General features: G+C 71.7%; 394 protein-coding genes, 8 tRNA genes and 4 pseudogenes (2 of these 406 running past the window's edge). 255 read left to right on the top strand and 151 right to left on the bottom strand.

Going from position 1 to position 459,348, the window contains the following annotated elements:
• Both ACZ6TD_RS12620 and ACZ6TD_RS12615 read right to left on the bottom strand, forming a co-directional pair.
• Positions 1–363, bottom strand: the 5' portion of a protein-coding gene (locus ACZ6TD_RS12620; protein WP_471353520.1) for a hypothetical protein. The gene continues 72 nt to the left of window position 1, outside the view; only the first 363 of its 435 coding nucleotides appear in the window; the start codon lies at positions 361–363; its stop codon lies off the left edge, out of view.
• Between the two features lie 14 nt (positions 364–377).
• Entirely contained in the window at positions 378–1,244 is an 867-nt protein-coding gene (locus ACZ6TD_RS12615) for an isocitrate lyase/PEP mutase family protein (protein WP_471353518.1), read from the bottom strand.
• A gap of 254 nt (positions 1,245–1,498) precedes the next feature.
• On the opposite strand from ACZ6TD_RS12615, the gene proP reads away from it, so the two are divergent.
• Positions 1,499–2,962, top strand: a complete 1,464-nt coding sequence (gene proP / locus ACZ6TD_RS12610; protein WP_471353516.1) for a glycine betaine/L-proline transporter ProP — start codon at positions 1,499–1,501, stop codon at positions 2,960–2,962.
• A gap of 166 nt (positions 2,963–3,128) precedes the next feature.
• Here proP and ACZ6TD_RS12605 read toward each other — a convergent pair whose 3' ends face one another.
• Positions 3,129–3,932 (bottom strand): helix-turn-helix domain-containing protein, encoded by an 804-nt coding sequence (locus tag ACZ6TD_RS12605; protein WP_471353514.1) that lies wholly within the window; start codon positions 3,930–3,932, stop codon positions 3,129–3,131.
• 80 nt (positions 3,933–4,012) lie between these two features.
• Here ACZ6TD_RS12605 and ACZ6TD_RS12600 point away from each other — a divergent pair, with 80 nt between their 5' ends.
• Positions 4,013–4,324 (top strand): 4a-hydroxytetrahydrobiopterin dehydratase, encoded by a 312-nt coding sequence (locus ACZ6TD_RS12600; protein ID WP_471353512.1) that lies wholly within the window; start codon positions 4,013–4,015, stop codon positions 4,322–4,324.
• Between the two features lie 99 nt (positions 4,325–4,423).
• On the opposite strand, the gene ACZ6TD_RS12595 is transcribed toward ACZ6TD_RS12600, so the two are convergent.
• The 9 genes from ACZ6TD_RS12595 to ACZ6TD_RS12555 form a co-directional block, all read right to left on the bottom strand.
• On the bottom strand, positions 4,424–5,788 hold the full coding sequence (locus tag ACZ6TD_RS12595; RefSeq protein ID WP_471353510.1) for a cryptochrome/photolyase family protein: 1,365 nt from the start codon (positions 5,786–5,788) through the stop codon (positions 4,424–4,426).
• 128 nt (positions 5,789–5,916) lie between these two features.
• A complete protein-coding gene (locus ACZ6TD_RS12590; protein WP_471353508.1) occupies positions 5,917–6,693 on the bottom strand; it encodes an anti-sigma factor in 777 nt (258 codons plus the stop codon).
• A complete protein-coding gene (locus ACZ6TD_RS12585; protein ID WP_044568962.1) occupies positions 6,690–7,274 on the bottom strand; it encodes a sigma-70 family RNA polymerase sigma factor in 585 nt (194 codons plus the stop codon). Before ACZ6TD_RS12585 ends, ACZ6TD_RS12590 begins: the two co-directional genes overlap by 4 nt.
• Positions 7,275–7,456: 182 nt before the next feature.
• A complete protein-coding gene (locus tag ACZ6TD_RS12580) occupies positions 7,457–8,632 on the bottom strand; it encodes a S1 family peptidase (RefSeq protein WP_471353505.1) in 1,176 nt (391 codons plus the stop codon).
• A 168-nt stretch (positions 8,633–8,800) separates the two neighbouring features.
• Positions 8,801–9,631, bottom strand: coding sequence for an aldo/keto reductase (locus ACZ6TD_RS12575; RefSeq protein ID WP_471353503.1), 831 nt, complete (start codon positions 9,629–9,631; stop codon positions 8,801–8,803).
• Positions 9,632–9,725: 94 nt separating this feature from the next.
• Positions 9,726–10,535, bottom strand: coding sequence for an effector-associated domain EAD1-containing protein (locus ACZ6TD_RS12570; RefSeq protein WP_471353501.1), 810 nt, complete (start codon positions 10,533–10,535; stop codon positions 9,726–9,728).
• Between the two features lie 57 nt (positions 10,536–10,592).
• Positions 10,593–11,267, bottom strand: a complete 675-nt coding sequence (locus ACZ6TD_RS12565; protein WP_471353499.1) for a hypothetical protein — start codon at positions 11,265–11,267, stop codon at positions 10,593–10,595.
• Between the two features lie 19 nt (positions 11,268–11,286).
• The gene (locus ACZ6TD_RS12560) at positions 11,287–13,113 is read right to left on the bottom strand and encodes an AMP-dependent synthetase/ligase (protein ID WP_471357677.1); all 1,827 of its coding nucleotides are present in this window, start codon (positions 13,111–13,113) and stop codon (positions 11,287–11,289) included.
• Between the two features lie 186 nt (positions 13,114–13,299).
• A complete protein-coding gene (locus tag ACZ6TD_RS12555) occupies positions 13,300–14,193 on the bottom strand; it encodes a LysR substrate-binding domain-containing protein (RefSeq protein ID WP_471353497.1) in 894 nt (297 codons plus the stop codon).
• A 255-nt stretch (positions 14,194–14,448) separates the two neighbouring features.
• On the opposite strand from ACZ6TD_RS12555, the gene ACZ6TD_RS12550 reads away from it, so the two are divergent.
• Complete coding sequence (locus ACZ6TD_RS12550) at positions 14,449–15,531, top strand: bile acid:sodium symporter family protein (protein WP_471353496.1); 1,083 nt, start codon at positions 14,449–14,451, stop codon at positions 15,529–15,531.
• A gap of 2 nt (positions 15,532–15,533) precedes the next feature.
• Here the strand turns inward: ACZ6TD_RS12550 and ACZ6TD_RS12545 are convergent, their stop codons facing one another.
• A complete protein-coding gene (locus ACZ6TD_RS12545; RefSeq protein ID WP_471353494.1) occupies positions 15,534–16,226 on the bottom strand; it encodes a class I SAM-dependent DNA methyltransferase in 693 nt (230 codons plus the stop codon).
• Positions 16,227–16,451: 225 nt separating this feature from the next.
• Between ACZ6TD_RS12545 and ACZ6TD_RS12540 the strand changes: the two genes are divergently transcribed.
• On the top strand, positions 16,452–16,910 hold the full coding sequence (locus ACZ6TD_RS12540) for a VOC family protein (RefSeq protein ID WP_471353492.1): 459 nt from the start codon (positions 16,452–16,454) through the stop codon (positions 16,908–16,910).
• Here ACZ6TD_RS12540 and ACZ6TD_RS12535 read toward each other — a convergent pair.
• The 12 genes from ACZ6TD_RS12535 to ACZ6TD_RS12480 all read right to left on the bottom strand — a co-directional run bounded on the left by ACZ6TD_RS12535 (position 16,907) and on the right by ACZ6TD_RS12480 (position 31,410).
• Positions 16,907–18,895, bottom strand: a complete 1,989-nt coding sequence (locus ACZ6TD_RS12535) for an exo-alpha-sialidase (RefSeq protein ID WP_471353490.1) — start codon at positions 18,893–18,895, stop codon at positions 16,907–16,909. The two genes, ACZ6TD_RS12540 and ACZ6TD_RS12535, sit on opposite strands and share 4 nt — an antisense overlap.
• Positions 18,896–19,242: 347 nt before the next feature.
• Entirely contained in the window at positions 19,243–19,605 is a 363-nt protein-coding gene (locus tag ACZ6TD_RS12530; RefSeq protein ID WP_471353488.1) for a MerR family transcriptional regulator, read from the bottom strand.
• A 46-nt stretch (positions 19,606–19,651) separates the two neighbouring features.
• The gene (locus tag ACZ6TD_RS12525; RefSeq protein WP_471353486.1) at positions 19,652–20,956 is read right to left on the bottom strand and encodes a serine hydrolase domain-containing protein; all 1,305 of its coding nucleotides are present in this window, start codon (positions 20,954–20,956) and stop codon (positions 19,652–19,654) included.
• A 128-nt stretch (positions 20,957–21,084) separates the two neighbouring features.
• The gene (locus ACZ6TD_RS12520; RefSeq protein WP_471353485.1) at positions 21,085–21,843 is read right to left on the bottom strand and encodes an SDR family NAD(P)-dependent oxidoreductase; all 759 of its coding nucleotides are present in this window, start codon (positions 21,841–21,843) and stop codon (positions 21,085–21,087) included.
• Entirely contained in the window at positions 21,840–23,270 is a 1,431-nt protein-coding gene (locus ACZ6TD_RS12515) for an MFS transporter (protein ID WP_471353483.1), read from the bottom strand. Before ACZ6TD_RS12515 ends, ACZ6TD_RS12520 begins: the two co-directional genes overlap by 4 nt.
• A 146-nt stretch (positions 23,271–23,416) precedes the next feature.
• A complete protein-coding gene (locus ACZ6TD_RS12510; protein ID WP_471353481.1) occupies positions 23,417–24,001 on the bottom strand; it encodes a TetR/AcrR family transcriptional regulator in 585 nt (194 codons plus the stop codon).
• Positions 24,002–24,192: 191 nt separating this feature from the next.
• Positions 24,193–25,065, bottom strand: a complete 873-nt coding sequence (gene fdhD, locus ACZ6TD_RS12505; protein WP_471353479.1) for a formate dehydrogenase accessory sulfurtransferase FdhD — start codon at positions 25,063–25,065, stop codon at positions 24,193–24,195.
• A gap of 5 nt (positions 25,066–25,070) precedes the next feature.
• Positions 25,071–25,943, bottom strand: a complete 873-nt coding sequence (locus ACZ6TD_RS12500; RefSeq protein WP_470008510.1) for a 2Fe-2S iron-sulfur cluster-binding protein — start codon at positions 25,941–25,943, stop codon at positions 25,071–25,073.
• Entirely contained in the window at positions 25,940–27,778 is a 1,839-nt protein-coding gene (locus ACZ6TD_RS12495) for an NADH-ubiquinone oxidoreductase-F iron-sulfur binding region domain-containing protein (protein ID WP_471353477.1), read from the bottom strand. The genes ACZ6TD_RS12500 and ACZ6TD_RS12495 overlap by 4 nt, the downstream gene beginning before the upstream one ends.
• Positions 27,779–27,780: 2 nt before the next feature.
• Positions 27,781–29,730 carry a molybdopterin oxidoreductase family protein gene (locus ACZ6TD_RS12490; RefSeq protein ID WP_471353475.1) on the bottom strand — a complete coding sequence of 650 codons (1,950 nt, stop codon included), beginning with the start codon at positions 29,728–29,730 and terminating at the stop codon, positions 27,781–27,783.
• A gap of 172 nt (positions 29,731–29,902) precedes the next feature.
• Positions 29,903–30,025 carry an MFS transporter small subunit gene (locus ACZ6TD_RS12485; RefSeq protein WP_471353473.1) on the bottom strand — a complete coding sequence of 41 codons (123 nt, stop codon included), beginning with the start codon at positions 30,023–30,025 and terminating at the stop codon, positions 29,903–29,905.
• Entirely contained in the window at positions 30,022–31,410 is a 1,389-nt protein-coding gene (locus ACZ6TD_RS12480) for an L-lactate MFS transporter (protein ID WP_471353472.1), read from the bottom strand. Before ACZ6TD_RS12480 ends, ACZ6TD_RS12485 begins: the two co-directional genes overlap by 4 nt.
• 158 nt (positions 31,411–31,568) lie before the next feature.
• Between ACZ6TD_RS12480 and ACZ6TD_RS12475 the strand changes: the two genes are divergently transcribed.
• A complete protein-coding gene (locus tag ACZ6TD_RS12475) occupies positions 31,569–32,246 on the top strand; it encodes a GntR family transcriptional regulator (protein ID WP_471353470.1) in 678 nt (225 codons plus the stop codon).
• A gap of 97 nt (positions 32,247–32,343) precedes the next feature.
• Here the strand turns inward: ACZ6TD_RS12475 and ACZ6TD_RS12470 are convergent, their stop codons facing one another.
• Complete coding sequence (locus tag ACZ6TD_RS12470; RefSeq protein ID WP_471353468.1) at positions 32,344–33,276, bottom strand: NADP-dependent oxidoreductase; 933 nt, start codon at positions 33,274–33,276, stop codon at positions 32,344–32,346.
• 91 nt (positions 33,277–33,367) lie between these two features.
• Between ACZ6TD_RS12470 and ACZ6TD_RS12465 the strand changes: the two genes are divergently transcribed.
• On the top strand, positions 33,368–33,790 hold the full coding sequence (locus ACZ6TD_RS12465; RefSeq protein ID WP_471353467.1) for a winged helix-turn-helix transcriptional regulator: 423 nt from the start codon (positions 33,368–33,370) through the stop codon (positions 33,788–33,790).
• Positions 33,791–33,821: 31 nt separating this feature from the next.
• On the opposite strand, the gene ACZ6TD_RS12460 is transcribed toward ACZ6TD_RS12465, so the two are convergent.
• The gene (locus ACZ6TD_RS12460) at positions 33,822–34,103 is read right to left on the bottom strand and encodes a ribosomal protein L7/L12 (RefSeq protein ID WP_471353465.1); all 282 of its coding nucleotides are present in this window, start codon (positions 34,101–34,103) and stop codon (positions 33,822–33,824) included.
• A 173-nt stretch (positions 34,104–34,276) separates the two neighbouring features.
• On the opposite strand from ACZ6TD_RS12460, the gene ACZ6TD_RS12455 reads away from it, so the two are divergent.
• From ACZ6TD_RS12455 to ACZ6TD_RS12330, 26 genes are all read left to right on the top strand, one after another.
• The gene (locus tag ACZ6TD_RS12455) at positions 34,277–34,609 is read left to right on the top strand and encodes a hypothetical protein (RefSeq protein ID WP_037957788.1); all 333 of its coding nucleotides are present in this window, start codon (positions 34,277–34,279) and stop codon (positions 34,607–34,609) included.
• A 21-nt stretch (positions 34,610–34,630) separates the two neighbouring features.
• Complete coding sequence (locus tag ACZ6TD_RS12450; protein WP_471353463.1) at positions 34,631–34,939, top strand: pore-forming ESAT-6 family protein; 309 nt, start codon at positions 34,631–34,633, stop codon at positions 34,937–34,939.
• 44 nt (positions 34,940–34,983) lie between these two features.
• Positions 34,984–35,382, top strand: coding sequence for a DUF6507 family protein (locus ACZ6TD_RS12445; RefSeq protein ID WP_471353461.1), 399 nt, complete (start codon positions 34,984–34,986; stop codon positions 35,380–35,382).
• Positions 35,379–37,682: a hypothetical protein gene (locus ACZ6TD_RS12440; protein ID WP_471353460.1), complete on the top strand. Its 2,304-nt coding sequence runs from the start codon at positions 35,379–35,381 to the stop codon at positions 37,680–37,682. The genes ACZ6TD_RS12445 and ACZ6TD_RS12440 overlap by 4 nt, the downstream gene beginning before the upstream one ends.
• Positions 37,679–38,686: a hypothetical protein gene (locus tag ACZ6TD_RS12435; protein WP_471353458.1), complete on the top strand. Its 1,008-nt coding sequence runs from the start codon at positions 37,679–37,681 to the stop codon at positions 38,684–38,686. Before ACZ6TD_RS12440 ends, ACZ6TD_RS12435 begins: the two co-directional genes overlap by 4 nt.
• Complete coding sequence (locus ACZ6TD_RS12430) at positions 38,686–38,955, top strand: hypothetical protein (protein ID WP_413806431.1); 270 nt, start codon at positions 38,686–38,688, stop codon at positions 38,953–38,955. The genes ACZ6TD_RS12435 and ACZ6TD_RS12430 overlap by 1 nt, the downstream gene beginning before the upstream one ends.
• A gap of 17 nt (positions 38,956–38,972) precedes the next feature.
• Positions 38,973–40,346, top strand: a complete 1,374-nt coding sequence (gene eccD, locus ACZ6TD_RS12425; protein WP_471353456.1) for a type VII secretion integral membrane protein EccD — start codon at positions 38,973–38,975, stop codon at positions 40,344–40,346.
• Between the two features lie 74 nt (positions 40,347–40,420).
• Complete coding sequence (locus ACZ6TD_RS12420) at positions 40,421–41,776, top strand: hypothetical protein (RefSeq protein ID WP_471353454.1); 1,356 nt, start codon at positions 40,421–40,423, stop codon at positions 41,774–41,776.
• Entirely contained in the window at positions 41,773–45,792 is a 4,020-nt protein-coding gene (gene eccCa, locus ACZ6TD_RS12415) for a type VII secretion protein EccCa (RefSeq protein WP_471353452.1), read from the top strand. The genes ACZ6TD_RS12420 and eccCa overlap by 4 nt, the downstream gene beginning before the upstream one ends.
• Positions 45,789–47,207 carry a DUF6177 family protein gene (locus ACZ6TD_RS12410; RefSeq protein WP_471353450.1) on the top strand — a complete coding sequence of 473 codons (1,419 nt, stop codon included), beginning with the start codon at positions 45,789–45,791 and terminating at the stop codon, positions 47,205–47,207. Before eccCa ends, ACZ6TD_RS12410 begins: the two co-directional genes overlap by 4 nt.
• Positions 47,208–47,382: 175 nt before the next feature.
• Positions 47,383–48,564 (top strand): ROK family transcriptional regulator, encoded by a 1,182-nt coding sequence (locus ACZ6TD_RS12405; protein ID WP_471353448.1) that lies wholly within the window; start codon positions 47,383–47,385, stop codon positions 48,562–48,564.
• Between the two features lie 386 nt (positions 48,565–48,950).
• Entirely contained in the window at positions 48,951–50,480 is a 1,530-nt protein-coding gene (locus tag ACZ6TD_RS12400) for a sugar ABC transporter ATP-binding protein (RefSeq protein ID WP_471353447.1), read from the top strand.
• Positions 50,481–50,605: 125 nt separating this feature from the next.
• A complete protein-coding gene (locus ACZ6TD_RS12395; RefSeq protein ID WP_471357673.1) occupies positions 50,606–51,553 on the top strand; it encodes an ABC transporter permease in 948 nt (315 codons plus the stop codon).
• The gene (locus tag ACZ6TD_RS12390; RefSeq protein ID WP_471353445.1) at positions 51,550–52,608 is read left to right on the top strand and encodes a substrate-binding domain-containing protein; all 1,059 of its coding nucleotides are present in this window, start codon (positions 51,550–51,552) and stop codon (positions 52,606–52,608) included. Before ACZ6TD_RS12395 ends, ACZ6TD_RS12390 begins: the two co-directional genes overlap by 4 nt.
• Before the next feature lie 60 nt (positions 52,609–52,668).
• Positions 52,669–53,859, top strand: coding sequence for a Gfo/Idh/MocA family protein (locus ACZ6TD_RS12385; RefSeq protein ID WP_471353443.1), 1,191 nt, complete (start codon positions 52,669–52,671; stop codon positions 53,857–53,859).
• 13 nt (positions 53,860–53,872) lie between these two features.
• Complete coding sequence (locus tag ACZ6TD_RS12380; protein WP_471353441.1) at positions 53,873–54,880, top strand: sugar phosphate isomerase/epimerase family protein; 1,008 nt, start codon at positions 53,873–53,875, stop codon at positions 54,878–54,880.
• A gap of 341 nt (positions 54,881–55,221) precedes the next feature.
• Positions 55,222–57,666, top strand: a complete 2,445-nt coding sequence (locus ACZ6TD_RS12375) for a carbohydrate-binding protein (protein ID WP_471353439.1) — start codon at positions 55,222–55,224, stop codon at positions 57,664–57,666.
• A gap of 68 nt (positions 57,667–57,734) precedes the next feature.
• On the top strand, positions 57,735–59,195 hold the full coding sequence (locus tag ACZ6TD_RS12370; RefSeq protein WP_471353437.1) for a ThuA domain-containing protein: 1,461 nt from the start codon (positions 57,735–57,737) through the stop codon (positions 59,193–59,195).
• Positions 59,196–59,527: 332 nt separating this feature from the next.
• On the top strand, positions 59,528–60,670 hold the full coding sequence (locus ACZ6TD_RS12365; protein ID WP_471353436.1) for an inositol-3-phosphate synthase: 1,143 nt from the start codon (positions 59,528–59,530) through the stop codon (positions 60,668–60,670).
• Positions 60,667–61,722: an SCO3242 family prenyltransferase gene (locus ACZ6TD_RS12360; protein WP_471353434.1), complete on the top strand. Its 1,056-nt coding sequence runs from the start codon at positions 60,667–60,669 to the stop codon at positions 61,720–61,722. The genes ACZ6TD_RS12365 and ACZ6TD_RS12360 overlap by 4 nt, the downstream gene beginning before the upstream one ends.
• Positions 61,719–62,621 (top strand): sugar phosphate isomerase/epimerase family protein, encoded by a 903-nt coding sequence (locus ACZ6TD_RS12355; protein ID WP_471353432.1) that lies wholly within the window; start codon positions 61,719–61,721, stop codon positions 62,619–62,621. Before ACZ6TD_RS12360 ends, ACZ6TD_RS12355 begins: the two co-directional genes overlap by 4 nt.
• Entirely contained in the window at positions 62,615–63,298 is a 684-nt protein-coding gene (locus ACZ6TD_RS12350) for an EboA domain-containing protein (protein WP_471353430.1), read from the top strand. The genes ACZ6TD_RS12355 and ACZ6TD_RS12350 overlap by 7 nt, the downstream gene beginning before the upstream one ends.
• Positions 63,298–64,182: a TatD family hydrolase gene (locus tag ACZ6TD_RS12345; RefSeq protein ID WP_471353428.1), complete on the top strand. Its 885-nt coding sequence runs from the start codon at positions 63,298–63,300 to the stop codon at positions 64,180–64,182. The genes ACZ6TD_RS12350 and ACZ6TD_RS12345 overlap by 1 nt, the downstream gene beginning before the upstream one ends.
• A gap of 10 nt (positions 64,183–64,192) precedes the next feature.
• Positions 64,193–65,371 (top strand): metabolite traffic protein EboE, encoded by a 1,179-nt coding sequence (gene eboE / locus ACZ6TD_RS12340; protein WP_471353426.1) that lies wholly within the window; start codon positions 64,193–64,195, stop codon positions 65,369–65,371.
• Positions 65,368–66,807 carry a nucleotide pyrophosphatase/phosphodiesterase family protein gene (locus ACZ6TD_RS12335; protein ID WP_471353424.1) on the top strand — a complete coding sequence of 480 codons (1,440 nt, stop codon included), beginning with the start codon at positions 65,368–65,370 and terminating at the stop codon, positions 66,805–66,807. Before eboE ends, ACZ6TD_RS12335 begins: the two co-directional genes overlap by 4 nt.
• The gene (locus ACZ6TD_RS12330; RefSeq protein ID WP_471353422.1) at positions 66,804–67,850 is read left to right on the top strand and encodes a sugar phosphate isomerase/epimerase family protein; all 1,047 of its coding nucleotides are present in this window, start codon (positions 66,804–66,806) and stop codon (positions 67,848–67,850) included. Before ACZ6TD_RS12335 ends, ACZ6TD_RS12330 begins: the two co-directional genes overlap by 4 nt.
• Positions 67,851–67,893: 43 nt before the next feature.
• On the opposite strand, the gene ACZ6TD_RS12325 is transcribed toward ACZ6TD_RS12330, so the two are convergent.
• From ACZ6TD_RS12325 to ACZ6TD_RS12310, 4 genes are all read right to left on the bottom strand, one after another.
• Positions 67,894–69,285: an OFA family MFS transporter gene (locus ACZ6TD_RS12325; protein ID WP_471353421.1), complete on the bottom strand. Its 1,392-nt coding sequence runs from the start codon at positions 69,283–69,285 to the stop codon at positions 67,894–67,896.
• Between the two features lie 77 nt (positions 69,286–69,362).
• Positions 69,363–71,498, bottom strand: a complete 2,136-nt coding sequence (locus ACZ6TD_RS12320) for an acetate--CoA ligase family protein (RefSeq protein ID WP_471353419.1) — start codon at positions 71,496–71,498, stop codon at positions 69,363–69,365.
• A gap of 2 nt (positions 71,499–71,500) precedes the next feature.
• Positions 71,501–72,748 (bottom strand): formyl-CoA transferase, encoded by a 1,248-nt coding sequence (gene frc / locus ACZ6TD_RS12315; protein ID WP_471353417.1) that lies wholly within the window; start codon positions 72,746–72,748, stop codon positions 71,501–71,503.
• Between the two features lie 12 nt (positions 72,749–72,760).
• Positions 72,761–74,443, bottom strand: coding sequence for a thiamine pyrophosphate-binding protein (locus ACZ6TD_RS12310; RefSeq protein ID WP_471353415.1), 1,683 nt, complete (start codon positions 74,441–74,443; stop codon positions 72,761–72,763).
• 190 nt (positions 74,444–74,633) lie between these two features.
• Between ACZ6TD_RS12310 and sucC the strand changes: the two genes are divergently transcribed.
• The 4 genes from sucC to ACZ6TD_RS12290 all read left to right on the top strand — a co-directional run bounded on the left by sucC (position 74,634) and on the right by ACZ6TD_RS12290 (position 78,645).
• A complete protein-coding gene (gene sucC, locus ACZ6TD_RS12305) occupies positions 74,634–75,821 on the top strand; it encodes an ADP-forming succinate--CoA ligase subunit beta (RefSeq protein WP_471353413.1) in 1,188 nt (395 codons plus the stop codon).
• 14 nt (positions 75,822–75,835) lie between these two features.
• Entirely contained in the window at positions 75,836–76,732 is an 897-nt protein-coding gene (gene sucD, locus ACZ6TD_RS12300) for a succinate--CoA ligase subunit alpha (protein WP_471353412.1), read from the top strand.
• A gap of 149 nt (positions 76,733–76,881) precedes the next feature.
• A complete protein-coding gene (locus tag ACZ6TD_RS12295; RefSeq protein ID WP_471353410.1) occupies positions 76,882–78,426 on the top strand; it encodes an aldehyde dehydrogenase family protein in 1,545 nt (514 codons plus the stop codon).
• A 134-nt stretch (positions 78,427–78,560) separates the two neighbouring features.
• Positions 78,561–78,645: transfer RNA gene (locus ACZ6TD_RS12290), tRNA-Leu, on the top strand.
• On the opposite strand, the gene ACZ6TD_RS12285 is transcribed toward ACZ6TD_RS12290, so the two are convergent.
• The 5 genes from ACZ6TD_RS12285 to ACZ6TD_RS12265 form a co-directional block, all read right to left on the bottom strand.
• Entirely contained in the window at positions 78,610–80,295 is a 1,686-nt protein-coding gene (locus tag ACZ6TD_RS12285; RefSeq protein ID WP_471353408.1) for a recombinase family protein, read from the bottom strand. The genes ACZ6TD_RS12290 and ACZ6TD_RS12285 overlap by 36 nt on opposite strands.
• 115 nt (positions 80,296–80,410) lie before the next feature.
• On the bottom strand, positions 80,411–81,067 hold the full coding sequence (locus tag ACZ6TD_RS12280; protein WP_471358909.1) for a hypothetical protein: 657 nt from the start codon (positions 81,065–81,067) through the stop codon (positions 80,411–80,413).
• Between the two features lie 159 nt (positions 81,068–81,226).
• Positions 81,227–83,803 (bottom strand): GmrSD restriction endonuclease domain-containing protein, encoded by a 2,577-nt coding sequence (locus tag ACZ6TD_RS12275; protein ID WP_471353406.1) that lies wholly within the window; start codon positions 83,801–83,803, stop codon positions 81,227–81,229.
• Positions 83,804–83,993: 190 nt separating this feature from the next.
• The gene (locus ACZ6TD_RS12270) at positions 83,994–84,446 is read right to left on the bottom strand and encodes an ASCH domain-containing protein (protein WP_471353404.1); all 453 of its coding nucleotides are present in this window, start codon (positions 84,444–84,446) and stop codon (positions 83,994–83,996) included.
• Between the two features lie 26 nt (positions 84,447–84,472).
• Positions 84,473–86,518, bottom strand: a complete 2,046-nt coding sequence (locus ACZ6TD_RS12265; RefSeq protein ID WP_471353403.1) for a GNAT family N-acetyltransferase — start codon at positions 86,516–86,518, stop codon at positions 84,473–84,475.
• A gap of 1,273 nt (positions 86,519–87,791) precedes the next feature.
• Between ACZ6TD_RS12265 and ACZ6TD_RS12260 the strand changes: the two genes are divergently transcribed.
• The 10 genes and pseudogenes from ACZ6TD_RS12260 (at position 87,792) to ACZ6TD_RS12215 (ending at position 102,617) form a co-directional block, all read left to right on the top strand.
• A complete protein-coding gene (locus ACZ6TD_RS12260) occupies positions 87,792–88,271 on the top strand; it encodes a hypothetical protein (protein WP_359531593.1) in 480 nt (159 codons plus the stop codon).
• A gap of 26 nt (positions 88,272–88,297) precedes the next feature.
• A complete protein-coding gene (locus ACZ6TD_RS12255; protein ID WP_471353400.1) occupies positions 88,298–89,200 on the top strand; it encodes a hypothetical protein in 903 nt (300 codons plus the stop codon).
• 54 nt (positions 89,201–89,254) lie between these two features.
• Positions 89,255–93,217 carry a golvesin C-terminal-like domain-containing protein gene (locus ACZ6TD_RS12250; RefSeq protein WP_471353399.1) on the top strand — a complete coding sequence of 1,321 codons (3,963 nt, stop codon included), beginning with the start codon at positions 89,255–89,257 and terminating at the stop codon, positions 93,215–93,217.
• A 53-nt stretch (positions 93,218–93,270) separates the two neighbouring features.
• Entirely contained in the window at positions 93,271–94,020 is a 750-nt protein-coding gene (locus ACZ6TD_RS12245; protein WP_471353397.1) for a hypothetical protein, read from the top strand.
• Between the two features lie 2,115 nt (positions 94,021–96,135).
• Positions 96,136–97,281 carry a PLP-dependent cysteine synthase family protein gene (locus tag ACZ6TD_RS12240; protein WP_471353395.1) on the top strand — a complete coding sequence of 382 codons (1,146 nt, stop codon included), beginning with the start codon at positions 96,136–96,138 and terminating at the stop codon, positions 97,279–97,281.
• Entirely contained in the window at positions 97,281–98,606 is a 1,326-nt protein-coding gene (locus ACZ6TD_RS12235; RefSeq protein WP_471353393.1) for an MFS transporter, read from the top strand. The genes ACZ6TD_RS12240 and ACZ6TD_RS12235 overlap by 1 nt, the downstream gene beginning before the upstream one ends.
• A gap of 129 nt (positions 98,607–98,735) precedes the next feature.
• Entirely contained in the window at positions 98,736–100,325 is a 1,590-nt protein-coding gene (gene serA, locus ACZ6TD_RS12230) for a phosphoglycerate dehydrogenase (protein WP_471353392.1), read from the top strand.
• Between the two features lie 71 nt (positions 100,326–100,396).
• Positions 100,397–100,855: pseudogene (locus ACZ6TD_RS12225) on the top strand (universal stress protein); the annotation flags it as partial.
• A 226-nt stretch (positions 100,856–101,081) separates the two neighbouring features.
• Complete coding sequence (locus ACZ6TD_RS12220) at positions 101,082–101,342, top strand: hypothetical protein (protein ID WP_471358907.1); 261 nt, start codon at positions 101,082–101,084, stop codon at positions 101,340–101,342.
• Positions 101,343–101,432: 90 nt separating this feature from the next.
• Positions 101,433–102,617, top strand: a complete 1,185-nt coding sequence (locus tag ACZ6TD_RS12215; RefSeq protein ID WP_471353390.1) for a permease — start codon at positions 101,433–101,435, stop codon at positions 102,615–102,617.
• 83 nt (positions 102,618–102,700) lie between these two features.
• On the opposite strand, the gene ACZ6TD_RS12210 is transcribed toward ACZ6TD_RS12215, so the two are convergent.
• Positions 102,701–103,255 (bottom strand): TetR/AcrR family transcriptional regulator, encoded by a 555-nt coding sequence (locus ACZ6TD_RS12210; RefSeq protein WP_471353388.1) that lies wholly within the window; start codon positions 103,253–103,255, stop codon positions 102,701–102,703.
• Between the two features lie 55 nt (positions 103,256–103,310).
• Between ACZ6TD_RS12210 and ACZ6TD_RS12205 the strand changes: the two genes are divergently transcribed.
• The 3 genes from ACZ6TD_RS12205 to ACZ6TD_RS12195 all read left to right on the top strand — a co-directional run bounded on the left by ACZ6TD_RS12205 (position 103,311) and on the right by ACZ6TD_RS12195 (position 106,727).
• Entirely contained in the window at positions 103,311–104,159 is an 849-nt protein-coding gene (locus tag ACZ6TD_RS12205) for a patatin-like phospholipase family protein (protein ID WP_471353386.1), read from the top strand.
• 187 nt (positions 104,160–104,346) lie between these two features.
• Positions 104,347–105,768 (top strand): amidase, encoded by a 1,422-nt coding sequence (locus ACZ6TD_RS12200; protein WP_471353384.1) that lies wholly within the window; start codon positions 104,347–104,349, stop codon positions 105,766–105,768.
• Positions 105,765–106,727 carry an amidohydrolase family protein gene (locus ACZ6TD_RS12195; RefSeq protein WP_471353382.1) on the top strand — a complete coding sequence of 321 codons (963 nt, stop codon included), beginning with the start codon at positions 105,765–105,767 and terminating at the stop codon, positions 106,725–106,727. Before ACZ6TD_RS12200 ends, ACZ6TD_RS12195 begins: the two co-directional genes overlap by 4 nt.
• 375 nt (positions 106,728–107,102) lie before the next feature.
• Here the strand turns inward: ACZ6TD_RS12195 and ACZ6TD_RS12190 are convergent, their stop codons facing one another.
• Together ACZ6TD_RS12190 and ACZ6TD_RS12185 are read right to left on the bottom strand one after the other, a co-directional pair.
• Positions 107,103–107,825 (bottom strand): cation efflux transmembrane domain-containing protein, encoded by a 723-nt coding sequence (locus tag ACZ6TD_RS12190; protein ID WP_471353380.1) that lies wholly within the window; start codon positions 107,823–107,825, stop codon positions 107,103–107,105.
• 2 nt (positions 107,826–107,827) lie between these two features.
• Complete coding sequence (locus tag ACZ6TD_RS12185) at positions 107,828–108,163, bottom strand: ArsR/SmtB family transcription factor (RefSeq protein ID WP_471353379.1); 336 nt, start codon at positions 108,161–108,163, stop codon at positions 107,828–107,830.
• Positions 108,164–108,317: 154 nt separating this feature from the next.
• On the opposite strand from ACZ6TD_RS12185, the gene ACZ6TD_RS12180 reads away from it, so the two are divergent.
• Together ACZ6TD_RS12180 and ACZ6TD_RS12175 are read left to right on the top strand one after the other, a co-directional pair.
• Positions 108,318–108,548, top strand: coding sequence for an SHOCT domain-containing protein (locus tag ACZ6TD_RS12180; RefSeq protein WP_471353377.1), 231 nt, complete (start codon positions 108,318–108,320; stop codon positions 108,546–108,548).
• 353 nt (positions 108,549–108,901) lie between these two features.
• Positions 108,902–109,261, top strand: coding sequence for a DUF305 domain-containing protein (locus ACZ6TD_RS12175; protein ID WP_471353375.1), 360 nt, complete (start codon positions 108,902–108,904; stop codon positions 109,259–109,261).
• Between the two features lie 694 nt (positions 109,262–109,955).
• Here the strand turns inward: ACZ6TD_RS12175 and ACZ6TD_RS12170 are convergent.
• From ACZ6TD_RS12170 to ACZ6TD_RS12160, 3 genes and pseudogenes are all read right to left on the bottom strand, one after another.
• A complete protein-coding gene (locus ACZ6TD_RS12170) occupies positions 109,956–110,108 on the bottom strand; it encodes a hypothetical protein (protein ID WP_471353374.1) in 153 nt (50 codons plus the stop codon).
• Positions 110,109–110,164: 56 nt separating this feature from the next.
• Positions 110,165–110,257: pseudogene (locus ACZ6TD_RS12165) on the bottom strand (hypothetical protein); the annotation flags it as partial.
• A 563-nt stretch (positions 110,258–110,820) separates the two neighbouring features.
• On the bottom strand, positions 110,821–111,201 hold the full coding sequence (locus ACZ6TD_RS12160) for a MerR family transcriptional regulator (protein ID WP_471353372.1): 381 nt from the start codon (positions 111,199–111,201) through the stop codon (positions 110,821–110,823).
• Between the two features lie 145 nt (positions 111,202–111,346).
• Between ACZ6TD_RS12160 and ACZ6TD_RS12155 the strand changes: the two genes are divergently transcribed.
• Complete coding sequence (locus ACZ6TD_RS12155; RefSeq protein WP_471353371.1) at positions 111,347–111,682, top strand: EthD domain-containing protein; 336 nt, start codon at positions 111,347–111,349, stop codon at positions 111,680–111,682.
• A 56-nt stretch (positions 111,683–111,738) separates the two neighbouring features.
• Here ACZ6TD_RS12155 and ACZ6TD_RS12150 read toward each other — a convergent pair whose 3' ends face one another.
• The 3 genes from ACZ6TD_RS12150 to ACZ6TD_RS12140 are packed head-to-tail and all read right to left on the bottom strand — an operon-like array spanning position 111,739 to position 113,291.
• Positions 111,739–112,500, bottom strand: coding sequence for a glycoside hydrolase family 32 protein (locus ACZ6TD_RS12150; RefSeq protein WP_471353369.1), 762 nt, complete (start codon positions 112,498–112,500; stop codon positions 111,739–111,741).
• Positions 112,497–112,916: a carbohydrate ABC transporter permease gene (locus ACZ6TD_RS12145; protein WP_471353367.1), complete on the bottom strand. Its 420-nt coding sequence runs from the start codon at positions 112,914–112,916 to the stop codon at positions 112,497–112,499. Before ACZ6TD_RS12145 ends, ACZ6TD_RS12150 begins: the two co-directional genes overlap by 4 nt.
• A gap of 48 nt (positions 112,917–112,964) precedes the next feature.
• On the bottom strand, positions 112,965–113,291 hold the full coding sequence (locus ACZ6TD_RS12140; protein ID WP_471353365.1) for a carbohydrate ABC transporter permease: 327 nt from the start codon (positions 113,289–113,291) through the stop codon (positions 112,965–112,967).
• 65 nt (positions 113,292–113,356) lie between these two features.
• Here ACZ6TD_RS12140 and ACZ6TD_RS12135 point away from each other — a divergent pair, with 65 nt between their 5' ends.
• Together ACZ6TD_RS12135 and ACZ6TD_RS12130 are read left to right on the top strand one after the other, a co-directional pair.
• Positions 113,357–113,611 (top strand): hypothetical protein, encoded by a 255-nt coding sequence (locus tag ACZ6TD_RS12135; RefSeq protein WP_471353363.1) that lies wholly within the window; start codon positions 113,357–113,359, stop codon positions 113,609–113,611.
• A 27-nt stretch (positions 113,612–113,638) separates the two neighbouring features.
• Positions 113,639–115,132 (top strand): glycoside hydrolase family 32 protein, encoded by a 1,494-nt coding sequence (locus ACZ6TD_RS12130; protein ID WP_471353361.1) that lies wholly within the window; start codon positions 113,639–113,641, stop codon positions 115,130–115,132.
• 224 nt (positions 115,133–115,356) lie between these two features.
• Here the strand turns inward: ACZ6TD_RS12130 and ACZ6TD_RS12125 are convergent, their stop codons facing one another.
• From ACZ6TD_RS12125 to ACZ6TD_RS12110, 4 genes are read right to left on the bottom strand one after another with little or no spacing between them, the layout of a single operon-like run.
• Positions 115,357–116,775, bottom strand: a complete 1,419-nt coding sequence (locus ACZ6TD_RS12125) for an MFS transporter (protein ID WP_471353359.1) — start codon at positions 116,773–116,775, stop codon at positions 115,357–115,359.
• A gap of 6 nt (positions 116,776–116,781) precedes the next feature.
• Complete coding sequence (locus tag ACZ6TD_RS12120) at positions 116,782–117,978, bottom strand: type III PLP-dependent enzyme (protein WP_471353357.1); 1,197 nt, start codon at positions 117,976–117,978, stop codon at positions 116,782–116,784.
• On the bottom strand, positions 117,975–119,711 hold the full coding sequence (locus ACZ6TD_RS12115) for an IucA/IucC family protein (protein WP_471353355.1): 1,737 nt from the start codon (positions 119,709–119,711) through the stop codon (positions 117,975–117,977). Before ACZ6TD_RS12115 ends, ACZ6TD_RS12120 begins: the two co-directional genes overlap by 4 nt.
• Before the next feature lie 56 nt (positions 119,712–119,767).
• Positions 119,768–121,360, bottom strand: a complete 1,593-nt coding sequence (locus tag ACZ6TD_RS12110; protein WP_471353353.1) for an IucA/IucC family protein — start codon at positions 121,358–121,360, stop codon at positions 119,768–119,770.
• Between the two features lie 506 nt (positions 121,361–121,866).
• Here ACZ6TD_RS12110 and ACZ6TD_RS12105 point away from each other — a divergent pair.
• The 5 genes from ACZ6TD_RS12105 (at position 121,867) to ACZ6TD_RS12085 (ending at position 125,921) form a co-directional block, all read left to right on the top strand.
• Positions 121,867–122,268 carry a PepSY domain-containing protein gene (locus ACZ6TD_RS12105; RefSeq protein ID WP_471353351.1) on the top strand — a complete coding sequence of 134 codons (402 nt, stop codon included), beginning with the start codon at positions 121,867–121,869 and terminating at the stop codon, positions 122,266–122,268.
• Between the two features lie 164 nt (positions 122,269–122,432).
• On the top strand, positions 122,433–123,188 hold the full coding sequence (locus ACZ6TD_RS12100) for a response regulator transcription factor (protein WP_471353349.1): 756 nt from the start codon (positions 122,433–122,435) through the stop codon (positions 123,186–123,188).
• Positions 123,185–124,654, top strand: a complete 1,470-nt coding sequence (locus tag ACZ6TD_RS12095) for a sensor histidine kinase (protein ID WP_471353347.1) — start codon at positions 123,185–123,187, stop codon at positions 124,652–124,654. Before ACZ6TD_RS12100 ends, ACZ6TD_RS12095 begins: the two co-directional genes overlap by 4 nt.
• A gap of 122 nt (positions 124,655–124,776) precedes the next feature.
• Positions 124,777–125,154 carry a DUF1330 domain-containing protein gene (locus ACZ6TD_RS12090; protein WP_471353345.1) on the top strand — a complete coding sequence of 126 codons (378 nt, stop codon included), beginning with the start codon at positions 124,777–124,779 and terminating at the stop codon, positions 125,152–125,154.
• On the top strand, positions 125,154–125,921 hold the full coding sequence (locus ACZ6TD_RS12085) for an alpha/beta fold hydrolase (RefSeq protein WP_471353343.1): 768 nt from the start codon (positions 125,154–125,156) through the stop codon (positions 125,919–125,921). Before ACZ6TD_RS12090 ends, ACZ6TD_RS12085 begins: the two co-directional genes overlap by 1 nt.
• A gap of 116 nt (positions 125,922–126,037) precedes the next feature.
• Here the strand turns inward: ACZ6TD_RS12085 and ACZ6TD_RS12080 are convergent, their stop codons facing one another.
• The 7 genes from ACZ6TD_RS12080 to ACZ6TD_RS12050 form a co-directional block, all read right to left on the bottom strand.
• On the bottom strand, positions 126,038–128,383 hold the full coding sequence (locus ACZ6TD_RS12080) for a glycoside hydrolase family 65 protein (RefSeq protein WP_471353341.1): 2,346 nt from the start codon (positions 128,381–128,383) through the stop codon (positions 126,038–126,040).
• Between the two features lie 96 nt (positions 128,384–128,479).
• A complete protein-coding gene (locus ACZ6TD_RS12075; protein WP_471353340.1) occupies positions 128,480–129,397 on the bottom strand; it encodes a DMT family transporter in 918 nt (305 codons plus the stop codon).
• A gap of 154 nt (positions 129,398–129,551) precedes the next feature.
• The gene (locus ACZ6TD_RS12070) at positions 129,552–130,571 is read right to left on the bottom strand and encodes a Ppx/GppA family phosphatase (protein WP_471357671.1); all 1,020 of its coding nucleotides are present in this window, start codon (positions 130,569–130,571) and stop codon (positions 129,552–129,554) included.
• Between the two features lie 112 nt (positions 130,572–130,683).
• Positions 130,684–130,887: a CDGSH iron-sulfur domain-containing protein gene (locus ACZ6TD_RS12065; protein WP_471353338.1), complete on the bottom strand. Its 204-nt coding sequence runs from the start codon at positions 130,885–130,887 to the stop codon at positions 130,684–130,686.
• A 7-nt stretch (positions 130,888–130,894) separates the two neighbouring features.
• On the bottom strand, positions 130,895–131,548 hold the full coding sequence (locus ACZ6TD_RS12060; protein ID WP_471353336.1) for a HemK2/MTQ2 family protein methyltransferase: 654 nt from the start codon (positions 131,546–131,548) through the stop codon (positions 130,895–130,897).
• Between the two features lie 112 nt (positions 131,549–131,660).
• Positions 131,661–133,700 (bottom strand): CocE/NonD family hydrolase, encoded by a 2,040-nt coding sequence (locus ACZ6TD_RS12055; RefSeq protein WP_471353335.1) that lies wholly within the window; start codon positions 133,698–133,700, stop codon positions 131,661–131,663.
• A 143-nt stretch (positions 133,701–133,843) separates the two neighbouring features.
• Positions 133,844–135,193: an ATP-grasp domain-containing protein gene (locus ACZ6TD_RS12050; RefSeq protein WP_471353333.1), complete on the bottom strand. Its 1,350-nt coding sequence runs from the start codon at positions 135,191–135,193 to the stop codon at positions 133,844–133,846.
• Between the two features lie 234 nt (positions 135,194–135,427).
• On the opposite strand from ACZ6TD_RS12050, the gene ACZ6TD_RS12045 reads away from it, so the two are divergent.
• From ACZ6TD_RS12045 to ACZ6TD_RS12030, 4 genes and pseudogenes are all read left to right on the top strand, one after another.
• Positions 135,428–137,713, top strand: coding sequence for a protein kinase domain-containing protein (locus ACZ6TD_RS12045; RefSeq protein ID WP_471353331.1), 2,286 nt, complete (start codon positions 135,428–135,430; stop codon positions 137,711–137,713).
• Between the two features lie 104 nt (positions 137,714–137,817).
• Positions 137,818–138,627: an alpha/beta fold hydrolase gene (locus ACZ6TD_RS12040; protein WP_471353329.1), complete on the top strand. Its 810-nt coding sequence runs from the start codon at positions 137,818–137,820 to the stop codon at positions 138,625–138,627.
• Between the two features lie 64 nt (positions 138,628–138,691).
• A pseudogene (locus ACZ6TD_RS12035) lies at positions 138,692–138,841 on the top strand (MerR family DNA-binding transcriptional regulator); the annotation flags it as partial.
• A gap of 675 nt (positions 138,842–139,516) precedes the next feature.
• Complete coding sequence (locus tag ACZ6TD_RS12030; RefSeq protein WP_471357668.1) at positions 139,517–140,278, top strand: class I SAM-dependent methyltransferase; 762 nt, start codon at positions 139,517–139,519, stop codon at positions 140,276–140,278.
• Here ACZ6TD_RS12030 and ACZ6TD_RS12025 read toward each other — a convergent pair.
• Positions 140,255–140,446: a hypothetical protein gene (locus ACZ6TD_RS12025; protein WP_471353328.1), complete on the bottom strand. Its 192-nt coding sequence runs from the start codon at positions 140,444–140,446 to the stop codon at positions 140,255–140,257. The genes ACZ6TD_RS12030 and ACZ6TD_RS12025 overlap by 24 nt on opposite strands.
• Positions 140,447–140,660: 214 nt before the next feature.
• Here ACZ6TD_RS12025 and ACZ6TD_RS12020 point away from each other — a divergent pair, with 214 nt between their 5' ends.
• The 5 genes from ACZ6TD_RS12020 (at position 140,661) to ACZ6TD_RS12000 (ending at position 149,698) form a co-directional block, all read left to right on the top strand.
• Positions 140,661–142,463, top strand: coding sequence for a thiamine pyrophosphate-requiring protein (locus ACZ6TD_RS12020; protein ID WP_471353326.1), 1,803 nt, complete (start codon positions 140,661–140,663; stop codon positions 142,461–142,463).
• A 19-nt stretch (positions 142,464–142,482) separates the two neighbouring features.
• Entirely contained in the window at positions 142,483–145,608 is a 3,126-nt protein-coding gene (locus ACZ6TD_RS12015; RefSeq protein ID WP_471353324.1) for an FAD-binding and (Fe-S)-binding domain-containing protein, read from the top strand.
• Between the two features lie 37 nt (positions 145,609–145,645).
• Positions 145,646–146,752 (top strand): enolase C-terminal domain-like protein, encoded by a 1,107-nt coding sequence (locus ACZ6TD_RS12010; RefSeq protein ID WP_471353322.1) that lies wholly within the window; start codon positions 145,646–145,648, stop codon positions 146,750–146,752.
• A gap of 341 nt (positions 146,753–147,093) precedes the next feature.
• Positions 147,094–147,654, top strand: coding sequence for a GNAT family N-acetyltransferase (locus tag ACZ6TD_RS12005; protein ID WP_471353320.1), 561 nt, complete (start codon positions 147,094–147,096; stop codon positions 147,652–147,654).
• A 160-nt stretch (positions 147,655–147,814) separates the two neighbouring features.
• The gene (locus ACZ6TD_RS12000) at positions 147,815–149,698 is read left to right on the top strand and encodes an amidohydrolase (protein WP_471353318.1); all 1,884 of its coding nucleotides are present in this window, start codon (positions 147,815–147,817) and stop codon (positions 149,696–149,698) included.
• Between the two features lie 138 nt (positions 149,699–149,836).
• Here ACZ6TD_RS12000 and ACZ6TD_RS11995 read toward each other — a convergent pair whose 3' ends face one another.
• On the bottom strand, positions 149,837–150,814 hold the full coding sequence (locus ACZ6TD_RS11995) for an EamA family transporter (RefSeq protein WP_471353316.1): 978 nt from the start codon (positions 150,812–150,814) through the stop codon (positions 149,837–149,839).
• 80 nt (positions 150,815–150,894) lie between these two features.
• On the opposite strand from ACZ6TD_RS11995, the gene ACZ6TD_RS11990 reads away from it, so the two are divergent.
• Positions 150,895–151,776: a LysR family transcriptional regulator gene (locus tag ACZ6TD_RS11990; protein WP_471353314.1), complete on the top strand. Its 882-nt coding sequence runs from the start codon at positions 150,895–150,897 to the stop codon at positions 151,774–151,776.
• A 21-nt stretch (positions 151,777–151,797) separates the two neighbouring features.
• Here ACZ6TD_RS11990 and ACZ6TD_RS11985 read toward each other — a convergent pair whose 3' ends face one another.
• Entirely contained in the window at positions 151,798–152,793 is a 996-nt protein-coding gene (locus ACZ6TD_RS11985; RefSeq protein WP_471353313.1) for a LacI family DNA-binding transcriptional regulator, read from the bottom strand.
• Positions 152,794–152,934: 141 nt separating this feature from the next.
• Between ACZ6TD_RS11985 and ACZ6TD_RS11980 the strand changes: the two genes are divergently transcribed.
• Positions 152,935–153,495: an NADPH-dependent FMN reductase gene (locus ACZ6TD_RS11980; RefSeq protein ID WP_471353311.1), complete on the top strand. Its 561-nt coding sequence runs from the start codon at positions 152,935–152,937 to the stop codon at positions 153,493–153,495.
• 103 nt (positions 153,496–153,598) lie between these two features.
• Complete coding sequence (locus ACZ6TD_RS11975; protein ID WP_471353309.1) at positions 153,599–153,994, top strand: VOC family protein; 396 nt, start codon at positions 153,599–153,601, stop codon at positions 153,992–153,994.
• 17 nt (positions 153,995–154,011) lie between these two features.
• Here the strand turns inward: ACZ6TD_RS11975 and ACZ6TD_RS11970 are convergent, their stop codons facing one another.
• Together ACZ6TD_RS11970 and ACZ6TD_RS11965 are read right to left on the bottom strand one after the other, a co-directional pair.
• Positions 154,012–155,619, bottom strand: a complete 1,608-nt coding sequence (locus ACZ6TD_RS11970) for a sensor histidine kinase (protein WP_471353307.1) — start codon at positions 155,617–155,619, stop codon at positions 154,012–154,014.
• Between the two features lie 219 nt (positions 155,620–155,838).
• Positions 155,839–156,513 (bottom strand): HAD family hydrolase, encoded by a 675-nt coding sequence (locus tag ACZ6TD_RS11965; RefSeq protein WP_471353306.1) that lies wholly within the window; start codon positions 156,511–156,513, stop codon positions 155,839–155,841.
• 274 nt (positions 156,514–156,787) lie between these two features.
• On the opposite strand from ACZ6TD_RS11965, the gene tkt reads away from it, so the two are divergent.
• From tkt to budC, 4 genes are all read left to right on the top strand, one after another.
• On the top strand, positions 156,788–158,839 hold the full coding sequence (gene tkt, locus ACZ6TD_RS11960; RefSeq protein ID WP_471353304.1) for a transketolase: 2,052 nt from the start codon (positions 156,788–156,790) through the stop codon (positions 158,837–158,839).
• Between the two features lie 27 nt (positions 158,840–158,866).
• Positions 158,867–159,901 carry a phosphogluconate dehydrogenase (NAD(+)-dependent, decarboxylating) gene (gene gnd, locus ACZ6TD_RS11955; protein ID WP_471353302.1) on the top strand — a complete coding sequence of 345 codons (1,035 nt, stop codon included), beginning with the start codon at positions 158,867–158,869 and terminating at the stop codon, positions 159,899–159,901.
• Positions 159,898–161,409, top strand: a complete 1,512-nt coding sequence (gene zwf, locus ACZ6TD_RS11950; protein ID WP_471353300.1) for a glucose-6-phosphate dehydrogenase — start codon at positions 159,898–159,900, stop codon at positions 161,407–161,409. The genes gnd and zwf overlap by 4 nt, the downstream gene beginning before the upstream one ends.
• 81 nt (positions 161,410–161,490) lie before the next feature.
• Complete coding sequence (budC, locus tag ACZ6TD_RS11945; protein ID WP_471353298.1) at positions 161,491–162,264, top strand: meso-2,3-butanediol dehydrogenase; 774 nt, start codon at positions 161,491–161,493, stop codon at positions 162,262–162,264.
• Between the two features lie 7 nt (positions 162,265–162,271).
• Here the strand turns inward: budC and ACZ6TD_RS11940 are convergent, their stop codons facing one another.
• Positions 162,272–163,213 carry an alpha/beta fold hydrolase gene (locus ACZ6TD_RS11940; RefSeq protein WP_471353296.1) on the bottom strand — a complete coding sequence of 314 codons (942 nt, stop codon included), beginning with the start codon at positions 163,211–163,213 and terminating at the stop codon, positions 162,272–162,274.
• A gap of 61 nt (positions 163,214–163,274) precedes the next feature.
• Positions 163,275–164,510 (bottom strand): MFS transporter, encoded by a 1,236-nt coding sequence (locus ACZ6TD_RS11935; RefSeq protein ID WP_471353294.1) that lies wholly within the window; start codon positions 164,508–164,510, stop codon positions 163,275–163,277.
• 133 nt (positions 164,511–164,643) lie between these two features.
• On the opposite strand from ACZ6TD_RS11935, the gene ACZ6TD_RS11930 reads away from it, so the two are divergent.
• The 11 genes from ACZ6TD_RS11930 to ACZ6TD_RS11880 all read left to right on the top strand — a co-directional run bounded on the left by ACZ6TD_RS11930 (position 164,644) and on the right by ACZ6TD_RS11880 (position 170,219).
• Positions 164,644–165,255: a TetR/AcrR family transcriptional regulator gene (locus tag ACZ6TD_RS11930; RefSeq protein ID WP_471353292.1), complete on the top strand. Its 612-nt coding sequence runs from the start codon at positions 164,644–164,646 to the stop codon at positions 165,253–165,255.
• A gap of 324 nt (positions 165,256–165,579) precedes the next feature.
• Positions 165,580–166,077 (top strand): DUF2975 domain-containing protein, encoded by a 498-nt coding sequence (locus ACZ6TD_RS11925; protein ID WP_471353290.1) that lies wholly within the window; start codon positions 165,580–165,582, stop codon positions 166,075–166,077.
• Positions 166,077–166,307, top strand: a complete 231-nt coding sequence (locus ACZ6TD_RS11920) for a helix-turn-helix domain-containing protein (RefSeq protein ID WP_471353288.1) — start codon at positions 166,077–166,079, stop codon at positions 166,305–166,307. Before ACZ6TD_RS11925 ends, ACZ6TD_RS11920 begins: the two co-directional genes overlap by 1 nt.
• Positions 166,308–166,483: 176 nt before the next feature.
• Entirely contained in the window at positions 166,484–166,810 is a 327-nt protein-coding gene (locus ACZ6TD_RS11915) for a gas vesicle protein GvpO (protein WP_470012809.1), read from the top strand.
• Between the two features lie 207 nt (positions 166,811–167,017).
• Positions 167,018–167,386, top strand: coding sequence for a gas vesicle protein GvpJ (gvpJ, locus tag ACZ6TD_RS11910; protein WP_471357665.1), 369 nt, complete (start codon positions 167,018–167,020; stop codon positions 167,384–167,386).
• A gap of 2 nt (positions 167,387–167,388) precedes the next feature.
• Positions 167,389–168,120, top strand: coding sequence for a GvpL/GvpF family gas vesicle protein (locus tag ACZ6TD_RS11905; RefSeq protein WP_471353286.1), 732 nt, complete (start codon positions 167,389–167,391; stop codon positions 168,118–168,120).
• 12 nt (positions 168,121–168,132) lie between these two features.
• Positions 168,133–168,396, top strand: a complete 264-nt coding sequence (locus ACZ6TD_RS11900; RefSeq protein ID WP_471353284.1) for a gas vesicle protein GvpG — start codon at positions 168,133–168,135, stop codon at positions 168,394–168,396.
• A complete protein-coding gene (locus ACZ6TD_RS11895; protein ID WP_471353282.1) occupies positions 168,393–168,785 on the top strand; it encodes a gas vesicle protein in 393 nt (130 codons plus the stop codon). The genes ACZ6TD_RS11900 and ACZ6TD_RS11895 overlap by 4 nt, the downstream gene beginning before the upstream one ends.
• The gene (locus ACZ6TD_RS11890) at positions 168,782–169,645 is read left to right on the top strand and encodes a GvpL/GvpF family gas vesicle protein (RefSeq protein WP_471353280.1); all 864 of its coding nucleotides are present in this window, start codon (positions 168,782–168,784) and stop codon (positions 169,643–169,645) included. Before ACZ6TD_RS11895 ends, ACZ6TD_RS11890 begins: the two co-directional genes overlap by 4 nt.
• A gap of 23 nt (positions 169,646–169,668) precedes the next feature.
• Positions 169,669–169,878, top strand: coding sequence for a gas vesicle protein (locus tag ACZ6TD_RS11885; RefSeq protein WP_471357663.1), 210 nt, complete (start codon positions 169,669–169,671; stop codon positions 169,876–169,878).
• Positions 169,879–169,907: 29 nt separating this feature from the next.
• On the top strand, positions 169,908–170,219 hold the full coding sequence (locus ACZ6TD_RS11880) for a gas vesicle protein K (RefSeq protein WP_471353278.1): 312 nt from the start codon (positions 169,908–169,910) through the stop codon (positions 170,217–170,219).
• A 54-nt stretch (positions 170,220–170,273) separates the two neighbouring features.
• On the opposite strand, the gene ACZ6TD_RS11875 is transcribed toward ACZ6TD_RS11880, so the two are convergent.
• Positions 170,274–171,176, bottom strand: a complete 903-nt coding sequence (locus ACZ6TD_RS11875; RefSeq protein WP_471353276.1) for a MurR/RpiR family transcriptional regulator — start codon at positions 171,174–171,176, stop codon at positions 170,274–170,276.
• A 121-nt stretch (positions 171,177–171,297) separates the two neighbouring features.
• Between ACZ6TD_RS11875 and ACZ6TD_RS11870 the strand changes: the two genes are divergently transcribed.
• From ACZ6TD_RS11870 to ACZ6TD_RS11840, 7 genes are all read left to right on the top strand, one after another.
• Positions 171,298–172,470, top strand: a complete 1,173-nt coding sequence (locus ACZ6TD_RS11870) for a C45 family autoproteolytic acyltransferase/hydolase (RefSeq protein ID WP_471353274.1) — start codon at positions 171,298–171,300, stop codon at positions 172,468–172,470.
• Positions 172,471–172,508: 38 nt separating this feature from the next.
• Positions 172,509–174,158: an ABC transporter substrate-binding protein gene (locus tag ACZ6TD_RS11865; RefSeq protein WP_471353272.1), complete on the top strand. Its 1,650-nt coding sequence runs from the start codon at positions 172,509–172,511 to the stop codon at positions 174,156–174,158.
• A gap of 4 nt (positions 174,159–174,162) precedes the next feature.
• On the top strand, positions 174,163–175,140 hold the full coding sequence (locus ACZ6TD_RS11860; protein ID WP_471353270.1) for an ABC transporter permease: 978 nt from the start codon (positions 174,163–174,165) through the stop codon (positions 175,138–175,140).
• Positions 175,137–175,988, top strand: a complete 852-nt coding sequence (locus tag ACZ6TD_RS11855) for an ABC transporter permease (protein ID WP_471353268.1) — start codon at positions 175,137–175,139, stop codon at positions 175,986–175,988. Before ACZ6TD_RS11860 ends, ACZ6TD_RS11855 begins: the two co-directional genes overlap by 4 nt.
• 6 nt (positions 175,989–175,994) lie before the next feature.
• Positions 175,995–176,993: an ABC transporter ATP-binding protein gene (locus ACZ6TD_RS11850; protein ID WP_471353266.1), complete on the top strand. Its 999-nt coding sequence runs from the start codon at positions 175,995–175,997 to the stop codon at positions 176,991–176,993.
• Entirely contained in the window at positions 176,990–177,847 is an 858-nt protein-coding gene (locus tag ACZ6TD_RS11845) for an ABC transporter ATP-binding protein (protein WP_471353264.1), read from the top strand. The genes ACZ6TD_RS11850 and ACZ6TD_RS11845 overlap by 4 nt, the downstream gene beginning before the upstream one ends.
• A 189-nt stretch (positions 177,848–178,036) precedes the next feature.
• Entirely contained in the window at positions 178,037–180,361 is a 2,325-nt protein-coding gene (locus ACZ6TD_RS11840; RefSeq protein ID WP_471353262.1) for a glycosyl hydrolase family 95 catalytic domain-containing protein, read from the top strand.
• 54 nt (positions 180,362–180,415) lie between these two features.
• Here ACZ6TD_RS11840 and ACZ6TD_RS11835 read toward each other — a convergent pair whose 3' ends face one another.
• The 5 genes from ACZ6TD_RS11835 to ACZ6TD_RS11815 all read right to left on the bottom strand — a co-directional run bounded on the left by ACZ6TD_RS11835 (position 180,416) and on the right by ACZ6TD_RS11815 (position 184,872).
• On the bottom strand, positions 180,416–181,579 hold the full coding sequence (locus ACZ6TD_RS11835; RefSeq protein ID WP_471353260.1) for an LLM class flavin-dependent oxidoreductase: 1,164 nt from the start codon (positions 181,577–181,579) through the stop codon (positions 180,416–180,418).
• A 35-nt stretch (positions 181,580–181,614) separates the two neighbouring features.
• Positions 181,615–182,814, bottom strand: coding sequence for an SfnB family sulfur acquisition oxidoreductase (locus ACZ6TD_RS11830; protein WP_471353258.1), 1,200 nt, complete (start codon positions 182,812–182,814; stop codon positions 181,615–181,617).
• 2 nt (positions 182,815–182,816) lie between these two features.
• Positions 182,817–183,371 carry an NADPH-dependent FMN reductase gene (ssuE, locus tag ACZ6TD_RS11825; RefSeq protein ID WP_471353256.1) on the bottom strand — a complete coding sequence of 185 codons (555 nt, stop codon included), beginning with the start codon at positions 183,369–183,371 and terminating at the stop codon, positions 182,817–182,819.
• A gap of 77 nt (positions 183,372–183,448) precedes the next feature.
• A complete protein-coding gene (gene sfnG, locus ACZ6TD_RS11820; RefSeq protein ID WP_471353254.1) occupies positions 183,449–184,558 on the bottom strand; it encodes a dimethylsulfone monooxygenase SfnG in 1,110 nt (369 codons plus the stop codon).
• A gap of 233 nt (positions 184,559–184,791) precedes the next feature.
• Entirely contained in the window at positions 184,792–184,872 is an 81-nt protein-coding gene (locus ACZ6TD_RS11815; RefSeq protein WP_355853955.1) for a putative leader peptide, read from the bottom strand.
• 206 nt (positions 184,873–185,078) lie between these two features.
• Between ACZ6TD_RS11815 and ACZ6TD_RS11810 the strand changes: the two genes are divergently transcribed.
• On the top strand, positions 185,079–186,008 hold the full coding sequence (locus ACZ6TD_RS11810) for a LysR family transcriptional regulator (protein WP_471353252.1): 930 nt from the start codon (positions 185,079–185,081) through the stop codon (positions 186,006–186,008).
• Here ACZ6TD_RS11810 and ACZ6TD_RS11805 read toward each other — a convergent pair.
• Both ACZ6TD_RS11805 and ACZ6TD_RS11800 read right to left on the bottom strand, forming a co-directional pair.
• Positions 185,995–186,960, bottom strand: coding sequence for an LLM class F420-dependent oxidoreductase (locus tag ACZ6TD_RS11805; protein ID WP_471353250.1), 966 nt, complete (start codon positions 186,958–186,960; stop codon positions 185,995–185,997). The genes ACZ6TD_RS11810 and ACZ6TD_RS11805 overlap by 14 nt on opposite strands.
• 50 nt (positions 186,961–187,010) lie before the next feature.
• Positions 187,011–189,002 carry a GDSL-type esterase/lipase family protein gene (locus ACZ6TD_RS11800; RefSeq protein ID WP_471353248.1) on the bottom strand — a complete coding sequence of 664 codons (1,992 nt, stop codon included), beginning with the start codon at positions 189,000–189,002 and terminating at the stop codon, positions 187,011–187,013.
• A gap of 173 nt (positions 189,003–189,175) precedes the next feature.
• Between ACZ6TD_RS11800 and ACZ6TD_RS11795 the strand changes: the two genes are divergently transcribed.
• Entirely contained in the window at positions 189,176–189,970 is a 795-nt protein-coding gene (locus ACZ6TD_RS11795) for an IclR family transcriptional regulator (RefSeq protein WP_471353246.1), read from the top strand.
• Positions 189,971–190,001: 31 nt separating this feature from the next.
• Here the strand turns inward: ACZ6TD_RS11795 and ACZ6TD_RS11790 are convergent, their stop codons facing one another.
• From ACZ6TD_RS11790 to ACZ6TD_RS11780, 3 genes are read right to left on the bottom strand one after another with little or no spacing between them, the layout of a single operon-like run.
• The gene (locus tag ACZ6TD_RS11790) at positions 190,002–191,552 is read right to left on the bottom strand and encodes a GMC family oxidoreductase (protein ID WP_471353244.1); all 1,551 of its coding nucleotides are present in this window, start codon (positions 191,550–191,552) and stop codon (positions 190,002–190,004) included.
• Between the two features lie 10 nt (positions 191,553–191,562).
• On the bottom strand, positions 191,563–191,691 hold the full coding sequence (locus tag ACZ6TD_RS11785; protein ID WP_471353242.1) for a hypothetical protein: 129 nt from the start codon (positions 191,689–191,691) through the stop codon (positions 191,563–191,565).
• Positions 191,688–193,157: an aldehyde dehydrogenase family protein gene (locus ACZ6TD_RS11780; RefSeq protein WP_471353240.1), complete on the bottom strand. Its 1,470-nt coding sequence runs from the start codon at positions 193,155–193,157 to the stop codon at positions 191,688–191,690. The genes ACZ6TD_RS11785 and ACZ6TD_RS11780 overlap by 4 nt, the downstream gene beginning before the upstream one ends.
• Before the next feature lie 298 nt (positions 193,158–193,455).
• Between ACZ6TD_RS11780 and ACZ6TD_RS11775 the strand changes: the two genes are divergently transcribed.
• The gene (locus tag ACZ6TD_RS11775) at positions 193,456–197,007 is read left to right on the top strand and encodes a hypothetical protein (protein WP_471353238.1); all 3,552 of its coding nucleotides are present in this window, start codon (positions 193,456–193,458) and stop codon (positions 197,005–197,007) included.
• A gap of 105 nt (positions 197,008–197,112) precedes the next feature.
• On the opposite strand, the gene ACZ6TD_RS11770 is transcribed toward ACZ6TD_RS11775, so the two are convergent.
• On the bottom strand, positions 197,113–198,741 hold the full coding sequence (locus tag ACZ6TD_RS11770; RefSeq protein WP_471353236.1) for a helix-turn-helix domain-containing protein: 1,629 nt from the start codon (positions 198,739–198,741) through the stop codon (positions 197,113–197,115).
• A gap of 245 nt (positions 198,742–198,986) precedes the next feature.
• Here ACZ6TD_RS11770 and ACZ6TD_RS11765 point away from each other — a divergent pair, with 245 nt between their 5' ends.
• Both ACZ6TD_RS11765 and ACZ6TD_RS11760 read left to right on the top strand, forming a co-directional pair.
• Complete coding sequence (locus ACZ6TD_RS11765; protein ID WP_471353234.1) at positions 198,987–199,667, top strand: hypothetical protein; 681 nt, start codon at positions 198,987–198,989, stop codon at positions 199,665–199,667.
• Between the two features lie 303 nt (positions 199,668–199,970).
• The gene (locus tag ACZ6TD_RS11760; RefSeq protein ID WP_471353232.1) at positions 199,971–200,651 is read left to right on the top strand and encodes a GOLPH3/VPS74 family protein; all 681 of its coding nucleotides are present in this window, start codon (positions 199,971–199,973) and stop codon (positions 200,649–200,651) included.
• A gap of 90 nt (positions 200,652–200,741) precedes the next feature.
• Here the strand turns inward: ACZ6TD_RS11760 and ssgD are convergent, their stop codons facing one another.
• Positions 200,742–201,155, bottom strand: a complete 414-nt coding sequence (ssgD, locus tag ACZ6TD_RS11755; RefSeq protein WP_138916733.1) for a spore wall synthesis regulator SsgD — start codon at positions 201,153–201,155, stop codon at positions 200,742–200,744.
• 228 nt (positions 201,156–201,383) lie between these two features.
• Between ssgD and ACZ6TD_RS11750 the strand changes: the two genes are divergently transcribed.
• Positions 201,384–202,853, top strand: a complete 1,470-nt coding sequence (locus tag ACZ6TD_RS11750) for a hypothetical protein (protein WP_471353230.1) — start codon at positions 201,384–201,386, stop codon at positions 202,851–202,853.
• Between the two features lie 21 nt (positions 202,854–202,874).
• On the opposite strand, the gene ACZ6TD_RS11745 is transcribed toward ACZ6TD_RS11750, so the two are convergent.
• Positions 202,875–203,171: a YciI family protein gene (locus ACZ6TD_RS11745; RefSeq protein ID WP_471353228.1), complete on the bottom strand. Its 297-nt coding sequence runs from the start codon at positions 203,169–203,171 to the stop codon at positions 202,875–202,877.
• A gap of 30 nt (positions 203,172–203,201) precedes the next feature.
• On the opposite strand from ACZ6TD_RS11745, the gene ACZ6TD_RS11740 reads away from it, so the two are divergent.
• Positions 203,202–203,924 carry an endonuclease V gene (locus tag ACZ6TD_RS11740; RefSeq protein ID WP_471357661.1) on the top strand — a complete coding sequence of 241 codons (723 nt, stop codon included), beginning with the start codon at positions 203,202–203,204 and terminating at the stop codon, positions 203,922–203,924.
• A 141-nt stretch (positions 203,925–204,065) separates the two neighbouring features.
• On the opposite strand, the gene ACZ6TD_RS11735 is transcribed toward ACZ6TD_RS11740, so the two are convergent.
• Positions 204,066–204,557 carry a DUF1203 domain-containing protein gene (locus ACZ6TD_RS11735; protein WP_471353226.1) on the bottom strand — a complete coding sequence of 164 codons (492 nt, stop codon included), beginning with the start codon at positions 204,555–204,557 and terminating at the stop codon, positions 204,066–204,068.
• A 164-nt stretch (positions 204,558–204,721) separates the two neighbouring features.
• Here ACZ6TD_RS11735 and ACZ6TD_RS11730 point away from each other — a divergent pair, with 164 nt between their 5' ends.
• From ACZ6TD_RS11730 to ACZ6TD_RS11710, 5 genes are all read left to right on the top strand, one after another.
• Positions 204,722–205,660 (top strand): dihydrodipicolinate synthase family protein, encoded by a 939-nt coding sequence (locus ACZ6TD_RS11730; RefSeq protein WP_471353225.1) that lies wholly within the window; start codon positions 204,722–204,724, stop codon positions 205,658–205,660.
• Complete coding sequence (locus ACZ6TD_RS11725) at positions 205,657–207,114, top strand: sialate:H+ symport family MFS transporter (RefSeq protein WP_471353223.1); 1,458 nt, start codon at positions 205,657–205,659, stop codon at positions 207,112–207,114. Before ACZ6TD_RS11730 ends, ACZ6TD_RS11725 begins: the two co-directional genes overlap by 4 nt.
• A 175-nt stretch (positions 207,115–207,289) precedes the next feature.
• Entirely contained in the window at positions 207,290–208,435 is a 1,146-nt protein-coding gene (locus ACZ6TD_RS11720; protein ID WP_471353221.1) for a CaiB/BaiF CoA transferase family protein, read from the top strand.
• Between the two features lie 72 nt (positions 208,436–208,507).
• Complete coding sequence (locus ACZ6TD_RS11715) at positions 208,508–209,722, top strand: acetyl-CoA C-acetyltransferase (RefSeq protein ID WP_471353219.1); 1,215 nt, start codon at positions 208,508–208,510, stop codon at positions 209,720–209,722.
• A gap of 281 nt (positions 209,723–210,003) precedes the next feature.
• Positions 210,004–212,220 (top strand): 3-hydroxyacyl-CoA dehydrogenase NAD-binding domain-containing protein, encoded by a 2,217-nt coding sequence (locus tag ACZ6TD_RS11710; RefSeq protein ID WP_471353217.1) that lies wholly within the window; start codon positions 210,004–210,006, stop codon positions 212,218–212,220.
• A 64-nt stretch (positions 212,221–212,284) separates the two neighbouring features.
• Here the strand turns inward: ACZ6TD_RS11710 and ACZ6TD_RS11705 are convergent, their stop codons facing one another.
• Positions 212,285–213,223, bottom strand: a complete 939-nt coding sequence (locus ACZ6TD_RS11705) for a LysR family transcriptional regulator (RefSeq protein ID WP_471353215.1) — start codon at positions 213,221–213,223, stop codon at positions 212,285–212,287.
• 99 nt (positions 213,224–213,322) lie between these two features.
• Between ACZ6TD_RS11705 and ACZ6TD_RS11700 the strand changes: the two genes are divergently transcribed.
• Positions 213,323–214,216 carry an alpha/beta hydrolase gene (locus ACZ6TD_RS11700; RefSeq protein WP_471353213.1) on the top strand — a complete coding sequence of 298 codons (894 nt, stop codon included), beginning with the start codon at positions 213,323–213,325 and terminating at the stop codon, positions 214,214–214,216.
• A 181-nt stretch (positions 214,217–214,397) separates the two neighbouring features.
• Here ACZ6TD_RS11700 and ACZ6TD_RS11695 read toward each other — a convergent pair whose 3' ends face one another.
• A complete protein-coding gene (locus tag ACZ6TD_RS11695; protein ID WP_471353211.1) occupies positions 214,398–215,141 on the bottom strand; it encodes a MerR family transcriptional regulator in 744 nt (247 codons plus the stop codon).
• 270 nt (positions 215,142–215,411) lie between these two features.
• Between ACZ6TD_RS11695 and ACZ6TD_RS11690 the strand changes: the two genes are divergently transcribed.
• Complete coding sequence (locus tag ACZ6TD_RS11690; RefSeq protein ID WP_471353209.1) at positions 215,412–219,152, top strand: glycoside hydrolase family 2 TIM barrel-domain containing protein; 3,741 nt, start codon at positions 215,412–215,414, stop codon at positions 219,150–219,152.
• 19 nt (positions 219,153–219,171) lie between these two features.
• Positions 219,172–220,032, top strand: a complete 861-nt coding sequence (locus ACZ6TD_RS11685) for an oxygenase MpaB family protein (RefSeq protein ID WP_471353207.1) — start codon at positions 219,172–219,174, stop codon at positions 220,030–220,032.
• Between the two features lie 304 nt (positions 220,033–220,336).
• On the opposite strand, the gene ACZ6TD_RS11680 is transcribed toward ACZ6TD_RS11685, so the two are convergent.
• Positions 220,337–221,827: a M1 family metallopeptidase gene (locus ACZ6TD_RS11680; protein ID WP_471353205.1), complete on the bottom strand. Its 1,491-nt coding sequence runs from the start codon at positions 221,825–221,827 to the stop codon at positions 220,337–220,339.
• A 185-nt stretch (positions 221,828–222,012) separates the two neighbouring features.
• Here ACZ6TD_RS11680 and ACZ6TD_RS11675 point away from each other — a divergent pair, with 185 nt between their 5' ends.
• The 4 genes from ACZ6TD_RS11675 (at position 222,013) to ACZ6TD_RS11660 (ending at position 228,571) form a co-directional block, all read left to right on the top strand.
• Positions 222,013–224,031 carry a Xaa-Pro dipeptidyl-peptidase gene (locus ACZ6TD_RS11675; protein WP_471353203.1) on the top strand — a complete coding sequence of 673 codons (2,019 nt, stop codon included), beginning with the start codon at positions 222,013–222,015 and terminating at the stop codon, positions 224,029–224,031.
• Between the two features lie 108 nt (positions 224,032–224,139).
• On the top strand, positions 224,140–225,462 hold the full coding sequence (locus tag ACZ6TD_RS11670) for a M14 family metallopeptidase (RefSeq protein ID WP_471353201.1): 1,323 nt from the start codon (positions 224,140–224,142) through the stop codon (positions 225,460–225,462).
• Between the two features lie 135 nt (positions 225,463–225,597).
• A complete protein-coding gene (locus ACZ6TD_RS11665) occupies positions 225,598–227,412 on the top strand; it encodes a BCCT family transporter (RefSeq protein ID WP_471353199.1) in 1,815 nt (604 codons plus the stop codon).
• Positions 227,413–227,527: 115 nt separating this feature from the next.
• Positions 227,528–228,571, top strand: a complete 1,044-nt coding sequence (locus ACZ6TD_RS11660) for an oxidoreductase (RefSeq protein ID WP_471353197.1) — start codon at positions 227,528–227,530, stop codon at positions 228,569–228,571.
• 281 nt (positions 228,572–228,852) lie between these two features.
• Here ACZ6TD_RS11660 and ACZ6TD_RS11655 read toward each other — a convergent pair whose 3' ends face one another.
• The 4 genes from ACZ6TD_RS11655 to ACZ6TD_RS11640 form a co-directional block, all read right to left on the bottom strand.
• Positions 228,853–231,234: a Tex family protein gene (locus ACZ6TD_RS11655; protein ID WP_471353195.1), complete on the bottom strand. Its 2,382-nt coding sequence runs from the start codon at positions 231,232–231,234 to the stop codon at positions 228,853–228,855.
• 141 nt (positions 231,235–231,375) lie between these two features.
• A complete protein-coding gene (locus ACZ6TD_RS11650; protein WP_413802244.1) occupies positions 231,376–231,516 on the bottom strand; it encodes an LPFR motif small protein in 141 nt (46 codons plus the stop codon).
• Positions 231,517–232,301: 785 nt separating this feature from the next.
• Positions 232,302–233,165, bottom strand: coding sequence for an SCO6745 family protein (locus tag ACZ6TD_RS11645; RefSeq protein ID WP_471353193.1), 864 nt, complete (start codon positions 233,163–233,165; stop codon positions 232,302–232,304).
• Positions 233,166–233,371: 206 nt separating this feature from the next.
• The gene (locus ACZ6TD_RS11640) at positions 233,372–234,130 is read right to left on the bottom strand and encodes an enoyl-CoA hydratase/isomerase family protein (RefSeq protein WP_471353191.1); all 759 of its coding nucleotides are present in this window, start codon (positions 234,128–234,130) and stop codon (positions 233,372–233,374) included.
• A 283-nt stretch (positions 234,131–234,413) separates the two neighbouring features.
• On the opposite strand from ACZ6TD_RS11640, the gene ACZ6TD_RS11635 reads away from it, so the two are divergent.
• A complete protein-coding gene (locus ACZ6TD_RS11635; protein WP_471353189.1) occupies positions 234,414–234,914 on the top strand; it encodes an ATP-binding protein in 501 nt (166 codons plus the stop codon).
• On the opposite strand, the gene idi is transcribed toward ACZ6TD_RS11635, so the two are convergent.
• From idi to galE, 3 genes are all read right to left on the bottom strand, one after another.
• Positions 234,889–235,500, bottom strand: a complete 612-nt coding sequence (gene idi / locus ACZ6TD_RS11630; RefSeq protein WP_471353187.1) for an isopentenyl-diphosphate Delta-isomerase — start codon at positions 235,498–235,500, stop codon at positions 234,889–234,891. The genes ACZ6TD_RS11635 and idi overlap by 26 nt on opposite strands.
• A 64-nt stretch (positions 235,501–235,564) precedes the next feature.
• Complete coding sequence (locus ACZ6TD_RS11625) at positions 235,565–236,488, bottom strand: cation diffusion facilitator family transporter (RefSeq protein ID WP_471353185.1); 924 nt, start codon at positions 236,486–236,488, stop codon at positions 235,565–235,567.
• Between the two features lie 151 nt (positions 236,489–236,639).
• Positions 236,640–237,626 (bottom strand): UDP-glucose 4-epimerase GalE, encoded by a 987-nt coding sequence (gene galE, locus ACZ6TD_RS11620; protein ID WP_471353183.1) that lies wholly within the window; start codon positions 237,624–237,626, stop codon positions 236,640–236,642.
• 347 nt (positions 237,627–237,973) lie between these two features.
• On the opposite strand from galE, the gene ACZ6TD_RS11615 reads away from it, so the two are divergent.
• The 29 genes from ACZ6TD_RS11615 to ACZ6TD_RS11475 all read left to right on the top strand — a co-directional run bounded on the left by ACZ6TD_RS11615 (position 237,974) and on the right by ACZ6TD_RS11475 (position 278,840).
• Positions 237,974–240,016 (top strand): DUF5941 domain-containing protein, encoded by a 2,043-nt coding sequence (locus tag ACZ6TD_RS11615; RefSeq protein ID WP_471353181.1) that lies wholly within the window; start codon positions 237,974–237,976, stop codon positions 240,014–240,016.
• Positions 240,013–240,750, top strand: coding sequence for a phosphocholine cytidylyltransferase family protein (locus ACZ6TD_RS11610; protein WP_471353179.1), 738 nt, complete (start codon positions 240,013–240,015; stop codon positions 240,748–240,750). Before ACZ6TD_RS11615 ends, ACZ6TD_RS11610 begins: the two co-directional genes overlap by 4 nt.
• On the top strand, positions 240,738–241,811 hold the full coding sequence (locus ACZ6TD_RS11605; protein WP_471353177.1) for an iron-containing alcohol dehydrogenase family protein: 1,074 nt from the start codon (positions 240,738–240,740) through the stop codon (positions 241,809–241,811). The genes ACZ6TD_RS11610 and ACZ6TD_RS11605 overlap by 13 nt, the downstream gene beginning before the upstream one ends.
• Positions 241,777–242,568 carry a CDP-alcohol phosphatidyltransferase family protein gene (locus ACZ6TD_RS11600; RefSeq protein WP_471353175.1) on the top strand — a complete coding sequence of 264 codons (792 nt, stop codon included), beginning with the start codon at positions 241,777–241,779 and terminating at the stop codon, positions 242,566–242,568. Before ACZ6TD_RS11605 ends, ACZ6TD_RS11600 begins: the two co-directional genes overlap by 35 nt.
• Before the next feature lie 11 nt (positions 242,569–242,579).
• On the top strand, positions 242,580–243,452 hold the full coding sequence (locus ACZ6TD_RS11595; protein WP_471357657.1) for a glycosyltransferase family 2 protein: 873 nt from the start codon (positions 242,580–242,582) through the stop codon (positions 243,450–243,452).
• A gap of 79 nt (positions 243,453–243,531) precedes the next feature.
• Entirely contained in the window at positions 243,532–244,467 is a 936-nt protein-coding gene (locus tag ACZ6TD_RS11590) for an ABC transporter permease (RefSeq protein ID WP_471353173.1), read from the top strand.
• A gap of 52 nt (positions 244,468–244,519) precedes the next feature.
• Positions 244,520–245,293: an ABC transporter ATP-binding protein gene (locus ACZ6TD_RS11585; RefSeq protein WP_191069299.1), complete on the top strand. Its 774-nt coding sequence runs from the start codon at positions 244,520–244,522 to the stop codon at positions 245,291–245,293.
• Positions 245,294–245,507: 214 nt separating this feature from the next.
• Positions 245,508–246,281, top strand: a complete 774-nt coding sequence (locus ACZ6TD_RS11580; RefSeq protein ID WP_471353171.1) for an IclR family transcriptional regulator — start codon at positions 245,508–245,510, stop codon at positions 246,279–246,281.
• 190 nt (positions 246,282–246,471) lie between these two features.
• Positions 246,472–246,774, top strand: coding sequence for a response regulator transcription factor (locus ACZ6TD_RS11575; RefSeq protein WP_471353169.1), 303 nt, complete (start codon positions 246,472–246,474; stop codon positions 246,772–246,774).
• A gap of 92 nt (positions 246,775–246,866) precedes the next feature.
• A complete protein-coding gene (locus ACZ6TD_RS11570; RefSeq protein WP_471353167.1) occupies positions 246,867–248,330 on the top strand; it encodes an MFS transporter in 1,464 nt (487 codons plus the stop codon).
• A gap of 81 nt (positions 248,331–248,411) precedes the next feature.
• On the top strand, positions 248,412–249,785 hold the full coding sequence (locus ACZ6TD_RS11565) for an NAD(P)/FAD-dependent oxidoreductase (protein WP_471353165.1): 1,374 nt from the start codon (positions 248,412–248,414) through the stop codon (positions 249,783–249,785).
• A gap of 342 nt (positions 249,786–250,127) precedes the next feature.
• Complete coding sequence (locus tag ACZ6TD_RS11560; RefSeq protein WP_471353163.1) at positions 250,128–251,690, top strand: acyltransferase domain-containing protein; 1,563 nt, start codon at positions 250,128–250,130, stop codon at positions 251,688–251,690.
• Between the two features lie 36 nt (positions 251,691–251,726).
• Positions 251,727–257,774, top strand: a complete 6,048-nt coding sequence (locus ACZ6TD_RS11555) for an SDR family oxidoreductase (protein ID WP_471353162.1) — start codon at positions 251,727–251,729, stop codon at positions 257,772–257,774.
• Positions 257,771–260,152, top strand: a complete 2,382-nt coding sequence (locus tag ACZ6TD_RS11550) for an SDR family NAD(P)-dependent oxidoreductase (RefSeq protein ID WP_471353161.1) — start codon at positions 257,771–257,773, stop codon at positions 260,150–260,152. The genes ACZ6TD_RS11555 and ACZ6TD_RS11550 overlap by 4 nt, the downstream gene beginning before the upstream one ends.
• An 11-nt stretch (positions 260,153–260,163) precedes the next feature.
• Positions 260,164–260,601 carry an ester cyclase gene (locus ACZ6TD_RS11545; protein ID WP_046086071.1) on the top strand — a complete coding sequence of 146 codons (438 nt, stop codon included), beginning with the start codon at positions 260,164–260,166 and terminating at the stop codon, positions 260,599–260,601.
• Positions 260,598–261,524 carry an SDR family NAD(P)-dependent oxidoreductase gene (locus ACZ6TD_RS11540; RefSeq protein ID WP_471353160.1) on the top strand — a complete coding sequence of 309 codons (927 nt, stop codon included), beginning with the start codon at positions 260,598–260,600 and terminating at the stop codon, positions 261,522–261,524. The genes ACZ6TD_RS11545 and ACZ6TD_RS11540 overlap by 4 nt, the downstream gene beginning before the upstream one ends.
• Entirely contained in the window at positions 261,521–262,954 is a 1,434-nt protein-coding gene (locus tag ACZ6TD_RS11535; protein ID WP_471353158.1) for a cytochrome P450, read from the top strand. Before ACZ6TD_RS11540 ends, ACZ6TD_RS11535 begins: the two co-directional genes overlap by 4 nt.
• A gap of 732 nt (positions 262,955–263,686) precedes the next feature.
• Positions 263,687–264,427, top strand: a complete 741-nt coding sequence (locus ACZ6TD_RS11530; protein WP_137980242.1) for a TetR/AcrR family transcriptional regulator — start codon at positions 263,687–263,689, stop codon at positions 264,425–264,427.
• A gap of 439 nt (positions 264,428–264,866) precedes the next feature.
• On the top strand, positions 264,867–265,730 hold the full coding sequence (hpnC, locus tag ACZ6TD_RS11525; RefSeq protein ID WP_471357653.1) for a squalene synthase HpnC: 864 nt from the start codon (positions 264,867–264,869) through the stop codon (positions 265,728–265,730).
• Positions 265,727–266,689 (top strand): presqualene diphosphate synthase HpnD, encoded by a 963-nt coding sequence (gene hpnD / locus ACZ6TD_RS11520; protein WP_471353156.1) that lies wholly within the window; start codon positions 265,727–265,729, stop codon positions 266,687–266,689. Before hpnC ends, hpnD begins: the two co-directional genes overlap by 4 nt.
• The gene (gene hpnE / locus ACZ6TD_RS11515; RefSeq protein ID WP_471353154.1) at positions 266,686–268,179 is read left to right on the top strand and encodes a hydroxysqualene dehydroxylase HpnE; all 1,494 of its coding nucleotides are present in this window, start codon (positions 266,686–266,688) and stop codon (positions 268,177–268,179) included. Before hpnD ends, hpnE begins: the two co-directional genes overlap by 4 nt.
• Entirely contained in the window at positions 268,176–269,273 is a 1,098-nt protein-coding gene (locus tag ACZ6TD_RS11510) for a polyprenyl synthetase family protein (protein WP_471353152.1), read from the top strand. The genes hpnE and ACZ6TD_RS11510 overlap by 4 nt, the downstream gene beginning before the upstream one ends.
• Before the next feature lie 104 nt (positions 269,274–269,377).
• Positions 269,378–271,324, top strand: a complete 1,947-nt coding sequence (gene shc, locus ACZ6TD_RS11505) for a squalene--hopene cyclase (RefSeq protein ID WP_471353150.1) — start codon at positions 269,378–269,380, stop codon at positions 271,322–271,324.
• On the top strand, positions 271,324–272,097 hold the full coding sequence (locus tag ACZ6TD_RS11500; RefSeq protein WP_471353148.1) for a phosphorylase family protein: 774 nt from the start codon (positions 271,324–271,326) through the stop codon (positions 272,095–272,097). The genes shc and ACZ6TD_RS11500 overlap by 1 nt, the downstream gene beginning before the upstream one ends.
• On the top strand, positions 272,048–273,073 hold the full coding sequence (gene hpnH / locus ACZ6TD_RS11495) for an adenosyl-hopene transferase HpnH (RefSeq protein WP_164436582.1): 1,026 nt from the start codon (positions 272,048–272,050) through the stop codon (positions 273,071–273,073). The genes ACZ6TD_RS11500 and hpnH overlap by 50 nt, the downstream gene beginning before the upstream one ends.
• 28 nt (positions 273,074–273,101) lie before the next feature.
• Positions 273,102–274,268, top strand: coding sequence for a flavodoxin-dependent (E)-4-hydroxy-3-methylbut-2-enyl-diphosphate synthase (gene ispG / locus ACZ6TD_RS11490; RefSeq protein WP_471357651.1), 1,167 nt, complete (start codon positions 273,102–273,104; stop codon positions 274,266–274,268).
• A 23-nt stretch (positions 274,269–274,291) separates the two neighbouring features.
• Positions 274,292–276,223, top strand: a complete 1,932-nt coding sequence (dxs, locus tag ACZ6TD_RS11485; protein ID WP_471353146.1) for a 1-deoxy-D-xylulose-5-phosphate synthase — start codon at positions 274,292–274,294, stop codon at positions 276,221–276,223.
• Complete coding sequence (locus ACZ6TD_RS11480) at positions 276,220–277,629, top strand: aspartate aminotransferase family protein (RefSeq protein ID WP_471353144.1); 1,410 nt, start codon at positions 276,220–276,222, stop codon at positions 277,627–277,629. Before dxs ends, ACZ6TD_RS11480 begins: the two co-directional genes overlap by 4 nt.
• Before the next feature lie 17 nt (positions 277,630–277,646).
• Positions 277,647–278,840 carry a serpin family protein gene (locus ACZ6TD_RS11475; protein ID WP_471353142.1) on the top strand — a complete coding sequence of 398 codons (1,194 nt, stop codon included), beginning with the start codon at positions 277,647–277,649 and terminating at the stop codon, positions 278,838–278,840.
• 65 nt (positions 278,841–278,905) lie between these two features.
• Here ACZ6TD_RS11475 and ACZ6TD_RS11470 read toward each other — a convergent pair whose 3' ends face one another.
• Positions 278,906–279,730, bottom strand: coding sequence for a tyrosine-protein phosphatase (locus ACZ6TD_RS11470; RefSeq protein WP_471353140.1), 825 nt, complete (start codon positions 279,728–279,730; stop codon positions 278,906–278,908).
• A 166-nt stretch (positions 279,731–279,896) separates the two neighbouring features.
• On the opposite strand from ACZ6TD_RS11470, the gene ACZ6TD_RS11465 reads away from it, so the two are divergent.
• Together ACZ6TD_RS11465 and ACZ6TD_RS11460 are read left to right on the top strand one after the other, a co-directional pair.
• Positions 279,897–282,008 (top strand): alpha-galactosidase, encoded by a 2,112-nt coding sequence (locus tag ACZ6TD_RS11465; protein WP_471353138.1) that lies wholly within the window; start codon positions 279,897–279,899, stop codon positions 282,006–282,008.
• Between the two features lie 79 nt (positions 282,009–282,087).
• Positions 282,088–282,885, top strand: coding sequence for an SGNH/GDSL hydrolase family protein (locus ACZ6TD_RS11460; RefSeq protein ID WP_037961648.1), 798 nt, complete (start codon positions 282,088–282,090; stop codon positions 282,883–282,885).
• Between the two features lie 144 nt (positions 282,886–283,029).
• Here the strand turns inward: ACZ6TD_RS11460 and ACZ6TD_RS11455 are convergent, their stop codons facing one another.
• Positions 283,030–283,473: an ATP-binding protein gene (locus ACZ6TD_RS11455; RefSeq protein ID WP_471353136.1), complete on the bottom strand. Its 444-nt coding sequence runs from the start codon at positions 283,471–283,473 to the stop codon at positions 283,030–283,032.
• 136 nt (positions 283,474–283,609) lie between these two features.
• On the opposite strand from ACZ6TD_RS11455, the gene ACZ6TD_RS11450 reads away from it, so the two are divergent.
• Positions 283,610–284,476 carry a helix-turn-helix domain-containing protein gene (locus ACZ6TD_RS11450; RefSeq protein WP_037961647.1) on the top strand — a complete coding sequence of 289 codons (867 nt, stop codon included), beginning with the start codon at positions 283,610–283,612 and terminating at the stop codon, positions 284,474–284,476.
• Positions 284,477–284,479: 3 nt separating this feature from the next.
• The gene (locus tag ACZ6TD_RS11445; protein WP_470007338.1) at positions 284,480–284,731 is read left to right on the top strand and encodes a DUF397 domain-containing protein; all 252 of its coding nucleotides are present in this window, start codon (positions 284,480–284,482) and stop codon (positions 284,729–284,731) included.
• Here ACZ6TD_RS11445 and ACZ6TD_RS11440 read toward each other — a convergent pair.
• From ACZ6TD_RS11440 to ACZ6TD_RS11420, 5 genes are read right to left on the bottom strand one after another with little or no spacing between them, the layout of a single operon-like run.
• The gene (locus ACZ6TD_RS11440) at positions 284,685–285,668 is read right to left on the bottom strand and encodes an STM4011 family radical SAM protein (RefSeq protein WP_471353134.1); all 984 of its coding nucleotides are present in this window, start codon (positions 285,666–285,668) and stop codon (positions 284,685–284,687) included. The two genes, ACZ6TD_RS11445 and ACZ6TD_RS11440, sit on opposite strands and share 47 nt — an antisense overlap.
• Before the next feature lie 11 nt (positions 285,669–285,679).
• Positions 285,680–287,038 carry an STM4012 family radical SAM protein gene (locus ACZ6TD_RS11435; RefSeq protein WP_471353132.1) on the bottom strand — a complete coding sequence of 453 codons (1,359 nt, stop codon included), beginning with the start codon at positions 287,036–287,038 and terminating at the stop codon, positions 285,680–285,682.
• Positions 287,035–287,838, bottom strand: a complete 804-nt coding sequence (locus tag ACZ6TD_RS11430) for an STM4013/SEN3800 family hydrolase (RefSeq protein ID WP_471357648.1) — start codon at positions 287,836–287,838, stop codon at positions 287,035–287,037. Before ACZ6TD_RS11430 ends, ACZ6TD_RS11435 begins: the two co-directional genes overlap by 4 nt.
• Positions 287,839–287,845: 7 nt before the next feature.
• Complete coding sequence (locus ACZ6TD_RS11425; RefSeq protein ID WP_471353130.1) at positions 287,846–288,994, bottom strand: STM4014 family protein; 1,149 nt, start codon at positions 288,992–288,994, stop codon at positions 287,846–287,848.
• A gap of 5 nt (positions 288,995–288,999) precedes the next feature.
• A complete protein-coding gene (locus tag ACZ6TD_RS11420; protein WP_471353128.1) occupies positions 289,000–289,953 on the bottom strand; it encodes an STM4015 family protein in 954 nt (317 codons plus the stop codon).
• Positions 289,954–290,204: 251 nt separating this feature from the next.
• Between ACZ6TD_RS11420 and ACZ6TD_RS11415 the strand changes: the two genes are divergently transcribed.
• Both ACZ6TD_RS11415 and ACZ6TD_RS11410 read left to right on the top strand, forming a co-directional pair.
• On the top strand, positions 290,205–290,531 hold the full coding sequence (locus tag ACZ6TD_RS11415) for a hypothetical protein (protein ID WP_137968229.1): 327 nt from the start codon (positions 290,205–290,207) through the stop codon (positions 290,529–290,531).
• Positions 290,532–290,597: 66 nt separating this feature from the next.
• The gene (locus tag ACZ6TD_RS11410) at positions 290,598–291,722 is read left to right on the top strand and encodes a DUF6745 domain-containing protein (RefSeq protein WP_471357645.1); all 1,125 of its coding nucleotides are present in this window, start codon (positions 290,598–290,600) and stop codon (positions 291,720–291,722) included.
• Positions 291,723–291,769: 47 nt separating this feature from the next.
• Here ACZ6TD_RS11410 and ACZ6TD_RS11405 read toward each other — a convergent pair whose 3' ends face one another.
• Together ACZ6TD_RS11405 and ACZ6TD_RS11400 are read right to left on the bottom strand one after the other, a co-directional pair.
• On the bottom strand, positions 291,770–292,570 hold the full coding sequence (locus tag ACZ6TD_RS11405) for an alpha/beta fold hydrolase (RefSeq protein WP_471353126.1): 801 nt from the start codon (positions 292,568–292,570) through the stop codon (positions 291,770–291,772).
• 88 nt (positions 292,571–292,658) lie between these two features.
• Positions 292,659–293,831: an MFS transporter gene (locus ACZ6TD_RS11400; RefSeq protein WP_471353124.1), complete on the bottom strand. Its 1,173-nt coding sequence runs from the start codon at positions 293,829–293,831 to the stop codon at positions 292,659–292,661.
• A gap of 180 nt (positions 293,832–294,011) precedes the next feature.
• Here ACZ6TD_RS11400 and ACZ6TD_RS11395 point away from each other — a divergent pair, with 180 nt between their 5' ends.
• The 6 genes from ACZ6TD_RS11395 to ACZ6TD_RS11370 all read left to right on the top strand — a co-directional run bounded on the left by ACZ6TD_RS11395 (position 294,012) and on the right by ACZ6TD_RS11370 (position 300,009).
• Entirely contained in the window at positions 294,012–294,584 is a 573-nt protein-coding gene (locus ACZ6TD_RS11395) for a TetR-like C-terminal domain-containing protein (RefSeq protein WP_471353122.1), read from the top strand.
• Positions 294,585–294,780: 196 nt separating this feature from the next.
• A complete protein-coding gene (locus ACZ6TD_RS11390) occupies positions 294,781–295,683 on the top strand; it encodes a glycoside hydrolase family 19 protein (protein WP_471353121.1) in 903 nt (300 codons plus the stop codon).
• 93 nt (positions 295,684–295,776) lie between these two features.
• Positions 295,777–296,769 (top strand): GNAT family N-acetyltransferase, encoded by a 993-nt coding sequence (locus ACZ6TD_RS11385; protein ID WP_471353119.1) that lies wholly within the window; start codon positions 295,777–295,779, stop codon positions 296,767–296,769.
• Between the two features lie 69 nt (positions 296,770–296,838).
• Positions 296,839–298,098, top strand: coding sequence for an MBL fold metallo-hydrolase (locus ACZ6TD_RS11380; RefSeq protein ID WP_471353117.1), 1,260 nt, complete (start codon positions 296,839–296,841; stop codon positions 298,096–298,098).
• A gap of 218 nt (positions 298,099–298,316) precedes the next feature.
• On the top strand, positions 298,317–299,186 hold the full coding sequence (locus tag ACZ6TD_RS11375; protein WP_471353115.1) for a chitosanase: 870 nt from the start codon (positions 298,317–298,319) through the stop codon (positions 299,184–299,186).
• A gap of 97 nt (positions 299,187–299,283) precedes the next feature.
• Positions 299,284–300,009 (top strand): alpha/beta fold hydrolase, encoded by a 726-nt coding sequence (locus ACZ6TD_RS11370; protein ID WP_471353113.1) that lies wholly within the window; start codon positions 299,284–299,286, stop codon positions 300,007–300,009.
• A 19-nt stretch (positions 300,010–300,028) separates the two neighbouring features.
• Here the strand turns inward: ACZ6TD_RS11370 and ACZ6TD_RS11365 are convergent, their stop codons facing one another.
• From ACZ6TD_RS11365 to ACZ6TD_RS11355, 3 genes are all read right to left on the bottom strand, one after another.
• The gene (locus ACZ6TD_RS11365; protein WP_471353111.1) at positions 300,029–300,721 is read right to left on the bottom strand and encodes a gamma-glutamyl-gamma-aminobutyrate hydrolase family protein; all 693 of its coding nucleotides are present in this window, start codon (positions 300,719–300,721) and stop codon (positions 300,029–300,031) included.
• A 99-nt stretch (positions 300,722–300,820) separates the two neighbouring features.
• Positions 300,821–302,317 (bottom strand): ethanolamine permease, encoded by a 1,497-nt coding sequence (gene eat, locus ACZ6TD_RS11360; protein WP_471353109.1) that lies wholly within the window; start codon positions 302,315–302,317, stop codon positions 300,821–300,823.
• A gap of 126 nt (positions 302,318–302,443) precedes the next feature.
• Positions 302,444–303,196 carry a FadR/GntR family transcriptional regulator gene (locus tag ACZ6TD_RS11355; RefSeq protein ID WP_020867215.1) on the bottom strand — a complete coding sequence of 251 codons (753 nt, stop codon included), beginning with the start codon at positions 303,194–303,196 and terminating at the stop codon, positions 302,444–302,446.
• 125 nt (positions 303,197–303,321) lie between these two features.
• On the opposite strand from ACZ6TD_RS11355, the gene ACZ6TD_RS11350 reads away from it, so the two are divergent.
• The 4 genes from ACZ6TD_RS11350 (at position 303,322) to ACZ6TD_RS11335 (ending at position 307,921) form a co-directional block, all read left to right on the top strand.
• Positions 303,322–304,689, top strand: coding sequence for a glutamine synthetase family protein (locus ACZ6TD_RS11350; RefSeq protein ID WP_470007364.1), 1,368 nt, complete (start codon positions 303,322–303,324; stop codon positions 304,687–304,689).
• A gap of 11 nt (positions 304,690–304,700) precedes the next feature.
• Positions 304,701–306,107, top strand: coding sequence for an aldehyde dehydrogenase family protein (locus ACZ6TD_RS11345; protein WP_471353107.1), 1,407 nt, complete (start codon positions 304,701–304,703; stop codon positions 306,105–306,107).
• Positions 306,104–306,886, top strand: coding sequence for a 3-oxoacyl-ACP reductase (locus tag ACZ6TD_RS11340; RefSeq protein WP_137980265.1), 783 nt, complete (start codon positions 306,104–306,106; stop codon positions 306,884–306,886). Before ACZ6TD_RS11345 ends, ACZ6TD_RS11340 begins: the two co-directional genes overlap by 4 nt.
• Positions 306,887–306,955: 69 nt before the next feature.
• Positions 306,956–307,921: a DUF2510 domain-containing protein gene (locus ACZ6TD_RS11335; RefSeq protein WP_471353105.1), complete on the top strand. Its 966-nt coding sequence runs from the start codon at positions 306,956–306,958 to the stop codon at positions 307,919–307,921.
• 43 nt (positions 307,922–307,964) lie between these two features.
• On the opposite strand, the gene ACZ6TD_RS11330 is transcribed toward ACZ6TD_RS11335, so the two are convergent.
• Complete coding sequence (locus ACZ6TD_RS11330) at positions 307,965–309,161, bottom strand: alanine racemase (RefSeq protein ID WP_471353103.1); 1,197 nt, start codon at positions 309,159–309,161, stop codon at positions 307,965–307,967.
• Positions 309,162–309,374: 213 nt separating this feature from the next.
• Between ACZ6TD_RS11330 and ACZ6TD_RS11325 the strand changes: the two genes are divergently transcribed.
• A complete protein-coding gene (locus ACZ6TD_RS11325) occupies positions 309,375–310,469 on the top strand; it encodes a hypothetical protein (protein WP_471353102.1) in 1,095 nt (364 codons plus the stop codon).
• On the top strand, positions 310,466–311,683 hold the full coding sequence (mycP, locus tag ACZ6TD_RS11320) for a type VII secretion-associated serine protease mycosin (protein WP_471353100.1): 1,218 nt from the start codon (positions 310,466–310,468) through the stop codon (positions 311,681–311,683). The genes ACZ6TD_RS11325 and mycP overlap by 4 nt, the downstream gene beginning before the upstream one ends.
• A 470-nt stretch (positions 311,684–312,153) precedes the next feature.
• Here the strand turns inward: mycP and ACZ6TD_RS11315 are convergent, their stop codons facing one another.
• Positions 312,154–312,948, bottom strand: coding sequence for a serine hydrolase (locus tag ACZ6TD_RS11315; protein WP_471353099.1), 795 nt, complete (start codon positions 312,946–312,948; stop codon positions 312,154–312,156).
• 80 nt (positions 312,949–313,028) lie between these two features.
• On the opposite strand from ACZ6TD_RS11315, the gene ACZ6TD_RS11310 reads away from it, so the two are divergent.
• Positions 313,029–313,763, top strand: coding sequence for an SseB family protein (locus ACZ6TD_RS11310; protein WP_471353096.1), 735 nt, complete (start codon positions 313,029–313,031; stop codon positions 313,761–313,763).
• A gap of 105 nt (positions 313,764–313,868) precedes the next feature.
• The gene (locus tag ACZ6TD_RS11305; RefSeq protein WP_471353094.1) at positions 313,869–314,669 is read left to right on the top strand and encodes an aquaporin; all 801 of its coding nucleotides are present in this window, start codon (positions 313,869–313,871) and stop codon (positions 314,667–314,669) included.
• Between the two features lie 135 nt (positions 314,670–314,804).
• Here ACZ6TD_RS11305 and ACZ6TD_RS11300 read toward each other — a convergent pair whose 3' ends face one another.
• Positions 314,805–315,170 carry a DUF1844 domain-containing protein gene (locus ACZ6TD_RS11300; RefSeq protein ID WP_014056105.1) on the bottom strand — a complete coding sequence of 122 codons (366 nt, stop codon included), beginning with the start codon at positions 315,168–315,170 and terminating at the stop codon, positions 314,805–314,807.
• 444 nt (positions 315,171–315,614) lie between these two features.
• Between ACZ6TD_RS11300 and infC the strand changes: the two genes are divergently transcribed.
• From infC to ACZ6TD_RS11260, 8 genes are all read left to right on the top strand, one after another.
• A complete protein-coding gene (infC, locus tag ACZ6TD_RS11295) occupies positions 315,615–316,256 on the top strand; it encodes a translation initiation factor IF-3 (RefSeq protein ID WP_079153538.1) in 642 nt (213 codons plus the stop codon).
• 144 nt (positions 316,257–316,400) lie between these two features.
• Complete coding sequence (gene rpmI / locus ACZ6TD_RS11290) at positions 316,401–316,595, top strand: 50S ribosomal protein L35 (RefSeq protein WP_020867203.1); 195 nt, start codon at positions 316,401–316,403, stop codon at positions 316,593–316,595.
• Positions 316,596–316,707: 112 nt separating this feature from the next.
• Entirely contained in the window at positions 316,708–317,091 is a 384-nt protein-coding gene (gene rplT / locus ACZ6TD_RS11285) for a 50S ribosomal protein L20 (protein ID WP_009713826.1), read from the top strand.
• A gap of 825 nt (positions 317,092–317,916) precedes the next feature.
• Complete coding sequence (locus tag ACZ6TD_RS11280) at positions 317,917–318,750, top strand: TrmH family RNA methyltransferase (RefSeq protein WP_471353092.1); 834 nt, start codon at positions 317,917–317,919, stop codon at positions 318,748–318,750.
• A gap of 44 nt (positions 318,751–318,794) precedes the next feature.
• Positions 318,795–320,006: a sensor histidine kinase gene (locus ACZ6TD_RS11275; RefSeq protein ID WP_471353090.1), complete on the top strand. Its 1,212-nt coding sequence runs from the start codon at positions 318,795–318,797 to the stop codon at positions 320,004–320,006.
• A 218-nt stretch (positions 320,007–320,224) separates the two neighbouring features.
• On the top strand, positions 320,225–321,355 hold the full coding sequence (gene pheS, locus ACZ6TD_RS11270) for a phenylalanine--tRNA ligase subunit alpha (RefSeq protein WP_471353088.1): 1,131 nt from the start codon (positions 320,225–320,227) through the stop codon (positions 321,353–321,355).
• Positions 321,355–323,880 (top strand): phenylalanine--tRNA ligase subunit beta, encoded by a 2,526-nt coding sequence (gene pheT, locus ACZ6TD_RS11265; protein ID WP_471353085.1) that lies wholly within the window; start codon positions 321,355–321,357, stop codon positions 323,878–323,880. The genes pheS and pheT overlap by 1 nt, the downstream gene beginning before the upstream one ends.
• Before the next feature lie 596 nt (positions 323,881–324,476).
• On the top strand, positions 324,477–325,694 hold the full coding sequence (locus ACZ6TD_RS11260; protein ID WP_471353083.1) for a PP2C family protein-serine/threonine phosphatase: 1,218 nt from the start codon (positions 324,477–324,479) through the stop codon (positions 325,692–325,694).
• A gap of 166 nt (positions 325,695–325,860) precedes the next feature.
• Here the strand turns inward: ACZ6TD_RS11260 and ACZ6TD_RS11255 are convergent, their stop codons facing one another.
• Entirely contained in the window at positions 325,861–327,111 is a 1,251-nt protein-coding gene (locus ACZ6TD_RS11255) for a metal-dependent hydrolase family protein (protein WP_471353081.1), read from the bottom strand.
• A gap of 234 nt (positions 327,112–327,345) precedes the next feature.
• Here ACZ6TD_RS11255 and ACZ6TD_RS11250 point away from each other — a divergent pair, with 234 nt between their 5' ends.
• From ACZ6TD_RS11250 to ACZ6TD_RS11240, 3 genes are all read left to right on the top strand, one after another.
• A complete protein-coding gene (locus ACZ6TD_RS11250) occupies positions 327,346–328,005 on the top strand; it encodes a trimeric intracellular cation channel family protein (RefSeq protein WP_079259600.1) in 660 nt (219 codons plus the stop codon).
• A 218-nt stretch (positions 328,006–328,223) separates the two neighbouring features.
• Positions 328,224–329,561, top strand: a complete 1,338-nt coding sequence (locus tag ACZ6TD_RS11245; RefSeq protein ID WP_470007391.1) for a transcriptional regulator — start codon at positions 328,224–328,226, stop codon at positions 329,559–329,561.
• Positions 329,562–329,641: 80 nt separating this feature from the next.
• On the top strand, positions 329,642–330,172 hold the full coding sequence (locus tag ACZ6TD_RS11240) for an NUDIX hydrolase (RefSeq protein WP_044568677.1): 531 nt from the start codon (positions 329,642–329,644) through the stop codon (positions 330,170–330,172).
• A 22-nt stretch (positions 330,173–330,194) separates the two neighbouring features.
• On the opposite strand, the gene ACZ6TD_RS11235 is transcribed toward ACZ6TD_RS11240, so the two are convergent.
• Positions 330,195–330,452 (bottom strand): hypothetical protein, encoded by a 258-nt coding sequence (locus ACZ6TD_RS11235; RefSeq protein ID WP_037961557.1) that lies wholly within the window; start codon positions 330,450–330,452, stop codon positions 330,195–330,197.
• A gap of 259 nt (positions 330,453–330,711) precedes the next feature.
• Here ACZ6TD_RS11235 and ACZ6TD_RS11230 point away from each other — a divergent pair, with 259 nt between their 5' ends.
• Positions 330,712–331,479, top strand: coding sequence for an MgtC/SapB family protein (locus ACZ6TD_RS11230; RefSeq protein ID WP_471357641.1), 768 nt, complete (start codon positions 330,712–330,714; stop codon positions 331,477–331,479).
• 41 nt (positions 331,480–331,520) lie between these two features.
• Here ACZ6TD_RS11230 and ACZ6TD_RS11225 read toward each other — a convergent pair.
• From ACZ6TD_RS11225 to ACZ6TD_RS11210, 4 genes and pseudogenes are all read right to left on the bottom strand, one after another.
• Positions 331,521–332,497 (bottom strand): annotated as a pseudogene (locus tag ACZ6TD_RS11225) (GlxA family transcriptional regulator).
• On the bottom strand, positions 332,494–333,045 hold the full coding sequence (locus ACZ6TD_RS11220; RefSeq protein WP_471353078.1) for a cysteine hydrolase family protein: 552 nt from the start codon (positions 333,043–333,045) through the stop codon (positions 332,494–332,496). Before ACZ6TD_RS11220 ends, ACZ6TD_RS11225 begins: the two are co-directional and overlap by 4 nt.
• A gap of 102 nt (positions 333,046–333,147) precedes the next feature.
• Entirely contained in the window at positions 333,148–334,005 is an 858-nt protein-coding gene (locus ACZ6TD_RS11215) for a 3-hydroxybutyryl-CoA dehydrogenase (RefSeq protein ID WP_471353076.1), read from the bottom strand.
• A 123-nt stretch (positions 334,006–334,128) separates the two neighbouring features.
• The gene (locus ACZ6TD_RS11210) at positions 334,129–336,447 is read right to left on the bottom strand and encodes a WD40/YVTN/BNR-like repeat-containing protein (RefSeq protein ID WP_471353075.1); all 2,319 of its coding nucleotides are present in this window, start codon (positions 336,445–336,447) and stop codon (positions 334,129–334,131) included.
• 434 nt (positions 336,448–336,881) lie between these two features.
• On the opposite strand from ACZ6TD_RS11210, the gene ACZ6TD_RS11205 reads away from it, so the two are divergent.
• A complete protein-coding gene (locus tag ACZ6TD_RS11205) occupies positions 336,882–338,114 on the top strand; it encodes a glycoside hydrolase family 10-like protein (protein ID WP_471353073.1) in 1,233 nt (410 codons plus the stop codon).
• Positions 338,115–338,139: 25 nt separating this feature from the next.
• Here ACZ6TD_RS11205 and ACZ6TD_RS11200 read toward each other — a convergent pair whose 3' ends face one another.
• Together ACZ6TD_RS11200 and ACZ6TD_RS11195 are read right to left on the bottom strand one after the other, a co-directional pair.
• Entirely contained in the window at positions 338,140–338,346 is a 207-nt protein-coding gene (locus ACZ6TD_RS11200; protein WP_020867170.1) for a DUF1918 domain-containing protein, read from the bottom strand.
• 68 nt (positions 338,347–338,414) lie between these two features.
• Positions 338,415–339,530, bottom strand: a complete 1,116-nt coding sequence (locus tag ACZ6TD_RS11195) for a DMT family transporter (RefSeq protein ID WP_471353072.1) — start codon at positions 339,528–339,530, stop codon at positions 338,415–338,417.
• On the opposite strand from ACZ6TD_RS11195, the gene ACZ6TD_RS11190 reads away from it, so the two are divergent.
• Positions 339,529–340,983, top strand: coding sequence for an aminotransferase-like domain-containing protein (locus ACZ6TD_RS11190; RefSeq protein WP_471353070.1), 1,455 nt, complete (start codon positions 339,529–339,531; stop codon positions 340,981–340,983). The genes ACZ6TD_RS11195 and ACZ6TD_RS11190 overlap by 2 nt on opposite strands.
• A gap of 395 nt (positions 340,984–341,378) precedes the next feature.
• Positions 341,379–341,951 (top strand): histidine phosphatase family protein, encoded by a 573-nt coding sequence (locus ACZ6TD_RS11185; protein WP_471353069.1) that lies wholly within the window; start codon positions 341,379–341,381, stop codon positions 341,949–341,951.
• Between the two features lie 41 nt (positions 341,952–341,992).
• Here ACZ6TD_RS11185 and ACZ6TD_RS11180 read toward each other — a convergent pair whose 3' ends face one another.
• Positions 341,993–342,502: a GNAT family N-acetyltransferase gene (locus ACZ6TD_RS11180; protein ID WP_471357639.1), complete on the bottom strand. Its 510-nt coding sequence runs from the start codon at positions 342,500–342,502 to the stop codon at positions 341,993–341,995.
• Positions 342,503–342,640: 138 nt separating this feature from the next.
• Between ACZ6TD_RS11180 and ACZ6TD_RS11175 the strand changes: the two genes are divergently transcribed.
• On the top strand, positions 342,641–344,860 hold the full coding sequence (locus ACZ6TD_RS11175) for an NADP-dependent isocitrate dehydrogenase (protein ID WP_471353067.1): 2,220 nt from the start codon (positions 342,641–342,643) through the stop codon (positions 344,858–344,860).
• A 95-nt stretch (positions 344,861–344,955) separates the two neighbouring features.
• Here ACZ6TD_RS11175 and ACZ6TD_RS11170 read toward each other — a convergent pair whose 3' ends face one another.
• Both ACZ6TD_RS11170 and ACZ6TD_RS11165 read right to left on the bottom strand, forming a co-directional pair.
• On the bottom strand, positions 344,956–346,152 hold the full coding sequence (locus ACZ6TD_RS11170; RefSeq protein ID WP_471357636.1) for a PP2C family protein-serine/threonine phosphatase: 1,197 nt from the start codon (positions 346,150–346,152) through the stop codon (positions 344,956–344,958).
• Between the two features lie 218 nt (positions 346,153–346,370).
• Positions 346,371–346,958 carry a TetR/AcrR family transcriptional regulator gene (locus tag ACZ6TD_RS11165; RefSeq protein ID WP_471353065.1) on the bottom strand — a complete coding sequence of 196 codons (588 nt, stop codon included), beginning with the start codon at positions 346,956–346,958 and terminating at the stop codon, positions 346,371–346,373.
• Between the two features lie 70 nt (positions 346,959–347,028).
• On the opposite strand from ACZ6TD_RS11165, the gene ACZ6TD_RS11160 reads away from it, so the two are divergent.
• On the top strand, positions 347,029–347,922 hold the full coding sequence (locus ACZ6TD_RS11160; protein ID WP_471353063.1) for an NADP-dependent oxidoreductase: 894 nt from the start codon (positions 347,029–347,031) through the stop codon (positions 347,920–347,922).
• 9 nt (positions 347,923–347,931) lie between these two features.
• On the opposite strand, the gene ACZ6TD_RS11155 is transcribed toward ACZ6TD_RS11160, so the two are convergent.
• The gene (locus ACZ6TD_RS11155) at positions 347,932–348,456 is read right to left on the bottom strand and encodes a P-loop nucleotide/nucleoside kinase family protein (protein WP_471353061.1); all 525 of its coding nucleotides are present in this window, start codon (positions 348,454–348,456) and stop codon (positions 347,932–347,934) included.
• A 213-nt stretch (positions 348,457–348,669) separates the two neighbouring features.
• Between ACZ6TD_RS11155 and argC the strand changes: the two genes are divergently transcribed.
• Genes argC through ACZ6TD_RS11130 form a run of 5 tightly spaced genes read left to right on the top strand, consistent with a single transcriptional unit; the run spans position 348,670 to position 353,546 of the window.
• Positions 348,670–349,698, top strand: a complete 1,029-nt coding sequence (gene argC / locus ACZ6TD_RS11150) for an N-acetyl-gamma-glutamyl-phosphate reductase (RefSeq protein ID WP_471353059.1) — start codon at positions 348,670–348,672, stop codon at positions 349,696–349,698.
• Complete coding sequence (gene argJ / locus ACZ6TD_RS11145; protein ID WP_471353058.1) at positions 349,695–350,849, top strand: bifunctional glutamate N-acetyltransferase/amino-acid acetyltransferase ArgJ; 1,155 nt, start codon at positions 349,695–349,697, stop codon at positions 350,847–350,849. Before argC ends, argJ begins: the two co-directional genes overlap by 4 nt.
• Complete coding sequence (gene argB / locus ACZ6TD_RS11140) at positions 350,846–351,787, top strand: acetylglutamate kinase (RefSeq protein WP_471353056.1); 942 nt, start codon at positions 350,846–350,848, stop codon at positions 351,785–351,787. The genes argJ and argB overlap by 4 nt, the downstream gene beginning before the upstream one ends.
• Positions 351,784–352,986 (top strand): acetylornithine transaminase, encoded by a 1,203-nt coding sequence (locus ACZ6TD_RS11135; protein WP_471353054.1) that lies wholly within the window; start codon positions 351,784–351,786, stop codon positions 352,984–352,986. Before argB ends, ACZ6TD_RS11135 begins: the two co-directional genes overlap by 4 nt.
• An 8-nt stretch (positions 352,987–352,994) precedes the next feature.
• Positions 352,995–353,546: an arginine repressor gene (locus ACZ6TD_RS11130; RefSeq protein WP_044568653.1), complete on the top strand. Its 552-nt coding sequence runs from the start codon at positions 352,995–352,997 to the stop codon at positions 353,544–353,546.
• Here the strand turns inward: ACZ6TD_RS11130 and ACZ6TD_RS11125 are convergent.
• Positions 353,543–354,511, bottom strand: coding sequence for a LacI family DNA-binding transcriptional regulator (locus ACZ6TD_RS11125; protein ID WP_471353052.1), 969 nt, complete (start codon positions 354,509–354,511; stop codon positions 353,543–353,545). The genes ACZ6TD_RS11130 and ACZ6TD_RS11125 overlap by 4 nt on opposite strands.
• 219 nt (positions 354,512–354,730) lie before the next feature.
• Here ACZ6TD_RS11125 and ACZ6TD_RS11120 point away from each other — a divergent pair, with 219 nt between their 5' ends.
• From ACZ6TD_RS11120 to ACZ6TD_RS11095, 6 genes are read left to right on the top strand one after another with little or no spacing between them, the layout of a single operon-like run.
• Positions 354,731–355,510, top strand: coding sequence for an ABC transporter permease (locus ACZ6TD_RS11120; protein WP_471353051.1), 780 nt, complete (start codon positions 354,731–354,733; stop codon positions 355,508–355,510).
• Positions 355,510–356,295, top strand: a complete 786-nt coding sequence (locus ACZ6TD_RS11115; protein WP_174890224.1) for an ABC transporter permease — start codon at positions 355,510–355,512, stop codon at positions 356,293–356,295. The genes ACZ6TD_RS11120 and ACZ6TD_RS11115 overlap by 1 nt, the downstream gene beginning before the upstream one ends.
• 11 nt (positions 356,296–356,306) lie before the next feature.
• Complete coding sequence (locus tag ACZ6TD_RS11110; RefSeq protein ID WP_471353048.1) at positions 356,307–357,341, top strand: ABC transporter ATP-binding protein; 1,035 nt, start codon at positions 356,307–356,309, stop codon at positions 357,339–357,341.
• On the top strand, positions 357,338–358,390 hold the full coding sequence (locus ACZ6TD_RS11105; protein ID WP_471353046.1) for an ABC transporter substrate-binding protein: 1,053 nt from the start codon (positions 357,338–357,340) through the stop codon (positions 358,388–358,390). Before ACZ6TD_RS11110 ends, ACZ6TD_RS11105 begins: the two co-directional genes overlap by 4 nt.
• A complete protein-coding gene (locus ACZ6TD_RS11100; RefSeq protein ID WP_471353044.1) occupies positions 358,387–359,454 on the top strand; it encodes a nucleoside hydrolase in 1,068 nt (355 codons plus the stop codon). Before ACZ6TD_RS11105 ends, ACZ6TD_RS11100 begins: the two co-directional genes overlap by 4 nt.
• Before the next feature lie 55 nt (positions 359,455–359,509).
• On the top strand, positions 359,510–361,222 hold the full coding sequence (locus ACZ6TD_RS11095) for an adenine deaminase C-terminal domain-containing protein (protein ID WP_471353042.1): 1,713 nt from the start codon (positions 359,510–359,512) through the stop codon (positions 361,220–361,222).
• A 77-nt stretch (positions 361,223–361,299) separates the two neighbouring features.
• On the opposite strand, the gene ACZ6TD_RS11090 is transcribed toward ACZ6TD_RS11095, so the two are convergent.
• The gene (locus ACZ6TD_RS11090) at positions 361,300–362,316 is read right to left on the bottom strand and encodes a bile acid:sodium symporter family protein (protein ID WP_471353041.1); all 1,017 of its coding nucleotides are present in this window, start codon (positions 362,314–362,316) and stop codon (positions 361,300–361,302) included.
• Positions 362,317–362,382: 66 nt separating this feature from the next.
• On the bottom strand, positions 362,383–362,973 hold the full coding sequence (locus ACZ6TD_RS11085) for a pyridoxamine 5'-phosphate oxidase family protein (protein WP_471353039.1): 591 nt from the start codon (positions 362,971–362,973) through the stop codon (positions 362,383–362,385).
• 51 nt (positions 362,974–363,024) lie between these two features.
• Between ACZ6TD_RS11085 and ACZ6TD_RS11080 the strand changes: the two genes are divergently transcribed.
• Entirely contained in the window at positions 363,025–363,411 is a 387-nt protein-coding gene (locus tag ACZ6TD_RS11080; protein ID WP_471353037.1) for a DUF488 domain-containing protein, read from the top strand.
• A gap of 16 nt (positions 363,412–363,427) precedes the next feature.
• Here ACZ6TD_RS11080 and ACZ6TD_RS11075 read toward each other — a convergent pair whose 3' ends face one another.
• From ACZ6TD_RS11075 to ACZ6TD_RS11050, 6 genes are all read right to left on the bottom strand, one after another.
• Positions 363,428–364,168, bottom strand: coding sequence for an FAD:protein FMN transferase (locus ACZ6TD_RS11075; RefSeq protein WP_471357634.1), 741 nt, complete (start codon positions 364,166–364,168; stop codon positions 363,428–363,430).
• Between the two features lie 47 nt (positions 364,169–364,215).
• Positions 364,216–364,692 carry an FMN-binding protein gene (locus tag ACZ6TD_RS11070; RefSeq protein WP_471353035.1) on the bottom strand — a complete coding sequence of 159 codons (477 nt, stop codon included), beginning with the start codon at positions 364,690–364,692 and terminating at the stop codon, positions 364,216–364,218.
• 13 nt (positions 364,693–364,705) lie between these two features.
• Positions 364,706–366,034: a ferredoxin reductase family protein gene (locus ACZ6TD_RS11065; protein ID WP_471357631.1), complete on the bottom strand. Its 1,329-nt coding sequence runs from the start codon at positions 366,032–366,034 to the stop codon at positions 364,706–364,708.
• A gap of 174 nt (positions 366,035–366,208) precedes the next feature.
• Entirely contained in the window at positions 366,209–367,066 is an 858-nt protein-coding gene (locus tag ACZ6TD_RS11060) for an endonuclease/exonuclease/phosphatase family protein (protein WP_471353034.1), read from the bottom strand.
• A gap of 113 nt (positions 367,067–367,179) precedes the next feature.
• Positions 367,180–367,413 (bottom strand): hypothetical protein, encoded by a 234-nt coding sequence (locus ACZ6TD_RS11055; RefSeq protein ID WP_471353032.1) that lies wholly within the window; start codon positions 367,411–367,413, stop codon positions 367,180–367,182.
• A 79-nt stretch (positions 367,414–367,492) separates the two neighbouring features.
• Positions 367,493–368,209 carry an SDR family NAD(P)-dependent oxidoreductase gene (locus ACZ6TD_RS11050; RefSeq protein WP_471353030.1) on the bottom strand — a complete coding sequence of 239 codons (717 nt, stop codon included), beginning with the start codon at positions 368,207–368,209 and terminating at the stop codon, positions 367,493–367,495.
• Positions 368,210–368,274: 65 nt separating this feature from the next.
• Between ACZ6TD_RS11050 and ACZ6TD_RS11045 the strand changes: the two genes are divergently transcribed.
• The 4 genes from ACZ6TD_RS11045 to ACZ6TD_RS11030 all read left to right on the top strand — a co-directional run bounded on the left by ACZ6TD_RS11045 (position 368,275) and on the right by ACZ6TD_RS11030 (position 372,713).
• Positions 368,275–368,838 (top strand): MarR family winged helix-turn-helix transcriptional regulator, encoded by a 564-nt coding sequence (locus ACZ6TD_RS11045; protein WP_471353028.1) that lies wholly within the window; start codon positions 368,275–368,277, stop codon positions 368,836–368,838.
• Positions 368,839–368,931: 93 nt separating this feature from the next.
• Positions 368,932–370,128, top strand: a complete 1,197-nt coding sequence (locus tag ACZ6TD_RS11040; RefSeq protein WP_471353027.1) for an argininosuccinate synthase — start codon at positions 368,932–368,934, stop codon at positions 370,126–370,128.
• Between the two features lie 113 nt (positions 370,129–370,241).
• On the top strand, positions 370,242–371,672 hold the full coding sequence (gene argH / locus ACZ6TD_RS11035) for an argininosuccinate lyase (protein WP_471353025.1): 1,431 nt from the start codon (positions 370,242–370,244) through the stop codon (positions 371,670–371,672).
• Positions 371,673–371,723: 51 nt separating this feature from the next.
• Entirely contained in the window at positions 371,724–372,713 is a 990-nt protein-coding gene (locus tag ACZ6TD_RS11030) for an aldo/keto reductase (protein ID WP_471353023.1), read from the top strand.
• 328 nt (positions 372,714–373,041) lie between these two features.
• Here ACZ6TD_RS11030 and ACZ6TD_RS11025 read toward each other — a convergent pair whose 3' ends face one another.
• Positions 373,042–373,848, bottom strand: a complete 807-nt coding sequence (locus tag ACZ6TD_RS11025; RefSeq protein WP_471357629.1) for an alpha/beta fold hydrolase — start codon at positions 373,846–373,848, stop codon at positions 373,042–373,044.
• 268 nt (positions 373,849–374,116) lie between these two features.
• On the bottom strand, positions 374,117–374,791 hold the full coding sequence (locus ACZ6TD_RS11020) for a lysophospholipid acyltransferase family protein (protein ID WP_020867138.1): 675 nt from the start codon (positions 374,789–374,791) through the stop codon (positions 374,117–374,119).
• Between the two features lie 261 nt (positions 374,792–375,052).
• On the opposite strand from ACZ6TD_RS11020, the gene ACZ6TD_RS11015 reads away from it, so the two are divergent.
• From ACZ6TD_RS11015 to ACZ6TD_RS11005, 3 genes are all read left to right on the top strand, one after another.
• Entirely contained in the window at positions 375,053–376,216 is a 1,164-nt protein-coding gene (locus ACZ6TD_RS11015; RefSeq protein WP_471353021.1) for a glycerophosphodiester phosphodiesterase, read from the top strand.
• A 141-nt stretch (positions 376,217–376,357) separates the two neighbouring features.
• Complete coding sequence (locus ACZ6TD_RS11010) at positions 376,358–376,879, top strand: sigma-70 RNA polymerase sigma factor region 4 domain-containing protein (protein WP_044568636.1); 522 nt, start codon at positions 376,358–376,360, stop codon at positions 376,877–376,879.
• A 123-nt stretch (positions 376,880–377,002) separates the two neighbouring features.
• Positions 377,003–377,506: a GNAT family N-acetyltransferase gene (locus tag ACZ6TD_RS11005; protein WP_470007472.1), complete on the top strand. Its 504-nt coding sequence runs from the start codon at positions 377,003–377,005 to the stop codon at positions 377,504–377,506.
• Positions 377,507–377,537: 31 nt separating this feature from the next.
• Here the strand turns inward: ACZ6TD_RS11005 and ACZ6TD_RS11000 are convergent, their stop codons facing one another.
• Positions 377,538–377,981 carry a hypothetical protein gene (locus ACZ6TD_RS11000; protein WP_471357626.1) on the bottom strand — a complete coding sequence of 148 codons (444 nt, stop codon included), beginning with the start codon at positions 377,979–377,981 and terminating at the stop codon, positions 377,538–377,540.
• 16 nt (positions 377,982–377,997) lie between these two features.
• Positions 377,998–378,366: a hypothetical protein gene (locus ACZ6TD_RS10995; protein ID WP_471353018.1), complete on the bottom strand. Its 369-nt coding sequence runs from the start codon at positions 378,364–378,366 to the stop codon at positions 377,998–378,000.
• 148 nt (positions 378,367–378,514) lie between these two features.
• On the opposite strand from ACZ6TD_RS10995, the gene ACZ6TD_RS10990 reads away from it, so the two are divergent.
• From ACZ6TD_RS10990 to ACZ6TD_RS10950, 9 genes are all read left to right on the top strand, one after another.
• Positions 378,515–379,162: an HAD-IA family hydrolase gene (locus ACZ6TD_RS10990; RefSeq protein ID WP_471353016.1), complete on the top strand. Its 648-nt coding sequence runs from the start codon at positions 378,515–378,517 to the stop codon at positions 379,160–379,162.
• Positions 379,163–379,562: 400 nt separating this feature from the next.
• Positions 379,563–380,618 (top strand): methionine ABC transporter ATP-binding protein, encoded by a 1,056-nt coding sequence (locus ACZ6TD_RS10985; protein WP_471353014.1) that lies wholly within the window; start codon positions 379,563–379,565, stop codon positions 380,616–380,618.
• The gene (locus ACZ6TD_RS10980) at positions 380,615–381,403 is read left to right on the top strand and encodes a methionine ABC transporter permease (RefSeq protein WP_471353013.1); all 789 of its coding nucleotides are present in this window, start codon (positions 380,615–380,617) and stop codon (positions 381,401–381,403) included. The genes ACZ6TD_RS10985 and ACZ6TD_RS10980 overlap by 4 nt, the downstream gene beginning before the upstream one ends.
• Positions 381,404–381,495: 92 nt before the next feature.
• Positions 381,496–382,320 carry a MetQ/NlpA family ABC transporter substrate-binding protein gene (locus ACZ6TD_RS10975; RefSeq protein WP_137980312.1) on the top strand — a complete coding sequence of 275 codons (825 nt, stop codon included), beginning with the start codon at positions 381,496–381,498 and terminating at the stop codon, positions 382,318–382,320.
• Positions 382,321–382,518: 198 nt separating this feature from the next.
• Positions 382,519–383,163, top strand: a complete 645-nt coding sequence (locus tag ACZ6TD_RS10970) for a GNAT family N-acetyltransferase (protein WP_471353010.1) — start codon at positions 382,519–382,521, stop codon at positions 383,161–383,163.
• Between the two features lie 296 nt (positions 383,164–383,459).
• Entirely contained in the window at positions 383,460–384,713 is a 1,254-nt protein-coding gene (gene cbiE, locus ACZ6TD_RS10965; RefSeq protein WP_471353008.1) for a precorrin-6y C5,15-methyltransferase (decarboxylating) subunit CbiE, read from the top strand.
• A gap of 280 nt (positions 384,714–384,993) precedes the next feature.
• Entirely contained in the window at positions 384,994–389,232 is a 4,239-nt protein-coding gene (cobT, locus tag ACZ6TD_RS10960) for a nicotinate-nucleotide--dimethylbenzimidazole phosphoribosyltransferase (RefSeq protein WP_471353006.1), read from the top strand.
• Positions 389,233–389,339: 107 nt separating this feature from the next.
• Positions 389,340–390,560, top strand: a complete 1,221-nt coding sequence (cobA, locus tag ACZ6TD_RS10955; RefSeq protein WP_471353004.1) for a uroporphyrinogen-III C-methyltransferase — start codon at positions 389,340–389,342, stop codon at positions 390,558–390,560.
• Between the two features lie 80 nt (positions 390,561–390,640).
• Positions 390,641–391,459 (top strand): TrmH family RNA methyltransferase, encoded by an 819-nt coding sequence (locus ACZ6TD_RS10950; protein ID WP_471353002.1) that lies wholly within the window; start codon positions 390,641–390,643, stop codon positions 391,457–391,459.
• A 155-nt stretch (positions 391,460–391,614) separates the two neighbouring features.
• Here the strand turns inward: ACZ6TD_RS10950 and ACZ6TD_RS10945 are convergent, their stop codons facing one another.
• Complete coding sequence (locus tag ACZ6TD_RS10945; protein ID WP_471353000.1) at positions 391,615–392,943, bottom strand: serine/threonine-protein kinase; 1,329 nt, start codon at positions 392,941–392,943, stop codon at positions 391,615–391,617.
• Positions 392,944–393,249: 306 nt separating this feature from the next.
• On the opposite strand from ACZ6TD_RS10945, the gene ACZ6TD_RS10940 reads away from it, so the two are divergent.
• Complete coding sequence (locus ACZ6TD_RS10940) at positions 393,250–393,486, top strand: hypothetical protein (protein ID WP_037951761.1); 237 nt, start codon at positions 393,250–393,252, stop codon at positions 393,484–393,486.
• Positions 393,487–393,771: 285 nt separating this feature from the next.
• Positions 393,772–393,990: a hypothetical protein gene (locus ACZ6TD_RS10935; RefSeq protein WP_470007492.1), complete on the top strand. Its 219-nt coding sequence runs from the start codon at positions 393,772–393,774 to the stop codon at positions 393,988–393,990.
• 188 nt (positions 393,991–394,178) lie between these two features.
• Here ACZ6TD_RS10935 and ACZ6TD_RS10930 read toward each other — a convergent pair whose 3' ends face one another.
• The 4 genes from ACZ6TD_RS10930 to ACZ6TD_RS10915 form a co-directional block, all read right to left on the bottom strand.
• The gene (locus ACZ6TD_RS10930; protein WP_471352998.1) at positions 394,179–395,108 is read right to left on the bottom strand and encodes a methyltransferase domain-containing protein; all 930 of its coding nucleotides are present in this window, start codon (positions 395,106–395,108) and stop codon (positions 394,179–394,181) included.
• A gap of 123 nt (positions 395,109–395,231) precedes the next feature.
• Positions 395,232–396,431 (bottom strand): MFS transporter, encoded by a 1,200-nt coding sequence (locus ACZ6TD_RS10925; RefSeq protein ID WP_471352996.1) that lies wholly within the window; start codon positions 396,429–396,431, stop codon positions 395,232–395,234.
• Between the two features lie 451 nt (positions 396,432–396,882).
• On the bottom strand, positions 396,883–397,473 hold the full coding sequence (locus ACZ6TD_RS10920; protein ID WP_471352994.1) for a TetR/AcrR family transcriptional regulator: 591 nt from the start codon (positions 397,471–397,473) through the stop codon (positions 396,883–396,885).
• 248 nt (positions 397,474–397,721) lie between these two features.
• Positions 397,722–398,642 (bottom strand): cyclase family protein, encoded by a 921-nt coding sequence (locus ACZ6TD_RS10915; protein ID WP_471352993.1) that lies wholly within the window; start codon positions 398,640–398,642, stop codon positions 397,722–397,724.
• A gap of 150 nt (positions 398,643–398,792) precedes the next feature.
• Here ACZ6TD_RS10915 and ACZ6TD_RS10910 point away from each other — a divergent pair, with 150 nt between their 5' ends.
• Both ACZ6TD_RS10910 and ACZ6TD_RS10905 read left to right on the top strand, forming a co-directional pair.
• Entirely contained in the window at positions 398,793–399,767 is a 975-nt protein-coding gene (locus ACZ6TD_RS10910; protein WP_471352991.1) for an aminoglycoside phosphotransferase family protein, read from the top strand.
• A gap of 77 nt (positions 399,768–399,844) precedes the next feature.
• The gene (locus tag ACZ6TD_RS10905; protein ID WP_020867118.1) at positions 399,845–400,126 is read left to right on the top strand and encodes a TFIIB-type zinc ribbon-containing protein; all 282 of its coding nucleotides are present in this window, start codon (positions 399,845–399,847) and stop codon (positions 400,124–400,126) included.
• Positions 400,127–400,210: 84 nt separating this feature from the next.
• Here ACZ6TD_RS10905 and ACZ6TD_RS10900 read toward each other — a convergent pair.
• The 5 genes from ACZ6TD_RS10900 to ACZ6TD_RS10880 form a co-directional block, all read right to left on the bottom strand.
• Positions 400,211–400,282, bottom strand: a tRNA-Val gene (locus ACZ6TD_RS10900).
• An 11-nt stretch (positions 400,283–400,293) separates the two neighbouring features.
• A tRNA-Val gene (locus tag ACZ6TD_RS10895) sits at positions 400,294–400,365 on the bottom strand.
• A 24-nt stretch (positions 400,366–400,389) separates the two neighbouring features.
• Positions 400,390–400,461: transfer RNA gene (locus ACZ6TD_RS10890), tRNA-Val, on the bottom strand.
• A 1-nt stretch (position 400,462) separates the two neighbouring features.
• A tRNA-Cys gene (locus ACZ6TD_RS10885) sits at positions 400,463–400,533 on the bottom strand.
• A 28-nt stretch (positions 400,534–400,561) separates the two neighbouring features.
• Positions 400,562–400,634 (bottom strand) — tRNA-Gly (locus ACZ6TD_RS10880).
• A gap of 160 nt (positions 400,635–400,794) precedes the next feature.
• On the opposite strand from ACZ6TD_RS10880, the gene ACZ6TD_RS10875 reads away from it, so the two are divergent.
• The 3 genes from ACZ6TD_RS10875 (at position 400,795) to ACZ6TD_RS10865 (ending at position 403,642) form a co-directional block, all read left to right on the top strand.
• Positions 400,795–401,850 (top strand): chorismate-binding protein, encoded by a 1,056-nt coding sequence (locus tag ACZ6TD_RS10875; RefSeq protein ID WP_471352989.1) that lies wholly within the window; start codon positions 400,795–400,797, stop codon positions 401,848–401,850.
• On the top strand, positions 401,847–402,677 hold the full coding sequence (locus tag ACZ6TD_RS10870) for an aminotransferase class IV (RefSeq protein ID WP_471352987.1): 831 nt from the start codon (positions 401,847–401,849) through the stop codon (positions 402,675–402,677). Before ACZ6TD_RS10875 ends, ACZ6TD_RS10870 begins: the two co-directional genes overlap by 4 nt.
• A gap of 119 nt (positions 402,678–402,796) precedes the next feature.
• The gene (locus tag ACZ6TD_RS10865; protein WP_471352985.1) at positions 402,797–403,642 is read left to right on the top strand and encodes a GNAT family N-acetyltransferase; all 846 of its coding nucleotides are present in this window, start codon (positions 402,797–402,799) and stop codon (positions 403,640–403,642) included.
• Positions 403,643–403,693: 51 nt separating this feature from the next.
• Here ACZ6TD_RS10865 and ACZ6TD_RS10860 read toward each other — a convergent pair whose 3' ends face one another.
• Entirely contained in the window at positions 403,694–404,209 is a 516-nt protein-coding gene (locus ACZ6TD_RS10860) for a DsbA family protein (protein WP_471352983.1), read from the bottom strand.
• A 133-nt stretch (positions 404,210–404,342) separates the two neighbouring features.
• Between ACZ6TD_RS10860 and ACZ6TD_RS10855 the strand changes: the two genes are divergently transcribed.
• Positions 404,343–404,804: a hypothetical protein gene (locus ACZ6TD_RS10855; RefSeq protein ID WP_471357623.1), complete on the top strand. Its 462-nt coding sequence runs from the start codon at positions 404,343–404,345 to the stop codon at positions 404,802–404,804.
• Between the two features lie 68 nt (positions 404,805–404,872).
• Complete coding sequence (locus ACZ6TD_RS10850; RefSeq protein ID WP_198268756.1) at positions 404,873–405,046, top strand: hypothetical protein; 174 nt, start codon at positions 404,873–404,875, stop codon at positions 405,044–405,046.
• A 143-nt stretch (positions 405,047–405,189) separates the two neighbouring features.
• Here the strand turns inward: ACZ6TD_RS10850 and ACZ6TD_RS10845 are convergent, their stop codons facing one another.
• Both ACZ6TD_RS10845 and ACZ6TD_RS10840 read right to left on the bottom strand, forming a co-directional pair.
• Positions 405,190–405,759: a CGNR zinc finger domain-containing protein gene (locus tag ACZ6TD_RS10845; RefSeq protein WP_471352981.1), complete on the bottom strand. Its 570-nt coding sequence runs from the start codon at positions 405,757–405,759 to the stop codon at positions 405,190–405,192.
• A gap of 298 nt (positions 405,760–406,057) precedes the next feature.
• Positions 406,058–406,471, bottom strand: coding sequence for an SsgA family sporulation/cell division regulator (locus ACZ6TD_RS10840; protein ID WP_003959770.1), 414 nt, complete (start codon positions 406,469–406,471; stop codon positions 406,058–406,060).
• Positions 406,472–406,661: 190 nt separating this feature from the next.
• Here ACZ6TD_RS10840 and ACZ6TD_RS10835 point away from each other — a divergent pair, with 190 nt between their 5' ends.
• From ACZ6TD_RS10835 to ACZ6TD_RS10790, 10 genes are all read left to right on the top strand, one after another.
• Positions 406,662–407,117 (top strand): TIGR02611 family protein, encoded by a 456-nt coding sequence (locus ACZ6TD_RS10835; RefSeq protein ID WP_471352978.1) that lies wholly within the window; start codon positions 406,662–406,664, stop codon positions 407,115–407,117.
• A gap of 66 nt (positions 407,118–407,183) precedes the next feature.
• Positions 407,184–407,255: transfer RNA gene (locus ACZ6TD_RS10830), tRNA-Val, on the top strand.
• Positions 407,256–407,581: 326 nt separating this feature from the next.
• Positions 407,582–408,862, top strand: a complete 1,281-nt coding sequence (locus ACZ6TD_RS10825; protein ID WP_471352976.1) for an ABC transporter substrate-binding protein — start codon at positions 407,582–407,584, stop codon at positions 408,860–408,862.
• An 11-nt stretch (positions 408,863–408,873) separates the two neighbouring features.
• A complete protein-coding gene (locus tag ACZ6TD_RS10820) occupies positions 408,874–409,875 on the top strand; it encodes a carbohydrate ABC transporter permease (protein WP_471352974.1) in 1,002 nt (333 codons plus the stop codon).
• Positions 409,876–409,990: 115 nt separating this feature from the next.
• Positions 409,991–410,848, top strand: a complete 858-nt coding sequence (locus ACZ6TD_RS10815; RefSeq protein ID WP_471352972.1) for a carbohydrate ABC transporter permease — start codon at positions 409,991–409,993, stop codon at positions 410,846–410,848.
• 19 nt (positions 410,849–410,867) lie between these two features.
• The gene (locus ACZ6TD_RS10810) at positions 410,868–411,467 is read left to right on the top strand and encodes a DUF624 domain-containing protein (protein WP_471352970.1); all 600 of its coding nucleotides are present in this window, start codon (positions 410,868–410,870) and stop codon (positions 411,465–411,467) included.
• 93 nt (positions 411,468–411,560) lie between these two features.
• Positions 411,561–414,305 carry an exo-rhamnogalacturonan lyase family protein gene (locus ACZ6TD_RS10805; RefSeq protein WP_471352968.1) on the top strand — a complete coding sequence of 915 codons (2,745 nt, stop codon included), beginning with the start codon at positions 411,561–411,563 and terminating at the stop codon, positions 414,303–414,305.
• 139 nt (positions 414,306–414,444) lie between these two features.
• Positions 414,445–414,954, top strand: coding sequence for an SRPBCC family protein (locus ACZ6TD_RS10800; protein ID WP_471352966.1), 510 nt, complete (start codon positions 414,445–414,447; stop codon positions 414,952–414,954).
• Between the two features lie 66 nt (positions 414,955–415,020).
• Positions 415,021–415,095 (top strand) — tRNA-Val (locus tag ACZ6TD_RS10795).
• 114 nt (positions 415,096–415,209) lie between these two features.
• Entirely contained in the window at positions 415,210–415,581 is a 372-nt protein-coding gene (locus ACZ6TD_RS10790; RefSeq protein WP_471352964.1) for a VOC family protein, read from the top strand.
• 31 nt (positions 415,582–415,612) lie between these two features.
• On the opposite strand, the gene ACZ6TD_RS10785 is transcribed toward ACZ6TD_RS10790, so the two are convergent.
• A complete protein-coding gene (locus ACZ6TD_RS10785) occupies positions 415,613–416,338 on the bottom strand; it encodes an exonuclease domain-containing protein (RefSeq protein ID WP_471352962.1) in 726 nt (241 codons plus the stop codon).
• A 160-nt stretch (positions 416,339–416,498) separates the two neighbouring features.
• Between ACZ6TD_RS10785 and ACZ6TD_RS10780 the strand changes: the two genes are divergently transcribed.
• The 4 genes from ACZ6TD_RS10780 (at position 416,499) to ACZ6TD_RS10765 (ending at position 421,190) form a co-directional block, all read left to right on the top strand.
• Positions 416,499–417,077, top strand: a complete 579-nt coding sequence (locus ACZ6TD_RS10780) for a DUF4365 domain-containing protein (protein ID WP_471352960.1) — start codon at positions 416,499–416,501, stop codon at positions 417,075–417,077.
• Complete coding sequence (locus ACZ6TD_RS10775; protein ID WP_471352958.1) at positions 417,077–418,279, top strand: hypothetical protein; 1,203 nt, start codon at positions 417,077–417,079, stop codon at positions 418,277–418,279. The genes ACZ6TD_RS10780 and ACZ6TD_RS10775 overlap by 1 nt, the downstream gene beginning before the upstream one ends.
• Positions 418,280–418,552: 273 nt before the next feature.
• The gene (thrS, locus tag ACZ6TD_RS10770; protein WP_471352956.1) at positions 418,553–420,532 is read left to right on the top strand and encodes a threonine--tRNA ligase; all 1,980 of its coding nucleotides are present in this window, start codon (positions 418,553–418,555) and stop codon (positions 420,530–420,532) included.
• Between the two features lie 91 nt (positions 420,533–420,623).
• Positions 420,624–421,190 (top strand): HIT family protein, encoded by a 567-nt coding sequence (locus tag ACZ6TD_RS10765; RefSeq protein WP_471352954.1) that lies wholly within the window; start codon positions 420,624–420,626, stop codon positions 421,188–421,190.
• A gap of 72 nt (positions 421,191–421,262) precedes the next feature.
• Here the strand turns inward: ACZ6TD_RS10765 and ACZ6TD_RS10760 are convergent, their stop codons facing one another.
• The gene (locus ACZ6TD_RS10760) at positions 421,263–422,915 is read right to left on the bottom strand and encodes a hypothetical protein (protein ID WP_471352952.1); all 1,653 of its coding nucleotides are present in this window, start codon (positions 422,913–422,915) and stop codon (positions 421,263–421,265) included.
• Between the two features lie 247 nt (positions 422,916–423,162).
• Positions 423,163–425,370, bottom strand: coding sequence for an elongation factor G-like protein EF-G2 (locus ACZ6TD_RS10755; protein WP_471352950.1), 2,208 nt, complete (start codon positions 425,368–425,370; stop codon positions 423,163–423,165).
• Positions 425,371–425,576: 206 nt separating this feature from the next.
• On the opposite strand from ACZ6TD_RS10755, the gene pgsA reads away from it, so the two are divergent.
• The 15 genes from pgsA (at position 425,577) to ACZ6TD_RS10680 (ending at position 441,640) form a co-directional block, all read left to right on the top strand.
• Complete coding sequence (gene pgsA, locus ACZ6TD_RS10750; protein WP_471352948.1) at positions 425,577–426,245, top strand: phosphatidylinositol phosphate synthase; 669 nt, start codon at positions 425,577–425,579, stop codon at positions 426,243–426,245.
• Positions 426,242–427,231 carry a phosphatidylinositol mannoside acyltransferase gene (locus tag ACZ6TD_RS10745; RefSeq protein WP_471352946.1) on the top strand — a complete coding sequence of 330 codons (990 nt, stop codon included), beginning with the start codon at positions 426,242–426,244 and terminating at the stop codon, positions 427,229–427,231. The genes pgsA and ACZ6TD_RS10745 overlap by 4 nt, the downstream gene beginning before the upstream one ends.
• Positions 427,228–428,388 (top strand): glycosyltransferase family 4 protein, encoded by a 1,161-nt coding sequence (locus ACZ6TD_RS10740; protein ID WP_471352944.1) that lies wholly within the window; start codon positions 427,228–427,230, stop codon positions 428,386–428,388. The genes ACZ6TD_RS10745 and ACZ6TD_RS10740 overlap by 4 nt, the downstream gene beginning before the upstream one ends.
• Before the next feature lie 154 nt (positions 428,389–428,542).
• The gene (locus ACZ6TD_RS10735; protein WP_471352942.1) at positions 428,543–429,100 is read left to right on the top strand and encodes a hypothetical protein; all 558 of its coding nucleotides are present in this window, start codon (positions 428,543–428,545) and stop codon (positions 429,098–429,100) included.
• A gap of 299 nt (positions 429,101–429,399) precedes the next feature.
• Entirely contained in the window at positions 429,400–430,248 is an 849-nt protein-coding gene (gene pdxS, locus ACZ6TD_RS10730; RefSeq protein ID WP_471357621.1) for a pyridoxal 5'-phosphate synthase lyase subunit PdxS, read from the top strand.
• Between the two features lie 91 nt (positions 430,249–430,339).
• Complete coding sequence (pdxT, locus tag ACZ6TD_RS10725) at positions 430,340–430,975, top strand: pyridoxal 5'-phosphate synthase glutaminase subunit PdxT (protein WP_471352940.1); 636 nt, start codon at positions 430,340–430,342, stop codon at positions 430,973–430,975.
• Between the two features lie 117 nt (positions 430,976–431,092).
• A complete protein-coding gene (locus ACZ6TD_RS10720) occupies positions 431,093–431,845 on the top strand; it encodes a YebC/PmpR family DNA-binding transcriptional regulator (RefSeq protein ID WP_470007552.1) in 753 nt (250 codons plus the stop codon).
• Positions 431,846–432,004: 159 nt separating this feature from the next.
• Positions 432,005–432,628, top strand: a complete 624-nt coding sequence (gene ruvC, locus ACZ6TD_RS10715) for a crossover junction endodeoxyribonuclease RuvC (RefSeq protein ID WP_471352938.1) — start codon at positions 432,005–432,007, stop codon at positions 432,626–432,628.
• On the top strand, positions 432,625–433,245 hold the full coding sequence (gene ruvA / locus ACZ6TD_RS10710; RefSeq protein ID WP_471352936.1) for a Holliday junction branch migration protein RuvA: 621 nt from the start codon (positions 432,625–432,627) through the stop codon (positions 433,243–433,245). Before ruvC ends, ruvA begins: the two co-directional genes overlap by 4 nt.
• Positions 433,246–433,312: 67 nt before the next feature.
• Positions 433,313–434,401, top strand: a complete 1,089-nt coding sequence (gene ruvB, locus ACZ6TD_RS10705; RefSeq protein ID WP_471352934.1) for a Holliday junction branch migration DNA helicase RuvB — start codon at positions 433,313–433,315, stop codon at positions 434,399–434,401.
• 273 nt (positions 434,402–434,674) lie between these two features.
• The gene (gene yajC, locus ACZ6TD_RS10700; RefSeq protein ID WP_471352932.1) at positions 434,675–435,232 is read left to right on the top strand and encodes a preprotein translocase subunit YajC; all 558 of its coding nucleotides are present in this window, start codon (positions 434,675–434,677) and stop codon (positions 435,230–435,232) included.
• Positions 435,233–435,382: 150 nt separating this feature from the next.
• Positions 435,383–437,179, top strand: a complete 1,797-nt coding sequence (secD, locus tag ACZ6TD_RS10695; protein WP_471352930.1) for a protein translocase subunit SecD — start codon at positions 435,383–435,385, stop codon at positions 437,177–437,179.
• A gap of 1 nt (position 437,180) precedes the next feature.
• Positions 437,181–438,302, top strand: a complete 1,122-nt coding sequence (gene secF, locus ACZ6TD_RS10690) for a protein translocase subunit SecF (protein WP_471352928.1) — start codon at positions 437,181–437,183, stop codon at positions 438,300–438,302.
• A gap of 17 nt (positions 438,303–438,319) precedes the next feature.
• Entirely contained in the window at positions 438,320–438,916 is a 597-nt protein-coding gene (locus ACZ6TD_RS10685; protein ID WP_471352926.1) for an adenine phosphoribosyltransferase, read from the top strand.
• 192 nt (positions 438,917–439,108) lie between these two features.
• Positions 439,109–441,640: a RelA/SpoT family protein gene (locus ACZ6TD_RS10680; RefSeq protein WP_471352924.1), complete on the top strand. Its 2,532-nt coding sequence runs from the start codon at positions 439,109–439,111 to the stop codon at positions 441,638–441,640.
• Positions 441,641–441,740: 100 nt separating this feature from the next.
• On the opposite strand, the gene ACZ6TD_RS10675 is transcribed toward ACZ6TD_RS10680, so the two are convergent.
• On the bottom strand, positions 441,741–442,970 hold the full coding sequence (locus ACZ6TD_RS10675; protein WP_471352922.1) for a DUF349 domain-containing protein: 1,230 nt from the start codon (positions 442,968–442,970) through the stop codon (positions 441,741–441,743).
• A gap of 209 nt (positions 442,971–443,179) precedes the next feature.
• The gene (locus ACZ6TD_RS10670) at positions 443,180–444,043 is read right to left on the bottom strand and encodes a peptidylprolyl isomerase (RefSeq protein WP_471352920.1); all 864 of its coding nucleotides are present in this window, start codon (positions 444,041–444,043) and stop codon (positions 443,180–443,182) included.
• 152 nt (positions 444,044–444,195) lie between these two features.
• Between ACZ6TD_RS10670 and ACZ6TD_RS10665 the strand changes: the two genes are divergently transcribed.
• Together ACZ6TD_RS10665 and hisS are read left to right on the top strand one after the other, a co-directional pair.
• Complete coding sequence (locus ACZ6TD_RS10665) at positions 444,196–444,912, top strand: MBL fold metallo-hydrolase (protein WP_471352918.1); 717 nt, start codon at positions 444,196–444,198, stop codon at positions 444,910–444,912.
• Between the two features lie 13 nt (positions 444,913–444,925).
• Entirely contained in the window at positions 444,926–446,188 is a 1,263-nt protein-coding gene (gene hisS / locus ACZ6TD_RS10660) for a histidine--tRNA ligase (protein WP_471352916.1), read from the top strand.
• Between the two features lie 85 nt (positions 446,189–446,273).
• On the opposite strand, the gene ACZ6TD_RS10655 is transcribed toward hisS, so the two are convergent.
• Genes ACZ6TD_RS10655 through ACZ6TD_RS10640 form a run of 4 tightly spaced genes read right to left on the bottom strand, consistent with a single transcriptional unit; the run spans position 446,274 to position 449,879 of the window.
• Positions 446,274–446,894 (bottom strand): response regulator, encoded by a 621-nt coding sequence (locus ACZ6TD_RS10655; protein ID WP_470007569.1) that lies wholly within the window; start codon positions 446,892–446,894, stop codon positions 446,274–446,276.
• Positions 446,891–448,186 (bottom strand): sensor histidine kinase, encoded by a 1,296-nt coding sequence (locus ACZ6TD_RS10650; RefSeq protein WP_471352913.1) that lies wholly within the window; start codon positions 448,184–448,186, stop codon positions 446,891–446,893. Before ACZ6TD_RS10650 ends, ACZ6TD_RS10655 begins: the two co-directional genes overlap by 4 nt.
• On the bottom strand, positions 448,144–448,995 hold the full coding sequence (locus ACZ6TD_RS10645; RefSeq protein ID WP_471357618.1) for an ABC transporter permease: 852 nt from the start codon (positions 448,993–448,995) through the stop codon (positions 448,144–448,146). Before ACZ6TD_RS10645 ends, ACZ6TD_RS10650 begins: the two co-directional genes overlap by 43 nt.
• 5 nt (positions 448,996–449,000) lie before the next feature.
• Positions 449,001–449,879, bottom strand: a complete 879-nt coding sequence (locus ACZ6TD_RS10640; protein ID WP_471352911.1) for an ABC transporter ATP-binding protein — start codon at positions 449,877–449,879, stop codon at positions 449,001–449,003.
• 194 nt (positions 449,880–450,073) lie between these two features.
• Between ACZ6TD_RS10640 and ACZ6TD_RS10635 the strand changes: the two genes are divergently transcribed.
• Both ACZ6TD_RS10635 and ACZ6TD_RS10630 read left to right on the top strand, forming a co-directional pair.
• Positions 450,074–450,715: a vitamin K epoxide reductase family protein gene (locus ACZ6TD_RS10635; RefSeq protein ID WP_471357615.1), complete on the top strand. Its 642-nt coding sequence runs from the start codon at positions 450,074–450,076 to the stop codon at positions 450,713–450,715.
• A 64-nt stretch (positions 450,716–450,779) separates the two neighbouring features.
• A complete protein-coding gene (locus ACZ6TD_RS10630) occupies positions 450,780–452,168 on the top strand; it encodes a replication-associated recombination protein A (RefSeq protein WP_471352909.1) in 1,389 nt (462 codons plus the stop codon).
• 63 nt (positions 452,169–452,231) lie between these two features.
• On the opposite strand, the gene ACZ6TD_RS10625 is transcribed toward ACZ6TD_RS10630, so the two are convergent.
• Positions 452,232–452,996, bottom strand: a complete 765-nt coding sequence (locus ACZ6TD_RS10625; protein ID WP_471352907.1) for a DUF2470 domain-containing protein — start codon at positions 452,994–452,996, stop codon at positions 452,232–452,234.
• A 193-nt stretch (positions 452,997–453,189) separates the two neighbouring features.
• Here ACZ6TD_RS10625 and rpsD point away from each other — a divergent pair, with 193 nt between their 5' ends.
• The 6 genes from rpsD to mltG all read left to right on the top strand — a co-directional run.
• Positions 453,190–453,801 carry a 30S ribosomal protein S4 gene (gene rpsD / locus ACZ6TD_RS10620; protein ID WP_470007578.1) on the top strand — a complete coding sequence of 204 codons (612 nt, stop codon included), beginning with the start codon at positions 453,190–453,192 and terminating at the stop codon, positions 453,799–453,801.
• A 296-nt stretch (positions 453,802–454,097) separates the two neighbouring features.
• The gene (locus ACZ6TD_RS10615; RefSeq protein WP_471352905.1) at positions 454,098–454,538 is read left to right on the top strand and encodes a DUF948 domain-containing protein; all 441 of its coding nucleotides are present in this window, start codon (positions 454,098–454,100) and stop codon (positions 454,536–454,538) included.
• An 8-nt stretch (positions 454,539–454,546) separates the two neighbouring features.
• Positions 454,547–454,876 (top strand): DUF6167 family protein, encoded by a 330-nt coding sequence (locus ACZ6TD_RS10610; protein ID WP_470007581.1) that lies wholly within the window; start codon positions 454,547–454,549, stop codon positions 454,874–454,876.
• Positions 454,876–457,545 (top strand): alanine--tRNA ligase, encoded by a 2,670-nt coding sequence (gene alaS, locus ACZ6TD_RS10605; protein WP_471352903.1) that lies wholly within the window; start codon positions 454,876–454,878, stop codon positions 457,543–457,545. Before ACZ6TD_RS10610 ends, alaS begins: the two co-directional genes overlap by 1 nt.
• Positions 457,546–457,549: 4 nt before the next feature.
• The gene (ruvX, locus tag ACZ6TD_RS10600) at positions 457,550–458,014 is read left to right on the top strand and encodes a Holliday junction resolvase RuvX (RefSeq protein ID WP_037951639.1); all 465 of its coding nucleotides are present in this window, start codon (positions 457,550–457,552) and stop codon (positions 458,012–458,014) included.
• Between the two features lie 91 nt (positions 458,015–458,105).
• On the top strand, positions 458,106–459,348 hold the 5' portion of the coding sequence (gene mltG, locus ACZ6TD_RS10595) for an endolytic transglycosylase MltG (protein ID WP_471352901.1). 518 nt of this gene lie beyond the right edge of the window; the window shows 1,243 of its 1,761 coding nt (coding positions 1–1,243); its start codon is at positions 458,106–458,108; its stop codon lies off the right edge, out of view.

Raw genomic sequence — 459,348 nt, 5'->3', positions numbered from 1 at the left:
GCCGGCCAGGACGTCGATGGCGCCTCCGCCCCCGTCGTGGTCGCTGCCCGCCGTGCCACGGCTCAGCAGCAGGGTGTTGAGGGTGCGGTCGACCTCCAGCCAGGAGTCGGCGGCGGAGTTGTCGATGACCACGAGGCCGTTGTGCTGGTCGGAGGCGGGTGCGGCCTGTTCCGGTTCGCAGTCCTCGTCGTGCGGGGTGCCCGCGGGCGGCGGCGCGGCCCTGGCGGGGGACGCGGGGCCCGCGCACAGCACGCTCGCGGTGGCCGCCAGGAGGAGCCCCGCCGTGGACGGACGGATGGGAAGGACGCCCTTGCGGGGCTTACGGCGCCGGCCGGGGCCGGGCCCGAGGAAGGTCGAGGGCATGCGCGCGACCCTCGTCATCCGACCCTGGCGGGCTGACGGTCCCCGTGGTGCCTGCTGATGTTCTTCTCCAGCAGCTCCGTGGCGCCCTTGACCCCGATGGCCCCGGTCTTCCGGGTGTCCGGCAGCCGCCCGTCCGCCGTCTTGAGATCGCTCAGCGCCCCGTCGATCGCGCCATGGGCGGCGAACAGGCACGGAGTGCTGTAGATGGCGACATCCACCCCGAGTTCGGACAGCTCGGACAGGGAGAGCCTCGGCGACTTCCCGCCCGCGATCTGATTGAACAGCAGGGGCTTGTCCCCGATGACCTTGCGGACCTTGCGGATCCACTCCACGCTGCGCACCCCGTCGACCAGGACGACATCCGCGTCGGTCTCCGCCAGCGCGGCCGCCCGCCGCAGGATCTCGGGCTCCTCGGTGGCGTCCGTACGCGCCACCACCACCAGGTCCTTCCTGCTGCTCAGCACCAGTTGGAGCTTCTCGAGGTACTCCTCGAGCGGCAGGATCAGCTTGCCGTCGGCGTGGCCGCAGCGGCGCGGGCGCCGCTGGTCCTCCAGGATCACCCCGGAGGCCCCGGTGCGCTCCAGCCGCTGCACCACATGGCAGGCGACCTCGGGGTCCACATAGCCGTCGTCGATGTCCACGAGCAGATGGTGTTCGGGGAAGGCCAGCCGCAGCCGCTCCACGAAGGCGAGCATGTCGGGCCAGGCGATGAAGCCGATATCGGGGAGCCCGTAATGCGATGCGGCGAACCCGAATCCGGATACGAAGAAGCCGTTGTAGTGCTGTGCGGCGATGGACGCCGAGTACATGTCGTAGATGCCGATGAGAGGGGTGGTGGAAGAGGAACTGATGGCCTTTCGGAGGGCATTGCCGTAGAGCATGATGTCCCCTTGAGTTCGGCGCCTTTCGGCGCTGCGTGACGGGTCGTGCGATGGCGTGGACAGGTATGGCGAAGGCCAAGAATCGGTAAAGCAACCCGCCGGGTTTTCCCTGAAGATGCCTGTTCCGGCTCGGGCCGGGGTCGAACGTTCCTTGAGCGCCGCGGCCCTCGTCATGGGTGGTCTGCGACACGCCGCGCATGCCGCGGCGATCTCGGGGTATGCGCAACGGGCCTGTCCACTGAAAAGAGTTGCTTGTGCCTGTCCAAACCGATGCCGAAGTCTCCGCGTCCGCGCCCTCCCGGCACCGCCTGCTCTGGCGTGCCGTCCAGCGACGCAAGAACCCTCCACTGCGTCGGAGCGACATCACGGTCACCGAGGAGAGGACCGTCCGGAAAGCGGTGAAGGCCGCCGCGCTGGGAAACGCCATGGAATGGTTCGACTTCGGGATCTACAGCTATCTCGCGGTCACCATCGGCAAAGTGTTCTTCCCGTCCGGCAATGGCACGGCCCAGGTGCTCTCCTCCCTGGCGACTTTCGCGGTGGCCTTTCTGGTCCGTCCGCTGGGAGGTTTGTTCTTCGGGCCGCTGGGCGACCGGATCGGCCGTAAGAAGGTCCTGTCCTTCACCATGATCATGATGGCGTCCAGCACGCTCGCCATCGGACTCATCCCCGGCTACGCCGCCATCGGCTTCTGGTCGCCCGCGCTGCTCATCCTGTTCCGTATGCTCCAGGGTTTCTCCACCGGCGGGGAATACGGCGGCGCCTCGACCTTCATCGCCGAATACGCGCCCGACAAGCGCCGTGGCTACTACGGCAGCTTTCTGGAGTTCGGCACGCTGATCGGCTACACCTCCGCGGCCGGACTCGTCACCATCCTGACCGTGACGCTCGCCGACTCCTCGATGGATTCCTGGGGCTGGCGCATTCCCTTCCTGGCCGCCGCGCCGATCGGGCTGGTCGGTCTGTATCTGCGGCTGAAGCTGGATGACACCCCCGCGTTCCAGAAGCTGGAGGACGAGGGCTCCACCAACGCGGCCGAGCGCGAAAGCCTGCCGTTCTGGCAGGTGTTCCGCACCCAGTGGCGTGCGATGGCGCTGTGCGTCGCGCTGGTCGCCGCGTACAACATCACCGACTACATGCTGCTGTCCTACATGCCGACGTATCTGTCGGACACCCTCCACTACAGCAGCACCAGCGCCCTGGTCTCGATCATCATCGTGATGCTGGTGCTGATGGCGGCCATCACCTTCGTCGGCCGGTTCTCCGACCGCATCGGCCGCAAGCCCGTGCTGATGGCCGGCTCCGTCGGCTTCCTGGTGCTCGCCGTGCCGTGCTTCCTGCTCATCAAGCAGGGCGGGATCGTCCCGGTCTTCGCCGGTCTGCTGCTCCTGGGGCTGTGTCTGCTGCCGTACGTGAGCGTGATGTCCGCCTCGCTCCCCGCGCTCTTCCCGACGAACGTGCGCTACGGCTCGCTCTCCATCGCCTTCAACATCTCCGTCTCGCTCTTCGGCGGCACCACCCCGCTGGTGACCGAGGGCCTGGTCAGCAGCACCGGGAACGATCTGATGCCCGCCTACTACACGATGCTCGCGGCGGTCGTCGGCATCATCGCCGCCGCCGTGATGAAGGAGACGGCCCGCAAGCCGCTGGAGGGCTCGCCGCCCGCCGTGGCCACCAAGGAGGAGGCCATCGCGCTCGTGGAGTCCCAGCGGTCCTGAGTCATCACGGTCTGCCTTCGGTCTCCATTACCTCGGCGGTAATCGACCCCCGCGCGCGGCGGCGGCAGGGTTGGGGCATCGGGTTCCGGGCCGGCGCCCTCCGGTCCGGGATCCGGTTCCGCTTCACCCGGGGAGCTGGTCTCCACGGCCGGCTGACACCGCGTCCCTAGGGTCGGCTGAACCGGCCCAGGGCGGCGGCGGTCTCCGGGTCGGCCGGGAGGAAGGTCTCGATGGCCAGTTCGGAGACCGTGACGTCCATGGGGGTGTTGAAGGTCGCGATCGTCGAGATGAACGACAGCACCCGCCCGCCGTGCTCGATCATCATCGGCAGCGCGAAGGGCGGGGTGTCACCGGCGGTCGCCGTCTCCCGGCCGCCGGTCTCGGGCAGCGGATAGGCCGCCACCTCGTCGTACAGCGCGCGCAGCGGCGAGGAGCGCAGCAGCGCGAGCTGCCGGTCCATCTGGTCCAGCAGATGGCCACGCCATTCGCGGAGGTTGCGGATGCGCGGGGCGAGGCCCTCGGGGTGGAGGGTGAGGCGCATCGCGTTCAGCGGGGGCCTCAGCAGATGCTCCGCCACCCCCTCCAGGAGCGCCGCGATGCCCCGGTTGGCCGCCAGCACCTCGTAGGTGCCGTCCACCACCAGCGCCGGATACGGCTCATAGCCGGTCAGCAGCCGCTCCAGGGAGTCGCGCAGGGCGCTCATCGACGGGTCGTCCACCGACCGCTCCGGATAGTGCGGGGCGTAACCGGCGGCGATCAGCAGGGCGTTGCGCTCGCGGACGGGGACGTCGAGGTGGTCGGCGAGCCGGAGCACCATCTCCTGGCTGGGCCGCGACCGGCCGGTCTCGATGAAGCTGATGTGGCGGGCCGAGGAGTCGGCGCGCAGCGCGAGCTCGAGCTGGCTGATCCGGCGGCGGTCCCGCCACTCGCGCAGCAGTGCGCCCACCCGGGGCGGCGCGGCAGTCGTCATGACCTGAAGGTAGCCGACGCCGGGCGGGGCCCATGGCAGGGTGGAAGGGCCACCGGTCACCCGCGACGAAGGGACGTGTCATGGCAGTCGAGCCGCTCACCGACCAGGAGATCCAGCGACGTCTGGAGCAGCTTCCCGGCTGGTCGTTCGCGGACGACCGGCTTTCCCGGACGTATGTCTTCAAGGGCCATCCGCAGGCGGCCGGGCTGGTGGCGGAGATCGCCACCATCCAGGAGGAGCTCGACCACCACTCCGACCTCACCCTCGGCTACAACAAGGTGGGCGTCACGGTGAACACCCACAGTGTCGGCGGCAAGGTGACCGCGCTGGACTTCGAGCTCGCCGGCCGGATCGAGGCGATCGCCCCGCAGCACGGCGCCCGCGCCGACTAGGGGGTGTCCGGCGGATCTTGGCGCCTGCGGCGGGCTGAAAGGTCCGGCGGACACCCCGTAGACCGGCCGACGGTCCCGGAGTCACCCCCGGGCGTGGAGTCACCTCCGGGCGTGCCGGAAGCGGGCCAGCCCCTCCTGGAGGTCCACGAGCGGGTCCGGGTAGTCCAGCCGGTCCCGCTCGGCCCTCGGCAGCCGCCACGGCGTGTGGACGCCGGAGCCGGTCACCCCGGCCAGCTCCGGCACCCAGCGCCGCACATACGCGCCGTCCGGGTCGAACCGCCGGGCCTGCGCCAGCGGATTGAGGACCCGGTTCGGGCGGGTGTCGGTGCCGGTGCCGGCCACCCACTGCCAGTTCAGCTGGTTGTTGGCCACATCCCCGTCCACCAGCAGCTCCAGGAAGTGCCGGGCGCCGATCCGCCAGTCCTGGTAGAGCGTCTTGGTGAGGAAGCTCGCCACCAGCAGCCGCGCCCGGTTGTGCATCCAGCCCTCGTGGCGCAGTTGCCGCATCCCGGCGTCCACCAGCGGATAGCCGGTGCGCCCCGCCTTCCAGGCCGCGACCTCCGCCGCGTCCGCGCGCCACCGGTCGCCCCGCGGGCGGTAGTCGGCGTGCGCGGCGTCCGGCCGGGCGGCCAGCACCTGGTGGTGGAAGTCCCGCCAGGCCAACTGCCGTACGAAGGCGTCGGCGCCCGCGCCGCCCGCCTCCCGCGCCCGGTGCACCAGCTCCACCGGGGACAGACAGCCGAAGTGCAGATACGGGGAGAGCCGGGAGGTGGCGTCGCCCGCCAGATCGTCCTGCCGCTCGGCGTAACTCCTCAACCCCGACCGCCACCAGGTGCGCACGCGGCGGCGGCCCGCCGTCTCCCCGCCCTCGGGCAGCCCGGGGGAGGGGCTGCCGGAGGCGAGCGAGATGACCGCCGCCACTGGCTCCGAGCGCGGCCCGGACGGCACGTTCACCGTGCGCGGCGCGGTGAGCGGCCTGCGCGACCCGGCCCGCTGCCAGGCGCGGAAGTACGGGGTGAAGACCGCGAAGTGGTCCTTGCCCGCCGGGGTCACCTCGCCCGGCTCCACCGCCGTCACCACCGCGCCGTGCACCCGCAGCCGCCGTCCGTCCGCCTCCAGCGCCTCGCGCAGCCGCCGCTCGCGGCGGGTGGCGTAGCCGCTCACCCCGCCCGCGATGTGCACCTCGTCCGCGTCCGCCTGCCGCGCCGCCCGCAGGATCTCCGCCACCGCGTCCCCCCGGCGGACCACCAGCCGCCCGCCGCGCTCGCGCAGCCCCGCGTCGAGATCGGCCAGGGCGTCGGCCAGGAACGCCACCCGGTTGGGGACCGCGAACCCCGTCCCGGCCAGGCCGCGGTCCACGACGAACAGCGGCACGACCCGCTCGGCGGAGCGCAGCGCGCCGCGCAGCACGGGGTTGTCGGACAGCCGCAGATCGGAGGTGAAGACGGAGAGGGACGTGCTCATCCCTCTCCCTTACCGCACCCGGTCCCGCGGATCGGCGGCTTCGCGCTCCATGTCACCCGATGTCACCCGACGACGCCCGATGTCACCTGATGAGAGCCGATGCCATCTGATGACCCGACGTCGCCCGCTCACGCCGAGGGGAACGTCAACAGGACCAGCGGATCGCTCGTCGGGGCCTTCGACCCTCCGGCGGGCTCGACCGTCACCCCCATGGCCGACGCCTCCCCGACCGCGCCGCTCATGACCGCCGCCGTGCTCCGGCCGGAGGAGTCCATCAGACCGGCCGGGCGCATCGTGCCGCCGTCGCTGAACCACAGCTGGTAGATCCGCCCGGCGGGCGGCTCGGGCAGCCCCGAGGCGAGGAACACCGCCTTGTTCAGCCCGCGCGAGACCACCACCGTGCCGGTCGAGCCGTCCGTCATCCGGCCGCTGCGGGTGCGCGCGTCGGGCGCGGCCAGCACCTGGGTCATCTCCTCCGCCTGGGCCACCCGCTGCTCGGAGCGGCGGGCGGTGTCGCGGGCGTCGGACGCCTGCCGGTACTGCCACACCGCGACCCCGCCGCACGCGGCGGCCGCGGCCACACAGGCCGCCAGCGCGAAGTTCATCGCCCGCCGCCCGGTGCGCCGCCGGGGGCCCGCGTGGGACTCCCGGGCCTCCCGCGCCGCCACCCGGGGCGGCTCCTGGCGGACCGTGGCGATCCGCCGCAGCACATCGTCCTTCATCGTCGGGGGCGGGGTCAGGGACGTGGCCACCGCCAGTTTGGCGGCGGTCTCCCGCAGCTCCCGTACCTCCTGGCGGCAGGCGTCACAGACCGCCAGATGCCGCTCGAACTCGGTCAACTCCCGCCCCGACAGGGCGTGCACCGCGTACGCCCCGGTCAAGGTGTGCAGATCCGCTCTGGTCATGCGCCGACCCCCATGCAGTCCCGGAGCCGGATGAGCCCGTCCCGGAGTCTGGTCTTCACGGTCCCGAGGGGCAGCGACAGCAGCTCCGCCACCTCACGGTAGGAGCGGCCCCGGTAGTAGGCGAGCGTTACCGACTGCCGCTGGAGCTCGGTCAGCGTCCGCATGCACCGGCGCACCTGCTCACGCTCGAGCCTGGCCTCCACCTGCTCGGTCACCTCGTCGAACGCCGGGGTGCGGGACAGCAGCGCGGCGCGCTCCTCGCGGTCGGAGGCGGCCTGCGCCGAGCGCACCCGGTCCACGGCGCGCCGGTGCGCCACCGTCATGATCCAGGACATGGCGCTGCCCCGGCCCGGTTCGAACCGCGCCGCGGACCGCCACACCTCGACCAGGACCTCCTGTGTGACCTCCTCGGCCTGGGCCGGGTCGCGCAGCAGACTGCGCGTCAGCCCCAGGACCGGCCCGCTGACGGCGTCGTAGAGGGCTCCGAACGCGTTCTGGTCCCCTCGGGCCACCATCTGGAGCAACTCTTCGAGGTCTGGTCCGCGCGCGGCGGGTCCGCCGATGTACACGGGTTCTCTCACGGGCCGTCCTTCCGGGAACGATGCGGCGCACACGCAAGGTGTCGTACCTCATTCGTCGCCCGGACGGGTGCGGATTGGTCAAGGTGCTCCGAACACGTCAAGCGCCGGCGATCGTCACGGTGTGCCGGACACGCGCGAGACCGCCGGCGGTCGCTCGACCGCGGCGGCCTCGGCGCCCGGCGTCAGCCGGTGGTGAGGGTGAGCCCGTAGGTCGTCAGGATCGGGTTCACCGGCTGGTAGTACGTCGTGCCGCCGACGGTGCAGTCGCCGGAGCCGCCGGAGGTGACGCCCTGCGCCTCGCTGCCCGAGATGAACGAGCCGCCGGAGTCGCCCGGCTCGGCGCAGACGTTGGTGCGGGTGACCCCCCTGACCGTGCCCTGGGGGTACTGCACGCTGGTGTCGTGCTGCTGGATGGTGCCGCAGTGCCAGCCGGTCGTCGAGCCGGAGCGGCAGACGGAGGAGCCCACCGGCGCTTCCTGGGAGCCGGTGACGGTGACGTTGGTGCCCTCGGGGCCGATCACCCACGGCTGCGGGACCCAGTCGGCGTTGGTGGCCACCCATGCGTAGTCGTTGCCGGGGAAGCTGGAGCCCTGGAAGGTGCCCTGCGCCACCCGGTTGAAGCCGGCGGTGGTGTCCCCCTGGCTGCCGCAGTGCCCGGCGGTGACGAAGCCGTTCTGCTCGGCCTTGGTCACCGGGAAGCCGATCGAGCAGCGGGCGGCGTCGTTGATGTAGAACGCCTCGCCGCCGCGCAGGTCGTACAGCGGGCTCGGCCGCTCGGCCGACTCCACGATCCGTACCACCTCGCGGTCCGCGCCGCTCGCGGCGACGAAGGCGGCCGCCTCGGTGGGCTCGGCCGACTGCACCACGACGCTGTTGGTCTTGACGTCCACGTACCAGGCGGAGGCGACATCGACGGCCGGGGGGCGCTCGGAGGCGGCGCGGTCCAGGGCCTGCTTGGCGTCGACGAGGGCCTGGAGGCTGTGCTTGACGACGGCGGCCTTGGCGCCGCCGGCCGTGATGGTGGCGCTCTGCTCCTCGTCGGTGGTGGCCACGGTGAGTTCGGCGGTGTTGCCGGACACCCACGCGCCGCCGTAGGAGCTGCCCAGGCTCTTGCGCAGCCCCGGTTCGGCCTCTCCGGCCCGGTACTCGTTGGATATCCGCATCCGCGCCTCATCGGCCGTCAGACCCAGATCGCGCTGCATCGAGGCCAGCATCTCGGGGGGCACCTCCCGCCGGGGGCGGGGGGAGGGTTCACCGGGGTCGGCCACCGCGGGTATGCCGCTCCCCAGGAAGAGGGCGGCTATCGCGACGGTGCAACCGGCGGCCAGCTCGAGGCCGTGACGGCGTCTGCGGGACATCTTCTGTCTCCTCGGCTAGGAATGTGGTCACGCTGTGTGCCCTTCTGGGCGCCAAGCGTAATTGCCGGGGACGTGCCTCGCTCGGTGGGCCGCATCTGCCCCGTATGGGGATACGGGTCCGCCCCGCCGCAGGGGGCGCGACGGGGCGGAACGGCGGAGCGCTCGGGCTCAGCCGTTGAAGGTCTCGGGGTCCAGGCCCAGACGGACGCCGGTCTCGAGGGAGTCGATCGCCGCCAGGTCCTCGGAGTCCAGCTGGAAGTCGAAGACGTCGATGTTCTCCTTGATCCGGGACGGGGTCACGGACTTGGGAATCACCACATTGCCGAGGTCGAGGTGCCAGCGCAGCACCACCTGGGCCGGGGACTTCCCGTGCTTCTCGGCGATCGCCGCCAGCTTCGGGTCCTCCAGCAGGCCCTTGCCCTGGCCGAGCGGGGACCACGCCTCGGTGGCGATGTCATGGCGGGCGTTGAAGGCGCGCAGCTCCGCCTGCGGCAGCTGCGGGTGCAGCTCGATCTGGTCGATCACCGGGACGATCGAGGTCTCGGAGAGCAGCCGCTGAAGGTGGGCGGGGTGGAAGTTGGACACGCCGATGGCCTTGGCGCGGCCCTCGGAGTAGATCTTCTCGAACGCCTTCCAGGTGTCCACGTACTTGTCGACCCCGGGCATCGGCCAGTGGATCAGGTAGAGATCCACATACTCCAGGCCCAGCTTGGTCAGCGAGGTGTCGAAGGCGCGCAGGGTCGAGTCGTACCCCTGCTCGCCGTTCCAGAGCTTGGTGGTGACGAACAGCTCGTCGCGCGCGATGCCCGACGCGGCGAGTCCCTTCCCCGTGCCCTCCTCGTTGCCGTATATCGCGGCGGTGTCGATGCTGCGGTACCCGGCGTCCAGTGCGTTCCGCACCGCGACCTGCGCCTCGTCGTCCGGGATCTGCCAGACACCGAAGCCGAGCTGCGGCATCCGTACGCCGTTGTTGAGCGTGATGAAGGGGACCTTGCTCACGAGCAGTCGATCCTTACGTCGGATGTGGGCGTGCTTCCAGAAGTGCAACGATCAACGGCTGCCCGGCATTCCCTTCGGTATTCCCGCCGGCCGTCTACCAGGGGCGCCCGCGCAGGATCACCACCCCGTCCCCGTCCCGCCCCATGCGCTCCGCCGCCCGCTCCAGCGTGGGCGCCTCGCCCAGCAGACCGTAGAGCCCGCCCGCGAAGGCCGCCGACGCCGCGCCGTCCAGCGGTCCGCGGTGGGCGACCACCACCTCGGCCGCCCCGGCGAAGAGACCGGCCAGCGGCGCGCCCTCGGGGCAGCCGAGCACCACCCCGGGCAGCGGGGCGCCGGTCAGCCGGCGGTAGACGGTCAGCAGCTCGGCCAGACGTGCGGCCGGTGTGTGATGCGCCCGCCCGTCGCCGTCCTCGAAGACCAGCGTGCGCCCCTCACGGCGGCAGACCAGATGCAGCACATCCGGGCGTACGGTGAGGATCCGCCGCAGATCGGTGGCGGCCGCGGCGGGGCACCGGTCCACCGTCAGGACGCCACGGGCCGCCCGCTGGACCGCGGCTAACTCCTGGCCGCCCGGGGCAGCGCCGGTCACCAGCACCCGCCGGATCCCGCGGCCGCCCGGCCGCTCCCGTAAGGCGGCGCGGAACACCTCGTTGTGCGGATAGGAGACGCAGGCGGCGGCCAGGACGCGCAGCCTGCCGTCCGCGACCCGGCCCGCGGCGACCGCCCCGGCCACCGCGGACCAGAACTCCCCGGCGGTCGTGGCGGCCGCCGGCATGTGCTCGGCGGGGAAGCCCGCTCTGCGCAGCAGCGCCACGGCGGACGGGCCGGGCGGGAAGACCCGCGTCAACTCCCCTAGCTCCTCGGCCGTCAGCGCCGGATGCCCGTCCCCGTCCTGGCCGTCCACCGTGTTCCGTCGCTCCTCGCCTGTGCTCGTACCGCTGTGTGCCCCCCGGTTCCGTCCCTACTGAAGCGCGGCCAGGCGCAGCGGTTCCTCGAGCTCCTCCCGGAAGCGGTGCAGGGTGTGGCCCTCGCGCACCGTGGCGCCCACCGCGACCGCCGCCCGGCTCACCGCCCCGCGCGGTGCCCGCACCACCATGGCCAGCCGGTACGTCCCGCCGATGCGCACCGCGGAGGTGTGCCGGATCTCCCAGCCCGGGTCGGAGCGCAGCTCCCGCCGCGCCTCCAGACAGACCCGCTCGCCGAAGACGGTGCCGCCACCGTCCTGGAATCCGAGCCGCGGGCCGAGGTGGGCCGCGGGCGCCGGTGCCGTCACCTCGGCGGTGAGCCGGCGCGGGGTCATGGACCAGGCCACCGGCTGGAAGACCGTGGTGCCCCGCCGCACCGGTTCCGCCGTGAGGCTGAGATCGAGATTGACCGAGTGCAGGACGGGGTCCGGCGCGTCCCGGGCGCAGGTCACCGACAGATGCACCAGGTGATAGACGGCGTTGTCCGCCTCGGTGCGCAGGAAGTCCAGCAGCTCCGGATCCGGTCCGACGAGCTCGGCGGTGACCGGTAAGGCCACCGGCCCGCCCAGGACCACGCGCCCGGCCAGCCTCGGGCCGCTGGGCTGGGGTGTCTCCTCGGACAACAGGGCCAGTTCGCGTTCGGGAAGTTCGGGGAGAATGACATCGATCATTTCGTGCCCCCTTCGCGGCTCAGGAGTGGTACAGCGCCTCGACCTCGACGGCATACGCCTGTTCGATCGCCTTTCGCTTCAATTTCAGCGACGGCGTCAGCAGACCATGCTCCTCGGAGAACTGCGCGGCAAGTATCCGGAAGGTACGAATCGACTCCGCCTGGGAAACGGTGGTGTTCGCCGCGACCACCGCGCGCCGGATCTCGGTCTCCAGATCGGGGTCCCGGACCAGCTCGCCCGGCGGCAGCTCCGGTTTGCCGCGCATCGCCAGCCAGTGCGCGACCGCCTCCGAGTCCAGGGTGACCAGCGCCGCGACGTACGGGCGGTCGTTGCCCACCACGATGCACTGGGCCACCAGCGGATGCGCCCGCACCCGCTCCTCCAGGCCCGCCGGGGAGACCGACTTGCCGCTGGAGGTCACCAGGATCTCCTTCTTCCGCCCGGTGATGGTGAGATAGCCGTCGTCGTCCAGCGTGCCCAGATCGCCGGTGGCCAGCCAGCCGTCGCGCAGCACCGCGTCGGTGGCCTTGGGATCGCCGAGGTAGCCCTCGAAGACCTGGCCGCCGCGCACCCACACCTCGCCGTCGTCGGCCAGGTGCACCGTGGTGCCGGGGATCGGCACGCCGACCGTGCCGAAGCGGGTCTGCTCGGGAGGGTTGGCGGTGGCGGCGGCGGTGGACTCGGTGAGGCCGTACCCCTCGTAGATGGTGACGCCCGCGCCCGCGAAGAACAGTCCGAGCCGCCGCTCCATGCCCGAACCGCCCGACATCGCGTGCCGCACCCGGCCGCCCATCGCGGCGCGCACCTTGCCGTAGACGGCCTTCTCGAAGAACTGGTGCTGCACCCGCAGCCCGGCGCCCGGACCCGGCCCGGTGCCGAACGCCTTGGCCTCCTGCGCCTCCGCGTACCGCACCGCCACGTCCACGGCCTTCTCGAACACCCCCAGCTTGCCCTCCGCCTCGGCCTTGCGGCGGGCCGCCGCGAACACCTTCTCGAAGATGTACGGCACCGCGAGGATGAAGGTCGGCCGGAACGTCTTCAGATCGGGCAGCAGCGCGGCGGCCGAGAGCTTGGGCTGGTGACCGAGCTTGACCCTGCCGCGGATGGCGGCGACCTCCACCATCCGGCCGAAGACGTGGGCGAGCGGGAGGAAGAGCAGGGTGGCGGCCTCGTCGCCCCGCTTGGAGTGGAAGGCTTCCTCGTACCGCTCGACGATGTTGTCGCATTCCGCCATCAGATTGGCGTGCGTGATCACACAGCCCTTGGGGCGGCCGGTGGTGCCCGAGGTGTAGATGATGGTCGCGGGCTGCTCGGGGGTCACGGCCAGCCGGTGCCGTTCCACCAGATCGTCCTCGACGGGTTCCCCGGCCGCCAGCAGCTCCTCCAGCGCCCCCGCGTCCAGCTGCCACAGCTGCCTCAGATGCGGCAGCCGGCCGACCACCGAGCCGACCGTCATCGCGTGGTCCTCATGCTCCACGACACACGCGGAGACCCCCGCGTCGTGCAGCATCCAGCAGACCTGCTCGGCGGAGGAGGTGGGGTACAGCGGGACGCTCTGGGCGCCGATGGTCCACAGGGCGAAGTCGAAGAGCGTCCACTCGTAGCGGGTGGGGCACATGATGGCGACGCGGTCGCCGAATCGGACACCACGGGCCAGCAGGCCCTTGGCGAGCGCCGTCACCTCGTCCCGGAACTGGCCCGCGGTCACGTCCTGCCAGCCGCCGTCCGCCGTTTTGCGCGCCAGTGCAACCCGGAGGGGGTCGGAGTCCGCATGGTCGAAGACGGCATCCGCCAGTCCTCCGGCCTGAGGCGGCGTCGCCAACGGGGGGACGGTGAACTCGCGCAATACCTGCTCCTTGAAGCCGCTGGGCACAGCGCCGCGACCGTACCCGATCCGGCCCCCGATGCGGGAGAGGTGTTTTGTGCCCGGAACGTACGGAATGCCGGGCGGACAGTGAGGTGAAAGGGTATCAATCAGGCGCCGACGAGGGCGGATTGCGTGGAGTCTGGTCCTATGCGCCGCGTGTGTGGCTTATCTGTAACGGTCTTCTGCACGAAATCTCTCCGATCGTGGCACAGGCCCCGCCAGGATCGCGGCGGCGAGTGCCTCCGCGGCGGCGTGCGAGGCGTCCTCGTGCCGACGCTTTCCGTACAGCAGTACGAAATCCACCGGGCCGAGGTCGGGTAGCCCCGCCCGTTCGGGGACCGGCGCCAGGCCCGGCGGAATCAGGCCATGGGTGTGGGCCATCACCCCGAGCCCGGCGCGGGCCGCCGCGACCAGGCCGTTGAGACTGCCACTGGTGCACACTATCCGCCATGACCTGCCGTGTCGCTCCAGCACATCCAGCGCGCGGGCCCGGGTGAGCCCCGGTGGCGGGAAGACGATCAGGGGGAGCGGACGGTCCGGATCCAGCCGCAGCCGCTCGGCGCCGATCCACACCAGCCGGTCCCGCCACACCAACTGCCCGCCCGGCCGGTCCTCGGACCGCTTGGCCAGCACCAGATCCAGCTTGCCCGCCTCCAGCCGCTCGTGCAGCGTGCCCGACAGCTCGACGGTGAGCTCCAGATCCACCTCGGGGTGATCGCGGCGGAACCCCTCCAGGATCTCCGGCAGCCGCGTCACCACGAAGTCCTCCGAGGCGCCGAAGCGCAGCCGGCCGCGCAGCCGGGTGCCCCGGAACCAGCTCGCCGCCCGCTCGTTCGCCTCCAGGATGGAGCGGGCGAACCCCAGCATCGCCTCGCCGTCCTCGGTCAGCTCCACCCCATGGGTGTCGCGGGCGAAGAGCTGCCGTCCGACGGCCGTCTCCAGCTTGCGCACCTGCTGGCTCACGGTGGACTGGCGCACCCCGAGGCGGTCGGCGGCCTGGGTGAAGCTGAGGGTCTGGGACACCGCGAGAAACGTCCGGAGCTGGGCGGGGTCGTACATGGCGGCCACTGTACGCCCAGGCCATCACGGAACGCGATGACAGTCAGAGCGGTATACGGGATTCCCGATGGCCTTGATCGGGGGCACCATGGAACGGGCGCCGTCCGTGTCCACGCCAGGCCAGGAAGAACGAGAAGCCAGGCCAGAAAGAGCGAGAAGCCAGGCCAGAAAGAGCGAGAAGCCAGGCCAGAAAGAGCGAGAAGCCAGGCCAGGAAGAGCGAGAAGTCCGGCCAGAAAGAGCGAGAAAGAGAACGAATGCCGCACCGCCCGCACGTCCGCAAGATCGCCCTTCCCACCCTTCCCTCCTGGCTCCCCCTGGACGGTTTCATCCTCGGACTCATCGGCACCGTGGCGCTCGCCGTGCTGCTCCCGGTCAGCGGCCGGGCCGCCACCATCACCGACGGGGCCACCACGGTCGCGGTCGCCTTCCTCTTCTTCCTCTACGGTGCTCGCCTCTCCACCCGTGAGGCGCTGGACGGGGTGCGCCACTGGCGGCTCCATCTGACCGTGCTGGTGTGCACCTTCGTCGTCTTCCCGGCCCTCGGCCTGGCCGCGCGCGGCCTGGTGCCGTACGTGCTGACGCATCCCCTCTACACCGGGCTGCTCTTCCTGTGCCTGGTGCCCTCCACGGTCCAGTCCTCCATCGCCTTCACCTCGATCGCCCGGGGCAATGTGGCCGCCGCGATCTGCGCGGGCTCCTTCTCCAGCCTGCTCGGCGTGGTGGTCACCCCGGTGCTGGTCGCGCTGTTGCTGGGCGGCAGCGGAGGCGGCTTCTCGGCCGACTCGATGATCAAGATCGGGCTTCAGCTGCTGGCCCCCTTCGTCGCCGGTCAGCTGCTGCGCCGCTGGATCGGCGGGTTCATCTCACGCCACCGGGTGGTGCTGCGGCTGGTCGACCGGGGCTCGGTGCTGCTCGTGGTCTACGCGGCGTTCAGCGAGGGCATGAACCGGGGCATCTGGCACCAGGTGACCCCGGCCCGGCTGGCGATCCTGCTCGGCGTCGAGGCGGTCCTGCTCACGGTGATGCTCACGCTCACCTCGTACGGCTCGCGGAAGCTGGGCTTCGTCCGCGAGGACCGGATCACGATCGTGTTCGCGGGGTCGAAGAAGAGCCTGGCCGCCGGGCTGCCGATGGCGAGTGTGCTCTTCGGCGCCCAGGCGAGCCTGGCGGTGCTGCCGCTGATGCTCTTCCACCAGATGCAGCTGATGGTCTGCGCGGTGCTGGCCCGCCGCTTCGCGGCGCGGGCGCCGGAGGCGGCGGTGCCGGGAGCCGAGAACCGGTCCGGGGCTCAGGCTGATACGGACAGCGCGGACGACGCCGCGCTGACCCGCGTCTGACGTCAGCTCGTGGCGGCCGCGTTTCCGGCGGTCCGGTCGTCGGCAGGCGGCAGCGGCTTGCGGGCGATGAGGGACGCCTGCGGGGTGGGCTCCCAGCGCTCCGGTTCACGGACGGTCCGGGCGTGGACCGGCAGTCCGGCCCCGGCCAGCAACTCGGCGATCCGGTCCGGCTGCCACCGGCGGAAGGTCAGCGACACCTCATGACCGAACGCCTCCGTGTAGACCCGCGGCTCATCGCCCACCTGGAAGCCCACCAGCGCGTATCCACCGGGCGCCAGCACCCGGTGGAACTCGGCGAACACATCCGGCAGCCGCTCCTGCGGAATGTGGATCGTGGAGTACCACGCCACCACGGCGGCGAGGGTGCCGTCCGGGATGTCCAGGGCCAGCATCGACCCCTCCTCGAACCGCAGCCCGGGGTGCTCCCGCCGGGCCAGCTCCACCATCCGCGGCGACAGGTCGATCCCGTACACGGACAGCCCCAGACCGTGGAGATGCGCGGTCACCCGGCCCGGTCCGCAGCCCACATCGGCCACCGGTCCGCCCCCGGCGTTCCGTACCAGCTCGGCGAACCCGGCGAGTACGGCCCGCTCCAGCGTCTGGGCCGCCAGTTCATCGCGGTAACGCTCGTCGTAGTCGATGGCCATGGCGTCGTAGGACGCCCGGGTGGAGTGGAGAAAGTCGGCTTCGGTCACGGCCGTAGACCCTAGCGGGACGCACCCCGGATCGTTCCCCTCCCCGCCCCATTCCCGCCACCAAGGGCTCCGCCCCCGGACCCCGGGGGTCTGGGGCGGAGCCCCAGTTGTGGGAAGGGGCGGGGAGGGGATCAGCCAGCCGCAGGCGACACGATCCGCCGGGCATCCCCGCGGGATGCACCCTTCGCGGGCCTCGTTGTCAGACCCCTCTGGGAAGCTCCGGACATGACGACGCTCACGCTGCAGCTGACCATCGACTGTGCCGAGCCACGCCGGATGGTGGCCTTCTGGGCCGAGGCCCTGGGCTATGTGCCCGAGCCCCCGCCCGGTGGCCACGCCACCTGGCGGGAGTACTGGGCGGACATGGGGGTGCCCGAGGAGGAGCTGCCCCCGGGGACCGGGGAGACCGCGGAGTCCATCGTGGATCCGGAGGGGAAGGGGCCGCGGGTGTGGTTCCAGCAGGTTCCGGAGTCCAAGGTGACCAAGAACCGGCTGCATCTCGATCTGAAGGTGGGCGGTGGGCGGGATGTGCCCCTCGCGGTCCGCACCGAGCGCGTCACCGCGACCGTGGACCGGCTGAAGGATGCCGGAGCCACGGTCCTGCGGATCATGGACGAGCCGGGGATGGAGCACTACGCGGTGCTGCTCCAGGACCCGGAGGGCAATGAGTTCTGTGTTGTCTAGCTGTGGCGTGACGAGTTGTGGGATGGCCGCACCCGGTCGAGGGGGAGGCGGACGAGGGTGCCGGAGTGGGGGTCGTCGAGCGGGGCGTTGAACTCGCGGACGCGGCGCAGTTCGGTGTCGGACAGGGCGCGGGCGTACAGGCGGAACTCATCGAGATCGCCCGTCATATGGGAGCGGCTGTCCACGGCCTGGCCGAGGTGGAGGCCGAAGGGCGCGGTGCGGCTCACGGTGCCCGGGGCGTCGGGGGCGGTGACCGCGGTGCCGCCGTCCACGGTGAGGGAGAGCCGTCCGCCGCCGCGGACCAGGGCGAGGTGGTGCCACTGCCCGTCGTTGTACGCGGCGTCGGTGGACACCGAGGCGCTGGTGAAGGTGGCGAAGCCGTTGACCGTGGTCATCAGCGCCCGGATCCGGTTGTTCCCGGGCTCACCCCGCAGCCAGACCTGCGGTTGTTTGTTGCCGATGCCGCCCATCCACAGGAACGGATGCTGCCCGGAGGCGGCCGAGTAGCGGAACCACAGGCTCACGGTGAAGTCGCGGGTGCCCAGCGGCAGGGTGTTCCGGTACGGGACCCGTACGGCGTCGTCCGTGCCGTCGAAGGACAGCGCGTCGCCGAAGCGGCCGTCGTCGCGCGTGGCCGGGCCGCCGAGCACGGTCGCGGACCGGGCGCCGGGCGCGCGGTCGTCGGTGGTGGGGGAGGGGGCCTGGCGGGAGCCCAGCCAGTCCTCGGTGAAGCGGGCGAAGCGGATCTCGTCACGGGCGTCCACCGCACCGCCCTCGTACAGCAGCCCCACCGTGTCGCGGGAGATCGCGACCATGTCGGAGTAACCGGACCAGTCGGTGGTGACGACCTTGCCGCGGTCGACACCGTCCCAGGTGCGGGCCTCGTCCCAGGAGGAGCGGACCATCATGGTGCGGCGGCGGTCGGGGTCGGCGGGGGCGGAGAAGAGCAGTCGGCTGTAGCCGTCGCGGGCCGGGTCGCGCAGCCGCAGGATCGAACCCTGCACCTGGGGGGTGGGCAGATCGGGGATGGTGCGGAAGGGCGCGGCGAAGCTCTGGCCGCCGTCCCGGCTGATGGCGTAGTCGCGGTGGCCGAGATCGGTGCCGTCCTGCTCCCGGCCGCTCACGTAGATCGAGCCGTCAGCGCGCTCCACCAGCGTCATCTCGGACGGCTTCTGGCGGAAGGTGCCGTCCTCCGCGAGCGGGTAGCTGTCCACCGCGCCGATGCGCCAGCGGTTGCCGCCGTCGTCGCTGTAGGCGAGCGCGGCGTGGTTGTCGGTGATGCGGCCGCCGCTGAAGCTCTCGGTGTTGAGGGTGAAGACGAGACGGCCCTTGTGGCGTCCGCGCTGGAGCTGGATGCCGTGGACGGGGCCGGTGGCGTACCAGGAGTTCCACTGGGCCGGCATCAGCGAGGAGCTCAGATCGCGCGGGGCCGACCAGGTGGCGCCGTTGTCGTCGCTGTACTGGAGGTGCGGGGAGCGGTCACAGGGGACGTCGCAGCTCTGGGAGTCGTCGCGGCCGGTGTTGTAGGTGCTGGCGAGCACGATGCGGCCGGTGCGCTGGTCCACGATGGGCGCGGGGTTGCCGTGGGTGTCACCGGCGCCCTCGTTGACCACCTGGAGCGGGCCCCAGGTCCGGCCGCCGTCGGTGGAGCGCTTGAGGACGAGGTCGATGTCCCCGGCGTCACCGCAGTTGTCGACCCGGCCCTCGGCGAAGGCGAGCAGGGTGCCGTCCTTGGCCTTGACGACCGCCGGGATCCGGAAGCAGGAGTAGCCCTGTTCCTGGGCGGACTTGAAGAGGACCTGTTGTTCGAAGCCGGAGTCGGCGCGGGCCGCGGACGCGGAGGAATCCGTGTCCGCGGCCCGTACCGGAAGCGGGATCAGGGCCAGCGCCGCGGCGGTGAGGAGCACGGAGGCGCGGCGCCGCCACGGTCTGGTACGGGAGCGGGGCGGTCTGGTGCGGGGACGTGTGCGGAGAACTGACGCCATGGTCACGGCCTGCCCTTCAGACTGCCTCGTCGAGGCATCGGCATCTGGACGTCGAGGCCGTCGGGCATCACGCCATGAGGCATCATGCCGTCAGGACATCAAGACATCCCATGTCTCACACATGACTGCGGCTGAAAGTGTCTCGTCCTGCGGTCGTCCGGGACAAGGACCGTGCGTCATATCCTCGTGACACTGCGCCAGTTGGGGTGAGGGCGGGGCGCGAGGGGGACGGCGCCCGCCCCCGGACGGCGCCCGCGTCCGGATGGCGTCCGCCCCTGGATGGTGCCCGCCCCCGGACGGTGCCCGCCCCTGGATGGTGCCCGCCCCCGGACGGTGCCCCGCTTCGGTCAGCCCATGGCCGTCTGGCCCGCCGTGATGACCCGGTCCAGCAGCGACCGGGACAGCTCGAGCTCCTCGATGGCCGAGGTCATCCGGTCCCGCTCGGCCCGCAGTTCGCCCAGCAGATCCGGGCAGGTGGGCACGAGGTGCTCACCGTCGTCGCGGAGACAGGGCAGGACCTGGGAGATGGTCGCCGTCGTCAGCCCGGCCGCCAGCAGCGCGCGGATGCGCCGCACCGCCGCCACGTCGGACGCGCGGTACGCGCGATAGCCGCTGGGCAGCCGCTCGGGCCGGAGAAGGCCCTGCTGTTCGTAGTAGCGCAGCAGCCGTTCGCTCACCCCGGTGCGGCGGGACAGCTCGCCGATCCGCATGGGCCTCCTCCTCGCGGCTAAAACTCTCCGAACCCTCCAATGTGTGTCAGAGTTTACGGCCTCCGATCCCCTCGCACAGCACGCGGTCGATGAGGCCCTGAAGGGCTCCCTCGGCCCGAAGTATCTGCTCGTCATCGGCGGTCTTGCCGCTGGAGCTGATGGTCACCGAGCGCCGCCCGCCCTCGGTGAAGCCGGCGCGCACCGTGGCCCCTTCAAGGTCGCCGCCGTGGCCCCAGCGGTAGCCGCCGCAGCTGAGCGGCTGCCGTATCATCCCGAGCCCGTACTGGGCGTGCGGGAAGGCCACCTCGAAGTCCGGTCCGACGGGGACGGTCCGGCGCATCTCGGCGAGCTGCGCCGGGGGCAGCAGGCGGCCGCTCAGCAGTGCGGTGTAGAACCGGTCCAGATCGCGGTCGGTGCTGATGAGCGAACCGGCCGCACCGCCCCAGGAGACGTTCCGCAGTGTGGTGTCCGTCCAGGTGCCAGGACCGGAGCCGGGGAAGCGCTGATACGTATGCGCGTACGGGGCCTTGATCCGTGGATCGTCCCCGGGCTCATAGGTGCCGGTCAGACCCAGCGGGCGGATGACGCGGTCGCGGACCTCCTCCGGCCATGCGCGGCCGGTGACCTTCTGGATGATCATTCCGGCGAGGACATAGCCGGGGTTGGAGTAGTTCCAGTCGGGCTTCGGGTCATCGGCCGGGGCGGGCGGGAAGTCGGGCCGGTGCTTCATCGCCCCGGCGACCACCTGCTCGGGGGAGACATGGTCGAACCGGGTCCGCTCGAAGTCCGCCGCCGAGCCGCCGGTGTCCTCGCTGTAGGAGTAGTTGTGGATGCCGCTGGTGTGCTGGAGCAGATTCCTGACGGTGATCCGGCGGCCGTCGTTGCCATTGCCGCTCACCACGCCCGGCAGCCACCTGTCCACCGGATCGCTCAGCGAGAGCCGCCCCTCGGCGACCAGTTGGAGGACGACGGTGGCCACGAAGGACTTGGTCACGCTCGCGGCCCGGTAGTGCGCCCCGTACGGCATGGGGCGGCCGGTGTCGCGCTCCGCCTCGCCCGCGCGGGCGTGGATCCGGCGGTGCCCGTCGCGCACCTCCACGGTGATGCCGACGAACCCGGCGTCCTCCAGCGTCCGGGCCACCGCGCGCCGCAACTCGGCCTCGGTGAGCCGGTGGCCGGCGGAGGTGGAGGAGTCGGCGGAGCCGGGGGACGAGGTGGCGGAGGAGGCGGGGCCGACGTGCGGTGCCGTGGTGGCGGCGGCCGGGACGACGGCCGCGCCGCCGAGGAGGGCGGCGGTGGCGGCGGCGGCCGTGACGAGGCGTAAACGAGGGCGCTTCGTGGGTGCGTTCATGTCTCACCAGCTTCCGGGGGCGGTGGCGCCCCGGCCATGCGGCAAGCCCCCGGGTTCGGGTGGGGACAGCCCCATGGCCGGGCTCCTGTCGGGCTCCTGCCGGGCTTCGGCCGGGTGCTCGGGGCCGGTCAGGCCGACGAGCCGCTGTCCACCACGAGATCCGTGCCGACCACGGCGCCCGCCGCCGGTGAGGCGAGGTAGAGCACGGCCGCCGCGATCTCGTCCGCCTCCGCGACCCGGCCCAGCGGAGTCTCGCTCTTCGCCCGCTCGGCGCGGTCGGCCTCGGTCTCACCGGGCAGCAGCGACATGGGTCCGTCGGAGGCGCCGGGGCTGACCGCGTTGATCCGGATGCCCTGATGGATGTGGTCGAGCGCGGCGATCCGGGTCAGCGTGGCGACCGCCGCCTTGGAGGTGCTGTAGGCGCCGAGGCCCGAAACCCGCAGGTGGGCCCCGAGGTTGGAGGAGACATTGACGATCGCCCCGCCGCCGTGCTCCTTCATGTGCGCGATCTGGTGCTTCATGGCCAGCCAGACACCGGTGACATTGGTGCGCAGCACCGCCTCCCAGTCCTCCTCGCTGACCTCACCGACGGGCCCCTTGCCGCGCAGTATCCCGGCGTTGTTGACGGCGATGTCCAGTCCGCCGAAGCGGTCGACGGCGGAGTGCACCAGCTCCCGCAACTGGCCGGAGTCGGTCACATCGGCGGTCACCGCGGTGGCCCGGCCATCGGCGGCCTCGATGAGGCGGACCGTCTCGGCCAGGGTGGATGCGGTGCGGCCCGCGGCCACCACGGAGGCGCCTTCGGCGGCGAAGGCGAGCGCGATGGCACGGCCGAGACCGGTGCCCGCTCCGGTGACGAGGGCGGTCTTTCCGGTGAAGCGGTTCACTGCGTGGCTCCTTGAGGAAGAGAGGAGGGACGGGAGGGACGGCTCCGCTGGACGCGGAGGTTCAGGGCGGCGACGAGGGCGAGCGCGGCCCCCGTCGCGGCGAGGGAGACGGCATCGCTGCCGAAGGTGAGCACGATGGCGAAGACCACGGTCGGGCCGAGCTCCATCGCCGTGTTCAGCACCCCGCCCGCGAGCCCGGTCCGCTCATGCGGCACCCCGTTGGTGGTGAGCACGGCGGCCCCGGCGAAGGAGGCGGCGGCACCGGCCGGCAGCAGCACCAGCCCCGGCAGCAGCGCGGAGGCGTACGGGGTGTGCGGGTCGAGCCCGGTGAGGGCGAGCAGCACCAGCCCGGCCCCGGCCGTGGCCAGCCCGGCGGCGGTGACGACACGGGGGCCGAAGCGGGCTATCAGTGGCCCGGCCGCCCGGCCCGAGGTGAACAGGGCGATGGCGAACGGGACAAAGGCGGCCGAGGTCCGCAGCGGCGACCAGTCACGCTCCTGCTGGAGATGGAGTGAGAGGGTCACAAAGGTCATCGCGGTCGCGCAGGCGCTGAACGCGATGGCCGCGAGGGCGAGCGCCCGCCGCCGGTCCAGCAGGAAGCGCGGCGGCAGCAGCGGATCGCCCGCCCGGCGCTCGGCGTACCAGAACGCGATGAGCAGCGCGGCCCCGATGAGCAGGGGCACCAGCACCCCGGCCGACGACCAGGGCCGGGCGTCGGTGACCACGAGCCCGTAGCTGGCGAGCGTGATCCCGGCCGTGGCCAGCAGCGCGCCCGGCAGATCGAGCGCCCGGCCCCGGCTCGGCGGGGTGTCCGGCAGCAGCCGGGGCGCGAGGACGAGGGCGGCCACGGCCACCGCCAGCGGTACGGCGAAGCTCCAGCGCCAGGACAGCAGCTCGGCTATCACGCCGGAGAGCAGATTGCCCGCGGTCGCCCCGAGCACGGAGAGCCCGCCCCAGGTGGCCATCGCCTTGCCGTAGGCGGTGGGAGCGGGGAAGACGGCACGCAGCACGCCCATGGCGGCGGGCGCTGTCAGGGCCGCCCCCGCGCCCTGGGCGAACCGGGCCGCGAGCAGGGTCCCGATGCCGGGGGCGAACGGGGCGGCGGCCGAGGCGGCGGCGAAGAGGATGAGCCCGGCGGTGAGGGCGCGCCGCCCGCCGTAGCGGTCGGAGAGGCGCCCACCGAAGAGCAGCAGTCCGGCGAAGGTCAGCCCATAGGCGGCGCTGAGCAGGATCAGATCGGCCCGCTCCAGGCCGAAGGCGCGGCCGATTTCGGGCAGCGGCACGGCGATCGCCGCGAGGGTGAAGATCAGGGTGATCTGGACGGAGCCGAGCAGGGCGAAGGCCCGGCGATGGCGGGTCGTGGTGGCGGGGTCTGTGCCGGTGCCGGTCCTGGTGCCGGTGTCGCACGGGGTGTCGGTGACGGTCATCTCTTCCCCAATATTTGACCGATCGTTTTAATATGCGGGCATGCGAATGGGCTCTGCGTGACTCCCGTGATCGTGATGTGGTGGGGCCCCGGGTCGATGGGCTGTGGAGGGTGAGAGGTGAGCCCGAACAGGTCAGGCCATGGAGATCAGTCCAGCAGTGCCAGCGCCTGCTCCGCCGCGTCCCGCACCCGGGCCGGGTCGTCCGACGCCTTGCCGACCACCCGCAGCCCCTGCAGCAGCACGAACAGCATCCGCGCCAGCGCACGGGGGTCGCGGTCCTCGGGGAGCTCCCCCTGGGCCTGGGCCCGTATCAGCGCGGAGCACAGCGGGGTCTCCACGCGGTCCCAGCTGAGCTCCACCCGGCGGGCCGCCGCCGGGTCGTGCGGCGCCAGCTCGGCCGCCGTGTTGGTCACCAGGCAGCCGGCCAGCCGCATCTCCGGAGAGGCGGCCTCCTCGGCGAAACGGCGCACCACCGCCCGCACTGCGGGCAGCGCCGGGCCGGGCTGGGACAGCTCGGCCAGCAGGGACGGGTCGCGCGACTCCGCATAGCGGTCCATGGCCTTCAGGTACAGCTCGTGCTTGCTGCCGAAGGTCGCGTAGATACTGGCGCGGCCGATGCCGAGATGGTCGACGAGGTCCGCCATCGAGGTCGCTTCATAGCCGCGCTGCCAGAACAGCTCGAGAGCCGACTGCAGGGCGGCCTCTGGATCGAATTCCTTCGTTCTGGCCATGGCTCAACCCTAGCACCTAACCAGAACGAGCGGTCAAGAACACTTTCGAGTGAAGGCCCGGACGCGGAACGTATGGACGAGACTGCGGGGCTGCGCGGCAACGGGGCTACCTGGCCCGGTAGGGGCCGGCCGACGCAGGGGGCGCTCCCCGTCGGCCGGCCCGCCAACCCGTGCAGCGGGCGGACCGCTCCTCAGGCCCCGCCGACCGCTGTCCGCAGGGCGAGCCGCTGCTCGCCCGCGTACACGTTCATCGAGGTGCCGCGGAGGAAGCCGACCAGGGTCAGCCCCGTCTCCGCCGCGAGATCCACCGCCAGCGAGGAGGGCGCCGACACCGCCGCCAGCACCGGGATCCCCGCCATCACGGCCTTCTGCGCCAGCTCGAAGGAGGCGCGCCCCGAGACCATCAGCACCGACCCGGACAGCGGCAGCAGGCCCTGCTGGAGCGCCCGCCCCACCAGCTTGTCCACCGCGTTGTGCCGCCCCACGTCCTCCCGCAGGTCCAGCAGCTCACCGTCCGGGGTGAACAGCGCCGCCGCGTGCAGACCGCCGGTCCGGTCGAAGACGCGCTGTGCCGCGCGGAGCCGGTCCGGGAGCACGGAGAGCGTCTCCGGCTCGATCCGGACGGCAGGGCCCGGGCCCCCGGCGTCCTCGAGGCCGTCCGCCAGCGGCCAGCGCGCGGTCGTCCGCACGGCGTCCAGGCTGGCCTTGCCGCACAGCCCGCAGGACGAGGTCGTGTAGACATTGCGCTCGAGGGTGATGTCCGGGACCGGCACGCCCGGGGCCAGCGTCACGTCCACCACGTTGTAGGTGTTGGATCCGTCCTGGGTGGCGCCCGCGCAGTAGACGATGTTCGCCAGCTCGTCCGCGCGCCCGAGGACGCCCTCGCTCACCAGGAACCCGGCGGCGAGGGCGAAGTCGTCGCCCGGTGTGCGCATGGTGATGGCCAGCGGTTTCCCGTTCAGCCGGATCTCCAGCGGCTCCTCCGCCACGAGGGTGTCCGACCGGGTGCTGACCACCCCGTCCCGGATGCGGATGACGCGGCGTCGCTCGGTGACCCGTCCCATGTCGATCAATCCCGGTTCTGTGCGTGGTTCTGTACGTGCTGGTACCCGAAACGGCCCTTGATGCACAGGTTCCCGTGCGTGACGGGATTGTCGTGCGGCGAGGTGACCTTCACGATCTCATTCTCCTGCACGTGGAGGGTGAGATTGCAGCCCACACCACAGTAGGCGCACACCGTGGTCGTCTCCGTCTGGGCCGCCTCGTCCCACGTCCCGGCCGCCCGCATGTCGAACTCCGTCTTGAAGCTCAGCGCGCCGGTCGGGCACACCTCGATGCAGTTGCCGCAGTAGACACACGCGGAGTCGGTGAGCGGCGCGTCGTGCTCGGTGGAGATCCGGGCGTCGAAGCCGCGGCCCGCGACCGCGATCGCGAAGGTGTTCTGCCACTGCTCACCACAGGCGTCCACGCACTTGTAGCAGAGGATGCATTTGTCGTAGTCGCGGACGTACAGGTCATTGTCGACCTTGGGCTCCTCGTCCACCCGGGCGGCGTCCGCGCCGAAGCGGTCCGGCTCGGCCCCGTACTCCTCGATCCACTCGGCGGCGCGCGGGGTCGTGGACAGATCGGTGGAGGACGCCAGCAGCTCCAGGACGACCTTACGGCTGTGCCGGGCCCGCTCGGTGTCCGTGCGCACCTCCATGCCCTGCTCCACCCGGCGGGAGCAGGCGGGGGCGAGGGTGCGGGCGCCCTCCACCTCCACCACGCACACCCGGCAGGCGTTCTTCGGAGTGAGCGTGTCGCCCTGACACAGGGTCGGGATGTCCTTGCCCGCGGCGTGGCAGGCGTCCAGCAGGGTGCTGCCCTCCGGGGCGCGGACCGGCTCGCCGTCCAGGGTGAGGTCGACCAGTCGGCGCGGGGGTCGCAGCGGTATCGCGGTCACTTGAAGGCTCCCAGGCGGTCGATGGCGGACTCCACGGCGTTCCAGGCGGTCTGGCCCAGACCGCAGATCGAGGCGTCCCGCATGGCCTGGCCGACCTCGCGCAGCAGCGCGATGTCCCCGGCCGCGGCGGCGCCCGTACGGTCCTTGAGCCGGTGCAGCGCCTCCTCCTGCCGTACGGTGCCCACCCGGCAGGGGACGCACTGGCCGCAGGACTCGTCGCGGAAGAACTCCGCGATGCGCAGCAGGATGCGGGGCAGCTCGACGCCTTCGTCCAGCACCAGCACCACTCCCGAGCCGAGCGTGGTGCCCGCGGCGCGCGTGCCCTCGAAGGTCAGCGGGACGTCCAGCTCGTCGGGGCGCACGAATCCGCCCGCGGCGCCGCCGAGCAGTACCGCGCGCAGAGCCTCGGGCGGCCCCGCGAGCTCCAGCAGCTCCCGCAGCGTCGCCCCGAACGGCAGCTCGTAGACGCCGGGCCGGGCGACCGTGCCGGAGACGCAGAACAGCTTGGTGCCGGTCGAGGTGCCGGTGCCGGTACGCGCATACGCCTGCGCGCCCTCGATCAGAATCGGCAACACATTGACCAGCGTCTCCACGTTGTTGACCGCGGTCGGCTTACCGAACAGCCCCTTCTCGACCGGGAACGGCGGTTTGCTGCGCGGTTCACCGCGCCGCCCCTCGATCGAGTTGAAGATCGCGGTCTCCTCGCCGCAGATGTACGCGCCCGCGCCGCGCCGGATCTCGATGTCGAACGCGAACCCCTGGCCCATGACGTCCTCACCGAGGAAGCCACGGGCCCGGGCCCGGTCGATGGCGGTGCGCAGCCGGCGCAGCGCGCGGGGGTACTCGCCGCGCAGGTACAGATAGCCGCGGTGGGCCCCGGTGGCGTAGCCCGCGACGGTCATGGCCTCGATGAGGGCGTAGGGATCGCCCTCCATCAGGACCCGGTCCTTGAACGTGCCCGGTTCGCTCTCGTCGGCGTTGCAGACCAGATAGTGCGGATGGTCGGGCTGCTGGGCGGTGGCCGACCACTTCCGCCCGGTCGGGAACGCGGCCCCGCCCCGGCCGACCAGACCCGCCTCGGTCACCTCCCGGATCACCCCGGCGGGCCCGAGCGCGAACGCGCGCCGCAGCGCGGCGTATCCGCCGTGGGCGCGGTAGTCGTCCAGCGACCCCGGGTCCACCACCCCGACCCGGCGCAGCAGCACCAGGCCCTCGGCGCCGGCCTGGGGGACCGCGGCCACCGCGGGCGGCTCGGCCGCCGCCTCGTGCGGCGCCGACGCCGCGTCGGCGACCGCCTCGGCGGTGGCGGGGGCGACGACCGCGGCCTGAGGGACCTCGCCCGCGCGGATCGCCAGGGCCGCCGGGGCGCGCTCGCACAGGCCCAGGCACGGGCTGGGCTGCCAGACGGCCCCGGACCCCGCCGAACCCGCCGGGCCCACGTCCCGTTCGAGCTCAGCGCACACCTGGGCGGAGCCCCGGGCCGCGCACGCCAGATCCGTACAGACGTGGACGACGGTCGCCGGACGGGGTTTCACCGCGAACATCGCGTAGAAGGTCGCCACGCCGTAGCCCTCCGCCGGAGGGACCGTCAGCCGACGGCACAGATAGTCCAGGCCGCCCTCGCTGATCCAGCCCACCCGGTCGTTGAGGGCGTGCAGCCCGGGCAACAGCAGATCCCGCCGCTCCCGTGCCTCGCGGCCACCGCGCGCCCAGCGCAGATCCGTGTCCGTACGGTCGTCCGCGCCCTCCCAGGCGGACTCCGGCGGGCCGAGCAGCGCGTCGACCGCCGCCCGCTCCTCGTCCGTGGGCTTGCTGTCACCGAACCGCAGATCCACGATCAGCTCCTTACGGCGGTCACGGGAATCTTCTCGATCCTTATGGCCGACGCCTTGAACTCCGCCGTCCCCGCGATGGGGCAGTTCGCCTCGATCGTCAGGGAGTTGGTGTCCACCTCGTCGGGGAAGTGCATGGTCATGAAGGCGAGCCCCGGCCGCAGCCCGGGATCGATCCACACCGGCGCCACCACCGAACCGCGCCGCGAGGTGACCCGCACCCGCTCCTCGGCCTCCACCCGGTAGCGGGCCGCGTCCTCCGGGCACAGCTCGATGTACTCGCCGCGCCGCAGCGGAGAGGCGAAACCCCCGCTCTGCACCCCGGTGTTGTACGAGTCCAGGCGCCGCCCCGTGGTGAGCCGGATCGGAAAGGCGTCATCGGTCAGATCGACCGGCGGATCGTGCTTCACCGGACCGAAGGGGGCGAGCGGGCCGCGCAGCGCCGGATCGCTCTCCCACAGGCGGCTGTGCAGATAGGTGGGCTCGAGGCGGTCGGTGCTCGGGCAGGGCCACTGGATGCCCTGGTGCTCCTCCAGCCGCTCGTAGGTCATGCCGAAGTGGTCCGGGGAGACGTCGCGCAGCTCGTTCCAGACCTGCTCCGCGCCCTCGAACTTCCAGTCGTGGCCGAGCCGCCGCGCCAGCTCGCAGATGATGTCGATGTCCTCGCGCGCCTCGCCCGGCGGCTCCACGGCCTTGCGCACCCGCTGGACGCGCCGCTCGCTGTTGGTGGTGGTGCCCTCCGTCTCGCACCAGCCGGCGGTCGCCGGGAGCACCACATCGGCCAGCTCGGCGGTCCTGGTGAGGAAGATGTCCTGCACCACCAGGTGCTCCAGCGACTCCAGCCGCCTAACGGCCTGTTCGGTGTCGGCCTCGGACTGGGCCGGGTTCTCGCCGATGCAGTAGACGGCGCGCAGTTCGCCCGCCTCCATGGCCTCGAACATCTCGGTGAGGTTCAGCCCGTAGCGCGGCTGGATGACCACGTCCCAGGCGCGCTCGAACTTGGACCGGACGGGCGGGTCCAGGATGTCCTGGAAGCCGGGCAGCCGGTTGGGGATGGCGCCCATGTCGCCGCCGCCCTGCACGTTGTTCTGGCCGCGCAGCGGCTGGAGCCCGCAGCCGTACCGGCCGACATGGCCGGTCAGCAGGGAGAGATTGATCAGCGCCCGGACGTTGTCGGTGCCGTTGTGGTGCTCGGTGATGCCCAGCGTCCAGCACAACTGGGCGCGCTCGGCGGTGGCGTAGGCGTGCGCGAGATCGCGGATGGCGTCCGCCGGGACGCCGGTGACCTTCTCCGCGACGCTCAGCGTCCAGGGCTCCACATGGGCCGCGTACTCCTCGAAGCCGGTGGTCGCGCGCTCGATGAAGGCCCGGTTGGCGAGCCCCGCGTGGATGATCTCGCGGCCCACGGCGTGGGCGAGCGGGATGTCGGTGCCGACGTTCAGCCCCAGCCAGCTCTCCGCCCATTCGGCGGTCGAGGTGCGGCGGGGGTCGACGGCGTACATCCGGGCGCCGTTGCGGATGCCCTTGAGGACGTGGTGGAAGAAGATCGGGTGCGCGAAGCGGGCGTTGGAGCCCCACATCACGATGAGGTCGGTGTCCTCGACCTCCCCGTACGACGAGGTGCCGCCGCCGGATCCGAAGACGGCGGACAGCCCCGCCACGCTGGGCGCGTGACAGGTGCGGTTGCAGGAGTCGACGTTGTTGGTGCCGATCACCACCCGGGTGAACTTCTGGGCCACGTAGTTCATCTCGTTGGTGGCGCGGGCGCAGGAGAACATGCCGAACGCGTCGGGCCCGTGGGCCGCCGTCACGGCCCGGAACCCGGCGGCGGCCCGGCTGAGCGCCTCGTCCCAGGAGGCACGGCGGAGCTCTCCGCTCACGGAGTCCCGCACCAGGGGGTGGGTCAGCCGCGGGTACTGCTTCTGCTGTCGGTTGCGCTGGCGGTTACGGGCCACGACGGGCTCCTTACGGCGGTCACGCCGCGCGGTGCGACGTGAGGGGACCGAGCGTCCGGGAATCGTCGACTGAATATTGAATACAGTATGCCCGAGAAGAGGGTCAAGGAGTCGGACGACACCTCAACCCCCTTCGGTTTCGCGGTGATGGACCTCGGACGGTGGAGCGGGCTCAGCCGGTGAAGAGCTGGGTGGCCTTCCGGACGAGCTCGTAGACCCCGTACCCGAAGGGCAGTACGACCCAGGCCCAGGCGGCCACGGTCAGCGCGGTGCGGTTCCTGGGGGGCTCGGTCATCGGTCCGCTCCCTTCTCGGCGGGCGCCGCCTCGGACTCGGCCGCCGCGAGGGCCGGTTCGTGGAAGCGCGGATGGACCGGCCGTATCAGCTCGTTGGCGATGAAGCCGACGACCAGCAGCGCGATCATGATGGTGAGCGAGAGCGAGTACAGGCCGGGGCCGGTCTTCCCCGCCTCCTCCTGGTGGTCGGCGACCTTGTTGACGATGTACGGGCCGAGGACCCCGGCCACCGACCACGCGGTGAGCAGCCGGCCGTGGATGGCGCCCACCTGATAGGTGCCGAACAGGTCCTTCAGATACGCCGGAACGGTCGAGAAGCCGCCGCCGTAGAAGGAGAGGATCACCAGGGCGCACACCACGAACAGGGGCTTGGCGGAGTCCCCGAGCTGCGAGATGGCCAGATACATCAGCGCGCCCACGCCCAGATAGACCCGGTACATGTTCTTGCGCCCGATGAGGTCGGAGGTGGACGACCACAGCAGCCGCCCGGCCATGTTGGCCGCCGACAGCAGGGCCACGAAACCGGCCGCCGCGGTGGCGGACACGGGGGTGTCGGTGTCCTTGAAATAGTCGCCGATCATGGGCGCGGCCTTCTCCAGGATGCCGATGCCCGCCGTCACGTTCATGCACAGCACCACCCACAGGAACCAGAACTGCGGGGTGCGGATGGCGTTGCGCGCGGAGACGTCGGCCGTGCTGATCATGTGCCCCTGCTCCTGCGGCGGTTCCCAGCCGGCGGGCCGCCAGCCCTCGGGGGGTACGCGCACCAGAGCTACGCCGAGGGCCATGAAGACCGCGTAGGTCACGCCGTGGACCAGGAAGGTGGCGGCGATGCCGCCGCTGTCGGTGCCGAAGTGCTCCAGCAGCTTGCTGGACCAGGGCGAGGCGATGAGCGCTCCGCCGCCGAAGCCCATGATGGCGATGCCGGTGGCCATGCCGGGCCGGTCGGGGAACCACTTCATCAGCGTGGAGACGGGGGAGATGTAGCCGATGCCCAGCCCGATCCCGCCGATGAAGCCGTACCCGAGGACCACCAGCCAGTACTGGCTGGTGGCGGCGCCGAGCGCGGCGACGAGGAAGCCGGAGGAGAAGCAGACGAGGGAGACGAACATCGCCCAGCGCGGGCCGTTGCGCTCCACGAGCGTGCCGCCGAAGGCGGCGGACAGGCCGAGCATCACGATGCCCAGTTGGAAGGGGAGCGCGCTGGCCGTGCCCGAGAGGTCCAGCGAGGACTCCAGGGGCGGCTTGAACACGCTCCACGCGTAAGCCTGGCCGATGGAGAGGTGGACGGACAGGGCGGCGGGCGGCACCAGCCAGCGGCTCCAGCCCGGTGGGGCCAGAGTGCGTGAGCGATGGAGCAAGCCTAGACGATCATTGGTGGGCATGTGCCCGGACTTTAAGGATTCAACGAGTCGGTGACTAGACGTCAAGGCACCTGGGATGTGTCGGCGGCGTGGACAGGGTGAGTAAACTGTAGACAATAACCAATTCACGCGTCCGGTGAATCCGGACATCAGGTGAACAACGAGCCAGAGGGGGCGCGATGCTGTCCAGGGGACTGCCGCACGGCGCGGTGCCGAAGCTGGAGCGGCCCGGGCCACTCCGCGAGCGCGTCTACGAGGCGCTGCTCGAACTCATCACCACCCGCGCCCTCCGCCCCGGCCAGCACCTCGTGGAGAGCGAGCTCGCGGGCCATCTCGGCGTGTCCCGCCAGCCGGTGCGCGAGGCCCTTCAGCGGCTCAACACCGAGGGCTGGGTCGATCTGCGGCCCGCCCAGGGCGCGTTCGTCCACGAGCCCACCGAGGAGGAGGCCGATCAGCTCCTTACGGTGCGCACGCTCCTCGAGGCCGAGGCCGCCCGGCTGGCCGCCGCCGGGGCCGACGAGGCCGGCGTCGCCGCCCTGGAGGACCTGTGCGCGAAGGGCGAGCGCGCGGTGCTGGACGACGATGTGGACGGCGCGGTCGCGGCCAACGCCGAATTCCACGCCAAGGTGATGCGGCTCGCCGGAAACGCGGTCCTGTCCGAGCTGGCCGCCCAGGTGGACCGCAGGGTCCGCTGGTACTACACCCCGGTCGCCCGCCAGCGCGGCAAGCAGTCCTGGATCGAGCACCGCGAGCTGATCGCGGCCATCACCGCCGGCGACGAACACCGCGCCACGGCCGTCATGCGCGCCCACACCGAACACACCCGCCGCACCTACCACGACCGCGAGCGCTCCTGACCCGATCCGCCGGACCGCTCTACGACCCAGCGGCTTGCCGGGCTCGCGGCGGCGCGGCCCGCGTCGTGAGCGGATCGGCGGAGGCCCCACGACCGGATCAGAGGGTGAGGACGAGCTTGCCCTGGAGGTGACCGCCGTCGAGCAGCCGGTGCGCGTCGGCGACGCGCTCGAACGGGAAGGTCTCCTGCACGTGGACCCGGAGCCTGCCCTGTTCGACGAGTTCGACGAGACCTCGCAGGGCGACCGGATCGGGGTCGACCGCGATGCCGCTGAAGCGCATACCGGCCGCCTCGTACGTGGCGGCGAGCTCCGCATCCTCCTCGGCGACCGCCGTCACCAGGTGCCCGCCCGGGCGGAGCACTGCGAGCGACCGCTCGACGGTGTCGCCGCCGATCGTGTCGAGCACGACGTCGATGTCGCGGACCGCCCCGGCGAAGTCGACCGCCGTGTAGTCGATCACCTCGTCGGCGCCGAACCCCTCGACGAACTCCCGCTTGCTCCCGCTGGCGGTCGCGATCACGTGCGCGCCCAGCGCTTTCGCGATCTGGATCGCGACGTGGCCGACCCCGCCACCACCGCCGTGGACCAGGACGCGGTCACCCTCGCTCACGCCGCCGAGGTCGACGAGGCCCTGCCACGCCGTCAGCCCGACGACCGGCAGCGCCGACGCCTCGACGTGCGAGAGCGACGCCGGCTTGTGTGCCAGGTGCAACGCCGGCGCCGACACGACCTCGGCGTACGCGCTCGCCGCCCGCGGGAACAGCGGCATCCCGAACACCTCGTCGCCGGGCCTGAACCGATACGTCAGCGGCCCCTCCTCGACCACGCCGCTGATGTCCCAGCCGAGGATGAACGGCGGCCGGCCGAGCAGCGGGGGGAACTCGCCGGAGCGCAGGAGCGCCTCCAGCGGATTCAGCCCGATCGCCTTGACCCGGACGAGAACCTCGGTCGGGAGGGGCCGGGGCTCGGGCGCGTCCACGATGGTGAGCACCTCGGGACCGCCGAGCCTCTGCTGGGTGATGACTCGCATGACTCTCCTGGCTTGGGAAGGGGGGAGAGAACCCAGGCTATGTTTCCGATAGGAACCAGCAGGTACCTCTGGCGCAGGTACCTTTGGCGCCATGAGCGGTTTCGGTCCCGGTGATCCCTTTCTCGCCGACTGTCCGGGGCGTCTGGCGGTCGAGCTGATCGCCGACAAGTGGACGGTGGTCGTGCTCTACGGCCTCAGCAAGGGCCCGGTGCGCCATGGCGAGCTGATCGAGCTGATCGGCGGCATCTCCCGCAAGATGCTGACCCAGACGCTCCGACGGCTCCAGGCGCGCGGACTCATCCGCCGCCACGCCTACGCCGAGGTGCCGCCCCGCGTCGAGTACGAGCTCACCCCGCTCGGGGCGACGCTGATCGATCCGATCCACATGCTGACCGAGTGGGCGAGGGCGAACGGCGACGCGGTGCTCGATGCGCTCGACGCCGGCCCCGAGCCGGTCGCCCATGGCGACAACGATCCCCACCGCGGCCGGCAGCCTACCGAGGCAACCCAATGAGATGACGTCTTAAGCGACATGAGATGACGTCTTAAGCGACTTCCATGCGCTCGACCGCGTCCTTGGCCTCCTTCAAGTCGGCGTCGGTGAGCTGCCGGTAGACCTTGATGGCCTCGATCTTCTTGCCCTCCCGCACCAGGGCCGCCACCCGCTCCAACCCGGGCTCGGCCACCTGGATGTCCAGGTGGCCGAGGATCAGGTCCAGCTTGCGCTCGATGCGGTCCGCCCTGCGCTGGATCTTCTGAATCCTCGACCCCAGCAGCGAATACTGCAGCACGAGGGCCACGATCACGATGTACGCCGCTATCTCCATGATCGGCGATCGTAGTGGCCGGCCCGCCGCCGGTCCTGTTACGGGCTGGGCGACCGACTGTTACAGAGCGGTGGCGGGACTGTCGGTGCCCGGGGCCATACTGAGATGGGTCGGGCCTCCGACGCGGGGCCCGCTCGACGGAACCATGGCGACTACCCAACGGGGGTGGGTTCGTGAAGTTCGACATGGGCAGTTCCACGCTGTCAACGCTGACCTCCCAGACATCCGGATCGAGTGATGACCTGGGGGCGCTCATCCGCCAACTGATCGCCGCGGCGCAGCCGCTGGAAGGCCGCTTCAACGGCGCGGGCAAGGCGGCGTTCGACCAGTTCAAGCAGAACGCGGACGAGATCACCGCGGCGCTCAACGGCTCGCTGCGGGACATCCTGGGCGGCCAGTCCGGGATGGACAAGGCATTCGGCAGCGGTGACGTGGAGTCGGCGGACAACGCGCGGCAGACCATGGCCGCGGCCAATTTCGACGCGGCCCGTTTCAACGGCCGGTGAAGACGGCGGGGGTGACGAGCAATGGGGAATCAGGATCGGCGCAGCTACGACACGGGGGCGTCGGGTGAGGTGCAGGGAAGCCTCGGCGTGGTGATCGGGCAGCTGGAGCGGGTGCTCACCGACCGGGACCGGGCGGTGAAGGCGGCCATGGCGGACTTCACCGCCGACGGCGTGGCGGACGAGTACCACGGCAAGGAAGCGCGGTGGAACAAGGCCGCCGCCGAGGTCCGGCAGATCATCCACCTGGTGAAGGCCACTCTGGAGAAGAACGACGGAACCGCCCAGCAGACCCTGGCCAGGGCCAAGGCGGCGGTGGACGCCATCGGCTGAACTCGCGTGACACCGCGCGCCGTTGAGGCTGAAAGGGGGACGTGGTGGGGAAGCCTGAGGACGGTTGGGACATCGACACCAGTGGGGTGCGCGGTGTCCTTCTCAGGACCGGACATGTCGCCGACGACATCGAGGGCCAGGCGAAGTCGTACGGCAAGCACCTGCTGAGTGCCGCGAAGTCGGCGGGCACGCTGAGCATGGGGTGCGGGCCCAAGCCCGAGGGCGGGCCCGTCGCGGCGGCCCTGGTCGAGTTCGAGCAGAAGACAGAGAACGACATCAAGTACATCGCCGCGCGCTCCGGCAAGTCGATCAAGGGCGCGGCGACCGCCACGAAGGAGTACGTCGGGGGCGACCTCGCCATGGCGGCGCACGCCCAGCGCGAGGCGTTGAAGGCGCCCGATCTGAACCCTCCGGGTCAACACCACCGGAGCGGTCCGAAATGATCAGTCTGGATGGCATTCCCGAATTCACGGGAAATCTTGAGCAGTTGGAGAAGGACGCGCCCGCGCTGAAGGCGGACGCCGGACACATCCGCAAGACCGGCCAGGGGGTCCACGACCAGTTCCAGGGCCTGTCGGCGTACTACACGGCGCCCGAGGCCGAGCAGCTGTTCGCGACCACCAGGCCGGTCAAGGAGAAGGCCGACGCGTTCGCGACCAAGCTGGAGGCCGTCAGCAGCGCCCTGAGCGCATACGCCACCGAGGTGCGGCCCATCATCGAGCGGCTCAAGCGGCTCAGGGCGGACGCCGCCGAGTTCATCAGGGAGAACGGGGGTGACGACGACTGGAAGGACGACGGGGACAAGGTCCAGCACAACAACGACCTGATCGCCGACGTGGGCGCGGCCACGGCCGCGTTCGAGGCCGCGGAGCGGAGCTGCGCCAACAAGATCAGTGCTCTGGTCGGCGGCACCCACTGGGTGGTCGACGACGGGACCCACAAGCCGGGGATGTACGGCTACACGGCTGACGTCTTCCAGCACGCGGAGAAGACCCCTTGGGGCACTCAGGAGTCGGAGACACACCACTGGTACGAGATCGACCACTGGGTCAAGAGTTTCGTCTGGGACGGCTTCATCGTCGACGGCGTCTGGGGCACCATCCGGGGTCTGGGCACCATGGTCGGCGTCGACGGCTGGGACGCCTTCAAGAACTCCTGGGCGAACCTCGGCAAGCTGGCCGTGGGCCTGTCGCTGAACACGCTGGTGCCGGGCTGGTTCGCGACCCCCGACTCCATGTTGCCGGGGTTTCTCAAGAGCACCAAACACACCATGATCAACGCCGGTAAGGCGATGGTGGCATGGGACGAGTGGGGCAAGAACCCGGCTCGAGCGGCGGGCGGGGTCACCTTCAACGTGCTCACGGCCATCGCCACGGACGGCGCGGGGTCCGCCGCCAAGTCGGGCGCCGTCGCGCGGACGCTCAGCGCGGCGGGCAAGGTCGGCAAGGTCGTGGACCCGATGACCTACGTCTTCAAGGGCGCGGGCATCGGGCTGTCCAAGCTCAAGGTCGGCGACCTGGTGAGCCATCTGAAGAACCTGCGCGCCGGCAGCGGTGCGCGGCTGCCGGACGGCTCACTCAAACTTCCGGACGACACGGTCTTCCGCCCGGACGGCTCGGTCAAGCTGCCCGACGGCAGCGTCCTGCACAAGAACGGCGCCCTCGAACTCCCCGACGGCACCGTGCACCACCCGATGCACGAGCCGTCCGCCGCCGACCGGCAGGCGCTGGACGCGGCCCAGCGCCCCCGGCAGCGGGAGCTCGCCCATGTGGGCGCGCCCGGCCACGAGGTGGGCCGCGCCCCCGACGACCTGGGCCCCCGCGCGAGCAAGGACGACCCGAACGACCCACCGAACGATCCGCCCGAGAAGCACACTCCCACCACGAGCGGCGGCTCCCACCCCACCACCCACGACACCGGCACCCCCGCCCACGACCCCGCCGCCCCGGGCGGCGGGGGTGGCGGTGACGGCCCGGGCGGCGGCGGTGGTGGTCCTGGCGGCCCCCACGACCCGGGCGGTCCGGGCGGCCCTGGTGGCCCCCACGACCCGGGTGGCCCAGGTGGCCACTACGGGCTTCCCCCCGAGGAGCCCCGGCCGTTCGACCGCGGGGGCGAGACCGAGCGGCTGATCCGCGAACAACTGCGCGGTTCGAAGGTCAAGCGGGACGACCTGAACAAATTGCTGGACAACCTCACCCGTCATCCGCAGGGCCAGGAGATCGCCGACACCATCGCCTCGGGCCGGTTCAACCACGCCTACGGCTACCACGGGATGGTCTCCAGCCTGGCCAAGCCGGACATGAAGGGTGTGGCGGATCAGCTACACCTCGCCAACCGGTTGCACGCCAGTGGGATCGACGACATCAAATTCGAGGTCAAGGAGGCCGGCTTCGAGATCAAGCCCGGCGTCCGGTTGGAGGAAGGGGCGGACCTGGACGTGCTGGCCTACGATCACAGGGGCACGGCCTACGGATACCAGTTCAAGACCCTCACGAACCCCAAGAAGCTGATGAAAGCGATCTTCGCAAACATACACCAGCTGACCCTTTCCCATGCCGATGTGCAGACATTCGTGCTCGACACCAAGGGCACTCTGGCGGATCTGCAAGCCAAGGACATGGCCCGGCGGCTGAACGAGGTGTATGGCACCACAAACGTGCAGTTCGTCATTCGAGTCGAGGACGGCACCCTGATGATTCCCCCCGGTGGAAAATTCGTCCCTGATCCTGGAGGAGCGCCGTGATCGCGTCAACGCCCGTCGCCCGGTGGACGTGGGGGGCTGAGGACGACGCCGGGGACGCTGTCGAGCGGACCCTCACTGGTGTGCTGGACGGGTTCTCGCTGCTGGCGAGCCACCGACTCGCCGTCGGCAACCCTCGGGTCCGCGTCTCCGTCCCGGAGTCGGGCCATCCGGAGAACTCCCTCTTCAGCGGCGAGATCGAGGTGACCGAGCCGGACGGAAGCGACCTGATCCGCCTGGTGAGGCGCGGGCTGCGCCCCGGCGAGCCCGGCGCCGTGGAGGCGGACATCAGGTGCCCGGGCGTATGGCTGGGGGCGGACGGCGTCGAGCACCGCGAGGAGCGGCTGCTCACCTTCGGTGCGTCCATGCTCCTCGGCTATTACACGGCACGACTGACGACGTACTCCGATGCGTGGATGCCGTACGATCTGCGCGGCCGGCCCCAGGAAGCCGTGCACGCCGCGAACTATCCGCGCCTCGCGGCGGCTCTGCGGGAAATCTCCGAACTCATCGGCGACGACACCGATCCCGACGATCCCACCTGGTTCGGAAAACCGACGGAGACCGGCGTCGACAATTATTTCGACGAGGACGGTTCGGCATCCGATGTGTGGGGCAGTTTTGAAATCCCCTACCGGAACCGCGTTTTCCACCACAACACGGGGTTCGGTGGGAACGAATATGCCAGGACCGCCAAGGGGGAGGTCGAGTATGCCCCGGTCACCAGTGAGCGCGGGGGCGTCCTCGGCTATCTGTGGGCCGCGGACGCCGAAGGGGCCGCCAGTTATGAGCCCCGCGACGCCGCCGAGGACGCCGGTTATCACGCGGGCCTGCGGTGGCTGGAGCGGCTGCGGCGGGCCAAGGAAAGCGGACTCGCGCCCTCGCAGGCCCTCACCGAGTTCGCCCGCGAGCCGGCCGACCCCCAGGCCGGCCGCGTGGACCTGGCTTCCCACGCCACGGCCCCGGACCTTGCCACCCTGCGCGAACGGGCCGGACGTGAGAACTGATGGCACGGGACTACGACAGTCAGCTGCTGGAGTCGGTGGCGGTCCGGCGGCGGCGGATCCGGGACGCGCTGTTGTTCGGCGCGCAGCGGGGGCGGCGGTCGGTGGATGAGAATCTGGGGAAGGTGTTCGCGGGCATCGTGATCGCGGCGGTGCTGTGTGCCGGGTGCGTGGGGTGGTCGTTCATCTCCGACACGATCGGCAAGCAGGGCCGGTCCGGGCCGGGCGTGCTGACGCCTTCGTCCACCGCCGCGACGGACACGGCCCGGTAGGGCCCATCGGGGGAGGGATGATCGTGGGGGCGGCGAAGCAGGTGCGGGGCGCTGAGTTGAGCCGGGTCACGCTGGTCGGGGAGCGGCGGCGGGTGGACATCGTGCTGCCCGCCGACGAGCCGGTCGGCCGGCTGTTGCCGGATGTGCTGCGGCTGGTCGACGACCAGGTGGCGGACCGGCCGACGCTGCGGCATCTGGTCACCGCCGAGGGGGTCGTCCTGCCGCAGGACGCCACGCTCACGTCCGCGTCGGTGCCGGACGGTGCGGTGCTGCGGCTGGTACGGGAGCGGGACGTTCCCGCGGCGCCGGTGGTGCACGACGTCACCGACGAGGTGGCCGAGGACCTGGACCTCCGGGCATGGCGGTGGTCGGCGGCGGCGCGGCAGTGGACCGCGAGCGCGGCCACCCTCGCGCTGGCGCTGGCCGTCGGGCTGCTGGCGCGGCGTGGCCTCCCCGACTCCGGCGTGGCCACCGCCCTGGCCGTGGCGGCCGCGGCGCTGGCGCTGACCGGGGCCGCGGCCGCCCGGCTGCGCAACCGGGACCTCGGCGCCACCCTCATGCTCACCGGCGGCGCCCTCGGCGTGCTCGCCGCCTGGACGGCCGCGGACGCCCACGGCTGGGGCGGCGCGGCGCGGCTCGCCGGGGTGGCGGGGGCCGTCGTAGTGACGCTGCTGCTGCTCGGGGCCTCGGCCACGGTCGGGCGGGGCGCGTACATCGGCGCCGGGGCCGTCGTGGTCACCGGCGGGCTGTGGGAGGTCGTCGCCGCGTTGCAGGACGGCGCCCACACCGATGCCCAGCAGGCCCGGTCGGGCGCGGTGCTCGCCGTGGTGTCCGTGGTGGCGCTCGGCCTTCTGCCGCGCCTGGCACTGACCGCCGCCGGGCTCACCGGTCTTGACGACCGGCGCTCGGGCGGGGCGTCGGTCAGTCGGCACGAGGTGGCGACCGCGCTCGCCGCCACCCACCGGGGGCTGGTGTTCGCCACGCTCGTCACCGCGGTGTCCGCCACCGCCGCCGGGCTGCTCGCCGTCGGCGATGCCTCCCCGTGGACGGTGCCGCTCACCGCGGTGCTCGCGGTCGTCCTGCTGTCCCGGTCGCGGGCGTACCCGCTGGCGGCCGAGGTGGTGGCGCTGCTCGCCGCGGCCCTGGTGCTGCTGGTACGTCTGGTGGTGCTCTGGCTCGACACCACCGACGGCCGACCGTACGGACCGCTGGCCGCGCTCGCCGTCGCCGCGCTGCTCCCGCTGGGCGTGCTGACCGTACGGCCGCCCGAGCATGTCCGCGTCCGGCTCCGGCGGATCGTGGACCTGGTCGAGACGGTCGGCGTCATCGTGCTGTTTCCGCTGGTGGTCGGGGTGTTCGGGGTGTACGGGCGATTGCTGGACGCGTTCTAGCGCCGGATCCCGGCCGTTGCCGTTGCCGTTGCCGTAGTCGACCGTTGTCCGTATCCGAGCCGAGGGAAGGCGTCATGGGCGCAGGGGATTGGCAGAGCGATGTGCTCCGCCAGTTGCGGAACACGCCTGTCTCCAAGAGCCCCGGGCCCTCCGGGGCCGCCGAGGATGGTGCCTCCGAATCCAAGGCATCGGAAGGCTACGAGGCTCTGGGCGCTCTGATGGCTTCGGGCGCCCCCGGGGCCGGGGAGGCTCCCGGCGGTTCGGGAGCTACCGCGGCCCACCCCGCCCCCGCCCCACGGCGGGTGAACGGGGCCGCGGGCCCAGATGACCCCGAACCCGCCGCACCCGCCACGTCCCCCGAACCCGCCGCACCCGCCGCGCCCCCCGCACCCGCCGCGCCCGCCGCGCCTCCCGTACCCGCCGCGCCCGCCTCACCCCTCGCACCCCCCGACCGGCGTCTTCAGGCGCGCCCCCAGCACCTGCCCGCCCCCACCCCCGTGCCGCCCGTCGACCCTCGGCTCGCCCTCGCCCAGGGCAGGCTTCGCAGCGGGGACCCGGTCACTCGCCGCGCCGGGCGCACCCTGCGGCGGCTGGTCGCCGCGTCTGCCTCGCGTGAGGTGGAGGAGGCCACCGAGGTTGCCCGGGCGCTGCAGCAACCGGTCACCACCGGCCGGCAGATCGCGGTGAGCAGCATCCGGGGCGGCGCGGGCAAGACCACCGTCGCGGCGCTGCTCAACCTCACCTTCGCGCACTACCGCCAGGACCCGGTCCTCGTCGTGGAGGCCGACCCGGCGCTGGGCAGTCTGCCCATCCGGCTCGGCGCCGAGTCGGTCCGCTGGACCTGCGCTGACGTGGCCCAAGTCGTATCTCCCTCGATGCAGTTCGCGGAGGTCACCGGCTATCTGGTCCAACTGCCCGAGGGCGGCTGGCTGCTGCCCGGGAGCCAGGGCCGCATCGGCACTCCGCTGGACATCCGGGCCTACCGCACCGTGACCATGGCGCTGCGCCGCTACTTCGGTGTCACCGTCGTCGACTGCGAGACGCTGCCGGGGGAGCTGGCCCGTACGGCGCTGGACACCGTGCAGGCAAGGGTGCTGGTGGCGCCCGCCACCCTGGAGGGCGTGGCGAGCACCCGCACCGTCCTGGACTGGATGGCCGCGGTGCCGCGCCCCATGCTGCCCGGCACGGTGGTCGCCCTCACCGAGTCCTCGCCCGACACCGCGCTCGACCTGGACGTGGCCCGCGCCCACCTCGCCGAGAGCGGGGTCGAGGTGATGGCCATTCCGTACGACCGCCATCTGGCCGCGGGCGGCGCCATCCGCACCGGGCTGCTCGCCCACAGCACCCGGCTGGCCGCGGGCCGCCTGGCCGCCGCACTCCTGGACCGCGCCGTGCGCGACAGGGGAGGACACAGGGGAGGACGGCGATGACAACCCACCTGGTGCACCGGCCCGCCCGCACCACCCGCCCGCTGCCCGAGCCCGAACCGCGCACCATCGAGGCCCCGCCCAACCTGCCCGAGGGCAAGGCGGCGGGGGCCGCGATGTCGCTGCTGCCGATCGCCGGGGTGATGAGTTCGGTCGTCATGATGACCGTGCTGCGCAGCGGCCAGTTCGCGGCGATCGGCGCCCTCGTCCTCGTCGTCACCGTCGTCGGCGCCCTGGTGCTGCTGTTCTCCCAGCGCGGGCGCGCACAGCGCACCCGCCGCCGGCAGCGCGAGCGGTATCTGGAGTATCTGGAGGAGCTGCGCGAGGAACTCGGCGCCGAGGAGCGGGCCTGGCGCGCCACCGCGCGGGTGCTCGACCCGCCGCCGCAGGCCCTGTACGACGTGGTGCGCGACCCGGCCCGGCTGTGGGAGCGGCGCCGCACCGACCCGGACTTCCTGCGGGTGCGGATCGGCACCGGCGAGATGCCGCTGCGGCCGCTGACCGTGGCCCGCCAGTCGGGCAGTGTGCTCACCCCGCCCGACCCGTTCATGCTCAACGAGGCAGGCGCCCTGGTCGGGCGCTACGCGCTGGTCACCGATCTGCCGCTGACCGTACCGCTGGACCGCGTGGGCAACGTCAGCGTGGTGGGGGAGCGGGACGCGGTGCTGCGGGTGGTGCGGGCGCTGCTCGTCCAGACCGCCGTCGCCCACGCCCCCGACGACGTGGCCCTGGCGCTCGCCGCCCCCGGCGACCGGGTCGAGCGGGACTGGGCCTGGCTCAAGTGGCTGCCGCACCTGCTGGACGCCGAGGAGCGCGACGGGCCGGTCGCCGCCCGCCGGATCGCCCCCGACCTGCCCCAGCTCGCCCGGCTCCTCGGCCGCGACCTCCGGCAGCGCGCCGCGTACGCGGCCGAGGTGCGGCGCGGCCTGTCCGGGGCCGACGCGCTCGGGCTCAGCGGCCGGCTGCTCGTCATCAGCGATGACCACGGCGAGGAGGCACGGGAGCTGCCGCGCCCCGACGAGGCCGTGGCCCACCGCGAGATGGGTGTCACCGTGCTCCACCTGGTGGCCGAGCGGGTGCAGGAACCGGGCGAGGTGGCGATCCGCATCACCGTCGGCGAGGACGAGGTGGTCGTGGAGGACCTGCGCGGTGGGCAGCCGACGGGCGCCCACGGCACCGTGGACGACGTCACCGCCGCCGGGGCCGAGGGCCTGGTCCGGATGCTGGCCCCGCTGCGGCTGTCGGCCGAATCCCTCGTGGACGCCCCGCTGTCCGGACCCGTCGACTTCCCCGAACTGCTGGGCATCGACGACCCCGGCGCCCTGGACCTGGCCCGTGCCTGGGCGCCCCGCGGCGAGCGCTCCTTCCTGCGGGTGCCCATCGGCGTCAACGACGCCCACGAGCCGGTGCTGCTCGACCTGAAGGAGTCCGCCGAACTGGGCATGGGCCCGCACGGCCTGTGCGTCGGCGCCACCGGCTCCGGCAAGAGCGAGCTGCTGCGCACCCTCGTCCTCGCCCTGGTGGCCGGCCATCCGCCACAGGACTTGGCGCTGGTGCTGGTCGACTACAAGGGCGGCGCGACCTTCGCCCCGTTCGACGGGCTGCCGCACGTGGCCGGCGTCATCACCAACCTGGAGAACCAGGCCGGGCTCGTGGAGCGGGTGCACACCAGCCTCGCGGGCGAGGTCAAGCGCCGTCAGCAAGTGCTCAAGGACGCGGGCAACGTCGCCGACATCTCGGGTTACGCGGCGGTGCGCGAGACGGCGAGACCCGACCTGGAGCCGCTGCCGCACCTCTTCGTCGTCATCGACGAGTTCGGCGAACTCATCACCGCCAAGCCCGACTTCATCGATCTGTTCCTGTCCATCGGCCGCATCGGCCGCAGCATCGGTGTCCATCTGCTGCTGTCCAGCCAGCGGATCGAGGGCGGCAAGCTCAAGGGCCTGGACACCTACCTCTCCTACCGGCTGGGCCTGCGCACCTTCTCCGCCGACGAGAGCCGCACCGTCCTGGACACCACCGACGCCTTCCACCTGCCGCCGCTGCCCGGCTTCGGCTACCTCAAGGTCGACACCACGGCGTACGAGCGGTTCAAGGCCGGGTACGTCTCCGGCCCGTACCGGGGCCCGGCACCGCGCACCGTGGAGGACACCGGGCCCGCCATCCACCCGTATCCCGCGTACAACACGCTCGCCGGGCCGGAGGACTCCGCGCCCGCCGGGGAGGCCGCGCCCGGCGCGGGCAAGCGCACCCGGGACCCCGGGCCGACCGTGATGTCCGTGATGGTGGACCAGATCAGGGGCGCCGCCGACCCGGTGCGCCGCATCTGGCTGCCGCCGCTGCCCGCCGCGCTCGCGCTGGACGCCGCGGCGGGGCCGGTGGAGGTCGACGCGGCCCGCGGCATGCAGTTCGTCCGGCGCCCGGGGACGATGCGGGTGCCGCTGGGGCTGCTGGACGACCCGGGGCGGCAGTGGCAGGGGCAGTGGATCCTCGACCTCACCCTCGCCGGCGGCCACGCCGCCGTGATCGGCGGCCCGCAGTCCGGCAAGACCACGCTGCTGCGCGCCCTCGCGCTCTCCCTCGCCCTCACCCACACCCCGCGTGAGGTCGGGATCTACGGTCTCGACCTGGTCGGCGGCGGTCTGCAGGCGCTCGCCGCGCTGCCGCACGTCGGTGGCGTCGCCGGGCGGGCCGACCGGGAGCGGGCCACCCGCACGGTCGAGGAGGTGCGCGGCATGCTGGACGCCCGCGAGGAGCTCTTCCGCGAGCACGGCATCGACTCGATGGAGCGGCTGCGCGCCCTGCGCGCCGCCGGGTCCCTGCCCGAGTTGGCGTCCACCGACATCGTGCTGCTCATCGACGGGTTCGGGGCGCTGCGCGACGACTTCGAGGCCCTGGACGACGCCGTGGGCGACCTGCTCAAGCGCGGCGGCGGGTACGGCATCCACGTCGTGGCCGCGATGCTGCGCTGGAACGACGTGCGCATCGGCCACCAGTCCACCTTCGGCACCCATGTCGAGCTGCGGCTGAACGACGCGGGCGACAGCAGCATCGACCGCAGGCTCGCCGAAACCCTCACCCCCGACGACGCCGGGCGCGCCCTGACCGACCGCAAGCTGTTCGCGCAGACCGCCCTCCCGCGCCTGGACGGCGGCGCCTCCACCGCCGATCTGGGCGCGGCCGTCGAGCAGACGGCCCGGTCCATCGGCGCGGCCTGGCCCGGGGAGACGGCGCAGCGGGTGCGGGTGCTGCCCGCGCGGCTGCCCGCCCGGTCGCTGCCGTCGGCCACGTCCCAGCCCCGCCGGGTGCCGATCGGGGTCGACCAGACCGCGCTCGAGCCGGTGCTGCTCGACCTGTTCGACCGCGACCAGCACCTGCTGATCCTCGGGGACAACGAGTGCGGCAAGACCAATCTGCTGCGGCTGATCGCCGACGGCCTGGCCGCGCGGTACTCCGACGAGGAGCTGGTCTTCGGGATCATGGATCCGCGGCGCGGGCTGCGCGAGGTGGTGCCCGAGGCGTACCAGGGCGGCTATGCGTACAACTCCCGGATCTGCGAGGGGCTCGCCGCGGGCATCGCGGGCGAGCTGGCCAAGCGCATGCCGGACGAGACCACCGGCACCCCGCCGCCCTCGGCGGGCCCGGCGTACGACGGGCCCCGCATCGTCATCCTCGTCGACGACTACGACATCCTCACCACCGCGGGTCAGCAGCCGCTTCAGCCCTTCCTGCCGTATGTGCCGCACGCGCCCGACATCGGACTGCACTTCGTGGTCGCCCGGCGCGTGGCGGGCAGCTCCCGGGCCCTGTACGAGCCGTTCCTGATGACCTTGCGGGAGAGCGGCACATCGGCCCTGGTGATGGCGGGCGACCGGATGGAGGGCCAGCTGTTCCCGGGCGTGTACGCGTCCGCACAACCGCCCGGGCGCGGGCTGCTGGTCCGGCGCGGTGAGCCCGACCGCCTGATCCAGACGGGATGGGTGGAGCAGGAGCGGCACCCGGAGGAGGACGGCCGATGACCAAGGACGTGATCGCGCTCACCGAGCGGATGCCCGACATCTGGAGCCTCGTCGCCGGGCTGTTCGCCGGGGGCCCCGACCTCGAGGTGCGCTCGGCCGGCGAGGGCGCGGTGATCCAGATGTGCGACGAGGCGGGCCGCCCGCTGGTGTCCGTGGAGGCGCCGCTGCTGGTGCGGGTAGCGGGCGAGGCGGCGCGGCTGCTGGGCCCCGAGGCCCAGGGCACCGGCGTGCCCGTGTGGTGGACCGAGGCCAGGGCCGCCACCGGAGTGGAGCGCGCCGAGCTGCTGGCGGCGTCCTTCGCGCGGCGTCTCGCCCGGCTGTGCGGCGGCTCGGTCTGGCCGCCGGCCGCGGCGGCGGGCGGCGAGGCCGCACAGCCCGGCGCCGGTGCCGCGTCCGCCGCCGCCCCGGCCGCGGCCCAGCCCGCCGTCGACGTGCTCACCGAGCGTACGGCGGTGCTGCTCCAGGACAGACCCGTGGTGGCCATGACGGCCTGGCTCTCGGACGCGATGCGGGCCGCGGCCGCGAGCGACCGCGCCGTCCAGATCGTGACCCCCGCGACCTCCCGGCTCAGCCTGCCCACGCGCCTGTCGCTCACCGCGCCGCCGTCCCGCTGGGTGGTGCGCGACGACGAGGGCGGCGGCTATTACGACGGGCTGTCCGGCGCCCTGCTGCGCTGGCACGACGGGGGGTTCACCCCGGTCGAGGCGGAACCGGAGCGCACTCCGGTGGCCCGGACCTTCCTCGAGGGCGCCGAGGACACCGGGGAGCGTCAACTCGCCCTGTCCTTCCGCACCGTGCAGCCCGCCGATGAGCGGCTCGTCCTCGGTGGGCCCCTCGAAGCGGCCTGGACCGCCGTCACCGGAGGTCCACCCGAGGGCTGGAGCACCGCCGAGCCCGTCAATCTGCCCTGGTCGTGCGAGGCGCTGACGGCCCTCGCCCGCGACCGTGCCCCGGAGGGCACCTGGGTGGTCGCGGTGGGCCGTGCCGACCGGCCCGCGATCGCCACGCTGCGGGTGGAGCGGACCGCCCGGGGCGTCGAACAGGACGTGACGCTGGCCTTCGGCTACGGCCCCGGCGAGAAGCCGCCGCTGGATGTCCTGCCCGATCTCGCGGCCACGCTGGTGACTGAGCACCGGCTCCAGTCGCTGCTGGTCCAGCTACGGGGCGCCCGCCGCGATCTGAGCCTGCCCGCCCGCTTCGAACCGCCCGCCGTCCCGGTCGGCTTCGCGCTCGGAGCCGACGAGGCGCAGGACGTCGGCCTCACCTTCGCCCGGCGCACACCGCTGCCCGCCCGGCCCGTGCCGCTGGGGCCCGCGGCCCGTCCGGGCTTCTACTATCCGCTCGGCGACGGGAGTTCGCCCTCGAGCTGGGCGCTGTTCGAGCAGCTCATGCGCCATCTGAGGCAGCCGGGCTGAAGCGTCGCCGGGCATTCGAGGGCATCCGTGCGCGCATCACTTTGTCCTGAGACAGGAGAAAGTCGAAGCCAATTGCGGCGCAAGTTCTTCCCACCTCCGACAACCGCTGCTACGTTCCCCGTGAAAGCCAAGCCAGGTGGATGCCGATGACGGCGGGAGGGGCAGCGTGAGGCGCATGACGGCACGACCGGCGAACGCGCATCAGGCGCGATTGCTTCGCCTGCTGCGCGACGGCGGCCCCAACTCCCGTGCTCAGCTCGGCGATCAGATCGACCTGTCGCGTTCGAAGCTGGCCGTGGAGATCGACCGGCTGCTGGAGACCGGACTGGTGGTCGCGGACGGGCTGGCGGCCTCGCGGGGTGGCCGGCGTTCGCACAACATCCGGCTCGCGCCCGGGCTGCGGCTGCTCGGCGTGGACATCGGCGCCACCTCCGTGGACGTCGCCGTGACCAATGCCGAACTGGAGATCCTCGGCCACCTCAACCAGCCCATGGATGTGCGCGAGGGGCCCGTGGCGGTCTTCGAGCAGGTGCTGGACATGGCCGCCAAGCTCCGGGCGTCCGGCGTGGCCGAGGGGTTCGACGGGGCGGGCATCGGAGTGCCCGGCCCCGTGCGGTTCCCCGAGGGCGTGCCCGTGGCGCCGCCGATCATGCCGGGGTGGGACGGCTTCCCGGTACGGGAGGCGCTCAGCCAGGAGCTCGGCTGCCCGGTCATGGTCGACAACGATGTGAACCTCATGGCGATGGGGGAGCAGCACGCGGGAGTCGCCCGTTCCGTCAAGGACTTCCTCTGCGTGAAGATCGGCACCGGTATCGGCTGCGGGATCGTCGTCGGCGGTGAGGTCCACCGCGGGACGACGGGCAGCGCGGGCGACATCGGCCACATCCAGGCCGAACCCGACGGCCGCCCCTGCGCCTGCGGCAACCACGGCTGTCTGGAGGCGTACTTCGGCGGCGCGGCGCTGGCCCGCGACGCCGAGGCGGCCGCCCGCGACGGCAGGTCCGCCGAACTCGCCGCCCGGCTGGAGGAGGTGGGCAGCCTCGCCGCCACGGACGTCGCCGCCGCGGCGTCCGCGGGCGACGCGACCGCGCTCGACCTCATCAGGGAGGGCGGCACCCGTACGGGCCAGGTCATCGCCGGGCTCGTCAGCTTCTTCAACCCCGGACTGGTGGTCATCGGCGGCGGTGTCACCGGGCTCGGCCATACGCTGCTCGCCGCCATACGGACCCAGGTCTACCGCCAGTCCCTGCCCCTGGCCACCGGCAACCTCCCCATCGTGCTGGGCGAACTCGGCCCGGTCGCCGGGGTCACCGGCGCGGCCCGCCTGATCAGTGACCACCTCTTCTCACCGGCATGACCGCCTGATCGCCACCACCGCATGACCGCCTGACCCCGCCCGGCCCCGGCCGGGCCGTACCCCGGCACAGCGCAGCAGCACCACGGCATCAGCACCGCACCGCCCCTCGGCGTACGCCACGTCGAGGCACGAGCCGCACCACCGAGCCGCACCACCGGCACCACCGAGCCGCACACCACCCGGCGCCCCACACCCACCGGGGCCGCGCCGCTACCCCGTCGCGCCCCGCCACCCCACCACCACATCACCGCCCCGCCGCGCACCCGTACGCCCAAACGTCCCGTACGCCCAAACGTCCCGCACGCCCCAGCGACCCGCACCGCATCGAGCGATCCGCCGCATCGAGCGACCGCACCGCATCGAGCGATCCGCCGAGGAGGCCCGCCATGGCACCGGCACCACCCGACCCGCGCCCACTCCTCACCATGTCCGCGATCACCAAGTCCTTCCCCGGCGTACGGGCCCTGGACGGCGTCGACCTCGACGTCGAAGCGGGCGAGGTGCACTGTCTGCTCGGCCAGAACGGCGCGGGCAAGTCCACCCTCATCAAAGTGGTCGCCGGGGCGCATCAGCCCGACAGCGGCGAGATCCTCTGGCGCGGCGAACCGGTCACCCTCAAATCGCCCATCGCCGCCATGCGCCTCGGGATCGCCACCATCTACCAGGAACTCGACCTGGTGGAGGGGCTGTCCGTCGCCGAGAACGTCTTCCTCGGCCATGAGATGGCCACCGGCGGCTTCGTCCGCTCCCGCGCGGCCCGCACCGCCACCGCCGCCCTCCTCACCCGGCTCGGGCACCCCGAGATCGACCCGGCGCGGCTGGTGGGGGACCTCTCCGCGGCCGGGCAGCAGATCGTCTCGATGGCCCGCGCGCTCTCCCACGACGTCCGGCTGATCGTGATGGACGAGCCGTCCGCGGCCCTCGACCCCGACGAGGTGGACAACCTCTTCCGCATCGTCGGGGATCTCACCGCCGCCGGGGTCGCCGTCGTGTACATCTCGCACCGGCTGGAGGAGATCCGCCGGATCGGCGACCGCGTCACCGTGCTCAAGGACGGCCGCGCCGCGGCCCGCGGGCTGCCCGCGCGCACCACCCCGACCCGCGAGGTCGTGGCCCTGATGACGGGCCGGGACGTGGAGTACGCGTTCCCGCGCCGCACCGCGGCGCCCCCGCTCGCCACCACCACGCCCGTGCTGCGGCTGGAGAACCTCGGCAGGGAGGGGGAGTTCGAGCCGATCGACCTCGAGGTGGCGCCCGGCGAGATCGTCGGGCTCGCGGGCCTCGTCGGCTCCGGGCGGTCCGAGATCCTGGAGACCGTCTACGGCGCTCGCCGCCCCACCTCGGGCCGGGTCCTGGTGGACGGCCGCCCGCTGCGCCCCGGCAGCGTGACCGCCGCCGTGCGCGCCGGGCTCGGCCTCGCCCCCGAGGAGCGCAAGGCGCAGGCGCTGCTGATGCTGGAGTCCGTCACCCGCAATGTCTCGGTCTCCTCGCTGACCCGCTTCTCCCGCGCCGGATGGGTGGACCGCGGCGCGGAGCGGGCGGCGGCCCGCCGCTGCGTCCGCGATCTGTCGCTGCACCCCGACGACCCGGAGCGGCCGGTGCGCACCCTGTCCGGCGGCAATCAGCAGAAGGCCGTACTGGCCCGCTGGCTGCTGCGCGGCTGCCGGGTGCTGCTGCTGGACGAGCCGACGCGCGGGGTGGACGTCGGCGCCCGCGCCGAGCTGTACGCCGTGATCCGCCGACTCGCCGACGACGGCATGGCCGTTCTCCTCGTCTCCAGCGAACTGCCCGAAGTCCTGGGCCTCGCCGACCGGGTGCTGGTGCTCCGCGAGGGGCGCGTCGTCCATACGGCGCCCGCGCGGGAGCTGGACGAGCACCGCGTCCTCGATCTCGTCATGGAAGGGAGCCCGTCGTGAATTCACCCGGGAGCAGGCCGGCGTCCCCGCCCCCGGCCGACCCCGCCCCGGTACCGGGCGCGGGCGCCACGCTGACGGCCGGCCCGGTCGGCAAGCCGCCGGCCGGCCGCACCGACACCGATCCGCTGAGCAGGCTGCGGCGCCTGGCCGACCTGCGCAACCTCTCCCTCGTCGGGGTGCTGGCGGTGCTGGTCGCCGTCGGCGGCTTCACCAAGCCCGATGAGTTCCTCAGCACCGACAACCTCCAGCTCGTGCTCACCCAGGCGTCCGTCATCGGCGTCGTCACCGTCGGCGTGACCTTCGTCATCACCAGCGGCGGCATCGATCTGTCGGTCGGCGCGATCGTCGCGCTGGCCTCGGTGTGGGCCACCACGGTGGCCACCCAGGACTACGGGCTCGGCGGCATCCTGCTGTGCGCGGTCCTGGTGGGGCTCGGCTGCGGACTGGTCAACGGGGTGCTCATCGCGTACGGCGGGATGGTCCCGTTCATCGCCACCCTCGCGATGCTCGCCTCCGCCCGCGGCCTGGCCCTCCATATCAGCGACGGCAAGACCCAGGTCGTCACCGTCAACCAGGTCCTGGACCTCGGGCTCCCGGACGCCTACGTCCTCGGCATACCGCCGCTGGTGATGATCTTCGCCGCCGTCACCGTGGTGGGCTGGCTGGTGTTCAACCGCACCACCTTCGGCCGGCGCACGGTCGCCATCGGCGGCAACGCGGAGGCGGCCCGGCTCGCGGGCATCGACGTCCGGCGGCAGCGGCTGCTGCTGTATCTGCTCTCCGGACTGTGCTGCGGTGTCGCCGCCTTCATGCTGGTCGTCCTCACCGGCTCGGGCCAGAACACCAACGGCAACCTCTACGAACTCGACGCCATCGCCGCCGCGATCATCGGCGGCACGCTGCTCAGCGGCGGCCGCGGCACCATCACCGGCTCCGTCCTCGGCGTCCTCGTCTTCACCACCATCACCAATCTGTTCGCCCTGAACAACCTTCAGAGCGATGTCCAGCAGATCGCGAAGGGCGCGATCATCGTCGCCGCCGTCCTGGTACAGAAGGGTCGTTCGACGCCATGAGGTATGCCAAGAGCTCCTCCTCCGCCACCAGCCGCAGAAACCTCCTCCTGGGCACCGCCGCGGCGGGCGCGCTGTTCGCCGCCGGGTGCACCAGCAACGAGAACAACGACGACGGCGACAATGCCAAGCAGGCCGCGAACACGGCCGATGACAAGCCCGGTAAGGCGGTCACCATCGGCTTCGCCGGGCCCCAGGCCGACCACGGCTGGCTCAACGCCATCAACGAGCAGGCCAAGCGGCGCGCCAAGGAGTACAAGGACGTCCACCTGGAGGCCACCGAGGGCTCCAACGACACCGCCCAGCAGATCGGCCAGATCGAGACCCTCATCAACAAGAAGGTCGACGTCCTGGTCATCCTGCCCGCCGACGGCAAGGCGCTGACCCAGGTCGGGCTGAAGGCGATGCGGGCGGGCATCCCGGTGGTCAACCTCGACCGGATCTTCGCCTCGCCGCAGGCGTACCGCTGCTGGATCGGCGGCGACAACTACGGCATGGGCCTCAACGCCGGGCGCTACATCGGCGAGCAGCTCAAGGGCAAGAAGAACGCCAAGGTCATCGAGTTGGCGGGGATCGACAACCTGGAGCTGACCCGGCAGCGCACCGAGGGCTTCAACGACGCCCTGAAGAACTACCCCAACATCAAGAAGGTCGGCCGCCAGGCCGCGGAGTTCACGGTCGAGTCGGGCCAGGCGAAGATGGCCCAGCTGCTCCAGGCCCACTCCGACTTCGACGCCCTGTGGAACCACGACGACGACCAGGGCGTGGGCGCCGAGCGCGCCATCAAGCAGGCCGGGCGCGATGACTTCCTCATGGTCGGCGGCGCGGGCGCCAAGCACGCCATGGACGCCATCAAGGCCGACAACAGCGTGTTGAAGGCCACCGTGCTCTACCCGCCCACCATGGCCGCATCCGCCATCGACCTCGCCCGCGCGCTCGGCCAGGGCAAGGGCGTCGGCGGTCTCGCGGAGCTGGAGATCCCGGCCTCCCTCACCCTCTACTCCGCCGTCGTCACCAAGGACAACGTGGACGAATACCTCCCCACGGGATTCAGCTGAGCCCGATTGAGGGCCAGACCCCCCACCTCGCGTCGGTTTGCGATCGTCAGAAGGAGTCCCATGGAAAATCCTGAAGCGAAGACACTCGGCGTCGGCATGGTCGGCTACGCCTTCATGGGCGCCGCCCACTCCCAGGGCTGGCGTACCGTCGGCCGTGTCTTCGACCTCCCCGCCCGCCCCGCGATGTCCGCCGTCTGCGGGCGCGACGCGGACGCCGTACGGGCCGCCGCGGACCGGCACGGCTGGGCCGCCGCCGAAACCGACTGGCGGGCGCTGATCGCCCGGGACGATGTGCAGTTGGTCGACGTCTGCACCCCCGGCGACAGCCATGCCGAGATCGCCATCGCGGCCCTGGAGGCGGGCAAGCACGTGCTGTGCGAGAAGCCGCTCGCCAACTCCGTGTCCGAGGCGGAGGCCATGGTGGAGGCGGCCCGGCGGGCGCGGGAGCGCGGCCAGGCGGCGATGGTGGGCTTCAACTACCGCCGCGCGCCCGCGATCGCGTACGCCCGCCGGATGGTGGCGGACGGGCGGATCGGCGTGCTGCGGCACGTGCGGGTCACCTATCTCCAGGACTGGATCGTCGACCCGGAGTTCCCCCTGGTGTGGCGGCTGCGGCGGGAGTACGCGGGCTCCGGCGCCCTCGGCGACCTGGGCTCGCACATCGTCGACCTGGCGCAGCATCTGGCGGGGGAGCGGCTGATCGGCGTCTCGGCGCTCACCGAGACCTTCATCCGGGAGCGGCCGCTGCCCGCCGGCGCGGTGGCCGGGCTCGGCGGCTCCGGGACGGGCGGGGCGGCGCGCGGGCCGGTGACGGTCGATGACGCGGCGCTGTTCACCGGGCGGTTCAGCTCCGGTGCGGTGGCCTCGTTCGAGGCCAGCCGGTTCGCCGCGGGCCGTAAGAACTCGCTCAGGATCGAGCTCAACGGCGATCACGGTTCGCTCGCCTTCGATCTGGAGCGGCTCAATGAGCTGTCCTTCCACGACCACACCGAGCCCGCCGCCGACTCCGGCTTCCGCCGGATCCTGGTGACCGAGCCCGAGCACCCCTACCTCGAGGGGTGGTGGCCGCCGGGCCACGCCCTCGGCTATGAGCACACCTTCGTCCACCAGGCGCGGGACATGGTGTTCGCGATCGCCGACGGAACCGGCCCCGAGCCGTCCTTCGAGGACGGGCTGCAGGTGCAGCGGGTGCTGGCCGCCGTGGAGGAGAGCGCGGAGAAGAACTGCGTCTACACCCCCGTACCCGTCTGAGGAGGAGGCCGGAATGCCCAGACCCTTCACGCTCTTCACCGGCCAGTGGGCCGACCTTCCCCTGGAGGAGGTCTGCCGGCTGGCCCGTGACTTCGGCTACGACGGCCTGGAACTCGCCTGCTGGGGCGACCACTTCGAGGTGGACCGGGCGCTCGGCGAGCCCGGCTACCTGGACGGGCGGCGCGAGCTGCTGGAGAAGTACGGCCTCAGCTGCTGGGCCATCTCTAACCACCTGGTCGGCCAGGCCGTGTGCGACTCGCCCATCGACGAGCGCCACAAGGCCATCGTGCCCGCCCGGATCTGGGGCGACGGCGACGCGGAGGGCGTCCGGCGGCGGGCCGCCGCCGAGATGGCCGACACCGCACGCGCCGCGGCCGCCTTCGGGGTCCGCACCGTCATCGGCTTCACCGGCTCCTCCATCTGGCATCTGGTGGCGATGTTCCCGCCGGTGGTGCCGGGGATGATCGAGCGGGGCTACGAGGACTTCGCCGAGCGCTGGAACCCGATCCTCGACGTCTTCGACGCCGAGGGCGTGCGCTTCGCCCACGAGGTGCACCCCAGTGAGATCGCCTATGACTACTGGACCACCCACCAGGCCCTGGAGGCCGTGAACCACCGCCCCGCCTTCGGGCTCAACTTCGACCCCAGCCACTTCGTCTGGCAGGACCTGGACCCCGTGGGCTTCCTGTGGGACTTCCGGGACCGGATCTACCACGTGGACTGCAAGGAGGCCCGGAAGCGGCTGGACGGCCGCAACGGCCGCCTCGGCTCCCATCTGCCCTGGGGCGACCCCCGCCGCGGCTGGGACTTCGTCTCCGCCGGCCATGGCGATGTGCCGTGGGAGGACGTGTTCCGGATGCTGCGCTCGATCGGATACGACGGTCCGGTCTCGGTCGAGTGGGAGGACGCCGGGATGGACCGGCTCACCGGCGCCCCGGAGGCGCTGGCCCGGCTGAAGCACTTCGACTTCGACCCGCCGACGGCGTCGTTCGACGCGGCGTTCGGCGGCGGGGACAAGTAGCCCGGCTCCGGCCGGGGTCCAGCGGGGCTCCGGCCGGCCGGGCTCCGGCCCGGCTCCGGCCCGGCCCGTCCGGGCATCGAGGACCCGCCCCAAGGGCCCCTGGGTGGGGGACCGCACATCGCGCCCTCATCCGGCTTTGTCCTGCTCGTGGATGAAGCAGGGCCCGTTGTGTGTCAAAGGGGTTTCCGGACCGGACAAACCCCGCTACGGTCCTTGAGATGTACCGGTCACATGGGGCCCCTCGCCCCGGACCGGTCATCCCGGCGCGACGGCGCGCGCCTGTGCCAGTCACGGCGGCCTGACGGCCCGCCCGTACCCCCCTCTTTCCACGGAGGATCAGCGTGCACAGGAAAAGGCTTCGACTGCGCGGGCCCCTCGCGCTCGTCACGAGCGCACTGCTCGTCGGCGCGGGGCTCGCCTTCACCGCTCCGCCGGCGGGCGCGGATCAACCCGCTGCGGCCGCCGATCAGTTCCAGCAGGTCACCCTCGCCAAGGGCGTGGAGGAGACCGGCGAGCCCATGACGCTCGCTGTACTCCCCGACCGCTCCGTGCTGCACACCTCGCGCGACGGCACCCTGTGGCTGACCGATGCCACGGGCGAGACCAAGGTGTCCGGCAAGCTGCCGGTCTACTCGCACGACGAAGAAGGGCTCCAGGGCGTCGGCATCGACCCCGGCTTCGCCGACAACCGCGCCATCTACCTCTACTACGCGCCCCCGCTCGACACCCCCGCCGGCGACGCCCCCAACGAGGGCACGGCCGCCGACTTCGCCAAGTTCGACGGCGTCAACCGGCTCTCCCGCTTCACCCTCAACGAAGACGGCACCCTGAACACCGGCAGCGAGAAGAAGGTCCTGGACGTCCCCGCGTCCCGCGGCATCTGCTGCCACGTGGGCGGCGACATCGACTTCGACGCCGACGGCAACCTGTACCTGTCCACCGGCGACGACACCAACCCGTTCGCCTCCGACGGCTTCACCCCCATCGACGAGCGGGAGAACCGCAACCCCGCCTATGACGCCCGGCGCTCCGCGGGCAACAGCAACGACCTGCGCGGCAAGATCCTCCGGATCAAGGTGGCCGACGACGGCTCGTACACCATCCCGGACGGCAACCTCTTCGGGCCGGGCACCGAGAAGACCCGGCCCGAGATCTACGCGATGGGCTTCCGCAACCCCTTCCGGATCAGTGTCGACAAGCCGACCGGCACGGTCTACGTCGGCGACTACGGACCGGACGCCGGCGCCGCCAACCCCGAGCGCGGACCGGGTGGCGCCGTCGAGTTCGCCCGGGTGACCAAGCCCGGCAACTACGGCTGGCCGTACTGCATCGCCGACAACAAGCCGTACCGCGACTACGACTTCGCCACCGGCACCTCCGGCCCGGCCTTCGACTGCGCCGCGCCGAAGAACACCTCGCGGTACAACACCGGGCTCACCGATCTGCCGCCCGCCCAGCCCGCCTGGATCCCGTACGACAACGACTCCGTGCCCGAGTTCGGCTCCGGCTCCGAGTCGCCGATGGCCGGGCCGGTCTACCGCTACGACGCCTCGCTCGACTCCCCGGTGAAGTTCCCGGAAGCCTACGACGGGAACTTCTTCGCGGGGGAGTTCGGCCGCCAGTGGATCAAGCGGATCGAGCAGGGCGCCGACGGGGCCGTGCAGAAGATCAACGACTTCCCGTGGTCCGGCACCCAGGTCATGGACTCGGCCTTCGGCCCGGACGGCGCGCTGTACGTCCTCGACTACGGCCTCGGCTACTTCAACGGTGACGAGCACTCCGCGCTCTACCGGATCGAGAACGCCACCGACGGCCACTCGCCCATCGCCGAGGCGAGCGCCGACCGCACCTCCGGCAAGGCGCCCATGAAGGTCGCCTTCTCCTCGGCGGGCACCTCGGACGCCGACGGCGACACCCTCACCTACCACTGGGACTTCGGCGACGGCACGACATCCGCCGCCACCAACCCCACCCACACGTACAAGAAGAACGGCACCTTCACCGCGACCCTCACCGTCAAGGACCCCACCGGCCGCACCGCCAGCGCCAATGTGCACCTGACGGTCGGCAACACCGCGCCCAAGGTGACGCTGCAACTGCCCGCCGACGGACAGCTCTTCAGCTTCGGCGACGAGGTGCCGTTCAAGGTCAAGGTGACCGACCCGGAGGACGGGACCGTCGACTGCGCCAAGGTCAAGGTCACCTACATCCTCGGCCATGACAGCCACGGCCACCCCGTCACCTCGGCGAACGGTTGCTCCGGCACCATCAAGACCAACGCGGACGGCGAGCACGACCCCAACGCCAACATCTTCGGGGTCTTCGACGCCGAGTACACCGACGGCGGCGGGGGCGGCCAGCCGCCGCTGACCACCCACGACCAGTCCATCGTCCAGCCCAAGCACCGGCAGGCCGAACACTACGACGACAGCCAGGGCGTCTCGGTGATCAACCACACCCCGGCCAACGGCGGCAAGACGGTCGGCGACATCGAGAACGGGGACTGGATCTCCTTCGCCCCGTATGTGCTGGGCAACGCCAAGGACTTCACCGCACGGGTCTCCTCGGCGGGCGCCGGCGGCACGCTGGAGATCCGCAGCGGCTCCCCGACCGGGCGGCTGCTCGGCACCGTCACCGTGCCGGTGACCGGTGACTGGGAGACCTTCCAGGACGTCAAGACGACGCTGACGAAGCCGCCGACCGGTACCACCACGCTGTCCCTCGTCTTCAAGGGCGGTGCGGGAGCGCTCTTCGACGTGGACGACTTCACGATCGGCACCGGCTGACGACCGGAGCCGGGGCGGCGGCCGTGCGCGGCCGCCGCCCCGGCCCGGGAGGAAGGAGCACGACGGTTATGCACCCGCACACCTCTCCGCACTCCAGACCCGACTCCGGCTCGGGCGCCCCTTCCGGGCGCGGGCCCGAACCCGCGTCCGGGCGCCGCTCCGGATCGCGTGGGGCGCGCCTTGCCGCCGTCGGGGCCACGCTGCTGCTCGCCCTGACGGCCCTGCCCGCCGCCGCGTCCGGGGCCGCCACCTCCGGCGCCGCCGACGACCGGGTCCTGGTCTTCTCCAAGACGGCCGGCTTCCGCCATGACTCGATCCCCGACGGCATCGCCGCCATCGAGGAACTCGGCACGCAAAGCGGCTTCGCCGTCGACGCCACCGAGGACGGCGCCGCCTTCACCCCCGACAACCTCGCCCGCTACGACGCCGTCGTCTTCCTCTCCACGACCGGCGATGTCCTGGACAGCGCCCAGCAGTCGGCGTTCGAAGGCTATGTGCGGGCGGGCGGCGGCTACGTCGGCGTCCACGCGGCGGCCGACACCGAATACGACTGGCCCTTCTACGAGGGCCTGGCCGGGGCGTACTTCCAGTCCCACCCCGCGATCCAGCGGGCCACCGTGGACGTCGAGGACCGGGCCAACCCCGCGACCGCGCATCTGCCGCCGACGTGGGAGCGGACGGATGAGTGGTACAACTACCGCACCAACCCGAGGGAGCGGGTGCGGGTCCTCGCCACGCTCGACGAATCCTCGTACCAGGGCGGCGCGATGGGCGAGGACCACCCCATCTCGTGGTGCCAGCAGTACCGGGGCGGCCGCGCCTTCTACACCGGCTTCGGCCACACCAAGGAGTCCTACGCCGACCCCGCCTTCCGGCAGCACCTGCTCGGCGGCATCCGCTACGCCACCGGCGCCGCACACGCCGACTGCCGCCCCGAGCGGGGCTACCGCCCGCTCTTCGACGGCACCTCGACGGACGGCTGGAAGCAGGCGGGCCCCGGGAACTTCACCCTCGACGCCGCGTCCGGGACCCTCACCTCGACGGGCGGCATGGGGATGCTCTGGTACCAGGCGCGCGAGCTGGGCTCGTACTCGCTCAAGCTGGACTGGAAGATGGCGGGCGACGACAACTCCGGCGTCTTCGTGGGCTTCCCGGCCTCCGACGACCCCTGGTCGGCGGTCGACAATGGCTACGAGGTGCAGATCGACGCCACGGACACCCCCGATCACACCACCGGCTCGGTCTACGGCTTCCAGTCCGCGGACCTCGCCAAGCGGGACGCGGCGCTGAACCCGCCGGGGGAGTGGAACACCTACGAGATCCGTGTGCAGGGCGAGCGGCTGCGGATCTGGCTCAACGGCGTGAAGATCAACGACTTCACCAACCGGGACCCCGCGCGCAGCCTGCGGCAGGGCTATGTCGGCATCCAGAACCACGGGGAGGGCGACGAGGTCTCCTTCCGCGACATCCGCGTCAAGGACCTGCCGGCGAAGGGCGGCGGCCACCACCAGCACCACCACGACGGCTAGGCGCCCCCGGTCCGCCGTCCCGACGGCCCGAGGGGAGCCGTGGGGACGGCGTGGCGGCGGGCAGGAGTACGCCGCCTCCTCCCGCCGCCACCCCAACCACCTGTCCGACGCCGGAACACGGACGGTCCCGGGCCACCCGCCCGACGGCTCCGGCCGCCCCGCCCCGGCCCCGACTCCCGGGCGCGGGGCGGCCTCGGCCGCGCTCGCCCGACCACGACACCCCTACGCCACGACCGAACCGGCGCCGCACACACCCACCCCCGCCGCCGACACGGATCCGCGGCACCCCGCACCACCCGCGCAACCCACGCCCAGCCCCCGGGAGGCAGCCAGTGACCACCCGTCCCGACGACATCACCCCACTCCGCGACGCACCCCGTACGGGGGTCTGGCTCATCGGCGCTCGCGGTTCCGTCGCCACTACCGCCGTGGCGGGCTGTGCCGCCGTCGCCGGGGGGTTGCAGCCGGCGACCGGAATGGTCACCGAGACCGCGGCGTTCGCGGACAGCGGCCTGCCCGCGCTCGCCGACCTCGTCTTCGGCGGTCATGACACCGCCGCCACCCCGCTGCCCAAACGGGCCGAGGCGCTGGCCGCCGACGGGGTGCTGCCGCATGGGCTGCCCGCTGCCGTACGCGGCGAACTCGCCGCCGCCGACGCGGCCGTCCGACCGGGCGGGCCACAGCCCGGCGACGGCCGTGGCGAGGAGGAGCTGATCGCGGCGTTCGCGGCCGACCTCACCGAATTCCTCCGTACGCACAAGCTGGCCCGCGCCGTCGTCGTCAACGTCGCCTCCACCGAAGCGGCTCCGGAGGACGCCGGGACGCTGCCGCCCAGCTCTCTCTACGCGGCCGCCGCGCTGCGCGCCGGATGCCCGTACGTCAACTTCACGCCCTCCACCGGGCTCCACCACCCCCGGGTGCGCGAGCGGGCCGAGCGCTCCGGGCTGCCGTACGCGGGGCGCGACGGCAAGACCGGGCAGACGCTGCTGCGGTCGGTCCTCGCGCCGATGTTCGCCCAGCGGGCGCTGGCCGTACGGAGCTGGTCGGGGACGAACCTCCTCGGCGGCGGCGACGGCGCCGCCCTCGCCGACCCGGGCGCCGCGGCGGCCAAGAACGCGGGGAAGGCGCGGGTCCTCTCCGACACGCTCGGCGAACTCCCCGACGGCGAGCTGCACATCGACAACGTGCCCGCGCTCGGTGACTGGAAGACCGCCTGGGACCACGTCTCCTTCGAGGGCTTCCTCGGCTCGCGGATGGTCCTGCAGACCATCTGGCAGGGCTGCGACTCGGCCCTCGCCGCGCCGCTCGTCCTCGATCTGGCCCGGCTGACCGCCCGCGCCCATGAGGTCGGTCTCACCGGGCCGCTCCCCGAACTCGGCTTCTACTTCAAGGACCCGGACGGCGGCCCGGCCGCCCTCGCCGACCAGTACGCGGCGCTCATCGGCTTCGCCGGGCGGCTGCGGGGCCGGTCGTGACGGGCGAGGCGGGGGACCGGGGGCCCCTCGGGACGTGGGGGGACTGGGCCGAACTGCTCAGGGTGTCGGCCCTGTTCACGGTGGTCGGTGACGCACTGGCGGGCGCGGCCGCCGCCCGGCGCGGCCCCAACCGGGGCACGGCGCTCGCGGTCTGCACATCGCTGTGCCTGTACGAGGCGGGCATGGCGCTCAACGACTGGGCGGACCGGGACATCGACGCCGTGGAACGCCCCGGCCGCCCGCTGCCGTCGGGCCGTATCGCCCCGGCCGCGGCGCTGACCGCCGCGACGGGGCTGACCGCCGCCGGGCTGCTCTGCGCCGCCGCAGCGGGTCCCCCGGCCCTCGCCACGGCGACGGCCCTGGCGGGCACGGTGTGGGCGTACGACCTCGGGCTGAAGAACACGCTCGCGGGCCCGCCCACCATGGCCGCCGCCCGCGCGCTGGACCTCCTCCTCGGCGCCACGGCCTCCGCCGGGCACATACGCCCGGCCCTCCGCCCGGCCGCCCTCCTGGGCGCCCACACCCTCGCGGTGACCACGGTCTCCCGCCGCGAGGCGACCGGCGGCTCCTCGACGGTCCCTCTCGGCGCTCTGGCGGTGGCCACCGGCATCGCCTGGGCCGCGACCCGGCGCCCGGCCCCCGCCCCTGAGACGGGCCACCGTGCGCCGGTCGCGGCTGTGGATGTGGCCACCACGCCGGGCGTGCCTACGTCGGGGCGCGGTCGCGCTGGGGGTGGGGCCGTTGGCCGGACGCTCACCGGCATGTGGAGCCGGAACATCGGGGCCATCGCCCTGCCCGGCGCGGCGGCCGGCCGCTTCGCGGGGGTCGCCCTCGCGGGCGGGTACCTGGCCACGGTCGCCCGGCCGTTGGCGCATGCCGCGCTCAACCCGTCCCCGTACCTCCTCCAGCGTGCCGTCGGCAGCGGCATCCGCGCGATGATCCCGCTTCAGGCCGTGCTCGCCTCCCGCGCCGGGGCGCACCGTACGGCGGCGGGGCTGCTCGCGCTGATGCCCGTCGCCCGCCGGCTGTCGAGAAAGGTCAGCGCGACATGAGCCGCACCGGCGACCCCAGCCGCCCCATCCCCGAACCCCTCCGCTTCGCCTACGGCACCAACGGCCTGACCGACCTCCGCCTGAGCGACGCCCTCGCACTCCTCGCCGACCTCGGCTACGACGGCGTCTCGCTGACGCTCGACCACATGCACCTCGACCCGCTCGCGCCGGGCCTCGCCGCCCGCACCCGCCGCGTCGCCCGTGACCTCGAGCGGCTCGGCCTCGGCGTCGCGATCGAGACCGGTGCCCGGTACGTGCTCGACGCCCGGCGCAAGCACCACCCCACCCTGCTCGACCCGGACCCCGGGGCCCGCGGCGCCCGGGTCGATCTGCTGCTGCGGGCCGTGCGGGTGGCGGCCGACCTCGGGGCCCCGGCCGTGCACTGCTTCAGCGGGGTGCTGCCGCCCGGTGAGTCCGCGGAGACGGCGTGGCGGCGGCTGGCGGACGCCCTCGGCCCGGTGGTCGTGGCCGCCGGGGCGGTGGGCGTCTCCCTCGCGATCGAGCCGGAGCCGGGACACCTCCTCGGCGACCTCGCCGGTTTCCACCGGCTGCGCGCGGCGCTCGGCGATCCGGCCGCCCTCGGCCTCACCCTCGACATCGGCCACTGCCAGTGCCTGGAACCCGACCCGCCCGCCGAGTGCGTCCGCGCGGCGGCGCCCTGGGTGCGGCATGTGCAGATCGAGGACATGCGGCGCGGGGTGCACGAGCATCTGCCGTTCGGCGAGGGGGAGATCGACTTCCCGCCGGTGCTGGAGGCGCTGCGCGCCGCGGGGTACCGGGGGCTCGTCGGCGTCGAGCTGCCCCGCCACTCCCACGCCGGTCCCGAACTGGCCCGCGCCTCCCTGCGGTTCCTCAAGGACGCCGAACGGGCCGCGAGCGAGGGAGGCGTCCGATGCTGACCGTGACCGAGCTCCGCGCCGCCGTGGAGCAACGCCTGGACGAGGCAGGACGCGCCTGGCTGGACAGCGCCCTGACGGACGCGGCGAAAACCGGGCCGCGCCCGGACGCTGCCGGCCCCGCCCGCTGGGAGCTGGACTTCGCCTCCGCGGGCCGCCACGTCCGCTCCCCCCAACCCGCCACCGACGACCTCATCCCGCACGACCTCCCCGACGCCGCCCGCATCCTCATCCTCCACGCCGCGCGCGCGGACGCGGGTACCGTCGCGAGGCTGTACGCGCACGGCACGGGCGCCGAGCGCCGGGCCGTTCTGCGGGCGCTTCCGCATCTCGGGCTGTTCGCCGGGCCCGACGCCGTGCCGCTCGTCGAGGACGCCCTGCGGACCAACGACACCCGGCTCGTGGCCGCCGCCGTCGGGCCGTATGCCGCCCGGCACCTCTCGCCGCACAGTTGGCGGCAGGCCGTGCTCAAGTGCCTGTTCACGGGGGTGCCCCTCACCGCCGTCGCCGACTGGGAGCGGCGGGCGCGCGGGGACGGCGAGCTGGGCCGGATGCTCGGCGACTACGCCCGTGAGCGCACCGCCGCCGGACGGCCCGTGCCCGGCGATCTCGACCGCGTCCTGGCCCTGACCCGCGCCCTGCCCGGCGCGCCCCGCGCCCTGACCCGCGAGGAGTCCTGATGCGCATCTTCGATCCCCACATCCATATGACCTCCCGCACCACCGACGACTACGAGGCCATGTACGCCGCGGGGGTGCGCGCCCTCGTCGAGCCGTCCTTCTGGCTCGGGCAGCCCCGCACCTCGCCCGCCAGCTTCTACGACTACTTCGACTCCCTCCTCGGCTGGGAGCCCTTCCGGGCCGCCCAGCACGGGATCGCCCACCACTGCACCCTCGCCCTCAACCCCAAGGAGGCCAACGACCCGCGCTGCACCCCCGTCCTGGACGAGCTGCCGCGCTATCTCGTCAAGGACGGCGTCGTGGCCGTGGGCGAGATCGGCTACGACTCGATGACACCCGCCGAGGACGCCGCCCTCGCCGCCCAGTTGCAGCTCGCCGCCGACCACGGCCTGCCCGCCCTCGTCCACACCCCGCACCGGGACAAGCTGGCCGGACTGCGCCGCACCCTCGACGTGGTCGGGGAGTCCGCGCTGCCCCCGGACCGCGTCCTCGTCGACCACCTCAACGAGACCACCGTCAAGGAGGCCAAGGACAGCGGCTGCTGGCTGGGCTTCTCGGTCTACCCCGACACCAAGATGGACGAGGAGCGGATGGTCGCGATCCTGCGCGCGTACGGGCCCGAGAAGGTCCTGGTCAACTCCGCCGCCGACTGGGGGAGGAGCGACCCGCTCAAGACCCGTAAGGTCGGCGACCTGATGCGCGCCGAGGGCTTCACCGAGGACGACGTCGACCTGGTGCTGTGGCGCAACCCGGTCGCGTTCTACGGGCTCAGCGGCCGCCTGGACCTGGACCTCGACGCCGAGGAGACCGCGGCCACCGCCACCCACGAGGGCAACTCCATCCTGCGCGGCGGCGCCCCGGCCGCCGCGCCGACGCAGCGGTGAGGAGGACCCCATGCGCTTCCGCCACCCCGACGGCTCCACCGTCCACCTCGCCTACTGCACCAACGTCCACCCCGCCGAAAACCTCGACGGCGTCGTGGAGCAGCTCCGGCTGCACTGCGAACCGGTCCGCCGCCGCCTCGGCCGCGACCGGCTCGGCATCGGCCTGTGGCTGGCCCGCGACGCCGCCCGCACCCTGAGCGCCGACCCCGCCGAACTGCGCAGGCTGCGCACCGCGCTGGACACCCGCGGCCTGGAGGTCGTCACCCTCAACGGCTTCCCGTACGAGGGGTTCGGCGCCCAGGAGGTCAAGTACCGCGTCTACAAGCCCGACTGGACCGACCCGGAGCGGCTGGAGCACACCACCCACCTGGCCCGGCTGCTGGCCGCGCTGCTGCCGGAGGACATCACCGACGGCTCCGTCTCCACGCTGCCGCTCGCCTGGCGCGCCCCCTTCGACGCCGACGCCGCCCGTGCCGCCCGCCGCCACCTCACCACCCTCGCCCAGCGGCTCGACGCCATCCAGGAACTCACCGGCCGCTCCGTCCGCATCGGCCTGGAGCCCGAGCCCGGCTGCACGGTCGAGACCACCGCGCAGGCCATCGAGGCGCTCACCGCGCCCGGCGGCCCGCCCCTGGAGCGCATCGGGGTCTGCCTGGACACCTGCCATCTGGCGACGCAGTTCGAGGATCCGCACACGGCCACAGGCGCGCTCACCGCCGCCGGGGTCCCGGTCGTCAAGGCGCAGCTGTCCGCCGCGCTGCACGCCGAGGACCCGGGGCAGCCCGCGGTGCGGGAGGCCCTCGCGGCCTTCGCCGAGCCCCGCTTCCTCCACCAGACCCGCACCCGGGCCCCCGAGGGCGGCGTCACCGGCACCGACGACCTCGACCAGGCGCTTGCCGGCGGGCTGGCGGACACCGCGCCCTGGCGGTCCCACTTCCACGTCCCGCTGCACGCCCCGCCCGAGCCCCCGCTCACCTCCACCCTCCCGGTGCTCGCCGACGCCCTGGCCCGTCTCGTCGGCGGGCCCGCCCCGCTGACCCGCCACCTCGAAGTGGAGACCTACACCTGGCAGGCGCTCCCGCCCGAGCTGCGCCCCCGCACCCGCGACCGGCTCGCCGACGGCATCGCCGCCGAACTCGCCCTCGCCCGCGACCTGCTGACCGACCTCGGCCTCAAGGAGCTGCCGTGAGCGACCTGAGCCACCGGAGCGATACGAGCGCCAGGACCGGCCCCACCCCCCTCCTCGTCCTCGACGTCGTCGGGCTCACCCCCCGGCTGCTGGACCACATGCCCCGCCTCAAGGCCCTCGCCCGCTCCGGCTCCCACGCCGCGCTGGGCACCGTGCTGCCCGCCGTCACCTGCGCCGCCCAGTCGACGTTCCTCACCGGCACCACCCCCGCCGAGCACGGCATCGTCGGCAACGGCTGGTACTTCCGCGAGATGGGCGAGGTGCTGCTGTGGCGGCAGCACAACGGGCTGGTCGGCGGCGACAAGCTGTGGGACGCCGCCCGCCGCGCCCACCCGGGCTACACCGTGGCCAATGTCTGCTGGTGGTACGCGATGGGCTCGGACACCGACATCACCGTCACCCCGCGCCCCGTCTACTACGCCGACGGCCGCAAGGAGCCGGACTGCTACACCCGGCCCCCCGCGCTGCACGACGAACTCACCGCGAAGCTGGGCACCTTCCCGCTCTTCCACTTCTGGGGGCCGGGCGCGGACCTGGTCTCCTCGCAGTGGATCATCGACGCCACCCGCCACATCCTGCGCACCAGCCCCACCGATCTGGTGCTGAGCTACCTCCCGCACCTGGACTACGACCTCCAGCGGTACGGCCCCGACGACCCGCGCGCCCACACCGCCGCCGCCGAGCTCGACACCGCCCTCGGCCCGCTACTCGACGATGCCACCGCCCGTGGCCGCACCGTCGTGGCGCTGTCCGAGTACGGCATCACCCGGGTCTCCCGGCCGGTGGACATCAACCGGGCGCTGCGCCGCGCCGGGCTGCTGGAGGTGCACACCCAGGACGGCATGGAGTATCTGGACCCCGGCGCCTCCCGGGCCTTCGCGGTCGCCGACCACCAGCTCGCCCATGTGTATGTGCGCCGCGCGGAGGACCTGGACGCCACCCGCGCCGCCCTGGCCGGTCTGCCGGGCATCGCCGAACTCCTCGACGACGAGGGCAAGAAGGCCCACGGCCTGGACCACCCCCGCTCCGGGGAGCTGGTCGCGGTGGCCGCGCCGGACGCGTGGTTCACGTACTACTACTGGCTCGACGACGCCCGCGCCCCCGACTTCGCCCAGTTGGTGGAGATCCACCGCAAGCCCGGCTATGACCCGGCCGAGCTGTTCATGGACCCCAAGGACCCCTATGTACGGGTGCGGGCCGCCACCGCGCTGGCCCGCAAGAAGACGGGGATGCGCTACCGCATGGCCGTCGTCCCGCTCGATCCGTCCCCGGTGCGCGGCAGCCACGGCCGCCTCCCGGACCGCGAGGAGGACGGCCCCGTCCTCCTCTGCTCCCAGCCCGGCGCGGTGAGCGGACAGGTGGCCGCCACCGACGTCAAGAACCTGCTCCTCCGCCTCGCCGGTCTGACGAACGCAACCGAAGGAGACACCCCGTGAAGAGGGCCCAGGACAACCCCGAACTCGCCGATACCCTCCGCCGCCGCAGATTCCTCGGCGTCGCCGCGGGCGCCACGGCCGCCGGCCTGCTCGGCACCGGCACCGCCACGGCCGCCCAGACGGGCAGCACCACCGCCGCGTCGGCCCAGAGCGGCCGGGGCGGCCCGCTGGTGCCCCGCGGCCACCTCGGCATCCAGCTCTACACCCTCCGCGACCAGGTGCGGTCCATCGGCTTCGCCGGCGTCTTCGAGGAGCTGGCCCGGTACGGCTACGACCAGGTGGAGTTCGCCGGCTACACCCAGGGCACCGGCGACATCACCCTCAAGCAGCTGGGGCGGCTGATGCGGGACAACGGGCTGCGCGGTATCGGCAGCCACGTCGGCTACTACTCCGACGACCCGAAGGCGTACACCTTCGCCACCAACCTCACCCAGGTGCTCGACGACGCCCAGGCGCTCGGCCTGCCACATGTGGGCACCGCCTCCGGGCCCTGGCGCTACGGCTCCACGGTCGACGGCTGGAAGCGCTGTGCGGAGGAGTTCAACACCTATGGCGCGGCGGCGAAGGCGCGCGGGATGAAGTTCTACCAGCACAACCACGCCGAGGAGTTCTCCTTCGCCACCGACCGGCCGGACGTCCGCCTCTACGACGTGCTGCTCGCCGAGACCGACCCCGAGCTGGTCCACCTGGAGATGGACATCTACTGGGCGTATGTGGCCCAGTACCGCTTCGGAAGGAAGGCCGACGGCTCCCCGGCGCCCTTCGAGCCGCTGGACTACGTCCTGCGGGCCCCGCACCGCTATCCGCTCTTCCACGTCAAGGACGGGGAGCACGACGAAACCGTCCCCGACGGCTACCGGATGGTGGACGTCGGGGACGGTGACATCGACTACCGCCGCTTCCTGAGCGCGGTCGGCAGGACCCATGGCGGGCGCCGTGACCACCACTGGATGGTGGAGCACGACCAGCCCGCCGATTCGCTCACCACCGCCCGCCGCTCCGCCCGCTATCTGCGGTCGTTGCGGTGCGGCGGACGGGGCTGAGCGAGGGTCCCCCGCGGCTGAGCCGGGCCGCCTCGCGGCGGATCTAGACGGCTTCGCGGCTGATCGGCTGCGGGTTCGGGGCGATGCCCCGGATCCGCGGCCGGCCGGGCTGCCGCAGCAGCAGGGCCACCGCGGCCGCCACCATGGAGATGCCTCCGGCGAGCGCGTACGCGCCGTCGTAGCCCCAGGAGTCGACCACCATCGAGCCGAGGCCACCGCCGAACAGCCCGCTGATCAGCTTTCCGCTGTACACCAGGCCGTAGTTGGTGGCGTTGTAGTTCTCCCCGAAGTAGTCCGGGGTCAGCGCCGCGAACATCGGGTAGAAGGCACCGCCGCCGAACCCGGAGAGGAAGGCGAAGAAGAGGAACAGCACCTCGTTGTGGATGTTACCGGCCCAGATCACCCCGAACTGGGCGAGGCCCAGCACCACGATGACGAACACCAGGGTCGTCTTCCGCCCCCACAGGTCCGAGAGCCAGCCGACCACACCGCGTCCGACGCCGTTGACGACGGACATGATGCCCATGGACGAGGCCGCCACCAGCGGGCCGAAGCCCACCTCCTTGGCGTAGTCGACCTGGAAGGAGATCCCGAAGATGGACACTCCCGCGGTGAGCACCAGGGACACCCACATCAGCGGCAGCATCCCGGACTTGATGGCCTCCTTGGGCGTGTACTGCCGCACCGCCGGCGGGTTCTTCGCCAGGCTCGCCGCGCTCTTGGCGTTGCCGGCGTAGTTCAGCGGGTCGATGTCGGCGGGCCACCAGTTCTTCGGCGGGTCCTTGAAGAACCAGGCGCAGACCGCCACGACGATCAGCACATAGACCCCGATGAGGTCCAGGACCTCGTCGAAGTTCCCGGTGTCGAACCAGTAGTTGAAGATGAAGATGAACGGCAGCGCGCCGTAGGCGAACCCTCCGTTGACGAATCCCGTCTTCGCCCCGCGCCGCTCCGGGAACCACTTGCCCACCATGTTGATGCAGGTGGCGTAGACGAACCCGGAACCGAGACCGCCGATGACACCGAAGCCGACGATCGCCGCGAAAACGTTGTCGAGGTGGGAGAGGGCCAGGAAGCCGATCAGGCACAGTCCGGACCCCAGGAACATCGCCTTGCGGGCGGTCAGGATCCCCTTCTCCCGTAGCCATCCGGCCGGGAAGGCGATGCCCGCCTGGAAGAACACCCAGACGCTCAGGATCCAGAAGGTGTTGCTCTGGGTCCAGCCGTGCGCCTCCGAGAGCGTGTCCTCCGCCGAGCCGTACGCGTACTCGGACACGCTGATGGCCATCATCGCGATCCACGGCAGATAGACCATCAGCTTCCGGCTGTGGCCCAGGATGTCGCGGTCGGTCTCGCCGATGCGATACGTACGTCCCTTGCTGTCCTGCACTTCGCGGAAGGGGAGGACCCCTTCCGGTCGTTCTGCTGTGCTCATGTCGTCCCCTTGGATTCGAAGGAACCCGGCCAGCGCCCCCTGTCCAAACTCTTCGTGCTCCGGGAAACGCGGTTGGCTTACGTGAGCAACCCCGCCGACCTGGCCCATCGGTACTTGGCCCCCAGGACGGCCACCGGCTTCTCGGTGGTGTACGGATAGGCCACGACCCCGCGCTCGAAGAGGTACGCGCACGCCTCCTCGACCTCGGTGTCGCCCGCGAGCGAGGCCACCACCGGTTTGGCGATGCCCCGGGCGCGGAACTCCTCGACGACCCGCGCGGTCAGCTCGGCGAACACCATCGGCGGGGTGACGATGGTGTGCCAGTAGCCCAGGACCAGGGCGTGGATCCGCGGATCCTCCAGGCCCAGCCGGATGGTCGCCTCGTAGGTGGACGGCGGTTCGCCGCCGGTGATGTCCACCGGGTTCCCGGCCGCGCCGAACGGCGGGATGAAGCGGCGGAAGGCGGCGTCCAGGTCCTCCGGGATCTCCATCAGCGACAGCCCGTTGTCGACGATCGCGTCCGACAGCAGCACCCCGGAGCCCCCGGCGCCGGTGATGATGACGACGTTGTCACCCTGGGGTGCGGGCAGTACGGGCAGCGCCCGCGCGTACTCCAGCATCTCGTTCAGGCCCGGCGCCCGGATCACCCCGGCCTGCCGCAGGATGTCGTCGTAGACCGCGTCGTCCCCGGCCAGCGCGCCGGTGTGGGACCCGGCGGCCTTGGCACCCGCGGCCGTACGGCCCGCCTTGAGGACCACCACCGGCTTCCGGGGCACCGTGGCCCGCGCCGCCTCCACGAAGGCCCGGCCGTCCTTGAGGTCCTCCAGGTGCATCGCGATGCACTGGGTGCGGTCGTCCTCACCGAACCAGGTCAGCAGATCGTCCTCGTCCAGGTCCGACTTGTTGCCGAGGCCGACGATCGCCGAGACCCCGGTCTTGGTCGTCCGGGCGAAGCCGAGGATGGCCATCCCGATGCCACCGGACTGCGAGGTGAGCGCCACCGGCCCCTTGACGTCGTACGGGGTGCAGAAGGTGGCGCACAGATCCTGCCAGGTGGAGTAGTAGCCGTAGATGTTGGGCCCCAGCAGCCGCACCCCGTGCTCCTCGGCGATGGCCACGATCCGCGCCTGGAGCTCGTGTTCACCGGTCTCGGCGAAGCCGGACGGGATCAGCACCGCGTTCGGGATGCCCTTGCGGCCGACCTCCTCCAGCGCGGCGGGCACGAACTTCGCGGGGATCGCGAAGACCGCCACGTCCACCTCGCCGGGGACGTCCCCGACGGTCTTGTACGCCTTGCGGCCCAGGATGTCGTCGGCCTTGGGGTTCACCGGGTGGATCTCCCCGGGGAAGCCGCCGTCGATGAGGTTGCGCATCACCGAATTGCCGATCTTGCCCTGCTCGTTGGAGGCGCCCACCACCGCCACCGAGCGCGGCTGCATCAGCCGGCGCATCGAGCCGAGGATCTCCTCGCGCGAGTAGCGGCGGCGGGTCTGCGGGGCGGGGTCGCCGATCAGCAGCCGCACATCGGCGGCGAGCACCCCGCTCGCGGTGGCGAACACCGGGTTGAGATCGACCTCGGTGATCTCGGGGAAGTCCGCCACCAGCCGGGAGACCCGCACGATCAGGTCGGCGAGCGCCGCGCGGTCCACCGCCTCGCCGCCGCGCACCCCGCGCAGCACCTCGGCGGCGCGGATCCCGTCCAGCATCGACAGCGCCTCGTCCCTCGTCGCCGGGGCCAGCCGGAAGGTGATGTCCTTCAGCACCTCCACCAGCACCCCGCCGAGCCCGAACGCCACGACCTTCCCGAAGGTGGGGTCGGTGACCGCGCCGACGATGACCTCCTGCCCGCCGTCCGGGATCATCTGCTGCACCTGGACGCCGAGGATCCGGGCCTTCGCGTCGTGGGCACGGGCGTTGTCGACGATCGCGGTGAACGCGCTCCGCACCTCGGCGCAGGAGGTCAGCCCCACCCGGACCCCGCCCGCGTCGGTCTTGTGCAGGATGTCCGGGGACACGATCTTGAGGACGACGGGGAAGCCGATCCGGTCGGCGAGCGCCACCGCCTCGTCGGCGGACTCCGCCAGCCCCTCGGCCGGGGTCGGGATCCCGTACGCGTCGGTGATCCGTTTCCCCTCGGGGGCGGTCAGCGCCGTGCGCCCCTCGGCGCGGGCGGCGTCCAGCACCGCGCGCACGGCATCGTTGTCATACGTCACCGTCAGATCACTCCGTTCGTCTTGAGCAGCCGCACTTCCTCGTCGTCGAGCCCCAGCTCCCCGACGTACACCTCTTCGTTGTGCTCACCCAGCAGCGGGGAGCGCTCGACCCGGACCGGGGAGTCGGAGAGCTTCAGCGGGGAGCCGACCGTGGTGAAGGAGCCGCGCTCGGGGTGGTCGACCTCGACGATCATCTCGTTGGCCGCGAGCGACGCGTCCTCGACGATCTCCTTGGTGGACAGGATCGGCCCGCACGGGATGTTGTGCGCCGTGAGCTGCTCCAGCACCTCCCACTTCGGCAGGGTGCTGGACCACTCCTCGATCAGCTGGAACATCTTGGCCAGCTTCGGCAGCCGCGCCTCCGGCGAGGCCCACTCCGGGTCATCGGCCAGCTCGGGGCGGCCGATCAGCCGGGTGATCGGCTCCCAGCCGACCGGCTGCACGATGACGTAGACGTAGTCGTTGGGCCCGCCGGGCGCGCACTTGACCGCCCAGCCGGGCTGGCCGCCGCCGCTGGCGTTGCCACTGCGCGGCACCTCGTCGCCGAAGTCCTCGTTCGGGTACTCGGCGAGCGGCCCGTGGGCCAGCCGCTGCTGGTCGCGCAGCTTGACCCGGCACAGATTGAGCACCGCGTGCTGCATCGCCACGTTGACCCGCTGGCCGCGCCCGGTGTGGGTGCGCTGGTAGAGCGCGGCGAGGATGCCCGCCACACAGTGCACCCCGGTGCCGGAGTCGCCGATCTGGGCGCCGGTGGCCAGTGGCGGGCCGTCCTCGAAGCCGGTCGTGGACATCGAGCCACCCATGGCCTGCGCGACCACCTCGTACGCCTTGAACTTGGTGTACGGGCCCTCGCCGAACCCCTTGATCGAGGCGTAGACCAGCCGGGGGTTGATCTCCTGGATGCGCTCCCAGGAGAACCCCATGCGGTCCACGGCGCCCGGACCGAAGTTCTCCACCAGCACGTCGCTGCGGCGGATCAGCTCGGTCAGGAGCTCCTTGCCGCGCTCGCTCTTGGTGTTCAGCGTGATGCTCCGCTTGTTGCAGTTGAGCATCGTGAAGTACAGCGAGTCCACGTCCGGGAGGTCGCGCAGCTGCTTGCGGGTGATGTCGCCGGTGACGTTCTCCAGCTTGATCACGTCCGCGCCGAGCCAGGCGAGCAGCTGGGTGGCGGAGGGACCGGACTGCACATGCGTCATGTCGAGGACGCGGATGCCCGACAGGGCCTGATGGGCCTGGGGAGCCTGGGACATGGTGGCGCCTCCCTACTTGTACATGGTCTGGTTCATGGTTCCGGGGGCGTACGCGTCCGGGTCCACCCAGACGTTGATCAGCGACGGCTTGCCGGACTCCCGGGCGCGGCGCAGCGCCGGGCCGATGTCCGCCGGATCGCGGACCTCCTCGCCGTGGCCGCCGAGCATCCGCGCGAACTGGTCGTAGGGCACATCGCCGAGGGTGTTGCCGACCCGCTCGCGCTCCTCGCCGTACTTGGCCTTCTGGCCGTAACGGATCTGGTTCATCGAGGAGTTGTTGCCGACGATGCCGACGAACGGCAGGTCGAAGCGGACCAGCGTCTCGAAGTCCCAGCCGGTCAGGGAGAACGCGCCGTCGCCGAAGAGCGCCACCACCTCCTTGTCGGGGCGGGCCTGCTTGGCGGCCATCACGAACGGCACCCCGACGCCGAGCGTCCCCAGCGGGCCCGGGTCCATCCAGTGGCCGGGCGACTTGGGCTGGACCACCTGGCCGGAGAAGGTGACGATGTCGCCGCCGTCCCCGATGTAGATCGAGTCCTCGGTGAGGAAGTCGTTGATCTCGCTGACCAGGCGGTAGGGGTGGATGGGGGAGGCGTCGGACCGGAGGTTGGGCAGCCGCTTCTCGATCGCCGCCTGCTCGGCGGCGCGCAGTTCGTCCAGCCACTCCTTGCGCTTGCCCGCGCCGCCATTGATGTGGCCCGAGGCGGCCTGGGTGACGGCGGAGAGGATCAGCCCCGCGTCGCCCACGATGCCGAGGTCGACGTCCCGGTTCTTGCCGACCGTGCGGTAGTCGAGGTCGATCTGGACCACGGTGGCGTCGGGGGAGAGCCGCTTGCCGTAGCCCATCCGGAAGTCGAAGGGCGTGCCCACGATGACGATGAGGTCGGCGCCTGCGAAAGCGTAGCGGCGGGAGAGCTGGAAGTGGTGCGGATCGCCGGGCGGCAGGGTGCCGCGCCCCGCGCCGTTCATGTACGCGGGCACGTTCAGGGTGCGCACCAGCTCGGTGGCCGCGCCGGTGGCGCGGGTGGTCCACACCTGACTGCCCAGCAGGATCGCCGGCTTCTCGGCCTGGACCAGCAGATCGGCCAGCTTCTGGACGGACTCGGGGTCGCCGGCGTTGCGGGTGGAGGCGCGGTAGTGCCCGGCCTGGGGGACGCGGGCCTTGTCCACCGGCACCTTGGCGTCCAGCACATCGCGCGGGATCTCCAGGAAGGAGGGGCCGGGGGCGCCGTGGAAGCACTCGCGGAAAGCCATGGAGACCATGTCGGCGGCGCGGGCGGTGTCCGGGACGGTGGCGGCGAACTTGGTGATCGGCGCCATCATGTCCACGTGCGGAAGGTCTTGGAGGGAGCCCATCTTGTGCTGGTTGTGGGCGCCCTGGCCGCCGATGAGCAGCATGGGTGACTCGGCGCGGAAGGCGTTGGCGACACCGGTGACCGCGTCGGTGGTGCCGGGGCCGGCGGTGACGACGGCGCAGCCGGGCTTGCCGGTGATCCGGGCGTAGCCGTCGGCGGCGTGGGCGGCGACCTGTTCGTGGCGGACATCGATGACATCGATGCCCTCGTCGACGCAGCCGTCGTAGATGTCGATGATGTGGCCGCCGCAGAGGGTGTAGATGACCTCGACGCCTTCTGCCTTGAGTGCTTTGGCGACCAAGTGCCCGCCGGATATGAGGTCCTGGCTGTCGTCGGGCATGGCGAATCGCGTCCCTTCGTAGGGGGTCGGTGCTGCCTCGCGGATGGATCGCTGGATTGCATACAGTCGACGTTATCCTGTATGAACTTTGTTATCCCACCATCGGCCGAGCGATGTCCAGGGGGCGTGCGCCACTCGTTGCATCCAGCGCTGGATCAAGCGCTGTTGACGGGCCATCAGGGAGCTGGCAATGGACCTGTACGAACATCAGGCACGGGAACTCCTCCATGACAACGGTGTCCTGGTGCCGAGAGCGGAGGTCGTGGACACGGCCGAAGCCGCCCGCGCGGCCGCCGAGCGACTCGGCGGACGCGTCGTCATCAAGGCCCAGGTGAAGACCGGCGGCCGGGGCAAGGCGGGCGGGGTGAAACTCGCCGGCGACCCGGCCGCGGCCGAGCTGACCGCACGCCGGATCCTCGGCATGGACATCAAGGGCCACACCGTCCACCGGGTGATGGTCGCCGAACCGGTCGAGGTCGAGCGGGAGCTGTACCTCGGCTTCACCCTGGACCGGGCCGCGGGCCGCTTCCTGGCCATCGCCTCCGCCGAGGGCGGTATGGAGATCGAGGAGGTCGCGGCGCGCCGCCCCGAGGCTGTGGCCCGGATCGCCGTCGACCCGGCCGAGGGGGTGACCGAGGCGAAGGCCGCCGAGATCGCCGTCGCCGGGGGACTGCCGCGCGAGACGACCGAGACCATCCGTCGGCTGTGGACCGTCCTGACCGCACACGACGCCCTCCTCGTCGAGGTCAACCCGCTAGTGGTGACCCGTAGCGGCGCGATCGTGGCCCTGGACGGAAAGGTCACCCTGGACGACAACGCCCGCTTCCGGCAGCCGTCATGGGACGACGCCGACGACCGCGCCCGGGACCCGCTGGAGGCCCGGGCCGCGGCCGCCGGGCTCGGCTATGTGAAGCTGGACGGCCAGGTGGGCGTGATCGGCAACGGCGCGGGGCTGGTGATGTCCACCCTGGACGTCGTCGCCGGCTGCGGCGCCCGCCCCGCCGACTTCCTCGACATCGGCGGCGGCGCCTCCGCCCAGGTGATGGCCGACGGGCTGTCCCTCGTCCTCGACGACCCGGACGTGCGCTCCGTCCTGGTCAATGTCTTCGGCGGCATCACCGCCTGTGACGCGGTGGCCGACGGCATCGTGCGCGCCCTGGACACCGTGACCCTCACCAAACCGCTGGTGGTCCGGCTCGACGGCAACAACGCCGCACGTGGCCGAGCCATCCTTGGCCAATTGGCTCATCCACTCGTCCACCAGGCCGACACTATGGACGGCGCCGCCGCGCGCGCCGCCGAACTCGCCGCGTCCGCCGCGTCCGACACATCCGCCGCGTCTGGCACATCCGCTGTGTCCGACACATCCGCCGTATAAGGGGGCTCCTCGATATGGCCATCTTCCTCACCAAGGACAGCAAGGTCATCGTCCAGGGCATGACCGGCGCGGAAGGCATGAAGCACACCCGGCGGATGCTCGCCGCGGGCACCGATGTCGTCGGCGGTGTCAATCCGCGCAAGGCCGGGACCCGGGTCGACATCGACGGCCGTACGGTGCCCGTCTTCGGCTCCGTACGCGAGGCCATGGACACCACCGGCGCCGATGTGAGCGTCCTCTTCGTCCCGCCGCCGCACGCCAAGGCCGCCGTCACCGAGGCCGCCGACGCCCGGATCCCGCTCGCCGTCGTCATCACCGAGGGCATCCCGGTCCATGACGCGGTCGCCTTCCAGGCGTACGCCCGGGCCCGCGCCACCAGGGTCATCGGCCCGAACTGCCCCGGGCTGATCTCCCCGGGCCAGTCCAACGCCGGGATCATCCCCGCCGACATCACCAAGCCGGGCCGGATCGGGCTGGTGTCCAAGTCCGGCACCCTCACCTACCAACTGATGTACGAGCTGCGCGACATCGGCTTCTCCACCTGCGTGGGCATCGGGGGCGACCCGGTCATCGGCACCACCCACATCGACGCCCTCGCCGCCTTCGAGGACGACCCCGACACCGACCTCATCGTGATGATCGGGGAGATCGGCGGCGACGCGGAGGAGCGGGCCGCGCGGTACATCGCCGACCACGTCACCAAACCGGTCGTCGGCTACATCGCGGGCTTCACCGCCCCCGAGGGCAAGACGATGGGCCACGCGGGCGCCATCGTCTCCGGCTCCTCGGGCACCGCCGCGGCCAAGAAGGCGGCGCTGGAGGCGGCGGGCGTGAGCGTCGGAGCGACCCCCACGGAGACCGCCGGGCTGGTATTGGCCCTTCTGGCCGAAACACCCGGCAACCTCGCGTGATGTGAGCCATACCCGATCCGCGATCGGGCCACGGTCACGCTCCGTGCCGCTACCTTGCTCCCCGTACGCACACCCGCGCCGTACGGGCGTCCCTGCCGTACGGCCCGCCACATCCCGCCCCGCCTGTGCAACGAGAGCGGAGATCACCGATGGCACCCACCCTCACCCTCAAGCCCGGAACCGCCTGGGGCGACGCCTGGCAGCGCTGCCTGGCCGTCGCCCCCGAGGCGTTCCAGGACGACCGAGTCCTCAACCTCTGGGACGGCACCTGGCACCGCGACGGCCGGGCCCTCCCCGCCACCACCCCCGTGGACGGCACCCCCATCGCGGGCCCGCCACGGCTGGACGCCACCACCGCCCACCAGGCCGTGCGCGCCTCCCTCGACCAGCACCGCCGCTGGCGCCACATCGCCCTCCCGGAGCGCCGGGCACGGGTGTCCGCCACCCTCGACGCGCTCTGCGAGCACCGCGAGCTGCTCGCCCTGCTCCTGGTCTGGGAGATCGGCAAGCCCTGGCGGCTGGCCCAGGCCGATGTGGACCGGGCCATCGACGGCGTCCGCTGGTACGTCGACGAGATCGACCGCATGGCCGAGGGCCGCACCCCGCTGCCCGGCCCGGTCTCCAACATCGCCAGCTGGAACTACCCGATGAGCGTCCTCGCCCACGCCATGCTCGTCCAGGCGCTGGCCGGCAACGCCGTCATCGCCAAGACGCCCACCGACGGCGGGCTGGCCTGCCTCACCCTCGCCTGCGCGCTCGCCGCCCGCGAGGGCATCCCGGTCACCCTCGTCAGCGGCAGCGGCGGTGAGCTCTCCGAGGCCCTGGTCCGCTCGCCCGAGATCGGCTGCGTCTCCTTCGTCGGCGGCCGCGACACCGGCGCCCGGGTCGCCACCGCCGTCGCCGACCTCGGCAAGCGCCACATCCTCGAGCAGGAGGGGCTCAACGCCTGGGGCATCTGGAACTTCACCGACTGGGACGCCCTCGCCCCGCTGATCCGCAAGACCTTCGACTACGGCAAGCAGCGCTGCACCGCCTATCCGCGCTTCGTCGTCCAGCGCTCGTCCTTCGACGCCTTCCTCTCCGTCTACCTCCCGGCGGTGCGCTCCATCCGCGTGGGTCACCCCCTCGCGGTGGAGAACCCCTCCGACCCCCTCCCCGACCTGGACTTCGGTCCCCTGATCAACGCGGCCAAGGCCAAGGAGCTCGCCGACCAGGTGTCCGAGGCCATCGACCGCGGCGCCGTCCCCCTCCACCGCGGCGACCTCGCCGACGGCCACTTCCTCCCCGGCCAGGACCTCTCCGCCTACGCGGCCCCCGTCACCCTCCTCAACCCGCCCTCGACCTCCCCGCTCCACCACGCCGAGCCCTTCGGCCCGGTCGACACCCTCGTCCTGGTCGACACCGAGGCCGAACTGCTCGCCGCCATGAACGCCAGCAACGGCGCCCTCGTCGCCACCCTCTCCTGCGACGACCCCGCCACCTACGACCGCCTGGCCCCCCAGATCCGCGCCTTCAAGACCGGCCACGGCAAGCCCCGCTCCCGCGGCGACCGCGACGAGCTCTTCGGCGGCTTCGGCGCCTCCTGGCGCGGCGCCTTCGTCGGCGGAGACCTCCTGGTCCGCGCCGTCACCGAGGCCCCGGGCCCCGAGCGCCTCCCCGGCAACTTCCCCGACTACCACCTGATGCCCGACTGACCACCCTCCGTGCCCACCCCCGCGTCCCCCCAGGTCGGCGCGGGGGCGGGCGCCCGCCATACGCAGGTGAAACGCACGCCGAAACCTTGGTATCGTGGTCCATGTCGCCGCGGCCGAGCCGCGGAGCACACCTGGTCCGGGTGGCGGAATGGCAGACGCGCTAGCTTGAGGTGCTAGTGCCCTTTATCGGGCGTGGGGGTTCAAGTCCCCCCTCGGACACGTTCTTACGTACACGGAAGAAGCGGGTTGTGACTCAACGGTCACAACCCGCTTCTTCATGTTGTAGGTGAGCGCGAGGCCGAAAGCCTGGTAGAGAGGAGCCTTGCGGTCGGCGGGGGCGGTGAGAAGCCGGTCGGTGAGATCACCGAGGTCTTTGATCATGCTGTGGATCTGTTCGTCGGTGAGGACGGTGCGCCGGGCTGCGCTGGCGGCGATGAGCTGTTCTTGTGCGGCGGCTTTGTCGGCTTCGGCCTGACTGATCCAGCTGGCCACGGTTGTGGGGTTGGCTCCGGCGTCGAGTGCCGCGCGGTATTGGTTCAGTCGCCGGTCGCAGTCGGCGATGGTGCGGCGGGCGGCCTCGAGACCGGGCAAGGGGGTGGCTGCTGTCTGCTGGGATCGCTGCATGGCCTGCAGCGTGCTCTTCAGCTGTCCGGGGGCAAAGGTCTGTGCGATCCACCGGTCGAGTTCCGGGAGAATGACGGCTTCCCGGATGTAGACGGTGAGCGGGTGGTCGAGGGGGCTGCTCTTGGCGTATTCGTACGGGTAGCGGCAGCGGTAGTGGGGGTGGCCGTGGTTGAAGGTGCCCTGCATCTTGCGGTCGCACAGGGAACAGCGGATGAGTCCGCGCAGGGCGTAGGCGCGTGGTGTGGTGCGGGGGCTGCGTTCTGCGGGGTGGTGTTGGCGGCGGTCGTGTCTCCTGGCTTGGGCGCGGGTGAAGGTGGTCTTGCTGACCAGGGGTTCGTGGACGGGTTGGGTAGACCAGATCCACTGTTCGGGGGTGTTCCAGGTCTGTTGGGTGCGGTGGCCCAGGGTGACATCGTCGATGTCGAGGAGGATTTCCTGTTTGCGTTGTTTGTTCCATACTTCGTGGCCGGTGTAGCGGGGGTTGGTGAGGATGGCGCGGACGGTGTTCTTGGACCAGGCGCGGCCGTCGCGGTGCGGATTGCGGGCGCGGTCGTGGGCTGAGGGGCAGGGGATGTTGTCGCGGGTCAGGCCTTCGGCGATGGCGTATAGGCCGGTTCCGCGAAGGTACTCGGTGAAAATGCGGACCACGATGGGCGCGGCTTGGGGGTCGGGTTCGAGACGGTGGAGGCGTTTGCCGTCGGCGGCCTTGGCCGGGTTGGGGTGTGGGCCGGCGTCGGCGAGCCGGTAGCCGCACGGGGGTCTGCCGCCGAGGAAGCGGCCTTCGATCTTGGCTTGAGAGCCCATGGCGGTGCGTACGCGGATCTTGACGCGATTACGTTCGCCTTTGCTCATGCCGCCGAAGACGGACATGACGAGATCGTGGGCCTCGTTGTCGGGATCGATCGGCCCGCCGATTTCCGGAACCAAAAGGGGGACGTTGAAATGGGTGAACAGGGGGAAGGTGTTGCCGAACTGGTTGCCGTAAAAGGTGCGCTGGGGTTCGCCGATCACGACCGCGTCGAAGCCGCGGTGGGGGTCACGCAGGGCTGTGAGGAGGGCGGCGGCCTGGGGGCGGCGTTTCCACGGCAGTGCGCGGGAGTGTCCGGCGTCGAAGTATTCGGCGACGATTTCGCCTCCGGCGGGTTCGATGAGAGCGCGGGCGCGGGTGAGCTGCCAGTTGCGGGAGGTCTCCGGGTCCTGGAGGTCCTCGGTGGAGCAGCGTCCGGCGAAGGCGAAACGGGGCATGGGCCGTCTTCCTTGGGATCGCTTGGTGTGCACGGTGGACGGTGGTCGTCCGTCGTACCTCTGGCTCGGCCCGGAGGGCCAGCCGTCCACCGTGTCTTCGCCCGGTCGTGGGTGGTCAGCCGCTGTGATGAACGGTGCGACGGTGTTGGTACTCGTCCTGGATGAAGGCCAGTACCGCTTTGGCGGCATGCGGGGTGAGCGGCACAGGACCGTCCGGGAGGATCACGGTCACCTCGGGCGGCTCATCCGCTTGCTGGACCTGGCGCACTGCTGCTGGGGAGCTCGGGGTGGTAGCGGCTGGTGTCATGGCTTCCCCGCTTCGTGTGTGCGTTCCTAGCCTTGTCTTCCGATGGGATCGGGGGTAGCGGCAGCGTTCGGTCCCGGCTTGCCGCTCGCGGCGGGCGCACAGCGGCCGGGAGGCGGCTGAGGGCTTCTCGGGGCGGGTGAAGATGAGGACGTCTTCGTGTTGTACGAGGTGGAGGGGGATTCCTTGGCGGCGGGCGTCGCGGACGTTCTTCAGCTGGAAGAACGAGGGACGGGCGACGAGCCGGCCGTTGCGGATGCCGGCGAGGAGAGCGACACAACGCTCCGTCGGGACGAGCCCGGCGGCTTGTCCGGTGGCCAGGACGGCCGAGGGCAGGTCGATGAGTTCGCCGTGGGTGACTCGCGGGAACCTCAACATCAATTGGCTCTGTTGTGCCTGGTCAATCGAACTCGTGAACGATCCGATGCATCGGTTCAAGGGGCTTGAGTACCAGAAGCTTGCGGTCATCGGCGCAAGCGGCGGCATCCTCCCGCGCGCCGCTCTCATCGAGAAGTACGCAACGACCGTCACGGTCCGGGCCACATGCGCCCTGCGGGGTGCATCAGGTGCGCCAACGGTACGTAGCCCAGGACAGTCCCGCCTGGTTTCCCTCGTCCGGCCCGTTTCTCAGGACGTGCGCCCGCTCTCCCAGCGGTCCCGGAACCAGGTCAGGGTTTCGGTGAGCAGCTTGCGGTTGTGGTCCTTCTCCAGCAGGGACAGCCGGAAGCTGGGCCGGAGTTCCAGCTTGCCTACCGGGATGTCGACGCCCTCCAGTTCGTTGAGGTGTTTGAGGAGTTCGGCTCGCAGGGCGCGGTCGGTGAAGGGCTCGCGCGCCGCGAGGTGCTGGAAGACCACCTCGGCCGTGCCGCCGCGCCCGCTGCCCGGGTAGAGCGTCAGCGGCCAGATGCCGTGTCCGGGTCCGCCTGCCTCTCCGAGTACGAGGAATGCGCTGGTGGTGACGTGTCCCGCGCCGTAACCGATCCAGCCGCCGAGTGCTTCCCAGCGAGCGAGGAGCGTGCGTACCGCCTCCACCGTTTCGGAGGAGTCGTCCGCCGTGAGCTGGCGGATGAACCGGTCTGCGCGTGTCTCCTCGCCCTGGCCGGCTGTCGCGGTGTCCTGTGTGGTGTCCTCGCCGTCCGTCTGGTCCTCGTCGGCGCCGGCGATCAGCAGGGCGAGATCGTCGGAGGTGAGGCGCTGTGCCGGGTCGGCGGCTCCGGAGATGGTGAAGCGGATGCCGTCGGCGGCCAGCCGGGCGCGGATGTCGCCGCCGGTGTCCTGGGGTGCCCAGCGGAAGCCGTCGGAGACCTTTCCGTCGGAGGTGAGCACCCGGTAGGCGTTGGCCACGCCGGGCGTGTTGGCCAGATGGGTGCCTACTGCCTGGGCGCCGGAGCCGAGGAACGCGGCGAGGTCGCCGTACGAGGTCCATGTGCCGTGCGGCAGCGCCGCGAGCGCCTGATGGGCCAGATGCCAGTCCCGGCTGCGCTCGGCTCGGCCGACTCCTCGCAGTGGGGCCGGCCACAGTCCGATCGCGCGCTCGGCGAGCTCGTCGGCGCGGGTCAGGATCTCCTTGGCTCCCCAGCGCTCGGTGGCGGCGATACGGCGGTTCATCTCCAGGTGGCTGCCCTGGAGCAGGCCCTGCTTGCGTTCGAAGGGGTGGTTGGACAGCTCCGAGTTGACCGCGGTGAGGGTCAGGTTCCCGAGGGTGTGCTGCAGGCGGGCGTGCAGGTCCTCCGTGCTCTCGGAGTCGGCGGCGTCCTCGCGTAGCATCTCCAGCCACTCGTCGCCGGGCGACTGCGGCATGACGTGCTCGATAGTGAGCTGGGCGGCCGCGAAGTCCACCGGTTCGGGATGCTCGTAGCTCTCCTCCAGCCGCTCCAGGACCATCCTGCGCTGATGCCAGCGCCCGTACTGGTAGAAGGGGGCCGCGCGGACCTTCTCGCGCAGTTCGTGGTCGTCGGGCCAGAAGCGGTTGTCCGCGGAGAGGAGCTGGTGCAGGCCCTGGTCGACCGGCACGTCGAGCGGGAGCTGGCCGGGCACGGCCTGGAAGATCCGGTTGAGGTTGTTCGTCGGCACTCGGCAGATCATCCGGCGGACCAGGAAGCTCTCGATGTACGACATGGCGCGGGCCGTGGCGGGGGAGTCAAGCTCCCCGCGCTCGCGCCGGTCGAGCAGCAGCATCAGCGCGGGGTAGGTGACCTGGGCCTGCCAGGCGTCCAGGCGGCGCAGGTGGGCGCGGACCGATGGGTCAGGCTCCTCCTCGGGGTGGAGCATCCGGTGGAAGAGGGCACCATGGCGGTGCAGTTCCTTGATGTACGCCTCGATCTCCGGCTCGCCCACCTCCCCGTGCTCGAATCGCTGCTGCTGGGCGGTGTACAGGTCTTGGCGGCGGACCCGGTCGTCCCCGTCGAGCACCAGCTGCAGCCACATCAGCTGCTCCAGCTCGTCGTTGCTCAAGCTGTCCTGCAGCGGCAGCCAGTAGGTCTCGTAGATGTGCTCCCCGCGGGTGGGCAGCCGCATGAAGAGGTAGTTGCGCAGCAGGTCGGCCTGGCTGAGCTTGAGTCCGGTGTTGTTGAGGGACTCGAAGATGCGGTGCACATTGTCGCCACGCTCGGCGGTCACCGCCACCAGCGTGAGCCGGGATGTGATGGCCTGCTCGATGCGGAACACGTCCTGCGGGGCCGCCGGATCGTCTGCCGCGACGAGCTTACGGCGGAAGAAGCCGTAAGCCGCCGCGACGCCGCCACCGGCGACCTGGTCCGTGACCGCACCGCGGATGTGCGCGGCGAACTGCGGCCGGTCGGCCTGGGTCGGCAGCAGCCGGAAGTGGTCGTTGCCGCTCTTGCGCTTGTTGATCAGGTATTCCTCATCGATGCGCTCGGCCTCCTCCGGCTGGGCCTCGGCGATATGGTCACGGATCGCGGCGAGGGCGAGGGCGAGCGTGGTCAGCCGCTGCTGACCATCGACGACGAGCCAGCGGGGGAACGTGGCCTCGTTCTGCGGGGACGGGGCGAGCACGACCGAACCGAGGAAGTGCGTGCTGGCTTTCCCTCCTGTTTCCAGCAGCTCGGCCTGTTCCAGGATGTCGCTCCACAGCTGCTTCAGATGCTTCTCCGTCCAGGAATACGTCCGCTGGTAGAGCGGCACCTGGAACTGCTGGGCGCGTCCCTGCACGAGGTCGGCTAACAGCGTCTCCTTGGCTTGCATAGTGGCCCCCCACTGGTGCTCGATGCGGTCGAAGCGTGCGGGGAAGACCCTATGGCCTCGCACCGACAGACGTGGAGTTCGAAGCAGCCGGGTGAGTGTGTGGTGGGCTGCCCGGGCGCTCGGCCGTCAGGTCAGCCCTGATCCACACACGCGTACACCACAGTGCCCCCGGCAGGTCCTTGGTTCCTGGTCAGGCGGAGCCGGAGTCGATGACCCGCTGGAGGAGTTCGGCCCCTGCTGCGTCGGTGTTTGCGATGGACTTGAGTTCCTCCACGTTGAGATAGCGGTAACTCTGCGGGACGGTGAAGGATGGGCACGCTCGGCGCAGCGTGGTGAGCGGCACGGGAGCGGGCAGTCTCCTCGGAGCATTGAGGAAGAGGGCCGACATTGCGCCAGCTCCGGCTGCGTACTGGTCGTACTCGCGCCGGGTGATTCCGGCTCGGGTGGCAACGTTTCCCCAGAGGCGGTCTGGTTCGGTGGTGGTGGTGGTGGCGATGCGGACCGTACCGACCAGTGCCATCTCGGGCGCGGAGGCATAGAGCACCAAGAACGCTCCCGGAAGGACAGCGACCCGACGCCGTCGCAGCTCGACGGTCTTGGTGCCGCTGAGAATCGCCGAGGCGAAGCGCGGATGGATCGACATCAGGACCACTTGTCTCGATGGCGGTGTCACGGTCTGATGTGCCCTTCCTCGTACACGGCGCGGAACAGTCGCGGGCCGATCCGAAAGATCGACCTCAGGGACAACTTATGCCCCTGCGTCTCGGCGAGGTGTTGGAGACGAGCCAAAGGCACCGCACGCGAGAATATTTGTGTATCGGAGAAGCGGAGGGCCATCGCACGGCCCTCATGGCGGTTCGCGATGTTCCTGACCTGTGTCCGGTCGAAGACTCCGAGGTGGCGGAAGCGGTCGTACAACGCGTCCGCTTCGTTGACCACAATCTCGTCGAGACGCGAACAGGCCACTACCGCGGAGATGGCGGTGCTTTTGTCCGTGCTGGCGTACCACAGTAAGCGGGCTGGTGCGGTTTCACCGTGGCGGGTCGGTGCCCGGTAGTAGACGTGCTCCCGGCTGATGCCGAGTTCGTCGGGCCGCGGGATCAGGGACTCTCGGAGGCCGAACAGCAAGTCGGCTGGACCTGGTTTGATCGGGACCAGGAACGATGGGAGGGATGAATCGATCAGTTTGGCCGGCCATAGCGTGCGTTCCACGGAGGCGGCGATGTACGCGGAGACCGGGGCCGGGATGGCCGGTGGGGCTACCGCGATGGTCTGCGCCGCGTGTTCGGCCGCTTCGACAACGTCCGCAGTATCGGCGCACACGTCGATGACCAGGCCACCCCATTCCTCGTCGCGTCGCGTGAATCCGTCGGAGTCGAGCGCCGAGCGCACCTGGTCGGATACCCCCGGATCCGTAACGCGCACCGCATGGCCGCCGCCGTCCCGGCAGTGTCGGCGGAGGGTGAAGACCAGTTGCCGGGCCAAGGTCGATTCCAGTCGGTGCGCGACGGTGCGTAAGACCCGGACCTCCAGGACTCGCTCGTCCGTGCGCCACGCGTACAGTGCGAGCGGCTGCCCTTCGGCGTCCGCGATGAGTACGCATCGCCCATCGCCGCGCGAGATGGCTGCCCGAAGGCGCGCCGCGAGGTGGGAGTCCACACCGGTGCCTTGCTGAATGCCGAACGAGGTGAGCAGACCGTCCTGCCACGAGGTCACGACCCGGGCCTCCAGAGACGTCCCCAGCAACCCGGGACTGTATCCCTGAGACTCGCGGAGGTTATGCACATTCGATACCACCGCCGCGGGCGGCAGCACCTGTAGCCGGCACTTTTCCCAGATCTCTTCCGCGAGCGAGGTGAGGATTTCGTCGGTGCTGACCAGGACGTGCGCCCCTGCTGCGGCGGCCTCGGCGGCATACCTGATCCGGTCAGCCGCAGCCCCATCGGGAAGGACGGCCGTGCGACGCTCGGCCACACCGGTCAAGTGCTCCATGTGCTGCCGCACGACTTCGTCGGAGATCGACGGACGGTGATAGCTGTGCGCTGCTCCCAGTGCCCTTTGCCGTTCGCTATCATCTGCGATCTTGTCGATGTCGTGCAGCAAGCGTGGAGTCACCACGATGAGGAGGAGATCGCTCAGCCACTCGGCGTGCAGCGCCTGCGCATCTTTCGCAGCCGCGGATTCAGGAGCGCCATGCATCCTGGTCATCACACCGCAGTCGACGGTCACGATGAGAGGAGCCTCATCAGCCTGCGAGGAGAAAAGATCCGGAAGCCCGTGGTCCTTCCACCACGTGGTGAGCACCGCGTGATCCGAGCCCCTGCCCAGCCGGTCCCTCAGTGGGACGAACCCGAGCTTCTCCCACATGCCATTGAGACCGTAGTCACGGCGGCAATTGAGCTTGATGCCCCGCCGATCGGCGTGCCGACGCGTGATCTCTTCCACGAGCCGCCGGGCTACCTTATGGCCGTTCCACTCCGGAGCGACACACAGGTGCGCCAAGCGGATCTCCTGACGGGGCAACCCGTACAACGCGTACCCGGCCAATTGCCGTCCTGCCATCGCCGCCAGCAGCGTCCCGGCGGCTGCGCTCTCCCGGAAGGCTTCGCGCGGTAAAAGGCCGAGCGTCTTGCGGTGCCGATCGCCTAGACCGATGACGGCGTCCAGTAGCTTGCCGTCGTTTACTCCGACCTGCACCAGGCGCAGCTGTGCCACGACGCCCCCTTCGTCGGCTTCTCCCCCAGGTCTTATTCTCCGGTGTCTGTCGCGTTCATCCAGAGACACTTCCCAGCCACCTGGCCGGATGTCACCTCACCGAATTGCCTGAACGGCTGAAGGCCGGTGCCCCTTGATTTCGGCAGCAGCGTGCTGCGTGGCCGATAGCCGCGGGCGCGCCACCCGAGTACGGCCAGTTCGGTATGAGGCCGTTCGGTGCTTGTGCGGCGGCCCGGTGAGCTGGATTCCGTGTCGGTGGTACGGCAACCGTTGCTGTGGGTCTCCACGGACGCGCTACGGGCCGAACCGCAACTGCCGGCCACCCTGCCGGGGGCGACGTACTGCGGGAGCGGGCCGCCGTGGTTCCGCTGATCCGGCAGCTGGCGGGGCCAGCCGATTGAGTCGGGAGAGAGGGCCGTGGTCTGGCGAAGACGGGGCGACCGCGCCTCGCCGATGCATTCTTTGAGTGGACCGGGCCCGGCTGGACCCTGCATACGGCGTGGGCTGGTAGTCGAGATCGGCAAGTCAGGCCCGGGCCCCGCCGTGTCGGCGATCCACTCCTTTCCGTGCCCGCCTCCTTCTCCTGGGCGGGCGAACTCGCCACTGCCGAACCCAAGAAAGCCGCTACCGGCTGCAGCATTCCACCCCCTTGCCGCACCTCCCCGACCAGTTGACTGGCCAGCAGTCGTCCCCCACTCCGATCCGAAGGACCGGGGAGAGCCCGGCCATCGCGTCGGGACTCCGCCCTGTCCGGGCAATGAAGTCGCCGCGCCCCCTCAACGGTTGATGATCAGCGACGCCCTCTCACCTAAATGGCAACGGCGAGGTTAAGAGGCAGAGATGTAGAACTCCTACGCCGCGCGTCACTACCGCAGCAGTGACGCGGCTTCCGGACTTGGACTTCGAGCTGAGATGAGGGGCTTACCGTCGCCGTCACCCCTGCTGCCATCCGAGTAAACGCCACAAGATCACAAGACTGCATTGAGTAAAGTTGTTGAAATTCCGACCATCGAGCCGCCATTGGACGGGGAACCGGCCATTCCATGCCTGCCCGCCTAACACTCCGTGTGGCAGCTCGCAGCCATCGGTGCAGATCAATCCAGGAGAGCATCCGAACAAGGCTTCGGGGTTGCGAGAGGGATCCCGCCACCCCAATTCAGGCGACCACTCGCCACACCAGAAAACCATCTATAGTCACCCCGTCGCAGTGCACGCGCGTTCGAAACTGTGAACGCCACGCAAGGCTGCAATCGATCTTCAAGGTTGGAGGAGCATGCGTAAAACGATTGGTGCGCTGAGCAGTGTGGTCGCCGCGCTTCTCGTCTCGGTAGCTGTCGCGCCGAGCGCCCAGGCGAACGGGAACGAGGAGAACATCATGAGCATGGAGGTCTGCAAGGACCCCTATGCCTCTAAATTCAAACTCCACCTCTACTACAACTCGGGACAGGGCGGAGCCTACAGAAACATCGGATACAGCGTGTACGACTTCAGCGCCGTAAAGATCGGCGGCAGTGATCCCACGGTCCACGTCATGAAATTCTGCTCACTCGGCGTCAGCAACCCATGGCCCGGCTCCGGGCAACGGCTTAAGAACAATGCTGCCTCCGGTGAGAACGAGCACTACAAGTACATGGCCCGGGTGTATTTCAACAGTGGCTACAAGGGCGCTCAGGACGTGATGGGCGCTGGGCAGCACATAGATCAGTTCAGGCACGTCAAAAACAACAACGCATCATTCCGCTGGACCTCCTGACGGTGGCGGAAGCAGAGGGGGGAAAGATGAGCGGATCCAAGAGGACCATCGCGAAGGTCACGGTTCCCGTTGTGGCAGCCGTAACGGTGGGCGCTGTGGCATACGCCGGGAACCTGGCAAACACTCCACCGAAGCATGACAGCACGTCATCGGCTAGTGCGGCGGACAGCGCCCACGCCTCGAAGGCGGAGGTGGGTGACCCGGGAAATCCGGCAACCTGGCGGCTACCGATCGAGGCATACCTGCCGGCGAAGGCAGACACCCGGCTCATCGCGGCCACCCGGGACAGTCTGATCGACGAGTGTATGAAAGCCGCGGGCTACGAGCAGTGGACGCCGGCCCCCGACCTTCCCGAGATAGGCGGCAAGACGCTCACCGACTGGCGGTACGGGATTCACGATGCCGGGCTGGCGGCCAAGCGCGGATACCACCCGGACGCGGCGGAACAGCGGGCATACGACGAGGCCCAGGAGGCCGGCGCGGTCGATGAGTCCGGTGCCGACGACACGACGCTCAAGGGGTGCGTCGCGCAGGCCGACGGGAAGGCTCCCTCGGCCCAGCCGGACGCTCTTGCCCAGCAGATCAGTGATGACTCCTACCTTGAGTCGATGAACGCGCCGAGCGTGGTCGACGCCTTCGCCAAATGGTCGTCGTGCATGAAGGCGCGGGGCTACTCGTACGCCAAGCCGATGGATGCAGGCGACGACTCGCGCTTCTCCGATCCGTACAACGTGACGGATGAGGAGATCGCCACAGCGAAGGCGGACGTGTCATGCAGAAGCACATACAACGTTGAGAAGGTCTGGTTCGACGCGGAGGTCGCTCTTCAGCAGACCGCCATCGCCAAGAACCAGGTGGCACTGGATGAGGCAAGGAAGACCATCAAGTCGGCCGTAGCCCAGGCGAAGTCCGTCAATGCCGTCCAGTAGACCTGTCACCGTGGAGTTGATGTGCGAAGACGATTAAGATCGACGGCCCTCGCCATGACCGCCGCGCTCGCCATGGGCGCGTCGCTCTTACAGACTCAGGCGGCCTGGGCGCAAGGAGGGGAATCCGGCGCCAAGGCTCCTTCGGATCCGCCGCGAGCCGTATCAGAGAAGAATGATCCTGCGTCGGTCTCGCCCGAAGACCGTACCCGCATCCTCGGCAACGGCTGGCAGAAGTCCGCGGACCGGACCTGGACCACCAGCGGTGACGCTGACGGTTTCCACATCCTGACGGCCGAGAAGAAGGACGGCTACGCGTGGCGGACGGCCGCGACCCTCGCCGAGCCGGGGTTCGACGCGGACGCATGGATCGGAAACGCGTGCGTGACCGCCTCGGGCAGGCGTGTCGTCGTGGTGTACGCGCCCCGCACCTTCACCAACAAGACGCAGCTCATGGCCCGCGGCGGCTTCACCGCGATCGTCGATCTGGAGACGGGAAAAGTCTCCAAACTCGGCCTGCAAGCCTCTCTCTCTTACTACAACCCCGGCTGCGGTACCGGGGAGACCGCGGTGCTCACGCAATCTGGCGGTGAGGACAGGGCGGCGACTCGGCTGGTGCGGGTCGACGCCGTGACTGGCAGAGTGGAGAAGCCTGTTGAGGTACCGGGCCAGCTGACCTCGGCCGTACCTGTGTCCGGTGGCGGGATCGCCGCAGCCGCGGCCGGGCAGGTAGTCGGCATCGGTGACCGGGGCAAACTCACTACCCTCGCCACCACCTCGGCGGTACCCTATCGGCTCACGCCCGATGCCGACGGCGGTGTGGTCTTCCTCGACAAGACCGCCAAGGGCACGGCGACAGTAAAGCGGATCGCCCCTGCACAGACACGCTCACCCGGCGCCAGGAACCGCGCCTCTGTGCTCGCAGAAGGACCGTTGACCAAAACGGGTATCACGCGCAGCGCTACGGGACAGGTGTTCGTCACCGGCGCCACCCGGCAGATGTCCAATCGACTTCCCTCTTCGGTGCGGCGTCTGGCATCAGCCTCCAAAGAGGCCCAGGTTTCAACGCGCGCCGAAGCTGTGGTGACAAGGACGGCATGGGCCGACGGTAAGAACTCCGGCAATCCGCGTCCCGATGCCGCCTCGGCCAGACCGGTTCGCGTAGCCCTCACGGTGCTCGATACAGGAAAGAAGCCGTCGTTCTCCGTGAACCCGGCGAGCACCACCGGTGCGCACGCGGGCGAGGGGAGGCAGCCGTCCCCCGCACTGCGGGCGCCGACCGGCACGGCACGGCACGGCCTGCGCGCCGCGTCGCCCAGCGACCCGGTCGAGAGCGAGAGCGAACGGACCTGCTCGGTACCGCGCAACGATCCGCGCAACCAGGCCATGCAGCCCAAGCCGCGGCAGGTCGAGTGGGCCGTTGACCAGCTCATCCAGGACAACCTCGACAACGCCATCCACCGACCGGCGAACTGGAAGAACCTGGGGATGCCGGCCTACTCTCCGGGCGACTACTTCACCCAGAGCGGCTTGGTAGGCGGCGGCCACGTTCCCGCACAGGTGATGCTCGGTGTCACCATGCAAGAGTCCAACATGTGGCAGGCATCCCGGATGGTGGTACCCGGTGTCACCGGCAATCCACTCATAGGCAACTTCTACGGTATCTCCTATGCCTCCAATGGCCAGCAGCCCGACCCGTGGGCCATCAACTGGAGTAAGGCCGACTGCGGATACGGCATCACCCAGGCGACCGACCGTATGCGTTTGTCCGGCAAGGAGAAGCCCGGCGAGGGTTCTTCCCTGCGGTACGACGTGCAGCGCGCCGTTGCTCTCGACTACACCGTGAACCTGGCGTACGGCCATCAGATCCTGACCGACAAGTGGAATGACACCCGTCTGGCCGGGCTCACCATCAATAACGGCGACGCCGCACGCCCGGAAAACTGGTTCTTCGCCCTCTGGGCGTACAACTCCGGTTTCCACCCACAGAGCGAGGCGAGCAAGCACGGTGGGGCATGGGGTGTGGGCTGGGGCAACAACCCGGCCAACCCGGAATGGGATGCAGGGCGCAGCCCGTTCCTGTCCTCAAGCCCCCGTGATGCCGCCCACCCGCAGGACTGGCCGTACGAGGAGAAGGTCCTGGGGTTCGCCGCCTACTCCTTCGACGCCCTGGAGTCGCCCGGGAAGACCGTTGCCGCGTTCAGGCCCGCATGGTGGACGAGCGACGGCTACCGGCAAAGTGTCAAGCCTCCGGAGGACCTGTTCTGCACGGTGGCGGACGACTCCTGTGACCCCTCCAAGATCAACGACGGAGCCGAGAACGAGCCCAACGCGGGGCCCTGCAAGATCGCTACCGGCAGCGATGACATCAAGTTCACCTGCTGGTGGCACAAGAAGGCTCAATGGAAGGACTGTTCCACCAGTTGCGGCAACGAGATCGTACGCTTCAACACCTCGTACCCTGAAGAAGCAGACGGCACCGCCTACCCGCCCAACTGCTCGGTGAACGCGACCGACAGCGGCAACGCGGCCCCGCCGAAGGCGCTTGTCATCGACGACACGGCTGATGGGACTGCTTCGGTTCGACCCAACTGCCCCCAGCCCAAGGCAAACGCCGGAAAGTTCACCTTTGCTTTCGCCGGTGACGGTTCGGGGCTGTATCCCTCGAAGATGGATCTTCATCAGCTGGGAGCCGGTTTCGGTGGCCACTTCTATCTTGGCCACACCAGAACGCCCGGCGACAAGGGCGGAAAGCTGAACGTCTCGGGCACCTGGCAGTTGAAGAGCGCCCAAACCGGCTGGCACCGTATCGCGGTCCATCTCCCCGACCATGGCGCATGGGCGCAACAGGCTCACTATGTCATCAATCTGGGTGACGGGACCACGAAGGATCGCTATATCAATCAGGGCCGTAAAGCAAACAACTGGGTTTCTCTGGGTGTCTACAAGCTCAATGGTCGAGCCAGCGTGACACTCAGCACCGAAACCGAGGACGGCACCGGGGATGACGACATCGCCTTCGACGCGGTCGCCTTTCAGCCACTCCCGGGAAAACCACGCGACATCGTCGCCGCCCTGGGCGATTCCTATTCCTCGGGTGAAGGCTCCGGTAACTACTACACCGAGACCGACGCCGACTATGGGAAAGACACGTGGAGTGCCTGTCGCCGCGGAAAGAACGCGTGGCCCCGAAAGATGAAGCTTCCCGGGCAATCCACTTCGGCTGGCGAACTCGCCGACGCCTGGTCCACGGACAGCGAACTAGGGTTCGTCGCCTGCTCGGGGGCATTCACCACGGATGTCGCCCAGCAAACGAGCGGCTACCTGGGCAGCAACGGAAAGGTGGTGAACCTGGATGGACAGTTCAGGGAAGCACCGCAAATCGACTCCGGTGTCCTCGACGAGAACACCACGATGGTCACCCTGTCCATCGGAGGAAATGATGCCGGATTCCCGCAGGTACTCAAAGCATGTGCGCTGACCGGCTGTCCTCCCGAAGAGGATATAAAGAAAAAGATCGATGCCGCTCAGTCAGGCGACCCGAACCGCAATATCATCGGCGTCGGCCCCTTGCTCGAGCTGATCCGCGCCAAGGCACCGAATGCCAAGATCATGGTCATGGGGTATCCGCAACTCTTCGGCAGCATCAGCCTCACCTGCGTGACCGGCGTGGGTACCACAGGGGCGCAGATCCTCAACCGCATGGCCGTCTACATGCAGCAGGCCGAAATGAAGACCGTGGAAAGCCTCGGCGACAAGAACATCGTCTATGTGAACCCCGACCGCAGCTTCGACGGAAAACGGGCCTGCGACGATCCCGAGGGAATCAACAAGCTCGTCAAGGCGCAGAACGGCGATGGGGACTTCAAGTGCCTCTCGACGGACAGCGGGTGCATCAGCAGGGAGAGCTATCACCCCAACAAGACCGGAACTTCCGCGTACGCTGACGCTATGCAGCAGGCGATCGGAAGTCTGCGCGAGGCGAACAACGCCCCGGACAGCAGGAGGCAACGCCCTTGAGGCGTGATCCCAGAAGGGGACGCACCGCACCGTGGGCCAAGGCCCTCGGTGCGGTGTGTGTCCTCGCACTCGTCGGCATCGTCAGCGTGTACATCGGGCAGAAAAGGACGGCGCACCACAACAAGCAGACGGCCATCAAGGCGTCCACCGACCTGGCCCATGCGTTCGGCCGCGCCATCCGGCAGAGCGGAAACAGACCGTTCCCCTCGTCCGCCCACGTTCACTTCACGCTGTGGCAGGTCTCGCGGACCGCGAACCTGGACTCCTACACAGTCCACGACACCGTAGCCGAGGTCGTGGCTGCCTTCACCTCTCCCTACGACGACGGCAACCCGATCGCGGGAGGACGCGGACAAGTCACTCGCTGCTACTCCTACACCATCACCCCCATGCGCGCCCTGGGCGCATCGGTAACGACACGCTCGCTGAAGGCTTGCCCCCGCCAGGGGCCAGACCTCAGGGAGCGGGAACTGGACACCGTCTACCGGAAGGCATTCAAGGCCCGGGAACACTTGGTGAGCGATGCCGGTGGCGGCGAGCTGACGTCCAGCGAGATAACACACGCCGTTGGCCCCCACGCCCTGGTCGAACGGCATCGGCCGAGTGTCAGTATCACCCAAAGGTTCACCAACACCCCGCTGGGCGACTCCCCTCAGGTCGCGGCATGCCTGCGATTCGACGTAACCCTGGCCCCGGGCCGACCGGGGGTGCTGTCGGCCCACGACGTGTCGGAAGCAGCTTGCCCTCCGCCGCGCAGCCGCCAAGGCGATGGTCTCCATCCCGATCGTGACCGCGACCGTTGACCGGTGTGGCGGCTTGCGCCAGCCTTGCGTCACCCGTGGTTGGAGCCACCCGAGAGCCGCTGCCATCGATATGGGCAAGGGCCTGGTGTCGGCACGGACCCCCGAGGTTCTCGTGGAAGAGCTCCACCCAGCTGCGGAACTGGCTGAAGCAGCACGAGATCGACGCGGGCCATGGGCCACGTTCCCTAGATCTCGGCCCTGTCCTCGGACCCGGCCTGGCGCACCACGGTGGCCAGGTCCTTGATCGAGCGGACGACCTGGGCGATCTCATCTCCGCCGCGCCCTCCTCGGCGTCCGTGCCAGTGCCCTCGGCGAGCTCGTCTGCCTGGTGCGCACGGGAGCGCGGAGGGGGACGCCAGGTGGTCAGGAGCAGGTCGCTGTGGCCGGCCAGGCCGGCACGGCGCGTGGCGGCGGCGTCGGGTGGGCTCTCGAGCACCATTCCATCCGGCACAGCGCCGTCACTTTTGGCGGCGGTGACATTGGCCCGGGCGATGGCCCGCCAGGTTGACCTGCGCTGCTTCCGGGTGAACCGGGCACCTGGCGAATGGATGTGGCCGCCGAAGCGCAGACGCCCGCCGGGCCGCGTCGCCGCAGGGGCATCGGCGACGCTCCACAGGCCGAGTGAGGTCACGAGGGCCGTTGACGGAGGCGTGAGGCGGATCACGTCTGCGGAGGCCAGATGGTCGAGGCTCGTGCGAATAGGTGCCGAGGGTGGGGCGACCTGTCGTTTCACGAGACTCGAAGCATCAGCCTGACCCATTGCGTGAAATGTGTGTACAGCTGTTAACGCGGTGTTTCCGAGGGAAGTTTGCGCCGCGCCGCCGGGCAATGGATACGATCACGGCATGGTTACGGCTTGGTTGCGCTCCGGCATGCTGCGGCCCCGCTCCACGGGACCGTTGCGTCTGCTGTGGCTGGCCGTGCTGGTGCTCGGCGTCCTGGTCACGCACGGCGCGAGCGCTGAGAGCGCCCAGGGGCACGCAACGGTCGGTGCGACCGCGCCCGCACACGGGTCCGCCGTGACGCAGGAAGGTCACACGAGCGGGGCCGGAGGAGGCGGCGCTGTCGCGAGCGCGTCGCCTGACGCTGCGGCGGCCGACGGCCAGCACGAGGGCGACGGCCCGCCCCACACGGCTGAAGGCTGCGTCTCCGGCCAGCCCCAGCAGGACCTGTATCTGGCCGCTCCAAGTCTGTCCACACGGGGCCGTGTGCCAACGACGCGCCCGTTTGCATGGGGGAAGCCCGGCCCCTTCCGGTCGAAGTCGACCGTTCCTTCGTTGACGGATTCGAGGGTCTCCGTGGTGCAGCAGGTCTAGATTCCGGCGTACCCGACTGGCCGCCGCTCTCCTGAGAGATGACGGCCCGCCCCGCGGGACGGGCCGGCCACGTGCGGTCAGTTCCGGCTCCCTGGACGCCCGTGGCCACACTTCCTCGTGTTGGTCGGACCGCTTCTCGGCGCCTGCCTGCTCGGATGCCTGCTGATCCCGATCCGCCGCTGCCTCCCCACGCCGTGGGAGCGGCGGCCGCTCCCCGGAGGAACCGTGCCGTTACACCCCCTTTGCCACGCTCACACCAGCCGCCCGGCTACGAGGGCTCGGCTGCTGGTCGTCGTTCTCGGAGTCTTGCTGCTGTGGGCGTCCGGCTGTTCTGCCCCGCACGCTGACGACAGCCACACGCAGGGCCGGGCCTCGGCCTCGGCTTCGGCCGATCTCCCCGCGCTCGCGTCGGCAGACACCGAGCGTGCGATGCCCCACGGACCGCATCCACACTCCGGTGCGCATTGCGCGCCCTACGCGGTCAGCCAAGTGCCTCCGCAGGCCCGGCAGTTGTTCACCGACACCGCGGCCCCGGCCGTCTTCGCCGGAGTCGCGGCGGGAGTGACTGCCGCCGTGGTCGGCCAGCAGTGGGTCGCTCGACACGGAGGAAGCAGACCCCGGATACGGCGCTCAGGCCGCTCCACCCTCGCCGTCGTCTGTCGGTGGCGGATCTAGACGGGCCTTCGCGGCCATCGACACCGGCCGCGCGTGCTGCCACCAGGTACCGAGGCGGATGCCTCTTCCTGGGCCGGACGGCGCGTCCGACGAAACCCCGTCACACCACCGATGAGAGCGGAAGATGCACCCGCAGACCACAACCAAGATCACACTTCCCGCCCGCTCGGCCCTGTCCGGGCTCGTGGGCGACACCCCGGTTCTCCGGATCTCCGATCCCCTCACCCCCGCTGACCGGGGGTTCTGGGCGAAGCTGGAGGGTTTCAACCCCGGCGGGATCAAGGACCGGCCTGGCCTGTACATGGTCGAGCGGGCCCGCGCCCGTGGTGATCTGCGCCCCGGCGCCAGGATCATCGAATCCACCAGCGGCACCCTCGGCCTGGGGCTGGCTTTGGCCGGCATGGTCTACGGCCACCCCGTCACCCTGGTCACCGACCCGGGTCTCGAGCGGTCCATGACCCAGCTGCTGACCACCTACGGAGCCCAGGTCGACGTCGTCCCCGAACCCCACCCCACCGGCGGCTGGCAACAGGCACGGCGCGAGCGAGTGGCTCAGCTCATGGCGCGGCACCCCGGCTCGTGGTGCCCCGACCAGTACAACAATCCCGACAACACCACCGCCTACACCCCGCTCGCGCTGGAGCTGGCCTCCGAACTGGGCCACATCGACGTGCTGGTGTGCAGCGTGGGTACCGGCGGCCACTCCGCCGGCGTCTCCCGGGTGTTGCAGGCCCTGTACCCGGAGCTGAAGCTCGTCGGCGTCGACACCATCGGGTCGACCATCTTCGGGCAGCCGGCCCGCACCCGGCTGATGCGCGGCCTGGGTTCGAGCATCTACCCCCGCAACGTCGCCTACGACAATTTCAGCGAGGTGCACTGGGTGGCGCCGGCCGATGCGGTGTGGACCTGCCGCCGGCTCGCCGCCTCCCACTACGCCACCGGCGGCTGGAGCGTCGGCGCGGTCGCCCTGGTGGCGGGCTGGCTGGCCCGTACCCTGCCTGCGGACACGAAGATCGCGGCGATCTTCCCCGACGGCCCGCAACGCTATCTCGGCACGGTCTACGACGACGACTACTGCGCCGCACACGGTCTGCTCGACTCCCCGCCGCCCGTCGAACCGGAGATGATCGGCCGCCTGGACGAGAAGGAAGTCAGCCGCTGGACCCGGTGTACCACCGTGGTCGACCCGCTCACCCTGTCCGGCCCGGCGCAGGAGCACGACGCTGCCGAGCTCGCTGAGTTCGACGCCCGGGAGGAGGGAGACCGGTGATGGACCGGCAGTCACGTTCTGGGGGGACCCTGGCGCAGATGCGTTCCTACCCGCGCAGCGTCCAGTTGTTGATGGTGAACCAGTTCTCCATCAACCTCGGCTTCTACATGCTGATGCCGTACTTGGCCGCGCACCTGTCCGGCACGGTCGGGCTGGCCGGCTGGGCCGTCGGACTCGTGCTCGGCATACGCAACTTCAGCCAGCAGGGGATGTTCCTGGTCGGCGGAACCCTGGCCGACCGGCTCGGCTACAAGCCGCTGATCATCGCCGGGCTGATGCTGCGCATCGTCGGCTTCGCGACCCTCGGACTGGTGGAGGCGCTGCCCGCGCTGCTCGCCGCATCCGCGGCGACCGGGCTGGCGGGTGCCCTGTTCAACCCGGCGGTGAGGGCCTATCTGGCGGCGGACGCCGGGGAGCGCAGGGTCGAAGCGTTCGGGCTGTTCAACATCTTCTACCAGGCCGGTATCCTGCTCGGCCCCCTGGTCGGCATGGTGCTCACCGGTGTCGACTTCCGCGTCGCCTGCCTGGTGTCGGCCGGGATCTTCGCGCTGCTGAGCATCGTGCAGCTCCGCAGTCTGCCCGCCCGCCGGGCACATGACGCACCGGCCACCAAGGGAAGCGGCCAACAGGACGGCGTGCTGTCCCAGTGGCGCACCATCGTGGCCAACCGGCCGTTCCTGCTGTTCTCGGTCGCCATGATCGGCTTCTACGTCATGCAGTTCCAGGTCTATCTCGCCCTGCCGCTGGAAGTGCGGCGCCTGGGCGGCGACGGAACGTCCGGGACAGCGGCGGTGGCGATGCTCTTCGCTGTCTCGGGCTTGAGCACGATCCTCTTCCAGACGAAGGTGACCGCGTGGTGCAAGGCCCGCATGGAGCCGGGCCGGGCCCTTGCCTGGGGCCTGCTCACCATGGGCGTGGCGTTCGTGCCCCTGCTGGTACCGACGGCCGTGCCCGTGCCGGAGGGCGGAGTGGGGCTGTGGCTGCTCGCGGCCGTGCCGCCCGCGCTCTCCGCTCTGCTCCTGGCGGTGGGGACGATGATCGCCTACCCGTTCGAGATGGACACCATCGTCCGGCTCTCCGGTGACCGCCTGGTCGCCACCCACTACGGGCTCTACAACACCATCTGCGGCGTCGGCATCACGCTCGGGAACCTGCTGACCGGGGCCTCTCTGGACGCCGCCCGCGCGGCCGGCGTCTCCGCGCTCCCGTGGATCGCGTTCTGCGCACTCGGCCTGGCCTGTGCCGCCGCCCTGTACGGACTGCACCGCACCGGCCGCCTCGCGCCGCCGGTACGCGAGACACAGCCTGAGTCGGTGTCCGCCTGACTCATGGTCCTGCGGCAGGGGGGACGAGCTTTCCTTCGTCCTCCCTGCCGGCCATGCGTCGAAGTCGCCGCCGTATGCGGCCGCCGGGGCGGCCGTTCCTCAACGAACCAGTAGGGATTGAAATCCACCGTGAGCTCGAAACCTGTCGTACTCCTGGCCGAAAAGCTGTCGCCCGCCACTGTCGGCGCCCTGGGCCCGGACTTCGAGATCCGACTCTGCGATGGCGCCGATCGGGCCGAACTCCTCCCCGCGATCGCGGATGTCGACGCGATCCTGGTGCGAAGCGCGACCAAGGTCGACGCGGAGGTCATCGCCGCCGCCAAGAAGCTGAAGGTCGTCGCCCGCGCCGGGGTCGGCCTCGACAACGTCGACGTCTCCGCCGCCACCAAGGCCGGCGTCATGGTCGTCAACGCTCCCACGTCCAACATCGTCACCGCCGCCGAGCTCGCCTGCGGCCTGCTCCTCGCCACCGCGCGGAACATTCCGCAGGCCAATACGGCGCTGAAGAACGGCGAGTGGAAGCGCAGCAAGTACACCGGCGTCGAGCTGAGCCAGAAGACCCTCGGTGTGGTCGGCCTCGGCCGCATCGGCGTGCTGGTCGCCCAGCGGATGTCCGCCTTCGACATGAAGGTCGTCGCCTACGACCCGTACGTCCAACCCGCGCGCGCCGCGCAGCTGGGCGTCAAGCTCCTCTCGCTCGACGAACTGCTGGAGGTCTCCGACTTCATCACGGTTCACCTTCCGAAGACGCCCGAGACCGTCGGCCTGATCGGCGACGAGGCGCTGCACAAGGTCAAGCCCGAGGTCCGGATCGTCAACGCCGCGCGCGGCGGGATCGTCGACGAGCAGGCACTGGCCAGCGCGCTCAAGGAGGGCCGCGTCGCCGCCGCGGGTCTGGACGTCTTCGCCCAGGAGCCGTGTACCGACTCCCCGCTCTTCGAGTTCGACAACGTCGTGGCCACCCCGCATCTGGGCGCCTCGACCGATGAGGCCCAGGAGAAGGCGGGCATCGCCGTCGCCACGTCGGTGCGGCTGGCGCTCGCGGGAGAGCTGGTCCCGGACGCGGTCAACGTCGAGGGCGGCGTCGTCGCCGAGGACGTCCGCCCCTGCGTACCGCTCGCCGCGAACCTCGGCCGGATCTTCACCGCCCTGGCCGGGGAGGTCGCGGTCCGGCTCGATGTCGAGGTGTACGGCGACATCACCCGGCACAACGTCAAGGTGCTGGAACTCTCCGCACTCAAGGGCGTCTTCGAGAGCGTCGTCGACCAGGCGGTTTCCTACGTCAACGCACCACTGCTCGCACAGGAACGCAGGGTCGATGTGCGCCACACCACCAGCTCGACGTCCCCCGACCACCACCATGTGGTGACCGTCCGCGGCACCCTGAACAGCGGTGAGCAGGTCACGGTCTCCGGCACCCTGACCGCCCCCAGGAACATCCAGAAGATCGTGTCCGTGGGTCAGCACACCATCGACCTCGCGGTCAGCGACCACATGATCTTCCTGCGGTACAAGGACCGGCCCGGCATCGTCGGCACCGTCGGCCACGTACTCGGCGAGTCGGGCTTCAACATCGCCGGCATGCAGGTCTCCCGGTCCGTGCCGGGCGGTGAGGCGCTCGCCGTCCTGAACGTCGACAGCAACGTCCCCGCCGACGTACTCAACGAAATCGCCCAGGAGACCGACGCCACCTTCGCCCGCACGGTCACCCTCGGCTGACCACATATCAAGGTCGTAGAACCCGAGCCGCTCACTGTTTCGGCGGTGGGCGGCTTGAGGCCGCACGCTTTATGCCAAGCCCGGCCTCATACCCAGGAGAGGCGTCCTTGGCCCGAGCCGTCGCGGTCGTGGTTCGAGCCGTTGCACCGGCACTGCGACCTCCCTCGGGGAGCGGACATGTGCGACGGCTTTCCGTCACCGTGGGCCTCGACGGTTCCCCGGAGAGCCTAGCCGCTGCGCACTGGGCGGCGGCTGAGGCCCTGCTACGCGGGCTCCCGCTGCGGCTGGTCCATGCATGCGCCCCGGCCGCACCCATACGAGAGGGCCTCTGGGAGGAGGAAGCGCATCGCGAAGGGGCGCAACGCCTCCTCCACGCTGCGGACAGCGAACTGCGCACGCTCTACCCGGGCCTGGAAATCACCAAGAGCCTGGTCGCGGAGGACGCCACCACCGCCCTCCTCACCGCCGCCCACCACGCCGAGATGCTGGTGCTCGGCTCGCGAGGTGTCGGCCCGGTCGAAGGCTTCTTCCTCGGCGACATTGGTCTGCATGTGCTGGCACGAGCCGACCGGCCCGTCGTCCTGGTCCGCGCCGGTCGGCAGCAGGACGGGCAGGCAGCCCGTGCTGAGGCCGCCGGAGTGGTCGTGGGACTGAGCCTGCGCCCGACGTGCGAGAAGGTACTGGAGTTCGCCTTCGGTGCTGTTCGGACTCGGCTGGACGCCGTGCATCGGTCCCACCCTCGCCGCGGTCCTCAGCATGTCCGCCACTACCGGCACCGCGGAACGCGGCGCCCTGCTCGCCTTCGTCTACAGCCTCGGCCTGCCCTCCCTGCTGGCAGCCCTCGCCTTCCGCCGGGCCCTGCGCGTCTTCGGCTTCGCCCGCCGCCATGCCCCCACCGTCATGCGCGTCGGCGGCGTCATGCTGATCATCGTCGGCATTCTGCAGGTCACTGGCGCATGGACCTACCTCATCGGCCAGCTGCGCTACTGGATCGCGGGCTACCAGCTGCCCCTGTGACGGTGGACACCAGACGTCCGGCGCGCGGGTCTGGGAATGCTTTGCCTCTCGGCGGACAGGAGTGATGACGGGTGAGGAAGGTGAAGGCCGATGGACGCGATTCTGCACGCGTTGTCGATCGCTGGGTCGATGACCTGGGAAATCACCTGGGCGCTGATTCTGGGCTTCACACTGTCCGCAGTCGTGCAGGCAGTCGTGCGCAGATCCGCGATCATCCGGCTGCTCGGTGATGACCGCCCCCGTACGCTGGCGCTCGCCGCCGGGCTGGGCGCTGCCTCTTCCTCCTGCTCGTACGCCGCGGTGGCGCTGGCCCGGTCCCTCTTCCGCAAGGGCGCGAACTTCACCGCCGCGATGGCCTTCGAGATCGCCTCGACGAACCTGGTGGTCGAACTCGGGGTGATCATGGCTCTGCTGATGGGCTGGCAGTTCACCGCTGCCGAATTCACCGGCGGACCGATCATGATCGCTGTGCTGGCGGTGCTCTTCCGGATGTTCCTCCGTGAACGCCTGCTGCACGGGGCGCGGGAGCAGGCCGAGCGCGGTATGGCCGGGTCCATGGAGGGGCACGCGGCGATGGACATGTCGGTGCGGCGCCAGGGGTCATTCACGCAACGGCTGTTCTCCCGTGACGGCTACACCTCGGTGGCGCACGTCTTCGTCATGGAATGGGCCGCGATCCTGCGGGACCTGGTGCTCGGCCTGCTCATCGCCGGTGCCATCGCCGCGTGGGTGCCGGACCCCTTCTGGCGCGCGTTCTTCTTCGAGGGCCACCCGCTCGCGGCGAAGCTGTGGGGCCCGCTGGTCGGACCGCTCGTGGCCATCGCGTCGTTCGTGTGCTCCATCGGCAATGTGCCGCTGGCGGTGGTTCTGTGGAAGGGAGGCATCAGTTTCGGCGGCGTGGTCGCGTTCATCTTCGCCGACCTGCTGATCCTGCCGATCCTGAACATCTACCGGAAGTACTACGGCCCGCGGATGACCGCCTTCCTGCTGGTCACCTTCTACGCCGCGACGGTCCTCGCCGGATACGTCGTGGAGTTCGCCTTCGGCGGGCTCGGCCTGATCCCCGATCAGGCCGACGCGAAGATCCCGATGGAAGGCGTGTCCTGGAACTACACGACCTGGCTCAACATCGCCTTCCTGCTCCTGGCCGCAGCCCTGGCCATACGGTTCCTGCGGACTGGCGGGGCGGCCATGCTCCGCATGATGGGCGGCTCACCACAGAGTGGCCATCCCGGCGAGGGCGAGCACGACGGCCACAGCGCCGACCCGCACTGACCATCCGGGCAGTTGTCCTGCACCGACATGCGGCGGCGTGGCCAGTTTCCTGTTCAGCTGACTACAAGACCTGCTGTGCCTGCCTACGGCGAGCTCACTCCCATGATGCTGAGGGCCTGGTCGCGCAAGGACTGTGCACCGCTGTCCTCCCGCGCGACGGCCGCACTCCAGATGAGGTAGGAAAGCCCACTTTCGGCGCGCTGTCGTGCGTCCGGCACCGGCCCGATCACCTTCTCCAGGCGGGCGGTGAGGCCGTCAGCCATCGGCACGAGCTTGGCCTCCCTCGCCACGAGTGCGAGCTCGGAGTCGGGCTGGCTCAGGCAGACGGCGATCAGGCGGCCGAGGCCGTTCGGCACGGCGTTGGCGATGCGCTCCAGGGCGGCATCCAAGTCGGCGAGCGGGTCGCCGCTCTCGACCTCCTCGTGCTGCGCCATGTCCGCCTGCAGAGCTGCCATGACCAGCTCCTTCTTGCCTGCCCAACGCCGATACAGAGCGCCGAGCCCGATCCCGGCCGACTCGGCCACGTCCTTCATCCGCAGCCCGTCGTATCCGCGCTCCTCCAGCAGGCCCAAGGCGTGTTCGAGGGCCAGGCGATCGATGTCTGAGCGGCGGGGCCGGCCGCGGGGCGAGTTCTGCATGCCATTATGGTAACGTCGATTATCGGAAACGATGATTCTCGGAAAGAGTGCTGATATGGCTTCCACGGACACGACCCGCGCACTCGTTCTGGGCGGGGGCGGCGTAACCGGCATGGGATGGGAGATCGGCGTGCTGGCCGGTCTGCTCGACGAGGGCGTCGACCTGCGCGACGCGGACACGGTGATCGGAACGTCCGCCGGCTCGTTCGTCGGCACGAACTACACCTCGGGCACGGACTGGGAGGCTCTCTACGCCGACCAGGCCCACGCCGGCGACCACGAGCCGGTCATGCGCACCGATCCCGATGTCTACGCGGGCTGGGCCGAGGCGTTCCGCGCCGGTGCGGGCGATTTTGAGGCCGTGGGGGCAGGATTCGGCCGGGTGGCCCGCAAGTTCGCCCCGGGCGTCGATACCGAAACCCGGCGTGGCGTGGTGCGGGCACGGCTGCGGACCGATCAGTGGCCGGCCAACATGCGCGTCGCGGTCACCGACGCCGACACGGGCCGCCTGGAACTGCTGGGCCCGGACTCGGGCGTCTCGATCGAGACCGCCACCGCGGCCAGTGGCGCCGTCCCCGGTATCTGGCCCAGCGTCTCGTTCAATGGCCATGAGTGGATCGACGCGGGCATGGTCTCCGCCGCCAATGCCACTCTCGCGGCGGGGCACGACCGCATCGTCGTCCTCGCTCCCATGTACGAGGGGTACGCGGGTATCCCCAGTGCCCAGGACGATGTCGACCGTCTCAATCGGGATGCGCGCGCTTTTCTGGCCGTCCCGAACGAGGACAGCCTCGAGGCGATCGGCCCCAACCCCTACGACTCCCACCGCGCGCAGGCCGCCGCCCAGGCGGGACGTCGCCAGGGCCGTGCCATTGCCGCCGGCATCAAGGCGTTGTGGGCCTGAATCACCGAGGCCGGCCACGTGGTGGTGGCGCCTTCCGTTCGATGCGAAGCCGCAGGCGGCGCACGCTGTCGCGCCGCCATGGCCCCGGCGTGGTCGCGCGCGCTGGGAGAAGGGACGTTTGATCATGCTTGAGCTGCCGCAGGACATAGCTGGACTTCAGGCCCTCTACCGGAGTGGAGAGGTGACCGTGAGCGAGATCGTGGCCGCTCACCTGGAGCGCATTGAGGCCCTGGACCCCCAGCTCAATTCCGTCGTCACGCTCAACCGCGCTGCGATGGACGATGCCGCGCGCCTCGACGCCGGCACGACACCACCTGGCACGCTCTTCGGCGTACCCGTGGTGATCAAGGACAACATCGACACCGCGGGGATCGCGACCGCCAGCGGCTCGGCCGCACTCGCCGCCCATGTGCCCGCAGCGGACGCGCACCTGGTGGTCCGGCTGCGTGAGGCGGGCGCGGTGATCCTCGCCAAGACGGCGCTGCCGGACTTCGCCATGTCCTGGCACGGTCACTCGTCCCGCTCTGGTGTCACCCGTAACCCCTACGATCTCTCCCGTGATCCCGGCGGCTCCAGCAGCGGCACTGGGGCAGCAGTAGCGGCCGGCCTGGCGATGGCCGGCGTGGGCACCGACACCGGCGGCTCGATCCGCGTCCCGGCCTCCTTCTGCGGCCTGGTCGGAATCCGGCCCACCGTCGGCCTGGTCAGCCGCCACGGCGTCACTGCGCTGGTTCGCGAGCAGGATTCTCCTGGACCGCTGGCCCGCTCGGTCGCCGACGCCGCCACCCTCCTCGATGCGATGACCGGCTGGGATCCCGACGATCCCTTCACCGCCCTGGCCGCCCTGCCCCCACACCGTCGAACAGCGCAAGACCCGCTGCCGCCCGAGGCTCTCAAGGGGGCCAGGATCGGTGTGCTGCGCCAGGTGTGCGCGACAGTGCCCGGTGACGATCCCGACGTTGCGCGGGTGGTTGAGGAGGGCCTCATCGCGATGCGTGAAGCAGGAGCGTCGCTGATCGATGTCGGGATTCCGCGCCTGTCCGACCTGTTGCACCAAACGTTCATGTACCTGCGCCAGTCCCGCCGCGATATCAACCACTCACTGACACGATCCGGTGCCCCCTTCACCGACATTGCCGAAATCGTCGCCACCGGACGGCCAAGGCCCACCGACGCCCTCCTCCGCGCCGTCGCCAAGAGCCCCGAAGATCCCCACCACGACGGCGCCTACGGCCGCGGCCTCGAACTGCGCACCCACCTACAGCACCAGATCGCCGGCCTCTTCGCCCAGCACAAGCTGAGCGCCCTGTGCTATCCGAGCGTCAGGATCCCCGCCCCCTCCCGCACCGACATCGACGACGGGGCCTTCGACACGAACGCCCCCCACTCACGGCCCATGCCCACCAACACGCTCTTGGCCGCCCAGGCCGCCTTCCCTGCCGTCACCACTCCCACAGGCTCGACCAGCGGCGGCCTGCCTGTCGGCATGGAACTCCTCGGCCTGCCCCACCGCGACCGCGACCTGATCGCGCTCGCCACCGACCTGGAACGCATCACCCCCGCCCGTACCTCCCCCACGCCGACCGCCGGCCTTGGAAGCACCGCATGACGCAAACCGAACCTGGTCTCATCGACGTACACGCCCACTTCTCGCCGCCGACCACCCCCAAGATGCGGCAAAGGATCCTGGAGGCGAGCCACGCCAACAACTTCCTCGTGCCCGAACCGTACGAGTGGAGCCTGGACGCCACCCTCGACTTCATGGACGAGACCGGCACCGCCCTGCAGATGCTCAGCAACGTTCCCGCCGGGCACCAGCTCCTGCATACGTCCAACGACTACGGGCTGGAGATCGTCGCCAAGCACCCCTCACGGTTCGGTCTGCTGGCCGCCCTGCCGACCGACGACGCACCCGCCGCACTCGAAGAGACCCGACGCGTGAACGGCGCCGACGGCTGGGCGATGACCACCGTCTACAACGGACGCTCGCTGGCCGAGCCTCACCTCGGCCCGCTGTGGGAACGCCTCGACAGCCAGCACGCCGTGGTCTTTGTCCACCCCAACGCCTACGCCCCCTCCACCGCGGGTCTGCCCACACCACTGATCGAAGTCGCTTTCGACACAGGACGCACCATCACCGGCATGCTCTACGCCGGCGTCTTCAACCGATACCCCAACATCACCTTCGTCATCGCCCACGCCGGGGCCACCGTCCCCCTGCTGGCCGGACGCCTCTCACTCCTCGGCGCGGAAGCCTGGGTGCCCAATCCGCGCGGCCTGACCACTCAGGACATCCAAACCGCCCTCAGCCGACTCTGGGTCGACACCGCGGCATCCGCGAGCGACCAGCAAATCGCGGCCGCAGCGACTGTGTTCGGCGACACCCACATCGTCTACGGCTCCGACTGGGGCGTCGCCTGCACCAACACCGCATCGGCCAAGCGCAACCTCCACGCCCTGCACACCACCCTGGCCATCACCCCCGATGCCCGCGCCGCAATCCCCACCCGCGCGACCAAGCTGTTCCCCGAAGCAGCACGCCGCGCCCAAAGCGCCTGGATGTCATAGGGCGGGTTCATCACCGGCGGACAGGCTGCATCGGCCAGAGGGCGTCCAGGGCCGGTCACTTGAGCAGCTTCGCGGTGCGCTCAGGATGGGCGGCGGTGACGTAACGCATGGCGGTCTGCTCGGTGATGCCGAACAGGCGCATCAGCCGGAGCGGGTCGGCGCTTTCGGCCGCTTCGTTGAGGATGCGGTCTTGTCTCAGGCCGCTCGGCGTCAGCCCGCGGGGAGGGCTCCACTCAGGAGGCCAATGCTGACGGCCGGGTGGTCGGGGTCGACCGCGGTCTTCTGGCTGACCAGCAGGTGGGGATTGGACGAGGCCGGCCAGCGCTGGTGGCGGTAGGTCGTCCAGTCGGCGGCGAGTTGGTGTGTGAGGTGGGGTCAGTTGCAGCAGTCGCAGCCGGGGTGGCAGCCACAGGCGTCCGTTCCGGTGCCGGCGGACGGGACCGCCGCGGCGGCCGGGGTCGCGCAGCAGCCCTTGCCCTGCCAGGCGTCGCGGCCTTCGTTGACGGCGATGGCGGCGATGACCAGCGCGGCGATGGGGTCGGCCCAGGACCAGCCGAGGGTGGCGTTGAGGACCAGCCCGGCCAGGAGTACGGCGGACAGGTAGGTGCACAGGAGCGTCTGCTTGGAGTCGGCGACCGCGGAGGCGGAGCCGAGTTCGCGGCCCGCGCGGCGCTGGGCGGCGGACAGGAACGGCATGACCGCGAGGGAGAGGGCGGCGATGACGATGCCGGGGATGGAGCGGTCGGCCTCGCCGGTGCCGGTCAGCGCGCGGACGGCGTCGACGGTGACGTACGCGGCGAGCGCGAAGAACGACACCGCGATGATCCGCAGCGTGGTCTTCTCCCTCGCCTCGCGCGCGGCGTGGTCGGCCGCGGAGAACTGCCAGGCGACCGCGGCGGCGGAGGAGACCTCGATGACGGAGTCGAGGCCGAAGCCGATCAGGGCGGTGGAGGAGGCGAGGGTGCCGGCGGTGATGGCGACGAGCGCCTCGATGACGTTGTAGGTGATCGTGGCCGCGACCAGCAGGCGTATCCGGCGGGTGAGCGCGTCGCGGCGGGCCGGGGAGGGACCGAGGGATATCGGGATCTCGGCGGTCATGGTCAGCAGCAGTCCTTCTCGTCGGCGTCCCGGCAGGTGCGGTCGGCCTCCACGGCCACCATGGCGGTGCGCAGGTCGTCCAGGGCGTGGCCGAGGCGTTCATCGGCGAGTTCGTAGCGGGTGCGACGGCCGTCGGGCGCGGCGACGACCAGCCCGCAGTCACGCAGGCACGCCAGGTGATTCGACAGCCGGGTACGGGAGACGCCGAGAGCGTCGGCGAGGTCTGCGGGGTAGGCGGGCGCGTCGCGAAGGGCGAGCAGGATGCGGCAGCGGATCGGGTCGGCGAGCGCCCGGCCGAACCGGGCCAGCACCTCGACGTCGGAGGCAAGAGTCAGCACACCACGACAGTACATAAAGTCTTGAATTCAGAGAATCCTGAATCATCGCAAGGGGTGGGGTGGACACCCCCCATCCAGCGATCAGGTCGGACCGAGAACCGCCCGCGGCGCCACTACGCGAGAAGGGAGAAAGGAAGCCGCCATGATGGGTTGGATGATGAGCGGCATGATGCTCTGGTTCGTCTTGAGTGTCGTCCTGCTTGTGCTCGTGATCGCCGCAGGCGTCGCCGCCGGGCGCGCGCTCGTGCGCGGCCGCCGGACCCGCGGGGAGACGTCGAGCATGGTGCCCGATGAGGCCAAGGAGATCCTGCGCCGCCGTTACGCGGCCCGCCAGATCGACGAGGACGACTACCTACGCCGGATGTCCGGGATCGAAAGCCGCTGACGAGATCACCCTGGCCTGCTGCTCCACTGCTCTGCGCATGCGCCTTGGGGCTCCTGCCTGCTACTCGCTCTCTGAACCTTGAAGAACCTGCCTCTGGGAGCGAAGTCGCCCGGCGGTTCGGCGACAGGTGGGCCGCCTACGGCGCCCGCACCCGGCCTTCTGGCCCCACCCGGTCCGCCACCGCACGACCGCCCGGCCTGTGCTCACCACCAGCAACCGGCCGCGCCAGGTGACCCCAGTTGGCCAGGGTGAACAACCCTCCCTTTGCGGCGCGGCGCCGCTAGCAGTTCCCCATAGGCCGCGTACAGGTAGGTCACACCCTTTCCCTGTTGCGTCCTCCAGGAGCCCGTCCGATGAACGTCTACCGCTTCCTGCCCCGAGGCGCCGCCATGACCGCCGCCCCAGTGGTCACGGCACTCGCCCTGGCTGCCTGCGGCAGCGGCGGCAGCAACTCTGCCAGCACACCGAACCCCACAACCTCCGCGTCGGCCTCAGCGCCCGCCGGACGACACAACCAGGCCGACGTCACCTTCGCCCAGCAGATGATCCCGCACCACCGCCAAGCCATCGCCATGGCCAAGAAAGAGAAACAGCGCGGCGCTTACGGCCCCGGCAAGAAGTTGGCCGCCGAGATCATCACCGAACAAACCGCAGAGATCATCCAGATGCGAAGGATGCTGGGCACCAGCTCACCGTCCGCGACAACACATTGATGTCCGCTGACTCCCCGGACCGGCGGAGAGACCATACACCGTGGTCCCCGCCCCTCCTCGCCTTTACCAGACCTGTCCCGGCCCGGCACCGTCTCCGCCAACGATTCGGCCGACCGCCGAGCGAGGCCAGGCCCGTCGTGGTCAAGCTGCTGACCTTCATCCACCGGGCCCGGCCGCCGAAACTCCGGGAACGACTCCCAGGAGCGGCGAAGCCCACTACAAGGCCCGTCCGGCCCGAAGCCATGGGTGGCTCCGGGCCGGATCACTTCCACCTGTACGGGCCCGCGGCTACCCGTCCTCGCCGTCGTCGGTCTCGTCCCCGCTGTGCGGGTCGCGCAGCTCCCGCGGGCTCTGGCCCGGCGGCCGGGTGAAGGCGTACCGGTGACCGCTTCGCTGGCGAGGCAGATCAGGGCGCCGATGACGTCGAAACGGCCGGGGCGGTAACGTCGGCGATCATTCCCCAGGTGATGGAACCGGCGACGAAGATCCCGCCGCAGGCGTCGCGCTCGGGCCCTACGGTGCGGTGACTACCTTCCTGAACGAAGACAACTTCGGGCGCGTCCTGGCCACGTCGGCCTTCGATGGTGTCGTGCGGGACGGCCCAAACATCAAGGGGCGTCGGCGGACAGCCCCTGTACCGATTTTCACGCCCGCGGGGCGTCACCGCAGGTGAACGGTCGACTCCTATAGTTCATCAAGCCGCTCTGGCGGGGTCGGGCTGGGCCTTGATCATCTGGTAGATCTCCCGAGCGGGACACCGTTTGAGGCAGCGGATGAGCTCGTTCTTCGTCTTGTCCTCGCTTGTGCGCCGGGCCACATAGTCGATGGTCGGCTGATGGAAGCGCATGCGGACGATGACGACCCGGTCGCGGAGTTCAGCTTGCGGTGTCCGCGGCGGTTGAGCCGGTGCCGGTCGGTCTTGCCGGAGGAGGCCGGGACGGGACAGACACCGGCGAGCTTGGCGAACGCTGAAGGCTTGCCCCCGCCAGGGGCCAGACCTCAGAAAGCGGGAACTGGACACCGTCTACCGGAAGGCTTTCAAGGCCCGGGAACAGTTGACCCGTACGGCGCCTTGCACCAGCCTCGGCGGTCGCCCGTGGGCGGAGTCGCCTGAGAAGCCCCAGGTCACAACCGAAATCTGAAATCTTTGACGAACCCGGTGCGGTTCAGCCCGCGGCTACGCCAGCATCAGCACCGTCGTGAGGGTCACGAGCCGTGGGGTATTGGTCCACATATCCCCTCGGGACACAGACCATATTCCCAACTTGTGCGGGTCGAGCGTTGCCTCGGCCCGCACAAGCTGTTTTCCGGGCTCGTAGATCAGCTTTGTCATTCGGCGCTGGCCGGCGACCTGGCGTGACCGGCTGCAGCGGTAGTACAGGCGGTCCTGGCTCTGCCGGCCTTGCACCCGCCGTCCGCGGATCCCGCAGTCAGCAGTCCGCGGAAGACGTGCGGGTGGCGGGTGCGCTTGCGCTCGCGGGGTTCTTGCCCGCCAGCATCTGCTCTGCTTGTTCCAGACCTGGTGGCCGGTGCAGCGGGGGTTGGACATGTTGATTCGGTCAGTCCGATGCCGAGTCATCCGCCGCGTTCGCCAGATAGGCCAGATTGACGTCAATTAGGTGATCAAGTGCTTCTCTGGCGGCGGTCAGACTGTCAATTGTGGATGAAAGGCGGGTTCGCTCCTGATTCATTGCGGTCAAGGCTTGCCGAGCTCTGTCCATGTTGGGTTCCGTCATGCAGGGGACCATCTGAGCGATGGTCCTGCTGGACATTCCGGCCGCTAGGAATATCTGAATCAGTGCCACCCGATTGACGTGGGCGTCGTCGTAGCACCGCTGACCGCTCGGGGACCTTGTGCTGACCAGCAAGCCCTGCTGCTCGTAGTAGCGCAGTGATCGACGGCTTGCTCCTGTCCGGGCGGACAGTTCACCGATCCGCATCTCGACTCCTCATGTGCGTTGGGTCACAGCGACTTGCCCTTGACATCGATGTGAGCGTTTAGGTTAACCCCATGGCTTGCGGCCCGCTGTCGGGGGTATCCGGTCGCCGACCTCTCGCATCCGCCGGCACGAAAGGAAAAATTCCGTGATCAAGTTCGTTTTCATGATCAACCGTATCGATGGAATGACCTTCGAGGAATTCGTTGAGCATCACCGGGACCGCCACGCTCCGTTGTTCACTTCAATTCCGGAAGCGCGGCAGTACGTGAAGAAATACACCGTCTCCCACCCGGTACCCGCTGAAAGCTACCCGAGTCCCGCTTACGACGGCCTCACTGAGATCTGGTTTGAAAGCTGGGCAGATCACGACGCCTTCTTCGCGTCCAAGAATTACAAGGAGTTGGTTAATCCGGACGAGAGTAAGTTCATCGATATGAATTCGGTGGCAGTGATGGTCACTGAAGAAAGGATTGTGATCTAGCCCTCGCTGGTCGAAGCGCTACTTCTCCCAGAACCACCCATGGACGTAACCCCGCCTCAATGCACGATCCACTGCTGGAGTAGCGCGTCTGTGGGGGCTGAGCAGGGTGCGGCTTGTCGGTGGCAGGCCGCCCGCGGCGAAGTCCTCGCAGAACCGGTCCAGTCCAACACCTCGTTGTCCCAGGAGCAGGGAGGCTCCCGGGACAGGACAGGCGGCCTGCCCTCGTGCCCACGGTCGACCGTCAACGCGCCATCGCGGATCTCCAGGTCCAGGTACTCTGCGTTTCCCGTCATCCCCAGCATGATCCTTAGCCCCCACGCAGGGTCCCGCCCCAGGCTGAGGCGGACGCGGACATCGGCGGCGGCGCTCACGCCGCCGAGTACGGACATCGTGTCCGGCTGCGTCGTGCAGACCTTCTGCCACGTGTTCGCGTGCAGCTCGGCCAACTCGCGAGCCGGCGCCTGGTGCGGGCTTCCGTCGGGCCGCAGGGTGATCTCCCGAGGGAGGGTCAGGGTTCCTGCCCAACCCGCCTCCTTGCTGCACGAGGAATCGCGGGCTTCCCACGACCAGCCCCACAGGAGCCATCGCCCCTCCGGAGCGCGCAACAGTGCGGGGGCATAGAAGTCCGGTCCGTGGTCGAAGCGGGCCGCGTCCTGGAACCGGAAGCCGCCCCTCTCTCGCCGGCCGGTCCACGCCACTACGTGGGACGGGCCCGTGCGCTGGTACCAGGCACTCGTCAGCCGGTTGTGGGCGCTGCGGCGGGATCGTTCCGGGTGGAGTGTCGCGGAGCGCCTTTTGGGAGCGGTGAAGAGAGTCATCGGACGGCGCGCTCCTCACGGCCAAGCCGGCGCTGGACCAAGGTGCCGACGAGAACGAACAGGAAGAAGACGACGGCGATGGCCCACGCCTGGCCGATCATGCGCCGGGTGTATCCGGTCTGGAGCAGTTGCAGCATCATCGTGCGAGTCGAGTCCGTCGGCCCGCCCGGGAACTGCGGCATCATGTACACCTGGTCGAAAAGCCGGAAGGCGAAGATCGCCGTCACGTTGATCACGAACACCAGGGTGTTGCGCAGGCCCGGCAGCGTGACATGGCGGAACTGGTGCCAGGCGTTCGCCCCGTCGACCCGGGCCGCCTCGTACAGCGAGGCGGGGATGGCCTGGAGACCGGCCAGGAAGATCACCATCTGGAACCCCACGCCCTGCCACACCGAGGTCAGGACGATCGCGGGCATCGCCCAACTGGTGCTGGACAGCCATCCTGGCTGGAGATGGCCGAAGGACTAGGTGCCCAGTACTCCGTTGACCAGACCGGAGTCGGGCAGGAGCAACGCCTTCCACACGACGGAGGCGACGGCCATCACGGTGACGGTGGGCAGGAAGTAGACCGTGCGGAAGAAGAGCCGCAGCGGCAGGCGCCGGTTGACCAGGACGGCCAGGGTCAGGGCGGCGGCTGTCTGTACGGGCACGACGACGACTGCGAAAAGAGTGTTGTTGCCGAAGGACCGCCAGAACTCCGGGTCGGTGAAGATGCGCCGGTAATCCTCCAGGCCGGTGAATTGCACCGGGAACGGTGAGGACAGCCGCTGGTTGGTGAAGGACAGGACCACGGCGGAGACGAACGGGAAGATGAGGAAGAGGGCGAGCAGGAGCGCTCGCCCCGACTGCCGGCAGTGTGGCTCCGGACGGCGTCTGGTCCGGAGACTCGGCTCTCGACGAGAGCGGCGTCCCCGTCCTGCTGTTCACCGCCGGCAACGACTCCCAGCGCCCCAACCAGGCGGTCGGCCTCGCCCGCCCCGTCGACCCGCTCGATCCGGACTTCGTGGAGTGGACGATGCACCCCACCCTCGTGATCAGCCAACGCGCCGACCTCGACGTCGGTGTGGGCCGCAAGGTCCGCTTCGGAGACTTCCGGGACCCTTTCGTCTGAAAGGAAGGAGACACCTGGCTCCAACTCGTGGGCTCCGGCGTCCAGAACTCCTCGGGCACCGATGTCGGAGGTACGGCTCTCCTCTACACCTCCAAGAACCTCACCGACTGGACGTACTCAGGGCCGCTGATGGTCGGGGACGTGGCCGCGTACCCCAGGACGGGCCAGGTGTGGGAACTGCCCACCTTCCTGCCGATCGGCGAGGACGCGCAGGGCCGCGAGCGTCGTGCACTGCTGATCAACCCGGCTTTCCCAGCAGGCCCCGGCGAGTACAGCAGCAAGTACGTCTTCTACTGGGTCGGCACCTGGGACGCCCAGACACACACCTGGACCCCCGACACCACGGAACCGAAGCTCCTCGACTACGGCGACCACTTCACCGGCCCCAGCGGAACAGTGGACGACAAGGGGCGCTCCCTGCTCTTCACCATCGCACAGGACCGGCGTTCGGAGCAGGCACACTACGACGCGGGCTGGGCACACAACGCCGGTCTACCGGTCGAACTCTCCATGCGCCCCGACGGAGACCTCAGCTTCAAACCGGTCGCCGAAGTCACCCGGCTCCACGTCGGCGCTCCACTGCTGACGATCGGCCAGAAGACGTCCATCGCCGACGCCAACGCCCTCCTCTCCCGCATCGAGGGAGACGTGCTGCACATCAAGGCGACGCTGGAGGCCGGTAGCGCCGACAGGTTCGGCCTCGATGTGCTGCGCAGCCCGCAGGGCGAGGAGAGGACCCGACTGTTCTTCGACACCGCCGTCTCACAACTGGGGGTGGACCGCACGCGGTCCGGGAACAACTCCAGTGCCCAGGGGGATCTGGGGATCCAGCGGGGCCCTTTGACGCTCACGAACGGCACGCTGTCCCTGGAGGTGTTCGTCGATCGCTCGATCATCGAGGCGTACACTCTGGGGTTTTGGGTCGAGCCCCCCTCGGACAGCAGCTATCGCCCACTGCCTTCATGGTGGTCGTCATCGTCCTCGTGGCCGTCTTCGGGTTCATCGTCATCGTCGTCCCGGGAAGGACTGGTCGTGCTGGGACTGGCTGACGGCTGTGGTGCGGTCGAGGCTTGCGGCGGGATGGGTTCGTTGGTGGTGGGGTCCGCGGGGGCGGTGATCGAGGCTTCTCCTCCCGCGGGTTGTGTGCCGCCGGTTGAGAAGGAGACGGTGTCGGTGACCATTGACATGGCGAGGAGCGAACCGGCGAGGACTACGGCGGCGACGGCCGCGGTGATGGCTGTGGCCTTGTGGTCGCCCAGGCGGTTCCAGAGGGATTCGTCCTTCGGCTCCGGGCGGTCGAGCTTGGTCTGTGGCTCTGTGGAGGTGCTGGTGGGCCACGCTTCCGCGATGTCGCGGGTGGTCCCGTGGGTGATGGCTCGGGCGTCATCGGGGTCGCCGGCCGGTGATGCGGTCTCACCGCTGGTCACGCTGATGATGGCCGTGTCGTCCAGATCATCGGGAGCGGAAGACCGGCCTCGGGCTTCAGGGTCGGGTGACACATCTCCTCCTGGAGGTCAGTAGGACGAGGGCTGTGCGGCAGGCTTGTGGAAGCGGGGAAAGGCGGCTGGGGAGAGAGCCACCGACTGCTGATGGCTTCGCCGGAGTCCTTGTGTGCCTGTTGTGGGCGCGGTGTGGGTCTTCCGGCGAGGTGGGGGAAACGTCGACCACTTTAGGTGCCCGTGGGGTAGGGCAGATACAGCGGTGATGCAGGGCATGGTTAAGGATTGGCCAACCTCCCCCGGGGGTCAGCCTGCGGTTCGGCCGGCGGTGGGCTCGTTGGGGAGGAGGGTGCCGGCCTCGCTGACGGGTGGGGCGGTGTGGTGTTGCTCGGCGGGTCGGGCTCGGCGGGCCCGTGCCGTGATCAGCGCGGACATGGTGACGGCGGACAGTGCGGAGACGGCGCCGCCGAGGATGAGGCTGTAGCGGGCGCCGAGGGTGTCGGAGACGAGGCCGACCAGGGGTGCTCCCAGGGGGGTGCCGCCGAGGAGGACGAGGAGGTAGACGGACAGGATGCGGCCCCGGAGGGCGGGGTCGGCGTGGAGTTGCGTCATGGCGTTGGCGGTGGTTGTCACGGTCACCGAGGCGAGGCCCGTGGGGATGAGGAGGGCCATGAAGGTGTCGTAGTCGGGCATGAGTCCGACGGCTGCTTCCAGGAGGCCGAAGACGACGGTGGACATCACCAGGCGGTGTGCGGTGGGCGGTTTGCGCCGGCCTGCGCCACGGACCGCGCCGATCAGGCTGCCCACGGCGTAGGCGGCGGACAGATAGCCGTAGGCGGCGGCGCCGGAGTTGAAGACGGTGATGGCGACCAGGGAGATGGTGACCTGGAAGTTCAGTCCAAAGGTGCCGACGAAGGCGACGACAGTGATCGGCAGTAGCAGGTCGGGAGTTGTTCTGATGGCGCGGAAGGCGTCGGCCAGGCGGGCGTTGCCGCGTTTGGGCCGGCGGGGGGCGTGCAGTTCGTCGGGGCGGATGGTGATCAGCCCGTAGAGCACGGCGAGGTAGGACGCGGCGTTGGCCAGGAACACCGGTCCGGTTCCGGCGGCGGCGACGGCCAGGCCCGCCACGGCGGGGCCGAGGATGCGGGCGACGTTGAACTGGGCGGAGTTCAGGCTGACCGCGTTGGCGAGGCGCTCTTTGCCGACCAGTTCGGAGACGAAGGCGTTGCGCGCCGGGGAGTCCAGGGCGGTCGCCGTGCCCAGGACGAAGGCCAGGACGTACACGCTCCCCACGTTCACCGCGCCTGTGATGGTGAGGACGCCCAGGAGCAGGGATTGCAGGCCCATGGCGGTCTGTGTGGTCAGCAGAAGGCGGCGTTTGGCGAAGCGGTCGGCGATGACGCCGCCTGAGAGCCCGAAGAGGGTCTGGGGCAGGAACTGCAGCGCGGTCAGAATCCCCACCGCGCCACCGCTGTTTCCGGTGAGCTGGAGGACCAGGAGGTCCTGAGCCGCACGCTGCATCCAGGTGCCGACGTTGGAGACGAGCTGTCCGGCCAGGTAGCGGCGGAAGTTGCGGGCGCCGAGCGTGGCTATGGCTTCGCTCGGGGCCCGCCGCCTGCCGCCCTTGCGGACGCGCCGGTGCTTGCCGCCCTTGTCGGGGGCGGCAAGCACCTCGCGCAGGGTGCGCGCCCTGTCGCTGCCGGGGAGGTGGCGGTGCATGGTCATGGTCTTCTACGCGGGGGAGGTGGTGGGCACCGGCGCGCGGTCCAGGTGATGGAAGGACGGGGCGGGATGCATGAGGAACTCGTGGTGGGAGATGTTCCAGGCGTAGGCGCCGGCCATGGCGAACGCGATCCGGTCACCGGCGCGCAGACGATCGACGGGGACGCGCTGTGCCAAAACATCCTTGGGGGTGCACAGTTGCCCGACCAGGGTGACGGGCTCGCTGTGAGCCTCCGGCCGGTCCCAGGCCCGGTTCCACGCATCGGCGGGGAGGATCCGGAACGGCTGGTCGTGCTGCTTGGTGGCAGGGGTGCGCAGATGGTGGGTTCCGCCGCGCAGGACGGCGAACGCCTGGCCGTGGCTGCGCTTGAGGTCGAGGACCTGGGTGACGTACCAGCCGCAGTAGACGGTGACCGAGCGGCCGGGTTCGATCCGCACGGTCAATCCGGGGTGGCGGGCCAGGAGCCGGCGCAGCCCGGCGCCGAAGGCAGGCCAGTCGAATTTCTGGTCCGGGCGGGCGTAGTCGACGCCCATGCCGCCGCCGATGTTGACCTCGGCCAGTTCGACGCGGTGGGCGTGTGCCCAGTCGCGGGCCCGGGAAAGGACGTCGTCGGCCAGGGCGAGGTGGGCGGTGGCGTCCAGGCCGCTGGCGAGGTGGACGTGGATGCCGCGCAGCCGGATCCGCCGCTCGGCGGCGATGATCGTCAGGCATCGGTCGAGGTCGGCCGGGTCCAGGCCGAAGGGGCTGGGCCGTCCTCCCATGGCGAGTGCCACCGGGCCGAGGGCGATGGGCAGGTTGACTCGCAGCAGGATGTCCACGGTGCGGTCAGCCAGCAGGGTGGTGAGCAGGCGCAGTTCCTGCTCGCTCTCGATGTGCAGCCGTTCCACACCCGTGTCCAGAGCCTGGGCGAGTTCACGGGGGGTTTTGCCGGGGCCGCCGAACGCGATCGGTGTGTCAGGGAAGAGCCCGCGAACGTGGCGTAGTTCTCCACCGGAGGCGACTTCGAAGCCGTCGACGTGGTCACCCAGCACGCTCAGCAGCCTGGGGTCGGAGTTGGCCTTGGCCGCGTACAGCAGTTCCACGCGCTTGGGCAGCGCGGCGCGGATGGCACGGGCGTGCTCGCGTAAGGCATGCAGGTCGTAGACGTAGGCGGGCAGGTTCTCGTCGGCCAGAGCGCCGATGTGGCGCACGACTTCGTCCCTCATCGGGTCGCCTCCGGGGTCGCGTCGCGGGTCACCTTGCGGGGGAAGCCGACGCCGAGCGGGCTCGGCAGGGGAACATACCCGGCGTGCCGGTCGGCCTGGCGGGACCAGCGCAGCAGAAGGTTGGCCTTGGCCGGGAGCGGTACGCCCGACAGCAGGGCGCGCAGCCGGGGCGGGTCGCCCGCGGAGCGCGCGTAGGTTTCGAGGTGGTCGTGGACCAGTCCCCACAGGGCGGGCTCGAGGGTGGGGTCGGTGTCGGCGAGAGCGGCGAGGACTTCGGCGGTGTGGTTGACCAGCAGGCAGTAGGCGACGCGGTTCCAGCCCCGTTCGGCGTCGTAGGTGAGCGGGCCGCGGACGTCCTCGGGCAGGTCGGTGAGCGCCTGGCGGTGGTGGTCGGGCAGGAGCTTGGTGCCTTCCAGGTCGCGGAAGAGCATCTGGGCCGGGGTGCCGTCGTCGCGGACTCCGACGAGAACGTTCTGGAGATGCGGTTCCAGGACCACGCCATGGGCGAAGTAGGCGGTCAGCACGGGCGGGAGCAGCAGGCCGAGGTAGGCGTCCCACCAGGCGAGGGCGTCGCCGGCGCCGCGGGCGAGCAGGTGGGAGACGTGGGCGGCGCTGGTGGGGTGTTCGTCCGCGACCGCGGCCGCGAGTAACGGAGTCACCCCTGGCTGGAGATGGCCGCGCAGGCCGGTCCGTACGATGACGCCGAAGCCCTCCAGCAGGGCGGTGTCGTCGCCGAGGGCGATGGTGCGGTAGCCGGGCTCGGCGAGCAGCGCGCACCCCGGGTGGTCGTCGCTGATCCGGCTGAAGAGCGGCCCCAGCAGGTGGTTGAGGGCGACGGCGCCGGACAGCTCGTAGTCGGCGTTCTTGCGTACGCAGTTGGTCAGGCGCACGTTCAGGCTGAACTTCAGGAACGTGTCGGCCTCCGGCTGGTACAGGGTGCGCACCGATGCGGTGGGCGCGAAATCGGGGCCGGCGGTGCCGGTGTCGACGATGTCCCCGGCGGCGATGGCCGCGCGCAGCCCGGGGTGGCCGCTCAGCAGCCGGTACTGCCAGGGGTGCACGGGAAGGGTGACGAAGCCGGGGCGGTCCGACGCCCGGTGCAGGGCGTCCAGCAGCTGCGGATCGCCTTCTTCGCGTACGAGGTGGCGGCGGACGGCCAGGTGGCGCAGCGGGAAGCGGGTGCCGGTCTCCGGACCGTATTCCAGCCAGTCCTCCGGCTCGCCGGTGCGGGCCTTGGGTGTGGGGTGGAAACGGTGGCCGAAGACCAGGGACTGCTCCGACTCCAGGTACGGGTCCGTCGGCGGAGTCCGGCCGGCACGCTGTTCCAGCACGGCACGCTGTTCCAGCACGGCGCGGATGGTCTCGCGGCTGTCGGTGACCTGCTCCAGGAATTCCTCATTGGTGACCCCGGTGCGCAGCTCCAGCTCGTCCTGGATGTAGCCGGCCAGCTCGCGCCAGCTCACGGTGGTCCAGGTGGTGCCGTCGTACCGCTGGACGGGGCCGGCGAACCGGTGCGCTCCGATCAGCGAGACGCGGCGCAGCGGAACGCGCAGCAGGATGTCGCGGCGGGGCAGCCGCAGCAGCAGGGTGTCCTGGTCGACGGTGACCTGGCGTTCGGGTGCTGACACCTCGCGGATGAGGCAGTTGAGCAGGGTGTGCGCGGTGACGTCGTCCGCGGCCAGGGCATGACGGCCGGTCGGCGCGGCGGACGTGGTGGTACTGGGGACGGGCATGCGGTGCGGCTCCAGTGCGTGCGTCGGGGCGAGGGGGTGTTGGGGGATCACGGGGGTCAGCAGGGGCGGGCCATCGGGTTGGGGACGGGGATCCACTGCGCCGTACCGGGGTTGTCGGCCAGCCGCATGGCGATGGTCGCCTTCAACGGCAGCGTGTCGCCGAAGAAGACCGCGGCGTCGCCGGTGGTGGAGGGCAGCTCGTCGTAGACGCGTCGGCCCACTTTCGCCACCGCCGCCCACAGGTCCTCGGGATCGGCGCCGCGGGTACGGGACAGGACGTCCACCAGTTCGCTGAAGACACCACTGAGCAGGCCCCCGAACAGCTTCGTGCGCAGGGCGTTCTCGTCGTCTCCGGCCCGGCTGCCGGCCAGTGGGGGCAGGGTGAAACCGTGTGCGGCCAGCCTGCCGGGGTGGATCCGGACCCCGTCCAGGTCGCGGTAGAGCACCCGTACCGGCCGCCCGTCCCGCAGGGCGACGAGGGTGTTCTGGCCGTGGGCCTCCAGCGCCACGCCCATCGACAGCAGCGTGAGGGCCGGGGGAAGGACGAGCCCGGCGAAGTCCGCCAGCCAGCGCACCGGGTCTCCTGCCACGACGGCGGCCCCGGTGGCGTGCACAGCGGTGAGCGGTACGGCGATCTCGCCGGGCCCGAGGTGGCGTTCGCTGGACTCGCGGACCATCGCCGCCAGGTTCGGCGACGGTTCACCGTTCACACGTACGGTGCCGCCCGCGAGTTCGCGCAGCACTCGCAGGCTCTCGCCGTACCCGGCCTTGTCCACGACCGCCGAGACCAATTCGGACAGCGGTGGGCCGTCGGCGACCTCGGCCGGGGAGATGGTGCGCCGGTAGTTGGTGACCTGCACATCCAGGGCCGTCTTGATGTGACAGCCCGGTAAGGCGTCCCGCGGCTGAAACGTCCGCATGGACAGCAGCGGCCGGGCCGCGATCGTACGGTCCGCCGTCACCGTCAGGTCGGTGTGACGAGCCGCGATGTGGTCGCGCTGCCAGGGGTGGAGCGGCATCAGGAACGTGTCGCCATCGCGCAGCTCGGGCGGCCAGTCCCCGGTGCCCTGCCAGCGGCTCGCGGGGACCGCGAGCAGGGCCAGCTCGACCCTCGGATGGTGTTCGGGCGCGTAGGCGAGCACCTCGGCCACGGACAGACCGGTGCGGGTACGGCAGCACGGGTGCTGCGGATGGCCGTCGATCACAGCCTGCTCGGCGTCGGCCGAATCGCCGATGGCCCGCGTGGTGGGGTCGGCGTTCGCGGCGCGGGCGAGGGCGAGGTTGGCCACGCTGTTGTCGAGTTCGGCGGCCAGCCGCTCCACTGACGCGGTGTGCCGCCCCAGTGCCCCGAGGAGACGGGCCGGTTCGGTGATCGGCCCGTCGGGGCCGGTCACGGTGAAGTCCTCCGGGACGGTGGCGAACCGGTCGGCGACGGATGACGGGGCGGTGAGCCGGGTTCCGTTCTCCAGGGTGATGACCACGGTGTCCGCCTCGTGCCGTCGGCCGGTGATACCCGGAACGGGGTCGCGGGAGAAGGCTCCCCAGAGTCGGCCGAGCACCGTCGCCCGGGCACCCGGGAGGTGAACGGTGAACGGCTCGATCAGGTCGGGGCGAATCAGCCGTAGTTCGTCGATCGTCGTTTGTGACATGGGCACCGTCCGGTTGAGCGGAGGAGAAAGGAGGGAGCCGGGGAAACCGTTGTGGTCGGCGCCGACACGCGGTGGTGATAACCGGGGAATTCCCGGAGAGGGGCTTCTTGTCCTGATGAGCGGCGCATACGAATTCCGCGGGTTTCCCGTGCTGTCATCGACATTACGGGAGGCGGGGTAAATGACGATCCAGTGCACACACAGCGGCGAAGCAAGAACCATCAAGCGTTTGAGTCGATCTGCCGTCTGCGGCGGAGGACCTGAAAGCCGGCGAGGGGTGTGTCAGGGCCGCTGACAGCCATGATGGCCGTTCGCCGTCCGCTGGGTGAGTAAACGAACCGGCGGTAGGCGTCGAAGATTCTTATCAGAGTCCTAACTCCACGCTGTCACAACGCTGGTCATGTGCTGTAGTGGCCGGTTCTAAGGTTTTGGCGTCAACAGACACCGAACCGCGGCGGTCGGCTCGCCAGTTCGGTAACGACCGCACGCCTTTCCTGGAGGACTTTATGAATGCCAAGATCCGCGCTCTTGTCGCCATCCCGGCCGTCGCCCTGATGTTCTCGCTCGCTGCCTGCGGCGGTTCGGACTCCAAGGATGACGCGAAGGACACGGCGGCCACTGTCTCCGCCCCGGCCGACGCCGGGGCGGCCGAGGGCGGCGCGGCCGGTGGCGAAGCCGGTGAGAAGAAGGAGCCGCCGCTGACCGGCGCCATCAAGGAAAAGGCCGAGAAGGCGGCCCTGGCCGCACACCCCGGCACCGTCCTGAAGTCGGAGGAGGACCAGGAGAACCCCGGTCTCTACGCGGTCGAGGTGCGGAAGTCCGACGGTACGGCCATAGAGGTCTACCTCGACAAGAGCTTCAAGGTGGTCAAGACCAAGGAGGAAGGCACCGAGGAGAACGAGGGCTGAAGCAGCTCGGGAGATCTCGCGGGCCGTCGGCCGACAGCTACCGGCTGACCGATCGACGGCCCCGCCCCGCCGTGTCCAACGGATCCCGTATCGCTGACATCCATTCGTGAGAGGTTCCGGTGATTTCGCCACCCGGCAGACCTGAAGTCTGTGAACCTGTCGACATGCGTGTCTTGCTCATCGAGGACGACGACCGAGTGGCCGGACCGGTGGTGGAAGGGCTGAACCGCTTCGGGTTCACCGTGCACCACGCCCGTACCGGCGCCGACGGACTGGCCGCCGACCCGTCAGAGATGGTGCTGCTGGACCTGGGACTGCCCGATATGGACGGCATCGACGTCTGCCGGGCCCTCAGACTCCGCTCGCACGTCCCCATCATCATGATCACTGCCAGGAGCGACGAGGTCGACCGGGTACTCGGCCTGGAACTCGGCGCGGATGACTACCTCTCGAAGCCGTTCGGCGTGAGAGAACTGGTCGCCCGCATCCGTGCCGTCACCCGGCGCGCCCGGCCCACCGCCCCAGAGGCCGACCAGGAGGCACCAGGCGCTGCGCACGGATCCGGGACGGGTGGGGCCGGCGGAGTCCAATGTCTGGGCCCGCTGATCATCGACCGTCGTGCCCGCCAGGTGACCCTCCACCAGGCGCCGGTGGCCCTGGCGCCCAAGGAGTTCGACCTGCTGGCCTACCTCGCGCAGGACCCCGGCGCTGTCTGCTCCCGCCAGCAGATCCTCGACACCGTCTGGGAACCCAACTACTTCGGCCCCACCAAAACCCTCGACGTCCACGTCGCCGCACTGCGCCGCAAACTGGGCGACTCCTCCTGGATCGACAACATCCGCGGCATCGGCTATCGCCTCACCCCGCCCCCGGAAGCGTCCGACCCCAGCTCTTCCGAGTACCTGGGAAACGCCCGATGACACGCCGCCTCCTCCTGAGCTACCTCAGCCTCATACTGCTGGTGCTGCTCTGCCTCGAAGTGCCGTTCGGCTACGTGTACGCCCGCGGGGAAACATCGAGGTTCGGCAACAGCGGCCAGCAGGGCGCGGTGATGCTCGCCGAGGTCTTGGAGGAGAAGGTCGAGGAGGAGGCGGCTTCCGACGTCCCGCAAGTGGTGGCCGGTTTCGCCGGCCGCACCAGCAGCCACGTGATCGTCGTCGACAGCACGGGGAAGGTGCTGACGGACTCCCGCAACACCGTCGCCACCGGCACGGACCTCTCCGGAGAGCCCGACATCGCCACCGCACTGCGCAACAGATCCACCACCGGCACCCGGCAGGACCCGGTCCTGGGCGGCGAGGCATTCGTCGCCACCATGCCGGGAAGCTCCGGCACCACGGTCCGCTGTGTCGTGCGCGTCACCTATCCTCTGGACGGGCTGACCGAGAAGATCCGTGACGCGTGGCTGGTGCTGATCGCCGTCGGGGTCGGTGTGCTGGCAACCGTCACGGTGATCGCCTTCGCCCTCTCCCGCTGGATCACCCGCCCGGTCAGGGCCCTGGAGCGTGCCACCACCCAACTCGCCAACGGCACCCTCACGGATCCGCCCGCCACCGACCTCGGCCCACCCGAGCTCCGGCAGCTCGCCTCCTCCTTCACCCACACCGCCTCCCGTCTGCAGCATCTGCTGCGCGCCCAGGAGGCGTTCGCCTCCGAAGCGTCCCACCAACTGAAGACGCCACTGACCTCACTGCGTCTGCGGCTGGAGAACTTCGAGCCTTACCTCGATCCCCGCGCCCAGGGCAGCCTCGACGAGGCCGTCGGCGAAGTGGAACGGCTCGGCCGCATGGTGCAAGGGCTGCTCGCCCTCGCACGGCTGGAGAACTCCGCCACCACCCCCGAACCCACCGACCTGGACACCGTCGTCGCCGACCGAGCGGCCATGTGGACCGCCTTCGCCGCCGAACACCTCGTCGACATCGCGGTCTCCGGCCCGCACATCGGCCAGGTGTGGGCGATCCCCGGCGCCCTGGAACAGATCATCGACAACCTGCTCTCCAACGCACTGCGGATCTCACCCCCCGGATCCGTCATCACCCTCGCGAAAACCCCGGTGGGCGAGGATCCCCGCGCCCCGGCGAACGTCGCACTGCACGTGATCGACCAAGGCCCCGGCATGAGCGAGAGCGAACGGCAACGCGCGTTCGACCGCTTCTGGCGCGCCGCGGACGCCTACCACGACGGCACCGGACTGGGCCTGCCCATAGTCCAGCAGCTCACCCGCGCCGCCGGCGGCGACGTCACCCTGGACGCCGCGCCCGGCGGCGGCCTGGACGCCGTCGTCCGCCTCAAACCCGCCGACACCCGCCGCCCACCGTCCGCCCGCCGCCCACGCACCGCCGCGCGCGCCCGGCACGATGCCACACCACCCGCGCGGATGGGCTGAGATCTCCGGGGCCACGGACGACGGGGCACTTGGCCCTGTCGGCCGGGCCCTGGCAGGAGCAACTAACTTGCGTGTCGTTCAACAAGTTAATACGATGCTCCTCATCCTGAGGGAGGTTTTTGATGATCGAGATGGATGAGCGGGCCCTCGATGCGCTGCTGGCCGAGGACCCCGGTGGCCCCGTGGTGATGCTGAACCTGCTGCGGTTCCGTCCGGACGGTGGCCGCGAGAGCTACCAGCGCTACATGGACGCGCTGGGCTCGGAGATCCACGGGCGGTACGGATTGCGGGTGGAGTACCTGGGGGACGGCGGCCGTGCCTTGGTCGCCGAAGACGGGCAGGCATGGGACACGGTGCTCCTGGTGCGCTATCCCAGCCGCCAGGCGTTCGCCGACATGGCCCGTGACCCCGACTATCGGGCGGTGGCCCATCTCCGAGCCGAGGCGCTGGTGGAATCGGTTCTGCAGCCAACCGTGCCGCTCCAGGGGGGAGTGATCTGATGCCCGCGGTCTTCGTGCACGGCAATCCCGAGACGGCGGCCGTCTGGGACCTCCTGCTCGCCGAACTGGAGGCCGCCGGCGCGGCTCCGGCCGGCCTGGTCCGGCTGTCCCCGCCCGGGTTCGGCGCGCCGCTGCCGGCCGGGTTCGGGGCGACCGTCGGGGAGTATCGCGACTGGCTGATCGGCGAGCTGACGCGCTTCGCCGAGCCCGTCGACCTGGTGGGCCACGACTGGGGCGGCGGACACGTCCTCAACGCGGTGATGAGCCGCCCGGACCTCGTACGCAGCTGGGCCAGCGACACGATCGCGGTCTACGAGCCCGACTACGTCTGGCATGAGCTCGCCCAGCGATGGCAGACACCGGGAGTCGGAGAGGCCGATGTGGCCGCACGCTTCGGCGCGCCCCTCGAGCGGCGGATCGCGACGCTCGTCGAGCGGGGGATGGGCGAGGCGGTGGCCGAGCGGGTCGCCCAGGGCCAGGACGAGGCGATGGGCCGGGCCGTGATCGCGCTCTACGGCTCCGCCACCCGACCGGTGATGGACGAACTCGGCCGGGACCTGGAGAACGCGGCCCGGCGGCCGGGGCTCGTGCTGCTCGCCACCGAGGACCACGTGGTCGGGACCGTCGAGCAGCGACGCCGCGCCGCGCGCCGGGCCGGTGCCCGGGTGGAGGTCCTCGACGGGCTGGGCCACTGGTGGATGACGCATGATCCGCGCCGCGGTGCCGAGGTTCTCACCCGCTTCTGGGCGTCGCTGGACCACGGGTAGCCGCACAGACGTGGATGCCGCGCATACGAGGGCACTGTCCGGCTTCCTGGCCACCGGCCGGGCGGAGCCCGCCCGGCCGGTGGATCAGTCTGCACGAAGTCTTTCGGCGTCGGGCGTCAGTGGCGTGGTGCCGGCCGTCTGCCCGGTGGCTGGGCGGGCTCGGGGAGGGCGGTGGGCGGTTCGAGGGGGCGGGTCTGCGGGGCGTCCTCGGCGAGGGTGATGACCTCGCCGCCGTGGCTGATCCGGACGGGGTCGCCCTGCCGCAACGCGTAGGTGACCTGCTGACGCGTGATGTCGACCCGCAGACAGCTCCGCCGGATCCGCAGCGAGAAGGCCAGCCGGTGGAGACTCTCGGGAAGCCGGGGCGCGAAGTACGGGACGTCCCCGTAGTCGCGCAGGCCGCCGAAACCGGCGACCAGCCCGATCCAGGTGCCTGCCAGCGAGGCGATGTGCAGGCCGTCGCGGGTGTTCTTCTCCAGGTCGGCCAGGTCCATCAGCGCGGCTTCGCCCAAGTAGTCGTAGGCGAGGCGCAGATGGCCCACTTCGGCGGCCATCACACACTGCACACAGGCCGACAGTGAGGAGTCCCGGACGGTCAGCGGCTCGTAGTAGGCGAAGTTCCGCGCCTTCTGGTCGCGTTCGAAGGCGTCACCGCACAGGAACATCGCCAGCACCAGGTCCGCCTGTTTGACCACCTGTTTCCGGTACAGGTCGAAGTACGGGAAGTGCAGCATCAGCGGATAGTGCTCGGGTGGCGTGCCCTTGAAGTCCCATACGTCGAGCGCGGTGTAGCCCGCCGACTGCTCGTGGAGGCCCAGCGCGTCGAGGTACGGCACGGACATCGCCTCGGCCGCGTCACGCCATGCGGCGGTCTCCGCATCGTCGACACCGAGCGCCGTGGCCTCCGCCGCGTGGCGGTCGGCCGCGTCGGCGGCGGCCCGTAGATTCGCCCGGGCCATGAGGTTGGTGTACGCGTTGTCGTTCGCGAGCGCGCTGTACTCGTCGGGGCCGGTGACGCCGTGGATGTGGAAGCGGCCCCCGGAGTCGTGATGGCCGAGGGAATGCCACAGCCGGGCCGTCTCCACCAGCAGTTCCACCCCGGTCCGCCGCTCGAAGTCGGTGTCGCCGGAGGCCCGGACGTAGCGCACGACGGCCGCGGCGATGTCCGCGTTGATGTGGAAGGCCGCGGTCCCGGCCGGCCAGTAGCCGGAGCACTCCGCGCCGTCGATCGTGCGCCACGGGAAGGCGGCGCCCCGCAGTCCGAGCTGCCGGGCGCGCTCCCGCGCCGCGGGCAGAGTGTTCTGCCGCCAGTGCAGGGCCTCGGCGACGCAGTTCGGCGAGGCGTAGGTGAGCAGTGGCAGCACGAACGCCTCGGTGTCCCAGAAGGCGTGTCCGTCGTAGCCGGAGCCGGTCAGGCCCTTGGCCGGGATCGCCCGCTGTTCGGCCCGGGTGCCCGCCTGCAGGACGTGGAAGAGGGCGAAGCGCACGGCCTGCTGGATCTCCGCGTCGCCGTCGACCTCGATGTCGGAGTGGCGCCAGAAGCCGTCGAGGAACTCGCGTTGCTGGTCGACCAGGCCCTGCCAGCCGGTGTTGCGCGCACCGCTGAGCGCGGCCTCGACCTGGTCCCGGACGGCCGGCAGCGAGCGGAATCCGGACCAGCCGTACGCGACGAACTTCTCGATCCGCAGCCGCTCGCCGGGGTCGAGCACGGCGGTGACGGTCACGCGGCCCACGTCATCGGTGCTCTCGCCGGAGGTACGGGTGGATCCGGGGCCCCGCACCACATGGTCGGCCGCGGCCGCGACCCGCTGCCCGCTCGCCGCCGTACGGTGCACCAGGCGCAGCCGCAGGTCGAGCGCGAAGTTCTCCTCGGGCAGCAGGCATGACTCCAGGGCGGCGCCGACCCGGGGATCGCCGCCGAGCGTGGGCAGTTGCTCATTGGCGACGAGCTCCGACTGCACGACCACGTTCGTCCGGTCGTCCAGCGGCTCCACCTCGTAGGCGACCGCGGCGATGGCGCGCTGGCTGAAGGAGATCATCCTGGTGGAGCGCACCCGGACCGTCTTGCCGACCGGCGAGGTCCACTCGCAGACGCGGTGGAGCAGTCCGGTGCGCAGATCGAGCACCCGCTCATGGGAGCGCAACCGCCCGTAGCGCAGGTCGAACGGTTCGTCGTCGACCAGCAGCCGGATGAGCTTGCCGTTGGTGACGTTGATGACCGTCTGGCCGGACTCGGGAAATCCGTAACCGCCCTCCGCGTACGGCAGCGGATGCTGCTCGTGCACACCGTTGAGATAGCTGCCGGGCAGGGCGTGCGGCTCGCCCTCGTCGAGGTTGCCGCGCCAGCCGACATGCCCGTTGGACACCGAGAAGACGGATTCGCTCTGGGCCAGTACGTCCAGGTTGAGCTCGGTCTCGCGCAGACACCACGGCTCGACGGCGTAGGCATGGTGGCTGATCACTTGCGACCCTCCAGCAGCTCGTAGAGGTCCGATGCCACGCCGCGCGCTGTGCCCGGGATGCCCAACTTCGCCGTATTGACGATTCTACCGGCGATCTCAGCCGCGCGCCGCGGCCGGCTGCCCCATGGCATCGAGCTCATCCCGGCTCCGGTCGAGGCACTGGGCGAGGCAGCGAGTGTGGGACAGCCCGAAGATTCCGTAGAGGAGCACACCCAGTCCCATCAGTGCCGGTACGAGCCAGAATCCGGCGCGGGGCTGCTCTCCGTAGAGCGTCACACCGAGACAGAAACTCACCGAGGCATCGCCCAGCGTCAAAGCGGGCTGTGAGCCGATGAGCGGGCCCCCTTGCATGGCCACGCCGAGCAGGAACAGCGAAAAGGCGCCAACGGCCGCGAAGCTGTACGTCTGCCATGCGGTGAAGAACGCCACGGCGCCCCGAGCGGAGAGAATGTTCATGGCCGACTTCACCAATGCCGCGGTGACGGCGTTTCCGATGGCCGCCGCCGCCGCGAGGGAGGCCGCCCGCGTCAGACCGGCGGGGCGCCGCAGACCGGTGAGCACGAGGGCGGCACCGATCCCTCCGGTGACCGCGAGCGCGGGCAGCCACCACATCCCGGGCACCTGTTCCCGCCCTCCGGTGGGGGCCAGCGAGAGGAGGACCAGAGCCAGTCCGGCGACGATGCAGGCCACGCAGAGCCATGCCTTCCGTGACAGCCCGACGTGAAAGACCATTCCTCCGATCACCAGGGCGAGGGGGAGTTCAAGAATGAAGACGGGTTGGACGGCGGCCAGTGATCCGGTGGCCAGAGCGAGCGCTTGAAAGAGGGCGGCGAAGATGACGCCGAGCATTCCGCCGAACCAGACGGGAGTGTGCATGAGGTCGCGGATCAGCCCGAGGCGCAATGACCGTGACGCGGGAACGGTGAGTGCCGCGCGCCGCTGCAATACCGTTCCGAGTGCGTTGCTGCCGGCCGCGAGCAGGGCGAACATGATCGACAGCAGAATTGTCACCATGGGACCACTCCCGGGCCCGCGCTTCTTCGTCGCGGTGCGCTCCCTGGGCCCTCCGGCCAGGTTACGCCCCCTGGGGGAGGGCGCGGATCGCGGGCGGCGATGGCCTCCGCCGACAACCGGCGGAGGCCAAGCGCCGTAGGGGCGCTGTGACAGGTCATGTCGTCCGTGACAAGCGCGGGCCGAGTTCCAGGGATTTCGGTTGGCCACAGGAGGATCCAATGGCGGTCATGAACTCCGGACGTTTGCCCTCGAGACGGGAGAGATGGTCGAGCAGAACACCCTCGCGCAAGGCCCATGGGCAGATGGTGAGTCGTTTCACCGCCATGACGTCCATGGCCGCCTCCGCGACGATGGCACCGGCCAGGCATTGATGCGCCCTGGAGGCAGAGATTCCGCGCAGCTTCGCTCGCTGCCCGTCCGTTTTGACCGCGAGCCGTGACACCCAGGGCACCAGCTCTTTTCGGCTGAGAGTGTGGACCGCGGGCAGACCGTTGCCGGGCCGCGGCGTTCCGGCGAGGCGGGCAAGCTGGGTGAACGTCCTGGACGTGGCGACGCAGGAGAGGGGTGCCGGCTGTGCGCGCAGTTCGGCAGTGCCCTGGCCGAGGACGGAGCGTACGTGCCGGCGCAACGCCTTGACGTCCCGCTTCTTCACCGGTGTGGCATCGGGCAGATGGTGGCGGGTGAGCCGGTCGGCTCCCAGCGGCAGGGAGATGGCGAGAGCGGGGTCCGCCCCGGTCCCGCAGGCGATCTCCAGGGAGCCACCGCCGATGTCGAGGAGCAGGATCCGCCCCGCCGACCAGCCGAACCAGCCGCGCACCGCCCTGAACGTCAGCCGTGCCTCGTCCTCGCCGCTCATGAAACCCACGCGGATACCGGTGGCGGCTTCGATCTCGTCGAGCACCGCGTCCCGGTTGGTCGCGTCCCGCACCGCCGAGGTGGCGAAGGGGATCAGGTGGTCGACGTGGTGGGCGGACGCGGCCGCGGCACTCGCGGTGACGGCGCCGACCAGGGACCGGATCGCCGCGCGCGGGATCACCCCCTGGCGATCGGTCGCGTCGGCCAGGCGGACCGGCTGTTTCCACGAGGTCACCGGCTCCGGGGGGCCACCGGGGAAAAGGTCGGCGATCTTGAGATGGACGGTACGGGATCCGATGTCGAGCACTCCACAGCGCATCCGTGATGAGTGCCCCACCTGACATATTCCAGACGTCGGATGATCGCCGCGCTGTCCGGAGATCCGGCGGTGTTCCGCGATGCCCGTTCCCGCTCCGGGGCCCGCTCCGCGGCTACTCCTCCGAGCTCGCTCCGCGCCGTGACCTCGGCGGTCCGCGGCGGTGGCTGGTGTCGCACCACGGGTAGCGCGCGCTGCGGCCGCACAGGCACACGGCCGCCGTGAAGCGGTCGGAGCGCACCACGCTGCCATCGGGCAGGGTGACCTCGACCGGCCCCTCGATCAGCATCGGGCCGTCGGTCCCCATCCGCACGCTCACCGCGTGATCACATCTGTCGTTCGGCACGGATCACCACCAGCTCTTCCTTCGTCTCGCCCGGGGCGATCAGCCCATGGGCCTCCAGCCAGGGGGCCTGCTCGCGCAGCACCGGCCCGAAGGGGATCGTGCGGCGGTTGGTCACGGCCGCCCGCAGCCCCGTCCCCGCCAACTCCTCCACCGTACGATCCGGGTCGCACAGCGCCGAGTGCACCAGGAGCAGCACACCGCCCGGACGCAGCAGCGGTGGCGCGTCGCGGCAGATCCGGTCGACCACCGCCCGCCCGTCGGCACCGGCCCGCCAGGCCACCCCACGGCCCCGGCGGATCCGCCGCCCCGCCACCGGCACATACGGCGGATTGGCCACGATGAGATCGAACCCGCGGTCGGCGACCGGTGTCAGCAGATCGCCCTGGAGGACACGCACCGGCAGCCCTTTGAGGCGGGCGCGCAGCCATGTGGCGCCCACGGCGAGCGGTGAGACATCGACCGCGGTCACCTGGGCCGCACCGCGCCTGGCCGCGACGAGGGCCAGGGCCCCGCTGCCGGTCCCCACGTCCAGCACCGCCGTGTCGGCCGTGATGTCCTCCCGCAGCAGGGCCTCGGCCAGCAGCCATGTGTCGTCCTGCGGCGCGTACACACCTGGAGGCGTCTTGAACACCATCAGTGGCGAGTACCCCCGGCGAGCCGTGCCGTGCGCGGGCGATGTGGTGCGCGTGCAGGACGCGGCCTCAGGAGAGGATGCGGCCTCAGGAGAGGACGTGGCCCGAGAAGAGTCACAGGCAGTCCCGGGGCAGCGTCTCGTTCCAGGTGCGCGAGAAGACCCGCCGGTCGCCCTCGTAGCCGTCCAGCGTGGCGTCCACGAAGAACTCCGTTTCGCTGGAGTGCAGCACCGTGCTCGTCACCACCCGCACATCCCAGTCGTCGCGGTGGAATCGCATGGTCCAGGTCGACTCGCCACCGACCGAGGTGAAGTCGTCCGCGACCGCCGTATAGCGCTCGTACGCCCGGCGGCCGACATCCAGCCCGATGTCGTCGAAGCGCAGGGTGCCCGCGTCCTTGACGATCTCCAGCTCGGACCGGTAGCCCACCAGGTCGCGCTTGACGTCCCAGCGCTCCTCGCGGGGGGTGATCGGGGTGGTGGCGGCGGGCGGCGTGCCCTCCGGCTCCCCGAACGGGCGCTGGGGCCGGTCCTCGCCCGCGGACGCCCGGCGCAGCGGCAGCGTGAGGGCGCTGCCGGCCTCGTGCACGGTCAGCAGCGCCGGCCGGGGCGGGGGCCAGGCGAGCGGCCAGTACGAGGTGGACAGCGACAGCCGGATGCGGTGGCCGGGCGGGAACGCCTGGGCCACGCCGTTGAGCCGCACCCGGGCGCGGCAGCGCCGGCCGGGCTCCAGGGGCTCGGGGTCGCCGATGGTCTCGCGGTGGGCGATGTTGAGCAGACCGTAGGTGACCCGGGTGGCGCGGCCGTCCGGAGCCACGTCGGAGAGCCGGGCGGCGACCAAGGCGACCGGTTCACTGGCCGACAGCTCCAGTTCGACGGAGGGGGAGCCGAGGATCTCGACCCGCTCGGTGAGCGGATCGGTCTGGAACACCAGCGAACCGCCGTCCTCCTCCCGCTGGTCGTACGGCAGGTCCGGAGGCGCGTTGTACGAGGCCCACTTGCCCGCGAACTGGCCGACCGACAGCGGCGATTGGACGGTCAGCGGCTCGCCCCGCGGCTCCTGGCCGGGAGGTGTGTCACCGGGGTCGGCGATGCGGTATCCGGTGAGCGGGTGCACCACCGGCTCGACGTTGGGGGAGGGCCACCGGGGCTCGGCGATCCAGCGGCCGGGCCGCTCCTCGTAGGCGGTGGACGGTGGCACGCTGTCCTGCATCCACGTCCACAGCATGGGCCCGTCCATGACGCCGTTGTCCACGCCCTTCAGCCAGTGGTCCCACCACCGCACCACCTCCTGGAGGTAGCCGATGGCCGGGCCCGGCTCGCCCAGGTGCGGGTACTTGTGCGACCACGGCCCGATCAGGCCCTTGCGCGGTACGTCCAGATTGCCGAGCAGCCGGGTCACGGCGTTGGAGTAGCCGTCCGCCCAGCCGCTGGAGGCCAGCACGGGGCACCGCACGGCCTGGTAGTCCTCGCACACCGAGGCATGCCGCCAGTAGTCGTCGCGGCGCTGGTGGCGCAGCCACTCCACGACCCAGGGGCGGGCGTTCTCCAGCCGCTCGTGCCACATCCCGCGCCAGCGCTCGCCGACCACCGCCGGGTCCGGCGGACAGGTGGCGTAGGCGAACATGGTGCCCGCCTCGGCGAGGTTGTCGGACAGCAGCGCACCGCCCATGTAGTGCATGTCATCGGCGTACCGGTCGTCGGTGAAGGAGGCGATGACGATGGCGCGCAGGCTCGGTGGCCGCCGCGCGGCCACCTGGAGGGCGGCGAAGGCGCCCCAGGAGATGCCCATCATGCCGGTGGCGCCGTCGCACCAGGGCTGGTCGGCCAGCCACGCCAGGATCTCCTCGGCGTCCGCCTGCTCCTGCCCCAGGTATTCGTCCGTCAGCACCCCCTCCGACTCGCCGGTGCCCCGCAGGTCGACGCGGACACACGCGTAGCCGTGACCGGCGATGTAGGGGTGGTGGATGGAGTCGCGCACGGAGGTCAGATCCCGTTTGCGGTAGGGGATGTACTCCAGCACCGCGGGCACCGGCTCCTCGTCCGAGGACGTGGGACGCCAGATGCGCGCCGACAGGCGAACGCCGTCGGACATGGGGATCGTGATGTGTTCCTCGTCCTTCGTGGCGCACGGCAGATTGCTCACGAGGCGCATAGGCCGACATGCTCCTTCCCTGGTGGCGGCCTTGGCGGGGCCTTGGTGGCCGCCCTGGTGACAGGGGTGCACGGGTTCCCACGGACGCGACCGGCACACCGGCGGTGTCCGTGGCGCCGGTCGCGTCCGCGGGCGGTCGGGGCTCAGCCGTGCCGCACCCGCGTCTCCTGCTCCGGTTCCGTCCGCTCCTCCCGCTGATCCCGCCGGGCGCCCGGGGCGGTGGCGTCGAAGAGGAGGTTCAGGGCGGCGACACAACGGTCGTACTTCTCGCGCAGGTCCTCCTCGCCGTCCCCGCCGGTGAAGATGTGGGCGAGTTCGAAGCTGTAGCTGTCCTGCTGCTCCATCTGCGACAGCCGCTGTCCCTCCTCGGGCACCACCTCGATCCGTACGCCCGGGATCTCCCGCTCGATGCGCTCGATCTCCTCGTCGACGGGGGTGTCATGGACCACACCGTCGGCGAACCACCGGTAGTACCACTTGGCGGCCATGGCGTAGGGGCCCTCGCGGTACGGCAGGGCGGGGTCCTCGCCGAGGGCGAGGCTGAGCATGCAGTGGTGGTTGGGCACCCCGTCGACGTAGGCGAAGAGCTCGGCGTGCGACTGGGAGTGCCGGGGGTTGATCTCCAGGAGATTGATCTCGTCCGTCGCGGCGTCGTAGAAGTACTCGATGCTGAACGTCGCCCCCTCCGTGCCGATCTGCCGCATCACCCGCCGCGAGACGTCATGCAGCCGCCGGATCACGGGCTCGGGCAGCGCGGAGGGGTACTGGTGGCGCAGAAAGGACGGGCTGTCGGGGTAGTCGATGGAGTCCAGCACGCCGTAGACGGTGACCTCGCCCTGGTGGACGTATCCCTCCACGGCGACCTGCACCCCGCTCAGCGCCTCCTCCGCGAGGCACACCTGACCGCCCACACCCGCCATCTCCGGCGGGAGCTCAAGCCGTTCGAGGACGGCGTCGAAGGGCTTGCCGACGCGGCCGATGCCCTCACGGATCCGGCTCACCGCCGTACGGAACTCCTCCTCGTCCTTGACGGAGAAGGCCAGCTCCGAGGAGTACGCGAGGGCGGGCTTGAGCCACATCGGGAAGCGGACGCCCTCCGGCGGCCGCGGGTCCCGCGCCTCCAGATCCACCCGGCCGAACCGCGGACACTCCTCGATCACCTTCCGCTGCTCCAGCCGGCTCCAGTACTTGTGCTCGCACTTGACCACCGACTCCAGGCTGGTGCTGCGCGTGCCGTAGCGCTCGCTGAGAATCGGCACGAGCGTGCTCACCGGGAAGTCCCAGTAGCCGACGATCGCGTCGATGCTGCCGTCAAAGGCATCCAGAACACCTTCCGCCTTCGCGATCAGATCCGCCACGGACACCTCGCCGCTCTGTAGATCCTCGACCGTGAGCAGGGGGTGGAACCGGTACCGCTCGGCACCGGGCCCGCTTTCCAGAATGGGCACATTGGCCTCGTCCAGGCCGATCACAAAGACGTTCTTCTCGTCCACGGGCGTGGTCCCTCCCTGCTCCGACATTGTCCGGCGTCCTGAGTACCCGCTCGCGGGCCGCCAATCCTGATGGGACATCCGACGCGGGTCAGAAGGGCGGCCACCGGAGCGGCGGCGGCCGGACCGGTGGCTGTCTTCGGGTCGCGTCTTCGTATGGGGGAGAGCTGTTACGGGGTGGTGGGTTCGTTTACGCTGTCGCTCGCCCGAACGGCGAGAGACGGGGTGACGGGGAGCATGTCCCGACCGGACCATGACCATGGTCGATTGGCGGTTCCACCCGTTGGGGCGGGGCGGCAACCGGGGTGGCCGACAACTCCGCCACCACACCGCCCCTTGGGGGCCGCCGATCCCGCCACGGCCGGGCCGTATCGGCTGGAGGCGGTGCTGGGCGCGGGGGGAATGGGCCGGGTCTACCTGGGGCGTACGCCGGCCGGCAGCGCGGTGGCGGTCAAGGTCGTCCACCGCGAATACGCGGGCGACGCGTCGTTCCGCAAGCGCTTCGAGCAGGAAGTGGCCGCGGCCCGGCGGGTCCAGGGTCTCTACACCGTGCCGGTGGTGGACGCGGATCTGCGGGCCGAAGAGCCCTGGCTGGCCACGGCGTACGTACCCGGGCCGTCCCTGCAGCACGCGGTCGCCGAGAGCGGGCCGCTGTCGGCCGACGCGGCGCTGGGGCTGATCGCCAGGGTGGCCGAGGCCCTGCAGTCCATCCACGCCGCCGATGTGATCCACCGTGACCTGAAACCCTCCAACATCATCCTCACCGCCGAGGGCCCCAAGGTCATCGACTTCGGTATCGCCCGGGCCGCGGATGTCACCGCGGTGACCGCCACCGGGATGCGCACCGGAACGCCCGCCTACATGGCACCCGAATACATCAGGGGGCAGGACGTCACCGAAGCCGGTGATGTGTTCGCCCTCGGCGTGATCGCCAGTTTCGCCGCCACCGGACGGCTCGCCTTCGGCGGTGGCTCCGACCACAGCGTCATCTACCGCATCCTGGAGCAGGCTCCGGACCTCGACGGCTGCCCCGAGCCTCTCCGGGCCATCGCCGCCCGCTGCCTGGAGAAGGCCCCGGAGCGGCGGCCGACCCCGGCCCAGGTCATCGAGTCGTGCCGCCGGGCCGACACGACGGGCATCGCCGACGCCCACACCCGCACCGTGGTGTCGCCGTCAGGGCCCGAGCGCGTGACACCCGGCCCGCGGGGCGCCCCGGGCTCGCTGGGCACTCCCGGCTCGCCCGACGCCGAGACGCGCACCTCACTGTCGCCGCGCGGTTCCGGGCCCGCCGCCCCCGTACCGGCGCCGCCCGCTCCGACCGCGCACGACCCGGCACGGGGCGCCGCGCCCGGCGGTCCCGCGACCCCACCGGACCCGGACACCTCGCCGAACCCGCCGGTCCCGGACCCGCTCACCACGCCCGCCCCGGGGCTGCCCGTCCTGCTCGGCGGAGTCGGGATCCTCGTCCTCGCCGTCGTCCTGATCGCCGTCTATCTCCCCGGCTCTTCCCCCGACCGCGGCCCCAGCCCCCCCTATCGCACGCTCGGACCCACAGCCTCCCTCGGCCCCACCGGGAAGGCCAGGACGGCCGAGGGGATGGCGTTCAGCCCGGATGGCAAGACGCTCGCCACCGGAAGCGACGAGGGCAAGGTGCGGCTGTGGAATGTCGCCGACCGCAAGCCAGGAGCCACCTTCACCCAGCGCGACAGCGTCGGCAATGACGGGTTCGCCAACCGCGACGTGGCGTTCAGCCCCAACGGCAAGCTTCTCGCCGCCACCAGTACGACCGGCTGGCTGACCATGTGGGACGTGGCCGAGCACCGGCAGATGCGCTTCCTCGACGGAGTCGAAGGCGGCGAGCAGGTGGCATTCAGCCCGGATGGCAGGCTGTTCGCCACCGGCAATGGGCCCGGCTCGGTGTTCTTGCGGGATATCAACAGTCGCAAGGACGAGCTGCTCGCCTACTACGATCAGGAGGCCAAAGTCACGGGCGTGGCCTTCAGCCCGGACGGCCGGACGTTGGCCTCCGCGGGCGACGACTCCGGCAGCAACCTCACCCCGAAACACTCGGTGCGGCTGTGGGACGTGGCACACCGCGATCCGGAACCTTACGGCCAGGGCGATCCGCGGGTCACCATCTCGCCCGCGCAAGGAGTCCTGAGCCTGGCCTTCAGCCCGGACGGCAAGACCCTCGCCACCGGCAGCTACGACGGCAAGGTGCGGCTGTGGGATGTGAAGACGGGCCGTCAGCGAGCCACCCTCGGCGACTCCCTTGTCGCGTCGGAGGTCCACCACCTGGCGTTCAGCCCGGACGGCAAGACGCTCGCCACCCCCTCCGAATACGGACTGTTGCTGTGGAACGTGGCCACCCGTAAACCACGCGCCATCCTGTCGGCCGGCGCGGAGGGGAAGGCCAACGAGATCCAGGAGGTGGTCTTCAGCCGGGACGGCCGGCTCATCGCGGGCAACGACAGCGAGCACCGCAGGGCGTACCTGTGGAAGAACCCGTACCGGGTGCGCTAGGGGCTGTCCGATCGTGACGCCTGCGGCGGGCCACGCGGCGGAGCCGCATATCGTCGCCGTGGCGGTTGACCCTGACGCAGGGGCAGCCTCGCAGCATGGTCGGCATGACGACGACGCAGCACTTCACGGTCCACCACGACGGTGTCACGATCCCGGTGTCCCGCGGCGGCCGGGGACGACCGCTGGTCCTGTGCCCCGGCCTCAACTCCACCCGGGCCGACCTGCGCGAGCTGATCGAGCTCCTGCGGCGCGACCACGACGTGGTGACCTTCGACCTCCGGGGCCATGGCCTCGCCTCCGCCGCCGACCGGTACTGCTTCGACGCGTTCCGGAGCGATCTCTTCGCCGTGCTGGCGGAGTCGGGACGCCTCGGTCTGCCCTCGCCGCCCGTGCTCGTGGGCTACTCGCTGGGCGCGGACCTGGCCGTGCACTACGCCTCGGAGTGCCCTGACGCCGTCGCCGGGCTGGTTCTCATCGACGGGGCGAACCCGCTGCCCGAACCGTTCATCACCGACGCCGACCTGCCGGAGTTCCGCGCGATGGCGGAGGACCCGGCCATGTGGCGGGAGATCGAGCGGGCCAGGGGCACCGCGCGTCAGGTGCTGCTCAGCCCTCGGGACATCCTCGATCTGCAGGTGGAGATGGATGTGGTGCGGGCCGGAATCCTCGACCGGTACCGGAAGATCGACCGTCCGATCCACATGATCATGTCGGCCGCGATCGCCGGCGACAGCACCGAAGGGCGTGCGCCCCGGCACAACCGGCTCTGGCGCGCGGGCATCGACCGGCTCGTGCGCGAACGGCCGGACACCTCCGCGACCTGGCTCGACACCGGCCACCGGCTGGTCTTCACCCACGCCCGGGAGATCGCGCAGATCATCCGGCGCCACCCGGCCGACGGGCCGACCTCGTGAGCGATGTGAGCGATGTGGGCGATGTGGGCGACTCCCAGGAGACAGGAGACAGGAGACTGGTCCGATGCTGACCATCGGCGAGCTGGCGTCGTACGCCGGAGTGACGGTGCGCGCGGTGCGGCACTACCACGCCAAGGGGCTGCTCCCGGAGCCGGAGCGGGACCGCTCCGGCTATCGGCGGTACGGCGCCGACGCCGTCGTCGAGCTGATCAGGATCCGGACCCTCGCCGAGGCCGGGGTTCCGCTGGCGCGCGTACGGGAGCTGCTCCGGGCCGGTGAGGAGGAGTTCGCGGCGGCGGTCGAGGAGATCGACCAGCGGCTGCGGGCGGAGATCCGGGACCGGCAGCGGCACCGTGAGCGGATCGCCCGCCTGGCCGCCGGGGACGGCCTGGCGCTGCCCCCGGAGGTGGTCGAGTTCCTCGACCGGCTGCGGGCGCTCGGGGTCGACGAGCGGATCGTCCAGGTGGAACGCGACGGCTGGATCCCGCTGGCCGCGCACGCACCCGAGCGGGTCCCGGAGTGGATGGCACGCAAGCGGGAGCAGATCGCCGACCCGCGGTTCATCGGTTTCTACCGCACCCTGGGCCGGGCGCTCGACCACGCCGACGACGACCCACGGCTGGACGAGCTGGCCGACGAGTTGGCCGCCTACCTCACGCGGATGGCCGAGGAGCGGGGCGAGGACTACATCGACGATGCCGAGATCGAGCCGCCGCTGGTCAGGGTGATGGACACCCTGGTGTTCGACACCATGCCGTCGGCCCGCCGGCTGATCGAGCTGCTGAGGCGGCGGGGCTGGACCGGCTGGACCAAGGTCGGGCGCGTCGGCCGGGACGCGGCCGGAACACGGGGGCTCGGCAGGAGGAGCCGAACGGGTGAGGATGGGCGCATGACCGCCACCTCGCGTGCCCATTCCTTCAACGCGGCCGCCGCCCAGTACGCCGCGAACCGCCCCTCCTACCCGCCCGCCCTCTTCGACGCCGTCGAGGAGCTCGCCGGACGCCCCCTCGCGGGCGCCCGCGTCGCCGACGTCGGCGCGGGCACCGGAATCGCCACCGCCCTCCTGCGCGAGCGCGGCGCCGATGTGATCGCCGTCGAGCCGGGCGCGGGCATGGCGGCCCAGTTCCGCCGGACGCTTCCGGGCGCGCCGATCGTCCGGGGCGACGGCAACGCCCTGCCGCTCGCCGACGCCTCCCGCGACCTGATCACGTATGCGCAGTCCTGGCACTGGACCGACACCGACCGGTCCGTTCCGGAGGCGCTGCGCGTGCTGCGCCCGGGTGGCGCGCTGGCGGTCTGGTGGAACACCACCGCCTTCGACGTGCCGTGGATCGCCGCCCAGGCCGAGCGCGTCGCGGCCCACTCCGGTGTGGAGTCGGCCCCTCAGGGGCGTCCCGACGACAGCCGCGCCGCCCGGCTCGCGGGCCTCTCCGGTCTCCGCGTCACCCGCCGCCAGGTGCGCTGGAGCCGTGTCGTCCCCCTCGACACCCACCTGGCCAACATCACCAGTCACTCGGCGTTCCTCGTCCTCGGCGAGGCCGCCACCCAGGCGTTCCTCGCCGACGAGCGCGGTCGTCTGCGCGAGCTCTTCCCGGACGAGAGGGTGGAGGAGACCTATCTGGTGGACCTACTGGTGGCCGCCCGTCCCTGAGCTCTCGCCCTGGCTCTCCTCCTGGGCGTCGACATTGGGCGTGATCGCGTCCCCCGACTCGCCGTAATGGCTGTCCTCCTCGTCGTCGGTCACCCGTGTCTCCGCCTCGGCGATCTCCGCCTCGATCTCCTCGGCCGCGGTCCGGGCGCCCTTCTTCTCTCCGCTCATGATCGTGTCCTCCCTCGGCGGGTCGTCGCATTTCCGGGCGGGCCTGCGTGCCCAGTGTCCAGGCGGGCCGTGCGTGCCCGGGCGGCCGTCGCATGCGTACGTGCCGACCAGCGCCCGGGTGCCCCGGCCGGCCGCGGGCCATGCGCCAGGTTTACCGGCCCGGTCGACGGCTACTCCTGGGAGGTGCTTCGTGCAGCGCTACCGAGGAGGTGCCGTGGCTCAGGTATCGGATTTCGTGCTGGCTCGGCTGCGGGAGTGGGGGGTGCAGCGGGTCTTCGGCTATCCGGGGGATGGGATCAACGGTCTGCTCGGGGCGTTCGACCGCGCCAAGGGCGACCCTGAGTTCATCCAGGTCCGGCACGAGGAGATGGCCGCGTTCATGGCCTGCGGCCACGCCAAGTTCACCGGCGAGGTCGGAGTCTGCGCCGCCACCTCGGGGCCCGGCGCCGTCCATCTGCTCAACGGCCTGTACGACGCCAAACTGGACCACCAGCCGGTGGTGGCCATCGTGGGCCAGCAGAAGCGGCTCAGCCTCGGCACCCACTACCAGCAGGAGATCCACTTGGACCGGCTGTTCGCCGACGTCTCCGAGTACTGCGAGATGGTCACCCACCCCGGCCAGGCGCGGCATGTCATCGACCGGGCCTTCAAGACCGCGCTGACCACCCGCGGCGTGGCGACCATCGTGATCCCCAACGACATCCAGGAGAAGGACGCCCAGCCCTCCCCGCCCAAAGCACACGGATCGGTGTTCTCCAGCGTGGGCTGGAGCCGCCCCCGCGTCCTGCCCGACCCCGATGAGCTCCGCCGCGCCGCCGATGTCCTCAACGAGGGCGAGAGGGTCGCCATCCTCGTCGGCCAGGGGGCTGCCGATGCCGCGGGCGAGGTCGTCGGAGTGGCGGAGCTGCTGGGCGCCGGAGTGGCCAAGGCACTGCTGGGCCGGGATGTCCTCCCCGACGACCTGCCCTATGTGACCGGGCCGATCGGTCTGCTGGGCAGCACCGCAAGCGACAAGATGATCAAGGAGTGCGACACCCTCTTCCTGATCGGCACCAGCTTTCCGTACTCGGAGTGGCTGCCGGACGAGGGGCAGGCCCGAGGCGTCGAGATCGACATCGACGGCCGCATGATCGGCATGCGCTACCCCATGGACGCCCATCTGGTGGGGGATGCGAAGGAGACCCTCAAGGCGCTCCTCCCGCTGCTGCGGCGCAAGGAGAAGCGGAACTGGCGGAAGAAGATCGAGAAGGATGTGCAGGAGTGGCTCACCATCTGCGACACCTGGGCCGGCCAGCACTTCGAGGACACCATCAACCCCCAGTCGGTGGCCGCTGAGCTCTCCTCGCGGCTGCCGGACCGGGCGATCCTCACCGCCGACTCCGGATCGGCCACGAACTGGTGGGCGCGCCATCTGAAGCTGCGCGACGGAATGGACGCCTCGCTGTCCGGCACGCTGGCCACCATGGGCCCCGGGGTGCCGTACGCGATCGCGGCGCGCTTCGCGTACCCCACCCGCCCGGTGATCGCCTTCGTGGGCGACGGCGCCTTCCAGATGAACGGCATGAACGAGATGATCACCGTCAAGCGCTATATGGACCGGCTGGCGGGCGGCCCGCCGCTCGTCTTCTGCGTCTTCAACAACCAGGACCTCAACCAGGTCACCTGGGAGCAGCGCGCCATGGCCGGGGACCCGAAGTACCCCGCCTCCCAGACCATCCCCGACATCCCTTACGGGGCGTACGCCGAGCTGCTGGGGCTGCGGGGCATCCGCTGCGAGTCCCCGAAGAAGGTCGGCAGGGCCTGGGACGAGGCGCTGGCCGGCGACCGCCCGGTCGTCCTGGAGTTCACGGTCGACCAGGAGATCGCCCCGATCCCGCCCCACCTCATGGTCCCCATGGCGAAGAAGACCGTGAAGGCCGCGCTGCACGACCCCGAGCTGGCCGGGATCGCCCACCGGGGCATCCGGCAGAAGGTCGCCCAGTACGCCGAGCGCCTGCCGGGGCGCGGGCACGCCTGACGGAGGGGAGAAGCGCACGATGCGGACCGCGAGCGGACTGGAGGGCGCACTGCGTGCGGAGGTGGACGCCGAGGTCAGGTTTGACGCGGGCAGCCGGGGCGCGTACGCCACGGACGGCTCCAACTACCGCCAGGTGCCCATCGGCGTCGTCGTCCCGCGCGACGTGGAGGCAGGGGCGCGGGCGGTGGAGGTGTGCGCCCGTTTCGGCGCGCCCGTCCTGTCACGGGGCGGCGGCACCAGTCTGGCCGGTCAGTGCACGAACACCGCCGTGGTGATCGACTGGAGCAAGTACTGCCACGCCCTGGTCTCGGTGGATCCCGAGGCGCGCACCTGTGTGGTGGAGCCGGGGTTGGTCCTTGACGAGCTCAACCGCCAACTCGCCGACCACAAGCTGCAGTTCGGGCCGAAGCCGTCCACGCACAGCCACTGTGCGCTGGGCGGGATGATCGGCAACAACTCGTGCGGCGCGTCGGCGCAGGCGTACGGCAAGACCGTGGACAACGTGCGCCGCCTGGAGGTCCTCACCTACGACGGCGTGCGCATGTGGGTGGGGCCGACGTCCAAGGCCGAGCGGGCGCGGATCGCGGCGGAGGGCGGCCGCCGGGCCGAGATCTACGACGGGCTGGACCGCGTCGTCGGCGAGTACCTCGCGGACATCCGGCGCGGCTACCCGAAGATTCCGCGCCGGGTCTCCGGCTACAACCTGGACTCGCTGCTGCCGGAGAACGGCTTCGACGTGGCCCGGGCCCTGGTGGGCAGCGAGGGCACCCTGGTGACGGTGGTGCGCGCCGAAGTGGACTTGGTGCCCGTGCCCCCGTACCAGTCGCTGCTGGTGCTCGGCTACGAGGACATCTGCACCGCCGCCGACGATGTGCCCCGGCTCCTGGAGCACTGCACCCCCGGCGAACTGGAGGCCCTCGACGGGCGGATGGCGCAGCTCATGCGCGAGGAGCGGGCCTACCTCGAATCCCTCAACTCCCTTCCCGAGGGCGGCAGTTGGCTGATGGTGCAGTTCGGCGGGGACACCCAGGAGGAGGTCGACGAGCAGGCGTACGCGCTGCTGCGCGCGGTGGGGCGGGACGAGAAGGACGCCACGGTGGCCTTCTCCGACGACCCCCGGCGCGAGCAGCGGATGCTCAGGGCCCGCGAGGCGGGCCTCGGGGTGACCGCGCGCCCGCCGGACGACCGGGAGACCTGGGAGGGCTGGGAGGACTCCGCCGTCCCGCCCGAGCGCCTGGGGGACTATCTGCGCGATCTGAAGGGGCTGTTCGCGGAGTTCGGCTACGACCATCCCACGCTGTACGGCCACTTCGGGCAGGGCTGTGTGCACACCCGCATCCCGTTCGGGCTGAAGACGGCCGACGGCGTGGCCGACTTCCGCCGCTTCGTGGAACGCGCCGCCGACCTGGTGGTCTCGTACGGGGGCTCGCTGTCCGGCGAGCACGGGGACGGCCAGGCGCGGGGCGAGCTGCTCACCCGGATGTTCGGCGAGCGGCTGGTGACCGCGTTCGGCGAGGTGAAGGCCCTGTTCGACCCGGAGAACCGGATGAACCCCGGCAAGGTCACCGGCCCGAGCCCGGGCAAGGCCACCGGCCCGGACACGGCCACCGGCCAGCACATGGCCACCGGCCCGAATCCGGTCGACGGTCAGCTACGCCTGGGTCCGGGGTGGCGGCCGGCCACCCCCGACACCCACTTCGGCTACCCCGACGACGAGCACTCCTTCACCCGCGCGGTCATGCGCTGTGTCGGCATCGGCAACTGCCGTGGCCACCACGGCGACGTGATGTGCCCCTCGTACCGGGCCACCAACGAGGAAGAACACTCCACCCGCGGCCGGGCCCGGCTGCTGTTCGAGATGCTGAGCGGCCACCCGGACTCCGCCGTCACCGACGGCTGGCGCTCGACCGAGGTCCGTGACGCCCTGGACCTGTGCCTGGCCTGCAAGGGCTGCAAGTCCGACTGCCCGACCGGTGTCGACATGGCGACGCTCAAGGCCGAGTTCCTCGCCCACCACTACGCGGGCCGCCCGCGCCCGGCGGCGCACTACTCCATGGGCTGGCTTCCGGTGTGGGCCCGGCTGTCCCGTATCGCGCCCTCGCTGGTCAACACCGTGGCCCGGGCGCCGGGTGTGGCCGCTCTCGGCAAGCGGCTGGCCGGTGTGGACGGCGCACGCCAGGCGCCCGTGTTCGCCCCGCGGTCCTTCCTCCAGTGGTGGCGCGCCCGCGCCGCCGAGGAGCCGGACCCGGCCGACCCGCGGACCGTGGTGGTGTGGCCCGACACCTTCAGCACCTACTTCCACCCCTCGGTCGCCATCTCGGCCGTCCGGGTGCTGGAGGACGCCGGCTTCCGGGTCGCCGTACCGACCGAGCCCGTGTGCTGCGGTCTGACCTGGATCTCCACCGGGCAACTGGCCACGGCGAAACGGGTGGTGCGGCGTACCCTGCGGGTGCTGCGGCCGTACCTCGAGGCGGGCACCCCGATCATCGGCCTCGAACCCTCCTGCACCGCGGTGTTCCGGGCCGACGCACCCGAACTGATGCCCGCCGACCAGGACGTGGCGCGGCTGGCCGGGCAGTTCCGCACCTTCGCCGAACACCTCGTCCACCACGCCCCCGACGGCTGGCGGCCACCCGCGCTCGGCCGGCAGGCCGTCGTCCAGACCCACTGCCACCAGCACGCGATCATGAAGGACGACGCGGACCGGGAACTGATGCGCCGCGCCCACCTCGTCACCGACGTCCTCGACGAGGGCTGCTGCGGACTGGCCGGCAACTTCGGCTTCGAACGCGGCCACCACGAGGTCTCGATGGCCGTCGCGGAACAGGGCGTCCTGCCCGCCGTGCGCGCGGCCGCCCCCGGCAGCCTGCTGCTCGCGGACGGCTTCAGCTGCCGAACCCAGATCGAGGAGGGCGACACCGGCCGCAGGGCCCTCCACCTGGCCGAGGCACTGGCCCTGGGCCTCGACACCACCCTGCCCAGCGAGCGGCCCGAACGCCTGGCACAGCGCGTGGCCCCGCCCTCGCGCGCGGCCCGCTGGGCGACCACCGCCGGTGCCGCCGCCCTCACGGCGACGGCCGTGGCGGGGGCCGCGGCGGGGGTCGGCCGCGCCGCCTCGCGACGCACGCGCCGCGGGGGAAGGTGACCGCACGGTGGTGACGGGTGGCGTGGTGGCAGGAGGCGTGGGCGAGCACGTCGTGGACGGGGTGGACAGCGCCGTCTACACGGTGCCCACCGACGCCCCCGAGGCCGACGGCACCCTCGGCTGGGACAGCACCACCCTCGTCCTCGCCACCGTCCGGTGCGGCCAGGTCACCGGGCTCGGCTACACCTATGCCCCGGCCGCCACCGCCCTGGTCATCGACGATCTGCTCGCCGACGTGGTCACCGGCACCCCGGCCCTCGATGTGCCCCGCGCGAACGAGGCCATGCACCGCGCCGTGCGCAACGCCGGACTGCCCGGTGTGGCCGCCCAGGCCATCGCCGCCGTGGACATCGCCCTGTGGGACTGCAAGGCCCGCCTGCTCGACCTGCCCCTCGTCCACCTCCTGGGCAGGGCGCGGGACGAGGTACCGGTGTACGGCAGCGGCGGCTTCACCACGTACGACGCCGAGCGCCAGGACCGGCAACTGCGCGGCTGGACCGAGGAAGAGGGCATTCCCCGCGTCAAAATCAAGATCGGGGAGTCCTGGGGGCGGTACGAGGAACGCGACCGGAAACGCGTCGCCGAGGCCCGTACGAGCATCGGCGACACCACCGCCCTGTACGTGGACGCCAACGGCGCCTACGACGCCAAACAAGCCATCCGCATCGCCGACACGCTCGCCGACCACGGTGTGACCTGGTTCGAGGAACCCGTCTCCTCCGACCACCTCACCACCCTCGCCACCGTCCGCGACCGGGTCCCGGTGGAGGTCACGGCCGGTGAATACGGCTACACCCTGCCCTACTTCGCGCACATGCTCGCCGCCGGTGCCGTGGACTGCCTCCAGGCCGATGTCACCCGCTGCGGCGGCATCACCGTCTGGCTGCGCGCCGCCGCCCTCGCCCACGGCCAGGGTCTCGAGATCTCCGGCCACTGCGCCCCACACGCCCACGCCCACGCCGCCGCGTCCGTGCCCAACCTGCGCCACCTGGAGTGGTTCCACGACCATGTGCGCGTCGAGCGCCTCCTGTTCGACGGCGCCCTCGCGCCCGACGGTGGCAGCGTCACCCCGGGCCACGACGGAGCGCCCGGGCTGGGGCTCACGCTGAACAGCGAGCGGGCGCGGCCGTATCGGGTGGCCTGAGCCGTACGGCGGCCGGACCTCGTACGCCATCGCCCCCGGCCGCCTTCGGCCCGCTGCGGCGCCCTCGCTCTCCGCGGAGGCGTGGGCGATGGTCGGCTGACCGCGGTCGCGCCTGCGGCGGGCTTTCCCCTACCCGCCCCTTCCCGAACCATGGGGCTCCGCCCCTGGACCCCGGACGCCCTTCGGGCGTGTCCTCAATCGCCGGACGGGCTGATCTCAGCCCGTCCAGGGGGCACCTCCCAGCGGTAGCTGGGGGAGATTGAGGAGCGGGGTCCGGGGCAGAGCCCCGGCTCTGGAATATCCGGTGGCGGGCCCGGACGTCCGGTGGTGAAGATCGCGGCATGCATGTCTTCCTGGAAACCGAACGGCTCGTGTTGCGCCCGTTCACCGACGCCGACGCCGACCACCTCTTCGCGCTCGACAACGACCCCGACGTCATGCGCTTCCTCACCGGCGGCAAGCCGACGAGCCGGGAGACGATCCGCACGAAGACCCTGCCACGGTTCCTCCACGACCACCCGGGCCTCGGGACCCGCTGCTACTGGGCCGCCGAGGAGAAGGCCACCGGAACCTTCCTGGGCTGGTTCGAGTTCCGCCCCCTGGACGACCACAGCCCCGCCGTGGTGGAGCTCGGCTACCGCCTGAACAAGGCCGCCTGGGGCAAGGGCTACGCCACGGAGGGATCCCGGGCCCTGATCCACAAGGGCTTCACCGACCTCGGCGTGGAACGGGTCACCGCGAACACCATGGCCGTGAACACCGGGTCCCGGCGCGTGATGGAGAAGTCGGGCCTGTCGTTCCTCCGCACCTTCACCGAGGAGTGGCCGGAGGCGATCGAGGGATCCGAACACGGTGAAGTCGAGTACGAACTCACCCGGACCGCCTGGGAGCAGCGCCGGTAGCCACGTGTCGAGGGAGGAACGGTGCGTCCGGCGGAGCAGATGGCTGCGGAATCCGTTGTGGACACCCTTGCCCACGGGCCATATCGGCAGTGCCGGGCGGCTGGTGCTTAAGGGCTTAATCACCAAGGCTGACGCATCACACCGCATCACACTCAGGGAGATGAGCATGAGCCTTGACCTGGCGCGTCGTCGCCTCCTGTCGGCCGCGGGCGCGGTGGGTGTCGCGGGCGCACTCGGCTTGGCCCCCTCTGCCGCGTTCGCGGCCCCCGGCCGTCGTCCGTCCGGATCCCGTCGTTCGGCCGCGACGATCATCCACGGGGGGCGGGTGCTGACCGGGCTGCCGTATGCGCCGCAGCAGGAGGCCCTCGCCGTGGGAAGGGACGGGAGGATCCTCGCGGTCGGCCCGGCGTCCGTGGTGCGGCGTCTGGCCGGGAGGGACACGGAGTTCGTGGACGCCCGCGGCGGCACCGTCATGGCGGGGATCATCGACGCACATGCCCACTGCCTGGAGGCCGGGTGGCGCTCGCTCAACCCGTCCCTGGGCAATGAGAGCTACACCGTCGCCGCGCTCCAGGCGGAGCTCACCGGTTTCCTGAACGCGAGCGAGGACCAGGAACCGGACGGATGGCTGGTGGTGGAGGACTGGAACCCGGTCGGCCTGCCGGCCGGGACCGAGACCCACCACCGCATCCTGGACGCGCTGCCGACCCGCCGGCCGATCGCGCTCAAGGGCTCGGACGCCCACAACACGTGGGTCAACCAGCGGGCCCTGGAGCTGGCGAAGATCACGTCGAGCACCCCGGACCCGGCCGGTGGCCGTATCGTCCACGACGCGGCCGGAGCACCGTCCGGGTTGCTGAAGGACACCGCGCAGGACATCGTCGCCGCGGTCATTCCGCCACCGGACAGGGACGAGGCGCTGGCCGCCGCGGCGAAGGCCCTCCGCCAGGCGGCGTCCAACGGCATCACCACGTACATGGACGCGGCCACCGAGACCGACGGCCTCCGCGCCTACGCCGATCTGGCCGCCTCGGACCGGCTGCCGCAGCGGGTGATTCCCGCGCTGCGCCTGGACGTCGACCTCGTCCGCGACCCGAAGGCCGCGCTGGCCCACGTCAACGAGCGGCGCACGGCGTACGGACAGGTGCCGGGCCTGTGCTTCGGGACGGCGAAGGTCTTCCTGGACGGAGTGATCGAGCACCCCGCGCAGACCGCCGCGCTGCTGGAGCCGTACCTCGACGGCGACGGCAAACCCACCGACAACCGGGGCGACTTGTACGTCACCGCCACCGAGTACGGGCGCCTGGCGACCGTACTGGACCGGGCCGGGTGGCAGGTGCACGCGCACGCGATCGGCGACCGCGCGGTGCGCACCGCATTGGACGGCTACGAGGCGGCGGTACGCGCCAACGGCCGCCGTGGCAACCGGCACACCATCGCCCATCTGCAACTGGTGCACCCGGATGACTACCGGCGCTTCGCACCGCTGGGCGTGGTCGCCTGCATGCAGCTCCAGTGGGCGATGCGCAATGTGTGGACGATGGACGCCCTCCTGCCCTACATCGGCCCGGACCGCCACCGGCTGATGTATCCGGCGCGCAGCCTGGAGCGGTACGGCGCGGCGTTGGCCGGGGGATCGGACTGGCCGGTGGACCCGCTCGACTCCTTCAACCAGATCCGCACCGCCGTCGACCGGCAGGGCGAGGAGGGGGCGCTGTATCCGGAGCGGGAGGGCATCAGCCGCGCCACCAGCCTGCGCATGCACACGGCGGGCTCGGCTCATCAGCTCCGTATCGACCACGAGACCGGTGTGCTCACCCCGGGCCGGGCCGCCGATGTGATCGTGCTCGACCGGGATGTGACCCGGGTGCCGGTCAAGGACATCACGGGTACGAAAGTGCGCCTGACGCTGGCGGGCGGCAGGCGCGTCTGGGACGCGGACCAGCCCGGCGCCGAGGCGGCCGCCGCGTCGTTCCCGGCGGCCCGGCCCGCCTCCCTCGCCACCGTGCACGGACGGCACGCCGCCTGCGGTTGCCACCGCTGACCCGCCGTCGCCGTCCTTCGCCCAGCCGCCGCGTGGCAGGGGCCGCGCCCCTGGAGGCCGGGGTCTGGGGCGGGGCCCCAGTCGGCCGAGTGGTCTCGGCAGACATCCAGTTGCGCAACACCGCGACGACGGCGATCTTCATCGAGGTGTCCCTTCCGGGGTGGGGGCGGAGACGGAGTCGTGTTCGGGTGGCTGGGGGTGGGCGCGTGCGCGGGTGCGTGGCGGAAGCTGTCCCGCGACGATCGCGGCGAGCGAGAGCGCGAATCCCACGAGCTGGATCGGGCCGAGCGTCTGGTCCAGCACGATGGCGCCGAGAACGGCGGCCACCAGCGGCGAGAGCAGGGCCAGAACCGCGACCGAGGCGACGGGCAGGCTGGTGATGCCCTGGAACCACAGGGCGTAGGTGATCAGACCGCCGACCAGCCCCAGCCAGAGGTAGCCGAGGGCGGCGGGCAGGTCGATCGCGGGAGGCGCCCCCTCGACGAGGAAGGTGAGGGGCAGCAGGAAGAGCCCTCCCGCCGTGAGCTGCCACCCGGCGAAGGTGGTGGCACCGACCCCGGCGGGGCGCCCCCAGCGCTTGGTGAGCGTCACGCCGAGCGCCATCGTGACCGCGCCCGCGAGGCCCGCCACGACCCCGACGGTGTCGAGTGCCGCGTTCGGCCCGATCACCACCAGCCCGACGCCGACGACGCCCGTCACACCCCACAGGAGGCGCCACAGCGAGAGGCGCTCATGGAGCACGGTGACGGCCAGGACGGCGACGACCAGCGGCTGGGCCGCCGCCAAGGTGGCGGCCACGCCACCCGGCAGGCGTTCGGCCGCGACGAACAGCAGCGGGAGGAACAGCCCGATGTTCAGCACGCCGAGCGCCGCGGCCTTCCCCCACCAGGCGCCGCGCGGCAGCGTCCGGGTGAGGGCCAGCGCGATCAGGCCGGCGGGCAACGCGCGCAGGAACCCCGCGAAGAGCGGGTGGCCCTCGGGGAGCAGCTCGGTGGTGACGACATACGTCGTGCCCCACACCGAGGGAGCGAGCGCCGTCAGGGCGGTGCGTGGCAGGTTTCCGTGGCGGACACCGCCGGCCCCGCCGGAAACCACGTGTGTGGTGTGCCGTGTCATGCCTCGAAGTCTCACTTCGGGGTCGTGGATGAGTCCAACACATGTTTGTCACCTCATCGATCTCGATCCACGATGAATCCATGGAGCTTCAGCAGATGCGGTACGTCGTCGCCATCGCCGAGACGAACAGCTTCACGCGCGCCGCGGAACGGTGTCTGGTCGTCCAGTCCGCACTCAGCCACCAAATCGCCCGGCTGGAAAAGGAACTCGGCGCGAGACTCTTCGAGCGCACCAGCCGCCGGGTGCGGCTGACACCGGCCGGTGCGGCCTTCCTCCCGGCCGCCCGCCAGTGCCTGGACGCCGCCGAGCGCGCGGCCGCCGAGGTCGCCGCGGCCGTCGGGGAGGTACGCGGACGGCTCGCCGTGGGCCTGATCCCCACCGTCACCGCGGTCGACATCCCGGGCGCGCTGCGCGACTTCCGCGAGCGGTACCCGCACGTGCGCATCAGCTTGCGGGTGGGCGCGAGCGACGACCTCGTCGAGCAGGTCAGGGAAGGCGTCCTCGACGTGGCGTTCCTCGGCCTGCCGACCACCGCCCGCCCCCAAGGTGTCGCCAGTTATGAACTCGCGCGCGACCGGCTCGTCGCCGTGGTCGCGCCGGACCATCCCCTCGCCGAGGAATCACAGGTCGACCTGCGCAGGCTCTCCACCGAGGTGTTCGTGGACCTCCCGGCCGGGACCGCCGGGCGCGCCCAGTCCGACCTGGCCTTCGAGGCCGCGGGGCTCACCCGTGACGTCGCCTTCGAAGTGACCAGCGCGGACTTCATCGCCCGGCTCGTCGGACCGGGCCTCGGCGTGGCGATGCTTCCCACCGCCTACGCGCCTCATCTCGCGGGCGTCGTCACCATCGAGGTCGCCGACGCACCGGCCCGCGTCGAGTACGTCATCTGGAGCCGCTTCAGCCGCACACCGGCGGCGACGGCCTTCCTCACGGCGCTGGACATCACGCCCACGGAATCCTGACGTACCCGGGCCGCCCCGCCCTCACGATGCCTGTCGGCGGGATCGCCGCATCGAGGACGAACGAACCACCAGACGAGTCCCGATCACCACGGGCGGCGGTGTGCGCGGCGGATCCTCCACCAGGCTCACCAGCGCGTCGACAGCCGCCGTTCCGGCCTGCTCGGGGCCCAGCGACACCGTCGAGATGGGCGGGTCCGTACGCCCGTAGGCCGGATCCTCGCTGCCGCACACCACCATCAGGTCCTCCGGCACCGAGAGCCCGCACCGCGCGGCCGCCGCCAGGACCTGACGGCCGCACGGGTCGTACAGGCCGAACACCGCGTCCGCCCTGAACTCGCCGGTCAGCAGGGCGTCCAGACCCCGTCCCGTGGAATCGTCCGCGTCGAACGGGACCACGCACGGCCGCACACCGGCCCGCGCACACCACCGCCGGTAGGCGCTCGCGCTCGCGCGGCTGTAGTACTCCTGGGTGGGCCCGGCGATCAGCGCGATCCGCTCCGCGCCCTGCCCGGCCAGATGCTCCAGCACACGGCGGGTCATGGCCTCGTGATCGTTGTCGACCCATGTCTCCCGCGCCCGCAGATCGCCGGGCCGGCCGTCGAACACCAGCGGCAGACCGCGGGCGCGCAGCACCCGCACCACGGGGTCGCCGGTCGGGCTGTCCAGTACCACCACCCCGGCGGCCGGGAGGGTGCGCCACATGTGCTCGGCCGGCCCCGCGGGCATCGCCGTCAGCGCGTAGCCACGCCGATGGGCTGCGACGGTGGCCGCGCTGATGGCCTGGGCGAAGTACGGCACGCTCGCGAAGTCCCACGCGCTGTCCCCGTAAGCGGTCACCGCGAGCCCCAGGGTGCGCCCGCCGCTACCCGCCGGGCCGTAACCGAGCGCACCGGCCACCGCCCTCACCCGGGCCCGCGTCGCCTCCGAGACCCGGCCCGTGCCGTTGAGCACGTTGGACACCGTCGCGGTCGACACCTCCGCCGCCCGTGCCACATCCCCGATCGTCACCCTCGACACGCCCGGCAGAATACGCTCCCGCCCCCGCGTCACCCGCTGACGTCGTGCGTGGGGGGGCGGGCGATGGGGGACAGCGGTCCAACCGGACGAGTTACGGGCCCGACTCTGGGAACGCGCCACGGGACGGAAAGGAGTACGCACATGCCCAAGATCGCCATCATCCTCGGCAGCACCCGCCCCGGCCGCAACGGCGAAGCCGTCGCCCGGTGGGTCGTCGACATCGCCCGGCAGCGCACCGACGCGGAGTACGAGCTCGTCGACATCGCCGACTACCGGCTCCCCCTCCTGGACGAGGCGGTCCCGCCGTCGCTGGGCCAGTACTCGCAGCCGCACACCAGGACCTGGGCGGAGAAGATCGGCTCCTTCGACGGGTATGTGTTCGTCACCCCCGAGTACAACCACTCCACCTCCGGTGCCCTGAAGAACGCCATTGACTTCCTGTACGCCGAGTGGAACAACAAGGCCGCCGGCTTCGTCGGTTACGGCAGCGCCGGTGGCACCCGCGCGGTCGAGCACCTGCGCCTGGTCATGGCCGAACTGCAGGTGGCCGATGTGCGCGCACAGGTCGCCCTGTCCCTGTTCACCGACTTCGAGGACTTCAGCAGGTTCACCCCCGCCGAGCACCAGACCGAGGCCGTGAACACCCTGCTCGACCAGGTCGTCAGCTGGAGCGACGCGCTCGCCACCGTCCGCGCCGCCTAGATGATCGATTCCAAGGGTTGGTGGTCGTAGCGATCCCGCACCTGCCGGACGGGTTGCCCGGTCCCATAGGCTGAGCCCCCGTCCACACTGTCTGGGGGAGTAATTGACCAGTAGGTTCACTGAGTTGGTTGTCGACTGCCGTGATCCGGAGCGGCTCGCGGCCTTCTGGTGCGCGGTCCTGGGCTTCAAGGTGATCGACTGGAGCGAGGGCAAGGTCGAGATCGGCTCCTGGGAGCCGACCGTCGAGGAGGTCCGGGCCCGCCAGATGCCGCCTACCCTGCTCTTTATCCGGGTGCCCGAGGGCAAGACCGTGAAGAACCGGCTCCACCTGGACGTCAGCCCGATCGACGGCAGTACCGACGACGAGGTGGCCAGGCTGCTTGGCCTTGGCGCCGCCAAGGTGGACGTGGGCCAGGGCCCTGACCGGAGCTGGGTGGTCATGGCCGACCCCGAGGGCAACGAGTTCGACGTCGTGCGCACCCTGGCACCGTCCAACTAGATGATCACTCTCAAGGGTCAGTGGTCGTAGGCGGTCAGTGAGCGCAGGACGGGCTGTCCGCGCGCAGCCGATCCCTTGGAATCGATCATCTGGTCCGGCGACGTCGCGGAGACACCGGTGCCCCGCGGGTGGGTGTCTTCCCGCGTGCCGGGCGTCGTCGTCGGCGGAGGGCGGCCGGTCAGCCAGTCCCGGCGGAGCAGCGGCAGGGTGCTCTCCACGTCCCGGACGCCGGTGACCGGCAGCCGCACCTCGAAGCGTGTGCCGGGGCGTCCGTCGGGCCGGTCCAGTACGGTGATCCGGCCCCGGTGCAGGGTGATCTGCTGGGCGACCAGGGTCAGGCCGAGGCCGGAGCCGGGGCTGTCCGGGCCGCGCCGGAACCGCTGGAAGACCTCCTCGCGGCGCTCGGGTGGGATGCCGGGGCCGTGGTCGTCCACGGTGAGCACCGCGACCGGCTGTCGCGGGTCGCCGGAGTGGCGCAGGGTCACCTCGATGTGGGCCGTGCCGTCGGTGGCGCGGCCATGGGTCCAGGCGTTGGTCAGCAGGTTGTCCACCGTCGAGCGCAGCCCCTCCTCCCAGCCGTGCACCAGCAGCCCCGGGGCGGCGCGCACGGACACCTCGGTGTCCGGACGGGTGCGCCGCAGGTCGGAGACGGACGCGTCCAGCACCTCCGCGAGGTCCAGCGACGCGAACGCGTCCGCCTCGACCAGGTCGCCCTGCGCGAGCGCCCTGAGCATCACCAGCAGCCCCTGCAGCCGGGTGTGTTCGCGCCCCAGGTCCTCGAGCACCTCCGCCCGGTCCACGGGGTCCAGGTCGGGGTGGTCGGCGAGGATGTCGATGTTGGTGCGCATGCTCATCAGCGGGGTGCGCAGCTCGTGGGACGCGGTCGCGGCGAACGCGCGGGCGGTGGCCAGCGCCTCCCCGGTGCGTTCGACCTGCTCGTCGTAGCGGGCCAGCACGGTCTGCAGCGTGTACGCCAGGTCGTCGACCTCGCCGATACGGGTCGGCGTGTGCTCCAGGCGTACGGCACTGGTCCGGGGGTCCAGGCCGCTGGTGCGGCGCTGCAGCCGCCGCAGCGGCAGGACCGCCCGGGCCGCGATGGCCCAGGTGGCGGCCCCGGCCAGGGGCGCGGCCAACAGCGCCCCGAACACGACCCGTTGGCGCACCAGTGCCAGCTCCTCCTCGGCGGTGTCCGGCGAGAACAGCCACAGATTCGGCGTGGTGCCGTCTTTCGCGGCACCGACACGCAGCGACAGGACCAGCCAGTCGGTGTCGCCGGAGGTCACGGTGACCGGCTTCGGGGCGTTGCGGGGCAGCGAGGGGAACGGATCGGGCTGCGGCCCGGCCGAGATCGTGCCCCCGGGCGCGGTCAGCCGGACGCCCACGTCCCGCGCGGAGTTGACCAGCCGCCGCTGCCGGGCCTGCTCCATGACCGGGCGGTCGGTCCCGTCGACCTCGAGGAACGCCTTGGCGTTCTTGGCGACGACCGTGGCGCGAGCGCGCAACTGGGAGTTCTGGTGTGCGCGCAGGTCATCGGCGACCAGATGCAGCAGCAGCCAGCCGGAGGCCAGCACCAGCAGCGGCACGCTTACGCCGACCGCGAGCGCGATGCGGGTGGACAGCCTCATGGCGCCTCCCCGGAAGGCATGCACTCGTCCGTCGTTGCCTGCCATGCGCACCTCCGTTCCGCGGCGGTCGAACGCGTCCGTCCGAGGAAGAGATCAAAGCATCGACATGGCCCGTGTCTCCACACCGGTGCCGGAGGTGCGGGCCGCCTACGACCGCGAGAAGGGTGCCGCCGCACAAGGCAGAGCCGGGGGTCGGACCCGCTCGTTCTCACGCCGTTCTCAGGTGTGCGGGAACGGCTCGGTCAGCGACGTGAGCACATGGTCGGCCTCCGCGGCACGCAGCTCCGCCGCGGAGTAGTGGCCGCTCGCGACCCCCACCGCGGTCGCGTTCGCCGCCCGCGCGGCCTCGATGTCGCGGGGGGTGTCCCCGACCACGTAGACGTCGGAGCGGCCCAGATCACGCCCGTGGAGCCGGGCGGCCTTGGCCATCGCCAGGCGGGTGATCTCCGCCCGGTCCGGGGAGTCCGAGCCGTAGGCGCCGAACACGAAATAGCGGCCCAGCCTGCCCGGTTCCATCTTGATCCGGGCCGCGCCCTCCATCGCGCCGGAGATGAGCCCGAGGATGATCCCCGCGTCCGTGATCCGCCGCAGCGTGTCTTCGACGCCGTCCATGACGCGATACCCCTCCGAGGTCCGGATGTCCTCCGAGAGATGCCACAGATACGCGGCGTACAGGCGGGCCATCTCATCGTGACTGGGCTCGCGGCCGAGCACGGCCCGGAACGTCTCCCGGCCGACCTGCGGATCCGTCTCCCCGGCCGACGTGTGCTTACCGATATCGGCGGCCACGCCGTGCAACCGGTCGAAGGCCCAGGCCCAACTCCGGGCCCCCGAGCCTCCGGTGTGGACCAGGGTTTCGTCGATGTCGAAGAGCGCTGCTATCGGTCCGGCCATCACACGGTCTCCTCCGGTTCCGCCTGCTTCCAGGTTGCGCGGTGGCACCGGGGGCGGCCAGTTGCGGGGCCGCGGTGTTGGTGGTGCCGTGGAAATGACGGAGACGGAAGGGGAGCGACCCGGGAAACAGGACCCGGGCGGCCGAGCCGCGCGGCGCCGTCCACACCCACCCACCTCCGCCGAGGCTTCAATAACGTCCTCGCGACGATCGTCCGATCCGGCACACAGCGAGGCTTCGCAGACATCCATCGAGCGCACGGAGGGCGGCGTCGCCATGACCGACCTGGACACGCTGTCGGTGAACACGATCCGCGGACTGTGCATGGACGCGATCCAGAAGGCGAATTCCGGGCACCCCGGAACGCCCATGGGGATGGCGCCCGTCGCGTACACGCTGTGGCAGCGGTTTCTGCGCTTCGACCCCGCCGATCCCATCTGGCCGAACCGCGACCGCTTCGTGCTCTCCGAGGGCCATGCCTCCGCCCTGCTCTGGTCGCTGCTGCACCTGACCGGCGTGCGCACGGTCGACCCCGAGTACGAGGTGCTGGGCCGTCCGGCGGTGACCCTCGACGATCTGAAGTCCTTCCGGCAGCTCGACTCGCGCTGCCCCGGCCACCCCGAGTACCGGTGGACGAGCGGCGTCGAGGCGACCACCGGCCCGCTCGGTCAGGGCGTCGCCACCTCCGTCGGCATGGCGATCGCGGGTCAGTGGCTGGCGGCGAGGTACAACCGCGACGACTTCACGCTCTTCGACTTCGATGTGTACGCGCTCGCCGGGGACGGCTGCATGATGGAGGGCGTCTCCTCCGAGGCGGCCTCGCTCGCCGGACATCTGCGGCTGTCCAACCTGTGCTGGATCTACGACTCCAACCGGGTCACCATCGAGGGCCACACCGACATCACCTTCACCGAGGACCTCGCCGCACGCTTCCTGGCCTACGGCTGGAACGTGACCACCGTGGCCGACGCAGGCGACCTCGGCCGGATCGGCCTCGCCTTCCACACCTTCCGGGCCGAGGCCGCGCGCCCGACCCTGATCCTCGTCCACAGTCACATCGGGTACGGCTCGCCGGTCGAGGACTCACCGAAAGCACACGGGGCGCCGTTCGGACCGGAGGGGGTCAAAGCCACCAAGCGCGCCCTCGGCCTGCCACCCGACGCCGACTTCCACATCCCCGACGGTGTGCCCGACTGGTTCGCACGGGGCATCGGCGCACGCGGCGGCCAGTTGCGCAGCCACTGGGAGAAGACGTTCGACGCCTACCGCGGCGCGTACCCCGAGCTCGCCGACGAGTTGGAGCGGATCCAGCGCCGTGAGCTGCCGGACGGCTGGGAGACCGCGCTGCCCACCTTCCCGGCCGACCCGAAGGGCCTGGCCAGCCGCGACTCCTCGGGCCAGGTGCTGAACGCGGTGGCCAAGTCGGTGCCCTGGGTGCTCGGCGGGTCCGCCGACCTGGCTCCGTCGACCAAGACCCGCCTCACCTTCGGCGGTGCGGGCGACTTCCAGCCGTATGACCGCGCCGGGCGCAATCTGCACTTCGGCGTCCGGGAGCACGCGGCCGCCGCGGTGGCCAATGGGATGGCGCTGACGAAGCTCCGTCCGTACTGGTCCGGGTTCCTGATCTTCTCCGACTACGCCAAGGCGGCCATTCGCCTCTCCGCGCTGATGGAGATCCCCACCGTGCACATCTTCACCCACGACTCCATCGGGGTCGGCGAGGACGGGCCCACCCACCAGCCCGTCGAGCAGCTCGCGGGGCTGCGCGCCACGCCCGGACTGCTGGTGTTCCGCCCCGCCGACGCGAACGAGGTCGCCGAAACGTGGCGGGTGGTCGCCGGCCTCCGCCGGGCGCCGGCCGCGCTGGTCCTCTCCCGCCAGCCCCTGCCCACCCTCGACCGCACTCGGCTCGGGGCGGCCACCGGTGTCGCGTGGGGTGCCTACGTCCTGGCGGACGCGGACCGGGGCGAGCCCGAGGTGATCCTGCTCGCCACCGGCTCCGAGGTGGCACTCGCCCTGGCCGCACACGAGGAGCTGACCGCCGAGGGCATCGCGTCCCGGGTGGTGAGCATGCCGTGCTGGGAGCTGTTCGACCGTCAGCCGCGCGAGTACCGCGACCAGGTGCTGCCGCCCGCGGTCACGCGGAGGGTCGCGGTGGAGGAGGGCTCCACGTTCGGCTGGGACCGGTATGTCGGCGCGGACGGGGCCGTCGTCGGCATGCACACCTTCGGCGCCTCCGCCCCCCTCAAACAACTGCTCACGAAGTTCGGATTCACCCCCGAGCGCGTCGCCCAGGTGGCGCGCGACCTGGTGGCGGCCTCGGGCTGAGCGGGCAATGACGCGACAGGAGAGCACATGGCTACCGACACCCCCATGCAGCTCGGCATGATCGGGCTCGGCCGGATGGGCGCGAACCTCGTGCGCCGGCTGATGCGCGACGGCCACCGCTGTGTGGTCTACGACGTCAATGAGAGCGCCGTCCGGGAAATGGAGGGCGAGGGCGCCGTCGCCGCCCGCTCGCTCGGCGACCTGGTGGCGAAGCTGGAGCGGCCACGGGCCGCGTGGCTCATGCTGCCCGCCGCCGTCGTACAGCCCACCCTCGACCAGCTCACCGAGCTCCTCGACCCGGACGACGCCGTCATCGACGGTGGCAACTCCTACTACCGCGACGACATCACCCGCGCGGCGCAGCTCGCCCCGCACCGCATCCACTACCTGGACTGCGGAACCTCCGGCGGTGTCTGGGGACTCGAACGCGGCTACTGCCTGATGATCGGCGGTGAGGACGGGCCCGTCGCCCGGCTCGACCCCATCTTCCGCACCATCGCGCCCGGCACCGGCTCCGCCGAGCCGACACCGAGCAGACACACCGACGGAACGGCGCCGGAGGGCTATCTCCACTGCGGCCCGAGCGGAGCCGGCCACTTCGTGAAGATGGTCCACAACGGGGTCGAGTACGGCATGATGGCCGCGATCGCCGAGGGGCTCAGCATCATCGACCACGCGGACGCCGGACTGCGCAAGCGCGCCGCCGACGCGGAGACCACCCCGCTGCGCGAGCCGGAGGCGTACCAGTACGAGATAGACGTCGGCGAGGTGGCCGAGGTGTGGCGCCGCGGCTCGGTCGTGGGCTCCTGGCTCGTCGACCTCACCGCCGACGCGCTGGCCCGGTCGCCGAAGCTGGACGACTTCACCGGGCGCGTCTCGGACTCCGGCGAAGGGCGCTGGACGGTACGGGCGGCGGTGGACGAAGGCGTGCCCGCCGCCGTGATCAGCACGGCGCTCACCGACCGCTTCCAGTCCCGGGGCCTCGGCGAGTTCGCCGACCGGGTGCTGTCCGCCATGCGCAGCGAGTTCGGCGGACACGCCGAGAAGAGGAGCGGGCGATGACGGCACCGGACGACCATGTGATCGTGCTCTTCGGCGCCACCGGCGACCTCGCCAAGCGCAAGCTGCTTCCCGGGCTGTTCCACCTCGCCGCCGCGGGACTCCTCCCCGACGGCTACCGCATCGTGGGCTCGGCCCCGACCCGCTCCGCGATGAGCGACGACGCGTTCCGCACCCTCGCCCATGACGCGGTCGCCACCTTCGGACGGTCCAAGCCGACCGGGCCGGGGTGGAAGTCCTTCGAGGAGTCGCTGTCCTTCGGCGCGGCCGACCCCCAGGACCCCGGGGCGCTGCTCGCGGCCGTACGGGCGGCGGAGGACTCCCTCGGCGGGCCGTCCCGCAGACTGTTCCACCTGGCCATTCCGCCCTCGGCGTTCGCGTCCACCATCGGCATGCTCGGCGACACGGACCTGGCCGAGAACGCGAAGGTGATCGTGGAGAAGCCCTTCGGCACCGATCTGGCGTCGGCGCGGGCGCTCAACGAGACGATCAACGCGGTCTTCGACGAATCCCGGGTCTTCCGCATCGATCACTTCCTCGGCAAGGAGTCGGTGGACAACATCCTCGCCCTCCGGTTCGCCAACGGGATGTTCGAGCCCAACTGGAACCGGGACCACATCAGGTATGTGCAGATCGATGTCCCCGAGACGCTGGGCCTGGAGGGCCGTGCCCACTTCTACGAGGGCACCGGAGCCTTCCGGGACATGATCGTCACCCATCTGATCCAGGTGCTCGGCATCGTGGCGATGGAACCACCGGTCTCGCTCGCCGCCGAGCCGTTGCGCGACGAGAAGGACAAGGTCTTCGAGGCGCTGCGCCCCATCGCGCCCGGGGATGTCGTACGCGGCCAGTACGAGGGCTACCGCGACGAACCCGGTGTGGCCCCCGATTCGACGACCGAGACGTTCGCCGCGCTGCGGGTGGAGGTGGACAACTGGCGGTGGGCCGGGGTCCCGTTCCATCTGCGCTCCGGCAAGAACCTCGCACAGGGCCGCCAGGTGATCACCCTCGGACTGCGCGAGCCGCCCCTGCGGATGTTCCCGACCGACCTCGCCGACCAGGAGAGGAACCGGGCCAACAAGATCGTGATCGACTTCGGGGACCCCGGCTGGATCGCCGCCCGCTTCCTCACCAAGGAGCCCGGCCCCGCGATGCGGCTCGAACCGGCCACGATGGCCTTCGGGTACGCCGGGTCGTTCTGCGAGGAGAACGGGCTCGAGGGCTATGAACGCCTGATCCTGGACGCCATGCTGGGCGACCAGTCGCTGTTCACCCGGTCAGGCGGCATCGAGCACATCTGGGCCGCGTCGGCCCCCCTCCTGGAGAACCCCCCGCCGGTCCAGCCCTACGCCCCCGGCTCCTGGGGCCCCGAACCGGCCATCAGCGAACTGATCGCGCCCTATCCGTGGCATCTGCCGGACGCCGCCGAGGTCCTGCCCGGGACGTTCCGAACGTCCGGGACGCCCGGGACACATGCCGCTTCCGGAGGGGGCGCGAAGTCGCCGCACTGATGGGCGGCTTCGGACGCACCATCAACCTGGGGAATACTTCAACGTCGTACCGATCAGCGATAGCACCATGGAGGACAAAACGTGAGCGAGACCCGTTTCGCCGGCAAGGTCGTTCTCATCACCGGCGCCGGATCCGGCATCGGTGCCGCCACCGCCCATCGTTGCGCACGCGACGGCGCCACCGTGATCGCGGTCGGACGCACCGAGGAGAAGTTGCGGAAGACGGTCGCCACCGCGCCCGCCGGTTCGACGGTCGTCGCCCGCGTCGCGGACGTCTCCGACGAATCGGCGGTCACCGCCCTCATCGATGGCGTGGTGGCGGAGTACGGCCGCTTGGACGTGCTGGTCAACAACGCGGCCGCGGTCGCGGTCGGCACCGTCGGGGACGTCGGCACGGACGGCTGGCGGCGGGTCATGGACGTCATCGCCGATGGCACCTTCTACGCGTCGAGGGCCGCACTGCCGCATCTGCGTGCCGTCGGCGGCAACATCGTGAACGTCGGCTCGGTCTCCGCTCTCGGCGGCGACTGGGGTCTGGCCGCCTACAACGCGGCGAAGGGCGCGGTGGCCAACCTGACCAACGCCATGGCGCTCGACCACGGCGCCGAAGGCGTGCGGGTCAACGCGGTGCACCCGAGCCTCACCGCCACCGAAATGGCCGCCCCCATAGTGCAGAGCGAAACCGCCATGGCCGCGTTCCGTCAGCGCATCCCCATGCAGCGCCCGGCCGAGCCCGGGGAAGTCGCCGACGTCATCGCCTTCCTGGCCAGTGCCGACGCCCGATTCGTCAACGGCGTCCACATCCCGGTCGACGGCGGACTGAGCGCCTCCTCGGGCCAGCCCCGCATGTTCTGAGCGCCGGTCAGCTCTCCCGGTACGGGGCCAGGAACGGGGTCAGTGCGGACAGCATCGCGTCCGGGGCCTCCTCCGCGGGGTAGTGGCCACAGTCGGGAAGGACCACGCTTTCCACGTCGTCCGCGGCGAGCCTCATCGTGGTGCCGACCGCCTCGCCCAAGTTGTCCGCTCCCGCGATCGTGAGGACGGGGAGGGTCAGCCGTCGGGTCGTGCGCCGCTGGTTCTGCGCGATGGTGGTGTCGAGCGCACGGTAGAACGCGAAGCTGGCGCGCAGGGCGTCCGGGTCGGCGGCGAGGGTGTCCACGTAGTGCCGGACGGCGTGGCCGGGCAGTGGCCTCGCGGCCTTCGTGGCGAATTGATGGCCGAAGTAGAGGTGTTCCCGGCCACTGACCAACCGTTCGTTGAGGTCGGGGAGGCGGTTGAAGGCGAAGTGCCAGAGGCGGTCGTTGGCCTCGCCGCTGCCGAAGAGCGGCGGTGAGGGGGACAGGCCGGGGATGGCGGCCTCGGCGACCGCCAGCCGGTCGAGCCGCTCGGGGTGATCGGCGGCCAGGGCGTAGCCGGTCCACATCCCGATGTCATGGCCGACCATGGCGAACCGCCGATGCCCGAGCGCCTCCATCAGCGCCACCATGTCGGTGGCGAGCGTGCCGGTGTCGTACCCGCCCCGGGGTTTGCCGGACAGCCCCACACCGCGCGGATCGGCCGCCACGACGTGGAAGTCCCGGGCCAGCGCCGGCATCAGGAGGCGCCAGGCGTACCACGTCTGTGGCCAGCCGCACAGAAGCAGCAGCGGGGGCCCCTCACCGCCGGTGACGGCGTGCAGCCGCAGCTCTCCGGTGTCGACGTAGTGGCTGGTGAAGGTGTCGGTGAAGCCATCCGGGAGGCCCGGCGCCCGGGCGGCGGAACCGGGGCCTCGGGGTGTGGGCAGGGAGGTTGAAGACGAACTCATGATGATGCCCTTTCATGGGGCTGGAACGGGGTTGGAGGGGTGGTTGTGTTGCGGCCGTCGCTCACGTGGCGGGGCGGCTCAGCGCTCCGGCGAGGGTCGTCACCACGACGGCGACGGCGAGAATCAGGGTCGCCACGTTCTGGTTGATGGTCTGGTCGAGGAGGCCCAGGGCCAGCGTGGGCACGATCGTGCCGGTGTAGGCGGACAGGAAGTACGTCGCGAGCAGATCCGCCCTGCGCCGCGGGTCGGCCAGCCGCTGGGTGACGGCGATGCCGCGGCGGAACGCCAGACCGATGCCGGTACCCGCCAGGAGGGTGCCGACGACGAACGTCACCAGTGACCGTGTCCACAGCCCGGTCTCGAACACCGCGACGCCCGCTATCAGGAACGCCGGCGCCGCCCAGCGCCCGGAGAGCCACCGTGCCGGGGCGGCCACTTGCGCGGTCAGGGCGATGAGGAACAGCAGCCCGACCTCCGCGCCGACGGCCGCGAGGTTGTGGACGTGCAACCGTTCACGGAGGAAGGACGGCACCAGCGACGAGAACAGCCCGCTGACCGCGAACGCGGCGAGGACGGCCGTGGCGGCTCGCAGGAATTCGGCCCGCGCCGCCCGCTGGTCGGGGACGGTCGGGCGGCGCACGGACACAGTGGGGCGCCGCCGGGCCGTGACGGTCTCCGGGGTGACGACGAGGGCGAGGAACGCCGGCACCAGGCTCGCGAGGTAGGCCCAGAACACCAGGTGCGTGGGGTCCGTGCCGTACTGGGCGAAAAGGCCGGCGACAACGGCACCCAGCCCCAGCCCGCCCATGTTCGCCGCCGTGGAGACGATGGACGCCCGCCGGGCGTGCTCCTCCCCGGCGAGCTCGCCCAGCGCCGCGGTCGCCGTGGCGGTGAAGATGCCGGTGCCCAGGCCGCACAGGAACCGCGCCGCCAGCAGGGTTCCCACGTCGTCGGCGACGAGGAACAGCGATGTGCTCGCGGCCGCGGCGACCAGGGCGGCGATCAGGAGGGGACGGCGGCCCGCGTCGTCGGACAGCGAGGCGAACACCATGAGGGCGAGCACCGTCCCCAGCGCGTAGACGGCGAAGACCAGCGTCGTGGTGAACGGTCCGAAGCCCATCCGCGGCGCCCAGAACACATACAGCGGGATCGGCAGCGTTCCACCCAGCATGACCAGGGTGTACACCGCGGCCACGAGCCAGAACCCGCCGCGTGCCCCCCGTCCGTCGCCGGGCGGCACGGCCGGTGTGCGGGAGTCCGGTGTGCGGACCTCCGATGCGATGTCGTCGATCATCATGCGGCCTTTCGAGTGCGATAACCACCGGCCACCACGCTAACCATCTTGGACCGATCGATCAAACATAGATTGACCAATCGATCCAAGATGTAGGTAGGATCACAGCGCAGCCGCGAAGAAGGAGGTGTGCCGCATGTCGGGCCGGAAGCAGTTCGACGTAGGGACGGCCCTTGATCAGGCCATGCGGGTGTTCTGGCAGCGCGGATACGCGGACGCCTCGCTCGATGCCCTCGGCTCCGCCACCGGCCTCGGGCGCGGTTCCCTCTACGGCACCTTCGGGAACAAGGACACGCTTTTTCGCCAGTGCCTCGACCGCTATGCGGCGGTCTACGGGGCCCAGTACGAGCAGGCGCTCGCCGCGTATCCCGGTGATCCGGTGCGTGCGGTGGAGGCGTTCTTCGATGTCATCCTGGCTCGCATCGCCGACCCGGCCGTCCCCACCGGGTGCCTCATCGCACAGTCCGCCACGCAGTCACCGACGTTCCAGGAGGAGAACGGCGCCAAGGTGCGCGGTCTGCTCGACCTCCAGCGCCGACGGGTGCGCGAGGCGCTGGCGGGGGCGTCGGCCGACCCCCGGGTGCTCGACGAGCTGGCCACGTACGTCGTCGCGGTCAACCAGTCGCTGGCCGTGCTGAGCCGGGCCGGTGCGCCGGACGCGGAGCTGCGCTCCGTGGTCCGGCTCGCATGCACCACGGTGGCGGACACGCTCGCCCGGACGGCCTCCGAGGGTGCCGCGCACCGCTAACGCGCCCCCATGCCCACCAGCCGAAACGCGCGGTCCGCTACGCCGCGATGACGGCCGCCGCGGTGCGGCCGCCGTCGACGTCCAGCGCGAGGCCGTGGACGAACGCGGCCTCGTCGCCCGCGAGGTGGACCGCCGCGTGCGCGATGGCCTCCGGACGTCCGACGAGCAGGGCGACGTCGAGCGTGCCGGTGCGCAGCGCCCGTACCGGCGACGGGGCCCGAGGACTGGTGGGCGGCCGGGTGGACGGTCAACCCCCGGACGGGCTGCGACGAGCGCATGGAAACATCGATTGACTATCGATAGGAATCCATCGATAGTCGATGCATGCATCGACTCTTCATCGTCGCGCTCCGGGCCGGCATCGTCGCAGCGATCATGGCGGGTCTCTTCGGCCAGATCGTCGTCATCCCGACGACGGCGGCCGACGAGGTCGACCGCTTCCCTCCCTACGCCCCGTTCGCCACGCCGTACGTGACGGTGGCGATCCTCGGCGTCGCCTGCGTCCAGGTGGCGCTCGTCGCGGTGTGGATGCTGCTCGCCATGGTCCGCCGCGGCGCGATCTTCACGCCGCTGGCCTTCCGATGGGTCGACACCATCATCGGCTCCTCGGTCGTGGCGACGCTGCTGGCGCTCGGCGTCACTGGGCATCTGGCGCTGGCCGAGATCCCCACTCCCGACGACGGCATGGAGGTCATCGGTGCCCTGGGAGCGGCGATGGTGAGCGTGGGCGTGGGGGCGGCGTTCGCGATGCTGATGGTCATCATGCGGAGCCTGTTGCGGAAGGCGACGGATCTGGAGACCGAGATGGCCGAGGTGGTCTGATGGCGATCGTCGTCGACCTCGACCTTCTGCTCGCCCGGCGCAAGATGTCGGTCGGCGAGTTCGCCGCCGCCGTCGGCATCACGCCCGCCAACGTCGCCGTGTTGAAGAACGGCCGGGCGAAGGCGGTGCGGTTCACGACGCTCGACGCCATCTGCCGCACCCTCGACTGCCAGCCCGGCGACATCCTGCGCTGGGTGCCGGATGACGCTGGTCCGTCTTCAGCCGGATGACAGCGGCAGTGAATCCAGCCCGTCCGGCGATCGAGGACAGGCCGGAGGGCGTTCGGGGGGCAGGGGGCGGAGCCCCTTGGTTCGGGGAGGGGCGGGCAGGGGAGACTCCGTGCCTCCCCGTCGCCGCTTTGGCGATCCGCACACCACGCACCCACAGGACTTGGCACGGTAGGACCATGACGAGCACTGATCCGGACACACCGCGCACGGACACGTCCGAGGAGACCCCCGCGCAACCCCGCCGCGTACCCGTGGCGCAGGCCATGCGGGGCGCCGCCCGGCAGTTGGGGGAGTTGCTGGGCACCGCGCCGGAGGCGGTTTCCGCGATGCAGCCGACGCCGGACGGATGGGTGGCCGATGTGGAGGTGGTGGAGCTGGAGCGGGTGCCGGAGACCATGACCATCATGGCCACCTACCGTGTGACCCTCGACTCACAAGGCCAACTCCTCGGCTACGAGCGGCAACACCGCTACGCCCGCGGTCAGCTCGACCGCGGACGCTAGACGCCGCGCGCCGGACCAGGCACGGCCGTTCCTTTGCCGGGTTTCCTCCCACGGTCCCGCGCCGGTGATGTCCGCGGCGCGGGGCCGTCCCCTGCGTGCGCGCCCATGTGTCATCCGCGCCGCATCGGTGAACGCCACCGCCACCGCGCCCGTATCAGACGCGGACAGGCGACCGAGCGCGACCGAGAGGAAGCACACGTGACCGTGATGACGCAGACCGGCGGGCTGCCTGCCACCGCATCGACCGGTTCAGGGACCGGAAGCCTCTTCGACATCCTCGAACTCATCCTGGACCGTGGCCTCGTCATCGACGTGTTCATCCGGGTCTCCCTCGTCGGCATCGAGATCTTGAAGATCGACATCCGGATCGTGATCGCCAGCGTGGACACGTATCTGCGCTTCGCCGAGGCGTGCAACCGCCTCGACCTGGAATCGGGCCGCAAAGCCCCGGACAAGCTGAGCGACATCGTCGGCAACATCGTCGAGGGCGGCGCCCGGGGCAAGACCGAGGGGGCGATCAGCGGCGCCCTCGGGGCCATCAGCGATGTCTTCGACCGCGACGACGAGGACAGGTGACCATGTCGACCACGTCCCCGTCCCTCTACATCTACGCGATCACCGGGTCCGATCATCCGCTGCGGCTGGAGGGACTGCGGGCCGTGGGCGGCGTGTCCGGCGCTCTGCGGGCGGTCACCGGCGGGCCGCTGGCCTGCGTGGTGAGCCCGGCGCCGCCGGACCTGCGTCCCAAGCGCCGTGACCTCGCCGCCCACCAGGAGGTCCAGGAGCGGCTGATGGCGGACGGCGCGGTGCTGCCGATGCGGTTCGGCATGCTGGCGCCCGACGACGCCGCGGTGACGGCGGCGCTGGACGGCAAGCGCGCCGAATACGTCCGCGGGCTCGAGGAGCTGCACGCCACCGCGGAGTTCAACCTGAAGGCGGCCCGCTCGCAGGACGACCTGTTGCGGGAGGTGCTCACCGAGTCCGACGACGCCCGGCGCCTCAACGAACGCACCCGCGACGGCGGTGGCACCTACGCGGACCGGGTGGCCCTCGGCGAGCTGGTCGCACGACAACTGGACGCACGCCAGCGGCAGTTGGCCGACCAGGTCGTCGGACGGCTGTCGGAGATGGCCCGCGGCAACGTGGTGGCCCCCCCGGCCGGGGACGACTTCCTCAACGCCTCGTTCCTGGTGGAGCGGGGGCGCGCCGAGGAGTTCTCCCGGGCCGCGCGGCAACTCGCGCAGGGCTACGGAGACGGCTACGACTTCCGGCTGCGCGGCCCCCTGCCGCCGTACAGCTTCGTGGCCTGAGGCGGGAGCGCCATGGGACTGCTGACCGGGCTGCTCACCTTTCCGCTGGCACCGGTGCGCGCCACCGTCTGGGCCGCCGAGCAACTGGCCGCGGCCGCCGAGCGCGACTACTACGACCCGGCGCCGGTCCGGCGCGCCCTCGCCGACCTGGAACAGGACCTGCTGGCCGGGCGGATCGACGAGGACGCGTACGACCGCCGCGAGGACGAGTTGCTCGACCGGCTGGAAGAGCTGGAACGCCGGGAACGGCCGGACGAGCGGAGAAGAGCCCCGTGACGACGACAGAACCGGTGGCGGGCGGGCTGGGCTCGCCACGCCTGCCCGCCACCCCGTACGGCCAGGGCGCCGAGGGCGCCCCGTCGCTCGCCGACATCCTGGAGCGGGTGCTGGACAAGGGCGTGGTGATCGCGGGCGACATCCGCATCAACCTGCTGGACATCGAGCTGCTCACCATCAAGCTCCGGCTGCTCGTCGCCTCCGTCGACAAGGCGAAGGAGATGGGCATCGACTGGTGGGAGCACGATCCGTCGCTGTCCTCCCGCGCCCGCACCCGGGCCGTACAGGACGACGACGCGGAGCGGTCCCTCACCGACGAGAACGCCCGGCTGCGCGCCGAGATCGCGGCGCTGCGGGCACGGGCCGAGGACAGGAGCGTGGACGGTTGACCGAGAGCGCACGGCGACAGCACATGGTGTACGCCTACGCGGTGCTGCGCCCCACCCCGGAGGCCGCACGGGCGGCGGCCGTACTGCGCGGGGTGGCGGACGAGCAGGTGGGGCTCGTGGAGACGGGGGACCTGGCCGCGGCCGTCGGCCCGGTCCCGGCCGAGGAGTTCGAGGAGGGCGCGCTGAAGGCGGGCCTGGAGGAGCTGCCCCGGCTGGAGGCGCTGGCCCGCGGCCACCACGGGGTGGTGGCGGGGCTGGCCCCGCTGGGCGCCGTACTGCCGCTGCGGCTGGCCACTGTCTACCGGGACGAGGACCGGGTGCGGCAGGTCCTCCAGGAGCGCCGCGACCAGTTCCTGCCGCTGCTGGAACGGCTCGCCGGACATGTCGAATGGGGCGTCAAGGTCTCCACCGATCCCACGGACTCCCTGGCGGGGGACGCGGCGGTGCCCGCCGAAGCCACGGGCGGGGAGGAGGCGCTCAGTCCGGGCCGGGCCTATCTCGCCGCCCGCCGCCGGCGCCGGCGCGGCGCCGAGGAAGCCTGGCAGACGGCGGCGCGGACGGCCGCGCGGATCGCCGAGGAGGCCGGGGGCCTGGCGGTGGGCAGGGTCGCCCATCGGCCGCAGCGCGGCGAACTCGCCCAGGTGGCCGGTGGCGGGACCGCGGGTGGCGGGAAGCCCGGTGGCGAGAACATCGCCAACGACGCGTATCTGGTGCCCGCCGACCGCGCCGAGGAGTTCCGCTCCCGTGTCCTGGCCGCTGCCGAGGGGCAGCCCGGGGTGCGCGTCGAGGTGACCGGCCCCTGGGCGCCGTACTCCTTCGCCCTTCCGCCCGAGCCGGCCCCCCGGCCGGAGCCCGTATGAGCGGGGCGTTGGACGGGGCCCGTATGAGCCGGGCGTTGGACGAGGAGGACGCACGGGCGCTCGCGGGCCGCGAGGTCGCCCTGATCGACCTGCTGGACCGGCTGCTCCAGGGCGGGGTCGTGCTCGCCGGGGACCTCGTCCTGTCCATCGCGGACGTCGATCTCGTACGGATCGACCTGCGCGCGGTCATCGCTCCGGTCGACGCCGAACACCCCGCCCCGCTGCTGCCCTGACGTAAGGCCCCGACGAAAGGAAACCGCGCATGTCAGCCTCCTCCTCCGCCGCCGCCCAGCGGCTGCGCACCGACGCGGACACGGTCGAGCGCGATCTGGCCAAGCTGGTGCTGACCGTGGTCGAGCTGCTGCGTCAGCTGATGGAGCGCCAGGCCCTCCACCGCGTCGACAAGGGCGATCTGACGGAGGAGCAGGAGGAGCGCGTCGGCATGACGCTCATGATCCTCCAGCAGCGCATGGAGGAGATGTGCGCCCGTCACGGCATCCGGATGGAGGACCTCAACCTCGACCTCGGCCCGCTCGGCACCCTGCTCTCCCCGGCGGGCCCGCCCTCCCGGTAGGAAGCCCCGGTAGGAAACCCCGCGGGACTCCCGGCGCGCCGTCGCACCGCCCGTTCAGCTCTTGCGCGGCCGCGGCTCGGACCGGTCGATCAACTGCCCCCTCAACACGGTCAGTTGATGGGACGCTTCGACCGCCCGGGTCTCGTCCAGGGAGGCGAGGGCCAGCACGAGGGTGTCCATGACGACGATGCCCGCCAGGGATTCCGCGGTGATGCCGGTGGGCGTGTGCGGGGCGCTGATCACCACATCGGCGTGGGTGGCCAACGGCCCCGTGGGAACGTCGGTGACCAGCACCACGCTCGCGCCGACCGCCCGCGCCCGATCCGTGAGCACGGTGAACTCCCGCAGCCGGCGGCCGGGGTGGAGGATTACCACCGCGTCCCCGCGGCCGAGGCTCAGCAGTTCGTCGGCCATGGTGAAGCCGGTGGCGCCGACGAAGCGCGCCCGGCGGCCGGCCCGGCGCAGCTTCAGCACCAGATGCCGGGCGGCGAGCTCCGAGGCGCCGACGCCGTAGGCGACCACCTCACGCGCGTCCGCCAGCGTTTGCACCGCTTGCTTCAGCACATCCGTCTCCAGTAGGCGGCGGCACTGGTCGAGACGCTCGGCGGCCTCGTCGAAGACCCGGTCCTTGATCTCGTCCAGGTCGTGGCCGACCCGGGCGATGCGCTGCTTGAGCCGCTCCTCGGGGGCGGTCGCGGAGGTGAAGCCGGCGGCGAGCTCCCTCTTGAGCGCGGGCAGGCCGGAGTAGCCGAGGCGCTGCAGGGCGCGGACCACGGTGGCGTTGCTCGTGCCGCTGGCCGCACCCAGCTCCTGTGCGCTCGCGAACAGCAGATTCTCCGGCGGGGCGCTGACCAGGTACTGGGCCACCACCCGCTCGGAAGCGGACAGCTCACCCCACATATCCCGGACCGCGGAGGCCAGCCGTGCCGTCCCGGCGTCGCTTTTCGGTTCGCTCATTACAGCTCTTGACTTCCCTGTGGCGGACATTACTATCTGGGCTCACCGTTCCAAGAACGCTGATTCCTGAAACACACGTTACAGCCCCTCGTGGGCCCGGGCCTCGGAACACAGGAGTGCCATGACAGCCGCCACCATCCCCACCGTCGAGATCTCCGGCCCGCCGGCCGAGCGCGGCCGCCAGTACGGCGAGGCGGCGCGCGACAGCATCGGCGGGGCGCTCGCCTACTACGAGGAGGCGTTCGGCGAATCCTCGGGGCTCACCTGGGACCAGGTCACCGCGCGCGCCGAGCGCTGGCTGGAGCCGGTCCGCGCCTACGCCCCCGAGCTCGTCGAGGAGATGCGCGGGATCGCCGAGGGGGCGGGTGCCGGGCTCCTGGACGTGCTCGCGCTCAACGCCCGCGGCGAGATCATCTACGACCAGACCTTCGCCCGGATGCGGGCCCGGGCGGACGCCGTCGCGGACGTCACGGACGACCGGGAGGTGACCGACGGCTGCACGTCCTTCGCCGTGCTGGGCGAGGCGAGCGGCGACGGTCACGTCTACTGCGGCCAGAACTGGGACTGGCGGGCGGGCGTCGCGGACACCGTCCTGATGCTCCGGATCGTCCAGCCCCCGCACCCCACCGTGATCATGCAGGTCGAGGCCGGGCAGATCGGCCGCCAGGGCGCCAACTCCGCGGGCGTCGCCCTCAACGCCAACGGCCTCGGCGGCCGGTTCGACGACGCCGTGGGGCTGCCCCAGACCGTGATCCGCCGCCGGGTCCTGGACAGCGAGTCGATCAGCGAGGCGGTCGACGTACTGTGCCGTACCCGCGGCCACATCGCCAGCAACGCCCTGCTGACCTGCCGTGAGGGCTTCGCCCTCGACCTCGAGACCACTCCGGGCGCACACGGCTGGATGTATCCGACGCAGGGGTTGCTCGTCCACGGCAACCACTACCAGACCACCGTCCCCGTCCAGCTCGCGGCCCGCTACCGCCCCGAGTCCTCCGACTCCCTGATCCGGGTGCCCCGGGCCGAGGCCGGGCTGCGCCGGCTGCGCGAGGCCGGCGCGCCGGACGAGTCCCGCAAGCTGATCCACCAGGCCATGTCCGACCACCTCGGCCACCCCGAGGGCCTGTGCACCCACCCCGACCCCCGGCAGCCCGAGGTCAAGTGGTGGACGACGCTGCTGTCCTCCTGCGTGGACCTGACCACCGGTGACTACCACGTGACCCCCGGAACCCCCTGCGACCACGCGTACCAGCACCTGCCCTGGAACCTCTACGACGGTCCGCACGCCCCCAACTGACGCCCCTCACGTCCGCACGAACGACCAGAGAGCCTGCCATGAGAACCAAGCTCTGTACCACCGCAGTCGGCCTCGTGGGTGCCCTGCTGTTCACCGCAGGGTGTTCCGGGGCGACCTCCGGGTCCGGCGGCGCGTCCGTCGACCCCGCGAAGCTCAAGCTCACCGACACCACCCCCAAGGCATCCGGCGCGGCCACCACGGTGAACTGGCTCGTGGAACAGGAACCCGCCTCCCTGGACATGGACGCCCAGGGCGGCAGCAGCACCCGTACCGTGATGGCCAACGTGTGCGAGCGACTGCTCCTGCTCAGGCCCGATATGACCACCGCGCCGCGGCTGGCGGAGAAGGCCGAGTACACCGGCGACAAGAAGCTCGTCCTCACCCTCCGCGACGACGTGACCTTCCACGACGGCGCCCGGATGACCGCCGACGACGTGGTGTGGAGCCTCAAGCGGCACGCCCGGCCGGAGATGAACGAGTCGGACGAGTACGAGGACGTCGACACGATCGCCAAGACCGGCGCGAACCAGGTCACCATCACCTTCAAGAAGCCGAGCGCCCTGTTCACCAAGGCCCTCGCCGGTGACGCCGGGATCATCATGGAGCGCCGGGCGGTGGAGAAGCAGGGCGACGACTTCGGCACCCCCGGCCACCCCGACGCCTGCACCGGACCGTACCGGCTGAAGAGCTGGAACTCCGGCTCCTCCCTCACCATCGAGCGCTCCGCGGACTACTGGGACAAGAGCGTCCGCCCGCTGACGAAGGAGGTCGTCTTCCGCTGGGCCTCCGGCAGCGCCCTGGTCAACTCCATCTCCACGGGCGCCGCGGACGGCGCCTATCTGACCGCCACCGGCCCCGCCGCCGTGCTGTCCAAGAAGAAGGGCGTGCGCGCCTACTACGGGCGGTCCACCACCGCCTGGTCGCTCAGCCCCACCAACAGCGGTGCGCTGAAGGACGCCCGGCTGCGCAAGGCGCTGTCGCTGGCCATGGACCGCGAGGGCATCGCCAAGTCCGGGTTCAACGGCCTCGCCGAGCCGTGGGCGACCCCGGTGGGCCCCGGGGCCTGGGGCTATGAGAAGGCCGCCTTCCAGAAGGCGCAGAAGGACCTCGAGCGCTCCACCGCCTACACCGTCTCGCCCTCGGCGGACGACATCGACCGGGCGAAGAAGCTGGTCGAGCAGGCCGGGGCGCCCTCGAAGCCGATCGTCGTCTCCAGCGACGGCGGCGAGAGCCAGACGGTCATCACCAACGCGGTGCGCGGCGCGGCCCAGAAGATCGGGCTGAAGGTCATCGTCAAGACGATCGCGTCGAGCCGTTACGACGAGTTCTTCTCCGACCCGGGGTCCCGCAACGGCTTCGACCTGATCCCGGTCGACTGGTACATCTCCAAGGCCGACCCGGCGGGCTTCTACGACAACGGCGTATCGGGAAACGCCAACAACTGGCTCGGCTACTCGGACAAGGGCTACGACGCCCTCGTCGGCAAGGCCCAGCAGACCATCGACGACCGCGAGCGCGCGAAGCTCGTCATCGACGCGCAGACCAAGTTCGCCGACGACGCGGTGTGGATCCCCCTGGTGCAGGTGCCGTCGGTGATGGTGCTCGGCGACACGTACACCGGCCCGCCGGCGTCCATGGTGTCGATGTACTACCCGTGGGCCGCCGACCTCGGCACGAAGAAGGGCTGACACCATGATCCGCGGACTGCCGCGGCGGATCGCCGGCCTGTTCGCCACGCTGCTCGCCGCCTCGTTCCTCATCTTCGCCGCCGTCTACGCGGCCCCCGGGGACCCCGCCGTCCTCCTCTCCGGGAGCCGGCAGGAACTCACCCCGGAGAAGCTCGCGGCGGTCCGCGCGGAGCACCACCTCGACGAGCCGCTCGTCGTCCAGTACGGCCGGTGGCTGTGGGACGGCCTCCAGGGCGACCTGGGCCGGTCGTTCCAGTACCGCGACCATGTGGCCGACCTGATCGGGGCGCGGCTGCCGACCACCCTGGAGCTCGTCGCCTACGCCACGGTGTTCTTCGTGGTGCTGGGCGTCGGCTCCGGAGTGCTGGCGGCGCTGCGCCGCGGCTGGGTGGACTCGGCGGTCGTCGGCGGCACCACGCTGGCCGCCTCGGTGCCCGCCTTCGTGGCGGCCATCGCGCTGGTCTCCCTGTTCGGGGTGCGTCTCGGCTGGTTCCCGGTGACGGGCCAGGGCGAGGGGCTCGCCGGGCGGCTGCACCATCTCACGCTCCCCGCGTTCGCCCTCGCCCTCAGCGCCCTCGCGGTGATCAGCCGGGTCACCCGGCAGGCCATGGCCGAGGCGTACGCCTCCGACCATGTGGAGGCGGCCCGCGCCTCCGGGCAGTCGGAGCGCCAGATCGTCATCCAGCACGTGCTGCGCAACGCGCTCGGCCCGATCGTCACCATGTGCGGGCTCGTCATGGCGGGCATGCTCGCCGGAACGGTGGTGGTCGAGACCGCCTTCGGGCTCAGCGGGATCGGCTCGCTGCTGGTCAGCGCGATCACCACGCATGACTTCCCGGTCACCCAGGCGGTGCTGCTGCTGATGGTCATCGGCTATGTCGTGGTGACGACGCTGGTCGACCTGATCCATCCCCTGATCGACCCCCGGGTCTCGCCGGGCGGGCAGCCGAGGGGAAGCAAGCCGGAAGGAAAGACCGCATGACGACGGTGACGGCCGGGGCACTGATCCCGGTGCGGATACGGGCCCGGCGCCCGGTACCGGTGATGATCGCGGGTGGCTTCCTCGCCCTGGTCGTGGTGGCGGCGGTGTGCGCACCCCTGATCGCCCCGCACGCGCCCGACGCGGTGGACCTGTCCGCCTCGCTCGCGGGGACCACCTCCCAGCATCCGCTGGGCACCGACGCCTCGGGGCAGGACCTGCTCTCCCGGGTGCTGTACGGCGCCCGGTCGAGCCTGCTGGCACCCCTGGCGCTGCTCGCGCTGGCCGCGCTGCTCGGCGTCACGATGGGCACGGTCGCGGCGTGGCGCGGCGGCTGGGTGGACACCCTGCTCTCGCGGGTGACCGATGTGATGTACGCCTTCCCGGGCCTGCTGTTCGTGGTCCTGGTGATCGCGGTCTTCGGCGACGGCCTCACCACGTCGATCATCGCCCTGGGGCTCGCGTACGCGCCCACCATCGCGCGGTACACCCGCAGTCTCGCCCTCGCCGAGCGGTCCAAGCCGTATATCGACGCCTATCGGGTGCAGGGCATGAGCGGGACCCGGATCTGCGTGCGCCATCTGGTGCCCAATCTGGCCGGGGCGATCGTCGGCTATCTCGTGGTGCTCTTCGGCGAGGGGCTGATGAGCCTGGCCACCCTCAGCTATCTGGGCTTCGGCGCCGGATCGCCCTCGATCGACTGGGGGCTGATGGTGCAGGAGGGGCAGGACGCCGTGGTGCAGGGGGCGCTGCTCCCGGCCCTCGTACCGGGCACGGCCATCGCCGCCGTCGTGGTGGCCTTCAACATCGTCGGGGTCCGGGTCTCGGACCGGCTGGGCAAGGGGAGGTAGCCGGCGATGCTGCTGGACATCGAGGATCTCACCATCGAGCTGCCGGCCGGTGCCGCCGCCCGGCCGATGCTCGCCGAGGTGTCGCTGAGGGTCGGCCGGGGCGAAGTGGTCGGCCTGGTGGGCGAGTCCGGCTCGGGCAAGTCCACGACGGCCCGGGCGGTGCTGTGCATGCTCCCCGAGGGGGCGCGGGCCTCCGGCTCGGTGCGGGTGGACGGCGAGGACGTGCTCGCCATGGACCCGGCCCGGCTGCGCCTCCACCGGTCCCGCACCGTCTCCATGATCTTCCAGGACCCGCGCTCCGCGATGAACCCGGTCCGCCGGATCGGCGACTTCCTCACCGATCCGCTCACCCGGGTCCTGGGCCTGTCCCGGCGCGACGCGGTGGCGAAGGCCACGGAGCTGCTGGCCTCGGTGGGGCTTTCCGACCCCGAGCGCCGGATGCGGCAGCGCCCGCACGAGCTGTCCGGCGGGATGCTGCAACGGGTCGTGATCGCCGCCGCCCTGTCCACCGACCCCGATCTCCTCCTCGCCGACGAGGCGACGAGCGCGCTGGACGCGACCACCCAGGCGGAGGTACTGGCCCTGCTGCGGGGCGTCCAGGAGGAGCGGCGGCGGGCCGGCAGCGGCCTCGGGACGCTCTTCATCACCCACGACCTGCCGCTCGCGGCCGCCTACTGCGACCGCGTGTACGTGATGTACGCGGGCCGTGTGGTGGAGCAGCAGCCCGCCCACGGGCTGTTCGCCGACCCGAAACACCCCTACACCCGCGGTCTGCTGGAATGCTCGCCCAGCCTGGGGGACGACCGCGAACCGCGGCCCATCCCCGGCCGCCCGCCCTCCCTGTCCGACGCCCTCACCGGCTGCCCCTTCCTCCCGCGCTGCGCACGGGCCGAGGCGGAGTGCGAGACCTGGGCGCCGGTGGCCGTCCCGCTCGGCGACGGATCGGAGAGGGACGGCTCCGCGGCCTGCCGCCGACTGGAACTCGTATCGAGGAGCAGCGCATGACCGAGCCCGCACTCGCCGTACAGGGGCTGCGCAAGACCTACGCACTCCCGGGCGGTGGCCGGACCACGGCCGTGGACGACGTCTCGTTCTCCGTCCCGGCGGGCGGCTCGCTGGGCATCGTCGGGGAGTCCGGCTCCGGCAAGACCACGGTGGCCCGGATCCTGGTGGACCTGGTGGGCCCGGACGCGGGGACCATCACGGTGAACGGGCGGGAGCGCACACCGGGACGGCGGGGCGGCGGACGGCTCCTCGGACCGGGCGCGCGCCGCGCCGCCCGGCTGGGCCGCGCCCGCGAGATCCAGATCGTCTTCCAGGACCCGTACGTATCGCTCGACCCGCGCCTGACCGCGCGTCAGTGCCTGCACACCGCCCTGCGGCTGCACGGCCGGTACGAGGGGCAGGCCGCCGCCGGCCGGATCGAGGAGCTGCTCGACCAGGTGGGCCTGGGCAAGCGGGAGGCCGACGCCCGCCCGCGCGGTCTGTCGGGCGGGCAGCGCCAGCGGCTGGCCATCGCCCGTGCGCTCGCCGTGGAACCCGAGGTGCTGGTGCTGGACGAGGCGGTGGCGGCGCTGGACGTGTCCATCCAGGCGCAGGTCCTCCGGCTGCTCGCCGACATCCGCCGGGAGACCGGTGTGGCCCTGGTCTTCGTCAGCCATGACCTGGCCGTCGTACGCCACATCACGGACGACACGCTGGTGATGCGGCGCGGCCGCGCGGTCGAGACGGGCCCGACGGCCCGGGTGCTGGACACCCCGGAGGACCCGTACACCCGGCTCCTGCTGTCGTCGGTGCCGCACGACGGCTGGGACCCGGCGGAGACGGTACGGCTGCGCGCGGAACTCGCCGAGCTATGACCGTGACCGCGGCCGCCGAAGGCGAGACATCGGCTCACTCCGGCACTCGACGGCTCAATGTGAGGAGCTGAGCCCGCCTCATCTGCGCATACGTAGCCAGTTGAATTTCCATACGTCGGAGGTATTCCCAGGTGCTCAAGTGCCCTGCACCATGCCGGTAGTTCACCACCGGATAGGGGAGGCACATACGTGACCGCGCCAACAGGGAACGGGATCTCTCGAAGAGGTGTGATCGGCGCCGCGGCCGCGGTCGGCGCCGGGGGCTGGCTGGCCGGATCCGGCACCGCCTGGGCCGCGCCCCAGGCGTCCGGCGGGGCGGCGGCCCTGCCCGAACGGATGGCCAGGGCCGCCGCCCCGCGGTGGCGGCGGATGCCCGGCGACTGGAAGGACGGCCCCTTCCTGGCCAACGGCCTGCTCGGCGCGGTGGTGTACCAGGGCGCCACGCCCAACTCCGTGAAGGTCATGCTCAGCCACAGTCAGGTGCAGGACCAGCGGCCCCAGTGGCGCGCCCCGTACGGCTACTCCCGCCTGCCCATCGGCCACTTCGACCTCACCCTCGCCGGAGAGGTGACCGGGGTGGACTGGACCCTCGACATCTGGGACGCCGAACTGCGCGGCACCGTCACCACCACCCGGGGCAGCGTCCGCTTCACCATGCTGGTGCACAACGCCCGTACCGCGCTGCTGATCTCCACCCGGCCCAGCGCGGGGGAGGAGAGCGCGGCCTGGTCGTTCACATGGATGCCCGCGGCCTCCCCCAGGACCAAGGACAAGCCCGCCGACTACACCGGCAACCCCGACCCCCGCACCGGCTCCGCGGGCGACACCCACTATGTGGAGCAGCCGCTGATCGCGGGCGGCGGCTGGACCACCGCCTGGCGGGAACGGCGGGTGGGCACCGGCAGGCTGCTGGCCGCCCACATCGTCTACCGCCACCCCGGGGACCTCTCGCGCACCACCGAACTGGCCGTCGCCGAGGTGGCCCGCACCCTCGCCGCCGACCCCGACGACCTGGTGCGCCCACACCGCGCCTGGTGGCACCGCTACTACCAGCACAGCCTGCTCTCCGTACCCGACAAGCGCCTTCAGCACTTCTACTGGATCCAGCTCTACAAGGCCGCCTGCGCCACCCGCGCCGACGGGCCCTCGATGTCCGAATGGGGGCCGTGGTACCCGGAGACCGGCGGCAGCTGGACCGCGGTCTGGTGGAACCTCAACGTCCAGATCGCCACCTGGCTGGTCCAGGGCTCCAACCACCTCGAACTCGACTCCGTGACCTCCACCTTCCGGGACTTCGAGAAGAACCTGCCGCTGTCCGTCCCCCCGGAGTACCGGGACGGGAACACCTACGCCCTCGCCCACCCCTCCGACTGGCTGCTGCGCCCCGGCGCCAAGACCGTCGGCATCCCCGGCACCTCCACCAAGACCGACAACAACGGCAATCTCATCTGGGCCATGCACAACGTCTGGCTCAGCTACCGCCACACCCTGGACATCCGCATCGTGCGCGACGTCCTCTACCCGATCCTCGCCAAGGCGGTGAACTTCTACGACCACTTCCTGTACGAGGGCGGAGACGGGAAGCTGCATCTGCCGCTGACCCGCTCACCGGAGTGGGCGGACGCCGAGGACTGCACCTACGACCTCTCCCTGCTCCGCTGGGGCTGCGCCACCCTCCTGGACTGTCTGCGCGTCCTGCGCACCGACCACCCCCGCGCCCGGCGCTGGCGCGAGATCCTGGACCGCCTGGTGGCCTACCCCCGCGATGCCACCGGCATCATGATCGGCGCGGCCAAGCCGCTCACCGAGTCCCACCGCCACTTCTCCCATATGCTCTGGCTCTATCCCCTGCACGAGCTGGACTGGGACCGCCCGGCCGACCGGGACATCATGCGCACCACCTTCGACCACTGGGTCAAGGACCGCAGCCTGTGGGCCGGTTACAGCTACGCCGTCGCCTCCTCCATGGCCTCGCGCATGGAACGGCCCGAGGAGGCGCTGGACTTCCTCACCTTCCTCACGGACGGCAACCTGATCAAGAACGCCTGGATCACCCCGAACACCATGTACGTCGAGGGCGGCAACCTCGCCACCGAAAGCCCCCTGACGGCGGCCCAGTCGGTGCTGGAGATGGCCGTCCAGAGCCACAACGGCGTGGTGCGGGTCTTCCCGTCCGTCTCCCGCCGCTGGCCCGACCTCTCGATCCACTCCCTGCGTACCCAGGGCGCCTTCCTGGTGGACGCCGACCGCTCGGCCGGGCGCACCCGCTGGATCCGCGTCCACAGCGAGGCGGGCGCCCCCCTCGTCCTGCACCACGGCATCCCCGGTCCGATCGACGTCCGCGACCACCGGGGCCGCTCCCTCCACTACCGCACCACCGGCCCCGGCCGTATCGAGATCCCCCTCGCCCGCGACGAGACGGCCCTGATCACGCCCCGGGGCCACCGCCCGGACCCGGCCCCGCGCGATGTCCCGGCCGTCGGCGACTCCAAGCCGTGGGGACTGCCGGACTGAGGTGAGCGATGAGCGAGCCCCCGCATCCCCGGGGGCTCGCTCGTCGCCGTGCCGTCAGGAGCTGCTCGCCGCCGCGAAGGGGACCTGGGCGGTGGGCGGTTCGGGGGTGGCGGAGGTGTGGAAGGGGTGGGACCACAGGCCCTGGCGGCGCAGCAGGGGCAGGACGCCCTCGCCGAACCAGTACGCCTCCTCCAGGTGCGGATAGCCGGACAGGATGAACTCGTCGATGCCGAGGCGGTGGTACTCGGCGATCCGCTCGGCCACCTCGGCGTGGCTGCCCACCAGGGCCGTGCCCGCGCCGCCGCGCACCAGGCCGACACCGGCCCAGAGATTGGGGTAGATCTCGAGGTTGTCCAGGCTGCCGCCGTGCAGGGCGAGCATGCGCTGCTGGCCCTCGGACTCGCTGCGGCCGAGGCCGTTCTGGATGGAGCGCACGGTCTCCGGGTCGAAGCCGTCGAGCAGCCGGCGCGCCTCGGCCCATGCCTGCTCGGCGGTGTCGCGGGTGATGACGTGCAGCCGGATGCCGAAGCGGATCGTACGGCCCTGTTCGGCGGCGAGGGAGCGGATCCAGTTGATCTTCCGGGCCACCTGGGCGGGGGGTTCGCCCCAGGTGAGGTAGACATCGGAGTGGCGGGCGGCGACCTGGCCCGCGGCGGGGGAGGAGCCGCCGAAGTAGACCTGCGGGATCGGGTCGGGGAGCCGGGCCAGCTTGGCGCCCTCGACGTGGAGGTGTTCCCCGGCGTGATCGACGGTCTTGCCGTCCCACAGGTCGCGGACGATGCCCAGGAACTCGCCGGTGCGGGCGTAGCGGGCGTCCTTGTCGAGGAAGTCGCCGTAACCGCGCTGCTCCTGGCTCTCGCCGCCGGTGACCACGTTGAGCATCAGCCGCCCGCCGGTCTGCCGCTGGTAGGTGGAGGCCATCTGGGCGGCGAAGGTGGGCGAGAGGAAGCCGGGGCGGAAGGCCACCAGGAACTTCAGCCGCTCGGTGTGCTGGCTGACCATCGCGGTGGTCAGCCAGGCGTCCTCGCACCAGGCGCCGGTCGGGGTGAGCGCACCGGCGAAGCCGAGGTGTTCGGCGGCGCGGGCGATCTGGGAGAGATAGCCGACGGACGGCGGGCGGTCCCCTCCGGCCGAGGTGACGGGGGTGCCATGGCCACCGCCGACGACATGGCGGCTGTCGCCGTTGGTGGGCAGGAACCAGTGGAAGGTGAGGGACATGGTGCGACTCCGTTCGGGTGTTGCGGTGGCGGTGGTTACAGGAGGCCGTGGCGGGGTGGTTTCGTTCCGTTCAGCACATAGCGGCCGATGTGCTGGACCTTCCAGCGGGCCGGGTCGTGCAGGGTGTGGGTACGGGCGTCCCGCCAGTGGCGGTGCAGGCCCAGGGCGTCCAGGGCCGAGCGGGTGCCGGACACCTCGAACAGCGAACTGCCCGTCTCCACGGCCGCGTTGGCCGCCGCCACCTTCGCCGCGGCCACCGCGATCGACGCCTCGGCGGCGGTGTCCTCGTCGAGGCGGCCACGGGCGGTGTCCACGGCCCGGGCGGCGGCGGACAGCAGGGCCTCAGCGCCCCGGACCTGGAGGGCCAGCTCGCCGAAGCGCTGGATGAGCAGCGGATCCTCGGCGGCGGTCTCGAAGCCGCTCTCGAACCAGGGGCGGCTCTTGGTGCGGACGAACGTCACCGCCTCCGCCAGCGCCCCCGAGGCGATCCCCGCGTCGATGGCCGCGTGCAGCAACTGCGCGAAAGCGCCGTGCAGTTGGGGCCCGCAGAAGGTGAGGTGGTGCGGTACGACCCGGTCGGCCGGCACCGGCACGGCCGCCAGCCGGACGGTGCCGCTCGCGGTCGTCCGCTGGCCCATGCCGTCCCAGTCGTCCACGACGGTCAGACCGGGCGCGTCCCGCGGCACATAGGCCACATGGAGATCGTCGTTCTCCGCGCGGGCCAGCACCGGGATCCAGTGGGCGAACAGCGCGCCGGTGGAGTAGTGCTTCACACCGGTCAGGGTGTACGAGCCGTCGGCGGCCGGGGCGAGACGAGTGCGGATGTCCTGGATGTGCCTGGTGCCCGCCTCCGACTGGGCGTTGCCGAACCGCTTCCCCGCCAGCACCTCGCCGAAGAAGAACGCCTGCTGGGCCTCCGTGCCCTGACGGCGCAGCACATTGACGTAGACGAAGTGGCTCTGCGGGATCTGGGCGAGGCTGGCGTCGGCGGCCGCGAGCAGCCGGAACACCTCGGCGAGGGTCACGGCGGACACCTCCGCGCCGCCGTACCCGGCCGGGACCGTGATGGCGAGGAGCCCGGACGCCAACAGCCGGTCCAGTTCGGCCCGCGGCAGCCTGCGTCGCGCGTCGCGCTCGGCGGCGCCCGTACGGAACTCCTCGGCCAGCGCCGCGGCCACCTTCAGCGCCTCGGTGTCATCGGCGATGACATGGGCGGGCTCGGGCAGGGACGGCACGGTCAGCTCGCCGCGGCCAGCACGGTGGGGTGGCCGAGCGCCGCTGAGAACTGGTCGACCACCTGCTCCAGCGCCCCGGCGGCCCCGGCGGCCACGCTCACCCCGCCGTCCGGCTCCACCGTGATGTCCTTGTCCAGGGTGAACCAGCCCTGGACGATATGGGCCGCGCCCATGGAGGACAGCACCGGCCGCAGCGCGTAGTCGATGGCCAGGACGTGGGCGGTGGTGCCACCGGTGGCCAGCGGGAGCACGGTCTTGCCCGCGAGCGCGTACTGCGGCAGCAGATCCAGCAGGGACTTCAGTAGCCCGGAGTAGGCGGCCTTGTAGACCGGCGTCCCCACCACGAGCCCGTCCGCCTGCTCGACCAGCGCCTTGGCCCGGACGATGGCCGGGTGCGAGAAGTCCGCGCCGAGCAGCGCGGCGGCGGGCAGGGTGCGGACGTCGAGCGGGACCACATGATGGCCCTGGGCGGTCAGCCTGGCGTCCAGATGGCGCAGCAGCCGGGCGGTGCGGGAGGTGGCGGAGGGGGAGCCGGAGAGGGACAGGACGGTGGCCATGAGCAACCCTTCGTGATCGCGGTCGGGGCGGTGGGGCGGGGAGCCGGTGGGGCGGGAGCCGGTGGGAACGGCGGTGGTCAGGTGAGCGCGGGCACCGGCTCCGGCAGTTCCGCCTCGAGCTCGCGGACCAGCGGCAGCACCCGCTCGCCGAAGTACTCGACCTCCTCCAGGTAGTGCAGGAAGCCCAGCAGGAAGAGGTCCACGCCGAGCCGCTTGTAGGCCACGATCCGCTCGGCGATCTGCTCGGGGGTGCCGATCAGCCCCGTACGGAAGCCGTCGTTGTACTGGACCAGGTCCTCGAACGAGGAGTCCTGCCACATGCCCTTGCCGTCGGCGGTGGACCGGCCCGCCTGCTGGACGGCGCCACGGAAGCCGGCCACGGCCTCGGTGTCGGCCTTGGCGACGATCTCGCGAAGGGTCTCGCGGGCCTCGGCCTCGGTGTCGCGGGCGATGAGGAAGGCGTTGAGGGCGAAGCCGGGCGCGGGGCGGCCGGCGGTGGCGGCGGAGGCGCGGACGTCCCTGATCTGCTCGGTGACGCCGTCGAAGTCCTTGCCGTTGCTGAAGTACCAGTCGGAGACCCGGCCCGCCATGGCGCGGGCGGCGGTGGAGTTGCCGCCCTGGAAGATCTCCGGATGTGGACGTTCGGGGGTGCTCAGCGGCTTGGGCTTGAGGGAGAAGTCACGGATCCGGTAGAAGTCCCCGGCCAGTTCGGCGTGGTCCTGGGTCCAGATGGCGCGCAGCGCCCGGATGAACTCCTCGGAGCGGCGGTAGCGCTCGTCGTGCTCCAGCCAGGGCTCGCCCAGCGCGCTGAACTCGCCCTTGAACCAGCCGCTGACGACGTTCACCGCGAACCGCCCGTCGGACAGGTGATCGGCGGTGGCCCCCAGCTTGGCCAGGACGCCGGGGTGCCACAGCCCGGGGTGGACGGCGGCGATGACCTTCAGCCGCTGGGTGGCCAGCAGCAGCGCGAGGCTGAAGCTGGTGGACTCGTGCTGGTACTCGGCGCCGTAGCTGGCCATGTAGCGGACCTGGCTGAGGGCGTAGTCGAAGCCGTTGTTCTCGGCGAGCACGGCCAGGTCGCGGTTGTAGTCATAGCCCCAGTCGGTGCGCTGCTCGATGGTGCTGGTGACCAGACCGCCGCTGACATTGGGCACCCAATAGGCGAAACGGAGGGGTTCTGCGGGCATGGGGAACTCCCGGTGGAGCAATTGCGGGCAGGGCGAATCGGCGCCCCGGCGGCGAGCGGAATTCACCGTGGCAGGGGCGCGGAAAGAACGGGAGCGCGAAGGGGCGCCGAAGGCGGGGCAGCGCGGCCGCATTTCCTGGGTGGCGGCGGCTAAAAGCCTTTCCCGATCATGGGAGGCGACGGGGAGCGAAGCGGAGGCGATCCCTCAGGGCTCGCTCGGACCCGTACGGCGGGTCAGGCCGGACAGCAACAGAACGCGCTGGAGACACGCGCGAGGTCGACGTGGCGTCGCCGCGTGAGGTCCTGTCGCTTCATGTCACCGATCCAACCAGGGGGAAGTCCTGCCGGTCAAGAAGGCCCGGGAGCCATTCCATATCCCGGACGCACGGGCCGGGCCGCGGAATTCCGCGGCGCCCGCTTCGAGATTACCCGGGAGGCGGGCCGGGGAGTGAGTCGGTATTCATGAGACCGTGATAGGGATCCCCTTGAAGCGGGCGAGCTCGGCGGGCATGGTGCGGCGTGTGCGCATTGAACAGCTCGAATACATCGCCGCGGTCACCCGCCTCGGATCGCTCCGCCGCGCCGCCGAGGAACTGCATCTGTCCCAGCCGGCGCTCAGCGAGACGGTGCGCAACCTCGAACGCGAACTCGGCGTGGATCTGCTGGAGCGCAAACGCTCCGGCGCGACGATCAGCGCGGAGGGACGGGAACTGCTGCCCCATATCGCCAGCGTCATCGAGGCGGTCGACCGGCTGCGCGGCGCCGCCGGCGACCAGCACCGCGTCAGCCGGATGATCCGGCTGGGCACGGTCAACACCGCGACCGTCCCGCTGCTGATCCCGGCCGTCCGGGAGTTCCGCGCCACCCACCCGGTGACCCAGGTCGAGGTGGTGGGCGCGCAGCAGGCCGAGATCCACCGGGCGCTGCTGGAGGGGAGTTTCGACCTGGGCCTGGTCAACTGCCTCCAGGGCGACGACGTCCCGCCCTCCCTGGAGGCCACCGAGCTGCTGCGCGGCCGCCCGGTGGTCTGTCTGCGACCGGACAGCCCGCTGGCCGCCCGGCCGACGGTGAGCGCGGCGGATCTGCTGGACGGGCGGGAGCCGCTGATCGTGATGCGCTCCGGCTATCTGATGCACCGCTTCATCCACCGGCTGCTGGCCGGGCGCACCCCGTCCTTCTCGTACTCCACCGACGGGGCCGAGATGGGCAAGCTGATGGTGGCCGAGGGGCTCGGCGTCACCGTGCTCCCCGACTTCAGCGTCATCGGCGACCCCCTGGAGCGCGGGGGCGCGATCACCCACCGGCCGCTCGCGGACGGCGAGGCCACCGAGGTGCTGCTGATGATCCAGCGCCGCCGCTCGGGATCGGTGCCGCGCGCCGTACGCGATCTGCACGAACTCTTCGTACGGCGCGCGGACACTCCTGGAACTCCCCGGGCTACAGCTCCCTGAGCGCGGGCAGCAGCCGCTTCTCGGCCCAGTCCAGGAACGGCCGCTGATGGTCGCCGCCGACCTGGACGAGCGCGACATCCGTGAAGCCCGCGTCCACGAAGGGCCGGATCAGCTCCGTGAACTCCTCGACGTCATCGCCGCACGGAATGGACGCGGCCACGTCCTCGGGCCGGACGAACTGGGTGGCGCCCGCGAAGGAGGCGGGCCCCGGCAGCTCCGAGTTGACCTTCCAGCCGCCCCCGAACCAGCGGAACTGGTCATGGGCGCGGGCGATCGCCGCGTCCCGGTCGGGGTCGTAACAGACCGGGATCTGGCCGATCCGTGGCTTTCCGCCGCCGCCGTTCGCCTCGAAGTCCTCCAGCAGCTCGGACTTGGGCTCCACGGCGATCAGGATGTCGGCCAGCCGCCCGGCCAGGCGACAGGACCGCGGCCCGGAGACGGCGACGCCGATGGGCGGCGGCTGGTCCGGCAGATCCCACAGCTTCGCCGAGTCGACGTCGTAGTGGGTGCCGTGGTGGGTGACGTGGCCACCGCCGAACAGCGCCCGGATGATCTCGATCGCCTCTTCCAGCATCTCCTGCCGCACATCCGCGGACGGCCAGCCCTGCCCGACCACATGCTCGTTCAGGTTCTCGCCGGACCCGAGCCCCAGCCGGAACCGCCCCTCGGACAGCAGCTGGAGCGTCGCCGCCTTCTGCGCCACCACCGCCGGGTGGTAGCGCACGGTGGGGCAGGTGACATAGGTGGTCAGCGGGATCGAGGAGGTGGCCTGCGCGGCGGCGCCCAGCACGCTCCAGGCGTACGGGGCGTGCCCCTGGGAGTCCAGCCACGGGAAGTAGTGGTCGGAGGTCACCGAGAAGTCGAACCCGACCTGCTCGGCCCGGACCACGTCGTCGACGAGCTGACGTGGACCGGCCTGCTCGGTCATCATCGTGTATCCCCATCGAACCATGGCTCCCGAGTACCTTTCCCCGCGCCGTCCAAACGGGACAAAACGGCTGGTCACCGTGGGTTGTGGCGGTTCACGTGCGGTAGGCCCGGAAGGTGCCCGGAGATGACCGGGGCCAGGCGGTCGGCGATGGTGCGGTGGCCCTTGTCATTGGGGTGGACGGAGTCCGAGAGGTCGTCGGCGGCGAGCCAGTCGGTGGTGTCGACGTAGGAGGCCCTGGCGTCGCCGGAAGCGGTCACGGCGGCCTTGGTCTCGGTGCCGAACCGGCCGCTGAAGGTGCGCAGGGCGAAGATCCAGGCGTTCGGATAGGCGGTGCGGACCTTGCGGAGGAGGCTGGTGTACGACGCCTGGAACCGCGCCGGGGTCACACCGCGGCCCACATCGTTGGTGCCGAGGTTGATGACCACCGCGCTCGCCTGGTAGCGGGAGAAGTCCCAGTCGGGCGTGGCGGCGTTCGGGTTCAGCTTGGTGAACTGCTGCTCCAGGCTCATCCGGTCGTCCGCCGTGTCGACCAGAGCCGCGCCGCCCTGGGCGATCTGGGTGTGGTCGGCGCCGAGCCGCTCGCCGATGAGCCATCCGTAGGCGGTGCGGGCGTTCTGCGAAGTGGTGGTGCCGACGGTGATCGAGTCGCCCACGAATTCGATGAGGTTCTTGGGGGTGGGCGGGGTGAAGGTGGTGGCGCCGCTGTCCAGGGTCAGGCCCTGGAAGACCGCGTCACCGTGGTAGGAGCCCGCGACCACCTGGTAGTTGACCTGGAGGGTGTGGTTTCCGGCGGGGAGCGGGGTCGGGGTCAGGTTCACCGTGCCCTTGGCCTCGTCGTAGAAGGTGGCGGGGCCGCCGTCGATGCTGGCCCACAGGTCGATCGCGTTGCGCTGCTGGAGCTTGACGGTGCGGCCGGTGAAGCCGGTGCGGAAGTACGCGCCCGCCCAGTAGGGGGTGTAGGCGGTGGCCGAGCTCTTGGTGTCCCAGCGGCCGGTGAACCGGATGTTGGGGTCGCCGGGCCGGCCGGGGGCGGCGGCCTTGAGGGGCGCGGCCGCCTTGAGGGGCGCGGAGCCGGGTGCGGTGCCGAGCTTCGCGGCGATGATCGGCGCCAGGCGGTCGGCGAACTTGGTGTGCCCCGTCTCGTTCGGGTGGCCGTTGCCGTCCTCGTAGTCCGTGCCGTCCGTGAGCCAGCCGGTCGTGTCGACATAGCTCACCTTGGCGTCACCGGCCGCGTTGCGCGCGCTCACGGCCGCCTTGGTCTCCGCCACATAGCGCTTCTTGAGGGTCTGCACGGCGAAGAGCGCCGCGTTCGGGTACTTCGCGCGGATGTCGCGGAGGAGGCCGGTGTACGCGGACTGGAACTCAGGCCCCGTGACGCCGTGCCCGATGTCATTGGTGCCCAGGTTGATGACCACCGCACTGGCCTGGTAGCGGGAGAAGTCCCAGTTCTGGTCGCCGGTCGAGGCCGTCTTGAAGAACTGCGTGGCCAGCCCCGCACAGCCGCCCTTGCCGACCAGGCAGTAGCCCGAGCGGGCGATCTGGGTGTGCCGCATGCCCAGCCGCTCGCCGGTCTTCCAGCCGTACGAGTCCAGCGCGAGCCGGTCGGTGAGGGCGCCCGCGGTGATGGAGTCGCCGACGAACTCGATGAGCCCGGACGGGACGCGCGGGGCGACCGTGCCCGCGCCCGCGTCCAGGACCAGGCCCTGGAAGACGGTGTCGCCGGAGCGGTAGGAGACGCGGAGGGTGTGGGTGCCCTGGGGGAGCGGCTGGGAGGTGAGGGTGACGGTGCCCTTGACGCCCGCGTAGAACACATCGGGGCCGCCGTCGACGCTGGCGTAGAAGTTCACCGCCTCCCGGGCCTTGACCTTCACCGTGGTGCCGGTGAACGCGGTCTGGAGGTAGCCGCCGGTCCAGTTGGGGACGGCGGCGGTGGCGGAGCCGAGGTCCCAGCGGCCGGTGTAGACGATGTTGGGGTCGGTCACCGAGCCGTTCCCCAGGACCGCCGCCCGTGCGGTGGAGGTGACGCCGAGGCTCAGCCCCAGCGCGCAGAGCGACGCGGTCATGACAAGAATGAAGAGTCTGCGTAAGTCGTGCGGGATCGATCGCATGGGGATCCTCTCGAGGGAGGGAGTGAATGCCTGGGGTCTGGGAGCGCTCCCAGGACATCGTGGCTCCACGATGGAAGCCTTGAATCGGTTCAACGTCAAGGCGTACGGCGACAGTTACGATGTGGGCCATGGCGGAAACCGGTGGGGTGCGCGAAGTGAAGTCCGCGGGCCGCACCGTGGAACTGCTGGAGCTGCTCGCCGCGCGAGGCGACCGGCCGGCCCGGCTGCGCGAACTCGCCGAGGAGCTCGGCGTCCCGCGCAGCAGTATGTACGCCCTCCTCAAGACCCTGATCGACCGCGGCTGGGTGCGCACCGACGTCACCGGCTCGCTGTACGGCATCGGCATCCGCGCACTGCTCACCGGCACCAGCTATCTGGACAGCGATCCACGGGTGCGGGCGGCGCGGCCGTATCTGGACGAGGCGTCGGACGCGCTGGGCGAGACCATCCACTTCGCCCGGCTGGACGGCGGCGATGTCGTCTACCTCGCCACGCGGGAGTCCCATGAGTACCTTCGCCCCTTCAGCCGCGTCGGGCGTCGCCTCCCGGCCCATGTGGGGGCCCTGGGGAAGGCGCTGCTCGCCGAGCGGATCGACGGTGAACTCCCACTGAGAGATGGTGAGTTGGAGCCGATGACGCCCAACACCCACCGCACCCGCGCCTCGCTCCTGGCCGATCTGAAGCGAGTGCGGGAGCGGGGTCACGCGATCGACCGGGAGGAGGGGGTCCTGGGCATCGTGGGCTTCGGTTTCGCCCTGCGGTACGACGTCCCGGCGGTGGACGCGATCAGTTGCTCGGTGCCGACGGCCCGGCTGACCGAGGGGCGGGAGGAGCGGATCGTCGCGGTGATGCGGGAGATCCGGGCGAAGATCGAGGCGGTCGTGCCGAGGGGCACCGGTACGGGCCCGCAGTGGCGCCCGTAGCCGAGGAATTCTCCAGTTCGAGTCCCACCCCTCAGGGGTGGCGGCGCTTGATCATGTCCGCGCACTTCTCGCCGATCATCATCGTCGTGATGCACGGATCGACGGCGATGAGATACGGCATCGCCGAGCCGTCCGCCACCCGCAGCCCCGTCACCCCCTTGACCCTCAGCGCCGGATCCAGCGGGGCGTCCGGGTCGTCGGGCGCGCCCATCCGCACCGTGCACGCCGGGTGGTAGACGGTGTTGTGGGTCGCGCGGATGTAGCCGGCCAGCTCGTCGCCGCTGTTCACATCGGGCCCGGGGGCGAGTTCGGCGCCCGCCCACATGGCCAGCGCGGGACGGGCGGCGATCTTGCGCGCCAGCAGCAGACCGCGGGTCATGATGTCCATGTCGTAGGAGTCGGTGAAGTAACGGGGATCGACGCGCGGCTTGTCACGGAAGTCGCGGCTGGCCAGCCGTACGGTGCCCCGGGAGCGGGCGCGGGTGACGTTCGGGGTGAGGCAGAAGGCGTTCTCCGAGGTGGGGTAGCCCTGGCGGTAGGTGTTCATGTCGAAGGGCGTCGCACCGTAGTGGAACATCAGGTCCGGGCGGTCCAGCTCGGGCTCGGTGGCGGTGAAGATGCCGATCTCCCACCACTGGGTGGAGCTCTTGATCATGGGTTGCTCGGCGTTCCACATGATGACGCCCTCGGGGTGGTCCTGGAGGTTGCCACCGACCCCGGGGGAGTCCACGACCACCTCCACCCCCGTCTCCCGCAGATGTGCGGCGGGGCCGATCCCGGAGAGCATCAGCAGCTTCGGGGTGTCGATGGCGCCGCAGGAGACGATGACCTCGCGCCGGGCGTGCACCCTCAGGGTGTGGATCAGATCGGGGGAGAGGTAGTCCACCCCGGTACAGCGCCGGTCCTCGTCCAGGACCAGCCGTCTGGCCCGCAGGCCGGTGCGCACCTCCAGATGGGGCCGGGAGTCCATGACGGGGTGGAGATAGGCCACCGAGGCGGAGCAGCGGGTGCCGTCCTCGCGGGCGTTGATCTGGAACCAGTGGGCTCCGTGCACCACCGTCATCCCGGTGTTGAACGGGGTGACGGGGATGCCCACCTCCTCGCAGGCCGCCAGCACCGCCCTGCCGCACGGGTCCTCGGGCGGCACGGTGCGGATCCGGACCGGGCCGCCGCGGCCGTGGTGGTCGCCGGGCGCGTCGTTGTCCTCCAGGCGCTGGAAGAGCGGGAAGCAGTCGGCGGCCGACCAGCCGTCCAGGCCCATGGCCGCCCATTCGTCGAGGTCCTCGGCGGGGGCCCAGAAGGCGATGCAGGAGTTGTGCGAGGAGCAGCCGCCGAGCACCTTGGCGCGGGCGTGGCGCAGGAAGCTGTTGCCCTTCTCCTGCGGCTGCACCGGATAGTCCCAGTCGTAGCCGGAGCCCAGCAGCCCCATCCAGCGGTTCAGCCGCAGCACGTTGTCGTCCCCGAGGTCCGACGGGCCCGCCTCCAGCAGGCAGACGCTCACCGAGGGGTCCTCGGACAGCCGGGAGGCGACCACCGATCCGGCCGTACCGCCGCCGACCACCACGTAGTCGAACTGGTCCACGGGCCTCTCCTCACGAACAGGACCGCGCCCCAGCGCGGATACCGGTGCCGCGGTCCGGTGGCGCGTTGTAGACCTGAGCCCTGGGCCAGGCGAGGTTGACGGTCATCGCGGGCGGTTCGGCCGGCTCGGTCGCCGTCACTCGAACCACCGCTGTGGACGGGGTGCGGTGTTGCGCCAGATGTGCTTGAGCTCCTGGTACTCGTGCAGCCCCGACGGGCCCAGCTCCCGGCCGATGCCGGACTGCTTCATCCCGCCCCACTCGGCCTGCGGGACATACGGATGGAAGTCGTTGATCCACACGGTCCCGGCCCGCAGCCGGGACGCCACCCGGTGCGCCTTCTCGGCGTCCTGCGTCCACACCCCGCCCGCCAGGCCGTACACCGTGTCGTTGGCGAGCGCCACCGCCTCGTCCTCGTCCCGGAACCGCTCCACGGTGAGCACCGGGCCGAAGGACTCGTCCTGCACCACCGACATGTCCGGGGTGCAGTCGTCCAGCACGGTCGGCAGGTAGTAGAAGCCCTTCGCCAGGTCCGGGTCGTCGGGCGGGGTCCCGCCGCAGCGCAGCACGGCGCCCTCGTCGATCCCCGCCGCCACATAGTCGGTGATCTTCTGGCGGTGCTCGGCGGAGATCAGCGGCCCGGTGCGGGCGTGTCCGTCGAACGGTCCGCCCAGCCGGATGTTCCGGGCCCGATGGACGATCTCGTCGACGAACGCGTCGTGCAACTGCTCCTGGACCAGCAGCCGGGCACCGGCCGAGCACACCTGTCCGGAGTGCAGGAACACCGCCGTGAGCGCGTAGTCCACCGCGGTGTCGAAATCGCAGTCGGTGAAGACGATATTGGGGTTCTTGCCGCCCAGCTCCAGGGCCAGCTTCTTCACCGTGGGCGCGACGGCCGACATGATCCAGCGTCCGGTGACCACTCCGCCGGTGAAGGACACCATGTCCACGCGTTCGTCCGTGACCAGCGGCGCGCCCGTGATGGCCCCCGAGCCGAGGATCAGATTGGCGGCGCCGCCCGGCAGCCCGGCCTCGGTCAGCAGCCGCATCAGATGGATCGCGGTGTGCGGGGTCAGCTCGCTGGGCTTGAGGACGAAGGTGTTCCCGGCCGCCAGCGCGGGCGCCACCTTCCAGGCCGTCTGGAGCAGCGGATAGTTCCACGGCGTGATCAGCACACACACCCCGGCCGGTTCGTGCACCACCCTGCTGTCGATCTCCGGGCTGCCCACCTCCACCACGCGGCCGCCGCTCCCGGAGGAGACGAGAGTGCCGAAGTGACGGAAGCAGTTGGCGATGTCGTCGAGGTCGTACTCGCTCTCGACCAGCCGCTTCCCGGTGTCCAGGGACTCGGCGCGGGCGAGCGTCGGCTTCTCCCGCTCCAGCAGATCGGCCACCCGCAGCAGCAGCCCGCCCCGGTCGCCGGCCGGGGTGCCGGGCCACGATCCGCGGTCGAAGGCGTCCCGGGCCGCCGCCACCGCGGCGGCGGCGTCCTTCGGTCCCGCCTCGTCGACCACGGCGACCAGTGAGCCGTCCGCCGGGCAGCGGATCTCGCGGCTGTGTCCGTCGAGGGCGGTCGTCCAGTGGCCGCCGATGAACAGCTCCGGCATGGCTTCCTCCGGGCTCGGACGACAGGGTCGGTCCCGAGTGGATCCATCGACGCACCCGTCCGGCCCACACACCGAGCCTAAGTGGCGCCGGTCCCCCTCGCACGGCGTACGGAGGCCGCGGGAGCGGTGGGGTGCGAGTGGGTGCGGTGGGGTCGCGCGCGGGCGTGGCGGGGAGGTGAGGGGCGTGGCGGGACGCGAGCGGACGCGGACGGGCGCGAGGCGTTGGGGCGACGGGTGTCCCGGGAACCATTTCCCGGCGGGACGTGTGATCGCACGTGTGAGCGGCACAATCCCTGGCATGGTCAACGCGTCCGAAGCCCATCGTGGCCCAGAAGCCCACCGCGGCCCCGAGCCTCCCCGCGCTCCCCAAGCCCACGGCGCTCCCCAAGCCCACGGCGGCTCCGAAGCCGACGGCGGCTCCGAAGCCCACGGCGTCCCCGATCCCCGGCGCGCCCTCGCCGACGAGCTGCTCGCCGCCCTCGATCCCCTGCCCTTTCCGCGCCGGATGCGGGAGCTGGCCGGGCGGGCGCGGGCGGCCAGCGCCGAGGGGCGGCTGGGCGCGCTGATCGAGGAGTTGGAGCGGCGCGGGACCTACGAGCGGCGGCTGGCGGCCGTGGCCGCGGCCGCCGGCGGGCGCACTGGCCATCTCGCGGCGCGGCTCGCCGACCCGGACCCCGTGGTGCGGCACCGCGCCCTCGACACCGCCCGCCGCGGCGGCCCCGGCGCGGTCCCGGACGCCGCGCTGGAGGCGGCCTTGGAGGACGCGCCCGCCACCGTACGGCGCGAACTGACGCGCACCGTCGTGGCCGGGCGGCGCACCGCGCTCGCGGACCGGCTGATCGAGCCGTTCCGGGAGCGCTGGGGCGACGGTGAGGCCGCCCGGCTGCTCCCCGGATGCGGCGCCGAGACCGTGGCGCGGCTGCTGCCCGGGCTGTTCCACGCCGTCCGCGGCTGGCGGCCCCTCGTCTCCCGGCACCCGGTGGCCGTCCTGGACGAGGCGGCGCGCCAGCTCGCCGCGCTGTCCGCACCGCTGCGCGCCGACTGGTGGACCCGCTACGCACCCTGTGTCGCGTTCGCCGCGCCCGTCGAGCCCGAGCGGGTGCTGGAGCTGCTGGAGGACTACGGCCACGGCCCGCTGCCGACCCCCGTACGGGCCCGGCTGTCCGCGCTGGTGGCCGCCGAGCCGAGCCGTACGCTGCGGCTGCTGCTCGCCCCCGAGCACAGCGGCACCCGGCGCGGGCTGGACCGGGCCGTGCTGCGCCGGTTCGTCCGCGCCGACCCGCCCGAACTCGCCGAACTGGGCCGGGCCCTGCGGTACGACGCCGACGCCCTCGCGCGGCTGCTGGCCGCGCTGCCGCCCGCCCGCCGCTCCGCGTTCTACGACCAGGCCACCGATGGCCGCGACGCCGCCCACGCCGTGATCGAGCCCGCCGTGCTCGAGGTCCTGCCGCGCCCCCGACGTCAGGCCGAGGCCCGCCGGATGGCCGCCCAGGCGCGCGAGCGCGGCGCGCCCTGGACCACCGTGCTGGAGTCGGTGGCCCATCTGCCGGTCGAGGAGGCGCGCCAGGAGCTGGAGGCCGCCGTGCGCCGCCCCTCGGCCGAGGACCGCGCCCTGGCCCATCCGCCGCTGATCCGGTGCGTCGCCCGCTCCGGCGACCCGGACGCCCTCACCGAGCTGCTGCGCCTGCTGGAGCGGCTGCGCAACGAGCAGGACCCGGTGCGCTCCGCGGCGCTCGGCGCGCTCGCCCGCACCCACCCCGCGCTGTTCACCGACGACGCCGCCGAGCACCTGGACCGGATCGCCGCCGACGCGATCTCCGCCCGCGACTCGTCCTCCGCCACCCGCCAGGCGCTGCGCCACCTGGCCGTGGCGCTGCTGCGCGAACACGCCGTCACCGGGCGGCGGCAGGTGCTGGGCTGGGCGCTGCGCACCCTCACCCGGCTCGCGGGCAGCGTCGGCGCCGCCGACCTGGGCCGCCTCGACCACCAGCTGCGGCGCGGCCAGGAGCAGGCGGTGTTCGAGGCGCTGCGGCCCTGGCTGGAGGCGGGCGCCGAACGGGTCGACCACGAGCTGACCTTCGCCCTCGCCCGCTCCCTCGGGCGGCGCGCCCACACCCTGCCCGAACTCCAGGAACTTCTGTGGCAGGCCATCTCGTTCGGCAGTGACGCGACGGCCCGCACCGCCATCGGGCTGTGGCTGGAACCACCGGCCGAGCGGGACGCCCGCGTGGCCGAGCTGCTCGCGCACGAGCCCTCGGCGGCCGTGCTGCCGCCCGTCCTGGCCGTGCTGACCCGCCGTCGCACCGATCTGCTCGACCTCGTCCTCGGCGACACCCCGCCGTACGGGCGCTTTCTGACCCCCGGCACCCACTGGACACCGCCCACCGGGCGGGACACCGGCCGCTGGCTGCCCCGTCAGCAGGCCGCCGCCGCCCGCGTCCTGGACCGGGCCGCCGCCGACACCTCCCTGCGGCCGCGGCAGCGGGCGGCCGCCGTCGCCGACGCCGCGCCGATCCCCGGCCGCGGCGCGGCCACCGTCCGGACCTGGACGGACACCGACGATGTGGTCCTGGCGGAGACCGCGCTCGCCGCCCTCGCCCGCACCGACCGCCCCGGCGATGCCCTGCCCGCCCTGCTGGCCCACGCGGGCGACGACCGGGCCCGGGTGGCGATGTACGCGGCCACCCGAGCGTCCCGGCACGTCGAGCCGTCACGGCTGGGACGGCTGGTGCGCGGGGTGCTCGCCCCGGACGGGGTCGCCACCGCCGTACCGCCCGTCCCCGCGAAGGTCACCAGCCGTAAGGAGGCCGTCCGGCTCGCCGCCACCCTGCTCCCGGTGGCCGACGCCGCCGCGCTGCTCGCCGACGCCTTCGAACAGCCCGGCCAGCACCCCGATGTGCAGGCCGCCTGCGTCGCCTTCGCCACCGGGCTGCTCGACACCCCACGCGCCTGGGAGCTGCTGACCGCCGCCGCGAGCGGCCGGCGCGAGCTGCGCCACGCCGTGCTGCGCACCCGCCCGCTGGACCTCCCCGAGGCCCACCGCGGCCGCTACGCCCAGCTCATACGCGCCGTCTGCGAGACCGACGACCCCGAGGTGGCGGCGGCCGGTTACGGGGCCCTGGCGCGCTGGTCGCCGTGGGCGCCGGACGCGGCGGCCGTGCTGGTGGCGGCCGTCACCGACCTGGGCAACCGGGCGAGCTGGCGGCCCGCCGCCGACGCCCTGCTGGACCTGATGGCCGCGGCGCCTGACGGGTCGCCCGGTGACAACCCGCTGGCCTGGGCGCTCGCCGCGCTCGCCACCGCCGACGCCCGGCCCGGCGGCCCCGACGCCGAACCGGACCGGGACCGCCCCGCCCACCGCCGCATCCAGCACCTCGCCGACCGGCTCGCCACCCGGGCCCGGATGCGGCCCCGGGTGACCCGGCGCACCGCTCGGGCCGCCGGTGAACTCCTGGCCGGTTACGAGACGTTCGTCCAGGAGGCATCCCATGTGCTGGTGAACGCCCTCGACCTGGACGCCCGCCCCGGCCCGCTGACCGCCGCCCTCGCCCGCCTCGCCCGGCTGCACGCCACCCGCCCCGCGCTCGCCGTCCGTACCGCCGACGCCCTGCGCCGACGGCTGAACACCGCCACGCGGCCGGGCTCCGACGCGGCCCTCCTGCGCGCCGCGCGGGAGCTCGACGAGGACGGCGGCCATGCCTCCGGGCTGTTCGCCGCGGCCCTTACCGAGGTGGCCGGGGCCCGTACGGAGTGGGCGGAGCTCTGGCGGGAGCGACTGCGCACGCTGCGCGGCCATCCGCACGCCGATGTGCGGGACGCGGCGCTGCGGCTGACGACGGTGGTGGAGTGAGACGGCGGTGTGGCCGGGGACGGTGCGGTGCGGCCGGGGCCCCGGGGGTCAGTGCGGTGTGGCCGGGGCAACGGGGGGCAGTGCGGTTGGCCGGGGCCCCGGGGGTCAGTCGCTCTTGTGCCAGGTGCCGTCGGTGTAGTCGTAGGCGTAGGCGGGGCGGCCCTTGACGCTGCTGGTGCGGAACGGCGAGCCGTGGTCGTCGATCCGCACCGTCCCCGAGCGGCCGCCGCTCGACCAGTCCAGCTCCAGGTACCAGCCGCAGTCGCAGCCCGCCGTCCGGGCGTTGACCAGCAGCACCTCCGGGTCCGAGGCCGAGACGCGGTAGGGGAAGTGGACGGCGGGGATCGGCTTGCCCGCGTCATTGCCGTCGGTGGGCCGGGCCAGCGGACGGGCGGCGTCCAGATTCACCGAGAAGGCGCGCGGGGTGAGGGAGCCCCCGCAGCCGTTGTCCATGGCGAACGAGGACCACGCGAGCGGGGTGCGGCGGCCCACGACCCGTACGTGCAGGGCCTGCAGGACGACGGCCGACGAGGCCCGGCCCTGCACCGTGACCTCCACATTGGTGGTCCCGCCATGCACCGCGCCATGGGCGGCGGCCCACGTCGGGGCGTCCTGCTCGGTGGGCGGCGGGGCGACCTGGGACGGGAGCCGGTCGATGAGATAGCGGTGGCCGCAGCCGTTCTCCCAGACGTGGGAACGGGTGGAGAGGGTGAGCGGGACCTGGGTGGACCCGCCGTGGTCCGTCCCCTTGGTCGCACCGGGCGTCGGGGAGCCGGAGGCGTCCCCCTTGGCTCTCCGCTCCTTGCCGCGTTCGCCCTTTCCGGCGTCGCCGCGCGGCGCGCCGGACGCCTTGTCGCCGTCCGTCTTCCGACGGTCCAGATGGCCCCGGGCGGTCGGCCCGGCGGGCGGGGTGGAGGACGGTGCGGCGGAGGGAGGCGCGGCCGCGGTGTCCTTACGGCCGTCATCGCCAGGCGGCCGCACCTCGACCGCCGTAACGGCGAGCACGGCAACGGCGGCGGCCCCGGCGAGCAGCGCCCACGGCCGCCGTACGCGTGAGGCGGTGGCGGTGTCCGTGGCGTCGGCCGCCACGGCGAGCAATGGGGTTCGCTTGGCGGGCGGGGATCCGACCTCGCCCGTGGGCGTGGCGGGCGGTTGGGCGCGCATGCCGTCGGTCATGGTGTCGTCGGCCCGGTCGGTGGCGCCGCCGCGCTGGTGTGGGTTGCCGTCCTGGTGTGCGGCCGCGCCGCGGTGCGCGGTGCCACGGGCCTGTGCCGACGGGTCCGGGCCGGCGTCGCCTCCGGGGCGGCCGGGTGAGGGGTCGGCCGCTGCGGAGGTGTGGTGTACGGCCGGGTGGGGGTCGGGCATCGGAGTGGCCCTTGACGCGTCGGCCGGGGTCTTGCCGTCGCCCGAGGCCGGGCGCGCGGCGTCGTCGCCCCGGCGCGGTGCCGACGACACGCCCCCGCGGTCGGCCTCGCGCGCGCGGCGCTTGGCGGCGTCCGCGAGGATCCAGCGGCGGTGGAGGGCGACCAACTCCTCCGGGGTGGCGCCGCACAGCCGGGCGAAGCGCTCGACGGGGGCGTAGTCCGCCGGGACCGCGTCGCCGTTGCAGTAGCGGTGCAACGTGGACGTGCTGACGTGCAGTCGTGTGGCCAGCGAGCCGTAACTGCGGCCCGAGCGCTCCTTCAGCGCCCGCAGTCTCTCGGCGAAGTCCTCAACCTCTTCGGCGTTCCCCACGCCCACCACCCCCCAATATCGTCCCCGGCGCCGCGAATCGTTCCGTGGGCGTCCCACGAGCGCGTTCCAGGGTGTTGTCATACCCCCAAGTCAGCGTACGTGCAGGCGTTCCAGCGTCCCGAATGCCCCGCCGGTCGTAGCCGCCACGGCCAGGTGGCGCACACGCTTGTCCTGCCGCCGCGACCTCCCGGTGCGACGGCGACATGCTGAAACCCTGAGATCGGGAAGAGACGAGGAAGCACCTCATGCGCAAGCCCACGCACTCATTCGGCGGCGCCGCGCTCGGCGTCGTGGCAGCGGCCGCGATCGTGGCCGTGGCCGTGGCCGGGACCGGGCCGGCCCAGGCCCATGCACCGTCGGCCCAGGCCCGGACGGGGGCGGGGGCGCAGGCGGCCGTGCCCCAGCGCACCCCCGCCCACCTCCTGCCGAGGGAGCTCCCGCCGCACCCGAACTCCGACTGGTACGCCAGTGATGTCACCAAGGGCCTGCCCGAGACCCCTCCGTTCTGCGTGGAGAAGACCTTCCCGTCGGCCGGGGCGACCCACCGCACCTTCTGGACCGAGTACGACACCGGCGCCACCCAGATCGTGGTCAGGACCGGCACGGTGGAGGCGGCCCGCAAGCTCGCCGCCGCGGCCGAGGAGAAGATCCGGAACTGCGCCGCCGACTGGGAGAGCCAGTTCCCGGAGGGCACCGCCTCATGGCGGGACTACGGCGCCCTGACGGCCGAGGACGGCGCCCATGTCTACGGCGTCCACACCTCGTACCCGGACTCGGAGCCCGGCATCCACCTCTTCGGCGTGGGCCGCGACGGCCGGACCGTCACCGTCGTGACGTGGGGCGAGATGGGCGGCTACGACCAGGCACCGCTCGCCGACTTCAAGCGCACCACCACGACTGCCGTGGTCAAGCTGTACCACCCGTGAGCAGGGCCTGACGGGGGCCTGACGGGGGGAGATGGCTCGGGGCCGACGGGGGACGGGGGAGACGGCCCGAGCGGGCCGACGGGGGATGCGGCCCGAGGGGGGCGACGGGGGCGGGGACCGGTGGCGGCCACGCGTACACACGGGGGTACGCGTCGCCGCCACCTCCGCGTGTCCCGGGGCCGCCGTCCCGGGGGCTGCCGTGTCCCGGAAGGGGCCCCGTGGCGGAGGGTCGATCATGAGGGCGCGTGGCGGATATGGTCGAAGCACGCCGCCCCACCGGACGCCCGACCGTCGGAGGTTCCCGTGCCGAACGGATCGCTCTCCCTCGCCGCCTCGCTCTACCTGCTCTCCTACGACTCCGAGACCGGCCAACCCGCCGGTGCTCACACCGCCCTCCTCGTCCGCGCCGCAGCCCTCACCGAACTCGTTCAGCGGGGCATGCTCACCGACTCCGACGGCAGCCCCTGCCCCGTGGCCGACGCCGCCACCGGCGACCAAGCACTCGACGGGCTGCTGGAGCTGATCGGTGAATCCCGGCCGCGCAGCTGGCAGATCTGGGTGGGGCATCAGCCGCGGCTGACCGAGCACGCGGTCCGCGACCAGATGGTGGCGGCCGGATATGTGCGGGCGAAGGGGAAGCGGATGCTGGGGCTGTTCCCGGCCAAGGAGTACACGCTGGAACGGCCCGGCCAGGTGGCCGGGATGCGGGACGACGCGGTGCGCGTGCTGCGCGGCGAGCAGCCGGCGGCCGAGGTGTCCGAACGGGACGCGGCGTTGGTCACCCTGGCGGCGGCGGGCGAGCTGAGGTCCGTGGTGACGGCCACGGACGCCAAGGTCCGCAAGCGCCGGATCCTGGAGCTGGGGGAGCGCTGCGGGGGCATGGGCCCGGTGCTGGAGAAGGTGATCGCGCAGGTGCGGACGGCGCTCGCCGCCGCCGTCGTCACGACGATGCTGGCGTCGACCACGGCCGTGACCGCCACCTGACCCCTCACCGGTAGGGCCACCGGTAGGGGCGGGCTAAAAGCGCCCGTACGGGCCCGAGCCTCCGTACCGGCCCGGGCTTCCGTACGGACGTCAGGCGTCTCTCAGCAGCGACGCCAGCCCCTCGTCCAGGTCGAGCTCCCCGGCCTCGCTGCCCTCGGGGACGACCGCGTACGACCGGCCGAGGAATCTGCGGAGGTCGGCGGTGTCGAACTGGACCATGGCCATGCCCTCGGGGGCATGGAACTCCAGGACCGTCCCCTGCGGTCCGCTCGGCCACATCTGCACGTCCCCGCTGCCCGCCGGGCCGCGCAGCCCGGCCGCGAGCAGTTCGCGCCCGAACGTCCACTCCACCGCGGAGCCGTCGAGGGACGCGGAGGGAGGGAAGGAGATGCGGACGGCGAACGGGTCGTCCCGCTCGTAGCGCAGGCACGCCGGGATCGCGCGTGACTCGGGCGTCGACGCGATGAGCTGTGCCTGGACGGCTTGGTCGATGACAGTGGTCACGTCGGCTCCCTTGCGATCGGTGCGGGGCGCGTCGCCCTTACGACCGTTAAGACGTTTGGACGATCAGGCCAGTGCACCCGCTTTCGACGTGACGTGCGTCACGACTGATTTTTCGAGGGGACATAGGGCATTTAGGCTTGCCAAACCATGCAAGGTCTCGGGCGCCGTGCGGAGCTGTTACAGAAACGTCGGCAATGACGAGGCACCCACCCCAGGGGTTGTTCCACCATGACCGAAGGTCACGCGGCGCTCGACACGGCCGCCTACAGCCGAATCTACGAAGCCGAATATGCGCGTCTGTGCGGATATGCCCGAACTCTCACCGGCAACCCCTGGGTTGCGGGGGACCTGGTGGCCGAGGCGCACTACAGCGTGTGGCGGCGGATCCGCGCCGGGCATCCCCTCGGTGCCGACGCCGTCCCGGCCGAGCTGACGAGCGCCGTAAGGGCGCTGTCGGCCGGGGTGGGGAACGGGGGTCCGTCGCAGCAGGCGTCGTACCTCGAACCGCTCGTACAGGTCCTCGACGAGCTGCCGCAGCGCTGGGTCAAGGTGCTGTGGCTCGCCGAGGTGGACGGGCTCCCGCCGGAGGAGGTGGCACGGCGGGCCGGGGTGAGCCCGGACGGCGCGGCGGCCCTGGTGGAGCGCGTCCGGGAGAGCGTGCGCCAGGAGTTCCTGCGCGCCCAGCCCGGCTATCCGGCGAGCGCCGCGTGCGGTGGGCACTGGGAGGGGCTGCCCGACCATGTGCGGGGCGCGGACTCCCCGCACCAGGCCGAGCAGATCGCCGTCCACATCGAAGGCTGCCGGGACTGCCGGGGCCGGATGGAGCTGCTGGTCGCGGCCGACGACCGGCTGCCCGCGCTGACCGGCCCGGCGCTGCTCGCGCTGTACGACCGGGACATGGCGCGCTTCCTGGCGCCACTGGCGGCCGCCGGTGCGGTGGGTGCCGCGGAGGCCGCCGGAGTGGCTGCCCTGGCGGCCGGCGGCGGTGCGCACGCGGCGCCCTCGAACGGGCCGCTGGTCTCCTCCCGCCGCTCCATGCACCACCTCGTCCGGGGGCAGGTGCGCCAGGCGGGGCCGGTGGCGGTCGCGGCGGCCGCGGGTGGTGTGCTGCTGGTCGCGGGGGCGGCGGTCATGACGGGGCTGGCGCTGACGGACGGCGGCTCGGCGGAGGCGCAGCAGCCGGCGGCGGCCTCCACGCCATCCATATCGGACACATCCGACTCCGCTGACTCTTCCAGTTCTTCCGCTTCTTCCGAGTCGTCCGCCACATCCGGGGCCTCGCGGCACTCGGAGGGGTCGCGGGCGGGCGTTCCCGGGGAGGCGTCCCGGAACCGGCCGTCCACCACGAGCGTGCCCACGGGGCATTCCCCGACGGATGTGCCGTCCAGTGCCGTATCGCCCTCGCGGAAGGCGCCGACGTCCGGTTCCCCCGATTCGCCCTCGTCGCGGCCGTCTTCCCCCACTTCGCCCTCTTCGTCCTCCGCGTCGAGCGGCCCGTCGCATCGGCCGACCGGCGAACCGACCGAGAAGCCGACCGCGAAGCCGACGGACGGCGGCACGTCGGACCCGGAGGACACCCCGAGCGGGCAGCCGACGCAGCGGCCCACGGCCAAGCCGACCGACCCCGGCGGCTCCGGCTCCGGCTCCGGCGACTCCCGGGACTGCGTCTCGCTCGTGGTCCGGCTCTGCGTACGCTGACCTCGCCCCGGGTCAGGCTCCTTACGGCCGCTGCTGGCGGTAATCGGCGAGCGCGGGGGCCGTGCGGGTGGCCAGGAACTCGGTGATGGTGTACTCGCCGACGCCCGCGACCACGAACGGGTCGCTCGCCAGCATCTCCTCGATCTTCGCCCGGTCGTCGCCGAGCGCCAGGATGACCCCGCCGTCACGGGGATTCTTGGGGCCGGAGGCGAGGAAGGCGCCGTTCGCGAAGTGGTCGTCCACCCAGACGAGGTGCTCGGGGAGGGCGGCCTCGACGCGGTCGGCCGGGGCGGTGTATGTGATCTCCAGTACGAACATGCCGGGCAGACTAGTAACGTGAACCGCACGATGACCAGCGCCGTCGATCCACGATATGAGCTGCCCCGCGACTGGCCGACGACCGAGGCCGAGGCCATCGCCGTCCAGGAGCGGACACGGGCGTCCGTGGTCGTCGGCGGGGAGGTGCCGGAGCCGGGCACCGGCACCGGCGCGGTCGTCGGGGTGGACGTGGCGTACGACGACGAGCGCGACCTGGTCGCGGCCGCCGCCGTCGCCCTGGACGCCCGTAGCCTCGCCGTCGTCGCCGAGGCGACCGCGGTCGGCCGGGTCACCTTCCCGTACGTCCCCGGGCTGCTGGCGTTCCGTGAGATCCCGGCCGTCCTCGACGCGCTCGGGGACCTCGACCGGCGGCTCGGCCGCCGCCCCGACCTGGTGGTGTGCGACGGCTACGGCCTCGCCCACCCCCGGCGCTTCGGGCTGGCCAGCCATCTCGGCGTGCTCACCGGGCTGCCCACCATCGGCGTCGCCAAGAACCCCTTCGGCTTCCGCCACGCCGACCCGGGGCCGCGCCGCGGCGACTGGTCGCCGCTGCTCGACGGGGACGAGGAGGTCGGCCGGGCGCTGCGCACCCGCGACGCGGTGAAGCCGCTCTTCGTCTCCGTCGGCCATCGGGTGACCATCGCGGACGCCTGCGCGTACACCCTGCATCTGGCCCGCGACTTCCGGCAGCCCGAGACGACACGGCGCGCGGACGCGCTGTGCCGCCGGGCCCTGAAAGCCGCCACGCTCTGAACGCGGTGTGGTGAGCCCGACGTCCGAACGTGGCGGCTGTGCACGCGGTACTCCGAGCGCTGTGCACGCGGTACTCCGAGCGCGGCGCCGGGCGAACCCCTGTACCCCCCGGCGTCGCCTGCCTCCGGAGTGCCGGATGCCTCAGACCCGTCGCGTCTCGGCCAGGAAGCAGCCGAATTCGACGGCCCGCACATGCACCGCCGCCACCCGCGGGTCCCCGTACAGCTCGGCCAGCCCCTCCTCGATCGTCGGCTCGCCGTCGTTCAGCAGCCGCCCGCCGAGGATGTTGCCCTCGGCCGTGTACGCCCGCAGCACCCGCCGTTGGCCCCGGATGCCGTCCGCGATGCCGGGGCCGGTCCAGCCGTCGCACTCCTCGGGGTGGATGAAGACCGGGCCGACCTCGTCGTACGGGCCGGGCGTGGCACCCGTCTCCCGCGCCCAGCGGCGCAGCGGGGCGTAGGAGACCAGCGCGATGGTCTCGTGCGGCCGGCTCCGGCCCAGGCAGCAGCGCATCGGGTTGCCGCCCTCCTCGCCCTCCACCACCAGCCGCGGCGGGTTCCCCGCGTCATCGGTGATCCGCAACTGCTTCAGCACCTCGGGCGCGATGGCCCGCATTTCACAGTTCTCGTCCATGCGCTCAAGACTGGCCGGTGGGTTCGTGGCGCGCTGGCGGGATTCGGACGAGGCGCTGAGGCGGGGAACGCACTTGACAGGGCGATGGCGCTCCGTCAGATTCGGGCCCGAACATAGGACGTCCCACGTCCGTATTGCCCTGCTATCCAGAAGGCTGGGTGCCCATGAGTCTTCCGGCTCTCCTTACCGGTGTCGTTCCGCCCCTGTGCACCCCGCTCACGCCCACGGGCGAGGTCGACACGCGTTCCCTCGCCGTGCTCGCCGAGCGGCTGATCGACGCGGGGGTGAGCGCGCTGTTCGCGCTCGGTTCCAGCGGAGAGGCCGCCTACCTGAGCGACCACAGCCGCCGTGCGGCCCTTACGGCGGTCATCGAGGCCGCCGACGGCCGGGTTCCCGTGCTCGCGGGAGCGATCGACATGACGACCGCGCGGGTGCTCGATCACGCCCGTACGGCGGCGGAGCTGGGCGCGGACGGCATCGTGGCCACCGCGCCCTTCTACACCCGCACCCACCCCCTGGAGATCGCCGACCACTTCCGGCGGCTGCGCGACGGCGTGGACAGGCCGCTGTTCGCGTATGACATCCCCGTCTCCGTCCACTCCAAGCTGACGCCCTCGATCCTGCTGCCGCTGGCCGCCGACGCCACGCTGGCCGGGGTCAAGGACAGCAGCGGGGACGACGGGGCGCTGCGGCGGCTGCTGGTCGAGGTCCGCCGGCGCGGTCTCGCCGACACCTTCACCGTGCTCACCGGCTCCGAACTGGCGGTGGACGGCGCCCTGCTGGCGGGCGCCCATGGCGTCGTCCCGGGGCTGGCCAACGTCGATCCGGCCGGGTTCGTCCGGCTGTACGAGCACGCGCGCGCGGGGCGCTGGGAGCAGGCGGCCGCCGAACAGGACCGGCTGGCCGCGCTCTTCGCCATCACCGATGCCGGGGATCCCACCCTCATGGGCGGCAGTTCCTCGGGGCTGGGCGGCTTCAAGGCCGCGCTGCGGCTGCTGGGCGTGATCGACTGCGCGGACACCGCCGCGCCCCAGGTGCCGCTGGGCGAGGCGGCCGTCAAGACCGTACGTCAACTCCTTGAGGAGGGAGGGCTGTTGTCGTGACCGTAGCCGCCAAGGTGCCCTGGTACCGCGAGGTTTCACCCGGTCAGTGGAAGTCCCTGTTCGCCGCCTGGATCGGCTATCTGCTCGACGGTTTCGACTTTGTGCTGATCACGCTCGTCCTGACCGAGATAGCCGACGAGTTCGACCTGAGCACGGCGTCGGCGGCGAGCCTGGTCTCGGGCGCCTTCATCACCCGCTGGCTCGGCGGGGCGGTGCTGGGCGCGCTGGGCGACCGCTACGGGCGCAAGGTCGCCATGATCATCAGCATTCTGCTCTACTCGCTCGGGACCTTCGCCTGCGGGTTCGCTTGGAACTACATCAGCCTGTTCACGGCCCGGCTGGTGATTGGCATGGGCATGGCTGGTGAGTACAGCGCAAGCGCCACCTACGTCCTGGAGAGCTGGCCCGCGCGGCTGCGCAACCGCGCCTCCGGCTTCCTCATCTCGGGCTACTCGGGCGGCACCGTCATCGCCTCCGAGCTCTACAAGTGGGTGGTGCCCCACTGGGGCTGGCGCTGGATGTTCTGGATCGGCGTGCTGCCGGTGCTGGTCGCCCTGTGGGTGCGGCGCGCGCTCCCGGAGGCCGGGGACTGGCACGAGGAGGTGGCGGCGGCGCGGGCGCGGCCGAACCCCTTCCGGCCGCTGTTCTCGGGGCGCACCCGCGCGAGCGTCAACACGGCGCTGACCGTGGCCGCGAGCGTCGCGCTGTTCCTGGTCTTCACCCCGGCGGGCGCGGGCCGGCGCTGGCCGCTGTCGATCCTGGCGGCGGGGTGCCTGTTCGCGTTCGCGGCCCAGCTCGGCGGACGGCGCCGCTGGCCGCTGTACGTGTCCCTGATGTGCACGGTCTTCTGCGCGTTCCTCTACAGCTGGCCGATCCAGGCGCTGCTGCCCACCTATCTGAAGGAGCAGCTCGAGTACACCCCCTCCGAGGTCACCGATGTGATGTTCTACGCCGGATTCGGGACCATGGCCGGCTGCTGGCTGGCGGGCTTCGTGGGCGACCGGCTCGGCACCCGGCGCGCCTACGCCGTGACCCTGCTCGCCTCGCTGGCCTTCGTCTTCCCGGTGTTCGCGGTGCAGGACTCGCTGGTCGGGCTCGGGGTGCTGCTGTTCTTCCTGCTCGCGCTGAGCCAGGGGATCTCCGGCATCCTGCCGAAGTACATCGCGGGCCACTTCCCGACCGGGAGCCGGGCGGCCTCGCTCGGCTTCGTCTACAACACCGGGGCGCTCGGCGGCGCGGTGGCGCCGGTGCTCGGCGCCCATCTGGCCGAGGGCATGTCCCTCGGGCGGGCGCTGGCGGTGCTGACCTTCGGACTGACGCTGGTGGTGATCGTGCTGGTCGGCGCCGATGTGCCGCGCCGGCTGGGCCGGCTGACCGATCCGGAGGGCGACGAGGACCATCTCGTGCCCGGACAGCCGCTGTCGATGGCGGGGCCCGACCTGAAGAAGACCTGATCCGGAAAGCCCGGTCGGCGCCACACCCGGCCCGCCGCGCGCCCGCAAGGCCGAACGCCCTTGGCGGTCAAGGAGTTTGGTTATCCACAGCCCAGGGGGAGGGCTTGTGGAATGCGGGACGCGTTCTTAGCATCGGCGGTGTTACAGCGGTGGTGTCACACGATTGGGGGACGGGATGACGGTGGCGGAGGAAGGGGCGGCGAGCGGCCCGCTGGCCGGGGTGCGGGTGGTGGAGCTGGCCGGGATCGGGCCGGGCCCGTTCGCCGCCATGGTCCTCGCCGACCTCGGAGCCGATGTCGTGCGGGTCGACCGACCCGGAAGCGCCGGGGGCCTGCGGATCGACCCGGACTACGACCTCGCCAACCGCAACAAGCGCTCGGTGCTGATCGACCTGAAGGCCGACGGGGGCACGGCCGTCGTGCTCGACCTCGTCGAGCGCGCCGACATCCTCATCGAGGGCTACCGCCCCGGGGTCGCCGAGAATCTGGGGTTGGGCCCGGACGACTGCCTGGCCCGTAACCCCAAGCTGGTCTACGGCCGGATGACCGGCTGGGGGCAGGAGGGCCCGCTCGCCCGGACCGCCGGCCATGACATCGGCTATATCGCCGTCACCGGCGCCCTCAGCATGATCGGCGCCGCCGACGGCCCGCCCATCGCCCCCGTCAACCTCCTGGGGGACTACGCGGGAGGCTCGCTCTACCTCGTCATCGGCCTCCTCGCCGCCCTGCACCACGCCCGCGCGGGCGGCCCCGGCCAGGTCGTGGATGCCGCGATCGTCGACGGCACCGCCCATCTGACCGCCGCCATCCACGGCATGATGGCCGCCGGCGGCTGGCGGGACCAGCGCGGTACCAACCTCCTCGACGGCGGCTGCCCCTTCTACGGGACCTATGAGACCGCCGACGGCGGCTATATGGCGGTCGGGCCCCTGGAGCGCAAGTTCTACACGGAGTTCATCGAGCTGCTGGGGATCGCCGACAAGGCCCCGGCCCGGGATGACTTCGGCAGCTGGGCCGCGCTGCGCACCGCCATCGCCGACCGCTTCCAGGAGCGCACCCGCGAGGAGTGGACCGCCGTCTTCGGCGCCTCGGACGCCTGCGTCGCCCCCGTACTGTCGCTGCGGGAGGCCCCGGCCCATCCGCAGCTCGCCGCCCGCTCCACCTTCATCGACCACGGCGGGATCACCCAGCCCGCGCCCGCCCCGCGCTTCTCCGCCACCCCGGGCGCGGTGCGCCGCGCGCCCGCCCGGCCCGGGGCGGACGCCGACGCGGTGGCCCGCGATTGGGGAGTCACCTCGCTCATCGAGGGAAACCCGTCATGAGCCCCATGCCTCCGCTTCCCGCCGGACCACTGAGCCGTCCCCGCCCCAACCCTCCCCTGAAAGGCCGCTGACGTGAGCACCGAAGCGTATGTGTACGACGCCATCCGCACCCCGCGCGGGCGCGGGAAGGCCGACGGTGCCCTGCACGGCACCAAGCCCGTCGACCTGGTGGTGGGCCTCATCCATGAGATGCGGCGGCGGTTCCCCGAGGTCGATCCGGCGGCGATCGACGACGTGGTCCTCGGCGTCGTCAGCCCGCTCGGCGACCAGGGCTCCGACATCGCCAAGATCGCGGCCATCGCGGCCGGGCTCCCGGACACGGTCGCGGGCGTCCAGGAGAACCGCTTCTGTGCCTCGGGCCTGGAGGCCGTCAACCTGGCGGCGGCCAAGGTCCGTTCCGGCTGGGAGGACCTGGTGCTCGCGGGCGGGGTCGAGTCGATGTCCCGCGTGAAGATGGGCTCCGACGGCGGCGCCTGGTTCGCGGACCCGATGACCAACTACGAGACCGGTTTCGTACCGCAGGGCATCGGGGCCGACCTCATCGCCACCATCGGCGGCTACAGCCGCCATGACGTGGACAGCTACGCCGCGCTCTCCCAGGAGCGGGCCGCCCGCGCCTGGAAGGAGGGGTACTTCGACCGCTCCGTGGTCCCGGTCCGCGACCGCAGCGGGCTGACCGTCCTCGACAGGGACGAGCACATCCGCCCCGGCACCACCCCCGAGACCCTGGCGGGCCTGAAGCCCTCGTTCGCCGCCATCGGCGAGGCGGGCGGCTTCGACGCGGTGGCGCTGCAGAGGTACCACTGGGTCGAGGCGATCGACCACGTCCACCACGCGGGCAACTCCTCGGGCATGGTGGACGGCGCCGCCCTGGTGGCCATCGGCAACCGTGAGGTCGGCGAGCGCTTCGGGCTGACGCCGCGCGCCCGGATCGTCTCCGCCGCCGTCTCGGGCGCCGACCCGACCATCATGCTCACCGGCCCGGCTCCCGCCACCCGTAAGGCGCTCACCAAGGCCGGGCTGACCATCGACGACATCGATCTGGTCGAGATCAACGAGGCGTTCGCGGCGGTGGTGCTGCGCTTCGTGGACGACATGGGGCTGAGCCTGGACAAGGTCAACGTCAACGGCGGCGCGATCGCCATGGGCCATCCGCTGGGCGCCACCGGCGCGATGATCCTCGGCACGGTGATCGACGAGCTGGAGCGGCGCGGCGGGCGGTTCGGGCTGGTGACGCTGTGCGTGGGAGGAGGGATGGGCATCGCGACGGTGGTCGAGCGGCTCTAGGTGTGCCGTCCGGCGGATCCTGACGTCTGCGGCGGCTTGCTTTCCCCTCCCCGCCCCTTCCCTCAACTGGGGCTCTGCCCCAGACCCCGGGTCCAGGGGCGGAGCCCTGCCACGCGGCTCCGCCGCATGGCCCGCCGGACACCGCGTAGAGCCGCCGGACGCCGCGTAGATCGGCCGGACACCGCGGAGAGCCGGGCCGCTCTCAAGACGCCGCTGTTGCCCCTTCCTTCCCGCCCTTCCCCACGCCCCTTCCCCACGCCCCTTCGCCCTGGAGACCTCAGATGACCCACCCCACCACCGCCTCGACCATCCGCTGGGAGCAGGACGACGAAGGCGTCGTCACCCTGGTGCTCGACGACCCCGGCCAGTCCGCCAACACCATGAACGCCGCGTTCATCGACTCCCTCGACGCGATCGCCGACCGCCTCGAGGCCGAGCGGGACACCATTCGCGGCATCATCGTCACCTCCGCCAAGAAGACCTTCTTCGCCGGCGGCGACCTCAACGACCTCATCCAGGTCGGGCCCGGCCAGGCCCAGGAGGTCTACGAGAAGAACCTCCGCATCAAGCGCGCGCTGCGCCGGATCGAGACCCTCGGCAAGCCCGTGGTGGCCGCGATCAACGGCGCGGCGCTCGGCGGCGGGCTGGAGATCGCGCTCGCCTGCCACCACCGCATCGCCCTCGACGCCCCCGGGGCCCGCATCGGCTTCCCCGAGGTCACCCTGGGCCTGCTCCCCGGCAGCGGGGGCGTCGCCCGTACCGTACGGCTGCTCGGCGTCACCGACGCGCTGCTCAAGTGGCTGCTCCAGGGCACCCGATACAGCCCCCTGCGGGCCCAGGATGCGGGGCTGGTGCATGACGTCGTGGCCACCCGCGAGGAGCTGCTGACCCGGGCGCGTGCCTTCATCGCCGCCCACCCCGAGTCGGCCCAGCCCTGGGACGACAAGGACTACCGGATCCCGGGCGGCACCCCGGCGCAGCCGAAGTTCGCCGTCAATCTGCCCGCCTTCCCCGCCAATCTGCGGAAGCAGCTCAACGGCGCGCCCTACCCGGCGCAGCGCAATATCCTGGCCGCCGCCGTCGAGGGGTCCCAGGTGGACTTCGAGACCGCGCAGATCATCGAGGCCCGGTACTTCACCGAGCTGGTCGTCGGCCAGACCGCCAAGAACATGATTCAGGCGTTCTTCTTCGATCTGCAGGCGGTCAACTCCGGTGCCAACCGGCCGCGGGGGATCGAGCCCAGCCAGGTCCGCAAGGTCGCGGTGCTGGGCGCGGGGATGATGGGCGCGGGCATCGCGTTCGCGTGCGCCAAGGCGGGCATCGAGGTCGTCCTCAAGGACGTGTCCCTGGAGGCCGCCGCCAAGGGCAAGGCGTACTCCGAGGGCCTGCTGGCCAAGGCGCTCGCCAAGGGCCGGACCACCGAGGCCAAGCGGGACCAGCTGCTGGCCCGGATCACCCCGACCGCCGATCCGCGCGACCTCGAGGGCTGTGACGCGGTCATCGAGGCGGTCTTCGAGGACCCGGCGCTCAAGCACAAGGTGTTCCAGGAGATCGAGGGCGTCGTCGCCCCGGACGCCCTGCTGTGCTCCAACACCTCCACCCTCCCCATCACCCTGCTCGCGGAGGGGGTGCAGCGCGCCGACGACTTCATCGGGCTGCACTTCTTCTCGCCCGTCGACAAGATGCCGCTGGTCGAGATCATCAAGGGTGAGCGCACCGGCGAGAAGGCGCTGGCCCGAGCCTTCGACCTGGTGCGGCAGATCAGCAAGACCCCGATCGTGGTCAATGACTCCCGCGGCTTCTTCACCTCCCGGGTCATCGGCCATTTCCTCAACGAGGGCGTGGCGATGGTGGGGGAGGGCATCGACCCGGCCTCCGTGGAACAGGCCGCCGCCCAGGCCGGATACCCGGCCAAGGTGCTCTCCCTGATGGACGAGCTGACGCTCACCCTGCCGCGCAAGATCCGCGAGGAGACGCGCCGGGCCACCGAGGAGGCGGGCGGCGAGTGGCGGCCGCATCCGGCCGACGCGGTCATCGACCGCATGGTGGAGGAGTTCGGGCGCCCCGGCCGCAGCGGCGGCGCGGGCTTCTACGACTACGACGCGACGACCGGCAAGCGCGCCGGGCTGTGGCCGGGGCTGCGTGAGCACTTCGCCCCGGGCGGCTCCGGCGGGTCCGGAGATGCCGTGCGTGCGGGCACCCGCATCCCCTTCGAGGACATGAAGGAGCGGATGCTCTTCTGCGAGGCCATCGACACGGTCCGGCTGCTGGAGGAGGGCGTGCTGACCTCCGTCGCCGACGCCAACATCGGCTCCATCCTCGGCATCGGCTTCCCCGGCTGGACGGGCGGGGTGCTGCAGTACATCAACGGATACGAGGGCGGCGTGGCCGGTTTCGTGGCCCGTGCCCGGCAGCTGGAGGCGGCGTACGGGGAGCGGTTCGCCCCGCCCGCGCTGCTGGTGGAGAAGGCGGAGCGAGGGGAGCGCTTCACGGACTAGCCGCCGGCCACTCGTACCGCTTCCGTACCGCTTCCCCCGCTGACGGGCCGGGCCGCCCGGCCCGTCAGTGGGCGCCGAGACGGCGTTCGAGCCGTTCGGCCACCCCCGGGCACCGCTCCCGGGTGATGTCCAGGAAGGCCGCCAGCACGGGGGAGCGGTCCTGGGCACGGAACGACATCACCAGCTCCGGCAGTTCCACCCGCGGACTCACCTCGGACACCCGGACGTCCGGCCGCGCCGCCACCCGTAGACACGCCGGGCCGAGCCCCACCCCGACCCCGCACGAGGCCAGCCCGATGATGGTGTGGGCATCCCATGCCTCGGTGACCCCACCGGCCCGCGCGGGCACGTCGGCGTCCTCGCCCAGCAGCCCGGCCAGCCAGGCGGCGACCGCCGGCTCCTCCTCCGCGGGCGCGACGATCAGATGCTGCCCCTTGAGCTGTTCGAGGCTGACCTTGGCCTGCCCGGCGAAGGGATGGGCGGCCCCGACGACCGCCACCAGATGGTCCCGGCCGACCGTGACCGACACCAGATCCTCGGCACCGGCGCCCCGGGGCGCCCCGCGCCCGATGGCGAGGTCCAGCTCGCCCCCGAGCAGCGCCGCCGTGGACCGGCGGGTGGACATCTCCTGAAGCCCCAGCCGCACCTCGGGGCGGTCGCGGATGAACGTGCCCAGCACGGACGGCAGGAGTTCCAGCAGCGCCGAGCCGATGAAGCCGAGCCGCAGCCGTCCCGTCTCGCCCCGGGCGGCCCGGCCCGCGTCCGACGCGGCGGCCGACATCTCGGCCAGCGCCCGGCGCGCCCTGACCAGGAACGCCTCGCCCGCGGCGGTCGGGAACACCCCGCGCGCCGTACGGTCGAAGAGCCGCGCGCCCAGCTCCCGCTCCAGCGCCGCGATCTGCTGGGACAGCGGGGGCTGGGCGATTCCGAGGGCGGCCGCCGCCCGTCCGAAGTGCTGATGCTCGGCCAGCGCCACGGCGTAGCGCAGATGACGTGACTCCATGGGGCCGAGGATAGTCGAGGTGATATCCGGGAGATATCGGCGGCGGGGTTGTCAGATATGGCGCTGGATAACGCCTGGCCGTGCCGGTGGACTGTCCCCATGAGCGCCACGAGCCCCAGAACCCCTCTCACCGATTCCCACCCCGGCCCGGTTCCGTCCGGCACCGTGTTCGTACTGGTCCACGGCGCCTGGCACGCCTCCTGGCAGTGGGCGTCCACCCAGCGCGCCCTGGCCCGGCTCGGCGCGGCGAGCCTCGCCGTCGATCTGCCGGGGCACGGGTTCGAGGCACCGCTGCCCTCGGGCCTCCTCCTGCCCGGCCAGCCGGGTCTGGCGACCGAGAAGTCGGCGCTGGCCGGGGTCACCCTGGAGGAGTGCGCGGAGGCCGTCGTCGTCGCGCTGAGATCGGTCCGCCGGTATCCGAAGGTCGCCCTGGTCTCGCACAGCGCCGGTGGCGCCCCCGCGTCGCTGGCCGCGGAGCGGGCGCCCGAGCTCGTCGACGAGCTGATCCATCTGTCGTCCTTCGTCCCGGCCGGGCGCCCGCGCTTCGCCGACTATCTGATGTCCCCCGAGCAGACCGCGACCGTGCGGGGGCAGGGGCTGATGCTGGGCGACCCGGAGGCCATCGGCGCGTTCCGGATCAATCCGCACTCCGCCGATCCGGCGTACGTGGAGGAGCTGCGGCTGGCCTTCTACGACGATGTCCCCGCCGAGTCCTTCGCCCGCTGGTACCACGCCCTGAGCCCGGATCTGCCCTTCGCGGTGCCGACCACCCCGATCACCCTGACCCGAAATCGGTGGGGCCGGATCCCGCGTACCTTCATCCGGTGCGCCGAGGACTGGGCGTGCACCCCCGCGATGCAGGATCTGATGATCGCGGAGGCCGACGCGGCCATGCCGGACCAGCCCTTCACCGTGCGGCCGCTGCCGGGCAGCCACTCGCCGTTCGCCGCCCGCCCCGAGGAGCTCGCCGCCGCGCTCATCGGCGGCCGCTGACCCACCCACCGGCGGTCGGCAACCTCCCACCGGCGGCCGCTGACCAGTTCATCGGCGGCCGCTGACCAGCCGGTTTCCCCCGGGGCGGACGCCGGGCCGCCCCGGGCCGCCGTGCCGCCCCGGCCCGCCGCGTCGCCCCGGCCCGCCCCGCCGCGTGGCAGGGGCTCCGCCCCGGGCCCGCTCAGTCCGCGTCCTGCCCGTACCAGGCCCGCAGCTCCTGCTTCATCGACCGCTGGAACGCGATCACCAGCGCCTCCACCACCAGCGGCTGCATATGGGCCGACAGCGACTTCTTCGCCTGCGTCCGCTCCGGCCCGCTCCCGGACTCGTGATCGCGCTCGGGCCCCCACACCTCGTCCCGGAACAGCCGGCTGAGCTCCCGCGCCGCGGAGCGGGTGTGTTCCAGGACGACCGCGTGGGCCGTGCGTATCGTCTCCAGCTCGATCGGCACCTCCAGCAGCCGCAGCCCCAGATGGAGCACCTTGGGGTCGATCCGGAACCGATCCGGGTCATCGGTGCGCTCCAGCGCGTCCAGTGCGGCCAGCCGGTCGATGTCCTCCTCGGTGAGCGCCCGCCCGGCCCGCCGGTCCACCTGCTCGCGGGTCGTCTCCTCGGGGGCGTCCGGGCCCCAGGAGGCGACCAGGGCGCGGTGGATCGCCAGATCGTTCTCGCTCAGATCCGGTGGCAATTGGCTCAGATAGCGTTCGATCGCGGACAGGGTCATGCCGTGGCGCTGCAACTGTTCGATCAGCGCCAGCCGGGAGAGGTGCTCGGGGCCGTAGTGGCCGACCCGGCGCGGGCCGATCGCGGGCGGCGGCAGCAGCCCGCGCGTGCTGTAGAAGCGCACGGTGCGCACGGTCACCCCGGCGCGGGCCGCCAGCTCGTCGACGGTGAGGGTGGGTTCCTCGGTGCCGGGGGTGGTCATCGGCCGTGCCTCGCTTCCGCGTCGTCCTGCTCCGCTGTGCTGCCCGATCGGGTTCATCAGTATTGCTGTCGCATCATCGCTGTGAAACCTCCCACCGCCACACGGTGAACACCGAGATGGGTAGGACCTGTTGACGCTCTCTTTACCGATGAATAGCGTGCGACGCCGTTGAGCTGTGTTGGTTTTCTTCCGAATCTGTGAGGTGGGGTCGGATTGAGCTCGGAACGCGGCAGGTATCGGATACGGCGATTGATCGGGGCGGTGCTGGCCATGACCACCGCCGTCGGCCTCGGTCTCACGGCCGCGGACACGGCCGTCGGGAGGTCCCCGGACGCGGGCAAGTTTCCCGCCGATGTGCACACCTACCTCGAGGACCCGGAGCGCACCGGCGAGGGCCAGGAGCCCCCGCACACCCGGCTGCGGCCCGACGGGCCCGACCGCGCGCGGTGGGAGCGCAGCCTGGACGGATCCTGGCGGTTCGCCCTGGCCGACCGGCCGGAGGACGCCCCGAGCGGCTTCTGGAAGGACGGCTACGACGCCTCGGCGTGGCAGCGCGTCCAGGTCCCGCACACCTGGCAGACCGACGACCTCGACCATCCGGTGTTCCGCAACGTCCAGAGCGAGATGGCGCCGGACGACCCGCCCAAGGTGCCCCGTGACACGAACCCGACCGGGGCGTACGTCCGGGACGTCACGGTGCCCCGGAACTGGGACGGGCGGCGGCAGGTGATCCGCTTCGACGGGGTCACCTCCGGCTGGTTCCTGTGGATCAACGGCCACTACGTCGGCTACGACCAGGGCGGCTATGTGCCCGCCGAGTTCGATGTGACCGACTATCTGCGTCCCGGTGCCACCAACCGGATCGCCGTCCAGGTGCACCGCTGGAGCGCGGGATCGTATCTGGAGGACTACGACCAGTGGCGCTACGCGGGCATCTTCCGCTCCGTCTCGCTGTACTCCACGCCGACGACCCGCATGGAGGACGCGTACGTCACCACCGATCTCGATGCCGCCTACCGGGATGCCACCCTGCGCACCGAAGTGGACATCGCGCGTACCGGAAGCGACAAGAGCGGACCCCATCAGGTCACCGGGGTGCTCTACGACCCCGAGGGGCGTGAGGTGCGGCGGCTGACGGCCGCGGAGAAGGCCGGGAAGGCGGAGCTCACCGGGCAGATCGCCAATCCCGCCAAGTGGTCCGACGAGACGCCGAACCGCTATGCGCTGGTGCTCACCCTGCGCGATCCGGAGGGCAAGGCGATCCAGACCGTGCGCCAGAGCGTCGGTTTCCGTGAGATCGAGGTCAAGGACAAGCAGCTCACGCTCAACGGCAAGCGGATCCTGATCCGTGGCGTCAACCGCGCCGAGACCGACCCGGCCACCGGACGCCATGCCACCCGCGCCCGGATGGAGCAGGACATCCGGCTGATGAAGCGGCTGAACGTCAACGCGATCCGCACCTCGCACTACCCCTCGGACCCGTATCTCTATGAGCTCGCCGACCGCGAGGGCATCCTGATCGACGACGAGATGGAGGTCGAGACCCACAGCCACGAGAACTGCCCGGACGACTGCCTGGCCGAGCGCCCCGAATGGCAGAAGGCGTTCCTCGAGCGCCACCAGGGCATGGTGGAGCGCGACAAGAACCACCCCAGCGTGATCATGTGGGACACCGGGAACGAGGCCGGGCTGGGCAAGGCGCACTACGCGATGGCGGAGTGGACCCGGGCGAACGAGCCCACCCGCCCGCTCTACCACCAGTCCAACCGCCCCGACGGCGACGCTCCCTTCGCGGACATCGCCGGACCCCGCTATCCGACCCCGGCCTCCCTCGAAGCCAAGGCCAAGACCTTCACCAAGCCCATCGTGATGGGCGAGTACGCCCACGCCATGGGCAACAGCCTGGGCAACTTCCGCGAGTTCTGGGAGGTGATGCGCGCCTACCCCGGCGCCCAGGGCGGCTTCATCTGGGACTGGGCCGAGCAGAACATCCGCCGTCCGCTGATCACCACCCCCGACTCCTCGGGCCATGACATCGCCGCTTCCCTGTCCGGCAAGCCCAAGGTGGTCGACGGCTACGGCGGGAAGGGCAAGGCGCTGTATCTGTCCGGTCTTGACGACTTCGTGGAGACCTACCGCGACCCGAAGCTCGACCTCACCGGCACCGCCGTCACCCTCGACGCCCGCGTCAAACCGGCCGAGCCCTGGACCGGGGACTTCACCATCGTCAGCAAGGGCGATCAGTACGTCCTGCGGATGAAGGATGAGGACACCCTCGAATTCACCATCACCAGCGGCGGCAAGCCCCGCACCGTCACCGCCCCCGTGCCCGACGGCTGGGCCGGCGCCTGGCACCGGGTCACCGGCACCTACGACGGCAGCGCGCTGCGCCTCTATGCCGACGGTAAGGAGCTCGCCAAGACCGAGTGGAGCGGGCACATCGACTACACCGGCTTCGACCTCGGCGTCGGCCGGAACAACGACACCATGGAGGACGGCTGGACCGGCCGGACCGCCAAGGGCACCATCGACCAGGTCCGGGTCTATGACACGGCACTCGGCGCGGAGCGGCTGGCCGCCGGCCAGGACCCCGAGCGCGACGCCCTGATCGCCCTGAACTTCGACGACTTCACCCGTAAGGGCGACTATCTCTCCTACGGGCTCTATGAATCCGGTGTGGACGGCCTGGTCACCGCCGACCGCGACCCGGAACCCGAGACCGCCCAGCTCGCCTGGGTGCAGGCCCCCATCCGCATCACCGACCCGGGCGGCGAGGGCGCCCGCACCGGCAAGGTGAAGGTCACCAATGAGCGCGCCTTCACCGGCACCGACGACCTCCGGCTGCGCTGGACGGTGACCGAGGGCGCGCGGACCGTCGCGAGCGGCACCCGCGCCCTGGACGTCGGGCCCGGGGAGAGCGCCGTCGTCCAGCTCCCGGCCCCGCCCGCCAACCCCGGTGGCTATGAGCGCCATCTGACCGTACGGGCCGTCACCGCGCACTCCACCGACTGGGCCAAGGCCGGACATGTGGTCTCCTTCGGCCAGTTCGCGGTCGGCGGCGACAAGGTGCCCGAGCCCGCCCCCGCCCCGGCCGCCGAAAGCCCCGCCAAGGCCGTCGAGAGCGGCGAGGCGGTGCGGGTCAGCGGCGAGGGCTTCCGCTACACCTTCGGCAAGAAGGAGGGCACGCTCACCTCGATGCGCGTGGCGGGCCGCGAACTGCTCCGCTCCGGCCCCGAACTGGACGCCTGGCGCGCCCCGATCAGCAATGAGCGCTCCGACTGGGGCACCGCCGAGGGCAAGCGCTGGCGCTCCCTGGGTCTCGACCGGCTGCGCACCACCGTCGACGGCGTCGAGGTGACCCCCGGCGACGACGGCACGGTCACCGTCACCGTCCGCTCCACGGCCGCCGCACCCGATGTGACCGGGGCGTCCTTCGGGCAGACCGTGGCCTACCGGGTCGACGGCGCGGGCCAGGTCCGGATCCGGCACCAGGTCGAGGCGCGCGGCGACTTCCGCACCCTGCCCTATCTGCCCAGGATCGGCCTCAAGCTGAAGGTGCCCGAGCGGTACGGCACCTTCCGCTGGTACGGACGCGGGCCGGTGGAGAACCTCAACGACCGTAAGGACGGCACCCCCATGGGCGTCTGGTCCTCCTCGGTCGAGGACCAGTACGTGGAGTATCTGAAGCCCCAGGACCACGGCAACCACGACGATGTGCGCTGGGCGTCCCTCACCGACCGCGGCGGCGCCGGACTGCTGGTCTCCGGCGACTTGGAGGCGGGCGCCAGCGCGTACGACGAGCTCGACCGCGCCGCCTATCCCCACTTCCTGAAGCGCAACGACGGCTGGAACACCCTGCACGCCGACCACGCGGTCACCGGCGTGGGCGACACCCCCAACCCGGTGCGCGACCAGTACCGGGTGAAGGCCGACGGCGCCTACGACTACACGCTCACCCTGCGCCCGCTCGACGGCGGCGCGAGCGCGCACACTGGAACAGGAGAGAAGTAACCGCACCACCGGTGGACCCATGAGCGCTCAGAGCCCCCGCCACACCACCGAAGGCCACGATCCGCCCCCTGTGGGCGGCATCCTGTGGGCCGTGGCGGGGGAGCTGCGCGGTGTGCTCGCCCTGCCGGCCGCGATGACCATGCAGGTGGCGCATCCGGCCATCGGGGCGGGCGTGGACCAGCACTCCGTCTTCCGCACCGACCCCTGGGGGCGCGGGGAGCGCTCGCTCCGGTCGGTGCAACTGTGGGTGTACGGCGGCGCGGAGGCCGAGGCGGAGGGCCACCGGCTGCGCAGGCTCCACGCGTCCATACAGGGCGTGGACGCGCACGGCCGCCCCTACCGGGCGCTGGACCCGCCCGTCTACGCGTGGGTGCACGCCACCGGCTATCCGGTCTATCTGCGCGCCCAGCGCTATCTGGGCACCCGCCCCTTCACCGGGGCCGAGGAGCGGCAGCTGTACGGGGAATGGCTGCGGATCGGGCGGGTGCTGGGCATCGACGAGCGCGAGATGCCGGGATCGGTCGAGGAGTTCTGGCCCTACTACCGCGCGATGGTGCGGGAACGGCTGGAGCCGACCGTCGTCGCCCGTGAACTGGCCGCACCCGACGCGGCCGTGCCTCCGCCGGGCGCGCTGCCGCTCCGTCTGCTGTGGCCGCTGCTGCGCCCGCTGTTCACCCGCTTCCGCGCGTTCCTCACCGCCGGGCTGATGCCGCCGGAGGCGCGGGAGGCGATCGGGCTGGAGTGGACGCGGGGGCAGGAGCGGCGGCTGCGGTGGTTCGGGAGGGCCGCGCGGGTGGTGGTCCCGCTGCTGCCCGAGCGACTGCGCTACCTCCCCATCGCCCGCGAGGCCCGGCGCCGCGCCCGCACCGGACGGCCATGATCAATGGCGTTCAGTGCCGTGGCGCATGGCTTGGTGCCGCGGGATGGGGCTGTGACCAGGGGGTATGCCATGCGTGGAGCCATGGTGGTGTCATCGATGACACGTGTGACGCCATGAAGCCTCGGTGTGATGCCAGGAGTGTGCCATGATGGCGCCATGGACTTCGCACGCCGACTCCGGCCAGGTCCGGGTCGCGGGCCACGATCTGGTCCGCGACGCCGATGCCGTACGCGACAGCGCCGCCGCGTCGCGCAGGCGCCGGGCCCCGGCCGGGGTGGGGGGACCCGGCCGGGGCCCGGGGGGCTCAGCGCCCGTGGGCGCTGTGCGTGTCCTGGATCCGCTGCCACGACTTCGGCCGCACCGGCGCCTTGGCCGGGCTCACCTCCGCCGCCCGCGCCTGCGCCGCGGCCGGCTTGGACGGGGTGAACAGCCAGGTGTCGAAGAGCGAGGCCAGCGGCTTGCCCGACACCTTCTCCGCATAGGTCACGAAGTCCTTGACGGAGGCGTTCCCGTACCGGTGCTCCGCCGTCCAGCCCTTCAGGATCGCGAAGAAGTCCTTGTCGCCGATGTGGTTCCGCAGCGCCTGGAGGGCCAGCGCGCCCCGGTCGTACACCGCGTCATGGAACTGGTTCTCCGGCCCCGGGTCGCCCGGCTCGACCTTCCAGAAGGGGTCGTCGGCCGGGTAGGAGGCGTAGGTGTAGTCCGCCAGTTCCTGCGCGGTGCCCTCGCCCTCCTTCTCCGACCACAGCCACTGTGCGTAGCTGGCGAAGCCCTCGTTGATCCAGATGTCGCGCCAGTCCTTCAGCGAGACGCTGTCGCCGAACCACTGGTGGGCCAGCTCATGCACGACCAGCGAAGTGTTCGCGCCCTTGGCGAACCCCTTCGGGCTGTAGAACGGCCGGGTCTGGGTCTCCAGCGCGTAGCCCGTGGGCACATTGGGCACATAGCCGCCCAGCGCGTCGAAGGGGTACGGGCCGAAGACCGTGGACTCCCAGTCCACGATCTCCGCCGTCCGCTCCACGCTCGCCCGCGCCGCCCCCGCGTTGTCCCCGAGGTCCTTGCTGTAGGCGTTGATCACCGGCAGACCGTTGGCGGTGGTGTCCGTCGTGATGTCGAACTTGCCGACCGCTAGCGTGGCCAGATACGTGGCCTGCGGCTTGCTGGAGCGCCAGTTGTAGCGGGTCCAGCCCAGCTTCGAACTGGTCGACTGGAGGGTGCCGTTGCTGATCGCCTGCGTCCCGTCCGGCACCGCCACCGACACGTCGTAGGTGGCCTTGTCCAGCGGATGGTCATTGCTCGGGAACCACCACCACGCCGACTCCGGCTCATTGGCCGCGATCCCGCCGTCCGGGGTGCGCAGCCAGGAGGTGAAACCGTTCGCCACGACCTTCGAGGGCGTACCGCTGTAGCGCACGACCACGGTGAAGGGGCGGCCGGAGGCGAGCGGCGCGGCCGGGGTGATCTCCAGCTCATGGTCGCCGGTCGCCTTGAAGGCGGCCTTCTTCCCGCCCACCAGCACCTCGCTCACATCGAGCGCGAAGTCCAGGTTGAACCGGGACAGATCCTGCCGGGCGTCGGCCACGATCGTCGCCGTGCCCTCCAGCCGGTCCGTCTTCGGCTGGTACTTCAGCCGCAGGTCGTAATGGGAGACGTCGTACCCGCCGTTGCCGTACGAGGGGTAGTAGGAGTCCCCGATGCCGGGGGCGCCCGGCGTGGCATCGGCCGCCGATGCCGGGATCGCCAACAGCAGGCAGGCCGCGGCCGCGCCCGGGACGAGGAGTCTGTGGTGACGCACGAGTCCTCCAACTCGTAGGGGAGAACGATCACTCGTGACCCTATGTACTCCTCACGCGCACCTCACGTCCATCACGCCGTCCGACATCCAATCGACATCCGGACGCAATGGGCATCGACTCGGACCCGCGGACGACACGTATCGCCCTCTTCTGTACAGGAGTTGACTCGCGCTACGGTCCGCCCGTGCTGCTACAGACGCGGACATCCCGCATCCCCTGGACCACACTCGTGCTGTCGGCGGTCACCGCGCTGGTCGCCGCCGCCATATCGCTGCTGCCACCGCTCGGCGCCCCGGCCGCCCACGCCGCTTCCGCCACGCCGAGCAGATCGGACAGCAAGGCGGACAGCCCGTCAGAAAGCAGACCGGTCTACTCCTACGAGAGGGCCATCCGCGAATCCGTATGGGTGGACACCACGATCGACGGCGACGGGGACGGACGGACCGACCGGGTCGCCGTCGACATCGTGCGGCCGCGCGAACCCGCCGCTCAGGGCCGCCGCATCCCCGTCATCATGGACGCCAGCCCGTACTACTCCTGCTGCGGGCGCGGCAACGAGAGCCAGACCAAGACCTATGACGCGGCCGGGAATCCGGTCCGATTCCCGCTCTTCTACGACAACTACTTCGTACCGCGCGGCTACGCCACCGTCCTGGTCGACCTCGCCGGAACCAACCGCTCCGACGGCTGTGTGGACGTCGGCGGCCGCTCCGACATCCTCTCCGCCAAGGCTGTGGTCGACTGGCTGAACGGCCGCGCGACCGCGTACCGCACCCGCACCGGCGGGCAGACGGTCGAGGCGAGCTGGACCAACGGCGCCACCGGCATGATCGGCAAGAGCTACGACGGCACCATCGCCAACGGGGTCGCCGCCACCGGCGTCAAGGGACTCAAGACCATCGTGCCCATCGGCGCCATCTCCTCCTGGTACGACTACTACTTCGCCAAGGGCGCCGCGCTCTTCGACTCCGGCCCCGACGGGCTCTCGGACGCCGTCGAGAGCGATGACGCCCACGCCCGCTGCGCCGCCGTACAGAAACGTCTCGTCGAGGGCGCCCCGCGCAACGGCGACTGGACCGGTCTGTGGACCGCCCGCGATTACGTACCGGACGCGGACAAGGTGCGGGCCAGCGTCTTCGCCGTCCACGGGGCGCAGGACCTCAACGTCCGCACCAAGCACCTCGGCCAGTGGTGGAACGCCCTCGCCGACGCGGGCGTCGAGCGCAAGATCTGGCTCTCGCAGACCGGGCATGTCGACCCGTTCGACTACCGGCGCGGGGAGTGGGTGCGCACCCTGCACCGCTGGTTCGACCACTACCTCCTCGGTGTCGACAACGGCATCGAGCGCGAGCCGATGGCCGATGTGGAGCGCACCCCCGACCAGTGGTCCACCGACCGGGTCTGGCCGCCCTCCGGCACCCGGCAGACCACCCTGCGCCCGCGCGGCGGCGCCACGGCGGGAGTGGGCGTGCTCGGCACCGAACGGGCCGAGCCCGGCGCGACCGAGACCTTCACCGACGACCCCGCGCTGAGCGAGGCCGACTGGTCCGCGGCGATCGACACCTCGACGCCCGGCAAGGCGGGCTTCACCACGGGTCCGCTCAAGGAGGACCTGCGGCTGTCCGGCTCCGGCACGGTCACCGTCACCGCCACGCCCTCCACCACCAGCGCCCATCTCTCCGCGGTCCTGGTCGACCTCGGCCCGGCCACCATCCGCGACTACACGGCGGCCGGCGAGGGGATCACCACCCTCGACCGGCGCACCTGCTGGGGCAGCGGCACGGAGGGCGACAGCGCCTGCTTCAAGGAGACCGCCGCCGACAAGGAGGACGTGGACTACACGGTCTTCAGCCGGGGCTGGGCCGACCTCGGCCACTCCGCGGACGACGGCAAGGGCCACCCGCTGACCCCGGGCAAGGCGTACACCATCACCCTCGACCTCGCGGCGACCGACCACGTGGTCCCGGCCGGCCACCGCCTCGGACTGATCATCGCCGGTACGGACGCGGGCCTTGTCGAACCGCCCTCCACCACCCCGCGGCTGACCCTGGACCTGCCCCGCACCTCGGCCCGTCTGCCGCTGGTCGGCGGCGCCCCGAAGGCCGCGGCCGCCCCCTCGCGCACGGCGGCCACACCCCCACTGAAGGGCGTACGGGCCCCGCACCACCGGAACCCGCTCCCGTCCATGTCCACCCACGGCTGACCCGCGCCGGTGGGCCCCCGCCGCCGCGCGGGGGCCCGCCGGTGGCGGGCCCGGCAGGACGCCATCACCGATATCGCCCCCGCATCCCCTCACAACAGGAGGTCCTTCGTGTTCTCGCGGTCACCCCTCATCCGCAGCGCCACCTGCGGCGCGATCGGTGCGCTGCTGACCGGATCGTTCCTCAGCGCGCCCGCGCGGGCCGAACAGCGCCCGCCGCGTACGGGGTTCGAGGTCAGCCATGGCGCACGGTGGACCACCCAGGCCGAGGAGACGGACTTCCTCGCGGCCGTCGACAAGGCCGCCCCGCGCGTCGCCGTCGACCGGATCGGCGCCACCGCGCAGGGGCGGCCGCTGCGGCTGGTGCGGATCGGCGCACCGGCCGCACCCGCCGATCCGGCCCGCGCGGCGCGCGGCAACGTCCTGCTGCTGATCTGCTCCCAGCACGGCGACGAGCCCTCCGGCCGCGAGGCGTGTCTGTCCACCATCCGCGACCTCGCCTACGCCAAGGACGGCCGGACGCGGCGCTTCCTGGAGCGCACCCAGGTGCTCGTCGTCCCGACCGCCAACCCCGACGGCCGCGCCGCCGACACCCGCGGCAACTCCGACGGCGTGGACATCAACCGCGACCACATCGCGCTCTCCACCGCTGAGTCCCGCGCGATGGCGGGCGTCATCCGCGACTGGCGCCCGGACACCGTCTACGACCTGCACGAGTACGGGGCGACCGAGCCGTACTACGTGAAGGACCTGCTGGCGCTGTGGCCGCGCAACCTCAACACCGAAGACCCGGTGCACCGCGAGGCGCGGACTCTGTCGGACGCCTATGTGCGCCCCAGCGTCGAGGCCGCGGGCCACACCACCGGCGTCTACGGCATCTGGACCGACCCCGAGACCGGCGAGCCGGTCAAGCAGGTGGCGGGCGACGGCCAGGAGCGGATCCTGCGCAACACCGCGGGCGTCAAGCATTCCGTCGGGCTACTGGCCGAGACCCGGGTCGATCCGCTCACCGACGCCGAGAAGGCCGACCCCGCCCTCAACAACCGCCGCCGGGTGGGCTCCCACCTGGCCGCCCTCAACGGCACCTTCGACTTCATCACCCAGCGGCGCGCCCGGATCGAGGCGGCCACGACGGCGGCGCGCCTGGCCGGCTACGCCGACCGGGGCCCGGTCCACCTCGGCGGCGCCGACAACGAACCGCCGGAGGAGGACACGGTCCTCCAGGATCCGCCGTGCGGCTACTGGCTGGACGCCGAACAGTACGGCGAAGTGCGGGACGAGCTGGCCCTGCACGGGGTGACGGCGCGCCGCGTCAAGGGCGACGGAAGCGCCTTCGTACCGCTGCGCCAGTCGGCCCGCGCGCTGGTGCCGCTGCTGCTGGACGGCCGCGCCGCGTACCACCTCACCGCGGGGCGGCCGGTGGACGCGTGCTGACCTGACGCCCCGACGGTGCTGTCCTGACGCCCTGACGGCACACGAAAACACCGGCCCCACGGCCGGTGGCATGCATCTCCGAGTCCTGGGTAGCCGGAAATCCGTCAGATAAACCCCCAGTGAAAGGTCTCTTGCGTGCCGCAGACAGGTACAACCACGGGGGACGTCAGCGGCGATCCCCCGGTGACCGTGGATCTTCCCGGCTCCGACCCCGCCGGGCCCCATCGGACCCCCCGGACGGACCGCGTGGTCTTCGGCGTCTCCGCCGCGCTCACGCTGGCCTTCGTCGTCTGGGGGTCCGTGGCCACCGACACCCTGGAGAGCGTCTCGAACAGCATGCTCTCCGGGCTGATCCACAACGGTGGATGGGCCTTCGTCCTGGCCGCGTCGGGGTTCGTGATATTCGCCCTCTGGCTGGCCATGAGCCGCTACGGCAAGATCACCCTCGGAAAGGAGGGCGAGGAACCCGAGTTCCGCACCGTCTCATGGGTCGCGATGATGTTCAGCGCGGGCATGGGCATCGGTTTGATGTTCTACGGCGTGAGCGAGCCGCTGTCGCACTTCATGACCCCGCCGCCCGGGACCGACCCCGGCACCGCGGCCGAGAAGATGCAGACCGCGATGTCCACCACGCTGTTCCACTGGACGCTGCACCCCTGGGCCATCTACGCGGTCGTCGGCCTGGCCATCGCGTACAGCACCTTCCGCCGCGGCCGCCGGCAGACCATCAGCGCGGTCTTCACGCCCCTCATCGGCTCCAAGAACGCCAACGGCTGGGGCGGCCGGGTCATCGACATCCTGGCCATCTTCGCCACGCTCTTCGGCTCCGCCGCCTCACTCGGCCTCGGCGCGCTGCAGATCGGCAGCGGTGTGGAGGTGCTGGGCTGGAAGAGCGACGTGGGGACGGGGCTGCTGGTCGCCGTCATCGCGATCCTGACGGTGGCCTTCATCGCGTCCGCCGTCTCGGGTGTCGCCAAGGGCATCCAGTGGCTGTCCAACATCAATATGGTGCTGGCGCTCTTCCTCGCGGTCTTCGTCTTCGTGGCGGGCCCGACCATCATCATCCTCGATCTGCTGCCGACCTCGATCGGCTCGTACATCGGCGATCTGCCGCAGCTCGTGGGCCGCACCGAGGCCACCGGCGGCAAGTCGGTCGCGGACTGGCTGAGCAGCTGGACGGTCTTCTACTGGGCCTGGTGGATCTCCTGGACGCCGTTCGTGGGCATGTTCATCGCCCGGATCAGCCGCGGCCGCACCATCCGGCAGTTCGTGGGCGGCGTGATCCTGGTCCCGAGCACCGTGAGCCTGATCTGGTTCGCCATCTTCGGCGGTTCGTCGATGAAGCTGCAGGCCGCGGGGCGGCTGGGGAAGGAATCCACCCCGGAGGGGCAGCTGTTCGGGGTGCTGGAGCAGTACCCGATCGCCGGGGTGATGAGCGTGCTGGTGATGATCCTCGTCGGCATCTTCTTCGTCTCCGGCGCCGACGCGGCGTCCATCGTGATGGGCACGCTCTCGCAGAAGGGCGCCTTCGAGCCGACCCGCTTCGTGGTCATCTTCTGGGGCGTGGTCACGGGCGCGGTGGCGGCCGTCATGCTGCTGATCGGCGGCGGCGGGGGCGACGCCCTCACCGGGTTGCAGAACCTGACGATCCTGGTGGCGGCCCCCTTCACGCTGGTGATGGTGGGGCTGTGCTGGGCCCTGCTGAAGGATCTGCGCCGCGATCCGCTGATCGTCCGGGGCGAGAAGGGCGAGGAGGCCGTCGAGATGGCGGTCATCGCAGGTCATGAGAAGTACGCGGGCGAGTTCGAGATCCGCATCGGCCCGGCGACCCCGTCCGACGCCGACTCCCCGTCGGATGCCGGTTCCCCGTCGGGTGCCGATGCCCCGTCCGGGAACGAGGACGGCGCGGCCGGGTCGGGCGATCGCGCCCCCGTGGCCGACGCCCGCTAGCGGCCCCGGCCGCCGCTTTCGGGCGCGGCCGTGTCCTGCCGCCCGGACCCACCGGTCCGGGCGGCGCACCGCCGGTTACCCCCTGATACCGCCCGGAAGCGGGAATACTTGGGGCATGACCTCCGAGTACGTGACCTTCGGGCTGGCCCCGGCGATGCGCGCGGGCGGTGTGCTGGCCGACGGCGCGTACCAAACCCACCGCGACTTCCTGGACTTCGTGGTGGACGGCAGACCCCTGCTGGCGCGCCTCGCCGACCTCGACGCGGTCTCGTCGCTCGCCGTCGACATCGGGCCCTCCGCCCTCGCCGAGCAGGTGCGGAGGCTGCTGCTGGAGACGGAGGCGCCGCCGGCCGGGAGCCGGTTCGTCCTCTACGGCTGCCCGGAGTGCGAGGGGCTGGAGTGCGGGGCCGTCACCGCCGTCATCGAGCGGGACGGTCCCGACGTCGTCTGGCGTGACTTCGCCTGGCAGACCGGCGAGATCCCGGACGCCGAGCGCGACGGCTACCACGACCTCGGCCCCTTCCGCTTCCACGGCGAGCAGTACCGGACCGCGCTGAAGGGGCTGCTGACGGCCGACGGCGCACTCGCGCCCGAGATCCCGAACGGCCCGAGGGCGCTGCTGATCGGGCCGCGCGCCGCCGTCCTGGCCAAGCTGGCCGCCGCGCTGCGCCGCATCGGCATCGGCGCCGAGGTCACCCTGGACGCGGCCGGTGCCCATGCCGATGAGCTGCGCAAATACGGTGCGGTGGTCTTCGGCCGGACGGTGGGTCAGGACGAGCGTGACGCGGTCCGGGACGCCTTCGCGGCGGCGCGCTCCGAGGCGGTGTGCGTCACCGCGCTCGCCCCGATCGTCCCCCTGCTCATCGCCCAGGTCGAACAGGCCCTGGACCGCACCCCCCACGACCACCGCCGCCTCCTCGGCCTGACGACGGTGGCGGGCGGGGCCGAGGCGGTGGTCGAGGTCGCGGCCACGTGCCGGGTGGCGCTTGTGGCCCATCGCCTGGACCGGCTGTCCCGGCCCCGTACGCGCGAACTCTTCGACGCGGTCCTGGACCCGGGCACCCACCACGTTCCCCTGGATCCCCGCGCCGTCCGCGGCCGCTCCTACCTGGTGGCCCGCACCAACGAGGCGGTCCGGGTCACGCCCGTGGAACGGTAGGGGGCAGCCGGCCCCCACGCGGTCTCGTCCGGGCTTGCCTTCCGGACCGAGCGGGCCCGCCCCCGCCCCACCTGGCCGGCCGTACGGGATACCCGGTCCCTGGCGCCGCCCGCACCCGCGCGATCGCGCTCGTGGGCGGGCGCCCGGCGCGTGGCCATCACGCGGCCGGTGGGCGGCCTGGGACACGCCTCCGCCGCCTGGCTGCCTGCCGCCCGGTCTCGCCACGATGGCGAGACCGGGCAGGGGCGGACGGGCGAACCGGCGCCCAACCGCCCGGCGGGCTAGCGGTTCTTCGGGTCCAGGAGGCCCGCCCTCCGCAGGGCGTCGGCCATCGCGCCGTTCACCGGGGCCGCGTCGCGGCCGCCGCCGCGCTGGCCGCGGCTCCCGCCCTGGCGCTGCTGGGGCGCGCCGCGACGGCCCCCGCCGCCGCGCTGGCCGCGGCTGTCGTCGGAGCGGTCGCGGTCGCGGCCGCCGCCGGACGGGGCGCCCGCCTCGTCGTCGAGCCGGAGCGTCAGCGAGATCCGCTTGCGCGGGATGTCGACGTCCAGGACCTTCACCCGCACGATGTCACCGGGCTTGACCACGTCCCGCGGGTCCTTGACGAACGTCTTGGACATCGCGGAGACGTGCACCAGACCGTCCTGGTGCACACCGACGTCCACGAACGCGCCGAACGCCGCGACATTGGTGACGACGCCCTCCAGGATCATCCCGGCCGACAGGTCGCCGATCTTCTCGACGCCCTCCTTGAAGGTCGCGGTCTTGAAGGCGGGACGCGGGTCGCGGCCCGGCTTCTCCAGCTCCTTGAGGATGTCGGTGACGGTCGGCAGACCGAAGGCGTCGTCCACGAAATCGTCCGGCCGCAGGCCGCGCAATACCGAGGTGTTGCCGATGAGAGTGGTCACGTCGCCGCCCGCCGTGGTGGCCATCCGCCGCACCACCGGATACGCCTCGGGGTGCACGCTCGACCCGTCCAGCGGGTCGTCGCCGCCGCGGATGCGCAGGAAGCCCGCGCACTGCTCGTACGCCTTGGGGCCGAGCCGGGCCACGTCCTTGAGCGCCTTACGGTTGCGGAACGGTCCGTTGGCGTCGCGGTGGGAGACGATGTTCTCCGCGAGGCCGGTGCCGATGCCCGAGACCCGGCTGAGCAGCGGGGCGGAGGCCGTGTTGACGTCCACCCCGACGCCGTTCACACAGTCCTCGACGACCGCGTCGAGCGAGCGGGAGAGCTTCACCTCGGACAGGTCGTGCTGGTACTGACCGACGCCGATCGACTTCGGATCGATCTTGACCAGCTCGGCCAGCGGGTCCTGGAGCCGGCGCGCGATGGACACGGCGCCGCGCAGCGAGACATCGAGGTCCGGCAGCTCCTGCGAGGCGAAGGCGGAGGCCGAGTACACGGAGGCGCCCGCCTCCGAGACCATCACCTTGGTGAGCTTCAGCTCGGGGTGCTTGCCGCACAGCTCGCCCGCCAGCTTGTCGGTCTCGCGGGACGCCGTGCCGTTGCCGATCGCGATGAGCTCCACCTGGTGCTCGCGCGCCAGCCGGGCCAGCTTGTCCAGGGCCTCGGCCCACTGGTTGCGGGGGACGTGCGGATAGATCGTGTCCGTGGCCGCCACCTTGCCGGTCGCGTCGACCACGGCCACCTTCACCCCCGTACGGAAGCCGGGGTCGAGGCCCATCGTGGCGCGCGTCCCGGCCGGGGCGGCGAGCAGCAGATCGCGGAGGTTGGCGGCGAAGACCCGGACGGCCTCGTCCTCGGCGGCCTGCCGCAGCCGCAGCCGCAGATCGATGCCGAGGTGGACCAGGACGCGGGTGCGCCAGGCCCAGCGCACCGTGTCGGCCAGCCACTTGTCGGCGGGGCGGCCGCGGTCCGCGATGCCGAAGCGCTGGGCGATGGAGCGCTCGTAGGAGGTGGGGCCGGTCTCCTCGGAGGGCTCCTCCGGCTCCAGGGTGAGGTCGAGGACCTCCTCCTTCTCACCGCGGAACATCGCCAGCACCCGGTGCGAGGGCAGCTCGGTGAACGGCTCGGCGAAGTCGAAGTAGTCGGCGAACTTGGCGCCCGCCTCCTCCTTGCCCTCGCGCACCTTGGTGGCCACCCGGCCGCGCTCCCACATGCGCTCACGCAGCTCGCCGATGAGGTCCGCGTCCTCGCTGAACCGCTCGGTGAGGATGGCCCGCGCGCCCTCCAGCGCGGCGGCGGCGTCCGCGACACCCTTCTCGGCGTCCACGAACGCCGCCGCGGCGGCCGTGGGCTCCACGGTCGGGTCGCCCAGCAGCCCTTCGGCGAGCGGTTCGAGCCCGGCCTCGCGGGCGATCTGCGCCTTCGTACGCCGCTTCGGCTTGTAGGGGAGGTAGATGTCCTCCAGCCGGGCCTTGGAGTCCGCGGCGAGGATCTGCGCCTCCAGGGCCTCGTCCAGCTTGCCCTGGGAGCGGATCGAGTCGAGGATCGCGGTGCGCCGCTCCTCCAGCTCCCGCAAATAGCGCAGCCGCTCCTCCAGGGAGCGCAGCTGCGCGTCGTCGAGCATCTCCGTCGCTTCCTTGCGGTAGCGCGCGATGAACGGCACGGTGGAGCCGCCGTCGAGCAGCTCGACGGCGGCTTTGACCTGCCGTTCCCGTACGCCGAGTTCCTCGGCGATCCTGCCTTCGATGGACGTCGTCACGATCACGCTCCGCTTTCGGTCTGCACTGCTCCTGCATTGTGGCAGGTGGCACTGACGAAGCGGTCGCGGCCGACGCTATCGGCGGGCCGGAGAGGCCCGGGTACGGGCCGGGCGGACACCGGTATCAGCCGGAAACGGTCATCACACCCGCCTGCGGCGCGGTCCGCTCGCCGCGTCGGAGGCACCGCCGAGGAGGCGGGCCACAGCGCGGAAGGGAAGCGTCACCACGGTCGCGATGGCGGCACCGATGGCACGGAGCACGTCGGCGATGGCGCGGAACACGGGATACCTCCTGTCGGTCGGTGGCGGCTCGGCGGCGGCCGCCGGGCACCGCTCGCTACGCGGCGCACGGGCTGTTGCCGGCGTACGCGGCGCGCGGTGTGGGCGCCCGGTTGTCAGACGGCCGATCGCGCACAACGGGCGGGTATCCGGATGTGCCCCTGCCAAACGCGACCTTCGGCGGGGCCGCTGACCGGGGCCCCGCCGGGCTCCTGCGCCGGGCCTACGGTGCCCAGGCGTGCTGTCCGGAGGGGCTGGTGACGCCTGCGGCGGGCTGCTCCCCTCCCCGCCCCTCCCCGAAACTGGGGCATCCGCCCCAGACCCCGGACCGGGGCATCCGCCCCAGACCTCCAGGCCGGGGCTTCGCCTCAGGACCCCGGGCCGGGGCTCTGCCCCAGACTCCGGGCCGGGGCTTCGCGTCAGACTCCTGGGCCGGGGCTCTCTCCCCCCAGACCCCCCGGGCCGGGGCATCGATATGCGGCTCGCCGCGTGGCGGGGGTCCGCCCCGGGGCCCGGGGGCCAGGGGCTTGCGCCCCTGGTAGTGGGAAGGGGCGGGGAGGGGAAAGATCCGCCGGGCACCCGGAGACGGGCCCACTCTGCCCGGCCGTCGCGCCGCGGGCGCGGACCGGGGCCGAGTCCGCCGCGGGCCTGGGGCCCGCGGGGTGCGTCATACCGGTGGGGCCACCGGAGGTGGAGGTACGTCGCCTCCAGGTTCCGGCGGCCTCGCGTCCGTGGCCGCGCCCTCCCGGGAGGCGTGGCCACGGACGGGCGCCCCAGGGGGCCGTTGGTCAGTTCTTGCCGCGGAGGTCGGTCGGGAAAGCGCCGTTTTCGCGGGCGGTTGTGGAGAAGGCGGTGGCGAGCTCGGTGAGCCGGGCCACGCCCTCGGCGCCGAGGTGCTCGTACGGTGCCGCGTCCAGGCGGTCGGTCTCGGCCTCGAGGTCCTGGCGCAGCCGCTCACCCGCCTCCGTCAGCTCGTTGTCCGCGGTGAGCAGGCCGCGGTCGCGCAGCCGCTGGCGGCCCGCCTCCCACTCCTCGGCGCTGTAGCCGCGCGTCCGCAGGATCCACTTGGTGGACATGCCCTGACCCGTCGCGGTGTGGGAGGCCAGCGCCTCGACCGCGTCCAGCCCGGCGCCGACCAGGGTCATCAGATGGGCGTCGCCGCGGTGTTCGCGCAGCAGCGTGGCGGCGTGCCACAGCGCCAGGTGCGGAGCGTCCGGAACGGGCAGATCGGCGTGGGCGGCGTACAGCGGGCGCGCCAGGCGCGAGCACGCCTCCGTGGCGCGCAGGGCCAGCTCCGCGGCCTCGGCCATCTCCTTGGAGGCGATGGCCTCCTCGCCCAGCACCCGCCGCAGCACCGAGTCGGCGGCCCGCAGCCGGGCCTCCAGGGCGACCTCGGGGGAGACCACGTCCCACGCGGCCGGAATGTGGCGGGCGACCAGGTCGTGGCTGAAGTTGAAGAAGGTCGCGGTGACGGTGCCCGCGCCCACCCGTCCCAGGGGCGCCGCGCGGCCGACGAAGTACGCGGCCGCGCCGTCCTTCAGCCCCAGCCCGGCGAGTTCCTCGCCGAAGTCGGGGGAGAAGTAGATGGCGGAGTGGAGGGGGTTGACGACGCTGTAACAGCGACGGGCGGCAAGCTCGGGAAGTGTGGTCATGGGCCGCACGCTACCGACAGGTAGTCAGCCCCGGTAGCCCGGGTCTCACCAGTCCTCATCGGCCCCGCCGGATCCGGCCACTCCTTGGCCGCCGTGACGCTCCTACGGATTCCACCGGCCCGTCCGGTCCGGCCAACACCCCGGCCGGCGTGACGCCCTTACGGATCCCGTGAACCCGCCTGACCCGGCCGCGACGCCCGCCGTGGTCATTCGGCCGGTGGGGTCCAGCGGAACCGCGGCGGGCGGCGCTCGAAGAAGGCCGCGATGCCCTCGGCGGCCTCCTTACTGAGCCGCGCCTGCTCCTGCCAGTACGCGACCCGGTCCGGTTCGACGGGCCCGGTCGCGAACTCCTTGACCGCGGCCTGGGTGAGCTGCGACCGGGAGACCAGCACCCGCGTGAACTCCGCCACCCGCTTGTCGAGTCCGCCCGCCGGCAGCACCTCGTCCACCAGACCGGTGCGCAGCGCCCGCTCGGTGTCGATCAACTCGCCCGAGAACAGCAGGAACTTGGCGGTGGCCGGTCCCACCAGCTCGACCAGCCGGCGGGTCGAGCCGGGGGCGTAGACGATCCCCAGCTTGGCCGGCGTGATCCCGAAGTGGGCGCCCTCCTCGGCGAACCGCAGATCGCAGGCGGCCGCGAGCTGACAGCCGCCGCCCACACAGTAGCCGCGCACCGCGGCCAGGGTCGGCTTGGGGAAGGCGGCCAGCGCCTCCTCGGCGGGCAGCGCGATCCCGGTGGTCTCCTCGTACGTGGCGCTCAGCGAGCCGATGTCGGCGCCCGCGCAGAAGGTGTCGCCGTCGCCGGTGAGCACCAGCGCCCGTACGGCGGGGTCGGCGGCGAGCCGGGCCAGCAGCGGGGGCAGCGCCCGCCACATCCCGGGGGTCATGGCGTTGCGCTTGGCGGGATGGCGGATGACGACGGTCGCTATGCCGTCGGCGACCTCGTGCTCCAGAGAGGGCTCCATGCGGCGGATCGTATCCGGGCCGCTCGTATCCGGGCCGCGCGGCGGCGCCTCCGACCGCATCCGGGCCGGGGCCCGGCTGGGACCCCGCCGTTCGAGCCGGTCACGGCGGAGTCAAGGCTCGGAATCCACGCGAGCAGGAACAGTCGAGCGCGTGACCCTGGCATACGCCAACGATCAAAAACGCTCGATAAGCATCAAATTGTGCGTACTCCGTCGGTCAGTACCAGAGCTTCCCAACACTCGATACGAGAGGTCGGGCCGCGGCGAGGGGTGGGTATCGCACATGGAGATCGTCGGGAGAGTCCCCTCCGAAGCGGGACACGCCCCGCCCCCGCCCCCGGTCGCCTACGAGGGGACCTGGCGGTTCACCGCACCGGCCCTGGACTCCTCCGTGCCGCAGGCCCGGCACGCGGTACGCGAGCTGCTGGTCCATCAGCGGGTGCCGGTGGACGACGAACTGGTGGAGAGTCTGCTCCTGATCGCCTCCGAGCTGGTCACCAACGCGGTACGGCACGCCGCGCTGCTCTCCCCCGAGATCGCCGTCGAGGTCTCCCTGAGCCGGGACTGGGTCCGGATCGCCGTCGAGGACAACCATCCCTACCGGCCCGTCGCGCTGATGGCGGACCAGGGCGGGACCGGCGGGCGGGGACTGCTGCTGGTGACGGCGATCACGGAGGAGGCGGGCGGGGTCTACGACGTGGACCACACGGCGAGCGGCGGCAAGGTGGTCTGGGCCGCCCTTCCGCTGCCCGGCGCCGCTACCAGCCTGCCGCCGTCCCGGTGAGCTCACGGACCGCCGGGCGGGCCGCGTCCAGCACGGTCATGAACCACGCCGAGAACGGGCCCTCGTCGCGCAGCTTCTCCAGCTCGTCGGGGGTGACGAAGGCGGTCTCGCCGATCTCCTCGGGGTCCGGGCGCGGGGTCGCCCGCACCAGCCCCGCGAAGAGGTGGTTGTACTCCTGCTCCACCAGGCCCGAGGCCGGGTCCGGGTGGTTGTAGCGGACCGTGCCCGCCTCCCGCAGCAGCACGGGCGCCACGCCCAGCTCCTCGGCGGTGCGCCGGGCGGCGGCCACGAACGGCGGCTCACCGGGGTACGGGTGGCCGCAGCAGGTGTTGGACCAGACCCCGGGGGAGTGGTATTTGCCCAGCGCACGGCGCTGGAGCAGCAGCCGCCCCTCGTCGTCGAAGAGGAAGACGGAGAACGCCCGGTGCAGCTTGCCGGGTGCGAGATGCGCGGAGAGCTTCTCCGCGGTGCCGATCGTCGTACCGTCCTCGTCGACCAGCTCGAGCATGATCCGTTCTGCGGAACCGCTCGACGCGGCGGTCTCGGCGGTCTCGGCGGAGCCGCCGTTGGCAGGTGTGATCGGCATGACCATCCTCATAGTTCCGACTCGTGAACGTCCAAGTCTGCCGCACATGTGCCCCTCGTCTGTGTCAGTGGCACAGCTTGGCTTCGTGATCAGCATGCCCACCCGGTTCCAGCTGGAACGTGCAGTGCCCGACGTCGAAGTGCTCCCCGAGACACCCCTGGAGGGCGTGCAGCATCCGCTCGTGGCCCATCGCGTCCAGGGCCCCCGGAGCGACCACCACATGCGCGGAGAGCACCGGCATTCCCGAGGTGATGGTCCACACATGGAGGTCGTGCAGCCCCTCGACCCCGGGCAGCCCGAGGATGTGGGCGCGTACGGCCGCCATGTCGACATTCCGTGGCGCCGCCTCCAGCAGCACGTTCAGCGTCTCGCGCAGCAGCTTGTACGTCCGTGGGACGATCATGAGGCCGATCACCAGGGAGGCGATGGGGTCGGCCGTCTGCCAGCCGGTCGCGAGGATGATCCCGGCGGACACCAGCACCGCGACCGAGCCCAGCGCGTCCGCCGCGACCTCCAGGAAGGCCGCCCGGACGTTCAGGCTGGTGCGCTGCCCGCCCCGGAGCAGGGCCAGCGACACCAGGTTCGCGGCCAGGCCGACGGCGCCGAAGAGGACGGTCAGCCCGCCCTCGGTGGCGGCCGGGGTGAGGAACCGCAGCACCGCCTCATAGAGGATGTAGCCGCCGACGCCGAACAGCAGCAGACAGTTGGCCAGGGCCGCCAGGATCTCGGCGCGGGCGTACCCGTAGGTGCGGTGCGGGCTCGGGGGACGGCCCGCGAAGTGGATCGCCAGCAGCGCCATCGCGAGCCCGAGCGCGTCCGTCGCCATATGGCCGGCGTCCGCGAGCAGGGCGAGGGAGCCGGCGAGCAGACCGCCGATGATCTCCACGGCCATCACCGTGAGGGTGATGGCCAGGGCGATCCGCAGCCGCCACCGGTGGGCGGCGCCCGCGGTGGTCCGGCCGCGGGCGTGGTCATGACCTGCGCCCATGTGCGTAGGGGCCTCCTCCCGGCGCCGCGGTCCCTTGGCTCACCAGTGAACTACGGAGCCGGGGCGGCGCCGGGTCAGCCGCGCCGGTGCCCGGTCAGCGGCGCCGGTGCCCGGTCAGCGGCGCCGGTGCCCCGTGGGGCCGGTGCGCCGGTCAGCCGCGCCGGGCCTCGGGGTGGTGCAGGCACCAGCCCTCCCAGGCCGACTCCACCATCGCGCGCACATCGTGCCGGGCGCTCCAGCCCAGCTCCTTGGCGATCAGTTCGGTGGATCCGACGACCCGGGCCGGATCGCCCGCCCGGCGTGGCCCCACCACGGGGGTGAGCTCCGGGCGGCCGGTGACCTCGCCGATCAGATCGGACATCTCCCGCACCGAGACGCCCCGGCCGGTGCCGATGTTCACCGTGAGATCGCCCGGCCCCGGCTGTGCGGCCAGGTGACGGGCCACGGCCAGATGGGCGGAGGCCAGATCCTCGACATGGATGTAGTCGCGGACACACGTGCCGTCGGGGGTGTCGTAGTCATCGCCGAAGATCCGCGGCGGCTCTCCCGCGGTGATCCGCTCGAACATCATCGGGATGATGTTGAACACTCCGGTGTCGGCCAGCTCGGGGCGCGTGGCACCCGCCACATTGAAGTAGCGCAGACAGGCCGTGGAGAGTGAATGGGCCGCGCCCGCCGCCCTGACCAGCCACTCTCCGGCCAGCTTGGTCTCTCCGTACGGATTGATCGGCAGGCACGGAGTGTCCTCGGTGACGAGTTCCACATCGGGCATGCCGTAGACGGCGGCGGAGGAGGAGAAGAGGAAGCGGCTGACACCGGCCGCGACCGCCGCCTCCAGCAGCACCGTGAGCCCGTGCACATTCTCCCGGTAGTAGCGGAGCGGCTGCTCCACGGACTCCCCGACCTGCTTCTTCGCCGCCAGATGCACCACACCGGTCACCCCCAGCTCGGCGAACGTGCGGTCCAGCAGCTCACGGTCCAGGGTGGAGCCGCACACCAGCGGCACGTCCTCGGGCAGCCGTGCCCGGGCGCCGCTGGTCAGGTCGTCGAGCACGGCCACGGACTCGCCCGCCTCGGCCATGGCCCGCACGACATGCGACCCGATATATCCGGCACCACCTGTGATCAGCCATGTCATGCCCCGCACCTTATCCATGGCGGGGCGATCGCCGTTTGTGGAGGACAGCCGCCATCCACCATGATGATCGGCGGCGCGCGGAAGTGGTCGTTCCCCCGATCGTGTGGTGAATGTGCGGTGAACGGCGGCTTCCATCGATCCGATAGCCTCTGCCGGACGTGCCGCCGACCCCACGGGGCCAGGGCGTGCGATGCCCATGGTCCGGAGGGCCCCAGGCCAGTGCCATCAGCGGCGCGGCCACCATGTCAGTTGCCAAGGAGTGAGTTCGTCTGTCGACCGCGATTCTCACCGGTGCGCCGGTCGCCGGCTCGTCCCTCGAGGACGACCTGCGGTCGCTGGGCTTCGCCGTGCGTACGGCGACGGACGCCGCCGGGGTCACGGCGGAGCTCGCCGCCGTCCCGGCGCGTGAGCGAGTGGCCCTCGTGGACCCCCGCTTCGTCGGCCATGTCCATGCCCTGCGGCTGGCCCTCACCGACCCCCGCTTCCCCGCCGCCACGGTGCGCGGTGCGCTCAGTGTGCAGGCCGAGGCCCGTGCGGCCCTGGCCCGCGCCGTGACGGCTGCCGCCGCCACGGCGCGGACCTCTGGGAACGGAGGTGGGGCGCCCACCGCCGCCCCCGCTCAGGCCCTCGGCTCCGCCGAGAGCCTGGAGCGCGAGGCCGCGCCAACAGTGGTGCCCGCCACCGTGCCCGACCGGGCGTGGGAGGCGCGGCCGCCCGCCGGCCCGGTCCCGGGCCCCGGCGCGGACGCCAGGGGCGGCGACGCGGACCTGCCCGGAGCGGCCGTGGCTGCCGGGCCCGCCACGCGGGCCGGTGAGACGGTCGGCGCGGGGCGCGCCGCCGACGGCTTCGCCGCACCGTCGCGGTCCGTGGCCGCGGAGGCGGCCAGGCACGGCGCCGCCGACGCCCACTCCCGCGTGGACGACATCGCCGCCGCCCTCGACGCCGAAGGCGTCTCCGTGCACCGGCCCGAGCTCGGGGTGCTCGTGGCCGCCGTGCCCGCGGACGCCTTGTCGCGGGCGAAGGCACGGGACGCCGTGGACGCGGTGGACGACGAGCGGGTGCGGCTGCGATCGGCCGTGAAGGCGCGGGACGGCTTCTTCACGACCTTCTGCGTCAGCCCGTACTCCCGCTACCTCGCCCGCTGGTGCGCCCGGCGCGGGCTGACCCCCAATCAGGTCACCACCGCCTCCCTCCTCACCGCGCTCATCGCCGCGGCCTGCGCGGCCACCGGCACCCGGCCCGGGTTCGTCTCGGCCGGTGTGCTGTTGATCGCCTCGTTCGTGCTGGACTGCACCGACGGGCAGCTGGCCCGCTACTCGCTCCAGTACTCCACGCTCGGCGCCTGGCTGGACGCCACGTTCGACCGGGCCAAGGAGTACGCCTACTACGCGGGCTTGGCCCTCGGCGCGGCCCGCGCCGACGGCGACGACGTCTGGGCGCTCGCGCTCGGCGCGATGGTGCTCCAGACCTGCCGCCACGTCGTGGACTTCGCCTTCAACGAGGCCAACCACGACGCCACCGGCAACACCAGCCCCACCGCCACCCTCTCCGGCCGCCTCGACAGCGTCGGCTGGACGGTCTGGCTGCGCCGCATGATCGTGCTGCCGATCGGCGAGCGCTGGGCGATGATCGCCGTGCTGACGGCGTTCACCACGCCCCGTATCACCTTCTACGCGACTCTCATCGGCTGTGCGCTGGCCGCCTGCTACACCACCGCGGGCCGGGTGCTGCGCTCGCTGACCCGCCGGGCCGAGCGCACGGACCGGGCCGCCCGCGCCCTCACCGAGCTGACCGACTCCGGCCCGCTGGCCGAGCTGGTCGCCAAGGCAGCCCCCCGCGGGATGAGTTCGTACCTCGCCCCGCTCTCGGCCGCGCTCGGCGCGGCGGCCGTCCTGGCCTCCACCGCGGCCGCCGGTTTCGGCTCCTGGGTGCCCGTCGGCTGCGCCGCGCTCTACGCGGTCCTCGCGGGCGTCGCGGTCGCCGCGCCCCTCAAGGGCCCCCTCGACTGGCTGGTGCCGCCACTCTTCCGCGCGGCCGAATACGGCAGCATCCTGATCCTGGCGGCTTGCTCGGAGGTGAACGGCGCCTTGCCGGCGGCTTTCGGGCTCGTTGCGGCAGTCGCCTACCATCACTACGACACGGTGTACCGCATCCGCGGTGGCACAGGGGCGCCCCCGCACCGGCTGGTGCGGGCGATCGGCGGGCACGAGGGGCGGACGGTGGCGGTCACGGCCGCCGCTGCCCTGCTGCACCACCAGAACCAAGGTTTCACCATCGCGTTGACCGCTTTGGCGGCGGCCCTCGCGCTGGCGGTGCTCATCGAGAGCATCCGCTTCTGGGTGTCCTCAGGAGCACCCGCTGTACACGACGAATCAGGAGAACCCGCATGATCGGCCTCGTGCTCGCGGCCGGCGCCGGACGGCGTCTGCGCCCCTACACCGACACGCTCCCCAAGGCCCTGGTGCCAGTGGACGGTGAGACCACCGTCCTCGACCTGACCCTCGGCAACTTCGCGGAGATCGGTCTGACCGAGGTCGCCATCGTCGTCGGCTACCGCAAGGAGGCCGTGTACGAGCGCAAGGAGGCCCTGGAGAAGCGTTACGGCCTCAAGCTCACGCTGATCGACAACGACAAGGCCGAGGAGTGGAACAACGCCTACTCCCTCTGGTGCGCCCGGGACGCGATCCAGCACTCCGTGATCCTCGCCAACGGCGACACCGTGCACCCGGTCTCCGTCGAGAAGACCCTGCTGGCCGCGCGCGGCAACGGCCAGAAGATCATCCTCGCCCTGGACACGGTCAAGCAGCTCGCCGACGAGGAGATGAAGGTCGTCGCCGACCCCGACAAGGGCGTCCAGAAGATCACCAAGCTGATGGACCCGGCCGAGGCGACCGGTGAGTACATCGGCGTCACCCTGATCGAGGGCGAGGCCGCCGCCGACCTCGCGGACGCGCTGAAGGCCACCTTCGAGCGCGACCCCGACCTCTACTACGAGGACGGCTACCAGGAGCTGGTCAACCGCGGCTTCAAGGTCGACGTGGCCCCCATCGGCGACATCAAGTGGGTCGAGATCGACAACCACGACGATCTGGCGAAGGGCCGTGAGATCGCGTGCCAGTACTGACGAGGCTCATCCCCTCGCCGCTCGTCGTCGACATCCGCGCGGGCGCCCTGGACGATCTCGCGGGGGTCCTCGCCGACCAGCGGATCTCCTCCTCCGGCAAGCTGGCCATCGCCATCAGCGGCGGCTCCGGCGCCCTGCTGCGCGAGCGGCTGGCGCCGGCGCTGCCGGGCGCGAGCTGGTACGAGGTCGGCGGCGGCACCCTGGATGACGCGATCAAGCTCGCCGACCGCATGAAGTCGGGGCACTACGACGCGGTCGTGGGGCTGGGCGGCGGAAAGATCATCGACTGTGCGAAGTTCGCCGCGGCGCGCATCGGCCTCCCGCTGGTCGCCGTGGCCACCAACCTCTCGCACGACGGTCTGTGCTCCCCGGTCGCCACCCTCGACAACGACGCGGGCCGCGGCTCGTACGGGGTGCCCAACCCGATCGCCGTGGTCATCGACCTCGATGTGATCCGGGAGGCGCCGGTCCGCTTCGTCCGCTCCGGTATCGGTGACGCCCTGTCCAACATCTCCGCGGTCGCCGACTGGGAGCTGTCCAACCGGGAGACCGGCGAGCAGATCGACGGCCTCGCGGCCGCGATGGCGCGCCAGGCCGGTGAGGCCGTGCTGCGCCACCCCGGCGGGGTCGGCGACGACGGCTTCCTCCAGGTGCTGGCCGAGGGACTGGTGCTCACCGGCATCTCGATGTCGGTCGCGGGGGACTCCCGCCCGGCCTCCGGTGCCTGCCACGAGATCAACCACGCCTTCGACCTCCTCTTCCCCAAGCGCGCCGCCAGCCACGGCGAGCAGTGCGGCCTGGCCGCCGCCTTCGCGATGCGTCTGCGCGGGGCGCACGAGGAGTCGGAGCACATGGCCGAGGTGCTGCACCGGCACGGGCTGCCCGTGCTGCCCGAGGAGATCGGCTTCACCGTGGACGAGTTCGTCCAGGTCGTGGAGTTCGCTCCGAAGACGCGCCCCGGCCGCTACACGATCCTCGAGCACCTCGACCTCTCATCCGACGCGATCAGGGACGCATACGCCGACTATGCCAAAGCAGTCAGTCAAGCCATCAGTGGCTGAACTCCGCCCGGTCGTCCACCCCGCGGGGGTGAAGGACCGGCGGAGCGGTGAGCACTGGGCCGGGCGCCTCTACATGCGGGAGATCTCGCTGCGCTGTGACCGGCACCTGGTGAACACGCGGGTCACGCCCAACCAGCTGACGTATCTGATGACCGTCTTCGGCGCCCTCGCGGCCCCGGCCCTGCTGGTGCCGGGGATCGCGGGCGCCGTGCTCGGGGTGCTGATGGTCCAGCTCTACCTGCTGCTGGACTGCGTCGACGGCGAGATAGCCCGCTGGAAGAAGCAGTTCTCGCTGAGCGGTGTGTATCTGGACCGGGTCGGCGCCTACCTGTGCGACGCCGCGGTGCTCGTCGGCTTCGGTCTGCGCGCCGCCGACCTGTGGGGCTCCGGGCGGATCGACTGGCTGTGGGCGTTCCTCGGCACCCTCGCCGCGCTCGGTGCCATCCTGATCAAGGCCGAGACCGACCTCGTCGGGGTCGCCCGGCACCAGGGCGGTCTGCCGCCGGTCAAGGAGGCGGCCGCCGAGCCGCGCTCGTCCGGTGTGGCGCTGGCCCGCAGGGCGGCCGCGGCGGTGAAGTTCCACCGGCTGGTCCTCGGGGTCGAGGCGTCGCTGCTCATCCTCGTGGTGGCGGTCGTGGACCAGGTGCGCGGCGACCTGTTCTTCACCCGGCTGGGCGTTGCCGTACTGGCCGGTATCGCCCTGCTGCAAACCCTGCTTCACCTCGTGTCCATCCTCGCGTCGAGCAGGCTCAAGTGAGCATGAGCACAATGAAGCTCGGAGCGGTCGTCCTGACGATGGGCAATCGCCCCGAGGAGCTGCGCGCACTCCTCGACTCGGTCGCCAAGCAGGACGGCGACCCGGTCGAGGTGGTCGTCGTGGGCAACGGCTCGCCGCTGCCCCCGCTCCCCGAGGGCGTCCGGACCGTCGAGCTGCCCGAGAACGTGGGCATTCCGGCAGGTCGCAACGTGGGCATCGAGGCGTTCGGACCCGGCGGGTCGGACGTCGACGTGCTGCTGTTCCTCGACGACGACGGACTGCTGCCGGGCACCGACACGGCCGAGCTGTGCCGTCAGGCGTTCGCCGCCGACCCGAAGCTGGGCATCATCTCGTTCCGCATCGCCGACCCGGACACCGGCGTCACCCAGCGTCGCCACGTGCCCCGGCTGCGCGCCTCCGACCCCCTGCGGTCCTCCCGGGTGACCACCTTCCTGGGCGGTGCCAACGCGGTCCGTACTGCGGTGTTCCAGCAGGTCGGAGGGTTGCCGGACGACTTCTTCTACGCCCATGAGGAGACCGATCTGGCCTGGCGGGCGCTGGACGCCGGATGGATGATCGATTACCGGTCGGACATGGTGCTGCACCATCCGACCACCGCCCCGAGCAGGCACGCGGTCTACCACCGCATGGTGGCGCGCAACCGGGTCTGGCTGGCCCGGCGTAACCTTCCTGCGCTGCTCGTCCCCGTCTATCTGGGCGTCTGGCTGCTGCTCACACTGGCCAGGCGTCCTTCGAAAACCGCACTTCGGGCCTGGTTCGGAGGGTTCCGGGAAGGCTGGAAGACACCGTGTGGTCCACGCCGGCCCATGAAGTGGCGTACGGTATGGCGCCTGACCCGACTGGGCCGACCTCCTGTCATCTGACAAGCTCGTAACGAAGAGCATCGGGCGCGACCCGGGGCGCGGCCCCGCTCAGCGCACCCTGAAGACGAAAGTGTCAACTGTGAGCGAGACTACGCACGACGGTGCGGTAGCCGTGAGTGGCCCGCCATCAGCCGACGACGGCCTGTCCCCGGCCGAGCTGGCGCGGAAGTATGAGCTGTCGGTCAGCGGCGCCCGGGTGGGCCTCGGCGAGTACATCCGCCAGATGTGGGGCCGACGTCACTTCATCCTGGCCTTTTCGCAGGCCAAGCTCACCGCTCAGTACAGCCAGGCCAAGCTCGGCCAGCTGTGGCAGGTGGTGACCCCGCTGCTCAACGCCGCGGTGTACTTCTTCATCTTCGGCCTTCTGCTGGGCGGCAGGGGCGGAATGAAGAACGACATGTACATCCCGTTCCTGGTGACGGGTGTGTTCGTCTTCACGTTCTCGCAGAACTCCGCGATGGCCGGGGTGCGCGCCATCTCCGGGAACCTGGGGCTGGTGCGGGCCCTGCACTTCCCGCGGGCCTCGCTCCCCATCTCGTTCGCGCTCCAGCAGCTCCAGCAACTGCTCTTCTCGATGATCGTGCTGGTTGTCGTGTTGCTGGGGTTCGGGCACTTCCCGGCCTTCGCGTGGATCCTGGTCATCCCGGCCCTGGCGCTGCAGTTCGTCTTCAACACCGGTCTGGCCCTGGTCCTGGCCCGGATGGGGGCCAAGACTCCTGACCTCGCGCAGCTGCTGCCGTTCATCCTGCGTACGTGGATGTACGCCTCCGGTGTGATGTATCCGCTGGAGCACATGCTCCAGAAGGCGGGGGCGCACTCCTGGGTCTCCGACGTGCTGCTGGCCAACCCGGCGGCGGTCTACATGGACCTGATGCGGTACGCCCTGATCAACGACTACCCCTCGTCGAGCCTGCCGCCGCATGTCTGGGCGCTGGCGCTGGGGTGGGCGGTGCTGATGGGCGCCGGGGGATTCGTGTACTTCTGGAAGGCAGAGGAGCAGTACGGCCGTGGCTGAGCAAACCCTCGACAAAGGTGCCCAGGCGGAGCAGGCCGAGCAGGCCGCTCAGGTGGCTTCCGCGCCGACGCGGGTGCCCACCGTCATCGCCGACGACGTCCACATCGTCTACCGGGTCAACGGCGGGCCCAAGGGGAAGGGCAGCGCCACCGCCGCCCTCAGCCGCATGCTGGGCCGGAAGAACGCCCCGGGGATGCGCGAGGTGCACGCGGTGCGTGGGGTCACCTTCGTGGCGTACAAGGGGGAGTCGATCGGTCTGATCGGGTCCAATGGCTCGGGGAAGTCGACCCTGCTCAAGGCCGTCGCGGGGCTGCTGCCCACCGAGCGCGGCAAGGTCTACACCAACGGGCAGCCGTCGCTGCTCGGTGTGAACGCGGCGCTGATGAACGACCTCACCGGTGAGCGGAACGTGATCCTCGGCGGTCTGGCCATGGGTATGTCGCGTGAGCAGATCCGCGAGCGCTACCAGGGCATCGTGGACTTCTCGGGCATCAACGAGAAGGGTGACTTCATCACCCTGCCGATGCGTACGTACTCCTCCGGTATGGCGGCCCGGCTGCGGTTCTCCATCGCCGCGGCCAAGGACCACGATGTGCTGATGATCGACGAGGCACTGGCCACCGGTGACAGGAAGTTCCAGAAGCGCTCCGAGGCCCGGATCCGCGAGCTCCGCCAGGAGGCCGGCACGGTCTTCCTGGTCAGCCACAACAACAAGTCCATCCGGGACACCTGTGACCGGGTGCTGTGGCTGGAGAAGGGCGAGCTGTTGATGGACGGCCCGACCGACGAGGTCATCAAGGCGTACGAGAAGGAGACCGGCAAGTAGCCGCTCGGCGAACGCCGTTCCATAGACCATCAGGCCCCGCCGGGCAACCCGGCGGGGCCTTGTTGTCCACAAGCGGACCGTGCACCGCGGGTGGGAATGGGTGTGGAATCGTGGCACGTTGGGCAGGGCGACGGGGGAATCTGCGCGGGGGGCTGACGGGGTGGCCAGTAGTGGTGCCGTGGGCGGAAGCGGCCATGCCGAGAGGGTGTTCCGCGTGCAGCGGGCCTTCACCCAGCTCGGCGGACGGGCCCATGGGCCCGGGGCGCTGGCCAGAGCGGCGGATCTGGACGACTCGACCGTCTACCGGATCCTCCAGTCCGGGGTGCACCAGGGCATCTTCGTCCGCGAGGGCCGGGGTCTTTACCGGCTGGGCTCGGCGGCTCCGCAGCTCGGTCTGAAGGCCCTGGCCCACTCGCCCGCGCCGGAGGCCGCCCACGCCCTCCTGGAGGCGCTGCGCCGGGCCACCGGGGGGCTGGCCTTCCTCTATCTGCTGGCGCCGTTCGGCGGCGCGCACCGGCAGTGCGTCGACATGGCCGTCGGCGACTCCGATCTGACGGAGCTGGGGATGACGCCCCGTGCGGTGCAGACCGTCGAGCACTCGCTGCGGGTGGGGGCCGCGGGGCGGGCGATCCTGGCGTATCTGCCGGAGACCATCCAGTCGGAGGTGCTCGACCGGCCGGTGCCCGCCGAGGCCGGTCCCGGCGCCTACCAGGACGACGTGCGGCTCCTGGCCTCGCTGGACCGGATCAGGGCGCGGGGGTACGCCCTGGGGCACGAGGAGTGCGCGGCGGGGTGGAACGAGTGCGCGGCGCCGGTCACCTGGGACGGGCTGGTCATGGGTTCGGTGCTGGTGATGAAGCCCAAACAGCTCATGACGCGGTGTCCGGTGACCGTCATCGAGGCGGTGGAGCGGACGGCGGCCGCGCTGGCCGACCTGGGGCGGGGCCGTCCCGCCGGTCCGGGTGGCGACGATTCGAGAACGAAGTAAATTTACGGTAACAGGAGTAAACGCGAAGCGCATTTCCCGCGCTTCACCAGCCCTTTCTCGCGAGGCGAGAAAGGGTCGGAAATCCTTGACTCGTACGGGCGTGCGGCCGCAATAATCAAGAGAGCAATCAAGTCTGATTCTTGCATGATCGGCGGCTCGAAGAGCCGCCTAACTAGGGGGAAATGTCACCGTGTCCGACAGGGGCGGTCTCACCGTCGTGCCCGATATTTCCGTGCCCAACTGGGCGCGGGAGCTGGAACGTGTGCCGTTGTTATCAGCCAGGGAGGGCCAGACGTTTGCGCTGCTCGGCGCGGGCTGGTCCAACCGCCGTATCGCGCTGCGGCTGCAAGTGACCGAGCGCACGGTGAAGGCGCATGTGGCGTCGATACTCGCGAAACTGCAGGTGGAATCGCGGCTACAGGCCGGTCTGGTCGCGCTCAGCTACCGCCACCTGTACCAAAGTACAGTTCCGGGGAGAGGCGTGGCCGGTTAGCGTTGCCGCCGTCTGCCCGTTTATCCGTCGGCCGGATAACGACGTGAACCAACCTGTCGCACAGCAATCGCGCCGTCATAGGAAAGGTATTCATGACTGACCGTTCCGGCCCGATCGGAATGAACCCCGTGTGGACGCTGGTGGTGTCCGGACTCACCGTCTTCATGGCCGCCTTGGACAACCTCGTCGTCATCACCGCGCTGCCCGCCATCCAGAAGGACCTGGGCACCAGCCTCCAGGACCTGGAGTGGACGGTGAACGGCTACACCCTCACCTTCTCGGTCTTCCTGATGGCCGGTGCGGCCGCCGGTGACCGGTTCGGGCGCCGCCGGGTGTTCCTGGCCGGCCTCGTCGTCTTCACCGGGGCCTCCGCCGCCGCGGCGCTGTCCGACAGCGCGGACGCCCTGATCGCCGCCCGGGCCGTACAGGGCCTCGGGGCGGCCGTGGTGATGCCGCTGACGCTCACCCTGCTGACGGTGGCCGTCCCCGAGCGCCGGCGCGGTGTCGCGCTGGGCGTCTGGGGCGCCCTCAGCGGGCTCGCGGTCGCGCTCGGCCCGCTGATCGGCGGGGCCGTGGTGGAGAAGATCTCCTGGGAGTGGATCTTCTGGGTCAATGTGCCGATCGGCGTGGTGGTGCTGGCGCTCGGCCTGTGGAAGCTGGCCGAGTCCACCCGCCCGGACACCTCGCTGGACCCGGTCGGCACCGTCCTGGTCAGCCTCGGGGTGTTCGGCGTGGTCTACGCGCTGGTGTCCACCACCGAACACGGCTGGTCCAGCGGCCAGGTGCTCGGCTTCCTGGCCGGCGGCCTGGTGGTGCTCGCGCTCTTCGTCGGCTGGGAGCTGCGCACGGCCGAACCGATGCTGCCGATGCGGCTGTTCCGCAACCGCGCGTTCAGCGCGGTCAACGCGGCCAGCCTGCTGATGTTCGCGGCCATGTTCGGGCTGGTCTTCCTGCTCACCCAGTTCATGCAGAACATCCAGGGCTTCTCGCCGCTGGAGGCGGGCGTGAAGATGCTGCCGTGGACGGCGATGCCGGTCGTCGTCGCCCCGCTGGCGGCGCTGCTGACCGCCCGGCTCGGCAACCGTCTGGTGGTCGCCGCGGGCCTGCTGTTCGAGGCCGCGGGTCTCGGCTGGCTGGCGTCCGTGGTGAGCGCGGACACCGCCTACGCCGACCAGGTGCCCGGTCTGGTGCTCGGCGGAATCGGCCTGGGGCTGTTCTTCTCGCCCGTCGCGGAAATGGCGATGAACGTCGTCGCGCCCCGCGACCAGGGAATCGCCTCGGGCGCCAACAACACCTTCCGGGAGCTCGGCGGCGCACTCGGCGTCGCGGTGCTCACCTCCGTATTCACCACGCTGGGCGGATACGGCTCGCCCCAGGAATTCGTGGACGGGCTGCGGCCCGCCGCCTGGATCGGTGCCGGAATCGCCGCTGCCGGCTGTCTGGCCATTCTCACGGCACCGCGCGGCCGCACCGCACCGGCCGAGACGAAGGTGATTTCTTCGGGGGCCGTCGAGGATTCATACCAGGGAAACCTCCCGAGTCGGTCGCGCAACTAATTTCGACAGAGCGAAGTCAGAGCGAACAAGAAGATCCACCGGCCCCCGGACCCCGGGTGACCGTTGGGTATGGGGGACGCTATGTACGACGTCATTGTGGTAGGAGCGCGCATCAGCGGGGCATCGACCGCGATGCTCCTGGCGAGAGCGGGGTACCGGGTCCTTCTCCTCGACCGGGCGAAATTCCCCGGCGGTAAGGGGGCCGCCACCAATCTGGTCCACCCTCCGGGAATTCTCCGGCTGAAGCGCTGGGGGCTGCTGGACGAGGTGGCGGCCACCGGCTGCCCGCCCATTCACTCCTACGGTCTCCAGAGCGGCCCCGTATCGCTGATGGCCAAGCTGCCCGCCGTCGAGGGTGTGGCCGAGGCGTACTCCCCGGAGCGCCGCAAGCTGGACGAGATCCTGCTCGAGGCCGCCGTCAAGGCCGGGGCGGAGCTGCGGGAACAGGTCGCGCTGCGGGAGCTGCTGACGGACGCCCAGGGCACCGTCATCGGCGTCCGGGCCGAGACCGAGGACCGCACCTCCATCGTCGAGCACGCCCGGCTGGTCGTGGGCGCCGACGGCTCGAACTCCACCGTCGCCCGGCTGGTGGGGGCCGAGAAGTACGACTCCCACCCGGTGCTCAACAAGAGCCACTGGTCGTACTGGGCCGGTCTGCCGCACGACGGCAAGGTGCGCACCTACCGCCACCGCCATCAGCACGCCTTCACCTGGCCCACCCACGACGGCCTGACCATCGTCGGACTGGCCCTGCCGGTCAAGGACTTCAAGGCGTCCGCCGACGGGGAGCGCGACGCCACGGTCGTCTCCGCCTTCGAGGAGGTCGACCCGGAGTTCGCGGCGCGTCTGCGGGAGACCCGGCGCGTCGACACGTGGATGACCGGCGCGGTCCCCAACTTCCTGCGCCACTGCCACGGCCCCGGCTGGGCCCTGGTCGGCGACGCGGGCTACACCCGCGACCCCATCACCGCCGCCGGTATCACCGACTCGCTGCGCGGTGCCGAACTGCTGGTGGAGGCCGTGGAGCCGGCCCTGGCCGGGGACCGCGACCTCGCCCCCGCCCTCGCCGGCTACGCCCGGCGCCGCGACGCCCTGGTGAGCGGCCACTTCCGGTACACCCGCGACCACGCCGCGATCGCCGACTACAGCCGCGAGGAGCTGGAGTTCATCCGGGCGATGGCGCGCAGCCCGCACCACGGCAGCGGCATGGTCGGGATGTTCGCCACCATCGTCCCGCCCGCCGAGTTCTACTCCCCGGCCAATATCCACGCCCTCTTCGACCACATCCCGCCGGGCTCCGAGCCGGGCTGGAAGATCCGGATGGTGCGCTGGCTCGTCCGCGGCGCCCCCCGGCATCTGCCCCCGGCGACCCGGCTCGCCGACCGGCTGATCGCCGCCAACCTCGGGAGCATGGGCACCTTCCTGCTCGACTCCCCGGTCGCCCGCGTGGCCTAGGGGGTGTCCGACGGTACGCGTACGCCTGCGGCGGGCTGCTCCCCTCCCCGCCCCTTCCCACAACCGGTGCTCCGCCCCGGACCCCCGGGGCCTGGGGGCGAAGCCCCTGCCAGGCGGCGGAGCCGCACAGCGATACCGCGGTAAGGGGCGGGGAGCGGAAAGCACCGATCTGCGGCTCCGCCGCGTGGTCCGCCGGACGCCCCGTAGCCGGGCTCCTTCGCTCCGCGCCCACCGGGCACGGCCGCGACCTCACAACGGCCTTCGGCCGCCCACAGCGCCGCGCCACCCGCGCGGGTGGCGCACCTCACCCACCGTCACCACCACAGCCATGGAGGCATCGGCATGTCCAGCAATCCGTCCCCCGGCGTCACGACGGCGTTCCTCTTCCCCGGACAAGGGGGTTTCGACGGCGAGGCGCTCCGCCGGGCCAAGGAGCGCCATCCCCGGATCGGCCGGGTCTTCGAACGGCTCGACGCCGTGACCGAGGAGCTCTACGGCAGCCGCATCTCCGAGGTGCTCTTCGGTGAGCGCAAGGCCGATCTGCGCGATCTGCTCGACAACGACCCCTGGGCCTCCCAGGTCGCCATCTACGGCGCCGGTCTGGCCGCCTACGAGATCCTCGCCGCCCAGGGCGTCGCCCCCGACGTCCTGGCCGGGCACAGCCTCGGCGAGATCACCGCCCTGGTGGCGGCCGGTGCCTTCTCGGTCGAGGACGGGGTCCGGATCGTCGCCCAGCGCGTGGCCGTGATCGAGCGGCAGGGCGGGGTCGACGGGCGCATGGTGGCCCTGGCCGCGAGCGCCGAGCGCACCCGCAAGCTGCTGGAGCTGGTGGACGAGCCGCTGCTGGCCGTCGCCACCGAGAACCACGACGAGCAGACCGTGGTCAGCGGCCCCGCCGGGATCCTGGACCGGGTCGTGGCGATCGCCGGGCAACTGGACGTGGGCGCCATCGAGATCGACACCCCGTTCCCCTTCCACACCCCGGCGCTCGCACCCGCCGCCCCCGAGTTCGCCGCGTATGTACGGAAGCTGGACCAGCGTCCGCTGAATCGCCCGGTGTACTCGCCGATCCTCCAGCGCTACTACGAGCCGGGCGACGCCCTCGCCGATCTGCTGGCCGAGCACTTCACCCGGCCGGTGCGGTTCGCCGCGGCCGTACGGCACCTGCGGGAGACCGGCGCCGAGGTGTTCGTCGAGGCGGGCGGGCGCGCCGCGCTCTCCAAGCTGGTCGCCAAGGTGACCGACGACGGCTCCGCGGTGCGGTCGCTGCCCACGCTGGCCCTGACCGGCGGACGGCTGGCGCTCGACGGCACCCTCGACGCGCTGCGCGAGGCCGGTCTGGCGGCGCCCGAGCGCGGCGGGCTCGCCGAGCTGCTGGCCCCCTCGGTGCCCGAGGACGTCTTCGCGGCGTACTGGAGCGAGCGCGGCCACATGGTGCTGGAGCTGGTCCGCACCGAACTGGACGCCTTCCGCAAGTCCGCCGAGGGCCACGGCACCGAGCCCGAGGCGCGGCCCGCGGCCGGCGTCGAGCCGGAGCCCGCCGCCGAGGCCGCCCCCGCGCCCGCACCGGAGGCCCCGGCGGCCCCGGCCTCGTCCGCCCCCGGGCCGCGGTCCGAGGGGTACGGCCGCGACCAGCTCTTCGGGGAGCTGCGGACCCTCTACGCCGAGGCGCTCGAATACCCCGAGGACGTCTTCGAGGACGAGGTGCAGCTGGAGGCCGAGCTGGGCGTCGACTCCGTCAAGCAGGTCGAGCTCCTGTCCAGGGTCTCCAGCCGCTACGGGCTGCCGCCGCGCGAGTCCGGCTTCCGGCTGGCCACCTACAACACCATGGGCAAGATCACCGACTTTGTGCTCCAGCAGCTCAACGACCAGCGAGCCCACACACCGGCCTCCGCCACGGGCTGAAGCGCCCCCTCGTCGCAGAAGGAGTCAGTCGTTCCCATGAATGACCTCACGGGGAAGGTGGCCCTGGTCACCGGAGGTTCCAAGGGCGTGGGCAAGGCGATCGCGCGGACCCTCGCGGCCCGCGGCGCCGATATCGTCCTCAACTACTTCCACTCGCACGACCAGGCCAAGCGCACCAGGGACGAACTGGTGGCAAGCGGCGCCCGGGTCGAGCTCGCACGGGCCTCGGTGGCCCGGCAGGAGCAGGTCGACCGGATGTTCGCCGAGATCGAGGAGCGCCACGGGCGGCTGGACATCCTGGTCAACAGCGCGGCCAACGGGGCCCTGCTGCCCCTGGCCGAGGTGACCGACGAGGACATCGCCAAGGCCATCGACACCAACTACAAGGGCGGACTGCGCTGCGCCCGCGCCGCGGCCCCGCTGATGGCGCGGGGCGGCGGCGGGGCGATCGTCACCGTCTCGGCGCTCGGCGGCTCGCAGATGGTGATGGCCAACTACTCGGCCTGCGCCCCCGCCAAGGCGGCCGCCGAGGCGGCCACCCGCTATCTCGCCGTGGAGTTCGCCCCACTGGGCATCCGGGTGAACACCGCCTCGGCCGCCATGCTGGAGAGCGAGGTCGCGGACAAGTTCCCCCGGGCCCGGGAGATGAAGGAGGTGATCGCCAGGGCGACCCCCTTCGGACGGCTGGGCACCCCGGAGGAGTTCGCCGACGTCGTCGCCTTCCTGGCCTCCGACGCCTCGCGGTGGATCACCGGACAGGTGGTGCTCGCCGACGGGGGACTGACGCTGGGGGCCGCCCTCATGTCGCCGCCCGCCGCGGCCCCCGTACGGGAGGAGGCCGCACCCGAGCCGGAGCCCGTCGTGACGCCGGAGCCCGTCGCGCCCCAGCCCGTCGTGACGCCCGAGCCCGTCGCGCCCGAGCCCGTCGTGGCCCCCGGGCCCGAGCCCGTACGGCCCCGGGCCGCCGCCACGACAGCCGCCGTCGCCGAGGCCGTGGACGCGCCCGGCTCCGACCTGCCCCCCGACGTCCCCGACGTCCCCGACGACGCGATCGCCGTCGTCGGCATGGGCCTGGCGGTCGCCGGGGCGAACAGCCCCGAGGAGTTCTGGAAGCTCCGTACGACCGGTGACGAGCTGTTCGTCAAGATCCCCCGGGACCGCTGGCGGCATGAGAACTTCCACGCCGTCGACACCGCCGCCGAGGACAAGGCGTACGCCGACCGCTGCGTTTTCATCACCGACTTCCAGGCCGCCCCCGGCTCCGTCGACAGCATGGCCGAGGGCGCGGACGACCACGAGCTGACCACCATGTGGCTGCGGCACAGCCTGGTCCAGGCCCTGGACGGGGTGCGCCACCAGGACTCCGACCGCTGCTCCTTCGTCGTCGGCTACACCCCCGACGGCAGCCAGCACCTGGAAGAGGCCGGAGTGCTGGACAGCGTCACCCGGATGACCCACGACATCCTCGGGGACCTGCCGCTGGACGACGGCGAGCGCACCACCCTCCGCGGCGACATCGAGGAGGCCCTGAACCGCCGCTACTGGCGCGCCGGCCAGGACCGCTCGCGCTTCCTGCCGCACCGCGTCGGGGAGCTGGCGATGCGCGGTCTGCTGCCGCCCTCCACCGAGCTGCACATGGTGGACACCGCCTGCTCCTCCTCGCTGTACGCGATCGACATCGCGGCCAAGGGCCTGCTGATGGGCAAGCAGGACATCGCCGTCTGCGGCGGCGCCTTCGCGCTCGCGCCGCGCGGCACCGTGCTCTTCTCCAAGCTCCAGGGGCTCTCCAAGCGCGGTGAGGTGCACGCGCTGGACGAGGACGCCGATGGCGTGATCTTCGCCGACGGCGCCGCGCTGGTCGTCCTCAAACGGCTGAGCCGGGCGCGGGCCGACGGGGACGAGGTGCTCGGCGTGCTCCGCGCGTTCGGCTCCTCCTCCGACGGCAAGGGCAAGGCCATCTACGCGCCCAACGCCGCCGGTCAGAGCCTCGCGGTGCGGCGCGCCCTGGAGGCGGGCGAGGTCGAGGGCGGCGCGGTGAGTTGGGTCAACGCCCACGCCACCGGCACCCCGGCCGGTGACCTCGCCGAGTTCACCACGCTGCGGGAGTACTACGGCACCGAGGGGCCCGCCGCGGTGACCTCCAACAAGTCCCTGATCGGCCACACCGGCTGGGCGGCGGGCGTGGTCTCGCTCATCGAGAACCTGCTGGGCCTGGCCGAGCACACCATCCCCGGTCAGTTCCGCTTCTCCAACCCCCGCGAGGACTTCCGGCTCGCCGAGACCGGACTGGAGATCACCCCCGAGCACAAGGGCTGGCCGGAGCAGCCGGACGGCCCGCGGCTGGCCGCGGTGTCCGGCTTCGGCTTCGGCGGCACCAACGCCCATCTGATCGTCTCCGAGCACCGGGCGCGCCCCGCCGCCGCGAACACCACCGCCACCGGCCGGGCCCCCGCGACCGTCACCAAGGTCCCGGACACCGGCAGCCGGGTGGCGATCGTCGGCTGGTCGGCCCATCTCCCCGGGCTGGCGGGCCGCGAGGAGGTCACCCGCTGGCTGGGCGGCGGGCCGCGCCCCCGCGACAGCTTCGGCGACGAGTACCCGGCGCCGCCGTTCAGCAAGGTCCGGCTGCCTCCCAAGACCATCCGCGCCCTGGACCGCTGCCAGCTGATGATCGTGGAGTGCGCCCATCAACTGCGCGACCAGATGCCCGACTTCTGGCAGGAGCGGGCGCTCAAGACCGGGGTGTTCGTCGGCCATATGGGCCCGACCCGCGCCGCGATGCTCTACGCCAACCGCTGCTACCTCGACGACATCGCCGAGGCGCTGGGCGAGCTGCCCTCCGACGCCCTGCCCGGTGTGCTGGAGCGGCTCGGCGAGCGCGTCCGCGGCATGATCCCGGCCTCCAACGAGGACTCCTTCCCCGGCCAGATGCCCAACATCATCTCGGCCCGGGTGGCGAACTACTTCGACCTCAACGGCCCGAACATGACGATGGACTCCGGCTTCGCCTCCGCCGTCTCCTCCATCACCTCCGCGGGCCGCTATCTGCGCACCGGTGAACTGGACTTCGCGCTCGCGGGCGGGATCAACGGCAACAGCCTCCCCGAGTACCGGACGCTGATCGGCGAGCTGCTGCCGCCGGAGGCCCGTGAACTCGCCGAGGGCGCCTTCCTGTTCGCGCTCACCACCGAGGAGCGGGCCCGCGCCGCCGGGCTCGAGGTGCTCGCGTACGTGGACGAGCCGCTCGGTGCCGTCGAGGCGGGGCGCGGGGAAGTGGCCGCGGACGAGACCCTGCTGTGCGGTGCGCCCGCGCCCGAGCACGCCCGCTACCTGGGCGCGGCCGGCGGACTCGCCGTCCTCAAGGCGCTGCACCGGCCCTCGGGGACCGTGGAGATCGCCACCGACGGGAGCGAGGGCGCCGCCGGGGCCCGGCTCCGGCTGACCATCCCGGGTGACGGCCCCGAGTCCGCCGGCTCGGAGTCCGAGGGCCCGGAGGCGGCCCCGGCCGCGCTGCCCGCCGCGTTCGCCACCGACGGGCGGCTCGCGGACGGCACCCCGGTACGGGTCCGCCGCCAGGTGCCCGTCCTGACCGAGCTGCCCGCGCGCACCGTGCGCGAGCGCGTCCCGTTCCTCCCCGCCGGGGCGGTGGTGCTCACCGACGCCCCCGAGCCGCTCGCCGCCGCCGCGCCACCGGACGCGGACCTCACCGTCCTGTCCACGGCGCCGCTCGCGGCCCCGCGCCCGGGCTGGCACCACCTGCCCGAGGTCACCGAGGAGTCGGTCCGCCGGGCCCTGGCGGGCGCGGGCCCCGGGGTCACCCACCTCAGGGTGGTGGGTGACCTCGGCCGGGCGGCCGCGGACGGCCCCTCGCCCGCCCTCACCGCCCTGCACGACGCCGCCTACCTGACCCTCCAGCACCTCTACGACGACCTCGGCGACCCCGGCTCCTCGGCCGTGGCGCTGCTGCTGGGCGCCGCGCCGGGCGGCATCCCGCATCCGTACACCGGGCTCTTCACCGGGCTGTGGAAGACCGCGGCCCTGGAGCGCGACGCCTGCCTCGCCTTCGCGCTGTGCACCTCGGCCACCGACCTCACCGAGGCGATGGCCCGCGCGGAGGAGGAGAGCGCGGCCGAGCGGGTCTTCCCCGCGGTGTTCGACCTCGACGGCGTGCGGAAGGCGTATCTGCTCTCCGACGAGCCGAACGGCCTGGAAGCGGGTGCGCCTGCCGTCCTCGGCCCGGACTCGGTCGTGGTGGTCGCCGGGGGTGCCCGGGGCATCACCGCCGAGGTGGTCAAGGCGGTCGCCGAGCACTTCCGGCCCCGGATCTACGTCCTGGGCAGCAACTCCCTCGACGACTATCCGCCGGAGACGTACCAGGGCACCGACGAGGAGTTCGCCGCCCGCCGCGCCGGCTACATCAAGACGGAGATCGCCCGGCGCGACGGCCGCACCGTGGCCGACATCAACCGCGCCTTCGACCGCATGGTCAACGCCCGCTGGGCGAAGCGCAACCTGGACGAGATGGCCGCCCACAGCGGCGCCGGCCGGGTCACCTACCTCGCCTGCGACATGCGCGACGGCGCGGCGGTGGACCGGGTGATCGGCCGGGTCCTGGACGAGCGGGGGCGGATCGACCTGCTGGTCAACGCCGCCGGGCTGCAGCGCTCCGGGCTGATCAAGGACAAGGGCTTCGCCGAGTTCACCTCCATCCGCGACCTGAAGCTGGACTCCTACCTCCATCTCAAGCGCGCCCTGCGCACCGCACCGCCCCGGCTGTGGTGCAACTTCGGCTCGCTGCTGGGCTACTTCGGGCAGTTGGGGGAGGCCGACTACGCCGCGGCCAACGACTTCCTGGCCGCCGCCGCGACCCACACCCGCGCCGGCGATTCGCCGACGGACGAGTTCACCATCGGCTGGACGCTGTGGGAAGGCGTCGGCATGGGCGCCAACGAGCTGACCAAGGCGTACTACGAGCGCGCGGGCTCGTACAGCAACATGGCCATCGCCGAGGGCATCCACCACTTCGTCCAGGAGCTCCACGCCCCCGTGCGGCGCCCCTCCGTCGTCCACCTCGGCGACGCCGAGCGCGCCACGGTGGAGCGCTTCTACCCCGGCTATCTGGACCGGCGGCCCGGGTTCTTCCTGCGCCGGCTGGTGGAGTCCGACGAGCGGTCCGTGGTCTACGAATGCCCCTTCGACCTGGACACCGACGGCTATCTCGAACACCACACGGTGCGCGGCGAGGCCACCCTGCCCGGCACCTTCGTCACCGAACTGGCCGCCGAGGCCGCCCGGGCCCTGGTCCCCGGCAAGCGGGTGATCGCCTTCGAGGACCTGCGCTTCGAGCACTTCCTGCGGGTCTACCGCGACATCCCGGCCGGCCCCAGGCGCGTCCGCGCCGAGCTGGTGGACGGCCCCGGGGAGGTGACCGTCGTCCAGGTGCGGATCACCGAGGACGTGGTCGCGCCCAGCGGAGTGGTCCTGGTCAAGGACCGGGTGCACTTCCTGGCCCGGGTGCTGCTCGACAGCGAGGCGCCCACCGCGCCGCGCTGGGAGGAGTGGCCGGCGGGGGAGGAGACCCCGGTGCCCGACCCGTACCACCAGCCCGGCTCCCCGGTGCGGCTGACCGGCCCCTTCGTCTCCACCACCGACACCCGGATCCACGCCCGGGGCAAGCGCGCCCGCTACGCGCCCGACATCCCGGCCGGCGACCCGGTGTGGTCCCGCTTCACCGTGCCGAGCATCCTGCTCGACGGGCTGGCCCGGGTGGGGGTGCTGGACCTGGTCGACGGGCATCTGGTGCCGGTGGCCGCGCCGCTCTCGATCCGCCGGATCGATCTGTACGAGGAGATCAGCGACCACGACCTGGCCGCCTCCGGGGAGGGCATCGACCTCTTCGTCACCCCGCCCGGCTTCGACCTGACGGCCGACACGATCAGCAACCGCTTCGTGGCGGTGCGGCCCGACGGCCGGATGCTGCTCCAGATGAAGGACATGAGGGCCACCCTCATCGGCTACATCGACGCCGAGACCGGCGAGGCCGTCCCCCTGGAACAGGCACCGGCGGGGGAGGACCGGACATGACCGTGACTCAGCAGGACGCGCCGGTCCAGCCGGTGACCCGGATGGTGTGGCGGCTCACCGAGCTGCCCCGCCCCGCCGGGCCGCACCCCCGGCTCGCCGGGCTGCGGGTGCTGCTGATCGGCGGCGAGGAGGACATCGCCGCCGGTGTGGAGCGCGAACTGAAGGAGCACGGCGCGCTGGTGCGCCGGGAGCCGGAAGGACCCGGGCCCGTGGACGCCATCGTCGACCTCACCGTGGGCCGGGCGTACGACCCGGACCGGGCCGCCTCCGCCGGGTCCTGGCGGCGGGCGCTGACCGAGACCGTGACCGCGCTGCGCGGGGTCTACGACGACTGGGCGGCCGAGACCGCCGCGGACCGGCTGTGCTATCTCGCCGTCAGCTACCTCGGCGGCGGGATGGGCCGGCATCCGCGGGACGGTCTTGAGCAGCCGTTCGGCGGCATCTGGGCGGGGCTCGCCAAGACCCTGCACCGGGAGTTCCCCAACGTGGCCGCCCGCGTCGTCGACATCGACCTGGCCGCCTCCGCCGGACTGCCCGGCATCGTCGCCGCCGAGCTCGGCCGGACCGGTGAGATCGAGGTCGGCTACCGCGACGGCCGCCGCTTCACCCTCACCCCCGAGGACCGGCCCGTGGCCGCGCCCGCCCTCAGCCTCGGCCCCGAGGACACCGTGCTGATCTCCGGTGGCGGCCGCGGCATCGGCTGGGAGCTGGCCCGGTCGCTGGCCGCCCGGCACGGCGTACGGGTCGTGGTGACCGGCCGGGAGCCGTTCCCGAGCGGGGACGAGCCCTGGTTCGGGGTGGACGAGGCCGGGTGGAGGCGTTATGAGAAGCAGGTCTGGGCGGGCCGTACCAAGGGCGAGTCGCCCGCCGCGGTCCGCGGCCGGCTGGCCCGCGCCCGCCGGCTGTGGGAGCTGGCCACCCATGTGACGTCCGCCCGGCGCGAGGGGCTGCGCGTCGAGTACGCGCGCTGCGACTTCACCGACCGCGCCCAGGTGCGCGCGCTCATCCGGCGCGAGGACGCGCTGGAGGGCGGCAGGCTCGCCGGGGTGGTGCACAACGCCGGGGTGGACACCTCCGCCCGGCTGCCGAAGAAGACCGATCAGGAGATCCTGCGCACCGTCGAGGTCAAGATCGAGGGGTTCCTCAACGTCTTCGAGGAGGTGCGGAGGCGCGACCTGAAGTTCTTCTGCAGCGTCGGCTCCCTCACCGGACGGCTCGGCGGCATGGTCGGCCAGCTCGAATACGCCGCGGCCAACGAGGGGCTCGCGCGGCTGGGCCAGTGGGCCGCCCGCCGGGCCGCGTTCCCCGTGATGACCCTCGCCTGGCCCACCTGGGACCGCATCGGGCTGATCGCCAACTTCGCCGCCACCCTGCGCTACATGGCCGCGCTCGACGTGGCGGACGGTCTTGAGCGCTGGCGGGCCGAACTGCTGGCGGGGTCCGAGGGCGAGGTCACCTTCGTCGGGCCGCTGGGCAAGGCCATCGACCCGGGGCAGGCCGTCGGCTATCCGGTGGTGCCCGCGCTGCCCGGCTTCGCCACCGCCTATCCGAAGATCTTCCACCTCGGCGAGGTGACCTCCTACCAGCCGCACGCCCAGCTCACGGCACGCGTGGTCTTCGACCCCGAACACACCCCCGCGCTCGGCGACTTCCGCATCGACGGCGCCCCCGCGCTGCCGCCCTCCCTGCTGCTGGAGAACGCCCTGCGGGCCGCCGAATGGATCGTCCCGGAGGACTTCCCGGCGCTGCGGGCCGGTGCGCTGGAGGAGATCGTGGTGCCGCTGGCGCTGCTGCGCCGGGACGGCCCCGCGATCCGGCTGGTCCGCGAGATCCGCGGCTTCCACGAGGGGCACGACTGGATCGTGGAGGTCCGCTACCGCCACGAGGGCGGCAGGGACGGCCCGGAGGCGAGCCTGCGCATCGTCCACGAGACCGGCCCGCCCCGGCCGCCCGCTCCGCCGCGCCCCGACGTCCAGCAGACCACCACCCTCCGCTCCGGGCCGCCCTTCCTGCACTGGCGCGGCGCCGTGGTGCCGCTCTCCGCATGGACGGCGGGGCCGGAGGGCCGCCTGGTGGCCGAGGTCCCGCGCTGCCTGCCGGTCGACCTGTGGGCGACGCCGTACGTGCCCGGGACGGCCCTTCCGATCGCCGCGCTGGAGAACGTGGTGCGGCGGTGCACCACCCCGGGCGACGGCCTCTCGGTCACCGCCGACCCCCTGATCCTCGGCCGGATCGCACCGCACTCCGCCGAGCGCGGACCCACCCGCGTCGAGGGTGATCCCTCGCTCGGCGTCTGGCGGATCACCGACGCAGACTCCGGGGAGCCCGTGGCGACCGTCTCGGGACTCTCCGGCCCGCTGGGAAACATGACGGAATAGAAAGGCAATCCATGTCCACTCCCGAGCAGAACAAGGCCGTCCTCGAGCGCTACTACGAGGAGTGCCTCAACAAGGGCAACCTGGACGTCATCTACGAGGGCGCCACCGAGGACCACATCAGCCACGGCACCGCCGCCAACGGCAAGGAGGGCGTGGAGCACCTGAAGGAGTGGGTGCGGCTCCAGCGCGCCTCCTTCCCCGACCTCCACGTCACTGTGGAGGACTGGATCCTGGAGGGGAACAAGGTCGTCAGCCGCTTCACCGCGCGCGGCACCCACACCGGCGACGACTACGCGGGACTCATCCCGGCGCAGGGCCGCAAGCTGGAGATCCCCGGCATCGTCATCGACGAGTTCAACGACGAGGGCAAGATCGTGGAGAGCTGGTTCTCCATGGACTCCTACGACCTCGCCACCCAGCTCGGGGCGTTCGACGCGCCCCCCGCGTGACCGGCCATGAGCCGGCCCCGGGCTCCGGGGCCGGCATCCCGGTCCTCATCACCGGCTGTTCCTCCGGCATCGGCCGCGCGTGCGCGCTGCGGCTGCACCGGGCCGGGCACGCCGTGTACGCCACCGCGCGGCGGCCCGAGACGCTGGCGGAGCTCGCGGGCTCAGGCATCCGCACCCTGGCCCTCGACGTCACCGACGAGGAGTCCATGGCCACCGCGGTCGCCAAGGTCGAGGCGGAACACGGCGCGGTCGGGGTGCTGGTCAACAGCGCGGGCTACGCCATGTCGGGCTGTATCGAGGAGGCATCCCTGGCCGAGGTGCGCGAGCAGTTCGAGACCAATGTGTACGGCCTGGTCCGGCTCAGCCAGCTGGTGCTGCCCGCGATGCGCGCCCACGGCGGCGGCACCATCGTCAACGTCTCCTCCATCTTCGGCCGTTACGCCGTCCCCGGCTCGGGCTTCTACAACGCCACCAAGCACGCCGTGGAGGGCTTAAGCGACTCCCTGCGGAACGAGGTGGCCGACTTCGGGGTGCGGGTCGTGCTCGTCGAGCCGGGCCCGGTGCGCACCACCCGCTTCGGCGCCACCTACGTGGCCAATCTGCGGCCGGTGAGCCGGACGTACGAGACCTTCCGCCGGGAGAGCGCCGAGTACTTCGAGGCGATCTACACCGGCAGCCGCCGGACCCTGGCGGGCACCTTCGCGATCCAGGCGGACGATGTGGCCCGCCGGGTGGCGAAGGTGGTGGCCAAGGGCGCCCGCGGCTCCCGGCCGCGCGCCCGCTACCCCGTCGGACTCCTCGCCCACAGCACGATCGCCCTGCGGCGCCTCACCTCCGACGTCCTTTTCGACCATCTCTTCGTGCGCCGCCTGTTTCCGGTGCCCCGCGGGCCGCGGCCGCGAAAGCAAGGAGACCACCGATGACCACAGCGACCTCCGCGCCGCGCATCGCACCCGGCCCCAAGGGCGCCCCGCTGCTGGGCAGTCTGGGCCCGTGGAAGCGGAACACCGCCGAATTCCTGCTCGGTCTGCAGCGTGACCACGGCGAGATCGTCCGGATGCGGCTCGGCCCGTTCCTGGTGCACCAGGTGACCGAGCCCGAGGCGGTGCGCCGGGTGCTGGTGGAGAACAACGGCAACTACGTCCGCGGCCCGCTCTACGAGCAGTTCGGCGTCGTCATGGGCAAGGGGCTGCTCACCACCGACGGCGAGTTCTGGCGCGCCCACCGGCGGGCGGTGCAGCCGGTCTTCCTCAAGAACGCCATCGCCGACATCATCCCCAACATCATCCGGGCCACCGAGGAGATGCTGGAGACCTGGGAGCGCAAGGCCGCCGCCGGTGAGCCGGTCGACCTGATGACCGACATGCTGCGGCTGACCCTGGTCACCCTCTCCCGCTCGCTGTTCGCCTACGACATCAAGCCGGACTCGGCCCTGCTGAAGACGATCGTGGACGATGTGGTGGAGGTGATGTTCCGCCGCGGCACCGCCACCGAGATGCTGCCCTCCTGGGTGCCGACGGACCGTCAGCGCAAGATCCTCAGGATCCACCGGGTTTTCGACCGCATCGTGGCCGATGTGCGCCGCAGTTACGCCGAGACGGGGGAGGGGCCGCTGATCGCGCTGATGGAGCGGGCCACCGACCCGGCCACCGGTGAGCCCTGGACCGATCAGCAGATCAAGGACGAGCTGCTCACGGTCTATCTGGCCGGCCACGAGACCACCGCCGTCGCCCTGTGCTGGACGCTGCTGTCGGTCGCCGCCCACCCCGCGGTCCAGGAGGAGCTGGACGCCGAGATCGCCACGGTGCTCGGCGGCGGGCCGCCGGACGCGGAGAGCGCCGAGGGGCTGACGTACACAAGGATGGTCGTGGACGAGAGTCTGCGGATGCACCCGCCCATCTGGATCTTCCCCCGGGCGGCGGTCGAGGCGGACACCCTCGGCGGCTACGACATCGAGCCGGGCTCCTCGATCCTGCTGTCCCCGCTGGTCTCCCACCACAACCCGCGCCACTGGGACAACCCGCTGGCCTTCGATCCGTACCGGTTCACCCCGCAGGCCATCAAGGAGCGGCCGCGGATGGCGTACCTCCCGTTCGGCTCGGGGCCCCGGCAGTGCGTCGGCAACTTCATGGCGCTGCTGGAGCTGCGCACCATCGTGGCCATGGTGAACCAGCGCTTCCGGATCAGCCGGATCCCGGGGACCGAACTGCGGTACGGCTCACCGGTGATCTCGCTGCGGCCGCTCAAGGACGTGATGGTGACGGTGACTCCGCGCGAGCGAAGCACCGCCGCGCCCCGCCCGTCCCGCCGGACCGCTCCCGCCGCCCCCGCCGCCTGCCCCCATCACCCGTAGGCCGGAGGGCGGAAGCGGAATCCGAGTTCCGGGCCGGGCCGGCGCTGTCGCCTTTCCCGATTTCGCCCCCGCGACCCGGCCCGGGAAACCCGGCACACCGTCAGAAGCAGGGGTTCGTGGCGGTGCAGCGTTATCCACGGGACGCGGGCGCATTTCCGGGAAAACGCGTCCCGTGGTGATGCGGACGAGAATGCGGAAGCCGTGCGGCGGGACGCGAAGGGCGAGGCCCGGGCCGACCGCGCGGCAGCGCTCCGGCGCCGGGGCGACGCCCTCCGGCGAACCGCGGAAACCGTCCCCCGGGCCGGGGCGGAAATCCACCGCGCCGACCGGTCGGTTTTCTTGACGCTCCTGGTGGAAGGGGTGAGGCGGACCCTTTCCCCGGGCGCGCCGGGGTGGGCGAGAACTTCATTTCACGATCGCTACGGCCGTTTACTCCCAGGTGGCGCCGAGTGCGGCCGTCCACCGTCCCCCGTCCGCTCCCGAGAGCACTCGCGCACAATGCCTCCGAATGAATGTCCGACGTATGTACGGACGCTCCCCCGCGCCCCCGGGTGACCCGGATGGTGGTCGCTGAGCCATCCGGCGGGGCATCCCCGCGGATCTGTGGCAGGGTCAGGGGGCTAGCAGTTGAACCAGAGGCACTGTCACCGCCGCTGTTCACTAAACGGAGGCGCTGTATCGTGTGCCTGTACGCCGGGTTGTCGAGCGGCGCAGCATCAGGGAGGGGGACGCGTGTCGCCAGGGGAAGCGCACGTCGCACCGTACTCACGGCGCGAGCGGCTGCGCATCGCGACCATCCGTGAGATCAAGGACGTCGCCCGGACGCTCCTGGTTCAGGAGGGCCCGGAAAATGTGACCATCCGGGCCATCGCCCGTGAGATGGGCATGACCGCGCCGGCCGTCTACCGCTACTTCAGTAGCCGGGATGCGCTGATCCTTCAGCTACGTGTGGACATTTTCGAGGAGATGGCCCGTTTCATGCGCGGCGTCCTCGGCCAGCACCCCGAGGAGGAGCCGGGCCGCCGGTGGATCAGCGGCGCCCGCGCGCTGCGCGTCTGGGCGATCAAGCACCCCCATGAGTTCGGGCTCATCCTCGGCCCGTGGGCCCCGGGGCTCGGCCGTGAGGAGACCAAGCCCGAGCGCCATATGAGCTGGGTCTTCGGCTCCGTCTACTCCGATCTGGTGTCCGACCTGTGGCGGGTGCGGGGCTTCCCCGCCCCCGAGGTCGAGGAGCTCGACCCCGGCCTCGCGCGCACCCTCACCGCGCTCAGCGAGGACCAGGACGTCGACATGCCGCCCGGAGCCATCGCCGTGATGCTCCGCTGCTGGGTGCGGCTGTACGGGGTGATCTCCATGGAGGCGCTCGGCCACATGTCCTTCGCGCTCTCCGAGGGCCAGCACTTCTTCGAGTTCGAGCTCCGCGACCTGTGCCGGGTGCTGGACATCTCGGAGTTCTACGAAGAGGTCGTCTGAGACCGCCCGAAGGCCCCCGGACACCGGCCCGGGGGCGTTCGCCGGTCACCCGCCCGGCGCCCCGTCGAAGGTCACATCGGGGTATCGCCCCGTACATGTGTACACCGAGAGGCGTAAGCTGTGGCAATGCCCGTCCGGATCATGCCGGAGCCGGGCCCTTGTCGCCTGTTCGGGGGCTGGGGGCCGGGGCCCGTTGACAAGACGGAGCGGCGTGTCCGGATCGTGCCGACCCTGGTAACCGGTGTAGAACGGGGGATGTGACGGCATTGGCTACACGGCCCATCTCTAGCGCTCCCGGGGGGCCCGGTCGCCGGGACCCACGTGGCGTCCTGGGTCTCGCCCGTACGCCTGGCTGTCCACGGTGACCGTCGAGGACGAGCGCAGCGGGTCCCATACCACGTCGAGCAGCCGGAGCGGCGGGCAGGAAGCCGCTCGCGCCGTGCTCGACAAGGCCGCCCACGAGAACTTCCCCGTGGCCCCCTTCTTCCTCCCCCGCGCCTGGCGCACCGATCTGATGGCCGTCTACGGCTACGCCCGGCTGGTCGACGACATCGGCGACGGCGATCTGGCCCCCGGCGGCGCCGACGCGGAGCTGCTCGGTCTTGACCGCGACCGGGCGGACGACGCGCTCGCGATGCTGGACGCGTTCGAGGCCGACCTCCGCCGGGTCTTCCAGCCCGGCGCGGAGCCGCGCCATCCGCTGCTGCGGGCCCTGCGCCCCACCGTCCACCGCCACGGGCTTGGCCAAGAGCCCTTCCTGGGGCTGATCGAGGCCAACCGCCAGGACCAGCGGATCCGGCGGTACGCCACCTACCAGGACCTCCTCGACTACTGCGAGCTGTCCGCCAACCCGGTCGGCAGGCTCGTCCTCGGCATCACCGGCACCGCGAGCCCCGAGCGGATCCGCCACTCGGACGCCATCTGCACCGCCCTGCAGATCATCGAGCACCTTCAGGACGTGGCCGAGGACCTCCGCAGGGACCGCGTCTATCTGCCCGCCGAGGACATGAAACGCTTCGGCGTGACCGAGGCCGACCTCGCCGCCCCCCGGGGCGGCGTACGGTTGCGCGCCCTGGTCGCGAAGGAGGCGGAACGCGCCGCTGCCCTGCTGAATGAAGGCACCCCCCTGGTGGGTAGCGTCCACGGCAGGCTCAAGGTGCTGCTCGCCGGATTCGTGGCCGGGGGGCGGGCCGCCTTGCGGGCGGTCGCGGCCGCGGGACATGACGTACTCCCTGGACCGCCCAGGCCCACCAAGCTCAGCCTGCTGCGCGAGGTGGGGGCGACACTGCGAAGAGAGGGGTGAGCCGGACCGTGAAGGGATCTCCGCACGCGTCCGCGCCAGTGCTCGCGGCGTACCGCTACTGCGAGGCCGTGACCGGCCACCAGGCCCGCAACTTCGCCTACGGCATCAGGCTGCTGCCGACGGAGAAGCGCCATGCGATGTCGGCCCTGTACGCCTTCTCCCGCCGGGTCGACGACATCGGTGACGGCCCCCTCGACCCGGAGGCCAAGCGTGCCCGGCTGGCGGACACCCGTGCCCTGCTGGACCGGATGCGGGGCGGCGGCATCGACGAGGACGACACCGACCCCGTCGCCGTCGCCCTCGCCCATGCCGCACACCGCTTCCCGATCCCGCTGGACGCGCTGGACGAGCTGATCGACGGCGTGCTGATGGACGTGGCCGGGCAGACCTACGAGACCTGGGACGACCTCAAGGGCTACTGCCGCTGTGTGGCGGGCGCCATCGGACGGCTCTCGCTCGGCGTCTTCGGGACCGCCCCCGGCACCGGCCACAGCGAGGACGAGCTCGAGCGCGCCCCGGCTTACGCCGACACCCTCGGGCTCGCCCTCCAGCTCACCAACATCCTGCGCGACGTCCGCGAGGACGCCGCCACCGGGCGCACCTATCTGCCCGCCGACGACCTGGCCAAATTCGGCTGTACCACGGCGTTCCGCAGCTCCACCGCACCGCCGGACGCCGACTTCACCGGTCTGGTCCACTTCGAGGTGCGGCGGGCCAGGGCGCTGTTCGCCGAGGGCTTCCGGCTGCTGCCGCTGCTGGACCGGCGCAGCGGCGCGTGCGTGTCCGCCATGGCGGGCATCTACCGCAGACTGCTGGACCGGATCGCCAAGGACCCCGCGGCCGTGCTGCGCGGCCGCGTCTCGCTGCCCGGCCATGAGAAGGCGTATGTGGCGGTGCGCGGGCTGGCCGGTCTTGACGCCCGCGCCGTCGAGCGCCGCGGCACCGGGAGGCCGGTGTGACCCACTCGACCCTTGACCCGGCTCCGGCCGCCGGGCGACGCCCCGCCGGGCGGAGCGCGCTGGTGATCGGCGGCGGGCTCGCCGGTACGACGGCCGCGCTCGCGCTGGCCGACGCCGGGCTGCGGGTCACCCTGGTCGAGGGCCGCCCCCGGCTGGGCGGCCTCGCCTTCTCCTTCCACCGCTCCTCCCCGGCGGGCGTGCTGAGCGTCGACAACGGCCAGCATGTGCACTTGCGCTGCTGCACCGCCTACCAGTGGTTCCTGGAGCGGGTCGGCGCGGCCCGACTCGCCCCGCTCCAGGGCCGGTTGGACGTCCCCGTCCTCGACGCCCGGGGACGGAGCGGGCGGCGGCTCGGCCGGCTGCGCCGCACCGCCCTGCCGGTGCCGCTCCATCTCTCCGCGAGCCTGGCCACCTACCCCCATCTCTCCCTCGCCGAGCGCGCCCAGGTGGGCCGTGCCGCGCTCGCCCTGGGGCGGCTGGACCCCGAGGACCCGGCACTGGACGGGGTGGACTTCGCCGGCTGGCTGCGCCGCCACGGCCAGTCGCCGCGCGCCGTCGAGGCGCTGTGGGACCTGGTCGGCGTGGCCACGCTCAACGCCACCGCGCCCCATGTCTCGCTGGGCCTGGCCGCGATGGTCTTCAAGACCGGGCTGCTCTCCCGGCCCGGCGCCGCCGACATCGGCTGGGCCCGCGCCCCGCTCGGCGAGCTGCACCACACCCACGCCCACCGCGCCCTGGACGCGGCGGGCGTGACCACCGAGCTGCGCACCCGGGTGACCGCCGTCACCCGCACCCCCGAGGGCCGCTGGAGCGCGGCCACCGCCGGGCGGCCGGGGGAGGAGCCGCAGGCCGAGGCGGACGGCGCGGACGTGCTCGTGCTGGCCGTCCCGCAGCGCGAGGCGCACGCCCTGCTGCCCGACGGCGCCCTGAAGGACCCCGGCCGGCTGCTGCGCATCGGCACCGCGCCCATCCTCAACCTGCACGTGATCTACGACCGCACGGTGCTGCGCCGCCCCTTCTTCGCCGCGATCGGCTCCCCCGTCCAGTGGGTCTTCGACCGTACGGACGCCTCGGGGCTGAGGGACGCGCCCGGGGCCGGGGACAGCCAGTACCTGGCGGTGTCGCAGTCCGCCGCGTACGACGACATCGACCGCCCGGTGGCCGAGCTGCGCGCCCGCTATCTGCCCGAGCTGGAGCGGCTGCTTCCCCTCGCCCGCGGGGCGCGGGTGCGCGACTTCTTCGTCACCCGGGAGCGCACCGCCACCTTCGCCCCCGTCCCCGGCGTCGGCCGCCTCAGGCCCTCCGCCCCGACCGACGCGCCCGGCCTCTACCTGGCCGGTGCGTGGACCGCCACCGGCTGGCCCGCGACCATGGAGGGCGCCGTGCGCAGCGGTCTTTCCGCCGCCCGCGCGGCCCTCACCGACCTAGGCCGCCCGCATGTGAACCCTCTCCCCGCCCCGGGCGGGGGGACGCCCAAGGAGGCGGCATGAGCACCACCACCAAGAACAGAGGAGAGACCGTGACCCCGGCGACCCCAGGTGTCGACACCGCAGGCGTCATGGCGCTGCTGGAGCGCGGCCGTACGCTCGCCACGCCGGTGCTGCGCGCCGCCGTGGACCGGCTGGCCCCGCCCATGAACTCCGTCGCCGCGTACCACTTCGGCTGGATCGACGCCGAGGGCAATCCGGCCGAGGGCGGCGGCGGCAAGGCCGTCCGCCCCGCGCTCGCCCTGCTGTCCGCCGAGGCGGCGGGCGCCGCGCCCGAGGCCGGGGTGCCCGGCGCGGTCGCGGTCGAGCTGGTGCACAACTTCTCGCTGCTCCACGACGACCTCATGGACGGGGACGAGCAGCGCCGCCACCGCGACACGGTGTGGAAGGTGCACGGCCCGGCCCAGGCCATCCTGGTCGGTGACGCCCTGTTCGCGCTGGCCAACGAGATACTGCTGGAGATCGGCACCGCCGAGGCCGGGCGGGCCACCCGCCGGCTCACCGCCGCCACCCGCAAGCTGATCGACGGCCAGGCCCAGGACATCTCCTACGAGCACCGCGAGCGGGTCACCGTCGAGGAGTGCCTGGAGATGGAGGGCAACAAGACCGGCGCCCTGCTCGCCTGCGCCGCCTCCATCGGCGCCGTGCTCGGCGGCGCCGACGACCGCACCGCCGACACCCTGGAGCGCTACGGCTATCACCTGGGCCTCGCTTTCCAGGCCGTCGACGACCTGCTCGGCATCTGGGGCGACCCGGAGGCGACCGGCAAGCGGACCTGGAGCGATCTGCGCCAGCGCAAGAAGTCCCTCCCCGTGGTCGCCGCGCTCGACGCTGGCGGCCCCGACTCCGAGCGGCTCGCCCAGATCCTCGCGGCCGACGCGCACAAGCCGGAGGAGGAGTTCGCCGACTTCTCGGAGGAAGAATTCGCCGTCCGCGCCGCGTTGATCGAGCAGGCAGGTGGCCGGGACTGGACCTCTCAGGAGGCCCGCAGACAGCATGCGACCGCCATGGAGGCGCTGGGCTCGGTGGACATGCCCGCCGAGATCCGGGCGCGGTTCGTGGCGCTCGCCGACTTCGTCGTCGTACGAGAGAGATGATCGCCATGGACCGCTAGTTCGCAGTCGCCGGCCGGCACCCAGCCGGGGTGCCGGCCGACGGAAGCCCCAAAGACGGCAGATGAGCACACTGCAGAGGGGAAGCCATGACAGCGACACCGACCGTCCAACCCTCCGAGTCATCCGAGTCCAAGACCCTGAGTGTCGCCCGTGAGGCGACGGCCCGCGCGGTGGACCACCTGCTGTCCCGCCAGGACGAGCGGGGCTGGTGGAAGGGTGACCTGGAGACCAACGTCACCATGGACGCCGAGGATCTGATGCTCCGCCAGTTCCTCGGCATCCAGGACCCGGACACCCTCGACGCCGCGGCCCGCTATCTGCGCTCCCAGCAGGCCACCGACGGCACCTGGGCCACCTTCCACGGCGGTCCGCCGGAGCTCTCCGCCACCATCGAGGCGTACGTCGCCCTGCGGCTGGCCGGCGACGAGCCCGACGCGCCCCATATGGCCGCCGCCTCCGCCTGGGTGCGCTCCCGGGGCGGGATCGCGAGCAGTCGAGTGTTCACCCGGATCTGGCTGGCCCTCTTCGGCTGGTGGCGCTGGGAGGACCTGCCCGAGCTGCCACCGGAGATCATCTACTTCCCGAAGTGGCTTCCGCTCAACATCTACGACTTCGGCTGCTGGGCCCGGCAGACCATCGTGCCCCTCACCATCGTCTCGGCCAAACGTCCCGTGCGCCCGGCCCCCTTCCCCCTCGACGAACTCCACACCGACCCCCGCAGACCCAATCCGCCGCGCCCGCTCGCCCCCGTCGCCTCCTGGGACGGCGCCTTCCAGCGGCTGGACCGGGTGCTGCACGCCTACCACAAGGTCGCCTTCCGCCCGCTGCGCCGGGCCGCGCTGCGCTCCTGCGCCCGCTGGATCGTGGAGCGGCAGGAGAACGACGGCTGCTGGGGCGGCATCCAGCCACCCGCCGTCTACTCCGTCATCGCCCTCCATCTGCTCGGCTACGACCTCGACCACCCCGTGATGCGCGCCGGTCTGGAGTCGCTGGACCGCTTCGCGGTGTGGCGCGAGGACGGCAGCCGGATGATCGAAGCCTGCCAGTCCCCGGTCTGGGACACCTGCCTGGCCGCCATCGCACTCGCCGACGCCGGTCTCGCCCCGGACCACCCGGCGCTGGTCAAGGCCGCCGACTGGATGCTGACCGAGCAGATCGACCGGCCCGGCGACTGGTCGGTCCGGCGGCCCGGGCTGCCCTCCGGCGGCTGGGCGTTCGAATTCCACAACGACAACTACCCCGACATCGACGACACCGCCGAGGTCATCCTGGCGCTGCGCCGGGTCGACCACCCCGAGCCCGAGCGGATCGAGGCGGCCGTGCGGCGGGCCATGCGCTGGACCCTGGGCATGCAGTCGAAGAACGGGGCGTGGGGCGCGTTCGACGTCGACAACACCAGCCCGCTCCCCAACAAGCTGCCGTTCTGCGACTTCGGTGAGGTCATCGACCCGCCGTCGGCCGATGTCACCGCGCATGTCGTGGAGATGCTGGCGCACGAGGGGCGGACGTACGACGCCCGCACCCGGCGCGGTATCTCCTGGCTGCTGTCCGAGCAGGAGCCGAGCGGCGCCTGGTTCGGCCGCTGGGGCACCAACTACGTCTACGGCACCGGCTCGGTCGTCCCCGCGCTGATCGCCGCGGGCGTCCCCGCCTCCCATCCGGCGGTCCGCCGGGCCGTCCGCTGGCTGGAGAGCGTCCAGAACGAGGACGGCGGCTGGGGCGAGGACCAGCGCTCCTACCTCGACGCCGAGTGGATGGGCCGGGGCGCCTCCACCGCGTCGCAGACGGCGTGGGCGCTGCTCGCGCTGCTGGCGGCGGGGGAGCGGGACGGCGCGGCGGTCGAGCGCGGGATCACCTGGCTCACCCGGACCCAGCGGCAGGACGGCTCCTGGGACGAGCCGTACTTCACCGGCACCGGCTTCCCCTGGGACTTCTCCATCAACTACCACCTGTACCGGCAGGTGTTCCCGGTCACGGCACTGGGCCGGTATGTCCACGGCGAGCCCACCGGGGCGCGACCGCGGAGCAGTTGATGTCCGCCGACCCGGCCACGGAGGCCGGCGGTGCGGCGCTGCTGATCGCCTGTGCGCTCGGCATCGAGCGGTTCGCCCTGCGCGGCGCCGACCTCGGCGCCGCCGCCGGGGCCGTGACCGTGCTGCGCACGGGCATGGGGCCGCAGTCGGCCGAGCGCGCCGTGACCCGGGCGCTGACCGGGAGGTCCTCCGGTGGGCCCGGTGAGCGGCGGACCGGGCCCGAGGGGCGGCGAACCGGGCCCGGTGGGCGGCGGACCGCCGTCGTCGCCACCGGCTTCTGCGCCGGGCTGGCCCCCGGGATGCACCCGGGGGACATCGTTGTCGCCGACGAGACCCGCGATCCGGCGGGCCGCACCGTGTGCACCGGCACCCGGATCCTCGCCGACGCCCTGTCACATCCCCTCCCCGGCGGCCCCCGCCGGGCCGTCCACATCGGCCCGGTCGTGGGCTCGGACCATGTGGTGCGCGGCGCGGAGCGGGCCGCGCTGCACAGCACCGGCGCCATCGCGGTGGACATGGAGTCCGCCGCGACCCTGCGCACCGCCGTCGGCCACGGCGTCCGTCCGGTTGCGGCCGTCCGGGTGGTCGTGGACGCTCCTGAACATGAACTCGTCCGTATCGGCACGCTACGCGGTGGAATATCGGCTTTCCGAATCCTTCGGACCGTTCTTCCCGCTTTCTTTCACTGGCACCGTTCTTCGCTGCTCCCAGGAGGTGAGCTAGATGGCCATGCCTCTCCGCCAGACCATCCGGGTCGCGACGTATCTCTTTGAACAGAAAATGATCAAGCGGCGGGACAAGTTCCCGTTGATCGTCGAGCTCGAGCCGCTCTTCGCGTGCAATCTCAAGTGCGAGGGCTGCGGGAAGATCCAGCATCCTGCCGGGGTGCTCAAGCAGCGCATGCCCGTCGCCCAGGCGGTGGGCGCGGTGCTGGAGTCGGGTGCGCCGATGGTGTCCATCGCGGGCGGCGAACCCCTGATGCACCCGCAGATCGACGAGATCGCACGGCAGCTGGTGGCGCGGAAGAAGTACGTCTTCCTCTGCACCAACGCGATGCTGTTGCGGAAGAAGATGCACCTGTTCAAGCCCTCCCCGTACTTCGCCTTCGCGGTGCACATCGACGGGCTGCGGGAGCGGCATGACGAATCGGTGGCGAAGGAGGGGGTGTTCGACGAGGCGGTGGAGGCCATCAAGGAGGCCAAGCGGCGCGGCTTCCGGGTCACCACCAATTCCACGTTCTTCAATACCGACACCCCGCAGACCGTCATCGACGTGCTCGACTTCCTCAATGACGAGCTCGAGGTGGACGAGATGATGATCTCGCCCGCCTACGCGTACGAGAAGGCACCCGACCAGGAGCACTTCCTGGGCGTCGAGCAGACCCGGGAGCTGTTCCGCAAGGCGTTCGCCGGGGGCAACCGACGTCGCTGGCGGCTCAACCACAGCCCGCTCTTCCTCGACTTCCTCGAGGGCAAGACGGACTTCCCGTGCACCGCCTGGGGCATCCCCAACTACTCCCTCTTCGGCTGGCAGCGCCCCTGCTACCTGATGAGCGACGGCTATGTCCCGACCTACCGCCAACTGGTGGAGGAGACCGACTGGGACGCTTACGGCCGCGGCAAGGATCCGCGCTGCGACAACTGCATGGCCCACTGCGGCTATGAGCCCACCGCGGTCCTGGCGACCATGGGCTCCCTCAAGGAGTCGCTGCGCGCCGCCCGGGAGACCGCCGCCGGAAGCCATGGGTGACGGGATGAGCGCGGCGGAACCGGACCGGATGAGCACGGCGGAACCGGTCGCACTCGGCCTGCCCGCCGTGCCGGGCAGGCCCCTCGCACCACGCCGGGTCTCACGCCGCCTCCAGGTCGGGTCGGTGGCGGTGGGTGGCGACGCGCCGATCTCGGTGCAGTCGATGACGACGACGGTGACGGCGGACATCGGTGCGACGTTGCAGCAGATCGCGGAGTTGACGGCGTCGGGGTGCCAGATCGTGCGGGTGGCGTGTCCGTCGCAGGATGACGCGGACGCGTTGCCGGTGATCGCGAAGAAGTCGCAGATTCCGGTGATCGCCGACATTCATTTCCAGCCGAAGTACGTGTTCGCGGCGATTGATGCCGGGTGTGCGGCGGTGCGGGTGAATCCGGGGAACATCCGGCAGTTCGACGACAAGGTCAAGGAGATCGCGAAGGCGGCGTCGGACGCGGGTGTGCCGATTCGTATCGGGGTGAACGCGGGGTCGTTGGACAAGCGGTTGCTGGAGAAGTACGGCAAGGCCACGCCGGAGGCGCTGGTGGAGTCGGCGCTGTGGGAGTGTTCGCTGTTCGAGGAGCACGGTTTCCGGGATATCAAGATCTCGGTGAAGCACAACGATCCGGTGGTGATGGTCAACGCCTATCGTCAGTTGGCCGCTCAGTGTGACTATCCGCTGCATCTGGGTGTGACGGAGGCGGGTCCGGCGTTCCAGGGGACGATCAAGTCGGCGGTGGCGTTCGGTGCGCTGTTGAGTGAGGGGATCGGGGACACGATCCGGGTGTCGCTGTCGGCGCCTCCGGCCGAGGAGGTCAAGGTCGGGATCCAGATTCTGGAGTCGCTGAATCTGCGGCAGCGGCGGCTGGAGATCGTCTCGTGTCCGTCGTGCGGCCGGGCGCAGGTGGATGTGTACAAGCTCGCGGACCAGGTCACGGCCGGTCTGGAGGGCATGGAGGTTCCGCTGCGGGTGGCGGTCATGGGGTGTGTGGTGAACGGTCCGGGTGAGGCGCGGGAAGCGGATCTGGGGGTGGCGTCAGGCAACGGCAAGGGGCAGATCTTCGTCAAGGGCGAGGTCATCAAGACCGTGCCGGAGTCGAAGATCGTGGAGACCCTGATCGACGAGGCCATGAACATCGCGCGGCGCATGGAGGACGAGGGGGTCCCGACGGGTACTCCGGACGTCACTGTGAGCTGATACACCGAGGAGGGGAACCGACCGTGCCGTTGCTGGAGAACATCCGGGGCCCGCACGACCTCAAGGCGCTGACCGGTGAGGAACTGGCCGCGCTCGCCCAGGAGATCAGGGAGTTCCTGATCGACGCGGTGGCCAGGACCGGGGGCCATCTGGGACCGAACCTCGGCGTGGTCGAGCTGTCCATAGCCCTGCACCGCGTCTTCGACTCGCCCGCCGATCGCATCCTGTGGGACACCGGCCACCAGTCCTACGTCCACAAACTGCTCACCGGCCGCCAGGACTTCTCCAAGCTCCGCCACAAGGGCGGGCTGTCCGGCTATCCGTCACGGGCCGAATCCGAGCACGACATCATCGAGAACAGCCATGCCTCCACCGTGCTGGGCTGGGCCGACGGCCTCGCCAAGGCCAATGAGGTGCACGGCCGCACCGACCATGTGGTGGCCGTCATCGGGGACGGGGCGCTGACCGGCGGTATGGCCTGGGAAGCGCTCAACAACATCGCCGCCGCCCCGGACCGGCCGCTGGTCATCGTCGTCAACGACAACGAGCGCTCCTACTCGCCGACCATCGGCGGGCTCGCCAACCACCTCGCCACCCTGCGCACCACCGACGGCTACGAGCGCTTCCTGGCCTGGGGCAAGGACGTGCTGCAGCGCACCCCCGTGGTCGGCCAGCCGCTGTACGGATCGCTGCACGGCGCCAAGAAGGGCTTCAAGGACGCCTTCGCGCCGCAGGGCATGTTCGAGGACCTGGGGCTGAAGTACGTCGGCCCCATCGACGGGCATGACACCGAGGCGGTCGAGTCGGCCCTGCGCCGCGCCAAGCGGTTCCACGGCCCGGTCCTCGTCCACTGCCTCACCGAGAAGGGGCGGGGCTACCGGCCCGCGCTGGAGGACGAGGCGGATCGTTTCCACACCGTGGCCGCGATGGACCCGCTCACCTGCGCGCCCCTGACCCCCTCCGGCGGCCGCTCGTGGACCTCGGTGTTCGGCGAGGAGATGGTGCGGATCGGCGCCGAGCGGCCCGATGTGGTCGCCCTCACCGCCGCGATGCTGCACCCCGTGGGCCTCGCCGGCTTCGCCGAGGCGTATCCCGAGCGGGTGTGGGACGTGGGCATCGCCGAGCAGCACGCGGCGGTCTCGGCGGCCGGGCTCGCCACCGGCGGGCTCCACCCGGTCCTCGCCGTCTACGCCACCTTCCTCAACCGCGCCTTCGACCAGCTGCTCATGGATGTCGCCCTGCACCGATGCGGGGTGACCTTCGTCCTGGACCGGGCCGGTGTCACTGGCACCGACGGGCCGAGCCACAACGGCATGTGGGACATGTCCGTGCTCCAGGTGGTGCCGGGGCTGCGGATCGCCGCCCCGCGCGACGCCGACCAGCTCCGTGCCCAGCTGCGCGAGGCGATCGACGTGGACGACGCCCCGACCGTCATCCGCTTCCCCAAGGAGTCGGTGGGGGAGCCGATTCCGGCGATCGACCGGGTGGGCGGGATGGACGTCCTGCGCCGGGGCGAGGACGTGCTCCTCGTGGCGGCCGGGGTCATGGCCCCCGTCGCGCTGCGCGCCGCCGAGCTGCTGGCCGGGCGCGGCATCGGCTGCACGGTGGTGGATCCGCGCTGGGTCAAGCCCGTCGACCCCGAGCTGCCCGGACTCGCGGCGCGCCACCGGCTGGTGGCGGTCGTGGAGGACAATGTGCGCACCGGCGGAGTGGGCGCGGCGGTCGCCCAGACCCTGCGGGACACCGAAGTCGACCTGCCGGTGCGGACGTTCGGCATCCCCGAGGCGTTCCTGGCCCATGCCAAGCGCGGTGAGGTGCTCGCCGACATCGGGCTCACCCCCGCCGAGATCGCGGGCCGGATCGGGGCGGCCCTGACCCGTGTCGAGGCGGCCCACCCGGAGCGGGCGAGCGCCGCTGCCGGGGCCCGTACCGCCGCCAAGGAGAGCCAGGCATGACAGCAGCCGAGCAGCAGCAGCGGCGTTCGGGCTTCGACCTCGGGAAGCTGCTGGCCGAGCGCGCGTCGGAGCGGTACGACCTGCACACCCGGCACCTGAACCACCAGTTGCCCCGGATGCTGCGCACCATCGGGTTCGACAAGGTCTACGAGCGGGCCGAGGGCGCGTACTTCTGGGACGACGAGGGCCAGGACTACCTCGACATGCTCGCCGGTTTCGGGGTGATGGGCCTGGGCCGCCACCACCCCGTGGTCCGCAAGGCGCTGCACGACGTCCTGGACGCCGACCTGGCCGATCTGACCCGCTTCGACTGCCAGCCGCTGCCCGGTCTGCTGGCCGAGCGGCTGCTGACCCACGCCCCCCATCTGGACCGGGTCTTCTTCGGCAACAGCGGCACCGAGGCCGTCGAGACGGCCCTGAAGTTCGCCCGCTACGCCACCCGCAAGCCCCGCGTCCTGTACTGCGCCCACGCCTTCCACGGGCTGACCACCGGCTCGCTGTCGGTCAACGGGGAGGACGGCTTCCGCAGGGGGTTCGCCCCGCTGCTGCCCGACACCCCGATCGAGATGGGTGACCTCGACGCGCTGGAGCGGGAGCTGGCGCGCGGGGACGTGGCGGGGTTCGTGGTGGAGCCCATCCAGGGCAAGGGGGTGCACGAGGCCCCGCCCGGCTTTCTGCGCGCCGCGCAGGAGCTGCTCCACCGCCACAAGGCCCTGCTCATCGCGGACGAGGTACAGACCGGACTCGGCCGCACCGGGGACTTCTTCGCCTACCAACACGAGGACGGCGTCGAACCGGATCTGGTCTGCGTGGCCAAGGCCCTCTCCGGAGGCTATGTGCCGGTCGGCGCGACCCTCGGCAAGGACTGGATCTTCAAAAAGGTCTATTCGTCGATGGACCGGGTGCTGGTCCACTCGGCCAGCTTCGGCTCCAACGCCCAGGCCATGGCGGCCGGGCTCGCCGTCCTCGCCGTCATGGAGGACGAGGAGGTCGTGGCCAACGCCCGCCGCACCGGTGAGCTGCTGCGCGACCGCCTCGCCGCGCTGGTGGACCGCTACGAGCTGCTGCACGACGTCCGCGGCCGGGGGCTGATGATCGGCATCGAGTTCGGCAGACCCAGCTCACTGGGGCTGCGCGGCCGGTGGGCGATGCTCCAGGCGGCGCGCAAGGGGCTGTTCGCGCAGATGGTCGTCGTCCCGCTGCTGCGGCGCCATCGCATCCTCACCCAGGTGTCCGGCGACCATCTGGAGGTCATTAAGCTGATCCCGCCGCTGATCATCGGCGAGCGGGAAGTGGACCGTTTCGTCGAGGCGTTCACAGCGGTCATGGACGACGCACACGACGGCGGCGGCCTGATCTGGGACTTCGGCCGGACGCTCGTCAAACAGGCGGTGGCAGGCCGCTGACCGATGGGGGACCCGGCATGATCGACGCGACCGCCGTACGGGCCGTGAACACGATGACGGCGAGGTGGGCGCGGGCGGCCGTGGCGGACGACGGCACGGCCTTCGCCGCCACCGGGGTCTGGCCACTGCTCGCCCTGCTCGCCGGCGGCGCCGACGGCCCGGCCCGTCAGGAGCTGGAGGGCGCGCTGGGCGTCGGCGCGGACGGGGCGACGGCGCTCGGCGGGCGGCTGCTCGGGGCGCTGGACGCCATGGACGGTGTCCACGCGGCCACCGGGCTGTGGACCCGTCAGGACCTGCCGGTCCGGCCCGAGTGGGAGGCCGCGCTGCCCCCGGGCGTACGCTCCACGCTGACCGGGGACGCCGAGCGCGACCGCGAGGAGCTGGACGGCTGGGCGTCCCGGCGCACCCGGGGCGCGATCGCCGAGATGCCGGTGCCGCTCACCCCCGACACCCGGCTGGTGCTGGCCGGAGCGCTCACGGTGGAGACGGCCTGGCTCCAGCCCTTCCAGCCGGGCTGGCTGAGGCCGATGAGCGGACCCTGGCGGGACCGGTCGCTGGCCGGGCTCACCCGCTCCACGGACGACCTCGACGGGGTGCTGCGGGTCGTCCCCGACACCCCGGCCGGTCCGCTCACCCTGTCCGGGGTCGCGGGCGGCAACGGGCTGGATGTGCATCTGGTCCTCGGCGCCGAGGACGCTCCGGGCGGCGAGGTGCTGGAGGCCGGGATCGGCGCGGTGGCCGGGCGGTACGAGGGATGGCCCGGCTCGGCGCTGCCGCCGGGCGAGGCCGGGCCCGGGGTCCGGGTGGGGGAGGTCCCGAGCTGGGATCCCACACCCCGGGCGACGCTCGCCACCCCGCAGTTCACCGTGACGGCGCGGCACGATCTGCTGCGCCGGGCCGCGCTGTTCGGGCTGCGTGCCGCCCAGGACACCACGCGCGGCCACTTCCCGGGGATCAGCCCCGCCGCGCTGGCACTGTCCTCGGCGGAGCAGTCCATGACCGCCTCGTTCAGCGCCGAGGGCTTCCTCGCCGCGGCGGTGACCGCGTTCGCCATGGCGCCCGGTTCGGCGCCGCCGCAGCGGACGGCGAAGCTGATCAGCGTGCGGTACGAGCGGCCGTTCGGCTTCCTGGCCGTGCACCGCGCCACCGGGCTGGTGCTGACGGCGGGCTGGGTCACCGAGCCGGAGGCCGGGGCCGACACCATGTGGTGAGGCCGCGGCCGTTCAGCACCCGAAGCCCCTCAGCCCATGAGCCCTTCCCGTCCGGAGCGGGGCCGTCAGCCCGTGAGCAGCCGTTCCCGGAGCCGGTCGCGCTGCTCGGGGGCGAGGCCGAGCCCCTCGGCGAGATAGCGCTCGGTGCCGCCCCAGGTCTCCTCGATGGTCCTGAAGGCCGCCGCCAGATATTCGGCGCGCGCGTCGAACAGCGGCAGCAGCAGCTCCATGACCTCGGGGGACATGGGGTCGGAGCCGTCCCCCGGAGCGCCCTTGCGCCAGATCTTGTAGCGCCGGTGGGCGGCGGCCGACTCGAGGTAGTCGGCCTCGATGGCCTCCTGGCCGACGCCGAGGGCCAGCAGGGTCACCGCGATGGACAGCCCCGCCCGGTCCTTGCCCGCCGAACAGTGCATCAGCACCGGTGAGCTGTCCTCGGCCATGTCGCGGAGGATCCGGCCGTGCTCGACGAGCCGGGTGGTGATGATGGAACGGTAGGAGCCGATCATGCGCTTCTCGGCCCGGCCCTCGGCGAGCAGCTCGCGCAGGGTGCCCAGATCGCCCTCGCGGACCATCCTCCAGAACCCGGCGCCGTCGGCCGGGTCGGACAGCGGCAGATTGACGTTGCGGACCCCGCGGAGCGTGACGTCCGGGCCCTCCAGCTTGATGTCGGCGGCGTTGCGGAAGTCGAAGACGGTGTGCAGGCCGAGCGAGTCGAGATAGGCCGTGTCCGCCTCGGTGGCATGGGCGAGATGGCCGCTGCGGAACAGCACACCGGGCCGTACGCGGCGGCCGTCGGCAGCCGGCAGTCCACCGAGATCACGGAAATTGCGTACCCCCACCAGCCGGGTTTCGGCCTGGGGGACCTGCGGCGACTGCGACTGCTGCGTCACGGGCTCTCCTTCACCATCGGCCGCCGACGCGGCTCGTCGACGAGGCGGCTGAAGCTGACCATACGACATGGGTGCACCGGGCAATCGGTCTCGTGAGGGTGCGGGCATTGCCGCACCGCCCGCCCTCCCCGATCATGTTGACACCTGTGGAGAATTGGGGAGTGCGATGATCGAAACCGGTGGAAGCGGTCGGCTCTGGGTGCTCTCGGGGCGGCACAGTAGCTATGCCCTGCACCTCACCGACCGTGATGAGCTGCTCCATCTCCACTGGGGGCCGAGGATCGCGGTCGAGGACGCCGAGGCCCTCGCCGCCGAGCCGGGGCCGCCGGACTGGCCGTTCGAATCACCGCTGGACGGGCGCGAGGAGTACCCCGTGGAGGGCGGCCCGCGCTTCGCCCGCCCCGCCCTGTCCGTGCACGCCGGGGGCGTACGCGGCACCGAGTGGCGCTTCGACGGCGGCACCGTCCTCGACCCCGGCACCGGTGAGGAACTGCGGCTGCGCTTCCACGATCCGCTGCCCCACCTCGACATCACCCTCCACTACCGGATGCGGGACGACGGCGATGTCATCGAGCGCTGGACCACCCTCGCCCACACCGGCGCCGCCGGGCGGGAGCCGGTGGAGCTGCTGCGCGCCGACTCCGCCGCCTGGTCGCTCCCGGCGCGCGACCGCTGGCGGCTGTCCCATCTGCACGGCCGCTGGGCCGCCGAGAGCCGGCTCGCCCGCACCGAGCTCACCCCGGGCGAGAAGGTGATCGGCAGCCGCCGGGGTCACACGAGCCATCACCATCTGCCCTGGATCGCCCTGGACGGCGGGGAGGCCACCGAGGAGAGCGGCGAGGTGCACAGCTGCGCGCTCGCCTGGTCCGGGGCCTGGCGGATCGCCGTCCAACTGCTGGGCGACGGCGCCGTCCAGGCGGTCGGCGGAGTCGGCCACGACGACGCGGGCCAGCTGCTCCTCGCGCCCGGCGAGTCCTTCACCACCCCCGTCTTCGCGGGGCTGTGGACCGACGGCGGCTTCGGGGCCGCGAGCCGCGCCTGGCACGCCTGGCAGCTCGCGCATGTGGTCCCCGGCGCCGACCGGTCCCGGCCGGTGCTCTACAACTCCTGGGAGGCCACCGAGTTCGAGGTGAGCGAGGAGCAGCAGCGCTCGCTCGCGCGGCTGGCCGCCGACATGGGCGTCGAGCTGTTCGTCGTGGACGACGGCTGGTTCGGGGCCCGCACCAGCGACCGGGCCGGGCTCGGCGACTGGACGCCCAACCCGGACCGCTTTCCGCACGGGCTGAAGCCGCTGGCCGACGAGGTGCACGCGCTCGGGATGCGGTTCGGCATCTGGGTCGAGCCGGAGATGGTCAACCCCGACAGCGACCTCTACCGCGCCCACCCCGACTGGGTGCAGCACCACCCCGGCCGGGCCCGCACCGAGTTCCGCAACCAGCTCGTGCTCAACCTCGCCCGCCCCGAGGTGCGCGGGTATCTGTGGGAGCGGCTGGACACCCTGCTGAGCGGCGCGCCCATCGACTATGTGAAATGGGACTTCAACCGCTCCTTCTCGGACGCCGGCTGGCCCGGCGACCCCTATCCGCGGCGGCTGTGGATCGACCACGTACGCGGGCTGTACGAGCTGCTGGAGCGGCTGCGCGCCGCCCACCCCGGGGTCGCCTTCGAGTCCTGCTCGGGCGGCGGCGGCCGGATCGACCTCGGCGTCCTGGGCCTGACCGACCAGGTGTGGACCTCGGACAACACCGATCCGCTGGACCGGCTGGCCATCCAGCACGGCTTCGGTCAGCTCCACCCGGCCCGGGTGATGGCCGCCTGGGTCACCGACAGCCCCAACGCCATGGGCAACGCCCGGGTCAGCTCGCTGCGCTTCCGCTTCGTCAGCGCGATGGCCGGGGTGCTGGGCGTCGGCGGCGATCTGACCCGCTGGAGCGAGGCCGAACTCGCCGAGGCCCGCGACTGGGTGGCGCTCTACAAGCGGGTGCGCCCGGTCGTCCAGCACGGTGAGCTGTACCGGCTGCGGCCGCCGGAGGGTGACGGGCTCAGCGCCGTGCAGTACGTCCGGGGCGAGGAGACCGTCGTACTGGCCTGGCTCCAGGCGCAGCACTACGGCCGGCCGCAGCCCCCGCTGCGGCTGCGCGGGCTCGACCCGGCGGCCACGTACCGGGACCTGGAGACCGGGGAGGTGCACCGGGGAGCGGTGCTCGCTCACCGTGGCCTGCGCACCGGGCTGAGCGGCGACCTGGACGCCGCCGTATTCCACCTTCGCCGAAACTGACCAGGTGGGATAGATCACCCCACGTCAAGCCCTGGTTACGGTGGCGTAAGTCACGCCATCGGGTGAATGATGTCCCGACGTGGCAGACGATAAGGAGAGATTCAGCAACGGTTCCATCGGGTCGTACGCAGCCGTCGGCGACAGCTTCACCGAGGGCGTCGGCGACCCCGGCCCTGACGGGGTGTTCGTCGGCTGGGCCGACCGGCTCGCCGTCCTGCTGTCCGACCAACGACCCCACGACGATTTCCGCTACGCCAATCTGGCCGTACGCGGTCGACTCCTTGACCAGATCGTGGCCGAGCAGGTGGCCCGCGCCATCGAACTCGGCCCCGATCTGGTCACCTTCTGCGCGGGTGGCAATGACATCCTGCGCCCGGGCAGCGACCCCGACGATGTGGCCGAGCGCTACGAAGCGGCCGTCGCCGACCTCCGGGCGCGGGTGGGCACGGTGCTGCTGTGCACCGGCTTCGACACCAGAGGGGTACCGGTGCTGCGCCATCTGCGGGGCAAGATCGCCACGTATACGGCGCATGTGCGGGCGATCGCCGACCGCCACGGCTGCCCGGTGCTCGACCTGTGGTCGCTGCGCTCGGTGCAGGACCGCCGGGCCTGGGACGCCGACCGGCTGCACCTGTCGCCGGACGGGCATACCCGGGTCGCGCTGCGGGCCGGTCAGGTGCTCGGCCTCGACGTCCCCGCCGACCCCGATCAGCCCTGGCCCCCGGAGGGGCAGCGCACCGCGGCCGAGGTGCGCCGGGACAACATCCACTGGGCGCGCGAATACCTGGTGCCCTGGATCGGCCGACGGCTGCGCGGAGAGTCCTCGGGTGACCATGTGGAGCCCAAGCGGCCGGATCTGCTGCCGCTGCGGCCCTGAACGATGAACGATCCGTGACCCGAAGCGGTCCCGGAGGAATAGGGGCAGACCCCCGTTGGCGCCCCGAGGCTGACCGCCCGGCGCGCTGTCGCTGCCCCTATTCCCTCGGCACCGCTCGTCCGTCGTGTCGTCGCCGCAGGGCCGCTAGACCGCCAGATAGGCCCAGACAGCGCGGCCCGCGCCGCCCTGGTTCGGCCTGACCCCCCATGCCTCCGACATGGCCTCCACCAGCATCAGCCCGCGGCCGCCCTCCTGGTCCGCGCTCACCGACCGGGCCTCCGGCACCGTGCGCGCACAGCCCTGGTCGGCCACCTCCAGCCGCAGCCGGGTGCCTATGAGCTGGAGTGAGCAGCGAACGTCCTCGCTGGAGGTGTGCCGCACCGCGTTGGTGAAGAGCTCGGAGACGATCAACTCCGCGCTGTCCCGGGTGTCCTGGTCGATGCCCCATGAGCCCAGCCGCCGGACGACATGCCTTCTCGCCTCGGCGGCGGACGTGCTCAGCGCCGGCAGACGAAACACGTCGTGGCGGGGCGGAGCGACCACGGTGCCGCCGCGCCCTAACCGGAGAGCCTCATAGGAAGGAGCCACGCCGACACTATGCTCTGTCACACTCGCGTATGGCAAGGTTCAATCTGTAAATTACAGAATCGCAAGCGCAGGCTGTTCGGAATGCTGAGCCCATGCCAGACTGCTGTGTCGTGAAGGTACTTGGAGGGGGACGGTAGTGGCGGATGCGCGGGCGGGCGGAGCCCCGACCGTCCTGCGAGTCGTGCTCGGCAAACGGCTCCAGGACCTTCGGGAGAAGGCCGGGCTGTCGTTCGAACAGGCCGGGCGCGCCCTGGACGTCACCCATGCCACGATCCGGCGGATGGAGAAGGCCGAGGTCGGCCTGAAGCTCCCGTACGTCGAGAAGCTGCTGCGGACGTACGGCGTCACCGACCCCGAGGAGGTCGAGGGGTTCCTCTCCCTCGCGCGCGAGGCCAACAAGGCCGGCTGGTGGCACCGGTTCCGGGACGTCCTGCCGGAGTGGTTCAACACCTTCGTCAGTCTGGAGGTCGAGGCCAATCTGATCCGGGCCTACGAGCCGCACTACATCCCCGGGTTGCTGCAGACCGAGGACTACGCCCGCGCGGTGCTCCGTGCGGGCATGCCGCATGCGCCCGAGTCGGAGATCGAGCGCAACGTAGCCCTCCGCATGGAGCGCCAGGCGCTGCTCACCCGGGACAACCCGCCGATGCTCTGGGTGGTCATGGACGAGACGGTGGTGCGCCGCCCCATCGGCGGCGCCGAGACCATGCGTGCCCAGATCGCGCGGCTCATCGAGGAGGCCGAGGCCCCTCATATCCGGCTACAGGTCATGCCGTTCGACGCCGGTCCGCACCCGGCGATGTACGGCCCCTTCCATATCTTCCGGTTCCCGATCCCGGAGCTGCCCGATATCGCGTACACGGAGACGCTCGTCAGCGGCTCCTACTTCGACCAGCGCGATGACGTATCGGCGTTCCTGGAGGCCCTGGACCGGATGTGCGCGCAGGCCGCGCCTGCACAGACGACTCAGGCGATTCTGAGTCGCATTCGCAAGGAGATCTGAACGATGGATCGCATATGCGGGAATCGCGTCTACAGCGGGATGCCGGCGAGGGACCTCGGCAGCGAGGGCTGGCACAAGCCGTGGAGCGGTGGCAATGGGGGAAGCTGCGTCGAGGCGATGAGACTGACGGACGGGCGGGTGGCGCTGCGCCAGTCGACCGATCCGGACGGACCGGCCCTGATCTACACGCATCTGGAGATGAAACGCTTCATACAGAGCGCGAAGGCCGGGGACGCGGACTTTCTGTTTCTGTGACGTCCTCCGGGACGTCGGGTTCTGTGACGCTCATCGTGCCCAGGGGGATCGAGGGGGAAACAGTGTGACCGACCGACCATGAAGTGACCGGCGGGGGCGGCGCCGGGACGCGTTCCAGCACACCGCCCGCGAACACGTCGTACAGCGGAAGCGACTCCAGGTGCACATAGCCGATGTGGCAGTCGCAGACGGCCAGCGGACACCGGCGGGGCCGTAGCGCCGCACGGTACGACCCGTCGTAGAGATTGCCCAGTTCCGCAGGGACGAAATGGCAGCGGCGCACCGTGCCGTCGCCGTCCACCGAGATCACCGAGGCGCCGGTCCGGCATGGCAGACCGGCGCTTCGGTGCGGATGGCGGCTGTAGCCGAAGAGCGGGTCCAGCGCGGTCCACTCGGCCGCCTCGGCGTCGGTGTAGGTATGGCCCTCGGCCGCGTTCACCCACAGATACACCCGCTCGGGCAGGTCGGCGCGCAGTCTGCGGGCCTGGTCCAGATGGGCGGGCAGCCCCACGATGCCGACGCTGTGGCGCACCCCGCGCGCGGCCAGCTCCCGGCACTTGGCGAGGAACCGGTCGTACGGCGTCTGGTCCGGGTGGTAGGTGCACCACAGGGCGAGGGCGGCGGGGTCGGCCTCGGCCGTCCAGCCGGTCCGGCAGCTCAGATTGGTCTGGATGGCGACCCGCGCGACGTGCGGCAGATGGCTGAGCTCGATGAGCGCCCGGCGGTACCAGGAGCGCACCAGCCCCTCGCCCCACGGGGTGAACAGCACCGACAGCCGGTCGCCGGTCTGCTCCGCCGCCCAGGCCGTGAACCGCTCCAGCGCGGCGCGGTCGGCACGCAGCCGCTCTGGGCTGTCCCGGCGCTTGGCGAACGGGCAGTACGGACAGTCGTAGTCGCACGAGGCGAGCGGACCCCGGTACAGAATGGTCAAGTCCATGCCCGCGCCCCTCACTTCAAGTCGTAGGCGGCCATGGCGGCGCGCACGGCGGGCGAGAACAGCTCGGGGCCGAGCGCGTCGGAGTGTGCCAGCCCCTCGGGGGACAGCCGCAGCCGTCCGGGGGCCGCGTCCGGGTCCAGCCAGCCGCGGGCCGAGAACCGGGCCAGCTCGGCGGGGAAGTCCTCGGCGGGATCGGTGCCGAACCGGGCCCGGTACTCCGCCGCCTCCATCCCCTCGGCCTGGAGGACGGACTGCAGCAGATGGCGCCGGCGGGCCTCGTCGCCGGTCATCCACCGGCCGTGCTCGGCGCGCGCGAAGTCGGCCGCGGGCCGGGAGACGTAGTCGTCGACGATGCCGCGGATCTCCCGCATGTCGACCGCGTAGTCGAACGAGTAGTGCAGGGCGGAGGTGTAGGAGCGGGCGCCGCAGCCGAGGCCGACCATGCCGTCCGTCTGGCAGGCGTGGTCCTCCCCGCCGGTGGCGGGCGCGCCCGGGGCGCGGAACATCCGCATCGAGACCTGCTCATAGCCGTGGGCGAGCAGATGGTCGCGGCCCGCGCGGTACAGCCGCAGCCGCCGCTCGTCCCACTCCCGGTCCCACTCCGCCTCCGGCTCCCTGGCCTCCTTGCGGCCGAGCCCGGTCAGCGGGCGGACATAGAGGGGGTAGAGATACAGCTCCTCCGGGCGCCAGGCCAGGGCGGCGTCCAGGGAATGGCGCCAGCTCTCCTCGGTCTGACCGTCGATGCCGTAGATCAGATCGATGTTGAGCACCGGAATGCCCGCCTCCCGGATCCGGCTCAGCGCCGCCTCCACATCGGCCCGGCGCTGCGGCCGCACCGCCGAGCGCGCCTCCGCCTCGACGAAGCTCTGCACCCCCAGGCTCAGCCGGGTGGTGCCGCGCCCGGCCAGCACCGCGAGCCGGTCGGCCGTGGCGGTGGCCGGGGACGCCTCGACCGAGAGCGGCACCGCGGCCAGGTCCGCGCCCATCCCCTTCTCGGCGATGTCGCAGAGCCGCTCCAGCTCGGCTGCCTCCAGGAACGTCGGGGTGCCGCCGCCGAACGCCGCGGCGGCGAACCGGGCCTCCTCGCCGAGCGCCTCGCGCACCGCCCCCGCCTGCCGCTCCAGCGCGTCCAGATAGGCGGTCACCAGCCCCTCGGGGGCGCCGATCCGGGTGAAGAGGTTGCAGAAGCCGCAGCGGACCTCGCAGAAGGGGATGTGCAGATACAGCGACAGCGTGTCCTTCGGCTCGGCCGCCCACAGCTCGCGCAGCGCGGGGCGCTCCACGAGCGGCCGGTAGGCGGTCTTGTGCGGATAGGCGTAGACATACGACTGGTAGGGGCGGACGGTGGAGCCGAGCGTGCTGATGTTCATCGGGCCTCGAGGAAGAAGTGGGTGTACGGCACGGTCCAGACGACCTCATGGCCGAGCCGGTGGCCGGTGTAGCCGTCGTCTCCGTACGCGGTGCCGTGGTCGGAGCAGACGATCGCGAAGGCGGGACCGCGGCCGCTCAGGGCGGCCAGCAGCCGGTCGACATGGCGGTCGACGTACTCCAGGGCCGCGGCGTGGGTGGCGCGGGTGTCGCCCGCCTCGCGGGTGGCGCCGGGCAGATGGAACCAGTTGGGCTGGTGCAGCGCCGAGACATTGACGAAGAGGAACAGCCGGCGGGCGGGGTCCAGACCGGCGATCACCTTCTCGGCGCGGTCGATCTGCGCCTCGAAGGAGGTGGGGGAGGTGACGCCGAACTCCGGCTCCCAGTGGCTCTCCTGGAAGTAGCCGGGCAGCACCGAGCCCAGCGGCCCCCGCCGGTTGAAGAAGCCGACCCCGCCGACGCACACCGTGTGGTACCCGGCCGCCGCGAGCCCCGACACCAGATCGGGAGTCTCGAAGACATAGGTGCCCGCCGCGGTGGTCTCGCTGCCCGCGAAGCGGGCCGCGAACAGCCGGCGGTGCGGTCCGGGGGCGGCCGGGGTCGGCAGGAAGCCCGCGAACATCGCCTGGTGGGAGGCGTAGGTGAAGCTGCCGGGGGCGTGCCGCTCGTCCCAGACGCCACCCGGCATCCGGGCGCTGAGGTGCGGCGTCCGCCCGGCGGCCGCCAGTTCGGCCGCCACGTCGTAGCGCAGGGTGTCGAGGGTGAGCAGCAGCAGATCGTGGCTGCCCACCACCTCGTTCATATCGGGCTCAGACAGTGGCATCGTGGTGGGCCTCCTTCCGGACGCGCGGCACGGCGGCGACCTGGGCCGCGTAGGTGTCAAGACCCTCCGCGCCGCTGCCGGGCAGACCGGTCAGCCGGGGCAGCAGATCGCCGAAGGCGTTGACCTCACCGACGGCGAACCGCCGCCACCCCGGGCCGGGCAGCAGATCCACCCCGACGCACAGGGTGCGCGGGAAGCGCTCCGCCGCCCGCTCCGCGGTGCCCAGCACCTCGCTCCAGGCCACCCCGGCCGCCTCCGCCGCCGAGCGGGCGGCGGCCAGATCGCCGCGCACCCCGCCGAGATGGAGATTGGTCATGGGGGAGCGGCTGGTGCGCACCACGGCATGGGTGGCCCGACCGCCCACCACCACGACCCGCAGATCGGCCACCCGCTTGTCCTGGGTGGCCTTGGGCAGCCAGCGCTCGATGTGCAGCCCGTCCGGCGCCAGGGTGTCGATGATCGCGGCGACCTCCGCCTCGCTGTCGTACCGCCGCACCCGCAGCGAGTTGAACAGCCGGCCGTCCTCCGTGCGCTCCACGGAGGTGGTGGCCCGCACCCGGCCGGGGCCCGCCGTCTCCACGGCGAGCACCCCGGACGCGGACGAGCCGTGGGCCAGTTTCACGAAGGCGCGCCGCAGCCCCGAGGTGCCGAGCGCCGCGCGCACATCGTCCCAGCCGCGCACCGGCGGAGCCTGCGGCCCGGAGGTCGGCGAGGGCGGGACCGGGACCCCCGCGCCGTCCAGCACCCCGTGGCACAGCCGCTTGTCGAACAGGACGGCCAGCTCGCCGGGGTCGTTCAGCAGCGTGGCCCCGGCCGTGCGCGCCGCGGCCGCGACGCCCCGGACGGCCTCGGTGAACCGCGCGTACCAGCGGCCGGTGCCCTCGACCCGGGTGGGATCGGAGGCGCCGCGCAGCAGCCACTCCACCTCCTCGTCCTCGCCCGGCGAGTCGATCCGCACGGTCTCGGCGGGCTCGAACGCGGCGCCGTCGGTCAGCACATCGCGCCAGGCCAGCACCCGGGGCGCGGGCAGTCCGGCGGCCACGGCGGCGGCGGTGAACATCTCCACCCGGCGGCCGCCCGGATTGCCGACCACGGCGAAGCGGGGACCTTCCCGGTCGGGTTCTCGGTGTGGCATGGGCATCACTCGGAGACGGCCGTGTAGCGGAACACTTCGCCCTCGTCCTCGTCCTGGTCGCCCTTCTCGGACATCACGACCTTCACCCCGGACGGCTCCAGGGCCTCCCGCAGCCGCTGCTCCATGGGCGCGGAGAAGTAGTTGTGGTCCAGATCGATCCACTTCAGATGGGTGAGCGGCTGGCCGTCGAGCAGCGCCGCCGCGCCCTCGTCGGTGAGGACGCCCATGGACAGGTCGAGGCATTCGAGCTGGGCGACCACGGGGGCCGCCGCCAGGGCGGCGGCGATCTCGTCCTGGATCTCGCTGTTCTGCACGCCCAGGTGGCGCAGGGCGGGGAACCGGCCGCCGCTGAGGATCGGGGCGAGGTCGGCGACGGTGGCCTCGCCCCCGTACTCCTCCACACCGAGCCACATCTCCAGGCGCTCGAGCGCGGGAAGGTCGCTGGCGGCGACGCCGCGCACCACCGCGCCGGGCAGCCCGCCCGTCTCGAAGCGGAGCGTGCGCAGGTTGGCGTGGGCGACGGCGGGGAAGGACAGCCCGTTCCCACCGCGGACGCCCAGCTCGCGCAGGCCGGGGTAGGCGTGGAGGACCGGTGTCACATCGGACTGCTCGATCCAGGAGATCTCCGACTCCTCCGCGGTGATGTCGCCGATGAAGACCGCCTCCAGCGAGGTCAGCCGGTCCTTGGCCATGAGGAGCTGCTCGATGGCGTCGTCGGCGTCGCCCTCGTAGGTCTCGCCCCACATACCGATGATCAGCGCTCGCACCCGTGAGGGGGCCACCGTGGTCAGGAAGCGCTGGAAACGCCCGTCGAAGCCGCCCTCCTCCTCGTCGATATAGGGGTTGTAGGAGATCCGCCAGGCGACGGTGTCCGCCTCGGGAAGTACGACCTCCTGGTCGGGCAGGGGGAAGTCGAAGGCCGGAAGGCCGTGCAGTTCGTCCAGGTGGTCGACCGACATGGGCGGTATCTCCTGATGTGTTCGCGTGGGCGGACCTGATATGGATCTGATTCCGAATGGCGTGCGAAGAGTTGTACCAAGCGCCACCGACAGCCGCCCCGGCGGGCGTTGACGGGGGGGGCGCCCACGGCGCCGCTGCCGGGCCGTGCCGCCGGGCGGCGTTGTCGGTGCCTCCCCCTAACGTCATGACCATCGACCGGCCCCCGCGGTGCGCGGAGGGTCCAACAGGGCTGCGGTGAAAGGGAATTGGCATGTACCGACAGGGCGACGTCCTGATCGTTCCGGTGGCCGCGGAGGCGCTGCCGCAGGGCATCGACGCGCTGCCGCGGCAGCCGAGGGACGGTCGGGGCCGGCTGGTGCTGGCGCTCGGCGAGGTGACCGGGCACGCCCATGCGGTGGTCGGGCCGGGCACGCTGGTGCGCGAATCGGGCCCGTTCGGCGTCTCGTACCTCCATCTCCCCGACGGCGGGCGGGTGGTGCACGAGGAGCACGCCGCGATACCGCTGCCCAAGGGCTGGTACCGCGTGGTGCGCCAGCGGGAGTACGTGCCGGGCGCCGTGCGCGTCGTGGCGGACTGAGAGCGGGGGAGCGGAGCGATGACGACGGCGACGGCGAATGTGATGGCGACAGTGGTGGAGACCGGCATGAGTGGTGTGGACGCGCTCGCGGACGAGGACCGGGCGGCGCGCTGGCGCGCGGTCGCGGCCGCCGCCGGCCCGGCCGACCGCGAGGCGGCCGAGGCGGGCCTCCGCCGCGCCTATGAGCGGGCCGGGCTCACCGCGCCCGAGCGGATCGTCTGGGCCGGTTCCCCGCTGGCGGCCACGGCGGCCGTGATGCTGCTGACCGGGCAGGAGGAGCGGCTGCACCGGGAGGCCGCCGAGCGGGCGGCGGAACTGCTGCGGGCGGCCGGGGTCGAGCCGGTCGCGGGCGGCGTGGGCGCCTCGGTGCGGGAGGCCGTGCGCACCCACCCCTGGGCGCGCGCCAGGCAGCGGCTCCATGACGCACTGGGCCCGGCCGGCTGGGCCGGGCGGTGGGCGCTCGCGGCGGCGCCGCTGTGGGAGGTCACCCGCGCCCTCACCGAGCGCGTCCGCACCGGGATCGTCGAGGCCCTGGCGCCGGACCCGGACTCGGACCGGGGCACGGCCGTCCGGCTCGCCCTGCTGGACGCGGTGCTGGGCCAGCACGACGCGCCCTGGCTGGCCGCCGTGGCGGACGAGGTGGAATCCGACCCGCTGGCCGGTCTCGCCGCGGTCGCCCGCGCGGCCGGCTGGTGGTGGCCGTACGAGAAGGCGGTGATCGTGGCGGAGCGTCCGGCCGAGCTGCACCGCGACGAGGCGGGCCGTCTCGACCGCGGCGACGGTCCCGCGCTCGCCTTCCCCGACGGCTTCGCGCTGTACGCCTGGCGGGGCATGCCGGTGCCCGCGGCCTTCCTCCAGCAGCTCGGCGAGCTGACCCCGGACCGCATCCGCGAGGAGGAGAACGCGGAGCTGCGCCGGGTGATGCTGGAGCACTACGGCTATGAGCGCTATCTCGACGAGTCCGGGGCCCGGCCGGTGCACCGCGACGAGACCGGGGTCCTGTGGCGCATCGAGCTGGCCGGGGACGAGCCGGTGGCGATGGTCGAGGTGGTCAACTCCACGCCGGAGCCGGACGGTACGCACCGCACGTACTGGTTGCGCGTGCCGCCCCGGGTCCGGACCGCCCGCGAGGGCGTCGCCTGGACCTTCGGGGTGGACGCCGACACCTATCGCCCCGAGCGCGAGACCTGATCCCGCGCGTGGCCCCCGGCCTCGAGCGAGGGCCGGTTCCCGGATCCCTACTCGGTTCCCACGCCGGCCAGGATCTTCGCCGTGCCTTCGGGGGCCTCCACCTGGAAGTGGTGGCTGCCCAGGTCGACGAGGACGATGTCGAAGCGGTCCCCGTAGCGGTCGATCGCTTCCTGCGTCACCAGGTCACGTATCGCGAACACGGTGATCGGCTGCTTTGTCTCGCGCAGCGCCGCGTCCATGTCCCAATGCACCAGACCCTCGATGGAACGCAGACCCGCGGGCTGCCGCACCGCGACCATCTTCTCGAAGTACGCATCCTTGAGAGCCGTGCTGGTCCCGGCCGGCGAACCTCCCTCGACGAGGCCCCGCACCGCTCCGGCGAAGTCCTCACGGAACATGTGCAGCATCGCGTCGGTCTGTTCTTCGCTCAGCGCCGGGAACAGGGACAGGTAGTGCAGCGCGTCGAGTGCGACCACATGAGAGACCGTGGCAGGGAGCAGCCGGCCGACTTCGACGGCGACCGCCCCGCCGAGGGAGTGCCCGGCCACGACGCACGTGTCCACCGACTCGGCTTCCAGTACTGCCGCCACGTCGCGGGCGAACTCCTCCATGGTCCAGACGTCCCGCGTCGACCGCGACTCGCCATGCTCGGCGAGGTCGATCGCGAGAACGCGGTAGTCCTCGGGCAGATGGTCGGTCACCGCGTCGAAGTCGCCGCGGTCGCACCCCCAGCCGTGGATGAGAGCCAGAGTCGGCCCTCCGGCGGGACCGCCGGCCGTGTACCGGATCGTCGTGTGGTCCGATCGCCGCACCTCAAGGGTCTTCCTGGGCCTGCTTGTCGTGGTCACGGTGTCTCCTCGTTCCGCATTGTGGAATGCCGTATCGGTTGGTGGATGAAAAGGGCGGTCGCGGGATCCTCTGCCGTTGGGCGGCCCGTCATCCGCACGGGGCCATGACGTCGCGGCGCCGCGCCCGTACCCGGTTCAGGGGCAGGACGAGGACGGAGAAGGCGATCATCGCGATCGCCATCGCGTAGCTCTCGGCGGCGGTCCTCAGCCCCAGGGCGGTGACCGCGATTCCCCCGAGTACGGCGGGCACGCTGTTTCCCAGATAGGCGATGACGTTCGCCAGCGCGAAGACCGCGCTGCGCTCGTGCGGCTCGGCGACCCGGGCGAAGGTGCCGAACGTCGCCAGCACCGACGCACCGAGGGCGAGGCCCGCGACGACGGTGCCGACGGCGGCAAGCCAGGTGAGGTTCTCCGCTATTCCGGCGAGTGATATCAGGGTGCCGAGCCCGAGCAGTGCGGACGAGGGCGTCAGCAGCGAGGACGCGGGCCGGGAGCGGAGCAGGAAGACCGCGAGCGCGCCGGTGCCCGTCAGGAGCGTCACGACGACGCCGCCGACCAGATGGCTGTGCAGCCCCAGCAATTTGGCCGCGACGGACGGGCCGAGCGAGAGGTACATCCCGGCCAGGGCCCAGCCCGCGATCATCGCCGGCACCACCGGGAGGATGTCCGCGCGCAGATGCGCGGGCATGGCGACCCGCGGACGCAGGGATGCGACGGCTCCCGGCCGACGGGGAGACGTCTCCGGCAGGACGGCGACGGCCACCGCCGCCAGCACCATTCCGCCGAACAGCAGTGCGTAGACCAGCCGGGTCGGGGCGGGGCCGAACTCCACCAGCACACCGGAGCCGAGAGCGCCGAGAGTGAGCCCGGTCAGGGGGGACACCGAGGTGACGGTGCCCGCGCGCCCACGGGCGTGCGGCGGTTCGAGGTCGACGAGGGTGGCGCTCAGGGTGGTCGTCGCCGCCCCGGTGGCGATGCCCTGCAGCACCCGGGCGGCGGCCAGGACGACCACGTTCCCGGCGGTGAGGAACAGCGCGAGCGCGACCATCTCCAGGCCGATCGCCGCGGCGAGCACCAGCCGGCGGCCGAGATGGTCCGACAGCGCTCCGACCACGAGCAGCGAGCCCAGCAGGCCGACCACATAGAGGGCGAAGACGAGGGTCAGCACCCACGCCGCGAACTGCCATTGCTGCTGGTAGATCACATAGAGCGGGGACGGTGCGCTGGAGGCGGCCAGGAAGAGGACAAAGGTGGCGGCCACGGAGCGGAATGCACCCTTCCGTGGCATGTGGCGCGGATCGCCGACGGGCGGTGCGGCGGTGACGGCGGATTCAATAGGCATGTACGGCCTCGCAGTGAACTTTGCGTTAGTGGCCTCAAGGTACCACTAACGCACTGATCGCTGCGCTAAAAAAGCAGCGATCAGTGCGATACTGATGGCATGCCCGCTACGACTTCCTCCGTGCCCCGCGCCGGCAGCCGGCCCGGCGGCCGCTCCGCCCGCATCCGCGCGGCCGTCCACCGGGCCGTCAAGGAGTTGCTTACCGACGAGGCCGACGAACTGCTGACGATCCCGGTCGTGGCCGCCCGGGCGGGCGTGCACGCCACCACGGTCTACCGTCGCTGGGGCTCCGTCGGCGACCTGCTCGCCGACGTCGCGACCAGCCGCTTCTCCGGTGGCATCGTGGTGCCGGACACCGGAAGTCTCCGCGGTGACCTGGAACGCTATGCGTCCGACCTCGCCAAGGACCTCAACGACCCGGACACCCTCCCTCTGGTGCGCGCCACCATCGGCGCGGCCGGGGAGCAGGGCGCCGGCGCGTGCACCGGAGAACGTCAGCAGCAGCTCCAGGCCATGCTCGATCGGGAACGCGCCCGGGGTAATTGGGTCCCGACCGTCGAACGCGCCACCGAGGCTCTGCTCGCCCCCCTTTATTACCGGGCCGTCTTCACCGACCAGGCCCCCACTGCCGAATGGGCGCGCACCCTCGTGTCACACCTGCTGCCGGACTGATGAAACCGGCACCACCACGGCCTCGGCGCCTTTCTTCCGGCATCCCGCGATTGTCCGCTCTTCCGGTCATCCCGTGATGTCCGCCCTTTTGCTCGTCCCCGCACAAAGGTTTGGTCTATACCTTGACTGGTATAGACCAAACCGCTTGAGTGTCCCTCAGAGTTCCAGGGCCCCCCACGCGAAGGAGATCGGCCCCATGTGGAGACGACGTGTTCTGGCGCCGCTCGCGGCGACCGCGGCGGTGTGTGCGAGTCTGCTTGTCATGCCCATGGCCTCAGCTTCGGCGGCGGGAACGACCGCCCAGGCGGCCTGCGACTACCCGAACTGGGTGGCGGGCAAGCCGTACGTCACCGGCGACATCGTCCGGTACACCGACGGCAAGTACTACCGCGCGGAGCACGACAACCCGGGCTATGACCCGGTGATCAGCACCTGGTACTGGGAGCCCTACAACTGCGGCGGCGAGGGCCAGAACCCGAGCGGCTTCGTGGTGAGCGAGGCGCAGTTCAACCAGATGTTCCCGAACCGGAACTCGTTCTACACCTACCAGGGCCTGACGGCCGCCCTGAGCGCCTACCCCGGCTTCGCCAACACCGGCAGCGACACCGTCAAGAAGCAGGAGGCGGCCGCCTTCCTGGCCAACGTCAACCACGAGACCGGCGGTCTGGTCCACATCGTGGAGCAGAACACCGCCAACTACCCGCACTACTGCGACTGGAACCAGCCGTACGGCTGCCCCGCGGGCCAGGCGGCGTACTACGGCCGCGGACCGATCCAGCTCAGCTGGAACTTCAACTACAAGGCCGCGGGCGACGCGCTCGGCATCGATCTGCTCGGCAACCCCTGGCTGGTGGAGCGGGACGCCGCGGTGTCCTGGAAGACCGCCCTGTGGTTCTGGAACACCCAGCGCGGGGCCGGCTCGATGACCCCGCACGACGCCATGGTCAACCAGCGCGGCTTCGGCGAGACCATCCGCGCGATCAACGGCAGCCTGGAGTGCAACGGCGGCAACCCCGGCCAGGTGCAGAGCCGAATAGACGCCTACCAGCGGTTCGTTCAGATACTCGGCACCACCCCCGGCTCCAACCTGAGCTGCTGACCGGCCGCCGATGACCGGCGCCGAGCGGCCGTCCGGTCGGAAGCGAGGAAATTGGGGTGCGCCGCTCCGCCGCCACGCGCCAGCCTGGTGCACATGGCGTGGACGGTGACGTACGACCTCGAGGAGTTCCGGGCCGCGGCGGGTGGCTTCCTGCGCGCTCACCCGGCCCGGAACACCACTTTGCTCACGGTGCTCACTTCCCTCACGGTGGCGGGAAGCGGCAGATACGGCGCCGAGCCGCCGGTCTACGGCTGGTGGACCGGAGGGGATGGGGCGGTGGAGGGCGCGTTCCTGTGCACCCCGCCATACCCCCCGCTGCTTTCCGCCCTCTCCGGCGAGGCGGCCCGGGCCCTCGCCCGCACCCTCGCCCGGGACGGCGAGCTGAAGGTCACCGGAGTGAACGCGGGGCGCGAGACCGCCGAGACCTTCGCCACCGCCTGGAAGGACTTCACCGGTGCGGTGAGCAGCGTCGAGCAGACCCACCGGCTCTATCGTCTCGATGACCTCACCCCGCCCGATCCCGCCCCGCCGGGGCGGCCCCGGACCGCCACCACCGCCGACCGGGACCTGCTGATCACCTGGTACGAGGGGTTCGCCCGCGAGACCGATGCGCTGAGGGGCGATGTCACCGCGCAGGTGGACGACAAGCTCGGCCATGACGGGATCACGGTGTGGGAGCTCGACGGCCGGCCGGTGGCCTGCGCCGGGATCAGCCGTACGGTCGCCGACATGGCCCGGGTCGCCCTGGTCTACACCCCGCCCGAGCTGCGCGGACGCGGTTACGCGGGCGCCGCCACGGCCGCCGTGAGCGGGGCCGCGCGGGCCGCCGGGGTGCAGGAGGTCCTGCTCTTCACCGATCTCGACAACCCCACCAGCAACGCCCTCTACCAGCGTCTCGGCTACCACCCGGTGGAGGACCATCTGGTGCTGTCCTTCTCGGCGGCCGAGCGCACCGTCCCCGAGGCCGAGCGCACCGTCCCCGAGGCCGAGCGCACCCTCTCCACGGCCGGGCGCATCGTCTCCGCAGCCGAGCGCACCCTCTCCACGGCCGGGCGCATCGTTCCGGAACAAGGTCACCCCTCGTAAGAGTTGTGTCATTGCAGCCCAACGGCACCGCGCGTTGGAGTGCCCCCGCCCTCTCACCCTGGAGGCCCCGTGACCGGCTCCCATCCGACACGTTCCCGGCTCACCGCCGCCCTGCGCCCCGCCGCCTTCGGAGCGGATCCCGGTGGGGAGCGGATGGAGCGCATCCGGCGGTCGCCGAACTTCGCGAACGGTGTGTTCGTCAACCCGGTGGGGGCCCGTACCGCCCCGTCGGGCTCGATGCTGAAGTTCGCGTCCACCTACTTCCGCAAGGAGGAGCGCGTCCGCCGGGCCCCGGCCGGGACCGTGCCGGTGCACCCCACCACCGTCGCCGATCTGGCCACCCCGCCCGCCTCCGGGCTGCGGCTGACCTGGATGGGGCACTCCAGCGTGCTCGCGGAGATCGACGGGCGGCGGGTGCTGTTCGACCCCGTCTGGGGCCGGCGCTGTTCGCCCTTCTCGATGGTGGGGCCCAAGCGATTGCACCCGGTGCCGGTGCCGCTGCGGGAGCTGGGGCCGGTGGACGCGGTGGTCATCTCCCATGACCACTACGACCATCTGGACATGCCCACGATCCGGGCGCTGGTGCGGAGCCACGCGATGTTCGTCGTCCCGCTCGGGGTCGGCGCCCATCTGGAGCGCTGGGGCGTCCCGGCCGAGCGGATGACCGAGCTGGACTGGCACGAGTCCACCGAGGTCGCCGGGCTCACGCTCACCGCCACCCCCGCCCGCCACTTCTGCGGGCGCGGGCTGCGCAACACCCAGCACACGCTGTGGGCCTCCTGGGTGGTGGCCGGTTCCGGGCGCCGGATCTACCACAGCGGGGACACCGGCTACTTCCCCGGTTTCGCGGAGATCGGCGCGGCGTACGGGCCGTTCGACGCGACCATGATCCAGGTCGGTGCCTACTCCGATCACTGGCCTGACATCCACATGACCCCCGAGGAGGGCATGCGGGCCCATCTCGATCTCCAGGGCGGCGACCCGGCGCAGGGGATCATGATGCCGATCCACTGGGGCACCTTCAACCTCGCCCCGCATCCGTGGGAGGAGCCCGCCGAGGGCACGGTGACGGCGGCGAAGGAGGCCGGGGCGACCGTGGTGGTTCCGCGTCCTGGCCAGCCGTTCGAGCCGGAGCACGGGCTGCCGCTGGAGCCGTGGTGGCGGGCGATCGCGGCACGGCCGGTGACGGAGGTGCCGGCCGCGGCCGAGGGCGCTGCCGAGCCGGCCGTTCCCGCCGGACCGTCCGGCGCCGGGGCGTCCGGGGCGACCGGGAAGCGCCCCGGGGCGACCGGCGGCGCGGACCCCGCGATGCCCATCCCCCAGCCGTAACACGGGAGTTGGCGCCGCCTCCCGAGGCGGTACGACACGGGTCGCTTCTTTGTCGAATGGCGCTGAATGGCGTCGAAACCCTTGTGGTGGACACGACGCGCTCGCTTGAATGGTTAGGAAAGGTTCCTAACGGATCGTCTCAGGGCCCGGGGCTGTCCCGGTGTGCCCTGGGGCGGCCGCGCGCACTTCCCCCACAGTCGACAAGGAACGGAGTCCCCATGTCCCCCGTGCACAGGAGGATCGGCCTCGCGGCCGTGGCCGTCGCGGTACCGGCCGCGCTCGTCTTCACCGGCGTCGGAGTCGGGCAGGCGTCCGACCACCTGCCGTCCTCGTCGGACGCGCGCCACACGCACTCGGCGCACAAGGCCGCGGCGGCGAGCGGCCTGGACGAGCCGGCGAAGAAGGAGATCGCCATGAAGCTGGTCTCCAGCGCCGAGAACTCCTCGCTCGACTGGCGCGCCCAGTTCAAGTACATCGAGGACATAGGCGACGGCCGCGGCTACACCGCGGGCATCATCGGATTCTGCTCCGGCACCGGCGACATGCTGGAACTCGTCGAGTACTACACCCAGCAGAAGCCCGGCAACGTCCTGGCCAAGTACCTCCCCGCGCTGCGCGAGGTCAATGGCGGCGATTCCCACGACGGCCTGGACCCGAACTTCACCAAGGACTGGAAGAAGGCCGCCGCCGACAAGGCGTTCCAGGACGCCCAGGAGCACGAGCGCGACCGCGTGTACTTCAACCCGGCCGTCAAGCAGGGCAAGGGCGACGGCCTGGGCGCGCTCGGCCAGTTCATCTACTACGACGCGATCGTGATGCACGGCCCCGGCGACAGCAAGTACAGCTTCGGCGGCATCCGTAAGACCGCCCTGTCCAAGGCCAAGTCCCCGGCGCAGGGCGGCAATGAGACCACCTACCTCAACGCCTTCCTCGACGCCCGTAAGGAGGCCATGAAGAGCGAGGAGGCGCACAGCGACACCAGCCGGGTCGACACCGAGCAGCGGAAGTTCCTCAACGAGAAGAACTTCGACCTGACGCCCCCGCTGAAGTGGAAGGTCTACGGCGACCCGTACGAGATCACCTCCTGACCGCCGCGCCGGTCCCCGCTTGCTAAGCGGGACACTGTCCCATATCTTCAATCGGGACAGTGTCCCGTTTGTTTGCGCGTGGATGGAGAGCAGAGCCATGTCGACATATCTGCTGGTGCACGGTGCCTGGCACAGTGGGCAGTGCTGGGAGCGGGTGGTCCCGCGGCTGGCGGCGGCCGGGCATCGGGTGCTGGCGCCGACGCTGACCGGCTACGGCGACACGGTGCACCTGGCGGGCCCGGAGGTGGGGCTGGATACGCATGTCGACGACATCGTCGGGCTGATCGCCGAGGAAGACCTCACCGATGTCGTGCTCGTCGGGCACAGCTACGCCGGGCTGGTCATCTCGTCCGCCGCCAACCGGGTCCCGGAGCGGATCGCGCAGCTGGTCTATCTCGACGCCATGGTCCCGGAGGACGGCGAGAGCGCGGTCGATGTCATGCCCTTCACCCAGGCCATGATCGACCAGGCCCTGACGTCCGAGAGCGGCTGGCGGATACCACCCATGGCCGGGATGGAGCCGTCCTCGGGTCTGTTCGGGGTCACCGAACCGGCGGATGTGGAGTGGCTGCGGTCGATGCTGTCGGATCAGCCGGTGCGCTGCCTCCAGCAGCCGGTCCGGCTGGACAACCCGGCCGTGAACGCGATCCCGCGGACCCACATCCACTGCGTCGCCAATGTGCCGGAAGGCATCACCCGGCGACCCGTCCCCGCTGTCCAGCCCAACGGCAGCCCGTCACAGGTGTGGGAGTTGGAGACCGGTCACGACTGCATGATCACCATGCCCGCCGAACTCACCGAACTGCTGCTCAAGCTCGGCTGAGCCGGTCCCTCTCGGCTTCTCAGCCCGAAGCCGCCTCCACCAGGGCGCGCATGACGCGTACGTCGTCGCCCGCCTCCGGATGCCACTGCACGCCCAGTACGAACGCCTCCGCGTGCGGCAGCTCCACCGCCTCCACCGTTCCGTCGTCCGTGGCGTGGGCCGAGGGGGTCAGGCCCTTGCCCAGGTGGGCCACGGACTGGTGGTGGAAGGTGGGGACGGACACCGGCTCCGGGAGGATCCCGGCGAGGAGCGTGCCCGGGACCGGCTTCACCTCGTGGTGGTCGAAGACGCCGGGCGCGCCCGCGTGGCCGTCCAGGTGCTGGACCAGGGTGCCGCCGAGGGAGACGTTCAGGAGCTGGTGGCCGCGGCAGATGCCCAGCAGGGGAGTGCCCGAGGCCAGGGCCGCGTCGATCAGCGCCAGCTCCCAGGCGTCCCGCTCCCGCGCGGGCGGCCCGGTGCGCGGCTCCACCTCGGCCCCGTACCGCACCGGTTCCACATCCGGGCCGCCGGAGATGACGAGCCCGTCGAGGCGGGCGACGACGCACGCGGCGGCGGCCGGGTCCTCGTCCGGCGGCAGCATCGCGGCCAGGCCGCCCGCGCGCTGGACGAGCAGGTGGTAGCCCGAGGGCAGCAGCGCGGCGGGGAGGTTCCACACGCCCCAGCTCGCCGAGGGTTCGAGATAGGTGCTGACGCCGATCAGGGGCTTGGACACCGGGGACTCCGATCTTCGTGGATCTGCTCGGTCGCGGGACGGTTCTCGGTCGCGGGGCCGTTCTCCGTCGCGGGACGGTTCTCCGCCGTGGGAATGGTCTCAGTCGCGGGACAGTTCCGCCTCGGCCTCCGCCAGCGCCGCGAACTCCTCCTCCGGCGCGGCCGCGACCAGGCGGTGGCGGCTGTAGAAGGCGAAGTAGGCCAGCGCCACCGCGTAGACGCCGAGCGCGATGAAGGCGGCGTCCTTGTCCACCAGGAAGGTGGCCACCAGCGCGGAGCAGGCCAGGACGAAGGCGAGGGACGACGTCACCGTGCCGCCGGGGGTGCGGTAAGGACGCTCCAGGCCCGGTTCGCGGCGGCGCAGGACGATGTGGGAGAGCGACATCAGGGCGTACGAGATGGTGGCGCCGAAGACCGCGGTGTTGAGCATCCGGGCGCCGTCGCCGGTCCACGCCGCGAGGGCGAAGCCGATGGCGCCCGGGACCAGCAGGCCCAGGAAGGGGGCCTTGCGCCTGCTGGTCAGCGAGAGGAAGCGGGGCAGATAGCCGGCCCGGGAGAGCGCGAACAACTGGCGCGAACCGGCGAAGATCAGCGAGAAGAAGGAGGCCACGAGCCCGGCGAGGCCCGCGTAGTTGACGACGCGGGACAGCACCGTGGCCTTGCCGTCCGGCTGCAGCGCCTCGACCAGCGGGTTGCCCGCGTCCTGCACGGCGCTCGGGCCGCGCGCCCCCGTCGCCGCGAGGAAGGTGAGCAGGGCGAGGAGCAGGAGGATGCCCATGGACCAGGCCATGGCCTTCGGCAGCGTACGGGCCGGGTCCCGGGTCTCCTCGGCCGCCAGCGGCACCCCCTCCACCCCCAGGAAGAACCACATGCCGAAGGGGAACGCCGACCAGATGCCGAGCAGCCCGAACGGCAGCCAGGAGCTCGCCCCGAAGGAGGAGTGGTCCGCCGGGATGTCGTTGAGCGAGCCCGCGTCGAAGTCGGCGAGGGCGCCCACCGCGAAGATCAGCAGCGCGGCGACGGCGATGGCGGTCACGACCAGGCTGAACCGCAGGGCCTCGCCCACGCCCCACAGATGGATGCCGATGAAGATGACGAAACACGCCAGATAGACCGGCCAGCCGGACTCCAGGCCGAAGAGCCCGAGCGACTCGACGTAGTCGCCGATGAAGATGGAGATGGCGGCGGGCGCCAGGACGTACTCGATGAGGATCGCCGTGCCGGTGAGGAAGCCGCCCCAGGGGCCGAGGGCGCGCCGGGCGAAACCGTAGCCGCCGCCCGCGGTGGGGAGGATCGCGGCCAGCTCCGCCAGGGCGAACACCATGCAGGCGTACATCAGGCCCATCAGCAGGGCGGCGATGGCGAGACCGCCGAAGCCGCCCTCCGCCAGGCCGAAGTTCCAGCCCGAGAAGTCGCCGGAGACCACATAGGCGACGCCGAGGCCGGTCAGCAGCAGGGGGCCCGCGCTGCCGCGCCGCAGGGTGCGGCGCTCCAGGTACGCGTCCTCGGGGGAGGGCGCCGGGCCGCCGCCCGGCGGGGCGCCGCCGACGGAGGTGCGGGCGGATTCGGTGCGGGCGGACTCGGTACCGTCGGCCATGGGGGACACTCCTGCTCCACACGAGGGGGCGATGGCAAAGGTGTGGGGCCATACCTTTGCCCTCCGGTCGGCGATGCGCAAGACCTCTGCGTAAAACCGTGGTTAATGACCCCGTGGGCCGGCCGCTCAGACCAGGAAGCCGCGCAGCAGCGCCGCCGTGCCCTCGCAGTGCTCCCGCATCACCTCGCGCGCCCCGTCCGCGTCCCCGTCCAGCACCGCCTCGACCAGCGCCCCGTGCTGGGCCTGGGAGTGCTCGAGGTTCTTCACCAGCAGCGGAATGCAGTCCAGCAGGTCGTTGACGGTCGCGCGGACGGCCGCGTACTGGGCGGCCAGCGACGGTGAGCCCGCCAGCTCCGCGAGCGTGAGGTGGAGCATCGTGTCCAGGCGGCGGTAGTCGGCCAGCGGGGCGTCCCGCGTCGCGTCCAGGGCCGCCCGCAGCCGCCGCGCCTGCCCCGCGTCCAGCCCGTGCGCGGCACACAGCCCCGCCGCGCCCACCTCCAGGACCTCGCGGAACCTCAGGGTGTCCTCGACGTCGACCGCCTCGACCCTCCGCCGCAGCTCGTCCTCGCCGCCGCCCTCGGCGGGCTCGGGCCTGGCCCGGACGAAGGTGCCGCCGTAGCGGCCGCGGCGGCTCTCCACCAGTCCCTGGTCCTGCAGCACCTTCAGCACCTCGCGCAGGGTCACCCGGCTGATCCGCAGCCGGTCGGCCAGCTCCCGCTCGGCCGGGAGCCGGCCGCCGTCGGGGACCAGTCCCAGCCGCAGCACCTGGAGTATCTGCTCCAGCGCCTCCTCGAAGCCGTTCCCCGCGCGCACCGGGCGCAGCACCGGCGCCAGCCGGTCGTCCGCCGCGCTCCCGCGCCCACTCCCGCTCTCGCTCATCGAACCGTCCGCACCTACTTCCCAACCAATGGTCTGCAGTATTACCTTAAGGCCACCCCGCGCCCCCGACCCCTCTCCGCACCCGCCCTCCCCCCCCAGAATTCTCCGACGCAGGAGGCCCCACCGTGGCAGACCGCACGCCCCCGCTCTCGGTCGACGAGCTGACCAGACTGGTCGCCGCCGGGGAGATCGACACCGTCGTCCTGGCCTTCACCGATATGCAGGGAAGGCTCCAGGGCAAGCGGTTCGCCGCCCGCTTCTTCCTCGACGACGTCCTGGAGCACGGCACCGAGGGCTGCAACTACCTCCTCGCCGTCGACACCGAGATGAACACCGTCGACGGCTACGCCATGTCCTCCTGGGAGCGCGGCTACGGCGACTTCGCCATGCACGGCGACACCGCCACCCTGCGCCGCACCCCCTGGAACCCCGGCACCGCCCTCCTCACCGCCGACCTCGCCTGGCACGACGGCAGCCCGGTGGTCGCCTCCCCGCGCCAGATCCTGCGCCGTCAGCTCGACCGGCTCGCCGAGCGCGGCTGGACCGCGTACACCGGCACCGAGCTGGAGTTCATGGTCTTCAGGGACAGCTACGAGCAGGCGTGGAACACCGGCTACCGCGGGCTGACCCCCGCCAACCAGTACAACGTCGACTACTCCGTCCTCGGCACCGGCCGCGTCGAGCCCCTGCTGCGCCGCATCCGCAACGAGATGGGCGCCGCCGGGATGACCGTCGAGTCGGCCAAGGGGGAGTGCAACCTCGGCCAGCACGAGATCGCCTTCCGCTACGCCGACGCCCTGACCACCTGCGACCAGCACGCCGTCTACAAGACCGGCGCCAAGGAGATCGCCGCCCAGGAGGGCATGGCGCTCACCTTCATGGCCAAGTACGACGAGCGCGAGGGCAACTCCTGTCATATCCACCTCTCGCTGCGCGACGAGGCCGGGCACCCCGTGCTCGCCGACGACGACGGCCCGTACGGCATGTCGAAGACCATGCGCCACTTCCTCGCCGGACAGATCGCGGCGATGCGCGACTTCACCCTGCTCTACGCCCCGAACATCAACTCCTACAAGCGGTTCCGCCCCGGCTCCTTCGCGCCCACCGCCGTCGCCTGGGGCCCGGACAACCGCACCTGCGCGCTGCGCGTCATCGGCCACGGCCCCTCCCACCGGCTGGAGAACCGGCTCCCCGGCGGCGACGTCAACCCGTACCTGGCCGTGGCCGGGATGGTGGCCGCCGGGCTCCACGGCGTGGAGCAGGAGCTGGAGCTCCCCGAGGTCTGTACCGGCAACGCCTACACCGGCGACGCCGAACACGTCCCGACCTCGCTGCGCGACGCCGCCGAGCTGTGGCGGAACAGCCCCATAGCGCGGGCCGCCTTCGGCGACGAGGTGGTCGAGCACTACCTCAACATGGCACGCGTCGAGCAGGACGCCTATGACACCGCCGTCACGGACTGGGAGCGCTTCCGGTCCTTCGAGCGCATGTGAGGAACCACCAGGTGAGCAACGAGCACCCGCACCCCGACCACCACCCCCACGAGCACCGGATTCTCAACCCGGCCACCGAGGAGGTCATCGCCACCGTCCCCGCCGCCACCCCGGACGAGGTGGCCGCCGCCGTCGCCCGCGCCACCGAGGCGCAGCGCGGCTGGGCCGCGCTCGCGCCCGCCGACCGCGCCCGGCTGCTGCGCCGCTTCGCCGCCGCCGTGGACGGGCACATCGAGGAGCTGGCCGCCCTCGAGGTCCGCGAGGCGGGCCATCCGATCGGCAACGCCCGCTGGGAGGCGGGCAATGTGCGCGATCTGCTGGACTACGCGGCCGGGGGAGCGGAGCGGCTGAGCGGTGCCCAGATCCCGGTGGCCGACGGTCTGAACGTCACCTTCCATGAGCCGCTCGGCGTGGTCGCGGTCATCGCGCCGTGGAACTTCCCCATGCCGATCGCCGCCTGGGGCACCGCCCCCGCCCTGGCCGCCGGGAACGCCGTGGTCCTCAAACCGGCCGAGACCACCCCGCTCACCGCGCTCCGGCTGGCCGAACTCGCCCTGGAGGCGGGCCTGCCCGAGGGGCTCTTCCAGGTGCTGCCCGGGGCCGGTCCGGTCGCGGGCGCCGCGCTGGTCGAGCACCCCGGCGTCGCCAAGGTCGTCTTCACCGGCTCCACGGCGGTCGGCAAGGAGATCATGGCCAAATGCGCCGCGGGCGTGAAGCGGGTGACCCTCGAACTCGGCGGCAAGAGCCCCAACATCGTCTTCGCCGACGCCGACCTCGAGCGCGCCGCGGCCTCCGCGCCCGGCTCCTTCCTCGACAACACCGGCCAGGACTGCTGCGCCCGCAGCCGCATCCTGGTCCAGGCATCCGTCTACGACCGTTTCATGGAGCTGCTGGAACCCGCCGTGAAGGGCTTCGCGGTCGGCGACCCGGCCGACCCCGCCACCGCCATGGGCCCGCTGATCTCGGCCGCCCAGCGGGAGCGCGTACGGTCCTACGTACCCGAGGACGCGCCCGCCGCCATCCGCGGCGAGGCCCCGAAGGGCAAGGGGTTCTGGTACCCGGCCACCGTGCTGGAGGCCACCGGCCCCGGGGACCGCGCCGCCGTGGAGGAGATCTTCGGCCCCGTCGCCGTCGTCCTCCCCTTCGAGGACGAGGCCGACGCCGTGACGCTGGCCAACGCCACCGACTACGGCCTGTCCGGCTCGATCTGGACCCGGGACGTGGGCCGCGCGGTCCGGGTCTCGCGCGCCGTCGCCGCCGGGAACCTGTCCGTCAACTCGCACAGCAGCGTGCGGTACGCCACCCCCTTCGGCGGCTACAAGCAGTCCGGCCTGGGCCGGGAGCTGGGCCCCGACGCCCTTGCCGCCTTCACCGAGACCAAGAACGTCTTCATCAGCACCGAGGAGCGACTGACGTGACCGAGACCCCCGTGTGCCGCCGTCTGGTGGGCCGTACCGCCGTCATCACCGGAGCGGGCAGCGGCATTGGCCTGGCCACCGCGCGCCGCCTGGCCTCCGAGGGCGCGCAGGTCGTCTGCGCCGATATCGACGAGAGCGCGGGCAAGGCCGCCGCCGACGAGGTCGGCGGGCTGTTCGTGCGGGTGGACGTGGTCGACCCCGAGCAGGTCGAGGCGCTCTTCAAGACCGCCTTCGACACCTACGGTTCGGTGGACATCGCCTTCAACAACGCCGGGATCTCCCCGCCCGACGACGACTCGATCCTCACCACCGGGCTCGACGCCTGGAAGCGGGTCCAGGAGGTCAACCTCACCTCCGTCTATCTGTGCTGCAAGGCCGCGCTGCCGTACATGCGGCGGCAGGGCCGGGGCTCCATCATCAACACCGCCTCCTTCGTGGCCGTGATGGGCGCCGCCACCTCCCAGATCAGCTACACCGCCTCCAAGGGCGGGGTGCTGGCCATGTCCCGCGAACTGGGCGTGCAGTTCGCCCGCGAGGGCATCCGGGTCAACGCGCTGTGCCCGGGGCCGGTCAACACCCCGCTGCTGAAGGAGCTGTTCGCCAAGGACCCGGAGCGGGCCCAGCGGCGGCTGGTGCACGTACCGGTGGGCCGGTTCGCCGAGCCGGAGGAGATCGCCTCCGCCGTGGCCTTCCTGGCCAGCGATGACGCGTCCTTTGTCAACGCCGCCGAGTTCCTCGTGGACGGCGGGATCGCCGGGGCATATGTCACGCCGTTGTAGTCCGGGTGCGTAGTCCTGCCATCCGCGGTGTACGGACCCCACCCCTGGCCATAGGCTGACCGTGTGACCATGAACACGCCTCCCGGCTGGTACCCCGATCCCGGCTACGCAGGTAACGGCCCCGCCATGGAACGGTGGTGGGACGGCTCGGCCTGGACCGAGTACACCCGTGATGCCTCGGGCGCCGCGGACCCGGCCTTCGGCCCGCCGCCGCCCCCCTACCTGCCGGGGCGGCAGGGGGGCCACGGCCACAGCCGGGGCCGCGGGCCGAGGATCGCGGCGCTCTCCGTCGCCGTCGGCGTCGTCGTCGCCGCGATCGTCGGTGGCATCGTGCTGCTGGGCGACGGCGGCGACGGCGGTGGGAACGCCCAGACCGGGCCCGCCCCCAGCACCTCCGCGCCGGACGACGGCGGCGACCCGGCCCCGGACCTGCCCACCCCGGACAACCCCTCGGAGGGGCCCACCGAGAGCCCCAGCGCACCGCCCAGCTACGACCCGGACACCGCCCCGGACCCCGGCAACGGCATCAGCCTGCCGGTGCTCTCCGGCTGGCAGGCGGGGCGCAGCAGCTCCGGCGGCGCGGGCGTCACCACCTCCCGCTACCCCTGCCCGGGCGACCCGTCCACCGACTGTGTGCGCGGCGGCGCCTTCTCCCGGACCGCCGAGGGCTACAAGGCCACCTCCGCCAAGGGCATAGCCAAGGAGGACATCGCGCAGAACGCCGAGGAGTCCTACGGCACCGACGAGGACACCGACCGCAAGGCGTACGGCGGGATCACCTCCCACAAGCAGCTCAAGGCGTCGGCGGTCGAGGTCGCGGGCAAGGAGGGCTATCTGGTCCGCTGGAAGGTGGTGACGAAGAAGGGCGACGACGGCATCGTCCAGTCGGTGGCGTTCCCCTCGCCCACCATGCCGGACACGATGGTCGTGGTGCGCTTCGGGTTCGACGAGAGCGACAAGGCGCCGCCGCTCAGCGACATGGACAAGATCGTCAAGGGCATCGAGGCGCTGGCGGGCGACGGCCGGTCCGTCTAGACGCGTCGCCGTCGCATTTCGGTCGTTGCTCGAAAGATGTCGGTCAGAGAAACGTCCTGCCCTCGCCCCGGTACGTCGGCGCCTCGGCCACCACCCGGTCCCCCTCGATCAGCCGCAGAGTGTCGAACCGCTCGCACAGCTCACCGGCCTTGGCGTGCCGGAACCACACCTTGTCCCCGATCAGCAGATCGTCGGCGGCCGCGCCCAGCAGCGGGGTCTGCACCTCGCCCGGCCCCTCCATCGAGTCGTACGCGAGCCCCTCCGGCAGATACGGCACCGGCAGCCGGTCCCGGCCCGCCGCCCCCGACGCCGGATAGCCGCCGCCGAGCACCGTCACCACGCCCACCCCGGGGCGGCGCACCACCGGCTGGGCGAACAGGGCCGCCGGACGGCCGCGGAACGAGGTGTAGTGGTCGAACAGGCGCGGCTGGTAGAGCCCGGACCCGGCGGCGATCTCGGTCACCGCGTCCTCCGCGGCGGTGTGCTGCACACTGCCCGTACCGCCGCCGTTGACGAACTCCAGGTCCGCCACGGCCCGCACCGCCCGTACGGCCGCGGCCCGGCGCGCCGCGAGCTCCCGGCGCGCCACGGACTGCATCAGCCGGATGGCGCGCGAGCGCAGCGGACTCCCGGGCACCGCGTCGCCCACGCCCGCGACATGCCCCTCGTACGCCATCAGCCCGACCAGCCGGAAGCCGGGGCGGTCGGCGATCGCCCGCGCCAGGGCGGCCAGTTGCTCCGGTTCGCGCAGCGGTGAGCGCAGCGCCCCGACCCGCACCCGCCCGCCGAGCATCCGCAGCGAGGTGTCCAATTCCAGGCAGACCCGGACCTCTTCGGTCCCGGCGCGAACGCTGTCGATCAGATCGAGCTGGGAGAGGTCGTCCACCATGACGGTCACGGCCTCGGCCAGCTTGGGGTCGCCGGTCAGAGTGGCGAAGCCGTCCCGGTCGGCGGAGGGGTAGGCGAGCAGCACGTCGTCGAACCCCTCGCGCGCCAGCCACAGCGACTCCGGGAGCGTGAAGCTCATGATCCCCGCGAAGCCGTCGTGCGCCAGCGCCCGCTCCAACAGCGCGCGGCAGCGCACCGATTTGCTGGCCACGCGGATGGGTTTGCCTCCCGCCCGGCGGACCAGATCCCGGGCGTTGTCGTCGAAGGCTCCCAGGTCGACAATCGCCACGGGCGCTTCGAGATGGGCGGTGGCCCGGTCGTACCGGGCCCGGTCAGCGGCGGCAGCGGACATGGACGCAGCTTGCCAGACCGCTATTACCACTGGGTAGAGGGCGGCCGGTGCGCAGGGCCCCCGGCTGGCCGTAGAGTGTCGCGGACGCCACGACCGGCAGGTCAGCGGCGTGTTGTCCGTATACGGGCCCGCCTGTCCGAAAGGCGGTGTGGTGGCGCGGCGAACCGGACGGAGCCAGGTGAAGCAGGTCTCGACGGGTGCGAGGGGGTGCAGGTGAGCACCGACGCGGAACAGGCGCACTCACCCCACAGCACGCCCCCACCACGCCCCGCACACCCCCCGCGCACGGCGCCCGAACGGCCTTCCGCGCCCCCGCCGCGCCCCGCCAACGCGCCCGGGTTCACCCCGGATCCGGAGACGCCCGTCCTCGGCGTACGGGCGAAGGCCCCGTTCTCCAGGGGCACCGCCGGGGCGCCCGGCACCGGGGTACCTCCGCAGCCCTCGACACCGCCGCGCCCCTCCGCGCCGCCGCGCACCGGGGCATCGCCGGGTACCGGCGTGTCACCGCGCACCGGCGGGCTCTTCGCGGACGTCGGGCCGAGCGGCCGGCGCCGGCCGCCCAGCCGTACGGCGGCCGCCGCCGCGAGCCTCGTCCTCGGCCTCGGGCTGCTCGGCGGGGCGGCGGCCGGTAGCTGGCTGGGCGACGACCCCGGAGCCCCGCCGTCCACCGCCGACACCTACGCCCACGCCCGCTCCGCCTGGCACAGCATCCCCGTGGACGACCTCTTCCCGCGCACCCTGCGCGGGAAGGGCGAGGGCCCCGGCGGCGCCGACCGCGTCTGGACCCGGATAGCCGTCGCCCCGGACAGCAGCTGCGGCGGCGGATTCGATCCGCTGCTCGCCAAGGCGCTGGCCCCGGTGGGCTGCAAACGACTGGTGCGCGCCACGTACACCGACGCCACCAGCACCAGCGTCACCACCGTCGGCGTGCTGATCACCACCTCCGGCCCCGGCGGAATGCGGACGCTGCGGCAGCGCTTCGTCACCGAGAAGCTGGACGAGCGCACCGATCTGATGCCCCGCACATACGCCGCCAAGGGCACCGCCGCGGCCGGCTTCGGCGACGACCAGCGCGCCAGCTGGCGGATCCGGATCCTCACCGAAGCCCCCGCCGTCATCTACACCGTCACCGGCTTCGCCGACGGCCGTGAGGTCACCGACCCGCAGTCGGCGGGCGAGGCGACCCAGCGCGGTGCCACCTCGGCCCCCGCGCAGTCCGGCCTCGGCAACGACGCCCGGGGCATCGCCGACGCGATCGAGGCCGGATTCCGCCGGGCCCTGGCCACGTTCACGGAGACCACGTCATGACCGGGATCGGGCGGCGCCTCGCCGTGGCCCTCGCCGCCGCCGGGCTGACCCTGGTGTCCGCCGCGCCCGGATACGCCGACGGCATACAGGCCCAGGAGTGGGCGCTGGACACCCTCCACGTCCGCGAGGCATGGCAGACCACCAAGGGGTCCGGGATCACCGTCGCCGTCCTCGACACCGGCGTCGACGACGGCCATCCCGACCTCGAAGGCCAGGTGCTGCCGGGGAAGGACCTCATCGGCTTCGGCGCCCGGCGCGGCGAGCGCGCCTGGGCCCGCCACGGCACCGCCATGGCCGGGATCATCGCCGGGCACGGCCACGGCGCCTCCGGCGGCGAGGGCGTGCTGGGCGTCGCGCCCAAGGCGCGGATCCTGCCGGTGCGGGTGATCCTCGAGGACTCCGACCCCGCCCGTAAGAAGGCCCGCTCGACCCGTGGCGGCGCGCTCGCCGCCGGGATCCGCTGGGCGGCCGACCACGGCGCCGACGTCATCAACCTCTCGCTCGGCGACGACAGCGCCTCCGCCCACCCCGAGGCCGCCGAGGACGCCGCCGTGCAGTACGCGCTGCGCAAGGGCGCGGTCGTGGTCGCCTCCGCGGGCAACGGCGGCGAGAAGGGCGACCGGGTCTCCTACCCGGCCGCCTACCCCGGGGTGATCGCCGTGACCGCCGTGGACCGCTACGGCTCCCGCGCCGCCTTCTCCACCCGCCGCTGGTACGCCACCGTCTGCGCACCCGGCGTCGACGTGGTCATCGCCGACCCCGACAAGCGCTACTACGAGGGCTGGGGCACCAGCGCGGCCGCCGCCTTCGTCTCCGGCTCCGTCGCCCTCGTCCGCGCCGCCCACCCCGACCTGAGCCCGCGCCAGATCCGCGGGCTCCTCACCCGGACCGCCCAGGACGTCCCCGAGGGCGGCCGCAGCGACGACCTCGGCGCGGGCCTGGTGAACCCGGCGGCGGCGATCACCGCGGGCGACAAGCTGAAGCCCGAGGCCCAGCGGCCCGCCGTGGCCGCCTCCCCGAACCGCTACTTCGGCAACGGTCCTGGCCACACCCAGGGCGCCCACGACGGCTCCGGCCCCAACCGGATGGCCCTCCTCGCCGGCCTCGCCGGCACGGCCCTGGTCGTCGCCGCGGTATCCCTATGGCGCGGCTCGGGTCCCCTGCGGGTGCCACCGAGGCTGCGCACACTCCTGACGGGAATCCGCACCCGCTGAGGGCGCCTTGGGCGCGGTGATGGCGGATCGGAACGCACTGTGGGGCGTGTCGGTGGCGGGGTTCCGTGCGCGCTGGGTGGCACCCGGCCGCCGGGTCGTCGGCTCGGGGTGCGCCGCGGCTCGGGTGCGCAGCGCGCGGTGCTCGTGGGGACGCGCTGAGTCGGTCGTTGGCCTGGGCCGCGTCGCCGCGATGGTCGGCGGAGGCGGCCCGCTGTGGGCGTCGCTCACGACCTACCGTTCGCGCCGAGCGGAGCCCCGGCCACCCCGGCGTCGGATCGGGTGCGTTGCGGGCGCTGCCCGGGGACCGCGCGCGTTGAGGCACGGCGGCGTGCGGCGGCTCGGGCCGGCCGCTGTGCGGGCCGCCCGCCGGGGCCCGCGGGGTTCCGGGCCCTATCACGCCGGGGCGCGCGGGGCTCCGGGCCGTATCCCGGCGGGGCGGCGGCTCGGGATCGTTCCGGCGTGCGTGCCGCTTACCCTGACGCGTATGCGCGGGCCGTTGCCACGGCCGTCCGAGCCACTCTTTCGACCAGCTCCACGCCGCTGTTCAGGTCCGCGTTGCCCTCGGACAGCACCGCGACCAGAAAGGCCCGCCCGGCCGCCGTGACCTCGCCGACGCTGTTGACGACCCACAGCCCGGTGGTATCGCGGGGCATCCAGCCGTTCTTCAGCCGCGATCCGGGGCCGTCGCCGTCGGCGGCGGCCGAGACGCCCCAGCTCTGGCGGTCGATGACGCGCCCCATGAGCGTTCGCAGATACGTCCGCGCCCGGTCGCTCAACACCGAGCCGTCCGTGAAGATCGCGCGCAGCAGGGTCAGCTGGTCGGCGGCGGTGGTCAGGGTCAGTCCCCAGCGCCCGCCGTCCCCGGTACGGGTCGCGGTCAGGCCGAGCCGCCGGTGCGCCGCGTCGAGCCCGGCCGCCCCGCCGATCGTCCGCAACAGCGCGGTCGCCGCGTCGTTGTCGCTCTGCTCGATCATCACGCCCGCGTACGCGCGCTCCCGGGCGGTCAGCCGTCGCCCCTCGTCCTGCGCCCCGAGCAGCAGCGCCGCGAGGATGCCGACCTTGACGACGCTCGCCGTGGCGTACGCGCCGTCGCCATGGCCCCCGCTCGCTCCCGATCCGGGCTCCAGGACGGCGACCGAGAAGTCCGCGGCGGAGCCCGCGGCCACGGGCGCGAGGGCGTCGGCGAGCACGTCGCTCAGCCCTTTCAGCCCGCCCGCACCGGACAGGGCGGACGGGGCCGGGCCGCCGTCGTTCACGTGGTCCACGTCGTCTCCCTCGCGCCGCCCCCGCCGCAGGGTGGGGGTGCGGGGGATCTCGGTCTCCTCGCTGTCGATACCCTCATGGCGTGGCGCTCAAGAACATTCCCGACCCCGGCTTCTCCGGCGACGACGGCTCCGCCGACCCCCGGCTGACCGCGGCGCTCGCCGCCTGGGCCGATGACCGCTCGGCCGAACCGGAGGTGCTCGCGGCGCTCACCGAAGCCCGCCTCCTCGTCCCCGTGGTGGCGATCCTCGGCGAGGCCGAAGTGGGGCCCGATGGGCTGCGCCGCGACAAGACCAGCGACATGGCGGTGCCCACGCTCCAGGCCCCCGACGGCCGGCGCGCGCTGCCCGCGTTCACCTCGCTCGAGACGCTGGCCCGCTGGCGCCCGGACGCCCGGCCCGTGGCCGTACCGCTGCGCCAGGCGCTGGAGGCCACCGCCCATGAGAAGGCGGACACCCTGGTCCTGGACCTCGCGGGCCCGGTGCCGTACCAGCTGACCGGCCCCGCCCTGCTGGCGCTCGCCGAGGGGCGGACCAGCGCCGATCCGCTCGCCGACCCGGCCGTGACCGAGGCGGTGCGCACCGTGCTGGCCGCCGAGCCCGGGGTGCTCCGGGCCCATCTGGCCCCGGCGGCGGACGCCGACGGGATGCTCGGGCTCGCCCTGACGCCGGACGCGCCGGCGCGCGAGACGGCGCACCGGGTGGCGGGCGCCCTGGCCGCCGACGAGGTGCTGCGGGCGCGGCTGGTGCGCGGGCTGACCCTGGCGCTGCTGCCGCCGGGCGCTCAGGTTTCCGGCGAGCCGCTCTTCAGCCGCTGAGGGCCGGGGCCCGGCCCTCCCCATTCGGACCAACAGGCGAATCCTCCCGATTCCCCCCACAATGCTTAGGCGACTGGCGGTCGGAATCTGCGTGAGGAGAGCGCCATGGAGACGAGAACGGTCGTAGCGGAGTTCATCGGGACCGCGATGCTGGTCCTCTTCGGAGTCGGTTCGCTGGTCCTGGCGGGCGACTACATCAACGCCCTCGGGATCTCGCTCGCCTTCGGGTTCACGCTGATCGCGATCGCCTTCGCGTTCGGACGCATCTCGGGCTGCCACATCAACCCGGCGGTGACCCTCGGTGTGCTGCTGGCCAGGCGCATCGACATCCGTACGGCCGTCCAGTACTGGGTCGCGCAGTTCGTCGGCGCGATCGTGGGCGCGGCGATACTCTTCCTGCTCGCCAACCAGGTGCCCCGGCTCCAGACGGCCGGCGCCTTCGGCAGCAACGGCTACGGCGGCCGCTCGCCGGTGGGCATGGGCGCGGGCGGGGCCTTCCTCGCCGAGGTGCTGCTGACCTTCCTGCTGGTCTTCGTCTTCCTCACGGTGACCCACGCGGTGCCGATGGTCGGCGCCGAACCGGTCCCGGTCGGCCTCGCCCTCGCCGCGGCCAATCTGATCGGCATCCCGCTGACCTGGGCCTCGGTCAATCCGGCGCGCAGCTTCGGCCCCGCGATCTTCGCGGGTGGCGACGCGCTGGGCCAACTGTGGCTGTTCATCGTGGCGCCGCTGGTCGGCGGGGTGCTCGCCGCCGGGGTGCACCGGTTCACCCATCTCCATCCGGCGGGCCGGGCCGAGCGGGAGGAGGCGCATCCGCCCCCGGCGACCGGGCCGTGGGGACGCATGCGCGGCGGCCACCGCCCCGAGGCGGGCGGCCCGGAGACCAAGGGCCCGGAGGCGGCCTGAGCGACGAGAGGCCCGGAGGCGGCCTGAGTCGATGCCGGAGGCACCGACCGTAAGATGCCGGGGGCCCCGACCGTGAGATGCCAGCCGGGGGCCCGACCGTAAGGGGGCAACCGGTCAGCCGAAGACGGCAGCCGGTCAGCCGAAGACCGGGCCGGTGAACTTCTCGCCGGGCCCCTGCCCCGGCTCGTCCGGCACCACCGACGCCTCGCGGAAGGCGAGCTGGAGGGACTTCAGACCGTCCCGCAGCGGAGCCGCGTGGAAGGAGCTGATCTCCGTGGCGCTGGCCGTGACCAGCCCCGCCAGGGCGTTGATCAGCTTCCGCGCCTCGTCCAGGTCCTTGTGCTGGGGGCCCTCCTCGGCCAGGCCCAGATTGACCGCGGCGGCGCTCATCAGGTGCACCGCGACCGTGGTGATCACCTCGACGGCGGGCACATCCGCGATGTCCCGGGTCATCCGGTCGAAGTCGGGGGCCGGCGGCTGCCCGGCGTTGGCGTCGCTCATGGTGGTCGGGGCTCACTTCCTGATGGACGGTGTGCCCCAGCCTAGGCGTCCGCCCGGCGCCGTACGCACGGGGCGGGTGAGTTCACGGGAACGGCGGGGACGGGAGAAATGAGAGAACGAGGGACCGGGGAACGGCGGACGCCGGGGACGCGGCGGGTGAGCATCCCGCGCGGGTGCTGGTATCGTAGATAAACGACCGGCCGGTCACCTGTGTGTCCGGCCCACAAGTGGAGGCTCCACGCTCCCACCTCCCGACCCCTGGGTCGGCAGGTCCTCGGTCAGGCTGCGCCCCGCGGTGATATCGCGGCGGTGCTCCCGGTCAGTGAGGAGCCCCGCCTGTGTACCGTGCGGGGCGTTTTGTGCGTCACGGCGCGGTGGTCTCAACCGAAACAGACTTACGCGGCAGTCCGCCAGGCGGTCGCGTGGTGTAACCGAGGAGGATCCATCAGCGCCGAGCCCCGCATCAACGACCGGATTCGCGTCCCCGAGGTGCGACTCGTCGGTCCCAGTGGCGAGCAGGTCGGCATTGTGCCGCTTGCCAAGGCCCTGGAGCTTGCGCAGGAGTACGACCTCGACCTGGTCGAGGTGGCGGCGAACGCCCGTCCGCCGGTCTGCAAGCTCATGGACTACGGAAAGTTCAAATACGAGTCGGCCATGAAGGCCCGTGAGGCGCGCAAGAACCAGGCGCACACGGTCATCAAGGAGATGAAGCTCCGGCCGAAGATCGATCCGCACGACTACGACACCAAGAAGGGTCACGTCGTCCGGTTCCTCAAGCAGGGCGACAAGGTCAAGATCACGATCATGTTCCGTGGCCGTGAGCAGTCCCGGCCCGAGCTCGGCTACCGTCTGCTGCAGCGGCTCGCTGAGGACGTCCAGGAGCTGGGCTTCGTGGAGTCCAACCCCAAGCAGGACGGCCGAAACATGATCATGGTTCTCGGTCCGCACAAGAAGAAGACCGAGGCGATGGCCGAAGCCCGTGAGGCACAGGCAGCCCGCAAGGCGGAGCGTCAGGGCGTTCCCCACCTGGACCAGTCTCCGGACGCGTCCGTGGAGCAGCCTGCCGAGGAGCCCGCCGAGGCCTGAAGTTCGAGGCGCCAGCCTCGGCCCCCGGGACCCTGGTCCCGACACAGACCGACATAACAGACGCTTCCGCGTACACCGGTCCGTGGCCCGATCGGGCCACGCCCGGATGGGGCGGAAGCGCCCCGACGAGGAGAGTACGGCGACATGCCGAAGAACAAGACGCACAGCGGTGCCAGCAAGCGCTTCAAGCTCACCGGCTCCGGCAAGGTGGTGCGCCAGCGCGCCGGTCGCCGCCACCTTCTCGAGCACAAGCCGTCCACGCTGACGCGCCGCCTGGCCGGAAAGGTCGAGATGGCCCCTGCCGACGCCAAGAAGATCAAGAAGCTTCTCGGCAAGTGACGCCCCCGCCCCGCTCCGGCGGGGCAGGCGAGCGCCAGACCGGGACCCACCGAGACCTATTCGTTTCCGGGCCGCGTGAGTCACCCGCGGCCCCGTACAAGGAGTTAAACAAGTGGCACGCGTCAAGCGGGCAGTCAACGCCCACAAGAAGCGCCGGGCGATCCTCGAGCAGGCCAGCGGCTACCGGGGCCAGCGCTCCCGCCTGTACCGCAAGGCCAAGGAGCAGGTCACCCACTCTCTGGTCTACAACTACAACGACCGCAAGAAGCGCAAGGGCGACTTCCGCCAGCTGTGGATCCAGCGCATCAACGCCGCTGCCCGCGCCAATGGCATGACGTACAACCGCTTCATCCAGGGTCTGAAGGCCGCGAACATCGAGGTGGACCGCAAGATCCTGGCGGACCTCGCGGTCAACGACGCGAACGCGTTCGCGGCGCTGGTGGAGGCTGCGCAGAAGGCGCTGCCGAGCGATGTCAACGCGCCGAAGGCCGCGTAAGCGCTGCGCTGAGCATTGCCGAGTGGACCCGCAGGTGAAGGCTTCACCTGCGGGTCCGCGCATGTCGTCGCCCCCTGCGGCTCCGCCCCCCGTCCGCGGCCCTTGGGCTTCGTCACCGGCCGCGGCCCGGTGGCCGGGTTGTGCTCCCCGGGGTTCCGTCACCGGTCGCGGCCCGGCGGCCGGGTGCGCCCACCCGTCGCCGCCGTGCGGGTGCGCCCCGCTGCCCCCTCGGGTCTCGTTGCCGGGTGCGCCCCGGTGGCCGGGTTGTGCCCACCCGTCCCTCCCCCGGCTACCGCTGGGAGGTGCCCCCTGGCGGGACGATTGCCCACAACCGGGTGGGTCCCCGCCCTGCGGGTCGGTTGCCCGCAGCCGGGCGCGCGGCTGTCCTCGCGGGCTTGCGTGGCCGGGGCCCCTTCGGGGCCTGGGGCTTGCCTCGGCGCGGCCGGGCGCGCCGCTGCCCCTCCCGGGGGTCCGGGGGCTTGCTCCCGGTTTCGGGAAGGGGCGGGGTGGGGGAATCCGCCCTGCGGGACGATGCCCGCGGCCGGTCGCGCCGCTGCCCCTGTGGGGGCTTGCGTCGCCGCAACCGGGCACGTCGCTGGTCCCCGGGACCGGGCGCCGTGAGCCCTCCGGGGCCCGGGACGTGCCCCGGCGCGGCCGGGCACGCTGCTGGCCTCTCCGCGGGCCGGGGCCTGGCCTGCCGCGGCCGGGCGCGCCGCCGCCCCTTCCGGGGGCCCGGGGGCTTGCCTCCGGATTCGGGAAGGGGCGGGGTGGGGGAAATCCCGGCCCGTGCCATCACCACACCACACGAGAAAGCGCACCCACCCCATGGCGACCCCCGAATTGACGTCCCTGCGATCGCCACGCGTCACCGCGGCCCGGCGGCTGGCCAAGCGCAGCTTCCGCGGCAAGGAGCGGCGGTTCATCGTCGAGGGGCCGCAGGCCGTACGGGAGGCCATCGCGCACCTCGTGGAGGTGTACGCCACCCCCGACGCCACCGAGCGCCACCAGCCGATCCTCGACGCCGCCCGCGCCGCCGACATCCCCGTGTTCACCGCGACCGATGACGTCGTCGCGGAGATGTCCGACACGGTCACCCCGCAGGGCATCGTCGGACTGTGCCGCTTCCTGGACTCGCCGTTCGAGGAGATCCTGGCCGCCCGGCCGAAGCTCGTCGCCGTCCTCGCCAACGTCCGCGACCCCGGCAACGCCGGCACCGTGCTGCGGTGCGCCGACGCCGCCGGGGCGGACGCGGTCGTGCTGACGGACGCCTCCGTGGACCCGTACAACCCCAAGGCCGTACGCGCCTCCGTCGGCTCCCTCTTCCACCTCCCCGTCGCCGTCGGCGTGCCCGTCGAGCGTGCGGTGAGCGGGCTGCGGGAGGCCGGGGCGCGGGTGCTGGCCGCGGACGGGGCGGGGGAGCGGGACCTGGACACCGAGCTGGACGACGGGCTGCTGGGCGCCCCCACCGCCTGGGTCTTCGGCAATGAGGCATGGGGCCTGCCGGAGGCTACCCGCGCACTCGCGGACGAGGTGGTGCGCGTTCCGATTCACGGCAGGGCCGAGAGCCTCAACCTCGCCACGGCCGCCGCCGTGTGCCTCTATGCCTCCGCTCGTGCGCAGCGCGCTCCCGCAGGGTGCCGCTCCGTCACATCGACCTAGTAGGGTTGCCCCCTCTGGGAGGGGATCCGAGAGGGGGTGTGGGGATGGACGTCAGGACCTCCGGCGCCAGGGCGGCCGAAGCCCATGCGCCCGGAGCGGAGCCGCCCGGCGGGGAGCAGGACCACCCGCCCACCGGGGTGGGAGCTGGTGTGCCCGGCCCCGGCGGCGCGCCGGACGCGCTCGGGCCGCACCCCGACGATCTGCCCGACGGCCTGGTCGTGGCCGACGAAACCGGCCTGGTCACGTGCTTCAACGCGGCGGCGGCCCGCATCACCGCCACCGACCCCGCGGACGCGATCGGCCGCCGGCTCGAGGTGGCCCTGCCGTTAGAGGACCTGGACGGCCGGCGCTGGTGGGCGCTGACCGATCCCTATGGAGGGCTGGCCATCCGGGCCGGTCAGCCCGAGCGGAACCTGCTGCTGCCGGGCGGGCGCGAGGTGCTGGTCTCGGCCCGCTATGTGCGCGAGCGGCCCACCGGGCCGGTGCGCCGGGTGGTGGTCTGTCTGCGCGGCACCGAGGCCCGCCGCCGCACCGAGCGCAGCCACGCCGAGCTGATCGCGACCGTCGCCCATGAGCTGCGCTCGCCGCTGACGTCCGTGAAGGGGTTCACGGCCACGCTGCTGGCCAAGTGGGAGCGGTTCACCGACGACCAGAAGCGGCTGATGCTGGAGACCGTCGACGCCGACGCCAACCGGGTCACCCGGCTGATCGCCGAGCTGCTGGACATCTCCCGGATCGACTCCGGCCGGCTGGAGGTGCGCCGCCAGCCGGTGGACCTCGCCGCCGCCGTCCGCCGCCATGTGCAGGCGCTCACCGCGGCCGGGCACACCGCCGAGCGGTTCCTGATCAGGGTCAGAGGGCCGCTGCCCAGGCTGTGGGCCGATCCGGACAAGATCGATCAGGTCCTGGGCAACCTGCTGGAAAACGCGGTGCGCCACGGCGACGGAACGGTCACCATTGATATCGCGCCCGCACCGGCCAAGCCGGTCGCGGAAGGCCCCACGGAAGGCCCCACTGTCGAAAGGACCGCCGTCACCGTGAGCGACGAGGGCCCCGGTATCCCGGAGGAGTCGATGAGCCGCGTCTTCACCCGCTTCTGGCGGGGCAGCAAGCGCGGCGGCACCGGCCTGGGGCTCTACATCGTCAAGGGCATCGTCGAGGCCCACGGCGGGACGATCACCGTCGACCGGGCCCGCGGCGGCGGCGCGGAGTTCCGATTTACCCTGCCCGTGGGCACCCCGGCCTATCTGGCCTGATCCGCCCGCGGGCTTCTCCGGCACGGGGCGGACCCCGAGCGCGGCGGCCGTCGCGCGGTGTCCCCCGGGACAGCACCCCTCTCGCGCCCCTTAGACTCGGGCTTTGGCACCTTGGCGTCCCCTTCATGGGGCGCAGCGGTCGCAGCCAGTCGAGCCGGGGTCGCGCAGCTCGGCACCTCCCAGCGGTAGCTGGGGGACAATCGGAAGCACGGGAAGAGATGTCGGCACCCAATAAGTCGTACGACCCTGTCGAGGTCGAGGCACTGAAACCGGAAGAGATCGCCCGCAGGCGGGACGAGGCGCTCGCCGCCATCGCCGCCGCTGGGGATCTCGAGGCGCTGCGCGAGGTGAAGGTCGCCCACACCGGCGACCGCTCGCCGCTGGCCCTCGCCAACCGTGAGATCGGCGCCCTGCCGCCGCACGCCAAGGCGGACGCGGGCAAGCGCGTCGGCCAGGCCCGCGGCCAGGTCAACCAGGCGCTGAAGGCCCGGCAGGAGGAGCTGGAGGCGGAGCGTGACGCCCGGGTGCTGGTCGAGGAGGCGGTGGACGTCACCCTGCCGTACGACCGCGTCCCGGCCGGCGCCCGCCACCCGATCACCACGCTCTCCGAGCGCATCGAGGACGTCTTCGTGGCGATGGGCTACGAGGTCGCCGAGGGCCCCGAGGTGGAGGCCGAGTGGTTCAACTTCGACGCGCTCAACTTCCCGCCCGACCACCCCGCCCGCGAGATGCAGGACACCTTCTTCGTGCGCGGCGCCAAGGGTGACCAGGACGGCGAGGGCTCCGGTGTGGTGCTGCGCACCCACACCTCGCCGGTGCAGATCCGGTCGATGATCGACCGCGAGCCGCCCATCTATGTGATCTGCCCGGGCCGCACCTTCCGCACCGATGAGCTGGACGCCACCCACACCCCGGTCTTCCACCAGGTCGAGCTGCTCGCCATCGACGAGGGCCTGACCATGGCCGACCTCAAGGGCACGCTCGACCACATGGTGCGGGCGCTCTTCGGCGAGGGCATGTCCACCCGGCTGCGGCCGAACTTCTTCCCGTTCACCGAGCCGTCCGCCGAGATGGACATGCTGTGCTACGTGTGCCGCGGCGAGTCCGTGGGCAACCCGGACCGGCCCTGCCGCACCTGCTCCAGCGAGGGCTGGATCGAGCTGGGCGGCTGCGGGATGGTCAACCCGCGGGTGCTCATCGCCTGCGGTGTCGACCCGGACAGGTACAGCGGCTTCGCCTTCGGCTTCGGCATCGAGCGGATGCTGATGTTCCGGCACAACGTGGAAGACATGCGAGACATGGTCGAGGGTGATGTGCGCTTCACCCGGCCCTTCGGGATGGAGATCTGATGCGGGTCCCGCTTTCTTGGCTGCGGGAGTACGTCGACCTGCCCGCCGGTGAGACCGGCCGTGACGTACAGGCCAAACTCGTCGCCGCCGGGCTCGAGGTCGAGACGGTCGAGCAGCTCGGCGCCGGGCTCAAGGGCCCCCTGGTCGTCGGGCAGGTGCTGGCCATCGAGGAGCTGGAGGGGTTCAAGAAGCCCATCCGCTACTGCCAGGTGGACGTCGGCCGGGCCAACGGCACCGGTGAGCAGCAGAACATCGTCTGCGGCGCCCGGAACTTCGCGGTCGGCGACAAGGTCGTGGTCGTGCTGCCCGGCGCCGAGCTGCCCGGCGGCTTCGCGATCTCCGCGCGCAAGACCTACGGCAAGGTCTCCGAGGGCATGATCTGCTCCGCCAGCGAGCTGGGCATGTCCGACGACCACGACGGCATCATCGTGCTCCCCCCGGAGCACGAGGTCGGCACCGACGCCATCGAGCTGCTCCAGCTCGTCGACGAGGTCCTCGACATCGCCGTCACCCCGGACCGGGGCTACTGCCTGTCGATGCGCGGTGTCGCCCGCGAGACCGCGACCGCCTACGAGCTGCCGCTGCGCGACCCGGCCCTCCTCGACGTGCCCGCGCCCAACAGCCACGGCTACCCGGTCAAGGTCGCCGACCCGGTCGGCTGCGACCGCTTCACCGCCCGCACCGTCACCGGGCTCGACCCCGAGGCGCACTCCCCGATCTGGCTCCAGCGCCGGCTCCAGAAGGCCGGGATGCGCCCGGTCTCGCTCGCCGTCGACATCACCAACTACGTGATGCTCGAACTGGGCCAGCCGCTGCACGCCTACGACCGCTCCCGGATCACCGGGGCGATCGGGGTGCGCCGCGCGGAGCCCGGCGAGAAGCTCACCACCCTCGACGGCACCCAGCGCGTGCTGGACGCCGAGGACCTCGTCATCACCGACGAGAGCGGCCCCATCGGCCTCGCCGGTGTCATGGGCGGCGCCAACACCGAGATCGCGGACACCGCCGCCGACCCCGAGTCCGGCCAGGTGGCGGGCACCACCGAGGTGGTCATCGAGGCCGCCCACTTCGCCCCCGTCCCGGTCGCCCGCACCGCCCGCCGCCACAAGCTGTCCTCCGAGGCGTCCCGGCGGTTCGAGCGCGGTGTCGACCCCGAGGCCACCTCGGCGGCGGCGCAGCGCACCGTCGATCTGCTGGTGCTGCTCGCGGGCGGCACCGCCGAGGTGGGCGTCACCGAGATCATCGCGCCCAGTGCCCCGCACACCATCACGCTGCCCGCCGACCACCCGGACAAGGTCGCGGGGGTGTCCTACGGCCGCGAGACCGTGGTGCGCCGGCTGCAGCAGATCGGCTGTGATGTCTACGGCGCCGACGACCTCACCGTCACCGTGCCCAGCTGGCGGCCGGACCTCACCGACCCCAACGACCTGGCCGAGGAGGTCATCCGGCTCGAGGGGTACGAGAACCTCCCCTCGACGCTGCCCCGGCCCCCCGCCGGGCGCGGGCTGACCGAGCGTCAGCGGCTGCACCGCCGGGTCGGCCGGGCGCTGGCCGGGGCCGGATACGTCGAGGCGCTGAACTACCCGTTCCTCGGCGAGGAGGTCCTCGACCAGTTCGGGCTGGCCGCCGACGACCCGCGGCGCGATCTGGTCCGGCTGGTCAACCCGCTCTCGGACACCGAGCCCGCGCTCCGTACGACGCTGCTGCCCGGGCTGCTCGGCGCGCTGCGCCGCAACGCCGGCCGCGGCGAGCACGACCACGCGCTCTTCGAGACGGGTCTGGTCTTCCGCGCCACCGGTGACGAGCCGCCCGCGGCCATCCTGCCCGTCGACCGCCGTCCCACCGACGAGCAGATCGCCGGGCTCAACGCGGCGCTGCCGCACCAGCCGCGCCGCGCCGCCGTCGTCCTCGCGGGCGACCGCGAGCAGGCCGGCTGGTGGGGCAAGGGCACCCCGGTGAGCTGGGCCGACGCCGTCGAGGCGGGCCGGATCGTGGCCCGCGAGGCGGGCGCCGAGCTGATCGTCCGCCAGGACCAGCAGGACCCGTGGCACCCGGGCCGCTGCGCCGCGCTGCTGGCCGTCGTCGACGGCCAGGAGATCCTCGTCGGCAACGCCGGTGAGCTCCACCCCCGGGTCACCAAGGCCCTGGGCCTGCCCGAGCGCACCTGCGCGATGGAGATCGAGCTCGACCGGCTGGAGCAGGCCGGCACCGGCCGCGTGGAGGCACCCCACGTCTCCACCTTCCCGGTGGCCACCCAGGACGTCGCGCTGGTCGTGGACGCGTCCGTGCCCGCGGCCGAGGTCGAGACGGCGCTGCGCGAGGGCGCGGGGGACCTGCTCGAATCCCTCCGCCTGTTCGACGTCTTCACCGGTGAGCAGCTCGGCGAGGGCAGGAAGTCGCTGGCCTACGCGCTGCGCTTCCGCGCCCCGGACCGCACGCTGACCGCCGAGGAGATCGCCGCGTCCCGCGACGCCGCGGTGTCGGCGGCCGCCGACCGCACGGGCGCCACCCTGCGCGGAGCCTGACAGCAACCGGCTCCCGCCGCTCGCCACCACGGAGGGGCGCACCCGTTACGCAACGGGTGCGCCCCTCCGCCGTCCCTCGCCGCGGTCGGCCCGGTCAGCCCGCGCCGACCGCGCCGACCGGGCGCGAAGCCCCTGCGCAGCGGGCCGCAGGGCCCGCACGAAGGGTACGGACGCGGCTCGGCCCGGCCCGCGATCGCCCGCCCGGCCCGTGCGGGTCGCGGGCAGGCAGGTGGCCGAGTATGCGCCGTCGGCATCTCGGGCGCGGCGGGGCGGCGGCTCACACGCCTTGCGGCTCCGGGACGGAAAGTCCGCGCCTTCCCCCGGCGGCCGCCTACGGCGGGTGCTCGGGGCTGCCCGGGGCGCAGCCCCGAGCCACCCCACCCGGTGGACGGCGAACAGCCGACACCTCGTCCGCGGCACGGCGGGGTGTTCGGGTGGGCGGCCAGGCCGCTGTCACCCGATCAGGTGAGATGCGGAGGCGGCTGGTCCAATTGGCAGAAGCTGTCGCAAGAATCGTGCCGGTCGTACGGCCCATGCGGGACCGACCGTCCGGGGGCTCGGCCGACCGCCTCATTGGCAGGCGTTGGGGGCGACACATGATCGGGACATCGGCAGTCGGCGGCGCGTTCGTACGGAGGGCTCGGAATCTGCGGGCGGCCACCCGCGCCGTCCCCTGTCTGTGGGTGCTCGGCGTCATCTGCTGGGAACTGCTGACCCCGCACCACACCGAGGTCGTCCCCCTCATCGCCGCCGCACCCGCCATCGCCTGCGCGAGCGGCGGCCGCCGCAGATGCGTTCTGCTGCTCGGCGGCGCCAGCCTGCTGTTCGCCCTCGCCCCTCCGACCGCGCTGGAGCCCGACGGCGAGGTGGAGGAGCCGCACGCACCGCTGGTCACCTGCTGCGCCATCATCGGTGTGGCCGTCGGCGGCTATCTGACGGCGGGCCGCAGGAGGCGGCTGGTCCGCGAGCTGGAGGAGCTCCGGGCGGTGGCCGCCGCCGCGCAGGACGTGGTGCTGCGGCCGCTCCCGGCCCGGCTGGGCGGCATCGAGCTGGCCGGCGGCCATCTGTCCGCCAGCCGGGGCGCCACCGTCGGCGGCGATCTCTACGAGGCGCTGGCCACCCCGTACGGCGTCCGCGTCATCATCGGCGATGTGCGCGGGCACGGCCTCGCCGCGATCGGCACCGTGGCCGCCGTCCTCGGCAGTTTCCGCGAGGCCGCCCATGAGGAACCCCGGCTCACCGGTGTGCTGCGCCGGCTCGACCGCGCCCTGGAGCGCCATCTGCGGGCCCGCGTGAGCGAGGAGTGCCCGCTGGACAGCCACGTGGACGAGGAGTTCGTGACCGTGCTGCTGCTGGAGGTGGGCCGGGACGGCGAGATCACCGCGCTCAACTGCGGCCACCCGTGGCCGTACCGCCTCCGCGAACAGCCCGTGGGCCCGGCCCTGGCCCGGCAGACCGCCCCCGGCGAGGTGCTGCCGCCGCTCGGCCTCTTCCCGCTCCCCGACGAGCTTCCCATCGCCCGCTGGGGCTCTTTGGGGACCGGGGACACCCTGGTGCTGCACACCGATGGCGCCGAGGACGCCCGCGACGTCCACGGCACGTTCTTCCCGCTGCGCCGCGCCCTGTCCGAGGCCCCGGGCGCCGGACCGCTCGTCCCCGCGGCGGTCGTGGCGGGGGTGCGCTCGGCGCTGCTGCGCCACACCGGCGGCCGGCTCGCCGACGACGTCGCGCTGCTCGCCCTGCGCTACGACCGCTGCCCGCTCGCAACCCCCACGCCGCTCACCCGCCCCGCCGCCGACGCCCACCGGGCCTAGTAGTGCCGCGTCAGCCAAGGTTTGCCCCGCTCGCCGCCCTGGCACGGCCATCTGCGGCGTTGCCGAACCGACCGAGTAGGCCCACTACGAGGCCGATTCGGCGCCTTGCAGCTGACCGCACCAGGACGCCTCGCTACCGGGCAAACCTTGACTGACGCGGTACTAGCTAGCGTCCCGTTGGGGGCTTACCTGCGATACCAGGGGTGGGACCGCGGTGCACGGTGCCCTTTTGCATGACGAAGTCGACGTCCGCAACGGCCGTGATGTCGTCGAAGGGATCGGCGGGCAGTGCGATCAGGTCGGCGGTCGCGCCGGGCTGGAGGCGTCCGAGGTCGGGACGGTCGAGCAGGTCGGCGGCGACGCTGGTGGCAGCGCGAAGGGCCCGCACGGTGGCGATACCGGTTTTGACCATCGCCGGAAACTCGCGCCAGTTGTCGGCGTGCGGGAACATACCGGCGTCGGCGCCGAACGCGATGCGCACGTCGCTTGCGGCCACGTTGTGCGCGGACTCCCGGAGCTGGTCGGCGTAGCGGGTGAACTTCACCCGTTCCGCTGGATCCTTACCCTCCCAGTAGCTGTCGTCGTCGAGGTGGTCGAGCGCGTCGAGGACCATGAACTGGGTCGGCACGAGGAAAACGCCCCGTTCAGCCATCTGGGCCAGTGTCGACGCCGAAGCGAGGTTGCCGTGCTCGATCGAGCGAACACCGGCGGTGACGGCACGCGACACGCCCTCGTCACCGTAGGCATGCGGCGTGCAGGGGATGCCCACGTCGCGCGCCGTGGCGACCAGCGCGTTCATCTCCTCCTGCGTGTAGGTGGTCCGCGTGGGATCGTCTGAGGGAGTGGCGAAGCCGCCGGTGGCGCCGAACTTGATCCAGTCGGCGCCGGCACGGATGGTCTCGCGTACCCTGCGCGTGATCTCGTCCGCGCCGTCTGCCAGCGCGCCGATCTCGCGGTCGAAGTGTGACGCGAGGAGTGTCGAGGCGTCGCCGTGCGCGCCCCGCGCGGAGATCAGGTACGGCGCGACGACCATCCGCGGCCCCACAATGTGACCACGGGCGATGGCGTCGCGCAGATACAGCGTGACCGGCTCGGCGGCGAAGGTGGCCAGGTCGCGGATCGTGGTGAAGCCACGGTGGAGCAGGTTGCGCAATACCGGCAGGGCGCTCAGCGCGATCGCCGCAGACCCGTCGGATGCGAAGGCACGCAGGAGCCGCCTGGGATCGACGGTGGTGTGGATGTGGCAGTCGATCAGTCCCGGCAGCAGCATGCGATCACCGAGTTCGACCACCTCGGCGCCGATGCGGTCGACGGTCGGACCCACCTCGGCGACCCGACCGTCGCGCACGGCCACCTCGGTGCGCCCGGAGGGCCGGTCCGCGAGACCGTCCCAGCTCCGGTCGGCGATCAGCACCACCGCGCCCTGTTCCGTGTCACAGCCACGTCTTGTCACAGCGTTACCCTCCGCTTGCGCCCCACCAGGTATCACTCGCTCGCCATCGGTCCCGCCAGGATCCAGGATGCCGGCGCGGCGACAGGCCGCGCATCGCGTGTCGGCCGTTCGGGTCAAAGCGGTGCGCGCACTGTGACCTGGTGAGACAGTGCCGAGGACGTTAAGACGAGCGACGGCGGGAGGTGCGAGGGGCCGACGATGCACGGCTATGGAATGTTGCACCTCGTACTCGACCTGCTGGGCACCTTCGCGTTCGCGTTGAACGGCGCGCTCACCGCGACGCGGGTGGCACGTCTGGACATCGTCGGCGTGCTCGCGCTCGCCATGGTGACCGCCCTGGGCGGCGGAGTGCTCCGGGACGTGCTCGCCGGCGCACTGCCCCCGGCAACGTTCAGCGACTGGCGGTACCTGGCTGTCGCGGTAGCCGGCGGCATGGTCACGTTCCTGCTGTGGCGGCACCTGGAGCGCTACACGACGCTGATCACGGTGTTCGACGCGGCCGGCCTCAGTCTGTTCGCGGTGACCGGAGCGACCACCGCGCTGGAGTATCACATCGGCGCGCCGCAGGCCGTGCTGCTCGGCATGGTGACCGGAGTCGGTGGCGGCACGTTACGGGACGTGCTGGTGTTGCGCTTGCCGACGGTGCTGTACGCAGATCTGTACGCGATCCCCGCGCTGCTGGGGGCTGGGATCACCGTCGCATGCGAACGCACCGGCGTCTACGGTGTGCCCGCCGCGCTGGGGGCGGCCATCGCCTGCTTCACGTTGCGGATGATCGGCGACCACTACGGGCTCAACGCGCCAGGGCCGCACCGCGCCGACGGCATCGCCGGGTCCGACGACAAATCGGCCCGGTAGCCAGGGAAATGGCCGGGCAGCAGTACTGCTCCACGCCCACTCAGCCATGTGGGATGAGCTTGTTCCTCATCGTCGCTGATCACTGGGGCCGTCCGCCCGGTGCCGGGACGCCCTCGCCCGGGCTCCCGGCGCTCCCGCGTCCTCCGCCGTCCCGATTCACACCCCGTGCGAATCGCCCTCCACTACGCTGGCGCCACCGAGCGCTTCGGGAGGGCGAGATGGAGCCCAACACACTGCTCGACTCCGTGCTCGACGAGGCCGGAGTCTCCCACGCGGGGTTGGCCGCGCATGTCAACGAGGCGGGCCGGGCCCGGGGCATGAAGCTGCGGTACGAACACACCGCGGTGGCCCGGTGGCTGAAGGGCCAGCGGCCGCGCGGCCAGGTGCCCGACCTCATCTGCGAGGTGCTGGGCGAGCGGCTGCACCGCGCCCTCACCCTGGACGACATCGGCCTCGGCACCCCCGGCAGCGCCCGGGGCCCCGCCACCCCGCTCTCCGGGTTCGTCGAGCGCGCCACCGCGCTGTGGCGCTCCGACGAACAGCAGCGCCCGCATGTCGTCGAGGCCCCGGCGGTCACCGGCACCCCCGCCGTCATCCCGGTGTGGGAGTGGGAGAACCCTCCCGAGGACTCCGATGTCTCCCGGCGCGGGCTGACCCGCGTCAGCATGACCGACATCGAGACGCTGGGCGCCGCCCGTGCCCACTACGAGCAGATGTACCGCAAGGCCGGCGGCGTCGCGACCCGGACCCGGGTGGTGGGGTTCCTCAACTCCGAGGCCGCGCCGCTGCTGCGCGGCGCTTACGCCGACGACACCGGCCGCCAACTGCACCGGGCGACCGGCGGCCTGGTGGCCATCGCCGGGATCTGCGCCTACGACTCCAACGCGCACGGCCTGGCCCAGCGCTACTTCCACCAGGCGCTGCGGCTCGCCAAGGCCAGCGGCGACCGGGGCCTGGGCGCGTATGTGATAGCGCTGCTGGTCAACCAGTCCCTCTTCATGAAGGAGTACCGGCAGGCGGTCGCCTTCGCCGAGTCGGCGCTGCGCGCCGCGGGTTCCCAGATCACCCCCGCCCTCGCCGCCGACCTCTACGCCATGCAGGCCAAGGCGTACGCCCGGCTCGGCGACGGCGCCGGGGCGCTGTCCTGCATCCGGCGCGCCGAGACCGCCGCCGACCGGATCAGACCGGGCCAGGAGCCCGATGAGACCGGCTACGTCCAGCCGGGTCTGGTGAACGTCCAGGTGGCCGAGGCGCTGCTGAGCCTCGGCGACCTCGGTGGCGCCCGCGAGCACGCCACCGCCGCGGTCGGCACCCCCGCCCACGACCGGGGCCGGGTGCACCGGCTCGCCATGCTCACCCATATCGAGCTGCGCCAGGGCGAGGCGGACCGGGCGGGCGCCACCGCGGTGGAGATGACCGAGCGGGCGCGGGGCATGGAGTCCCAGCGGTTACGCGACCGACTGCGGGCGGTACGGGAGCACCTCGCGGCCAGCGGAAGCGCCGCGACGGCCGAGGCCGCCGAACTCATCGACGGGGCACTGCGCGTTCCTCTGTGACCGCGGTTCCGCTCGCGGGTCCGCACTCTCGTCAGCGGGTGGCCCAGGATGGCCTCCCGTGCGACGAAAGGTGGCTGACAGTGCGCTGGAAGAACCTCAGGGAGCGGACCGTGTACGAGAACCGATGGTTCCGAGTCAACCTCGCCGATGTCCGGCTCCCCGACGGACGTCAACTCGATCACTATCTGATCCGCCTGCGCCCGGTGGCCGTGGCCACCGCGGTGAACGCGGCCAACGAGGTGCTGCTGCTGTGGCGGCACCGGTTCATCACCGACGCCTGGGGCTGGGAGCTGGCCGCGGGCGTCGTCGAGGACGGTGAGGACATCGCCGACGCCGCGGCTCGGGAGATGGAGGAGGAGACCGGCTGGCGGCCCGGCCCGCTCCGCCATCTGCTCTCCGTCGAGCCGTCCAACGGGCTCACCGACGCACGGCACCACATCTACTGGGCCGAGGAGGCGTCGTACGTCGGTCACCCGGAGGACGACTTCGAATCGGACCGCCGCGAGTGGGTGCCGCTGAAGCTGGTGCCCGACCTGGTGGCGCGGGGTGAGGTGCCCGCGGCCAACATGGCGGCCGCGCTGCTGCTGCTCCACCACATCAGGCTCGGCTAGGCCGGGCCGCCGGCCGTCCGGGCTAGTGTCCCGCCGCCTGCCATACCGCGACGGCCAGGGCGGACACCCCGGTCAGGGCGGCGATGGAGGGCAGCGGCCAGCGTCCGTGCTCCAGTATCCGTAGCCGCCCGCCCAGTTGGTTCACGTCCTCCTCTGCCTGCTCTCCGCGGTGGTCGAGCAGGGCGAGCCGGCCGTCGACGCGGGTGAAGCCCACTTCGACGGTCCGGCGCAGTTCCGCGAGCTCCACGGCTAACGCGGCTTGCTCGGGCTCGGTGGTCACGGGTTGATCCCCTTCCGGATGTAACGTCCGTGCAGTAGTGACGCTCCGAGTCAAGCGCATGCGCAGGTGGTGCGGGAGCGTGTGTGGGGATGGTGTGTGAGTCACCGGCGCACACCCCGTGCGAAAGGCGGTACTCAGCGGGTACTCATGGGGGACGGCGGTCGGGGGAAGGGACCGCGAGGGGCGGGGCGGACCGGATGGATGGCGTCCATCCACAGGCCGGACAGAAGGGACGGATGTGCGACTGATCGCCGCTCCGATGTGGGAATTCGGCGCCGACCAGGGAGTGCGGCAGTTCGCCGAACTCGGCGTCGCGCTGGTGCTGTCCACCCTGATCGGGCTCGAGCGGGCGGTGCAGCAGAAGAGCGCCGGGCTGCGCACCCACACCCTGGTGGGCGTGGGCAGCGCGCTGTTCATGCAGGTCTCCCAGTACGGCTTCACCGATGTGCTGTTCCGCGAGCACGTCGGCCTCGACCCCTCGCGGGTGGCGGCGCAGATCGTCTCCGGTATCGGCTTCATCGGCGGCGGCCTGATCTTCGTCCGGCGGGACGCCGTCCGCGGACTGACCACCGCCGCGACCGTCTGGCTGACCTGTGCGGTGGGCATGGCCTGCGGCGGTGGTCTGGCCCTGCTGGCCACCGCCGCCACCGCGGCGCACTTCCTGGTGATCCGGGGCTATCCGCTGCTCACCCGCCGGCTGCCGGCCCTGTGGTCGGCCGAACGGGTGGAGTTGCAGCTCTCGTACCGGGTGGGCGCCGGGCTGCTGCCCCGCGTGCTGGAGCTGTGCACGGCCGCCGGGTACAAGGTGCTGCGGGTCCGGGTGGACCGGGCGCCGTGGAAGGGCCGGGACCGCACCACCCGGGTCGTCCGGGCCGAGGAGGAGGCCCGGCCCGCCGATACGGGCGTCGCCGAGGTGGCGCTCGCCCTCGAGGGCACCGGGGACGTCCTCCGGCTGGTGGGGGAGATCTCCGAGCTGGACGGCGTCCTCGGCGCCGACGCGGGCCGCGACCTCGACGGCTCGGACTGACGGCCTCGACGCCTCCGATCGGCGATCGCGTATCAACGACGTCAGAGCGCCCGCGCCCGCAGGCGGCGCAGCATCCGGGCGTCGTCGAACCCCACCTCCCGCGCCGCGGCCGCCACCGTCGAGCCCTGGCCGATCAGATGCTCCGCGCGCTCCAGCCGCAGCGTCTGCTGATAGCGCAGCGGGGTGAGCCCGCCGGTGGCGCGGGTGAACAGCCGGGTGAGGGTGCGTTCGCTGACCCCCGCGCCGACGGCCAGATACGCCAGCGACAGCGGTTCGGTGAACCGCGCGTCGATGACGTCCTGGACCCGGTGGACCACGTCGTCCAGATGGGCGCGGTACCGCAGCATGGCGCTGGCCTGCGGTTCATCGCCGTTACGGCGGGCGTAGACGACCATGTTCCGGGCCACTTGGGCGGCGAGCGCCGGTCCGTGCCGCACGGCCAGCAGATGCAGCGCCAGATCGATACCGCTGGCGATGCCCGCCGAGGTCACCACCCGGTCGTCGGTGGTGAACAGCACATCCCGGACCACCGTCGCCCGGGGGTGCCGGGCCGCCAGTTCGTCCTGCAGCTCATGGTGGGTGGTGCACCGGCGGCCGTCCAGCAGCCCCGCCCGTCCCAGCGCCAGTGCCCCGGCGCATACGCTGGCCACGGGCGGCGGCCGTCCAGCAGCCCCGCCCGTCCCAGCGCCAGTGCCCCGGCGCATACGCTGGCCACGGTGCCCCCTGCCGCGTGGTGGGCGCACAGCCGTTCCAGCGGCTCCGGACCGGGAACCCGGCCGTCGTGCGGTGGTGAGATCCGCCAGCCCGGCACCACGACCAGGTCGTCCGGGCCCGTCGTGGGCCATTCGGTCCGCGCGGTGAGCGTCAGACCCTGGGCGCTGGGGACCAGCTCCCGCTCGGCCACATAGCTGAGCTCGTAGGCCGGCCCGAGGTCCGCCGCCGTGCCGAAGACCTGGGCCGGTCCGGCCAGGTCGAGCAGATGGACCCCGGGCACCAGCACGAACACCACCCGGCTCATGCCGTGGGGGCTCCCGACTCCGCCTCCAGCTCGGCCACCGTGGCGATCCGGGCGAACCGGTCGCGCAGCACCGCCTCCGTGCGCTCCACGATCGCCTCGGCGCTCAACGCGCCGATCGGATGGGTCGTGGTGGCGTCGGTGACGAACACGACCTCGTAGCCCAGATCGCTGCCGACCCGGGCGGTGGTCTCCACGCACTGCTCGGTGCGGATCCCGCAGACCACCAGTTCGCGCACGCCCGCCTCGGTCAGCAACTGCTGGAGCCGGGTGGTGGTGAAGGCGTTGTGGGCGGTCTTGTGGAGGACCGGCTCACCTGGAACCGGCCGCTCCAGCTCCTCCAGCAGCCGGATCCGCCCCTGCTCCGGGTCGAACGCGCCCCCGCTGCCGGGCTCGGTGTGCAGCACCCAGATCACCTGGTCCCCCTCGGCACGGGCGAGGCGGACCAGCCGGCTGACCGGATCCGCGATCTTCGGGTTGGCGATCCGCTCCCAGGACGGGAGGGCGCGGAAGGATTCCTGGACATCGATGACGATCAGCGCTCGCTTCATGGTCCCCAGTCTGACCAGGGACGAACGCCCTCGGCCAGGCACGATCGGGGCCGGTGGCGGAACGATCCGGTCAGCGCCGCCGTCACCTGGCGCGAGTCCGGCTCAGTAGGTGTAGAAGCCCGAGCCCGTCTTGCGTCCCATCCGGCCCGCGTCCACCATCCGCAGCAGCAGCGGGGGAGCGGCGTACAGCGGCTCCTTGTACTCCTCGTACATCGAGTCGGCGATCGCCGCGATGGTGTCCAGGCCGATCAGATCGGACAGCTTCAGCGGGCCCATCGGATGGGCGCAGCCCAGCTCCATGCCGTTGTCGATGTCCTCGCGGCTGGCGATCCCGGACTCGAACATCCGGATGGCGGACAGCAGATAGGGGATGAGCAGCGCGTTGACCACGAACCCTGCGCGGTCCTGGGCGCGGATGGCGTGCTTGCCCAGGATGTCGCCGACCAGTGCCTCGGAGCGCTTGATGGTCTCGTCACCGGTGGTGAGCGCCGGGATCAGCTCCACCAGCGCCTGCACCGGCGCCGGGTTGAAGAAGTGGATGCCGATCACCTGGTCCGGGCGGGAGGTGGCGACGGCCAGCTTGACCAGCGGGATGGAGGAGGTGTTGGAGGCGAGGATCGCGTCCGGGCGGGTCACCACCTGGTCGAGGACCTGGAAGATCTCCGTCTTGACCTGCTCGTTCTCGACGACCGCCTCGATCACCAGATCTCGGTCGGCGAATTCCCCCAGATCGGTGGTGAAGCTCAGCCGGTCCAGCGTCGCGTCGCGCTGCTCCTCGGTGATCTTGCCGCGCTCCGCGGCCTTCCCGAGGGAGTTGGTCAGCCGGGTACGCCCTATCTCCAGGGCCTCGCCCGTGGTCTCCGCGACCATGACGTCCAGGCCGGATCGGGCGCACACCTCCGCGATGCCCGCGCCCATCTGGCCACAGCCCACCACTCCGACGCGTTCGATGTCGGTCACATCGTGCCTTTCGCTGGTTCAACTGTCCGTTGTGTCGTCCCCCTGTCGTCCCAGACGTTACCCTCCGGTTATCGGTAGGGGGCGGGCCGGGGCCGGAAATCCGGCCCCGGCCCGCCCTCGCGCTCAGGAGATGTCGCCGCGCAGGATGCCGCGCCCGTTGGTGGCCACGTAGACCCGTCCGTAGACCCGTGGGTCGCCGGTGATCGAGGTGCCCGTCCAGCCCCACTGGTGGGCGTCGTCGTTGATCCGGGTCCAGCTCGCCCCGGCGTCGGTGGACCGGAAGATGCCGCGCACCCCGCCGATTTTCGCGCTGGTGTAGAGCGCCTGGTACGAGGCGCCCGGCGCCGCCTTGCCGAAGCCGATGGTGTCCGCCTGCTGGACACCGCTCAGCTTGGTGAAGGTCGCGCCGGAGTCCGTGGAGTGCCACAGCCCGTACGCCCCGCCGGTGCTGCCGCCCGCGAGCCAGATGTCGCCCTCGGCGCCCGGCAGCGCCTTGAACCGCGCCGGGCCGTCGGCCGGCAGCCCGGAGGACGCCCTGGCGGTGAAGGTGGCGCCGCCGTCGGTGGAGACGTAGAAGGTGCCCGCCTTGAAGCCGTAGAACTTCTTGGGGTTCTTGCGGTCGGACTCCACGACCGCCCCGGCCGGGATGCCGCTCGACGCCGACCACGAGGTGCCGAAACCGGTGGTGTGGTAGACGGCCGAGGTGCCCTCCGGGGCCCAGACGAAGCCGCTGCCGTCGGCCGCCGCGGCCACTGTGCCGCCGCCGGTGACCCCGGACGGCTCGCTGCCCTGGAACCAGTTGGCGCCGTTGTCGGTCGAGAAGGCGATCCGCGGCGCGGAGTCGTTGTCGCCCACCCGGACCACGGTGTTCGGACTGGTCTCGGCGTAGTCCAGGCTGGTGGTCGTGGTGAACGTCGGCGAGGTGTACATCCGCGCGGGCACCGCGTCGAGATCGGTGTGGCGGAAGCCCCCGATGTCACCGAGCGCGCTGAGCAGCGGGGCGCCGGTGGGTGGGCTGGCCAGATCGTTGACCGCCGTCTCCTCCAGGCCCTTGACCATGGGCGTGATGGCGATTTTGCCGCCCGTGTCCCAGTTTCCGAGGTTCTCCGTGCCGTAGACCGTCGCCCCCGTGCCGTACATCATCCGGTTGGAGTCGAACGGGTCGATCTCCAGCGCCTCGGTCATCCAGCCCAGCTTCGGGGTGACTTCGGGCGGGGAGGGGTTGGTGCCGAAGGTCAGCCAGGGGACGGCACTGACGTCCTGGGTGTAGCGGAAGGACCGGTTCGGATAGCTGGTGAAGTCCCAGGCCCGGGTCCAGGTGGCACCGGAGTCGGTGGAGCGGAAGATCTGGGTGTCCGGCCACCAGGAGCTGTAGCCGGTCACCATCAGCGTGCCCGGCTTCTGGCGGTCCACCGTGAGCCCGCTGTAGCCGAAGTAGGTGTCGGCGTCCGCCATGGGGCTGATGTTCTTCCACTCCCCGGTGGCCGTGGTGTACCGCCACACCTGACCCTTCTCCCCGTCGTACGGGCCGCCCTTGTCGCTGGTGGTCAGGTACAGATAGCCGTTCTTGGCGTCCAGGACGCCCTTGTGGGAGAGATAGCCGGTGGGCTGCCCGGCCACCCGCGACCAGGTCGCGCCCGCGTCCGTCGAGCGGTAGACGGTGTTGTCCTTGTCCGCCACGCCCACGTAGATGGTCTTCGTGGCGCTGCCGGAGGAGCCGGTGCGCTCGTCGAAGGTCACCCACACCACGCCCTGGTTGTCGCTCAGATAGCCGCTGGTGTCGCTCGCGTCCTGGACGTACGTGCCGGGGTTGGGGAAGGACGTCACCTTCGACCAGGTGACACCGGAGTCGGTGGAGCGCCACAGCCCGTTGCCGCTCGGCGCGCCGAGGTAGAGCACGCTGTTCCGGTTGGGGTCCACCGCCAGCCGCTCACCCATGCCGCGGCCGGGCATGTTGCCGCCCAGCTTGAAGGGGAGGGTGGTGGACTGCCAACTGGCGCCCCGGTTGGACGAGCGCAGGATCGCGCCGTTGCCCGGGTCCCAGCCGTTGGTGTACGTACCGGCCGCCACATAGACCTTGTTGGGATCCACCGAGTCGCTGGCCAGGCTCACCACCCCGGTCCAGCCCCAGTGGTCCCAGTCCAGCGAGTCCAGCAGCGGCACCCACCGCTTGCCGGACTGGTCCCAGCGGTACGCCCCGCCGATGTCGGTGCGGGCGTAGGCGAGGTTCTTCTCCTTGCGGTTGAAGACGATGCCGGGGACGAAGCCGCCGCCGTCCACGCGGACGTTCTTCCAGGTGGAGGCGTCGGCCTGGGCGGTGCCACGGGCGGGGGCGGCTTCGGGGCGGGCCGCGGCGGGGGAGGCCGCCGCGGTGAGTAAGCCGCCGACGAGTGCCAGCGCGGCCATGAGCGCGCCGACCGGTCTTCTGCCGTTGCTGCGCACGGGAACTTCCTCTCCGGACGTGGGGGTAGTGAGGCGTGAGGGCCATGTGGGTGAGGGTATTTGGGAGCGCTCCCATGCGTGCGTCATCCGATGCTAGCGGCCGGATGGCCGTGCGAGAAGGGTGAAGTCAAGGGGGCCTCAAGGGGCGTTGGGCTTGACCGTCCCGGATTCGCGGTAAGCATTGCCGGGCGCCCCACAAGGGCCCCATCATCAGCGGGAGTTGCCACCACATCGGGCTCGCCGCCACATGGCGCCCGGCGCACGACGCCCGGCACGGGTCGCCCGGCCACCGCTGGGTGGCGCCCCGGCGCGTCGGCGTTGCCCGGCACCACGCTCTCGCGGGGCCGACAGGGGACGGTCTCCTGCCCCTTCGGGCCCCGGCCGGTGGCGGCGGGCTTACGTTGACGCACGACCGAGGCGAGGAGTTGGGTTTCATGGGTCGGATCACGCGCAGAAGTCTCACGGTGGCGGCCGCCGGAGCCCTGGCCGCCACCGTCCCGGCGGGCGACGCGCTGGCGGACGGGCGGGGCGGTGGGCACCGGCCCGAGTTCCGCGGGATGTGGCTGGCCACCGTCGCCAATCGCGACTGGCCGTCCAGGCCCGGTCTCCCCGTGGAGCGGCAGCGGGCCGAGCTGCTGGGCTTCCTCGACACCGCCGTCAGCCGCCGGCTCAACGCGGTGGTCTTCCAGGTGCGGCCGACGGCCGACGCGCTGTGGCCCTCGCCGTACGAGCCGTGGGCGGAGTGCCTCACCGGCGTCCAGGGCGAGGACCCGGGCTGGGATCCGCTGGGCACCGCCGTGCGCGAGGCGCACCGGCGCGGTCTGGAGCTGCACGCCTGGTTCAACCCGTACCGGATCGCCAACCACACCGACCCCGCACGGCTGATCCCCACCCATCCGGCCCGGGTGCACCCCGAGTGGGTCGTGCCGTACGGCGGGAAGCTCTACTACAACCCCGGGCTGCCCGAGGTGCGCCGCTTTGTCCAGGACGCCATGCTGGACGCGGTCGCGCGCTATGACATCGACGCCGTCCACTGGGACGACTACTTCTACCCGTATCCGGTGGCCGGTCAGGTCTTCGACGACGACGCGGCGTACGAGGCTTACGGCGCGGGCTTCCCGGACCGCGCGGCCTGGCGGCGGAACAACATCGACCGCCTGGTGTACGAGACGGCCGTGCGGATCAAGCGGCGGGGGCGGCGGGTGCGGTTCGGCATCAGCCCCTTCGGCGTCTGGCGCAACCGGGCCACCGACCCGCTCGGCTCCGCCACCACGGCGGGGGTGCAGACCTACGACGACCTCTACGCGGACACCCGTGGCTGGGTGCGGCGGGGATGGCTCGATTACGTCGTCCCGCAGGTCTACTGGAACATCGGCTTCGCCGCCGCCGACTACGCGGCGCTCGTCCCCTGGTGGTCGGAGGCGGTCCGGGGCACCGGGGTGAACCTCTACATCGGCGAGGCGCTCTACAAGGCGGGCGATCCGGCGCAGCCCGCGCCCTGGCAGGACCCGGCGGAGCTGTCCCGGCACCTCACCTTCGACCGGGACTTCCCCCAGGTGCGCGGCAATGTGTACTTCTCGGCGAAGGAAGTGGCCGCCGACCGCAACGGCGCCATGGCGCGTGTGGTCGCCGACCACTATCCGTATCGCGTCCGTCCGCCCCGCTGACCCAGGCCCTGCCCCGCAGGGACAGCTACCGCTGCCCGGGTCCGGCGGCCAGGTGACGGACGACCGAGTCGGGCCCGGGGGAGAACAGGCACTCGTGGCCGTCGTCCTCGTAACGCACGCGGTAAGGCGGTTCCCCGTTATCCCCGAGCACTTCGATGATCTCCGCTACACGATCGTGAATTCCGACAACCCTGCCGTGCACCAGCAGCTTGTCGCCTACGGTCGCCTCCATGTGCGTGACCTCCCGTCCGCTGGAGGGCAATGCGGTCTGCTGAGGACAATGCGATCCCTGAGGCCAGTCTATGGCCGGTTGTCCTGGTTTGCTCCAGCCGGGGAGTGATTCCGGTCCACCGCTTCGGGAATCCGGTCCGCCCCATCGGCGGTTTCGGAATTGACCGTCCGGCCGGGGTGGGAAGCCCGTACCGCCCCCGCCGGGACCCGGGCCCGCTGTGTCACCCCGATGCACACCAGCACCGCGACGGCGGCGATCGGGGCGGCGGGGGTCAGCGTCTCGCCGAGCAGCAGCACCGACCACACCAGGGTGAGCAGCGGCTGGGCCAGTTGGAGCTGGCTGGCCCTGGCCACCCCGATGGCGGCCATCCCCCGGTACCAGACCACCAGGCCCACGAACTGCGAACCGGCCGCCAGCCACAGCAGCCCGGCCACCGCACGGCCGCCGAGGTGGACGTCCTCGCCCGTCAGCGCGAGCACCGCGCCCGGCACCGACAGCGGCAGACAGCCCACCAGTGCCCAGCCGATCACCTGCCAGCCCGGCATGTGGCCGGCCAGCCGGCCGCCCTCGGTGTAGCCCGCCGCGCACACCACCAGCGCGCCGAACAGATACAGATCGCCGGTGGTGAGCGCCCCGCCGCTCTGCTGCACCGCGAAGGCGATCACGACCGCGGCCCCGGCCAGCGCCGCCGCCCAGAACACCCGCGAGGGCCGCACTCCGGTGCGTACGGCGGAGAAGGCGGCGGTGGTGAGCGGCAGCAGGCCGACCACCACGGCCGCGTGCGCGGTGGTGGAGGTCTCCAGGGCGAGCGTGGTCAGCAGCGGGAAGCCCACGACGACCCCGGCCGCGACGACCAGCAGCCCCGGCCAGTGGCGGCGGTCTGGCACCGGCACCCGCAGGGCGGCCAGCGCCCCGCCCGCGATCAGCGCGGCGAGCACCACCCGGCAGGTGGTCACCGACCAGGGGCCGAGGCCGGTGAGCGCCCAGGCGGTGGCGGGGAAGGTGAGGGAGAAGGCGGCCACGCCGAGCGCGGCGAGCAGGGTGCCGGTGCGGAGGGCGAACGGTGTCGGGAGCGCCGGGGCCGCCCGGGCGTCGCCCCGGCCCGGGGCGGGGCCGCCTCGCGGGGCGGGGGCGCCGCTCACCGCTATCGCACTGCTGTCGGTAGCGCTATCCTGTGCTGTCATGCAACAGCGTAGCAGTGTGGCTGATCTCGCGGAATCGCTGCGGAAGGAGCTGGACCGCTACTCACCCGGAGAGAAACTGCCGTCCAGCCGGGCCCTGGTCGAGCGCCACCGGGTGAGCCCGGTGACCGTCTCCCGCGCCCTTGCCGCGCTCGTCGCCGAAGGGCTGGTGGTCACCCGCCCCGGCGCCGGTGCCTTCCGCGCCGACCGGCCACGGGCCGGGGCGCCGAGGCCGGGCGACACCTCCTGGCAGGAGGTCGCGCTGAGCGTGGAGACGGCCGGTGAGTCGGTGCCGCGCTCGGTGGACGCCTCCGGCGTCCTGGCCACGCTCGCCGCCCCGCCGCCCGGGATCCTGGAGTTCAACGGCGGCTATCTGCACTCCTCCCTCCAGCCCGAACGGGCGCTGGCCGCCGCCCTGGCCCGCGCCGGGCGGCGGCCCGGGGCCTGGGACCGCCCGCCGGTGGAGGGCCTGCCCGAGCTGCGCGCCTGGTTCGCCCGGGAGATCGGCGGCCCGGCCGGGGCTCTCGGCGCCGCCGACGTCCTGGTCACCGCGGGCGGCCAGTCCGCGCTCACCTGCGCGCTGCGCGCGCTCGCGCCGCCCGGCGCGCCCGTCCTCGTGGAGTCCCCCACCTACCCCGGCATGCTCGCCGCCGCCCGCGCCTCCGGGCTGCGCCCCGTCCCGGTCCCGGTGGACGCCGACGGGGTGCGCCCCGATCTGCTCGCCGAGGCGCTGCGGGCGACCGGTGCCCGGGTCTTCGTCTGTCAGCCGCTGTTCCAGAACCCCACCGGAGCGGTGCTCTCCGCCGGGCGGCGCCGCGAGGTGCTCGCGACCGCCCGCGAGGCGGGCGCGTTCGTGGTGGAGGACGACTTCGCGCGCCGGCTCGTCCACGAGGACGCGGCCCCGCTGCCCGCCACCCTCGCCGCCGACGACCCCGACGGGGCGGTGGTCCACGTCTGCTCGCTCACCAAGGCCACCTCGCCCAGCCTGCGGGTGGGCGCGCTCGCCGCCCGTGGCCCCGCGCTGGAGCGGCTGCGCGCGATCCAGGTGGTCGACAGCTTCTTCGTGCCCCGGCCGCTGCAGGAGACCGCCCTGGAACTCGTCGGCGCGCCGTCCTGGCCCCGCCATCTGCGCACCGTGGCCGCCGAGCTGCACACGCGCCGCGAAGCGCTCGTCACCGCCGTACGGCGGGAGCTGCCCGCACTGGAGCTGCGCCATGTCCCACCCGGCGGCTACCACCTGTGGCTGCGGCTGCCCCAGGGCACCGACGAGGCCGCCCTGGCCGCCGCCGCGCTGCGCGCCGGGGTCGCCGTCGCCCCCGGCCGCCCGTACTTCTGCGCCGAACCGCCCGCGCCGCATGTGCGGCTGAGCTTCGCCTCGGTGGCGGGCACGGGTGAACTGGCCGAGGGGGTGCGGCGGTTGCGCACCGCGTGCGAGGAGGTGCTGGTGGGGGCGTAGGGGGTGCCCGACGGGTCGTCCCGCCTGCGGCGGGCTGCTCCCCTCCCCGCCCCTTCCCGCAACTGGGGCTCTGCCCCAGGCCCCGGGCGGGGCCTTGGCCCCAGGCCCCGGATCGGGGCTGCGCCCCTTCCCGCAGCAGCCCGCCGCAGGCGTCAAGGCCCGCCGGACACCCCGTACGCACTCCGCTGGGAATGCCCATGCCCTGACCTGCCGTCGATCGTCCGCGGCGCCGTCGTGGCTGGTCGCGCCCGCGCGGCGGAGCCGCACATCGACACAGCCCCGCGCCCCTTCGGGGCGCCCTCGAGCCGCCCGGTGGCCCGGCGCACACCCAAAGACCCCTGCTCTTCTCCTGGTTACGGGCCCTGGAGTCGCGGCCGTGACCTTACGATGCCGGGATGACGTTTCGGCTGACGCTGGTCGCCGCCGGCCGCAGCTCCTCCCGGCTGGGGGAGCGCTTCGGCGACGACCGGCCGCTGGATCCGGAGGGCCGGCTCGCCGCCGAGCGCGCGGCCCCCGCGCTGCTTCCGCTGGCCGCGGCGGAGCTGCGCTACTGCTCGCCGTCGACCCGCAGCCGGGAGACCGGCGACGCGCTGGGCTTCACGCCACTGGTCCAACTCGCCCTGCGCGACTGCGACATGGGCCGCTGGGCGGGCCGCTCCCTCGCCGATGTGATGGCGCGCGAACCCGCCGAGGTGGACGCCTGGCTCGGCGATCCGCGCTCCGCACCGCACGGCGGGGAGTCGCTGCACGCGTTCATCATGCGGATCGGCGGCTGGCTGGACACCCGCCCGGCCGAGGACCACGCCAAGATGGTGGCCGTGGCCGACCCCGGGGTGGTCCGCGCCGCCCTGATGTACGCGATCAAGGCGCCGCCGCACTGCTACTGGAACGTCGACATCCGGCCACTCTCCACGGTCACCCTCACCGGCCGGCCGGGCGAGTGGCGGCTGCGCGTGGACGGTACCTGACAGGAGCGCCCGCGGGGCTTCCCGCCCGCGGGGCCTCCCGCTCACGGGGTGAGCTCCTCGGCCAGCAGATCCATCAGCAGGCCGTCGTGCCACGTCCCGTCCGGACCGCGCTCATAGGACCGCATGATGCCGACGGGCCGGAAGCCGACCTTGCCGTAGCACCGGATCGCGGCGGCGTTGTCCGCCGCCGGGTCGATCACGATCCGGTGGTGGCCGTGGTCGGTGAACAGATGGCGGGCCAGGGTGCGTACGGCGTCGGTGCCCAGCCCCCGCCCGTGCACCGCCGGGTCCAGATAGATGTCGATGCTCGCGTGCCGGTACTCCGGGTCGGTCTCGGCCGACCACTGGATCAAGCCGATCACCACACCCTCGTCCTCGATGGTGAGCTGCTCGGCGCCGGGCTCGGCCAGGTCCTCGCGCACCGCCGCCACCAGGTCCTCGCCGCCCCGCCAGCGCGCGTACACCTCGGGCGTGGCGCGGATCGCGGCCAGGGAGGGAACATCGGAAGGGACGGTGGGGCGCAAGCCCACCCGCGCGCCCCGCAGAGTCATCGGCATGGACCGGACGATCCCATCGGAGCGCGGGCCGTGACCAGGGCGCGGCTTTCTGCCCAGGGCCCTTTCGGGAAAGCACTCGGCACCGGATATCTTGATGTCGAGCAATGTTGCAGACGTGGAGCGGAGCACCCGGTGACTGACTCGACCATCATCTATACGCACACGGACGAGGCCCCTGCCCTCGCGACGTACTCGTTCCTGCCGGTGATCGAGGCGTATGCCTCCACGGCCGGGGTCACCGTGGAGAGCCGGGACATCTCCCTGGCGGGACGGATCATCGCCCAGTTCCCCGAGTACCTCGAAGAGGGCCAGCGCATCCCCGACGCCCTCGCCGAGCTGGGTGACCTTGCGAAGACCCCCGAGGCCAACATCATCAAGCTGCCGAACATCTCGGCCTCGATCCCGCAGCTGAAGGCCGCGATCGCCGAGCTGCAGCAGCAGGGCTACGCGCTGCCGGACTACCCGGACGACCCGAAGACCGACGAGGAGCGGGAGATCCGCGCCCGTTACGACAAGGTCAAGGGCTCCGCGGTGAACCCGGTGCTGCGCGAGGGCAACTCCGACCGCCGCGCCCCCGCCTCGGTGAAGAACTACGCCAAGGCCAACCCGCACCGCATGGGCGCCTGGACGGCGGACTCCAAGACCAATGTGTCCCACATGGACACCGACGACTTCCGCTCCACCGAGAAGTCCGTGGTGATCCCGGAGGACGGTTCGCTGCGCATCGAGCTGGCGGGCGACGACGGCTCCACCACCGTGCTGCGCGAGTCGGTGCCGGTGCTGGCGGGCGAGGTCGTGGACGCCTCCGTGATGCGCGTCGCGGCGCTGCGCGAGTTCCTCTCGGCGCAGGTGGCCCGCGCCAAGGCGGAGGGCGTGCTGTTCTCGCTGCACCTGAAGGCCACGATGATGAAGGTCTCCGACCCGATCGTCTTCGGCCACGCCGTGCGCGCCTTCTTCCCCAAGACCTTCGCCGAGCACGGTGAGACCCTCGCCGCCGCCGGTCTGACCCCGAACGACGGTCTGGGCGGCATCCTCAAGGGGCTGGAGGCCCTGCCCGAGGGCGCGGCGATCAAGGCGTCCTTCGACGCCGAGCTGGCCGAGGGCCCGGAGCTGGCCATGGTCGACTCCGACCGCGGCATCACCAACCTGCATGTGCCGTCCGACGTCATCGTCGACGCCTCCATGCCGGCCATGATCCGCACCTCCGGCCACATGTGGGGCCCGGACGGCGAGGAGCACGACACCCTCGCGGTGATCCCGGACAGCAGCTACGCCGGGATCTACCAGGCCGTCATCGACGACTGCCGCGCCCACGGCGCCTTCGACCCGGCCACGATGGGCTCGGTGCCCAACGTCGGCCTGATGGCGCAGAAGGCCGAGGAGTACGGCAGCCACGACAAGACCTTCGAGATCCCCACCACGGGCACCGTCCGCGTCCTGGACGGGGCGGGCAACGCGGTCATCGAGCAGGTCGTCGGCGCCGGTGACATCTTCCGGATGTGCCAGACCAAGGACGTGCCGATCCGGGACTGGGTCAAGCTGGCTGTCACCCGCGCCCGCGCCACCGGCGACCCGGCCGTCTTCTGGCTGGACGAGGGCCGCGCCCACGACGCCAATCTCATCGAGAAGGTCAAGGCGTACCTGCCCGAGCACGACACCGAGGGCCTGGACATCAGGATCCTGGCCCCGGTCGAGGCGACCAAGCTCTCCCTCGAGCGGATCCGCCGCGGCGAGAACACGATCTCGGTCACCGGCAACGTCCTGCGTGACTACCTGACCGACCTGTTCCCGATCCTGGAGCTGGGCACCAGCGCCAAGATGCTCTCGGTCGTCCCGCTGATCAACGGCGGCGGTCTGTTCGAGACCGGCGCGGGCGGCTCGGCGCCCAAGCACGTCCAGCAGCTGGTCAAGGAGAACTACCTGCGCTGGGACAGCCTGGGCGAGTTCCTGGCCCTCGCGGTCAGCTTCGAGCACCTCGCGCAGAAGACGGGCAACGCGCGGGCCCAGGTCCTCGCCGACACCCTCGACCGGGCGACCGGCACCTTCCTGGCCGAGAACAAGTCGCCCAGCCGTCGCGTCGGCGGTATCGACAACCGCGGCAGCCACTTCTACCTGGCCCTGTACTGGGCCCAGGAGCTGGCCAAGCAGACCGACGACGCCGACCTGGCCAAGGCGTTCGCCCAGCTCGCCGACACGCTCTCCTCCCAGGAGCAGACGATCGTCGACGAGCTGATCGCGGTCCAGGGCTCCCCGGCCGACATCGGCGGCTACTACCAGCCCGACACGGCCAAGGCCGCGGCCGTCATGCGCCCGTCCGCGACCCTCAACCAGGCCCTGGCCACCCTCGGCTGACACGCCTGGCGCGCCTGACGCCCCACCGCACCACACCGCCCCGGCCGGCACTCGCCCGGCCGGGGCGGTCCCCTTCTCCCGCCTCGCACGGGCGGCTAGGTGGAGGGGACGCCCATCAGGGCCGCGGCCTGAGCGGTGGGGCCGGGCACGGGGCCCAGCCATTCGCAGATCAGGACGGTCGCGTCGTCCTGGAGGCGGCCGTCGTGGTGGGCCATGACGGCGCCGACCAGGCGGCGCAGGGTCTCCGGAACGGGCAGCCCGTCGGCGTGCTGCCGGATCAGGAAGTCGACGAACCGGGTCAGGCCGAACTCGCGGCCGCCGGGGCGCCGGGCCTCGGTGATGCCGTCGGTGTAGAACACGACGCGGTCACCGGGCTGGAGCTGCTCGCGGCACAGCGTGGCCTCCAGCCCCAGCTCCAGCCCCATGCCCAGGGGGAGGCCCGGCGGGCACCGCAGCTGGGTGGTCCAGCGGCCGCCGCGGATGACCAGCGGCGGGTGATGGCCGCAGCTCACCCAGCACAGCTCCCCGCTCCGGGTGTCCAGCTCGGCCAGGATGCCGGTGGCGTAGCGGCCTCCCTGGAACTGCTCGATGAGCGCTTCGTCGATCCGCTCGCCGGTCCGCACCAGGTCGGCGCGCCGGCGGCGGGCGTTGCGGCACGCTCCCAGGGCGAGGTTGGCGGTCAGCCCGGCCGAGGTGTCGTGCCCCATCGCGTCGAAGACCGCCAGGCGCACCATCGGCCCGTCGGTGGCGTAGTCGTACGCGTCCCCGCTGATGTCGAACGCCGGCTCCATGACGGCGGAGATGGCCACCCGTCCGTCCGCGTAGGTGGTCTGTGGCATCAGCCGCCACTGCATTTCGGCCGCGATGGTCATCGCCTCGCTGCCCACCAGCCGGGCGAAGGCGTCGCTGAAGTCGCGCTTGCTGACCACGATCAGCGCCACCAGGGCGGAGAGCAGCTTCATGTCCTCGCGGGCCCGTGCGTCGTCGGTGGCCGTGGTGATCCGCAGCAGACCGATGCGCTCGGTGCCGTTCAGCAGCGGCACCCACCACTGGTGGCGGCCCGGCTCGGCGGGGGCGGCGGGCAGCACCTCACCGTACTGGTAGGCCCGGCCCGGCACGGTGCCCTCGACCTTCAGCTCCTCCGGTTCCCCGCCCTCCGGCCCCACGGCGCCCGAGGCGGTCAGCCGTCGCAGCACGCGCCGCCGCACATCGACCAGGTAGATCAGCACCTGGCCGATACCGGCGGGTGCCGCGTGCTCGGCCACGGCGACCGGCAGCATCTCCAGCGGCATCAGATGGCTGGCGGTCAGCAGTTCGCCGAGCAACCGCCTGCTGCCCGACTCCCGACTCCGGTCCGTCACGACCGCTCCCTCTCGTCCGAGGCCGCGGATCGCGACCCGGCACCCCCTTCAGTGTCGCGCGCCCCGGCGGCCCCGGCCCATCCGGCACCGCGCCGGGCTGAAGCTCCGCATCCCCGACCGGCCCCTGTCCTGCCTGGAGGAACCGCTCCTCACGTACGGCGAGAAGGTGAGGCGACCTCCCAGGCCGCCTCGATCATCCGGAAGATCTCGTCCACCGCGGCCTCCGGATCGGCCGCCTCACGGGCCACCGAATAGGCGTCGACCACGAACCTCGCGATCGTCCGGCAGGCGGTCGTGGTCTGTGGCAGGCCGGGATCGGCGGCGATGGCCGCTGCCAGCGACTCCGCGTGGCGCAGCCGCATCGACTCCTCGTACTCCCGCAGGGCAGGTGATCCGTCGATCATGTGCCAGATCGGGGCGGCGCTGTCCCCCGTGCAATGCCGCACCAGGGCGTGGATCTCGCGGCGCAGCGCGGGGAGGAGCGGTTCGTCCGGCGCCCGGCCGGTGACCGCCTGCGTGAGGCGGTGCTCGAAGTCTTCGTCCTGCTCGAACACCAGGGCCTCTTTGGAGGCGAAGTGGGAGAAGAGCGTGGTGACGGCCACGTCGGCCTCGGCGGCCACCTCACGGATGCCCACCGCTTCGTATCCGCGTTCCAGGAAGAGCCGCAGGGCGGCATCAGCGATCTTCTGGCGGGTCGCGGCCTTCTTGCGCTCACGGCGTCCGGGCGGCACGGTCATGCCCTCACGCTATCAGATGCAAAGCCGTAACCGTTTTTAAAAACTAACCGTTAGTGTTATGGTCCGGCACATGAAGAAAGTGAGCTTCGCCGAGTTCGGCGGTCCGGACGTTCTGCAACTCATAGACGCCGAGGAGCCCCACGCGGGCCCCGGCCAGATACGCATCGCCGTGCGGGCGGCGGGCGTGAACCCCGTCGACTGGCGGCTCCGTGAAGGCCAGGTCCTGGGGGCCCATCCGATCGCCCTGCCCTCCGGGGTCGGGCAGGACGCCTCCGGGGTGGTGGACGAGGTCGGCGAGGGCGTCGAAGGGGTCGAGGCCGGCGACCACGTGTTCGGCGAGGGTTCGAGCACCTATGCCGAGTTCGCCGTGCTGTCGGCCTGGGCCCGTATGCCCGAGGGGCTGACGTTCGAGGAGGCGGCCGGGTACCCCTCCGTGGTGGAGACCGCGCTACGCGTCATCCGCGAGGTCGGGGTGCGGTCCGGGCAGACGCTGCTGGTCAGCGGCGCGTCCGGGGGAGTCGGGTCGGCGGTGCTGCAGATCGCCCGCGACCGCGGGATCACGGTGATCGGCACGGCCGGGGCCGCGAACCAGGACTATCTGCGGAGCCTGGGTGCCGTCGCCACGACGTACGGCGAGGGCTGGGCCGAGCGGGTGCGGCAGCTCGGCCAGGTCGACGCGGCCCTCGATCTGGCCGGCTCGGGGGTGATCCGCGAGCTCGTCGAGCTGACCGGCGATCCGCGGAAGGTGATCTCCATCGCCGATCTCGGTGCGCCGGAGCTCGGTGTCCGATTCTCCGGCGTGGCCGGGAGCGTGCCGGAAGCGCTCGCCGAGGCCGTCGACCTCATCTCGCGGGGCAAGCTCCACATCCCGGTCGAGAAGTCGTACCCGCTCGCCGAGGCCGCGGCGGCGCACATCGACAGCCATGCCGGTCACACGCGCGGGCGCCGGGTCATCGTCGTCTGAGCCCGGACCTCAACTCTTGACGGCCTCCGCGATCCGCAGGGCGGCCTGGGCGGGTGTGAGGTGCGTGGTGTCGACGACCTCGGCCTCGTCGTGCAGCCACGCGCGGGCCGCCTCGGCGTAGGGCTCAAGGTGCTGGAGACGGAACGGGGAGTCGGGGCCAAGAACGGTGTCGCCCGCGATGCGCGCGCGGAGGGTGTCCTGGTCGGCGTGGAGGACGAAGTGCCGTACCGGAATGGCATGGTGCGCGAGGCCCGTGCTGATCTCGCGCCAGTACTGCTCGACCAGGACCGTCATGGGGATCACCAGAGTGCCGCCGGTGTAGTCGAGTACATGGCGGGCGGTCTCGACCACCAGCGGCCGCCACGGCGGCCAGTGCTGGAAGTTGCCCGTCCAGGGCAGCCCCGGCGTGATGTCCATGAGTGTCTCGCCGACCTTCTCGGCGTCGAACACCCGTGAATTCGGGATCAGTGGCTGCACGAGTGCACTGGTCGTCGTCTTGCCCGCGCCGTGCGTGCCGTTGAGCCATACGATCATGGGACCCGACCCTAGCGCCGCGCGGGCCGGGGGAACGGGCGCAGCGGAAATCCGGTACGGCTTCGGCGCCTCTCAGGAGAGCGCCGAGCCCGCCCGCGCGCTCATCCGTCACCCAAAAGTCTCGGTCGCGTTCCCGGGCGGTGGGTCGGGCACCTTTGCATAAAGCTGTCGTGAAACGTATAGTCATGCCATCATCTAGGGAGGACGACGGCGATGGCCATACGTGCTGCGGTGGCGGGCGCGAGCGGATACGCGGGCGGGGAACTGCTGCGGCTGCTGCTCGCCCACCCCGAGGTCGAGATCGGCACCCTGACCGGCAACTCCAACGCCGGACAGCCCCTCGCCGGGCTGCAGCCCCATCTGCTCCCGCTGGCCGGGCGCGTGCTGGAGCCCACCACCGCCGAGGCCCTGGCCGGGCATGACGTGGTCTTCCTGGCGCTGCCGCACGGGCAGTCCGCCGCCGTGGCCGAACAGCTCGGCGACCAGGTCCTGATCGTCGACTGCGGTGCCGACTTCCGGCTGAAGGACGCGGCGGACTGGGAGCGGTTCTACGGTTCGCCGCACGCCGGCGCCTGGCCCTACGGCCTCCCCGAGCTGCCCGGGACCCGCGCCGCGCTGGAGGGCACCAAGCGCATCGCGGTGCCGGGCTGCTACCCCACCGCCGTCTCCCTCGCGCTCTTCCCGGCATACGCGGCCGGGCTGCTGGAGCCCGAGGCCGTGATCGTCGCCGCCTCCGGGACCTCGGGCGCGGGCAAGGCGCCCAAGCCGCATCTGCTGGGCAGCGAGGTCATGGGCTCCATGAGCCCGTACGGCGTCGGCGGCGGCCACCGGCACACCCCCGAGATGATCCAGAACCTGTCCGCCGCGGCGGGGGAGCGGGTGTCGGTCTCCTTCACCCCGACCCTCGCCCCGATGCCCCGCGGCATCCTCGCCACCTGCAGCGCCAAGGCCAGGCCCGGAGTCACCGGGGAGAGCCTGCGCGCCGCGTACGACAAGGCGCTGCGGGACGAGCCGTTCGTCACCCTCCTCCCCGAGGGCCAGTGGCCCTCCACCGCCGCCGTGTACGGATCCAACGCCGCGCTGCTCCAGGTCGCCCATGACGAGGCGGCCGGCCGCGCCCTCGTGATCAGCGCCATCGACAACCTCACCAAGGGCACCGCCGGCGGCGCGGTGCAGAGCATGAACATCGCCCTCGGCCTCCCCGAGGAGCTGGGACTTTCCACGATCGGAGTCGCTCCATGAGCGTTACGGCAGCCCAGGGCTTCACGGCCTCCGGCGTCGCGGCAGGGATCAAGGAGAACGGAAACCCCGACCTAGCACTCGTGGTGAACACCGGCCCGCGCCACGCCGCCGCGGCCGTCTTCACCTCCAACCGTGTCAAGGCCGCCCCCGTCCTGTGGTCCGAGCAGGTCGTCAAGGGCGGCCAGGTCTCGGCCGTCGTCCTCAACTCCGGTGGCGCCAACGCCTGCACCGGCCCGCTGGGCTTCCAGGACACCCACGCCACCGCCGAGAAGGTCGCGGAGGTCCTCGGCCACAGCGCGGGCGAGGTCGCCGTGGCCTCCACCGGGCTCATCGGCGTCCGGCTGCCCATGGACGCGGTGCTGTCCGGGGTCGGCAAGGCCGCCGAGGCGCTCTCCCCGCACGGCGGCGAGAAGGCCGCGATCGCCATCAAGACCACCGACACCGTCCACAAGACCGCCGTCGCGCAGAGCCCCGCCGGCTGGACCGTGGGCGGTATGGCCAAGGGTGCCGGGATGCTGGCCCCGGGCCTGGCCACCATGCTCGTCGTCCTCACCACCGACGCCGACGTGGACACCCCCGGGCTGGACACCGCGCTGCGCGCCGCCACCCGCACCACCTTCGACCGGATCGACTCCGACGGCTGCATGTCCACCAACGACATGGTGCTGCTGATGGCCTCCGGCGCCTCCGGTGTCACCCCCGACGCCGCGGAGTTCGCCGAGGCGGTCCGCGAGGTCTGCGCCGATCTCGCCCGCCAGCTCATCGGGGACGCCGAGGGCGCCTCCAAGGACATCCGGATCGAGGTCGTGGGCGCGGCCACCGAGGACGACGCGGTGGAGGTGGGCCGCTCCATCGCCCGCAACAACCTCCTCAAGTGCGCCGTCCACGGCGAGGACCCCAACTGGGGCCGGGTGCTCTCCGCGATCGGCACCACCTCGGCCGCCTTCGAACCGGACCAGCTCAACGTCGCGATCAACGACGTCTGGGTGTGCAAGAACGGCTCGGTGGGCGAGGACCGGGAACTGGTCGACATGCGCTTCCGCGAGGTCCGGATCACCGCCGACCTGGCCGCGGGCAGCGCCTCGGCGGTCATCTGGGCCAACGACCTCACCGCCGACTACGTCCACGAGAACAGCGCCTACTCCTCATGAGCCAGCCGACCACCCGTAAACACACCGCCCTGCCCAAGGCCCGCATCCTCATCGAGGCGCTGCCCTGGCTGACCCGGCACCACGGCAAGACCGTGGTGGTCAAGTTCGGCGGCAACGCCATGGTGGACGACGAGCTGAAGGCCGCCTTCGCCCAGGACGTCGTCTTCCTGCGCCACGCGGGCCTGCGCCCCGTCGTCGTGCACGGCGGCGGCCCCCAGATCAGCGCACAGCTGGACCGGCACGGTCTGGTGAGCGAGTTCAAGGCCGGGCTGCGGGTCACCACCGACGACGCCATGGACGTCGTACGGATGGTGCTGGCCGGACAGGTCCAGCGCGAACTGGTCGGGCTGCTCAACCGGCACGGCCCGCTGGCCGTCGGCATGACCGGCGAGGACGCGCACCTGATGTCCGCCACCAAGCACTTCGCCGAGATCGACGGCGAGCGGGTGGACATCGGCCGGGTCGGCCAGATCACCGAGATCGACACCGGCGCGGTCCGGGCCCTGCTGGACGACGGCCGGATCCCGGTCGTCTCCTCCATCGCCCGCAGCGCCGACGACGGCCATGTCTACAACGTCAACGCCGACACGGCCGCTGCCGCCCTCGCCGTCGCGCTGGGCGCCGAGACGCTGATGGTGCTCACCGACGTGGAGGGCCTCTACGCCGACTGGCCCAACAGCGACGAGGTGATCAGCAAGCTCACCGCGAGCCAGTTGGAGAAGCTGCTGCCGGAGCTGGCCAGCGGCATGGTGCCGAAGATGGAGGGCTGTCTGTACGCCGTGCGCCACGGGGTCACCACCGCCCGTGTGCTCGACGGGCGGGTACCGCACTCCATCCTGCTGGAGATCTTCACCGACGAGGGCATCGGCACGATGGTCCTGCCGGACGGGACCGCGATCGACCACGACAGCCAGGGCGACAAGGGGGAGGACCAGTGAGCAACGCGGAGCTGAAGCGGCGCTGGCAGGGGGCGCTCATGGACAACTACGGCACCCCCCGCCTCCCGCTCACCCACGGTGAGGGCACCAAGGTCTGGGACGCGGACGGCAAGGAGTACCTCGACTTCGTCGGCGGTATCGCCGTCAACTCGCTCGGCCATGCCCACCCCGCCGTCGTCCGGGCGGTGTCCGACCAGATCGCCACCCTCGGCCATGTCTCCAACCTCTTCGTGGCCGAGCCCCCGGTGGCGCTCGCCGAGCGGCTGCTCCAGCTCTTCGGCCGCTCCGGGCGCGTCTACTTCTCCAACTCCGGTGCGGAGGCGGTCGAGGCCGCCTTCAAGATCGGGCGGCGCACCGGGCGCACCCATATGGTGGCCACCGCCGGCGGCTTCCACGGCCGCACCATGGGCGCGCTCGCGCTGACCGGCCAGCCCGCCAAGCAGGAGCCCTTCCTCCCGCTGCCCGGCGACGTCACGCACGTACCGTACGGGGACGTGGAGGCGCTGCGCGCGGCCGTCACCACCGACACCGCCCTCGTCATCCTGGAGCCCATCCAGGGCGAGAACGGCGTCATCGTGCCGCCGGCCGGCTATCTGGCCGCGGCGCGGGAGATCACCCGGGCCACCGGCACCCTGCTGGTGCTCGACGAGATCCAGACCGGGATCGGGCGGACCGGCCACTGGTTCGAGCACCAGGCGCAGGGCGTGGAGGCCGATGTCGTCACGCTCGCCAAGGGGCTCGGCGCCGGGCTGCCCATCGGCGCCACCGTCGCCTTCGGGCCCGCGGCCGATCTGCTGACCCCGGGGCAGCACGGATCCACCTTCGGCGGCAACCCCGTCTCCTGCGCGGCCGGTCTTGCCGTCCTCGACACCATCGCCACTGACGGCCTCCTGGACCGGGTCAAGCGGGCGGGGGAGCGGCTGCGTAACGGAATCGAGTCGCTCGACCACGCATCGGTCGCCCGGGTCCGCGGCGCCGGGCTGCTGCTCGGTATCGTGCTCACAGAGTCCCTCGCGCCGCAGGTGCAGAAGGCGGCTCAGGACGCGGGACTCCTGGTGAACGCGGTCGCGCCGGATGTGGTCCGGCTCGCCCCGCCGCTCGTCATCTCCGATGGCGAGGTGGACACCTTCCTCCGGGAGCTGCCGGCCGTCCTGGACGCCGCACATGAGGGAGACGGGGAACGACGAGCCGGAGACTGACGACACCGATGACCGAGGCGCAGCACACCGACGCGCAGGACGCGGGCCACGGCGGACCGGCCGTGCCGCAGACCCGCACCGCACGCCACCGCCGGATCGTGGACATCCTGAACCGGCAGGCCGTGCGGTCCCAGAGCCAGCTCGCCAAGCTGCTCGCGGACGACGGGCTCTCCGTCACCCAGGCGACCCTCTCCCGGGACCTGGACGAGCTGGGCGCGGTGAAGATCCGCAACACCGGCGGTGAGCTGATCTACGCGGTGCCGAGCGAGGGCGGCGACCGTACGCCGCGCGCCCCGCTCGGCGAGTCGGCGAGCGAGGCGCGGATGGCCCGGCTGGCGGGTGAGCTGCTGATCTCGGCGGAGGCGTCGGCCAACCTCGTGGTGCTGCGCACTCCGCCGGGCGCCGCGCAGTTCCTCGCCTCGGCCATCGACTCGGCGGAGCTGCACGACATCCTCGGCACCATCGCGGGCGACGACACGCTCCTGCTGATCAGCCGCGACCCGCTGGGCGGCCAGGCGCTCGCCGACCACCTGCTGCGGCTGGCCCAGAAGGAGCGCTAGGGTCCTTCTGCGCGTGCGGTCTTCGGCGGCGGGGCGGTGGAGTCGCGTACCACCAGCCGTGTGGTGATGCGGACGCGTGGCGGCCGCGAGCCCACCTCCGGGGCCTCCCGCACCAGTCGGCCCGCCGCGTCGCCCGCCTCCTGGAGGGGGACGTGCAGCGCGGTGCTGCCCGGCCGGGTCATGCCGATGACGGTCAGATCGTCCGAGGCGGCCAGGCTCATGTCCTCGGGAACGCGCAGTCCGGCGTTGCCCAGCCCCACGAACAGCCCCAGCAGCACATAGCTGCTGTAGACCATGACGGCGGTGACATGGGCCTCATGCCGTACCAGATGCTCCGCCGCGGCCAGCCCGGCGTCGAACTGCGGCGGTACGGGGTCCAGGACGGTCAGCTCCCCGCCGCCGTCCGCCACCGCCGCCAGGGCGGCCTTCCGGCGCTGCCGGTCCATCCATGAGCCGGGCGGGCCGCCGAGGTAGGCGATCCGCCGGTGGCCGAGGCCGAGCAGATGCGCCATCAGTTTCCGTACGCCTCCGGGGGTGTCCACCACCACGCCGGGCAGTCCCGGGGTGGTACGGTCCACCGTCACCACGGGCAGCCGCTCGGCGAACGAGCGCAGCGTGGCGTCCGGGCTGACCGGTGCGACCAGGACCAGCCCGTCGACCCGCGACCCCAGCTGGGTCACCAGCTCCCGCTCCCGGTCCGCCGAATGGTCCGAGACACCGAGCAGGACGTTTCCGCCCGCCTCGGTGAGGGGCTGCTGAACGCCGGTGACGATGGGCGGGAAGAAGGGGTTGGCGAGGGTGGGGACGATGACCCCCACCAGCCCGGTGTGGCCGGTCGTCAGCGCCCGTGCGGTGGCGTTGAGCCGGAATCCCATCTCGGCGGCCGCGCGGGCCACCCGCTCCCGGGTCTCCTCCGCGACCATGCCGGGCCTGCTGAGGGCGCGCGACGCCGTGGAAGTGGACACGCCCGCCGCCCGTGCGACATCTGCCAGCCGAACCATCCGCCCCTGCTTTCGTTGCCGGTTACACGGTTTTAACCGATGGCCGTTGACGGCCTCCCCGCGCCTAGCGTAGCTTGCCTGCAACCGGTTGTTGCAACCGGTTGCACATCACTCTTCGCCAGATTCACGGAGGACGGGTTCGTGTCACGCAGAGCGGCGTCTGGCCTCTTGCTCCTGCCGGGCGTGGCGCTTCTCGCCTTCGGCTTCCTCTACCCCTTCGGCACCACGCTCTTCGCCCCGCCCGCCGCCGAACACCCCGATGTCCTCGGCAAGCTCGGCGGGATGCTCGGTGACGCCTACGTCCTGGAGGTGGCGGCCCGGACCATCCGGGTCGCCGCCCTCACCACGGTCATCTGTCTGCTGCTCGGCTTCCCGGTGGCCTACCTGATCTCCCGGGCACCCAGGCGCCGTCAGGGTCTGCTGCTCGCGCTCGCCGTCTTTCCGCTGTTGCTCTCCACCGTCGTCCGCACCTTCTCCTGGCTGGTCATCCTCGGCCGCAACGGACTGATCAGCTCCGTGCTGATCGACCTGAAGCTCGTGGACGGTGGCACCCAACTGCTCTACACCGAATTCGCCCTGGTCGCCGGGCTCACCCAGCTCTTCACCCCGATCATGATCCTGACCTCCTACAGTTCGCTCTCCCATATCGACGCCAAGTTGGAGGACGCGGCCAGGGGGCTCGGGGCCAAACCGGGCCGGGCGTTCCGGAGCGTGGTGCTGCCCCTCGCGCTGCCCGGCGTGCTGGTCGGCGCGACCCTGGTCTTCGCCGGCGCGGTCACCGCGTTCACCACCCCGCTGCTGCTCGGCGGCACCCGCAACCGCACGCTGGCCACGCTGCTGTACGACTACGCCAATGTGAAGCTCGACTGGAGCGCGGCGAGCGCGGTCGCCCTGATCATGACCGTGCTGGTGCTCGCCGCGAGCTGGATATCCGGCCGGCTGTCCCGGGTGGGGGCGGTCTGATGCGAGGGCGTCCCGTGCTCACCGCGCTGTCCGCGCTGGCGCTGCTGTTTCTGCTCGGACCGATCCTGCTCGTCGTCGCGATCGCGTTCTCCTCCGGTGACACCGTCGAGTTCCCGCCCCCGGGCCTGTCGGGGAAGTGGTTCACCAAGGCGCTCGCCCACCAGCCCTTCCAGGACGCGCTCATCACCAGCGCGCTGGTGGCGGCCGGAGCGACGGCCCTGGCGCTGCTCGTGGGCGTTCCGGCCGCGCTGGCGATCCAGCGCCGCCGGTTCCGCGGTCGTCGGGCGATCGAGGCGCTGTTCCTGTCCCCGGCGATCGTGCCGGAGTTGGTCCTGGGGTTCGCCCTGTTCCAGCAGCTGATGGTCACCCTGCGGATCACCGCCCTCGGGGCGCTGCTGATCGGCCACACCGTGCTGCTCCTGCCGTACGCGGTGCGGGTGACCGGAGCCTCGCTCGCCATGGCCGACCCCGCCCTGGAGGAGGCGGGACGCGGTCTCGGCGCGGGGCCGCTGCGGACGTTCCTGCACATCACCCTGCCGGTGATGACGCCCGGTATCGTCTCCGCGGCCGTGCTGTCCTTCCTCACCTCCTTCAACAATGTGCCGCTGTCACTGCTCCTCAACGGTCCCGGTGTCTCCACCCTCCCGGTCGAGATGCTCCATTACGTGGAATTCTCCTTCGACCCGGTCGTCGCGGCCGTGAGCACGCTGCTGCTGGTGGCGACCGTGCTGGTCGCCCTGGTCACGGAGCGGCTCGTCGGATTCAACAAGGTCTTCAGCAAGTAGGGATGCGCCAGATGACGACGCCAGTGGTCCAGCTCCGGGCCATCACCCGGGAGTTCTCGGGGTCGGTGGCCGTGGACGCCATCGACCTGACCGTGGAGCGCGGACAGTTCACCGCCCTGCTCGGGCCCAGCGGCTGCGGCAAGACCACGACCCTGCGGATGATCGCGGGATTCCTCCCGCCCAGCTCCGGCACCATCCTGCTCGACGGCGAGGAGGCCACCCGGCTGCCGCCCGAGCGCCGCAACATCGGCATGGTGTTCCAGTCGTACGCACTCTTCCCGCATCTGACCGTGGAGAAGAACGTGGCGTTCGGGTTGCGGATGCGGGGCGTGCCCGCCGCCGAGATCCGCACCCGGGTGGGCGAGGTACTGGAGCTGGTCGGCCTCGGCCATCTCGCCCGGCGCAAGCCCAAGGAGCTCTCCGGCGGCCAGCAGCAGCGGGTCGCGCTCGCCCGCGCGGTGGCCATCCGCCCCTCGGTGCTGCTGCTGGACGAGCCGCTGTCCAACCTGGACGCGCGGCTGCGCGTCCAGATGCGGCAGGAACTGCTGCGCGTCCAGCGCGAGACGGGTCTCACCGCCATCCTGGTCACCCACGACCAGGAGGAGGCGCTGGAACTCGCCGACTCCATGGTGATCCTCGACCGCGGCCGGATCGTGCAGCAGGGCCCGCCGCGCGAGGTCTTCCGGGCGCCCGCGACCCGCTTCGTCGCGGAGTTCCTGGGCTATGAGAACTTCCTCGACCTCCCCGGCCGGGGCCCGATCACCATCAGGCCCGAGCATGTGGGCGTCCTCGCCCCCGGACAGAAGCCGCCCCCCGGCGGTGAAGTGGTCGAGGGGACCGTGGCCGCGGTCCGCTTCCGCGGTACGGACGTGGCGGTCACCGCCACCGTCGGCGACCGGGTCCTCCACGCCATCAGCACCGATGACACCCTGCGCGCGGGGGAGCCGGTACGGCTCCACCTGCCCCTCGCGCGGGCCGTCCCCCTGGCCGGCGACGACGGCGACGCCCGGCCGGCCACCTCGAAACAGCAGGAGTGTCCCGCATGACCCACAGCACCAGAGTCCTCGCCGGCGCGGCGGCCGCGGCCGCCCTCTCCCTGTCCCTGTCCGGCTGCGCCGAAACCGCCGACGCCGACCCCAAGAAGCTGACCGTCTCCACCTTCGGCTTCGGGGCGGACCGCTTCGAGAAGACGGTGGTCGAGCCGTTCGAGAAGAAGACCGGGATCGATGTCACCGTGGAGACCGGCGCCAACGCCGACCGCCTCACCAAGCTCCGCGTCAACAAGGCGAACCCCACCGTCGACGTCGTCATGATCACCGACCTCTTCGCCGCCATGGGCCAGAAGCAGGGCCTCTTCGACAAGATCGACCCCAAGAAGGTCCCCAACCTCTCCAAGGTGCACGCGTTCGCCAGGAGCGAGGACGGCTACGGCCCCGCCTACACCTACCAGTTGCTCGGCATGCTCTACCGCACCGACAAGTTCAGCGAGCCGCCCACGCTGAACGACCTGTGGAAGGCCGAGCACAAGGGCAAGGTCGCCGTCCCCGACATGTCCACCAGCGCCGGAATGCCCTTCCTGGAGGCCACGTCCGCCACGTACGGCACGGGCCCCAAGGACGCCGACGCCGGATTCAAGAAGCTCTCCGACCTCAAGCCCCATGTGCTCAAGTTCTTCAACCGCAGCACCGAACTGGTGAGCCTCCTGGACCGCGGTGAGGTCGAGATGGCCCCCGGCCTCGACCTGTTCGCCGTGGACCCGGCCAAGGCCGGCAAGCCCATCGGCTGGGCACCGTTCGACAAGGGCCGCTACGTCGCCGCCAACACCGCCCAGATCGTCAAGGGCGGCAAGAACAAGGCGGGCGCCGAGAAGTTCATCGACTATCTGCTCTCCGCGGACGTCCAGGAGAAGGCCGCCGCCTCCTTCAACGACAAGCCGGTCAACAAGGACGCCAAGGTGCCCGCGTCCCTCACCAAGGTGGCGGGCGAGGCCGCGACCGACCCGTCCGCCGCCGGGTTCACCTCCCCCGACCTCGGCTACGCGGTCGATCACAACGACGCGTGGGTGGACCGCTTCCAGCGCGAGGTCTCCGGATGAGCCAGGCCCCCCACCGGGTCATCATCGACTGCGACCCCGGGATCGACGACGCGATCGCGCTGCTGCTGGCGTACGCGTCACCCGAACTCGACGTCGTGGGCGTGACCACCGTCGCGGGCAACGTCGGACTCGATCGGGTCGTCGACAACGCCCTGCGGCTGTGCGACCTGATCGGCGGCGCCGCGGCGGCCACCCCGGTGCTCCGCGGCTACGCCGGCCCACTGGCCCGCGCGCTGCGCCACCCCGACGAGCCGGTGCACGGTGCGTACGGCCTGGGCGGTGTGGAACTCCCCACGCCCACCCGGGCCGCCCACCCCGGCCACGCCGTGGACTGGATGGCCGAACGGATCCGTGTCGGCGCCCCCCAAGAGATCACCCTCATCGCCACGGCGCCGCTCACCAACGTCGCCGCGCTGCTGCACACCCACCCCGACGTCCGGGAGCGGCTGGCGGAGATCGTCATCATGGGCGGCGCGGCCTTCGCCCCGGGCAACACCACGCCCGCCGCCGAGTTCAACTTCCACGCCGACCCCGAGGCCGCCCGCTATGTCGCCGAGGCCGGGGTGCCGCTGCGCATCGTCGGGCTCGATGTGACCCGCGAGGCCCTGACCCCGCTCGCCGACGCCGAGGCACTGATCGCCGACGGCGCGCCCGCGACCTCGGCGGCCGGGCGGATGCTGAGCCATCTCATCGAGCGCTACGCCCGCCGCCACGCCGTGCGTGCCTGCGCCGTGCACGACGCGCTCGCTGTCGCTGCGGCCATCCGGCCGGACCTCCTCCAGTGGACCGAGGCATGGGTGACCGTGGAATGCGCGGGCGAGTTCACCCGTGGCGCGCTGGTCGCCGACGTCCACGGGCGCACCGGCCTGCCGCCCAACGCGAAGGTGGCGACGGGCGTCGACGCGGAGGCGTTCCGCGCGTTCCTGATGTCGCGGCTGCGTGACCGCTACGGCGCGCACACCGCGCCCGCGCCGAGTGCCCCCGTACGGAGCGCTGCCGTGTCAGGTGCTGCCGTACGGAGTGCTGCCACGTCGAGTGCTGCCGCGCCGGGCGCTTCGGCGTAGGGCCGACGCACCCTCCCACTCCCCATTCCAGAGCAAAGAACGAGCAGGAGACCCCATGCCGATGCCAAGCCGCTGCGATCTCCTCATCCGTGGTGCCGGCGTCGTCTCGGTGCACACCGGCGAGATCCGGCCGGCGGACGTGGTGGTGACCGGGGACCTCATCCGAGCCGTGGTCGCGCCCGGTGTGCGGATCGACTCCGACCGCGTCCTGGACGCCGAGGGGCTGCTGCTGGCGCCCGGGTACATCGACGCCCATATGCACATCGAGAGCTCGCTGCTCACCCCCGCCGAGTTCGCCCGGATCACGGTGCGGCGCGGTACCACCACTGTGCTCGCCGATCCGCACGAGATCGTCAACGTCGCGGGGCGCGAGGCCATGGCCTGGATGATCGAGCAGGGCCGCGCGCCCGCGCAGACCATGCTGTGGGCCGTGCCCTCCTGCGTCCCCGCGCTCGAGGGCTTCGAGACCGCCGGATCCCGGCTCACCGCCGAGGACATCGCCGAGATGCTCGACTGGGACGGGGTGACCACGCTCGGCGAGGTGATGGACTACCGGGCCGTCGTCGAGGGTTCCCCGCGGATGCGGTCGATCGTCGAGGCCGCCCGGCGCAAGGGCGTCCGGCTCGACGGCCACTGCCCGGGCCTGACCGGCGACGATCTGGGCGAGTACCTCTGGGCGGGGATCGACTCCGACCACACCAAGAACACCCCCGAGGTCGCCGTCGAGAAGGCCCGGCTCGGAATGTTGCTGATGCTCCAGGAGAAGTGCCTCACCCCCGAGTTGGTGGCCCGCCTCCGCGAGCTCCCCGTCCTGCCCGACTTCTGCCTGGTCACGGACGATCTGGCAGCCGATGCCATCCTCGAGCGCGGACATCTGGACCATATCGCCCGGGTCGCGCTGGACGCCGGGCTCAGCCCGCTGACCGTGCTCCGGGCCCTCACCCTGCACCCGGCACGCCGCCTCGGCCTGGACGACCGTGGCGTGGTGGCACCGGGGAAGCGGGCCGACCTCGTCCTGCTGCGCGCGCTGGAGGACCCGACGCCGGTGACCGTCGTCTGCGGTGGACAGGTCGTCGAGGCCGCCGGCGCCGGCGCGACGGCCCCGGTCCGCAACCCCTTCGCCGACTCGGTACGCCTCAGCCCGCTCGACGAGGACGACTGCCGCTGGCGGGTGGACCTGCCCGATGGGGAACACGCCTTCCGGGCGCTGCGGGTGAACCCCGTGGACACCTTCACCGAACCGGCCGAGGTCGTGCTGCCCGTACGGGACGGCATCGTGAAGTGGGAGGGCAGGACGGCCGTGCTCGCGGTGTACGAGCGCCACCAGCGCTCCGGCCGCCGGACGATGGCCCCCGTGGTCGGCTTCGAGCTGGCCGAGGGCGCGGTCGCCACCACGTACGCACACGACAGTCACAACCTCACCGTCGTCGCCACCGACGCCACCGCGCTGCGCCATGCGGCCAATCGGGTGATCGGCTCCCACGGTGGCATCTGTGTGGCCGTCGCCGGAGAGCCGGTCGTCCACCTCCCGCTGCCGGTGGGCGGCGTGATGTCCCCGGCCCCGGCCGCCGCTGTCGCCCGGGGCGCGGCCGCCGTACGGGAGGCGCTGCACCGGTGGGGCTGGCGGCACCGCAATGCCTTCATGAGCATCTCGACCATGACGCTGCCCGTCTCGCCGCAGATCAAGCTCACCGACAAGGGCCTGGTGCGGGTGGTCGACCGGGCGTGGGAGCCGGCCGTCGTCCGACGGCCGGACAGGATCGGCTGACGGCCGGACAGGATCGGCTGACGGCCGAACGGGGGTCGGCCGTCAGCCGCGTCCGTGGGCGGGCCGGGCCGTCGCCGTCAGCCGGTCTCCGTCCTGCGCGCCCGGTACGCCATCCAGGCCGCCACCACCGCCCCCGAGACGTTGTGCCAGACGGAGAACACGGCGGCCGGGAGCGCGGCCAGCGGGCTGAAGTGGGCGGCGGCCAGGGAGGCGGCGAGCCCGGAGTTCTGCATGCCGACCTCGAAGGCCATGGCCCGGCTGGCGGGCGCGCCCAGCCGGGCCAGCTTCCCCGCCCCGTAGCCCAGCGCCAGGCCGAGCCCGTTGTGGAGCACCACGGCGAGCAGCACCAGCGCCGCCGCCGACTTGATGGCGTCCGCGCTGGCGGCCACCACAATGGCCACGATCACGCCGATGGTGACCGCCGACAGCCAGGGCAGCAGCCCCAGCACCCGCTGGATGAACCGCCCGGCGACCAGCCGCACGACCAGCCCCCCGACCACCGGCAGCAACACGGTCTTGAGGATGTCGGTGACCATCGACTCCGCGTCCACCGGCAGGAACTCCCCGGCCAGCAGCAGCGTCAGCGGCGGGGTGACCAGCGGCGCGAGCACCGTGGAGACGGTGGCGACGGACACCGACAGCGCCACATCGCCGCGTGCCAGATACGTCACTACATTGGAGGCCGTTCCGCTCGGCGCACAGCCGACCAGGATGACACCGGCCGCCAACTGCGGGGAGAGGCCGAGGGCGTGGGCGATCAGCCATCCAAGACCCGGCATGATCACATAGTGCGCGACCAGCCCGAGCGCCACCGCCCAGGGCCGCTTGATGACACCGGAGAAGTCCTGCGGGGTCATCGTCAAACCCATGCAAAACATGACGATGCCGAGCAAGTAGGGCACGTTCGGCGCCCAGCCGCTGAAGGTGCCGGGCGTGCCGAGGCCCGCCGCACCGGCGGCGAGGACGAGGAGGGGGAAGACGGTGACGGCCCGCCGGGCCGCCCGGTCGGCGGCAGCGGGCTCCGGTGACGGCGAGGGCGCCTGCCCCGCCGTCGTCGAGGAGTTGGCCGCGGAGCTCTTCGATTCGGATCGCACCGCGTGATGGAACGCTTCCGGAGGTGCCTTCCGCAACACCGTCTCGTTATGTGGTCACTACACCCACTATGGCGAGCCGAGCGGCGGCAGCGGCAGCGGAAGCCCCGGCAGACCGTCGATGCTGCTGGCGATGTGCTCCTTCTTGTGGAAGTAGCGGTCCAGCGATTCGTCGTCCTCCCGCCGGAAGCGGGAGGCGTGCAGCGGGCGGTCCTCGCGGTAGTCCATAAACGGGACCGCGTAACCGCAGGTGTCCCGGATCAGCTCGGCCGTCACCACGATGACCGCCCGCAGCCCGTGGGCGTCGACATCGATGTCCGGGAAGTGCTCGAGCAGCGCGGGGAAGCGCGGATCGTCACGGAACACCGGCTCGCCCCGGCCGTGGACGCGCACGATGTTCGGCGGGCCGGTGAAGGCGCACCACATCAGGGTGATCCTGCCGTTCTCCCGCAGATGGGCGATGGTCTCGGCGTTGCTCCCCGCGAAGTCCAGGTAGGCCACGGTCAGTTCGTCGAGTACGGCGAAGGAACCGGCCAGCCCCTTCGGTGAGAGGTTCACCGTGCCGTCCCCGGCCAGCGGGGCGGTGGCGGTGAAGAAGATCTTCTGCTCTTCGATGAAGGTGCGGAGTCTGCCGTCGATGCGTTCGTACACCTTTCCCATGTGGCGCATTATCCCTGCGGGTGGTCGCCGAGGCGATGGTTCCATGGGTGCATGGCCACCAAGAAAGCGTCCACGAGCAAGCCCGCGATCCGGATCCGCCGGGTGTACGACGCCCCCGGCCCGGACGACGGCACCCGCGTCCTGATCGACCGCGTCTGGCCCCGCGGCCTCGCCAAGGCCGACGCCCACCTGGACGAATGGACCAAGGACGCCGCCCCCTCCACCGAACTGCGCCGCTGGTACGGCCATGACCCGGACCTCTTCCCGGAATTCACCCGCCGCTACCGCGCCGAGCTCACCACCCCGGAGCGCCGCGAGGCCGTCACCCACCTCCGCGAGCTGACCGCCTCCGGCCCCCTGACCCTCCTCACGGCCGTGAAGGACCTCGACCACGGCCATGTCCAGGTCCTGGCCGAGGCGATCCGCGGCGACGAATGAGCGCCGCTCGATCGCCCTATACGCACAGCTCCGCCGAATAGCGGGCGAAGCCGCTGGTGTGCCAGGTGGAGCCGTCGGCGGTGATGACGAACGCCTCGGCGTCGGGGAGCCGTCCCAGCCAGGGGCGGGCGCGTTCGGCGCCCATGGCGCAGGCCGCGGTGGCCACGGCGTCCGCGTCGGCCAGGCTGGTGGCGATCACGGTGACCGAGGCCAGGCCCTGCGCCGGGGGGCGCCCGGTGCGGGGGTCCAGGATGTGGCAGCCCCGCTCGGCCGGGCCCGAGGTGGCCACGGCCAGCTCGCCGTGGGTCTCCACGATCGCCGCCAGCTCGCCCCGGCGCAGCGGATCGGCGATGCCCACCCGCCAGGGGCCGCCGTGCACCTGGACGTCGCCGCCGCCGTTCACACACACCGACCCGGCGCCCGAGGAAACCAGCATCCGGGCGGCGCGCTCCACGGCCCAGCCCTTGACCAGGCCCGTCGGGTCGAGGCGGCCACCGGCGTAGCGGGCGGTGAACCAGCCGCCGCTGCGGTGCTCGGCGTCCTCGCACATCCGCAGCACGTCCCGGACCTCCGGGGCGCAGCGCGACAGCGTCAGCTCACCGCGCCCCAGCCGGCTGATCTGGCTGTCCCGGCGGTAGGTGGAGAACAGCTCGTCCACCCGGTGCAGCCCCACCACGGCCCCGTCCAGCGCGGCCTGCACCCGGGGCCGGTCGGCGGGCGCGACCTCGCGGACGTCGAAGGAGAAGACCGTGCCCATGACGTGCTCGACATGGCGCAGCGGCTCGGGTTCGTCCATTCCGTACGTCACTTGGCACCCGCCTTGTCGAGCGCGCTCTGGAGCGACTTGGCGTAGCCCTCGCTGGTGTAGGTGGCCCCGGAGACCGTGTCCACCTTCGCCGCGGCCACCGCCTGCTGGTTGAGCTTCGGGATGGAGTCCTTGGCGATCTGCTCGCTGCGCGGCCCGGAGTCCGGCGTCTTGACCGCCTGCGCGCCGGTGATCTTCCCGCCGTTGACGGTGAGGCTCACCTGGACCGGGCCGTACTGCGTCTGCACGGCGTCGCCGGTGACCGTACGGGCGCCGCCCGCCCCCGCCCCGGCCCCCGCGCCGGCCCCGCCCGGCTGTGCCGTGGCCGCGACCGGGGGCGCCTGCCCCGGCTGGTTCCCGGCGACGGCCTGGCCGCCCCCCGAACCGGGCTGCTTCAGTGCGAGCAGCAGCACCACACCGGAGACGGTGGCGGCCGTTCCCACGATGATGCGGCGCAGCGGATGCTTCCTCTTCATGGCTTCACCTCGGTCACAGCTCGAAGGATTCGTGGTGGATCCGGCGATCCGGAACCCCCGCCTCACGCAGCGCCCCGTACGCGTGCTCGGCCAGGCCCGGTGGGCCGCACAGATAGACGTCGTGGTCCTCGATGTCGGGGAGCAGATGGCCGAGCCGCTCCGCGGTGATCTCCGGCCGGGCGCCGTCCGGGCCGTTCACCGCGTACAGCAGCCGGGCTCCGCGCTCGGTCGCGATCTGCTTCAGCTCGTTCCACAGCGCCAGGTCCTCGACGCTGCGGGCCCGGTAGAGCAGGGTGAGGTCGCTGCCCTTGCCCGGCAGCGTCTCGAACAGCGCCCGGATCGGAGTGATCCCGGCCCCGCCCGCGATCATCAGCACCTTGCCGCGGCTGCGCCGCGCCGCGGTCATCGCCCCGTACGGACCCTCCGCCCACACCCGCGTCCCCGGCTCCAGCGAGGCCAGCCCCGTGCTGTGGCCGCCCACCGCCTTCACCGTGATCCGCAGCAGCTCCGGCCGGGGCGGCGCGGAGAGCGAGTACGGATGGGAGCCCCAGCGCATCCCCGGGGCCAGGAACCGCCATCGGAAGAACTGCCCGGCCTGCGCCCCGAGCCGATGCAGCTTGCGCCCCTTGATGAGTACCGACACCACTCCGGGCGCCTCCGGTACGACGGCCTCCACCCGCATCCGGTGCCGCAGGTTCAGCCGCAGCGGCACCAGCAGCCGGTACCAGACCACCAGCGCGGTGACCGTGCCGTACAGCGCGTACCAGGCGGTCTCCGCGGTCTTGTTCCCGACGAACTCCGCGCCGGTCGCGAGCTGGTGCCAGAACGTCAGGAAGACCGCCAGATAGGTGAACAGATGCAGGTAGTACCACACCTCGTACGGCATCCGGCGGCGCACCATTCCCGCCGAGACCAGCCCGATCACCACCAGCATCGCGGTGCCGACCACCGCCTTGATCATGTCCGGGTAGTCCATGACCACGGTGACGGACTGGTCGACGAAGCCGGTGCCGGCCTGCTCCGCGTAGCCCGCGATGATCAGCCCGACGTGCGCCACGATCAGACACAGCGCGTACCGCCCGCTCAACGCGTGCCACCGCGAGACCCGGTCCGACCCCACCCGCCGCTCCAGCGCCGGAACGCGCGCCATCTGGAGGACGACGAGGGCGAGGACATAGCCGCCGAGCAGCCCGCTGAGCCGCCCGGCGTGGGTCAGCCACTGCGCGGTGCCCTCGACGTTCGGAGTGTTCTGCCACCACAGCGACAGCACCGCCGCCGCACCTGCCAGGCTGAGCAGGATCAACGGCACGGCGGGCGAACGGCGGGGCTGGATGCGGCGCATGGCCTGCCGCCGTCCGGCCCGGCTGTTCAGTAGCGTCGTCACGGCCTGTCCCCTTCCCTTGGGCTCCGGCGCAAGGGAATACGGCCGCGAGCGCGGGATGACTCAACGGCCGCCGGGATTCACAGGTTTCGGTCGCAGCTCACAGGTCCGGCCCAGGATTCACAGGTTCGGGCGTCACCGGCGGTGGCGCACGGGCAGCAGCAGATCGCTCACCACCGGCAGGTGGTCCGACGCCTCCGGGTCCGCCGTGAACACCTGGGCGGTGAGCGGGCGCAGGTCGCGGGAGGGGAGGAGGAAGTCGATACGGGCGTGCGGGTTGACGGAGTCGTAGGTGAAGCCGTCGCCGGTGCCGGCCTGGGGCCACACATCGCCGAGCACGTCGGTCAGGGTCCGGATCTCCGGGGTCTCGGACGTGGCGTTCAGGTCGCCGACCAGGACGGTGCCCTCGGGGGAGGAGCCGAGGAGCTCGACGATCCGGGCGGACTGGCGCTCGCGCTCCTGGTTGTCGTCGTGCTGCAGATGCGTCACCGCGAAGTCGACGCAGGTGCCGCGCACGCCCAGGGTGGCCTGGAGCAGACCGCGCTGCTCATGGCCGGGGACGAGCGGCAGATGGGTGTTGGTCCAGGACCGGATCGGCCAGCGGGAGAGCACGGCGGTGCCGTACTGACGGCGCGGCCGGCCGGGCTCCTCCGGGGCCAAGTCCAGGTTGGCGCCGAAGGCGTGACGCATCCCCAGCCGCTCGCCCAGCCAAGCGGGCTGGTCGACGAAGCCGCTGCGCTTCCAGAACCGGTCGACCTCCTGAAGGCCGACGACGTCCACCCGCATGGCCTCGATCACCCGGGCGACGCGGTCCAGGTCCGTGACGTCGGCGGGGCTCGCGCCGTGGTGGATGTTGAACGTGGCCACGCGCAGCGGCCGCGGGCCGGTGGCGGCGGCCGCCACCCCGGACGTCCCGGCGGCGGCGGTGGCGCCGAGGCCGACCGCCGCGGCGAGGAACCGGCGGCGGCTGGGGGCAGTGTTCAGGTGATTCATGGCGGTCAGCGTGCGTTCCGGTTCCGAACGCCTTCCCACGGCGCCGTGAACGGCCCCGGGCGGCTGGGAGTCGTCTCGGCCGGAGCGGTCCGCCGTCCGCGCCTCCACGGATGTCACCGATGGTGGAACTTGATCGGGTAGGACACCGTTGAGCGCGGTTTGGGCTGCTTCTTGGTGCCCTTCCCGCCGTCCTTCTTCCCGTCGTCCCTCTCGAAGTGGACGGGATACCGGGCTGTCTGATGTGGATTCGGCGATTTGTCGTCACGGGTGTTGCCGTCACCGTGGTTGTTGATCCACAGGACCCCGACCACGAATGCGCCGAGCACCATCATCTGCTTCTTCTGCACCGGCCCCGACTCCCCCTCGGTCCGCAGCTGCGCTCCCCGCCCCGCCATGGTCTCAGCCCGGCGGCCGAATGGGCAGGTGCTACCGCGTGGTGAAAGCGCCTCCGTTGACGTGAATGGTCTGGCCGGTGATGTGCCGCGCGCCGGGCGAGGCCAGGAAGAAGGCGGTGCGGGCGATGTCCTCGACCGTACCCGCGCGCTTGTTGTGGGTCTCCGCCACGAGCGCGTCGCGGCGTTCGTCGGTCATCCCGCCCTGGAAGAAGTTCGTACCGGCGATGAAGCCCGCGGAGATGACATTGCAGGTGACGCCCTTCGGCGCGAGCTCGGCCGACGTCGAGGCGTTCCACGCCGCCAGTGCGGCCTTCGCCGCGCCGTAGGAGCCGCCGCGGCGCTCGGCGCCGATCGAGCCGATGCTGATGACGGAGCTGCCGCCGGTCAGCTTCTCCTGCACCGAGGCGGTGGTCAGCACCGCGGTGAGCAGGTTCTGGGACAAGCTGCTGTGCCACTGGGCGAGCAGCGCGTCCAGGGGCGGGAGCCCGTCGGCCGCGGCCTCGGGCAGCCCGCCGGCCGCGTTGACCAGGACGTCCAGCTCGCCGAAGCGGTCGGCGAGGGCGGCGACCCGCTCGGGGGAGCCGGCATCACAGACGACGCCGTGCGCCCCCGTCTCCTTGGCGGTCTGTTCGACGGTGCCGGGGTGGCGGCCGGTGATGAAGACCTCCGCCTGGTCGGCGATGAACACCTCCGCGACAGCACGGCCGATGCCGCTGGTACCGCCGGTGATGAGCACGGTGCGGCTCACAAGTCCTCCTGTACTGAGTTACGTTTAGGTCTAAACGTAACTCATGGCGACAGGAGAACGCACTCATGGCCGACCCCGACCCCGATGTCCCGGAGCCCGGCGCCCATGGCTCATCGGAGGAGCCCGGGGCCGTCCACTCCGCCGCGGACATCGCCGCGGCCTGGCGGCGGGAACGGCCGGGTGCCCCCACGGAGTCGATCGAGATCGTCACCCCCATCTGGTGGCTGGGAAAGCTCTTCGCCGACGACCGCGACCGGGCGCTGCGCGCGGCGGGAATCGACGCGGCCACCCTCGATCTGCTGTCCGTCATCCGCCGCTCCGGTCCGCCCTACGCCCTGAGCACGCGCGAGATCGCCCGCCGGACCCTGGTGACCGCCGGAGCGATCTCGCAGCGCGTCGCCCGGGCCGAGCGGGACGGCCTCGTTCTGCGCAGGCCCGGCACCACCGGCCGTCGCACCGTCCTGGTGTGCCTGACGGCCGAGGGACACGCCCTCATCGAGCGGTCCGTCGACACCGTGCTCGGCCGCGAGGCCAGGCTCGTACGGGGTCTCTCGGGCGAGGAGCGCACGGTGCTCGCCGGGCTGCTGGCCAAGCTGATGGCGGACGTCCGGCGGCGCACGGATCGGTGACCGGGTGGGGATCCGGCGCCCGCCGCTTTGACGAAACATACGGTCCAGTGCATACTCATGCAGAGAAGCGCATGGATCGTAAGGAGGCACCCCGTGACCGAGCGCGTCGTACTCGCCTACTCGGGCGGTCTGGACACCTCCGTCGCCATCGGCTGGATCGCCGAGGAGACGGGTGCCGAGGTCATCGCCGTCGCCGTGGACGTCGGCCAGGGCGGCGAGGACCTGGACGTCATCCGCAAGCGCGCGCTCGCCTGCGGGGCGGTCGAGGCGGAGGTCGCGGACGCCAAGGACGAGTTCGCCGAGGAGTACTGCCTTCCGGCGATCAAGGCCAACGCGCTGTACATGGACCGCTACCCGCTGGTCTCCGCGCTGTCCCGGCCGACGATCGTGAAGCACCTGGTGGCCGCCGCCCGCAAGCACGGCGCCGGGACCGTCGCCCACGGCTGCACCGGCAAGGGGAACGACCAGGTGCGGTTCGAGGCCGGTATCTCCTCCCTCGCCCCCGATCTGACCTGCATCGCGCCGGTCCGGGACTACGCGATGACCCGGGACAAGGCGATCGCCTTCTGCGAGGCCAAGGGCCTGCCGATCGCGACCACCAAGAAGTCCCCGTACTCGATCGACCAGAACGTCTTCGGGCGGGCCGTGGAGACCGGCTTCCTGGAGGACATCTGGAACGCGCCGATCGAGGACGTCTACGAATACACCTCCAACCCGGCCACCCCGCGCGAGGCCGACGAGGTGGTCATCACCTTCGACAAGGGCGTCCCCGTCGCGATCGACGGCGAGCGCGTCACCGTGCTCCAGGCCATCCAGCGGCTGAACGAGCGGGCGGGCGCCCAGGGCGTCGGCCGGATCGACATGGTCGAGGACCGGCTGGTGGGCATCAAGTCGCGGGAGGTCTACGAGGCGCCCGGCGCCATCGCGCTGATCACCGCCCACCAGGAGCTGGAGGCCGTCACCGTCGAGCGCGAGCTGGCCCGCTACAAGCGGCAGGTCGAGCAGCGCTGGGGCGAGCTGGTCTACGACGGTCTGTGGTTCTCGCCGCTCAAGCGGGCCCTGGACGGATTCATCGCCGAGGCGAACGAGCACGTCTCCGGCGAGATCCGGATGACCCTGCACGGCGGCCGGGCCGTCGTCACCGGACGGAAGTCGCACACCTCGCTGTACGACTTCCACCTGGCGACCTACGACACCGGCGACACCTTCGACCAGTCGCTGTCCAAGGGCTTCATCGAGATCTTCGGGATGTCCAGCAAGATCGCCGCGAAGCGGGATCTGCGGCAGTAGCCTTCGCACCAGCGTCAAGCCCGCGTACCCGACGTACGCGACGCATCACGAGCCGCCTCCCCGCCCCGCGGCGGGGAGGCGGTCGCACACCCACAGCCGACAGGAGCAACAGCGTGAGCAACGGCAACAGCGGCGACGTCCGGCTCTGGGGCGGCCGCTTCGCCGACGGCCCGTCCGAGGCACTGGAGAAGCTCAGCGCCTCCGTGCACTTCGACTGGCGCCTGGCGCCGTACGACATCGCCGGATCCCGCGCCCACGCCCGGGTGCTGCACACGGCGGGGCTGCTTAACCGCGATGAGCTGGAGCGGATGCTGGCGGGCCTGGACCGGCTGGAGGCCGATGTCGCCTCCGGCGACTTCACCGGCACCATCGCCGACGAGGACGTCCACACCGCCCTGGAGCGCGGTCTGCTGGAGCGGCTGGGCCCGGACCTCGGCGGGAAGCTGCGGGCCGGACGGTCCCGCAACGACCAGATCGCCACCCTCTTCCGGATGTATCTGCGCGACCACGCCCGGATCATCGGCGGGCTGATCGCCGACCTCCAGCAGGCCCTGGTGGGGCTCGCGGAGGCGCACCCGGACGTCGCGATGCCCGGCCGTACGCACCTCCAGCACGCCCAGCCGGTGCTCTTCGCCCACCATGTCCTCGCCCATGTCCAGGCGCTGTCGCGGGACGCGGAGCGGCTGCGGCAGTGGGACGAGCGCACCGCCGTCTCGCCGTACGGCTCCGGCGCGCTGGCCGGGTCCTCGCTGGGCCTTGACCCGCAGGCGGTCGCGGCCGACCTCGGCTTCGAGCGGGGCTCGTCCGCCAACTCGCTCGACGGCACGGCCTCCCGTGACTTCGTCGCCGAGTTCGCGTTCATCACCGCCATGATCGGCGTCGATCTGTCGCGGATCGCGGAGGAGATCATCCTGTGGAACACGAAGGAGTTCTCCTTCGTGACCCTCCACGACGCCTTCTCCACCGGCTCCTCGATCATGCCGCAGAAGAAGAACCCGGACATCGCGGAGCTCGCCCGCGGCAAGTCCGGCCGGCTGATCGGCAACCTCACCGGACTGCTGGCCACGCTCAAGGCCCTGCCGCTCGCGTACAACCGCGACCTCCAGGAGGACAAGGAGCCGGTCTTCGACTCCTGCGACCAGCTGGAGGTGCTGCTCCCGGCCTTCACCGGGATGATGGCCACGCTGACCGTCAACCGTGAGCGCATGGAGGAGCTGGCCCCGGCCGGGTTCTCGCTCGCCACCGACATCGCCGAATGGCTGGTGCGGCAGGGCGTGCCGTTCCGTGTGGCGCACGAGGTCGCGGGGGAATGCGTCAAGGAGTGCGAGCGGACGGGCATCGAGCTCGATCAGCTCACCGACGAGCAGTTCGCCAAGATCTCCTCGCATCTGACGCCGGAGGTCCGCGGCGTCCTCAATGTGCAGGGCGCGCTGGCCGCGCGCGGCGGACGCGGCGGCACCGCCCCCGTGGCGGTGCGGGCCCAGCTCGCGGAGGTCAAGGAGGATCTGGCCGCTCAGTACGCGTGGGCGGGCGCCAAGCGCTGACGGGGAGAGACGGTCAGGGAGAGACGGAAAGGGAGAGGTGGGGACGGAGCCATGGGTGTCGAACGTCTCGCGGAGATCGCGACCCCCGGGGCGGGGGCGGCCCGGATCGGGCTCGGCCTGGCCGCGGTCGGCCGCCCCGCCTACATCAACCTCGGCCGGGACCGTGACCTCCCGGCCGAGCGCCCGGTCGAGGTGATGCGGCGGCGCAGTCATGAGCTGCTGGACGCCGCGTACGCCGCCGGGGTGCGCTATCTGGACGCGGCGCGCTCCTACGGCCGGGCCGAGGAGTTCCTCGCCGACTGGCTGCGGGACCGCCCGGACGCCGCACGGGACGTGGTGGTCGGCTCCAAGTGGGGCTATACGTATGTCGCCGAGTGGCGTACGGACGCCGCGACGCACGAGGTCAAGGACCATGGCGTCGAGACCTTCGAGCGGCAGCGCGAGCTGACCGACGCACTGCTCGGCGACCGGCTGGACCTCTACCAGATCCACTCGGTGACCCCCGACAGCCCGGCCCTCACCGACCCCGAGCTGCACGCCCGGCTGGCCGGGCTCGCCGCGGAGGGCGTGACGGTCGGCGTCTCCACCAGTGGTCCGCGCCAGGCCGAGGCGATCCGTGCCGCGCTGGCCGTGGAGGTCGACGGCCGGCCGCTCTTCCGTACCGTCCAGTCCACCTACAACCTGCTGGAGCCCTCGGCCGGGGCGGCGCTGGCCGAGGCCCATGAGGCGGGCCGGGCGGTCATCGTCAAGGAAGCCGTGGCCAACGGCCGGCTCACCGAGGCGGCCGAGGAGCTTCCGGAGCCCCTGCGCCAGGTGGCCGAGGAGACGGGCGCCACTCCGGACGCCGTCGCGCTGGCCGCGGTGCTGCACCGGCCCTGGGTGACGGTCGTCCTCTCCGGCGCCGCCACGACGGCCCAGCTGCGGTCCAACCTGGCCGCCGCCGGCCTCCGCCTGGACGAGTCCGGACTGGCCCGGTTGGAGCAGCTGGCCGAGCCCCCGCAGACCTACTGGCGGCACCGCTCGGAGCTGCCCTGGGCCTGACGGCTCCGGCCCGAGACGCCGTCGACGTCCGCGGCGCCGTCGTGGCTGGTCGCGCCCCGTGGCGGAGCCACATATCGATGCAGCCCCGCGCCCCTTCGGGGCGCTTCCGGCCCGGAGCGGCTACGGGGCGGAGCCCCGCCTTCCAGCCCCTCAGGGGGCACCTCCCAGCGGTAGCTGGGGGAGTTTGAGGAGCGGGGTCTGGGGCGGAGCCCCCCACGCGGCGGAGCCGCACATCGTTAGGTGCCGGGAAGGGGCGGGGAGGGGGAAGCATCGATATGCGGCTCCGCCGCGTGGCCCGCCGCCGACGCCAAGCCCCGCCGGACACCCGCTACAGCGCGCTCAGGAACGAACGGACCGCGTGGGCGTACGGCCGGGGCGCGTCGTCGTGGATCCAGTGGCCACACCCGGCGAATTCGCGGAGCCGCGTGTTGGGGCGGCGGGTGGACATCTCGTGGGCGTGGCCCGGCGGCAGCAGCGAGCTGTGCTCGCCGCGCATCAGCAGCGCGGGGCAGGAGGAGCCCAGCCAGTCGTCCCAGAAGTCACCGCACATGGCCTGCTGCGACGCCATCATGTGGCTGGGCTCGAACAGCAGCCGCCAGCCGCCCGTTTGCGGGTCCGGCTCGGCGCTGTCCAGGAAGTACGAGGCGTCCGGGATGCCCCGGGACTCGATGGCGGCGCGCAGCTTCTCCCGGTCCACGGCCCAGGTCGGCCACCCGGAGACATCGAGCACCGGATGGCTGACCACCGGACGGTCCGTCACCGCGCCGATGTCCTCGACGACGAGCGCGCTCACCAGGTCCGGATGGCGGGCGGCCAGCGCGTACGCGCCGACCGCGCCGGTGGAGTGGGCGACGACCGGGACCGGGCCAAGACCGAGTTCCCGCAGCAGCGCGGCGGCGTCGGCCACGTACTCGTCCAGGGTGAAGGGGCCACCGCCGCCGGTCAGCCCGTGCCCCCGCTGATCGAGGGCGATCACCCGCCGTTCGGGGGCGAGGGCGGCGGCCAGCGGCGCGTACATCCGGCCCCGGCCGAAGTGGCCGTGCAGGGCCAGGACGGGGTGGCCCGGCCCGCCGAAATCGGTCACGGCGAACCGCCGACCGCGCAGCATCACGAAGTCGGGGGAGGGCACGGTCATCGTGGTCACCCGCGGCACCATAGTGGCCGGGCCCGGTGGTGACCAGCGGGTAGCGGAATTAGTCCTTCCGCACATATGGTGACCCGCGACACCGGCCGGAGCGTCGGCTCAGCGGACCGCGAGGCGGCGGTGACGCCCGAACGTATGGCGCCCGGCCGCACACAAAGTCACGACGGCCCGGATGAAACCGCGCCGCGCCCGGACACAAAACCGCGGCGGTCCGAACACCGGACCGCCGCGGTTCGCCCGAAACGTCAGGCGTCAGCCGTTATGCGGCCGACTTCGCCTTCGTGGCGTAGATGTCCACGTACTCCTGCCCCGACAGCCGCATGACCTCGCTCATCACCTCGTCGGTCACGGCCCGCAGCACATAGCGGTCGCGGTCCATGCCCTCGTAGCGGGTGAACTCCAGCGGCTCGCCGAAGCGGACCTCGACCTTGCCCGGCCGCGGCAGCCCCTTGCCGCCCGGCTGGATCCGGTCGGTCCCGATCATCGCGAACGGCACCACGGGCGCGCCGGTCATCAGCGCGAGGCGGGCGATACCGGTGCGGCCGCGGTAGAGGCGGCCGTCGGGGGAGCGGGTGCCCTCGGGGTAGATGCCGAAGACCCTGCCCTCCTCCAGCACCCGGCGCCCCGTCATCAGCGCCGCCACGCCACCGCGTCCGCCGTCCCGGTCCACCGGGATCATGCCGACGCCGGTGAAGAACCAGGCCATCAGGCGGCCCTTGAGGCCCTTGCCCGTGACGTACTCGTCCTTGCCGATGAAGAAGACCTGACGGTCACAGACCAGCGGCAGGATCATCGAGTCGATGAAGGTGAGATGGTTCCCGGCGAGGATCACCGGGCCCGAGCCCGGAATGCCCTCGGCCCCCTCGACCCGTGGGCGGAACATCAGGCGCATCAGCGGACCGAGTACTGCCTTCAGAAACGCGAATCGGGACACGGGCCCTCCGGTCGGGGTCAAGGTCTGGGACGCACCGTCGTACGGTCGTCAACCTCGTACCGCACCCGGGCGCCGATGAGGACGATACTCGCCGGTCGCGCTCCGGCGCACACCAGGTTCACCCACCTGATACGCGGTGTTGACCCACGTTCCCCACGCGTTTCGCCCGATGTCTCCCGGTGGAAAGCCGCCCACGCCTACCATCAGGCCGTTCTCTGACGGGATTTGACAGGTGTTGAACACCACATCAAGGAGTGCTGCATGGAGCGGGAGCAGAAGCCCGGACGGCGCGCCCTGCTGGGGGCCGCGGCCCTCGGTGCGGGAGCGATGGCGCTGAGCGGTGCGGGCACGGCGACGGCCGCCGGGACGGAGACCGCGCCGAACGCGGCCGCGGGGACGTCCGGCCGGGGCCATGAGCTGCCGGTTCCCACCGTGATCGGCCACCGCGGCGCCAGCGGCTACCGGCCCGAGCACACTTTCGGCTCGTACCAGCTCGCCCTCGACATGGGCGCGGACATCATCGAGCAGGACCTGGTCCCCACCAAGGACGGCCACCTGGTCTGCCGCCACGAGAACGACATCACGGCCACCACGGACGTCTCCGCCCACCCGGAGTTCGCCGACCGCAAGACCACCAAGACGGTCGACGGCACCAAGCTCACCGGTTGGTTCACCGAGGACTTCACCCTCGCCGAGCTGAAGACGCTGCGCGCCAAGGAGCGCATCCCGGGCAACCGCCAGCGCAACACCCTCTACGACGGCCGCTGGGAGGTGCCCACGTTCGAAGAGGTGCTCCAGTGGGCCGACCGCGAGGGCCGCGAGCGCGGCCGCCGGATCTGGCTGTACGTGGAGACCAAGCACCCCACCTACTTCCGCAAGCTCGGCCTCGGTCTTGAGGAGCGGCTGGCCAAGCTGCTCCGCCGCTACGGCCGCCACCGCAAGGACTCGGCGCTGTTCCTCCAGTCCTTCGAGCCGAGCAGCATCCAGCGGCTGCGCAAGCTGGTGGACACCCCGGCCGTCGTGCTGCTGTCCACCGTCAACAGCCGGCCCTGGGACTTCGTCGAGGCGAACGACCCGCGGACGGTCGCGGACCTGGTCAAGCCCGAGGGGCTCAAGTGGATCGCGAGCTACGCCCAGGGCATCGGCCCCGATCTGTCGGTCATCATCCCCCGGACGCCGGACGGCAAGCTGGGGACGCCGACCAGTGTGGTGAAGGACGCGCACGCGGCGGGGCTGATCCTGCACCCGTACACCATGCGCAACGAGAACACCTTCCTCCCGGCCGACTTCCGCCGCGGCAGCGACCCCAACGCCTACGGTGATGCTTTCGGGGCGTTCAAGGCATACTTCGCGACCGGAATCGACGGAATATTCTCCGACAACGCGGACACGGCGCTGCTCGCGGCGGCGGACTTCCGCAAGTGATCCGTCCGTAAGGCGAGTGATCCGCCCGTGAGAGGCGGCGGGAGCGCCTGAACGTCAAGGCGCGGCCCCGCCGCTTCCCCGGTCGGGTGAGACCACGGTCGCCCGGCAACCGCCCCACGACCCGCCCTCGTCCCGCCCGGCATGGACCTTGTGAAGCAGCTGGGCCCGTTGCTGGCCGCCGAAGCGGCGGCCGAGGCACACGGCGTCGGCGTCGAGCCCGCCGAACTCGAACAGGCCGTCTGGCTACGGCTGCTGGAACACACCCGGGACACCGGACCGCCGCCCCACCCCGCCCGCTGGCTGCGCTGCGCCGTACGGGCCGAGGTGCGCGGGGCCAGGCGCCGGGCGCGCCGCGAGGTGCCGTACGACCCGGTGGCCGGCGGCCCGCCCAGCGGCCCCGAGCCCCGTCCGGCCGAACACGCCGTGCTGGCCGCGGAGACCCGCCGGACGCTGCGCGCGGCGGTGCGGCGGCTGCCCGGGCGCTGCCCCGCGCTGCTCGCGGCGATGCTCTCCCGAGCGGACCCCACGTATCGCGAAATCGCCGGTCAGTTGGGAATGTCACAGGGCAGTCTGGGCCCGGTACGTTCCCGATGTCTGGGTTGCCTGCGCAGAATGCTCACGGCGGAGGTTGCGGCTCCTGAACCGTGGGGAAAGGAGCGATAGACAACCGGCGCCTCGGAGGCGGACGCCGACCACGCGGCGCCTCCACCCAGGCCATGAACCCCCGGTCGCACTCCTACCCTCACCGCGACCGGTGGACTGACGACATAGGGGAGGCATGCGCACATGGGCATGAGCGTGACCATCTCCGCGGCGACCGCGGACGACGCCGAGCAGATCCTGAAGCTGCAGTATCTGTGCTACCAGGGCGAGGCGGAGCTCTACGGCGACTACTCGATCGAACCGCTGACGCAGTCGCTCGACGACCTGCGCGCCGAACTGAGCGAGGGCTGTGTGCTCGTCGCCCGGCTCGGCGCGGAGGTCGTCGGCTCGGTCCGCGGAGTCGTCGACGACAAGGGGACCGCCGCCATCGCCAAGCTGATCGTCCACCCCCGGATGCAGCGGCACGGCCTGGGCGGACGGCTGCTCGCGGCGATCGAGGAGCGGCTCTCCGAGGAGCGGGCCGCCAAGCGGTACCGCCTGTTCACCGGCCACCGCAGCGAGGGCAATCTGCGGCTGTACCGCCGCTACGGCTATGCCCAGGTGGGCACCGAGGAGGTCAACCGCCGGCTGAGCCTGGTCACCCTGGAGAAGGACGCCACGGCCACGGCGTACGCCGCCAGCGCCTGACGCGGGACGCAGGGCCGCGGGCCCGCCGGGGTCAGCCCCGGCGGGCCTTCCTGAGCCACAGCAGGCCCGTGACCGGCAGGAAGATCGGGATGAACAGATAGCCCATCCCGTAGTCGGACCACACCGTCTGGTCCGGGAAGGCCGACGGGTCGGCCAGGGTCCAGGTGCCCACGGTCAGCACCCCCAGCAGCTCCAGCGCACAGCAGACGAACGCCGCCTTACGGGCGCCCTCGCCGCCGCGCACCAGCGAGACCGTGATGAACGCGTACACCACGGCGGAGACCGCCGAGAGGATGTAGGCGAGCGGGGCCTCCTGGTACTGCGCGATCAGCTGGTAGACCGAGCGGGACGCGGCGGCCACCGTGAACACCCCGTAGAGCATCACCAGCAGCCGCCCCGGGCCCTGACCGAGCCCGGTGCGCGCGGTGGATTCCGGTTTCCCGGCCGCTTTCCCGGCCGCCGAGTCCTCGGTCATCGACGCCTCCCGTGATTCAGCCACCGACGCCTCCCCAGATGTCGTAGAGCCGCACCTCGAGCACGGCCAGCACCACGGCCGCCGCGGAGACCGTCGCCGACCCCCAGCGGGACCGCTCCGTCAGCGACATGAACGCCGCGATCGGCACCGCGAGCGCCGAGCCGATGAGGTACGCCACGAAAATGGCCACGCCCTGCTGGGGGTCGGCCCCGCCCACCAGCCGCACCACTCCTATGACCAGCTGCACGATCGCCAGCAGGGCCACCACGGCCATGCCGATGAAGTGCCAGTCCTTGGTCGGCTGGTCCCGGTAGGCGGCGAAGCCGCACCACGCGGCGAGGAGGAGCGCGGTCACACCGAGCGCGACCGTCAGCGCGTCGATCAACGGGACCTCCGCGCCGTGCGGCGGCGCACCCGACGGCGGCGCACACAGGGAGTGACAAGCATGGGACGAGGGTAATCGGCCCGGCCCGGCGCACTGCGCTCGGCCCCGCGCCCGAGGGCCCGCGTCACCCCCACGTACGCTGCGGCTCATGAAGATCTCCGCCGACGCGCTGTTGTTCGACAACGACGGAACCCTCGTCTCGTCCCTGGACTCGGTCCTGCGCTGCTGGACCCGCTGGGCCGAGGAGCAGGGGATCGCGGCGGAGGACTTCGCCCGGGTCGAGCTGCACGGCCGCCCGGCCGACGACATCATCGCCGAGCTGCTCCCCGCCGACCGCGCCCCGCGGGCCCGGGCGCGCATCGACGAGCTGGAACTGGAGGACGTACCGGGCGGGGTGAAACTGCTCCCCGGCGCCGCCGAGTTGCTGGCGGGGCTGCCCGCCGGGCGCTGGGCCGTGGTCACCTCGGCCAACCGCGAGCTGGCCGAGGCCCGCCTCGCCGAGGTGGCGATCCGACCGGGGACGCTGATCAGCGCCGATGACATCACCCGTGGCAAGCCCCACCCCGAGCCGTTCCTGCTGGCCGCCGAGCGGCTCGGAGTCGACCCGGCACGCTGCGTGGTCTTCGAGGACGCCCCGGCCGGGCTCGCGGCGGGCCGCGCGGCCGGGATGCGGACCGTGGCATTGGCCACAACGACCGACCGGGCGGAGCTGGTCGCCGATGTCGTGGTCGAGGACCTGTCGGCCGTGTCCGCGCAGGTCTCCGACGGCGGAGTGGAGATCACCTGCCGGGTCTGAACCGGGTCCCGGCCACCCCGCCGACCGTCCACGGACCGAGCAGCACTGTCCGTTATACGGACATGCTTGATGGGTCCGTGCCGGTGTCTGTTTTACTTGCAGCCATGACCACGACGAGCTGCCGCACCCCTGCGACCGAGGCGATCCCCACGCCCGGTGCTCGTTGTCGGTGTCGAATGTGTGACTGCTGAGGGCCCCTGCCTGAGCCTCGCGCCCCGAAGCGAGACCTGCTGAGCCGGATCCGTGCGTCCATCGCGCCGGACCGCGCCGCCCCGCGTCACCGGAACCCGAACCGCGCCCCCACACCGGGCATGCCCTCGGGTCCACCCTGCCGCGTTCCGCAATGAACGAGCCGTGCCCGGCGGCACCCCGCCGTGCACTCAACAGTGACGGAAACCCTGTGATCACCACCACGGACCTGACCAAGGTCTATCGCTCACGAGGCCGCGAGGTCACCGCCCTCGACGGCGTCGATCTGCATGTCCGCGAGGGTGAGGTGTACGGCGTCGTCGGCCAGAGCGGCGCCGGGAAGTCCACCCTCATCCGCTGTGTCAACCTCCTGGAGCGCCCCACCTCCGGCACGGTCAGCGTGGCCGGCCAGGACCTCACCGCGCTCGCCGGGCGGGGACAAAGGGCCGGGTCCGCGCTGCGCCAGGCCCGCAGCCGCATCGGCATGGTGTTCCAGCACTTCAACCTGCTCTCCTCGCGCACCGTCCGGGACAACGTCGAGCTGCCCCTGGAGATCCTCGGCGTCTCCGGCAAGGAGCGCACCCGCAAGGCCCTGGAGCTGCTGGAGCTGGTGGGCCTCGCCGACAAGGCGAAGGCGTACCCCGCGCAGCTCTCCGGCGGCCAGAAGCAGCGCGTCGGCATCGCCCGCGCGCTCGCCGGCGACCCCAAGGTGCTGCTCTCGGACGAGGCGACCTCCGCGCTCGACCCCGAGACCACCCGCTCGATCCTCCAGTTGCTGCGCGACCTCAATGAGCAACTGGGCCTGACCGTGCTGCTCATCACCCACGAGATGGACGTCGTCAAGACGATCTGCGACTCGGCCGCGCTGATGCGCGACGGGCGGATCGTGGAATCCGGCAAGGTCAGCGAGTTGCTGGCCACGCCCGGCTCCGAGCTGGCCCAGGAGCTCTTCCCGGTCGGCGGGGTGGCCTCGGGCGAGGACCGCACGGTCGTGGACGTCACCTTCCAGGGCGAGGCGGCCACCAAGCCGGTCATCTCCCAGCTGTCCCGTACGTACAACATCGACATCTCGATCCTCGGCGCCGCCATGGACACCGTCGGCGGCCACCAGGTCGGGCGGATGCGGATCGAGCTGCCCGGCCGGTTCGAGGAGAACGTCGTCCCGATCGGCTTCCTGCGGGAGCAGGGCCTCCAGGTCGATGTGGCGGCCGTCGCCGACGGCCCGCGCGCGAACCCGACCCCGCTGCTCAAGGAGGGCGCCAAGTGACCTGGTCCGAGATGGAGCCCCTGCTGGAGCAGGCGTGTTGGGACACCCTCTACATGGTCGGCTGGTCGGCGCTGATCGCCGTCGTCGGCGGACTGCCGCTCGGCGTGCTGCTGGTCCTCACCGACCGCGGCGGAGTGCTCCAGAACGTGGTGGTGAACAAGGTCGTCGGGCAGGTCGTCAACATCGCCCGCTCGATGCCGTTCATCATCCTGATGGTCGCCCTGATCTCCTTCACCCGCGCGATCGTCGGCACCACCATCGGCCCCGAGGCCGCCATCGTGCCCCTGGCCATCGGCGCCATCCCCTTCTACGCCCGGCTCGTGGAGACCTCGGTGCGCGAGGTGGACGGCGGGCTGGTGGAGGCCGTGCAGTCGATGGGCGGCTCCACCTGGACCGTCGTCCGCAAAGTGCTGCTGCCCGAGTCGCTGCCCGCGCTGATCTCCAGCGCGACCACCACGATCGTCGCGCTCATCGGCTACTCCGCGATGGCCGGCACGGTCGGCGCCGGTGGCCTCGGTGACCTGGCGGTCCGCTACGGCTATATGCGGTTCGAGACCAAGCTGATGTGGATCACCGTCGCCATCCTCGCGGTGGTCATCTCCATCATCCAGTTCGCGGGCGACCTCGCCGCCCGCGGCCTGTCGCACCGCGGCCGCTCCTCGGTCGCCCCGCGGCTGGTGCTGCTGCGCGGCGGCGCGTCCCGGGCCGGGAAGCCCGCTCCGGCACCGGAGCAGCGGCCCGCGCCCGCCGAGATCGAGACCGTGGAGCCCACCAAGGTCCCCTGAGCCCCCACACCCCCGCACCCCGTACCACCCCGCTCGTATTCCGCTTCCGCACCCGCGGCGGATGCGCGCGCCCTCGAAGAAAGGCACTTTTCGTGCGTAACACCACCAAGACCGTCACCACCGTCCTCGCCGCCGGAGCGCTCGCCCTCGGTGTCGCGGCATGCGGCGCCCCGGGTTCGTCGGACGACAAGAACGGCGCGCTGGTCGTCGCCGCGAGCCCCGTCCCGCACGCGGAGATCCTCAACTACGTCAAGGACCACCTGGCCGACAAGGCGGGCCTCAAGCTCGAGGTGAAGGAGTTCACCGACTACAACACGCCGAACCTGTCCACCCAGGACGGCTCGGTCGGTGCCAACTACTTCCAGAACCAGCCGTTCCTCGACGACTTCAACAAGAAGAAGGGCACCGACATCGTGCCCGTCGTCACCGTGCACCTCGAGCCGCTCGGCCTCTACTCGCACAAGGTGAAGAAGGCCGACGAGCTCAAGAAGGGCGCCACCGTGGCCGTCCCGAGCGACACGGTCAACGAGGCCCGCGCGCTGAAGCTGCTGGACGCGGGCGGCGTCATCAAGCTCAAGAGCGGCGTCGGCAACGAGGCCACCCCCAAGGACATCACCGCCAACCCCAAGGGCCTGAAGTTCAAGGAGCTGGAGGCCGCCCAGCTGCCGCGGTCGCTCGACGACGTGGACGCCGCGGTCGTCAACGGCAACTACGCCATCGAGGCGCACCTCAAGCCCGCCAAGGACGCCATCATCCTCGAGTCGCCCAAGAACAACCCGTACGCCAACTTCCTGGCCGTGAAGAAGGGCAACGAGGACGACCCGCGCGTGAAGAAGCTGGCCAAGCTCCTCACCTCCCCGCAGGTGAAGAAGTTCATCAAGGACCAGTACCAGGGCTCCGTGCTGCCGTCCTTCTGATCCGCGGCACACCGTCACCACCGCAACGAATTCGCCAACGTTTCCCACCCGCCGGTGGATCCCTCAAGGCTCCGCATCCGGACCACAACCGGATGCGGAGCCTTCCGATTCACCCCCCGTGCTGCGTTTCCCCTGGGTGATGCTGCATGCTGGGCCTTTCCACGGCCCAGATAACGACCCCCGGTTACGGAGCGGCGCATGACATCCACCTTCCCGGACATCTCCATCAGCACGGAACGGCTGGTGCTGCGCCCGTTCGAGGAAGCGGACATACCAGCGCTCGCGGACATGATGAACGACGAAAGCGTCATCGCCTGGACCCGGGCGCCGTATCCGTACAGCCTCGCCGACGCCCGCGACCAGGCGCTGCGGCTCGCCCCGGCGGAACGGACCACCGGCCGCGGAATCGTCTTCGCGGTCGCCGAATTCCTCACCCAGCGGCTCGTCGGCATCGTGCATCTGTGCAATACCGACTGGAAGCTGCTGGCCACCGAGGCCAGCTATATCGTCGCCCCCTGGGCGCGCGGTGAGGGCTATGCCTCGGAGTCGGTGCTGGCCGTGGCCCGCTGGCTGTTCCAGGACCAGAAGTTCGAGCGCCTGGAGTTGCGCACCGCCGCCGGCAACACCGCCGCCCAGCAGGTCGCCCAGAAGGTCGGCTGCATCAGCGAGGGCGTACTGCGCCACGCCTGGATAGCCCGCACCCAGACGGAGGACGGCGGCTGGACCGATCTGCGCACCGATCTCATCGTCTGGAGCCTGCTCGCCGAGGACCTCGACGGCGGCCCCGACCGCTCCGGGCCCGACGGCTTCGGCGTCTACCCCAGCTACTCCGACTGGGGCTGACACCCCCACCGCGCCCCGGCCGGGGCGGAGATCCGGCGCATTCGCGCCGTCCGCGCCCTCGGCGCACCACCCCCGCGCCCGCCCCCACTCCGGCGGTCCGGACCAGCCGGGGTACTCTCTGTCCGCGCTGAGCACCCGCGCCTCGGCCGCGTCCGGGGCCGTGACCCGCGCATCCGCGGCGCACCGGCCGCGACCCGCCCGTGGACCCTCACGGGCACCCCACCGCGACGCACCCGCACCCCACCGCGACGCACCCGACAGACCCGACCCGCCACACATAGGGGAGAACAAGGACGATGGCCGACCGCGTCACGGTGATCGGTTGGGACGGCACCCCGCTCACGGACGCGGCCCGCTCCGCCCTCGGCGCGGCCACCCTCGTGGCCGGCGCCGCCCATCACCTGGCGCTGCCCGAAGTCCCGCCCGGCGCCGAGCGGATCCGGCTCGGCAGCGTGGACCTCGCGGCCCGCAGGGTCGCGCAGCACCGCGGCTCCGCCGTGGTCCTGGCCGACGGCGACCCCGGTTTCTTCGGGGTCGTCCGCGCCCTGCGCGCCCCCGAGCACGGGCTCGAGGTCGAGGTCGTCCCCGCCGTCTCCTCCGTCGCCACCGCCTTCGCGCGGGCCGGGATGCCCTGGGACGACGCCCAGGTCGTCGTCGCCCACAGCCGTGATCTGCGCCGTGCGGTCAACGTCTGCCGCGCCCACACCAAGGTCGCCGTCCTCACCTCGCCCGGCGCGGGGCCCGCCGAACTCGCGCTGCTGCTCGGCCCGGTGCACCGCACCTTCGTCATCTGCGAGGCCCTGGGCACCGAGCGCGAGCAGGTCACCGTGCTGACCTCCGACAAGGTCGCCGACCACGCCTGGCGCGACCCCAACGTCGTCATCGTCATCGGCGGCTCCGCCATGGCGCCCGTCCGCGGCGGCTCGTCGGCCGGTGCCGCCCGCGGCGCGCTGCAGAGCGGCGGCTGGATCGCCGGACGCGAGCCCGGCTACCCGGGCGCCGTCCGCGGCTGGGCGCTGCCAGGACCCGCGTACGGGACCGCGCTGAGCGAAGCTGAGTCCCCGCAGCTTCGCGCCCTCCAACTCGCCCGCGTCGGCCCCCGCCCGGGCGACCTGGTCTGGGACATCGGAGCGGGCAGCGGCGCGGCGGCCGTCGAGACCGCCGGGTTCGGCGCCGCCGTCATCGCCGTCGACCGGGACCCGGACGCCTGCGAGCGCACCGCCACCCTGGCCCGCCGCTTCGCCGTACAGCTCCAGGTGGTCCAGGGCGTCGCCCCCGAGGTGCTGGAGGACCTGCCCGAGCCCGACGTGGTGCGGATCGGCGGCGGGGGCGCGCCCGTGGTCGCCGCGTGCGCCGCGCGCCGCCCCGAGCGCATCGTCACGCAGGCCGCGACCCGGGACGAGGCGGAGGCCATCGGCGCGGCGCTGGAGGACGGCGGCTACGCCGTCGAATGCGTGCTGTCGCAGTCCGTCGAATTGGACACGCGTAGCTGGACCGAACGGGAGCGCGCGGTCGCCTTCATGCTGTGCGGCCACCGCCCGCACCAGTGATTTTGTCCTTGTGACGTTCGCCCCGAGCTTCGCCCCGGTGACCTGCCCGGGGCGCCGCGCGGGGTAGGCTGGCGGATCGTTGTACTGCCTTTACCGCTGCCCGGCGTTCGGTGCTTTATTGGCCAAAGGCCGGAATGTGCCCCTCCCTTGGTGGGGCCGCGGTAGGCAAGCCTCGGGCGTGTCTACGTGCCGCGCACGGCGCATGCTCGTTCTTGCTCAGGGGGCTTGCTCTCGGCGGTAGGCGGTTGGAAGGAGCACTAGCGATGGGCGAGGGGTACGCATGACCGACACCGGCCAGGTCCCGGGAGAGGGGCTGCCGGAGAACGCAGGCGGACGACTCGGACACCCGCACCCGGCGGATGTCCATGCCCCGCCTGCCGACGCCGGTTACATCGAGCAGCCGCAGCCCGGTGTCCCTCCCGGCGCCGCTTACACCTTCCTCGACGGCTCCGAACACGTGGGCGAGGAGGACGACCTGCTGCTGATGCCGGGCGCCCAGGGCGCCTGGAGCGAGCAGCAGGCCCAGTACCAGACCGGGGCGTACGAGGCGGGCGTGCTCGACCCCGCCGCGTACGCCGAGACCCAGATGCCCGAGCCACAGCCCGTGGCGGAGCAGCCCGTACCGCAGCCGGCCCCCGCCCCCGCCCCGGCCGCTTACGTGGCGCCCACCGCCCCCACCCGGCGACCGCTCCACATGGGCCCGCCGGTGCCCGACACCTCCAACGGCGTGGTGCGTTCGCTCGCCGACCGGGGTCCGGCGGCGGGTCGGCACGCCGCGCCCGTACGCCAGCCGGAGCCCCAGCCGCAGGCGGCGCCTGAGCCGCAGGTCCCGCCCGAGCAGCAGGCCGTCCCGGAGGTCCCGGAGCCGCAGGTCGCGCCGGAGCCGCAGCCGCAGGTGCCGCACCAGGTCGCGCCCCAGCCGGAGGTGCTGCCCGAGCCGCAGCCGGAGTACGGGGCGGGGGCGCAGCAGGGCGTCCCGGCGCCCGGGCAGGGCGGGATGGCCGAGCAGCAGTACGCCGGGCCCGAGCAGTTCGTCATGCCCGAGCAGCCGTTCGCCGCGCCCGAGCAGTTCGTCGCTCCCGAGCCGCAGCCGGTCATGCCCGAGCAGCCGCTGGCGGCGGACTACTCCACCGCGCCGCAGTACGCCGCCGGGCCGCAGTACTTCACCCCGCAGCCCGACGACCCGGGGCGGCTCCCCGGGCCCCAGCTCGCGGACCTCTCGCAGCTCGTCGACGCCCCGCCGCCGGGGGACGCGTGGGACTCCACGCCGCCGGTGCGGCAGGGCGCTCCCGTGGAGCCGGGCGTTCCCGTGGAGCCGGGCGTTCCGGCCGAGGAGCCCCTGGTCGCGGAGGTGCCCGAAGCGGAGCCCGCGCCCGAGCAGTTCGCCCAGCCCGAGGCGGTGGCGCCGGAGGCGCAGCCGGTCGCGATGGACCAGGGGTATGTGGACCCGGCGGTCGTGGACCCGCACCAGACGGGCGCGACCATCCCGGCCCAGGCCGGGGCGCCCGTCGTGGAGCCCGGCCCGCAGGCCGCCGTGGCCGAGGAGCAGGTCGTCGAGATCCCGGCCCAGGCGCAGGCCGAGCCCATCACCGAACAGCCCGAGGCCCAGCCCGTCCCGGCTCCGGTCGCGGAGGTCGCGCCGGAGATTCCGGCGCAGCTCGCCCATGAGCCGATCGCGATCGAGGAGCCGCCCGCTCCCGCCGCCGAGGCCCCCGTTCAGGAGGCCGCTCAGCAACTCCCGGAAGAGCCCGCCGAAACGGTGGAGCAGCCCGCCGTGGACCCGGGGCACTCGATAGTGGCCCACGAGACGCCTCAGCCCGAGGAGTCCGCCGCCGAGGAGCCGGCCGCCGCCGAGGCGCCCCAGCAGGAGGCACCCGCCGAGCCGCAGGCCGAGGCGGCGGCTGAGGCGGAGGCCGCACCGGAGGCCGAGGCCACGACGCCGGAGGAGCCCGCCGAGGCGGAGGCCCCCGAGGCGGCAGCCGAGGCCGTGGCTGAGGAGCCGTCACCGGAGGAGCACGCTCCCGAGGCCGAAGCGGCGGACACCCCGGACGCCGAGGCCGCCGAGGCTGCCGCGAGCGAAGCTTCCGAGGCGGCGGCGCCCGAGACCGCCGAGGCCGAGGCGACGCCCGCCGAGCCGGAGGCGGAAGCGGCCGCCGAGGCGGGGCCGGAGACCGGTGCGGAAGCCACCGAGCCCACGGCCGAGGTTGAGGCAGGGGCGGCGGCCCAGCCCGCCGAACCCGAGGCCGCGGCCCCCGAGACGGCCCCCGAAGGCGAGGCCACCGAGCCCGGGACCATCGAGCCGGAGGCTACCGAGCCCGGGACCACCGAGCCCGAGGCCACTGAGCCCGAGATCCAGGCCACCGAACAGGACGCCACGGAGCCGGAGGCCGGTGCCCTGGAATCCGACGCCCCGGAAGCGACCGAGCCCGCAGCCGCCGAGCCCGAGGCCGGGGCGACGGAACCCACCGAGCCCGAGGCCGGGACCGCCGAACCGGAGACCACGGACGCGGAAGCGGCCGAGACCGAAGCCACGGAGCCCGACGCCGGCACCTCCGAAGCCGCCGACGCCGAAGCCGCCGACGCCGAAGCCGCCGACGCCGAAGCCGTCGCCCCCGAGCCGGAGCCCGAGCCGGAATCGGAACCCGAGACGGCCCCCGAGGACACCACCCCCGAGTCAGCCCCCGAATCCGCCGCGGAGCCGGAGCCGGAGTCGGAAACCGAGCCGGAGCCCGAGTCGGAATCCGACCCCGAGCCGGAGCCCGAAGCGGTCCCCATCCCCATCGGCCCCCGCGCCGAGGGGTACGACGAGGCCGAGCGCGCCGCCGTCCACCGCGTGATGCGCGAGCGCCGGGACATCCGTAACGGCTTCCGGCCCGACCCCATCCCGCACGAAGTGCTGCTGCGCGTCCTCGAGGCCGCGCACACCGCGCCCAGCGTGGGGCACTCCCAGCCGTGGGACTTCGTCGTGATCCGCTCGGAGGAGACCCGGCGGGCCATGCACGAGCTGGCCATGCGCCAGCGGGACGCGTACGCCAAGTCCCTCCCCAAGGGCCGGGCCAAGCAGTTCAAGGAACTGAAGATCGAGGCCATCCTCGAGACGCCGGTCAACATCGTCGTCACCGCCGACCCCACCCGCGGCGGCCGCCACACCCTCGGCCGGCACACCCAGCCGCAGATGGCGCCGTACTCCTCCGCGCTCGCGGTGGAGAACCTCTGGCTCGCCGCCCGCGCCGAGGGCCTCGGCGTCGGCTGGGTCAGCTTCTTCGACGAGCGCGAGATGGTGCGGGAGCTCGGGCTGCCCGAGCACCTGGAGGTCGTGGCGTATCTGTGCGTCGGATACGTCGACGAGTTCCCGGAGGAGCCCGAGCTGATGAAGGCCGGGTGGTCCAAGCGCCGCCCGCTGTCCTGGGTCGTCCACGAGGAGTCGTACGGCCGCCGCACCCTGCCCGGCGGGGATCCGCACAACCTGCTCCAGGAGACCCTGCGGGGCATCCGCCCGCTGGACGCCAAGGCGCTCGGCGAGGCGTGGGAGCGGCAGAAGCGGATGACCAAGCCGTCCGGCGCCCTCGGCATGCTGGAGATCATCTCCGCCCAGCTCAGCGGGCTGTCCCGGCAGTGCCCGCCGCCGATCCCGGAGCCCGCGGCCGTCGCGGTCTTCGCGGGCGACCACGGGGTGCACGCCCAGGGCGTCACCGCCTGGCCGCAGGAGGTCACCGGCCAGATGGTGGCCAACTTCCTGGGCGGCGGCGCGGTCTGCAACGCCTTCGCCAGCCAGGTGGGCGCCGAGGTGTGCGTCGTGGACGTCGGCGTGGCGAGCGATCTGCCCAGCACGCCCGGGCTGCTGCCGCGCAAGGTGCGGGCGGGCACCGGAGACTTCACCGTCGGCCCCGCGCTCACCCGCGAGGAGGTGCTGCGCGCCATCGAGGTGGGCATCGAGACGGCCCGCGATCTGGTGGCCGCCGGGAACAAGGCGCTGCTCACCGGGGAGATGGGGATCGCCAACACCACCGTGTCGGCCGCCCTGGTCTCCATCTACACCGGCGCCGAACCGGCCGAGGTGACCGGGCGCGGTACGGGCATCAACGACGAGATGCACGCGCGCAAGATCGATGTCGTACGGCGCGGGCTCGAACTGCACCAGCCCGATCCGGCCGACCCCATCGGCGTCCTGTCGGCGATCGGCGGCCTGGAGCACGCCGCGATCGCCGGGCTGCTGCTGGGCGGCGCCTCGCTGCGTACGCCCGTGATCCTGGACGGGGTGAGCGCGGGCGCCGCCGCGCTGGTCGCCCGCGCCATCGCACCCGAGGTGCTGGCGGCCTGCATCGCGGGCCACCGCAGCGCCGAGCCGGGCCATGTGGCGGCCCTGAACAAGCTGGGCCTGCGCCCCCTGGTCGACCTGGATCTGCGTCTTGGCGAGGGCACCGGGGCGCTGCTCGCCCTCCCGGTGGTGCAGAGCGCCGCACGGGCGATGCACGAGGTGGCCACCTTCGACTCCGCAGGGGTCACGGAGAAGAACTGATGCGTGCCCCCGCCGCGTAGGGTGTCGGCGGGGGCTCCACCCCACAGTCGATCAGCCGCTCCAGCGCCGCAGCGGCCGTTGCTTCGCACGAGGAGAGCCGCACCGCCATGTCCGAAAACTTCGCATACCCGGTCGGGCTGCGCCTTTCCGGGCGGCGTGTCGTCGTCCTCGGGGCGGGCCAGGTCGCCCAGCGCCGGCTGCCCGCGCTGATAGCGGCCGGTGCGGACATCCTGCTGATCTCGCCGTCCGCCACGGCCTCCGTCGAGGCCATGGCCGAGGCGGGGGAGGTGCGCTGGGAGCGCCGCCGCTACCAGGAGGGCGACTTCGAGGGCGCCTGGTACGTCCTGATCACCACCGACGACCCGGAGGCCAACGCCGCCGCGTCCGCCGAGGCCGAGGCGCGCCGCATCTGGTGCGTGCGCAGCGACGACGCCGAGGCCGCCTCCGCCTGGACCCCGGCCACCGGGCGGAGCGAGGGCGTCACCGTGGCCGTCCTCACCGGGCAGGACCCGCGCCGCTCCGCCGCCGTGCGGGACGCCGTGGTGGAGGGGCTGCGGGACGGCACCCTCGCCGCGCCCCGCCACCGCACCCGCGGCCCCCATGTGGCGCTGGTGGGCGGCGGCCCTGGCGATCCGGACCTGATCACCGTGCGCGGCCGCCGCCTCCTCGCCGAGGCGGACGTGGTGGTGGCCGACCGCCTCGGCCCGCGCGATCTGCTCGATGAACTGCCGCCGCACGTCGAGGTGATCGACGCGGCGAAGATCCCGTACGGCCGCTTCATGGCCCAGGAGGCGATCAACAACGCGCTGATCGAGCACGCCAAGGCGGGCAAGTCGGTGGTCCGCCTCAAGGGCGGCGACCCCTTTGTCTTCGGGCGCGGCATGGAGGAGGCGGAGGCGCTCGCCGAGGCCGGTATCCCGTGCACCGTCGTGCCCGGCATCTCCAGCTCCATCAGTGTCCCGGGCGCGGTCGGGATCCCGGTGACCCACCGGGGCGTCGCGCATGAGTTCACGGTGGTCAGCGGGCATGTCGCCCCCGACGACCCCAGCTCCCTGGTGGACTGGGCGGCGCTGGCGAGGCTGCGCGGCACGCTGGTGCTGCTCATGGCCGTGGAGAAGATCGGCGCCATCGCCGCGACCCTCGTCGCCCACGGCCGCGCCGCCGACACCCCCGTCGCCGTGGTCCAGGAGGGCACCACCCCGGCCCAGCGCCGGGTGGACGCGACCCTCGCCACCGTCGGGGAGAAGGCCGCGGCCGAGGGCGTACGGCCCCCGGCGGTCGTGGTGATCGGCGAGGTCGTCGCCCTCTCGTCCCGTGACCACCGGTGACGTCATCGGACGTAACCGCCGGTAACTTATTCGCGTCGGGCTCATTGGCACCGCATCCAGGACAAGGCAGTATCACTTAAGTGGCTGATCTCATCACCGTCGATGATCCGGACGACCCGCGGCTGAGCGACTACACGGGTCTGACCGATGTGGAGCTGCGACGCAAGCGTGAGCCGGCCGAGGGCCTGTTCATCGCCGAGGGCGAGAAGGTGATCCGGCGCGCCCGGGTCGCCGGTTACGAGATGCGCTCGATGCTGCTGTCGTCCAAGTGGGTCGATGTGATGCGGGACGTGATCGAGGACGTCCCCGCCCCCGTCTACGCCGTCAGCCCCGAACTGGCCGAACGCGTGACGGGCTACCACGTCCACCGCGGCGCCCTCGCCTCCATGCAGCGCAAGCCGCTGCCGGACGCGGAGACGATCCTGGCGGGCGCGCGGCGCGTGGCCATCATGGAGTCCGTCAACGACCACACCAACACCGGCGCCATCTTCCGCAGCGCGGCGGCCCTCGGCATGGACGCCGTGCTCCTCTCCCCGGACTGCGCCGACCCCCTCTACCGGCGCTCGGTCAAGGTGTCCATGGGCGCCGTCTTCTCCGTGCCGTACGCCCGGCTGGAGAGCTGGCCGCGCGGACTGGAGGCGGTCCGGGAGGCCGGTTTCAAGATCCTCGCGCTGACCCCCGACGAGAAGGCCACCACCATCGACGACGCGGCCCCGCACCGCCTGGAGCGGGTCGCGCTGATGCTGGGCGCGGAGGGCGACGGGCTCTCCACCCAGGCGCTGATGGCCGCGGACGAGTGGGTCCGGATCCCCATGGCCCACGGCGTGGACTCCCTCAACGTGGGCGCGGCGGCGGCGGTCGCCTTCTACGCGGTCACGTCGGGCAGACCGGGACTCTGACGGTCCGCCGCGTGGCAGTGACTTCGCCCCTGGCCCCGCCTCCCAGCCCCTCCGGCGCTTGAGGAGCGGGGTCTGGGGCGGAGCCCCAGCTGTGGGAAGGGGCGGGTAGGGGAACAGCCCGCCGCAGGCGCCAAGCCCCGCCGGACACTCAGTAACTAGCGGCCGTCAGGCTCGGCCGCCACCGAGCCCCCCACCGAGTCCAGCGCCGCCGACGAAACCGTCCCCGTCGGCTTCGGTGGCGCGCCCAAGCCGTTCGCCGGCCCCTGACACCCCTGCGCCGCCGCGATCCCCAGCGCCACCAGCAGCGTCACCACGACGAACACGGTCAGCCGCTGCCGCAGCAGCCGCCGGTTGGGCCCGCTGGGGCGGCGCCCGTTCGGCGAGGTGCGCACGGTCTGGGCCGGGCGCCCCGGGCGGTCGGTACGCGCGGGCGGCCTCGGGCCACCCCGGCGCTGTGCCGGGCGCGCGGGCGTGTTCCGCCCCGAGGAGCGGCCCGAGCCCCCGCCCGTACTGGCTCCCGGCCGCTGGGACGGGGGCCCGCTCCGCGGCGCGGGCGTACCGCCGGAGCGCCGCTCCGTGTGCTGGTCGGCGTACGCCTCGGGGCGCCGCGCCGGGGGACGGCCCGGCCCGCCGCCGTAGCCCCCGGTACTGGAGCCGTGGCCGTGCGCCTCGCGCGCCGCGATCTCCTTCAGCCGCAGCGACAGTTGCAGGGTGCTCGGCCGGTCCTCCGGGTCCTTGGCCAGACAGGCGTGGAGCAGCGGCGCCAGGGCGTCGGGGACGCCGAGCAGCTGCGGCTCCTCATGGACCACCCGGTACAGCATCACCTCGGAACTGCCGTGCCCGAACGGCGAGTCCGCCGTCGAGGCGTACGCGAGCGTGGCGCCCAGCGCGAAGACGTCGGTCGCTGGGGTCACCGCCGCGCCCCGCACCTGCTCGGGCGCGAGGAAGCCGGGCGAGCCGACCGCCGTGCCCACGTGGGTGAGGGTGCTGGCCCCGGTCGCCCAGGCGATGCCGAAGTCGATGATGCGCGGGCCCTTGGGGGAGAGCAGGATGTTGGAGGGCTTGAGGTCGCGGTGGACGACCCCCGCCTCATGGACCGCCAACAGCCCCTCGGCCAGCGCCGACCCGATCGACGCGACCTGGGCGGCGGGCAGCGGGCCCTCCTCGTTCACCTTGTCGTGGAGGGAGGGGCCCGGTACGTACTGGGTGGCGAACCAGGGGCGGTCGGCCTCCAGGTCGGCGGCCACCAGCCGGGCCGTACAGCCGCCGCGGATCCGCCGTGCGGCGGAGACCTCCCGGGCGAACCGGGACCGGAATTCCCGGTCCTCGGCGAGGTCCGGCCGGATCACCTTCAGGGCCACCCGCTGCCCGCGCCGGTCGGAGCCGAGGTAGACCACTCCCATGCCGCCCGCGCCGAGCCGCCGGTGGAGGCGGAAGGAGCCGACGACACGCGGGTCCTCGCGCCGGAGCCGCATCATCGCCATGTCCGTCCCCTACCTCCGGTGGGCCCCTTCCCTTAACCCCTGGTGGGGAGCCCCATCCGCTGCCGTCTGCTTGCCGTTTGCCGTCGAACTGCGGTCGGTTCGCCGCTGTTGTTCCGTCGCCGTCCGTCTGACGTGCACAGCTTACGGATTGACGGCCCCTCGCGCTGAGAGGCCGCGCATGCGTCGGCCGATGGATTGTCAGTGGTGCCTGGGATCCTGGAGAAGTGGGCCGGAATCGTGGCAATCCGCGCTCGGGCCCGCCGCTGCGTGATCTCAAAAGGCCGTCTCAGAAGGGGGATTGAGACCGTGAAGGGTGATCGTGTGGAGATAGTCGTGGACGCGGGGGACACGACGCGGACGTATGAAGTGGTGGCCACCAGGGCGGGCCGGAGGGTCGAGACGGCGGTCCGGCGGGGGGTGGTGGAAGTGAGCGAAGTCACCCGTAATGGGTCCGTGGTGCGGACGGCCCGCTTCATGGCCAACCGGGTCCTGGCCCTGGTGGAGCAGCCGGTGCCGCGGAGCGAGGAGGGGGAGGGCGAGTAGGGCTCGCACGCGCTCGGAGGGGCACACTCCATGGACTCCGGAGGGTCTTCGGAGGGATCTCTTCCGCGGTCCCCTCCGGGAAGACCCCAAGGCGTGAGAGCGCATCTCCACCCAGGGGAGTAGTCGACGCCTCCCGGGGTCATCCTCCGGGAGGCCCGGCAATCGGTACGAAGGCATGACGCCGAGGACCGGGGTGCGCGCCTAATGTTGTCGTCAAGCGGCGGGCGCAGCACTCGTCCCCCGAGGTCAGACGCTCGCCGCCCCAGATGTGACGGAGGAGGGACGATGGCGGACACGGTTGGACGCACGGTCATCGGAACACGTCGTCGCAGGTCCGTGAGCGCGGCGGTGGACGCGTTCGGCGGCCCGCAGACCGGCACCCGCCATCCTCTGGTCGCGGCGGCGATGGTGCTGCCGATGGCCATCCTCCTGACCATCACCTTCGGCGGCTGGGATGCCGTCGTCACACAGGCGTCGTCCGTGGCGGGAATGCTGGGGCGCTGAGGCGCCCCGGGCCCGGGAGAGCGGCCCGGGCCGGGGACTTCCGGCCATTAACCCCGTGGGGACGGGGGTGCGGCGGACGGCACGAATGCCCGGACAGCTGGGGAGCTGTCCGGGCATCGCGCCTTTTCGGGGCCGATCCGGACCGCCGCCGTAAGGAACCCGTCAGCGGGCGGTGGCTCCCGCCGGGATCAGCTCAGCTCGACGGACCACTTCCCGCGGCCGAGGAAGGTACGGCCGTCGGGCATGACGTCCACGCGAGCCCCTCGCACCGGTAGCTCGCCGTGACTCAGCCAGTAGTCGCGGACCTTGTCGAGGGCGTCCCACAGTCGGCGGGGGCCGCCTTGGTGCACGGTGGGCCGCTCGTTCCCGGTCGCCGTGGCTCGGGCCCACGATCCGTCGGCATGTGCCATGAGCGCGACACGCTGCTCGCCGTCCTCCCGGTACTCGTGCTCGATACCGGGCGCTTCGACGTCGAGCATGGAAGCGAGGTCCCACGCGTTCGCCACGTCGACGACGGGATACGGACCGCGGGTGACGTCGTCCCCGTCCAGTTCCGCAGCCTTGGCGAGGCGAACGGTCACCCCGGGCGGGTAGTCGTCACCGTGGCGAGCGTGCATGAACCCTGCCCGGTCCCACTCGACGCGCCCGGTCGCGCCCCCGTCCTCGTCCTTCTCGGCCGTGACGAGGAGGGAGGTACCGGCGATCGTGGTCACCAGCCGACCGCCGGGGCGGAGTACCCGGAGCCAGCTTGCCGGAATCGTGCGTACGGACACGGTGGCGACGATCCGGTCAAAGCTCGCGGGCTCGTACGGCAGGTCGCCGGTCGCGTCGACCGTGTCGAGCGTGGGAGCGACCCCAGCCTCGCTCACCCGTTTGCGGGCGGCCTCGGTCAGGTAAAGGTCGACATCGACGCTTGTCACCTGTTCGTCGCTCAGTCGACGAGCGGCGAGGGCGGCCCCATACCCGCTTCCCGTGCCCACATCGAGCAGCCGGTCGCCGTCATCGATGCGGGCAAGCTGGAACATGCCCACGACCAGGCTCGGCAGGGTGGCCGAGGACGTCGGCCGACCGTGCGGCCGGTCGGCCTCCGTGGCGTAGCGGCGACGGCCGACGCCCATCGGGAGTGCCGGTGAGTTGCGGCGTCGGCCAGGGCGGTGGCGCGGGGGACCAGTTGACGCGAGGACTCCGAGAGAAGGGGCGGCGAGTCTCTGTGCGTTCAGGACTGCTCCGTGCGGTCCGGATCAGTGAGCCGCTCGGCGAAACGTGCCTACGGTCAGGACCATGAGAACCGCGGTGCATCCGCCCAGCACCATGACCGCGGACGGAGAGCTGCGGTCCAGGACGACTCCCCCTACGAGCGCGCCCATAGAGATCGTTGCCTGGAAAGAGGCGGTGAACAGGACCGATGCCGCTTCCGGGGCATGCGGTGCCGCCTTGGAGAACCAGGTCTGCGACGCGACTGGCACGGCGCCGTACGCGATGCCCCACACGATCAGCAGTATCACCGCGCCCGCCTCCCAGCGGCCCAACGCCGGAAGGAGGAGGGTCGCCGCGGCGATCAGACCGGCCGCGAGCCCGAAGACGGTCCGGGGATGCCGGGCCACCCAGGCGCCGCCCAGGAAGTTGCCGAGGATGCCGGCGGCACCGTAGAGCAGCAAGAATGCAGTGATCAGACCACCGCCGACGTGGGTGACCTGTTCCAGGAACGGTGTCACGTAGGTGTACGTGCCGAAGTGAGCCAGCACAACAAGGAACGTCAGCAAGAGTGCGAAGCGGATGTTGACGCTGCGGAGCATGCCGTTGAGGACGCCCAGCCCTGTGGTCTGGATCGGAGGAAGCGGCGGCACGAGCAGGAGCAGCATGACCAGTACACCGACCGTCAGGGCTCCCATGACGGTGAAGGCCGTTCGCCATCCGGCGAGATCTCCGATGAGGGTGCCGGCCGGTACGCCGAGGACGGATCCCAGCGGCACGGCAGAGAAGATCACAGCGGTAGCCCTGCCGACCGAGACCGGCGGCACCAGTCGTTCCGCCAACCCAGCCCCGATCGACCAGAAGCCGCCGATGGTGATCCCCACCATGATCCGAGAAGTCAATACGAGCCAGTAGTCGGGCGCCGCGGCGGCAAGGAAGTTCGCCAATGCCAGCAGGAGCATGAAAGCGCACAGCAACAGTCGGCGGTCGAAGCGTGCCGTGGCCGCGGTGACCAGTGGAGCGGCGATAGCCGCCAGGAAGCCGGGCATGGTCATCATCAGTCCAGCCATCCCGTCCGAGACGGTGAAACTGGATCCGATCGAGGTCAGCAGACCGATCGGCAGGATCTCGGTGGTGACGATGGCGAAGATCCCCAGCATCACCGAGACCACGGCCGGCCACCCCTTCAGCGGGGTTCGAGGGGATGAAAGTTGGCCGTTGACCGAAGCGGAGGTGGTGATCGGCATGGCGTTCCGTCCTGTGAAGGCAGCGCGTTCGCCATCAGCCCAGCAGGTTTCATCAAGCGGTGGCTGGCAGGTCTGCGACCGCACCCTTGCCCGTCACGGGTGATGTCGTATACCCGCGACAACGGCCGGGCCGGCCGTCCACGTCGTCAGCGCGTGACATTTCCGGGCAGTTGCTTTGACCGCCGGGGCCATCGTCGCTAGTTTCGCGCTCGTGTCTGATCCTCCACGCCTTCCTGACTCACGTTGACCGAGGCGGATTGGCTGGTGCAAGCCGCGCTGGAAGGTGGTGCGGAGCGAGGTTTCCCTCCGCTCGCGGTGGCGGTCGTCGGCCGTGCAAACGGCAGTACAGCGGTGGCAGGAGAGCCGTTCGGCCCGAGCCATCGGTTGATGGCGGCGAGGTAGACGGTTGCCAGGTGGCGGAAGGTCCGGTTCCCCACGCATTCGCCGGGGATCAGCGCGGGCGCAGGCCGTCGATGAGCAGGGTGCAGACGGCCTCGAGGGCGGCCTCGGACCCCGGGGTCTGCCATTCGGGGGCGTGGGCGGGGTGGTGGTAGGCCATGGTGGCGTCGAAGACGGTGCGCGCCGTCGCGGTGGGGTCGGGGGAGGTGAAGTCGCCGCTGGTGACGCCGTCGGCGATGATGACGCGCAACTGCTCGATCAGGTCGGTCACATGGTCGGCGGCCGCGCTGCTGTGCTCGGCCGTCAGGACCCGGTAGGTGGCGAAGAGCTCCGGGTCCTCGGACAACAGGGTCCGCTTGGCGGCGAAGAGCGTGGTGAACCAGGTGCGCAGCCGCTCGGGCGGGGCCTGCCGGGTGTCGGCCGCGACCGCCGCCAGGGGGTCGCGCGCCCGGCCCAGCCAGCGCCGGGTGACGGCTTCGCGCAGCGCCGCCTTGGACGGGAAGTGGCGGTAGACGCTGGCGTGGCTGACTCCCAGAGCGCGCGCCACGTCCAGCACCGTGGCCTTCGCCGGTCCATGGCGGCGCAGTACGTCCTCGGTGGCCGTCAGGATGGTCTCGGCGTCGAGGGCCGGGCCCGAACGCATCAGGGCTCGCCGTTCCGTACGAACCGCACTGCGCGGCTCCCGGCCCCGGCGGCGGGTACCGACTGCTCCCTCAACTCCAATTCCTCCTAAGCGGATCGGCGGAATGCGGCTGCGGTTCGGTGGCACCCCGCAGGGGCGCGGGGCTGTGCCGGTGTGCGGCTCCGCCGCGCGGGCGCGACCAGCCACGACGGCGCCGCGGACGATCGACGGCAGGTCAGGGCACTTCCAGCGGAGCGCTTAGTGGCTCGTCAGAAGACCGCGAGCGGGTTGACGGGCACCCCGGTCAGTCCGTGGATACGCGGCGGCGCCACGGTGAGCAGGAAAGCATAGCGGCCCAGCTCCGCGCAGACGGCGGCGAGCTCGTCCACCTCGGCGGCGTCGATCAGGGGCAGGCCCATCATCGGCAGGGCGACCCGGTGCAGCGGCAAGGGGCAGGCGGGGTCCAGGTCCGGGTGCGCGTCGCCGATGTCACCCGCGTAGAGCGACGCGCCGCGCCGGTGCATCCAGCGCACCGCGTCCAGGCTCATCCCCGGCATCGGCCGGTCGGGGTCGGGCGTCATGGACCATCCGCAGCGCACCACCAGGGCGTCCCCGGACTCCAGCCGTACGCCCTGGCGCTCCTCGGCCGCCTCGAAGTCCCGCGAGGTGACCGCATGGCCACTGGGCAGCGGGCCGTCGGCCGCCAGGTCGAGCAGGATCCCCCGGGTGGCGATCCCGGCGGCGTACGCCGCTGTGGAGCCGTGCCGGGCACCGGCCGGTGTCACGGCCTCGTCCACGGGCCGCCCCGGATAGACCCGCCCGTCCCGGATCACGTGCCCCAGCGCGTCGAGGTGCGTCGAGCGCGGGTGGTGGTTGGTCACCAGCATCACATCCGCCGTGGCGGGCGCCGGGGAGCCGACGTAGACCATCATCTGCTGGACCGGCGAGGCGTCCTGGGTGGAGGGCGCGAAGGGGCCGCTGATGAGCGGCGCCGGCCGGATCGGAAGCGCGAGTGACACCGTCCGGCCGGTGCGGGCCTCCGCCGCGCCCCTGGCCCGGGCTTCCCCGGTGATGAGGTTGAGCGTGCCGCGCTCGTCGTCCTCGCCCCACCGGCCCCAGTTGCTCGGCAGGTCCTCCGACGCGTCGGTTCCCGTGTGATGTGTGTCCATGGCGTCGAAACGTACAGCCATGGGTTACAGAGTTCAAATTTTGTAACCCAGATAAAGAGGGAGGGCGTAGGGCCCGCGCCCGGGTGATCGCCCGACACCAGGAGGTCCAGAGCGCGGGCACTCCGCCCGGCAGGAGCTACGATCCGGGGCAGCCGAAGACATGGGGGAGCCGTGAGCCGAACCGCGGCGCAGCTCGTCACCGCCCTCCGCCGGGCCCAGCGCGACGCCACCGCCGAGGTGACCGTCCTGGCCGACCGGCCCGACGCCACCGTCGTCCGGTGCGGCCGCGTCGTCGCCAAGGCGCATCCGCCCGACACGGACCCGGCCGAGCTGGCCGTCCGGCTCGGCGTCGCGGCCGACCCCCGGTGCGCGGAGATACTGCTGCCGCCGGTCGACGGCATGGCCGCGCTGCCCGACGGGCGGCAGGTCACCCTCTGGCCGTACGGCGAACCCGTGGCACCCGACGCACCGGACGCCGCCCCCTGGGTCGAGGCGGGGAAGCTGCTGGCCTGGCTGCACGCCGTGCCGGTCGCCGAACTGCCCGGCCCGCTCCCGGCGATGCGCGGCCCGGCCAAGGCGGCCCGCGCCATCGCCCGGCTGCGGGCGGCGGCACTCCCCGACAGCGTGGCCACCCGGGCCGTGCTGCGGGCCTGGGCCGGACTGCCCGGCTGGGCGCGGGGCGTGGACCGTACGGATCGCGTGGATCGCGGGGACCTTGTGGATCGTCGCGATCCCGTGGGCCCACACCAAGGCGCCGAAGACAGCAGGCTCTGCCACGGCGATCTCCACCTCGGCCAGCTCATCCGCCACCGCGCCACCGACTGGCGGCTGATCGACATCGACGACCTCGGCCTCGGCGACCCGGCCTGGGACCTCGCCCGTCCCGCCGCCTGGTACGCCGCCGGGCTGCTCGCCGCCGAGGACTGGGAGCGGTTCCTGGGCGCGTACCGGGCCGCGGGCGGCTCCGCCGCCGGGCAGCGCGATCCCTGGCCGCGGCTGGACGTGCCCGCCCGCGCCCTCACCGTCCAGACCGCCGCGCTCGCGCTCGCCAAGGCGGCGGCCGCCGGACGGGCGTTGGACGAGGCCGAGGAGGCGATGGTGGAGGCGTCCGTCCGCATCGCCCGCTTCATGGCGGCCGCGGGATGAGGCCGTAGGGTGAACTCCACGCGCCCGGACGGGTGTTCCGGCGCGTTCTGTCCGAAGCATGAGGAGTTGAGCGGACCATGCAGTGTCCCAAGTGCCATGCGCCGATGCACACGTACAACCGCAATGGCGTGCAGATAGAGCAGTGCAGCGGCTGCCGGGGGATCTTCCTGGACTACGGGGAGCTGGAGGCGCTGACCCGCCTCGAGTCGCAGTGGACGCAAGCGGTGCCGCCCGCCCCGCCCGGTGCCCCGCAGGCGTACCCGGCCGCACCCGCCTGGGGCGCACCGCAGCACGGCCACCACGGCGGCCACCACGGCCACCACAAGCGCGGCTTCGGGCACATGCTCTTCTCGTCCTGAGAAGCTTCTTGGCCCGAGAAGCCTCTCCGCCTGAGAAACGCCAGAGGGCCGGAGCTTTTCGCTCCGGCCCTCCGTCGATCGGTGTGGACGATACTGGGATTGAACCAGTGACCTCTTCCGTGTCAGGGAAGCGCTCTCCCGCTGAGCTAATCGTCCGCAGGACTGCGTGCGCGATACTGGGATTGAACCAGTGACCTCTTCCGTGTCAGGGAAGCGCTCTCCCGCTGAGCTAATCGCGCAGGGTGGATCCGCGAGGATCCGAGTGGACGATACTGGGATTGAACCAGTGACCTCTTCCGTGTCAGGGAAGCGCTCTCCCGCTGAGCTAATCGTCCGAGGTGGAGACGGGATTTGAACCCGTGTAGACGGCTTTGCAGGCCGTTGCCTCGCCTCTCGGCCACTCCACCAGCCGTGGGGATCGAAACCCCCACACCGAGCGGACGACGAGATTCGAACTCGCGACCCTCACCTTGGCAAGGTGATGCTCTACCAACTGAGCCACGTCCGCAGGTGCCGTTTCTCCGGGGCGCTTCCGCGTCCCGGCGACGTGTTGAACTCTAGCGGATTCCGGGGCCAGCTCAAATTCCGTTTCCGCAGCGTGCTGCCCTGCTCGCGCGCCGCACTCCCTCCCGAGGCCGCCCTGACCTGGGCACCATAGACTCGCGACCGTGCACGACCTGCCCCCGCTCGCCCGCTTCGGCGGCCTGCTCGCCACCGATCTACGGGATGTCACCAGCGACCCGTCGGCCCTGGAAACCCAGGGTTTCTGGGCCGTTGTCGCGGACTTCGAGGGCCGTCTGGTCTGCGCTCGCTTCGGGGATGTACGGGCCGAGCCGGTGCCGCCGCCGGCACCGGGCGGCTGGCGCGGCCCCACGGCGGGGGAGTGGACCTCGTCACTGGACCGGGCCGCCTACACCGCGGGGGTGCGCACCGTCCGGCGGCGGATCGCGGCCGGTGAGGTCTACCAGGCCAACCTCTGCCGGGTGCTGTCCGCGCCACTGCCCGATCCGGCCGGGGCCGATGTGGACGCGCTGACCGCGCTGCTGGCCCTGGGCAACCCCGCCCCGTACGCGGGCACCGTAAGGCTGCCGGCCCACGGGGTGGAGGTCGCCACGGCCTCGCCCGAACTGTTCCTGCGGCGCACCGGGCGCACCGTGGAGTCCGGCCCCATCAAGGGCACCGGCCGTGCCTCCGAGGACCTGCTGGAGAAGGACCACGCCGAGAACGTGATGATCGTGGACCTGGTCCGCAACGACCTGGGCCGGGTCTGCGCCACCGGATCGGTGACCGTCCCGGCGCTGTGCGCGGTCGAACCGCACCCCGGTCTGGTCCACCTCGTCTCCACGGTGCGGGGCGAGCTCGCCCCCGGCGCCGGCTGGCCGGAACTGCTCGCGGCCACCTTCCCGCCCGGCTCGGTCACCGGCGCGCCCAAGTCCAGCGCGCTGCGCGTCATCGAGGAGCTGGAGACCGCGCCCCGCGGCCCGTACTGCGGCGGTATCGGCTGGGTCGACGCCGACCGCGGCACCGGTGAGCTGGCGGTCGGGATACGGACCTTCTGGATCGACCGCGGCCCGGCCGGGGCCGTGCTGCGGTTCGGCACCGGGGCGGGCATCACCTGGGGCTCAGAGCCGGAACGTGAATGGGACGAAACGGAACTCAAGGCCGCCCGGCTGCTCGCGGTAGCGTCGGGTGTACAGCAGCCGACGGGAAGGGCGACGCGATGAAACCGGCCATCTGGCTCGATGGATCCCTCTGCGACCCGGACAGCGCCATGGTGTCCGTGTTCGACCATGGGCTCACGGTCGGCGACGGCGTCTTCGAGACCGTCAAGGCCACCGAGGGGCGGGCCTTCGCCCTCACCCGCCATCTGCGGCGGCTGGCCCGCTCGGCCGAGGGCCTGGGGCTTCCCGAGCCGGACCTGGACGAGGTGCGGCGGGGCTGCGAGGAGGTGCTCAAGGCCCACCCCGTGGCGTTCGGACGGTTGAGGATCACCTACACCGGGGGGGTCTCACCGCTCGGCTCCGACCGGGGCACGGCCGGGCCCACCGTGGTGGTCGCGCTGGTCGAGGCGGTCCGCAGGCCCGACGCCACGGCCGTGATCACCGTCCCCTGGGCGCGCAACGAGCGCGGGGCGCTCACCGGCCTGAAGACCACCTCGTACGGCGAGAACGTGGTCGCGCTCGCCCGCGCCCGCGAGCAGGACGCCACCGAGGCCCTCTTCGGCAACACGGTCGGCGCGCTCTGCGAGGGCACCGGCTCCAACGTCTTCGTGGTCCTCGACGGCCAGCTGCACACCCCGCCGCTCTCCTCCGGCTGCCTCGCCGGGATCACCCGCGCCCTGGTGCTGGAGTGGGTGGGCGCCAAGGAGACCGATCTGCCGCTGGAGGCGCTGTACCGGGCCGAGGAGGTCTTCCTGACCTCCACGACCCGCGACGTACAGGCCGTGCACCGCGTGGACGGCCACACCCTGCCCGGCGCCGCCCCCGGCCCGGTCACCGCCGAGGCCCTGCGGATCTTCGTTGAGCGGGCGGCCGCCGACATCGACCCCTGAGCGGGCGGGCGGGGACATCGGGCCCTGAGCGGGCAGGCCCGGGACTTCACCGGCCCGTCGCGGCGGATCCGCGCCGGAAAACGGGTGACGATCGCCCGGCGGGCCGGTAGAACACCTTCGTGACCACCACTCTGCGGCCCACCGCGCCCGAACAGCACACCGACGGCGGCGGGCGTGCCCGCGCGTACGAGGTGTGCGTCAACGGCCGCCCCGTCGGCTCCGTACGCCTCGCCACCGATGCCCGCCTGGGCCCGGCGGCCGGGCGTATCGAGCGGCTCCACATCGACGAGGCCGACCGGCACCGCGGCCGCGGCACGGTCGCCGCGCTCGCCGCCGAGGAGGTGCTGCGCGGCTGGGGCTGCACCCAGCTGATGGTGAGCGTCCCCGCGTCGGCCACGACCGCCCTCGGGCTCACGGCCGCGCTCGGCTACCGCGAGCGCGGCCGCAACATGCTCAAGCGGCTCACGGACCCGCCCGAGCTGCCCGAGGGCAGCGCGATACGTCCCCTTGCGGAGGCCGACTACCCGGCGTGGCGCGCCCACGCGCGGGCCGGGTACGTCGCCGATCTGCTGGCGCGCGGACTCACCCGGCAGCAGGCCGGGACCAAGGCGGACACCGACTACGCCAGGCTGCTGCCGCAGGGCCCGGACACCCCCGGGGCCCTGCTGCGCGTCCTCGCCCACGGCGGCACGGACGTGGGCACCATCTGGATCGCGCTGCGCGAGGGGGAGCCCGACGCCGCCGAGAGCGGGGAGGCGTATGTCTACGTTGTCGAGGTCGCCGAGGAGCACCGCGGCCACGGACACGGCCGCACCCTGATGCTGGCCGCCGAGCGCGCGAGCCTGGCGAGCGGGGCCCGCAGCCTGGGCCTGCACGTCTTCGGCGGCAACACCCCGGCGCTGCGGCTGTACGAGTCGCTGGGCTACGAGCCCATCGAGTACCAGCTCTACAAACCGCTGCTCTGAGTTCTGCCAGCCGCTGCTCCGAGGGGGCCCGTTCCGAGGGCTTTCAGGGCTTCAGGACCGCTCGGCGACGAGCCGGGCGGCGATCTCCGCCACGCGCTCCCGCAGCCCCTCCTGGCTCTTGCCGCCGTCGAGCCGTTCGCCGCCGATCACATACGTGGGGGTGCCGGTGACCCCGATCGCCCGGCCCTCGGCCTGGTCCGCGTCCACGATCAGGATGTGCCGGCCGTCGACCAGCGCGGTGTCCATCTCCTCGGCGTCCAGCCCCAGTTCCCGGGCCACCTCCACCAGCAGCGGCTCACCGCGGGTCCCGAGCTCCTCGGTGCGCTCCAGGACGGCCTCGACGAACGGCCAGCCGCGCCCCTGGGCGATGGCCTCCTCAGCCGCCTGGGCCGCCGCGTGGGCGTGCCGATGGCGCTCCAGCGGGAAGTGGCGCAGCCGGATGTCCAGCGCGTCCCGGAAGCGGTCGCGCAGCGCGCGCACATCGCCCAGGGCGGTACGGTAGTCGGGGCACTGCAACTCGCACCAGACGTCGAGCACGGGGCGGGGGGAGGGGTCGGTGTGGCTCATGGGGCCAGTCTTCCAGCCCCCGGACCCTGCCCCGTACCCGGAGATGTCCCTGATCCCGGGCTCGGGCCATGGCCCCGGCGGCCTTAGGGGGTGCACGATGGACATACCGGAAGCCCAGTTCACGGGAGGAACGATGCTGACCGACACCTTCTGCGCCGCGCTGTCCGCGGCCGGTCTGGGCATCGCCGGGCTGACCGCCTACCGCAAGCGGTTCCTCGCGGCGACGCGGATCGCCGCCTACGCCCTGATCCCGCTGGGCCTGGCGATGACCGGCATCCTGGGCTGGCTCACCGACCTGGTCTTCAAGCCGAGCGTCTGGCTGGGCTTCGGTCTGCTGGGCCTCTCCTGGGCGCTGTTCATGATCAGCCGGGCGGTCGAGCACCGCTCCGGCGGCACCCGTAAGGAGCGCCGCGCGGCGGCCGCGGCCGAACGTGCCGGCGGGGTGTCCGCGGGGGCCTCGGAGCCCGCCCTGGGGCCCGGCCGGGGAGCCACCGGGGTCAAGGCGTCGGGGAAGCCGAAGACCAAGGGCGGAACGAGTTCTGGCACAGATGACTTCTCCGACATCGAGGCCATACTCAAAAAGCACGGGATCTGACAAGCGACCGATCAAAAAACGATCACCGGTCGCAGGCGGGCTCATGGCTGGGTCATGATCTCCGCGAGATGTTGCAATCACCGCCCGGGGAGCAATCCCCCATCGAAGGACCCCCTGTTCCGCCGAGCGACGAGACCCGCGGCTGTCTCTTCGCCCTCTCGCAGCCGCCGCTGATGCTGTTCCTGGCGTTCATCGGCACCCTGCTCTTCGTGACCGCCGTCCACGACCTCTACCGGTGGTGAGACGGCGCCCCGTCCGGTTGCCGATGGTGACGCGGCGCGCCGCCCGTTCGTCGGCGGTGAGACGGCGCCCGCCCGGCCACCCGTGGTGAGGTGTCCAGCCCGGCTAGGGCCCTTCTGACGGATCTCCGCGGCGTCGCGGACGGTCAGCTCGCGGCCTCGCGGCGCCGGGCGCGGTAGGCCGCGACATGCAGCCGGTTGCCGCAGGTGCGGCTGTCGCAGTAGCGCCGGGAGCGGTTGCGGGACAGATCCACGAAGGCGTGGCGGCAGTCCGGGGCCTCACAGCGGCGCAGCCGCTCCCGCTCGCCCCCCACCACGAGGAACGCCAGCGCCATGCCGCCGTCGGCGGCGAGGTGGTCGGCCAGCGAGGCACCGGGCGCGAAGTAGTGCACATGCCAGTCATAGCCGTCGTGGTCGGTGAGCCGGGGCGTGGTGCCGGCCGCGGCGATCATCGCGTTGAGCAGTTCGGCGGTGCGGCGGGCGGCGCCCTCGTTCCCGGCCGTCGCGAAGACCTCGGCGAACCGGGCCCGTACGGCCCGGACCGCGGTGAGGTCGCGCTCCCCGAGCGTGCCGATGTCGCTGATGTCATTGCGCTCGACGAACCGGCGCAGTGCGGCGACATCGGCGAGGTCGTCCCGGTCCGCGCCCTCGGGCGCGGTGTTCACCAGATCGACGACGGCGTCGAGCGCGCACCGGGTGTCGTGGTTGATCAGCACGATTGGCTCCCTGGCCGGCTGGGTCGGCGGCTGCCCCTGGGCTGCCCTCGATCTGCCCGACTCTAGTCCTGCCGGGCCCCGGACGTGTCCCAGGCGGCCCCGGGCGGTCCTGTGACGGTGCCGGACGGTCATACGACGGTGCCGTCACTGCGGGTGCTGCCGCGGCGACGGCACCGTCGCCTGCCTCTGCCGTTGTCGGGATTGCCATGGTCGGGATCGTCGGTATGTGATGCGGTCGCGCCCCGGCTCGCGCCGTCTCCCCGAGTCGGACGGCCGAGCGCTCAGCTCTCGCCGGGTCTCAGCTCTCCGCCAGGATGTGGGAGAGCTCTGTGTCGAGGTCGAAATGACGGTGTTCGGTACCGGGTGGCACCGCGGCGTCGGTTCGCTTCAGGAACGACTCCAGGGCCCGCGCCGGGGCTTCGAGCAGTGCCTCCCCCTCCGGGGAGCTCAGGGCGATGCAGACGACTCCCTGGCCGTGGCTGCGGGACGGCCACACCCGGACGTCGCCGGTGCCGGTGGGCCGGTGCAGGCCCTCGGCGAGAAGATCGCGGGCAAACACCCATTCGACCGTCTCTTCGGCTCCGGTGTGGAAGGTGGCGTGCACGGCGTAAGGGTCGGCCGTGTCATACCGCAGGCCCGCGGGTACAGGCAGTGAGGATTCGCTCGACACAACGAGGCGCAGGTGCAGCTCGCAGCTGACCGTGGTGTTCATAAGCGCCAGGGCCTTTCGCTCAGTGTGCGCTCGGGGATTCGCACGTCGGCGAAATCGACATGCCACCTACGGTGCCGTTGTAAACCCCTCTGACCGTTTTGCGGCTCTTCTGGTAGCTCATGCGGCCCAGCTCCCGACTGGCCACTACCGCCGTTCCGGTGACTTCAAACGATCAGGTAAGTTGGGTCACATGAATGCGGAGAGTGACGGGCGGCGCGGGGCTGCCGAAGCGGGCCCCCAGGTCGCGACGGGGGGCGATGCGCCGACGAAGGAGCCGGTATGGGGCTCCCGGGCGCCGCGGTTCATCAAGCGGTCGCGCCCGCTCCACCTGAGCTGGCAGGTCGGCGTGTTCATCGTCGGCCTCGGGGTCGTGGCCCTGGGTGTCATCCTGCTGCCCCTGCCCGGTCCGGGGTGGCTCGTGATCTTCGCCGGAATGGCGATCTGGGCGACCGAGTTCGTCTGGGCCCAGCTGGTGCTGGCCTGGACCAAGCGCAAGGTCACCGAGGCGGCGCACCGTGCCCTGGACCCGAAGGTGCGCAGGCGCAATCTCATACTGACCACGATCGCGGTGGTGATCTGCGCCGCGGCGGTGTCGGCCTATGTGTGGAAGTTCGGCATCGTCATGCCGTGGAAGATCGAGCAGTGAGCGGCCCCGCGTCGCAGGACTGGTCATGAGCACGGTCCGGCATGCGCTAATGTTGGGCGTGCGCCAGGGCGATTAGCTCAGTGGGAGAGCGCTTCGTTCACACCGAAGAGGTCACTGGTTCGAACCCAGTATCGCCCACCCTGGACCGAGGGCCCGGAAGGCATCAGCCTTCCGGGCCCTCGGTGTTGTCGCATGTCCGAAGGTGTCCGGGGCCCGTGACAGAAGGCCCCCCGGGGCCCGTGCCCGAAGGCGCCCGGGGTGCGCGACGGAAGGTCCCCGGTGCCGGGTGGTCGGCACGACCCTCCCAAGCGCTTTCGTCGAAGCGCTTCACCCCGATCCTGAGTGATCCTGTCCGAACCGTTGACGTACGCCTCGTTGGTCCCTAACTTGTCCCGGCAAGCGCTTGCCTAAAACGTTTCAAGCTAGCGGGGGCAGTCGGACGACCTGCCCGGGAGGGGCGTGTCATGGGTGCTGGGCGATGGACGGCGAGGGCGAGAGGGGTCCGGGCGGTCGCGGCCGTGCTGGCCGCGCTGGGGCTGCTGGCCACCGGTTGTGGCGGGGGAAGCGGTTCCGGAGACGGCAAGGTGACCATCCGCTACTCCTGGTGGGGTGCCAAGGACCGCGCGGAGCTGATCCAGAAGACGGTCAGGCTCTTCGAGAAGGAATATCCGAACATCAAGGTCAAGACGGACTTCTCCGAATACACCGACTTCTGGAGCAAGTTCAATACCCAGGCCGCGGGCGGAAACGCCCCGGACGTCTTCCAGAACTCCTACGCCTTCCTGCGCAAATACGGCGACAAGAACCTCCTGCTGGATCTGAACGGTCAGGCCGACGCCGGAAATCTCAGCCTGAAGGGATTCCGCGACGGACTGGAGAAGGCCGGGGATATCGACGGCAAGCTCCTCGGAGTGCCGGTCGGCGCCAATACCTTCGCCTTCTTCTACAACCCGGACGCGTATCAGAAGGCCGGAGTGACCGTCAAGGACGGATGGACCTGGGACGACTTCTTCGCGGCCGCCAAGAAGGTACGCAAGAGCGACGGCACCCTCTACGGCGCCAGCGACAACGCCAATGTGATGTACCTCTACGACCTGTATCTGCGGCAGAACGGCAAGGCGTTCTTCACCGAGGACAACAAGCTCGGCTTCACCAAGGACGACCTCACCGAGTGGTGGGGCCGCTGGCAGAGCCACGCCAAGGCCGACGAGTTGGTGCCGGGCAAGAAGTCCGAGCAGGCCAAGCCCAAGGCGTCGATCAGCGCCGATCTGTCGGCCTCCGAGTTCACCTGGGACAACTTCCTGGTCCGCTTCGCCGCCGAGACCAAGACCACCCTCGACCTCGGGCCGATCCCGACCACGGACGGCAAGCGCACCGGCCAGTACCTCTCCTCGCTGATGCTCAGCGGCTCCGCCCGCACCCAGCACCCCAAGGAAGTCGCCCAGTTCATCGACTTCATGACCCATGACCCCGAGGTGGGCAAGATCATGGGTTACAACCGCGGCATCCCGGCGACCACCGCCCAGTACGACGCCTACCAGCCCCAGGGCGTCGACGCCAAGATCGCCGCGTATGAGAAGAGCGTGGGGGCCAAGCTGGAGCCGATCACCCCGCATCCGGCCGGTGCCGATGTCGCCGAGGCCGCCTTCCTGAGGATCTACACCCAGGTCGCGCTGGGGCAGTCCTCGATGGGCAAGGCGGTCGACCAGTTCTTCAGCGAGGCCGAGTCCGCGCTCGGCTCGTGAGGAGAGCTTCCGTGACACCGACCACGACGCGTGCGGCGGACGGAGTGCGGCCTCCTGACGGGACGACCCCCGAGAAGGCCGGCCCCGGCACCGGCCCCGCCCCGGCGGCGAGGCGGCGCCAGGGCCGCCGGGAGACCCTCGCGGGCTATCTCTTCCTGACGCCCTGGTGCATCGGGATCCTGCTGCTCACCCTCGGCCCGATGCTCGTCTCGCTCTATCTGGCGTTCACCGACTACAACCTCTTCGACTCGCCCCGGTGGATCGGGTTCAAGAACTTCCAGGACCTCTTCGAGGACGACCGCTGGTGGACCTCGGTCCAGGTGACGCTGAAGTACGTACTGATCGGCACCCCGCTGAAGCTGGCGGCGGCGCTCGCCGTGGCGCTGCTGCTGGTCAAGCCCCGTAAGGGCCAGGGTTTCTACCGCTCGGCGTTCTACGCCCCCTCGCTCATCGGGGCCAGTGTGAGCATCGGCATCGTCTGGCGGGCGATCTTCAACGACGACGCGATCGTCGACAAGTCGATGAGTCTCTTCGGATGGGACGTCGGCGGCTGGATCGGCGACCCGGACTGGGCGCTGCCCACCCTCATCACCCTGACCGTCTGGCAGTTCGGCGCGCCGATGGTGATCTTCCTGGCCGGGCTGAAGCAGGTGCCGGGCGAGCTGTACGAGGCCGCCGAGATGGACGGCGCCGGCCGCTGGCGGCGGTTCCGGTCCATCACCCTGCCGATGATCTCGCCGGTGCTCTTCTTCAACCTCCTGCTGGAGCTCATCCACTCGTTCCAGGTCTTCACCTCGGCGGTGGTGATCGCGGGGTCGGGCACCAACACCGGCGGACCGGGCGACTCCCTGCTGGTCTACGGCTGGTACCTCTACGAGCAGGGCTTCCGCAATCTGCGCATGGGCTACGCCGCCGCGATGGCCTGGATGCTGATGCTCGGCATCGGCCTGGTGACCGCCGTGCTGTTCAAGACCCAGCGCGGCTGGGTGCACTACGAGGAGGATGCCAAGTGAGCGTGTCCCGGCGCGCTGCGCGGGCTGGACTGAGGAGCCGCGCAGCGACGAAGGAGCGAGCAGTGACGAAGGAAGCCCGCGCAGGGAAGCGCGCCGGGACTGAGCGGGAGGCGGCGTGAGTGCTTCTGTGGCGGTCGGGCGGCGCCGTGCGCGGTCAGTCGTGTGGCATGTGGGGGCGCTCGCCGTACTGGCGGTGATCCTCTACCCCGTGGTGTGGGTGATCGGCGGCTCGTTCAAGCCCGGTGACCAGATCATCGGCAGCCTCCAGCTACTGCCCACCGATCCGATCACCGACAACTACCGCCGGCTCAGCGACGGCATCGCCGACGTGCCGATCTCGACCTTCTTCACCAACTCGCTGCTGCTGGCGGCCGGTTCGGTGATCGGCGTGCTGTTCTCCTGCTCGCTGGCGGCCTACGCCTTCGCCAGGATCCGCTTCGCCGGGCGCGACGCGCTGTTCACGCTCATGATCTCCACCCTGCTGCTGCCGTTCCAGGTGTTGATCATTCCGCAGTACATCCTGTTCCAGAAGCTGCACCTGATCAACACATATGTGCCGCTGCTGCTCGGCAAGTACCTGGCGGCGGACGCCTTCTTCGTCTTCCTGATGGTGCAGTTCATGCGCGGGCTGCCCCGGGAACTGGACGAGGCGGCGCGGCTGGACGGCTGTGGCCATCTGCGCATCTACTGGAACATCGTGCTGCCGCTGTGCCGCCCGGCCCTGATCACCAGCGCGATCTTCACCTTCATCTGGTCCTGGAACGACTTCATCGGGCCGCTGCTCTACCTCAACGAACCGGACAAGTACACGGTCTCGCTGGGCCTGAAGCTCTTCATCGACCAGGATTCCGTCGCCGACTACGGAGGCATGGTCGCCATGTCGATGGTCGCCCTGCTGCCGGTGCTGCTGTTCTTCCTGGCCTTCCAGCGCTATCTGGTCGAGGGCGCGGCGACTTCCGGGCTGAAGGGCTGAGGCCGTCATGGGAAAGGCCATGGGAGCCGCCAGGGGAGCGGCCGCCGTAGGACGCGCTGGGCGCGGCCCGCTGCGTTTCGCGCTGTTCGCCGAATGCCTGCTGACCGGCGTCTGGGTGGTGCTCGCCGCCCTGCCGGTGATCACCATGCTGCCCGCGTTCGCCGCCGGCTGTGCGCATCTGCGCCGCCATCTGGACGGTGAGCGGTCCACCTGGCGGGACTTCCTGGCCGGGCTGCGGGAGGCGACCCGGAGCGGCTGGCGGTTCTCCCTGCTGTGGTGGGCGGCGCTCGCGCTGCTCGCCTTCGATCTGCGGGTGGCCCGCTCCGGGGCCCTGCCCGGCGGGCCCGCGCTGATCGCCGTGAGCGTGGCGGGCCTGCTCGCGGTGGTCGTCCTCGGGCTGCGGACGGCGGCCTTACGGCGGCCCGGAACCTCATGGCCGGCCGCCGCCCGTACCGCCGCACGCCAGGGGCTGGCCACCGACCCCGGCGGATCGCTGCTGCTCATCGGCGGGCTCGCCGTACTCGCCGTGGCCGCCTGGCAGATGCTGCCGCTGATCGCCCCGGCCGCGGGCGCCCTCGCGGGGTGCGCGGTCGCGGTGGAGCGCCGCGCCCGCGTCTGACCAGGCGCCGCCCTCCCCAGGCGCTGCCTGCCCCGGAGCCTCCTCCGCCGATTCATGTCATGCACCTGCCCCCGTATGAAAGGTGAAGCGGACATGCCCCCGATCCCCCGACGCAACCTCCTCAAGGCCGCCGCCACCGGCGCCGCCGTGCCGTTCTCCTGGCTGCTCGCCCACAACGCCCCGAAGGCCGCTGCCGACAGCCCCGCCGAGAAGGCCGCGGACGAGCCCGTGGACATCACCTGGCTGGAGGACGGCGGCCTGGGCGCGGCCGCGGGCTCCACCTTCGGCGTCCCCTGGCCCAAGGGCGCCCACCCCGGCGACCGGACGTTCGCGCTGACCTCCTCCGACGGCACACACGTGCCCCTGCAGACCTGGGCCACCGCCTACTGGCCCGACGGCTCGCTGAAGTGGACCGCGCACGCGGCGGGGGAGGGCCTCACCGGCAGCGCCTACCAGCTCACCCCCGGCACGCCCGCCGCACCCGCCAAGAAGGTCGCCGTCTCCGAGAGCGGCGGCAGGATCACCGTCGACACCGGCGTCATCAAGGCCGTCATCGGTAAGGACGGCAAGCAGCTCGTGCGTTCCGTCACCCGCGGCTCCACCGAGATCGCCCGCGACGGCCGGCTGGTCCTGCTCCGCCAGGGCGACGTGGACGACGGCGACCACGGCCGCGCCGAGTGGGAGCGGTTCGACGGTGAGATCAGCGGGGCGAAGGTCGAGCAGAAGGGCCCCGTCCGCGCCGTCGTCCGCATCGACGGCAAGCACCGCAAGGGCCGCCGCGCCTGGCTCCCCTTCAGCGTCCGGCTCTACTTCTACGCGGGCGCCGAATCGTTCCGCATGGTGCACACCATCACGTTCGACGGCGACCAGAACAAAGACTTCATCCGCGGCCTCGGCGTCCGCTTCTCCGTGCCGATGCGCGACGAGGCGTACGACCGCCACATCCGCATCGCGGGCGAGGGCAAGGGATTCCTCACCGAGGCCGTCAAGGGCGTCACCGGGCTGCGCCGCGACCCCGGCGAGGGCGTCCGCACCGCCCAGGTCAAGGGCGAGAAGCTGCCCGACCCGGCCGGCTGGGACCAGCGCGTCACCTCCCGGCTGCACCTCATCCCCACCTGGGGCGACTACACCCTCGCCCAGCTCTCCGCCGACGGCTTCACCCTGCGCAAGCGCACCAAGCCCGGCCACGGCTGGATCGCGGCGGGCGGCGGCGGCCGGGCGAGCGGCTTCGGCTACGTCGGAGGCGTCAGCGGCGGACTCTCCTTCGGACTGCGCGACTTCTGGGAGAAGTTCCCCGCCCAGTTGGACATCCGTGGCGCCGCCGGGGACGAGGCCGAGGTCACCCTGTGGCTCTGGTCGCCCGAGGCCCAGCCCATGGACCTGCGCTTCTACCACGACGGCATGGGCCAGGACACCTACCCCGAACAGCTCGAGGGCCTCAACATCACCTACGAGGACTACGAGCCCGGCTTCGGCACCCCGTACGGCATCGCCCGCACCAGCGAACTCACCTTCTGGGCCAACGCGGCCACCCCCGACGCCGACACCCTCGTCCGGCAGGCCGCCGCCGTACGCACCCCGCCCCAACTGGCCGCCGGCCCCGCCGACCTGGCCCGTGCCAAGGTCTTCGGCGGTCTCTTCGCGCCCGTCGACCGCTCCACCCCGGCCAAGGCGAAGATCGAGGACCGGCTGGACTTCCTCTTCGACTACCACAAGGGCCAGGTCGACCAGCGCCGTTGGTACGGCTTCTGGGACTACGGCGACATCATGCACACCTACGACGGGGACCGGCACCAGTGGCGGTACGACGTCGGCGGCTACGCGTGGGACAACTCCGAGCTCTCGCCCGACCTGTGGCTGTGGCTGGCGTATCTGCGCTCCGGCCGCTCCGACATCTTCCGCTTCGCCGAAGCCATGACCCGGCACACCGGCGAGGTCGACGCCTACCACCTCGGCAAGTGGGCCGGGCTCGGCACCCGCCACGGCGTCCAGCACTTCGCCGACAGCGCCAAACAGCAGCGCATCTCCACCGCCCTGTACCGCCGCTACTACTACTTCCTCACCGCGGACGAGCGGATCGGCGACATCATGCACGCCCTCGTCGACTCCGACGAGACGTTCCTCGTCCTCGATCCGCAGCGCAAGGTCCGCGAGGACCCCGACTACGAGCCCGATCCGCACGCCCTGGACATCGGCTTCGGCACCGACTGGAGCGGTCTCGCCGGGGCCTGGCTCACCGAGTGGGAGCGGCGCGGGCCGAAGGCCGAGAAGGCCGAGGCGCGGCTGCGGTCCACCATGGAGACCATCGCCGCCCAGCCCAACGGCTTCGTCCAGGGCAGCGCGCTGTACGACCTCGACACCGGCACGTACGCCATCGCCGACCGGCCCAAGGTCAGCGTCTCCCATCTGTCCGCGGTCTTCGGCCTGGTCGAGGTCTGCGCCGAGGTGATCGACCTCATCGACCTGCCGAAGTTCAAGGAGGCATGGCTGGACTACTGCCGCTACTTCAACGCCACCAAGGCCGAGCAGAAGGCCCGCTACGGCACCGACTTCGGCTCGCTGATCCTGGTCCAGGGCCACTCCCGGCTCGACGCCTACGCCGCCGTCCAGCTGAAGGACGACAAGCTGGCCGCCCGCGCCTGGCAGAAGTTCACCGAATACCACGAGGGCGACGGCTACCCGGATGCCACCATCAGCTGGAAGTCGGTGAAGGTGGACGGCCCGGACGTGCTGGAGCCCGGCGTCGAGGCGGCCTGGGTGAGCACCAACGCCACGGCCCAGTACGGCCTCGCCGCGATCCAGAACCTCGCGCTCGTCGGCGACAAGCTGCCGGGGTAGGGGGTGTCCGAAGGGTCTTGACGCCTGCGGCGGGCCGCTCCCCTCCCCGCCCCTTCCCGCGGCGTCGATCTGCGGCTCCGCCGCGTGGTCCGCCGGACACCCTGTAGCCGCGCACCTCAGGTGCGACCAGACTGAGGACATGGACTGGTGCCACTACCGCTTCCGCAGCCGATGGGATCTCGACGCTCCGCCCGCCGCCGTCTTCGCGGTGCTGGCGAACGGCGACGACTATCCGCGGTGGTGGCCCCAGGTCCGTGAGGTCCGGCGGATCGACGCGCGCAGCGGCGCCGCCCGCTTCCGCTCCCTCGTCCCGTACGACCTGCGGCTGATCGTCAGCGAGGCGCGCCAGGACCCGGCGGACGGCGTGCTGGAGATCGGCTTCGCGGGCGATCTGGAGGGCTGGGCGCGCTGGACGGTGCTGCCCCAGGGGACCGGCACCCGTGCCCTCTTCGAACAGGAGGTGGTGGCCCGCAAGCCCCTGCTGCGCCGTCTCGCCCTGCCCGGCCGTCCCATCTTCCGGGCCAACCACGCCCTGATGATGCGCTCCGGACTGCGGGGGCTGCGGGCGCACCTCGCCGCGCGGCCCGCCGGTCCGGCCGGGGCGCCGCCCGGTCCGCCCTCCGGGCCCTCCGGCGGAAACGCGGTTTGAACCAAACCCGCCGCGACCTGTATTGTTCAGGTCGTTCCGCCGGGGAGACCCCGAAGAGAACAACCCGGGCGATTAGCTCAGTGGGAGAGCGCTTCGTTCACACCGAAGAGGTCACTGGTTCGAACCCAGTATCGCCCACCACCTCAGGAGGCCGGGCCGCCAGCAGGCGGCCCGGCCTCCTGTCTGCGTGCTTGTACGGCCAGGAGCGGGGTATCCGGATAAGGCTTCCGTGGGTGACGATGTGGAGGGGAACTCATGGCCGTCGCGACCGCAGCCGTCCTGTCCCTGGACTGTGCCGACCCCGAAGAGCTCGCCGAGTTCTACGCCCGGGTGCTCGGCGCGGAGATCCAGCCGCTGACCACCCCCGACCGGGTCGAGATCGTCGCACCCGGCGGGTCGCGGATGGCCTTCCTGCGGGACCACGGCTTCGCCCCGCCGAGCTGGCCACGGCCGGACGACTCCCAGCAGGCCCATCTGGACCTGCTGGTGGAGGACATCGACGCCGCGGAGCGCCAGGTCGTCGACCTGGGCGCGCGGCCGCTGGACACCAAGAACAACGGTGGCCTGCGCGACGTACGGATCTACTCCGACCCGGCCGGCCACCCCTTCTCGCTCCGCCGGACCTGAGTGTCGGGCGCACCGCGCCGGACCTGAGCGTTCAGGCCGCGGCCGGAAGGTCCGGACGCAGCGGCCAGGCCGGATCGCAGACCTCGTCCGAGCCGTTGAGCGCGAACCACGCCTGCAGCCCCCGGGCCTGCGCCGCGTACCAGACCGTCTGGCGCGCGTGCAGCTCGGCGGGCGTCAGCGTCTCCAGACGGGAGGCGAACCGGCGGCCCACCGCCCGCACGACGTGCAGTGCGGCCGCCGCGTCCGCCGCCGCGTCATGCGCGCCGGTCAGCTCCACGCCGTAGTGTCCACACAGATCGATCAGGGTGCGGCGGCCCTTGCGATAGCGGTCCAGATGCTTGTCCAGCACCCGCGGATCCAGAACGGTCATCGAGCGCAGCGAAAGATAGCCCGCCAGGCTGGAGTTGCGATGCCGCTTCAACTCCCGGTCCAGCAGGGTCAGATCGAACGGCGCGTTCATCACCACCAGCGGGGTGCCCCGCGCGACCTGCTCCGCTATCGCCCGCGCCACCTCGTCCACCACCGGCGCCGGCCATCTGCCGTGACGCTGGAGATGAGCGTCGGTCAGGCCGTGTATCTCGGTGGCGGCCGGAGGCACCGGCACGCCCGGACTCACCAGCCAGCGCCGGATCTCCGGCAGGCTGCCGGTCCCGCGCTGCACCACCAGGGCCGCCGATACGATCCGGTCATGCTCGACATCGACACCCGTGGTCTCCGTGTCAAAGGCGGCGAGCGGCCCCTCGAACCAGGACGGCATGGCCTCAACTCCTCGTGCATTTCCCCTCGATGACATCTGATCCCGCCCCGACCAGGTGATACCCGGAGGAGGGACCTCGAACCGCCGCTGTTTGCCGAGGTCCTGACGCGGAGACAACACAGGTGTACGAAGCCGGCGACGACCGGAAGGCGTCACGGACATGACGCTCGCAACACCCGACCCGGCCCCGACGGCGAGCGGCCTTGCCCTGAGCGGATCACCTCCCGTGCGTGGCCAAATCGCCACCACCGCCTGTATGGAGACCCTTCAGGTGGGCTATCTGCACGCCGTGGCCGCCGCCGCGGGCTGCTCACTGGCCCAGCCCTTCCCCGACCACGGCATCGACTGGCACGTCAGCCACAGCGCCCGTGGCCACGCCGTGGACGACGAGGTCACCATCAAGGTGCAGCTCAAGGCCACGTACCAGATCGCGCCGGGCCCTCCGGGGCCGACCTTCGCCTTCACGCTCGACAACGACCACCTGGTCAAGCTGGCCCGCAGCCCGGTCTCCGTGCACAAGATCCTCGTGGTGATGATCGTGCCGCGCGGCCAGGAGGACTGGCTGCGAGCCGGGCACGACCGGCTGTCCCTGCGCCACTGCTGCTACTGGATCAATCTGGCCGGCCACCCGGTCACGGGCCGCCGCCGGACCACCGTGCGGATCCCGACCTCGCGGATCTTCGACGACCGCGCGCTCTGCGAGATCATGACCCGGGTCGGGGCGGGAGGGAGACCGTGATGGACCGACCATGGCCCCAGGACGATCCGGCACCCTTGTCGGTCCCGCGCCCCGACGAGGTGGATCCGGCCGTCCTCGGCGCCCTGCTCGCCCGGCACGGCTGGCGCCGCCGCGGCGGCGCCCCGGGGGCTTATGCCCGCTGGACCCCGCCGGGCCGGCTCGCGGGCGGCACCAGCCTGCTGGTGCCCGAGAGCCGGGACTTCCCCGACAGCGGCGATCTGCTCGGCGAGGCGCTGACGGCGCTCAGCCGCAGCGCCGCGCCCTCCGCCCGCGAGGTGCTCACCGGCCTCGCCGTGCCCAGCGACGAGATCCGCTGGCGGCGTGAGGTGCCCGAATCCCCCGGCGGCACCTCCGCCTGGACCGCGCAGGAGCGGCTGCGCGCCGCCGTTCGCGACACCCTGCTGGCCGGAGCGCTCGCCGCCCGCGGCCGCGCGGGCTACTACGGCGCCCGGCACCGCCGCGCCGCCGAGGCGTCCCTGGAGCGGGTGCTGACCGGGCCCCCGGGCGCCGGGTCCGGCGGCCGTGAGCTGACCGTCTTCGTGCCGGTCGAGGAGGACGGCCGCGCCACCGCCGTCACCCTGCTGAGCGCGCTGTACGCCCTCCGGGACGCCGCCGACTACCACCGGACGACCGGAGGCATGGAGGCGTATGACGCGGCGGTCGCGGCGGGGGCCAGCCGGGAGCTGACCGAGGCGGTGATCGCGCTGGTCCAGGGCACGGAGGGGGCGCGGGTGGCGCTGGAGTGGTCACCGGCCGCCGGTCCGCCGCCGGGGTTCGCGGCCCGGCCCGATCCGGTGGAGTTCTCGCCCGGCGATCTCCCGGGGTTAAGGGAGGCGGGTGCTCGTTATGTCCGGGATGAGCCGTCCGTTCCCGTGTGTCTCACCGGTGCGGTGGTGCGGCTGCGCCGTACCGGCCCCGGCGGTCCCGGGACGGTGCGGCTGCGGGTGCTCTCCGGGGCGGAGGTCGCGCAGGTGCGGATCACCCTGGACGAGGAGGACTACCGCATCGCCGGCCATGCCCATCTGGTGGGGCTGCCGATCCGGGTGCGGGGGCGGCTGGAGAGCCGCGGCGGCTTCCGGCGGCTCAGGGGAGCCGGCGGCGTCACCCCGGTCCAGGTCGACGAGGCCGAGCGGGACCGGCTGGTCAAGTCGCTCCAGGAGAACCTGGACTTCTTCGAGGAGGCGTGCGGCGGCGGCCCCTGAGCGCCGCCCGAGCGCGTTGTGGCGTCGGGTGAGGGCCGCCCCGGGCGGTGACGGTGTCCGTCCGGTGGCCCTCGCGCGCGGGGGTCCGACGGCCCTCGTGCGCGGGGACGGTGTCCGTCCGACGGCCCTCGCGGGCGGTGACGGCGTCCGGTGACCGTCACCCCGCGCGGGGACGGCGGCCACAACCGTTTCGCGGTCCCGCCCGTCGGCTCGGTACGATTCACGCTGCGCGGTATTCGCCGCGGGGAGCCATCCATCAGTCAGGAGAGACCGGTGTCAGACGTCCGTGTGATCATCCAACGCGATTCCGAGCGGGAAGAACGCGTGGTGGCCACGGGCACTACGACGGCGGACCTCTTCGCCGGCGACCGCTCGATCGTCGCCGTGCGCGTGGGCGGGCAGCTCAAGGACCTGGCGTACCAGCCGGCCGAGGGCGACGAGATCGAGCCCGTGGAGATCACCAGCCAGGACGGTCTGGACATCCTGCGCCACTCCACCGCGCACGTCATGGCCCAGGCGGTGCAGGAGCTGTTCCCGGAGGCGAAGCTGGGCATCGGCCCGCCGATCAAGGACGGCTTCTACTACGACTTCGACGTCGAGACCCCGTTCCACCCGGACGACCTCAAGCGCATCGAGAAGAAGATGCAGGAGATCCAGAAGCGGGGGCAGCGGTTCTCCCGCCGTGCGGTCACCGACGAGGAGGCGCGCGAGGAGCTGTCCGCCGAGCCGTACAAGCTGGAGCTGATCGGGCTCAAGGGGTCGGCCGCGGACGCCGCCGAGGGCGCGTCGGCCGAGGTCGGCGCGGGCGAGCTGACCATCTACGACAACCTCGACGCCAAGACCGGCGAGCTGTGCTGGAAGGACCTGTGCCGCGGTCCGCACCTGCCGACCACCCGGAACATCCCGGCCTTCAAGCTGATGCGCAGCGCCGCCGCGTACTGGCGGGGCAGCGAGAAGAACCCCCAGCTCCAGCGGATCTACGGCACCGCCTGGCCGACCAAGGACGAGCTGAAGGCGTACCTGGACTTCCTCGCCGAGGCCGAGAAGCGCGACCACCGCAAGCTGGGCGCGGAGCTGGACCTGTTCTCCTTCCCCGACGAGCTGGGCTCGGGCCTCGCGGTGTTCCACCCCAAGGGCGGCGTGATCCGCAAGGAGATGGAGCAGTACTCGCGCAAGCGGCACGAGGAGGCGGGGTACGAGTTCGTCAACACCCCGCACATCACCAAGGCGCGCCTCTTCGAGACCTCCGGCCATCTGCCGCACTACATGGACGGCATGTTCCCGCCCATGGAGTTCGAGGGCCAGGACTACTACCTCAAGGCCATGAACTGCCCGATGCACAACCTGGTCTTCCGGGCGCGCGGGCGGTCCTACCGCGAGCTGCCGCTGCGGCTCTTCGAGTTCGGCACGGTCTACCGCTACGAGAAGTCCGGCGTGGTCCACGGCCTCACCCGGGCCCGGGGCTTCACCCAGGACGACTCGCACATCTACTGCACCAAGGAGCAGATGGCCGATGAGCTGGACAATCTGCTCACCTTCGTGCTGGACCTGCTCCGCGACTACGGCCTGAACGACTTCTATCTGGAGCTGTCCACCCGGGACGACTCCGACAAGTTCATGGGCAGCGACGACCAGTGGGAAGAGGCCACCGAGGAGCTGCGCAAGGCCGCCGAGAAGCAGGGCCTGGAGCTGGTCATGGACCCGGGCGGCGCGGCCTTCTACGGCCCCAAGATCTCGGTCCAGGCCCGGGACGCGATCGGCCGCACCTGGCAGATGTCGACCATTCAGGTCGACTTCAACCAGCCGGCCCGGTTCGAGCTGGAGTACACGGCGGCGGACGGCTCCCGCCAGCAGCCCGTCATGATCCACCGGGCGCTCTTCGGCTCGATCGAGCGCTTCTTCGCGGTGCTGCTCGAGCACTACGCGGGCGCCTTCCCGGTGTGGCTCGCCCCGGTGCAGGCGGTCGGCATCCCGATCGGCGACACCCATGTGCCGTACCTGGAGGAGTTCGCCGCGCAGGCCAAGGCGAAGGGCCTGCGGATGGAGGTGGACTCGTCCTCGGACCGGATGCAGAAGAAGATCCGCAACGCGCAGAAGAGCAAGATCCCGTTCATGGTGATCGCGGGCGACGAGGACGTCGCGAACGGCGCGGTGAGCTTCCGCTACCGCGACGGCTCGCAGAAGAACGGCATTCCGATCGACCAGGCGCTGGCCGAGATCGCCGACACCGTGGAGCGCCGGATCCAGGTCTGATCCAGCAGCGGTCTCCACGGAGGCCAGAATTCCGAGGGGCGGCCCTGACCAGGGCCGCCCCTCGGCTCTTCCCCACCCCTGCGGGGCGAATATGCTGGCCCGCATGACGAGTGAGCCGGAACAGCAGATCGGAGTGGGGACGCCTGACGCGTTCCAGCGCCTGTGGACGCCCCATCGGATGGCCTACATCCAGGGGGAGAACAAGCCGACCGGCCCGGGCGCGGGCGATGGCTGTCCGTTCTGCTCCATTCCGGAGAAGTCCGACGAGGACGGCTTGATCATCGCTCGCGGCGAGGCCGTGTACGCCGTGCTCAATCTGTATCCGTACACCGGCGGCCATCTCATGGTCGTCCCGTTCCGGCACATCGCCGACTACACCGATCTCACCGCCGAGGAGACGGTGGAGCTCGCGGAATACACCAAGGCCGCGATGACCGCGCTGCGTACCGCCTCGGGTGCGCACGGTTTCAACATCGGCATGAACCAAGGGACCGTGGCAGGCGCCGGGATCGCGGCGCATCTGCATCAGCATGTGGTGCCGCGCTGGGGCGGGGACACCAACTTCATGCCCGTGATCGGCAGGACCAAGGTGCTGCCGCAACTCCTCGCCGACACCCGCCGGTTGCTCGCCGACGCCTGGCCCCAGCCGGGGGCCTGACGGCTCATGGGCCGGGCCCTGGCCGCACGGCCAGGGCCCGGCCCCTTTGCGTTCGCCTTACGCGTCGTGCTCTTACGCGTCGTACAGGTCGGCCTTCTTCGGGGCCGCGTCCTGGACCTGGCCGCTGAGGGCCAGCGAGCGGTTGCCGAAGCGCTCGGTGTCCACGCCGTGGTGCTTGAGCACCCCGATGGCCGCCTCATGGACCACCCGCAGCACCGGGGTGGCGGCGCGCAGCGCGTCGTCCGCCATGAAGCGGTGGCGCCAGGGCTTGTCCGCCCAGGCGTGCCGCAGGCCGAACGGTTCGGGCAGCACCAGCTTGCCCCCGAGGTGGTCCAGGATCGGCGGGTACCAGGTGAAGGGGGCGCGCGCGGCCAGTCGCACGACCTCCTTCGCGTTCACCAGCGGCAGCGGGATGGACTTGGTCTCCCAGAACCGGAAGGTCTTGGCGACCGTCTTGGAGGGCGCCGAGGGCTTGCTGGTGAACAGCGGGTGTACCGGCCCCAGCGCATGCCCGGTGACCTCGATCCGCAACGTCTTGTGCAGCAGGGTGACCGTGATCATCAAGGTGATCACCAACTGGCCGTCCCAGAGCACGAACTGCACACCCAGGTAGTGCCGGTCGCCGGCGCCGAACTGCTGCTGGTCGCAGATCCGCTGGAGATCGACGCCCTTTATCTGGAAGCCCTCCTCCTCGGAGGTGCCGCCGCGCTCGACCGCCTTGGCCCCCTCGCCGATCGGCGAGACCACCCAGTGGCGCACGGAGGGGGTGGGGAAGCCGCCGGTGTGCAGCGGGGTGCGCTCCAGCATGCGCAGCTGGTCGTGGATCGCCCGTATGACGTCCCAGCTGCGGAAGGGGTCGATCTCCTTGTCGGGATCGGCCGAGACCAGGTCCTCGGCGAGCTGCCAGCTTCCCCAGCGGGTGCCCATGCCCAATATGCCCTTGGGACCGGCGTAGAAGACCACATTGCTGTACTGCTCGGCGGTGAGCTTGTGGAGCGCCTTGCGGAGCTCCTCGGCGGCGGTCTGGCCCGGGTGGTTGGGCACCGTCTCGGGCACCTTGGCGCCTATGCCGCCGCCGGAGAGCAGCCCGCCCCAGGAGTCCCTGAGGTCCTTGGCGGTGCGCTCGCAGATCTGCTTGGCGATGTACCAGCCGATGACCGGGGCGACCACGACGCCCCGGAGATAGATCCCCCAGAAGCCCCCGAAGGGCAGCTTGACCAGGAAGATGACGACCATCACGCCGAGCGCCACCAGCAGGGCCGTGCCGAGCGCGCCCATCCGCTTGTCCTGGGCCCCGGCGACCGAGCGGCGTAGCTGGAAGGCGCCGAGCCACAGCAGCGTCCCGGGCAGGAACAGCAGCCCGAAGATCACCATGACGGCGGTGAGCCGGGCGTCACGGGTCTTGCGGATGCGGTTGGCGGCCAGACAGTGCTCGACGACCGTCTGCGGCTCTATGCCGAAGGACTGGATCACCTGGCCCCGCCCGCCGCCGAGCATTCTCAGCTGGACGGCGCGCGCGAACGCCTCGCCCAGATTCGGCTCGAAGAGCGAGATCCTCGGCTTCTTGACCTCGGAGACCGTCCACTCCGAATTGGCGTCGAGCAACTTTGCCACGGGGTCGTCGCGGTAGGCGGCGGAGGCCAGGGCCTGCGTCGCCGCCGTCTGTCCCGCCGCTCCCGACAGGGGAACCTGCGCCCCGGGACTGAAGTCGAATCCGTCCGTCACCAACGCCCCCAATACGGCACGCTCTTGCGCTGCGACCTCAGCGTATCCGGGGTGTGCGCCGCCTGTCGCCAGTGCGTGTGCGGCCTGTGGAAAACCCTCGTGGAGAAGACCGCCCGCGGAACCGCCGGTGGACGGCCGACGGCGAAGGCCCGCCTGCCCCGGCGCGGTTGGGGCGGGCGGGCCGTGACATACGCCACGGACGGGCCGTGTGACATGGCCGTGCACTACGCCACGGACGGGCCGTGAACTACGCTCCGGCGGCCACTTCTTCGCGCATCCGCTCGGCCAACTGGTGGGGCATCGGCTCGTGCCGGGCGTAGGAGCGGCTGAACCGTCCCGTGCCATGCGAAAGAGATCGCAGATCGACCGCGTACCGACCGATCTCGATCTCCGGCACATCCGCCTTGATCAAGGTCTGTCCGCCGCCGGACTGTTCGGTGCCGACCACCCGGCCGCGCCGGCCGGACAGATCGCTCATGACGGCGCCGACATAGTCGTCCGAGACCAGCACGCCCACCTCCACCACCGGCTCCAGCAGGTCGATCCGGGCGTCGGCGGCCGCCTCGCGCAGCGCGAGCGCGCCCGCCGTCTGGAAGGCGGCGTCGGAGGAGTCCACCGAGTGTGCCTTGCCGTCCAGCAGCGTGACCCGCACATCGACCAGGGGGTACCCGGCGGCGACGCCGCGCGCGGCCTGGCTGCGCACGCCCTTCTCGACGGACGGGATGAACTGCCGGGGCACCGCGCCGCCCACGACCTTGTCCACGAACTCGATGCCCGAGCCCTCCGGGAGCGGCTCCACCTCGATCTCGCAGATCGCGTACTGGCCGTGCCCTCCGGACTGCTTGACGTGGCGGCCGCGCCCGGCGGACTTGCTCGCGAAGGTCTCGCGCAGCGAGACCCGGTACGGCACCGCGTCCACCTGGACGCCGTACCGGCTGCGCAGCCGCTCCAGCGCGACGTCCATATGCGCCTCGCCCAGGCACCACAGCACCACCTGATGGGTGTCCGGGTTCTGCTCCAGGCGCATCGTCGGGTCCTCGGCGACCAGCCGGGACAGGCCCAGCGACAGCTTGTCCTCGTCCGGTTTGCTGTGCGCCTGGATGGCCACCGGCAGCAGTGGATCGGGCATCTGCCAGGGCTCCATCAGGAGCGGCTGGTCCTTGGACGAGAGGGTGTCCCCGGTCTCGGCGCGGGTCAGCTTGGCCACGCACGCCAGATCGCCCGCGATGGCCTGGGGGAGGGTGCGCTGCTGCTTGCCGAAGGGCGCGGACAGGGCGCCGACCCGCTCGTCCACGTCGTGGTCCTCATGGCCGCGGTCCTCCAGACCGTGTCCGGACACATGGACGGTCTCGTCGGGGCGGAGGGTGCCGGAGAAGACCCGCACCAGGGAGATCCGGCCGACATACGGGTCGGAGGAGGTCTTGACCACCTCGGCGGCCAGCGGACCGTCCGGATCGCAGCTCAGCGGCGGGCGTGCGGCGCCCTGCGGGGTGGTGACGGCGGGCGTCTCGCGCTCCAGCGGGGACGGGAAGCCGCCGGTCACCAGGTCCAGCAGTTCGATGGTGCCCAGGCCCTGCTTGGATCCCGCCGCGGCGGGCGCCGCCGCCAGGACGGGGTGGAAGCTGCCGCGTGCGACGGCCTTCTCCAGGTCCTCTATCAGCGTCTTGACGTCGATCTCCTCACCGCCGAGATAGCGGTCCATGAGGGTCTCGTCCTCGCTCTCGGCGATGATCCCCTCGATGAGCCGGCCGCGGGCCTCCTCGACCAGCGGGAGCTGCTCCTCCCGGGGCGGCGATTCGGTGCGCACCCCCGAGGAGTAGTCGAAGACCCGCTGGGTGAGCAGCCCGATGAGCCCGGTCACGGGGGCGTGCCCGTCCGGCCCCGGTTCGCCGCGCAGCGGCAGGTACAGCGGCAGTACGGCGTCGGGGTCGTCGCCGCCGAAGCTGTCCCGGCACAGCTCGGTCATCTCCTCGAAGCTGGCGCGGGCCGCTTCGAGGTGGGTGATCACGATGGCGCGCGGCATTCCGACCGCGGCGCACTCGTCCCAGATCATCCGGGTGGCCCCGGTGATGCCCAGGGCGTCCTGGGCGGCCGAGACAACGAAAAGGGCCGCGTCCGCCGCTCGCAGACCGGCCCTGAGTTCCCCGACGAAATCGGCATAGCCCGGGGTGTCCAGGAGATTGATCTTCATCCCGCCCCATTCGACAGGGACCAGCGACAGCTGGATCGAACGCTGCTGCCGGTGCTCGATATCGTCGTAGTCCGAGAGACAGCCGCCTTCCTCGACCCTGCCTGCCCGGTTGACCGCGCCCGTCGCCAGTGCGAGGGCCTCCACCAGCGTCGTCTTCCCGGTCCCACTGTGGCCGACCAGAACCACATTCCGCAGGGAGCTGGGCCGGTCGGCCGCCACTGCCCTTCCGGCGGCCCCTGGGTGCGTGCTCGTCTTGTCGCCCATGTGTCTCGCCTCCCGGTCGACACCTTGCGATACTTCGAGCTTTCCACCCCTGTAACGGTGCGTCCATACGTCACACAGGCGGCCGTACCGTGCACGGGGTCGCGGTGCTGTCCGACAGGTGCACGGCGCCCCTCCGGGGCGTGGCTACGATGGGCGCGCCGGTGGCCTCTTGACCACCCGGCCCGTTTCGACCCCCCGGGAAGGCCATGCTGAACAAGTACGCGCGTGCATTCTTCACGCGTGTTCTCACACCGTTCGCCGCCCTGCTGATCCGTCTCGGGGTCAGCCCCGACGCGGTGACCCTCACCGGCACCGCCGGCGTGTGCGCGGGCGCACTGGTCTTCTATCCCCGGGGGGAGTTCTTCTGGGGCACCGTCGTCATCACGCTGTTCGTCTTCTCCGACCTGGTCGACGGCAATATGGCGCGGCAGCTTGGGCGCTCCAGCCGCTGGGGCGCGTTCCTCGACTCCACGCTGGACCGGGTGGCCGACGGCGCGATCTTCGGCGGTCTGACGTTGTGGTACGCGGGCCGCGGGGACGACAATGTGCTGTGTGCGGTGACGATCTTCTGCCTCGCCAGCGGTCAGGTGGTCTCGTACACCAAGGCGCGCGGCGAGAGCATCGGCCTGCCGGTGAACGTCAACGGGCTGGTGGAGCGTGCCGAGCGGCTGGTGATCTCGCTGGTGGCGTGCGGCTTCTCGGGGCTGCACACGTTCGGCGTGCCGCATATCGAGATCCTGCTCCCGATCGCGCTGTGGATCGTGGCCGTCGGCAGCGCGGTGACCCTCGTCCAGCGGGTGGTGACGGTGCGCCGGGAGGCCGCGGAGGCGGACGCCGGGGAGCGGGCGGTGCCCCAGGAGGGCGAGGCGCGGTGAAGGGGAGGCTGACCGACGCGCTGTACGGACTCGGCTGGAGCACGGTCAAGAAGCTCCCGGAGCCGGTCGCCGTGGCGCTGGGGCAGCGCATCGCCGACCAGACGTGGAAGCGGCGCGGCAAGGGCGTGCTGCGCCTGGAGGCCAATCTGGCGCGCGTGGTGCCGGACGCCTCGCCCCGGCGGCTGGCCGAGCTGTCGCGGGCGGGCATGCGCTCGTACCTGCGCTACTGGATGGAGTCCTTCCGGCTTCCGGCGTGGAGCCCGGAGCGGATACGGGGCGGCTTCGACGTCAAGGACGTGCACTATCTGGTGGACGGTCTCGCCGAGGGCCGGGGCGTGATCCTGGCGCTGCCGCACATGGGCAACTACGACCTCGCCGGAGCCTGGGTGACCACTCATCTGGGGGTGCCCTTCACCACGGTCGCGGAGCGGCTGAAGCCGGAGTCGCTGTACGACCGGTTCGTGGCCTACCGCGAGGGGCTGGGCATGGAGGTACTGCCGCACCAGGGCGGGAGCGCCTTCGGGACGCTGGCGCGGCGGCTGCGTTCGGGCGGTCTGGTGTGCCTGGTGGCCGACCGCGATCTGTCGGCCTCGGGCGTGGAGGTGTCGTTCTTCGGCGAGCGGGCGAAGATGCCGGCCGGGCCCGCCGCGCTCGCCCTGCAGACCGGCGCCCTGCTGCTGCCGGTGACCCTCTGGTACGACGAGTCGCCGGTGATGCGGGGGCGGGTGCATCCGCCGGTCGAGGTGCCCGGGGACGGGAACCGCGCGGAGCGGATCGCCGTCATGACCCAGGAGATGGCCGACGCCTTCGCCTCGGGGATCTCCGAGCACCCGGAGGACTGGCACATGCTGCAGCGGCTGTGGCTCGCGGACCTGGATCGCGGTCCCGAAGGTCCCGGAAGCGGTGGAAGTCCCGAGGGTCACGGAAGTCCCGGAAGCCCCGGAAATCCTGGCGGCCCTGGACGCCCTGAAACGGAGAAGCCTTGAGGATCGGGATCGTCTGCCCGTACTCCTGGGATGTCCCAGGCGGCGTCCAGTTCCACATCCGCGATCTGGCCGACCATCTGCTCCGGCGCGGCCACCAGGTCTCCGTGCTGGCCCCGGCGGACGACGAGACGCCGCTGCCGCCGTACGTGGTCTCCGCCGGGCGCGCGGTGCCGGTGCCGTACAACGGCTCGGTGGCCCGGCTGAACTTCGGCTTCCTGTCGGCCGCGCGGGTGCGCCGCTGGCTGCACGACGGCGCCTTCGATGTCATCCACATCCACGAGCCCACCTCGCCCTCGCTGGGGCTGCTGGCCTGCTGGGCGGCCCAGGGGCCGATCGTCGCGACGTTCCACACCTCCAATCCACGCTCCCGGGCCATGATCGCCGCGTATCCGATCCTGCAGCCGGCGCTGGAGAAGATCAGCGCGCGGATCGCGGTGAGCGAGTACGCGCGCCGGACGCTGGTGGAGCACCTCGGCGGGGACGCGGTGGTCATCCCCAACGGCGTCGATGTGGGCTTCTTCGCGGACGCCGAGCCGAAGGAGGAGTGGCAGGGGGAGACGATCGGCTTCATCGGCCGGATCGATGAGCCCCGTAAGGGGCTGCCGGTGCTGATGCGCGCCCTGCCGAAGATCTTCGAGGCCCGGCCTGGGGCGCGGCTGCTGATCGCCGGGCGCGGCGACGAGAAGGAGGCCGTGGCCGATCTGCCGGCGCCGCTGCGGGAGCGTGTGGAGTTCCTGGGGATGGTCAGCGACGAGGACAAGGCGCGGCTGCTGCGCAGCGTCGATGTCTACATCGCGCCCAATACGGGCGGCGAGAGCTTCGGCATCATCCTCGTCGAGGCCATGTCGGCGGGGGCCGCGGTGCTCGCCAGCGACCTGGACGCGTTCGCCCAGGTGCTGGACGGGGGAGCGGCGGGTGAGCTGTTCGCCAACGAGGACGCCGACGCCCTGGCCGCTGCCGCGGTGCGGCTGCTGGGCAACGAGAAGCGGCTGGCCGAGCTGCGGGAGCGGGGCAGCCGGCACGTACGGCGCTTCGACTGGTCGACGGTGGGGGCGGACATCCTCGCGGTCTACGAGACGGTGACGGACGGGGCGGCGTCCGTGGCCGCGGACGACCGTACGCGGCTGTGGGCGCGGCTGGGGCTCGCGAGGGACTGAGCGCTCCGCTGGAAGGGCCCTGACCTGCCGTCGATCGTCCGCGGCGCCGTCGTGGCCTACCCGGGTGCGGCCGCCGCACACCGCCGTGCGCGGCGGTCCCGGCTGAAGGCTCCACCCCGGACGCCGGGGGCGGCAGGCGGTAGCGTGGCGGGCCGTGAGCACCTTGATCTGGATCGCGGTCGCCCTGGTCGTCATCGCCGTCTACCTGAGCTGGACGGCGGGACGCCTCGACCGGCTGCACAGCCGTCTGGACGCCGCGCGGGCCGCACTGGACGCGCAGCTGCTGCGGCGTGCCTCCGTCGCCCAGGAGCTGGCCACCGCCGGAGTGCTCGATCCCGCCGCCTCGATCGTGCTGTACCAGGCCGCGCACGCCGCCCGGCAGTCCGAGGAGGAGCACCGCGAGGTCGCCGAGAGCGAACTGAGCCAGGCGCTGCGGGCCGTCTTCGAACACAGCGCCCAGGCCGAGGCGGTACGGGAGGCGCCGGGTGGCGAGGACGCGCTGGGGGAGCTCACGGCGGCGGTAAGGCGGGTGCCGATGGCCCGGCGGTTCCACAACGACGCGGTGCGTGCGGCGCGGGCGCTGCGCCGTCATCGGACGGTGCGCTGGTTCCGGCTGGCGGGCCACGCTCCGTTCCCGCTCGCCTTCGAGATGGACGACGAGCCACCGGCGGCGCTCGGGCGGGTGCCGGGCACCGAGGAAGCCGATTGCTGAGGGGCCCTGCGGTGAGGGGGTGACCGCCCTTCGCGTACCGAGGATTCACCGGTCGCTTCGAGCCACCGGCCTTCGATTGGCCCTTGCCGCTCCCCGCTCCCGCGCGGTTTTGTCATTCGTGTAGCACGCACGCTCGTGACCTGGACCGGATGGCCGGGTCATGTACCGGTATCGAACGGCCCTACGATGGGCTCATCGCACTTTTCATTATCGAGTGAGGTCAAACCGTGTCCATCACGCCCGCCAGCACGTCCAACTCCGACGCCCCCGCGACCGGCACCGCCCGCGTCAAGCGCGGTATGGCCGAGCAGCTCAAGGGTGGCGTGATCATGGACGTCGTCACCCCCGAGCAGGCCAAGGTCGCCGAGGACGCCGGTGCCGTCGCGGTCATGGCCCTCGAGCGGGTGCCGGCCGACATCCGTAAGGACGGCGGCGTGGCCCGGATGTCCGACCCGGACATGATCGAGGGCATCATCGACGCCGTCTCCATCCCGGTGATGGCCAAGTCGCGGATCGGCCACTTCGTCGAGGCGCAGGTGCTGCAGTCGCTCGGCGTCGACTACATCGACGAGTCCGAGGTGCTCACCCCCGCCGACGAGGTCAACCACAGCGACAAGTGGTCCTTCACCACCCCGTTCGTCTGCGGAGCCACCAACCTGGGCGAGGCGCTGCGCCGGATCGCCGAGGGTGCGGCCATGATCCGTTCCAAGGGCGAGGCCGGTACCGGCAACGTCGTCGAGGCCGTGCGCCACCTGCGTCAGATCAAGGGCGAGATCGCCCGGCTGCGCGGCCTGGACAACCATGAGCTCTACGCGGCCGCCAAGGAGATCCGCGCCCCGTACGAGCTGGTCGCGGAGATCGCGCAGACCGGCAAGCTGCCGGTCGTGCTGTTCTCCGCCGGTGGCGTCGCCACCCCGGCCGACGCCGCGCTGATGCGCCAGCTCGGCGCCGAGGGCGTGTTCGTGGGCTCCGGCATCTTCAAGTCGGGCGACCCGGCCAAGCGCGCCGCCGCGATCGTGAAGGCCACCACCTTCTACGACGACCCCAAGGTCATCGCGGACGCGTCCCGGAACCTCGGCGAGGCCATGGTCGGCATCAACTGCGACACCCTCCCCGAGGCCGAGCGCTACGCCAGCCGCGGCTGGTAACCGGCGCCCGTACGGCACCACATGGCACCACGCGCTCCGGCCCACCGCCCCGGCGCGTGGTGCCCCTGACGTTCGAGAGGTCTTCGCTTCCGTGACCACGCCATCCACGTCGTCCGCACCGTCTCCGTCGACCACGTCCCCCGACGCCCCCGTGATCGGTGTGCTCGCCCTCCAGGGCGATGTCCGCGAGCATCTCGCCGCGCTCACCGCGGCCGGGGCCACGCCCCGGCAGGTCCGCAGGCCCGAGGAGCTCGCCGAGGTCGCGGCCCTGGTGATCCCCGGGGGCGAGTCGACCACCATGTCCAAGCTGGCGATCATCTTCGGGCTGCTGGAGCCACTGCGCGAGCGGGTCCGGGCCGGGATGCCGGTGTACGGTACGTGCGCGGGCATGATCATGCTCGCGGACAAGATCCTCGACGGCCGGGACGACCAGGAGACCATCGGCGGCATCGACATGATCGTGCGCCGTAACGCCTTCGGCCGTCAGAACGAGTCCTTCGAGGCCGAGGTCGACGTCCAGGGCATCGAGGACGGCCCGGTCGAGGGGGTCTTCATCCGAGCGCCGTGGGTCGAGTCCGTGGGCGGCGGTGCCGAGGTGCTCGCGACGTTCGACGGGCACACCGTCGCCGTCCGGCAGGGCAATGTCCTGGCGACCTCGTTCCACCCGGAGCTGACCGGGGACCACCGGGTGCACCGGCTCTTCGTGGACATGGTGCGGCGCGCGTAGCGCTGGGCCGTGGTGGTGGGGGGAGAGACGGGAGGGCGGTCCGCGCCGCGGCTGAGCCGATCCCGGTAGGATCTCAGGCGTTCGTACAGCAATGGGTTACGCGAAGGAGACAGGCGGATGTCCGGCCACTCTAAATGGGCTACGACGAAGCACAAGAAGGCCGTGATCGATGCCAAGCGCGGCAAGCTCTTCGCGAAGCTGATCAAGAACATCGAGGTCGCGGCCCGGATGGGCGGTGCGGACCCGGAGGGCAACCCGACGCTCTTCGACGCCATCCAGAAGGCGAAGAAGCAGTCGGTTCCGAACAAGAACATCGACAGCGCGGTCAAGCGTGGTGCCGGTCTGGAGGCCGGTGGCGCCGAGTACGAGACGATCATGTACGAGGGCTACGGCCCCAACGGCGTGGCGGTGCTCATCGAGTGTCTGACCGACAACCGCAACCGCGCGGCCTCCGACGTCCGCGTCGCCATGACGCGCAACGGCGGCTCGATGGCCGACCCGGGCTCCGTGTCGTACCTGTTCAACCGTAAGGGCGTCGTCATCGTCCCCAAGGGCGAGCTCACCGAGGACGACGTGCTGGGCGCGGTCCTGGACGCGGGCGCCGAGGAGGTCAACGACCTCGGTGAGTCCTTCGAGGTCATCAGCGAGGCCACCGACCTGGTCGCGGTCCGCACCGCCCTCCAGGAGGCGGGCATCGACTACGACTCGGCCGATGCCAACTTCGTGCCCACGATGCAGGTCCAGCTCGAGGAAGACGCCGCGCGCAAGATCTTCAAGCTGATCGACGCTCTCGAGGACAGCGACGACGTGCAGAACGTCTTCGCCAACTTCGACGTCTCCGACGAGGTCATGGCCAAGGTGGACGCCTGACGGCGGATCGGCGCGGCGGTCAACGCCCTTGGACAACGCCGAACGGGCCGGCGGGGCAGCACCCCACCGGCCCGTCGGCGTTGTCCGCGGGTGTTGTCGGCGGCAGCCGCTAGCCTGCGCAGGAACAGGTGACCGAAGCGCGGTGAGGGGAGGGGCGCGGTGCGTGTGCTGGGCGTGGACCCGGGGCTGACCCGATGCGGCGTCGGCGTGGTCGAGGGGGTCGCGGGCCGCCCGCTGCGGATGCTCGGCGTCGGCGTCATACGGACCGGGGCGGACGCCGCGACCGCCGACCGGCTCGTCCTCATCGAGCGCGGCATCGACGAGTGGCTGGACGCCCACCGGCCGGAATTCGTCGCCGTGGAGCGGGTGTTCAGCCAGCACAACGTGCGCACCGTCATGGGCACCGCCCAGGCCAGCGCCGTCGCCATGCTGTGCGCGGCCCGCCGCGGGCTGCCGGTCGCGCTGCACACCCCCAGCGAGGTCAAGGCGGCCGTGACCGGATCCGGGCGCGCGGACAAGGCGCAGGTCGGCTCGATGGTCACCCGGCTGCTGCGGCTGGACGCACCGCCCAAACCGGCCGACGCCGCCGACGCCCTGGCGCTCGCCATCTGCCATATCTGGCGAGCCCCCGCCACCAACCGCCTCCAGCAGGCCGTCGCAGCCCACCGCACCACAAGCCCCGCCCGCACCTCGAGCAGCTCCCGCCCCACCAACACCGCCCACACCACGAACACCGCCAGCCCCACGAGCAGCGCGCGCACCACGAAAGGCCGTACCTCATGATCGCGTTCGTCTCCGGTCCGGTGGCGGCCGTCGCCCCGGACACCGCCGTGATCGAGGTCGGCGGGATCGGTATGGCGGTCCAGTGCACCCCGGCCACCCTGGCCGGGCTGCGCGTCGGCCAGCAGGCCCGGCTGGCCACCTCCCTCGTCGTCCGCGAGGACTCGCTGACCCTCTACGGCTTCGCCGACGACGACGAGCGCCAGGTCTTCGAGCTGCTCCAGACCGCCAGCGGGGTCGGCCCCCGGCTGGCCCAGGCCATGCTGGCCGTGCACTCCCCGGACGCGCTGCGGCTCGCGGTGTCCACCGGGGACGAGAAGGCGCTCACCGCCGTCCCCGGCATCGGCAAGAAGGGGGCGCAGCGGCTGCTGCTGGAGCTCAAGGACCGGCTCGGCGAGCCGCTCGGCTCCGCCGTGCCCGGCGCCCGCTCGGCGGCCGCCCCCGGCTGGAGCGACCAGTTGCACACCGCACTGGTCGGCCTCGGCTACGCCACCCGGGAGGCCGACGAGGCGGTGGCCGCCGTCACCCCGCAGGCCGAGGAGACGGTCGCCGCGGGCGGCACACCCCAGGTGGCTCAGCTGCTGCGGGCCGCCCTGCAGACCCTGAACCGCACACGGTGAGCCACCGCGGCCGCGGCAGGCCGCGACCGGCGGCACCACCGAAGACGACATCGCGAGGCGAAACGCAGTGAACTGGGACGAGACCCCACCGGCCACCGCCGACGACGCCCCGTCCGGCGCGGGCGGCAGGCTGGTGGGCGCCGACGCCGACGGCGACGACCAGGCGGTGGAGGCCGCGCTGCGCCCCAAGGACCTCGGCGAGTTCGTCGGGCAGGAGCGGGTCCGCGAGCAACTGGACCTGGTGCTCAAGGCGGCCAGGCAGCGCGGCGGCACCGCCGACCACGTGCTGCTCTCCGGCGCGCCCGGACTGGGCAAGACCACCCTCTCCATGATCATCGCCGCCGAGATGGGCGCCCCGATCCGGATCACCTCCGGCCCGGCCATCCAGCACGCCGGCGACCTGGCCGCGATCCTCTCCTCCCTCGCCGAGGGCGAGGTGCTCTTCCTCGACGAGATCCACCGGATGTCCCGGCCCGCCGAGGAGATGCTCTACATGGCGATGGAGGACTTCCGCGTCGACGTCATCGTCGGCAAGGGGCCCGGGGCCACCGCCATCCCGCTGGAGCTGCCGCCGTTCACGCTGGTCGGCGCCACCACCCGGGCCGGGCTGCTGCCGCCCCCGCTGCGCGACCGCTTCGGCTTCACCGGCCATATGGAGTTCTACGCCCCGGCCGAGCTGGAGCTGGTCGTCCACCGTTCCGCCGGGCTGCTCGACGTGACCATCGAGCCCGAGGGCGCGTCCGAGATCGCGGGCCGCTCCCGCGGCACCCCCCGGATCGCCAACCGTCTGCTGCGCCGGGTGCGCGACTACGCCCAGGTCAAGGCGGACGGGGTGATCACCCGCGAGATCGCCGCCAGCGCCCTGGCCGTCTACGACGTGGACGAGCGCGGCCTGGACCGGCTGGACCGGGCGGTGCTCAGCGCCCTGCTCAAGCTGTTCGGTGGCGGGCCGGTGGGCCTGTCGACCCTGGCGGTCGCGGTGGGGGAGGAGCGTGAGACGGTGGAGGAGGTCGCCGAGCCCTTCCTGGTCCGGGAGGGGCTGCTGGCCCGTACCCCCCGGGGGCGGATCGGCACCCCGGCGGCCTGGGCGCATATGGGGCTCACCCCGCCGCCCCAGACCGCCGCCGGCGGTCAGGCGGGCCTCTTCGAGGCATGATGGGCCGGGGACGCGGCATGAGGGCGCGTGACGTGCCATGACGGGCCGGACGGGCCGCGGCAAGGCATAAGCGCTCGCTTACCCGGCATCATGGCGTAGAGGACCAATAATGGCGGGGTCAGGAACCCCGGTGCCGCGCCGGGCGTTGTTCCATTGGCGTGGGCTCGCTTAGACTCCGCCGATGCCGTCCGTATGCCGTCCGCTCACTGTGCGGTATACCCACCCCCGTAGACCAGGCCGCTCCCCGCGGTCGTGTGAAGGAATTTCCGTCCCGTGAATATCGTGACTCTCCTGCCGTTCATCGTGCTTATCGGGGCCATGTTCCTGATGACGCGTTCGGCCAAGAACAAGCAGCGCCAGGCCCAGTCGATGCGCAATGAGATGCAGCCGGGTTCCGGCGTGCGGACCATCGGCGGCATGTACGCGACGGTCAAGGAGGTCCACGACGACACGGTCCTCCTCGAGGTGGCCCCCGGCGTGCACGCGATCTACGCGAAGAACGCGGTGGGAGCCGTCCTGCCGGACTCCGAGTACAACCGCATCGTGCACGGCATCGACCCCGACGAGGACGCCACCGACACCCCTGTCGTTCCCGACGACGCCTCCTCGCTGACCGAGGCCGCGGACGCCGACGCCGACTCGTCCGCCGACAAGGCCGACACGGCGGACAAGGCCGACGACGCGGTCGAGAAGGCCGACGCGGCCGACGAGGCGGAGGACGAGGCCGGGAAGACGGACGTCAAGAAGATCGACCTCGGCAAGGACGAAGCCGCCGCCGCGGCGAGCACCTCCGAGGACGACAAGCGGGACGGCGGCACCGACGCGAAGTAAGTCCGTCATCCGGGAACCGCGGCGCGCCCTCGATCGGTGCGCCGCGGTTCCCTGGACGGTCTAGGCTCCGGCGGGGGCCCGTCCCCACAAGACTTCGTGCCGCCCCGCGCACACCCGATGCGGGGCGGTTGGACAGGGAGATACGAGAAGGTGGCAGCACCGAAGAAGGGCCGCAGGTCCTCCGGGTCACAGGGCAGGCCAGGGCGCCCCTTGGCCGTCATCCTGATCGCCATCGCGGCGCTGACCGGAGGCATGTTCGTCTCCGGTCACACCACGCCGCGACTGGGTATCGATCTCGCGGGCGGCACCAGCTTCACGCTGGAGGCCAAGAACCAACCGGGCAAGCCCAACGCGATCAACACGGACAACATGAACACCGCCGTGGGGATCATCGAGCGGCGGGTCAACGGTCTGGGTGTCTCCGAGGCCGAGGTCCAGACGCAGGGTGAGAAGCACATCATCGTGAACATCCCCAAGGGGACGAACGCGAAGCAGGCCCGGCAGCAGGTCGGCACCACCGCCCAGCTCTACTTCCGGCCGGTGGTCACGACCACCAGCGGCCAGAAGACCCCCGAGAAGCCCAACTCCACCCCCAGCCCGTCGGCCAGCGCCAGCGGCAAGGGCCAGGACAAGGGCGACGACAAGGGCGGCAAGCCGTCCGGTACGCCGTCGGCCTCGTCATCGGCCTCCTCGTCCTCCTCCGCCAGCCCCAGCACCCAGGGGCGGGCCCTCTCCAAGGGCCTGAAGGCCGACGAGAAGCCCGGCGGGAGCCCCTCGCCGTCGAAGACCCCGAAGCCCGACCCGTCCAAGAGCCCCTCGGGCTCCAGCGGCCAGGAAGAGCTGGCCAAGCAGTTCGCGAAGCTGGACTGCACCACCAAGGCCGGACGCGCCGCGGCGGCCGAGAAGGCGGCCAACGCCAAGCCGACCGACTCGGTGCTGGCCTGCAGCCAGAAGGGCGACGCCAAGTTCGTCCTCGGCCCCTCCGAGGTCGAGGGCACCGACGTGGACGACGCCTCGTCGGTCTTCGAGAGCCAGAACGGGGCGGGCTGGATCGTCCAGCTCGACTTCAACAACAAGGGCTCCAAGAAGTTCGCCAAGACCACCGGCGAGCTGACCAAGCAGCAGTCCCCGCAGAACCGCTTCGCGATCGTCCTGGACGGCGAGGTCGTCTCCGACCCCGAGGTCACCCAGGGCGCCATCACCGGCGGCCGTGCCACCATCTCCGGCGGCTTCACCCAGCAGAGCTCCGAGGACCTGGCCAACGTGCTGTCCTTCGGCGCGCTCCCGCTGTCCTTCGACATCGCCGACGAGACCACCGTCTCCGCCGCGCTCGGCGGTGAGCAACTGGACGCCGGTCTGATCGCCGGTGCCCTCGGCCTCGCGCTCGTCGTGATCTACCTGGTCGTCTACTACCGCGGTCTCGCCCTCGTGGCCATGGCCAGCCTCGGCGTCTCCGCGATCCTGACGTACACGATCATGGTGCTGCTCGGCCCGGGCATCGGCTTCGCGCTGAACTTGCCGGCGGTCTGCGGCGCGATCGTGGCCATCGGTATCACCGCCGACTCGTTCATCGTCTACTTCGAACGGATCCGCGACGAGATCCGGGAGGGCCGCTCGCTGCGCCCCGCGGTCGAGCGCGGCTGGCCGCGGGCCCGGCGCACCATCCTGGTGTCCGACTTCGTGTCCTTCCTGGCCGCCGCGGTGCTCTACATCGTCACCGTCGGCAAGGTGCAGGGCTTCGCCTTCACTCTGGGCCTGACCACGCTGCTCGACATCGCCGTGGTGTTCCTCTTCACCAAGCCGCTGATGACGATCCTCGCCCGCCGTCCGTTCTTCGGGAACGGCCACCCGTGGTCCGGCCTTGACCCCAAGCGCCTCGGGGCCACACCGCCGCTGCGCCGTCGCCGTCCCGCCGCCCCCGGTCCCGCTGACACGAAGGAGGCGTGAGATGTCGCGACTCGGCACTCTCGGCGCCAGGCTCTACCGAGGCGAGGTCGGCTACGACTTCGTCGGCAAGCGGAAGATCTGGTACGGCGTCTCGATACTGATCACCATCACGGCCATCGTGGGCCTGGCGGTGCGCGGCCTGAACATGGGCATCGAGTTCTCCGGCGGCGCGGTCTTCACGACCCCCAACACCAAGGTCTCGAGCACCGATGTGCGCCAGGCGGCCGAGGACGCCTCCGGCGGCCACACCGTCGTCGTCCAGGAGCTCGGCCGCGGCGGGATGCGGATCCAGATCAGCGAGCTGGGCACCAAGGAGGCGCTGCCGGTCCAGGAGCAGCTCGCCAAGGAGCTGGGCGTCAAGACCAGCAAGATCGACACCCAGCTGGTCGGCCCGAGCTGGGGCGAGCAGATCGCCAGCAAGGCATGGCAGGGTCTGGCGATCTTCATGGTGCTGGTGGTGATCTATCTCGCCATCGCCTTCGAGTGGCGGATGGCGCTGGCCGCCCTGATCGCCCTGATCCACGACCTCACCATCACCGTCGGTGTCTACGCACTGGTCGGCTTCGAGGTCACCCCCGGCACCGTGATCGGTCTGCTGACGATCCTCGGTTATTCGCTCTACGACACCGTCGTGGTCTTCGACGGTCTCAAGGAAGCGTCGAAGGACATCACCAAGCAGACCCGCTTCACCTACAGCGAGATCGCTAACCGCAGCCTCAACTCGACCCTGGTGCGGTCCATCAACACCACGGTCGTGGCGCTGCTGCCGGTCGGCGCGCTGCTGTTCATCGGCGGCGGTCTGCTCGGCGCGGGCATGCTCAACGACATCTCCCTGGCGCTCTTCGTCGGCCTCGCCGCCGGTGCGTACTCCTCGATCTTCATCGCGACCCCGCTGGTCGCCGATCTGAAGGAGCGCGACCCGAGGATGAAGTCCCTGGCCAAGCGGGTGAAGGCCAAGCGTGCCGCGGCCGCCAAGGCCGAGACGGCCGACCCGTCCTCCGAGGAGGACGACGCCCCGGCCCTGGAGGACGCCGCCGCGGCCCCCGCCGGAGTCGTCGGCCAGCGCCGCCAGCCCGCCTCCCGCAACCGGGGGCGCGGCCGGCCGTCGGGCAAGCGGCGATGAGCGGGGGAGCCGGAGAGATGACGGAGACCACGAAGACCACGGCGGGCGGCCCGGACGGATTCGGCGGAGCCTCCGCCGAGGAACTGCGCACGCTGCTGCTCAGCCGCATCCAGGACGTGCCGGACTACCCCAAGCCGGGCGTGATGTTCAAGGACATCACCCCGCTGCTCGCCGACGCCGCGGCCTTCGGCGCGCTCACCGAGGCGCTCGCCGAGCTGTGCCTCCGGCACCGGGCGGACAAGGTGGTGGGCCTGGAGGCGCGCGGCTTCATCCTCGCCGCCCCGGCCGCCGTCCGCGCCGGAATCGGCTTCGTACCGGTCCGCAAGGCCGGCAAGCTCCCCGGGGCGACGCTCGCCCAGCGTTACGAGCTGGAGTACGGCACGGCCGAGATCGAGATACACGCCGACGCGCTGGAGCCCGGCGACCGGGTGCTGGTGATCGACGACGTGCTGGCCACCGGCGGCACCGCCGAGGCGTCCCTGCGGCTCATCCGGCGGGCCGGCGCCCGGATCGCCGGGGTCGCCGTGCTGCTGGAGCTCGGCTTCCTCGCCGGCCGCGACCGGCTGCTGGGCTCGCTCGACAGCGCCCCGCTGGAGGCCCTGATCACGGTCTGAGCCGGGCTTACGGCCCGTAGAACGGGCCGGGAGGACCGCCGGAGGGCGGGGACGCGCACCGCCGGGTCCCCGCCCTCCGCCATGCCGCCCCTGCCCCGTCGTGCCCGGCTTCGCGGTCGAGAGGCAAGCGGAGTGGCGGGATCGATACCATGGCAGCCCGACCCTTTCGGGTCCGGACCGCTAGGAGTGCTCTTGCCAGACGAGGCCCAGCCGCTCTCGCCCAAAGTCCGTCCGGGCGGAACCCCCTCCGCACAGCCGGACGCGCCCACCGCCGCCGAGCCGACGGCGGCCCCAGGCGTGCCCAGGAACAATGGCGACGGCACGGTCCGGCGCGGCCCCGAGCAGACCAGCCCGAAGCCCGCCGCGGGCCGCGGCAACAGCCTGCCCGCCACCACGCCCCCCGCGCGCCCCGTACAGAGCCCCGCGCCCCGCTCGGGCTCGTCCAACCGCGTGCGGGCCCGCCTGGCGCGCCTCGGCGTCCAGCGCTCCAGCCCGTACAACCCGGTACTGGAGCCGCTGCTGCGCATCGTGCGCGGCAACGACCCCAAGGCGGAGGCATCGACGCTGCGCCAGATCGAGCGCGCGTACCAGGTGGCCGAGCGCTGGCACCGCGGCCAGAAGCGCAAGAGCGGCGATCCGTACATCACCCACCCCCTCGCGGTGACCACGATCCTGGCCGAGCTGGGTATGGATCCGGCCACTTTGATGGCCGGGCTGCTGCATGACACCGTCGAGGACACCGAGTACGGGCTGGACACCCTGCGCCGTGACTTCGGCGACCAGGTCGCCCTGCTCGTCGACGGCGTCACCAAGCTGGACAAGGTCAAGTTCGGCGAGGCGGCCCAGGCCGAGACCGTGCGCAAGATGGTCGTCGCCATGGCCCGGGACCCCCGGGTGCTGGTGATCAAGCTGGCCGACCGGCTGCACAACATGCGCACCATGCGCTACCTCAAGCGGGAGAAGCAGGAGAAGAAGGCCCGCGAGACGCTCGAGATCTACGCCCCGCTCGCCCACCGCCTGGGCATGAACACCATCAAATGGGAGCTGGAGGACCTCGCCTTCGCGATCCTCTACCCCAAGATGTACGACGAGATCGTGCGGCTGGTCGCCGAGCGGGCCCCCAAGCGGGACGAGTACCTGGCCGTCGTCACCGACCAGGTCCAGGGCGATCTGCGGGCGGCGCGGATCAAGGCCACCGTCACCGGCCGGCCGAAGCACTACTACTCCGTCTACCAGAAGATGATCGTGCGCGGCCGCGACTTCGCCGAGATCTACGACCTGGTGGGCATCCGCGTCCTCGTCGACACCGTCCGCGACTGCTACGCGGCGCTCGGGACCATCCACGCGCGGTGGAACCCGGTGCCCGGGCGGTTCAAGGACTACATCGCGATGCCCAAGTTCAACATGTACCAGTCGCTGCACACGACGGTCATCGGGCCCAGCGGAAAGCCGGTCGAGCTGCAGATCCGCACCTTCGACATGCACCGCCGCGCCGAGTACGGCATCGCCGCGCACTGGAAGTACAAGCAGGAGGCGGTGGTCGGCGCCTCCAAGGTGCGCACCGATGTGCCCCGTAAGGCGGGCAAGGACGACGCCATCAACGACATGGCGTGGCTGCGGCAGCTCCTGGACTGGCAGAAGGAGACCGAGGACCCGGGCGAGTTCCTGGAGTCCCTGCGCTTCGACCTGTCCCGTAACGAGGTCTTCGTCTTCACGCCCAAGGGCGATGTCATAGCGCTTCCGGCCGGGGCCACCCCGGTCGACTTCGCCTACGCCGTGCACACCGAGGTCGGCCACCGTACGATCGGCGCCCGGGTCAACGGGCGGCTGGTGCCGCTGGAGTCCACCCTGGACAACGGCGACCTGGTGGAGGTCTTCACCTCCAAGGCGGCGGGCGCCGCGCCGTCCCGCGACTGGCTGGGCTTCGTCAAGTCGCCGCGCGCCCGTAACAAGATCCGCGCCTGGTTCTCCAAGGAGCGCCGGGACGAGGCCATCGAACAGGGCAAGGACGCGATCGTCCGGGCGATGCGCAAGCAGAACCTGCCCATCCAGCGGATCCTGACCGGCGACTCCCTGGTCACCCTCGCCCATGAGATGCGCTACCCCGACATCTCCGCGCTCTACGCGGCGATCGGCGAGGGCCATGTCTCCGCGCAGAACGTGGTGCAGAAGCTCGTCCAGGCGCTTGGCGGCGAGGAGGCCGCCAACGAGGACATCGCCGAGACCGCCCCGCCCATCCGCCGCACCAAGCGCCGCTCCAGCGCCGATCCGGGTGTGGTGGTCAAGGGTGTCGAGGACGTGTGGGTCAAGCTGGCCCGCTGCTGTACGCCGGTCCCCGGCGACCCCATCATCGGCTTCGTCACCCGCGGCAGCGGCGTCTCGGTGCACCGCGCCGACTGCGTCAACGTGGACTCGCTCTCGCAGCAGCCCGAGCGCATCCTCGACGTCGAATGGGCGCCCACCCAGTCGTCGGTCTTCCTGGTGGCCATCCAGGTCGAGGCGCTGGACCGGTCCAGGCTGCTGTCGGACGTCACCCGCGTGCTGTCCGACCAGCACGTCAACATCCTCTCCGCGGCGGTGCAGACCTCCCGCGACCGGGTGGCCACCTCGCGCTTCACCTTCGAGATGGGCGACCCCAAGCACCTGGGCCACGTCCTGAAGGCCGTGCGCGGCGTGGAGGGCGTCTACGACGTCTACCGGGTCACCTCGGCCCGCGCCCGCTGAGCACCCGCTGAGGAGATCCGCGTCCGCTGAGCACACGACGGCGGCGGCCCCCGGCGCCTTCGCACCGGGGGCCGCCGCCGTTGCGCCGATCGGCGCGCGCTCAGCCGCCGAACTCCTGGAGGCCCTTCAGCGCCTGGTCCAGCAGCGCCTGCCGGCCCTCGAGCTCCTTGGAGAGCTTGTCCGCCTTCGCGTTGTTCCCCGCCGCGCGGGCCGCGTCGATCTGGGACCGCAGCTTGTCCACGGCGTCCTGGAGCTGGCCGGTGAGCCCCTCGGCGCGCGCCCGCGCCTCGGGGTTGGTCCGCCGCCACTCCGTGTCCTCGGCCTCCTGGATGGCGCGCTCCACCGCGTGGATCCGGCCCTCGATACGGGCGCGGGCGTCCCTCGGCACATGGCCGATGGCCTCCCAGCGCTCGTTGATCGACCGGAAGGCCGCGCGGGACGCCTTCAGGTCCGAGATCGGCAGCAGCTTCTCGGCCTCGACGACGAGCTCCTCCTTACGGGTGAGATTCTCCCGCTGCTCGGCGTCACGCTCCGCGAAGGTCTCGCTCCGGGCCTGGAAGAAGACGTCCTGCGCACCGCGGAAGCGGTTCCACAGGTCCTCCTCGGCCTCGCGCTGGGCACGGCCCGCGGCCTTCCAGTCCGACATCAGCTCCCGGTACCGGGCCGCGGTCGGGCCCCAGTCGGTGGAGCCGGAGAGCGCCTCGGCCTCGGCGACCAGCTTCTCCTTGGTCTGCCGGGCCTCCTCGCGCTGTGCGTCCAGGGCCGCGAAGTGCGCCTTGCGCCGCTTGGAGAACGCCGAGCGGGCGTGCGAGAAGCGGTGCCACAGCTCGTCGTCGGTCTTGCGGTCCAGCCGGGGCAGGCCCTTCCAGGTGTCCACCAGGGCGCGCAGCCGCTCCCCGGCCGCCCGCCACTGCTCGCTGGCGGCCAGTTGCTCGGCCTCGGCGACCAGGTCCTCCTTGGCCCTGCGGGCCTCGTCGGCCTGGACCGCCTTGGCCGCCTTGCGCTGCTCGCGGCGGACCTCGACCTCCCCGGCGAGCTTGTCGAGCCGCTTCCTCAGCGCGTCCAGATCGCCGACCACGTGATGCTCGTCGACCTGCCGGCGGATGTGCTCGATGGCCGCCGTCGCGTCCTTGGCCGACAGATCGGTGGTCTTGACCCTGCGCTCGAGGAGGCCGATCTCGACGACCAGACCGTCGTACTTGCGCTCGAAGTAGGCGAGGGCCTCATCCGGCGATCCCGCCTGCCACGATCCGACGACCTGCTCCCCGTCGGCCGTACGCACGTACACGGTCCCCGCCTCGTCGACGCGGCCCCAAGGCTCGCTGCTCACAGCGCCTCCTCCACATGATGCCGGGGCGGGCGCGCGGCCCGCGGGCATCGTCCACAGTTTCTTCCGGCCGGGATACGCCCTGGCCGGTCTCACATCAGGGTGGCGGCCACCGGGGCAGGCACCCTACACAACGCCAACATAGGCGACCGGTGCCCCGGCTGTCCGTATCCTGCGCGACCGAAATTTCGCAGTACGCGGGCCCGGCGACCTCAGGACTTGGTGACCGTCGCCTTGTTGATCACCACGCTGGCGTTCGGGGCGGTGTTCATCGTCTGGTCCGGGGGAGCCGCCCCGGCGCCCGCGATCTTCTGCAGGACCTTCATCCCGGCCTTGTCCACGGTGCCGAAGGGCGTGTAGTCCGGCGGGAGGTCGCTCTTCTTGTAGACCAGGAAGAACTGGCTGCCGCCGGTGTTCCGGCCCTTCTTGGTCTGCGGGTTGTACTGGTTGGCCATGGCGACGGTCCCCGCCGGGTACTTGCCGCCCTTGATCGAGGCGTCCTTGAGGTTCTCGTCCGGGAGGGTGTAGCCGGGGCCGCCCGCGCCGGTGCCCTGCGGGTCACCGCACTGGAGCACGTAGATCCCCTGGTTCACCAGCCGGTGGCACTTGGTGTGGTCGAAGTAGCCCTTGCCCGCCAGGAAGCCGAAGGAGTTGACCGTGTGCGGCGCCTTGCCCGCGTCCATGGTCACGGAGATGTCCCCGCAGGTCGTCTCCAGCTTCATCGTGTAGGAGGCCGACTTGTCGATCGTGACCGCCGGCTCCTTCTTCCACGACAGCTTCTTGGGCTTCTTGCCCGCGACCGCCTTCGCCTCCTTGGCGCAGGGGTCCGGCGCCTTGCTGGTGGGGGCCGTCGAGGGGGTGGCGGAGGAGGCGGCGTCGTCCTTCTTGTCCTTGTCGTTCCCGGACAGTGCGCCTGTGGCCGCGACGGCACCGCCACCGGCCAGGACCACGGCCAGCACGGCGGCGATCACCACATTGCGCTGGCGCGACTTGCGCCGGGCGGTTTCGCGCCGCTGCTGCTGCCGAAGGTACTTCTCCCGGGCGAGTTGCCGCCGCCGCTGCTCGTTACTGACCACCGGGTCGTCTCCTCATGGCGTGTGCCGTCGGTGTGCTGCTGTTGTGTACGAGGGCTCGGCCGTACCGTATACGGGTTCGCTGTGGCCGGGGCGCCGCCGGTAGGCTCTGAAGCTGCCGACAAGCTTCCACCGGACGACTTCTAAGGACGATCGTGCTCATTGCCGGGTTCCCCGCCGGGGCCTGGGGGACCAACTGCTATCTGGTCGCCCCCGCCGCCGGTGAGGAGTGCGTGATCATCGACCCGGGCCACCAGGCGGCCCAAGGCGTCGCGGAGGCGGTCGCCAAGCACCGGCTCAAGCCCGTCGCCGTCGTCCTCACCCACGGCCACATCGACCATGTCGCCTCGGTCGTCCCGGTCTGCGGCGCACATGACGTACCGGCCTGGATCCACCCGTCCGACCGCTTCATGATGAGCGACCCCGAGAAGGCCCTCGGGCGCTCCATCGGGATGCCGCTGATGGGCGAACTCACCGTGGGCGAGCCGGATGACGTCAAGGAGCTGGCCGACGGCGCCGAGCTGAAGCTGGCCGGTCTGGAGCTCACCGTCGCGCACGCCCCGGGCCATACCAAGGGGTCGGTGACCTTCCAGATGCCCGAGCAGGCGGACATCCCGTCCGTCTTCTTCTCGGGCGATCTGCTCTTCGCCGGCTCCATCGGACGCACCGATCTGCCCGGCGGCGATCACGCCGAGATCCTCGAGTCGCTGGCCCGTGTGGTCCTGCCGCTCGACGACTCGACCGTGGTGCTGTCCGGCCACGGCCCCCAGACCAGCATCGGCCGCGAGCGCGCCACCAACCCGTTTCTGCGTGAGGTGGCCGCCGGCCTGGGAGACGGCGCCCGGCGCCCGGCTCCGCGACGAGGAATGTGACGAGAGACTTCCGTTGAGCACCTTCAAAGCCCCCCGGGGCACGTACGACCTGATCCCGCCGGCCTCCGCGACGTACCTCGCGGTGCGCGAGGCGATCGCCGCACCGCTCAAGCGCTCCGGCTACGGCTACATCGAGACCCCCGGTTTCGAGAACGTGGAGCTCTTCGCGCGCGGCGTCGGCGAGTCCACCGACATCGTGACCAAGGAGATGTACACCCTCACCACCAAGGGCGGCGACGAGCTCGCGCTGCGCCCCGAGGGCACCGCCTCGGTGCTGCGGGCCGCCCTGGAGGCCAATCTCCACAAGGCCGGATCGTTGCCGGTCAAGCTCTGGTACTCGGGCTCGTACTACCGCTACGAGCGGCCGCAGAAGGGCCGCTACCGCCACTTCTCGCAGGTCGGCGCGGAGGCGATCGGCGCCGAGGACCCGGCCCTGGACGCCGAGCTGATCGTCCTGGCCCACGACGCCTACCGCTCGCTGGGGCTGCGCGACTTCCGCATCCTGCTGAACTCGCTCGGCGACGCCACCTGCCGCCCCGTCTACCGGACCGCCCTCCAGGACTTCCTGCGCGCCCTGGACCTGGACGAGGACACCCGGCGGCGCGTGGAGATCAACCCGCTGCGGGTGCTGGACGACAAGCGCGAGGCGGTGCGCGCCCAGCTCGCCGGCGCCCCGCTGCTGCGCGACTTCCTGTGCGAGGAGTGCAAGGCGTACCACGCGGAGGTCCGCGAGCTGATCACCGCCCGGGGCGTGGAATTCGAGGACGACGCGAGGCTGGTGCGCGGCCTGGACTACTACACCCGCACCACCTTCGAGTTCGTCCACGACGGCCTGGGCTCCCAGTCCGCGGTCGGCGGCGGCGGCCGCTACGACGGGCTCTCGGAGATGATCGGCGGTCCGGCGCTGCCCTCGGTGGGCTGGGCGCTCGGCGTGGACCGTACGGTGCTCGCGCTGGAGGCCGAGGGAGTTGAGCTGAACCTGCCCGCCGCCGTCAGCGTCTTCGCGGTGCCGCTGGGGGAGGAGGCCCGCAAGGTCCTCTTCGGCCTGGTCGGCGAGCTCCGTACGGCGGGCATCGCCACGGACTTCGCCTACGGCGGCAAGGGTCTGAAGGCCGCGATGAAGGCCGCCAACCGCAGCGGCGCCCGCTACACGATCGTGGCGGGCGAGCGCGACCTCGCCGAGGACGTGGTCCAGCTCAAGGACATGGACTCCGGCGAGCAGTCCCCGGTCCCGCTGACCGAGGTGGTCGAAGCGGTCCGCGCACGCCTCGCCTGAGGGACGCTCGAGCCTCGCCTGACCGAGGCGCGAACCGACGCACGAAAGGGGCCCGGGAACGTCCCCGGGCCCCTTTCGTGCGTCCCTACAGCAGCCCCAGCCGCATCGCGCTGGTGACCGCCGCGGTGCGGTCGTCCACGCCCAGCTTGCCGAAGGCCCGCAGCAGATGGGTCTTCACCGTCGACTCGCCGATGAAGAGACGGCGGCCGATCTCCGCGTTGGTGCACCCCTCCGCGACCAGCCGCAGCACGGCCGTCTCCCGCTCGGAGAGGCGGGGTCGCTCGGGCCGGTCGCGCAGCTGGTCCATCAGCCGCGCGGCCACGGACGGGGCCAGTACGGTCTCGCCGCGCGCGGCGGAGCGCACGGCCTCGGCGAGTTCGGCGCGGGGCATGTCCTTGAGCAGATAGCCCGCCGCACCCGCCTCCACCGCGCGCAGGATGTCCCCGTCGGTCTCGTACGTGGTCAGCACGATCACCCGGGACGGCAGTCCGGCGGCGGTCATCCGGGCGATCGACTCCACTCCGTCGCCGTCCGGCATCCGCAGGTCCATCAGCACCACATCGGGCCGCAGCGAGGCGGACAGCGCCTCCGCCCGCGGGCCGCTGTCCGCCTCGCCGACGACCGTCAGATCGGGTTCGGCGCCGAGCATGCCGCGCAGCCCCTCCCGCACCACCGGGTGGTCGTCCGCGATCAGGATCCGGATCACCGTGCACTCCTCGTTCGTACCGTCGGCCGGGAGGGATGGGTGGACGGGGCGGGCGGCCGGACGGGCAGTTCGAACGCGACCGTCGTGCCCTCGCCCGGGGCGGCGGCCACCTCAGCCGTGCCGCTCACCTCGCCCGCCCGTGCGCGCAGCCCGGCCAGGCCGTAGCCCTCGGACGGGGCGCTGGGGTCGAAGCCGCGGCCGGTGTCCCGGACCCGCAGCCGCAGCGCGTCCTCGCCGTAGCCGAGCGCGATGGTCACCACCGCGCCCGGCCCCGCGTGCCGGCGGGCGTTGGCCAGCGCCTCCTGACAGCCGCGCAGCGCCACCACCTCCACGGCGGCGGGCAGCGGCCGGACCGCCCCCGAGACCTCGACGCGGGCGGGGGCGCCGGTCTGCTCCCCGTGCCGCGCGGCCAGCCGCCGCAGCGCGTCGGGGAGCGAACTGCCGTCCAGGTCCGCCGGGCCCGCCCCGGCGACCAGCGCCCGGGCCTCCGCGAGGTTCTCCCGGGCCGTACGGGCCATGAGGCCCAAGTGGCGGCGGGCCAGCGGCATATCGTGGTCCAGCTCCGACTCCACGGCCTGAACCAGCATCAGCAGGCTGGTGAAGCCCTGGGCGAGGGTGTCGTGGATCTCCCGGGTCAGCCGCTCCCGCTCCGCGAGGGCGCCGTGCGCGACCGACAGCCGGGCCACCTCCTCGCGGCTGGCCTCCAGTTCGGCGATCAGCCGGGCGCGCTCGGTGCTCTGCTGCAGGACCATGATGATCCAGCTGCCGATGAGCAGCGAGAAGGCCCAGGAGACGGCCGCGAAGAGGGAGTTGAAGAACAGATCCCCGGAGTCCGGCCGTTCCACGAGCGCCCACACCACCACCGGGGCGATGTTGATCACGGTGACCGCGATCAGCGCCCTGCGCATCCGCAGCAGCATGAAGCACTGCGGCGTCAGCGCGAAGATGGCGATCCGGACCTCGCCGACCAGCGCCGACGGCACCACGAACAGCAGGAAGAGCCCCACCAGATAGACCACCGCGCGGGGCTGGTCCTCGGCCTCCGCGAGCAGCACCGGCCGGCCGACCAGCACGTACCACGGCGCGGTCGCGGCGAAGAAGGCCGCCGCGACCGCGCGCAGTCCGGGCCCGGGGTCCGATCCGCCCAGGACGAACAGGAAGGTGGCCGCGAAGACGATCGCGAAATAGACGTCCCAGCGGCGGTAGGTGCGGTGGTACACGTCCGGATCGCGGGGGCCGGCCGGTTCGCTCAGCCGTCCCGGCGGCTCTTCCAGCGGAAGGTCAGCAGACACAGCACCAATCCTCCGACGCACCACGCGCCCAGCACCAGGGCGATCCGCCCGTACTCCCAGGAGCCCGCCTGCTCCAGCGCGGCCGCCGAGTCCGGCAGGAACACCCCCCGGAACCCCTGGCACATCCACTTCAGCGGGAAGAGGGCGCCCACGTCCAGCATCCAGTCGGGCAGCGTGTCGATCGAGATGAAGACGCCGGAGATGAACTGGAGCACCAGGAACGGCAGAACGACCACCGAGGTGGCGCTCTTGCCCGAGCGCGGGACGCTGCTGACCGCGATGCCCAGCAGCGCACAGCCGGTCAGTCCGAGGGCGAAGACCCAGGCGAAGGTGAACCAGGTGGCCGCGCCCGTGGGCAGATCGAGGTCGAAGAGCGCCGTGCCGACGACCAGCAGCAGCACCGTCTCCGCGATCCCGGAGACCAGGACCAGCCACAGCTTGCCGAGGAAGTACGCGGCCGGGGGCATCGGCGTACCGCGCAGCCGCCGCAGCACCTTCTCGTCCCGTTCCAGCGCGATGGAGACGCCCAGCGACTGGAAGCTGGTCGACATCACCCCCGACGCGATCATCGCCGCGGCGTACAGCTGGGAGGCGGTCACGCCCGCGCCCCGCACATCGTCCCGGAAGATCGAGGCGAACAGGGCCAGGAAGACGATGGGGAAGGCGAAGGTGAAGACCACCTGTTCGCGTCGGCGGAAGAACTGCTTGAGCTCCAGGACGCCCCGGTGCAGCCCGAGGGTCCAGGCGCCGGGCAGCCGCCCGGGGGCGGCCCCGGAGGCGCGGCGGGCGGTGGCGGAGGTGGTGGTCATGGTGGTCATCGCGCACCCTCCCCGGGCTGCTCGTCGAGTTGTCCGGTGAGCCGCAGATAGACGTCCTCCAGGGTGGGCCGGGAGATCCGCAGCCCCGGGATCTCCCCGTCGAAGCGGCCCATCAGCTCCGCGACGGTACGGGTCGGGGTCTCCGTCTCCTCCTGGCGCGCCCCGCCGCCCGGTTCGCTCCAGTGGACCGTCGCCCGGCTGCCGTGCCGCTCGCGCAGCTCGCCGGGCGCGCCCTCGGCCACGACCGTGCCCGCGGCGATGACCGCGAGCCGGTCGGACAGCGCCTCCGCCTCGTCCAGATAGTGCGTGGTGAGCACGATCGTGGTGCCCTCGTCGGCCAGCCGCCGGATCAGCTCCCAGAACCGCCGCCGCGCCGCGGGGTCGAAGCCCGTCGTCGGCTCGTCCAGGAGCAGCAGCTCCGGACCGCCGATCACGCCGAGGGCCACATCCAGCCGGCGCCGCTGGCCGCCCGACAGCGTCTTGATCCGGCTGCCCGCCTTGTCCTCGAGACCGACCAGGCCGATGACCTCGTGGGGGTCGCGTGGCCGGGGGTAGTAGCGGGCGAAATGGCGCACGGTTTCGTGCACCGTCAACTCGGCCGGGGCGGATTCATCCTGCCAAACGATGCCGATCCGGGACCGCCAGTCGCGTCCCCCGGAGGCGGGGTCCCGGCCCAGCACCGTGACCTCGCCCGCGTCCCGGCTTCGATGGCCCTGGAGGATCTCCACCGTCGTGCTCTTGCCCGCCCCGTTGGGACCCAGGACGCCGAACACCTCTCCCTGTCGAATGCCCAGGTCAACGCCGTCCAGCGCGGTCACCGCGCCATAGCGTTTGCGGAGGCCGCGCACCCGTACCGCTTCGTCTGCCATGCCCATGAGCGTGACGGTGCCGCGCCGGTGCCGGGGACGACCGGGAAGCCCGACTTATGTCCTCCGAACGGGGGACAGGGCACCATGGCATGACCGTGGTAAGCGCGCCTTACGGCGACAGCGGGTGCGGCACAATGGCCGTGCCCGACGGGGCTGGAGACGGCGGAGAGCGACGGACGGCGAGTATGGCGACGACAGTGATGGACGACGTGGAGTCCGGCGAGGCGCGGGAGGGCGCGCGGGTCGGGACGGGCGGCAGTCGTGCCTTCGCCCTCCTGCTCGTGATCACCGGAGCGCTGGGACTGCTGGCCGCCTGGGTCATCACGATCGACAAGAACAAGATCCTCGAGTACAAGGCCGACGGTAAGGTCTTCACGCCCGGCTGCAGCCTCAACCCCGTCGTCTCCTGCGGCAACATCATGGAGAGCGACCAGGCGCAGGCGTTCGGCTTCCCGAACCCGATGCTCGGCCTCGTCGCCTACGGCATCGTGATCTGCGTGGGCATGTCGCTGCTGGCCGGGGCGCGCTTCCCGCGCTGGTACTGGCTCACCTTCAACGCCGGCACGCTCTTCGGCGTCGGCTTCGTGACCTGGCTGCAGTACGAGTCGCTGTACGTCATCGGCTCGCTGTGCCTGTGGTGCTGCCTGGCCTGGGTCGCCACCATCGTGATGTTCTGCTACGTCACCGGCCACAACCTCAAGCACGGATACCTCCCCGCGCCGGACGGGCTGCGGCGCGGGCTCATGGAGTTCCACTGGGTGGTGCCGGTGGTGTGGATCGGCGTCATCGGGATGCTGATCCTGACCCGCTGGTGGGACTTCTGGACGGGCGCTCAGGGCTGAGCCCGCACCCCCCCCGAACCCTGCGTGCGGCGGCGTTGTCGGTGGGTTGGCATAGGCTTCCCGCGTGGAGCCAGACCTGTTCACCGCCGCCGCAGAGGACCGCCAGGAGAAGGATCCGGCCAGCAGCCCGCTGGCCGTGCGGATGCGTCCGCGCACCCTCGACGAGGTCGTGGGCCAGCAGCATCTGCTGCGCCCCGGATCCCCGCTGCGGCGGCTCGTGGGCGAGGGCGGCGGCGGTCCGGCCGGGCCGTCGTCGGTGATCCTCTGGGGCCCGCCGGGCATCGGCAAGACGACGCTGGCGTATGTGGTCAGCCAGGCCACCCAGAAGCGCTTCGTCGAGCTGTCGGCCATCACCGCGGGCGTCAAGGAGGTCCGGGCCGTCATCGACGGCGCGCGCCGCTCCTCCGGGGCGTACGGGCGGGACACCGTGCTCTTCCTGGACGAGATCCACCGCTTCAGCAAGGCCCAGCAGGACTCGCTGCTGCCCGCCGTGGAGAACCGCTGGGTGACGCTGATCGCGGCCACCACCGAGAATCCGTACTTCTCCGTGATCTCCCCGCTGCTCTCCCGCTCGCTGCTGCTCACCCTGGAGCCGCTGACCGACGACGATCTGCGCGGGCTGCTGCGGCGCGCGCTCACCGACGAGCGCGGGCTCGGCGGGGCGGTCACCCTCCCCGAGGACGCCGAGGCGCATCTGCTGCGGATAGCGGGCGGCGACGCCCGGCGAGCGCTCACCGCGCTGGAGGCGGGCGCCGGGGCGGCCCTGGACAAGGGCGAGTCCGAGGTCACGCTCACCTCGCTGGAGGAGGCGGTCGACCGGGCCGCGGTGAAGTACGACCGCGCGGGCGACCAGCACTACGACGTGGCCAGCGCCCTCATCAAGTCCATCCGCGGCTCGGACGTGGACGCGGCGCTGCACTATCTGGCCCGGATGATCGAGGCGGGGGAGGACCCGCGGTTCATCGCCCGCCGGCTGATGATCTCGGCGAGCGAGGACATCGGCCTCGCCGATCCCACCGCCCTGCCCACCGCCGTCGCCGCGGCGCAGGCGGTCGCCCTGATCGGCTTCCCGGAGGCCGCGCTCACCCTGAGCCACGCCACCATCGCCCTGGCGCTCGCGCCCAAGTCCAACGCCGCCACCACCGCGATCGGCGCGGCGCTGGCCGATGTGCGGGCGGGCCTGGCCGGGCCGGTGCCACCGCATCTGCGCGACGGCCACTACCAGGGCGCCAAGAAGCTCGGCCACGCGCAGGGCTATCTCTATCCGCACGATCTGCCGGGCGGCATCGCGGCGCAGCAGTACGCACCGGACAAGATCCACGGCAAGCGGTACTACGAGCCCACGCGGTACGGGGCCGAGGCGCGGTACGCGGATGTGGTGGAGCGGGTGCGGGCCCGGCTGCGCGGCGACCCGCCGCCGGCCGCCGACGGCCCGGCCGCGCCCTCGTCGTAGGGGTCGGCCCCCGCCGGCAGCCGCGCCCGGTCAGTCCACTCGCGTCCGTGACGGTGGGCGCCCTCAGCCCGCCGCCGCGTCGAACAGGGCGTGCATCGCGTACCGCAGCTCGGACACGTTCCGCACCGGCTCGGGAAAGTCGAAGCGCGCGTCGAACGGCCGGTCCGCCTGGTCCGTGAAGCGCACCCGCAGACCGAAGCGGTCGAGCGCCACCGGGGTGGCCGGGCCCCGGGTGCAGACCAGGTCGGAGCGGTCGCCGAGCAGCGCGCACAGCCCGCGCACCTGCTCGCTGTGCGCGGCGTGCAGATGCTGGAGCAGATCGGCCTCGTGCCGGACCAGCGGATCGGGGCCGGCCGAGGTGAAGTCGTCCGGTTCGACGCCGTCCGCGCCCCACAGGTCGTCCACGCACGCCTCGCCGACCTCCAGCCGCAGCAGCGTCCAGGCGGCTCTCCCGGCGGGCCCCACCCCGGCGGCCGGCTCACCGCGTCGCGGCGGCCGCGGCGCCTGGTCGAGGCCGAGCAGCTCGCCCACCGGATGCCGCTCGGCCAGCAGCGCCGCCGCGGTGCGCGTGGGCTCGCCGCAGGGGACGGGGGTGAGCCAGCCGGCCACCCAGGCGCGGCCGCGGATCCGGTGGGGCATCGCGACGGGGGCGACGTCGGTGATCTCCATCACGCAGGTCAGCTCGGCGTCCTGGGCGTGCGTGGCGGCGCGGGCGGCGGGGGAGGCGCTGGGCACCAGCAGCAGCACATCCCCGTCCGGGGCGACCGTACGGGCGGCGGGACCGTCCGCCCCCAGGTCGTCCAGGGCCTCGATTCCGGGAATCGTCAACGAAGCCGTAGCCTTGGATTCAACGAGAGTACGTACGCGCTCTGCCGCCGTGGGCCGCAGGGTGCTTTCCATGGGACGCGGCTGACCCTCCTCGGGGCTCTGACCAGTGCTGGGCAGGGGGATCCCAGGTCGAAACATGCGTTCTCCTCGGCTAAGGTAAGGCTCACCTAACTTACATGGAGGTTCGTTCCCCGTGAACCAGTCGCGTCCCAAGGTCAAGAAGTCGCGGGCGCTCGGCATCGCTCTGACCCCGAAGGCGGTCAAGTACTTCGAGGCCCGCCCCTACCCGCCGGGCGAGCACGGCCGTGGCCGCAAGCAGACCAGTGACTACAAGGTCCGGCTGCTGGAGAAGCAGCGGCTGCGCGCCCAGTACGACATCAGCGAGCGCCAGATGGCCCGTGCCTACGACCGCGCCCGGAAGGCCGAGGGCAAGACGGGCGAGGCCCTGGTCGTCGAGCTCGAGCGCCGCCTTGACGCGCTCGTTCTGCGGTCGGGCATCGCCCGCACCATCTACCAGGCCCGCCAGATGGTCACCCACGGCCACATCGAGGTCAACGGCCGCAAGGTCGACAAGCCGTCCTTCCGGGTCCGCCCGGACGACGTGGTGATGGTCCGCGAGCGCAGCCGCGACAAGGTCCCCTTCCAGGTGGCGCGCGAGGGTGGCTACGCCCCCGACGGCGAGACCCCGCGCTACCTCCAGGTCAACCTGAAGGCGCTCGCCTTCCGCCTGGACCGGGACCCCAACCGCAAGGAGATCCCGGTGATCTGCGACGAGCAGCTCGTCGTCGAGTACTACGCCCGCTGATCCGGCGGAGCGGACCGTACGCGCCCGAGCCCGCGGGTTCCCCCTCGACACCGGTCGACGGGGAACCCGCGGGCTCGTCCGGTGGCGGGTCCGGACCGGGCGCCCGGCGGCCGTTATCCGTTTCGGGTGCGCGTCCGCGGCGCGATAAGGTCGATACCTGCCGCCCGCACCCGGATACCGCCCGAGAGCGGCGGGCGACGGACGACGCCGAACGACGCGTCATCACGACACGTCAGCGCGCCGAGAACGACCAACACGACACAACGACGACGAGCGGCGACAGGGAGCGGTGCGACGTGTCCGGTGGAGAGGTGGCCGGGATCCTCGTGGCCGTCTTCTGGGCGATCCTGGTGTCCTTCCTGGCGCTGGCGCTGGTGAGGCTGGCCCAGACGCTCAAGGCGGCCACCAGGCTGGTGGCGGAGGTCACCGACCAGGCGGTGCCGCTGCTGAGCGAGGCGTCCGCGACCGTGCGCGAGGCCAACACCCAGCTCGCCCGGGTGGACTCGATCGCCTCCGACGTCCAGGAGGTCACCTCCAACGCCTCCGCGCTCTCCTCGACCGTCTCCACCGCCTTCGGCGGTCCGCTGGTCAAGGTGGCCGCGTTCGGCTACGGCGTCCGGCGGGCGATCGGCCGCAAGGGGCAGGCGGAGGACGAGCCCGCACGCAACGTCGTCGTCGGGAAGACCCTGCCGTCCGCCCGCTGGGGCGGCCGCCGCAACCGTGGATCGAAGGGCTGACAGACCGGATGTTCCGCCGCACATTCTGGTTCACCACCGGCGTCGCCGCCGGGGTGTGGGCCACCACCAAGGTCAACCGCAAGCTCAACCAGCTCACCCCGGAGAGCCTGGCGGCGCAGGCCGCCGACCGCGCGGTGCTGGCGGGCCGGCGGATCAAGGTCTTCGCCCTCGACGTACGGGACGGCATGGCCGACCGCGAGGCCGCGCTCAAGGACGCGCTCGGGCTCACCGCGCCACCGCCGGACGACCGCAAGCGGCTCCCGGCCCAGCGGGGCCGGGCCGAGCTGACCCGCACCACCCCCTACAAGCTCCACAAAGCCGGAAATGAGGACCACTGATGGAGTCGGCTGAAATCCGCCGCCGCTGGCTGCGCTTCTTCGAAGAGCGCGGGCACACCGTCGTGCCGTCGGCGTCGCTCATCGCGGACGACCCGACGCTGCTGCTGGTCCCCGCGGGCATGGTGCCCTTCAAGCCGTACTTCCTCGGTGAGGTCAAACCGCCCTTCGACCGCGCCGTCAGCGTGCAGAAGTGCGTGCGCACCCCGGACATCGAAGAGGTCGGCAAGACCACCCGCCACGGCACCTTCTTCCAGATGTGCGGGAACTTCTCGTTCGGCGACTACTTCAAGGAAGGCGCCATCCGTTACGCCTGGGAGCTGCTGACCAGCTCCCAGGAGGAGGGCGGCTACGGCCTCGACCCCGAGCGGCTGTGGATCACCGTCTACGAGCAGGACGACGAGGCCGAGCGCATCTGGCGCGAGGTGATCGGCGTGCCCTCGACACGGATCCAGCGCCTCGGCATGGGCCCGAACTACTGGTCCATGGGCGTCCCCGGCCCCTGCGGCCCCTGCTCCGAGATCAACTACGACCGCGGTCCGGAGTTCGGCGAGGAGGGCGGCCCGGCCGTCAACGACGAGCGCTACGTGGAGATCTGGAACCTGGTCTTCATGCAGTACGAGCGCGGTCCGGGCGAGGGCAAGGAGAACTTCCCGATCCTCGGCGAGCTGCCCAGCAAGAACATCGACACCGGCCTCGGCCTCGAGCGCCTGGCGATGATCCTGCAGGGCGTGCGGAACATGTACGAGACCGACACCCTGCGCGTCGTCATGGACAAGGCCACCGAGCTGACCGGGGTCGCCTACGGCGCCGCCCATGACACCGACGTCTCGCTGCGCGTGGTCGCCGACCACATGCGCACCTCCGTCATGCTCATCGGCGACGGCGTCACCCCCGGCAACGAGGGCCGCGGCTATGTGCTGCGCCGCATCATGCGCCGCGCCATCCGCAACATGCGCATCCTCGGCGCCACCGAGCCGGTCGTCGGCGAGCTGGTCGACGTCGTCCTGAAGACGATGGGCCAGCAGTATCCGGAGCTGCTCACCGACCGCAAGCGCATCGAGACCGTCGCCCTCGCCGAGGAGTCGGCCTTCCTCAAGACGCTCAAGGCCGGCACCAACATCCTCGACACCGCCGTCACCGACACCAAGGCCACCGGCGGCACCGTGCTCCCCGGCGACAAGGCGTTCCTGCTCCACGACACCTGGGGCTTTCCGATCGACCTCACCCTCGAGATGGCCGCCGAACAGGGCCTCTCGGTGGACGAGGAGGGCTTCCGCCGCCTGATGAAGGAGCAGCGGGAGCGCGCCAAGGCCGACGCCAAGGCCAAGAAGACCGGCCACGCCGACCTGTCCGCCTACCGCGAGGTGGCCGACAGCTCCGGCCTGACCGAATTCACCGGCTACACCCACACCGAGGGCGAGTCCACCGTCGTCGGCCTGCTGGTCGACGGGGTGTCCTCGCCCGCCGCCACCGAGGGCGACGAGGTCGAGGTCGTCCTGGACCGCACCCCGTTCTACGCCGAGGGCGGCGGCCAGCTCGCCGACACCGGCCGGATCAAGCTGGACACCGGCGCCGTGGTGGAGGTCCGGGACGTCCAGCAGCCGGTGCCCGGGGTCAGCGTGCACAAGGGTGTCGTCCAGGTCGGCGAGGTGACGGTCGGCGCCGGGGCCCACGCCCGGATCGACATCAAGCGCCGCCGCGCCATCGCCCGCGCCCACAGCGCCACCCACCTCACCCACCAGGCGCTGCGCGACGCCCTGGGCCCGACCGCCGCCCAGGCCGGTTCGGAGAACTCGCCCGGCCGTTTCCGCTTCGACTTCGGCTCGCCGACCGCCGTGCCCGGCGCGGTCCTCACGGACGTCGAGCAGAAAATCAACGAGGTGCTCTCGCGCGAGCTCGACGTCACCGCCGAGGTGATGAGCATGGACGACGCCAAGAAGCAGGGCGCCATCGCCGAGTTCGGCGAGAAGTACGGCGACCGGGTGCGCGTGGTGACCATCGGCGACTTCTCCAAGGAGCTGTGCGGTGGCACGCATGTGCACAACACCGCCCAGCTGGGTCTGGTGAAGCTGCTCGGCGAGTCCTCCATCGGGTCCGGGGTGCGCCGGGTCGAGGCCCTGGTGGGCGTGGACGCCTACAACTTCCTCGCCCGAGAGCACACGGTCGTCTCCCAGCTCACCGACCTGGTCAAGGGCCGCCCCGAGGAGCTCCCGGAGAAGATCTCCGGCATGCTGAGCAAGCTCAAGGAGGCCGAGAAGGAGATCGAGCGGTTCCGCGCCGAGAAGGTGCTGCAGGCCGCCGCCGGTCTGGCCCAGGGCGCCAAGGACGTCCGGGGCGTGGCCCTGGCCGCCGCCAAGGTGCCGGACGGCACCTCGGCCGACGATCTGCGCAAGCTGGTCCTGGACGTGCGCGGCCGCATTCCGAGCGACCGCCCGGCCGTCGTCGCCCTCTTCACCGTGGCGGGCGGCCGCCCGCTGACCGTCATCGCCACCAACGAGGCCGCCCGTGAGCGCGGGCTCAAGGCCGGTGACCTGGTCCGCACCGCCGCCAAGACGCTCGGCGGCGGAGGCGGCGGCAAGCCGGACGTGGCCCAGGGCGGCGGGCAGAACCCGGAGGCCGTCGCCGAGGCCATCGAGGCCGTCGAGCGGCTTGTCGCGGAAGCGGCCTGATCCCGTGCGACGCGGCAGGCGGATCGCCATCGACGTCGGGGACGCCCGGATCGGGGTCGCCTCGTGCGACCCCGACGGGATCCTCGCCACCCCCGTGGAGACCGTGCCGGGACGCGACATCCCGGCCGCCCACAAGCGGCTCGTGGCGATCGTCGAGGAGTACGAACCGATCGAGGTGGTGGTCGGCCTGCCGCGCTCGCTCAACGGGCGCGAGGGGCCGGCCGCGGCCAAAGTGCGCACCTTCGCGCGCGAGTTGGCGCGGCGGGTCAACCCGGTGCCGGTGCGGCTCGTCGACGAGCGTATGACCACTGTCACAGCGTCCCAGGGGCTGCGGGCCTCCGGGATGACGTCCAAGAAGGGCCGTTCCGTCGTTGACCAGGCGGCGGCCGTGGTGATCCTGCAGAGCGCGCTGGAGACCGAGCGGGTCTCGGGGAGGGCCCCGGGGGAAGCCGTCGAAGTGGTCATCTGATCGCGATACGGTAACGTTCCGCGCGGCATGGCCGCCGCCGCCCGTGCCACGAACACGCCGAGCGGTGACCACCTCCGTCGCTAGGGGATCGATGACTGAGTACGGCCGGGGACCCGGCTCCCAACCGTGGCACCCCGAGGATCCGCTGTACGGGGACCGAGAGTGGAGCGGCCACCGCACGGCGGCCGGCCAGGATCCCTACGCACAGGACACCTACGCACAGCAGGACACCTACGCACAGGATCCGTACGCTCAGGACGCCTACGCACAGGACGCCTACGGCCAGGATCCGTACGCACAGGGCGCCTACGGCCAGGGCCAGTACGGCCAGGATCCTTACGGGCACCAGCAGTATCCGCACGGCTATCCGCAGGATCCTCAAGCGCAGCATCAGCAGCCCCAGTGGGACGGCCAGGACGCCGGCTACCCGCATCAGGGGCACCCGCAGGAGTACCCCGGCCAGGGCGGCTCCTCCTACCCGGCCCAGGACGGCTCGTACGGCGGGATGGACCCGCGGGACCCCTATGGCGGCCAGGGCGCTTCCTACCCGGGCCAGGACCCCTACCAGGGACAACAGGGCACACAGCAGATGCCCACGGTGCCCGCGGAGCACCAGGTGCCGCGCCAGCGCGAGGCCCCCGAGGAGCCGCCCCTCCGGGCGGACGACGAGGACGACCATCCGTTCTTCAGCGACGGCGGCGGCCGGGGCGACGGCGAGAACGGCGCGGACGACGATGGCGAGGACGGCGAGCGCTCCGGCGAGAAGGGCAGGCCCAAGAAGCGCCGCAGCGGCGTGGCCTGCCTCTTCGTGACCGTCGTCCTGGTGGGCGTGGTCGGCGGAGGCGGCTACTACGCCTACGACTTCTGGCAGACCCGCTTCGGCCCCGCGCCCGACTACTCCGGCCAGGGCACCGGCCGGATCGAGGTGGAGGTTCCCTCCGGCTCCGGCAACGCCGAGATCGGCTCGATCCTCGCCGACAAGGGCGTGGTCAAGAGCAGCGGCGCCTTCGTGGAGGCCGTGGAGGACAGCGGCAAGTTCGTCCAGCCGGGCACCTACACGCTGCGCAAGGAGATGTCAGGCGCGGCAGCGGTCAAGCTGATGCTCGACCCCAGCAGCAGCAACGCCCTGATCGTCACCGAGGGCATGCGCGACGCCACGATCTACGCGGCGATCGACAAGAAGATCGGCCTCAAGGCGGGGACCACCGCGGGCGTCGCCAAGAAGGAGGCCAAGAACCTCGGGCTGCCCTCCTGGGCCGACGACAACAGCAAGATCAAGGATCCGCTGGAAGGGTTCCTGTACCCGTCCCGCTACAGCGTGGGCGAGGGCGCCA

This window comes from Streptomyces yongxingensis (assembly GCF_055597465.1).
Note: the sequence above shows the minus strand (reverse complement) of the source record. Positions and strands in the feature narration are given on the sequence as shown.

What these genes read in the sequence shown, in the direction of transcription:
- ACZ6TD_RS12615 (WP_471353518.1), bottom strand. Translation starts at nt 1,244, where the DNA reads ATGCTCTACGGCAATGCCCTCCGAAAGGCCATCAGTTCCTCTTCCACC.
- ACZ6TD_RS12605 (WP_471353514.1), bottom strand. Translation starts at nt 3,932, where the DNA reads ATGACGACTGCCGCGCCGCCCCGGGTGGGCGCACTGCTGCGCGAGTGG.
- ACZ6TD_RS12600 (WP_471353512.1), top strand. Translation starts at nt 4,013, where the DNA reads ATGGCAGTCGAGCCGCTCACCGACCAGGAGATCCAGCGACGTCTGGAG.
- ACZ6TD_RS12595 (WP_471353510.1), bottom strand. Translation starts at nt 5,788, where the DNA reads ATGAGCACGTCCCTCTCCGTCTTCACCTCCGATCTGCGGCTGTCCGAC.
- ACZ6TD_RS12590 (WP_471353508.1), bottom strand. Translation starts at nt 6,693, where the DNA reads ATGACCAGAGCGGATCTGCACACCTTGACCGGGGCGTACGCGGTGCAC.
- ACZ6TD_RS12580 (WP_471353505.1), bottom strand. Translation starts at nt 8,632, where the DNA reads ATGTCCCGCAGACGCCGTCACGGCCTCGAGCTGGCCGCCGGTTGCACC.
- ACZ6TD_RS12565 (WP_471353499.1), bottom strand. Translation starts at nt 11,267, where the DNA reads ATGATCGATGTCATTCTCCCCGAACTTCCCGAACGCGAACTGGCCCTG.
- ACZ6TD_RS12555 (WP_471353497.1), bottom strand. Translation starts at nt 14,193, where the DNA reads ATGTACGACCCCGCCCAGCTCCGGACGTTTCTCGCGGTGTCCCAGACC.
- ACZ6TD_RS12550 (WP_471353496.1), top strand. Translation starts at nt 14,449, where the DNA reads ATGCCGCACCGCCCGCACGTCCGCAAGATCGCCCTTCCCACCCTTCCC.
- ACZ6TD_RS12540 (WP_471353492.1), top strand. Translation starts at nt 16,452, where the DNA reads ATGACGACGCTCACGCTGCAGCTGACCATCGACTGTGCCGAGCCACGC.
- ACZ6TD_RS12535 (WP_471353490.1), bottom strand. Translation starts at nt 18,895, where the DNA reads ATGGCGTCAGTTCTCCGCACACGTCCCCGCACCAGACCGCCCCGCTCC.
- ACZ6TD_RS12530 (WP_471353488.1), bottom strand. Translation starts at nt 19,605, where the DNA reads ATGCGGATCGGCGAGCTGTCCCGCCGCACCGGGGTGAGCGAACGGCTG.
- ACZ6TD_RS12525 (WP_471353486.1), bottom strand. Translation starts at nt 20,956, where the DNA reads ATGAACGCACCCACGAAGCGCCCTCGTTTACGCCTCGTCACGGCCGCC.
- ACZ6TD_RS12515 (WP_471353483.1), bottom strand. Translation starts at nt 23,270, where the DNA reads ATGACCGTCACCGACACCCCGTGCGACACCGGCACCAGGACCGGCACC.
- ACZ6TD_RS12510 (WP_471353481.1), bottom strand. Translation starts at nt 24,001, where the DNA reads ATGGCCAGAACGAAGGAATTCGATCCAGAGGCCGCCCTGCAGTCGGCT.
- fdhD (WP_471353479.1), bottom strand. Translation starts at nt 25,065, where the DNA reads ATGGGACGGGTCACCGAGCGACGCCGCGTCATCCGCATCCGGGACGGG.
- ACZ6TD_RS12485 (WP_471353473.1), bottom strand. Translation starts at nt 30,025, where the DNA reads ATGACCGAGCCCCCCAGGAACCGCACCGCGCTGACCGTGGCCGCCTGG.
- ACZ6TD_RS12480 (WP_471353472.1), bottom strand. Translation starts at nt 31,410, where the DNA reads ATGCCCACCAATGATCGTCTAGGCTTGCTCCATCGCTCACGCACTCTG.
- ACZ6TD_RS12475 (WP_471353470.1), top strand. Translation starts at nt 31,569, where the DNA reads ATGCTGTCCAGGGGACTGCCGCACGGCGCGGTGCCGAAGCTGGAGCGG.
- ACZ6TD_RS12470 (WP_471353468.1), bottom strand. Translation starts at nt 33,276, where the DNA reads ATGCGAGTCATCACCCAGCAGAGGCTCGGCGGTCCCGAGGTGCTCACC.
- ACZ6TD_RS12465 (WP_471353467.1), top strand. Translation starts at nt 33,368, where the DNA reads ATGAGCGGTTTCGGTCCCGGTGATCCCTTTCTCGCCGACTGTCCGGGG.
- ACZ6TD_RS12460 (WP_471353465.1), bottom strand. Translation starts at nt 34,103, where the DNA reads ATGGAGATAGCGGCGTACATCGTGATCGTGGCCCTCGTGCTGCAGTAT.
- ACZ6TD_RS12450 (WP_471353463.1), top strand. Translation starts at nt 34,631, where the DNA reads ATGGGGAATCAGGATCGGCGCAGCTACGACACGGGGGCGTCGGGTGAG.
- ACZ6TD_RS12440 (WP_471353460.1), top strand. Translation starts at nt 35,379, where the DNA reads ATGATCAGTCTGGATGGCATTCCCGAATTCACGGGAAATCTTGAGCAG.
- ACZ6TD_RS12430 (WP_413806431.1), top strand. Translation starts at nt 38,686, where the DNA reads ATGGCACGGGACTACGACAGTCAGCTGCTGGAGTCGGTGGCGGTCCGG.
- eccD (WP_471353456.1), top strand. Translation starts at nt 38,973, where the DNA reads ATGATCGTGGGGGCGGCGAAGCAGGTGCGGGGCGCTGAGTTGAGCCGG.
- ACZ6TD_RS12420 (WP_471353454.1), top strand. Translation starts at nt 40,421, where the DNA reads ATGGGCGCAGGGGATTGGCAGAGCGATGTGCTCCGCCAGTTGCGGAAC.
- eccCa (WP_471353452.1), top strand. Translation starts at nt 41,773, where the DNA reads ATGACAACCCACCTGGTGCACCGGCCCGCCCGCACCACCCGCCCGCTG.
- ACZ6TD_RS12410 (WP_471353450.1), top strand. Translation starts at nt 45,789, where the DNA reads ATGACCAAGGACGTGATCGCGCTCACCGAGCGGATGCCCGACATCTGG.
- ACZ6TD_RS12405 (WP_471353448.1), top strand. Translation starts at nt 47,383, where the DNA reads ATGACGGCACGACCGGCGAACGCGCATCAGGCGCGATTGCTTCGCCTG.
- ACZ6TD_RS12400 (WP_471353447.1), top strand. Translation starts at nt 48,951, where the DNA reads ATGGCACCGGCACCACCCGACCCGCGCCCACTCCTCACCATGTCCGCG.
- ACZ6TD_RS12390 (WP_471353445.1), top strand. Translation starts at nt 51,550, where the DNA reads ATGAGGTATGCCAAGAGCTCCTCCTCCGCCACCAGCCGCAGAAACCTC.
- ACZ6TD_RS12385 (WP_471353443.1), top strand. Translation starts at nt 52,669, where the DNA reads ATGGAAAATCCTGAAGCGAAGACACTCGGCGTCGGCATGGTCGGCTAC.
- ACZ6TD_RS12380 (WP_471353441.1), top strand. Translation starts at nt 53,873, where the DNA reads ATGCCCAGACCCTTCACGCTCTTCACCGGCCAGTGGGCCGACCTTCCC.
- ACZ6TD_RS12370 (WP_471353437.1), top strand. Translation starts at nt 57,735, where the DNA reads ATGCACCCGCACACCTCTCCGCACTCCAGACCCGACTCCGGCTCGGGC.
- ACZ6TD_RS12355 (WP_471353432.1), top strand. Translation starts at nt 61,719, where the DNA reads ATGAGCCGCACCGGCGACCCCAGCCGCCCCATCCCCGAACCCCTCCGC.
- ACZ6TD_RS12350 (WP_471353430.1), top strand. Translation starts at nt 62,615, where the DNA reads ATGCTGACCGTGACCGAGCTCCGCGCCGCCGTGGAGCAACGCCTGGAC.
- ACZ6TD_RS12345 (WP_471353428.1), top strand. Translation starts at nt 63,298, where the DNA reads ATGCGCATCTTCGATCCCCACATCCATATGACCTCCCGCACCACCGAC.
- eboE (WP_471353426.1), top strand. Translation starts at nt 64,193, where the DNA reads ATGCGCTTCCGCCACCCCGACGGCTCCACCGTCCACCTCGCCTACTGC.
- ACZ6TD_RS12325 (WP_471353421.1), bottom strand. Translation starts at nt 69,285, where the DNA reads ATGAGCACAGCAGAACGACCGGAAGGGGTCCTCCCCTTCCGCGAAGTG.
- frc (WP_471353417.1), bottom strand. Translation starts at nt 72,748, where the DNA reads ATGTCCCAGGCTCCCCAGGCCCATCAGGCCCTGTCGGGCATCCGCGTC.
- ACZ6TD_RS12310 (WP_471353415.1), bottom strand. Translation starts at nt 74,443, where the DNA reads ATGCCCGACGACAGCCAGGACCTCATATCCGGCGGGCACTTGGTCGCC.
- sucC (WP_471353413.1), top strand. Translation starts at nt 74,634, where the DNA reads ATGGACCTGTACGAACATCAGGCACGGGAACTCCTCCATGACAACGGT.
- sucD (WP_471353412.1), top strand. Translation starts at nt 75,836, where the DNA reads ATGGCCATCTTCCTCACCAAGGACAGCAAGGTCATCGTCCAGGGCATG.
- ACZ6TD_RS12295 (WP_471353410.1), top strand. Translation starts at nt 76,882, where the DNA reads ATGGCACCCACCCTCACCCTCAAGCCCGGAACCGCCTGGGGCGACGCC.
- ACZ6TD_RS12285 (WP_471353408.1), bottom strand. Translation starts at nt 80,295, where the DNA reads ATGCCCCGTTTCGCCTTCGCCGGACGCTGCTCCACCGAGGACCTCCAG.
- ACZ6TD_RS12280 (WP_471358909.1), bottom strand. Translation starts at nt 81,067, where the DNA reads ATGACCGCAAGCTTCTGGTACTCAAGCCCCTTGAACCGATGCATCGGA.
- ACZ6TD_RS12275 (WP_471353406.1), bottom strand. Translation starts at nt 83,803, where the DNA reads ATGCAAGCCAAGGAGACGCTGTTAGCCGACCTCGTGCAGGGACGCGCC.
- ACZ6TD_RS12270 (WP_471353404.1), bottom strand. Translation starts at nt 84,446, where the DNA reads ATGTCGATCCATCCGCGCTTCGCCTCGGCGATTCTCAGCGGCACCAAG.
- ACZ6TD_RS12260 (WP_359531593.1), top strand. Translation starts at nt 87,792, where the DNA reads ATGCGTAAAACGATTGGTGCGCTGAGCAGTGTGGTCGCCGCGCTTCTC.
- ACZ6TD_RS12255 (WP_471353400.1), top strand. Translation starts at nt 88,298, where the DNA reads ATGAGCGGATCCAAGAGGACCATCGCGAAGGTCACGGTTCCCGTTGTG.
- ACZ6TD_RS12250 (WP_471353399.1), top strand. Translation starts at nt 89,255, where the DNA reads ATGACCGCCGCGCTCGCCATGGGCGCGTCGCTCTTACAGACTCAGGCG.
- ACZ6TD_RS12240 (WP_471353395.1), top strand. Translation starts at nt 96,136, where the DNA reads ATGCACCCGCAGACCACAACCAAGATCACACTTCCCGCCCGCTCGGCC.
- ACZ6TD_RS12235 (WP_471353393.1), top strand. Translation starts at nt 97,281, where the DNA reads ATGGACCGGCAGTCACGTTCTGGGGGGACCCTGGCGCAGATGCGTTCC.
- ACZ6TD_RS12220 (WP_471358907.1), top strand. Translation starts at nt 101,082, where the DNA reads ATGTCCGCCACTACCGGCACCGCGGAACGCGGCGCCCTGCTCGCCTTC.
- ACZ6TD_RS12215 (WP_471353390.1), top strand. Translation starts at nt 101,433, where the DNA reads ATGGACGCGATTCTGCACGCGTTGTCGATCGCTGGGTCGATGACCTGG.
- ACZ6TD_RS12210 (WP_471353388.1), bottom strand. Translation starts at nt 103,255, where the DNA reads ATGCAGAACTCGCCCCGCGGCCGGCCCCGCCGCTCAGACATCGATCGC.
- ACZ6TD_RS12205 (WP_471353386.1), top strand. Translation starts at nt 103,311, where the DNA reads ATGGCTTCCACGGACACGACCCGCGCACTCGTTCTGGGCGGGGGCGGC.
- ACZ6TD_RS12195 (WP_471353382.1), top strand. Translation starts at nt 105,765, where the DNA reads ATGACGCAAACCGAACCTGGTCTCATCGACGTACACGCCCACTTCTCG.
- ACZ6TD_RS12190 (WP_471353380.1), bottom strand. Translation starts at nt 107,825, where the DNA reads ATGACCGCCGAGATCCCGATATCCCTCGGTCCCTCCCCGGCCCGCCGC.
- ACZ6TD_RS12180 (WP_471353377.1), top strand. Translation starts at nt 108,318, where the DNA reads ATGATGAGCGGCATGATGCTCTGGTTCGTCTTGAGTGTCGTCCTGCTT.
- ACZ6TD_RS12175 (WP_471353375.1), top strand. Translation starts at nt 108,902, where the DNA reads ATGAACGTCTACCGCTTCCTGCCCCGAGGCGCCGCCATGACCGCCGCC.
- ACZ6TD_RS12170 (WP_471353374.1), bottom strand. Translation starts at nt 110,108, where the DNA reads ATGCGCTTCCATCAGCCGACCATCGACTATGTGGCCCGGCGCACAAGC.
- ACZ6TD_RS12160 (WP_471353372.1), bottom strand. Translation starts at nt 111,201, where the DNA reads ATGCGGATCGGTGAACTGTCCGCCCGGACAGGAGCAAGCCGTCGATCA.
- ACZ6TD_RS12150 (WP_471353369.1), bottom strand. Translation starts at nt 112,500, where the DNA reads ATGACTCTCTTCACCGCTCCCAAAAGGCGCTCCGCGACACTCCACCCG.
- ACZ6TD_RS12145 (WP_471353367.1), bottom strand. Translation starts at nt 112,916, where the DNA reads ATGCCCGCGATCGTCCTGACCTCGGTGTGGCAGGGCGTGGGGTTCCAG.
- ACZ6TD_RS12125 (WP_471353359.1), bottom strand. Translation starts at nt 116,775, where the DNA reads ATGACCATGCACCGCCACCTCCCCGGCAGCGACAGGGCGCGCACCCTG.
- ACZ6TD_RS12120 (WP_471353357.1), bottom strand. Translation starts at nt 117,978, where the DNA reads ATGAGGGACGAAGTCGTGCGCCACATCGGCGCTCTGGCCGACGAGAAC.
- ACZ6TD_RS12115 (WP_471353355.1), bottom strand. Translation starts at nt 119,711, where the DNA reads ATGCCCGTCCCCAGTACCACCACGTCCGCCGCGCCGACCGGCCGTCAT.
- ACZ6TD_RS12110 (WP_471353353.1), bottom strand. Translation starts at nt 121,360, where the DNA reads ATGTCACAAACGACGATCGACGAACTACGGCTGATTCGCCCCGACCTG.
- ACZ6TD_RS12105 (WP_471353351.1), top strand. Translation starts at nt 121,867, where the DNA reads ATGAATGCCAAGATCCGCGCTCTTGTCGCCATCCCGGCCGTCGCCCTG.
- ACZ6TD_RS12100 (WP_471353349.1), top strand. Translation starts at nt 122,433, where the DNA reads ATGCGTGTCTTGCTCATCGAGGACGACGACCGAGTGGCCGGACCGGTG.
- ACZ6TD_RS12095 (WP_471353347.1), top strand. Translation starts at nt 123,185, where the DNA reads ATGACACGCCGCCTCCTCCTGAGCTACCTCAGCCTCATACTGCTGGTG.
- ACZ6TD_RS12090 (WP_471353345.1), top strand. Translation starts at nt 124,777, where the DNA reads ATGATCGAGATGGATGAGCGGGCCCTCGATGCGCTGCTGGCCGAGGAC.
- ACZ6TD_RS12085 (WP_471353343.1), top strand. Translation starts at nt 125,154, where the DNA reads ATGCCCGCGGTCTTCGTGCACGGCAATCCCGAGACGGCGGCCGTCTGG.
- ACZ6TD_RS12075 (WP_471353340.1), bottom strand. Translation starts at nt 129,397, where the DNA reads ATGGTGACAATTCTGCTGTCGATCATGTTCGCCCTGCTCGCGGCCGGC.
- ACZ6TD_RS12070 (WP_471357671.1), bottom strand. Translation starts at nt 130,571, where the DNA reads ATGCGCTGTGGAGTGCTCGACATCGGATCCCGTACCGTCCATCTCAAG.
- ACZ6TD_RS12060 (WP_471353336.1), bottom strand. Translation starts at nt 131,548, where the DNA reads ATGGTGTTCAAGACGCCTCCAGGTGTGTACGCGCCGCAGGACGACACA.
- ACZ6TD_RS12055 (WP_471353335.1), bottom strand. Translation starts at nt 133,700, where the DNA reads ATGCGCCTCGTGAGCAATCTGCCGTGCGCCACGAAGGACGAGGAACAC.
- ACZ6TD_RS12045 (WP_471353331.1), top strand. Translation starts at nt 135,428, where the DNA reads ATGTCCCGACCGGACCATGACCATGGTCGATTGGCGGTTCCACCCGTT.
- ACZ6TD_RS12040 (WP_471353329.1), top strand. Translation starts at nt 137,818, where the DNA reads ATGACGACGACGCAGCACTTCACGGTCCACCACGACGGTGTCACGATC.
- ACZ6TD_RS12030 (WP_471357668.1), top strand. Translation starts at nt 139,517, where the DNA reads ATGACCGCCACCTCGCGTGCCCATTCCTTCAACGCGGCCGCCGCCCAG.
- ACZ6TD_RS12025 (WP_471353328.1), bottom strand. Translation starts at nt 140,446, where the DNA reads ATGAGCGGAGAGAAGAAGGGCGCCCGGACCGCGGCCGAGGAGATCGAG.
- ACZ6TD_RS12015 (WP_471353324.1), top strand. Translation starts at nt 142,483, where the DNA reads ATGCGGACCGCGAGCGGACTGGAGGGCGCACTGCGTGCGGAGGTGGAC.
- ACZ6TD_RS12005 (WP_471353320.1), top strand. Translation starts at nt 147,094, where the DNA reads ATGCATGTCTTCCTGGAAACCGAACGGCTCGTGTTGCGCCCGTTCACC.
- ACZ6TD_RS12000 (WP_471353318.1), top strand. Translation starts at nt 147,815, where the DNA reads ATGAGCATGAGCCTTGACCTGGCGCGTCGTCGCCTCCTGTCGGCCGCG.
- ACZ6TD_RS11995 (WP_471353316.1), bottom strand. Translation starts at nt 150,814, where the DNA reads ATGACACGGCACACCACACACGTGGTTTCCGGCGGGGCCGGCGGTGTC.
- ACZ6TD_RS11990 (WP_471353314.1), top strand. Translation starts at nt 150,895, where the DNA reads ATGGAGCTTCAGCAGATGCGGTACGTCGTCGCCATCGCCGAGACGAAC.
- ACZ6TD_RS11980 (WP_471353311.1), top strand. Translation starts at nt 152,935, where the DNA reads ATGCCCAAGATCGCCATCATCCTCGGCAGCACCCGCCCCGGCCGCAAC.
- ACZ6TD_RS11970 (WP_471353307.1), bottom strand. Translation starts at nt 155,619, where the DNA reads ATGAGGCTGTCCACCCGCATCGCGCTCGCGGTCGGCGTAAGCGTGCCG.
- ACZ6TD_RS11965 (WP_471353306.1), bottom strand. Translation starts at nt 156,513, where the DNA reads ATGGCCGGACCGATAGCAGCGCTCTTCGACATCGACGAAACCCTGGTC.
- tkt (WP_471353304.1), top strand. Translation starts at nt 156,788, where the DNA reads ATGACCGACCTGGACACGCTGTCGGTGAACACGATCCGCGGACTGTGC.
- gnd (WP_471353302.1), top strand. Translation starts at nt 158,867, where the DNA reads ATGGCTACCGACACCCCCATGCAGCTCGGCATGATCGGGCTCGGCCGG.
- zwf (WP_471353300.1), top strand. Translation starts at nt 159,898, where the DNA reads ATGACGGCACCGGACGACCATGTGATCGTGCTCTTCGGCGCCACCGGC.
- ACZ6TD_RS11940 (WP_471353296.1), bottom strand. Translation starts at nt 163,213, where the DNA reads ATGAGTTCGTCTTCAACCTCCCTGCCCACACCCCGAGGCCCCGGTTCC.
- ACZ6TD_RS11935 (WP_471353294.1), bottom strand. Translation starts at nt 164,510, where the DNA reads ATGATGATCGACGACATCGCATCGGAGGTCCGCACACCGGACTCCCGC.
- ACZ6TD_RS11930 (WP_471353292.1), top strand. Translation starts at nt 164,644, where the DNA reads ATGTCGGGCCGGAAGCAGTTCGACGTAGGGACGGCCCTTGATCAGGCC.
- ACZ6TD_RS11925 (WP_471353290.1), top strand. Translation starts at nt 165,580, where the DNA reads ATGCATCGACTCTTCATCGTCGCGCTCCGGGCCGGCATCGTCGCAGCG.
- ACZ6TD_RS11920 (WP_471353288.1), top strand. Translation starts at nt 166,077, where the DNA reads ATGGCGATCGTCGTCGACCTCGACCTTCTGCTCGCCCGGCGCAAGATG.
- ACZ6TD_RS11915 (WP_470012809.1), top strand. Translation starts at nt 166,484, where the DNA reads ATGACGAGCACTGATCCGGACACACCGCGCACGGACACGTCCGAGGAG.
- gvpJ (WP_471357665.1), top strand. Translation starts at nt 167,018, where the DNA reads ATGACGCAGACCGGCGGGCTGCCTGCCACCGCATCGACCGGTTCAGGG.
- ACZ6TD_RS11905 (WP_471353286.1), top strand. Translation starts at nt 167,389, where the DNA reads ATGTCGACCACGTCCCCGTCCCTCTACATCTACGCGATCACCGGGTCC.
- ACZ6TD_RS11900 (WP_471353284.1), top strand. Translation starts at nt 168,133, where the DNA reads ATGGGACTGCTGACCGGGCTGCTCACCTTTCCGCTGGCACCGGTGCGC.
- ACZ6TD_RS11885 (WP_471357663.1), top strand. Translation starts at nt 169,669, where the DNA reads ATGAGCCGGGCGTTGGACGAGGAGGACGCACGGGCGCTCGCGGGCCGC.
- ACZ6TD_RS11880 (WP_471353278.1), top strand. Translation starts at nt 169,908, where the DNA reads ATGTCAGCCTCCTCCTCCGCCGCCGCCCAGCGGCTGCGCACCGACGCG.
- ACZ6TD_RS11875 (WP_471353276.1), bottom strand. Translation starts at nt 171,176, where the DNA reads ATGAGCGAACCGAAAAGCGACGCCGGGACGGCACGGCTGGCCTCCGCG.
- ACZ6TD_RS11870 (WP_471353274.1), top strand. Translation starts at nt 171,298, where the DNA reads ATGACAGCCGCCACCATCCCCACCGTCGAGATCTCCGGCCCGCCGGCC.
- ACZ6TD_RS11865 (WP_471353272.1), top strand. Translation starts at nt 172,509, where the DNA reads ATGAGAACCAAGCTCTGTACCACCGCAGTCGGCCTCGTGGGTGCCCTG.
- ACZ6TD_RS11860 (WP_471353270.1), top strand. Translation starts at nt 174,163, where the DNA reads ATGATCCGCGGACTGCCGCGGCGGATCGCCGGCCTGTTCGCCACGCTG.
- ACZ6TD_RS11855 (WP_471353268.1), top strand. Translation starts at nt 175,137, where the DNA reads ATGACGACGGTGACGGCCGGGGCACTGATCCCGGTGCGGATACGGGCC.
- ACZ6TD_RS11850 (WP_471353266.1), top strand. Translation starts at nt 175,995, where the DNA reads ATGCTGCTGGACATCGAGGATCTCACCATCGAGCTGCCGGCCGGTGCC.
- ACZ6TD_RS11845 (WP_471353264.1), top strand. Translation starts at nt 176,990, where the DNA reads ATGACCGAGCCCGCACTCGCCGTACAGGGGCTGCGCAAGACCTACGCA.
- ACZ6TD_RS11835 (WP_471353260.1), bottom strand. Translation starts at nt 181,579, where the DNA reads ATGTCCCTCACCTTCCACTGGTTCCTGCCCACCAACGGCGACAGCCGC.
- ssuE (WP_471353256.1), bottom strand. Translation starts at nt 183,371, where the DNA reads ATGGCCACCGTCCTGTCCCTCTCCGGCTCCCCCTCCGCCACCTCCCGC.
- sfnG (WP_471353254.1), bottom strand. Translation starts at nt 184,558, where the DNA reads ATGCCCGCAGAACCCCTCCGTTTCGCCTATTGGGTGCCCAATGTCAGC.
- ACZ6TD_RS11815 (WP_355853955.1), bottom strand. Translation starts at nt 184,872, where the DNA reads ATGAAGCGACAGGACCTCACGCGGCGACGCCACGTCGACCTCGCGCGT.
- ACZ6TD_RS11805 (WP_471353250.1), bottom strand. Translation starts at nt 186,960, where the DNA reads ATGGTTCGATGGGGATACACGATGATGACCGAGCAGGCCGGTCCACGT.
- ACZ6TD_RS11800 (WP_471353248.1), bottom strand. Translation starts at nt 189,002, where the DNA reads ATGACCGCGTCGCTCTGCGCGCTGGGGCTGAGCCTCGGCGTCACCTCC.
- ACZ6TD_RS11795 (WP_471353246.1), top strand. Translation starts at nt 189,176, where the DNA reads ATGGCGGAAACCGGTGGGGTGCGCGAAGTGAAGTCCGCGGGCCGCACC.
- ACZ6TD_RS11780 (WP_471353240.1), bottom strand. Translation starts at nt 193,157, where the DNA reads ATGCCGGAGCTGTTCATCGGCGGCCACTGGACGACCGCCCTCGACGGA.
- ACZ6TD_RS11775 (WP_471353238.1), top strand. Translation starts at nt 193,456, where the DNA reads ATGGTCAACGCGTCCGAAGCCCATCGTGGCCCAGAAGCCCACCGCGGC.
- ACZ6TD_RS11765 (WP_471353234.1), top strand. Translation starts at nt 198,987, where the DNA reads ATGCGCAAGCCCACGCACTCATTCGGCGGCGCCGCGCTCGGCGTCGTG.
- ACZ6TD_RS11750 (WP_471353230.1), top strand. Translation starts at nt 201,384, where the DNA reads ATGACCGAAGGTCACGCGGCGCTCGACACGGCCGCCTACAGCCGAATC.
- ACZ6TD_RS11745 (WP_471353228.1), bottom strand. Translation starts at nt 203,171, where the DNA reads ATGTTCGTACTGGAGATCACATACACCGCCCCGGCCGACCGCGTCGAG.
- ACZ6TD_RS11740 (WP_471357661.1), top strand. Translation starts at nt 203,202, where the DNA reads ATGACCAGCGCCGTCGATCCACGATATGAGCTGCCCCGCGACTGGCCG.
- ACZ6TD_RS11735 (WP_471353226.1), bottom strand. Translation starts at nt 204,557, where the DNA reads ATGGACGAGAACTGTGAAATGCGGGCCATCGCGCCCGAGGTGCTGAAG.
- ACZ6TD_RS11730 (WP_471353225.1), top strand. Translation starts at nt 204,722, where the DNA reads ATGAGTCTTCCGGCTCTCCTTACCGGTGTCGTTCCGCCCCTGTGCACC.
- ACZ6TD_RS11720 (WP_471353221.1), top strand. Translation starts at nt 207,290, where the DNA reads ATGACGGTGGCGGAGGAAGGGGCGGCGAGCGGCCCGCTGGCCGGGGTG.
- ACZ6TD_RS11710 (WP_471353217.1), top strand. Translation starts at nt 210,004, where the DNA reads ATGACCCACCCCACCACCGCCTCGACCATCCGCTGGGAGCAGGACGAC.
- ACZ6TD_RS11705 (WP_471353215.1), bottom strand. Translation starts at nt 213,223, where the DNA reads ATGGAGTCACGTCATCTGCGCTACGCCGTGGCGCTGGCCGAGCATCAG.
- ACZ6TD_RS11700 (WP_471353213.1), top strand. Translation starts at nt 213,323, where the DNA reads ATGAGCGCCACGAGCCCCAGAACCCCTCTCACCGATTCCCACCCCGGC.
- ACZ6TD_RS11695 (WP_471353211.1), bottom strand. Translation starts at nt 215,141, where the DNA reads ATGACCACCCCCGGCACCGAGGAACCCACCCTCACCGTCGACGAGCTG.
- ACZ6TD_RS11690 (WP_471353209.1), top strand. Translation starts at nt 215,412, where the DNA reads ATGACCACCGCCGTCGGCCTCGGTCTCACGGCCGCGGACACGGCCGTC.
- ACZ6TD_RS11685 (WP_471353207.1), top strand. Translation starts at nt 219,172, where the DNA reads ATGAGCGCTCAGAGCCCCCGCCACACCACCGAAGGCCACGATCCGCCC.
- ACZ6TD_RS11660 (WP_471353197.1), top strand. Translation starts at nt 227,528, where the DNA reads ATGACCTCCGAGTACGTGACCTTCGGGCTGGCCCCGGCGATGCGCGCG.
- ACZ6TD_RS11645 (WP_471353193.1), bottom strand. Translation starts at nt 233,165, where the DNA reads ATGACCACACTTCCCGAGCTTGCCGCCCGTCGCTGTTACAGCGTCGTC.
- ACZ6TD_RS11640 (WP_471353191.1), bottom strand. Translation starts at nt 234,130, where the DNA reads ATGGAGCCCTCTCTGGAGCACGAGGTCGCCGACGGCATAGCGACCGTC.
- ACZ6TD_RS11635 (WP_471353189.1), top strand. Translation starts at nt 234,414, where the DNA reads ATGGAGATCGTCGGGAGAGTCCCCTCCGAAGCGGGACACGCCCCGCCC.
- idi (WP_471353187.1), bottom strand. Translation starts at nt 235,500, where the DNA reads ATGCCGATCACACCTGCCAACGGCGGCTCCGCCGAGACCGCCGAGACC.
- ACZ6TD_RS11625 (WP_471353185.1), bottom strand. Translation starts at nt 236,488, where the DNA reads ATGGGCGCAGGTCATGACCACGCCCGCGGCCGGACCACCGCGGGCGCC.
- galE (WP_471353183.1), bottom strand. Translation starts at nt 237,626, where the DNA reads ATGACATGGCTGATCACAGGTGGTGCCGGATATATCGGGTCGCATGTC.
- ACZ6TD_RS11610 (WP_471353179.1), top strand. Translation starts at nt 240,013, where the DNA reads ATGATCGGCCTCGTGCTCGCGGCCGGCGCCGGACGGCGTCTGCGCCCC.
- ACZ6TD_RS11600 (WP_471353175.1), top strand. Translation starts at nt 241,777, where the DNA reads ATGCCAAAGCAGTCAGTCAAGCCATCAGTGGCTGAACTCCGCCCGGTC.
- ACZ6TD_RS11595 (WP_471357657.1), top strand. Translation starts at nt 242,580, where the DNA reads ATGAAGCTCGGAGCGGTCGTCCTGACGATGGGCAATCGCCCCGAGGAG.
- ACZ6TD_RS11570 (WP_471353167.1), top strand. Translation starts at nt 246,867, where the DNA reads ATGACTGACCGTTCCGGCCCGATCGGAATGAACCCCGTGTGGACGCTG.
- ACZ6TD_RS11565 (WP_471353165.1), top strand. Translation starts at nt 248,412, where the DNA reads ATGTACGACGTCATTGTGGTAGGAGCGCGCATCAGCGGGGCATCGACC.
- ACZ6TD_RS11560 (WP_471353163.1), top strand. Translation starts at nt 250,128, where the DNA reads ATGTCCAGCAATCCGTCCCCCGGCGTCACGACGGCGTTCCTCTTCCCC.
- ACZ6TD_RS11555 (WP_471353162.1), top strand. Translation starts at nt 251,727, where the DNA reads ATGAATGACCTCACGGGGAAGGTGGCCCTGGTCACCGGAGGTTCCAAG.
- ACZ6TD_RS11550 (WP_471353161.1), top strand. Translation starts at nt 257,771, where the DNA reads ATGACCGTGACTCAGCAGGACGCGCCGGTCCAGCCGGTGACCCGGATG.
- ACZ6TD_RS11545 (WP_046086071.1), top strand. Translation starts at nt 260,164, where the DNA reads ATGTCCACTCCCGAGCAGAACAAGGCCGTCCTCGAGCGCTACTACGAG.
- ACZ6TD_RS11535 (WP_471353158.1), top strand. Translation starts at nt 261,521, where the DNA reads ATGACCACAGCGACCTCCGCGCCGCGCATCGCACCCGGCCCCAAGGGC.
- ACZ6TD_RS11510 (WP_471353152.1), top strand. Translation starts at nt 268,176, where the DNA reads ATGAGCACCACCACCAAGAACAGAGGAGAGACCGTGACCCCGGCGACC.
- shc (WP_471353150.1), top strand. Translation starts at nt 269,378, where the DNA reads ATGACAGCGACACCGACCGTCCAACCCTCCGAGTCATCCGAGTCCAAG.
- ACZ6TD_RS11500 (WP_471353148.1), top strand. Translation starts at nt 271,324, where the DNA reads ATGTCCGCCGACCCGGCCACGGAGGCCGGCGGTGCGGCGCTGCTGATC.
- hpnH (WP_164436582.1), top strand. Translation starts at nt 272,048, where the DNA reads ATGGCCATGCCTCTCCGCCAGACCATCCGGGTCGCGACGTATCTCTTT.
- ispG (WP_471357651.1), top strand. Translation starts at nt 273,102, where the DNA reads ATGAGCACGGCGGAACCGGTCGCACTCGGCCTGCCCGCCGTGCCGGGC.
- ACZ6TD_RS11480 (WP_471353144.1), top strand. Translation starts at nt 276,220, where the DNA reads ATGACAGCAGCCGAGCAGCAGCAGCGGCGTTCGGGCTTCGACCTCGGG.
- ACZ6TD_RS11475 (WP_471353142.1), top strand. Translation starts at nt 277,647, where the DNA reads ATGATCGACGCGACCGCCGTACGGGCCGTGAACACGATGACGGCGAGG.
- ACZ6TD_RS11465 (WP_471353138.1), top strand. Translation starts at nt 279,897, where the DNA reads ATGATCGAAACCGGTGGAAGCGGTCGGCTCTGGGTGCTCTCGGGGCGG.
- ACZ6TD_RS11445 (WP_470007338.1), top strand. Translation starts at nt 284,480, where the DNA reads ATGGATCGCATATGCGGGAATCGCGTCTACAGCGGGATGCCGGCGAGG.
- ACZ6TD_RS11440 (WP_471353134.1), bottom strand. Translation starts at nt 285,668, where the DNA reads ATGGACTTGACCATTCTGTACCGGGGTCCGCTCGCCTCGTGCGACTAC.
- ACZ6TD_RS11435 (WP_471353132.1), bottom strand. Translation starts at nt 287,038, where the DNA reads ATGAACATCAGCACGCTCGGCTCCACCGTCCGCCCCTACCAGTCGTAT.
- ACZ6TD_RS11430 (WP_471357648.1), bottom strand. Translation starts at nt 287,838, where the DNA reads ATGAACGAGGTGGTGGGCAGCCACGATCTGCTGCTGCTCACCCTCGAC.
- ACZ6TD_RS11425 (WP_471353130.1), bottom strand. Translation starts at nt 288,994, where the DNA reads ATGCCACACCGAGAACCCGACCGGGAAGGTCCCCGCTTCGCCGTGGTC.
- ACZ6TD_RS11420 (WP_471353128.1), bottom strand. Translation starts at nt 289,953, where the DNA reads ATGTCGGTCGACCACCTGGACGAACTGCACGGCCTTCCGGCCTTCGAC.
- ACZ6TD_RS11415 (WP_137968229.1), top strand. Translation starts at nt 290,205, where the DNA reads ATGTACCGACAGGGCGACGTCCTGATCGTTCCGGTGGCCGCGGAGGCG.
- ACZ6TD_RS11410 (WP_471357645.1), top strand. Translation starts at nt 290,598, where the DNA reads ATGAGTGGTGTGGACGCGCTCGCGGACGAGGACCGGGCGGCGCGCTGG.
- ACZ6TD_RS11395 (WP_471353122.1), top strand. Translation starts at nt 294,012, where the DNA reads ATGCCCGCTACGACTTCCTCCGTGCCCCGCGCCGGCAGCCGGCCCGGC.
- ACZ6TD_RS11390 (WP_471353121.1), top strand. Translation starts at nt 294,781, where the DNA reads ATGTGGAGACGACGTGTTCTGGCGCCGCTCGCGGCGACCGCGGCGGTG.
- ACZ6TD_RS11385 (WP_471353119.1), top strand. Translation starts at nt 295,777, where the DNA reads ATGGCGTGGACGGTGACGTACGACCTCGAGGAGTTCCGGGCCGCGGCG.
- ACZ6TD_RS11375 (WP_471353115.1), top strand. Translation starts at nt 298,317, where the DNA reads ATGTCCCCCGTGCACAGGAGGATCGGCCTCGCGGCCGTGGCCGTCGCG.
- ACZ6TD_RS11370 (WP_471353113.1), top strand. Translation starts at nt 299,284, where the DNA reads ATGTCGACATATCTGCTGGTGCACGGTGCCTGGCACAGTGGGCAGTGC.
- eat (WP_471353109.1), bottom strand. Translation starts at nt 302,317, where the DNA reads ATGGCCGACGGTACCGAGTCCGCCCGCACCGAATCCGCCCGCACCTCC.
- ACZ6TD_RS11355 (WP_020867215.1), bottom strand. Translation starts at nt 303,196, where the DNA reads ATGAGCGAGAGCGGGAGTGGGCGCGGGAGCGCGGCGGACGACCGGCTG.
- ACZ6TD_RS11335 (WP_471353105.1), top strand. Translation starts at nt 306,956, where the DNA reads ATGAACACGCCTCCCGGCTGGTACCCCGATCCCGGCTACGCAGGTAAC.
- ACZ6TD_RS11330 (WP_471353103.1), bottom strand. Translation starts at nt 309,161, where the DNA reads ATGTCCGCTGCCGCCGCTGACCGGGCCCGGTACGACCGGGCCACCGCC.
- mycP (WP_471353100.1), top strand. Translation starts at nt 310,466, where the DNA reads ATGACCGGGATCGGGCGGCGCCTCGCCGTGGCCCTCGCCGCCGCCGGG.
- ACZ6TD_RS11305 (WP_471353094.1), top strand. Translation starts at nt 313,869, where the DNA reads ATGGAGACGAGAACGGTCGTAGCGGAGTTCATCGGGACCGCGATGCTG.
- ACZ6TD_RS11300 (WP_014056105.1), bottom strand. Translation starts at nt 315,170, where the DNA reads ATGAGCGACGCCAACGCCGGGCAGCCGCCGGCCCCCGACTTCGACCGG.
- rpmI (WP_020867203.1), top strand. Translation starts at nt 316,401, where the DNA reads ATGCCGAAGAACAAGACGCACAGCGGTGCCAGCAAGCGCTTCAAGCTC.
- ACZ6TD_RS11280 (WP_471353092.1), top strand. Translation starts at nt 317,917, where the DNA reads ATGGCGACCCCCGAATTGACGTCCCTGCGATCGCCACGCGTCACCGCG.
- ACZ6TD_RS11275 (WP_471353090.1), top strand. Translation starts at nt 318,795, where the DNA reads ATGGACGTCAGGACCTCCGGCGCCAGGGCGGCCGAAGCCCATGCGCCC.
- pheS (WP_471353088.1), top strand. Translation starts at nt 320,225, where the DNA reads ATGTCGGCACCCAATAAGTCGTACGACCCTGTCGAGGTCGAGGCACTG.
- pheT (WP_471353085.1), top strand. Translation starts at nt 321,355, where the DNA reads ATGCGGGTCCCGCTTTCTTGGCTGCGGGAGTACGTCGACCTGCCCGCC.
- ACZ6TD_RS11260 (WP_471353083.1), top strand. Translation starts at nt 324,477, where the DNA reads ATGATCGGGACATCGGCAGTCGGCGGCGCGTTCGTACGGAGGGCTCGG.
- ACZ6TD_RS11250 (WP_079259600.1), top strand. Translation starts at nt 327,346, where the DNA reads ATGCACGGCTATGGAATGTTGCACCTCGTACTCGACCTGCTGGGCACC.
- ACZ6TD_RS11245 (WP_470007391.1), top strand. Translation starts at nt 328,224, where the DNA reads ATGGAGCCCAACACACTGCTCGACTCCGTGCTCGACGAGGCCGGAGTC.
- ACZ6TD_RS11230 (WP_471357641.1), top strand. Translation starts at nt 330,712, where the DNA reads ATGTGGGAATTCGGCGCCGACCAGGGAGTGCGGCAGTTCGCCGAACTC.
- ACZ6TD_RS11220 (WP_471353078.1), bottom strand. Translation starts at nt 333,045, where the DNA reads ATGAAGCGAGCGCTGATCGTCATCGATGTCCAGGAATCCTTCCGCGCC.
- ACZ6TD_RS11205 (WP_471353073.1), top strand. Translation starts at nt 336,882, where the DNA reads ATGGGTCGGATCACGCGCAGAAGTCTCACGGTGGCGGCCGCCGGAGCC.
- ACZ6TD_RS11200 (WP_020867170.1), bottom strand. Translation starts at nt 338,346, where the DNA reads ATGGAGGCGACCGTAGGCGACAAGCTGCTGGTGCACGGCAGGGTTGTC.
- ACZ6TD_RS11190 (WP_471353070.1), top strand. Translation starts at nt 339,529, where the DNA reads ATGCAACAGCGTAGCAGTGTGGCTGATCTCGCGGAATCGCTGCGGAAG.
- ACZ6TD_RS11195 (WP_471353072.1), bottom strand. Translation starts at nt 339,530, where the DNA reads ATGACAGCACAGGATAGCGCTACCGACAGCAGTGCGATAGCGGTGAGC.
- ACZ6TD_RS11185 (WP_471353069.1), top strand. Translation starts at nt 341,379, where the DNA reads ATGACGTTTCGGCTGACGCTGGTCGCCGCCGGCCGCAGCTCCTCCCGG.
- ACZ6TD_RS11180 (WP_471357639.1), bottom strand. Translation starts at nt 342,502, where the DNA reads ATGACTCTGCGGGGCGCGCGGGTGGGCTTGCGCCCCACCGTCCCTTCC.
- ACZ6TD_RS11170 (WP_471357636.1), bottom strand. Translation starts at nt 346,152, where the DNA reads ATGCCGCTGGAGATGCTGCCGGTCGCCGTGGCCGAGCACGCGGCACCC.
- ACZ6TD_RS11165 (WP_471353065.1), bottom strand. Translation starts at nt 346,958, where the DNA reads ATGACCGTGCCGCCCGGACGCCGTGAGCGCAAGAAGGCCGCGACCCGC.
- ACZ6TD_RS11160 (WP_471353063.1), top strand. Translation starts at nt 347,029, where the DNA reads ATGAAGAAAGTGAGCTTCGCCGAGTTCGGCGGTCCGGACGTTCTGCAA.
- ACZ6TD_RS11155 (WP_471353061.1), bottom strand. Translation starts at nt 348,456, where the DNA reads ATGATCGTATGGCTCAACGGCACGCACGGCGCGGGCAAGACGACGACC.
- argC (WP_471353059.1), top strand. Translation starts at nt 348,670, where the DNA reads ATGGCCATACGTGCTGCGGTGGCGGGCGCGAGCGGATACGCGGGCGGG.
- argJ (WP_471353058.1), top strand. Translation starts at nt 349,695, where the DNA reads ATGAGCGTTACGGCAGCCCAGGGCTTCACGGCCTCCGGCGTCGCGGCA.
- argB (WP_471353056.1), top strand. Translation starts at nt 350,846, where the DNA reads ATGAGCCAGCCGACCACCCGTAAACACACCGCCCTGCCCAAGGCCCGC.
- ACZ6TD_RS11130 (WP_044568653.1), top strand. Translation starts at nt 352,995, where the DNA reads ATGACCGAGGCGCAGCACACCGACGCGCAGGACGCGGGCCACGGCGGA.
- ACZ6TD_RS11115 (WP_174890224.1), top strand. Translation starts at nt 355,510, where the DNA reads ATGCGAGGGCGTCCCGTGCTCACCGCGCTGTCCGCGCTGGCGCTGCTG.
- ACZ6TD_RS11110 (WP_471353048.1), top strand. Translation starts at nt 356,307, where the DNA reads ATGACGACGCCAGTGGTCCAGCTCCGGGCCATCACCCGGGAGTTCTCG.
- ACZ6TD_RS11105 (WP_471353046.1), top strand. Translation starts at nt 357,338, where the DNA reads ATGACCCACAGCACCAGAGTCCTCGCCGGCGCGGCGGCCGCGGCCGCC.
- ACZ6TD_RS11100 (WP_471353044.1), top strand. Translation starts at nt 358,387, where the DNA reads ATGAGCCAGGCCCCCCACCGGGTCATCATCGACTGCGACCCCGGGATC.
- ACZ6TD_RS11095 (WP_471353042.1), top strand. Translation starts at nt 359,510, where the DNA reads ATGCCGATGCCAAGCCGCTGCGATCTCCTCATCCGTGGTGCCGGCGTC.
- ACZ6TD_RS11085 (WP_471353039.1), bottom strand. Translation starts at nt 362,973, where the DNA reads ATGGGAAAGGTGTACGAACGCATCGACGGCAGACTCCGCACCTTCATC.
- ACZ6TD_RS11080 (WP_471353037.1), top strand. Translation starts at nt 363,025, where the DNA reads ATGGCCACCAAGAAAGCGTCCACGAGCAAGCCCGCGATCCGGATCCGC.
- ACZ6TD_RS11075 (WP_471357634.1), bottom strand. Translation starts at nt 364,168, where the DNA reads ATGGGCACGGTCTTCTCCTTCGACGTCCGCGAGGTCGCGCCCGCCGAC.
- ACZ6TD_RS11070 (WP_471353035.1), bottom strand. Translation starts at nt 364,692, where the DNA reads ATGAAGAGGAAGCATCCGCTGCGCCGCATCATCGTGGGAACGGCCGCC.
- ACZ6TD_RS11065 (WP_471357631.1), bottom strand. Translation starts at nt 366,034, where the DNA reads ATGCGCCGCATCCAGCCCCGCCGTTCGCCCGCCGTGCCGTTGATCCTG.
- ACZ6TD_RS11060 (WP_471353034.1), bottom strand. Translation starts at nt 367,066, where the DNA reads ATGAATCACCTGAACACTGCCCCCAGCCGCCGCCGGTTCCTCGCCGCG.
- ACZ6TD_RS11045 (WP_471353028.1), top strand. Translation starts at nt 368,275, where the DNA reads ATGGCCGACCCCGACCCCGATGTCCCGGAGCCCGGCGCCCATGGCTCA.
- ACZ6TD_RS11030 (WP_471353023.1), top strand. Translation starts at nt 371,724, where the DNA reads ATGGGTGTCGAACGTCTCGCGGAGATCGCGACCCCCGGGGCGGGGGCG.
- ACZ6TD_RS11025 (WP_471357629.1), bottom strand. Translation starts at nt 373,848, where the DNA reads ATGACCGTGCCCTCCCCCGACTTCGTGATGCTGCGCGGTCGGCGGTTC.
- ACZ6TD_RS11015 (WP_471353021.1), top strand. Translation starts at nt 375,053, where the DNA reads ATGGAGCGGGAGCAGAAGCCCGGACGGCGCGCCCTGCTGGGGGCCGCG.
- ACZ6TD_RS11010 (WP_044568636.1), top strand. Translation starts at nt 376,358, where the DNA reads ATGGACCTTGTGAAGCAGCTGGGCCCGTTGCTGGCCGCCGAAGCGGCG.
- ACZ6TD_RS11005 (WP_470007472.1), top strand. Translation starts at nt 377,003, where the DNA reads ATGGGCATGAGCGTGACCATCTCCGCGGCGACCGCGGACGACGCCGAG.
- ACZ6TD_RS11000 (WP_471357626.1), bottom strand. Translation starts at nt 377,981, where the DNA reads ATGACCGAGGACTCGGCGGCCGGGAAAGCGGCCGGGAAACCGGAATCC.
- ACZ6TD_RS10990 (WP_471353016.1), top strand. Translation starts at nt 378,515, where the DNA reads ATGAAGATCTCCGCCGACGCGCTGTTGTTCGACAACGACGGAACCCTC.
- ACZ6TD_RS10970 (WP_471353010.1), top strand. Translation starts at nt 382,519, where the DNA reads ATGACATCCACCTTCCCGGACATCTCCATCAGCACGGAACGGCTGGTG.
- cbiE (WP_471353008.1), top strand. Translation starts at nt 383,460, where the DNA reads ATGGCCGACCGCGTCACGGTGATCGGTTGGGACGGCACCCCGCTCACG.
- cobT (WP_471353006.1), top strand. Translation starts at nt 384,994, where the DNA reads ATGACCGACACCGGCCAGGTCCCGGGAGAGGGGCTGCCGGAGAACGCA.
- cobA (WP_471353004.1), top strand. Translation starts at nt 389,340, where the DNA reads ATGTCCGAAAACTTCGCATACCCGGTCGGGCTGCGCCTTTCCGGGCGG.
- ACZ6TD_RS10945 (WP_471353000.1), bottom strand. Translation starts at nt 392,943, where the DNA reads ATGGCGATGATGCGGCTCCGGCGCGAGGACCCGCGTGTCGTCGGCTCC.
- ACZ6TD_RS10935 (WP_470007492.1), top strand. Translation starts at nt 393,772, where the DNA reads ATGGCGGACACGGTTGGACGCACGGTCATCGGAACACGTCGTCGCAGG.
- ACZ6TD_RS10930 (WP_471352998.1), bottom strand. Translation starts at nt 395,108, where the DNA reads ATGGGCGTCGGCCGTCGCCGCTACGCCACGGAGGCCGACCGGCCGCAC.
- ACZ6TD_RS10925 (WP_471352996.1), bottom strand. Translation starts at nt 396,431, where the DNA reads ATGCCGATCACCACCTCCGCTTCGGTCAACGGCCAACTTTCATCCCCT.
- ACZ6TD_RS10920 (WP_471352994.1), bottom strand. Translation starts at nt 397,473, where the DNA reads ATGCGTTCGGGCCCGGCCCTCGACGCCGAGACCATCCTGACGGCCACC.
- ACZ6TD_RS10915 (WP_471352993.1), bottom strand. Translation starts at nt 398,642, where the DNA reads ATGGCTGTACGTTTCGACGCCATGGACACACATCACACGGGAACCGAC.
- ACZ6TD_RS10905 (WP_020867118.1), top strand. Translation starts at nt 399,845, where the DNA reads ATGCAGTGTCCCAAGTGCCATGCGCCGATGCACACGTACAACCGCAAT.
- ACZ6TD_RS10870 (WP_471352987.1), top strand. Translation starts at nt 401,847, where the DNA reads ATGAAACCGGCCATCTGGCTCGATGGATCCCTCTGCGACCCGGACAGC.
- ACZ6TD_RS10860 (WP_471352983.1), bottom strand. Translation starts at nt 404,209, where the DNA reads ATGAGCCACACCGACCCCTCCCCCCGCCCCGTGCTCGACGTCTGGTGC.
- ACZ6TD_RS10855 (WP_471357623.1), top strand. Translation starts at nt 404,343, where the DNA reads ATGCTGACCGACACCTTCTGCGCCGCGCTGTCCGCGGCCGGTCTGGGC.
- ACZ6TD_RS10850 (WP_198268756.1), top strand. Translation starts at nt 404,873, where the DNA reads ATGTTGCAATCACCGCCCGGGGAGCAATCCCCCATCGAAGGACCCCCT.
- ACZ6TD_RS10840 (WP_003959770.1), bottom strand. Translation starts at nt 406,471, where the DNA reads ATGAACACCACGGTCAGCTGCGAGCTGCACCTGCGCCTCGTTGTGTCG.
- ACZ6TD_RS10835 (WP_471352978.1), top strand. Translation starts at nt 406,662, where the DNA reads ATGAATGCGGAGAGTGACGGGCGGCGCGGGGCTGCCGAAGCGGGCCCC.
- ACZ6TD_RS10825 (WP_471352976.1), top strand. Translation starts at nt 407,582, where the DNA reads ATGGGTGCTGGGCGATGGACGGCGAGGGCGAGAGGGGTCCGGGCGGTC.
- ACZ6TD_RS10810 (WP_471352970.1), top strand. Translation starts at nt 410,868, where the DNA reads ATGGGAGCCGCCAGGGGAGCGGCCGCCGTAGGACGCGCTGGGCGCGGC.
- ACZ6TD_RS10805 (WP_471352968.1), top strand. Translation starts at nt 411,561, where the DNA reads ATGCCCCCGATCCCCCGACGCAACCTCCTCAAGGCCGCCGCCACCGGC.
- ACZ6TD_RS10800 (WP_471352966.1), top strand. Translation starts at nt 414,445, where the DNA reads ATGGACTGGTGCCACTACCGCTTCCGCAGCCGATGGGATCTCGACGCT.
- ACZ6TD_RS10790 (WP_471352964.1), top strand. Translation starts at nt 415,210, where the DNA reads ATGGCCGTCGCGACCGCAGCCGTCCTGTCCCTGGACTGTGCCGACCCC.
- ACZ6TD_RS10785 (WP_471352962.1), bottom strand. Translation starts at nt 416,338, where the DNA reads ATGCCGTCCTGGTTCGAGGGGCCGCTCGCCGCCTTTGACACGGAGACC.
- ACZ6TD_RS10780 (WP_471352960.1), top strand. Translation starts at nt 416,499, where the DNA reads ATGACGCTCGCAACACCCGACCCGGCCCCGACGGCGAGCGGCCTTGCC.
- ACZ6TD_RS10775 (WP_471352958.1), top strand. Translation starts at nt 417,077, where the DNA reads ATGGACCGACCATGGCCCCAGGACGATCCGGCACCCTTGTCGGTCCCG.
- ACZ6TD_RS10765 (WP_471352954.1), top strand. Translation starts at nt 420,624, where the DNA reads ATGCTGGCCCGCATGACGAGTGAGCCGGAACAGCAGATCGGAGTGGGG.
- ACZ6TD_RS10755 (WP_471352950.1), bottom strand. Translation starts at nt 425,370, where the DNA reads ATGGGCGACAAGACGAGCACGCACCCAGGGGCCGCCGGAAGGGCAGTG.
- pgsA (WP_471352948.1), top strand. Translation starts at nt 425,577, where the DNA reads ATGCTGAACAAGTACGCGCGTGCATTCTTCACGCGTGTTCTCACACCG.
- pdxS (WP_471357621.1), top strand. Translation starts at nt 429,400, where the DNA reads ATGGCCGAGCAGCTCAAGGGTGGCGTGATCATGGACGTCGTCACCCCC.
- ACZ6TD_RS10720 (WP_470007552.1), top strand. Translation starts at nt 431,093, where the DNA reads ATGTCCGGCCACTCTAAATGGGCTACGACGAAGCACAAGAAGGCCGTG.
- ruvA (WP_471352936.1), top strand. Translation starts at nt 432,625, where the DNA reads ATGATCGCGTTCGTCTCCGGTCCGGTGGCGGCCGTCGCCCCGGACACC.
- secF (WP_471352928.1), top strand. Translation starts at nt 437,181, where the DNA reads ATGTCGCGACTCGGCACTCTCGGCGCCAGGCTCTACCGAGGCGAGGTC.
- ACZ6TD_RS10685 (WP_471352926.1), top strand. Translation starts at nt 438,320, where the DNA reads ATGACGGAGACCACGAAGACCACGGCGGGCGGCCCGGACGGATTCGGC.
- ACZ6TD_RS10645 (WP_471357618.1), bottom strand. Translation starts at nt 448,995, where the DNA reads ATGACCACCACCTCCGCCACCGCCCGCCGCGCCTCCGGGGCCGCCCCC.
- ACZ6TD_RS10640 (WP_471352911.1), bottom strand. Translation starts at nt 449,879, where the DNA reads ATGGGCATGGCAGACGAAGCGGTACGGGTGCGCGGCCTCCGCAAACGC.
- ACZ6TD_RS10635 (WP_471357615.1), top strand. Translation starts at nt 450,074, where the DNA reads ATGGACGACGTGGAGTCCGGCGAGGCGCGGGAGGGCGCGCGGGTCGGG.
- ACZ6TD_RS10610 (WP_470007581.1), top strand. Translation starts at nt 454,547, where the DNA reads ATGTTCCGCCGCACATTCTGGTTCACCACCGGCGTCGCCGCCGGGGTG.
- alaS (WP_471352903.1), top strand. Translation starts at nt 454,876, where the DNA reads ATGGAGTCGGCTGAAATCCGCCGCCGCTGGCTGCGCTTCTTCGAAGAG.